At 36.6% G+C, this 461373-nt stretch carries 485 protein-coding genes, 18 tRNA genes, 3 rRNA genes and 5 pseudogenes (2 of these 511 cut by a window edge); 303 read left to right on the forward strand and 208 right to left on the reverse strand.

The window, feature by feature from the left end:
• The 13 genes in view from CMCT_RS02040 to CMCT_RS02100 are tightly spaced (at most 58 nt apart) and all read left to right on the forward strand, a layout consistent with a single transcriptional unit that may run on beyond the window.
• A protein-coding gene (locus tag CMCT_RS02040) for a formyltransferase family protein (RefSeq protein ID WP_034967770.1) crosses the window boundary here: on the forward strand, nt 1–527 show its 3' portion. The gene continues 190 nt to the left of window position 1, outside the view; the window shows 527 of its 717 coding nt (coding positions 191–717); its start codon lies beyond the left edge, outside the window; it ends in the stop codon at nt 525–527.
• Complete coding sequence (locus CMCT_RS02045) at nt 524–751, forward strand: hypothetical protein (protein WP_034967772.1); 228 nt, start codon at nt 524–526, stop codon at nt 749–751. The genes CMCT_RS02040 and CMCT_RS02045 overlap by 4 nt, the downstream gene beginning before the upstream one ends.
• The gene (locus CMCT_RS02050) at nt 748–1533 is read left to right on the forward strand and encodes an AAC(3) family N-acetyltransferase (RefSeq protein WP_034967775.1); all 786 of its coding nucleotides are present in this window, start codon (nt 748–750) and stop codon (nt 1531–1533) included. The genes CMCT_RS02045 and CMCT_RS02050 overlap by 4 nt, the downstream gene beginning before the upstream one ends.
• A complete protein-coding gene (locus CMCT_RS02055; RefSeq protein ID WP_034967777.1) occupies nt 1534–2532 on the forward strand; it encodes a hypothetical protein in 999 nt (332 codons plus the stop codon).
• Nucleotides 2533–2588: 56 nt separating this feature from the next.
• Entirely contained in the window at nt 2589–2801 is a 213-nt protein-coding gene (locus CMCT_RS02060) for a tautomerase family protein (RefSeq protein ID WP_034967780.1), read from the forward strand.
• Nucleotides 2798–3496: a P-loop NTPase family protein gene (locus CMCT_RS02065; protein WP_034967782.1), complete on the forward strand. Its 699-nt coding sequence runs from the start codon at nt 2798–2800 to the stop codon at nt 3494–3496. Before CMCT_RS02060 ends, CMCT_RS02065 begins: the two co-directional genes overlap by 4 nt.
• On the forward strand, nt 3477–4031 hold the full coding sequence (locus CMCT_RS02070) for a YajG family lipoprotein (RefSeq protein WP_034967785.1): 555 nt from the start codon (nt 3477–3479) through the stop codon (nt 4029–4031). Before CMCT_RS02065 ends, CMCT_RS02070 begins: the two co-directional genes overlap by 20 nt.
• Nucleotides 4028–4597 carry a ComF family protein gene (locus CMCT_RS02075; protein ID WP_034967788.1) on the forward strand — a complete coding sequence of 190 codons (570 nt, stop codon included), beginning with the start codon at nt 4028–4030 and terminating at the stop codon, nt 4595–4597. Before CMCT_RS02070 ends, CMCT_RS02075 begins: the two co-directional genes overlap by 4 nt.
• Before the next feature lie 58 nt (nt 4598–4655).
• Nucleotides 4656–7262, forward strand: a complete 2607-nt coding sequence (gene gyrA / locus CMCT_RS02080; RefSeq protein ID WP_034967790.1) for a DNA gyrase subunit A — start codon at nt 4656–4658, stop codon at nt 7260–7262.
• Between the two features lie 15 nt (nt 7263–7277).
• Nucleotides 7278–7772 carry an LPP20 family lipoprotein gene (locus CMCT_RS02085; protein ID WP_034967793.1) on the forward strand — a complete coding sequence of 165 codons (495 nt, stop codon included), beginning with the start codon at nt 7278–7280 and terminating at the stop codon, nt 7770–7772.
• Complete coding sequence (locus CMCT_RS02090) at nt 7748–8146, forward strand: hypothetical protein (protein ID WP_034967795.1); 399 nt, start codon at nt 7748–7750, stop codon at nt 8144–8146. The genes CMCT_RS02085 and CMCT_RS02090 overlap by 25 nt, the downstream gene beginning before the upstream one ends.
• Complete coding sequence (locus CMCT_RS02095; RefSeq protein WP_034967797.1) at nt 8146–9297, forward strand: sigma-54-dependent transcriptional regulator; 1152 nt, start codon at nt 8146–8148, stop codon at nt 9295–9297. The genes CMCT_RS02090 and CMCT_RS02095 overlap by 1 nt, the downstream gene beginning before the upstream one ends.
• A 10-nt stretch (nt 9298–9307) precedes the next feature.
• Nucleotides 9308–10339 (forward strand): aspartate-semialdehyde dehydrogenase, encoded by a 1032-nt coding sequence (locus CMCT_RS02100; RefSeq protein WP_176324991.1) that lies wholly within the window; start codon nt 9308–9310, stop codon nt 10337–10339.
• Here CMCT_RS02100 and CMCT_RS02105 read toward each other — a convergent pair.
• Genes CMCT_RS02105 through CMCT_RS02140 form a run of 8 tightly spaced genes read right to left on the reverse strand, consistent with a single transcriptional unit; the run spans nt 10333 to nt 19538 of the window.
• Nucleotides 10333–11175: a pyridoxamine kinase gene (locus CMCT_RS02105; protein WP_034967800.1), complete on the reverse strand. Its 843-nt coding sequence runs from the start codon at nt 11173–11175 to the stop codon at nt 10333–10335. The genes CMCT_RS02100 and CMCT_RS02105 overlap by 7 nt on opposite strands.
• The gene (locus CMCT_RS02110; protein ID WP_034967802.1) at nt 11172–12080 is read right to left on the reverse strand and encodes a radical SAM protein; all 909 of its coding nucleotides are present in this window, start codon (nt 12078–12080) and stop codon (nt 11172–11174) included. Before CMCT_RS02110 ends, CMCT_RS02105 begins: the two co-directional genes overlap by 4 nt.
• Nucleotides 12081–12083: 3 nt before the next feature.
• The gene (gene hemE / locus CMCT_RS02115) at nt 12084–13106 is read right to left on the reverse strand and encodes a uroporphyrinogen decarboxylase (RefSeq protein WP_176324992.1); all 1023 of its coding nucleotides are present in this window, start codon (nt 13104–13106) and stop codon (nt 12084–12086) included.
• A 17-nt stretch (nt 13107–13123) separates the two neighbouring features.
• Nucleotides 13124–13633 carry a YqhA family protein gene (locus CMCT_RS02120; protein WP_034967804.1) on the reverse strand — a complete coding sequence of 170 codons (510 nt, stop codon included), beginning with the start codon at nt 13631–13633 and terminating at the stop codon, nt 13124–13126.
• A 17-nt stretch (nt 13634–13650) separates the two neighbouring features.
• The gene (locus tag CMCT_RS02125) at nt 13651–16572 is read right to left on the reverse strand and encodes a response regulator (protein WP_176324993.1); all 2922 of its coding nucleotides are present in this window, start codon (nt 16570–16572) and stop codon (nt 13651–13653) included.
• Nucleotides 16569–17318: a hypothetical protein gene (locus CMCT_RS02130; protein WP_034967811.1), complete on the reverse strand. Its 750-nt coding sequence runs from the start codon at nt 17316–17318 to the stop codon at nt 16569–16571. Before CMCT_RS02130 ends, CMCT_RS02125 begins: the two co-directional genes overlap by 4 nt.
• Nucleotides 17305–19098, reverse strand: coding sequence for an excinuclease ABC subunit UvrC (gene uvrC / locus CMCT_RS02135; RefSeq protein ID WP_034967813.1), 1794 nt, complete (start codon nt 19096–19098; stop codon nt 17305–17307). Before uvrC ends, CMCT_RS02130 begins: the two co-directional genes overlap by 14 nt.
• Nucleotides 19092–19538, reverse strand: coding sequence for a hypothetical protein (locus CMCT_RS02140; protein WP_176324994.1), 447 nt, complete (start codon nt 19536–19538; stop codon nt 19092–19094). Before CMCT_RS02140 ends, uvrC begins: the two co-directional genes overlap by 7 nt.
• On the opposite strand from CMCT_RS02140, the gene CMCT_RS02145 reads away from it, so the two are divergent.
• The 3 genes from CMCT_RS02145 to guaA are packed head-to-tail and all read left to right on the forward strand — an operon-like array spanning nt 19527 to nt 22642.
• Nucleotides 19527–19676, forward strand: a complete 150-nt coding sequence (locus CMCT_RS02145; RefSeq protein ID WP_169763410.1) for a hypothetical protein — start codon at nt 19527–19529, stop codon at nt 19674–19676. The genes CMCT_RS02140 and CMCT_RS02145 overlap by 12 nt on opposite strands.
• 60 nt (nt 19677–19736) lie before the next feature.
• Nucleotides 19737–21107 (forward strand): sodium:proton antiporter NhaD, encoded by a 1371-nt coding sequence (gene nhaD / locus CMCT_RS02150; RefSeq protein ID WP_034967817.1) that lies wholly within the window; start codon nt 19737–19739, stop codon nt 21105–21107.
• Nucleotides 21107–22642 (forward strand): glutamine-hydrolyzing GMP synthase, encoded by a 1536-nt coding sequence (guaA, locus tag CMCT_RS02155; protein ID WP_034967819.1) that lies wholly within the window; start codon nt 21107–21109, stop codon nt 22640–22642. The genes nhaD and guaA overlap by 1 nt, the downstream gene beginning before the upstream one ends.
• 6 nt (nt 22643–22648) lie before the next feature.
• Here guaA and dnaJ read toward each other — a convergent pair whose 3' ends face one another.
• The 6 genes from dnaJ to ribA are packed head-to-tail and all read right to left on the reverse strand — an operon-like array spanning nt 22649 to nt 26285.
• A complete protein-coding gene (gene dnaJ / locus CMCT_RS02160; RefSeq protein WP_034967822.1) occupies nt 22649–23770 on the reverse strand; it encodes a molecular chaperone DnaJ in 1122 nt (373 codons plus the stop codon).
• 11 nt (nt 23771–23781) lie between these two features.
• Nucleotides 23782–24636 carry a zinc metalloprotease HtpX gene (htpX, locus tag CMCT_RS02165; RefSeq protein ID WP_034967824.1) on the reverse strand — a complete coding sequence of 285 codons (855 nt, stop codon included), beginning with the start codon at nt 24634–24636 and terminating at the stop codon, nt 23782–23784.
• Nucleotides 24623–24991 (reverse strand): hypothetical protein, encoded by a 369-nt coding sequence (locus CMCT_RS02170; RefSeq protein WP_034967827.1) that lies wholly within the window; start codon nt 24989–24991, stop codon nt 24623–24625. The genes htpX and CMCT_RS02170 overlap by 14 nt, the downstream gene beginning before the upstream one ends.
• Nucleotides 24915–25190, reverse strand: coding sequence for a hypothetical protein (locus CMCT_RS02175; RefSeq protein ID WP_082198635.1), 276 nt, complete (start codon nt 25188–25190; stop codon nt 24915–24917). Before CMCT_RS02175 ends, CMCT_RS02170 begins: the two co-directional genes overlap by 77 nt.
• Nucleotides 25187–25720 carry a 16S rRNA (guanine(527)-N(7))-methyltransferase RsmG gene (gene rsmG, locus CMCT_RS02180; RefSeq protein WP_034967829.1) on the reverse strand — a complete coding sequence of 178 codons (534 nt, stop codon included), beginning with the start codon at nt 25718–25720 and terminating at the stop codon, nt 25187–25189. The genes CMCT_RS02175 and rsmG overlap by 4 nt, the downstream gene beginning before the upstream one ends.
• On the reverse strand, nt 25713–26285 hold the full coding sequence (gene ribA, locus CMCT_RS02185) for a GTP cyclohydrolase II (RefSeq protein WP_034967831.1): 573 nt from the start codon (nt 26283–26285) through the stop codon (nt 25713–25715). Before ribA ends, rsmG begins: the two co-directional genes overlap by 8 nt.
• 69 nt (nt 26286–26354) lie before the next feature.
• On the opposite strand from ribA, the gene hemB reads away from it, so the two are divergent.
• The 16 genes from hemB (at nt 26355) to CMCT_RS02265 (ending at nt 41054) form a co-directional block, all read left to right on the forward strand.
• Nucleotides 26355–27332, forward strand: coding sequence for a porphobilinogen synthase (gene hemB, locus CMCT_RS02190; protein WP_034967834.1), 978 nt, complete (start codon nt 26355–26357; stop codon nt 27330–27332).
• The gene (locus CMCT_RS02195) at nt 27329–27526 is read left to right on the forward strand and encodes a hypothetical protein (RefSeq protein WP_034967837.1); all 198 of its coding nucleotides are present in this window, start codon (nt 27329–27331) and stop codon (nt 27524–27526) included. Before hemB ends, CMCT_RS02195 begins: the two co-directional genes overlap by 4 nt.
• Entirely contained in the window at nt 27523–27918 is a 396-nt protein-coding gene (locus CMCT_RS02200) for a type II toxin-antitoxin system death-on-curing family toxin (protein WP_034967840.1), read from the forward strand. Before CMCT_RS02195 ends, CMCT_RS02200 begins: the two co-directional genes overlap by 4 nt.
• A 10-nt stretch (nt 27919–27928) precedes the next feature.
• On the forward strand, nt 27929–28861 hold the full coding sequence (gene argF, locus CMCT_RS02205; protein ID WP_034967843.1) for an ornithine carbamoyltransferase: 933 nt from the start codon (nt 27929–27931) through the stop codon (nt 28859–28861).
• Entirely contained in the window at nt 28858–29094 is a 237-nt protein-coding gene (locus CMCT_RS02210; RefSeq protein WP_034967845.1) for a hypothetical protein, read from the forward strand. The genes argF and CMCT_RS02210 overlap by 4 nt, the downstream gene beginning before the upstream one ends.
• Entirely contained in the window at nt 29091–29372 is a 282-nt protein-coding gene (locus CMCT_RS02215; RefSeq protein WP_082198636.1) for a type II toxin-antitoxin system RelE/ParE family toxin, read from the forward strand. Before CMCT_RS02210 ends, CMCT_RS02215 begins: the two co-directional genes overlap by 4 nt.
• Nucleotides 29359–29847, forward strand: a complete 489-nt coding sequence (locus CMCT_RS02220) for a DUF2603 domain-containing protein (RefSeq protein ID WP_418656685.1) — start codon at nt 29359–29361, stop codon at nt 29845–29847. Before CMCT_RS02215 ends, CMCT_RS02220 begins: the two co-directional genes overlap by 14 nt.
• The gene (hemN, locus tag CMCT_RS02225) at nt 29840–31201 is read left to right on the forward strand and encodes an oxygen-independent coproporphyrinogen III oxidase (RefSeq protein ID WP_034967852.1); all 1362 of its coding nucleotides are present in this window, start codon (nt 29840–29842) and stop codon (nt 31199–31201) included. The genes CMCT_RS02220 and hemN overlap by 8 nt, the downstream gene beginning before the upstream one ends.
• A 93-nt stretch (nt 31202–31294) precedes the next feature.
• Nucleotides 31295–33043, forward strand: coding sequence for a TolC family protein (locus CMCT_RS02230; protein ID WP_034967854.1), 1749 nt, complete (start codon nt 31295–31297; stop codon nt 33041–33043).
• Nucleotides 33044–33050: 7 nt separating this feature from the next.
• Nucleotides 33051–33710, forward strand: coding sequence for a transglutaminase-like cysteine peptidase (locus CMCT_RS02235; protein WP_034967857.1), 660 nt, complete (start codon nt 33051–33053; stop codon nt 33708–33710).
• Nucleotides 33707–35659, forward strand: coding sequence for a bifunctional diguanylate cyclase/phosphodiesterase (locus CMCT_RS02240; protein ID WP_034967860.1), 1953 nt, complete (start codon nt 33707–33709; stop codon nt 35657–35659). The genes CMCT_RS02235 and CMCT_RS02240 overlap by 4 nt, the downstream gene beginning before the upstream one ends.
• A 3-nt stretch (nt 35660–35662) precedes the next feature.
• Nucleotides 35663–37804 carry a type I secretion system permease/ATPase gene (locus CMCT_RS02245; protein ID WP_171993703.1) on the forward strand — a complete coding sequence of 714 codons (2142 nt, stop codon included), beginning with the start codon at nt 35663–35665 and terminating at the stop codon, nt 37802–37804.
• Between the two features lie 2 nt (nt 37805–37806).
• A complete protein-coding gene (locus CMCT_RS02250) occupies nt 37807–39306 on the forward strand; it encodes an HlyD family type I secretion periplasmic adaptor subunit (RefSeq protein ID WP_051654848.1) in 1500 nt (499 codons plus the stop codon).
• The gene (locus tag CMCT_RS02255) at nt 39306–39806 is read left to right on the forward strand and encodes a DUF5416 family protein (RefSeq protein WP_034967862.1); all 501 of its coding nucleotides are present in this window, start codon (nt 39306–39308) and stop codon (nt 39804–39806) included. Before CMCT_RS02250 ends, CMCT_RS02255 begins: the two co-directional genes overlap by 1 nt.
• Nucleotides 39803–40423 carry a helix-turn-helix transcriptional regulator gene (locus CMCT_RS02260; protein ID WP_034967866.1) on the forward strand — a complete coding sequence of 207 codons (621 nt, stop codon included), beginning with the start codon at nt 39803–39805 and terminating at the stop codon, nt 40421–40423. Before CMCT_RS02255 ends, CMCT_RS02260 begins: the two co-directional genes overlap by 4 nt.
• A 136-nt stretch (nt 40424–40559) precedes the next feature.
• On the forward strand, nt 40560–41054 hold the full coding sequence (locus CMCT_RS02265) for a transglutaminase-like cysteine peptidase (protein WP_236844956.1): 495 nt from the start codon (nt 40560–40562) through the stop codon (nt 41052–41054).
• Here CMCT_RS02265 and CMCT_RS02270 read toward each other — a convergent pair.
• The gene (locus CMCT_RS02270; protein WP_034967872.1) at nt 41051–41299 is read right to left on the reverse strand and encodes a hypothetical protein; all 249 of its coding nucleotides are present in this window, start codon (nt 41297–41299) and stop codon (nt 41051–41053) included. The genes CMCT_RS02265 and CMCT_RS02270 overlap by 4 nt on opposite strands.
• 149 nt (nt 41300–41448) lie before the next feature.
• Here CMCT_RS02270 and CMCT_RS02275 point away from each other — a divergent pair.
• The 23 genes from CMCT_RS02275 to CMCT_RS02385 all read left to right on the forward strand — a co-directional run bounded on the left by CMCT_RS02275 (nt 41449) and on the right by CMCT_RS02385 (nt 61907).
• Nucleotides 41449–41524: transfer RNA gene (locus CMCT_RS02275), tRNA-Thr, on the forward strand.
• 54 nt (nt 41525–41578) lie between these two features.
• A tRNA-Tyr gene (locus tag CMCT_RS02280) sits at nt 41579–41663 on the forward strand.
• A gap of 7 nt (nt 41664–41670) precedes the next feature.
• Nucleotides 41671–41747 (forward strand) — tRNA-Gly (locus CMCT_RS02285).
• Between the two features lie 128 nt (nt 41748–41875).
• Nucleotides 41876–41950 (forward strand) — tRNA-Thr (locus CMCT_RS02290).
• 72 nt (nt 41951–42022) lie between these two features.
• Nucleotides 42023–43222, forward strand: coding sequence for an elongation factor Tu (gene tuf, locus CMCT_RS02295; RefSeq protein WP_034967874.1), 1200 nt, complete (start codon nt 42023–42025; stop codon nt 43220–43222).
• A 55-nt stretch (nt 43223–43277) separates the two neighbouring features.
• Entirely contained in the window at nt 43278–43451 is a 174-nt protein-coding gene (rpmG, locus tag CMCT_RS02300; RefSeq protein ID WP_034967877.1) for a 50S ribosomal protein L33, read from the forward strand.
• 16 nt (nt 43452–43467) lie between these two features.
• Nucleotides 43468–43543 (forward strand) — tRNA-Trp (locus CMCT_RS02305).
• A 14-nt stretch (nt 43544–43557) separates the two neighbouring features.
• Nucleotides 43558–43737 carry a preprotein translocase subunit SecE gene (secE, locus tag CMCT_RS02310; RefSeq protein WP_034967879.1) on the forward strand — a complete coding sequence of 60 codons (180 nt, stop codon included), beginning with the start codon at nt 43558–43560 and terminating at the stop codon, nt 43735–43737.
• Between the two features lie 11 nt (nt 43738–43748).
• Nucleotides 43749–44279 carry a transcription termination/antitermination protein NusG gene (gene nusG / locus CMCT_RS02315; protein WP_034967882.1) on the forward strand — a complete coding sequence of 177 codons (531 nt, stop codon included), beginning with the start codon at nt 43749–43751 and terminating at the stop codon, nt 44277–44279.
• An 11-nt stretch (nt 44280–44290) separates the two neighbouring features.
• Nucleotides 44291–44716, forward strand: coding sequence for a 50S ribosomal protein L11 (gene rplK / locus CMCT_RS02320; RefSeq protein ID WP_034967886.1), 426 nt, complete (start codon nt 44291–44293; stop codon nt 44714–44716).
• 60 nt (nt 44717–44776) lie between these two features.
• Complete coding sequence (gene rplA / locus CMCT_RS02325) at nt 44777–45478, forward strand: 50S ribosomal protein L1 (RefSeq protein ID WP_034967889.1); 702 nt, start codon at nt 44777–44779, stop codon at nt 45476–45478.
• A 154-nt stretch (nt 45479–45632) separates the two neighbouring features.
• The gene (rplJ, locus tag CMCT_RS02330) at nt 45633–46118 is read left to right on the forward strand and encodes a 50S ribosomal protein L10 (protein ID WP_034967891.1); all 486 of its coding nucleotides are present in this window, start codon (nt 45633–45635) and stop codon (nt 46116–46118) included.
• 18 nt (nt 46119–46136) lie between these two features.
• On the forward strand, nt 46137–46511 hold the full coding sequence (gene rplL / locus CMCT_RS02335; RefSeq protein ID WP_034967893.1) for a 50S ribosomal protein L7/L12: 375 nt from the start codon (nt 46137–46139) through the stop codon (nt 46509–46511).
• A gap of 118 nt (nt 46512–46629) precedes the next feature.
• Nucleotides 46630–50775, forward strand: a complete 4146-nt coding sequence (rpoB, locus tag CMCT_RS02340) for a DNA-directed RNA polymerase subunit beta (protein WP_034967896.1) — start codon at nt 46630–46632, stop codon at nt 50773–50775.
• Complete coding sequence (rpoC, locus tag CMCT_RS02345) at nt 50768–55273, forward strand: DNA-directed RNA polymerase subunit beta' (RefSeq protein ID WP_034967898.1); 4506 nt, start codon at nt 50768–50770, stop codon at nt 55271–55273. Before rpoB ends, rpoC begins: the two co-directional genes overlap by 8 nt.
• A gap of 47 nt (nt 55274–55320) precedes the next feature.
• Complete coding sequence (locus CMCT_RS02350) at nt 55321–55707, forward strand: DoxX family protein (RefSeq protein WP_034967900.1); 387 nt, start codon at nt 55321–55323, stop codon at nt 55705–55707.
• A gap of 130 nt (nt 55708–55837) precedes the next feature.
• Entirely contained in the window at nt 55838–57247 is a 1410-nt protein-coding gene (gene nhaC / locus CMCT_RS02355) for a Na+/H+ antiporter NhaC (RefSeq protein ID WP_034967903.1), read from the forward strand.
• 2 nt (nt 57248–57249) lie between these two features.
• A complete protein-coding gene (gene iadA / locus CMCT_RS02360; RefSeq protein WP_034967905.1) occupies nt 57250–58383 on the forward strand; it encodes a beta-aspartyl-peptidase in 1134 nt (377 codons plus the stop codon).
• An 82-nt stretch (nt 58384–58465) separates the two neighbouring features.
• Nucleotides 58466–58861: a 30S ribosomal protein S12 gene (gene rpsL / locus CMCT_RS02365; RefSeq protein ID WP_034967907.1), complete on the forward strand. Its 396-nt coding sequence runs from the start codon at nt 58466–58468 to the stop codon at nt 58859–58861.
• A 72-nt stretch (nt 58862–58933) separates the two neighbouring features.
• The gene (rpsG, locus tag CMCT_RS02370; RefSeq protein ID WP_034967911.1) at nt 58934–59404 is read left to right on the forward strand and encodes a 30S ribosomal protein S7; all 471 of its coding nucleotides are present in this window, start codon (nt 58934–58936) and stop codon (nt 59402–59404) included.
• 9 nt (nt 59405–59413) lie between these two features.
• Nucleotides 59414–61492, forward strand: a complete 2079-nt coding sequence (gene fusA / locus CMCT_RS02375) for an elongation factor G (RefSeq protein ID WP_034967915.1) — start codon at nt 59414–59416, stop codon at nt 61490–61492.
• 39 nt (nt 61493–61531) lie between these two features.
• Nucleotides 61532–61608 (forward strand) — tRNA-Arg (locus tag CMCT_RS02380).
• Nucleotides 61609–61715: 107 nt separating this feature from the next.
• Nucleotides 61716–61907 carry an excalibur calcium-binding domain-containing protein gene (locus CMCT_RS02385; protein ID WP_034967918.1) on the forward strand — a complete coding sequence of 64 codons (192 nt, stop codon included), beginning with the start codon at nt 61716–61718 and terminating at the stop codon, nt 61905–61907.
• Between the two features lie 88 nt (nt 61908–61995).
• Here CMCT_RS02385 and CMCT_RS02390 read toward each other — a convergent pair whose 3' ends face one another.
• Nucleotides 61996–62628: an NAD(P)H-dependent oxidoreductase gene (locus tag CMCT_RS02390; RefSeq protein ID WP_034967921.1), complete on the reverse strand. Its 633-nt coding sequence runs from the start codon at nt 62626–62628 to the stop codon at nt 61996–61998.
• 123 nt (nt 62629–62751) lie between these two features.
• On the opposite strand from CMCT_RS02390, the gene CMCT_RS02395 reads away from it, so the two are divergent.
• A complete protein-coding gene (locus tag CMCT_RS02395) occupies nt 62752–63132 on the forward strand; it encodes a rhodanese-like domain-containing protein (RefSeq protein ID WP_034967923.1) in 381 nt (126 codons plus the stop codon).
• On the opposite strand, the gene CMCT_RS02400 is transcribed toward CMCT_RS02395, so the two are convergent.
• A complete protein-coding gene (locus CMCT_RS02400; RefSeq protein ID WP_034967925.1) occupies nt 63122–64222 on the reverse strand; it encodes a CinA family protein in 1101 nt (366 codons plus the stop codon). The genes CMCT_RS02395 and CMCT_RS02400 overlap by 11 nt on opposite strands.
• A 117-nt stretch (nt 64223–64339) precedes the next feature.
• Here CMCT_RS02400 and ileS point away from each other — a divergent pair, with 117 nt between their 5' ends.
• The 12 genes from ileS to dapE all read left to right on the forward strand — a co-directional run bounded on the left by ileS (nt 64340) and on the right by dapE (nt 79579).
• On the forward strand, nt 64340–67099 hold the full coding sequence (ileS, locus tag CMCT_RS02405) for an isoleucine--tRNA ligase (protein WP_034967928.1): 2760 nt from the start codon (nt 64340–64342) through the stop codon (nt 67097–67099).
• Nucleotides 67100–67204: 105 nt separating this feature from the next.
• Nucleotides 67205–68563 carry an Asp-tRNA(Asn)/Glu-tRNA(Gln) amidotransferase subunit GatA gene (gene gatA, locus CMCT_RS02410; RefSeq protein WP_176324996.1) on the forward strand — a complete coding sequence of 453 codons (1359 nt, stop codon included), beginning with the start codon at nt 67205–67207 and terminating at the stop codon, nt 68561–68563.
• A gap of 2 nt (nt 68564–68565) precedes the next feature.
• The gene (gene guaB, locus CMCT_RS02415) at nt 68566–70017 is read left to right on the forward strand and encodes an IMP dehydrogenase (RefSeq protein ID WP_034967930.1); all 1452 of its coding nucleotides are present in this window, start codon (nt 68566–68568) and stop codon (nt 70015–70017) included.
• The gene (gene metX, locus CMCT_RS02420; RefSeq protein WP_034967935.1) at nt 70017–71129 is read left to right on the forward strand and encodes a homoserine O-acetyltransferase MetX; all 1113 of its coding nucleotides are present in this window, start codon (nt 70017–70019) and stop codon (nt 71127–71129) included. Before guaB ends, metX begins: the two co-directional genes overlap by 1 nt.
• Nucleotides 71122–71301, forward strand: coding sequence for an exodeoxyribonuclease VII small subunit (gene xseB / locus CMCT_RS02425; protein WP_034967938.1), 180 nt, complete (start codon nt 71122–71124; stop codon nt 71299–71301). Before metX ends, xseB begins: the two co-directional genes overlap by 8 nt.
• Nucleotides 71294–72106: a carbon-nitrogen hydrolase family protein gene (locus CMCT_RS02430; RefSeq protein WP_034967940.1), complete on the forward strand. Its 813-nt coding sequence runs from the start codon at nt 71294–71296 to the stop codon at nt 72104–72106. The genes xseB and CMCT_RS02430 overlap by 8 nt, the downstream gene beginning before the upstream one ends.
• A complete protein-coding gene (locus tag CMCT_RS02435) occupies nt 72100–72663 on the forward strand; it encodes a DNA-3-methyladenine glycosylase I (RefSeq protein ID WP_034967942.1) in 564 nt (187 codons plus the stop codon). Before CMCT_RS02430 ends, CMCT_RS02435 begins: the two co-directional genes overlap by 7 nt.
• Before the next feature lies 1 nt (nt 72664).
• Nucleotides 72665–73969: a UDP-N-acetylmuramate--L-alanine ligase gene (gene murC, locus CMCT_RS02440; RefSeq protein ID WP_034967945.1), complete on the forward strand. Its 1305-nt coding sequence runs from the start codon at nt 72665–72667 to the stop codon at nt 73967–73969.
• Nucleotides 73969–74322, forward strand: a complete 354-nt coding sequence (locus CMCT_RS02445; RefSeq protein ID WP_034967948.1) for a hypothetical protein — start codon at nt 73969–73971, stop codon at nt 74320–74322. Before murC ends, CMCT_RS02445 begins: the two co-directional genes overlap by 1 nt.
• Nucleotides 74318–76528 (forward strand): endonuclease MutS2, encoded by a 2211-nt coding sequence (locus CMCT_RS02450; RefSeq protein ID WP_425321197.1) that lies wholly within the window; start codon nt 74318–74320, stop codon nt 76526–76528. The genes CMCT_RS02445 and CMCT_RS02450 overlap by 5 nt, the downstream gene beginning before the upstream one ends.
• A gap of 52 nt (nt 76529–76580) precedes the next feature.
• Nucleotides 76581–78479, forward strand: a complete 1899-nt coding sequence (locus CMCT_RS02455; protein ID WP_051654849.1) for an EAL domain-containing protein — start codon at nt 76581–76583, stop codon at nt 78477–78479.
• A complete protein-coding gene (gene dapE, locus CMCT_RS02460; protein WP_034967951.1) occupies nt 78476–79579 on the forward strand; it encodes a succinyl-diaminopimelate desuccinylase in 1104 nt (367 codons plus the stop codon). Before CMCT_RS02455 ends, dapE begins: the two co-directional genes overlap by 4 nt.
• 11 nt (nt 79580–79590) lie before the next feature.
• Here dapE and CMCT_RS02465 read toward each other — a convergent pair whose 3' ends face one another.
• The gene (locus CMCT_RS02465) at nt 79591–80649 is read right to left on the reverse strand and encodes a TRAP transporter substrate-binding protein (RefSeq protein ID WP_034967953.1); all 1059 of its coding nucleotides are present in this window, start codon (nt 80647–80649) and stop codon (nt 79591–79593) included.
• Between the two features lie 113 nt (nt 80650–80762).
• Here CMCT_RS02465 and pyk point away from each other — a divergent pair, with 113 nt between their 5' ends.
• A complete protein-coding gene (gene pyk / locus CMCT_RS02470) occupies nt 80763–82214 on the forward strand; it encodes a pyruvate kinase (RefSeq protein WP_034967956.1) in 1452 nt (483 codons plus the stop codon).
• On the opposite strand, the gene hisG is transcribed toward pyk, so the two are convergent.
• The 5 genes from hisG to CMCT_RS02495 are packed head-to-tail and all read right to left on the reverse strand — an operon-like array spanning nt 82215 to nt 85331.
• Nucleotides 82215–82829 carry an ATP phosphoribosyltransferase gene (gene hisG / locus CMCT_RS02475; RefSeq protein ID WP_034967959.1) on the reverse strand — a complete coding sequence of 205 codons (615 nt, stop codon included), beginning with the start codon at nt 82827–82829 and terminating at the stop codon, nt 82215–82217.
• The gene (locus CMCT_RS02480) at nt 82826–83446 is read right to left on the reverse strand and encodes a type III pantothenate kinase (RefSeq protein WP_169752874.1); all 621 of its coding nucleotides are present in this window, start codon (nt 83444–83446) and stop codon (nt 82826–82828) included. The genes hisG and CMCT_RS02480 overlap by 4 nt, the downstream gene beginning before the upstream one ends.
• Entirely contained in the window at nt 83433–83765 is a 333-nt protein-coding gene (locus CMCT_RS02485) for a hypothetical protein (RefSeq protein ID WP_034967962.1), read from the reverse strand. The genes CMCT_RS02480 and CMCT_RS02485 overlap by 14 nt, the downstream gene beginning before the upstream one ends.
• Before the next feature lies 1 nt (nt 83766).
• Nucleotides 83767–84768, reverse strand: a complete 1002-nt coding sequence (locus CMCT_RS02490) for an outer membrane protein assembly factor BamB family protein (RefSeq protein WP_034967965.1) — start codon at nt 84766–84768, stop codon at nt 83767–83769.
• Nucleotides 84768–85331, reverse strand: a complete 564-nt coding sequence (locus tag CMCT_RS02495) for a YfgM family protein (RefSeq protein WP_034967969.1) — start codon at nt 85329–85331, stop codon at nt 84768–84770. The genes CMCT_RS02490 and CMCT_RS02495 overlap by 1 nt, the downstream gene beginning before the upstream one ends.
• Nucleotides 85332–85451: 120 nt before the next feature.
• Here CMCT_RS02495 and gatC point away from each other — a divergent pair, with 120 nt between their 5' ends.
• The 24 genes from gatC to CMCT_RS02615 all read left to right on the forward strand — a co-directional run bounded on the left by gatC (nt 85452) and on the right by CMCT_RS02615 (nt 107226).
• Nucleotides 85452–85739, forward strand: coding sequence for an Asp-tRNA(Asn)/Glu-tRNA(Gln) amidotransferase subunit GatC (gene gatC / locus CMCT_RS02500; RefSeq protein WP_034967972.1), 288 nt, complete (start codon nt 85452–85454; stop codon nt 85737–85739).
• Nucleotides 85740–85743: 4 nt separating this feature from the next.
• Nucleotides 85744–86817 carry a type IV pilus twitching motility protein PilT gene (locus CMCT_RS02505; RefSeq protein WP_034968241.1) on the forward strand — a complete coding sequence of 358 codons (1074 nt, stop codon included), beginning with the start codon at nt 85744–85746 and terminating at the stop codon, nt 86815–86817.
• 1 nt (nt 86818) lies between these two features.
• The gene (locus tag CMCT_RS02510; RefSeq protein WP_034967974.1) at nt 86819–87427 is read left to right on the forward strand and encodes a CvpA family protein; all 609 of its coding nucleotides are present in this window, start codon (nt 86819–86821) and stop codon (nt 87425–87427) included.
• Nucleotides 87424–87894, forward strand: coding sequence for a Fur family transcriptional regulator (locus CMCT_RS02515; protein WP_034967977.1), 471 nt, complete (start codon nt 87424–87426; stop codon nt 87892–87894). The genes CMCT_RS02510 and CMCT_RS02515 overlap by 4 nt, the downstream gene beginning before the upstream one ends.
• A gap of 24 nt (nt 87895–87918) precedes the next feature.
• A complete protein-coding gene (lysS, locus tag CMCT_RS02520; RefSeq protein WP_236844968.1) occupies nt 87919–89430 on the forward strand; it encodes a lysine--tRNA ligase in 1512 nt (503 codons plus the stop codon).
• Nucleotides 89427–90671 (forward strand): serine hydroxymethyltransferase, encoded by a 1245-nt coding sequence (locus CMCT_RS02525; protein WP_034967982.1) that lies wholly within the window; start codon nt 89427–89429, stop codon nt 90669–90671. Before lysS ends, CMCT_RS02525 begins: the two co-directional genes overlap by 4 nt.
• Nucleotides 90671–91213 (forward strand): DUF1882 domain-containing protein, encoded by a 543-nt coding sequence (locus CMCT_RS02530; RefSeq protein ID WP_034967984.1) that lies wholly within the window; start codon nt 90671–90673, stop codon nt 91211–91213. The genes CMCT_RS02525 and CMCT_RS02530 overlap by 1 nt, the downstream gene beginning before the upstream one ends.
• A gap of 9 nt (nt 91214–91222) precedes the next feature.
• Nucleotides 91223–92068, forward strand: a complete 846-nt coding sequence (locus CMCT_RS02535; RefSeq protein ID WP_034967987.1) for an SPOR domain-containing protein — start codon at nt 91223–91225, stop codon at nt 92066–92068.
• Nucleotides 92068–92853 carry a shikimate dehydrogenase gene (locus CMCT_RS02540; RefSeq protein ID WP_176324998.1) on the forward strand — a complete coding sequence of 262 codons (786 nt, stop codon included), beginning with the start codon at nt 92068–92070 and terminating at the stop codon, nt 92851–92853. The genes CMCT_RS02535 and CMCT_RS02540 overlap by 1 nt, the downstream gene beginning before the upstream one ends.
• A 174-nt stretch (nt 92854–93027) precedes the next feature.
• A complete protein-coding gene (phsA, locus tag CMCT_RS02545) occupies nt 93028–95301 on the forward strand; it encodes a thiosulfate reductase PhsA (protein ID WP_176324999.1) in 2274 nt (757 codons plus the stop codon).
• A gap of 97 nt (nt 95302–95398) precedes the next feature.
• Nucleotides 95399–95962, forward strand: coding sequence for a 4Fe-4S dicluster domain-containing protein (locus tag CMCT_RS02550; RefSeq protein WP_034967993.1), 564 nt, complete (start codon nt 95399–95401; stop codon nt 95960–95962).
• Nucleotides 95955–96857: an NrfD/PsrC family molybdoenzyme membrane anchor subunit gene (gene nrfD / locus CMCT_RS02555; RefSeq protein WP_034967995.1), complete on the forward strand. Its 903-nt coding sequence runs from the start codon at nt 95955–95957 to the stop codon at nt 96855–96857. The genes CMCT_RS02550 and nrfD overlap by 8 nt, the downstream gene beginning before the upstream one ends.
• 8 nt (nt 96858–96865) lie before the next feature.
• Entirely contained in the window at nt 96866–97531 is a 666-nt protein-coding gene (locus CMCT_RS02560) for a response regulator transcription factor (RefSeq protein WP_034967998.1), read from the forward strand.
• Entirely contained in the window at nt 97518–98663 is a 1146-nt protein-coding gene (locus CMCT_RS02565) for a sensor histidine kinase (RefSeq protein WP_051654861.1), read from the forward strand. The genes CMCT_RS02560 and CMCT_RS02565 overlap by 14 nt, the downstream gene beginning before the upstream one ends.
• 98 nt (nt 98664–98761) lie before the next feature.
• Entirely contained in the window at nt 98762–99127 is a 366-nt protein-coding gene (locus CMCT_RS02570) for an HIT family protein (protein ID WP_034968246.1), read from the forward strand.
• Complete coding sequence (locus CMCT_RS02575) at nt 99117–99992, forward strand: cache domain-containing protein (RefSeq protein ID WP_034968000.1); 876 nt, start codon at nt 99117–99119, stop codon at nt 99990–99992. Before CMCT_RS02570 ends, CMCT_RS02575 begins: the two co-directional genes overlap by 11 nt.
• A gap of 119 nt (nt 99993–100111) precedes the next feature.
• Nucleotides 100112–102895 carry a nitrate reductase catalytic subunit NapA gene (gene napA, locus CMCT_RS02580; RefSeq protein ID WP_034968003.1) on the forward strand — a complete coding sequence of 928 codons (2784 nt, stop codon included), beginning with the start codon at nt 100112–100114 and terminating at the stop codon, nt 102893–102895.
• Between the two features lie 2 nt (nt 102896–102897).
• Nucleotides 102898–103668 (forward strand): ferredoxin-type protein NapG, encoded by a 771-nt coding sequence (gene napG, locus CMCT_RS02585; protein ID WP_034968006.1) that lies wholly within the window; start codon nt 102898–102900, stop codon nt 103666–103668.
• The gene (gene napH, locus CMCT_RS02590) at nt 103668–104456 is read left to right on the forward strand and encodes a quinol dehydrogenase ferredoxin subunit NapH (RefSeq protein ID WP_034968008.1); all 789 of its coding nucleotides are present in this window, start codon (nt 103668–103670) and stop codon (nt 104454–104456) included. Before napG ends, napH begins: the two co-directional genes overlap by 1 nt.
• Nucleotides 104453–104971 (forward strand): nitrate reductase cytochrome c-type subunit, encoded by a 519-nt coding sequence (locus CMCT_RS02595; RefSeq protein WP_034968009.1) that lies wholly within the window; start codon nt 104453–104455, stop codon nt 104969–104971. Before napH ends, CMCT_RS02595 begins: the two co-directional genes overlap by 4 nt.
• Nucleotide 104972: 1 nt before the next feature.
• The gene (locus CMCT_RS02600; RefSeq protein WP_051654851.1) at nt 104973–105440 is read left to right on the forward strand and encodes a 4Fe-4S binding protein; all 468 of its coding nucleotides are present in this window, start codon (nt 104973–104975) and stop codon (nt 105438–105440) included.
• Complete coding sequence (locus CMCT_RS02605; protein WP_034968012.1) at nt 105437–106357, forward strand: WD40 repeat domain-containing protein; 921 nt, start codon at nt 105437–105439, stop codon at nt 106355–106357. The genes CMCT_RS02600 and CMCT_RS02605 overlap by 4 nt, the downstream gene beginning before the upstream one ends.
• Nucleotides 106354–106701, forward strand: a complete 348-nt coding sequence (locus CMCT_RS02610; RefSeq protein ID WP_034968015.1) for a chaperone NapD — start codon at nt 106354–106356, stop codon at nt 106699–106701. Before CMCT_RS02605 ends, CMCT_RS02610 begins: the two co-directional genes overlap by 4 nt.
• A gap of 90 nt (nt 106702–106791) precedes the next feature.
• Complete coding sequence (locus CMCT_RS02615) at nt 106792–107226, forward strand: Dps family protein (RefSeq protein ID WP_034968017.1); 435 nt, start codon at nt 106792–106794, stop codon at nt 107224–107226.
• A 21-nt stretch (nt 107227–107247) separates the two neighbouring features.
• Here CMCT_RS02615 and CMCT_RS02620 read toward each other — a convergent pair whose 3' ends face one another.
• Together CMCT_RS02620 and CMCT_RS02625 are read right to left on the reverse strand one after the other, a co-directional pair.
• Complete coding sequence (locus CMCT_RS02620) at nt 107248–108240, reverse strand: sensor histidine kinase (protein ID WP_034968020.1); 993 nt, start codon at nt 108238–108240, stop codon at nt 107248–107250.
• Nucleotides 108237–109052 carry a DUF234 domain-containing protein gene (locus CMCT_RS02625; protein WP_034968022.1) on the reverse strand — a complete coding sequence of 272 codons (816 nt, stop codon included), beginning with the start codon at nt 109050–109052 and terminating at the stop codon, nt 108237–108239. Before CMCT_RS02625 ends, CMCT_RS02620 begins: the two co-directional genes overlap by 4 nt.
• A gap of 108 nt (nt 109053–109160) precedes the next feature.
• Between CMCT_RS02625 and CMCT_RS02630 the strand changes: the two genes are divergently transcribed.
• The gene (locus CMCT_RS02630; RefSeq protein WP_176325000.1) at nt 109161–110483 is read left to right on the forward strand and encodes an aminotransferase class V-fold PLP-dependent enzyme; all 1323 of its coding nucleotides are present in this window, start codon (nt 109161–109163) and stop codon (nt 110481–110483) included.
• Here CMCT_RS02630 and CMCT_RS02635 read toward each other — a convergent pair.
• Genes CMCT_RS02635 through CMCT_RS02645 form a run of 3 tightly spaced genes read right to left on the reverse strand, consistent with a single transcriptional unit; the run spans nt 110480 to nt 111242 of the window.
• Nucleotides 110480–110761 (reverse strand): type II toxin-antitoxin system RelE/ParE family toxin, encoded by a 282-nt coding sequence (locus CMCT_RS02635; RefSeq protein WP_034968025.1) that lies wholly within the window; start codon nt 110759–110761, stop codon nt 110480–110482. The genes CMCT_RS02630 and CMCT_RS02635 overlap by 4 nt on opposite strands.
• Entirely contained in the window at nt 110758–111006 is a 249-nt protein-coding gene (locus CMCT_RS02640) for a hypothetical protein (protein ID WP_034968027.1), read from the reverse strand. Before CMCT_RS02640 ends, CMCT_RS02635 begins: the two co-directional genes overlap by 4 nt.
• Entirely contained in the window at nt 111003–111242 is a 240-nt protein-coding gene (locus CMCT_RS02645; protein ID WP_034968030.1) for a DUF6290 family protein, read from the reverse strand. Before CMCT_RS02645 ends, CMCT_RS02640 begins: the two co-directional genes overlap by 4 nt.
• A gap of 184 nt (nt 111243–111426) precedes the next feature.
• On the opposite strand from CMCT_RS02645, the gene CMCT_RS02650 reads away from it, so the two are divergent.
• From CMCT_RS02650 to CMCT_RS02670, 5 genes are all read left to right on the forward strand, one after another.
• Entirely contained in the window at nt 111427–112728 is a 1302-nt protein-coding gene (locus CMCT_RS02650) for a major outer membrane protein (RefSeq protein ID WP_034968032.1), read from the forward strand.
• A 98-nt stretch (nt 112729–112826) separates the two neighbouring features.
• Nucleotides 112827–113078 (forward strand): type II toxin-antitoxin system RelB/DinJ family antitoxin, encoded by a 252-nt coding sequence (locus CMCT_RS02655; RefSeq protein WP_034968034.1) that lies wholly within the window; start codon nt 112827–112829, stop codon nt 113076–113078.
• 30 nt (nt 113079–113108) lie between these two features.
• The gene (locus CMCT_RS09530; RefSeq protein WP_082198637.1) at nt 113109–113201 is read left to right on the forward strand and encodes a type II toxin-antitoxin system YoeB family toxin; all 93 of its coding nucleotides are present in this window, start codon (nt 113109–113111) and stop codon (nt 113199–113201) included.
• A 91-nt stretch (nt 113202–113292) separates the two neighbouring features.
• Nucleotides 113293–113529, forward strand: a complete 237-nt coding sequence (locus CMCT_RS02665) for a type II toxin-antitoxin system HicA family toxin (protein ID WP_034968037.1) — start codon at nt 113293–113295, stop codon at nt 113527–113529.
• Nucleotides 113526–113885 carry a type II toxin-antitoxin system HicB family antitoxin gene (locus CMCT_RS02670; protein ID WP_034968040.1) on the forward strand — a complete coding sequence of 120 codons (360 nt, stop codon included), beginning with the start codon at nt 113526–113528 and terminating at the stop codon, nt 113883–113885. The genes CMCT_RS02665 and CMCT_RS02670 overlap by 4 nt, the downstream gene beginning before the upstream one ends.
• On the opposite strand, the gene CMCT_RS02675 is transcribed toward CMCT_RS02670, so the two are convergent.
• Nucleotides 113886–113961: transfer RNA gene (locus tag CMCT_RS02675), tRNA-Ala, on the reverse strand.
• A gap of 119 nt (nt 113962–114080) precedes the next feature.
• Between CMCT_RS02675 and CMCT_RS02680 the strand changes: the two genes are divergently transcribed.
• From CMCT_RS02680 to CMCT_RS02700, 5 genes are all read left to right on the forward strand, one after another.
• Nucleotides 114081–114155: transfer RNA gene (locus CMCT_RS02680), tRNA-Gly, on the forward strand.
• A gap of 8 nt (nt 114156–114163) precedes the next feature.
• Nucleotides 114164–114249 (forward strand) — tRNA-Leu (locus CMCT_RS02685).
• Nucleotides 114250–114263: 14 nt separating this feature from the next.
• Nucleotides 114264–114337 (forward strand) — tRNA-Cys (locus CMCT_RS02690).
• Nucleotides 114338–114360: 23 nt separating this feature from the next.
• Nucleotides 114361–114513 carry a hypothetical protein gene (locus CMCT_RS02695; RefSeq protein WP_169752819.1) on the forward strand — a complete coding sequence of 51 codons (153 nt, stop codon included), beginning with the start codon at nt 114361–114363 and terminating at the stop codon, nt 114511–114513.
• 56 nt (nt 114514–114569) lie between these two features.
• Nucleotides 114570–114659: transfer RNA gene (locus CMCT_RS02700), tRNA-Ser, on the forward strand.
• A gap of 4 nt (nt 114660–114663) precedes the next feature.
• Here the strand turns inward: CMCT_RS02700 and CMCT_RS02705 are convergent.
• The 5 genes from CMCT_RS02705 to aspS all read right to left on the reverse strand — a co-directional run bounded on the left by CMCT_RS02705 (nt 114664) and on the right by aspS (nt 118149).
• Entirely contained in the window at nt 114664–114873 is a 210-nt protein-coding gene (locus CMCT_RS02705) for an alkylphosphonate utilization protein (protein ID WP_034968044.1), read from the reverse strand.
• Nucleotides 114843–115025 carry a hypothetical protein gene (locus CMCT_RS02710; RefSeq protein WP_034968047.1) on the reverse strand — a complete coding sequence of 61 codons (183 nt, stop codon included), beginning with the start codon at nt 115023–115025 and terminating at the stop codon, nt 114843–114845. The genes CMCT_RS02705 and CMCT_RS02710 overlap by 31 nt, the downstream gene beginning before the upstream one ends.
• 34 nt (nt 115026–115059) lie before the next feature.
• Nucleotides 115060–115578 (reverse strand): inorganic diphosphatase, encoded by a 519-nt coding sequence (ppa, locus tag CMCT_RS02715; protein WP_034968048.1) that lies wholly within the window; start codon nt 115576–115578, stop codon nt 115060–115062.
• Nucleotides 115579–115587: 9 nt separating this feature from the next.
• Complete coding sequence (locus CMCT_RS02720) at nt 115588–116157, reverse strand: adenylate kinase (protein ID WP_169752820.1); 570 nt, start codon at nt 116155–116157, stop codon at nt 115588–115590.
• A gap of 237 nt (nt 116158–116394) precedes the next feature.
• Nucleotides 116395–118149 (reverse strand): aspartate--tRNA ligase, encoded by a 1755-nt coding sequence (gene aspS / locus CMCT_RS02725; RefSeq protein WP_034968051.1) that lies wholly within the window; start codon nt 118147–118149, stop codon nt 116395–116397.
• Nucleotides 118150–118335: 186 nt separating this feature from the next.
• Between aspS and CMCT_RS02730 the strand changes: the two genes are divergently transcribed.
• From CMCT_RS02730 to mrdA, 14 genes are all read left to right on the forward strand, one after another.
• Complete coding sequence (locus tag CMCT_RS02730) at nt 118336–119193, forward strand: NAD(+) kinase (protein ID WP_034968251.1); 858 nt, start codon at nt 118336–118338, stop codon at nt 119191–119193.
• Nucleotides 119193–120710, forward strand: coding sequence for an AAA family ATPase (locus CMCT_RS02735; protein WP_034968055.1), 1518 nt, complete (start codon nt 119193–119195; stop codon nt 120708–120710). Before CMCT_RS02730 ends, CMCT_RS02735 begins: the two co-directional genes overlap by 1 nt.
• Nucleotides 120711–120807: 97 nt before the next feature.
• Nucleotides 120808–122067, forward strand: coding sequence for a GGDEF domain-containing response regulator (locus CMCT_RS02740; protein ID WP_034968058.1), 1260 nt, complete (start codon nt 120808–120810; stop codon nt 122065–122067).
• A gap of 56 nt (nt 122068–122123) precedes the next feature.
• Nucleotides 122124–122843, forward strand: coding sequence for a TatD family hydrolase (locus CMCT_RS02745; protein ID WP_244948670.1), 720 nt, complete (start codon nt 122124–122126; stop codon nt 122841–122843).
• 19 nt (nt 122844–122862) lie between these two features.
• Nucleotides 122863–124074 (forward strand): lytic transglycosylase domain-containing protein, encoded by a 1212-nt coding sequence (locus tag CMCT_RS02750; protein ID WP_034968064.1) that lies wholly within the window; start codon nt 122863–122865, stop codon nt 124072–124074.
• Nucleotides 124061–124852, forward strand: a complete 792-nt coding sequence (locus CMCT_RS02755; RefSeq protein ID WP_244948659.1) for a septal ring lytic transglycosylase RlpA family protein — start codon at nt 124061–124063, stop codon at nt 124850–124852. Before CMCT_RS02750 ends, CMCT_RS02755 begins: the two co-directional genes overlap by 14 nt.
• A gap of 1 nt (nt 124853) precedes the next feature.
• Entirely contained in the window at nt 124854–125429 is a 576-nt protein-coding gene (gene hisB, locus CMCT_RS02760) for an imidazoleglycerol-phosphate dehydratase HisB (protein WP_034968067.1), read from the forward strand.
• Nucleotides 125426–125914, forward strand: a complete 489-nt coding sequence (locus tag CMCT_RS02765) for a KdsC family phosphatase (protein WP_034968070.1) — start codon at nt 125426–125428, stop codon at nt 125912–125914. The genes hisB and CMCT_RS02765 overlap by 4 nt, the downstream gene beginning before the upstream one ends.
• Nucleotides 125905–126426 (forward strand): LPS export ABC transporter periplasmic protein LptC, encoded by a 522-nt coding sequence (gene lptC, locus CMCT_RS02770; protein WP_034968074.1) that lies wholly within the window; start codon nt 125905–125907, stop codon nt 126424–126426. The genes CMCT_RS02765 and lptC overlap by 10 nt, the downstream gene beginning before the upstream one ends.
• Nucleotides 126405–126878, forward strand: coding sequence for a lipopolysaccharide transport periplasmic protein LptA (lptA, locus tag CMCT_RS02775; RefSeq protein WP_034968077.1), 474 nt, complete (start codon nt 126405–126407; stop codon nt 126876–126878). Before lptC ends, lptA begins: the two co-directional genes overlap by 22 nt.
• Nucleotides 126875–127471, forward strand: a complete 597-nt coding sequence (gene yihA / locus CMCT_RS02780; RefSeq protein ID WP_034968080.1) for a ribosome biogenesis GTP-binding protein YihA/YsxC — start codon at nt 126875–126877, stop codon at nt 127469–127471. Before lptA ends, yihA begins: the two co-directional genes overlap by 4 nt.
• Complete coding sequence (locus CMCT_RS02785; RefSeq protein WP_034968083.1) at nt 127468–127926, forward strand: N-acetyltransferase; 459 nt, start codon at nt 127468–127470, stop codon at nt 127924–127926. Before yihA ends, CMCT_RS02785 begins: the two co-directional genes overlap by 4 nt.
• Before the next feature lie 50 nt (nt 127927–127976).
• Nucleotides 127977–128381 (forward strand): hypothetical protein, encoded by a 405-nt coding sequence (locus CMCT_RS02790; RefSeq protein WP_244948660.1) that lies wholly within the window; start codon nt 127977–127979, stop codon nt 128379–128381.
• Entirely contained in the window at nt 128378–130249 is a 1872-nt protein-coding gene (gene mrdA / locus CMCT_RS02795) for a penicillin-binding protein 2 (RefSeq protein ID WP_051654852.1), read from the forward strand. Before CMCT_RS02790 ends, mrdA begins: the two co-directional genes overlap by 4 nt.
• On the opposite strand, the gene ybeY is transcribed toward mrdA, so the two are convergent.
• On the reverse strand, nt 130230–130637 hold the full coding sequence (gene ybeY / locus CMCT_RS02800) for an rRNA maturation RNase YbeY (protein ID WP_034968089.1): 408 nt from the start codon (nt 130635–130637) through the stop codon (nt 130230–130232). The genes mrdA and ybeY overlap by 20 nt on opposite strands.
• A gap of 66 nt (nt 130638–130703) precedes the next feature.
• Here ybeY and queC point away from each other — a divergent pair, with 66 nt between their 5' ends.
• Entirely contained in the window at nt 130704–131375 is a 672-nt protein-coding gene (queC, locus tag CMCT_RS02805) for a 7-cyano-7-deazaguanine synthase QueC (protein ID WP_034968092.1), read from the forward strand.
• Nucleotides 131376–131377: 2 nt separating this feature from the next.
• Here the strand turns inward: queC and CMCT_RS02810 are convergent, their stop codons facing one another.
• Entirely contained in the window at nt 131378–131800 is a 423-nt protein-coding gene (locus tag CMCT_RS02810) for a hypothetical protein (RefSeq protein WP_051654853.1), read from the reverse strand.
• 116 nt (nt 131801–131916) lie between these two features.
• On the opposite strand from CMCT_RS02810, the gene hcp reads away from it, so the two are divergent.
• Nucleotides 131917–133251, forward strand: coding sequence for a hydroxylamine reductase (gene hcp, locus CMCT_RS02815; RefSeq protein ID WP_034968094.1), 1335 nt, complete (start codon nt 131917–131919; stop codon nt 133249–133251).
• Nucleotides 133252–133289: 38 nt separating this feature from the next.
• Here the strand turns inward: hcp and CMCT_RS02820 are convergent, their stop codons facing one another.
• The 10 genes from CMCT_RS02820 to mobB form a co-directional block, all read right to left on the reverse strand.
• Nucleotides 133290–133790: a hypothetical protein gene (locus CMCT_RS02820; protein ID WP_034968097.1), complete on the reverse strand. Its 501-nt coding sequence runs from the start codon at nt 133788–133790 to the stop codon at nt 133290–133292.
• Between the two features lie 135 nt (nt 133791–133925).
• Nucleotides 133926–134078, reverse strand: coding sequence for a hypothetical protein (locus CMCT_RS02825; protein ID WP_176325002.1), 153 nt, complete (start codon nt 134076–134078; stop codon nt 133926–133928).
• Between the two features lies 1 nt (nt 134079).
• Nucleotides 134080–134493: a hypothetical protein gene (locus CMCT_RS02830; protein ID WP_034968100.1), complete on the reverse strand. Its 414-nt coding sequence runs from the start codon at nt 134491–134493 to the stop codon at nt 134080–134082.
• A gap of 1 nt (nt 134494) precedes the next feature.
• Entirely contained in the window at nt 134495–134617 is a 123-nt protein-coding gene (locus CMCT_RS09405; RefSeq protein ID WP_280525194.1) for a hypothetical protein, read from the reverse strand.
• Nucleotides 134618–134759: 142 nt separating this feature from the next.
• Nucleotides 134760–135095, reverse strand: a complete 336-nt coding sequence (locus CMCT_RS02835; protein ID WP_034968103.1) for a hypothetical protein — start codon at nt 135093–135095, stop codon at nt 134760–134762.
• Between the two features lie 51 nt (nt 135096–135146).
• The gene (locus tag CMCT_RS02840; RefSeq protein WP_034968105.1) at nt 135147–136142 is read right to left on the reverse strand and encodes a hypothetical protein; all 996 of its coding nucleotides are present in this window, start codon (nt 136140–136142) and stop codon (nt 135147–135149) included.
• On the reverse strand, nt 136142–138040 hold the full coding sequence (gene metG / locus CMCT_RS02845; protein ID WP_034968107.1) for a methionine--tRNA ligase: 1899 nt from the start codon (nt 138038–138040) through the stop codon (nt 136142–136144). The genes CMCT_RS02840 and metG overlap by 1 nt, the downstream gene beginning before the upstream one ends.
• A 9-nt stretch (nt 138041–138049) precedes the next feature.
• Nucleotides 138050–138238 (reverse strand): hypothetical protein, encoded by a 189-nt coding sequence (locus tag CMCT_RS02850; RefSeq protein WP_034968109.1) that lies wholly within the window; start codon nt 138236–138238, stop codon nt 138050–138052.
• Complete coding sequence (locus tag CMCT_RS02855; protein WP_176325003.1) at nt 138231–139073, reverse strand: class 1 fructose-bisphosphatase; 843 nt, start codon at nt 139071–139073, stop codon at nt 138231–138233. The genes CMCT_RS02850 and CMCT_RS02855 overlap by 8 nt, the downstream gene beginning before the upstream one ends.
• 9 nt (nt 139074–139082) lie before the next feature.
• Entirely contained in the window at nt 139083–139562 is a 480-nt protein-coding gene (gene mobB / locus CMCT_RS02860) for a molybdopterin-guanine dinucleotide biosynthesis protein B (RefSeq protein ID WP_034968112.1), read from the reverse strand.
• Between the two features lie 87 nt (nt 139563–139649).
• Here mobB and CMCT_RS02865 point away from each other — a divergent pair, with 87 nt between their 5' ends.
• Complete coding sequence (locus CMCT_RS02865) at nt 139650–140123, forward strand: hypothetical protein (RefSeq protein ID WP_169752836.1); 474 nt, start codon at nt 139650–139652, stop codon at nt 140121–140123.
• Here the strand turns inward: CMCT_RS02865 and CMCT_RS02870 are convergent.
• The 3 genes from CMCT_RS02870 to gltX are packed head-to-tail and all read right to left on the reverse strand — an operon-like array spanning nt 140044 to nt 143229.
• On the reverse strand, nt 140044–141675 hold the full coding sequence (locus CMCT_RS02870) for a lytic transglycosylase domain-containing protein (RefSeq protein WP_034968115.1): 1632 nt from the start codon (nt 141673–141675) through the stop codon (nt 140044–140046). The two genes, CMCT_RS02865 and CMCT_RS02870, sit on opposite strands and share 80 nt — an antisense overlap.
• On the reverse strand, nt 141653–141946 hold the full coding sequence (locus tag CMCT_RS02875) for a YggT family protein (protein ID WP_034968116.1): 294 nt from the start codon (nt 141944–141946) through the stop codon (nt 141653–141655). The genes CMCT_RS02870 and CMCT_RS02875 overlap by 23 nt, the downstream gene beginning before the upstream one ends.
• Nucleotides 141943–143229, reverse strand: coding sequence for a glutamate--tRNA ligase (gltX, locus tag CMCT_RS02880; protein ID WP_034968119.1), 1287 nt, complete (start codon nt 143227–143229; stop codon nt 141943–141945). Before gltX ends, CMCT_RS02875 begins: the two co-directional genes overlap by 4 nt.
• A 157-nt stretch (nt 143230–143386) precedes the next feature.
• Here gltX and CMCT_RS09660 point away from each other — a divergent pair, with 157 nt between their 5' ends.
• The 10 genes from CMCT_RS09660 (at nt 143387) to CMCT_RS02930 (ending at nt 151995) form a co-directional block, all read left to right on the forward strand.
• Nucleotides 143387–145021 carry a methyl-accepting chemotaxis protein gene (locus CMCT_RS09660; protein WP_034968121.1) on the forward strand — a complete coding sequence of 545 codons (1635 nt, stop codon included), beginning with the start codon at nt 143387–143389 and terminating at the stop codon, nt 145019–145021.
• 77 nt (nt 145022–145098) lie between these two features.
• Nucleotides 145099–145497, forward strand: a complete 399-nt coding sequence (mscL, locus tag CMCT_RS02890) for a large-conductance mechanosensitive channel protein MscL (RefSeq protein ID WP_034968124.1) — start codon at nt 145099–145101, stop codon at nt 145495–145497.
• 56 nt (nt 145498–145553) lie between these two features.
• The gene (locus tag CMCT_RS02895; RefSeq protein WP_169752837.1) at nt 145554–146192 is read left to right on the forward strand and encodes a Crp/Fnr family transcriptional regulator; all 639 of its coding nucleotides are present in this window, start codon (nt 145554–145556) and stop codon (nt 146190–146192) included.
• Between the two features lie 95 nt (nt 146193–146287).
• On the forward strand, nt 146288–146860 hold the full coding sequence (locus CMCT_RS02900; RefSeq protein ID WP_034968127.1) for a cytochrome c3 family protein: 573 nt from the start codon (nt 146288–146290) through the stop codon (nt 146858–146860).
• A gap of 14 nt (nt 146861–146874) precedes the next feature.
• Complete coding sequence (locus CMCT_RS02905; protein WP_034968130.1) at nt 146875–148245, forward strand: multiheme c-type cytochrome; 1371 nt, start codon at nt 146875–146877, stop codon at nt 148243–148245.
• 79 nt (nt 148246–148324) lie between these two features.
• Complete coding sequence (locus CMCT_RS02910; protein ID WP_034968133.1) at nt 148325–149437, forward strand: metallophosphoesterase; 1113 nt, start codon at nt 148325–148327, stop codon at nt 149435–149437.
• 1 nt (nt 149438) lies between these two features.
• Nucleotides 149439–150239 (forward strand): phosphatidylserine decarboxylase, encoded by an 801-nt coding sequence (locus tag CMCT_RS02915; RefSeq protein ID WP_034968136.1) that lies wholly within the window; start codon nt 149439–149441, stop codon nt 150237–150239.
• Nucleotides 150240–150287: 48 nt separating this feature from the next.
• Nucleotides 150288–150848: a c-type cytochrome gene (locus CMCT_RS02920; RefSeq protein WP_034968138.1), complete on the forward strand. Its 561-nt coding sequence runs from the start codon at nt 150288–150290 to the stop codon at nt 150846–150848.
• Nucleotides 150849–150900: 52 nt separating this feature from the next.
• Nucleotides 150901–151512, forward strand: coding sequence for a hypothetical protein (locus tag CMCT_RS02925; RefSeq protein ID WP_034968140.1), 612 nt, complete (start codon nt 150901–150903; stop codon nt 151510–151512).
• Nucleotides 151513–151596: 84 nt separating this feature from the next.
• Nucleotides 151597–151995 (forward strand): hypothetical protein, encoded by a 399-nt coding sequence (locus tag CMCT_RS02930; RefSeq protein ID WP_169752839.1) that lies wholly within the window; start codon nt 151597–151599, stop codon nt 151993–151995.
• A 94-nt stretch (nt 151996–152089) separates the two neighbouring features.
• Here the strand turns inward: CMCT_RS02930 and CMCT_RS02935 are convergent, their stop codons facing one another.
• Nucleotides 152090–153679, reverse strand: a complete 1590-nt coding sequence (locus CMCT_RS02935) for an ABC-F family ATP-binding cassette domain-containing protein (protein ID WP_034968142.1) — start codon at nt 153677–153679, stop codon at nt 152090–152092.
• A gap of 235 nt (nt 153680–153914) precedes the next feature.
• Between CMCT_RS02935 and CMCT_RS02940 the strand changes: the two genes are divergently transcribed.
• The 7 genes from CMCT_RS02940 to CMCT_RS02970 all read left to right on the forward strand — a co-directional run bounded on the left by CMCT_RS02940 (nt 153915) and on the right by CMCT_RS02970 (nt 159725).
• Nucleotides 153915–155258 (forward strand): DUF4910 domain-containing protein, encoded by a 1344-nt coding sequence (locus tag CMCT_RS02940; protein WP_034968143.1) that lies wholly within the window; start codon nt 153915–153917, stop codon nt 155256–155258.
• 105 nt (nt 155259–155363) lie between these two features.
• Complete coding sequence (locus CMCT_RS02945) at nt 155364–156116, forward strand: Fic family protein (protein WP_082198638.1); 753 nt, start codon at nt 155364–155366, stop codon at nt 156114–156116.
• Nucleotides 156117–156140: 24 nt separating this feature from the next.
• Nucleotides 156141–157628: an amino acid adenylation domain-containing protein gene (locus tag CMCT_RS02950; RefSeq protein ID WP_034968145.1), complete on the forward strand. Its 1488-nt coding sequence runs from the start codon at nt 156141–156143 to the stop codon at nt 157626–157628.
• The gene (locus tag CMCT_RS02955; protein ID WP_034968147.1) at nt 157625–157852 is read left to right on the forward strand and encodes a hypothetical protein; all 228 of its coding nucleotides are present in this window, start codon (nt 157625–157627) and stop codon (nt 157850–157852) included. Before CMCT_RS02950 ends, CMCT_RS02955 begins: the two co-directional genes overlap by 4 nt.
• On the forward strand, nt 157845–158615 hold the full coding sequence (locus CMCT_RS02960; RefSeq protein WP_034968149.1) for an AAC(3) family N-acetyltransferase: 771 nt from the start codon (nt 157845–157847) through the stop codon (nt 158613–158615). Before CMCT_RS02955 ends, CMCT_RS02960 begins: the two co-directional genes overlap by 8 nt.
• A 1-nt stretch (nt 158616) precedes the next feature.
• Nucleotides 158617–159030: a hypothetical protein gene (locus CMCT_RS02965; protein ID WP_176325004.1), complete on the forward strand. Its 414-nt coding sequence runs from the start codon at nt 158617–158619 to the stop codon at nt 159028–159030.
• A gap of 2 nt (nt 159031–159032) precedes the next feature.
• The gene (locus CMCT_RS02970) at nt 159033–159725 is read left to right on the forward strand and encodes a class I SAM-dependent methyltransferase (RefSeq protein ID WP_051654855.1); all 693 of its coding nucleotides are present in this window, start codon (nt 159033–159035) and stop codon (nt 159723–159725) included.
• A gap of 58 nt (nt 159726–159783) precedes the next feature.
• Here CMCT_RS02970 and CMCT_RS02975 read toward each other — a convergent pair whose 3' ends face one another.
• On the reverse strand, nt 159784–160998 hold the full coding sequence (locus CMCT_RS02975; protein ID WP_169752846.1) for an L-lactate MFS transporter: 1215 nt from the start codon (nt 160996–160998) through the stop codon (nt 159784–159786).
• A 188-nt stretch (nt 160999–161186) separates the two neighbouring features.
• On the opposite strand from CMCT_RS02975, the gene CMCT_RS02980 reads away from it, so the two are divergent.
• The 3 genes from CMCT_RS02980 to recR are packed head-to-tail and all read left to right on the forward strand — an operon-like array spanning nt 161187 to nt 163676.
• Entirely contained in the window at nt 161187–161858 is a 672-nt protein-coding gene (locus tag CMCT_RS02980) for a response regulator transcription factor (RefSeq protein WP_034968153.1), read from the forward strand.
• Nucleotides 161855–163120 carry an ArsS family sensor histidine kinase gene (locus CMCT_RS02985; protein ID WP_169752847.1) on the forward strand — a complete coding sequence of 422 codons (1266 nt, stop codon included), beginning with the start codon at nt 161855–161857 and terminating at the stop codon, nt 163118–163120. Before CMCT_RS02980 ends, CMCT_RS02985 begins: the two co-directional genes overlap by 4 nt.
• A complete protein-coding gene (recR, locus tag CMCT_RS02990) occupies nt 163104–163676 on the forward strand; it encodes a recombination mediator RecR (protein ID WP_034968155.1) in 573 nt (190 codons plus the stop codon). Before CMCT_RS02985 ends, recR begins: the two co-directional genes overlap by 17 nt.
• 1 nt (nt 163677) lies before the next feature.
• Here recR and CMCT_RS02995 read toward each other — a convergent pair.
• Both CMCT_RS02995 and CMCT_RS03000 read right to left on the reverse strand, forming a co-directional pair.
• Nucleotides 163678–163762, reverse strand: a tRNA-Leu gene (locus CMCT_RS02995).
• 37 nt (nt 163763–163799) lie between these two features.
• Nucleotides 163800–164102 (reverse strand): F0F1 ATP synthase subunit C, encoded by a 303-nt coding sequence (locus tag CMCT_RS03000; RefSeq protein ID WP_034968158.1) that lies wholly within the window; start codon nt 164100–164102, stop codon nt 163800–163802.
• Between the two features lie 254 nt (nt 164103–164356).
• Here CMCT_RS03000 and CMCT_RS03005 point away from each other — a divergent pair, with 254 nt between their 5' ends.
• From CMCT_RS03005 to CMCT_RS03040, 8 genes are all read left to right on the forward strand, one after another.
• Nucleotides 164357–165700: a sodium-dependent transporter gene (locus tag CMCT_RS03005; RefSeq protein WP_034968161.1), complete on the forward strand. Its 1344-nt coding sequence runs from the start codon at nt 164357–164359 to the stop codon at nt 165698–165700.
• A 4-nt stretch (nt 165701–165704) separates the two neighbouring features.
• On the forward strand, nt 165705–167036 hold the full coding sequence (locus CMCT_RS03010) for a sodium-dependent transporter (RefSeq protein ID WP_034968163.1): 1332 nt from the start codon (nt 165705–165707) through the stop codon (nt 167034–167036).
• Nucleotides 167036–168388: a sodium-dependent transporter gene (locus tag CMCT_RS03015; RefSeq protein WP_051654856.1), complete on the forward strand. Its 1353-nt coding sequence runs from the start codon at nt 167036–167038 to the stop codon at nt 168386–168388. The genes CMCT_RS03010 and CMCT_RS03015 overlap by 1 nt, the downstream gene beginning before the upstream one ends.
• Nucleotides 168389–168396: 8 nt before the next feature.
• Nucleotides 168397–168909, forward strand: a complete 513-nt coding sequence (locus CMCT_RS03020; protein ID WP_034968166.1) for a TRAP transporter small permease subunit — start codon at nt 168397–168399, stop codon at nt 168907–168909.
• Nucleotides 168906–170237, forward strand: a complete 1332-nt coding sequence (locus tag CMCT_RS03025; protein ID WP_034968169.1) for a TRAP transporter large permease — start codon at nt 168906–168908, stop codon at nt 170235–170237. Before CMCT_RS03020 ends, CMCT_RS03025 begins: the two co-directional genes overlap by 4 nt.
• 23 nt (nt 170238–170260) lie before the next feature.
• On the forward strand, nt 170261–172075 hold the full coding sequence (locus tag CMCT_RS03030; RefSeq protein WP_034968171.1) for a biotin/lipoyl-containing protein: 1815 nt from the start codon (nt 170261–170263) through the stop codon (nt 172073–172075).
• A gap of 9 nt (nt 172076–172084) precedes the next feature.
• Nucleotides 172085–173662, forward strand: coding sequence for a phosphoenolpyruvate carboxykinase (ATP) (gene pckA / locus CMCT_RS03035; RefSeq protein WP_034968174.1), 1578 nt, complete (start codon nt 172085–172087; stop codon nt 173660–173662).
• 63 nt (nt 173663–173725) lie between these two features.
• A complete protein-coding gene (locus CMCT_RS03040; protein WP_034968176.1) occupies nt 173726–175318 on the forward strand; it encodes a DUF4153 domain-containing protein in 1593 nt (530 codons plus the stop codon).
• Here CMCT_RS03040 and CMCT_RS03045 read toward each other — a convergent pair whose 3' ends face one another.
• From CMCT_RS03045 to CMCT_RS03055, 3 genes are read right to left on the reverse strand one after another with little or no spacing between them, the layout of a single operon-like run.
• Nucleotides 175319–175861 (reverse strand): SCO family protein, encoded by a 543-nt coding sequence (locus tag CMCT_RS03045; protein ID WP_034968179.1) that lies wholly within the window; start codon nt 175859–175861, stop codon nt 175319–175321.
• Between the two features lie 8 nt (nt 175862–175869).
• On the reverse strand, nt 175870–176304 hold the full coding sequence (locus tag CMCT_RS03050) for a hypothetical protein (RefSeq protein WP_034968181.1): 435 nt from the start codon (nt 176302–176304) through the stop codon (nt 175870–175872).
• Nucleotides 176301–176738: a copper chaperone PCu(A)C gene (locus CMCT_RS03055; RefSeq protein ID WP_034968182.1), complete on the reverse strand. Its 438-nt coding sequence runs from the start codon at nt 176736–176738 to the stop codon at nt 176301–176303. The genes CMCT_RS03050 and CMCT_RS03055 overlap by 4 nt, the downstream gene beginning before the upstream one ends.
• Before the next feature lie 132 nt (nt 176739–176870).
• On the opposite strand from CMCT_RS03055, the gene pgp2 reads away from it, so the two are divergent.
• Genes pgp2 through CMCT_RS03080 form a run of 5 tightly spaced genes read left to right on the forward strand, consistent with a single transcriptional unit; the run spans nt 176871 to nt 179859 of the window.
• Nucleotides 176871–177833, forward strand: a complete 963-nt coding sequence (gene pgp2 / locus CMCT_RS03060; RefSeq protein ID WP_176325005.1) for a cell shape-determining L,D-carboxypeptidase Pgp2 — start codon at nt 176871–176873, stop codon at nt 177831–177833.
• Nucleotide 177834: 1 nt separating this feature from the next.
• The gene (cmeU, locus tag CMCT_RS03065) at nt 177835–178065 is read left to right on the forward strand and encodes a CmeU family protein (RefSeq protein WP_034968185.1); all 231 of its coding nucleotides are present in this window, start codon (nt 177835–177837) and stop codon (nt 178063–178065) included.
• Complete coding sequence (locus CMCT_RS03070) at nt 178065–179078, forward strand: alanine racemase (protein WP_034968188.1); 1014 nt, start codon at nt 178065–178067, stop codon at nt 179076–179078. Before cmeU ends, CMCT_RS03070 begins: the two co-directional genes overlap by 1 nt.
• Entirely contained in the window at nt 179075–179479 is a 405-nt protein-coding gene (locus CMCT_RS03075; RefSeq protein WP_034968190.1) for a hypothetical protein, read from the forward strand. Before CMCT_RS03070 ends, CMCT_RS03075 begins: the two co-directional genes overlap by 4 nt.
• Nucleotides 179479–179859, forward strand: a complete 381-nt coding sequence (locus CMCT_RS03080) for a hypothetical protein (protein ID WP_034968193.1) — start codon at nt 179479–179481, stop codon at nt 179857–179859. The genes CMCT_RS03075 and CMCT_RS03080 overlap by 1 nt, the downstream gene beginning before the upstream one ends.
• A gap of 67 nt (nt 179860–179926) precedes the next feature.
• On the opposite strand, the gene CMCT_RS03085 is transcribed toward CMCT_RS03080, so the two are convergent.
• From CMCT_RS03085 to CMCT_RS03110, 6 genes are read right to left on the reverse strand one after another with little or no spacing between them, the layout of a single operon-like run.
• Nucleotides 179927–180775: a hypothetical protein gene (locus tag CMCT_RS03085; RefSeq protein ID WP_034968195.1), complete on the reverse strand. Its 849-nt coding sequence runs from the start codon at nt 180773–180775 to the stop codon at nt 179927–179929.
• A complete protein-coding gene (locus CMCT_RS03090) occupies nt 180772–182439 on the reverse strand; it encodes a hypothetical protein (RefSeq protein WP_176325006.1) in 1668 nt (555 codons plus the stop codon). The genes CMCT_RS03085 and CMCT_RS03090 overlap by 4 nt, the downstream gene beginning before the upstream one ends.
• 52 nt (nt 182440–182491) lie before the next feature.
• The gene (locus CMCT_RS03095; protein WP_034968198.1) at nt 182492–182959 is read right to left on the reverse strand and encodes a phosphatidylglycerophosphatase A family protein; all 468 of its coding nucleotides are present in this window, start codon (nt 182957–182959) and stop codon (nt 182492–182494) included.
• A 9-nt stretch (nt 182960–182968) separates the two neighbouring features.
• Nucleotides 182969–184123 (reverse strand): sulfate adenylyltransferase, encoded by a 1155-nt coding sequence (locus CMCT_RS03100; RefSeq protein ID WP_176325007.1) that lies wholly within the window; start codon nt 184121–184123, stop codon nt 182969–182971.
• Nucleotides 184101–184991 (reverse strand): response regulator, encoded by an 891-nt coding sequence (locus tag CMCT_RS03105; RefSeq protein ID WP_034968201.1) that lies wholly within the window; start codon nt 184989–184991, stop codon nt 184101–184103. Before CMCT_RS03105 ends, CMCT_RS03100 begins: the two co-directional genes overlap by 23 nt.
• Entirely contained in the window at nt 184988–186103 is a 1116-nt protein-coding gene (locus CMCT_RS03110; protein WP_034968202.1) for a bifunctional 2-C-methyl-D-erythritol 4-phosphate cytidylyltransferase/2-C-methyl-D-erythritol 2,4-cyclodiphosphate synthase, read from the reverse strand. Before CMCT_RS03110 ends, CMCT_RS03105 begins: the two co-directional genes overlap by 4 nt.
• 105 nt (nt 186104–186208) lie before the next feature.
• On the opposite strand from CMCT_RS03110, the gene CMCT_RS03115 reads away from it, so the two are divergent.
• Nucleotides 186209–187309 carry an Mrp/NBP35 family ATP-binding protein gene (locus CMCT_RS03115; protein ID WP_034968205.1) on the forward strand — a complete coding sequence of 367 codons (1101 nt, stop codon included), beginning with the start codon at nt 186209–186211 and terminating at the stop codon, nt 187307–187309.
• Nucleotides 187310–187341: 32 nt separating this feature from the next.
• Here CMCT_RS03115 and CMCT_RS03120 read toward each other — a convergent pair whose 3' ends face one another.
• The 4 genes and pseudogenes from CMCT_RS03120 to msrB all read right to left on the reverse strand — a co-directional run bounded on the left by CMCT_RS03120 (nt 187342) and on the right by msrB (nt 190194).
• Entirely contained in the window at nt 187342–187566 is a 225-nt protein-coding gene (locus tag CMCT_RS03120) for a hypothetical protein (RefSeq protein ID WP_034968207.1), read from the reverse strand.
• Between the two features lies 1 nt (nt 187567).
• Nucleotides 187568–188249, reverse strand: a pseudogene (locus CMCT_RS09540) (DUF3944 domain-containing protein).
• 145 nt (nt 188250–188394) lie between these two features.
• Nucleotides 188395–188988: pseudogene (locus CMCT_RS03130) on the reverse strand (YagU family protein).
• A 216-nt stretch (nt 188989–189204) separates the two neighbouring features.
• A complete protein-coding gene (gene msrB, locus CMCT_RS03135; protein ID WP_034968210.1) occupies nt 189205–190194 on the reverse strand; it encodes a peptide-methionine (R)-S-oxide reductase MsrB in 990 nt (329 codons plus the stop codon).
• 98 nt (nt 190195–190292) lie between these two features.
• Between msrB and CMCT_RS03140 the strand changes: the two genes are divergently transcribed.
• Complete coding sequence (locus CMCT_RS03140; RefSeq protein ID WP_051654858.1) at nt 190293–191279, forward strand: WG repeat-containing protein; 987 nt, start codon at nt 190293–190295, stop codon at nt 191277–191279.
• On the opposite strand, the gene glmS is transcribed toward CMCT_RS03140, so the two are convergent.
• Both glmS and CMCT_RS03150 read right to left on the reverse strand, forming a co-directional pair.
• Nucleotides 191280–193091 (reverse strand): glutamine--fructose-6-phosphate transaminase (isomerizing), encoded by a 1812-nt coding sequence (glmS, locus tag CMCT_RS03145; protein ID WP_034968212.1) that lies wholly within the window; start codon nt 193089–193091, stop codon nt 191280–191282.
• A 3-nt stretch (nt 193092–193094) separates the two neighbouring features.
• Nucleotides 193095–195521: an HD domain-containing protein gene (locus CMCT_RS03150; protein WP_034968215.1), complete on the reverse strand. Its 2427-nt coding sequence runs from the start codon at nt 195519–195521 to the stop codon at nt 193095–193097.
• A gap of 111 nt (nt 195522–195632) precedes the next feature.
• Between CMCT_RS03150 and mqnE the strand changes: the two genes are divergently transcribed.
• From mqnE to rrf, 10 genes are all read left to right on the forward strand, one after another.
• Nucleotides 195633–196694, forward strand: a complete 1062-nt coding sequence (gene mqnE / locus CMCT_RS03155; RefSeq protein ID WP_034968217.1) for an aminofutalosine synthase MqnE — start codon at nt 195633–195635, stop codon at nt 196692–196694.
• Between the two features lie 12 nt (nt 196695–196706).
• Nucleotides 196707–198020, forward strand: a complete 1314-nt coding sequence (locus CMCT_RS03160; RefSeq protein WP_169752868.1) for an NCS2 family permease — start codon at nt 196707–196709, stop codon at nt 198018–198020.
• A 9-nt stretch (nt 198021–198029) separates the two neighbouring features.
• The gene (locus CMCT_RS03165; protein ID WP_034968219.1) at nt 198030–198467 is read left to right on the forward strand and encodes a phosphoribosyltransferase; all 438 of its coding nucleotides are present in this window, start codon (nt 198030–198032) and stop codon (nt 198465–198467) included.
• Nucleotides 198467–199672, forward strand: coding sequence for a hypothetical protein (locus tag CMCT_RS03170; protein WP_051654859.1), 1206 nt, complete (start codon nt 198467–198469; stop codon nt 199670–199672). Before CMCT_RS03165 ends, CMCT_RS03170 begins: the two co-directional genes overlap by 1 nt.
• A 5-nt stretch (nt 199673–199677) precedes the next feature.
• Nucleotides 199678–200352 carry a pilus assembly FimT family protein gene (locus CMCT_RS03175; RefSeq protein ID WP_051654860.1) on the forward strand — a complete coding sequence of 225 codons (675 nt, stop codon included), beginning with the start codon at nt 199678–199680 and terminating at the stop codon, nt 200350–200352.
• A 394-nt stretch (nt 200353–200746) separates the two neighbouring features.
• A 16S ribosomal RNA gene (locus CMCT_RS03180) occupies nt 200747–202257 on the forward strand.
• 294 nt (nt 202258–202551) lie between these two features.
• A tRNA-Ala gene (locus CMCT_RS03185) sits at nt 202552–202627 on the forward strand.
• A gap of 128 nt (nt 202628–202755) precedes the next feature.
• Nucleotides 202756–202832 (forward strand) — tRNA-Ile (locus CMCT_RS03190).
• Between the two features lie 502 nt (nt 202833–203334).
• Nucleotides 203335–206242, forward strand: a 23S ribosomal RNA gene (locus CMCT_RS03195).
• Between the two features lie 273 nt (nt 206243–206515).
• Nucleotides 206516–206634 (forward strand): 5S ribosomal RNA (gene rrf / locus CMCT_RS03200).
• Together the 16S, 23S and 5S rRNA genes with 2 tRNA genes alongside form the textbook arrangement of a ribosomal RNA operon.
• A gap of 460 nt (nt 206635–207094) precedes the next feature.
• On the opposite strand, the gene gmhA is transcribed toward rrf, so the two are convergent.
• The 4 genes from gmhA to gmhB are packed head-to-tail and all read right to left on the reverse strand — an operon-like array spanning nt 207095 to nt 210527.
• Nucleotides 207095–207658: a D-sedoheptulose 7-phosphate isomerase gene (gene gmhA / locus CMCT_RS03205; protein WP_176325008.1), complete on the reverse strand. Its 564-nt coding sequence runs from the start codon at nt 207656–207658 to the stop codon at nt 207095–207097.
• Nucleotides 207639–209051, reverse strand: coding sequence for a D-glycero-beta-D-manno-heptose-7-phosphate kinase (gene rfaE1 / locus CMCT_RS03210; protein ID WP_034967577.1), 1413 nt, complete (start codon nt 209049–209051; stop codon nt 207639–207641). The genes gmhA and rfaE1 overlap by 20 nt, the downstream gene beginning before the upstream one ends.
• On the reverse strand, nt 209044–210024 hold the full coding sequence (gene rfaD / locus CMCT_RS03215; protein WP_034967574.1) for an ADP-glyceromanno-heptose 6-epimerase: 981 nt from the start codon (nt 210022–210024) through the stop codon (nt 209044–209046). Before rfaD ends, rfaE1 begins: the two co-directional genes overlap by 8 nt.
• Nucleotides 210021–210527 carry a D-glycero-beta-D-manno-heptose 1,7-bisphosphate 7-phosphatase gene (gene gmhB, locus CMCT_RS03220; RefSeq protein WP_034967571.1) on the reverse strand — a complete coding sequence of 169 codons (507 nt, stop codon included), beginning with the start codon at nt 210525–210527 and terminating at the stop codon, nt 210021–210023. Before gmhB ends, rfaD begins: the two co-directional genes overlap by 4 nt.
• Before the next feature lie 69 nt (nt 210528–210596).
• Here gmhB and CMCT_RS03225 point away from each other — a divergent pair, with 69 nt between their 5' ends.
• The 3 genes from CMCT_RS03225 to cuyB all read left to right on the forward strand — a co-directional run bounded on the left by CMCT_RS03225 (nt 210597) and on the right by cuyB (nt 213014).
• A complete protein-coding gene (locus CMCT_RS03225; protein ID WP_034967569.1) occupies nt 210597–210899 on the forward strand; it encodes a c-type cytochrome in 303 nt (100 codons plus the stop codon).
• A 142-nt stretch (nt 210900–211041) separates the two neighbouring features.
• Entirely contained in the window at nt 211042–212331 is a 1290-nt protein-coding gene (locus CMCT_RS03230) for a dicarboxylate/amino acid:cation symporter (protein ID WP_034967567.1), read from the forward strand.
• Nucleotides 212331–213014: a cysteate racemase gene (cuyB, locus tag CMCT_RS03235; RefSeq protein ID WP_034967564.1), complete on the forward strand. Its 684-nt coding sequence runs from the start codon at nt 212331–212333 to the stop codon at nt 213012–213014. Before CMCT_RS03230 ends, cuyB begins: the two co-directional genes overlap by 1 nt.
• Nucleotides 213015–213045: 31 nt before the next feature.
• Here cuyB and CMCT_RS03240 read toward each other — a convergent pair whose 3' ends face one another.
• The 5 genes from CMCT_RS03240 to CMCT_RS03260 form a co-directional block, all read right to left on the reverse strand.
• Nucleotides 213046–214665, reverse strand: coding sequence for a cation:proton antiporter (locus CMCT_RS03240; RefSeq protein WP_034967562.1), 1620 nt, complete (start codon nt 214663–214665; stop codon nt 213046–213048).
• Between the two features lie 2 nt (nt 214666–214667).
• Nucleotides 214668–215042, reverse strand: a complete 375-nt coding sequence (locus CMCT_RS03245; protein ID WP_034967560.1) for a heat shock protein transcriptional repressor HspR — start codon at nt 215040–215042, stop codon at nt 214668–214670.
• A 2-nt stretch (nt 215043–215044) separates the two neighbouring features.
• Nucleotides 215045–215902 carry a DnaJ family protein gene (locus CMCT_RS03250; RefSeq protein ID WP_034967557.1) on the reverse strand — a complete coding sequence of 286 codons (858 nt, stop codon included), beginning with the start codon at nt 215900–215902 and terminating at the stop codon, nt 215045–215047.
• Between the two features lie 128 nt (nt 215903–216030).
• Nucleotides 216031–216630 carry a hypothetical protein gene (locus CMCT_RS03255; protein WP_034967554.1) on the reverse strand — a complete coding sequence of 200 codons (600 nt, stop codon included), beginning with the start codon at nt 216628–216630 and terminating at the stop codon, nt 216031–216033.
• A gap of 57 nt (nt 216631–216687) precedes the next feature.
• Nucleotides 216688–217416, reverse strand: coding sequence for a porin family protein (locus CMCT_RS03260; RefSeq protein WP_034967552.1), 729 nt, complete (start codon nt 217414–217416; stop codon nt 216688–216690).
• A 104-nt stretch (nt 217417–217520) separates the two neighbouring features.
• Between CMCT_RS03260 and CMCT_RS03265 the strand changes: the two genes are divergently transcribed.
• The 3 genes from CMCT_RS03265 to CMCT_RS03275 all read left to right on the forward strand — a co-directional run bounded on the left by CMCT_RS03265 (nt 217521) and on the right by CMCT_RS03275 (nt 219946).
• Nucleotides 217521–217793 carry a helix-turn-helix domain-containing protein gene (locus CMCT_RS03265; protein ID WP_244948661.1) on the forward strand — a complete coding sequence of 91 codons (273 nt, stop codon included), beginning with the start codon at nt 217521–217523 and terminating at the stop codon, nt 217791–217793.
• A gap of 85 nt (nt 217794–217878) precedes the next feature.
• Complete coding sequence (locus tag CMCT_RS03270; RefSeq protein WP_176325009.1) at nt 217879–219288, forward strand: Do family serine endopeptidase; 1410 nt, start codon at nt 217879–217881, stop codon at nt 219286–219288.
• Between the two features lie 4 nt (nt 219289–219292).
• The gene (locus tag CMCT_RS03275; protein WP_034967550.1) at nt 219293–219946 is read left to right on the forward strand and encodes an MOSC domain-containing protein; all 654 of its coding nucleotides are present in this window, start codon (nt 219293–219295) and stop codon (nt 219944–219946) included.
• Here the strand turns inward: CMCT_RS03275 and CMCT_RS03280 are convergent.
• The 5 genes from CMCT_RS03280 to CMCT_RS03300 are packed head-to-tail and all read right to left on the reverse strand — an operon-like array spanning nt 219943 to nt 225103.
• Nucleotides 219943–221385 carry a potassium/proton antiporter gene (locus CMCT_RS03280; RefSeq protein WP_176325130.1) on the reverse strand — a complete coding sequence of 481 codons (1443 nt, stop codon included), beginning with the start codon at nt 221383–221385 and terminating at the stop codon, nt 219943–219945. The genes CMCT_RS03275 and CMCT_RS03280 overlap by 4 nt on opposite strands.
• Before the next feature lie 5 nt (nt 221386–221390).
• Nucleotides 221391–221834 carry a pyridoxal-5'-phosphate-dependent protein gene (locus tag CMCT_RS03285; protein ID WP_034967547.1) on the reverse strand — a complete coding sequence of 148 codons (444 nt, stop codon included), beginning with the start codon at nt 221832–221834 and terminating at the stop codon, nt 221391–221393.
• A 20-nt stretch (nt 221835–221854) separates the two neighbouring features.
• A complete protein-coding gene (locus tag CMCT_RS03290; protein ID WP_034967545.1) occupies nt 221855–223096 on the reverse strand; it encodes an ArsS family sensor histidine kinase in 1242 nt (413 codons plus the stop codon).
• Nucleotides 223096–223767: a response regulator transcription factor gene (locus CMCT_RS03295; RefSeq protein ID WP_034967542.1), complete on the reverse strand. Its 672-nt coding sequence runs from the start codon at nt 223765–223767 to the stop codon at nt 223096–223098. Before CMCT_RS03295 ends, CMCT_RS03290 begins: the two co-directional genes overlap by 1 nt.
• 58 nt (nt 223768–223825) lie before the next feature.
• Complete coding sequence (locus CMCT_RS03300) at nt 223826–225103, reverse strand: O-acetylhomoserine aminocarboxypropyltransferase/cysteine synthase family protein (protein ID WP_034967539.1); 1278 nt, start codon at nt 225101–225103, stop codon at nt 223826–223828.
• A gap of 171 nt (nt 225104–225274) precedes the next feature.
• Here CMCT_RS03300 and CMCT_RS03305 point away from each other — a divergent pair, with 171 nt between their 5' ends.
• From CMCT_RS03305 to acpS, 12 genes are read left to right on the forward strand one after another with little or no spacing between them, the layout of a single operon-like run.
• On the forward strand, nt 225275–225607 hold the full coding sequence (locus CMCT_RS03305; protein ID WP_034967538.1) for a hypothetical protein: 333 nt from the start codon (nt 225275–225277) through the stop codon (nt 225605–225607).
• Nucleotides 225604–226227, forward strand: a complete 624-nt coding sequence (locus CMCT_RS03310; RefSeq protein ID WP_034967535.1) for an HAD family hydrolase — start codon at nt 225604–225606, stop codon at nt 226225–226227. Before CMCT_RS03305 ends, CMCT_RS03310 begins: the two co-directional genes overlap by 4 nt.
• Nucleotides 226227–226469 (forward strand): DUF2018 family protein, encoded by a 243-nt coding sequence (locus CMCT_RS03315; protein ID WP_034967534.1) that lies wholly within the window; start codon nt 226227–226229, stop codon nt 226467–226469. Before CMCT_RS03310 ends, CMCT_RS03315 begins: the two co-directional genes overlap by 1 nt.
• Nucleotides 226462–226887 (forward strand): hypothetical protein, encoded by a 426-nt coding sequence (locus CMCT_RS03320; protein WP_034967530.1) that lies wholly within the window; start codon nt 226462–226464, stop codon nt 226885–226887. The genes CMCT_RS03315 and CMCT_RS03320 overlap by 8 nt, the downstream gene beginning before the upstream one ends.
• Nucleotides 226887–227780, forward strand: coding sequence for a polyprenyl synthetase family protein (locus tag CMCT_RS03325; protein ID WP_034967527.1), 894 nt, complete (start codon nt 226887–226889; stop codon nt 227778–227780). The genes CMCT_RS03320 and CMCT_RS03325 overlap by 1 nt, the downstream gene beginning before the upstream one ends.
• Nucleotides 227780–229051, forward strand: a complete 1272-nt coding sequence (gene hemA, locus CMCT_RS03330; RefSeq protein WP_034967525.1) for a glutamyl-tRNA reductase — start codon at nt 227780–227782, stop codon at nt 229049–229051. Before CMCT_RS03325 ends, hemA begins: the two co-directional genes overlap by 1 nt.
• A complete protein-coding gene (locus CMCT_RS03335; protein ID WP_034967522.1) occupies nt 229038–230744 on the forward strand; it encodes a proline--tRNA ligase in 1707 nt (568 codons plus the stop codon). Before hemA ends, CMCT_RS03335 begins: the two co-directional genes overlap by 14 nt.
• Nucleotides 230735–231061: an FxsA family protein gene (locus tag CMCT_RS03340; RefSeq protein ID WP_034967520.1), complete on the forward strand. Its 327-nt coding sequence runs from the start codon at nt 230735–230737 to the stop codon at nt 231059–231061. The genes CMCT_RS03335 and CMCT_RS03340 overlap by 10 nt, the downstream gene beginning before the upstream one ends.
• Nucleotides 231042–231404 carry a hypothetical protein gene (locus CMCT_RS03345; RefSeq protein WP_217903846.1) on the forward strand — a complete coding sequence of 121 codons (363 nt, stop codon included), beginning with the start codon at nt 231042–231044 and terminating at the stop codon, nt 231402–231404. The genes CMCT_RS03340 and CMCT_RS03345 overlap by 20 nt, the downstream gene beginning before the upstream one ends.
• Nucleotides 231379–232317 carry a hydroxymethylbilane synthase gene (gene hemC, locus CMCT_RS03350; protein WP_034967514.1) on the forward strand — a complete coding sequence of 313 codons (939 nt, stop codon included), beginning with the start codon at nt 231379–231381 and terminating at the stop codon, nt 232315–232317. Before CMCT_RS03345 ends, hemC begins: the two co-directional genes overlap by 26 nt.
• A gap of 45 nt (nt 232318–232362) precedes the next feature.
• Nucleotides 232363–232896, forward strand: coding sequence for a flagellar basal body-associated protein FliL (gene fliL, locus CMCT_RS03355; RefSeq protein WP_176325010.1), 534 nt, complete (start codon nt 232363–232365; stop codon nt 232894–232896).
• Nucleotides 232893–233246, forward strand: a complete 354-nt coding sequence (gene acpS, locus CMCT_RS03360) for a holo-ACP synthase (RefSeq protein ID WP_034967512.1) — start codon at nt 232893–232895, stop codon at nt 233244–233246. Before fliL ends, acpS begins: the two co-directional genes overlap by 4 nt.
• On the opposite strand, the gene CMCT_RS03365 is transcribed toward acpS, so the two are convergent.
• Together CMCT_RS03365 and CMCT_RS03370 are read right to left on the reverse strand one after the other, a co-directional pair.
• Nucleotides 233236–233412, reverse strand: a complete 177-nt coding sequence (locus tag CMCT_RS03365; RefSeq protein WP_171993832.1) for a hypothetical protein — start codon at nt 233410–233412, stop codon at nt 233236–233238. The genes acpS and CMCT_RS03365 overlap by 11 nt on opposite strands.
• 1 nt (nt 233413) lies before the next feature.
• Nucleotides 233414–233659, reverse strand: coding sequence for a hypothetical protein (locus CMCT_RS03370; protein ID WP_034967509.1), 246 nt, complete (start codon nt 233657–233659; stop codon nt 233414–233416).
• A 281-nt stretch (nt 233660–233940) separates the two neighbouring features.
• Between CMCT_RS03370 and CMCT_RS03375 the strand changes: the two genes are divergently transcribed.
• The 3 genes from CMCT_RS03375 to dnaK are packed head-to-tail and all read left to right on the forward strand — an operon-like array spanning nt 233941 to nt 237178.
• Complete coding sequence (locus CMCT_RS03375; protein ID WP_034967677.1) at nt 233941–234744, forward strand: HrcA family transcriptional regulator; 804 nt, start codon at nt 233941–233943, stop codon at nt 234742–234744.
• Nucleotides 234741–235277, forward strand: a complete 537-nt coding sequence (gene grpE, locus CMCT_RS03380) for a nucleotide exchange factor GrpE (RefSeq protein ID WP_034967507.1) — start codon at nt 234741–234743, stop codon at nt 235275–235277. Before CMCT_RS03375 ends, grpE begins: the two co-directional genes overlap by 4 nt.
• A 35-nt stretch (nt 235278–235312) precedes the next feature.
• Nucleotides 235313–237178, forward strand: coding sequence for a molecular chaperone DnaK (dnaK, locus tag CMCT_RS03385; RefSeq protein ID WP_034967504.1), 1866 nt, complete (start codon nt 235313–235315; stop codon nt 237176–237178).
• A 26-nt stretch (nt 237179–237204) separates the two neighbouring features.
• Here the strand turns inward: dnaK and dsbD are convergent, their stop codons facing one another.
• Nucleotides 237205–238878, reverse strand: a complete 1674-nt coding sequence (gene dsbD / locus CMCT_RS03390) for a protein-disulfide reductase DsbD (RefSeq protein WP_244948662.1) — start codon at nt 238876–238878, stop codon at nt 237205–237207.
• A gap of 81 nt (nt 238879–238959) precedes the next feature.
• Between dsbD and ppk2 the strand changes: the two genes are divergently transcribed.
• Nucleotides 238960–239757, forward strand: a complete 798-nt coding sequence (ppk2, locus tag CMCT_RS03395) for a polyphosphate kinase 2 (protein ID WP_034967500.1) — start codon at nt 238960–238962, stop codon at nt 239755–239757.
• A gap of 6 nt (nt 239758–239763) precedes the next feature.
• Here ppk2 and CMCT_RS03400 read toward each other — a convergent pair whose 3' ends face one another.
• The 5 genes and pseudogenes from CMCT_RS03400 to CMCT_RS03420 all read right to left on the reverse strand — a co-directional run bounded on the left by CMCT_RS03400 (nt 239764) and on the right by CMCT_RS03420 (nt 242624).
• On the reverse strand, nt 239764–240348 hold the full coding sequence (locus tag CMCT_RS03400) for a DedA family protein (protein WP_034967498.1): 585 nt from the start codon (nt 240346–240348) through the stop codon (nt 239764–239766).
• On the reverse strand, nt 240341–240757 hold the full coding sequence (locus tag CMCT_RS03405) for a LysE family transporter (RefSeq protein ID WP_217903847.1): 417 nt from the start codon (nt 240755–240757) through the stop codon (nt 240341–240343). Before CMCT_RS03405 ends, CMCT_RS03400 begins: the two co-directional genes overlap by 8 nt.
• Nucleotides 240705–240992, reverse strand: a complete 288-nt coding sequence (locus tag CMCT_RS03410; RefSeq protein ID WP_176325012.1) for a LysE family translocator — start codon at nt 240990–240992, stop codon at nt 240705–240707. The genes CMCT_RS03405 and CMCT_RS03410 overlap by 53 nt, the downstream gene beginning before the upstream one ends.
• Before the next feature lie 8 nt (nt 240993–241000).
• Nucleotides 241001–241779: pseudogene (locus CMCT_RS03415) on the reverse strand (MetQ/NlpA family ABC transporter substrate-binding protein).
• Between the two features lie 68 nt (nt 241780–241847).
• Nucleotides 241848–242624, reverse strand: coding sequence for a MetQ/NlpA family ABC transporter substrate-binding protein (locus CMCT_RS03420; protein WP_034967495.1), 777 nt, complete (start codon nt 242622–242624; stop codon nt 241848–241850).
• Nucleotides 242625–242890: 266 nt separating this feature from the next.
• Here CMCT_RS03420 and CMCT_RS03425 point away from each other — a divergent pair, with 266 nt between their 5' ends.
• A complete protein-coding gene (locus tag CMCT_RS03425) occupies nt 242891–244039 on the forward strand; it encodes a WG repeat-containing protein (protein WP_051654834.1) in 1149 nt (382 codons plus the stop codon).
• Nucleotides 244040–244069: 30 nt separating this feature from the next.
• Here the strand turns inward: CMCT_RS03425 and CMCT_RS03430 are convergent, their stop codons facing one another.
• The 3 genes from CMCT_RS03430 to CMCT_RS03445 all read right to left on the reverse strand — a co-directional run bounded on the left by CMCT_RS03430 (nt 244070) and on the right by CMCT_RS03445 (nt 245246).
• The gene (locus CMCT_RS03430) at nt 244070–244360 is read right to left on the reverse strand and encodes a hypothetical protein (protein WP_217903848.1); all 291 of its coding nucleotides are present in this window, start codon (nt 244358–244360) and stop codon (nt 244070–244072) included.
• A gap of 107 nt (nt 244361–244467) precedes the next feature.
• Nucleotides 244468–244665, reverse strand: coding sequence for a hypothetical protein (locus tag CMCT_RS03440; RefSeq protein ID WP_034967490.1), 198 nt, complete (start codon nt 244663–244665; stop codon nt 244468–244470).
• Complete coding sequence (locus tag CMCT_RS03445) at nt 244662–245246, reverse strand: hypothetical protein (protein WP_034967487.1); 585 nt, start codon at nt 245244–245246, stop codon at nt 244662–244664. The genes CMCT_RS03440 and CMCT_RS03445 overlap by 4 nt, the downstream gene beginning before the upstream one ends.
• A gap of 158 nt (nt 245247–245404) precedes the next feature.
• Here CMCT_RS03445 and CMCT_RS03450 point away from each other — a divergent pair, with 158 nt between their 5' ends.
• Nucleotides 245405–245620, forward strand: coding sequence for a transcriptional regulator (locus CMCT_RS03450; protein WP_034967484.1), 216 nt, complete (start codon nt 245405–245407; stop codon nt 245618–245620).
• A gap of 10 nt (nt 245621–245630) precedes the next feature.
• Here CMCT_RS03450 and CMCT_RS03455 read toward each other — a convergent pair whose 3' ends face one another.
• The 5 genes from CMCT_RS03455 to pbpC all read right to left on the reverse strand — a co-directional run bounded on the left by CMCT_RS03455 (nt 245631) and on the right by pbpC (nt 257411).
• Entirely contained in the window at nt 245631–246314 is a 684-nt protein-coding gene (locus tag CMCT_RS03455) for a methionine ABC transporter permease (protein WP_425321193.1), read from the reverse strand.
• On the reverse strand, nt 246299–247255 hold the full coding sequence (locus CMCT_RS03460; RefSeq protein ID WP_034967481.1) for a methionine ABC transporter ATP-binding protein: 957 nt from the start codon (nt 247253–247255) through the stop codon (nt 246299–246301). The genes CMCT_RS03455 and CMCT_RS03460 overlap by 16 nt, the downstream gene beginning before the upstream one ends.
• A complete protein-coding gene (locus CMCT_RS03465; RefSeq protein WP_034967478.1) occupies nt 247252–250044 on the reverse strand; it encodes a valine--tRNA ligase in 2793 nt (930 codons plus the stop codon). Before CMCT_RS03465 ends, CMCT_RS03460 begins: the two co-directional genes overlap by 4 nt.
• A 94-nt stretch (nt 250045–250138) precedes the next feature.
• Nucleotides 250139–255244, reverse strand: a complete 5106-nt coding sequence (locus CMCT_RS03470; protein ID WP_034967476.1) for an alpha-2-macroglobulin family protein — start codon at nt 255242–255244, stop codon at nt 250139–250141.
• A gap of 1 nt (nt 255245) precedes the next feature.
• Nucleotides 255246–257411, reverse strand: coding sequence for a penicillin-binding protein 1C (gene pbpC / locus CMCT_RS03475; protein ID WP_176325014.1), 2166 nt, complete (start codon nt 257409–257411; stop codon nt 255246–255248).
• A gap of 63 nt (nt 257412–257474) precedes the next feature.
• Between pbpC and CMCT_RS03480 the strand changes: the two genes are divergently transcribed.
• The 5 genes from CMCT_RS03480 (at nt 257475) to CMCT_RS03495 (ending at nt 262116) form a co-directional block, all read left to right on the forward strand.
• Nucleotides 257475–259511 carry an ATP-dependent helicase gene (locus CMCT_RS03480; RefSeq protein ID WP_034967473.1) on the forward strand — a complete coding sequence of 679 codons (2037 nt, stop codon included), beginning with the start codon at nt 257475–257477 and terminating at the stop codon, nt 259509–259511.
• A gap of 261 nt (nt 259512–259772) precedes the next feature.
• Entirely contained in the window at nt 259773–260318 is a 546-nt protein-coding gene (locus tag CMCT_RS09545) for a DUF6731 family protein (protein ID WP_425321198.1), read from the forward strand.
• Between the two features lie 155 nt (nt 260319–260473).
• Entirely contained in the window at nt 260474–261373 is a 900-nt protein-coding gene (locus CMCT_RS03485) for a hypothetical protein (protein ID WP_034967469.1), read from the forward strand.
• Between the two features lies 1 nt (nt 261374).
• Nucleotides 261375–261899, forward strand: a complete 525-nt coding sequence (locus CMCT_RS03490) for a hypothetical protein (protein WP_034967466.1) — start codon at nt 261375–261377, stop codon at nt 261897–261899.
• A 73-nt stretch (nt 261900–261972) separates the two neighbouring features.
• The gene (locus tag CMCT_RS03495; RefSeq protein ID WP_176325015.1) at nt 261973–262116 is read left to right on the forward strand and encodes a thermonuclease family protein; all 144 of its coding nucleotides are present in this window, start codon (nt 261973–261975) and stop codon (nt 262114–262116) included.
• A gap of 707 nt (nt 262117–262823) precedes the next feature.
• Here CMCT_RS03495 and CMCT_RS03500 read toward each other — a convergent pair.
• The 3 genes from CMCT_RS03500 to CMCT_RS03510 all read right to left on the reverse strand — a co-directional run bounded on the left by CMCT_RS03500 (nt 262824) and on the right by CMCT_RS03510 (nt 264098).
• Nucleotides 262824–262910, reverse strand: a tRNA-Leu gene (locus tag CMCT_RS03500).
• 38 nt (nt 262911–262948) lie between these two features.
• A complete protein-coding gene (locus CMCT_RS03505; RefSeq protein WP_034967464.1) occupies nt 262949–263245 on the reverse strand; it encodes an HU family DNA-binding protein in 297 nt (98 codons plus the stop codon).
• Nucleotides 263246–263366: 121 nt separating this feature from the next.
• A complete protein-coding gene (locus CMCT_RS03510) occupies nt 263367–264098 on the reverse strand; it encodes a YaaA family protein (protein WP_169752451.1) in 732 nt (243 codons plus the stop codon).
• A 105-nt stretch (nt 264099–264203) separates the two neighbouring features.
• Between CMCT_RS03510 and CMCT_RS03515 the strand changes: the two genes are divergently transcribed.
• The 5 genes from CMCT_RS03515 (at nt 264204) to CMCT_RS03535 (ending at nt 269820) form a co-directional block, all read left to right on the forward strand.
• A complete protein-coding gene (locus tag CMCT_RS03515) occupies nt 264204–266498 on the forward strand; it encodes a flagellin N-terminal helical domain-containing protein (RefSeq protein WP_176325016.1) in 2295 nt (764 codons plus the stop codon).
• Between the two features lie 113 nt (nt 266499–266611).
• Nucleotides 266612–268699 (forward strand): FtsK/SpoIIIE family DNA translocase, encoded by a 2088-nt coding sequence (locus tag CMCT_RS03520; RefSeq protein WP_034967459.1) that lies wholly within the window; start codon nt 266612–266614, stop codon nt 268697–268699.
• Between the two features lie 64 nt (nt 268700–268763).
• Nucleotides 268764–268838: transfer RNA gene (locus tag CMCT_RS03525), tRNA-Gln, on the forward strand.
• A gap of 25 nt (nt 268839–268863) precedes the next feature.
• Nucleotides 268864–268938, forward strand: a tRNA-Met gene (locus CMCT_RS03530).
• A 150-nt stretch (nt 268939–269088) separates the two neighbouring features.
• Nucleotides 269089–269820 carry a HugZ family heme oxygenase gene (locus CMCT_RS03535; RefSeq protein WP_169763908.1) on the forward strand — a complete coding sequence of 244 codons (732 nt, stop codon included), beginning with the start codon at nt 269089–269091 and terminating at the stop codon, nt 269818–269820.
• 18 nt (nt 269821–269838) lie between these two features.
• Here the strand turns inward: CMCT_RS03535 and CMCT_RS03540 are convergent, their stop codons facing one another.
• From CMCT_RS03540 to CMCT_RS03570, 7 genes are read right to left on the reverse strand one after another with little or no spacing between them, the layout of a single operon-like run.
• Nucleotides 269839–270609: a flagellin gene (locus tag CMCT_RS03540; RefSeq protein WP_034967456.1), complete on the reverse strand. Its 771-nt coding sequence runs from the start codon at nt 270607–270609 to the stop codon at nt 269839–269841.
• A 48-nt stretch (nt 270610–270657) separates the two neighbouring features.
• Entirely contained in the window at nt 270658–271965 is a 1308-nt protein-coding gene (gene hisD, locus CMCT_RS03545; protein ID WP_034967454.1) for a histidinol dehydrogenase, read from the reverse strand.
• Entirely contained in the window at nt 271937–272800 is an 864-nt protein-coding gene (locus tag CMCT_RS03550; RefSeq protein ID WP_034967452.1) for a pyridoxal-phosphate dependent enzyme, read from the reverse strand. Before CMCT_RS03550 ends, hisD begins: the two co-directional genes overlap by 29 nt.
• Nucleotides 272797–273858 carry an OmpA family protein gene (locus tag CMCT_RS03555; protein ID WP_034967449.1) on the reverse strand — a complete coding sequence of 354 codons (1062 nt, stop codon included), beginning with the start codon at nt 273856–273858 and terminating at the stop codon, nt 272797–272799. Before CMCT_RS03555 ends, CMCT_RS03550 begins: the two co-directional genes overlap by 4 nt.
• Nucleotides 273848–275164, reverse strand: a complete 1317-nt coding sequence (locus CMCT_RS03560; protein WP_176325017.1) for a MotA/TolQ/ExbB proton channel family protein — start codon at nt 275162–275164, stop codon at nt 273848–273850. The genes CMCT_RS03555 and CMCT_RS03560 overlap by 11 nt, the downstream gene beginning before the upstream one ends.
• 3 nt (nt 275165–275167) lie before the next feature.
• A complete protein-coding gene (gene fbaA / locus CMCT_RS03565) occupies nt 275168–276232 on the reverse strand; it encodes a class II fructose-bisphosphate aldolase (protein ID WP_034967447.1) in 1065 nt (354 codons plus the stop codon).
• 14 nt (nt 276233–276246) lie between these two features.
• Nucleotides 276247–277065, reverse strand: coding sequence for a peptidylprolyl isomerase (locus CMCT_RS03570; RefSeq protein WP_034967444.1), 819 nt, complete (start codon nt 277063–277065; stop codon nt 276247–276249).
• A gap of 83 nt (nt 277066–277148) precedes the next feature.
• Here CMCT_RS03570 and CMCT_RS03575 point away from each other — a divergent pair, with 83 nt between their 5' ends.
• Entirely contained in the window at nt 277149–277787 is a 639-nt protein-coding gene (locus tag CMCT_RS03575) for an endonuclease III domain-containing protein (RefSeq protein WP_034967441.1), read from the forward strand.
• On the opposite strand, the gene CMCT_RS03580 is transcribed toward CMCT_RS03575, so the two are convergent.
• The 7 genes from CMCT_RS03580 to CMCT_RS03610 all read right to left on the reverse strand — a co-directional run bounded on the left by CMCT_RS03580 (nt 277773) and on the right by CMCT_RS03610 (nt 284041).
• Nucleotides 277773–278135, reverse strand: coding sequence for a nitrous oxide-stimulated promoter family protein (locus CMCT_RS03580; protein WP_034967438.1), 363 nt, complete (start codon nt 278133–278135; stop codon nt 277773–277775). The two genes, CMCT_RS03575 and CMCT_RS03580, sit on opposite strands and share 15 nt — an antisense overlap.
• Nucleotides 278136–278197: 62 nt before the next feature.
• A complete protein-coding gene (gene kdsB, locus CMCT_RS03585; RefSeq protein ID WP_034967435.1) occupies nt 278198–278908 on the reverse strand; it encodes a 3-deoxy-manno-octulosonate cytidylyltransferase in 711 nt (236 codons plus the stop codon).
• Nucleotides 278905–280365: a threonine synthase gene (thrC, locus tag CMCT_RS03590; RefSeq protein WP_034967434.1), complete on the reverse strand. Its 1461-nt coding sequence runs from the start codon at nt 280363–280365 to the stop codon at nt 278905–278907. The genes kdsB and thrC overlap by 4 nt, the downstream gene beginning before the upstream one ends.
• Nucleotides 280362–281216, reverse strand: coding sequence for an acetylglutamate kinase (argB, locus tag CMCT_RS03595; protein WP_034967431.1), 855 nt, complete (start codon nt 281214–281216; stop codon nt 280362–280364). The genes thrC and argB overlap by 4 nt, the downstream gene beginning before the upstream one ends.
• Before the next feature lie 27 nt (nt 281217–281243).
• Nucleotides 281244–282161 (reverse strand): tetraacyldisaccharide 4'-kinase, encoded by a 918-nt coding sequence (locus CMCT_RS03600; protein WP_176325018.1) that lies wholly within the window; start codon nt 282159–282161, stop codon nt 281244–281246.
• Nucleotides 282154–283284: a DegT/DnrJ/EryC1/StrS family aminotransferase gene (locus CMCT_RS03605; protein ID WP_034967427.1), complete on the reverse strand. Its 1131-nt coding sequence runs from the start codon at nt 283282–283284 to the stop codon at nt 282154–282156. The genes CMCT_RS03600 and CMCT_RS03605 overlap by 8 nt, the downstream gene beginning before the upstream one ends.
• 10 nt (nt 283285–283294) lie before the next feature.
• Nucleotides 283295–284041 carry an NAD+ synthase gene (locus tag CMCT_RS03610; protein ID WP_034967424.1) on the reverse strand — a complete coding sequence of 249 codons (747 nt, stop codon included), beginning with the start codon at nt 284039–284041 and terminating at the stop codon, nt 283295–283297.
• Between the two features lie 153 nt (nt 284042–284194).
• Between CMCT_RS03610 and CMCT_RS03615 the strand changes: the two genes are divergently transcribed.
• Both CMCT_RS03615 and CMCT_RS03620 read left to right on the forward strand, forming a co-directional pair.
• Entirely contained in the window at nt 284195–284806 is a 612-nt protein-coding gene (locus CMCT_RS03615; protein WP_342354046.1) for an MBL fold metallo-hydrolase, read from the forward strand.
• Entirely contained in the window at nt 284806–285429 is a 624-nt protein-coding gene (locus CMCT_RS03620; protein WP_034967422.1) for an ATPase, read from the forward strand. Before CMCT_RS03615 ends, CMCT_RS03620 begins: the two co-directional genes overlap by 1 nt.
• Before the next feature lie 19 nt (nt 285430–285448).
• Here CMCT_RS03620 and CMCT_RS03625 read toward each other — a convergent pair whose 3' ends face one another.
• From CMCT_RS03625 to CMCT_RS03635, 3 genes are read right to left on the reverse strand one after another with little or no spacing between them, the layout of a single operon-like run.
• Nucleotides 285449–285973 carry a PaaI family thioesterase gene (locus CMCT_RS03625; protein WP_034967419.1) on the reverse strand — a complete coding sequence of 175 codons (525 nt, stop codon included), beginning with the start codon at nt 285971–285973 and terminating at the stop codon, nt 285449–285451.
• Between the two features lie 8 nt (nt 285974–285981).
• Nucleotides 285982–286869 carry a tRNA 5-methoxyuridine(34)/uridine 5-oxyacetic acid(34) synthase CmoB gene (cmoB, locus tag CMCT_RS03630; RefSeq protein WP_034967416.1) on the reverse strand — a complete coding sequence of 296 codons (888 nt, stop codon included), beginning with the start codon at nt 286867–286869 and terminating at the stop codon, nt 285982–285984.
• Between the two features lie 2 nt (nt 286870–286871).
• A complete protein-coding gene (locus tag CMCT_RS03635) occupies nt 286872–287039 on the reverse strand; it encodes a hypothetical protein (protein ID WP_169763925.1) in 168 nt (55 codons plus the stop codon).
• 90 nt (nt 287040–287129) lie between these two features.
• On the opposite strand from CMCT_RS03635, the gene CMCT_RS03640 reads away from it, so the two are divergent.
• From CMCT_RS03640 to CMCT_RS03655, 4 genes are read left to right on the forward strand one after another with little or no spacing between them, the layout of a single operon-like run.
• A complete protein-coding gene (locus tag CMCT_RS03640; protein ID WP_034967414.1) occupies nt 287130–288206 on the forward strand; it encodes a transglutaminase-like domain-containing protein in 1077 nt (358 codons plus the stop codon).
• 41 nt (nt 288207–288247) lie between these two features.
• A complete protein-coding gene (locus CMCT_RS03645) occupies nt 288248–288526 on the forward strand; it encodes a hypothetical protein (protein WP_082198629.1) in 279 nt (92 codons plus the stop codon).
• Nucleotides 288519–288779, forward strand: coding sequence for a heavy-metal-associated domain-containing protein (locus CMCT_RS03650; RefSeq protein WP_034967410.1), 261 nt, complete (start codon nt 288519–288521; stop codon nt 288777–288779). The genes CMCT_RS03645 and CMCT_RS03650 overlap by 8 nt, the downstream gene beginning before the upstream one ends.
• A 9-nt stretch (nt 288780–288788) precedes the next feature.
• Nucleotides 288789–290072: a M28 family peptidase gene (locus tag CMCT_RS03655; RefSeq protein ID WP_034967407.1), complete on the forward strand. Its 1284-nt coding sequence runs from the start codon at nt 288789–288791 to the stop codon at nt 290070–290072.
• A 28-nt stretch (nt 290073–290100) separates the two neighbouring features.
• Here the strand turns inward: CMCT_RS03655 and rpoD are convergent, their stop codons facing one another.
• Together rpoD and CMCT_RS03665 are read right to left on the reverse strand one after the other, a co-directional pair.
• Complete coding sequence (rpoD, locus tag CMCT_RS03660; protein WP_034967405.1) at nt 290101–291954, reverse strand: RNA polymerase sigma factor RpoD; 1854 nt, start codon at nt 291952–291954, stop codon at nt 290101–290103.
• Between the two features lie 81 nt (nt 291955–292035).
• Nucleotides 292036–295098: a TonB-dependent hemoglobin/transferrin/lactoferrin family receptor gene (locus tag CMCT_RS03665; protein WP_176325020.1), complete on the reverse strand. Its 3063-nt coding sequence runs from the start codon at nt 295096–295098 to the stop codon at nt 292036–292038.
• A 155-nt stretch (nt 295099–295253) separates the two neighbouring features.
• Between CMCT_RS03665 and CMCT_RS03670 the strand changes: the two genes are divergently transcribed.
• The 3 genes from CMCT_RS03670 (at nt 295254) to CMCT_RS03680 (ending at nt 297361) form a co-directional block, all read left to right on the forward strand.
• On the forward strand, nt 295254–296066 hold the full coding sequence (locus tag CMCT_RS03670) for a flagellar hook-basal body protein (protein WP_034967403.1): 813 nt from the start codon (nt 295254–295256) through the stop codon (nt 296064–296066).
• Between the two features lie 98 nt (nt 296067–296164).
• Entirely contained in the window at nt 296165–296953 is a 789-nt protein-coding gene (gene flgG / locus CMCT_RS03675; protein WP_169752413.1) for a flagellar basal-body rod protein FlgG, read from the forward strand.
• Nucleotides 296954–297154: 201 nt separating this feature from the next.
• Nucleotides 297155–297361, forward strand: a complete 207-nt coding sequence (locus CMCT_RS03680) for an AzlC family ABC transporter permease (RefSeq protein WP_034967400.1) — start codon at nt 297155–297157, stop codon at nt 297359–297361.
• Nucleotides 297362–297451: 90 nt separating this feature from the next.
• Here CMCT_RS03680 and CMCT_RS09285 read toward each other — a convergent pair whose 3' ends face one another.
• Nucleotides 297452–297715: a hypothetical protein gene (locus CMCT_RS09285; RefSeq protein ID WP_244948663.1), complete on the reverse strand. Its 264-nt coding sequence runs from the start codon at nt 297713–297715 to the stop codon at nt 297452–297454.
• Between the two features lie 144 nt (nt 297716–297859).
• Nucleotides 297860–298252, reverse strand: coding sequence for a KilA-N domain-containing protein (locus CMCT_RS09290; RefSeq protein ID WP_236844902.1), 393 nt, complete (start codon nt 298250–298252; stop codon nt 297860–297862).
• A 246-nt stretch (nt 298253–298498) separates the two neighbouring features.
• Here CMCT_RS09290 and CMCT_RS03690 point away from each other — a divergent pair, with 246 nt between their 5' ends.
• The 3 genes from CMCT_RS03690 to CMCT_RS03700 all read left to right on the forward strand — a co-directional run bounded on the left by CMCT_RS03690 (nt 298499) and on the right by CMCT_RS03700 (nt 300640).
• Nucleotides 298499–299161: an AzlC family ABC transporter permease gene (locus CMCT_RS03690; RefSeq protein ID WP_034967397.1), complete on the forward strand. Its 663-nt coding sequence runs from the start codon at nt 298499–298501 to the stop codon at nt 299159–299161.
• A complete protein-coding gene (locus CMCT_RS03695; RefSeq protein WP_034967395.1) occupies nt 299158–299493 on the forward strand; it encodes a branched-chain amino acid transporter permease in 336 nt (111 codons plus the stop codon). Before CMCT_RS03690 ends, CMCT_RS03695 begins: the two co-directional genes overlap by 4 nt.
• A 97-nt stretch (nt 299494–299590) precedes the next feature.
• Nucleotides 299591–300640, forward strand: coding sequence for a type II asparaginase (locus tag CMCT_RS03700; RefSeq protein WP_034967392.1), 1050 nt, complete (start codon nt 299591–299593; stop codon nt 300638–300640).
• Nucleotides 300641–300679: 39 nt separating this feature from the next.
• Here CMCT_RS03700 and CMCT_RS03705 read toward each other — a convergent pair whose 3' ends face one another.
• Together CMCT_RS03705 and CMCT_RS03710 are read right to left on the reverse strand one after the other, a co-directional pair.
• Nucleotides 300680–303607, reverse strand: coding sequence for a TonB-dependent hemoglobin/transferrin/lactoferrin family receptor (locus CMCT_RS03705; RefSeq protein WP_176325021.1), 2928 nt, complete (start codon nt 303605–303607; stop codon nt 300680–300682).
• 121 nt (nt 303608–303728) lie between these two features.
• Complete coding sequence (locus CMCT_RS03710; RefSeq protein ID WP_051654829.1) at nt 303729–304487, reverse strand: hypothetical protein; 759 nt, start codon at nt 304485–304487, stop codon at nt 303729–303731.
• Nucleotides 304488–304574: 87 nt separating this feature from the next.
• Between CMCT_RS03710 and CMCT_RS03715 the strand changes: the two genes are divergently transcribed.
• Genes CMCT_RS03715 through glyS form a run of 9 tightly spaced genes read left to right on the forward strand, consistent with a single transcriptional unit; the run spans nt 304575 to nt 311354 of the window.
• On the forward strand, nt 304575–305060 hold the full coding sequence (locus CMCT_RS03715; RefSeq protein ID WP_034967391.1) for a 3-isopropylmalate dehydratase small subunit: 486 nt from the start codon (nt 304575–304577) through the stop codon (nt 305058–305060).
• A gap of 3 nt (nt 305061–305063) precedes the next feature.
• Complete coding sequence (gene leuB / locus CMCT_RS03720) at nt 305064–306131, forward strand: 3-isopropylmalate dehydrogenase (RefSeq protein WP_034967388.1); 1068 nt, start codon at nt 305064–305066, stop codon at nt 306129–306131.
• Complete coding sequence (locus tag CMCT_RS03725; RefSeq protein WP_034967385.1) at nt 306131–306376, forward strand: hypothetical protein; 246 nt, start codon at nt 306131–306133, stop codon at nt 306374–306376. Before leuB ends, CMCT_RS03725 begins: the two co-directional genes overlap by 1 nt.
• Nucleotides 306373–306708, forward strand: a complete 336-nt coding sequence (locus CMCT_RS03730) for a CiaD-like domain-containing protein (RefSeq protein ID WP_034967384.1) — start codon at nt 306373–306375, stop codon at nt 306706–306708. Before CMCT_RS03725 ends, CMCT_RS03730 begins: the two co-directional genes overlap by 4 nt.
• Nucleotides 306692–307786 (forward strand): tRNA nucleotidyltransferase/poly(A) polymerase-related protein, encoded by a 1095-nt coding sequence (locus tag CMCT_RS03735; RefSeq protein WP_244948664.1) that lies wholly within the window; start codon nt 306692–306694, stop codon nt 307784–307786. The genes CMCT_RS03730 and CMCT_RS03735 overlap by 17 nt, the downstream gene beginning before the upstream one ends.
• Before the next feature lie 47 nt (nt 307787–307833).
• Nucleotides 307834–308313: a tRNA (cytidine(34)-2'-O)-methyltransferase gene (locus tag CMCT_RS03740; RefSeq protein WP_034967381.1), complete on the forward strand. Its 480-nt coding sequence runs from the start codon at nt 307834–307836 to the stop codon at nt 308311–308313.
• Nucleotides 308310–309203 carry an endonuclease/exonuclease/phosphatase family protein gene (locus CMCT_RS03745; RefSeq protein WP_051654828.1) on the forward strand — a complete coding sequence of 298 codons (894 nt, stop codon included), beginning with the start codon at nt 308310–308312 and terminating at the stop codon, nt 309201–309203. The genes CMCT_RS03740 and CMCT_RS03745 overlap by 4 nt, the downstream gene beginning before the upstream one ends.
• Entirely contained in the window at nt 309203–309352 is a 150-nt protein-coding gene (locus CMCT_RS03750) for a hypothetical protein (RefSeq protein ID WP_169752399.1), read from the forward strand. Before CMCT_RS03745 ends, CMCT_RS03750 begins: the two co-directional genes overlap by 1 nt.
• On the forward strand, nt 309333–311354 hold the full coding sequence (glyS, locus tag CMCT_RS03755; RefSeq protein WP_034967379.1) for a glycine--tRNA ligase subunit beta: 2022 nt from the start codon (nt 309333–309335) through the stop codon (nt 311352–311354). The genes CMCT_RS03750 and glyS overlap by 20 nt, the downstream gene beginning before the upstream one ends.
• Nucleotides 311355–311373: 19 nt before the next feature.
• Here glyS and CMCT_RS03760 read toward each other — a convergent pair whose 3' ends face one another.
• From CMCT_RS03760 to CMCT_RS03795, 8 genes are all read right to left on the reverse strand, one after another.
• Nucleotides 311374–311655, reverse strand: a complete 282-nt coding sequence (locus tag CMCT_RS03760) for a hypothetical protein (protein ID WP_034967376.1) — start codon at nt 311653–311655, stop codon at nt 311374–311376.
• Complete coding sequence (locus CMCT_RS03765; protein ID WP_082198622.1) at nt 311645–313717, reverse strand: heavy metal translocating P-type ATPase; 2073 nt, start codon at nt 313715–313717, stop codon at nt 311645–311647. Before CMCT_RS03765 ends, CMCT_RS03760 begins: the two co-directional genes overlap by 11 nt.
• Complete coding sequence (locus CMCT_RS03770) at nt 313701–313991, reverse strand: hypothetical protein (protein ID WP_034967370.1); 291 nt, start codon at nt 313989–313991, stop codon at nt 313701–313703. The genes CMCT_RS03765 and CMCT_RS03770 overlap by 17 nt, the downstream gene beginning before the upstream one ends.
• A complete protein-coding gene (locus CMCT_RS03775) occupies nt 313991–314272 on the reverse strand; it encodes a hypothetical protein (RefSeq protein WP_034967368.1) in 282 nt (93 codons plus the stop codon). The genes CMCT_RS03770 and CMCT_RS03775 overlap by 1 nt, the downstream gene beginning before the upstream one ends.
• Nucleotides 314273–314276: 4 nt before the next feature.
• Nucleotides 314277–314549 carry a hypothetical protein gene (locus tag CMCT_RS03780; RefSeq protein ID WP_051654827.1) on the reverse strand — a complete coding sequence of 91 codons (273 nt, stop codon included), beginning with the start codon at nt 314547–314549 and terminating at the stop codon, nt 314277–314279.
• Complete coding sequence (locus CMCT_RS03785; protein WP_034967366.1) at nt 314542–315147, reverse strand: hypothetical protein; 606 nt, start codon at nt 315145–315147, stop codon at nt 314542–314544. Before CMCT_RS03785 ends, CMCT_RS03780 begins: the two co-directional genes overlap by 8 nt.
• Nucleotides 315144–315461 (reverse strand): HMA2 domain-containing protein, encoded by a 318-nt coding sequence (locus tag CMCT_RS03790; protein WP_034967363.1) that lies wholly within the window; start codon nt 315459–315461, stop codon nt 315144–315146. The genes CMCT_RS03785 and CMCT_RS03790 overlap by 4 nt, the downstream gene beginning before the upstream one ends.
• Before the next feature lie 74 nt (nt 315462–315535).
• Nucleotides 315536–315973, reverse strand: coding sequence for a Fur family transcriptional regulator (locus CMCT_RS03795; protein WP_034967362.1), 438 nt, complete (start codon nt 315971–315973; stop codon nt 315536–315538).
• 119 nt (nt 315974–316092) lie between these two features.
• On the opposite strand from CMCT_RS03795, the gene CMCT_RS03800 reads away from it, so the two are divergent.
• The 4 genes from CMCT_RS03800 to CMCT_RS03820 all read left to right on the forward strand — a co-directional run bounded on the left by CMCT_RS03800 (nt 316093) and on the right by CMCT_RS03820 (nt 320627).
• Complete coding sequence (locus CMCT_RS03800; RefSeq protein ID WP_034967359.1) at nt 316093–316302, forward strand: hypothetical protein; 210 nt, start codon at nt 316093–316095, stop codon at nt 316300–316302.
• Between the two features lie 198 nt (nt 316303–316500).
• The gene (locus tag CMCT_RS09490) at nt 316501–318768 is read left to right on the forward strand and encodes a molybdopterin oxidoreductase family protein (protein WP_082198621.1); all 2268 of its coding nucleotides are present in this window, start codon (nt 316501–316503) and stop codon (nt 318766–318768) included.
• 85 nt (nt 318769–318853) lie between these two features.
• On the forward strand, nt 318854–319468 hold the full coding sequence (locus CMCT_RS03815) for a trimeric intracellular cation channel family protein (protein ID WP_034967355.1): 615 nt from the start codon (nt 318854–318856) through the stop codon (nt 319466–319468).
• 1 nt (nt 319469) lies between these two features.
• Nucleotides 319470–320627, forward strand: a complete 1158-nt coding sequence (locus CMCT_RS03820; protein ID WP_034967353.1) for an aspartate aminotransferase family protein — start codon at nt 319470–319472, stop codon at nt 320625–320627.
• Here the strand turns inward: CMCT_RS03820 and truA are convergent.
• From truA to glmU, 10 genes are all read right to left on the reverse strand, one after another.
• Nucleotides 320624–321349 carry a tRNA pseudouridine(38-40) synthase TruA gene (gene truA / locus CMCT_RS03825; protein WP_034967350.1) on the reverse strand — a complete coding sequence of 242 codons (726 nt, stop codon included), beginning with the start codon at nt 321347–321349 and terminating at the stop codon, nt 320624–320626. The genes CMCT_RS03820 and truA overlap by 4 nt on opposite strands.
• Nucleotides 321349–322371, reverse strand: a complete 1023-nt coding sequence (locus CMCT_RS03830) for an LptF/LptG family permease (RefSeq protein WP_034967348.1) — start codon at nt 322369–322371, stop codon at nt 321349–321351. Before CMCT_RS03830 ends, truA begins: the two co-directional genes overlap by 1 nt.
• Nucleotides 322364–323143, reverse strand: coding sequence for a prepilin peptidase (locus tag CMCT_RS03835; RefSeq protein WP_425321194.1), 780 nt, complete (start codon nt 323141–323143; stop codon nt 322364–322366). The genes CMCT_RS03830 and CMCT_RS03835 overlap by 8 nt, the downstream gene beginning before the upstream one ends.
• A 229-nt stretch (nt 323144–323372) precedes the next feature.
• Complete coding sequence (locus tag CMCT_RS03840) at nt 323373–324119, reverse strand: WbqC family protein (RefSeq protein ID WP_171993900.1); 747 nt, start codon at nt 324117–324119, stop codon at nt 323373–323375.
• On the reverse strand, nt 324116–324787 hold the full coding sequence (locus CMCT_RS03845) for a class I SAM-dependent methyltransferase (protein ID WP_034967343.1): 672 nt from the start codon (nt 324785–324787) through the stop codon (nt 324116–324118). The genes CMCT_RS03840 and CMCT_RS03845 overlap by 4 nt, the downstream gene beginning before the upstream one ends.
• An 11-nt stretch (nt 324788–324798) precedes the next feature.
• Entirely contained in the window at nt 324799–325464 is a 666-nt protein-coding gene (locus CMCT_RS03850) for a class I SAM-dependent methyltransferase (protein ID WP_342354047.1), read from the reverse strand.
• Nucleotides 325465–325661: 197 nt separating this feature from the next.
• Nucleotides 325662–326327, reverse strand: a complete 666-nt coding sequence (uppS, locus tag CMCT_RS03855; RefSeq protein ID WP_034967338.1) for a polyprenyl diphosphate synthase — start codon at nt 326325–326327, stop codon at nt 325662–325664.
• A 1-nt stretch (nt 326328) separates the two neighbouring features.
• Nucleotides 326329–327009, reverse strand: a complete 681-nt coding sequence (locus CMCT_RS03860; protein WP_034967337.1) for a hypothetical protein — start codon at nt 327007–327009, stop codon at nt 326329–326331.
• Complete coding sequence (gene coaBC / locus CMCT_RS03865; RefSeq protein ID WP_034967655.1) at nt 327006–328178, reverse strand: bifunctional phosphopantothenoylcysteine decarboxylase/phosphopantothenate--cysteine ligase CoaBC; 1173 nt, start codon at nt 328176–328178, stop codon at nt 327006–327008. The genes CMCT_RS03860 and coaBC overlap by 4 nt, the downstream gene beginning before the upstream one ends.
• Entirely contained in the window at nt 328171–329424 is a 1254-nt protein-coding gene (glmU, locus tag CMCT_RS03870) for a bifunctional UDP-N-acetylglucosamine diphosphorylase/glucosamine-1-phosphate N-acetyltransferase GlmU (RefSeq protein WP_244948673.1), read from the reverse strand. Before glmU ends, coaBC begins: the two co-directional genes overlap by 8 nt.
• Nucleotides 329425–329578: 154 nt before the next feature.
• Between glmU and CMCT_RS03875 the strand changes: the two genes are divergently transcribed.
• The 8 genes from CMCT_RS03875 to CMCT_RS03910 are packed head-to-tail and all read left to right on the forward strand — an operon-like array spanning nt 329579 to nt 338967.
• Nucleotides 329579–330343 carry a motility protein A gene (locus CMCT_RS03875; protein WP_034967332.1) on the forward strand — a complete coding sequence of 255 codons (765 nt, stop codon included), beginning with the start codon at nt 329579–329581 and terminating at the stop codon, nt 330341–330343.
• Between the two features lie 3 nt (nt 330344–330346).
• Nucleotides 330347–331120 carry a flagellar motor protein MotB gene (locus CMCT_RS03880; RefSeq protein ID WP_034967330.1) on the forward strand — a complete coding sequence of 258 codons (774 nt, stop codon included), beginning with the start codon at nt 330347–330349 and terminating at the stop codon, nt 331118–331120.
• A gap of 3 nt (nt 331121–331123) precedes the next feature.
• Entirely contained in the window at nt 331124–331855 is a 732-nt protein-coding gene (gene fliP, locus CMCT_RS03885; protein WP_169752374.1) for a flagellar type III secretion system pore protein FliP, read from the forward strand.
• 2 nt (nt 331856–331857) lie between these two features.
• Nucleotides 331858–333135, forward strand: a complete 1278-nt coding sequence (locus tag CMCT_RS03890) for a TolC family protein (RefSeq protein ID WP_034967328.1) — start codon at nt 331858–331860, stop codon at nt 333133–333135.
• On the forward strand, nt 333132–333863 hold the full coding sequence (locus CMCT_RS03895) for an efflux RND transporter periplasmic adaptor subunit (RefSeq protein WP_034967326.1): 732 nt from the start codon (nt 333132–333134) through the stop codon (nt 333861–333863). Before CMCT_RS03890 ends, CMCT_RS03895 begins: the two co-directional genes overlap by 4 nt.
• Entirely contained in the window at nt 333863–336889 is a 3027-nt protein-coding gene (locus CMCT_RS03900; protein ID WP_034967323.1) for an efflux RND transporter permease subunit, read from the forward strand. Before CMCT_RS03895 ends, CMCT_RS03900 begins: the two co-directional genes overlap by 1 nt.
• Entirely contained in the window at nt 336879–338114 is a 1236-nt protein-coding gene (locus CMCT_RS03905; protein WP_034967320.1) for a TolC family protein, read from the forward strand. The genes CMCT_RS03900 and CMCT_RS03905 overlap by 11 nt, the downstream gene beginning before the upstream one ends.
• Nucleotides 338107–338967 carry a DMT family transporter gene (locus tag CMCT_RS03910; RefSeq protein ID WP_034967318.1) on the forward strand — a complete coding sequence of 287 codons (861 nt, stop codon included), beginning with the start codon at nt 338107–338109 and terminating at the stop codon, nt 338965–338967. The genes CMCT_RS03905 and CMCT_RS03910 overlap by 8 nt, the downstream gene beginning before the upstream one ends.
• A gap of 4 nt (nt 338968–338971) precedes the next feature.
• On the opposite strand, the gene CMCT_RS03915 is transcribed toward CMCT_RS03910, so the two are convergent.
• The 4 genes from CMCT_RS03915 to CMCT_RS03930 form a co-directional block, all read right to left on the reverse strand.
• Nucleotides 338972–340147 (reverse strand): sensor histidine kinase, encoded by a 1176-nt coding sequence (locus CMCT_RS03915; protein ID WP_244948665.1) that lies wholly within the window; start codon nt 340145–340147, stop codon nt 338972–338974.
• On the reverse strand, nt 340128–340745 hold the full coding sequence (locus CMCT_RS03920) for a response regulator transcription factor (protein WP_051654836.1): 618 nt from the start codon (nt 340743–340745) through the stop codon (nt 340128–340130). The genes CMCT_RS03915 and CMCT_RS03920 overlap by 20 nt, the downstream gene beginning before the upstream one ends.
• A 41-nt stretch (nt 340746–340786) precedes the next feature.
• The gene (locus CMCT_RS03925) at nt 340787–340990 is read right to left on the reverse strand and encodes a hypothetical protein (protein WP_034967313.1); all 204 of its coding nucleotides are present in this window, start codon (nt 340988–340990) and stop codon (nt 340787–340789) included.
• A gap of 65 nt (nt 340991–341055) precedes the next feature.
• Nucleotides 341056–341961: an AEC family transporter gene (locus tag CMCT_RS03930; RefSeq protein ID WP_176325022.1), complete on the reverse strand. Its 906-nt coding sequence runs from the start codon at nt 341959–341961 to the stop codon at nt 341056–341058.
• Nucleotides 341962–342079: 118 nt separating this feature from the next.
• On the opposite strand from CMCT_RS03930, the gene CMCT_RS03935 reads away from it, so the two are divergent.
• On the forward strand, nt 342080–343234 hold the full coding sequence (locus CMCT_RS03935) for an efflux RND transporter periplasmic adaptor subunit (protein WP_034967310.1): 1155 nt from the start codon (nt 342080–342082) through the stop codon (nt 343232–343234).
• Nucleotides 343234–345159, forward strand: coding sequence for a MacB family efflux pump subunit (locus CMCT_RS03940; protein ID WP_176325023.1), 1926 nt, complete (start codon nt 343234–343236; stop codon nt 345157–345159). The genes CMCT_RS03935 and CMCT_RS03940 overlap by 1 nt, the downstream gene beginning before the upstream one ends.
• A 25-nt stretch (nt 345160–345184) precedes the next feature.
• On the opposite strand, the gene CMCT_RS03945 is transcribed toward CMCT_RS03940, so the two are convergent.
• Entirely contained in the window at nt 345185–345970 is a 786-nt protein-coding gene (locus tag CMCT_RS03945; RefSeq protein ID WP_034967307.1) for a toxin-antitoxin system YwqK family antitoxin, read from the reverse strand.
• A gap of 167 nt (nt 345971–346137) precedes the next feature.
• Here CMCT_RS03945 and CMCT_RS03950 point away from each other — a divergent pair, with 167 nt between their 5' ends.
• Nucleotides 346138–346329 (forward strand): helix-turn-helix domain-containing protein, encoded by a 192-nt coding sequence (locus tag CMCT_RS03950; RefSeq protein WP_034967306.1) that lies wholly within the window; start codon nt 346138–346140, stop codon nt 346327–346329.
• 1 nt (nt 346330) lies between these two features.
• Here CMCT_RS03950 and fic read toward each other — a convergent pair whose 3' ends face one another.
• Genes fic through CMCT_RS03975 form a run of 5 tightly spaced genes read right to left on the reverse strand, consistent with a single transcriptional unit; the run spans nt 346331 to nt 350115 of the window.
• Nucleotides 346331–346870, reverse strand: coding sequence for a protein adenylyltransferase Fic (fic, locus tag CMCT_RS03955; RefSeq protein WP_034967303.1), 540 nt, complete (start codon nt 346868–346870; stop codon nt 346331–346333).
• 2 nt (nt 346871–346872) lie between these two features.
• Nucleotides 346873–347421: a hypothetical protein gene (locus tag CMCT_RS03960; protein ID WP_034967302.1), complete on the reverse strand. Its 549-nt coding sequence runs from the start codon at nt 347419–347421 to the stop codon at nt 346873–346875.
• Complete coding sequence (locus tag CMCT_RS03965; protein WP_169752359.1) at nt 347418–348305, reverse strand: MlaD family protein; 888 nt, start codon at nt 348303–348305, stop codon at nt 347418–347420. Before CMCT_RS03965 ends, CMCT_RS03960 begins: the two co-directional genes overlap by 4 nt.
• Nucleotides 348305–349039: an ABC transporter ATP-binding protein gene (locus CMCT_RS03970; protein ID WP_034967299.1), complete on the reverse strand. Its 735-nt coding sequence runs from the start codon at nt 349037–349039 to the stop codon at nt 348305–348307. The genes CMCT_RS03965 and CMCT_RS03970 overlap by 1 nt, the downstream gene beginning before the upstream one ends.
• Nucleotides 349036–350115, reverse strand: coding sequence for an MlaE family ABC transporter permease (locus CMCT_RS03975; RefSeq protein WP_034967298.1), 1080 nt, complete (start codon nt 350113–350115; stop codon nt 349036–349038). Before CMCT_RS03975 ends, CMCT_RS03970 begins: the two co-directional genes overlap by 4 nt.
• 95 nt (nt 350116–350210) lie before the next feature.
• On the opposite strand from CMCT_RS03975, the gene tgt reads away from it, so the two are divergent.
• Nucleotides 350211–351332 (forward strand): tRNA guanosine(34) transglycosylase Tgt, encoded by a 1122-nt coding sequence (tgt, locus tag CMCT_RS03980; RefSeq protein ID WP_176325024.1) that lies wholly within the window; start codon nt 350211–350213, stop codon nt 351330–351332.
• Nucleotides 351333–351719: 387 nt separating this feature from the next.
• Here tgt and CMCT_RS03985 read toward each other — a convergent pair whose 3' ends face one another.
• The 16 genes from CMCT_RS03985 to CMCT_RS04055 form a co-directional block, all read right to left on the reverse strand.
• Entirely contained in the window at nt 351720–351947 is a 228-nt protein-coding gene (locus CMCT_RS03985; RefSeq protein ID WP_034967293.1) for a hypothetical protein, read from the reverse strand.
• 29 nt (nt 351948–351976) lie between these two features.
• Nucleotides 351977–352900, reverse strand: a complete 924-nt coding sequence (locus CMCT_RS03990; RefSeq protein ID WP_034967290.1) for a hypothetical protein — start codon at nt 352898–352900, stop codon at nt 351977–351979.
• A 3-nt stretch (nt 352901–352903) separates the two neighbouring features.
• On the reverse strand, nt 352904–353566 hold the full coding sequence (locus tag CMCT_RS03995) for a hypothetical protein (protein WP_034967287.1): 663 nt from the start codon (nt 353564–353566) through the stop codon (nt 352904–352906).
• Nucleotides 353556–353795: a hypothetical protein gene (locus CMCT_RS04000; protein ID WP_034967285.1), complete on the reverse strand. Its 240-nt coding sequence runs from the start codon at nt 353793–353795 to the stop codon at nt 353556–353558. Before CMCT_RS04000 ends, CMCT_RS03995 begins: the two co-directional genes overlap by 11 nt.
• Nucleotides 353795–354205 carry a DUF5675 family protein gene (locus tag CMCT_RS04005; RefSeq protein WP_034967283.1) on the reverse strand — a complete coding sequence of 137 codons (411 nt, stop codon included), beginning with the start codon at nt 354203–354205 and terminating at the stop codon, nt 353795–353797. The genes CMCT_RS04000 and CMCT_RS04005 overlap by 1 nt, the downstream gene beginning before the upstream one ends.
• Before the next feature lie 237 nt (nt 354206–354442).
• Nucleotides 354443–354724, reverse strand: a complete 282-nt coding sequence (locus CMCT_RS04010; RefSeq protein ID WP_176325025.1) for a phage holin family protein — start codon at nt 354722–354724, stop codon at nt 354443–354445.
• Between the two features lie 8 nt (nt 354725–354732).
• Nucleotides 354733–354924: a hypothetical protein gene (locus CMCT_RS04015; protein WP_034967279.1), complete on the reverse strand. Its 192-nt coding sequence runs from the start codon at nt 354922–354924 to the stop codon at nt 354733–354735.
• A 53-nt stretch (nt 354925–354977) separates the two neighbouring features.
• Complete coding sequence (locus tag CMCT_RS04020) at nt 354978–355142, reverse strand: hypothetical protein (protein WP_176325026.1); 165 nt, start codon at nt 355140–355142, stop codon at nt 354978–354980.
• Complete coding sequence (locus CMCT_RS04025) at nt 355139–355540, reverse strand: hypothetical protein (RefSeq protein ID WP_034967278.1); 402 nt, start codon at nt 355538–355540, stop codon at nt 355139–355141. The genes CMCT_RS04020 and CMCT_RS04025 overlap by 4 nt, the downstream gene beginning before the upstream one ends.
• Before the next feature lie 2 nt (nt 355541–355542).
• Nucleotides 355543–355872, reverse strand: a complete 330-nt coding sequence (locus CMCT_RS04030) for a DUF1353 domain-containing protein (protein WP_176325027.1) — start codon at nt 355870–355872, stop codon at nt 355543–355545.
• Nucleotides 355873–355880: 8 nt separating this feature from the next.
• On the reverse strand, nt 355881–356285 hold the full coding sequence (locus CMCT_RS04035; protein WP_034967275.1) for a hypothetical protein: 405 nt from the start codon (nt 356283–356285) through the stop codon (nt 355881–355883).
• Nucleotides 356286–356298: 13 nt separating this feature from the next.
• Nucleotides 356299–358407, reverse strand: coding sequence for an RCC1-like domain-containing protein (locus CMCT_RS04040; RefSeq protein ID WP_034967273.1), 2109 nt, complete (start codon nt 358405–358407; stop codon nt 356299–356301).
• Complete coding sequence (locus tag CMCT_RS09420; protein ID WP_257791972.1) at nt 358397–358522, reverse strand: hypothetical protein; 126 nt, start codon at nt 358520–358522, stop codon at nt 358397–358399. The genes CMCT_RS04040 and CMCT_RS09420 overlap by 11 nt, the downstream gene beginning before the upstream one ends.
• On the reverse strand, nt 358512–358901 hold the full coding sequence (locus CMCT_RS04045) for a hypothetical protein (RefSeq protein WP_034967271.1): 390 nt from the start codon (nt 358899–358901) through the stop codon (nt 358512–358514). The genes CMCT_RS09420 and CMCT_RS04045 overlap by 11 nt, the downstream gene beginning before the upstream one ends.
• Nucleotide 358902: 1 nt before the next feature.
• Nucleotides 358903–359886: an SU10 major capsid protein gene (locus CMCT_RS04050; RefSeq protein ID WP_034967268.1), complete on the reverse strand. Its 984-nt coding sequence runs from the start codon at nt 359884–359886 to the stop codon at nt 358903–358905.
• A 96-nt stretch (nt 359887–359982) separates the two neighbouring features.
• Entirely contained in the window at nt 359983–363042 is a 3060-nt protein-coding gene (locus CMCT_RS04055) for a hypothetical protein (RefSeq protein WP_034967267.1), read from the reverse strand.
• 71 nt (nt 363043–363113) lie between these two features.
• Between CMCT_RS04055 and CMCT_RS04060 the strand changes: the two genes are divergently transcribed.
• Both CMCT_RS04060 and CMCT_RS04065 read left to right on the forward strand, forming a co-directional pair.
• Nucleotides 363114–363296 (forward strand): hypothetical protein, encoded by a 183-nt coding sequence (locus CMCT_RS04060; protein ID WP_034967264.1) that lies wholly within the window; start codon nt 363114–363116, stop codon nt 363294–363296.
• A 201-nt stretch (nt 363297–363497) separates the two neighbouring features.
• On the forward strand, nt 363498–364571 hold the full coding sequence (locus CMCT_RS04065) for a ParA family protein (protein ID WP_034967263.1): 1074 nt from the start codon (nt 363498–363500) through the stop codon (nt 364569–364571).
• A 245-nt stretch (nt 364572–364816) separates the two neighbouring features.
• On the opposite strand, the gene CMCT_RS09425 is transcribed toward CMCT_RS04065, so the two are convergent.
• Nucleotides 364817–364948, reverse strand: coding sequence for a hypothetical protein (locus CMCT_RS09425; RefSeq protein ID WP_280525196.1), 132 nt, complete (start codon nt 364946–364948; stop codon nt 364817–364819).
• 1079 nt (nt 364949–366027) lie between these two features.
• Here CMCT_RS09425 and CMCT_RS04070 point away from each other — a divergent pair.
• The 19 genes and pseudogenes from CMCT_RS04070 to mog all read left to right on the forward strand — a co-directional run bounded on the left by CMCT_RS04070 (nt 366028) and on the right by mog (nt 381740).
• The gene (locus CMCT_RS04070) at nt 366028–366876 is read left to right on the forward strand and encodes a hypothetical protein (RefSeq protein WP_034967260.1); all 849 of its coding nucleotides are present in this window, start codon (nt 366028–366030) and stop codon (nt 366874–366876) included.
• Between the two features lie 2 nt (nt 366877–366878).
• Nucleotides 366879–367661, forward strand: coding sequence for a hypothetical protein (locus tag CMCT_RS04075; protein WP_176325028.1), 783 nt, complete (start codon nt 366879–366881; stop codon nt 367659–367661).
• A 1-nt stretch (nt 367662) separates the two neighbouring features.
• Nucleotides 367663–367893, forward strand: coding sequence for a helix-turn-helix domain-containing protein (locus CMCT_RS04080; protein ID WP_034967253.1), 231 nt, complete (start codon nt 367663–367665; stop codon nt 367891–367893).
• 425 nt (nt 367894–368318) lie between these two features.
• Entirely contained in the window at nt 368319–368768 is a 450-nt protein-coding gene (locus tag CMCT_RS04085; RefSeq protein ID WP_051654825.1) for a Rha family transcriptional regulator, read from the forward strand.
• 19 nt (nt 368769–368787) lie between these two features.
• Complete coding sequence (locus CMCT_RS04090) at nt 368788–368940, forward strand: YlcI/YnfO family protein (RefSeq protein ID WP_082198619.1); 153 nt, start codon at nt 368788–368790, stop codon at nt 368938–368940.
• A 133-nt stretch (nt 368941–369073) separates the two neighbouring features.
• The gene (locus tag CMCT_RS04095; RefSeq protein WP_051654824.1) at nt 369074–369769 is read left to right on the forward strand and encodes a Rha family transcriptional regulator; all 696 of its coding nucleotides are present in this window, start codon (nt 369074–369076) and stop codon (nt 369767–369769) included.
• Nucleotides 369769–369972, forward strand: coding sequence for a hypothetical protein (locus CMCT_RS04100; protein ID WP_034967251.1), 204 nt, complete (start codon nt 369769–369771; stop codon nt 369970–369972). Before CMCT_RS04095 ends, CMCT_RS04100 begins: the two co-directional genes overlap by 1 nt.
• A 31-nt stretch (nt 369973–370003) precedes the next feature.
• Nucleotides 370004–370660 (forward strand): BRO-N domain-containing protein, encoded by a 657-nt coding sequence (locus CMCT_RS04105; RefSeq protein ID WP_176325029.1) that lies wholly within the window; start codon nt 370004–370006, stop codon nt 370658–370660.
• 94 nt (nt 370661–370754) lie between these two features.
• The gene (locus tag CMCT_RS04110) at nt 370755–370970 is read left to right on the forward strand and encodes a hypothetical protein (protein ID WP_034967249.1); all 216 of its coding nucleotides are present in this window, start codon (nt 370755–370757) and stop codon (nt 370968–370970) included.
• On the forward strand, nt 370942–371184 hold the full coding sequence (locus CMCT_RS04115; protein WP_034967247.1) for a hypothetical protein: 243 nt from the start codon (nt 370942–370944) through the stop codon (nt 371182–371184). Before CMCT_RS04110 ends, CMCT_RS04115 begins: the two co-directional genes overlap by 29 nt.
• Nucleotides 371174–372271: a tyrosine-type recombinase/integrase gene (locus CMCT_RS04120; RefSeq protein ID WP_034967245.1), complete on the forward strand. Its 1098-nt coding sequence runs from the start codon at nt 371174–371176 to the stop codon at nt 372269–372271. The genes CMCT_RS04115 and CMCT_RS04120 overlap by 11 nt, the downstream gene beginning before the upstream one ends.
• An 81-nt stretch (nt 372272–372352) precedes the next feature.
• Nucleotides 372353–372889, forward strand: a pseudogene (locus tag CMCT_RS09550) (cache domain-containing protein); the annotation flags it as partial.
• 822 nt (nt 372890–373711) lie between these two features.
• The gene (locus CMCT_RS09555) at nt 373712–374164 is read left to right on the forward strand and encodes a methyl-accepting chemotaxis protein (protein ID WP_425321199.1); all 453 of its coding nucleotides are present in this window, start codon (nt 373712–373714) and stop codon (nt 374162–374164) included.
• A gap of 91 nt (nt 374165–374255) precedes the next feature.
• A complete protein-coding gene (locus CMCT_RS04130; protein WP_034967242.1) occupies nt 374256–375671 on the forward strand; it encodes a COG3400 family protein in 1416 nt (471 codons plus the stop codon).
• 11 nt (nt 375672–375682) lie between these two features.
• The gene (aroB, locus tag CMCT_RS04135) at nt 375683–376723 is read left to right on the forward strand and encodes a 3-dehydroquinate synthase (RefSeq protein ID WP_034967240.1); all 1041 of its coding nucleotides are present in this window, start codon (nt 375683–375685) and stop codon (nt 376721–376723) included.
• Complete coding sequence (locus CMCT_RS04140) at nt 376720–378303, forward strand: mechanosensitive ion channel domain-containing protein (RefSeq protein ID WP_034967238.1); 1584 nt, start codon at nt 376720–376722, stop codon at nt 378301–378303. Before aroB ends, CMCT_RS04140 begins: the two co-directional genes overlap by 4 nt.
• The gene (gene mtaB / locus CMCT_RS04145) at nt 378296–379540 is read left to right on the forward strand and encodes a tRNA (N(6)-L-threonylcarbamoyladenosine(37)-C(2))-methylthiotransferase MtaB (RefSeq protein WP_034967235.1); all 1245 of its coding nucleotides are present in this window, start codon (nt 378296–378298) and stop codon (nt 379538–379540) included. Before CMCT_RS04140 ends, mtaB begins: the two co-directional genes overlap by 8 nt.
• A complete protein-coding gene (locus CMCT_RS04150) occupies nt 379527–381191 on the forward strand; it encodes an AAA family ATPase (RefSeq protein WP_034967233.1) in 1665 nt (554 codons plus the stop codon). The genes mtaB and CMCT_RS04150 overlap by 14 nt, the downstream gene beginning before the upstream one ends.
• 9 nt (nt 381192–381200) lie before the next feature.
• Nucleotides 381201–381740, forward strand: a complete 540-nt coding sequence (gene mog / locus CMCT_RS04155; protein WP_034967232.1) for a molybdopterin adenylyltransferase — start codon at nt 381201–381203, stop codon at nt 381738–381740.
• A 23-nt stretch (nt 381741–381763) separates the two neighbouring features.
• Here the strand turns inward: mog and CMCT_RS04160 are convergent, their stop codons facing one another.
• The 8 genes from CMCT_RS04160 to hisS form a co-directional block, all read right to left on the reverse strand.
• Nucleotides 381764–382054, reverse strand: a complete 291-nt coding sequence (locus CMCT_RS04160) for a metal-sulfur cluster assembly factor (RefSeq protein WP_034967230.1) — start codon at nt 382052–382054, stop codon at nt 381764–381766.
• Nucleotides 382044–383222, reverse strand: coding sequence for a hypothetical protein (locus tag CMCT_RS04165; RefSeq protein ID WP_034967229.1), 1179 nt, complete (start codon nt 383220–383222; stop codon nt 382044–382046). Before CMCT_RS04165 ends, CMCT_RS04160 begins: the two co-directional genes overlap by 11 nt.
• 3 nt (nt 383223–383225) lie before the next feature.
• A complete protein-coding gene (locus tag CMCT_RS04170; RefSeq protein ID WP_034967227.1) occupies nt 383226–383570 on the reverse strand; it encodes a hypothetical protein in 345 nt (114 codons plus the stop codon).
• Between the two features lie 67 nt (nt 383571–383637).
• Nucleotides 383638–384162 (reverse strand): DUF1523 family protein, encoded by a 525-nt coding sequence (locus tag CMCT_RS04175; RefSeq protein WP_034967226.1) that lies wholly within the window; start codon nt 384160–384162, stop codon nt 383638–383640.
• Nucleotides 384159–385007, reverse strand: coding sequence for a sulfur carrier protein ThiS adenylyltransferase ThiF (gene thiF / locus CMCT_RS04180; protein WP_034967224.1), 849 nt, complete (start codon nt 385005–385007; stop codon nt 384159–384161). The genes CMCT_RS04175 and thiF overlap by 4 nt, the downstream gene beginning before the upstream one ends.
• Nucleotides 385004–386170 (reverse strand): pyridoxal phosphate-dependent aminotransferase, encoded by a 1167-nt coding sequence (locus CMCT_RS04185; RefSeq protein ID WP_176325030.1) that lies wholly within the window; start codon nt 386168–386170, stop codon nt 385004–385006. The genes thiF and CMCT_RS04185 overlap by 4 nt, the downstream gene beginning before the upstream one ends.
• 106 nt (nt 386171–386276) lie before the next feature.
• A complete protein-coding gene (speA, locus tag CMCT_RS04190; RefSeq protein ID WP_034967222.1) occupies nt 386277–388109 on the reverse strand; it encodes a biosynthetic arginine decarboxylase in 1833 nt (610 codons plus the stop codon).
• Nucleotides 388109–389338 carry a histidine--tRNA ligase gene (hisS, locus tag CMCT_RS04195; protein ID WP_034967221.1) on the reverse strand — a complete coding sequence of 410 codons (1230 nt, stop codon included), beginning with the start codon at nt 389336–389338 and terminating at the stop codon, nt 388109–388111. Before hisS ends, speA begins: the two co-directional genes overlap by 1 nt.
• Before the next feature lie 152 nt (nt 389339–389490).
• Here hisS and hypB point away from each other — a divergent pair, with 152 nt between their 5' ends.
• From hypB to hypA, 5 genes are read left to right on the forward strand one after another with little or no spacing between them, the layout of a single operon-like run.
• Nucleotides 389491–390234, forward strand: a complete 744-nt coding sequence (gene hypB, locus CMCT_RS04200; protein ID WP_034967219.1) for a hydrogenase nickel incorporation protein HypB — start codon at nt 389491–389493, stop codon at nt 390232–390234.
• Entirely contained in the window at nt 390235–390528 is a 294-nt protein-coding gene (locus CMCT_RS04205) for a HypC/HybG/HupF family hydrogenase formation chaperone (protein ID WP_034967216.1), read from the forward strand. It begins immediately after the preceding gene.
• On the forward strand, nt 390512–391609 hold the full coding sequence (hypD, locus tag CMCT_RS04210) for a hydrogenase formation protein HypD (RefSeq protein ID WP_034967215.1): 1098 nt from the start codon (nt 390512–390514) through the stop codon (nt 391607–391609). The genes CMCT_RS04205 and hypD overlap by 17 nt, the downstream gene beginning before the upstream one ends.
• Nucleotides 391600–392589, forward strand: a complete 990-nt coding sequence (gene hypE / locus CMCT_RS04215; RefSeq protein WP_034967212.1) for a hydrogenase expression/formation protein HypE — start codon at nt 391600–391602, stop codon at nt 392587–392589. Before hypD ends, hypE begins: the two co-directional genes overlap by 10 nt.
• The gene (hypA, locus tag CMCT_RS04220; protein WP_034967211.1) at nt 392589–392933 is read left to right on the forward strand and encodes a hydrogenase maturation nickel metallochaperone HypA; all 345 of its coding nucleotides are present in this window, start codon (nt 392589–392591) and stop codon (nt 392931–392933) included. Before hypE ends, hypA begins: the two co-directional genes overlap by 1 nt.
• Here hypA and CMCT_RS04225 read toward each other — a convergent pair whose 3' ends face one another.
• On the reverse strand, nt 392934–393944 hold the full coding sequence (locus tag CMCT_RS04225) for an AI-2E family transporter (protein WP_034967208.1): 1011 nt from the start codon (nt 393942–393944) through the stop codon (nt 392934–392936).
• 9 nt (nt 393945–393953) lie between these two features.
• Nucleotides 393954–396509, reverse strand: coding sequence for a YhdP family protein (locus tag CMCT_RS04230; protein ID WP_051654821.1), 2556 nt, complete (start codon nt 396507–396509; stop codon nt 393954–393956).
• On the opposite strand from CMCT_RS04230, the gene mltG reads away from it, so the two are divergent.
• The 10 genes from mltG (at nt 396451) to sdhE (ending at nt 407338) form a co-directional block, all read left to right on the forward strand.
• Nucleotides 396451–397401, forward strand: coding sequence for an endolytic transglycosylase MltG (mltG, locus tag CMCT_RS04235; RefSeq protein WP_176325132.1), 951 nt, complete (start codon nt 396451–396453; stop codon nt 397399–397401). The two genes, CMCT_RS04230 and mltG, sit on opposite strands and share 59 nt — an antisense overlap.
• Before the next feature lie 64 nt (nt 397402–397465).
• Nucleotides 397466–399607, forward strand: coding sequence for an NADP-dependent isocitrate dehydrogenase (locus CMCT_RS04240; RefSeq protein WP_034967206.1), 2142 nt, complete (start codon nt 397466–397468; stop codon nt 399605–399607).
• A 3-nt stretch (nt 399608–399610) separates the two neighbouring features.
• Nucleotides 399611–400492: a lactate/malate family dehydrogenase gene (locus CMCT_RS04245; protein ID WP_034967204.1), complete on the forward strand. Its 882-nt coding sequence runs from the start codon at nt 399611–399613 to the stop codon at nt 400490–400492.
• A 29-nt stretch (nt 400493–400521) separates the two neighbouring features.
• Nucleotides 400522–400821: a 4Fe-4S dicluster domain-containing protein gene (locus CMCT_RS04250; protein ID WP_034967202.1), complete on the forward strand. Its 300-nt coding sequence runs from the start codon at nt 400522–400524 to the stop codon at nt 400819–400821.
• Nucleotides 400822–400856: 35 nt separating this feature from the next.
• Nucleotides 400857–401987, forward strand: a complete 1131-nt coding sequence (locus tag CMCT_RS04255) for a 2-oxoglutarate synthase subunit alpha (protein WP_034967200.1) — start codon at nt 400857–400859, stop codon at nt 401985–401987.
• Nucleotides 401977–402819, forward strand: a complete 843-nt coding sequence (locus CMCT_RS04260; RefSeq protein WP_034967198.1) for a 2-oxoglutarate ferredoxin oxidoreductase subunit beta — start codon at nt 401977–401979, stop codon at nt 402817–402819. The genes CMCT_RS04255 and CMCT_RS04260 overlap by 11 nt, the downstream gene beginning before the upstream one ends.
• Nucleotides 402816–403367, forward strand: coding sequence for a 2-oxoglutarate:acceptor oxidoreductase subunit OorC (locus CMCT_RS04265; RefSeq protein WP_034967195.1), 552 nt, complete (start codon nt 402816–402818; stop codon nt 403365–403367). Before CMCT_RS04260 ends, CMCT_RS04265 begins: the two co-directional genes overlap by 4 nt.
• Before the next feature lie 310 nt (nt 403368–403677).
• Nucleotides 403678–405519: an 8-methylmenaquinol:fumarate reductase flavoprotein subunit gene (sdhA, locus tag CMCT_RS04270; RefSeq protein ID WP_034967193.1), complete on the forward strand. Its 1842-nt coding sequence runs from the start codon at nt 403678–403680 to the stop codon at nt 405517–405519.
• Nucleotides 405516–406475 carry an 8-methylmenaquinol:fumarate reductase iron-sulfur subunit gene (sdhB, locus tag CMCT_RS04275; RefSeq protein WP_034967191.1) on the forward strand — a complete coding sequence of 320 codons (960 nt, stop codon included), beginning with the start codon at nt 405516–405518 and terminating at the stop codon, nt 406473–406475. The genes sdhA and sdhB overlap by 4 nt, the downstream gene beginning before the upstream one ends.
• A gap of 2 nt (nt 406476–406477) precedes the next feature.
• Complete coding sequence (gene sdhE, locus CMCT_RS04280; RefSeq protein ID WP_034967189.1) at nt 406478–407338, forward strand: 8-methylmenaquinol:fumarate reductase membrane anchor subunit; 861 nt, start codon at nt 406478–406480, stop codon at nt 407336–407338.
• A 33-nt stretch (nt 407339–407371) separates the two neighbouring features.
• Here sdhE and CMCT_RS04285 read toward each other — a convergent pair whose 3' ends face one another.
• From CMCT_RS04285 to CMCT_RS04300, 4 genes are read right to left on the reverse strand one after another with little or no spacing between them, the layout of a single operon-like run.
• Nucleotides 407372–407602, reverse strand: coding sequence for a hypothetical protein (locus CMCT_RS04285; RefSeq protein WP_034967187.1), 231 nt, complete (start codon nt 407600–407602; stop codon nt 407372–407374).
• Complete coding sequence (fliS, locus tag CMCT_RS04290; protein WP_034967184.1) at nt 407592–407966, reverse strand: flagellar export chaperone FliS; 375 nt, start codon at nt 407964–407966, stop codon at nt 407592–407594. The genes CMCT_RS04285 and fliS overlap by 11 nt, the downstream gene beginning before the upstream one ends.
• A 7-nt stretch (nt 407967–407973) precedes the next feature.
• Entirely contained in the window at nt 407974–409833 is a 1860-nt protein-coding gene (gene fliD / locus CMCT_RS04295) for a flagellar filament capping protein FliD (RefSeq protein WP_082198616.1), read from the reverse strand.
• Nucleotides 409834–409835: 2 nt separating this feature from the next.
• Nucleotides 409836–410201 (reverse strand): FlaG family protein, encoded by a 366-nt coding sequence (locus tag CMCT_RS04300; protein WP_051654820.1) that lies wholly within the window; start codon nt 410199–410201, stop codon nt 409836–409838.
• 111 nt (nt 410202–410312) lie between these two features.
• On the opposite strand from CMCT_RS04300, the gene CMCT_RS04305 reads away from it, so the two are divergent.
• The 14 genes from CMCT_RS04305 (at nt 410313) to CMCT_RS04370 (ending at nt 421625) form a co-directional block, all read left to right on the forward strand.
• On the forward strand, nt 410313–410630 hold the full coding sequence (locus CMCT_RS04305) for a hypothetical protein (protein WP_034967182.1): 318 nt from the start codon (nt 410313–410315) through the stop codon (nt 410628–410630).
• Between the two features lies 1 nt (nt 410631).
• Entirely contained in the window at nt 410632–411198 is a 567-nt protein-coding gene (gene rsmD / locus CMCT_RS04310) for a 16S rRNA (guanine(966)-N(2))-methyltransferase RsmD (protein WP_034967179.1), read from the forward strand.
• 60 nt (nt 411199–411258) lie between these two features.
• Nucleotides 411259–412311, forward strand: a complete 1053-nt coding sequence (locus tag CMCT_RS04315) for a flagellar basal body P-ring protein FlgI (protein ID WP_034967177.1) — start codon at nt 411259–411261, stop codon at nt 412309–412311.
• Entirely contained in the window at nt 412311–412613 is a 303-nt protein-coding gene (locus CMCT_RS04320) for a rod-binding protein (protein WP_034967174.1), read from the forward strand. The genes CMCT_RS04315 and CMCT_RS04320 overlap by 1 nt, the downstream gene beginning before the upstream one ends.
• A 54-nt stretch (nt 412614–412667) precedes the next feature.
• On the forward strand, nt 412668–412868 hold the full coding sequence (locus tag CMCT_RS04325; protein WP_034967171.1) for a flagellar biosynthesis anti-sigma factor FlgM: 201 nt from the start codon (nt 412668–412670) through the stop codon (nt 412866–412868).
• A 27-nt stretch (nt 412869–412895) separates the two neighbouring features.
• Nucleotides 412896–413309, forward strand: coding sequence for a flagellar export chaperone FlgN (locus CMCT_RS04330; protein WP_034967169.1), 414 nt, complete (start codon nt 412896–412898; stop codon nt 413307–413309).
• Between the two features lie 2 nt (nt 413310–413311).
• Complete coding sequence (gene flgK, locus CMCT_RS04335; protein ID WP_034967166.1) at nt 413312–415183, forward strand: flagellar hook-associated protein FlgK; 1872 nt, start codon at nt 413312–413314, stop codon at nt 415181–415183.
• Nucleotides 415183–415932: a TIGR02757 family protein gene (locus tag CMCT_RS04340; protein ID WP_034967164.1), complete on the forward strand. Its 750-nt coding sequence runs from the start codon at nt 415183–415185 to the stop codon at nt 415930–415932. Before flgK ends, CMCT_RS04340 begins: the two co-directional genes overlap by 1 nt.
• A 104-nt stretch (nt 415933–416036) precedes the next feature.
• The gene (locus CMCT_RS04345; protein ID WP_034967161.1) at nt 416037–416558 is read left to right on the forward strand and encodes a superoxide dismutase family protein; all 522 of its coding nucleotides are present in this window, start codon (nt 416037–416039) and stop codon (nt 416556–416558) included.
• 163 nt (nt 416559–416721) lie between these two features.
• The gene (locus tag CMCT_RS04350) at nt 416722–417483 is read left to right on the forward strand and encodes a TSUP family transporter (RefSeq protein ID WP_034967155.1); all 762 of its coding nucleotides are present in this window, start codon (nt 416722–416724) and stop codon (nt 417481–417483) included.
• An 89-nt stretch (nt 417484–417572) separates the two neighbouring features.
• Nucleotides 417573–418250, forward strand: coding sequence for a F0F1 ATP synthase subunit A (locus CMCT_RS04355; protein WP_034967152.1), 678 nt, complete (start codon nt 417573–417575; stop codon nt 418248–418250).
• A gap of 86 nt (nt 418251–418336) precedes the next feature.
• Nucleotides 418337–419758, forward strand: a complete 1422-nt coding sequence (gene gatB, locus CMCT_RS04360; RefSeq protein ID WP_176325031.1) for an Asp-tRNA(Asn)/Glu-tRNA(Gln) amidotransferase subunit GatB — start codon at nt 418337–418339, stop codon at nt 419756–419758.
• Nucleotides 419759–419766: 8 nt separating this feature from the next.
• Nucleotides 419767–420657, forward strand: coding sequence for an NAD(P)H-dependent glycerol-3-phosphate dehydrogenase (locus CMCT_RS04365; protein WP_034967148.1), 891 nt, complete (start codon nt 419767–419769; stop codon nt 420655–420657).
• Complete coding sequence (locus CMCT_RS04370; protein ID WP_034967145.1) at nt 420654–421625, forward strand: glycoside hydrolase family 3 N-terminal domain-containing protein; 972 nt, start codon at nt 420654–420656, stop codon at nt 421623–421625. The genes CMCT_RS04365 and CMCT_RS04370 overlap by 4 nt, the downstream gene beginning before the upstream one ends.
• Here the strand turns inward: CMCT_RS04370 and tmk are convergent.
• From tmk to murA, 7 genes are all read right to left on the reverse strand, one after another.
• Complete coding sequence (gene tmk, locus CMCT_RS04375; RefSeq protein WP_034967142.1) at nt 421615–422199, reverse strand: dTMP kinase; 585 nt, start codon at nt 422197–422199, stop codon at nt 421615–421617. The genes CMCT_RS04370 and tmk overlap by 11 nt on opposite strands.
• Nucleotides 422190–422672 (reverse strand): pantetheine-phosphate adenylyltransferase, encoded by a 483-nt coding sequence (gene coaD, locus CMCT_RS04380; RefSeq protein WP_034967139.1) that lies wholly within the window; start codon nt 422670–422672, stop codon nt 422190–422192. The genes tmk and coaD overlap by 10 nt, the downstream gene beginning before the upstream one ends.
• On the reverse strand, nt 422669–423226 hold the full coding sequence (locus CMCT_RS04385; RefSeq protein WP_034967135.1) for a UbiX family flavin prenyltransferase: 558 nt from the start codon (nt 423224–423226) through the stop codon (nt 422669–422671). The genes coaD and CMCT_RS04385 overlap by 4 nt, the downstream gene beginning before the upstream one ends.
• Nucleotides 423223–424026, reverse strand: a complete 804-nt coding sequence (gene flgA / locus CMCT_RS04390) for a flagellar basal body P-ring formation chaperone FlgA (RefSeq protein WP_034967642.1) — start codon at nt 424024–424026, stop codon at nt 423223–423225. The genes CMCT_RS04385 and flgA overlap by 4 nt, the downstream gene beginning before the upstream one ends.
• 59 nt (nt 424027–424085) lie before the next feature.
• Nucleotides 424086–424160: transfer RNA gene (locus CMCT_RS04395), tRNA-Gly, on the reverse strand.
• 43 nt (nt 424161–424203) lie between these two features.
• Entirely contained in the window at nt 424204–425376 is a 1173-nt protein-coding gene (locus CMCT_RS04400) for a molybdopterin molybdotransferase MoeA (protein ID WP_034967132.1), read from the reverse strand.
• Nucleotides 425373–426638, reverse strand: a complete 1266-nt coding sequence (gene murA, locus CMCT_RS04405) for a UDP-N-acetylglucosamine 1-carboxyvinyltransferase (protein ID WP_034967129.1) — start codon at nt 426636–426638, stop codon at nt 425373–425375. The genes CMCT_RS04400 and murA overlap by 4 nt, the downstream gene beginning before the upstream one ends.
• A gap of 107 nt (nt 426639–426745) precedes the next feature.
• On the opposite strand from murA, the gene CMCT_RS04410 reads away from it, so the two are divergent.
• The 6 genes from CMCT_RS04410 (at nt 426746) to CMCT_RS04435 (ending at nt 432609) form a co-directional block, all read left to right on the forward strand.
• Nucleotides 426746–427396: an NlpC/P60 family protein gene (locus tag CMCT_RS04410; RefSeq protein ID WP_034967127.1), complete on the forward strand. Its 651-nt coding sequence runs from the start codon at nt 426746–426748 to the stop codon at nt 427394–427396.
• 12 nt (nt 427397–427408) lie between these two features.
• Nucleotides 427409–428218 carry a ferritin-like domain-containing protein gene (locus CMCT_RS04415; RefSeq protein ID WP_169752292.1) on the forward strand — a complete coding sequence of 270 codons (810 nt, stop codon included), beginning with the start codon at nt 427409–427411 and terminating at the stop codon, nt 428216–428218.
• Nucleotides 428215–428715, forward strand: coding sequence for a SixA phosphatase family protein (locus CMCT_RS04420; protein WP_034967126.1), 501 nt, complete (start codon nt 428215–428217; stop codon nt 428713–428715). The genes CMCT_RS04415 and CMCT_RS04420 overlap by 4 nt, the downstream gene beginning before the upstream one ends.
• Before the next feature lie 62 nt (nt 428716–428777).
• The gene (locus CMCT_RS04425; protein WP_034967124.1) at nt 428778–430070 is read left to right on the forward strand and encodes an SLC5/6 family protein; all 1293 of its coding nucleotides are present in this window, start codon (nt 428778–428780) and stop codon (nt 430068–430070) included.
• The gene (locus tag CMCT_RS04430; RefSeq protein WP_176325032.1) at nt 430070–431437 is read left to right on the forward strand and encodes an L-serine ammonia-lyase; all 1368 of its coding nucleotides are present in this window, start codon (nt 430070–430072) and stop codon (nt 431435–431437) included. The genes CMCT_RS04425 and CMCT_RS04430 overlap by 1 nt, the downstream gene beginning before the upstream one ends.
• A gap of 11 nt (nt 431438–431448) precedes the next feature.
• Nucleotides 431449–432609 carry an NAD(P)/FAD-dependent oxidoreductase gene (locus CMCT_RS04435; RefSeq protein WP_034967122.1) on the forward strand — a complete coding sequence of 387 codons (1161 nt, stop codon included), beginning with the start codon at nt 431449–431451 and terminating at the stop codon, nt 432607–432609.
• A gap of 294 nt (nt 432610–432903) precedes the next feature.
• Here the strand turns inward: CMCT_RS04435 and CMCT_RS09560 are convergent.
• The 9 genes and pseudogenes from CMCT_RS09560 to murJ all read right to left on the reverse strand — a co-directional run.
• Nucleotides 432904–433465, reverse strand: a pseudogene (locus tag CMCT_RS09560) (methyl-accepting chemotaxis protein); the annotation flags it as partial.
• Between the two features lie 1011 nt (nt 433466–434476).
• Nucleotides 434477–435022 carry a CDP-diacylglycerol--glycerol-3-phosphate 3-phosphatidyltransferase gene (gene pgsA, locus CMCT_RS04445; RefSeq protein WP_034967121.1) on the reverse strand — a complete coding sequence of 182 codons (546 nt, stop codon included), beginning with the start codon at nt 435020–435022 and terminating at the stop codon, nt 434477–434479.
• A 17-nt stretch (nt 435023–435039) separates the two neighbouring features.
• Entirely contained in the window at nt 435040–435825 is a 786-nt protein-coding gene (locus CMCT_RS04450; protein WP_169752288.1) for an enoyl-ACP reductase, read from the reverse strand.
• Nucleotides 435825–436718: a 4-hydroxy-tetrahydrodipicolinate synthase gene (gene dapA, locus CMCT_RS04455; RefSeq protein ID WP_034967119.1), complete on the reverse strand. Its 894-nt coding sequence runs from the start codon at nt 436716–436718 to the stop codon at nt 435825–435827. Before dapA ends, CMCT_RS04450 begins: the two co-directional genes overlap by 1 nt.
• Nucleotides 436715–437962, reverse strand: a complete 1248-nt coding sequence (locus CMCT_RS04460) for a M16 family metallopeptidase (RefSeq protein ID WP_034967118.1) — start codon at nt 437960–437962, stop codon at nt 436715–436717. The genes dapA and CMCT_RS04460 overlap by 4 nt, the downstream gene beginning before the upstream one ends.
• A gap of 11 nt (nt 437963–437973) precedes the next feature.
• A complete protein-coding gene (locus CMCT_RS04465; RefSeq protein WP_176325033.1) occupies nt 437974–439047 on the reverse strand; it encodes a quinone-dependent dihydroorotate dehydrogenase in 1074 nt (357 codons plus the stop codon).
• A 49-nt stretch (nt 439048–439096) separates the two neighbouring features.
• Nucleotides 439097–440824, reverse strand: coding sequence for an ABC transporter ATP-binding protein (locus CMCT_RS04470; protein ID WP_034967115.1), 1728 nt, complete (start codon nt 440822–440824; stop codon nt 439097–439099).
• Nucleotides 440821–442197 (reverse strand): cysteine--tRNA ligase, encoded by a 1377-nt coding sequence (cysS, locus tag CMCT_RS04475; protein WP_176325034.1) that lies wholly within the window; start codon nt 442195–442197, stop codon nt 440821–440823. The genes CMCT_RS04470 and cysS overlap by 4 nt, the downstream gene beginning before the upstream one ends.
• Entirely contained in the window at nt 442184–443584 is a 1401-nt protein-coding gene (gene murJ / locus CMCT_RS04480) for a murein biosynthesis integral membrane protein MurJ (RefSeq protein ID WP_034967112.1), read from the reverse strand. Before murJ ends, cysS begins: the two co-directional genes overlap by 14 nt.
• Nucleotides 443585–443693: 109 nt before the next feature.
• Between murJ and CMCT_RS04485 the strand changes: the two genes are divergently transcribed.
• The 7 genes from CMCT_RS04485 (at nt 443694) to CMCT_RS04515 (ending at nt 450157) form a co-directional block, all read left to right on the forward strand.
• A complete protein-coding gene (locus tag CMCT_RS04485) occupies nt 443694–445601 on the forward strand; it encodes a flagellar assembly protein A (RefSeq protein WP_176325035.1) in 1908 nt (635 codons plus the stop codon).
• A complete protein-coding gene (gene ruvA, locus CMCT_RS04490; RefSeq protein ID WP_034967106.1) occupies nt 445598–446152 on the forward strand; it encodes a Holliday junction branch migration protein RuvA in 555 nt (184 codons plus the stop codon). Before CMCT_RS04485 ends, ruvA begins: the two co-directional genes overlap by 4 nt.
• Before the next feature lie 11 nt (nt 446153–446163).
• On the forward strand, nt 446164–447204 hold the full coding sequence (locus CMCT_RS04495; protein ID WP_034967103.1) for a D-alanine--D-alanine ligase: 1041 nt from the start codon (nt 446164–446166) through the stop codon (nt 447202–447204).
• A 68-nt stretch (nt 447205–447272) separates the two neighbouring features.
• Nucleotides 447273–447500 (forward strand): type II toxin-antitoxin system Phd/YefM family antitoxin, encoded by a 228-nt coding sequence (locus CMCT_RS04500; RefSeq protein ID WP_034967101.1) that lies wholly within the window; start codon nt 447273–447275, stop codon nt 447498–447500.
• Nucleotides 447493–448320: an alpha/beta fold hydrolase gene (locus CMCT_RS04505; protein WP_082198615.1), complete on the forward strand. Its 828-nt coding sequence runs from the start codon at nt 447493–447495 to the stop codon at nt 448318–448320. Before CMCT_RS04500 ends, CMCT_RS04505 begins: the two co-directional genes overlap by 8 nt.
• A complete protein-coding gene (locus tag CMCT_RS04510; RefSeq protein WP_034967097.1) occupies nt 448317–449747 on the forward strand; it encodes a Mur ligase family protein in 1431 nt (476 codons plus the stop codon). Before CMCT_RS04505 ends, CMCT_RS04510 begins: the two co-directional genes overlap by 4 nt.
• Nucleotides 449747–450157 (forward strand): SEL1-like repeat protein, encoded by a 411-nt coding sequence (locus CMCT_RS04515; protein ID WP_034967637.1) that lies wholly within the window; start codon nt 449747–449749, stop codon nt 450155–450157. Before CMCT_RS04510 ends, CMCT_RS04515 begins: the two co-directional genes overlap by 1 nt.
• Here the strand turns inward: CMCT_RS04515 and CMCT_RS04520 are convergent.
• From CMCT_RS04520 to CMCT_RS04540, 5 genes are all read right to left on the reverse strand, one after another.
• Nucleotides 450147–451334, reverse strand: a complete 1188-nt coding sequence (locus CMCT_RS04520) for an acetate kinase (protein WP_034967094.1) — start codon at nt 451332–451334, stop codon at nt 450147–450149. The genes CMCT_RS04515 and CMCT_RS04520 overlap by 11 nt on opposite strands.
• Entirely contained in the window at nt 451331–452695 is a 1365-nt protein-coding gene (gene pta, locus CMCT_RS04525) for a phosphate acetyltransferase (protein WP_034967091.1), read from the reverse strand. The genes CMCT_RS04520 and pta overlap by 4 nt, the downstream gene beginning before the upstream one ends.
• 80 nt (nt 452696–452775) lie before the next feature.
• Nucleotides 452776–453438, reverse strand: coding sequence for a DUF799 domain-containing protein (locus CMCT_RS04530; RefSeq protein WP_034967089.1), 663 nt, complete (start codon nt 453436–453438; stop codon nt 452776–452778).
• Nucleotides 453435–453776, reverse strand: a complete 342-nt coding sequence (locus CMCT_RS04535; protein WP_034967086.1) for a DUF4810 domain-containing protein — start codon at nt 453774–453776, stop codon at nt 453435–453437. Before CMCT_RS04535 ends, CMCT_RS04530 begins: the two co-directional genes overlap by 4 nt.
• The gene (locus CMCT_RS04540; protein WP_034967083.1) at nt 453773–454435 is read right to left on the reverse strand and encodes a CsgG/HfaB family protein; all 663 of its coding nucleotides are present in this window, start codon (nt 454433–454435) and stop codon (nt 453773–453775) included. Before CMCT_RS04540 ends, CMCT_RS04535 begins: the two co-directional genes overlap by 4 nt.
• Before the next feature lie 107 nt (nt 454436–454542).
• Here CMCT_RS04540 and flgH point away from each other — a divergent pair, with 107 nt between their 5' ends.
• A complete protein-coding gene (flgH, locus tag CMCT_RS04545) occupies nt 454543–455250 on the forward strand; it encodes a flagellar basal body L-ring protein FlgH (RefSeq protein ID WP_034967080.1) in 708 nt (235 codons plus the stop codon).
• On the opposite strand, the gene CMCT_RS04550 is transcribed toward flgH, so the two are convergent.
• Together CMCT_RS04550 and CMCT_RS04555 are read right to left on the reverse strand one after the other, a co-directional pair.
• Nucleotides 455247–455984, reverse strand: coding sequence for a hypothetical protein (locus CMCT_RS04550; protein WP_034967077.1), 738 nt, complete (start codon nt 455982–455984; stop codon nt 455247–455249). The genes flgH and CMCT_RS04550 overlap by 4 nt on opposite strands.
• A 74-nt stretch (nt 455985–456058) precedes the next feature.
• Nucleotides 456059–456883 carry an adenylosuccinate lyase gene (locus CMCT_RS04555; RefSeq protein ID WP_034967075.1) on the reverse strand — a complete coding sequence of 275 codons (825 nt, stop codon included), beginning with the start codon at nt 456881–456883 and terminating at the stop codon, nt 456059–456061.
• 374 nt (nt 456884–457257) lie between these two features.
• Between CMCT_RS04555 and CMCT_RS04560 the strand changes: the two genes are divergently transcribed.
• Nucleotides 457258–458226, forward strand: a complete 969-nt coding sequence (locus CMCT_RS04560; RefSeq protein WP_034967072.1) for a putative transporter — start codon at nt 457258–457260, stop codon at nt 458224–458226.
• Nucleotides 458227–458247: 21 nt separating this feature from the next.
• Here CMCT_RS04560 and CMCT_RS04565 read toward each other — a convergent pair whose 3' ends face one another.
• A complete protein-coding gene (locus tag CMCT_RS04565) occupies nt 458248–460986 on the reverse strand; it encodes a M16 family metallopeptidase (RefSeq protein WP_176325036.1) in 2739 nt (912 codons plus the stop codon).
• Nucleotides 460983–461373 carry the 3' portion of a DUF4857 domain-containing protein gene (locus tag CMCT_RS04570; protein WP_034967069.1) on the reverse strand. The gene runs 821 nt beyond the window's last position, so only the last 391 of its 1212 coding nucleotides appear in the window; its start codon lies beyond the right edge, outside the window — the gene reads right to left on this strand; it ends in the stop codon at nt 460983–460985. The genes CMCT_RS04565 and CMCT_RS04570 overlap by 4 nt, the downstream gene beginning before the upstream one ends.

Below are 461373 nucleotides of genomic sequence, written 5' to 3' on the forward strand. Positions count from 1 at the left end.
TTAAAAACAACTTCATCATCAATTATCATAACTCGCTTTTACCAGCTCACAGGGGCGTAAATGCTCACGTTTGGGCGATTTTTTGTGGTGATGAGATAGCTGGTATTACGTGGCATAGGGTTGATTGTGGTATTGATACTGGCGAGATTTTAATCCAAAAAGAGATTAAAATCTGTAAAATGAGTGCCTGTGAGCTACTTTTGGCACAGCACAAAATGGCAATACTAGCCTTTGATGAACTTGTTAAAAATAGCTTTAAAAAATTAAGCTATGGGGGGGGGTGGCAAGGTAGTTTTCATAAAAGTAGCGATCTCCCAAATGGTGGCGTGCTTAATCTAGGCTTTGATTTTGATACAAAGGTGCGATTTTTACGTGCTTTTGACGTTGGTGTATTTAGGCAAATACCTTATGCAAAGATAGAAAATAATGGCAAAATAGCAGACATTTTACATTACGAAATAGATAAAAACACTATAAATTTAACACTAAGCAACAAAGAGACTTTAATATTAAAGGAGCAAAAATGAACGAAGTTAAGGAGCTGTTTTTAAGTATCGGCAGAGATGATATAGATGAGAGCATGAGTGAGATTTTAAGTAGTGGAGTGATAGATAGTATGGATATTATGGGACTTGTTAGTGCGATAGAGCGTAGGTATAAAAAGCCACTTTTAGCTCAGTTTATCGCAAGTGAAAATTTTGAGAGTTTTAAATCTATAAAAGATATGATAGATGAAGCGATGAAGCGATGAGAACGCCTATTTTAGAGAGCTTTAACGGCATTGTTTATAAAGATGAGCTAGTTATTGCCTTAAAAAGTATCGGCATTAAAGATGGCGATACGATTTGCGTTCATAGCGAAATTTTTAACTTTGGCAAACCGCTTTTAAGCAAAGATGAGTTTTTATCCGCCTTGCTTGATTGCTTTTACGAGGTGATTGGCAAAACTGGCACACTAATAATGCCTACATTTACATATAGTTTTTGTAAAAATATGATTTATGATAAGTTAAATTCAAAAAGCACAATGGGCGTTTTAACTGAGTTTTTTAGGCATCAAAATGGCGTTGTTCGCACAAACGACCCGATATTTTCTTTTGCTATTTTTGGAGATGATAAAAATGCCTATCTAACTGACACACCAAGCACATTTTCTAAAAATTGCGTTTATGATGTGCTAAAAAATAAAAATGGTAAAATCGTGCTTTTTGGCACCCAAAATTTAGGTTACACTTTCACTCACTATATAGAAGAACAAGCAAATGTTAGCTACCGATATTTTAAGGAATTTAGTGGTGTTTTAAAAGATGAAAATGCAAAAATGCACGAAAAAAGCATAAAATACTTTGTAAGGCATTTGGATAAAAAATCAGAAATTTCTATATCTAAACAGATTAAAGCACTTAAAAAAAATGCAAATTTTAAGCAGGTAAAATTTGCAAACGCACCCATAACAGCCATAAATTCAAAGCCATATTTTGATGATTTTATGAGAATTTTAAAGGCAGATGAAAACGCCCTTTTGGAGGAGTAGATGAGAGTAAAGCTAAAAAATCATGACATAAAAGCCATAAGCTTTGTTTTAGGGCAAAATGAGAGTAGTTTTGATGATGAGATGTCGCATTTAACGCCTATAAAGCTAAATATACTTAAACAAAATTTAGGCATTAAAAGACACTATGTTAGTGATAATGACATATACGCTACGGATTTAGCGACAAAAAGCATAAATGCACTGCTTGAAGCCAAAATCATACAAAAATCCGATATAGACGCACTTATCATCATCTCTCACACGCCTGATTTTTTAATGCCATCAAACTCTCATATCGTCCATAAAAATTTAAATCTATTATCAAAAACTCTCTGTTTTGATATGACTGCCTTTTGTTCTGGCTTTATTCAGGGGTTATTTCAAGCGTTTTTAATGCTAGATAACAAAAATTTCAAAAATGTGATTTTATGCTCGGTCTCTGTAAAAAGCAAGATAATTAATAGGAGTGATAAGCTTACGTTTAGCACCATTTCAGATAGCGCTAGTGCTGTTTTAATCTCAAAATCAAAAGAGCAAAAAACAGCGTATTTTGCCAGTGAAATTTTTAGCGATGAGTGTCTAAATGAGACAAAGCCGATTGGTGCTTATAAATCAAGTCAAAATAAATTTTTAAACCTTGATAACGATAAATTTTTTAAGATAGTTTTTCAAAATTACCCAAAATTTTTTGATGAATTTTGCAAATTTTGCAAGAGACAAACCGACACTTTTATCTTTCACGCACCAAGCCGTTTCTTTTATGATAAATTTTTACAAACGTTAAAATTAGATGAAAATTTGTGTTTTAACAAAGCTTTAAAAGAGATAGCTAACACCGATATAAACAGCGTGGTCGCAAATATAATCAAACTTGCAAACAATAGGGGGGGGGTGCAGAGTCTGTTTTTAGGCAGTTTTGGCACCGGTATTGTGCTTAATGGCATAAATATTTTAATCAATTTTGATAGTCTTAAAATTCTAAAAAACACAAAATTTTAAAAGAGATTTAGTATTTTTAAGATAATATTAACGCATTTTTAGGCTATGGAGAATTTATGCCATATATAAATATAAAAATCACAAAAGAAAACGGCACTCCAACAAAGGAGCAAAAAGAGCATTTAGCACGTGGTGTGACCGAACTTTTTGAACAAATTTTAGGTAGAAGTGGTAAAAATGCCGTTGTTGTGATTGATGAGATAGAGCCTGAAAATTACGCTGTTGGTGGCGAAACAATTAGCCAAAAAATACAAAAGGGAGTAAGATGAGAAATTTTATCATTGCCGTTTTTATGCTTATTTTTTCTGGGTGTGCTAGTTCGTTTTGTGAGTCGTGCGGTCAGTCTGGATATCCAGTAGATAACGACTCTAAAATGCTTTTTGAATACGTAATGACCGTTAAAACGGACTGCTCAATTTGTGATCAAAGCGGTAGTAAGGTTTATATCGACGGTGTTAGTTACAGAAGCGACACTGCTCTTAAGTGTTGCTTTGAGAAAAATATGATAGATACTGATGTTGGTCTTAAAAAGGTCTATTTTCACAGGATTACCGATGAGCGTGAGAGTGCAAGAAGTATTTACTATACGCGTGTTGATGGCTCTAAGGTTGTGTTTAACTCAAACCCTAGATTAGAAGTTTTATTTTATATGTTTTTAGAGCAGGAGCTAAACTCACGTGCGATAGTTGTAGTTGATACACAAACATCGCCATATACGTATAGACTTGACTTTGCTTTTAACTCCTTAAGGGGCGATTATAGCAGGAAAGACGAGCATCTAGCAGGATTTTTAACCGGTAATCTATCTCTTTCGAATATAAATTTCAGCAAAAAAATGCAGATTACGACAACGCAATCTGTTGAAAAATTACAGGCTTCAAGAACCGGTCAATTTGACTTTTTTGTGGCTTTATTAGTAAAACAAGCAGCGATAAAGGTGGCAAATGAAATTTCAAAACTATAAATTTATAATCTTAATTTTGTTTATTTTGTTTACAGGTTGTGCGACAAGGCAGACATTTATCTCGCTTGCTCCATACTCCCCAACGCACCAAAAACAGCAACATCAAGGCAATTTTATAATCGCAAATGTTTTTGACGCTAGAAAAAATAAAGACATAATCGCTACAATAACTGGCTCAAATGGCGAAATAAATGAATATGTCGTGCTAAATAGCGACGTTGCTATGTATTTTAAACAGGCATTAGAGGCTGAGCTAAAATCGCTTGGGGTTATACAAAATCCAACTGGAGCAGTGATAAATATAACCATAACGGAATTTACAGCAAATCTTAGCGGATATGCAAAGGATAATGCAAAGGCAAATATGAAAGTGAATTTAGTCGCTATTAAAGATGGTCAAAATATAATGAAAAATTTTGCCGATACGCAGAGCAAATTTCAGCTCATTCACACTGGTGGAGCGTTTGAACCGCTTTTAAAAAGTGTAATAGATGATATGGTTAGGCGTGTTGCTAGAGAGCTTTTAAATATTTGAGATGTGCTAATTGTGGCGAGTTTAGCCTAGCTTTTTTGTGCGGTTCGTGCAAGAGAGTTTTAGCAGAGAGTAGGCTTTTTGTCCGTGAGATTGACGGGTTTAAGATTTACTACTTTTACGATTTTTCAGAGGTTAAAAATTTAATCCACTCAAAGCATTATATGCACGGAAGATTTGTTTTAAACTCGCTTTGCAAACTTAGTTTTAAAAATTTTAGTAAAATTTTTAAGCCAAATTTTGCATTAAATGCCATTGCGATTGATGATAGAAATTTTGGTGGCTACTCGCATAATGCTATCTTATCTAGGGCGTTAAAAAGCGAGTTTATAAAGCCAATATTTGGTGCTTTGCACGCTACTTCTAATGTAAAATATAGCGGAGAGAATTTGAAATTTAGACAGAGCAATCCAAGAAATTTTAAAATTTTAAAAGAGCCAAGATTTCCAGTTATTTTAGTTGATGATGTGGTGACAACAGGAACGACTATGTTAGAGGCTAGGGATACGTTTATCAAGGCTGGATTTGAAGTGGCTTTTGGTATTGTTTTAGCCGACGCTAGAAGCTAATTTAGCAACTTTTTATCAAATTTTAGCTACAATCCATTAGTTATTTTTAAGGAAGCAAATGGAAGAAAATTTACTAAATCAAAACCAAGATATTCAGGTTATAGACATTGAAGACTCTATAAAGGCTAGTTATCTTGACTACTCAATGAGCGTTATCATCGGTCGTGCTTTGCCAGACGCTAGGGACGGCTTAAAACCGGTTCATAGGCGTATCCTTTATGCGATGCATAAATTAGGCGTTCGCTCCAGTGCAAAATATGTCAAATCGGCACGTATCGTGGGCGATGTCATCGGTAAATACCACCCACACGGCGATACGGCTGTTTATGACGCACTCGTTCGTATGGCACAGAGCTTTTCTATGCGTTATCCTAGCGTTGATGGACAGGGAAACTTTGGTTCAATTGACGGCGACAGCGCTGCGGCTATGCGTTATACAGAAGCAAAGATGACAAAATTAAGCGAAGAAATTTTAAGCGATATTGAAAAAGAAACCGTTGATTTTGTCCCAAACTACGATGGTAGCGAAATGGAGCCAGATGTCCTGCCAAGCCGTGTGCCAAATTTGCTTTTAAACGGATCAAGCGGTATTGCTGTTGGTATGGCTACAAACATACCACCACATAGCCTTGATGAGCTAATTGACGGACTTTTGCTTGTTTTGGATAATAAAAATGCTACGCTTGAAGAGATTATGCAACATATCAAAGGGCCAGATTTTCCAACTGGTGGTATAATATTTGGCAAAAAAGGCATTATTGAGGCTTACCGCACCGGTAGAGGGCGTGTTAAAGTCAGGGCAAAAACTCATATTGAAAAGAAGCCAAACAAAGATGTAATCGTAATTGACGAGCTACCTTATCAGACAAATAAGGCACGTCTAATTGAGCAGATTGCCGAGCTTGTAAAGGAAAAGCAAATTGAGGGCATTAGCGAAGTTAGAGATGAGAGCGATAGAGAGGGAATTCGCGTTGTTATTGAGCTAAAACGCGACGCGATGAGCGATATCGTGTTAAATAACCTCTTTAAATCAACGACAATGGAAAGCACCTTTGGCGTTATAATGCTTGCCATTGATAATAAAGAACCAAAGGTATTTAATCTAATTGAGTTATTAAAGTTATTTTTAAATCATAGAAAGACGATTATTATCCGCCGAACGATTTTTGAGCTTGAAAAGGCTCGTGCAAGAGCTCACATTTTAGAGGGCTTAAAAATCGCACTTGATAATATTGACGCTGTTATAAATTTAATAAGAAATAGCGCTGATACAGCGACTGCTCGTGCTGGACTAATGGAAAATTTTGGTCTAAGTGAGCTTCAAGCAAATGCGATTCTTGATATGCGTTTAAGTAAGCTTACGAATTTAGGTCGCGATGAGATAGAGAGCGAGTTAAAGGCACTTCTTGAAGAGATTGAAAGACTAAGTAAAATTCTAAAAAGCGAAGAGCTTCTTGAAAATATAATCAGAGATGAGCTAAAAGAAATTCGCTCTAAATTTAAAGTCCCACGCATTACTGAAATTGTTGATGATTACGATGATATTGACATTGAAGATCTTATCCCAAATGAAAATATGGTCGTTACCATAACCCATCGTGGCTACATTAAGCGTGTGCCAAGTAAGCAGTATGAGAAGCAAAAGCGTGGTGGCAAGGGTAAGGTAGCGGTCACGACTTACGATGATGATTTTATTGAGAGCTTCTTTACCTCAAACACACATGATACGCTTATGTTTGTAACAGATAGGGGTCAATTATACTGGCTAAAAGTTTATAAAATTCCAGAGGGCTCACGCACAGCAAAAGGCAAGGCGGTTGTAAATTTAGTTCAGCTTCAAGCTGATGAAAAAATTATGGCGATAATCCCAACGACCGATTTTAGTGAGGGTAAATCTCTGGCATTTTTCACTAAAAACGGCGTAGTAAAACGCACAAATTTAAGCGAGTTTAAAAACATCCGCTCAATCGGCGTTAGAGCAATTAGCCTTGATGAAAACGATGAGCTAGTAACCGCTTTGATCGTTGAAAATAGCGATGATTTTATCCCAGATGATGAAAATTCTACTAATATTGACGGCGAAGAAAATGTTGTATTGCAACCTGAAATTACGGACGAAAACAGCGATGAGAATAGTGATGAAAATTTAGATGATAGTGGCGAGAAAAAACTCTTTATCGTTACTAAAAAGGGTATGTGCCTTAAATTTAATGTAAGTAAAGTTCGCCAAATGGGCAGAAGTGCACGCGGTGTAACTGGTATTAAATTTAAAGAACAAGGCGATGAGGTCGTGGGAGCTGCTGTGATTGAAAGTGACAGCCAAGAGGTGCTAAGCATATCTCAAAAGGGCATTGGCAAACGCACAACAGCTGATGAGTATCGTCTCACAAACCGCGGTGGCAAGGGCGTTATCTGTATGAAGCTAAACAACCGCACAGGTGATTTAGTCGGTGTTGTTATGGTTGATGATGAGCAGGATTTAATGGCTCTTACTTCAAGTGGCAAGATGATAAGAGTTGATATGCAAAGCATTAGAAAAGCGGGTCGCAACACAAGTGGCGTAATAGTCGTAAATGTAGATGGCGATGATGTCGTAAGTATCGCAAGATGTCCAAAAGCTAGTGAAGATACTGACGAGAGTGATGATGGGTTGGATTTGGAATAAATTTAAAGGATAAAGATGAGAAATTTTGCTTTTTTAGTCGTATTTTTAGCGATTTTTAGCGGTTGTTCGTTTAATGGATTTATCCCTGAAAACAACGTTGCAAAACGCGATGTTATAATCCAAAAGGTCGATAAAGACGATCTTAGAGATGTTATGAAAAAAGAGAAGATGATATATGACGCACAACCAGCACCAGTTAGTTTTAGAGTGACTGGAGAGGGCATAGCCCCACAAAACGCCATATCTTACGCTCAGGCTCAAGCTCTTGCAAAACGTGCGGCTATGGCAGATGCGTATTCTCAACTAGCAGGTAATCTTTATGGTGTAAAAATCAACGCAGAAGATACCGTGCGTGACGCTATGCTTAAAGATAGCTCGGTAACCACTAGGGTTAGAGGGCTTGTAAAAAACGCAAATATCATAAGCGAGAGCTTTAAAGACGGACTTTACAGGGTCGAAATGCAACTACAAATAGATCAAAATAAGTGGCAAGAAGTCTTTTCATACTAGTTTTTTTGCTATCCTTTGTATCAGGTGAGCAGTTTATATTTTCTGCTTTGCTTGATACAAAAGACGGCGTTGTAAGATCTGAAAACATCAGCATAGTTAGATCAAAAATAGAGCTAAAAAGCCCAAAATTTTATCGTATTTGCGAGATAGAAACGGGCTTTGATATAAACAACTCAGATGATTTTTTCTCCAATTATAAGAGCGAAATTTTTGAGTGCTTCTTTTTAAATGGTGCAAAAGTTAGTTCAGCTATAAAAAAAAGCGGTGATTTTGTAACAAAAAACACCACCATAAGCATACTTCCGATACGTTTTATTATAAATTTTAAGCCAAATTCAGTTATTATCAGCACACTAAAGTATAAGGCAAAGTGATGAAAGTTCTTATCGTTGAAGACGATATAAATATGAGAAAATCCCTTGAAATCGCACTAGCAGATTATGATGACCTTGAAGTGTCAAGCGTTAAAAGTGCCACTCAAGCACTTAAACAGCTTTCAAGTATTGAGCCTGATATTATTATTACTGACATAAATATGCCTGGACTTGACGGCATTGAGTTTATAAAAGAACTAAATGGTAAATTTGACGTTATTATAATGACTGGCAATGCCACGCTAAATAGAGCGATTGAGAGCGTTAGACTTGGAGTTAAGGACTTTTTGACAAAGCCGTTTGACGTAAATACTCTTTATGAAGCGATAAAAAGGGTGCAAAAAGAGCGTGAGAAAATCAGCACAAAACAGATAAAAATTTCAAATATCAAAAGCGATTTTGTAGGTGACTCAGAGGCTTTAAAAAGGGCTAAAAATATCGCACTAAAAGCTGCCGTGACTGACGCAAGTGTGATGATAATGGGCGAGAGTGGCGTTGGCAAGGAGGTTTTTGCAAATTTTATACATCAAAACTCAAAGCGAAAAGATAAGCCATTTATCGCCATAAATATGGCAGCGATCCCTGAAAATCTCATTGAGAGCGAACTTTTTGGCTTTGAAAAAGGTGCATTTACCGACGCCACGACACAAAAAACTGGGCTTTTTGAACTCGCAAATGGCGGAACGCTGTTTTTAGATGAGATTGGCGAGATGCCTATAAATTTACAGCCAAAGCTACTTCGTGCTATTCAAGAGCGTGAAATTTCAAGACTTGGTGGCACAAAACCTATAAAAATTGATGTGCGAATTTTATGTGCGACAAACGCAAATTTAGACGAGCTAATCAAAAACGCAAAATTTAGAGAGGATCTATTTTACCGCTTAAATACAATTCCGCTTTTAATCCCGCCACTTCGTGAGCGAAAGGACGAGATAGAAGCTATCGCAAACGCAGTGCTTAAAAAAGTATGCGATGAATACGAGCTTGGTGAAAAATCTTTTAGCGATGAGGCAATAAGTGAGCTTTTAGGCTACTCATATCCTGGCAACATTAGAGAGCTAATCTCAATTACACAAAGGGCTGCTATTTTAAGCGAAGGTACCAAAATAACAGCAGATGATCTATTTTTACAAGGCAGAAAAAGCAGATAAAGGAGCAAAAATGAGAAAATTTAACATAGCAGTTGTCGGTGCCACTGGTGCGGTTGGCGAGGAGATTTTTAACGTTTTAAGTGAGGTAAATTTCCCAGTCGGCGAAATTTTACCACTTGCTAGTAGCAAAAGTGCAGGAAGCCAGATTGAGTTTAACGGCAAAAGCTATAAAGTAAAAGAGCTTACAAACGAGGTTTGGGACGAACACGAGATAGATATCGCATTTTTCTCAGCTGGCGGGTCGGTTTCAGAGAAATTCGCTCCAGTTGCGGCTGCTAGTGGTGCGGTTGTCATTGATAACACGAGCCATTTTAGAATGCAAGATAATGTCCCTCTTGTTGTGCCAGAGTGTAATCCTGGCGATATCGCACTTTATAAAGAAACAGGCATAATCGCAAATCCAAACTGCTCAACAATCCAAATGGTGCAAATTTTAAAGCCACTTGATGACGCCTTTGATATCGAGCGTGTTGATGTTAGCACCTATCAAGCAGCAAGTGGTGCTGGTAAAGAGGGTATGGAAGAGCTCGTGCTTCAGCTTCAAAAATTCTTTGAGTTTAAGCTTGATGAGTGCGAAGCAAAGGTCTTTGCTCACCGCATAGCATTTAACGTAATTCCACACATTGACGTCTTTTTAGAAAATGACTATACAAAAGAAGAGATGAAAATGGTTAAAGAGACTCAGAAAATTTTGCATAAAAAAATGGAGGTTTCAGCCACTTGTGTGCGTGTGCCAGTGCTTAGAAGCCACTCAGAAGCTATCACGATACACTTTAAAAATGCAGTAGATGTAGAAAAAGCAAAAGAAATTTTAAGCAAAGCCCCAAGCGTTGTATTACTTGATAATCCAAGTAAAAAAGAGTATCCGATGCCGCTTCACGCAACCGATACAAACGATACATATGTCGGTAGAATTAGAAAAGACAACTACCGCGATAACGTGCTTCATCTTTGGTGCAGTGCTGATCAGATCCGTGTTGGAGCTGCGACAAATGCCGTTAGAATCGCACAAAAGTGGATAGAATTGCCTGAAAATCAATAAGAAATTTTAAAAGTGCCTAGTTTTGCTAGGTGCTTTTCAAACTGCACTCCATAGTGCGTCCTATCTTTGTCTGCCAGAGTTGATTTTATACTCTCAAGCACAAAGTCAGCTGCTAGGCGTATGGACACATCTATACTAGATCCAAGAACTAAAGAGCCAAATAAAACGGAGGCAAATATATCTCCAGTACCACTCGTCTTAAGCGGTAAAAGCTCGTGAAAATACTCGGTTTTTTCTTTTGTATTTGTGTCATAAGCGATAACTCCGCAGTCATCGCCAGTGTAGCTTATGCCTTTTAGGACGATTTTTTTTGCCCCAAATTTGCTAAGTGTTTTTAAAATTTTATCGATATACTCTTTGTCGTATTTACCACTATCTTTATACTCAAGTCCACACATAAAACTAGCTTCAGTAATATTTGGCGTTATAATCTCTGCTTTTTTACAAAATTCCGACATAGCTTTTACAAAATCAGCGTCAAATCCAGGATATAGTTTGCCGTTATCGCCCATACAAGGATCCACTAAGATGAGTGGCGAGTTGCCCTTAAATTCATCAAATAGTCTAGATATGATATTTAGTTGCCTAAAACTGCCTAAAAATCCAGTGTAAATTCCGTCAAAGCTTATGTTCTCTTTTTTCCAAACGGCTGTTATCTTTTCTATTTCATCGGTTAGATCAAGAAAGCTAAAATTTCTAAAACCAGTGTGAGTGCTAAGCACGGCAGTTGGTAGTATCGCTGTTTCTAGCCCTAAAGCACTTATAACTGGCAATGCCACAGTGAGCGAACATTTGCCCACGCAAGAGATATCTTGAATCGTTAGTATTCTTTTCATTTTGCTACCTTATAAAATTTTACTCCAGCAACCAAACACTCAGCAACAAGTCCGTCTTTTAAAAGCTCGTTTAAATATGCTTTGGATTTTTGGCTGAAATTTTCACTCACGTTTGCTTCGCTTTGTGGACGACGCTTCAGGGTTGAGAGAATTTCATCTTTGCTAAACTCATATACGTTTTGGCTTTTGTGTGGTTTTACTATTAGTGTGGGGGTGCTTATGATAAGCTCTGATAAGTTCTTTAAAAGTCCTAAATCAATGGCTTTTACGATGTATGCAGGCGGTCTGTCTATCGTGCTTATATCAACCCTATTTGGCTTTATAAAATTTATCGCTTCGTTTAAGGCGATAAACTCATCTTTTGTATCGTTAAAACCTGCTACTACTAAAATTTCTAAAACGAGTTCTCCGCTGAAATTTTCTCTAAATTTTGCCATTGCTTCTACTAGATTTGCGACCTTTATGTCTGATTTGTGTCTGTCTATTTTGTTAAAAGTGCTTTGTATGACGCTATCTAGACTTAGTTTGACGATGTTAATTTTTTTTAAAGCGTCACAAATTTTGGGATTTAAAACTCCAGTGCCGTTGCTTAAGATGAGCAACTTTTGTGTGGTTTTTATCTCATTTAGTCTATCTACTAAAGTTTCTAGCTGTGGGTAAAGTGTTGGCTCTCCATTTGCTGTAAGCGTGATGACGTCGATATTTTGATGAATTTTTAGAGCGTTTTTTACTTGCGTGATAATCTCGTCTATATTTGGCGGATCTTTTATGAAATTTGTCGGTTTTGCACCCTTTAACTCGCAATAGACGCAGTCAAAGTTACATGACTTTTCATTTGGCGATAGGTCAATGCCAAGTGACATACCAAATCTACGCGAGTTAATCGGCCCAAAAACTATATTCAAATTTTACCTTTTTGAAAGCTCTTGAACTTGCTTTATAAAATATTTTGCATTTTCTACTGGGATATCAGGCAAAATTCCATGTCCTAGGTTAAAAATATGAGGCGTATTTTTAATCACGGATAAAATTTTATCAATGCCCTCATCAATTGCTGTTTTTGAGTAAAGGCGTGTTGGCTCCATATTGCCTTGAAGGACGTATTTTGGGCTTAGTTTTGCTTTTGCAAGTTCAATCGGAGTGCTCCAATCAACACCAAAAACGTCAAAATTTCCGCTAATTTTATCCAAATATCCGCTTATGCCTTTTGGAAAGACGATGACTGGGATACTTGGGAATTCACGTTTGATCTCATCAACGATTTTTAAAATATACGCCCAGCTAAACTCAAAAAATGCACTCTCTTCAAGTGCTGCTGCCCAGCTGTCAAAAATTTGGATAGCATTTACACCTGAGCGTATTTGCATTTTGGCGTATCCTATACAAGCGTCGGTGACTTTGGTTAAAATTTTGTGTAAAAGCTCTGGATTTTCATAGAGCATTTTTTTACAAATGGCGTAGGTTTTACTGCCTTGACCCTCTATCATATAGGTTGCAAGTGTCCAAGGGGCTCCTAAAAAGCCAATTAACGCCTTATCATTTGCTAAATTTTGCCTAGTTAGCTTAATCGTATCATAGACATAACTTAAATCCTTAACGGCTTTATCACTATCAAGGGCGTTTAAATCATCTAAATTTCTAATAGGTTTATCAAAAACTGGCCCCTCGCCCTTTAAAAATTTAAGCTCCATACCCATTTGTAGTGGGACAACCAAAATATCGCTAAATAAAATCGCCGCATCAACGCCTAAAATTTCAACTGGCTGGATAGTAACTTCGCTAGCCTTTTTATAGTCCTTACAAAGCGATAAAAAATCCCCAGCAGCCGCACGAACTCTCATATATTCTGGCAGATACCTGCCAGCTTGACGCATCATCCAAACTGGGGTGTATGGGGTTGGTTTTTTTAAACAAGCATCAATAAATATCATATTTTTCCTTTTAAATTTTAGTGCGAATCGCCCTTGTGTAAAAAGTACAATCCCACACAGAGTGCTAAAATACTAGCTGCTAGATAACCCATCTCGACTGGAGTTGTGAAATTTGCGTGTAAAACTCGCTGAAAGAAATTTACTATTAAGACCATTACGATGACTTTGGCTAGTTTATCTTTTAGCTGATCTAGCGAATGTACTTCTAGGACGTTTGTGTGTTTATCCTCTTTTAACTCCTTTATCTCGCTTATAAATAGTTCATAAATTCCAAAGCTAAAGATAAATAGCACGAGTGCCATAAGATAAAGATCGATCGCTCCAACTATGACGCCGACTACATCTGAATGGAAATTTTCAGGATGGACGCCTTTAAAAAAGTAGGCATAAACATCGCCAAAAACAACTAAAACATCGTAACTAGCGATGATAAACAGCACGATAGCGCCAAGTAGACAAAAGATGACCGGCAAAATAGTAAATGCACTACTTGCCAACATAAGTTTTTCAAAAATCTTTTTAAACATTTTTTTCCTTTTCTTGTTTATAAATCGTTAATATTTTCATTCTCTCTCTCTCTCTCTCTCTCTCTCTCTCGTTGCATTGCGCCGTTTTGCCTTACGATATTTGCAAGTTGAGTTTTGCTAATTTGCGGAGAGAGAAATTTGATGTAGTATTTTGAGCCAAGATCACTGCTTTGATTTTTGCTAAAGATAAATAGCCTGATGTCTGAGTTAAATTTCGCACGAGAGAGCTCTATTAGATTAACGATCTCATCCATACTTAAGCTTTCGCTCTCATCTACAAAAACTATGTCAAACGCCTTGTTTTCAAGGTTTTGTTTAAATTCATTTATGTTGTTTGCTGTTGTTAAAATAGTACTAAAGTCGCTTAATGCGCCTGCAAAAATTTTATTTTCAAGGGCTGTCTTTTTATAAAGCAATATGCCGTCAGCCTCGTTCATATAGTGTTGTACGTCTAGCTGGGTTTTGATGAAATTTTGCATATAAGGTATGAATTTTACCAGCGTATCAAGTAGCTCTTTTTTAGAAAATGGCTTTTTAAGGACGTGGTTAAACACCTCACTTGCTTGTTTGTGCGATATTGACGATGTGTTTGAGATAAAGCCGATGATAGGCAGGTGCGAGTTTAGCTCGTTTGACTTAAATTTTTCCACCATATCTAGTGCATCCACACCAGGCAAACTAGTGTCAATAAAGACGATGTCATAGTTGTTTCTAGCGTTGTTGCCGTTTAGGCTGTATTTGTTTGAGAATGTAACGTCTAAAATATAGTCATTTAGCATAAATTTAAAGATATTTGCGTTTATTGAGTTATCCTCTAGCACCAGCACTCTTGGTCTTGTAAAGACAAATTTCTGACCGCCTTTTTCGGTTATATTTTTCTCTAACGCCTCTAAAATGTCGCTTGAGCAGAGCGGATCTTTTAGTTTTATGATGTTTTTAACACCAAGCGCTTCTGTGTCGTTTTCACGCATAAATACCATATCGTATTCGTGCTCACTGCCTATATTTTTATCACTGACGTAGGTTTTAAAGCTAAGCCCTAAATTTTGCAGAATTCTTTTGAAAAAGTCGTTGTATTCTTGGCTTTGATCCTCCAAAAATGCGATTTTTAAATCGCGATTTATACTGCCAATGGCATCTAAGAAAGATTTTGTCTTTAGTCTTAGGTTAAAGTAAAACTCATTGCCTAGCCCCTCGACGCTTCTTATGTTTAGCTCTGAGTTTATAATTTTTAGATAGACATTTGATACCGCAAACCAAAAGTCGCTCGTATCGGTATTCATCGTGATATCTGAGTTTATGTTTAGGATGTCGTTTATCTTTTTGCTATCCATTAAATTTGCGTTGTTTCTTATGCTTACAGATATGTTTGCGATGTCGTTTTCTGCCTTATCTTGCTCTTGTTTTATCTCGACTATGACCTTTGAATACTGCGCACACTGGCTTATCGCACCTGCTATGATGTTTGAAATGGCTGATTGAATTTTGTATTTATCGCCCTCTAGCTCGTTTTGTATGCGTGGATCGATGTAGGTTATGTAGTTTATATCCTTTTCTCTGGCAGCTGACATATTTGCTTCAATGGCTCTTTTAAAGAGAATTTGTGGATAAAAGGCGCTATTTTCGTTTAACCTAATGCTGTTTTCTTCAAAATTTATGATATTTTTTATGTTATTTAGGTTTAAAAATATCCTAGATAGGTTCTCTTCCAGAAAGCTTACGGCTTTGATTTTGTCGTTATCTTGCAAATTTTTACGCAAAAATGAGAGACTTTGCATATTCTCTCTTGAGCGTTTTTTGTTATTTTCTAGGATCATTCTTAAGTAATTATTTTTAATTTCGTTAAAATTTTTATAGTGTTTGTGACTATCATAAAGTCCAACATAAGCTCTACTAAGGTGCAAAATAGTCTCTTTAAGCTCGTTTTTGCCACTGATTTTAAATTCAAGCTCGTTTTGGGTTGTTTTTGCCTGTCGTATAGCTTCTGCTAAAATTTTTAAGTTACCAAACAACTTAACCAACGTGACACCAAAAAGTATAGCAGACAGAGTGAATAGTATCATGTATATTCTTAGCTGTTTTTTAAAGTAGTTAGTCTCAAATAGCATACCTTTTTCTATTACGTCTGAAATTTCAGTTAACATTAGAAATTTGCCTCTTGATATATCATATATAAGCTCTAGCTCATTTTTGCTTACTTTATACTCTTCATCACTGTCAAGAAGCATATCTTTTCTGAGTGTTTTTATATCTTTTACCATATCTTGGTATTTTGATGAGTTTGTTATGTCTAAAACCTCCTGTTTTATTTGCGGTGTTGGGATGTTTTTAAATCTAGATAAGTCGATTAAATATTCTGTAGACAACCACTTGCCCATAACCTGTTTTGTGGCAAGTTCTAGGGCTGATTTTGCTTGAAAGATATAAAATCTATCTTCTATTACGTAGTTTATGTAGTCATAAAACCCTCTTATTAGACTTAGATAGATGTTTAAATTTATATTTAGATTGTCACTATATTTTATATTGGTGTAGCCATTTTTCATAACTTCACCAATGTATAAATAGAAGTTGTAGTATATCTTTCCTCTGTCGTGTATGCTGACAGTATTTCTTATATTTTCTATTTGCAGGATTAAAGAGCTGTTTTCTGGTTTCTTATCTATTATTATCTTTGCATATTTGTCTGTTTGTGCTATTAAGTCATATAGTTCTATACTGTTTTTTACATTAGCACCTGATTGTGTAAGGTTTCTAACTAGTACCATTTCTTTTAATAGTGAAACCATTGTTTTTTTGTATGCGTCTTGAAGCAAAATTTCTTGCTCAAACCGATCTGCTGCATACAACCTACTGATACAAATATAAACACCATAGATGGATACGGCAAGAGCCATAATTACCGGTAGTAATAAAGCGTATTTTTTAGAAGCGTTCATATAGTTCCTTGATGTTTTTGGATTAGAGCTTCTAGACTATTTATACACTCTTTTATGGTTGAGATAAGCTCGTGGTAGTTTATAGTTTCGGTTTGTAAAATTTCATTTATAGCCCTTGCAAGTGGCGTGATACGAAAATTCATACAAGGCTCTTTAAGGCGTAGAAGTAGCTTTTTGATATTATTTGCATCTTGTGTTATTATGGCATTTTGAAGCGGTATGTCTAGTCGCTTCGCACTTTGTGTGATTATGTCTAGATACTCGATGAACTCTTTTTTTGATAAATTTAAAAGCCCTACTGTTTGATCTAGCCACTCATCTGTTATCTCTATCTTTTTTTTGCTTTGTTTGTGGATTATTCCTGAAATTTGATTGGAACTTATGACGACTGGTAGTCGTAATCTAGCGTGCTCTTTATCGTCTTGCTTTTGCTCTAGGTCGTTATCTTGAATTTCGATATCTACTTCGTAAAGGTTTATGCCATCAACCTTTGAAAAGGTATTTACGTAGATGATGGCGCTTAAAATTTTGTTATCTTTGCCTCTTAAATGTAGCTTTTTTCTCTTATTTTGAGATAGTAAAATTTTCTCTATAAGCTCTTTGTCGCTTTGGCTTTCGTGTCCGATGATGAGTTCACTTATGTTTTTATGAGCTGATAGAAATTCACTCACACTAGCAAAGTTAAACAGCTCAAGAGCCTTTTGCCCCATACCTAAAATTTTGAAATTTTCATTATAAATTATCACTTCTGCCCTTTATCTTATCCGCCACGCTTTTGTTTGTTAGCTTTGCTATCTCGTCATAAGTAGCGTCGTAGATTTTATCAAAACTTCCATAAAATTTTACTAATTTAGAAATTGAGCCTTCGCTTATGCCAAGCTCTTTTAATTTTGAGCTGTTTTTGGCGTTTTTATCGCGAATTTTGCGGTGAAAACTAATGACAAATCTATGTGCTTCATCTCTTAATTTTTGAAAAAATTGCAGTTTTTTATCATTTGGGCTTAGTGAAAATTTCGCATTTTGTGTGTAAATTTTATCATTTGCACTGCCTTTTGCCCTGTGTGCCTTAGCGTCTATCTTTTCTTTTGAGATAGCGATAACATCAACATTTGCACCGCTTGAAGCCAAAATTTGTATTGCTAGATTAAGCAACGCTTCTCCGCCGTCAATGACCCATAAATCAGGCGGACTTAGTTTATCAAACCTTAACGCCCTTGCCGTTAAGCTCTCACGCATTTGCTCGTAGTCATTTGTGCTTTTTAAATGCGTGTGGCGGTATTTTTCTTTGATAAACTCTCCGTTTTCATAGCGGATAAACGCCCCTACATTCGCCTCGCCAAACAGATGAGAGTTATCAAAACACTCAATGGCATAAGGCGTGTGAGTTAGGTTAAAATACTCTTTTATCTCATCAGAAAGCGTATCTTTTTTATGGTTTTTTATGCTTAGCTCGGCGTTTTTTAGGGCGATCTCGCAAATTTTGCGTTTTTCGCCAGTTTTTGGGCTAGTGATACTAAATTTTTTGCCGTGACGAGCGGATAAAATTTCAGTAATTAAATCCATATCATCAAACTCATCAAGCGTGTAAATTTTCGTGCTTGTTAGCGGACTATCAACGCTAAAACTATCAAGTAAAACCTGCTTGTAAATCTCGCTAATCTCAGCATCTTTTGCATTTAAAATTTCACTTTTTACACCACTTATTTTGCCACTAATTATGCTAAAACGAACGATACAAAATAGCTCATTTTTAGCACAAATGGCAAAGACTTCAAAATCTTGCAGTTTTGCGATATCAACTTCAATGTTTGTTTGCATATTTTTTAGTGTGTTTATTTGATCTCTTGTGGTGGCAGCCGCTTCGTAGTTTTGGGCTTTTGCGTAGGTTTGCATTAAAATTTCAAGTCTAGAAATTAGTAGATTTGGATTTAAAATAGCATTTGTTGCTTCTTTAACGATTTTTGCGTATTCATCTTTTGAAATTTTGCCCTCACAAGGTGCGTGACAGCGGTTGATTTGATAAAATAAACACGCCTTTTTGCCCTTTAAACAAGAGCCTTTTTGGGCTAATTTATAGTTTAGATAAAGCGCGTCTAAAAGCTCGCGAGAACCGGTAAAAAATGGTCCAAAGTAGCGGATATTTTTGCCTTTTATGACCTTTCTAGTTATCTCAAAACGAGGATACTCATCGTCTAAATTTACAAAAATGTATGGATAGGTTTTATCATCACGAAGCAAAATATTGTATTTTGGTTTTAGCTGTTTTATGAAGGAATTTTCAAGGATTAGTGCGTCTGCTTCGGTGTTTGTGATGATATATTCAAGGTGGGTTGTTTCGCTTATCATCTTTGAAATTCTAGGGCTTAGCTTTGGCGATGGGGCGAGTGTTGGTGTGAATGAAAAATAGCTTTTTACCCTATTTTTTAAAATTTTAGCCTTGCCAACGTAAAGTAGGCGATTTTGTGCGTCAAAATACTGATAAACACCCGGATTGTTTGGTAGATTTTTAAGCTCTTCGTTTAGCAAATTTTGCCTTTTAAAATTTCTCGCAACTCTTCAAATTTTTGGTGCAAAGTTTCGCTTTTGGTGTGGTTCATAAACTCTGCTTTGCTTCTTTGTTTTCTTAAAATTTGCACTTGCTCATTTGATTTTTTGTGAAGTTTTAAAGTCTTTGATTTAAAAAATTTAATATCGCAGACACTACTAAAAACACTATCTTTACCATCTTTTTGGCTTTTTGTAATTAAAATTTTTAATAAGCCTTTTATGGTAATTATACTACTATCACGTTTTAGCTCTTGTAGCCCAAGTGGATGATTTAATATAAAATAAAGTACGTTGTTTTTGACATAGCAGAAGTCTATCATCTTTTGGTGTGATGGCTCAAGTAGGGCGATTAGTCTTGAGCATTCGCGGATTGAGCGTAAATTTTTATACGAAGGGTTGTCATAAATATGTTCTATCAAATTTTTAGCCGTTTTCATAAGGCGATTTTACCATTTTTTGTATTAATTTTTCTTACAGGTTGTGGGTATAAAGCCGATCCGTTTTATGAAAAACCGACGCAAAAGAGCAGTAAAACTGAGGCGATAAATAAAATTTAAATAGATTTAAACACACTTTAAGTAGAATATTAAGAAACTTAAAATTTCAAAGGAGATTTAATGAGAATTTTTAGCGTTCTAGCGTTGCTTTTTGCCGCTGTTTTTGGTAGTGGTGGCGAGGCACACGCACAGCAAGATTTAACGATGACGTGGATAGGAATTTTATGCCTTGTCGTCTTTGTAGTTGGTTATTTTTTCATAGCTGCTGAGGAGGTTTTTCATATCAATAAGGCAAAACCTGCAATGTTTATCGGCACTGCAATGTTCTTTTTAATTGGCACTTATATGGCTATAAATGGTCTTGATTTGCATCCACTTCAAGGCAAGATTGATCACCTTACAATTGAGGTCGCTCAAATCGTATTTTTCTTAATGGTCGCAATGACTTACATTGAAGCACTTATAGACAGAGATGTGTTTAATACCCTAAAATACAACCTTGTTTCAAAGGGTTTTACTTATAAAAAGCTATTTTGGCTAACTGGCTTAATTGCATTTTTTCTAAGTCCAGTGGCTGATAACTTAACTACTGCACTAATCCTTTCAACCGTGCTTTTAACGATAGATAGAGAGAATAAGCCGTTTTTGGTTGCGGGTGCGATAAATATCGTCGTAGCTGCAAATGCCGGTGGTGCGTGGAGTCCGTTTGGCGATATTACAACACTTATGGTTTGGGCAGCTGGCAAGGCGCCATTTATTGACTTTTTAGCACTTTTCCCTGCTTCTATCATCGGCTGGGCAGTTACGGCATTTTTACTATCTCGTTACGTCCCAGAAGGTAGCCCGCACTTTGACGCTAAGAGCGAAAAAAGAGTAACGATAAAACCGGGCGGTAAGGCTATCATCGCACTTGGCGTTTTAACGATAACATCTGCCGTTTTAGGACATAACTTCTTTCACTTACCAGCGATGTATGGTATGATGTTTGGCTTTTCACTACTTAGCCTTTATGTTTATTATTTTAAAAAGGCGTATAAAAACGAAGAGCCGATGCACGTATTTCACTTTATGTCAAAGATAGAGCACGATACGCTTTTATTCTTCTTTGGAATTCTCTCAGCCGTTGGAGCGTTACACTTCTTAGGATTTTTAGAGTATCTAATCGCACTTTATGACAAACTAGGTCAATCGCCTGTAAATATCGCTGTTGGTTTTGTTTCAGCTATTATTGATAACGTCCCTGTTATGTCAGCGGTTTTAAATGCAAATCCAAAAATGGGGCTTGATCAGTGGCTACTTGTTACACTTACCGCTGGTATTGGTGGGTCGCTTATTAGCTTTGGTTCGGCCGCTGGTGTTGGTGTAATGGGCAAACTTCGTGGAATTTACACGTTTGGCGCACATATGAAACTTGCTTGGACGGTTTTAGCAGGTTACATCGTTTCGCTTGTTATTTGGTATGTGCAGTTTGAAATTTTAGGATTATTTTAATGAAAACAGCAGATATTATTGTTCTTGATTTTGGCTCACAATACACGCAAATAATCGCTAGAAAGCTAAGAGAACAGGGCTTTTATGCTGAAATTTTGCCTTTTAATGAACCACTTGAAGCGATAAAAGCAAAATCGCCAAAGGGCGTAATTTTAAGCGGTGGTCCTGCTAGTGTTTATGCTGATGACGCATACTTTTGTGATAAGGGTGTGCTTGAGCTTGGTGTACCGCTACTTGGAATTTGCTATGGTATGCAACTTCTTGCTCATCACTTTGGTGCAAACGTAGAAGCTGCAAATAAAAAAGAGTATGGCAAGGCTACACTAAACGTACTTGATAACCATATTTTGTTTAAAGATACGCCAAATTCTCAAATCGTGTGGATGAGCCACTCTGATGTGGTTTTAGAGCTACCAAATGGCTTTAAGCCACTAGCACGTAGTGAGCACTCGCCATTTTGTGCCTTTGGCGATGATGTGCGTAAATTTTATGCGTTTCAGTTTCATCCAGAGGTCGCTCACAGCGAGTTTGGCTACTTAATGCTTAAAAATTTTGCAAAGCATATTTGTGGATGTGAAAGCACGTGGAATATGGGAAGCTTTGCAAAAGCTCAAATGCAAAAAATCAAAGCCGAAGTTGGCGATGATAAAGTGCTGTGTGCGGTTAGCGGTGGTGTTGATAGCTCGGTAGTTGCTGCACTTTTGGCACACTCGATAAAAGAGAATTTGATAGTGGTTTTTGTAGATAACGGACTACTTAGAACAAACGAGCGTGAGCAGGTAGAAAATACCTTCAAAACGCGTCTTGGCGTGGATTTAATTGTTATTGACGCTAGTGAGCTGTTTTTGAGTAGATTAGCTGGTGTAACTGATCCAGAAAAAAAGCGAAAGATAATTGGCGAAACGTTTATTGAAGTCTTTGATAAAGAGGCTAAAAAGCATAAAAATGTAAAATATCTAGCACAAGGCACTCTTTATACTGATATAATAGAAAGCTCGGTCGCTGGTGCTGGTAAAACGATAAAAAGCCACCACAACGTGGGCGGACTGCCCTCGTGGATGGAGTTTAAACTCATTGAGCCTTTAAAAGAAATTTTTAAAGATGAGGTTAGAAAGCTTGGCCTAGAACTTGGACTTGCTCGTGATTTAGTCTATCGCCACCCATTCCCGGGTCCTGGACTTGCTATTCGCATTATGGGCGAGGTAAATACGCCAAGCTTAGAGCTTTTAAGAAAGGCTGATATGATACTTCGCGACGAGCTTAAATCAAGTGGCTGGTATGATAAGACTTGGCAGGCATTTTGTGTGCTTTTAAATGTCCATTCTGTTGGCGTTATGGGCGATAACCGCACTTATGAAAATGCAGTTTGTATCCGTGTGGTTGATGCAAGTGATGGTATGACGGCTAGTTTTTCACGTCTGCCGTATGATCTGCTTGAAAACATAAGCAAACGCATTATAAATGAAGTCAGCGGGATAAATAGAGTGGTTTATGATATTAGCTCAAAGCCACCAGCGACGATTGAGTGGGAGTAAAGGCGATTATTCGCCTTTAAACCAACCGGCTATCTTATCAAATAGCCCTTTGTTTTCGGCGGTGCTTTCGCCACTTTTTATTCCGTAGCTCTCTTGGAGTTTTTTTAGCAACTCGGCTTGTTCTTCACTTACTTTTTTAGGCATTTGGACTGAAATTTGCACTATAAATTTACCCATTCTTTTGGAATTTACGTCCTTTACGCCCTCTCCTTCAAAGACAAATCTCTCTTTATCTTTTGCACCAACTGGTAGTTCTAAGGTTTTTGTGCCACGAAGTGTTGGTATTGTTATGCTTTCGCCAAGCGCGGCCTGTGTGAAAAACACTGGTATTTCTATATAAATGTCATTTTCGTGACGCACAAAATGCTCATCATCTTTGACATTTACCACGATATACAAGTCGCCTTTGGTGCCACTAGCAGATACGTTGCCTTTGTTTGCAACTCGTATTCTCATACCATTATCTATCCCTTCTGGTATGCTTATGGTTAAATTTTGCACCTGCTCTTCGTAGCCTTTACCTTTGCAGTCTGGGCACTTTTCCTTTATGACCTCGCCAGTTCCTTTACAATACGGGCAGTCTTGAATGAAATTCATAAATCCGCTTCTTTGCGTTATGCGACCAGAGCCACCGCAATGCGTACAAGTTGCCTTTTTGCCGTCTTTTGAGCCTGTTGCGTTGCACGTTTTGCAAGGAATTTTGTTTTTAAATTCTATCTCTTTTTCGCACCCAAATACCGCTTCGTTAAATTTTATCTCAATTGCAATTTCTAAATCCAAAGGATATTTTTCGCCTCTTTTTTTTCTTTTTTGGCTAGTTCCTCCGCCAAAAAATGAGCTAAAAATATCTCCTAAATCAAAATCAGCACCAAACCCACCAAACCCACCAAAACCGCCACCAGCTCCGTTTAAACCCTCTTTACCGTATCTGTCGTAAATTTCACGCTTTTGTGGGTCACTTAGAACCTGATAGGCTTCATTGACTAACTTAAATTTCTCCTCCGCCTCTTTATCGCCTTGATTTCTGTCTGGGTGGTATTTTAACGCAAGTTTTCGGTAAGCTTTCTTTAGCTCATCTCCGTCTGCCGTTTTGCTAATCTCAAGTATTTCGTAGTAGTCTATTTCCACATTTTTCCTTTTTAAATTTTACTTATTTGATTTTGTATTTCATTTAGTCTTGCTATCCTGTCGCTTGTGCTAGGGTGTGTTCTAAATAGCGATGATAGCGTATTTGTAAGGCTTCCAAATGGATTTATGATAAACATATGTGCCGTCTGCTCGTTTGCATTTTTCATTGGCATATTTTGCGAGTAGTTCTCAAGCTTTCTTAATGCACTTGCTAAATACTCTGGCTTTTTAGTCATCATCGCAGCGCCCTTATCGGCTTTATATTCACGCTCACGTGAGATTGCCATTTGGATTATCGTCGCAGCTATTGGCATAACAACGGCAGCTATTAATAGCATTGCACCACCGCTTTTGTTTCTATTTTGTCCAGCAACTGCACCAAATTTGGCAAAATTTGCAAGCATTGCAATAGCTCCAGCCATAACCGCGGCTATCGTGCCAGTTAAGATATCATAGTGTCTTACGTGGCTTAACTCGTGAGCTATAACGCCCTCTATCTCATCAGGCGTGAGCAAATCTAAAAGCCCCTCCGTTACGGCAACGGCGGCGTTTTTTGGATTTCTGCCCGTCGCAAAGGCGTTTGGTGTTTTATCAGGTATGATATAAACGGCTGGAAGTGGGGTGTTTGAGTGCTCACAAAGGCTTTTTACGATATCAAAAAGCCCCTTGGCGTTGCTCTCATCGACTTTAATTGCATTGTAACGTTTTAATACGAGTTTATCGCTAAAAAAGTAGCTAAAAAAGTTCATACCTAGTGCCATTAAAAAGGCGATTATCATACCTTGCTGACCGCCAACGAGACTGCCTACGAAAATAAAAGCCACCATTAACACTGACATTAAAAATGCCGTTTTAAAAATTTCCATTTTTTATCCCTTTTGTAAATATCGCCGTATCGACGCCAAGATTTGCCAATTTTTCAAGCTCACTACTATCTTTTATAACACAAGCAATTTTGCTATCAAACATATAAAATTCTGCCATTTTTACAAAATTTTTGGCGTTTTTGGTGTCGCAAATTATAAATTTTGCCTTTGTTGCGTTTGCTATGATAGCCTCGCTCAAATCCTCGCAAATAACGCTAAACTCAACATCTTGCTTGACTGCTATATCTATTAAATTCTCATCAAATTTAAACAGGCAATTAGCACAAATATGCCTTTCGCTTTGTATGAAATTTAGTTGCTCGTAAGGCACTAAATCGTATCCTATTAGTTGCATTTAACTCCTTATGCAGTCGCGACAAATATGCTTCGCTACTTAAAATCGTATCTTTTAAAGGCACGAAGGTTCCGCATTTTTCGCACTCGATGAAATTTTCTATCTCTTTGTTTTGATTGTTTTTCTTTCGTAGCATTTTAAAAAACACAAGATATATGACCGCACATACTATCATTAGGGTTAAAATTTTACCTATCATTTTACTCCGTCCATTAAAATATAATTCCTATTTTTTTCGTTAAAAATTTTTGCGTTAAAGCCCTTAAGTTCGTCATTTACGCTAGAGCCTTTATAGAGCAAAAATTTCGTATTTATATCATAAAATCCATAACAAATTTTAACAAAATCAGGGATTTTCATTAACGCTCTTGATGTGATTAAATCAGCTCTAAATTTAGAGCAAAGCTCAATTTTTTGGCTATAAATTTTTACATTTTCTAAACCAAGCTCAACTTTGATGAAATTTAAAAACGCCGATTTTTTGGCGTTTGGTTCAAAAAGATACCACGAAATTTCAGGCGTTTTAAGTGCTAAAAAAATCGCTGGAAATCCAGCCCCACTGCCAACATCAATCGCCGTTTTAAACGTGCTAAAATCTAAAAATTCAAGCGGTTTTATGCTATCAATGACCTGCTCATTAATATTTTTATAGTTTGTTAGGCTGTGAATTTTGTTAAATTTAGCCAAAATTTCAGCAAATTTTGCCACGCTTTTTTCAAAATCACTCATCTTTTAGCATATGCCCCATTTGCTCTTTTTTAACCCTTAAATACTCTTTGTTAAACTCATTGGCTTTTACTTCAATTGGCACACGAGATACGACTTCTACGCATTTTAAGCCCATTAGTTTTTCTGGATTATTTGTTAAAAGATTGATTTTTTTAATGCCAAAATGGCTTAAAATTTCATCAACAATCTCATACGTTCGCTCATCAGCCTTAAAGCCAAGCTGATGATTTGCCTCAATCGTATCAAAGCCCTGATCTTGAAGGCTATAAGCGTTGATTTTGTTTAAAAGTCCGATATTTCGCCCCTCTTGACGAAGATAAATAACCATACCGCCGTGATTTTCAATGTACTTTAAGCTCGCTTCAAGCTGATCTCTGCAATCACATTTTAAGCTACCTATTGCGTCGCCAGTTAGGCACTCTGAGTGGATTCGCACATTTACAACTTCGCCAAATGGCTCTTTATAGATTGCCAAATGCTCTTTTATACCCTCTTTAAATGCTTTTATTTTATATTTGCCAAAACGCGAAGGCAATTTTGCCTCGTTTGAAATTTCAATATTCATCTTAAATTTACTCCAACTATGCTACACTAACTCAAAAATTGTATATTCTAGCAGATTAAAGGCAAAATTATGTTTAAACGATTTAGACGACTTAGAACTAGCGAAAATTTAAGAGCGATGGTAAGAGAAACTACGCTTAGCGTTGATGATTTTATCTATCCGCTTTTTGTGGTTGAGGGGACTGGCGTTAGGCGTGAGATTGCTTCAATGCCGGGCGTTTTTCAGCTTAGCGTTGATGAAATTTTAAAAGAGTGCGAAGAGATTATAAATCTAGGCATAAAATCAATCATCTTATTTGGAATTCCAAGTATCAAAGATAGTATCGGCTCTGACGCCCTAAGCGATGATGGCATAATCGCAACGGCGTTAAGAGCGATAAAGGCAAATTATCCAAGCCTTTTTGTAGTAACTGACCTTTGCTTTTGCGAATACACCGACCACGGACACTGCGGGATACTTGATCACGTTCATGAAACCGTTGATAACGACGCCACGCTTGAAATTTCAGCCAAACAAGCCATAATTCACGCCAAAAATGGTGCCGATATGATAGCACCAAGCGGTATGATGGACGGCATAATCGCCACTTTACGAAACGCACTTGATGAAAATGGCTATGAAAATTTACCGATAATGGCGTATTCAACCAAATTTGCATCCGCTTACTACGGACCATTTCGCGATGTAGCTGAGTCTGCACCAAGTTTTGGCGATAGAAAGAGTTATCAAATGGACTTTGCAAACCGCCTTGAAGCGATAAATGAGAGTCTTGAAGATGAGAGGCAGGGTGCTGATATTTTAATGGTAAAACCGGCTCTTGCCTATCTTGATATAGTGCGTGAGATTAAAAATTTAACACTAACGCCGCTTTGCGTTTATAATGTAAGTGGCGAATACGCTATGCTAAAAGCGGCTGCAAAAGCTGGTGTGATTGACTATGAGCGTGTGATGATGGAAACGCTTTTAGCATTTAAAAGAGCGGGTGCGTCGCTAATAATCACATATCACGCAAAAGAGGCAGCTAAGATTTTAAAAGGCATAAAATGAGTAAAATCGCACTTGAAATTAAAAGCAATCAAATGGAGGCGGTTTTAGAGGCTGTAATGGAGTTAGCTAAAAAGATGAAATTTGAAGCGAAAATTTTATCAAACGGCGATGAAATGGAACTTTGTAATGATATTCTTGCAAAGCTAGACAAGCCAAAAATCAGAGCGGTTTTTAAAAGGCTAAAAGATAAATGAGATATATAACGCTAAATCAGGCTGTTTTTATTCACGATAAGATGATTGAAAAAATAGGCGGAAGTAGCGGACACAATGAAACGATGATAGGTTATCTCTCATCGGCGTTAGATAGTATAAAAAACGATTTGTATTACCCAAATTTGGAAGATAAAATAGCACATTTAGTGCATTCTTGCGTTAAATTTCATCCTTTTAACGACGGCAATAAAAGGACGGCGATACTTCTAGCGGATATGTTTTTATCGGCAAATGATATAACGCTTGATGATGAGAAATTTTATGAGGCGATGGAGGATGTGGTGGTAAAAGTAGCCACTAATGAGCTAACAAAAGAGAATTTAAAAGAAATTTTGGGCAAATTTATAAAAGAGTATGCTTTAAATAATTAAAAGGTGTAAAATGCGACATTTTTTGACGTTAAATGACTTTAGCAAAGATGAGATAATTGAGATTATAAATTTAGCTTTGCAGATAAAAAAAGAGGCAAAGGCTAGAAATTTCAAACCATATCTAAAAGATCAAAAACTAGCGATGATTTTTGAGAAAAGCTCAACCAGAACGCGCGTGAGTTTTGATGTGGGTATGAACGAGCTTGGTGGGCACGCTCTGTTTTTAAGCTCAAACGACATACAAATCGGACGCGGAGAGCCGATAAAGGACACCGCTAGGGTTTTAAGCAGAATGTGCGATATGATAATGGCTCGTGTAAATAGCCACGAAACGCTAACTGAACTAGTCAAATTTTCATCAGTGCCAGTGATAAATGGGCTAAGTGATAAATTTCATCCTATGCAACTTTTGGCTGATTTTATGACGATGCTAGAATGTGGCTGGGAGATAGTAAATATGCGTGTGGCCTATGTCGGAGATGGCAATAATATAACGCACTCTTGGCTTATGTTAGCCTCCAAACTTGGCTTTGAACTGCGAGTAGTAACGCCAAAAGGCTACGAGCCAGACGCGCAAATCGTCGCACAAGCTTTGCAAAACGCTAAAATCTCAGGTGCTAAAATCATCATCACAAATGACATAAAAGAGGCTGTAAATAACGCAACTATCGTAACGACTGACACTTGGGTGTCAATGGGACAAGAGAGCGAAAAAGAGAAGCGGATAAAGGATTTTGCTGGATTTTGCGTAGATGAAAATTTGATGAAACTAGCACACCCTAAAGCGACATTTTTGCACTGCTTGCCAGCTTACCGCGGATATGAAGTGAGTGAAGCGGTATTTGAAGCACACGCAGATGAAATTTTTAGCGAAGCCGAAAACCGCCTGCACGCACAAAAAGCGGTAATGGTTTGGCTTGATAGGAAAAGGACGCGCACGTGAGAGAGATAAGCATAAAAACGGACATTAGCGATGAGGTCTTAGAAATTTTAAAAGCCGTCGTGCTAGTTTCTGACCCAAATGCGGTGTTTAGTTGCAACGAACAAAGCATTAGCGATGATGATGAGCGTGATTTTGCCCAAATTTTAAAGCAAAGAGATGAGGGTAAGCTCGATTTTATAGCCTTTGATGATATGCAAAAATACCTAAATAGCGTTATTGAAGGCACTAAGTGAATATAAAATATTCGTGGAAATTTAGTCGCCAAATGGGCTATATTGTCGGTTTTATCGCACAGGATAGTAAAAATAGAGCCTATGCTTTTAAAGAGCAGATTTTTAAGCAAATTTCTACTATTGCGTTTATGCCTTATCGTTTTCGCAAGTCGCCATTTTTAGATAACGAAAACATTAGAGAGATGATTTTTAAAGGCTATGTGATAAGATTTTTAATCGCAAACGACACAATAGAAATTTTGGCAATTTACAGCAAAAATAGGGATAAAGATGAGTGAAAAAAAAGACGCTTTGGCACAAATAGAGCAAATCAGTCAAGACTTGGGTATAAAAGATGATGAACGGACGATTTTTGAGATAGTTCCAACGCAAAATCAAAATGAGAAATTTTTAAATCTAAAAAGCGGTTCGTGGGACGGCGTGGAGCCTTGGTTTGGTATAGATGAAAATAAAAATTTACACACGATGGTATCGATAAAATCGTTATCGGCACTAATAACTGCATATCGCCAGATACAAAAGGAAAATTTCGATTTAAAACTAGAAAAGGCGATATGGCAAAATATCCCAAGCGATTTTGGCGATGTTTGGGTTGTGGCGATGGATGAGATTAAAAAAATAGCTCAAAACGAGCCAAAAAAGAGCCTTAATATAGACATCGAAAAACTCGTAAAAGATATAAAAAACAGCCATCCAAATTTGTTTGTAGATATTAAAGAGATAATGAGAAAAAAAGGAGTTATGAGTGATTGATTTTGACGCTTACGTGAAGTATTCGCGCCCTGGCCCAAGATATACAAGTTATCCGACGGCACTTGAATTTGGCACTGATTTTAGCTACGAAAGCTACATAAACGAGCTAAAAAACCGCGATAAAACTCGCCCACTTTCGCTCTACGTTCATTTGCCGTTTTGTCGCTCTGCCTGTTATTTTTGTGGCTGTAACGTGATTTATACGAGCAAAGAAGATAAAAAAGAGCGTTATATCGGCTATTTAGAGCGTGAGCTTGAAATTTTAAGTTCTCATCTTGATACGACTTCGCCAGTTTTACAGCTTCACTTTGGCGGTGGCACTCCGACATTTTATAACGCTGCCCAGCTTGATAGGATAATCCGCCTAATTAAAGCAAAATTTGCAAATTTTAGCCCTGAAGCTGAAGTTTCGTGCGAGATTGATCCGAGATTTTTAAACGAAGATCAGATAAAAGTACTAACCTCTCACGGCTTTAACCGCATAAGCTACGGCGTCCAGGACTTTGATGAAAAAGTCCAAGCTGAAATCCACCGCATACAGCCTTATGAAATCACGCAAAATGCGGTAAATTTAGCAAGGCGTTATGGCATAAAATCCATAAATATGGACTTAATCTACGGATTGCCATATCAAACGCTAGAGAGCTTTAAAAACACGCTAAAAATGGCACTCACGCTTGATCCAGATCGATTAGCGATTTTTAACTACGCACACGTGCCGTGGATTAAAAAATCAATGCGAAAATTTGATGAAACAACACTACCAAGCCCAAAAACAAAGCTTGAAATTTTAAAATTTACAGCCGAGTTTTTTACCCAAAATGGCTATAAAATGATAGGAATGGATCACTTTGCAAAGCCAGATGATGAGCTGTTTAAAGCCCTAAATGACGGCACTTTGCACCGAAATTTTCAAGGCTATACTACAAAAGGTGGAGCCGATTTGATAGGTATTGGCGTTACTAGCATTGGCGAAGGGACTAGACATTACGCTCAAAATCACAAGGATTTAGACGAATATGAAAAGGCTATCGATAGCGGAATTTTGCCGTATTCTAAGGGAATTTTACTAAATGATGAAGATCTGCTTAGAAAGAATATTATTATGAGCTTAATGGCGAATTTTAAACTTGATATTAAAGATATTGAACAAAAATTTGGCATTAGTTTTAAGCAACATTTTAAAGATTCATTGGAAGACATTAAAGTTTTAAGCGATTTTGTCGATATATCGGACGATAGGATTTTAGTAAATGAAACTGGTACTATGCTCATAAGGAATATTGCTATGTGCTTTGATGAATATATGGCGAAATTTAAAGACAGCAAGAACAGCTTTTCTAAAACTATTTAAACTATAGCTTAATCAAAAATAAATAAGATAAAATTTATATTTGTTTTTGTATAATCGTTTGCGTAAAATTAAAGTAAAGAAGGATTTGTTGTTATGAAAAAGATCCCTGTGAGCACGATGGCTATACTAGCTATGGCTACATTTGCGAATGCTCAAGATGCTTCCTATAGGATATACGTAGGTGCTTTTAGTGATACTAAAGGTGAGACCTTTATTTCAAAGCTCAGCCAAGAAATAGAAAGTCAAATTGCAGGTAACGAAAACTTTGCAGGAGTAGGCATATATACGACTGCTGACAATAAAAGAATTCTTTATGTTGATACAAACCCTGTTTCAAAAGAGCAGGCAAAATCCTTGCTATCTGATGTAAAAAGATATTCTAAAAATGATGGTGCCTATATGGGCGTTAAAAGGGGCGAAACTACAAGCAAAGCTACTACACAAGCACCTATAGCTTCAGAGCCTGAAGCGCCAATAGCACCGGCTGAGAGTATAGCAGTTGCTCAGCCTGTCGTAGAGCCAGCACCTGTTGTGCAGCCGGTTTCTACCGATAGTGGAGTTTTAACTATCACTGAAGCTATAAAAACAGCTCTAGCAGAAAATCCAACGATAAAAGAGTCTGAGTACAACTATCTTCAAGTTGGCAAAGATCTTCACATAGCTAAAAATGCGTATTATCCGACATTAGACGCGGCTGGTTCTGTTGGTTATGAAAAAAAGGTATATGATGAGGGTCGCGGCATAGATAAGAAAAAGGGCGACGGCAGAGTTTCTAACGCTAGCTTGACATTAGTTGAAAACATCTACAACGGCGGTGCCGATAAGAACAGAATCAACTCACAAAGCGCAAGACTAGACTCAGCAGCATACACTGTGGCTCAAAAGGCTGATAGGCTATCTTTGGATTTAGTAAATGCATATTTGCAACTTATACACACTAAAAAGATAGTAGATATCGAGTCAGAAAACGTAAAATCACACGAGAGAATTTACACACAAATCAAGGATAGAGCGCAGTCAGGCTTTGGAGTAGCTTCAGAAGAGCGCCAAGCTGGTTCTAGATACACACTTGCTCAGTCAAACTTAATAGCAGCCCAAAATAACTACGAGGACGCTGTAAGCACGTTTGAAAAACTATACGGCAAAAAGGTGGATGCAGATCGTTTAGTAATGCCTGAATTTAACCTGCCGCTACCTACAAGTGAGATGGAATTTCAAGAAAAAGCGATGCTTTGTAACCCGTCTATTTTGATTCAAAGATCAAACATCGCTATGGTTGAGTCTGTCGTAAAAGAGAAAAATGCTCCGTTCTTGCCTAAGCTGGATTTAGAAGTTAGCGGACAATACGACCACTCAAATGTTTTGTATGATAACTACGAAGATAAAAAGCTTGATGTGCTTTTAAGATTAAGATACAACCTATATAACAAAGGTATTGATAAACTAGATAAAGAAAAGAGCCAACTTGCTGTTTCTCAAGAGCAACAAGCACTTGATGCTTTAACTAGAGAGCTAAAAGAGAGTTTGAAATTTTCTTGGCAAAACTACAACCTAGAGCAAAAGAAAATGGCTTACCTAAACGAGCACGTAGAGTATGCTAAGGCTACGCTTGATTCATACCAAGATGAGTTCAGGATAGGCAGACGTGACCTTATCAACCTACTTGACGCTGAAACAGAGTATAACACAGCCTTAAAAGAGATACTAAAAACTGAAATAGCTATACGCTATGCTCAATATAGAATTTTAGATAATATGGGTCTTATCGCTGATAGCTTTGAGCCTGGATTTGCGAAGAGATATATTCAAGGCGCTTGCAGTATAGAAAACGATCTAAAGTAATTAAAATATGACCAAAACAAGGGTCAGTTTTGTTTTTAAGATAGTAGCTTTGGTTGCTATCTTATCTATTAGTCTTTATGCTAAAGACTACATAAGCAGCAGTGTTGTATCTAGACTTGAGAAAGTTTATGGAGATAGCGCTAGAAGAAGAGCGGTTGCCCTTAATACGCTAATGAATTCTATACAGAGTGTCAGTGAACGTGAAAAACTTACAAAAGTAAATGATTTTTTTAATGCACTAAGATGGGCTGATGATATGCAAGTTTGGGGTCAAAAAGATTACTGGGCTACTAGAACAGAATTTTTAGGCAAAGGTGCTGGTGATTGTGAGGATTATGTGACGGCGAAGTATTTTACACTAAAGCAACTAGGCGTATCTACTGATAAACTATACTTTACTTATGTAAAAGCTATAAAATACAACCAGGCGCACATGGTTCTTTCTTACTACGAAACACCTAAATCTATACCGCTTGTTTTAGATAATATCAATGGAAACATAAAACCAGCGACACAAAGAAGCGACCTTGTGCCGGTTTATAGTTTTAATGGTGATTCGCTATTTTTAGCAAAACAAGAGGGTTTGGGACAGGTTGTCCCTGGTGGAAATAAGAAAAATCCTAAATGGTTAGAGTTGATAGATAAAATGCAAAAAGAGGGTTTATGACACTTTTTAAACAAATTTTGATAGCCTTTGTGGCTCTTGGTATCGTGATATTTACTGCTGTTGGTTACTTAAATTTTAGAAATTTAAATGACTATATTCAAACTCAACTAGGCACAAATGCTAGACATACTGCAAATTCACTGGGGCTTTCTATAAAGCCGGTTATTGATCCAGATGATTTATCTATGGTTGAAGTTATGATAAATTCTATGTTTGATAGCGGTTATTATCAGCTTATAAAACTTGATGACGTGGATGGCAAAGAGCTTGTAAAGAGTGAGCAAAAACTATCATTAGATGGCATACCAGGCTGGTTTGTAAATCTTGTAAAGCTAAAATCTCCTATTGAAAGCTCAGAGATTATGACTGGCTGGGCGAAATTTGGCACACTTTACGTGCAAAGTAGCTCAGGACTTGCGTATTATGAGCTTTATAATGGTCTTAAAAATATTTTTTATGCCTTAAGTATCATATTTGGCATAGCTATCGTGTTTGTATATTTTGGCTTAAAAGTGATATTTAAGCCACTTGTTAAGGTTAAAGATCAAGCTGAGGCGATCTTAGATAACAAATTTATCATACAGGATAAATTTCCATTTACCACCGACCTAAAACAGATGGTTCTTGCTATGAATACAATAGTTGGTAGGGTAAAGGACATATTTGAACGAGAGGCGAAAACCCTTAATAAATACCAAGAGCTTTTATACAAAGATAGTATGACTGGCGTTTATAATAGACGATATTTTCAGACGAAATTTGATGAGTATATCGCTAGTGAGGAGCTTTCAAGCGGTTCTATGATTATGATTGGTTTTAAAGATCTTGTAAATCTTAAAAAGATACTTGGCTTTGAAAAATGGCAGAGTTTGGTCATTAAAATTGCTAAAAATTTACAAGATAGAGCAAATGAGTCAAAATACACGATACTTCTAGCCAGACTAAACGACAACGACTTTGTCCTTTTAGCGCCAAATGCAAATTCTGCAAATTTAGAATCCCTAACTAAACAGATTATGGCTGATTTTGTATCTTGCTTTGAAAATTTTGGTAGCGAAGTTTTGGATAATTGCAAAGTAAATGCAGCGATAGTTGATTACGATAGAGAGAGTAGTTTAGGTACTATGCTAACGACGGCTGACGTTACTTTGGCAAACGCTAGACTTAATTCAAATTTCAGCTATAAAATTTATGAAAAAGCAAAAAATAATATCATACTTGGCAAAGAGCAATACAAAGAGCTTATCTTTAAATCTATGCAAGATGATAAGTTTAAATTTGCGGCTCAAAAGGTTGTTGAGATTAATGGCGAGTTTGAGCAATACGAGCTTTATCTTCGTTTGGTTGATAGTGAAAACAAATGGCAAATGGCGTCATATTTTATGCCTATGGTAAATGAGCTAGAGCTTGGTGCTACACTTGATATTCACGTTTTAAACAGGGTTGCTACTTGCATATCAAACGGCACACTCTCAAAAGATACGTCAATAGCCGTGAATTTAGGTAAAGAGATGATAAGCAAAGAGAATGAGTCAAAACTCGTAATGGCGCTTAAGAAAATTTTATCTGTGACCAAGCAGAAAATTTACCTTGAGATACCAAACAAAGATGATATGCAATTACAAAGTGTTGTAGATTTTAGTAATATGGTTAAAAATTTAGGCTTTGGACTTGGGCTTGACCATTTTGACTTTAGCGCAAAAGGCATTGAAAAATTAAAAGAGATAAATCCTAATTACGTTAAAATTCAAGCAGGAAGTATCATAGACTTCTTTAGCGAAAGCGATAGTGAGCATACGAGAAAATCCCTAGAGGTCGTAATGGAATCAAAAGGGATAAAACTTATAGCTATAGGCGTTGAAAACGAAGCTCAAAAGGCAAAACTACTTGAGCTTGGTATAAGTAGTATGCAAGGAAACTATATAGACGATACTAAAAATATTGGATAAGAGATGAGCAAAGAGAAGAAAAAAGATGAATTACTAGAGTGTTTGGTAATATTTACCAAGCTACACAACAACCCATATAGTGCGGACGCCCTAACTACGGGTTTACCAGTTCAAGATGGTGAAGAAGTGGAGCTGTTTTCGCTAAATGGCTCAAAGTCGCTTTTCTCGCGTGCCGCGGCTCGTGCCGGTTTTGCGTCTACACTTGTAAGAAGACAGATAGAGGAGATATCTCCGCTTGTTTTGCCTTGCATTTTGGTTTTACGTGGCAAAAGAGCGTGTATACTTCAAAGTATAAGCCCTGATAGAAATACCGCAAGTATAATAACTCCTGAGATAGGCTCTGGTGCTAGCACTATATCGGTAGAGAAGCTAAAAGATGAGTATTTAGGATATGCTTACTATCTAAAAAGAGAGTTTGTCCCTGATGAAACTACAAGCTCAACGCACCTTATTGATACTGGTAGTGAGCATTGGTTTTGGGGAACTTTAAAACGCTCTAGCAAAATTTATTTTGATGTTATATTGGCTAGTTTTGTTATTAGTTTATTCGTTTTGGCTACTCCTATTTTTACTATGAACGTTTATGATAGGGTTGTTCCAAATAATGCCGTTGAAACACTGTGGGTTCTTGCTCTTGGCGTTAGTATAGTTTATGGTATAGATCTGTTTTTGAAATTTGTTCGCTCATATTTTCTTGAAGTTGCTGGTAAAAAGAGCGATATTATTATGAGTTCGCTTATTTTTGAGCGAGTTATGGATATGAAATTTAACAACAGACCAAAATCCGTAGGCTCTTTTGCTAATAACTTAAGAGATTTTGATACTATAAGAAATTTCTTCTCATCAGCTTCTCTTGCAGCTATTGTTGATTTACCGTTTGCTGTGATATTTTTGTTGGTTACATATTTTATTGGTGGATATTTAGTTTTTGTTCCAATAGTTACCATAATGATAATACTAGGTTATACTTTTTCTATCAAGACACCTTTGCAAAAGGCGATAAAAAGCACATCTGAAGCCTCTGCAAAGAAAAGCGGTATATTAATTGAGAGCCTAAATGCACTTGAAACCATAAAAACACTTGGTGCTAGTGGACACGTCCAGTGGAACTGGGAAGAGGCAACTGGCGAGATAGCAAATAGAAGCATAAAATCTAAGATGATAACGACCTCTATCACGACAATTACGGCATTTTTGGTGCAGTTAAATACCATTGCTATTATCGTTATTGGCGTATATATGATAAAAGATATGAGTCTTACTATGGGTGGTCTTATCGCTTCTGTAATGCTTAGTTCGCGTGCTATTGCTCCTATGGGTCAAGTTGCTGCATTGGTTGCAAATTTTGAACAGACTAAAGTTGCGTATGAAAGTGTAAATAACATAATGAATATGCCTGTTGAGCGACCTGAGGGCAAGAAATTTGTAAGACGAAATTCATTTGAGGGTAGAATAGAGTTTAAAAACGTTAGCTTTACATACCCTGATACGACAAAGGGATCGCTTGATAGGGTAAATTTTGTGATAAATACCGGAGAAAGAGTTGCCATTATAGGTAGAAATGGATCTGGAAAAACAACGATACAAAAGCTTATTTTGGGACTTTACTCTCCTACTGAAGGTTCTGTTTTGATTGATAATATCGATATAAACCAAATAGATCCAGCAGATTTACGTAGAAACATTGGCTATGTTCCACAAGACATCTTGCTATTTAAAGGCACCGTTCGCGAAAATATCGTTCAAAAGGCACCTTATGTCGATGATATGCAAATTATTAAGGCGGCAAAATTAAGTGGTGTAGATGAGTATGTAAATGCCCACCCGCTAGGCTTTGATATGCCGGTTCTTGAGCGTGGCGATGGTATTAGTGGCGGTCAAAGACAAAGCATTGCACTTGCTAGAGCGTTTTTGTTAGATACGTCCATTATGATGCTTGATGAGCCGACAAACTCACTTGATAACACTGTAGAAAATAAGCTAAAAGCAAATTTAAAAACTTATATGGCTGGTAAAACCATGATTCTTGTTACGCACAAGACATCCCTTTTAGATCTTGTCGATAGAATTATGGTTATAGATAATGGTAAAATTTTACTTGATGGTCCTAGAGATGACGTACTAGCCAAACTTAGTGGGAATTGATAATGCAAGAACAAGATAAAGTAAAACAAGACGAGATAAAAGAGCAAACAGCGGGTAGCACTCCTGAGGTTAGTGAGAAAAAAGAGGAGCAAAGGCAGCCTGTTGATATTAAAACGCAAGAAAATAGTAGTGCAAGTATCACAGATAGTGTAAAAAGCATACGAGAGAGCATAAAAAAGAAAGATTATGATGCGTATGATATACGTTTTATGTCAAGTCTCTCTGAGGCGGTTTTAGCCAAGACGCCTTCAAATTCTAAAAAGGTGCTATACGCGGTCGCTTTTACTGTTATTTGGCTTATTGTGTGGGCGTCTCAAGCTGAAATAGATGAGATTACAAGAGGAACTGGAAAGATCATACCATCTGGCAAAAATCAAGCCATACAAAACCTAGAAGGCGGTATCGTTGAGCAAATTTTTGTAAGAGAGGGCGATGAGGTCAAAAAAGATCAGGTTATCCTTAAAATAGATAATAAAAATTTCTCAAGTAGTTATGGTGAGTCGCAGTTAAGATTAGATGAGTTAAATGCTAAATTTTTAAGGCTTGAAGCAGAGGCGAACGATAAGGAATTTAGCGAAGAAACGACCAAGGATTTTAACAATACAAGAGCCATAACTTACGAGCTTAGTCTGTATGCTTCAAATCAAGAGCGTTTAAGAGAGCAGATACAAATTTTAAATGAGCAAATTTCACAAAGAAAAAGTGAGTTAAATGAGCTTCAAAATAAAATTGCACAGACGCAGACTAGCTACAATCTTGCTTTAAAAGAAAAAAGTATCACCGAACCGCTTTTTAGAAAAGGACTAGTAAGTGAGATAGAGTATATTCAGTTGCAAAGAAAACTAAGCGATCTAAAGGGCGAGCTAGATGCAGCAAAACTCTCGATACCTAGGATAGAATCCACTATTAAAGAGGTGGAGAATAAAATAAGCGAGGCAAGGGCTGCATTTAGAAGCGATGCTAAAAAACAGCTTACCGAAGTTTCTGCTGAAATTTCAAGAATAAATGAGTCGCAGATTAACCTAAGCGACAGAGTTGAAAGAACATTTGTCCGCTCGCCAGTTGATGGTATAGTTAGTAAGCTAATGGTAAATACCGTTTCTGGTGTCATTAAGCCTGGAGAGAATATCGCTGAGATAGTTCCGCTAGAGGATAAGCTTGTTGCAGAGATTAAAGTAAAACCAGCGGATGTAGCATTTTTGCGCCCAGGGCTTAGCACTATGGTTAAATTTACAGCCTATGATTTTAGTATTTATGGAGGTTTAACTGGAAAAGTTACGCAGATAAGTGCCGATACTGAAACAAACGAAAAAACAGGCGAGAGTCACTATCTTGTCCGTATAGAAACTGATAAAAACTACCTAGGAAGCGAGGAAAAACCTCTACGTATAAAAGTCGGTATGGTCGTGAATGCAGATATTATTACTGGTAAGAAAACCATTCTTGATTATCTGCTAAAACCTATTTTAAAAGCAAAGCAAAATGCTTTAACGGAGAGATAATGCACACTGCATATTATGCGCAAAATTTTAGCTCTTATGAGATAAGACCAACTGGTATTAGCGGTTTTTTTAGCATAAGTAGCGATAGCCAAACGGATCTTGTAAATTTTGATACGACAAATTTTGTATTTAAGGATTGCACAAAAAGCTACAACGAGCTTTTTGGCGATTTTGCTCAAATATTTAAATTTGGAAAAGAGATTGGTTGCGATAAAGATGTGGAGTTGATTAAAATTTTGATACAAGGTTACGACGAGAACAGCGATAGCTTGGTGTTTGATAGCTTGGCATTAAGCAGTCCTTATAGGTATTCAATAGCAAATAAGGCGATCGAGGTTAGTTTTAACTTTTCTAAAGACGATGATGTGTCAAAATTTTTATCTAGCTTAACATATAGATATACTTTTGGCGATACAGATGAGGTGCGTAGGATATTTGTTTATATCAACGGAGAGCTATCGTATGATAAAATTTTAAAATCACAAGAGAGGATGATATGAAATTAGTTTTATTTACAAAAAATAATTCATTACAAAGCTTATGGAAGAGCTACAAATTTAATAAAAATCCGACATTTGTTCATAGTCAAGATGAGTTGATAAAAAATCTAAAAGACCCAAAGGGTGTTATTTTGGGACTTGATGTTGCTGTATTGCCAAATATCAATGCTTTTATTAAAGATTTGCTATCAAAATTTAGCGATGTTAAAATTTTAGCATTGGCAAATGAGCCAAATTTTATAAACGGCAAACTCCTACTTGCTTATGGCGTTAAAGGGTATGCTAACTCGCACATGCAAGAGATTCACTTTAATGACGCGGTAAGTACGATCATTAATGGCAATGTTTGGATATATCCTGAGTTTATTCAGCAGATGATTGGCGAGATCGTCGTTTCTAACGCTCCTGCTAAGAGCAATGACGTTTTTGAGCAACTTAGCGCAAGAGAAAAAGAGATCGCAGAGTTTATCTATAAAGGTATGAGCAACAAAGAAATTTCAGAAATTTCTGGGATCACGCTAAGAACGGTTAAGGCTCACACAACAGCGATATATTCAAAAATAGGCGTTAAAGATAGATTGGGACTTGTGTTGTTAAGACAAAAGCAAGATGCTTAAATCTCTATTTTTATACCTAGTTTTTTTAAATGCTATCGCTTTACAGGCGCTAAATTTTGAGGTGTCATCTGAAAATTTAAAGGCCTGCAAAGGAGAGCCTCGCTGCCAAAATATACTTAACCACTACTCTAAATTTATGAACAGAATTAAAAACGAAAATTTTAACCGCAAACTAGAGCTGGTAAATGACTATATCAATACCATTATGCCAAGATATGATAATTTTTATAATACAAATGTCGATATTTGGAGCACTCGCGGAGAATTTTTAAGGCGTGGCGGTGGAGATTGCGAAGAGTATGCGATAACAAAAAAAGAGAGCTTAAAAGATCTTGGAATTTCAAATCAGCATTGTTTGCTTGTCGTAAAAGAGAAATTCTCTGGTAGCTATCATATGGTACTTGCCGTTTGGGAAAGCCCTAAAAAGGAGCCACTAATACTTGATAATCTAAGCTTTAAAGTACTACCGCTTTCTAAAAGATATGATCTGCAACCGACATATTGCCTAAAAGACGGCAAATACTACAAAATCAAAAAAGACGGCATAAATTTAGAGCAACTAAATATCAGAATGGACACATACGAAAAACTGCTCAAAAAAGAGGAAAATGAGATATTTTGGAAACGTTAGTCCTCAATATCTGTTTCGATCTTTTTTAGACTAGCACTTATATTTTTGCTATTTTCTTCGATAGCAGTTTTGTTTTTCTCTATAAGTGTGCGATTTTTTTCTATCATATTTTTGTTTTGTTTTATGTTATCTCTATTTTGCTCGATTAGTTTGCTTAGCATATCCATACGCTTTTCATATCTTATCATTAAAAAATATATCGCGTATATAAGCAAAAGTATAACAACCCAAGGTAAGTATTGCATATTTTCTGTCCTTATTTTTTGCAAATTATATGATTTTAGTTTTTAAAAAAAATTAAAATTTTATATTTTTTAGTTATTTTAGTTTTTTTATAAAAAACCCTTGACTTTTGTTTTTATTTGAGATATAATTGACACTTCACTAAAAGGATGCTGGTGTAGCTCAGATGGTAGAGCTACTGCCTTGTAAGCAGTAGGTCGGCGGTTCGATTCCGTTCACCAGCTCCATTTTCAACAGTGTTTGACCAGAAATACCAATTTTATTTTCATAATATTAAAAAGGGTGAGATACTCAAGCGGCCAACGAGGGCAGACTGTAAATCTGCTGACTATGTCTTCCGTGGTTCGAATCCACGTCTCACCACCAGCTATATGCGGGAGTAGCTCAGTTGGCTAGAGCATCAGCCTTCCAAGCTGAGGGTCGCGGGTTCGAGTCCCGTTTCCCGCTCCAATTTTTGGATATTTTAACTGGGAGCTGTAAGAGAGGTTTTTATTTGCTTCAGTTTTTTATATCCACATGGTTTTAGTTGAATTGTTAAGTTTTAGGTAAATTTATCGTCTTAGCCAAGCGTTAAAAACGCTCATATGGCTCAGAGGTAGAGCACTTCCTTGGTAAGGAAGAGGTCGCGGGTTCAAGTCCCGCTATGAGCTCCAGGTTACGTTAAATTACAACTTAGACAAGACAAATTCTAGTTTTGAGTTCATATCATATTAATGGAGGAAAAGATGGCTAAAGAAAAATTTTCACGTAATAAGCCACACGTAAACATTGGTACCATTGGTCACGTTGACCACGGTAAAACTACATTAACAGCTGCTATTTCTGCTGTTCTTTCAAGAAGAGGTCTTGCTGAGCTTAAAGATTATGATAATATCGATAACGCTCCAGAAGAAAAAGAGCGCGGTATTACGATTGCTACTTCACACATTGAGTATGAAACAGAAAATCGCCACTATGCTCACGTTGACTGCCCAGGCCACGCTGACTATGTTAAAAATATGATTACTGGTGCTGCTCAAATGGACGGTGCTATCCTAGTTGTTTCAGCAGCTGACGGCCCAATGCCACAAACAAGAGAGCACATCCTACTATCTCGCCAAGTTGGCGTTCCATACATAGTTGTATTTATGAACAAAGCTGATATGGTTGATGACGCTGAACTTCTTGATCTAGTAGAAATGGAAATAAGAGAGCTTCTAAGCACTTATGACTTCCCAGGCGATGATACACCTATCATAGCTGGTTCTGCTCTTCAAGCACTAAATGAAGCAAAAGACGGCAAAGACGGCGAGTGGTCAGCAAAAGTTCTTGAGCTTATGGCTGCTGTTGATAGCTATATCCCAACTCCAGCTCGTGCTACTGATAAAGACTTCCTAATGCCTATCGAGGACGTGTTCTCGATCTCTGGTCGTGGTACAGTTGTTACAGGTAGAATTGAGAAGGGTGTTGTTAAAGTTGGCGATACAATCGAAATCGTTGGTATACGCGATACTCAAACAACAACAGTTACTGGTGTTGAGATGTTTAGAAAAGAGATGGATCAAGGCGAGGCTGGCGATAACGTTGGTGTTCTTTTAAGAGGTACTAAGAAAGAAGACGTTGAGCGTGGTATGGTTCTTGCTAAGCCAAAATCAATCACTCCACATACAAAATTTGAAGGAGAGGTTTATATCCTTACTAAAGATGAAGGTGGTCGCCACACTCCATTCTTTAACAATTATAGACCACAATTCTATGTTAGAACAACAGACGTTACAGGTTCTATAACTCTTCCAGAAGGTACTGAGATGGTTATGCCTGGTGATAACCTAAAAATTACAGTTGAGCTTATAGCTCCAGTAGCACTTGAAGAAGGTACACGCTTTGCTATCCGTGAGGGTGGTAGAACAGTTGGTTCTGGCGTTGTATCAAAGATATTAGCTTAATTTAGCATTATTTGGTAGAGGGGTTGTTCTCTCTACTTTTTAGAAAAGGAAATTTATGGCAAAAAGTAATAGTAGAGTAAAAATAGGTCTTAAATGCTCAGAATCTGGTGATATAAACTATACTACAACAAAAAATAGCAAGACAACAACAGAGAAATTAGAGCTTAAGAAGTATTGCCCTAGACTTAAAAAGCATACAGTTCATAAAGAAGTTAAATTAAAGAGCTAATTAGGCTATTAGCATTAGGGCAATAGCTCCAACGGTAGAGCGCTGGATTCCAAATCCAATGGTTGGGGGTTCGAATCCCTCTTGCCCTGCCACTATAAGGTAAAAAATGGAAAAGATAATAAATTATTTAAAGCTTTCAAAACTTGAAATTTTAAAGGTAATATTTCCTACTAAAGAGCAAGTAAGAAATGCTTTTATAACCGTTTTTATTGTTGTTACTGTTGTATCTCTATTTTTAGCTTTAGTTGATGCAATTATGTCTTTTTCACTTTCTAAGATTATCTAAAAGGGTTATTTATGGCACATAAATGGTATGCTATTCAAACGTATGCAGGAAGTGAAATGGCTGTAAAAAGAGCCATAGAGAGTATGGCTTTAGATAATGATATAGGCTCTAGAGTCGAGGAAGTTATAGTTCCTACAGAGGATGTGATAGAGATTAAAAACGGAAAACAAAAGATAAACGAAAGAACACTTTATCCAGGATATGCTTTTGCTCGTCTTGATTTAGATACTGCACTTTGGCATAAAATTCAATCTTTGCCGAAGGTTGGTAGATTTATCGGAGAGTCTAAAAAGCCGACCCCATTAAGTGATAAAGACATTAATACAATTTTAGAAAAAGTAGAAAAACGTGCTGCGCCTAAACCAAAAATATTTTTTGAAGATGGCGAGAGTGTTCGTATTACAGAGGGTCCTTTTGCAAACTTTACTGGTATAGTAGAGGAGTATGATATGGTTCACGGAAAGCTTCGTTTGAATGTTTCCATATTTGGCAGAAGTACACCGGTTGATATTTTATATTCACAAGTTGAGAAGATAATTTAAGGAGTAGGTTTATGGCTAAGAAAGTTATAGGCGAAATAAAATTGCAAATTGCTGCTACAAAAGCAAATCCAAGCCCTCCGGTTGGTCCGGCTCTTGGTCAGCAAGGCGTAAACATAATGGAGTTTTGTAAGGCTTTTAATGAAAGAACAAAAGATATGGCAGGTTTTAACATTCCTGTTGTTATCACTGTTTATGCTGATAGAAGTTTTACATTTATCACAAAACAACCACCTGCGACAGACCTTATAAAAAAGGCTGCTGGAATTTCAAAAGGTACTGATAACCCTTTGAAAAATAAAGTTGGTAAAATCACAAAAGCTCAAATTTTAGAGATAGTTGAGCGTAAAATTGTTGATTTAAACACAAACGACAAAGAGCAAGCTGCTAAAATTATAGCTGGTTCTGCTCGTTCAATGGGTGTCGAGGTTATAGACTAATACCTTTACCGCCAGGTTGATATTCAGAAGGCGGAAGCACGTTTTAATGCGGAGAGATTAATGGGAAAGACTACAAAAAGATTTCAAGAATTATTAAAAAAAGTTGATGATAACAAAATTTATAGTTTATCAGAAGCCATAGATACAGTTAAGACTTTGGCATCTGCGAAATTTGATGAAACAGTTGAGATAGCTCTTAAACTAAATGTTGATCCAAGACACGCAGATCAAATGGTTCGCGGTTCTGTTATATTACCAGCTGGAACAGGTAAAAAAGTTCGTGTTGCTGTTATCGCAAAAGACGCTAAAGCTGATGAGGCTAAGGCTGCTGGTGCTGATTTGGTTGGAGCTGAGGACATTATAGATGATGTTCAAAAAGGTATTATAAATTTCGATGTCCTTATCGCTACTCCTAATCTAATGGGTGTGTTAGGCAAAGCGGCTCGTATATTAGGACCAAAGGGTCTTATGCCAAACCCAAAAACCGGAACAGTTACTATGGACGTTGCACAAGCTGTTAATAACGCAAAGAGCGGTCAGGTAAATTTCCGTGTAGATAAGCAAGGAAATATCCACGCAGGTCTTGGCAAAGTAAGCTTTAGCAAAGAGCAACTTAATGAAAACGTGTCAGCATTTATTAAGGCTATAAATAAACATAAACCAGCTGCCGCAAAAGGTAGATATGTAAAAAATGCTAGATTATCGCTAACTATGAGCCCATCTATCGCTCTTGACACTCAAGAGGTTATGGATCTAAAATAATCAAAAGAGCCTTAAGTGGCTCTTTTTTAAGATAAAAATTTAGGTTTAAGTTTGTAAGCTTAAATTTTTATCTTAGATTAGAGATAGCGGAGGCCTTTGGGCTTAATTGATTCGACCCTCTCTGCTTGAAATCACTGGTCGGAAAGGAGAAGACGTGACACGTAACGAAAAATCTGAAGTTATAGCTAAACTAGAAAGCGAATTTAAAAATGCACAAGCTATTGTTGTTTGTGATTATCGTGGTCTTAGTGTTAAAAAACTTGAAGCTTTAAGAAATGCCGCAAGAGAGCAAAACGTTAAAGTTCAGGTTGTTAAAAATACATTAGCTAAAATTGCTCTTAAGAACGTAGAGAAAGAAGGAATGGATCTTAAAGATACAAACATCTATGTTTGGGGCGAAGATCAGCTAAGTGTAACTAAGGTTGTTGCTAAATTTGAAGAGACGAATCAAGATCTATTCAAAATTAAAATAGCACATATTGAAGGTGAAGTTGCAAGTGTTGAAAAAGTTAAAGCTCTATCTAAAATGCCTAGTCGTGATGAGCTTATTGCAATGCTTTTGCAGGTTTGGAATGCGCCAATTCAAAATTTCACAATTGGATTAAATGCGCTTAAAGAGAAAAAAGAACAATCAGCATAATAATAAAAGGATAATAAAATGGCAATTACAAAAGCAGATGTATTAGAGTTTATCTCTAATCTTTCAGTGTTAGAGCTTTCAGAACTTGTAAAAGAGTTTGAAGAGAAATTTGGCGTTAGTGCAGCTCCTGTAATGGTAGCTGGTGTTGGCGGTGGTGCAGCGGCTGAAGCAGCTGAAGAAAAAACTGAATTTAATATCGTTTTACTTGATGGTGGCGATAAGAAAATTAATGTTATTAAAGTTGTTCGTGCTCTTACTGGTCTTGGTCTTAAAGAGGCTAAAGACGCAGTTGAGCAAACTCCTTCTGTTCTTAAAGAGGGCGTTAGCAAAGACGAAGCAGAAGCTGCTAAAAAAGAGCTTGAAGAAGCTGGTGCAAAAGTCGAACTTAAATAATTTCATTTTTATTGAAATTAATAAAACTTATGAGAGAGCTAATGCTCTCTCCTTTTTAAATTTTAGATGCCATTAAAGGCTTAATACTTTTCTTTCAAAATTACCACGAGGTAGATATATGTTAAATAGTTTATACTCAGGAAATCGTCTTAGAGTTGATTTTTCAAATGTCGCTAAAGAGATAGATATTCCAAATTTATTACAACTACAAAAAAAGAGTTTCGACCAGTTTTTAAACCTAGATAATTCACTGCAAGAGAGCGGTATAGAAAAAGTTTTTAAATCAATATTCCCTATTCATGATATTCAAAACCGCCTAAGCCTTGAGTATGTTAGCTCCGAAATAGGTAAGCCAAAATACACAGTTAGAGAGTGTATAGAAAGAGGACTTACTTATTCTGTAAATTTAAAGATCAAAGTTCGTCTTATAGTTCACGAAAAAGATGAAAAAACCGGCGAGAAAATCGGTGTAAAAGATATAAAAGAACAAGAAATTTTTATCCGTGAAATTCCTCTTATGACAGATAGAATTTCATTTATCATAAATGGCGTTGAGCGTGTTGTTGTAAATCAGCTCCATAGAAGCCCAGGCGTTATTTTTAAACAAGAAGAGAGTGCGACTGTCGTAAATAAGCTAATCTACACAGCTCAAATTATACCTGATCGTGGCTCTTGGCTATACTTTGAGTATGACACAAAAGACGTTCTTTATGTGCGTATAAATAAGCGTAGAAAAGTACCAGTAACGATACTATTTAGGGCACTTGGTTATAAAAAACAAGACATTATAAAACTATTTTATCCTATTCAAACACTAACAATAAAAAATGGCAAATTTTTAACAGTATTTAACTCTGATGATTATCTTGGCAGAGTTGAGTATGATATAAAAGATGAAAGTGGAAAGATTCTACACGAAGCTGGAAAACGCTTGACTAAGAAAAAAGCAGATAAGCTAGTAGAAGACGGGCTAAAATTTGTAGAGTACCCAACAGAGGTTTTAATAAACAAATATCTTGCAAATCCAGTTATTGACAATGAAAGTGGCGAAGTTGTATATGATACTCTTTCACAACTTGATGAAAATAAACTGGCTAAAATTTTAAGCGAATATGAAAGCATTGAGATTATAAATAACTCTGCTTCAGGTGTTGATGATGCTATTATAAATTCTTTCTTGGCTGATGCTGAGACATTAAAACTTTTAAAACAGACAGAGGGTATTGATGATGAAAATGACCTCTCTGCTATTAGAATTTATAAGGTTATGCGTCCTGGAGAGCCAGTTGTAAAAGACGCTGCGAAAGCATTTGTAAATGATATATTCTTTAACCCTGAGCGTTACGATATGACTAAAGTTGGTCGTATGAAGATGAATCACAAACTAGCTCTTGAGGTTCCAGAATACGTAACGGTTCTTACAAATGAGGATATTATAAAGACAGCAAAATATCTTATAAAAGTTAAAAATGGACAGGGCTTGATAGATGATAGAGATCATCTTGGAAATCGTCGTATCCGCTCTATTGGCGAACTTTTAGCAAATGAACTTCACCTTGGATTTGTCAAAATGCAAAAGGCGATCCGTGATAAATTTACAGGGCTTAGCAACAGTATAGACGAGCTAATGCCTTATGATTTAATCAATCCAAAGATGATAACTGCGACTATAATGGAATTTTTCACTGGCGGTCAGTTAAGTCAGTTTATGGATCAGACCAACCCACTTAGTGAGGTTACTCACAAACGCCGTCTTTCGGCTCTTGGTGAGGGTGGTTTGGTTAAAGAGCGCGCTGGTTTTGAGGTGCGTGACGTTCACCCTACACACTATGGACGAATTTGCCCTATCGAAACGCCAGAAGGTCAAAATATCGGTCTAATCAACACACTTTCAACTTATGCAAAAGTAAATGAACTTGGCTTTGTTGAGGCTCCTTATAAAAAGGTTGTAGACGGTAAAGTTACAGATGAAATAGTTTATTTAACTGCAACTCAAGAGGAGGGTAATGTTATAGCTCCAGCTTCAACAAAGCTTGATGATAAGGGCTATATCGTTGAGGACTTGCTAGAGGTTAGACGTGAGGGCGAAATGATGCTCGCACGCCGTGAAGATGTTACATTAATCGACCTTTGCTCTGGTATGATAGCTGGTGTTGCTGCTTCGCTTATTCCGTTTTTGGAGCACGATGACGCAAACCGTGCCCTAATGGGTTCAAACATGCAACGCCAAGCAGTGCCATTACTTAGAGCGACTGCACCGATTGTAGGAACTGGTATGGAAAGTACCGTTGCTCGTGATGCTTGGGAGAGCGTAAAGGCAAAACGTGCTGGTGTGGTTGAAAAGGTAGATAATAAAAATATATTTATCCTTGGCGAAGATGAGGCTGGTCCGTTTATAGACCACTACTCTTTAGAGAAAAATTTACGCACAAATCAAAATACTACATTCTCTCAGCATCCTATCGTTAAAAAGGGCGAAAAGGTAGAGCTTGGTCAAATAATAGCTGATGGTCCAAGTATGGAGCTAGGAGAGCTTGCTATTGGTAAAAATGCACTGATTGCATTTATGCCTTGGAACGGTTATAACTACGAAGATGCTATAGTAATGAACGAAAAGATGATCCGTGAAGACGCATTTACAAGCGTTCATATCTATGAAAAAGAGATTGAAGCTCGTGAGCTTAAAGACGGCGTAGAAGAGATTACAAAAGATATACCAAACGTTAAAGAGGAGGATTTAATTCACCTTGATGATAGTGGTATCATAAAAATAGGCACTCAGATTAAGCCAGGTATGATTTTAGTGGGTAAAGTATCTCCAAAAGGCGAGGTTAAACCTACCCCTGAAGAGCGTTTGCTTCGTGCGATATTTGGCGAAAAGGCTGGTCACGTCGTCAATAAGTCACTCTATGCAACTGCTTCTATGGAGGGTGTTGTTATAGATGTTAAAATTTTTACAAAAAAGGGTCACGAAAAAGATAGCAGGGCAAGCAAGACATATGAAGATGAAAAGATGGTTCTTGAAAAAGAGCACCACGACAGGCTTTTAATGCTTGATCGCGAAGAGATGTTAAAAGTGACATCATTGCTCTCTAAAAATGTTTTAGCGACCGCACAAACTATAAACAAAAAAGAGTATAAAAAAGGCTCAAAAATAGATAGCGTAGACCTTGAAAATATTAACAGATTTACCATAAATACTATTGTTAAAGGCTTTTCAAAAGATGTTCAAAAGCAATATGATGAGCTTAAAAACTACTTCCAAAATGAGAAGAGAAAACTAAAAGAAGAGCACGACGCTAAGATTGAAATTTTAGGCAAAGATGACATTTTGCCAAGCGGTGTTGTCAAGCTTGTTAAAGTTTATATCGCTACAAAACGTAAGCTAAAAGTGGGCGATAAAATGGCTGGACGTCACGGAAATAAAGGTATAGTTTCAAACATCGTTCCAGAGGTTGATATGCCTTACTTGCCAAATGGACAGATTGTTGATATCGTTTTAAATCCGCTAGGTGTTCCAAGCCGTATGAATATCGGTCAAATTTTAGAGAGCCACCTTGGACTTGTTGGCTATCGTTTGGGTGAGCAAATCGCTGAAATTTTTGAGACCAAAAAGGGTGAGTGGATTAAAAATTTACGTGCTAAGATGATAGAGATTGCAAGTGTTTCAAAACTAATGGACGCTAAAAAAGCACTTAGTCAGATAAGCGATGAAAAATTAATTGAATACGCAAGAGATTGGAGCAAGGGTGTTAGATTTGCTACTCCGATTTTTGAGGGCGTTAAACCTGATGAATTTGCAAAACTTTTTGAAATGGCCAAGATTGATAGTGACGGCAAAACCGAGCTATATGACGGCAGAACTGGCTCAAAAATTCGCGAGAGAGTAAATGTTGGTTGTATGTATATGCTTAAACTTCACCACTTAGTTGATGAGAAGGTCCACGCTCGTTCAACCGGTCCATACAGTCTTGTAACACAACAGCCAGTTGGCGGTAAGGCACTATTTGGTGGTCAGAGATTTGGAGAGATGGAGGTTTGGGCATTAGAGGCTTACGGTGCTGCTCACACGCTTCGTGAAATGCTAACCGTTAAATCAGACGACGTTGAGGGACGTTTATCGGCTTATAAAGCCCTAACTCGTGGTGAAAACGTGCCAGAAACTGGTATCCCTGAGACTTTCTTCGTTTTAACAAACGAACTAAAATCATTAGCACTTGATGTTGAAGTATACGATGAGGATGAAGCAAATGAAAATGAATAACCTAAAACCAGTTGAGATAAAAGAGGAGCAAAGACCTCGTGATTTTGAAGCGTTTCAGCTTCGTCTTGCAAGTCCTGAAAGGATAAAGTCGTGGAGTTATGGTGAGGTTAAAAAGCCTGAAACTATAAACTACCGCACACTAAAACCTGAGCGTGACGGTTTGTTTTGTGCTAAAATTTTTGGTCCTATTCGTGACTATGAGTGTCTTTGTGGCAAATACAAAAAAATGCGTTATAAGGGCATTAAATGCGAAAAATGTGGTGTTGAGGTTACTAGTTCAAAAGTTCGTCGCTCTCGTATGGGGCACATTGAGCTTGTTACGCCAGTAGCTCACATTTGGTATGTAAATTCACTACCTTCACGTATCGGCACACTTCTTGGCATAAAAATGAAAGATTTAGAGCGTGTGCTTTACTATGAGGCATATATTGTTGAAAATCCTGGCAGTGCTTTTTATGACAATGAAAATTCTAAAAAGGTTGAAAAATACGACGTTTTAAACGAAGAGCAGTATCAACTTTTAGCACAAAGATATGAAAATGAGGGCTTTGTTGCTAGAATGGGTGGCGAAGTTATCTATGATATGCTTGCTGAGCTTGATTTGTTTAAAATTTTAGAAGATTTAAAAGCAGAAATAGAGGCTACAAATTCTGAAGCCAAAAAGAAAACTATTGTAAAACGCCTAAAGGTCATTGAGAGCTTTTTAAATTCAGGAAATCGTCCAGAGTGGATGATGATTACAAATTTGCCAGTTTTACCGCCGGATTTAAGACCACTTGTTAGCCTTGACGGTGGAAAATTTGCAGTTTCAGATGTAAATGATTTATATCGTCGTGTGATAAATAGAAATAGTCGTTTAAAGCGTCTTTTAGAGCTTGATGCACCTGAGATTATTATAAGAAACGAAAAACGTATGCTTCAGGAAGCCGTTGATGCTTTATTTGATAATGGTCGCCGTGCAAATGCCGTAAAAGGTGCAAATAAACGTCCACTTAAATCACTTTCAGAGATTATCAAAGGCAAACAGGGTCGTTTCCGCCAAAACCTACTAGGTAAGCGTGTGGATTTCTCTGGTCGTTCGGTTATTGTTGTTGGTCCAAAGCTTAGAATGGATCAGTGCGGTCTGCCTAAAAAGATGGCGTTAGAGCTATTTAAACCACACCTTTTAGCGCGTCTTGAAGAGAAAGGTTATGCAACGACCGTTAAACAAGCCAAAAAGATGATTGAAGATAAGACAAATGAAGTTTGGGAGTGCCTTGAAGAGGTAGTTAAAGATCATCCGGTTATGCTAAACCGTGCTCCAACGCTTCACAAGCTTTCAATTCAAGCGTTTCACCCGGTACTAGTTGAGGGTAAGGCTATTCAGCTTCATCCGCTAGTTTGTGCCGCATTTAACGCTGACTTTGACGGCGACCAAATGGCTGTTCACGTGCCATTATCACAAGAAGCAATTGCTGAGTGTAAAATTTTAATGCTTAGCTCAATGAATATCCTTTTACCAGCAAGTGGTAAGGCTATAACTGTGCCTAGCCAGGATATGGTTTTAGGAATTTACTATTTAAGCTTAGAGCGAACCGATGAGAAAGGTGCAAATAAAATTTTCGCCTCAGTTGATGAGGTTATGATAGCAGAAGAGGCTCACTCACTAGGACTTCACGCTAAGATTAAAACAATCCTTGAAGGGCACACGATAACAACAACCGCTGGTCGTTTGATACTGCGTTCTATCATTCCTGATTTTGTTCCTGAAAATTTATGGAATAAAGTTATGAAGAAAAAGGATATCTCGTCACTTGTTGATTATGTTTATAAAAATGGCGGTCTTGAAGTAACGGCTGAGTTTTTAGATAAGCTTAAAAATTTAGGTTTCCGCTATGCTACAAAGGCTGGAATTTCAATATCTATTGCTGATATCATCGTGCCTGATAATAAACAAAAACATATTGATGACGCTAAGAAAAAGGTGCGTGAAATTCAAAAGCAATATGGTGGTGGTTTGCTAACAGACTCTGAGAGATACAACAAAATCGTTGATATTTGGACAGATACAAACAACACCGTTGCTAGTGAGATGATGAAACTTATACAAAGCGATAAGGGTGGATTTAACTCTATTTATATGATGGCTGACTCTGGTGCTAGGGGCTCAGCAGCTCAAATTCGCCAACTTGCTGGTATGCGTGGTCTTATGGCAAAACCTGACGGCTCTATTATTGAAACACCAATCGTTTCAAACTTCCGTGAGGGACTGAATATAATGGAGTATTTTAACTCGACTCACGGTGCTAGAAAGGGTCTAGCTGATACCGCTTTAAAGACGGCAAACGCTGGTTATCTAACTCGTAAGCTAATTGACGTTGCTCAAAACGTAAAGGTGTCTATGCACGATTGTGGCACTCATGAGGGTGTTGAGATTACTGAGATTACTGAGAGTGGCGAACTTATTGAGAGCCTTGAAGAGCGTGTATTAGGTAGAGTTTTAGCTGATGACGTTATTGATCCAATAACAAATGAAATTTTATTTAGTGAAGGCACATTGATTGATGAAGAAAAGGCAAGAGTGCTTAGCGAGAGTGGCATAAAAGCTGTAAGCATAAGAACCCCTATTACTTGCAAAGCACCAAAAGGCGTTTGTGCCAAGTGCTATGGTATAAACCTCGGCGAGGGCAAACTTGTTAAGCCTGGCGAAGCTGTTGGTATTATCTCGGCTCAGTCAATTGGGGAACCAGGAACTCAGCTAACACTAAGAACATTCCACATCGGTGGAACAGCTTCAACAGAGCAACAAGATCGCCAAGTTGTAGCTACAAAAGAGGGTTTTATACGTTACTACAACCTAAACACTTATGAAAATAACGGCAAAATAGTAGTCGCAAACCGCCGAAGTGCTGCTGTGCTTTTGGTTGAGCCAAAGATTAAATCTCCAGTAGACGGAAAGATTGAGATTGAAGTAGCTCACGAAGATATTATCCTTACCATAAAAGGCAAAAAAGAGGAATTTAAATATATCGTTCGTAGAAATGACGTAGCTAAACCAAATGAGTTAGCCGGCGTAAGTGGAAAGATAGAAGGTAAAATGTATATACCTTACTCAAATGGCGACGATGTTAAAGAGCACGAAAGTATAGTAGAGGTCATCAAAGAGGGCTGGAACGTGCCAAATCGTATCCCATTTGCCAGTGAGCTAAAAATAGCTGACGGAGAGCCTGTCACACAAAAAATCGTGGCTAGTGCAAATGGGGTTGCAAAATTCTTTATCCTAAAGGGTGACTATTTAGAGCGTATAAAAGATGTTAAAAACGGACATAAAGTAGAGCAAAAAGGTCTATTTGTGGTAGTCTCAGATCAAGGTGGTCGTGAAGCTATACGCCACTATATACCAAGAGGCTCGATTGTTCAGATAGATGATAATGCAAATGTTGATACTAAGAGCGTTATAGCACTTCCTGAAAAGAGCGATAAGCTAGTAATTGCAGAGTGGGATCCATACTCAACTCCTATAATTGCAGAGGAAGCTGGTGTTGTGGCGTTTGAAGATATTGAGCCTGGATATAGTGTGGCTGAGCAGTTTGATGAAGCTACTGGTCAGAGCCGTTTGGTTGTAAATGAGTATCTGCCAAGTGGCGTAAAACCTACGATTGTAATAGCGACAAAAACAGGAACTATCAGGTATCAGCTTGAGCCTAAAACAGCTATATTTGTAAGTGACGGCACAAGTGTTGCTCAGGCTGACATTTTGGCAAAAACTCCAAAAGCAGTTGCAAAATCAAAAGATATTACTGGCGGTCTTCCAAGGGTATCTGAGTTGTTTGAAGCAAGAAAGCCTAAAAATACGGCTATTGTAGCTGAAATTGACGGCGTTGTTAGATTTGATAAGCCACTTCGCTCAAAAGAGCGTGTTATTATCGAAGCTGAAGATGGCTCTAGTGCTGAGTATTTGATTGACAAAACGCGTCAAATTCAGGTAAGAAACGGCGAGTTTGTCCACGCTGGAGAGAAGCTAACAGACGGACTTATTTCAAGCCACGATATTTTAAGAATTCTAGGCGAGAAAGCACTTCACTATTACCTAATTAGCGAAATTCAGCAAGTTTATCGCCGCCAAGGTGTTGCTATTGCCGATAAACATATTGAGATTATCGTATCTCAAATGCTAAGGCAGGTTAAAATCGTTGATAGTGGTAATACAAATTTCATCGTTGGCGATCTTATATCTAGAAATAGATTTAAAGAAGAAAATGAGCGAATTATGAAAATGGGCGGAGAACCAGCGATTGCTGAGCCTATACTTTTAGGTGTTACTCGCGCGGCTATCGGCTCTGATAGCGTTATCTCAGCGGCATCGTTCCAAGAGACGACAAAGGTTCTAACCGAAGCTTCGATAGCGGCTAAATTTGACTATCTTGAGGATCTAAAAGAAAACGTAATCTTAGGTCGTATGATACCTGTTGGAACCGGTCTTTATAAAGATAAAACTATCAAGATTAAAAAACTCTAAAATTTGGGGCATTTTTGCCCCAACTCTAGTTTGTATTAAGGAAAATTTTGAAAAATTTCGATTTAGGACTGCTTTTTATTAGACTTGGGCTTGGTGTTATGCTTATTATGCACGGCATAGCAAAATTGCTAAATGGTGTTGGTTTTGTAAAGTCACTTTTGCTAAAGGTTGGACTACCAGAATTTATTGCGTATTTTGCATATCTTGGCGAGGTTGTGGCGCCTGTTATGCTTATTCTTGGAATTTATGTGCGTTTTGGATCTGTTTTGATTTTAGGAACTTGCTTTACGATACTATGGTTGTTCTTTGCTCCAGACCTTTTTGCTCTTACATCACATGGCGGTTTTAAGGCAGAGATTGTGTATCTATATATATCTATGGCTCTTTGTTTGCTTCTTAGTGGTAGCGGAAGATATGCGATAAAGCGTGATTAGAATTTATGCTTACGTGTTACAATTCTTAACTACGCTTTATAAATTTAAAATAATAAATTTTAGATTTAAAATTCTTTTATTATAAAAATAATAAATTCCTTATTAGTGATTTTACTTTAAGGAGATTATTGTGGAAATTTCAAAGACAAAGCCAACTTTTTTACAAAGCATTACACCGATTTTAGTAATGGTTTTTGGACTTGCAGTTGGGGTTGGATATTTAAAGCTTAAGGTTGAGCCGATACTTCTGCTTTCGGCGCTTGTTGCAGGTGTGATAGCGTGGCGTATAGGCTACTCTTATAGCGATATGCAAAAGGGTATTATTGATAAGATCGCAAGTTCTTTGCCTGCACTTATGATACTGTGGGTTGTTGGTTTGCTCATCGGTGCTTGGATGTTTTCAGGCACGATACCAATGCTGGTTTATTATGGTATTGAGATTATTAGCCCAAGATATTTAGTCGTTACTGCTTTTGTTATCTCAGCTATTATCTCGACTGTTACAGGGACGTCGTGGGGCTCTGCTGGAACGATAGGCGTGGCAATTATGGGTATCGCACAGGGGCTTGGCGTAGATCTTGCTGCGGCTGCTGGTGCTGTCGTGGCTGGTGCGTATTTTGGAGATAAACTATCTCCACTTTCTGATACGACAAATTTAGCACCAATTGTTGCGGGTTCAGAGCTTTATGAGCATATTAAGCATATGTTTTATACTACTATCCCAGCGACTATCGTTGCGCTTTTGGCATATTATTTTATCGGATCTAGCGCTGTTAGTGGTGGCAACATCTCTGCTTCTATTTTATCGCTTCAAAATGAGCTTGATAAAGTGTTTGATTTTAATATCATACTTTTGCTTCCAGCACTTTTGGTTTTAGCTGGATCGTTTCTAAAGTGGCCAACCATTCCTATTATGCTTATTTCGTCGTTCTTATCGATAATACTTGGTATTTTATTTCAGGGTTTTAGTCTTAAGAGTGGATTTATCTCTATGATGACAGGTTTTAATCTCTCTATGAGTGGTGTTGAAGCCGAATTTTCAAAAGACATTATAAGACTTATAAATAGGGGCGGTGTAAGTTCTGTAAATTCCACTACCATTTTAGTTTTGTGTGCTATGGGTTTGGCTGGTATTTTAACAGTTACAGGTATGCTAAATGTTGTTTTATCAACCGTTATGTCAAAGGTAAAGAGTGCAACTGGTGTGATAATATCAACTATCGGTTCTTGTATCACGGTTGCTTTTATTACGGGAAATTCGTACCTTTCTATCATTGTGCCTGGCGAGATGTTTAAAGATTTTTACAAACAGAAGAATTTGGCAGCAAAAAATCTTTCAAGGACGCTTGAGGATTCTGGAACGGTTATAGTTCCACTAATACCTTGGTCGGCTGCTGGTGCATATATGACTGCTACTCTTGGGGTTAATACGATTGAGTATCTGCCTTGGGCTGTTATGAACTATATGGGAGTTGTTTTTGCGGTGATTTTGGCTATAACTGGTATCGGTATAGCAAGGCTTGATGGCAAAAAGGATTAATTATGTTGCTTATAAAAAATGCCAAACTATTTTCTCCAAAATTTTTAGGACAAAAGGATATTTTGGTTTGCTCGGGCAAGATTATTTACATAGGTGAAAATTTAAGTCCAAATTTGCCAAATTTAAACATCATAGACGCCACTAAATTTATTGCAACGCCTGGTTTTATTGATAAGCATATTCATATTACGGGCGGTGGTGGAGAGGGCAGCTTTAAAACTCGTGTGCCTGAGATAATGCTCTCAAAGCTAATTGAAGCAGGTATAACAACTGTTGTTGGACTGCTTGGAACAGATAGTGCTACAAGAAGCGTTGAAAATTTAGTCGCAAAGGCAAAGGCTTTAAATGAGGAGGGCGTGACTTGCTATGCTCACACTGGTGCTTATGATTTAAAAACTCCAACGATTACTGGCGATATTGCTAAAGACATAGCGTTTATTGATCCAATAATAGGCATAAAATTAGCCATCAGTGATCATCGCTCATCATCTGTAAGTCGCGATGAATTAGCACACATCGTATCTGCTGGTCGCGTTGCTGGTATGCTAAGCGGTAAATCTGGTCACACTACGCTTCATATGGGCGACGGACAACGCGGTTTAGATTTAGTTCGTGACGTTCTTTGTGAGTATGATATACCTATTACTTTTTTTCAGCCAACACACGTAAATCGCAACGAAAAGCTATTTTTACAAAGTGTGGAATTTTTAAAAGATGGCGGATATATCGATCTTACTTGCATGTTGGGGCTTAGTCCGCTTAATGCAGTTAAAAGGATTAAAGACGCAAAAATTTGCACAGACAAAGTCACGATAAGTTCTGATGGTTATGGTAGCTTTTCAAGTTATGATTTGGACGGACGGCTTTTAAAAATCGGAGTTTCTAGTGTTATGGCGACCATGAATGAATTTAAAAATTTTATAAATAGTGGCTTTGGTATAGACGAGGCACTTTGCTATTTTACAAAAAATGTTGCAAAATCTATCGCTCTTGATAAGAAAAAGGGCGAAATTTCAGTTGGTTTTGATGCTGATATTTTGCTGTTTAACGAGGATATGAATTTGGAATTTGTAATTGCAAATGGCGAAATTTTAAAAGATAACAATGGCTTTATGAAAAAAGGGACGTATGAGTAGCTGTAATTTTTCTTAATAAGCATTTAAGCCATTTTTAAATAGAATTAGGTCTTTTTAATAAATTTAGTCGAAAGGAATTACTGTGCCAACCATAAATCAATTGGTCAGAAATGAACGTAAGAAGGTGACTTACAAGTCAAAATCACCTGCACTTAAAGAGTGCCCACAAAGAAGAGGAGTTTGCACAAGAGTTTATACAACAACTCCAAAAAAACCAAACTCAGCCTTAAGAAAAGTTGCCAAGGTTAGATTAACCAGTGGCTTTGAAGTTATTAGCTATATCGGTGGCGAGGGACACAACCTGCAAGAGCACTCAATTGTGTTAGTTCGTGGCGGTAGGGTAAAAGACTTACCAGGTGTTAAGTATCACATTGTTCGTGGTGCACTAGATACTGCTGGTGTTGCAAAAAGAACAGTTTCACGCTCTAAATATGGTGCTAAACGCCCTAAACCAGGTCAAGCAGCAGCTAAGAAGTAAGAAAATAGTTTCGCAGACCTTGCAATTGGTGGCATAGGTTTGAGTAAAATTTAAAAATTTGAAGGAATAAAAATGAGAAGAAGAAAAGCCCCTGTAAGGGAAGTTTTACCTGATCCAATATATGGAAATAAAGTAATCACTAAATTTATTAACGCATTAATGTATGACGGCAAAAAAAGTGTCGCTACTGAGATTATGTATGGTGCTATCAAGGCTATTGAAAAAAAGAGTGGTGACGTTAAGGGTATAGACGTATTTAATGACGCTATTGAGAACGTAAAGCCTATAATGGAAGTTAAATCACGCCGTGTTGGTGGTGCAACTTATCAAGTTCCAGTTGAGGTTCGCCCAGCTCGCCAACAAGCACTAGCTATCCGCTGGTTAATCACTTTTGCAAGAAAAAGAAGCGAAAGAACAATGATTGAAAAACTAGCAAACGAACTATTTGACGCAGCAAATTCAAAAGGTGCTTCATACAAGAAGAAAGAAGACACTTATAAAATGGCAGAGGCTAATAAAGCATTTGCTCACTATCGCTGGTAGGAGGCTCTTATGGCAGATAGAAAAACCCCATTAAATAAAGTAAGAAATATCGGTATCGCAGCTCACATTGACGCTGGAAAGACGACGACCAGTGAGAGAATTTTATTCTTTACTGGTATGAGCCACAAAATCGGCGAGGTTCACGATGGTGCTGCTACAATGGACTGGATGGAGCAAGAAAAAGAGCGTGGTATCACAATTACATCTGCTGCTACAACTTGCTTTTGGAAAGATCATCAAATTAACCTAATTGACACTCCGGGACACGTTGACTTTACTATCGAAGTTGAGCGTTCTATGCGTGTTCTTGACGGAGCTGTTGCTGTATTTTGTTCAGTTGGTGGCGTTCAACCTCAGTCAGAAACCGTTTGGAGACAAGCAAATAAATACCGCGTTCCGAGAATGGTTTATGTAAATAAAATGGATAGGGTTGGTGCAAATTTTTACAACGTTGAAGCACAAATCAAAAATCGCTTAAAAGCAAATCCAGTGCCTATTCAAATTCCAATCGGTGCAGAAGATACATTTAAAGGCGTAGTTGATCTAATCACTATGAAAGCGCTAGTTTGGGAAGATGATAGTAAACCAACTACATTTGTAGAAAAAGAAATTCCAGCTGATTTAGTAGAAAAAGCAGAAGAGTATCGTGCAAAAATGATTGAAGCTGTTGCTGAAACTGATGATGCTTTAATGGATAAATTCTTTAATGGCGAAGAGCTAAGCGTAGAAGAGATTAAAAAAGGTATAAAAGCTGGTTGTTTATCGATGAAAATTATACCTATGGTGTGCGGAACTTCATTTAAAAACAAAGGTGTTCAGCCACTACTTGACGCTATTGTTGACTATCTACCAGCTCCTGATGAGGTTGAAGCGATAAAAGGCGAGTATGAAGACGGCACAGAAGTAACTGTTGATAGCACAGATAACGGCGAATTTGCAGGTCTTGCGTTTAAAATTATGACAGACCCATTTGTTGGTCAGCTAACATTCGTTCGCGTATATCGTGGTTGCTTAGAGAGTGGCAGCTATGCTTACAACTCAGCAAAAGGCAAAAAAGAGAGAATCGGTCGTTTACTAAAAATGCACTCAAATAAGCGTGAAGAAATTTCAGTTCTACACGCTGGTGAAATCGGTGCTGTTGTTGGCTTAAAAGACACACTAACTGGCGATACACTAGCTAGTGAAAAAGATCCAGTAATCCTAGAGAGAATGGACTTCCCAGAGCCAGTTATTAGTGTTGCTGTTGAGCCAAAAACAAAAGCTGATCAAGAGAAAATGGCACTTGCACTTCAAAAGTTGGCACAAGAGGATCCAAGCTTTAGAGTTAGCACTGACGAAGAGAGCGGACAGACTATTATTAGTGGTATGGGTGAGCTTCACCTTGAGATTATCGTTGATCGTATGCTTCGTGAATTTAAAGTTGAAGCAGAGGTTGGTCAGCCACAAGTTGCTTACCGCGAAACTATCCGCAAGACTGTTGAGCAAGAGTATAAGTATGCTAAGCAATCAGGCGGTCGTGGTCAGTACGGACATGTATTCTTACGTATCGAGCCACTTGAGCCAGCGAGCGGATTTGAGTTTGTTAATGACATCAAGGGTGGTGTTGTACCAAAAGAGTATATCCCTGCTGTTGAAAAAGGTTGTAAAGAAGCACTTCAAAATGGTATCCTAGCTGGTTATCCAGTTGAGGACGTTAAAGTTACGCTTTATGACGGAAGCTACCACGAGGTGGATAGCTCAGAGATGGCATTTAAACTTGCTGCGTCTATGGGCTTTAAAGAGGGTGCTAGAAAAGCTGGTGCGGTTATCCTTGAGCCAATGATGAAGGTTGAAGTTGAGACACCTGAAGAGTATATGGGCGATGTTATCGGCGATCTTAACAAGCGTCGTGGACAAGTTAACTCAATGGACGAAAGAAGTGGCAACAAAATCATCACAGCTTTCTGCCCACTTGCAGCGATGTTTGGTTACTCAACTGACTTAAGAAGCCAAACGCAAGGTCGTGCTACATATTCAATGGAATTTGACCACTACGAAGAGGTTCCAAAGAACGTTAGTGACGAGATTATCAAAAAGAGAAACGGCTAAAAGCTACTTTGCAAGGAGTGTATACTCCTTGCGTTTAGTGTCCTCGTAGCTCAGCAGGATAGAGCGTAAAATTCCTAATTTTAAGGTCACAGGTTCGAATCCTGTCGGGGACACCATTCTTTTATAAGACCACGTCAGCTTTCAGTTTTAATTTAACTGGTGTATATTTGCTTTTAAGTCCATTATTATAAAATAGGTTGATGATTTTTGGATCGAAAATTAGATGAAAAAGCTATTTTTATTTTTGGTTTTTGTAGTTATAGCTAGTGGAGCAGAAAAATATGACTGCTCCAAAAAGTATTGTAAACAGATGAGAAGTTGTGAGGAGGCTAAGCACTACTTAAATAATTGCGGTAAAGAGCATTTTGACAGGGATAAAGACGGGATACCTTGCGAAAATGTATGCGGTAGATAATTCTATAAGTCCAACATTAGTAAGAAATAGTGTAATACTAAAGAATTAAAGCTAAAACGCCAAAAATAGCGTTTTAGATATATGAAATTTACTCAATCCAATTTACGATATCGTCAAGGCTTCTTCTATATTTTGTTGGTTGTTCATTTAGTCTATATCCAAATGGCACGAGTAAAGCCACTCTATGTTTTTTTGTATCAATGTTTAAAATTTCCCCTATAGCTTCACGCTCAAAACCCTCTATCGGACAGCTGTCTATCCCTTTAAAAGCTGCAGCATTCATCATATTTAAGGCCGCAAACATACACTGTGCGTGTGACCAGTTAAATGTTAGCTCGTCATCATCTTTAAAATTTGATTTTAAGAAATTTTTATAAAACTCAACCCTTTGTGCGTGTGCTTCTGGCGTTTTATCGGGTCTTCTAGCTATCATATCTGATACATATTTGCTATCAGCTTTTACGTCAGAAATTTTTGCAAGTATTACAACCAAATGCGAACAAGACGTCACTTGCACTTGATTCCACGATTTTTCTTTTATTTTTTCCCTAAGCTCCTTGTTTTGAACAACCACAAAGTCCCACTGCTCAAGCCCAGTAGAGCTAGGGCTCAGTCTGCCAGCCTCTAGGATATACCTAAAGTCATCTTTGCTTATCTTTTTATTTTCGTCAAAAATTTTACAAGCGTGACGAAAATTTATAATATCTAAGTAATCTTTCATAAATTCTCCTTTGAAATTTTAAAAATTCTACACCCATTTGTTAAACACTCAGCCAACAAAAACATTAAAATTTATTAACAATATTTATGCTAAAATTATGAAACTTAAAATAAGGAGAGTGTTATGAAATGGATTTTACTACTATCTTTTTTTGTTGTTAGCGTGTTTGCTCGTATCACGCACGTAGAGGCCACGCCGTCTAATATAGCAAATGTTAAGCAATTAGTTGACATTAGAACGGAGTTTGAGATACAAGAGACAGGACTAATTGAAGGTGCTGTTAATGTTGTGTTTACAAAAGAGCAGGATAAATTCTATAAAGATAAATTTATAGATGAGCTAAAACAGCATATAGACATAACAAAGCCATTTGCTCTAATATGTCGCACTGGCCGTAGAAGCGGTAAAGTAGCAGAGTGGATAGATAGTGACCAGTTTGACATAACTCATTTTAGCGGCGGTATTAACGAGCTTATAAAAAATGGATACAAGATCACTCAGTAAAAAATAGCTCGGGCTCAAGCCTGAGCAAACAAGCGTATGCACTCATTGCACTTTGCTCCCTGATGTATTCTCTGTTGCCATCTAGTTGTAGCCTTTTTATCACGCTTTTTTTACTCTTATTCATAGCACCCACAAACACCGTTCCTACCGGCTTTTCATCGCTTCCGCCACTTGGTCCTGCTATGCCACTTATTGCTAGTGAAAAGTCGGCTTTACTCGCGTTTAATGCCCCTTCTAACATTTGTCTTACACACTCCTCGCTAACAGCTCCTTGCGTGTCTAAAACATAGTTTTCCACGCCAAGCCACTCGTGTTTTATGTCGTTTGAGTAGGTTATAAGTGAGCCATCAAGACAAGCTGATGCACCGCTGTATTTTGTAAATTTAAACGCACAAAGTCCAGCTGTACAAGACTCAGCAAATGTGATTTTTAGCCCATTTTTCATTAAAATTTTTGCTATAAATTCTACCTGATCTCTGCCATAAATCATCTTTTGTGAAAATAGATTTTTCACCCCTTGTAAAAATGTATCCATTTGGCTTAACTTGTCGTCCTTTTTGGCCTTTATGAGTAGCCATTTTGGCGCTATTTCGCTAAACGTAAGCGTGATTTTATATGGTTTTATAAGCGGATCAAGTAAAATTTTGGCACTATCTTTATCTATATCAAGTAGGCTAAAATATACATTTTCTTTGTTAAATGGGATTAAAATTTCAGATAGTTTTTGAGTTGGCGTTGCGTTTATTAAATTTATAAAAACTCCATTTAAATTTATCAAAAAACTACCATTTTTAGAGGCTATCGCACCTTTTGTGATTAGTGTTTCATTTTCTCCAAGCTCAAGCGTATCGCCACTTAAGGTAGCTAAAATTTTGCCCATAGTCGCAAAGCTCTCGTTAGAACAAAATATGCAAATGCTTTCAAATTCGCTGGTTAAACTCTCTACTACAAACAAAAGTTCACTGTTTTTGCTTTGAAATTTAATAGACCCAATCTCACCAAAATACTCTTTGTAACTTTTAAAAATATAGTCCATATAGGGCGAATTTATGAGTAGATCATCGCCAACAATAAGCATTGCGTGTTTCATTGCCTGTCCTTTTTAGATTTGTTTTATTATAACTTAAGATTTTTTAAAAGTGGCTTTTCAGTGCGATTTAACACTTTTTTGGATAAAATCTGCAAATTTAATCACACAAGGAAAACTATGGACTACAAAGACACTCTTTTGCTCCCTACTACTGAATTCCCAATGCGTGCAAACTTGCCCGAAAACGAGTCAAAACGCATAAATTCGTGGCATAATGAGCGTAAAATTTATGAAAAAATGAAACAAAATCGCAAAAATACTGAGAAATTTTTTGCTATTCACGACGGCCCACCTTATGCAAATGGCCACCTGCATATCGGACACGCTTTAAATAAAATTTTAAAAGACATCATTACAAAAACACACTACTTTTTTGGCGAAAATATCCGCTACGTACCTGGCTGGGATTGCCACGGACTACCGATAGAGCAGCAAGTTGAAGTAAAGCTTGGCGAGAAAAAAAAGAGTCTAAGCAAAAGCGAGATTAGAGAGTATTGCAGGGCTCACGCACGTGAATTTATAAAAATTCAAAGCGATGAGTTTAAATCGCTTGGCGTGATTGGCGACTTTGAAAATCCGTATCTAACGATGAAATTTGAGTTTGAAGCTGACATTTACAGAGCTTTATGCGAGATAGCTAAAAAGGGACTTTTAATTGAACGAAGCAAACCTGTTTATTGGAGTTGGGCAGCACGCTCAGCACTTGCAGAAGCTGAGGTTGAGTATGAGGATAAAGAAGATCATTCAATCTATGTTGCCTTTAACCTTGATACGGACGCACTAAATAAGCTTGACGTAAAAGAGGCAAGTGCAGTTATCTGGACGACCACACCTTGGACTTTGCCAGCAAATCAGGCAATAAGCCTAAATCCAAATGAAATTTATGTCCTAACGGCTGAAAATTTAATCTTTGCAAAGGCATTACTTGAAAATTTAGTAAAACTTGGGCTAACAAATGGCGAGATTAAACAAGAATTTAAAGCCCAAGAAATAGAAAAACTTCACGCCATAAATCCGCTAAATGACAGAAAATCGCAGTTTTTACTAGGCGAACACGTTACCACCGACGGCGGGACTGGGCTAGTTCATACAGCACCAGGTCACGGCGAAGATGACTACTATGTGTGCCTAAAAAACGGCATTAGCGAAGTTTTAATGCCTGTTGATGACGGCGGACTTTATGATGAGACGCTTAAAGCCAAAGGGCTATTTAGAGCGGATGTGGTTGATGAGTTTGTGGGGCTTCATATCTTTAAGGCAAATGAGAAAATTTTAGAAATTCTAGGCAAAAATCTACTTCACGCTTCTAAATTTACACACTCATATCCGCATTGTTGGCGAACTCATAAGCCAGTAATTTACAGAGCCACAAAGCAGTGGTTTATCACGATGGATGAGGCAAAACTAGGCTCTAAAACGCTTAGGGAGGTTGCGTTAAACGAGCTTGAAAATGTGAAATTTTATCCAGCAAGTGGCGTAAAAAGAATAGGCTCAATGATACAAAATCGCCCAGATTGGTGTATCTCACGACAGCGTGATTGGGGTGTGCCAATCGCATTTTTTAGGGATAAAGCTACAAAAGAGCCGATTTTTGACACCGATGTTTTAGACTACGTGGCAAAAATTTTTGACGTTAAAGGTGCTGATGCGTGGTGGGATTTAGAGATTAATGAGCTTTTAAATCCAGCTTCAAAATACAAGCCAGAAAATTTAGAAAAAGTTATGGATATACTTGATGTTTGGTTTGATAGTGGCTCAACGTGGAAAGCAGTTTTGCAAAGCCAAAACTACGATAGCGGTGCATATCCAGCCAGTATGTATTTAGAGGGCTCAGACCAGCACAGGGGTTGGTTTCAAAGCTCACTTCTTGTAAGTACAGCAGTTAATGAAAAAGCCCCTTACAAGGCGATTTTAACGCACGGATTTACCGTTGATAGCAAGGGCGAGAAGATGAGTAAAAGCAAGGGCAACGTCATCGCTCCACAAGACGTGGCAAAAGAGCACGGCGTTGAAATTTTACGCCTTTGGGTCGGACTTAGTGACTATTCAGGCGACCTAAAAATCGGCGATAATATCCTAAAACAAGTCAGCGAACAATATAGAAAAATAAGAAATACAATAAGATTTTTACTAGCAAATGTAAATGATTTAGATGAGATTACAACTGATTTTAATCTGCTTGATAAGTGGATTTTAAGCCGTGCTAAACGTGCATTTGACGAGGCAGAAAGAGCATTTAGAAGCTATGATTTTTCAAAAGGCTTTAATGTGCTTTTAAATTTTCTCTCAGCCGATTTAAGCGGAATTTACCTTGATATTTGCAAAGACCGCCTTTACTGCGATAGCAAAAACGGCAAACAAAGACGCTCGGCACAATCAGCTATGGCGTTAATAGCACGTTCGCTTTTACCGCTTTTAGCACCGACTTTAACATACACAATTGATGAAGTTATGGACTACGCACCAAAAATCATCAAGCAAAATTTCAAAGACGCCTTTGACCTAGTTTATGAGCCGTTAAATTTTGATTTTAGCGTTGATGATGAGCTGATTTTATCTAGCCGTGCTAAATTTTTTGAGTTAATTGACGTGCTTAAAAAAGATAAGGTGATAAAATCAACATTAGAGCTTGATTTACAAACCAGCTCAGCCAAAATCTTAGCCCTTGATAGCACCGATATAAGCGACTTTTATATGGTAAGCAGGGTTAATAAAATTGATGAAGCTAAGGCGTTAGCAGAGTTTGAAATTGAGAGCGTTAAATTTAAGATTGTTCTCTCAACAGCTCACAAATGCCCAAGGTGCTGGAAATTTGTAAGCGTGAGTGAAAATGAGCCGTGTGATAGATGTGCAAAGGTTTTAAGCGGTGTTTGCTAGTCTTAACCAGCCAGCCCCATTTAGCGTGATAATCGGCACGATAGTCGTGATTTTAGCTTTCACGGCTGTTGGAATTTTATTAGTTAATAAATTTAAGGATAAGAAGTGATAAGTTTAAAAGAGGCATTAAAACTTTCAAGCGAGGAGATTAAAAATTTACGCACCGAGCTTGAAAATCGCATACAAAAAGAGAGCAAAATAGGCGCTTATGTTGAGCAATTAGCAGGTTTGCCACTGGCTAAATTTGGCGAGGGCGTGCCAATTGCCATAAAAGATAATATCCAAGTAAATGGCTGGGCAGTAACGTGCGCTTCAAACATTCTTCAAGGCTACGTCGCCCCATACAACGCCACTGCCATTGAAAATTTGCTAAAACACAACCTTGCGCCATTTGGTCGCACAAATATGGATGAGTTTGCAATGGGTAGCACCACAGAGAGCAGTTTTTATGGTAAAACGCTAAATCCGCTAAATCACGAATTTGTGCCGGGCGGATCAAGCGGTGGCTCAGCAGCAGCGGTCGCAAGTGGCTTAGCAATTGCTGCTCTTGGTAGCGACACTGGCGGTAGTATCCGCCAACCAGCCGCATTTTGCGGTTGCGTGGGCTTTAAGCCAACTTACGGCAGGGTTAGTAGATATGGACTAGCTGCATACTCATCAAGTCTTGACCAAATTGGACCAATTACACAAAACGTTGAAGATGCTGCCATTTTATACGACGCAATTGCAGGGTATGACAGCAAAGACAGCACGAGTGCAAATGTAGAATTTACTAGTATTAGCGATAAGATAGACGCACAAAAAAAGCTAACAATTTGCGTAATTGAAAACTACGTTAAAAACGCCGATGACGAGGTAAAAACCGCACTTTTAAGCACAACTGAGAAGCTAAAATCTCACGGACACAACGTAATTTTTAGAAATTTAGAGGACTCAAAATATGACGTTGCGACCTACTACATCATCGCAACAGCCGAAGCGAGTGCGAATTTAAGCAGATATGACGGCGTTAGATACGGCAGACGCGCTGAGGCTAAAAATTTAAAAGAGCTTTATGTAAATTCAAGAAGCGAGGGCTTTGGCGAAGAGGTAAAAAGGAGAATTTTGCTTGGCACATTTGTTTTAAGTAGCGGATATTACGATGCTTACTACATAAAAGCACAAAAGGCAAGGGCTCACATAAAGGCGCAATACGAAAAAATTTTAAGCGAAGCTGACCTTATTTTTATGCCAGTTTCGCCAACAGCTTGTGTGAAATTTGGAGCATTAAAAGATCCACTAACTGCCTATTTAAGCGATATTTATACAATAAGCGTAAATTTAGCAGGTCTTCCAGCCATATCGGTGCCAGTTTCAAAAGCGAACAATAACCTAAGTATTTCAGCCCAACTAATAGCAAAAGCATACGACGAGCAGACCCTAATAGACGGCGCAAAGAGCCTAGAAAATATAGTGAAAGGATAAAGATGAAGATAATTAAACGAGCTTTGACATTTGAAGATGTCCTTTTAGTGCCACAATACTCTGAAATTTTGCCAAAACAGGTTGATATAAAGAGCAAATTTAGCAAAAATGTCACGCTAAACGTCCCTATTGTTTCAGCCGCTATGGATACGGTTACAGAGCATAGAGCGGCGATTATGATGGCACGTCTAGGCGGTATTGGCGTAATTCATAAAAATATGGATATAGCCACTCAGGCAAAAGAGGTAAAACGTGTGAAAAAAAGCGAAAGTGGCGTCATAATTGATCCGATTTTTATAAAGCCAGACGCCACGATTGGCGAGGCGTTAAACTTAATGTCAGAGCTTCATATCTCTGGTGTGCCAGTCGTTGATGATACGCATAAATTAATAGGAATTTTAACAAATAGAGATCTTAGATTTGAAACTGACCGCACGATAAAAGTCAAAGAGCGTATGACAAAAGCACCACTAATTACAGCTCCAAAGGGTTGCACGCTTGATGATGCAGAGAAAATTTTTAGCCAAAACAGGGTTGAGAAGCTACCGATCGTTGATGAAAATGGCAGACTTGACGGACTTATTACTATAAAAGACCTTAAAAAACGCAAAGAGTATCCAAACGCAAATAAAGATAGCTACGGCAGACTTAGAGTCGCAGCCGCCGTTGGCGTGGGTCAGCTTGATAGAGTGGAAGCGTTAGTTGGAGCTGGGGTTGATGTGATTGTTATGGACTCAGCACACGGCCACTCAAAGGGCATTATTGACACGCTTAAAGAGATAAAGGCAAAATTTAAAGGCGTTGATGTTGTCGTTGGCAATATCGCAAATCCAGCTGCCGTTAAAGACTTAGCAGAGGCCGGAGCTGACGGCATAAAAGTAGGCATTGGGCCTGGCTCAATTTGCACGACTAGAATCGTTGCTGGTGTTGGTGTGCCTCAAATTTCAGCCATTGATGATTGTGCGAGTGAGGCGGCAAAATACGGCATACCAGTTACTGCCGACGGCGGACTTAAATACTCAGGCGATATCGCAAAAGCCCTAGCAGCAGGGGCTAGTTGCGTTATGGCTGGTAGTTTGTTAGCTGGTTGTGAAGAAACCCCGGGCGAGGTCATAACTCATCAAGGCAGACAATACAAAGCCTACCGCGGTATGGGCTCAATCGGAGCGATGAGTCGTGGTAGCAGTGATAGATATTTTCAAGAGGGCACAGCAAGTGAAAAGCTAGTGCCTGAGGGCATTGAAGGGCGTGTGCCGTTTAAAGGCAGTATGAAAGATGTCATTCATCAGCTCTTAGGCGGACTTCGCTCGGCTATGGGCTATGTTGGTGCAAAAGATATTACCACGCTTCAAGAAAGAGCCGAGTTTGTTGAGATTACAAGTGCAGGACTTAAAGAAAGCCACGTTCACGACGTAGTTATCACACACGAAGCACCAAATTATAAAGTTAATTAATGCTAAATTTAAAGACTGGCCGTGCTAAATTTGATGAACCGCTATACTTAGAGAGCGGACGAATTTTAAGTAGCTACGAGCTAGTCTATGAAACTTATGGCGTTTTAAACGATGATAAATCAAACGTCATTATCATCTGCCACGCTCTAACTGGCTCACACCACGCCGCTGGTCAGTATGAAAATGATGATAAAAAGGGCTGGTGGGACGCACTTATCGGCAGTGGCAAGGCGGTGGATACGGATAAATTTTTTGTCATTTGTGTTAGCATTCTTGGCTCACCACACGGCTCAACATCGCCTTTAAGCATAAATCCAGATACAAAGCGTGAATATAGGCTAAAATTCCCAGTTTTAACGATTAGCGATGTAGTAAAAGCCCAAATTAGGCTGTTTTCTAGGCTTGGCATTTATCACGCTCACGCCGTTATCGGCGGTAGTTTAGGCGGTATGCAAGCACTCTGTTTTGCGATTGAATTCCCAAAATTTGCCACGCACACCATAATAATGGCAAGCACTTATCAGACCAAACCTTGGGCGATAGCGTTTAATAAAATCGCAACAGAAGCGATTATAAACGACCCCGAGTTTAAAAACGGCGAGTATGACGCAAATTTTATCCGTCAAAACGGTTTAAAGGGCTTAGCCTATGGGCGAATGGCTGGACACATTAGCTTTTTAAGTCCAGATTCAATGAACGCAAAATTTGGTCGCAACTATGTCGCCACAGACGGACTTTACGAGCTTTTTGGCAGATTTAGCGTAGATACTTATATGGAGTATAATGGCTATAATTTTCCAAAACGCTTTGACCCATTAAGCTATCTTTACATCACAAAAATGATGAATATCTTTGACTGCACACGCCATTATGACAGCCTAAAAGACGCTCTAACGCCCATAGTTTCAGATATCACGCTCATTGCATTTAGTGGCGATATCCTCTTTCCGCCAAGCTGTATGAGTGAGATTGGTAAGAACTTAAAGCAAATTGGCAAGGCAAAATGCGAGTATATTTTAATTGATAGCGACTACGGACACGACGCATTTTTAGTTGAAATTGATAAATTTGAAAAATATGTAAAAGAGATTTTGGAGAGTAAAAATGAGTGAAAATTTTGAAGAAAAGATAAAAAAAGCAGAAGAGATTTTAAGCAAACTTGATAAAGAAGACGTGGCACTTGATGAGAGTATTAAACTTCACAACGAGGGCAAGGAGCTACTAAAACAAGCTCGTTTAATCCTAGAAAATGCCAAGCTTAGTATCGAGCAGGTCAATGAGTAAGATAGCCCTTTTGCAACTAGCAACCTTGCCACTTAGCCAGTCAAGGCTTGATTATTACCTTAAAATTTGCAAAGACAAGGGTGCAAATCTTGTAGTACTTGGCGAATACGTGCTAAATAGCTTTTTTAAAGAGATTGAAACAGCCCAGCCAAATATAATAAAACAGCAGAGCAAGGAGAAAAAACAAACTCTTTGTGAGCTATCTAAAAAGTATGATATCACTATAATCGCTCCAATCATAATGCCCTTAAAAAGTGGTTTTATCAAGTGTATGGCTAAATTTGAAAACGCACAGGTAAAATTTACAAAACAGCAAATTTTAATGCCTTACCCACACTGGAATGAGGCTAAATTTTTTGCAAACAAGTCTGAAAAGCTAAATTTTTTGACATTTAAATATGAAAATTTAAAAATCGGCGTGGCTTTTGGCTTTGAAGCGCATTTTGATGCCACTTTTTTAAATTTGATGTCTAAAAAGATAGATGTTTTATTATTACCAACGGCTAGTACTTTTGAGAGCAACAAACGTTGGGAGGAGCTACTAAAAATGAGAGCTTTTACAAATAACATATATATTTTAAGGGTAAATCGCATAGGCTCATACAAGCCAAAACCAAAGTGTCAAAGTGGCGATGAAATTTGGAAATTTTATGGCGATAGTTTTATAGTTTCTCCTTTTGGCGAGATTGCTAATAGGCTTGGAAATGATGAGGGAATTTTAATAGCAAATATCGATAAAAAGGAGCTTTTAAACGCTAAAGCGACTTGGTGTTTTAGCGTTTTATCTGGTAAAATTTTATGCTAAAACGTTGCGAATGGTGCGAAAAAGACGATCTTTATAGAGCCTATCACGATAATGAGTGGGGCGAAATAGAGCGTGATGAGCAGAGGCTTTTTGAGTTTTTGGTGCTTGAGTGTATGCAAGTTGGGCTTAGTTGGCACACGATTTTAAAAAAACGTGAGGCGATGAGAGTTGCTTTTGACGGCTTTAATGTAAATAAAATTGCACTTTACGATGATAAAAAAATTGAAATTCTAATGCAAAATGAAAACATTATCAAAAATCGCCTAAAACTAGCTTCGCTCTCACAAAACGCGAAAGCATTTTTAAAAATCCAAAGTGAATTTAGCTCGTTTTATAGCTATATTTGGGCTTTTGTGGGCGGTAAGCAGATAAAAAACAGTTACGATGATATAAAGCAAATTCCAGCAAAAACGGATTTGAGTGATAAAATTTCAAAAGATATGAAAAAACGTGGCTTTAAATTTCTAGGAAGCACCACGATTTACTCGTTTTTACAGGCTTGTGGTGTTGTAGATGATCATTTGAGTTATTGTTTTAAATTTAAAAAAGGGATATAAGTTGAAAAAGGTTCATTTTATAGGCATTGGCGGTATAGGAATTTCTGCGATTGCTAGATTTTTAAACGAAAAGGGCTACACCATAAGCGGTAGTGATATTAAGGAGAGTAAGATAACAAACGAGCTTAGAAGTGAGGGCATAGAGGTTATCACTCCACACTCTAAAGATGCTATAAAAGATCAAGATTTTGTGGTTTATTCAGCCGCTATAAAACCTGATAATATCGAGCTAAAACAGGCAAAAGAGCTTGGGATAGAGTGCTTTTCAAGAAAGGAAATTTTGCCATTTGTTTTAGAGGGCAAAAAGGTCTTTTCAGTTGCTGGAGCACACGGCAAAAGCACGACAAGTGCAATGCTTGCTTCACTTATTGAAGGCTCTGCTATAATTGGTGCGGTTTCAAAGCAATTTGGCTCAAATATGCGTTATGAGCCAAGCGAAAATGTCGTTTTTGAAGCCGATGAGAGCGATTCTAGCTTTCTAAACTCAAACCCATATCTTGCTATCGTTACAAACGCAGAGCCTGAGCATATGGAGCATTATGATTATGATATGGAGAAATTTCACGCAGCTTATCGCGGTTTTTTAGAACGTGCAAAAGTGCGAGTGATAAACGCCGAGGACGAGTTTTTGGCTACTTTAAAGCTTGACGCCATCCGCCTTTACCCAAGCACAGATATTACTGATATGACTATGGTTGTGCGTGATTTTAAGCCATACACCAGCTTTAACCTTAAAAATTTAGGCAGGTTTGAAGCTTATGGTATGGGCGAACATATCGCTATTGACGCTAGTCTTGCGATATTAGCAGCACTTGATGAAATTTCGTTAAAGCAAATTCGTCAAAATCTTTTAAATTTCAAAGGAACAAAAAAACGCTTTGACGTGCTTTGTGCAAACAATAACTTTGTGCTTATAGATGACTATGCTCATCATCCAACCGAGATAAAAGCTACGCTAAAATCGGCTTTTGAATATGCAAAAATTTTGGGGCTTTCTCGTGTTGTGGCTATTTTCCAACCACATCGCTACACGCGTTTAAGTGCGAATTTAGACGGATTTAGAGAGTGTTTTAGCGGTGTTGATGAGCTTGTGATACTGCCTGTTTATGCAGCTGGAGAGTCGCCTATCGATGTTGATATGAAGAGTGAATTTAAAGAGTATAATCCTGTTTTTACTAAGCAAGTTTGCAGGGTTGATGAGGCGATAGAATTTGTTGATGAATTTGGTGTTAAACACCGCCTTGATGACGGTCTGATAGTAGGCTTTGGTGCCGGAGATATTAGCACTCAGCTTAGGGGTGAGTAATGCTTAGATATGCTTTTGTTATTTTGGCGCTAGTAGTGCTATTTGTGGCACTTTGGGCGATAAAAGATGAAAAATTAAGCAAGAAAAATAAGGTGCTTTTAACAGCCTTAGCATTTTTAGCTATGCTTTTTGCTTACTTTTTTCAAAGTGTTCAAGATGATAAGCACTCTAAAAATTTGGAGCTTTTAAAGCATTTTAAACAAGGCAAGGTTCTAGTTTGTAGTGATATAAATGTTACAAATACGAAATTTAACTACGAATTTGGCACATCTTGCTTCTTGCCAAAACGCGAATTTAAGGAGCTTAACGGACTTGTGCTTAAAATTTCTGATTGTAAGGTTTTAAGTGATTAACGAACAATTTGACGCTATTATCAAAAAACTAGATTTAGGCGATTATTTTGATAAATTTTCTAGCTTTTTATCTAGAGAAAAGCCACTTTTTATGCAGGGTGACAGCAAGGTTCATTTTGAAAATATTAGCGAACTTTGCAAACGTCAGTTTGATTGTCCGCAAAAAAGCATAAATTTAGACGACGCACTTGCAAGACTTAGCAAACAAGCAGTGCTTCACATAAGTGAAATTTATGAGTTTGCTAAAATTTTAAATTATTTTTTATATCTAAAAACGATAGGTTTTGAAAATAGGCTTGGCGAGTGGTTATCAAAAATTCAGATCGAGCAAAATATGCGAGATCTAGCACTTAGCTTTGATAAAGATGGCGAGTTTAAAGATAGCATTGATGAGAGATTTAGTTCTTTAAAAGAGTCTTATGAGCTTAAAAAAAAGCAGATAGACTCCGAGTTAAGACGCATAATTTATTCAAAAAACCTAACCGCATATCTTGTTGATACGCAAGTTCATTATGTAAATTCTCAAGAAGCTTTGCTGGTTAGAGGTGGTTTTAACCACGTTTTAAAGGGTGTTGTGATAGCAAGAAGCTCTGGAGGATATTTTTATGTCACTCCAACGGCGATTGATAAGCTTAAAAAAGAGCAGACTGAAATTTTAGACAGACGCGAAGAGATCGTTTATGAGCATTGTAAACGTTTAAGTGGCGTTATGCACAAAGCTTTGGCATTTTTAAAATTTATAAATAACGCATTTGATCAGTTTGACGCGTATCAAGCAAGAGTTTTTATGGCAAGGACAAATGATTTTAGCTTCTTGCTAAATGATAACTCAAGCGATATTATTTTAAAGGAATTTGCTCATCCAGCACTTAAAAATCCAAAGCGAGTAAGCATAGAATTTAACAAAAAAATCCTTCTTATCACCGGCGTAAATGCTGGTGGAAAATCTATGCTCTTAAAGTCCATTATAGCAGCCGCATTTTTATCAAAATACCTACTGCCTTTTAGTGTAAATACAAAGGGCTCAAAGATAGGCACATTTAAAGAATTTGACGCTATTATCGAAGATCCGCAAAATGTCAAAAATGATATATCTACATTTGCTGGACGTATGGTTGCTTTTTCTAAAATTTTTAGCAAAAAGGGGCTGGTTATAGGCGTAGATGAGATTGAGCTGGGCACTGATTTTGAGGAGGCAGCTAGCCTTTATAGTGTAATCATTCAAAAACTTACGACGCAAGATATAAAAATGATAATAACCACTCATCATAAACGTTTGGCTATGCTTTTATCTAAAAATAGCGAAGTCGAGCTTGTCGCAGCCCTTTATGACGAGGCTCTTACAAGGCCAAAATTTGAGTTTTTAAAAGGCACGATAGGTAGATCATACGCCTTTGAAACGGCAAACAGATACGGTATACCGCTAAATTTGGTAAATGAAGCAAAGAAGCTTTATGGCGATGATAAGCAAAATTTAAATGAAGTGATAGCAAAAACGCTAAATTTAGAGACCCAGCTTAAAGAGCAACTAGATAGTGCTACTAAAAAAGAGCTTAAGCTAGATGCTTTGTTAAATGATCTAAAAGAACAAAAAGAGCTTGAACAAAAAAGGACAAATGAGACTATAAATAGACTCGAGCTTGAGTATTTTAAGGCGATAAATGAAGCTAAAAAAGCTATAAAATTTGACGATATAAAAGATAAGCAAAGAACGATAAACAGGGCGAATGAGATTAAAAAAACTATCCAAAAGCCAAAAAGTGAAATTTATGAGGAATTAAAGGTTGGCGATAGCGTAAAATACGGCAACGTTAGAGGCGTAGTTCAAAGTATAAATAAAGACGAAGCGACAATCCTAAGTGACGGCATAAAATTGCGTTTACCACTTACACATTTGCGTAAAAATGGTCAACCAATAGCACCACCAAAAACAGCTGTAAAACTAAGTGTGCAAAAGCCACAAACGGCAAGTGTTACGCTTGATTTGCACGGACTTAGGGCTGATGAGGCCATTGATAGGCTTGATAAATTTATCTCAGATAGCCTTGTTCTTGGCTTTGATGAGGTTATTGTGTATCACGGTATAGGTACTGGTAAACTTGCTTTTGCGGTTAAGAATTTCCTAAAAGAGCACCCTAGTGTTAAGGAGTTTTTTGACGCTCCGCCAAATCAAGGTGGATTTGGTGCTAAGATAGTTAGATTTTGATTTTAAGCTTAAGAATGATAAAATAATTAGGTATACTTGAAGGGATAAAGTTATGTATGATAAATTTAAAGCCGAAAAAACAAAAGCGATAGCCATAACGATCTCGACTTTGTTTGGTGCTTTTATTGTGTTGCTATTTGCTGTTTTTTACTACAAATACGAAAATGCGATAGAGGCTGGAAGCACAAACTACCAAAAACGAGCAGAATTTTCTATGCATAAAGTTATGGAGGATTTTAAAGCCATAAATGACAAAAATGATCGTGCCCAAAAGCAGATTTTCTTAAACAATATTTCAAACAAAGCTTATATTTTAAAACGTGATGGAAGTGGAATTTATAGGATAGATACCACAACCGACAGAAAATACGGCGTTGCTGATGAGTTTTCTGATAAGTCCTGTGGCAACGGCTTTTATAGACATAGTTTTTCAAGCCCATACTTTTATAAGGAAATTTTATCTGAAAATAGGGTCTTTGTCTGTATTTTTGACAAGTTTGATGACTACATAGTTGGCTTTAAAACGATATACTCTCACGGACTTTCTAGTACTCAAGATAGCGATTTTAAAGAGTGGTTGGTTAAGAATTTAGCACTTACTTTTGTAGCCTGTATGGTGTGTGCCTTTATCGTTTCATTTGCATTTTTGTGGGTATTTTCAAAATATTTTAAAGTAAAGCAAGAGTATTTTTATGTCAAAAAAGAGAGCAAAAAAATCGCAAGAGACATTAAAGCACAGCTTTATATAGATCCGCTGACTGGACTTGGTAATAGAGCTGCCCTTACACAGGCTTTAAGGGAGTGCGATAAGCCAAAGATAATCGTTATAGATATTGATGATTTTAGCCGTATGAATGACTATTATGGCAAGGAAATTTGTGATAAGGTTATTGTTTATATGGCAAATTTGATAAAAGAATTTGCTAAAAATGAGGGTATGCAGGCATTTACTATCTTAGCTGATCAGTTTGTGTTACTAGAAAATGGAGATTTTTTCATAGATAGATACGAGGATTTAGCGACTGAGCTTTTGGGTAGATTTAAAGGCAGGCTTATAAATATTAAAGATGATGATGGAAATTCTATTGATATTGAGATACATAGCACTATAGGTTTTGCACTTGATAAAGACCATACTCTTATGAAAGCTACAACAGCGCTTAAGGTGGCAAAGGTGTCAAATAAGGACTTTGTATGCTATTTTAAAGGCTTAAATAAAAAAGATGAGTATGCAAATCAAATTGAACGCTCAAATTTAATAAGAAGAGCAGTTGTAAATAATAATATAGTGCCTTTTTATCAGCCAATTTGTGACGCCAATGCAAAAGTCGTAAAATACGAGTGTCTTATACGTATCGTAGAGAGTGGAGACATAGTTTCTCCGCATATATTTTTAGATATCTCAAAACGTATTAAACGCTATGCAGAGCTTCAAAAGATGGTTATACAAAGAGCGGTTGAACATCTTGTAAAAAATGAAAATCTCGTTTTATCTATAAATTTAAGTGCTAGAGATATGACTGATGGTAATGTTAGCGTTTTATTGCTTAAGCTTTTAAACCAGCACGAAGTGGCTGAGCGTATCATATTTGAGATAGTTGAAGATGAGAATATAGAAAATGTTGAGCGTGTTGAAAATTTCATAGACAAAGTTAAGAATATGGGTGTTAAAATCGCCATTGATGACTTTGGCTCTGGGTATTCAAATTTCTCATATATTTTAAAATTAAGACCAGATTATATCAAAATAGACGGCTCTATCATTAAAAACGTAGATATAAACAACGACTCTTATATGATAGCTCGTGCGATTGTCACGTTTGCTAAGGATTTGGGTATTAAGACCATTGCTGAGTATATCCATTCAAAAGAGGTTTTTGAGGTATGCAAAAGACTTGGCGTTGATGAATTTCAGGGCTTTTATCTTGGTATGCCTACGGATAAGATATGAGTGATGTTTTAGAGTTTTTAAATAGACTTTTAGAATTTAAAAGTATTACTCCAGATGATGATGGTTCGCTCAAATTTATAGCTGATTTTATGCCTGAGTTTGAGGCTAAATTTTTAGAAAAAAATGGCACAAAAAACCTGATTTTAACTAAAAAATTTGGAGATGAAACTCATCTGGCTTTTGCCGGTCATCTTGATGTAGTTCCTCCAGGTAACGGCTGGGATATTGACCCGTTTACCCCAACTATAAAAGACGGCTACATTTACGCTCGTGGCACACAAGATATGAAAAGCGGAGTTGCTGCGTTTGTATGTGCGTGTAAGGACGCTAAAAATTTTAACGGCACACTAAGCCTGATCCTAACTAGTGATGAAGAGGGCGATGGTACTTATGGGACGATTGAGGCGCTTAAATTTTTAAAACAGCAAGGAAATTTACCAGAATTTGCCGTTGTGGCTGAGCCTACTTGCGATGAGAAATTTGGCGATACTATCAAGATAGGCAGACGAGGCTCTATAAATGGTAAAATACTCATCAAAGGAAAACAAGGACACGCTGCATATCCGCAAAAATGTGTAAATCCAGTTCATCTTTTGGCTCCCATTTTTGCTAAATTTGCAGGTTATGATATGGATAGTGGGAGCAATTTTTTTGACCCAAGTAAAATAGTCATAACCGATATACGTGGCGGTATGCAAGTTTGCAACGTCACTCCAAACGATGTTAGTATAATGTTTAATATAAGAAACTCAAATTTAACAAGCGTCGATGATGTAAAATCATATATCAATAGTATTTTTGCGGGGATTGATTTTGAGTACGATATAAAGCAAAGTTCAAAGCCATATTTAACTGATAAAGATAGCAAAGTTGTAAAGGCTCTTGCTAAAAGTGTGGATAAAATCACTGGCATTACTCCAGAACTAAATAGCAAGGGCGGCACTAGCGACGCTAGGTTATTAGCAGAGTATGGCGTAAAAGTTGTAGAATTTGGCGTAAAAAACGATAGAATCCACGCTGTAAATGAGCGTGTCGGAATAGATGAGGTTATAAAACTTTATGAAATTTTTAGCGATTTGATAGAAAATTTTAGGGGATAAGCCCCCTAAAATTATTTTGTCTTATCAATATAAGCGTAGTCTGAAATTTTAGTCCACTCTCTTGCTTTTTTCAAAAATGCACGTTGTGAGTCAAGAATTTCTTTAAATAGCGGATCTTTTGCCGCCTCTTCATCTAGCAACTCATCTGTTGCTTTTTTAAGTGCTTGTATGATCTCTGGACTAAATGAGCGAATTTGTATATCTGGGTGCTCTGACTTCATCCTATCTAAGAAATTCGAGTTCTCATAAAACACCTTTGCATTTGCATTTAATGCTACTCTAGCTGCCGCACCATCTATGATAGCTTGTAAGTCTGCTGGGAGTTTTTCGTATGTTTTTTTATTGACAAAAAATTGAGTTTCACCATTTGGTTCTTGCCAACCCGTGTAGTAAAATTTTGCCACCTTATCAAAGCCAAGTGCCATATCATACGCAGGACTTACCCACTCAACCGCGTCTATCGTGCCCATTTCTAGTGCCATATATAGTTCGCCAGGTGCTATTGTGTTTATTAGCATACCAACTTTTGCCATAACCTCGCCACCAAAACCAGCTGTGCGGATTTTTAGACCCTTTAGGTCATCTAGTGAGTTTATCTCTTTTCTAAACCAGCCACCCATTTGCATTCCAGTATTTCCAGCGTTAAAAACCTTGACATTGTATTTATCATAAACCTTCGCCTCAAGCTCTTTTCCGCCACCATATAGATACCAGGCTGTTTGCTCGGCTTGATTCATCATAAATGGAGTAGCTGTAAAAAACATAGTTTTTGCGTCTTTGCCTTTGTAGTAGTAACTTGCTGTATAACCTATGTCATATTGATTTGATTTAATAAAGTCAAGCATAGCAAACGAGGATTTGTGCTTTGACGGATAGTCGATTCTAACCTCGATGCGACCATTGCTCATCTTCTCAACTAGCTCTTTAAATTCCTTTGGAACTTCGCCAAGCACTGGCATTGTGCTCTCCCACGTACTAGCAAGTTTAAGCTTATAAACCTTGTCGTCCGCACCAAAAGCCATAGACGCAAGAGTTGCCAAACCAAGCAGTGTTGCATATATCTTTTTCATTTTTACTCCTTAAAAAAATCTAGATATTATACATAAAAAAGCTTTTTAAAGTTTAAATTTAGTCCGTTTAAAGATAAATGCGATAAAATTGGGCGTAAAATAAAGGATTTTGTATGATAAAACGCACAAAAATTGTAGCAACACTAGGACCCGCAAGTGATAATCTAGAAACGATAAAAAAGATGATTGTGGCTGGTGTTAACGTCTTTCGCCTAAATTTTAGCCACGGCACGCACGAGTATCACAAGCAAAACATTGATAAGATAAGACAGGCACAGAGTGAGCTTGGCATTAGAGTTGGGATTTTACAAGATATTTGTGGGCCAAAAATTCGCATTGGTAAGCTTGAAAATCCTTTTGAGCTTTTTAGTGGCGATAGGCTTGATATTTATGCTAATGAAATTATGGGCGTAAAAGTAGCCGAAAATCACTACAAAACTTGTATAAATCAGCCTCAAATTTTAAGTATGCTAAAACCAAACGAATACGTTTATCTTTATGACGGCAATATCCGTGCAAAGGTGGTGGCTGTAAATGAAAATTTTGTCCAAACCGTAATCGAAAATCATGGCGTTTTAAGTTCAAATAAGGGTGTCAATTTCCCAAATACCAAAATCGGCATTGAGGTTATTACACCAAAAGATAGGGCTGATATGGAATTTGGTGCAAAAGAGTGTGTGGATTTTGTTGCTATTAGCTTTGTTCAGGACGCAAATGATGTTTTAAAGGCTAGAAAAATTCTAAACGAGCTAAAATCAAAGGCAAAAATTCTCTCAAAAATAGAGAAATTTGACGCTGTTGAAAACATCGATGAGATTATAAATTTAAGTGATGGCATAATGGTTGCGCGTGGGGATTTGGGTATTGAAGTACCCTATTATGAGGTGCCAACAATCCAAAAGCTAATCATCAAAAAGGCAAATGCGCAGAGCAAACCAGTCATCACAGCCACACAAATGATGCTCTCAATGGCGTCAAACGAAACAGCAACAAGAGCCGAGATAAGTGACGTCGCAAATGCTGTGCTTGACGGCACCGACGCTGTTATGCTTAGTGAAGAAAGTGCAGTTGGCATTAATCCTGTTGCGGTTGTTGAAGCGATGAGCAATACAATCGTTCAGGTACAAAAAATTTACCCATACAATAAATTTGATGAGTTTGAGTTTTTAGATGAAACCGATATGGTAGCCTCATCGGCGGCTGCTCTTGCTTATCGCTTAAAGGCTGACGGCATTATTTGTATTACGGGTTCAGGCAAATCGGCTTTAAAAGTGGCTAGAAACCGCGCAAATATCGATATCATCGCCATTACTCACGATGAGCAAATCGCTGGGTCGCTAACACTTGCTTGGGGTGTTGAAGCTGCAAATTTTACGCTACCAAAATGCGATACGATTACGCTTTTGCTTACAAAGATGATCTCACAAGCTGTAGAAAAAGGCATAATTGATGAAAATAAAACCTACCTTGTAACAGCAGGTTTTCCAACTGGCGTTGAGGGTAGTACAAACTTTATGCGAATTTTACGCAAAGAGCAGATTAGGCATTATCTAAAGCAAATTTAATCACTTTGAAATTTCAGCTTTTATCTTATGATAAAGGCTTAAAATTTCATCTTTTTTAATGATAAAGCTATTTTTGTTTGCGATTAGATGAGCTGAGCTTTGCATTATGGTTTCAGCCACCTTTAGCCCGTTTTGCTTCATTGTTGTGCCTGTTTCAACGACATCCACGATAGCGTCGGCAAGTCCTACAAGTGGAGCAAGTTCGATCGAGCCATAGAGCTTTATGATTTTTAGAGCTATTGCCTTTTGCGCGAAGTAGTTTCTGGCGATATTAGGCATTTTTGTTGCAATTTTTATCTCCGGACGCGTGTAGTCAATGGTATCATCTTGTCTAACGCCCACACACACCTTGCAGTTTCCAACACGCATATCAAGAAGTCTAACCACATCAACCTTATGCTCCTCAAGTACGTCAAGTCCTACTACGCCAATGTCGGCAGCTCCTTCTGTTACATAGGTTGGTATATCTTGGTTTCGCACCAAAAAAAAGCGAAAATCTCCCTCATCAAGGATTAGTTTTCTATCTTCAAAAATAAACGTCAAGCCAAAAATTTTTCTAAAAATTTCAAGTGTATCGTCGGCAATCCTGCCTTTTGGGAGCGCAACTTTTATCATTTTATACCTTTTTCGTTTATGAGTTTTTGCATAGAGCGAAAAACTAGCATTTTATCGTATATAGCATTTTTAAAAAATCGTGAGAGAAATTCGCCATCTCCGCCTGTAAAATATACGTTTTTATCTTTTATAATGCCATTTAGTAGCGTGACTATCGGCTTTATTATCCCGTAGCTAACGGCGTCCGCGGTCTTTTGCGGGAATGCGTCTAAATCAACTTGGGAATTTAGTGTAACCTTTAGCCTTTGAGAAATGCTCTCATACGATTTTAGCATAGATGTGATTCCTGGTAGTATATATCCGCCAAGGTGCATTGAATTTGCCATAATATCAACCGTTATCGCGCTCCCAGCATCAACCACTACGCCGTCTTTTATACCGTAGCAACCAGCTATACGGTCTATCCCAAGCCCCTGATATATCGTATCTATCTCAAAGTATGGCTCAAGATCTATGAAATTCTCACTCCTACTTAGTTCGGATTTTATCCTGTCATTTACGCAGATAAAATAGACCTTTTCATCTGTTTTGATATTAAAATTTTCTATACCAAGGCGAGTGATTTTGCCGTCTTTAAAAAATGTGGCGTTTGTGTTGCCTATATCACACAAAGTCATAACATCTCCAATCACCACCCTCTAGTGCTTTTATGGCTTTTGAGCAAATTTCTGACTTGTAAAATAATATACGCTTTTTGATATTAAAATCGTAGCTTTTTTCGATATTTGCACAAATTTCATTTAACGCATCACTATCTTTTTTTAAAAATCTAGTTTTAGCGTTTCTTATAAAAACTAGCGTGTAATAACCCTTTAGATCAACTCCAAGGAAAATTTCCAGAGTTTTAGAGCGTGAAAATTTTGATGTTTCAAGCCTTTTTAGATCTTTTAAAATGAGTTTTTTGCTCTCAAAAATAGCACAAATTTGCTCGTTCATATTAGAATTCTATAAACTCATCATCGTAGTAGAATTTACCTCTTCCCATAAAACTTTTATCCTCTATCTCGTTGCTAAATTCGAAAATTTTAGGGTTATTTAGGTCTAAATCGGTTTTGATGATATATCCAGTTTTTTCAGCTATATAAAGGCTATCGTTTGAGATTGTTGCGTCTGAGAAGATTGCAAATTTAAAATAGCTTTTAGCTAGAGTATTTAGGGCTAAATCGGTTTTTCTTATACTGCCGTCTTTTAAGAAAATATATAAATTTTTCTCATCTAGCAACACGCTTTTAATCTCCCCGTCAAAATATATCGTCTTTTGTGGGTTTATCACGATTACGCGTTTTGCGGTGCTTGCGATCATATAATCATCTACGACGTCAAGATATGTGATGTTGTTAAAGAAGTTTTCAGAACTGACAACTATATCGCGTAAAATTTGAGAATTTGCTTTATTTACTATATAAATTTTGCCATCTAGTGACGGATAGATGATAATAGTGCTTAAAAATAGTGGTGCTGCCACACGTGAGTCTATGGCTGAAATTTCACTAGATTTATACTCCATTAGAGTTTTTGACTCAAAAATATCAATAAGATAGATGTGGTTTGCTGCACTAACTGCTGCTAGTAGGTTGTTTTCTAGTGACGCTGAAACTACCGAAGTTGGAAACGTTCTTGAGAACACGACTGCTCCGGTGCTATCTGTTACCATAAGTTCGCCATTTATGTTTGTAGATATAAACATATCGTTGTTTTCAGATAGTAGATAAAATCCATCTTGTAGTTTTACGTTGCTATTTAGCCCGTCTTTTGTGATGATATTGCCGTTAGAGAGTGTAGCTCCTCCAGTTGATGTGTATTTTATCGAGCTTGGCAAATTTGATGATAGTTTCATACTACCGTCTGTAGTTTCTGGCTCAAAATATTGTCTTTTTGTATTGCAGCCTGTTAGTAATAAGGCTAGGATTGTGGTTAGAAGTAAGGCTATTTTTTTCATTATTTATTTCCCTGATAGTGTTGTAAATTTTTAACTATGCTGATTAAAGCAGAATCTTGTGGAATTTTGCTAAACTCAAGTTTTGATTCGCTGATTTTGTCATCTTTTAGTAATCTATATCCTTTTAAAAGCGTATCGTAATCGCCCAAAATTTCGCCGCTAGCATTGCCAGTGTAGGCTGAGAAAATTTGCTTTAATACAGGATCTATATTTTCATTTAGTAACGTTTGTATAGATGAGGTGTCGTTTTTATCTTGGAACTCTTTAAATTTCACTAAAGCATATAGTGACGGAGCGTCTTTTTTAAGCAACTCTATGGCGTTTTGATCGGTAGAGTTTTCTAAAATTTTAGAGTATGCTAAATTTGTATTTTCTACGCGGTTTTGCTCAACAAATTTTAGTGCGTAAAAGCCTATAAGTGCGATAATGCCTAATGTTATTAAAGCTATAAATAAAAATTTATACTTTTTAAAGAATCTCTCACCTTTTATCATCCCCTCTAAAAACTGCTCTTGCGTGCTAAGTTCATCTTTGATAGCTTCGATATTTTCTTTTATAGCCAAAATGTTTCCTTATTTTTTGATTTTGATTTGTGATTGTAGCATAAATAAATTTAAAATAGCACAAAATTAAAGCTTTAATGTGTTATAATGTGCGTAAATTTTAATTAAACGAGGCTTTATATGGTTATTAACGACACGCTTTTAGATAAACTTGAGAAGTTATCATCGCTAAAAGTGAGTGATGATAAACGCGAAGAGATAAAAAAACAGCTAGGCGAGATAGTGACGTTTGTTGAGGTGTTAAACGAGCTTGATTTAGATAACGAAGAGGCGGTTGTAAGTGCTATAAAAGGTGGCACACTTTTGCGTGAAGATATAGCAAAGCAAAGCGATGTGATAGACACGATACTTTCACACTCGCCATCTCGTGAGAGTGGGTTTTTTGTAGTTCCAAAGATTATTGAGTAGTGTTATGGATAAAGTGGCAAAGATACGCTCTTTATTAGAAACGGCAGTTTTGCAAAAGGCTAGTGACTTGCATTTAGTTGCCGACACAAAGCCACAGGTTCGTATTTGCGGAGTTTTATCTACTATAAAAGATGAAATTTTAGACGCAGATGAGATAAAAAATATTTGCTATTCGCTCCTAAATGATACGCAAATAAGGGAGCTAGAAAGCCATAAAGAGCTTGATTTTGCCTTTAGTTTAGATGGAGTTGGCAGATTTAGAGCCAACTACTATCACACAATTGATAGCAAACTTGCTGCGGTTTTTCGTGTGATTAGTGAATCTATACCTGCGTTAAGTGATATTGACGCACCAAGTGTTTTAAAAGAGATAATAAACAAGCAAAAGGGTTTGGTTTTGGTAACTGGTGCGACAGGCAGTGGTAAAAGCACCAGCATAGCAGCTATGTTAAATGAGATAAATTTAACTCAAAAAAAGCATATTATAACCATAGAAGATCCAGTTGAGTTTATCCATAAGAGTCAAAATTCTCTATTCTCACAAAGGAATGTAGGCACGGACACCCTTTCTTATGCTAGAGCCTTAAAACACGCTCTTAGAGAAGATCCTGATATAATTTTTATAGGAGAGCTAAGGGATGCTGAAACAATCTCAATAGCTGTAAGTGCGGCAGAAACAGGACATTTGGTGTTTGCTACGTTACATACAAACTCGGCAATTCAGACGATAAGTAGGATAGTAGACAGCTTTGATGGAGGAGAGCAAACTCAGGTAAGAAGTATGCTTGCTAGTTCACTATCAGCAGTCATCTCGCAGGTTTTAGTGCCTAGAGTTGATGGTGGCAGAGTGGCGATATATGAGGTTCTTCTTAATACTCCAGCTATTTCAAATTTGATTCGTGAAAATAAACTTGCTCAAATTTACTCTCAAATGCAAATTTCTCAGGCTCAAACGAATATGCAAACGCAATCTCAAGCTCTAATAAAGGCGTTAAGGCAAAGGCAGATTACAAAAGAGGTCGCCTTGCAATACTCAAACAACCAACAAGAGCTTTTAAATTTAATAACAGGTGTATAATATGCAGTCAATAGTATGGTTTGATGTGATAATCATAGGTGCCGTTTTGATACTAGGATTAAAAGGGCTAATAAACGGGCTTATTAAAGAAGCTTTGGGGCTTATAGGGCTTATAGGTGGACTTATTCTTGCTAGTAGATTTTCGGGTGTTGCTGGGGAGTTTATCCAGTCAAATATATATAAATTTGAAAACACTTCACTGCTTGATTTTATAAGCTTTATAGCTGTTTGGCTTATTTTTTGGCTATTTTGCCTATTGGTTGGTAAAATTTTATCTAAGTTAGTTGGTGCTAGTGGGCTTGGCTTTTTAGATAGATTGGGCGGTTTTATCGCTGGTAGCGGTAAGATATTTTTGACACTTTCTGCCATTTTAGCTATCATTGCAAATACAAATTTAAGCGTAAAGATTGAGCCATTTTTTCAAAACAGCAAGGTTTATCCTGTTTTGCTATCGACTGGAAAATGGATAGCAAACATCGATGTTAAGGCACTTAAAAACGATATAGACAGTGTAGTTAACACCCCAAAGGATGATAAAAAAACGGATATTTTTATTAAAATGGACGGAAATTTAAGCGTGGAAGATAATGCAACAAAGGAGAACAGATGAGTATCGAAAATTTAGAGTACGATACACTACTTGAGAAATTTAAAAGAGTGCTTCGTGAAAATGGACTAAAATACACAAAACAGCGCGAGGTACTTTTAAAAACACTTTATAATAATGAAGAGCATTTTACTCCAGAAAAACTCTATCTGTTTATAAAGGAAGAGTATCCTGAGTTAAATGTAGGCATAGCAACCGTTTATAGAACTCTAAATTTACTAGAAGAGTCTGAGATGGTGACTTCTATTAGCTTTGGTTCTCAAGGTAAGAAATTTGAACTAGCAACAAAGCCACATCACGACCATATGATTTGTAAAAAATGCGGTCTTATAATAGAATTTGAAGATGAAGTGATAGAAAAACGTCAGATTACAATAGCAAAAAATCACGGATTTAAACTAACTAGTCATATGATGCAGTTATATGGAATTTGTGAGCAGTGCAATAAAAATAATATCAAAGGTAAATAATTTAGGGAAGGTGACGGGTAAGTGATATTTGATAATCAGTTTGAAATACAACGCCTACAAACGGTGGACGAATTAAAAGCACAAGGGATAAATCCATATCCGCATTTTTTAAGAAAAGATATGACAATAGCCAAATTTAGGGCTAAATTTAACTATATAAACGAACTTGACGATAAAAAAGAAGATAGTATATTAGTAGCACTCGCGGGTCGTATAAAGCTTATGCGTATAGCTGGTAAAGCTGTATTTGCAAATATAGAAGATGAAACAGCTGGTATACAAATTTATTTTAATAAAGACAGCCTTGGCGAGGATAAATTTAACATAGTCAAAAAGAGTGTTGAAGTCGGAGATATCGTTCGTGTGCGTGGATATGCTTTTATTACAAAGACTGGAGAATTTTCTTTATACGCAAAAGAGATTGACTTGGCGACTAAAGCGATATCTCCGTTGCCTGAGAAGTATCACGGACTTGTTGATATCGAGATGAGATACCGCCAAAGGTATCTTGATATGATAATGAACCCAGAGATTAGAAATGACTTTAAAAAACGCTCAATCATCATATCAACTATAAGAAGATTTTTTGAAGATAGTGGGTTTTTAGAGGTTGAAACCCCTATGATGCATCCGATTGCTGGTGGTGCAAATGCAAAGCCGTTTGTCACATATCATAATGCACTAGGTGTTGATAGATATTTGCGTATAGCCCCTGAATTGTATTTAAAACGCCTTGTTGTTGGCGGACTTGAAGCTGTTTATGAGATGAATAGAAATTTCCGCAACGAAGGTATGGATCTAACGCACAATCCAGAATTTACGAGTATAGAATTTTACTGGGCTTATCATACGTATCGTGACCTTATGAACATTACCGAGGCCCTATTTAACACGCTTCTTGATAAGCTTGATATGCCAAAAATTATAGATTTTGATGGTATGAAAATAGATTTTTCAAAACCATTTGCTAGGATAAATTATAAAAAAGCCTTAGTTGAAATAGGTGGTATAGACGCAAGTATTATTGATGATAGAGATAAAATTTTAGCAAAGCTAAAATCGGACGGCTTTGAAGCAAATGAGAAGCTTGATCTTGGTCACTTACAAGCCGAGCTTTTTGATAACTATGTTGAAGAAAAACTCATAAATCCTACATTTATTGTTGATTTTCCTATATCTATAAGCCCACTTTCACGTAGAAGCGATGAAAATCCAGAAGTTGCCGAAAGATTTGAGCTGTTTATTGCCGGTAGAGAACTTGCAAATGGATTTAACGAGCTAAATGATCCAGTTGATCAATACAACCGCTTCTCTGCTCAAATAAAGGCAAAAGACGCTGGAGATGATGAAGCCCACGAGATGGACGAGGACTATGTAAGAGCACTTGGATATGCTATGCCGCCCACAGCGGGCGAGGGCATTGGTATTGATAGGCTTGTTATGTTGCTTACTAATAAAAAATCAATTCGCGATGTTATACTATTCCCTGCGATGAGACCACTAAAATCAGAAAATCATTTAAAGGAGATAAAGTGAGTTTAGAGAATTTTGACAAAGAAATTTTTGATTTAACACAAAAAGAGTTGCAAAGACAATGCGACCACTTAGAGATGATAGCTAGCGAAAATTTCACATATCCTGAAGTTATGGAAGTTATGGGCTCTATACTTACAAACAAATATGCTGAGGGTTATCCTGGCAAGAGATATTATGGTGGTTGTGAATTTGTAGATGGCATAGAAGAGATAGCAATGGAGCGTGTCAAAAAGCTTTTTAATTGCGAATTTGCAAACGTTCAGCCAAATTCTGGCTCTCAGGCAAACCAAGGCGTATATGGGGCGTTTTTAAATCCAGGAGATAAAATTTTAGGTATGGATTTAAGTCACGGCGGACACCTAACTCACGGAGCAAAGGTTAGTAGTTCTGGTAAGATGTATGAGAGTTTCTTTTATGGTGTTGAGCTTGACGGATATATAAACTATGACAGAGTTTTAGATATTGCAAAGATAACAAAACCAAAAATGATAGTATGTGGTGCTAGCGCCTATGCTAGAGAGATAGACTTTAAGAAATTTAAAGAGATAGCAGATGAGGTTGGGGCGTATTTGTTTGCGGATGTTGCGCACATTGCTGGTTTGGTAGTAGCTGGTGAGCATAATAGCCCGTTTCCGTATTGTGATGTGGTAACCTCTACGACTCATAAGACCTTGCGTGGACCAAGGGGTGGTATTATTATGACAAATAACGAGGAGTTTGCTAAAAAGATAAACTCTAGTGTCTTCCCTGGTATTCAAGGCGGACCGCTTATGCACGTAATTGCCGCAAAGGCTGTTGGCTTTAAGCATAATCTCTCGCCTGAGTGGAAGGTTTATGCAAAGCAGGTAAAAGCAAATGCCAAAAAATTAGGTGAAATTTTAATAAAACGCGGATATGATTTGGTTAGTGGTGGTACTGATAACCACTTGGTTTTATTAAGTTTGCTTAAAAAAGATTTTAGCGGAAAAGATGCAGATATGGCACTAGGAAACGCTGGTATAACTGTAAATAAAAACACCGTTCCTGGCGAGTATAGAAGCCCATTTGTTACAAGTGGAGTTCGTATAGGCTCTGCTGCACTTACGGCTCGTGGTATGAAAGAGGGCGAGTTTGAGATTATCGCAAATAAAATTTCAGACGTGCTTGATGATATAAACAACACAGAGCTTCAAGCAAAAGTAAAAGCCGAACTAAAAGAGTTGGCACATCAATTTATAATTTATGATAGGGCGATGTTTTAATGCAAAGTATAGATACCGCACTAATAAAGATGATAACCGATCACTACTATATAAAGCGTGATACGATTGTTAATAAAATAGAGTATAAGGGTAAGACCTTTTATGATAAATTTGAGAGAATAAACGAGCTTTTAAATTTCAAAGTCATAAAAGAGCACGAGGAGCGAAAGATAACGGTCGCACACTCATTGGTTAATAGATTTGATAAGGTTGAAAACATTGTATTTGACTACAATGGTAGGACACCAGATAGATTTTGGCATAGAGCACAGCTGCTTTTACGTGAAGAGGGTTTTATAAATTTCACAGCCTACACAAGCAAAACAGAGGGGCATTTGCACCTTTATGTTCATAAAGGCCACACGACATTTAATGAGGCTTGCCAGTTAGCCAATATGCTTAGTATGAAACTATCACAGCGTTTGGCAAAGGAGTGGAGAATGTTTCCTACGCTTGATTTGCCTAAGGAATTTAATATTTTGGCTTTGCCTTATGAGCTCTATCAAAAAGAGCGAGGGGCTAGCTGGTCTAAACATATGTAAGGAGGACGTATGCACACAAATAACGAACTAAAAGATATTTTATTAAGCAATGACGAAGAGAGTAGCTCTGGTAAAAATAAGAGAATTTTAATGAGTGTGGCCGCGATAGTTATACTATTTTTAGCCGTGATTGCTGTTATGAAGATAATAAACACAGATCCAGAAAATAACGAAGTAGCCGAGCTTGACTCTAGGCTTGTTTTGCCACCAGCACCAAGTGAGTCTAGACAAATATCTCAAAGCACTACAACTTCTCCTGTTGTAGTTGAGAAAAAGAGCGATGAACAGCTTTTTGAGCAAGTGCCTATAATACCAGAAAATAAAAGTAAAGATGATTTTGAAGATATGGTAAAAAAACTCAAAGGCAACGAAAGCTCAAAGTCCCAAACCGCGGTTGCTACACAGCAAAAACCTGAAATAAAAGCAGAAGTAAAGCCTGAGATTAAACCTGAAATAAAACAAGAAAAAGTCGAGCCAAAACCGGTTGTTGTGCCAAAAACTGAACCTGTTCAAACTACTAAAGCTGAACCAAAGAAAAACGACGCAAAGATACAAAAGAAATCTGAAGTCGCAAAAAACGCACAAAAGAGTGTAAAAAAAGAGCAAGCCACACAGCCAAAAGCTACTAAAAGCGGCAGTGCTTACGTGCAGGTTCTAGCCACCTCAAAGCCAACTCCTGACGCTAACTACATAGCTAAAATTACATCAAAAGGGTATAGTTATACCACCTTAAAGGCTGGTGATGTAACTAAAGTTTTAGTTGGTCCATTTTCTAATGAAACGGAGCTAAAAAACGCATTAAGCGATATTCGTAAAGATATTGCACCAGGTGCGTTTGTTTATAGAGCTAAATAGTGAGAGTTTTTGCCGTATTTGGAAATCCAATCTCACATAGCATATCGCCTAGACTTCACAATAAGGCGATATGCGATCTTGGACTTAATGCTGTATACACTAGAATTTGCTTAGAAAATGGTAGTGAGCTTATAGATAGGTTTAAAATTTTAAAACTAAGCGGGGCAAACGTGACCCTGCCACACAAAGCTTATGCCCTAGAACTAGCCGACATTAAATCAGAAATGGCCTGTAAAATAGGCTCAGCAAACACTCTTGTTTTAAAAGATAATAAAATTTACGCCCATAACACCGACGCACCAGGCTTTTTATCGGCTATTTTACCATTTGGCAAGATTAAAACAGCACTAATTTTAGGAGCAGGTGGGACAGCAAAAGCTATCGCCTACGCACTAAGAGAGTCTAAAATAAGTGTTAATTTGATAAATAGAAGCAAAGACAGGTTTGTGGATTTTGCTGAATTTGAGTGTTTTAGCTATGAAAATTTTACACCAAAACCTTATGATCTTATCATAAATTCAACTTCTGCCGGATTAAATGACGAGAACTTACCGGCTCCTATTGAAATTTTATCTGAAATTTTTAGCCACTCAAAATTTGCATTTGATGTGATTTATGGGCGTATTACACCATTTTTAGATATGTCTAGTCGCTTTGGATTAACCACAAAAGATGGTGCTGATATGCTTTTATACCAAGCCGTTTTGGCTCTAAATTTATTTTATGACAATACGCTTGATTTAGAAAAAATAAAAATTTCTATGTCCAAAGCACTCTACCTATAAAATTCTTAATCTTTAAAACTACGCTAAATATAGCGATTATTCTAAATTTATACATATATTTTGATATGAATTATTAAATATAAAATTAAAATTCTTATATAAGAAAAATTTTACTATATTTTTACGACACTATTATAAAATACTGCTAACGAAACTTGAATTTAGGAGGGGAAAATGAATAATTCAAGAAGGAATTTCCTTAAAACATCTGCTATCATAGCAACTAGCACAGCTATACCAGGCACTATTGCAAAGCTGGGTGCAAATCCACTCGAGCCAAGTGAGAAAGCCACGTATAGCTTTTGTGAGATGTGTTCTACTCGCTGTCCGATAGAGGGACGTGTTGTGGATGGTAAAAATGTTTTCATACAAGGCAACAAAAAAGCAGGTGGCACAAAGACATCTGTTTGTGCTAGAGGCGGTGCAGGACATAATCAACTATACGATCCAAATCGCCTAGTTAAGCCACTTATTCGCACTGGCGAAAGAGGCGAGGGTAAATTTAGAGAGGCTAGTTGGGACGAAGCACTTAGCTTAGTTGCAACAAAAATGCAAGAGATTAAGGATAAATATGGTCCACAAAGCTTTATATTTAGTGCAAAAAGCTCTGACACGCATAAATTAATGGTAAATTTTGCAAGTAGTTATGGTTCGCCAAACTGCTTTTCGCACTTCTCCTGTTGCCCGATAACATATCAAATGGTTTGTCAACATATGTATGGCGACTCAAAGCTTAAGCGTGACTTTAGCAATGCAAAATACATTGTAAATTTCGGACACAATCTATTTGAAGGTATTGTCATAGGCGATACAAAAAAACTAGCAAGTTTTGCTGATAAAAAGGATACAAAACTTTTGGTTTTAGAGCCTAGATTTAGCGTTTTATCCGCAAAGGCAGATGAATGGCTACCTGTAAAACCAGGCACTGACTTAGCTTTTGTTATGGCTTTAATTAATACTTGGATTAAAAATGGCACCTATGACAAGGAATTTATAGAGCAATTTACGATTGGTTTTGATAAGGTTATAGAAGCTACAAAAGATACAACACCAGAGTGGCAAGAGAGCATAACTGGTATAAAAGCCGATGATGTTAGACGAATTGCAGCTGAAATTTGGGCTGCTGCTCCAAAAGTCATCATTGACTTTGGACACAAAACTACAACAGCAAAAGCCGAATATGAAAGAACGCGTGCTATTATGGTCGCAAACGCTATGATGGGCAACTGGGAGAAAAAAGGCGGTCTGTTTAGCGGTAAAAATGCAAAAGCCTACAACAAGCTAATCGGCGAAAATTTAATAGATGAAACAAGTAATCCAGATAAAGAATTTAAAGTACCAAAGATTCAAAGGCTGGATTTTGCTGGTGAGGATGGTAAACATAAATTTGTAAGTCGCCAACACGGCGTTTTAATGGATATTCCAACAGCGATTTTAAGCGAAAAACCTTACCCTATAAAAGGCTGGTTTAACATACGATTTAATCCTTTTATAAACGTTTCAGAGCCAGTTAAAACAGAAGAAGCACTTAAAAAGCTTGACTTTATCGTAGTTAGCGACATATATATGCACGATATGGCACTTTATGCGGACGTGATTTTGCCTGAGAGCACATATCTAGAGCGTGATGAGGGCATTGCTGATAAATCAGGTCAAAAACCAGCATATATGATAAGAAACAAAATCGTTGAACCAGTTGGCGATACAAAAGACGCTGCTAGTATATTTAGAGAACTTGCACGTCGCCTAAAAGTAGACGGACTTTATAAGTGGAACGATATCCGTGAGTTTAGAATGGCACAAGCAAAAGGAAATGTGGAGTTTTTAGCTAAACTTGAAAAAGATGGCTTTGTAAATTACGATGTGCCGGGAATTTTATTCCGTGAAAAAGAGAGCGTTGAGAAATTTGTAAAACGCTTCCCACAAACCGCTCAGTATGTTGGCGAAAATGGTTTAATGGACAGCCAAGCCAAGCTAAAAACAAAGAGCGGAAAGATAGAGCTATTTAGCGAAGAAGTTGAGAAATTTTTCCCAGGTTATGGCTGTTTAAATACAGAGGGAATGGATGTATTTGGTGGACACGAACTTTGTCTTACAAGTGGTAAAACACCAATTCATACAAACGGACACACTCAAAATATACCATTTTTAAATGCTATGATGAGCGACTCGCCTATTTGGATACATCCAAAAGCCGCTGCAAAACGAGGCTTAAAAGACGGCGATAAAGTTGTGCTAAGTAATAAATTTGGCAAAGAGTATGGATATGTAATGCTAACTGAGGGCATTAGAGAGGATACGCTATTTGTTTATCACGGATTTGGGCATTTAATGAGTAAAAACAAACCTAGGGTCGGCACAAATGATAGCATTTTACTAAACCCGCAAGAGGGCCCAGTGGCTGCTACTATGGTAACAAATGTCGGCGTTGATATAGCAAAGGCGTGAAATTTTAGGTGCAAATAAAATGGAAAGGAAAAGGCGGAGTGATTTTAGATACAACAAAGTATCAATCTAAAAGCAAACGCCGTAGAAAGGTAATAATATGAAAAAATATGTAATGATACACGATGAAAATTTATGCATAGGCTGTCAAGGTTGCAGCATTGCTTGTAGAAGTGAAAATAACGTTCCAAGCGCTCTTTACAGACTTCAGGTTCACTCAAAAATGAGCGGGACATTCCCAAAACTAAAAATGGACTTTTTACGCCATAGTTGCGTTATGTGCGAGGACGCTCCTTGCGTTGATGTTTGTCCAACTGGGGCAAGTTTTAAAACGGCTGACGGCGTAACTTTGCTTGATGATAGAATTTGCGTTAGTTGCAAGTACTGCATTTTGGCCTGTCCTTATGACGCACGTTTTGTGCTTCCTGATGGCAATATCGGCAAATGCACATTCTGCTACGAAACTCGCCTAGCAAAAGGCGAAGATCCAGCCTGTGTAACGGTATGTCCAACAGACGCACTAACATTTGGCGACGCAAATGATGAAAATTCAGCGGTTAGTAAAAAACTAAAAGCTAAAAAAGTCTATTATCCAAAAGAATCTCTTGGCACACGCCCACGCGTGGCTATGGTGGCAAACACAAAAGGAGGAAGCAATGAATAATATGTGGGGTTCAATGGCACAATTTGACGCCATTTACTGGCCGTGGCCGATTGCGATTTATCTATTTTTAGCAGGTTTATCAGCTGGTGCTATGATAGTAGCGGTATTGTTAAAAGATAAGAGTGATATAACACATAAAGTAGCAGCCTGTATAGCTCCTATTGCTATTTGTATAGGTCTTGCTCTGTTGGTCTTTGATCTTGGTAAGCCGTTAAATTTCTACTGGATACTAATAAAATATAACTTTATGTCTGTTATGTCTATTGGTGTTGCGTTACTGCTTGTTTATACGCCTCTTAGCTTTGTTTATATGGCTCTTGCATTAAAAGATACTAAACCACTTAGCGGATTTAAGGGCATATTAGATGCTTTTGCTCCTATGATGGGTGTGCTTGGATTTGTGCTTTTAATCCTAGCCGTTGGCGTTGGCGTTTATACAGGCTTTTTATTAAGCGATGTGGAGAAAATTTTACTATGGAACACACCTGTTTTACCTGTGCTATTTTTAGTATCAGGACTTAGCTCTGGTATTGCTATGAGTGTATTTTGCTCTGTTGTATTCTTTAGGGATTACAATCACGCAGTTATTGAAAAGCTACTAAAATTTGATATGCTCACTATGATTTTAGAGCTTGTTTTAATAGCAGCTTTGTTTGGACTACTGCTTACAGGTGGCGATCAGGCAGTAAATGTGGCAAAAACCGCACTTGGCTCAGGCTCTTTGGCTATTATGTTTTGGGTTTTTGTCGTTGGCAGTGGTCTTGTATTACCTGTGGTTCTTGAGCTTGCAAATGGTAAAGCAATGAGTAAAAATTTGATAGTTTTTAATACTTTTATTGTTTTAATGGGAGTTATTTTGCTAAGATACTACATAGTTTATGCAGGACAAATGTAGGAGAATAAGTGAAAATACTTCTTTTAGAGGATGATCTTGAGTATCAAGAGAGCGTGAGTGAGTATCTCACCTCTCTTGGATATGAGGTTGAGTGCGCAAGTGACGGCTCTAGCGCGTGTGACAAGATAGCAAATGGCTTTTATCATCTTTTTATACTTGATGTTAAAGTCCCAAATGTAAATGGCTTTGAGGTTATAAAATTTATAAAAAATATAGGACTTGAAGCACCTATTATGATGATGACCTCTCTTGTTGATATAAATGATATGGCAATAGGATATGAACTTGGTTGTAATGAGTATCTTAAAAAGCCATTTGAACTTGCTGAGTTGAAATTTAGAGTTAGCGAACTTATGAGAAAATACTATAATCTTGATGATAAAAATGTTATAAAACTAAGTCAGGATTATGAGTTTAATGCTACACGAAGAACGCTTCAAATAAACGGCAGAGTTATAAATTTAAGTGCAAAAGAGCTTGAGCTGGTTGAATACCTTGCTTTAAATATCGGGAAATTTATAAGCGTTGCCGAGCTTAAAGAGAAAATTTGGGAGAATAAAGATATAAATGAAGCCGATATTCGTATGCATGTATTAAAAATCAGACAAAAGACAAGTAACGAGTTTATAGTGTCAAGACGACATTTTGGCTATAAAGTCGATGCAAAAGATTAAAATTCCACTTCTAGCCATTTTTATAATAATGGCTCTTTTTGGTTTTCAAAGCTATATCATTGTGATATTAGCACAAAAAAATGAGGTTTCAAATGCAACTTTTGGCATTATGAAATTTGAAAGCACGATAACAAAGGCATTTGAAGCTTCACAAACTATGCCCACCTCTCTTATATATAGGTATGCTATCTTATCTGAGGATAATAGCATTTTGTTTTCAAATTTAAAAGAAATTCCGCCTGAGCTTAAGGACTCAAAACTCATAAAAAATGGCAGACTTTACTATAAAAATTTCTTTTTTAAAAACAACAAACCATACTACATAATCATATCTCAAGAGTTAAATGATAAGCGAAATATATTTTTAAGCGTCCTTATGTTTTCATTTATGCTTATCGTTGTCATAGTTACACTCTACCTGTCATATTATGCTAGTATCAAGCCATATAAACAGGCGCAAAAATACCTAAATGACTTTTTTAACGACGCTATGCACGAACTAAAGACACCACTTGGTGTGGCAAAGATAAATTTAGAAATGCTTGGACTTGAAAATAAATACACCAAGCGTATAAACAACGCACTAAAACAGATGCAAATAGCCTATGATGATGTTGAGTATTTTATCAAACGTGGTTACATAAAATTCCCAAAAGAGCGTGTGGAGCTTAGCGAGTTTATAAGGGAGAGAGTGAGGTTTATAGCCTCTATTGCAGATATAAAGAGTATGAAAATAGTGCTAAATTTAAACTGCGAATTTTTTATTGAAATTAGCAAAATTTCACTTCAAAGATTGATTGATAACAACCTTACAAATGCTATAAAATATAGCCATAAAGATAGCGAGATTATCGTATCTTTAGAGCCATTAGGTGACGGCGTTGTCTTTAGCGTTCAAGATTTTGGTATCGGGATAAGGGATGTCAAGCAGGTTTTTAAACGCTATGAACGTGAAGATAGTGTGCAGGGCGGTTTTGGTATAGGACTTAGTATTGTGCGCGAAATTTGCGTTCAAAACAATATCCTTTATAGAGTTAAAACCAAGCTTGGCGAGGGTAGTACATTTTTTTATGAGTTTAAAAGTCATCAAGCCAAAGTCGACGATGCCTTGACAAAAAGCCCTATTTGTTAAATCCACATTTTATAATTATTTTACGTAAAGCTTACGTTTTGCAAAATTTTATAAAAATTTTGATAAAATTAGCGAATTAAAAGGATAGTTTAATGCAAATTTTATTTGAAGATGAATTTATAAAGATTGAGCGTGAGCCACACGAGTTGCCTTGGGTTAAAATTTTTACCAAAACCGCGTTTAAAGAGCTTAGCGATTGCGATGAATTAAGCAGAGCCAGGCTCTTTGAAGTTATGCTAATAACTGAGCGTGAGATGATAAAATTTTACAAACCAGCAAAGATAAATATAGCAAGCTTTGGAAATATATTGCCACAGGTTCACATCCACGTCATCGCTCGTTTTAAAAATGATGAGTTTTTCCCGCAAAGTGTTTGGGGAGAGAGGCAGAGAAAAAGCAGTGTTGTTTTGCCAAATTTTGATGAGTTTGCAAAGAGACTGCAGGACAAGCTAAATGAGAAATAAAACTTTATTTTACATTATGCCACTTATAGTAATGCTTGTAAGTTTGCTTTTAGTGCTTTACTATAGGTATCATGCACAAAGATTTGAAAATATGGCAAAGGGCTTTTTTGACTACCAAAGCAAACAGCTTTATAAAAATATAGATGACGCAAAAAATTCATCCTTAGCACTTGCTGTTTTGCTTGGCGAAAATGACTACATTATCGATTGCTATGAAAATTCTGATAGAAAAGAGTGCTTAAAAAACATAAACACGATAATCTCTAACCTAAATTCAGTCGTAATGTATAAAAATTTGAAATTTCATCTACACACAAAAGATATTAAAAGCCTGGTTCGCAGTTGGAACAATAGTAGATATGGAGACGATCTATTTCCATTTAGACATATAATACACGAGGTAGCAAATAGCTCTAAACCAGTTAGTGGCATAGAAAGTGGTATGGCTGGGACGTTTATTAGAGCTACTGCTAGTGTGCAAAAGAAGGGGCAAATTTTAGGAAGCGTTGAGGTTATGCTTGATTTTGAGTATATAAGCAATTTTTTCAAAGATCAGGGTATTGATCTTTTTGTCCTACTTGATAAACAAAAAAATCAGCCACGCTACAAAATGGAGGGCGATGATATTATGAGGGATTATTTTATATCAAATTACAAAAGTGCAAATTTAAATTTAGTCCCGATTTTAGAACAGCTTAAGCTAAATGACGGCGGTTTTCAGATCTATAATAGTCATTATTTTTGCATTGTACCCATGTTTAACTACATAAATAAGCATATTGGATACTATGTTTTGCATATAAACAGCGATTTTAAGGATAAAAACATTTTTCAGGAGCGTCTATTTTTAAATCCACTTTTTTAAAATGTTATTATTTTTTTATTTAAAAATAATTTAAATTTTACCAATTAATTGATTTAAATCAATTAATTGTTATAAAACAGGTAATATAATGCAAATACACATTCTTTAAAGGAGAAAATATGGATCGTCGGGATTTTATAAAATCAGCCGCAGGAGCTGCAGCCTGTGCTAGTGCTGGTATCGCACTACCAAGCAATCTAAACGCAGCAAGTGAAGCTGAAAAGGGTTGGCGATGGGACAAGTCAGCTTGCCGTTTTTGCGGAACTGGCTGTGGTATTATGGTCGCTACAAAAAATGGTAAGATTGTCGCTGTAAAAGGTGACCCAGAGTCGCCAGTAAACCGCGGATTAAACTGTATTAAGGGATATTTTAACGCCAAGATTATGTATGGCGAAGACCGTATTACTCATCCGCTTTTACGCGTAAATGAAAAGGGCGAGTTTGATAAAAAGGGTAAATTTAAGCGTGTTAGCTGGAAACAAGCCTTTGACGTTATGGAGGCTCAGTTTAGAAAAGCATACAAAGAGCTTGGACCTCAAGGTGTTGGAATTTTAGGCTCAGGTCAATACACGATAATGGAGGGTTATACCGCTTCAAAAATGATGAAAGGCGGTTTTAGAAGTAACTCGATAGATCCAAACGCAAGACACTGTATGGCTTCAGCCGTTGTGGCGTTTATGCAAGTGTTTGGTGTAGATGAGCCGTCAGGCTGTTATGATGACATTGAGATGACTGATACTGTTGTTACTTGGGGCGCTAATATGGCAGAGATGCACCCGATACTTTGGTCAAGGATAAGCGATAGAAAACTTAGCAATCCTGAAAAAGTAAAAGTAGTAAACCTTTCAACTTTCTCAACAAGAACATCAAATTTAGCCGATATCGAGATCATCTTTGCTCCGTCAACAGACCTTGCTATATGGAACTACATCGCACGTGAGATAGTTTATAACCACCCAGAGATGATAGATAAGGAATTTGTAAAACGCCACTGTGTATTTACAACTGGTCCAGTTGATATTGGTTATGGTTTAAGACCTGATATTAAACACAAAAAATATCTACCAAGTGAGCTTGATACTGCAGCTACTGAAAAGTCAAAAGTGCTAAGCAAGGCTGAAGGCACTACTTTAGCGTATTTAGGTATGAAAGCTGGAGATACACTTGAGAATAAAAACACAAACACAGCTGGCAATCACTGGCATATAACTTATGAAGAGTTTAAAAAAGCACTTGCCCCTTATACTCTTGACTTTGTTGCAAATTTAGCTAAAGGCGATAAGAACGAGAGCATAGATGATTTTAAAGCAAAACTAAAAGCTCTAGCAGATCTTTACATTGAAAAAAATCGCAAAGTTGTAAGCTTTTGGACAATGGGCTTTAACCAACACCAAAGAGGCACCTGGGTAAATGAACAAGCTTATATGGTGCATTTCTTACTAGGAAAACACGCAATGCCGGGTAGCGGTGCGTTTTCTTTAACAGGACAGCCTTCAGCGTGTGGAACAGCTCGTGAGGTTGGAACTTTCGTTCACCGCTTGCCTGCTGATATGGTTGTTGCAAATCCAAAACATAGAGAGATAACAGAGGGAATTTGGAAACTTCCAAAAGGAACTATAAACCACGTAGTTGCCTCTCCTTATGTAAAAATGCTTCGTGATTTAGAAGACGGCAAAAACAAATTTATATGGGTTCAAGTAAATAACCCGTGGCAAAATACCGCAAACGCCAACCACTGGATAAAAGCTGCTCGTGAGATGGATAACTTTATCGTTGTTAGCGACCCATATCCTGGAATTTCAGCCAAGGTTGCTGACCTAATTCTACCAACAGCGATGATATATGAAAAATGGGGTGCTTACGGAAACGCTGAAAGACGCACACAGCACTGGAGGCAGCAAGTATTGCCAGTGGGCGAGGCTATGCCTGACATTTGGCAAATGCTTGAGTTCTCAAAACGCTTTAAGATTAAAGAATTCTGGGGCGAAGTAAAGGTAAATGACAAGGTAACTCTACCAAGCGTACTTGATGAAGCAAAAGCTATGGGATACAAAGAGGACGATACACTTTATGATGTTTTATTTGCAAATGAGTATGCAAAGAGCTTTAGTGCAAAAGACGCTGTAATGGGCGATTTTGATAATACTGAAGTGTTTGGCGATAGCAGAAATGTTGTCGGCTCTGACGGCGAAGTGTTTAAAGGATATGGCTTCTTTGTTCAAAAATACCTTTGGGAAGAGTATCGCAAATTTGGCGTAGGACACGGACACGACTTGGCTGACTTTGATACCTATCATAAGGTTCGTGGCTTAAGGTGGCCTGTAGTAAACGGCAAAGAAACACAGTGGAGATTTAACGTAAAATTTGACTATTATGCTAAAAAATATGCAAAAGATGGCGAAAATTTCTCATTCTATGGAAACAAAAACGCAGCACTTCCTAGTGGCGATTTAAAAGGTGTAACAGATAAAGAAAAAACACCACTTACTAATAAAGTTAAAATTTTCTTCCGTCCATATATGGATCCTTGCGAAATGCCAAGTGCCCAGTATCCATACTGGCTATGCACGGGTCGTGTTTTAGAGCACTGGCATTCAGGTACTATGACTATGCGTGTTCCTGAGCTTTATAGAGCCGTTCCTGAGGCACTTTGCTATATGCACGAAGATGACGCTAAAAAATTAGGCGTAGCTAAAAATGATGTCGTATGGATAGAGAGTCGCCGTGGAAAAGTAAAAGCAAAAGTTGATACAAACGGCAGAAACAAACCACCTGTTGGTCTTATTTATGTGCCTTGGTTTGATGAAAACGTATTTATTAACAAAGTGACGCTTGACTCTACTTGTCCACTCTCAAAAGAGACAGACTATAAAAAGTGTGCGGTTAAAATTTATAAGGCTTAAACGTGCGTGATTTAAACCAAAAAAGCAGACGCGAAGCACTGAAATTTGGTGTAAAAGCTTTAGCTTTGGTAGTTGCTGGTGGTTTTGTTTGGTCTAAGGCTGTTAGGGCTGAAAATTTAGTCCTACTTAGACCACCAGGTGCAAAAGATGAAAAGGACTTTTTAGCAAGTTGCATTCGTTGCGGACTTTGCGTAGAGGCCTGTCCTTTTGACACACTAAAGTTAGCTAGTACCACAGACGGCATTAGTGTTGGTACTCCATTTTTTACACCTAGAGATATTCCGTGTCGCTTGTGCGAGGATATACCTTGCACCGTCGCCTGTCCTACAAATGCCCTTGATAGAGCACTTGTAAGTGATAGTGACGGAAAGCTTGATGTTAATAGATCAAAAATGGGCGTAGCAATAGTTGATAGCTCAAGCTGTATAGCCTTTTTAGGAATTCGCTGTGACGCCTGTTACCGCGAGTGTCCTTTGATAGATAAGGCGTTAAAGTTAGAGTATAGACGAAATGAACGCACACAAAAACACGCCTATTTATTGCCAGTGGTGGATTTAAATGTTTGCACGGGTTGCGGTATCTGTGAGCACGTTTGCGTGACGCAAAAACCAGCCATTACTATCGTCCCTACTAGCGTTGTCATCGGCTCTGTTGATAAAAACTACATAAGGGGCTGGATAGATGGCGATGATAAGCGACTTGACGGCATAGATACAAACATCAAATTAGAGCATAAAAAGGTGCTAGATTATCTAAACGAGGGAGAGCTTTGATGAAAATTTTACTTTTTAGAAGGCTAACTCAGATAAGTATTTTAGCTCTATTTATACTCTCAAACCACTATGGATTTAAGCTTTTAAGTGGCGATCTTAGCGCGTCTTTGCTTTTTGGTAAATTTCAACTTGCCGATCCATTTGCACTTTTGCAGCTATTTTTAGCTGGTGCCACCCTTAGTTTAAGTGTAATCTTAGGTGCTGTTTGCATAGCTTTATTTTATGCTATTTTGCCTCCTCGTGCATTTTGTTCGTGGGTATGTCCGGTAAATCTTTTTACTGATATCGCAGCAAGACTAAGGGCAAAATTTGGCTTTAAGGATAGCCCTATCTTAAAGATAAGCAGAAAAACTCGTTACTATTTTTTAGCTCTAACGTTGATTTTTTCAGCTTTCTTATCACTTCCAGTTTTTGAGAGCATTAGCTTTGTGGGCGTAGTTCAACGTGGCATAATATTTTTAGATAGCTTTGTCATAGCTACTATTTTTGTCATTATTGTTTTTGATATTTTTGTGTTAGAAAGAGGCGTATGTGGACATATCTGTCCGCTAGGAGCTTTTTATTCGCTCGTTTCAAAATTTTCGCCTTTACGCGTTAGTCACAATGTATCAAACTGCACAAAATGTATAAAATGTTTGCGTGTATGCCCTGAAGCACAAGTGCTAGATATGATAGGCAAAAGAGATGGATTTGTAAGTAGTGAGTGCGTTAGTTGCGGACGTTGCATTGATGTATGCGAAGATAATGCATTGAAATTTAGTATAATAAATTTAAAGGAATTAAAATGAAAGTTAGATTGATACTATCAGGAGCGATTATGGCTCTTGTTCTTAGTGCTTGTGCCATTGGTTCTAAGAGCATAAGCGACACCCAAATGGGTATTAGAGGCGATATCGTAGATGATAACATCTCGGTTAAACAGGTTGATTGGACGGCACAACCAGCAGGTACTTCAAAGAAATTTGACCGCTCTTTTGAAAACTCGCCTCCATTTATCTCACACGATATAGAGGGTATGGAGCCGATAACAAAAGATATGAATATGTGTGTAACTTGCCATATGCCTGAGGTCGCAAAAGACGCTGGTGCTACGCCTGTTCCTGCTTCCCACCTTTATGATATTAGAAACAAAAAGGATAAAGGCGGTGCCTTGCATGATGAGAGATTTGTTTGCACGACTTGCCACGTTCAACAAGCAAATGTTACAGCTCCTATTAAAAACAACTTTAAGCCTGATTTTCGTGACGCAAACGGCACACATAAGTCAAATTTGCTTGAAGTGTTAAATGACGGAGTAAAATAGGTTGCAAAGAAGAGAATTATTTGCTAAAATTTTAAAACCAAAGGCAGATATACCAAATGCGATTTTACCGCCATATTTTGGCGGTAAATTTGATTGCGATGAGTGTGACGCCCCTTGCATAAAAGCCTGCGATAAGGGGCTTTTAAGTTTTAAAAACCAGCAGATAGAATTTGCTCCAAATGCAAGAGGGTGCGACTTTTGCGAAGCTTGTGCCCTTGCGTGTTCTTTAAAAGAGAGGACAACTTTATCGCTTCAAAATGAAGCTAGAATTTTAGCCAAAGTTTCTATATCTACAAGCAGTTGCCTTGCTTGGAACGAAACTATATGTTATAGTTGTATGGACGCGTGTAGATACAAGGCGATCGATTTTTTTGGTGTTTTTAGACCACTTGTAAATAGCAAGTGTATCGGTTGTGGCGAGTGCGTGGGCGCTTGCTTTAAGGGTTCAATTACGATGGAGAGATTATGAGAGCGATATTTTTTATACTCACGATTTTTGGTTTTGTGTTTGCTACTGAGCCATTTATGAGTATTCAAACGAAGTCAAATGTAATGGGTATAACATATATAAATGATAAAATTTATATAGCAACTCAAGATAGTGTTTTAGAGATTTATGACACAAAAAGTGCTAGTTTTAAGAGCGAGATAAAATTTCAAAGCACTAATGATAGCGAGATAAAACCCCAAATCATAAGTGTTGATGAATATGCTGGTGCGTTGGCAGTTTTAGTGGAACAAGATTATGGTAAGAAATTTCTTTATGTGATTACAAAAGACGATAAAAAGACTTATGACCTAGGCAATGAAGGCATTAAAAGGGCAATGTTTGCAAACGATAAAACGGTCGTTTTAGCCTCTATAAGTAACGAAATTTACTTTTTTAATCTAAAAACAGCAAACATCGATGAGAGTTTTAAAATTTCAACCGCAATGCTTTCAGATATGAAAATGGATCCAAGTAGAAAAACCCTAGTTATCAGTGCAGAGAGTGGCAACGTATATTTTTATGATCTGCAAAATAGAGCTATGAAACGTATAGTTGAGCTACACAAGGATAATATGTATTCGATATCTTACAAAAACGACGTAGTTATCAGCTCTGGCGTGGATAAGAGCATAGGTGTTTTTAGAAATGATGAGGTTAGAAATTTAAGATACGGCGATAGTGCCGTGCTTGGTGTTGCATTAAGTCCTGACGGCAATATCGGAGCCTATTTTGGTGATGATTTAAGCAATGTCCATATCTTTAATACTAAAGATTTAAAGAGTTTAAACACCATAAACACGCCACAAACTACCATAAATGGTATGGCTTTTTTAAGTCAAAATGTTTTAGTTACAAGTGCTTTTGATAAAAATATATATTTTTGGAAGGTAAAATGAATATCTCAAGTGTTATTATAAATTTAAAAGATAAGAAATTTATGCAAAGTGCTTTAGATGAGCTATCAATAGTGCCTGATTGCGAACTTGTGGCAAATCAAGATGATAAGATAGTAGCTGTAATAACTGCTGATGACGTAAATGGCGAGATAGCTATGTTTAAAAAGCTAGAAGCTATAAATGGCGTTACAAATGTTGCTATGGTGTATACATATCAAGAAGATATAGAATTTGATAAAGATAAGCTCGAAATCAAAACAGACATTAGCGAAATTTTAACAAACGAGAATATAACTGCTGAACAAATTTGCTATAACGGAAGTGTAAATTATAAAGTTAAGTAAAATTTTCTTTTTAATAATTTTTATTATTTATAAAGCTTCTGTTTACTATTTTAGTGATATAATTTCATAAATTAAATCAAAGGAGACAAAATGTCAAAAGTTATTTCTAAACTAAACAAAATTCAGGCCGATGCACACGCATTATATGTTAAATTCCACGATCTACACTGGAACGTAAAAGGTATCCAGTTCTTTAGTATCCACGAGTATACAGAAAAAGCGTATGATGATATGCACGAGATATTTGACGCCGTAGCAGAGCGTGCTATTATGCTAGGTGGAAAAGCTATCGTGACATCATCTGAGTTAGAAAAATCAACTTGCATAAAGCACGAGCCAAAAGCTAGTTACACTCCGACTGAGGTTTTAGAGCTTGTTTTGGCTGACTATAAACACCTTTTAAAAGAATTTAAAGAGCTAGATGAGTTGGCTGATGGCGATACAACAACTCAGGCTTACGCCCAAGAGCAAATAGCTAAATACGAAAAAGCTATTTGGATGCTTAACGCAACTTTAGGCAAATAACCTTAGCCCTATTTTGGGGCTTTACTTTTTAAATTTTGGCAAACTTACACAAAACGACTTAGGCGACAGATTTACCTCAATACTCCCTTTATGTGTAGCAATTATTTGCAGACACAGAGCAAGACCAAGCCCATTACCTTTTAACTTACTTGTTTTAAACGGCTCAAATACGATATTTGCGTCATTTATCCCAACTCCACTATCATAAACATAAAATTTATGCTCATCATCACTAGCCTCGTAGCACAGCCTTATTTGCCCGATCTCATCATCACACTCCTCAATCGCGTCAATCGCATTAAAGAGTAAATTTTCAAACACCATTGCCAGTAAATCTCTATCAGCGACGTAAATTTCACTACCAAAATCAAGTGAAATTTCAATATCCTTTGAATACGCATAGTGTCTTATCGCCTCTTCGCACTCCGTTTTTAGCTCATCAAAGTTAAATTCCCTAGGATTTATCACAAGCCCTTTTGTAAATAGCAAAGTCGCCTTGATAATACGCTCCACACGCCATATCGCCTTTTGTATCTCGCCCACAAGCAGTGCATTTTTGCCATCAACCTTTTTTAACAGACTAGAAGCCAAAAGCGACACCGAACCTATCGGGTTACGTATCTCGTGAGCCAGGTGAGCCGCTACGCTACCCATACTGGCTAATCTTTCAGTTCGTTTTTGTGCTGTTATATCTATTGCTGAAACGATCTTTTTGTCATCTTTTATTGAAATTTTAATCAAATAAAACGCACCCATTAGCTCCACTTCACACTCTTCGCACTCAAGGTTAATAAGTCCAAACAGCCTCTTGCTAAGACTAGCCTTTGCATTTTGCAAAAACAAACTACCATCGCTATTTAGCACCCATAACGCCGTTGGCAACACGTCTACGACGTCCTTTACTATCTTTTGCAAACTCTCGTATGAGCTGTTTAAATTTTTATACTCCTGCTCGATTAAATAAGTTTGCTCTATCAGGCTTTTTAGCCCAGCTTCGATGTTTTGATCGTTCATTTTAAAAGCTCCGTCATATCCTTTATATCCACAAGCCACACACGCTCATCTTTTAAATTTACAAGCTCATTGCTAAAGCCACTTTTTGAAAACAGCACCACACGCCAAGGATTGATGCCCAGTTTTGCGCACTTTGATAAAACCATATTTAGCACGTTTTTACATACTTTTTTGCTTTTATATTTTGCCTCGCCAACCACTATCTTATCATCAATCACGCCAAGCATATCAAGCTCAATATTTTTATGCCAAAAGCTATTTACATTTAACGCACCATTTTTTGCAAGATATTCAGCCCCTAAAAGCTCAAATCCAAGCGAGGCATACTCATCAAACCCAGCCCTGATTTTACTCATTACAGCCATTTTATCCCCAGCCTCAAGCTCCTTTAAATTTGGCTGTATAAATCTAAACCAAAAACGCACAAAATGGCTACAAAAATGCACCTTATCTTGCACCACGTATCTTCTGTCTTGCCGTTTTAGTCGCTGATATTTTTGACCCCTTAGGCGTATCTCACGGCTTGGTTCTAGCGATATAAGCCCAGCTTTAAAAAGCCTTGAGTAAATTTTACTTGCCAAAATTCTTGGCATTATTTTATTTAAATTTAGTATCTTTCTGTCGCTAAAGGCTAGTTTTTCTAGTGCCATATTTGTAAGCTCATCAAAGTCAAACATAGCCCTAAGGCTACTAAAATTTCCCAAAATTTCAGCCTCTATCGCCTCAAAAATATCATAATAAGCACGTTTAATCTCTAGCTCGTCAAATACGATATGAAATTTAAACACTTCCTCTATATCAAGGTGTTTCATACGCTCATATGTCGCTTTTATGGGTTTTATCTGCTCTCCTTTTAGTGCGATTTTAGCATAAATTTTAGTAATTCAGGCTATAATTTGCCCAAAAATTTAGGATAAGAAGTGATAAATTTAGACTATATAAAAAAAGATATCATACTTGATGATGGACTTTACTACTTTGACTATACCGCCTCTGGACTAGCACATAAAAGCATAGAGGATAAAATTTCAAAATTTCTACTAACATACGCAAATACCCACTCAGATAGTGCAAGTTCAGCTATAAAAACGCAGACGATTTATGAAAATGCTAGAAAGCAGATAAAGGCTTCACTTGGGCTTGATGATAGCTTTGCACTCTTGCCTTCAGGTTATGGTGCTAGTGGCGCGATAAAGAAATTTCAAGAGCTTTTAGGACTTTACATACCACCAAAAACACGTGCTAGATACGCTATCAAGCCAACTTCTACTTCGCCACTAGTCATAGTTGGACCCTATGAACACCACTCAAATGAGATAAGCTTTCGCGAGGCACTTTGTGACGTGGTTCGTGTCGGGCTTGATGAGAGAGGAGGTGTAAATTTAAAGGAATTAGAGCAAATTTTACGCCTAAATGCCAGGCGTGAAATCATAGCCTCCTTTAGCGTCGCCTCAAACGTGACAGGAGTTATAACCGACTATAAGAAAATTTACGAACTTATCAAGCGATATGGCGGTATTTTAGCCTTAGACGCTGCTAGTTCTAGTGCTTATTTTAACGTAGATTCAAACTACTGCGACGCCATATTTTTATCCCCACATAAGCTTCTTGGCGGTGTAGGAAGTTGTGGTCTTTTAGCGATTAAAAGAGAGCTTGTGTCGCTATCTGAGCCAACCTTTGTCGGTGGCGGCACTGTAAGCTACGTAAGTCGCACATCGCACGTTTTTGTAGATGACTTAGAGCAAAGAGAGCAGGGTGGAACTCCACATATCGTGGGATTAGTTAGAGCGGCTTTAGCATACAAACTCCGTGATGATATCGGTATAGACGCCATTTGTGAAAATGAAACCGAGCTTGGCGAGTATTTTTCTAAAAAGCTAAACAAAATAGATGACATCATAAACTACTGCCCAAATGGGCTAAAATCTCTACCGATTTTTTCATTTAATGTAAAAAACATATCTCCATACGACTTATCCGCCATCTTAAGCAATGACTTTGGCATACAAACTAGGGCAGGTTGTGCCTGTGCTGGACCTTACGGACACGATTTGCTAGGGCTTAAAGATAATGCCCAACTAACGCAAAAGCCAGGTTGGTTAAGAGTTAGCATACATTACACGCATACGCTAGATGATATAGATTATCTTATCTCATCGCTAAAAAGTAGCATACAAAAGTATCACTCAAGCTGGGCAGAAGAACGCTCGTTTTATACCGCATACAGCGAGAAGTTGTGTTAAAAGTTTTTTGGATTGTTGTGTTTAAAAATTGATAAAATTCTAATACTATCCTTAGAAATTTCAAACACAACTATATATCCTTTAAAAATCAAATCCCTTATGCTCTCTTTATCCATTGTTTTGTTTTTACGAAAACGATAAGGCATATCAGCTATACTGGCAATTTTATCATAAAGTTGACTATGAAACTCCACCGCTCTTTGTATGCTATCTTGTGATATGAAGTCTAAAATTTGTATCAAATTCTCATCAAAATTTTCAGTAAAAACTATCCTCATATATTAGCGCCCAGCTTTTTTAGATGATTTTTTGAGCGCTCTCTCATCTCATCAAATTCGTATAGCTTTAGCTCGTTACTATCTAGTTTTCTTACTATATCTTTTAGTTTTAATGCGTCCGCTTTACTTATATCGCACTCATCATCTCTTTGAAAAACAGCCGTCGGATCTATTTTAAAAAGCAGAGCTTTTAAGGCTTCTATGGTTGCTTCATCAGCCTGTGTTTGTATACTTATTGATGTCACCTGTTTCTCCATAATCGCAGCCCCAACTCCTTATAAAGCTCTTTTGCACTAATGCCCTTTTTGCCACTTTTGATATACTTAGAGTATTCATCCTCTGCTTTTTTCATATCTTGCAACTCCTCCAAAAACTCTATCACTGCACCCTCTATCACATTTTGTGCTGTGGTATTTTTCTCTTTTGCGTAGTTTAAAAGCAAATTCTGCATATCTTTTGAAAGGTTTAACGCTACATCCATTTTACACCTCGTGATTTTACCTGTAATTATACATTTTCAAGCTTACACTTACATTACTAACCTTAATAATTCCCACTTTTTAGTAAACACTTAGTAACAAAATTTAAAAATGATGGATAAATTTTAAGCACATGTTAAGAATTTTTAGTTATTATTCATTTACATTTTTTTAAAAGGAGAACAAATGAAATTAACAAAAGTTAGTTTAGCAGCATTGGTTGCACTAGGTGCGTTTTCAAGCGTAGCTTCAGCTACTCCACTTGAAGAAGCTATTAAAAATGTAGATATAAGTGGTTTTGCTAGATACAGATACACAAATAATGATATTCATTTCAAAGGTAAAAAAGACGGTGACAAAACTGATATAGGCAACCACAGAGCAGGACATCAGTTTAGAATGATTACAAACTTCAAAGCAGCTATCGATGATAACTTCTTTGGCGTTATAGGTCTAAGATACAACGCAACCGATCATTCTGGCGATAGCAACGGTGATGCTTGGAAAGATGATAAAATAGTTACAGATGGACATAAGGATCTTGATGTATCAAATACTACAGGAACATTTAACGTTCATCAGTTCTACCTAGGCTATACAGCTGGTAATACTACTATCACAGCTGGTAAGCAAGTTCTTGGTACATTCTTTACAGATGACCTAGTAGGTACTGGCGTAAAAGTAGTAAATACAGATATCACAGGTCTTACTCTAGCAGCACTTGCTGTTGACGCTCTTGATAATAGCTCATTTTCAGATGGCGGTCTTTGGGATGCAGTTAGAAGCAATAAGTATGACACAGGTAACTTATATGGCGTAGCTGCTATTGGCTCTTATGATCCAGTGGCTTTCCAACTATGGTATGCTAGCCTAACAAACGTAGCTGACCTGCTAGGTGTTGAAGTAAGTAGCGATATAGCTATAAATGATAATGTAGCATTTGGCTTAAAAGGTCAGTTTGTAAACAACAGTGCTGATAAAGTTATGAAAAGTCCTAGCGCAAAAGCAGACTACAGCGACGGTCGCTTCTATGCATTTGAAGCTACTACAGAGCTATTTGGTGCTGAGCTAGGTGCTGGATATATCAACTGGAAGGCTAAAGACTACGCTAAAAAAACTACAGGCACTACATCATTTACATTTGAAGACCAAGGCTCTTTGATTGATGCAGGTGAGCAGCACGCAGACTGGAATGACTATACAGCTGCTAAAGGTAAAGGTAGCGTATGGTTCTTAAATGCTGGATATAGATTTGATAAATTCTTTGTAGGTGCTGACTACGTTCAAGGAACAAAGAAATTTGCTGAAGCAGATACCAAGAAAGAGAAATTCAAAGAGGTTGTTGCAAGAGCAAGCTATAAATACAGCAAAAAGCTAACATTCACAACTTGGTACTCTAATGCTGAAATCAAGAATTTCAAACACGATGATCATACTGGTAAGCTAGAAAGCGACAGATACAGATTTGAGGCTAAATACTCATTCTAATCCCATAGCCCCTCCCCAGGGGCTACTCTCTCCTACAAACTATTCACATTTTTATAATATAATAACCATACACGATAAATACATAGTAAGGATAAAGTATGGCTATTATAAACATAAGAGTTACAGACAGCGATAAAAAAGACCTTGAAGAGATTTTGGGGCAAATAGGACTTAACCTGTCGGTTGCCACAAATGCTTTTTACAAGCAGGTCATAATGCAGGGCAAAATTCCATTTGAGCTAAAAGCTGACCCTTTTTACTCAAAAAAGAACATATCAAGGCTAGAAAAATCAATATCTCAGCTAAATCAAAACGGCGGGACAATCCACGAAGTGATAAAAGATGATTAAAATGTGGAGTGACGAAGCGAGGGATGAGTTTTGCTACTAAAAGGAAATTTAGCCCCATTCTGGAATAGGCGAATTGATGATAAAAACAGGCTCGTTTATAAAATCATTGGCGACATAATATAAATCGCACAATGTGGCTCACACTACAAAGATAAGTAAAAATAATACAAATTTTATTTATTTTGTGTATAATCTTGTGTAGAAAAGGTATAAAATGAGCAGATACGATAAAATTCTAGATAAAATTTCAAACAATCCAAAAAATGTGAGTTTTGATGAGCTTAGAGCGATTTTAGAGTATGTTGGATTTAAACTCGTGCGGACAAACGGCTCTCATCATATCTTTGAATACGGCACACGTGCAATAGTCGTGCCACGACATAAGCCAGTTAAAGAAATTTACGTTAAAAATGCCATAAAACTAATACTTGAAATAAGGGGCGAAAAATGAAAAAAGACATAAATTACTATCTAAATTTACCATATGAAATTAAAATCGTGCGACTTGATGACGGCGACTACTACGCACAATACGCAGACGCAAGGTTAAATAAACTCGTGCTAATGAGTGGTGACGGCAAAACTCCAAACGAAGCTGTAGATGATTTACAAAATGCCTTTAAAAGCTATTTAGAATACGCCATAGAAGCTGGACGCGAAATCCCAGAGCCATACGATGAAAATAAAAAAGTGCGTGTAAATGTAAGCTTATCGCAAGGACTGCTAAATTCCATAGATAGCGTGAGTAAAAATCGCTCGGCATTTTTAGAAAAAGCAGCGAGTATGGCGTTAGCAAACGCCTTTTAATGGTGGAGTTAAGCGGGATCGAACCGCCGACCTCTTGAATGCCATTCAAGCGCTCTCCCAGCTGAGCTATAACCCCAAAAAGATTTTGTATTTTACACAAAAAATTCTTACAAAATTTTGAAATTTTATGAATTTTAATCAAAATAAAATAAATTTTTAAGCAAAAATCAGATAGAATTACAACTTCAAAATGACGCGGGAATAGCTCAGGGGTAGAGCACAACCTTGCCAAGGTTGGGGTCGCGAGTTCGAATCTCGTTTCCCGCTCCATTTGATTTGCCCAGGTGGTGGAATGGTAGACACAAGGGACTTAAAATCCCTCGGATTTTTTTCCGTGCCGGTTCAAGTCCGGCTCTGGGCACCACTTATAAAAGCTAAGGCGACATGGCCAAGTGGTAAGGCAGAAGCCTGCAAAGCTTTTACCCCCGGTTCGAATCCGGGTGTCGCCTCCAAATAAAACAAAGATGAGGAAAAGATGAAAATTTTATCTTTTTTATTAGCTTTTGTATTTTTTGCTGGTTGTTCTAATACGTGGCACGGCATTAAAGAGGATACAAACAACGCTACTGAATGGACTAAAGAAAAGGTCAATAGTGGTGCAACGTATATAAAAGAAAAGACAGAGTAGCGTTATAGCCAATTTTAAGAAAAATCTGCTATAATCACAAAATCTTTTTAATCTTTCGGGAGATGGCTGAGCGGTCGAAAGCGGCGGTCTTGAAAACCGTTGAGGTGTGAAAGCCTCCTGGGGTTCGAATCCCTATCTCCCGGCCATACATTATGCTTTTTTAAGAAATTCTGTTTTTAGTACTATCACTCCCATTTTGTCTATTTTGCCCTCTATCTCTTTATCGTTGCTTGTTAGCCTTATGTTTTTTACCATTGTTCCGCGTTTTAGTGTCGCTCCAGCACCTTTTACCTTTAGATCTTTTACTAGAGTTACATTATCTCCGTCGTTTAGTTGTGTTCCATTAGCGTCTTTTGCCATATTCTATCCTTTGTTGAGTTTGTTTCTTTAAAATTTTGGTTCTTAAAACCACCATAAGTTTGACTTTTTCCACCGTGCATATCTATTTTTTGACTAGTTTGGTTTGCTATTAAACAGCTAAAAAATATCAAAATAGAAGCTAAAATTTTCATATTAAATCCAAAAAAGCCCCAAAAAGGGGCAATATTATTTGTAGTTTTTGATAGCAGATTCTAAAATTTCAGTCGCTTTTTCTTTATCGCCAAAATCCTTAACCTTAACCCACTTGTTAGGCTCTAAAATTTTATATGTTTCAAAGAAATTTTTAATGCGATTTAGCGTAGCCTCTGGCAGATCCTTGTAACTTTTGATATTTTCATATCTTGGATCGATTTTGCTAACTGGTACAGCTAGAAGCTTCTCATCCATTCCGGCTTCATCTTCCATTACTAAAACGCCTATTAGACGGCAAGGGATCACGCTACCAGCTTGAAGCGGATACTCATTTAGCACTAAAATATCTGCCGGGTCGCCATCAGCCGCTAGAGTGTTTGGCACGAAGCCATAGTTTGCAGGGTAAAACATCGCTGAGTAAAGCACACGATCAACTACGACAGCACCGCTATCTTTATCGATCTCATATTTTATGTTTGAGCCGTAAGGTATCTCGATAACGGCATTAATTTTATCAGGATTTGAACCTGCTTTAATCTTTGAAATGTCCATATTTTTCCTTTATAGTAAATTATTTATTAAATTTTTCATATCGGCTACAATCGGCTCAATCGCACGTTCACCGTTTATGACGTGAAGCAAATTTTTGCCCTTGTAAAACTCACGTATGGCGTTAATCGGCTCTAAATAGACCTTCATTCTGTTGTTAAACACCTCGTTGTTATCATCAGCCCCGCGCGCACGACCAAGCACTCTCTCTCTTGCCACGGCTTCGCTTACATCAACTTCAATCACGCCTTTTAGCACGATCTCGCTTTGCGATGAAAGTACTTTATCAAGCTCGCTCATCTGCTCTACGCTTCTTGGATAGCCGTCTATTACGATATTTGCTTTATCTGAACCTTTGATTGCTGAGATTATCGCATTTACGACCACTTCAAGCGGGACTAAGTTGCCCTTTGAGATGAAGCTATCAATTAACTTTCCAAGCTCACTGCCACTAGCAACTTCCGCACGAAGTAGGTCACCAGTTGAGAAGTGAGCAAAAGTGCTATCTGCTTTTGCGATTAGGTCTGCGTCGGTGGTTTTACCGCTTCCTGGAGCACCGATGATTAAAAATAATTTTTTCATAATTTGTCCTTCTTGGCTTCATCTCGCTTCATCATACTTTGTTGATTTTAAAATCGCTTAATCTGATTTTGCGATATTGTGCCGTAATTTATATCTTAAAACGTTGTTTTGGCTTGTCTTTTTGCTTTATACGTCGTTGAAATTTTCAAATTTCGCCTAGTCTAAAACAAAAATATTTTACCACGTTTTTTATTTAAAAGTACCAAAAAGCTAAATTTGGCTTTTTGACACAAACTTTTACTTCTGCTCTTTTTCCCTAAGTCTTAATCCAAGCTCACGCAACTGCTCGCTATTTGCCTCGCTAGGTGCTTTTGTGAGTGGGCATTGAGCGCGTTGGGTCTTTGGAAATGCTATGACATCGCGAATCGAGCTTGATTTAGTCGCCAACATTATAAGGCGGTCAAAACCTATTGCTATACCGCCGTGCGGTGGTGCACCAAAGCTAAGTGCGTCAAGCAAGAAGCCAAATTTCTCTCTTTGCTCGGCTTCATCAATACCAAGAAGCTTAAAGACCTTTTGCTGAATCTCATTTTTGTGAATTCTCACACTACCGCCACCAAGCTCAAAGCCGTTTAATACCACATCGTGAGCGACTGAAAGGATATCTTCTAAATCAGGCTCGTCAATGTTTTTTGGCAATGTAAATGGGTGGTGCATAGCCGAATACGAGCCGTCATCATTTTGCTCAAACATAGGAAAATCAAGCACCCATAAAAATTCCATTTTTTCTTGGTCAATTATACCCATTTGCTCAGCTAAGAAAATTCTAAATCGCCCCATATAATCAAGCACGATTTTTTTGCGACCCGCTCCAAAAAATACGACATCACCGACCTTTAAATTGCACCTTGAAACGATTAAAGCAAGATCACTTTCAGAGAAAAATTTACAAAGCGGACCTTTTAAGCCGTCTTCTTTCATTTGAAAATATCCAAGCCCTTGTGCACCGAATTTTCGCACAAATTCTTCAAATCTATTCATCTCACGTTTAGAGAAAATATTATCTCCGTTTGGCACTTTTAGGGCTTTTATGCGGTTTTTCTTAGGATCTTTTGCGATTGATGAGAAAATTTCGTTTGTCGAACGCTCAAAAATATCAATCACATCAACCATTTTAAGGTCATACCTTAAATCCGGTTTATCAGAGCCATATGTTTCAGTCGCTTCTTTGTAGCTCATTCTGCGAAATGGCGTTTTTATCTCGTATCCACAAGCACTAAAAATATCTTTTAGCATATTTTCAGCCATATTTAAAATATCTTCTTGCTCAATAAAGCTCATCTCAACGTCAATTTGTGTAAATTCTGGCTGTCTATCCGCTCTTAAATCCTCATCTCTAAAACACTTTGCTATCTGAAAATATCTATCAAATCCAGAACACATCAAAAGCTGTTTAAAAAGCTGTGGGCTTTGTGGCAACGCATAAAACTGCCCTGGATAGACGCGACTTGGCACTAAATAATCCCTAGCACCCTCTGGCGTGGCACGTGTTAAAATCGGTGTTTCAAATTCTATAAAGCCCATTTTTTCAAGGCTGTTTCTAGCCGCGATAGCTGCACGAGAACGCATTTTAAAGATATTTTGCAAACGCTCATTTCTTAAATCCAAAAAGCGATATTTTAAGCGAATATCCTCATTTACGCTCTCATCGCCTATCATAAATGGCAACGCCTCGCTTGGATTTTCAAGGATTATCTTATCTGCTACCACCTCTATCTGCCCAGTTTTTAGGCGTGGATTTACAAGTCCTTCACCCCTAGCTCTAACCTTGCCTTTTACTCTTAAAACATACTCATCTCTTACATGTGATGCGATCTCGTGCGAGTCCTTGCTATCTGCTGGGTCGCAAACTATCTGTATAAGCCCTGTGCGGTCGCGAAGGTCTAAAAATATGACTCCGCCGTGATCTCTATATGTATTTACCCAGCCACAAAGCGTCACCTCTTTGCCGATATCAGCAGTCGTTAAATCAGTGCAGTAATGACTTCTCATAGATTTTTAGTCGTCTTACGTTTGAAATTTTCAAACCGCAACTCTCCTTTCTTGATTATAAAACTGGGCAATTTTATTGAAATTTGGTTTAAAAATAAGTAAAAAGCAAAGGTTTAAGTCATTGTGTTTTTAAACATTAAAGGTTTTTTTGATAATATACGCAATAAAATTTTTAAAGAAAATAGTATGAGTTTGGACTATAAAAGTGTAAAATTTGTCGGTCTTATCGCTAAAAAAACACCTGATTTGAATAGAAATTTTAAAATTCTAACAGAAATTTTAAAGAGCTATGGCGTTGAAATTTTGCTTGAGTTAGGTTGTGCAAAAGCACTAAATTTAAGCGGTTTTGAACTTAAAAATTTAGCACAAAGATCTGATTTTTTAATCTGCCTTGGTGGCGACGGAACTATCATCTCAACGTGTAGAAAATTAGCTGAAATTTCCCCATTTGTGCTTGGCATCCACGCTGGAAGACTTGGCTTTTTAACAGACATCACAATGAGTCAGGCAAATGATTTTTTTAGGCAGTTTTTTGCTGGAAATTTCATAATAGAAGAGCCATTTATGCTTGATGTCATTTTAAACAAAAAAGACGGCACAAACGGAGAAAAACTAGCCTTTAACGACGCTGTTATAATGCGTTTTAAACCCGCTAGTATCGCAAGTGTTGACGCTTTTGTAAATGGTAAAATTTTCAACTCATACTTTGGCGACGGCTTAATCGCTGCAACGCCTGTTGGCTCAACGGCTTACAATATGAGTGCTAGTGGCGCAATCATCTATCCATTAAGTGATGTTTTTACGCTAACACCGATATGTTCGCACTCTTTAACGCAAAGACCAGTTATCTTGCCAAGCGACTTTTGCGTTGAGCTTAGGGCGTATAAAGATGAGGTTTTAGTTATTGACGGGCAGGATACGTTTAGTATGAGAGATTATGATAGTGTCGGCATTAGACTTAGTAAAAAAAGAGCAAGACTAATCCGTCACGTTGGGCGTGATTATTTTCAAATCTTAAAAGAGAAACTTCGCTGGGGACATTGATGATAGAGAGACTTTTGATAAAAAATCACCTTAGTTTTGATGAGGTTGAACTAAATTTTAAAGAGGGGCTTAGCGTTTTTACCGGCGTTAGCGGCGCTGGAAAATCGGTGCTAATGAACGCCATAATGAGTGCTTTTGGCTTATCTGAGAGCGAGGCTAGGCTGGTTGAGCTTGATGTTCGTTTTAATTTTAATATGAGTGAATTTGGCATAGAAAATGAGGATGTAAATAGCTTTAAAATGCTTAAGGATAAAAGCACTCGCTACTTCATAAACTCACAAGCCATATCAAAGAAAAATTTATCCCAAATCGCAAACGAACACATAAAACATCTCTGTGCAAAACAGATAAATGAGTTTGAAAATGAACGGTTTTTAGAGCTTTTAGACGCTTTGGTTCAAACAGATGAACATAGACAAAATTTAAAAAAAATAGCCCAAATTTATGAAAATTTTAAAAAAGTCAAAACCGAGTTAGATACGATAAAATCGGATGAGTTAAAGATCGAGGAGCTAAAGGAATTTGCTAAATTTGAGATAGAAAAAATAAGCAGTGTAAATCCAAAAAAAGGCGAGTTTGATGAGCTTATGGCTATTAAAAAACGCCTTAGCAAACGCGATAAAATCGAACAGGCTTGGGCTAGAGCTGAGCAAATTTACGAGTTTGAACATAGCGTAGTAGAGGCTTTAAACATAAGTGAGCTTGATACTACGTTTTTTGAAGAGGCTATGAATAGCTTAAGAATCGCAAAAGATAGCCTAAATATGGACGAACTAGATGACTTTGACGCTGGGGTGGTGCTTGATAGGATAGAGGCGTTAAATGGCATTATAAGGCGTTATGGAAGCGAAGAAGAGGCACTAAATACGCTTGAGCGGAAAAAAGAGGAGCTACAAAGGTATGAAAATTTAAGCTTTAGCAAACAAGAGCTTGAGGCTCAATTTATAGAAATTTCAAAGCTACAAACTGAAATTTCAGACAAAATAAGCAGTGCTAGAAAAGCTGTCATAAACAGATTAGAAACGCTGATAAACTCGTATCTTAACGAGCTTTATATGAAACCTGTTTCACTTTTGATAGAGCCAAAAAATGTAGATGAAAGTGGAGCTGATTTTGTAACGCTAAATTTAAATAACACTGCTTTAAATAAGCTTAGTTCAGGGGAGTTAAATAGGCTTAGACTAGCGTTTATAGCCTCATCTAGTGATATTTTACAAAGCGGAAATGGAGTGATAATACTTGATGAAATAGACGCAAATTTGAGCGGAAAAGAGGCGATGAGTATCGCAAATGTTTTAGTAAAAATTGCGAAATTTTATCAAATTTTTGCAATCTCACACCAGCCACAGCTAAGTTCTAAAGCAAACTCTCATTTTTTGGTTGAAAAAAATGCCGAAAAATCGAGCGTAAGGGAGCTAAAACCACACGAAAGAGCCGATGAACTTGCACGTATGATTAGCGGTGAGCATATTAGCCGTGAGGCTCTTGAGTTTGCAAAGGGGTTGTTAAGCAATTAAATTAAGATAAAATCACATTTAAGCTAAAAAATAATTTTTTTTGATAAAATTGGGGTGCCTAAATTTTCAAAAATTACATAAACACGGAAAGAATAAGATGGAACGAATCCTTATCGTAGATGATAATAAAGCGCTTTCAAAACTCATAGCTAAGAAAATGCAAAGTAGCACGGAGCTTGGCTTGGAGATAGATGTAGCTCACGATTTTGCTGAGGCTCAGGCGTTGATACAAAAGCATAAAAACAACTATTTTATCGCGTTGCTTGATCTAAATTTACCCGACGCACCAAATGGCGAGATAGTTGATTATGCTCTTGAAAATAACCTTTGCGTCATAGTTTTAACAGGAAGTATAGATGAGGATACAAAGTCAAATTTTGTTAAGAAAAACATCATTGACTATGTTTATAAAGGCAACGTTGATGACGTGAATTTCATATTTAAGATGATAGAGCGTCTTTATAAAAACAAGCAGTATAAGGCGATGATAGTTGAGGACTCGACACCTGTTAGAAACGAGCTAAAAAGAATGCTTAAGAACTTACAGTTTGAGGTATTTGCAGCTGCTCACGGTGAAGAGGCTATGAGCTACTACGAGGATCATCCTGATATGAAGTTGGTTTTAACAGACTTTAATATGCCTGTTAAAAATGGACTAGAAGTTTTAAGAGAGCTTAGAGAAAAAGCCGATAAAAACACGCTTGGTATCATCGCTATGACTAGTCCAAACGATGATGTTGGTGCTGCCACGTTTTTAAAGAGTGGCGCAAATGACTTTCTAGCAAAGCCTTTTGGTAGAGAAGAGCTAACCTTACGCGTAAATAACACTATAGAAGCTATGGAAAATATAGAAAAGATAGCAAATTTTGCAAACAAAGACTTCTTAACTGGTGTCTACAATAGACGATTTTTTTATGCAAACATGTCAGAGTATATCCCACACGCAAACTCAGAAAGCGAACCTTATGCTGTTGCCATGCTTGATATAGATTTTTTCAAAAAGATAAACGATACTTATGGTCACGACGTTGGAGATAAGGTTATACAAACTTTGGCCAAAAAACTAGATGATTCTGTAAAAGGACGAGATGTTGTGGCTCGTTTTGGTGGGGAAGAATTTTGCGTTGTCCTTAAAAATATACAAAAAACGGATGCGATTAAGTTTTTTGTAGCAGTTAGATCTGCTATGGCGGCTAATGTCGTGGAGTATAAGGATCAGACTATAAAATTTACAGTTTCAATAGGTGTGGCGTTTAGTGATAACCAACGTGACATACACGAGCTAATTGAGATGGCTGACTCTGCCCTTTATAACGCAAAGGAAAATGGAAGAAACAGAGTGGAGATAGCTGAGTGATCATCGATACTCACTGCCATTTAGATGATAAAAGCTACGATGCAGATTTTTTGCAAATGTTACAAAATGCTAGAAATTCTGACGTTCGTGGCTTTGTTATACCTGGTGCTGATATTAATGATTTACCAAAAATAGCCAAAATAGCCAAAGAACATAGCCAAATTTATTTTGCGGTTGGAGTTCATCCTTATGATAAAGATGGCTTTGATGATAAAATTTTAAGGGAATTTATAACGCACGATAAGTGCATAGCTGTGGGCGAGTGTGGGCTTGACTATTTTCGTTTGCCAAAAGATGATGATAAAAAGAGTGTTGAGAAGCAGGAGCAAAAACGTGTTTTTTTAGCTCAATTAGAGCTTGCAATTGAGTTTAAAAAACCCGTTATACTTCACGTTCGTGACGCTAACGAGGATTGTTTTAATATTTTAAAGGAGTATGCTACAAAGCTAGAGGGTGCTGTTTTGCACTGCTACAATGCGTCGCCTTTATTATTAGAACTTACGAAATTTGGAAATTTTTACTTTGGTATAGGTGGCGTTTTGACGTTTAAAAATGCCAAAAATTTAGTAGAAATTTTGCCAAAAATTCCAAAAGATAAGTTGCTTATAGAAACTGATGCTCCATATCTTACTCCAGAGCCATTTCGTGGCAGGAGGAATGAGCCAGCTTTTACGAGCTTTGTTGCTAAAAAGATAGCTGAAATTCTAAGCCTTAGCGAGAGTGAAGTTTGCGAACTGACCTCAAGCAATGCCAAAAGATTGTTTAAGGTGTTTTGACACGTAAATAAGGATAAAAATGAAAGCCATATTAAAGATATTTTTAATATTTGCCTGTGCAGTTTCGCTGTTTGCAGGTCCTGCTGAAAATTCACACGATTTTCAAGCAAAAATTCTAAAAGAACTTGACATAGATCTGAAATTTATGAATACCTCATATTACAAAGATATGAAAAATAGCATAAAAACAAATCAAATTAACGCGTTTTCTAAAATTTTAAAAGATGGATACAGATACGTACCGGTACTAAAGGCTCATATAAATGAGTCTGGCATACCTGGCTCTTTTTTGTATCTTGCTATGATAGAATCGGGTTTTTCAAACCACATAGTTTCAAGTGCTAAGGCTGTTGGCATGTGGCAATTTATGGAAAAAACCGCAAGACTGCACGGACTAAAGATAAATAAATACGTAGATGAAAGGCGCGATCCTATAGCTTCTACAAAGGCTGCTACAACGTATCTTAAGGGGCTAAAGAGCCAGTTTGGCAAATGGTATCTTGCTATAATGGCTTATAACTGTGGTGAGGGAAGGCTTCAAAAAGGCATAACAATGGCTGGAACTGACGATATAGCCGTTCTTTTAGACCCTAGTAAAAACTATCTGCCAAAGGAAACTAGAAATTTTATAATTAAAATTTTAAGAGCCTCTTTTATAGCTAAGGATTCTGAGTTTTTGCTCTCAAAAGACGCAAAAATGCTTCAATCTATGAATGGACTTAAGCTAACAAAGGTAAGCGTCCCTGGTGGCACGAATTTAATCCAAGTTGCCGATAGCATAGGGGTTGGCGTAACTAGACTAAAAGAGGATAACTCTCATCTGAAGTTTATATTTACGCCACCAACGTCAAAGAACTATTATGTATATATCCCTGAGAGTAAAAAAGAGCTATTTGAGCAAAATTTCAAACCTTTTGCTGGTAAAAATAACTTCTATACATACACCGTTAAAAAGGGTGACACTCTGCTTGGTATAGCCAAAAAAGAAGGCATAAGCCACCGAGCTATAAAAGAGTATAACGAGCTAAAGACAAATTTAGTCGCCGTAAATCAAAAGCTTATCATACCAGACTCTGCTAAAAATAAGATACAAAATTACGTAGTAAAAACAGGCGATACATTAGCGACACTTTCAAAGAAATTTAACGTAGATGCAAAAGATATTGCAGAAGCAAACTCTATCGCTAGATCTGATGTTTTAAAAGTTGGAGTAAATATTGTCATACCTTAAAATTCTAAAATTTACAGCCATTGCTTTTTTTATTACTGGATGTTCTTGGAGTGGTGCCCCGTTTACGCCTAGTGGGCCAACAAGTGTAAAACCAAACACATCAGCTAATATGCATAAAGCCACAATGAGACCATATACTATAAATGGCAAGACCTATTATCCGACCGTTGTTAGTGTTGGCGATAAGGCTAGTGGCACGGCTAGTTGGTATGGTCCGGACTTTCACGGCAAAAAGACATCAAATGGCGAAATTTACAATATGCACAATATGACCGCAGCTCATAAAACCTTGCCGATGAATACGATCTTAAAAGTAACAAATTTAAAAAACAGTAGATCTGTTGTGGTTCGTGTAAATGACAGAGGTCCTTTTGTAGGTAACCGAGTTTTAGATCTATCAAAAGCGGCAGCGCAACAGCTAGATATGATAGCTAATGGAACAGCACCTGTTAGTATGGAGGTTATAGGTTTTCACGAGAATACGCCAGTGGCTCAAAACAAGCCAACCCAAAACACAGGCATGCAGATGAATACACAAAGCTTTGTGGGTGGCGAATTTATGGTTCAGATAGGCTCTTTTAAAAATCAAAGTGGAGCACAAAGATATAAAAACGAACACCAAAGTATAATGGGCTATAAGACAATAGTAAAAAGCTTTAGCGATGATAACGGAGTTTTGGTTTATAGGGTATTTTTAACTGGATTTAGAAGTGAAGACGAGGCAAGAGATTTTGCTAAGAGTGGAAAATTTGAGGGTGCATTTATAGTTAGGGGCTGATATGGCTAATATAAGTAGAAAGACAAACGAAACCGATATAAACGCCAAAATAAATTTATATGGTAGCGGAATTTGTAAAATTTCAACTAAAATAGGCTTTTTTGATCATATGTTGCAGTCATTTGCAAAACACGCACTAATTGACTTAGAGTTAGCCTGTGATGGCGATATTTATGTTGATTTTCACCATAGTGTAGAAGATGTGGGTATAGTTATTGGTTCTCTTTTAAAGCAAGAAATATATCCAGCAAGTGGCATTGAGCGTTTTGGAGATAGTGTTGTTGTGATGGATGAGGCAGCTGTTAGTTGTGCGATAGATCTTAGCAATAGGGCGTTTTTGGTTTATGAAAATTTTAGTCAAAGTGGCAAGGTTGGAGAGTTTGACGTAGAGCTTGTTGAGGAGTTTTTTAGAGCTGTTGCTAGTAATGCAAATATCACGCTTCACCTAAGCAAAATTCGTGGCAAAAACGCTCATCATATAATCGAAGCTACATTTAAGGCGTTTGCCGTTGCGTTAAGAAGAGCGATTGCTAAAAATGAGCGAGTATTAACTCCTAGCACTAAAGGCGTTTTATGATAGAGATTATTTTTTTAGATGTTGATGGATGTTTAACTGATGGTAAAATCGTGTATGACGCAAATGGCGAACTACTAAAATCATTTGACGTTAAAGATGGCTATGCAATAGAGAGTTGGCTAAAGCTTGGTAAAAAAGTTGCTATTATAACCGGCAGAAAGTCAGAAATTGTAGAAAGACGTGCCGAGGATCTTAAGATAACGCACGTTTATCAGGGTGTTAGCGACAAGCTTGAGGTCGCGAAGGAAATTTTAAAATTTGAGGGTCTTAGCTTTGAAAATGCGGCTGCTATCGGCGATGACTATAATGACTACAAAATTTTACAAGCCGTTTCGTGGAGCTTTAAACCAAAAGACGCTATAAAAGAGCTTGAAGTAGATACAAGATTAAAGCACAAAGGCGGTGCTGGGGCTATTCGTGAGATGATAGAGATAATCATCAAAGAGCAAGATTTGTATGATGAATGGTCTAAGCGTTGGTTATAAAAATTTTCTATTTTGTTATTACTATTTTTAGTGTAACATTTATATTTTTACTCTCATCTGACCCGTACTTTGCTGATACGTTTAAGCAGGATTTTAAGGTATCAAACACTCAGGCAAACGATGTTGTAGACTATGAAATAAACGCAACTAAGGTCGTTTCTGTTTATGAGGCAGATGAGATGAATAGATATGCTGATTTTGATGAGGCTTTGAAATTTAAATCCACATCTTTAAGAGGCTTACAGCAGCATCTTATGAGTTCTGATAAGGCGATTTTACAAGGCTATGAGATAAAATTTATAAGCAATGCAAAATATGAAAATAATGAGAGTTTGAAATTTAGCTCAGAAGAGATGATTTATAATAAAAAAACTAAGATTATACGCTCTGATGTGCCATTTGAAATTTTAAGGGATACCAATAGAGCTATTGGACAAAGCATAGAGTATGATACACAAAAAAAGCAGATGAGGGCTAAGGAGATAAAAGCGTGGGTAGAGCAAGACAAATAGTGCTTTTTTTGGCACTTAGTGTTTTAGCATTTGGTGCTGAGCAAGTGCAGATAGTTGCAGATAGTTTTTTTGCTGATGAAAACAAGCAGATTAGCGAATTTAAGGGCAATGTTAAGATAAATAAGGGAAATTTTGACGAGCTAGTAGCAAAAAATGTTGTTGTGCATTTTGATAAAAATAGACAACCGACCAAATATATCGCAACGGGTGACGCGAAATTTAAAGTCCTAATCAAGCAAAAGCACTACAATGGAAACGCAGAGGTGTTAATCTACGAACCAGCAACTCAAACATACACCCTAACAAAAGACGCTCATTTGCACGAAATAGACACCGATAAGCATATTTATGGAGAAAAAATCGTCATAAACCAGCTAAGCGGAACTTATAATGTAAATAGTGATGAGAAAAAGCCAGTGAAATTTATCTTTCAAGTTGAGGATAAAAAGTGATAAGAGCTGTCAGGGCTAAATTTTTAACATCAAGTCCAAGCATAAAAGAGGCTCCGTCTTTTGGGCTAAGTGAGATTGTATTTTTAGGACGCTCTAATGTTGGAAAATCAAGCCTTATAAACGCACTAACTAACAACAACTCTCTAGCCAAGAGCTCATCTACTCCCGGCAAAACACAGCTTATAAATTTCTTTGAGGTTGGACTTAAAGACGAGGATGAGCAGTTTGACATTATATTTGTTGATCTACCTGGTTTTGGCTATGCAAAGGTCGCAAAGTCGCTTCATCACGAGTGGAAGAGAAATTTAGATGAGTTTTTAAAGCTAAGAAGTACGATAAGGCTTTTTGTACATCTTATAGACTCAAGGCATTTTGATTTAGATATAGACATTAACGTGCGTGAGTATCTAAAAAGCTTTCTTAGACCAGATCAGCGAATGCTAAGCTTATATACAAAAGCTGATAAGCTAAATCAAAGCGAACGTGCGGCACTTATGAAATTTGACCCAAATGGAATTTTAGTCTCAACCCTAAATAAAAAGGGCGTAGATGACGCACTAAATAAGATAGTAAAAGAGAGCCTTGGATTATGATAGAGTTAAAAAAACCAAAGCCAAAAGATGTCCCTGCTATGCAAAAAATGGTTGCAAAAGAGGTGGCAAATGCTATTATTTTGCCAAGAAGTGATGATGAAGTAAGCACAAATATAAGATCATACACTATCGCGACTAATGATAATGAGATAATAGGCTACGCGGCACTTCATTTTCATACCGTAAATTTAGCAGAGGTAAGAAGCCTTGTAGTAAGCGATGAGTATAGAGGGCAGGGCGTAGGCTCGATGATTGTAAAGAAAATTTTAGACGAGGCAAGAGAGTATGAGATAGCTCAGGTTTTTACGCTTACTTACAAAAAGAGTTTTTTTGAAAAGCTCGGCTTTTACGAGATAGAAAAGACACAGCTTCCAGCTCAGAAAATTTGGGCTGATTGTGCAAAATGCAAACGCTTTCCAATATGCGACGAAATAGCTCTAATCTACGATATTTAGGCAATTTTTTAGGCATTATAGCTTTATTTGCTTATGAAGTTGCTACCACTATGTATAGTGTTTTGCCACCACTTATAGGCGTATTTTTTACATATTTGATTTTTGAGTATTCTAAAAAGCGTAAAAGATATACGGAATTTGATTTTGGCTGGTATTTAAGTATCGCATTTTTGATATTTGCCGAGCAAATTCACGGTTTTTACATATTTTCTAGCATAGTGGCGTTTTTTATATTTTTTTATTTTATGGTTGATTGGCTTTTTGCTACATTTAAATCCCGCCTTTTGCTACTTGTAGTTTTTGTTAGTGCTGGATATGTCGGGACTTACGCTGTAAGTTCGCTAATGAGCTACATTCAAAATTCAACAATGCTATATTTTGGTAGTGAATATTTGGTGTTTATATCGGTTGAGTTTTTAATAAGCATAGTTTTGTTTAAAGAGCGTATAGTATGAGACTTCGCATAGTTTATGCCATAATTTTGCTATTTTTTATAATGCTACTTACTAGAATTTACTATCTAAGCGTAAATTCAAACGAATATTATGAGAATATTGCTGAGCAAAATGTAGTTAAAACCCAGTATCTGCCGCCGGTTAGAGGGATAATTTTTGACTCAAAAGATCGCCCTTTGGCGGTAAATAGACTAGGTTTTTCTCTTGCTGTCAAGCCACACTTAAGTAGCAAAAAAAGAGTTGCCTTGCTAGATGAGGAGTTAGCTTATATTGCTGAAATTTTTACTGACTTAAATGTCACAAAACTAAAACGAGAATATATAAAAAACGACTCCCCTTACAATCAAGAGTTTATAAATGTTGTTGATTTTATCGACTATGATAAATTTGTGCCATATTTTGCAAAACTCTCTTTACGTCAAAATTTAAAGATACAACCAGCTAGCAAAAGACACTATCCGTATGATGACCTGGCTTCTCACATCATCGGATATGTCGGCAGAGCAAATCAGCAAGATATGGATAACGACCCTATAACAAAGCTCACAAACTATATTGGCAGAAGTGGTATCGAGAGGTATTACAACTCTATTTTGCAAGGCAATGAGGGTTTTAAAAAAACAAAAGTAAATGCCCTAAATGAAGAGATAGAGTCGCTTGAAACGATCTTGCCAAAGAGTCAAAATGTAAGGCTTAGCATTGACCTTGAACTTCAGAAATTTATAGGCGAGGTTTTTGGTAAAGACGCTGGTGTCGCGATTGTTATGGATTTAAAAGATGGTGCTATTATAGCAGCTGGAAGCTATCCAGAATATAACCTAAACAAATTTGTCACAGGTATATCAAAAGCCGAGTGGGAGGAGCTTGTAAGGGATATTGACCACCCATTTACAAATAAACTGGTAAATGGTTTGTATCCGCCAGGATCAGTTGTAAAAATGGGTATGGGTTTAGCATTTTTAGATGCTGGAGTTAGTCGTTGGGATGGGTATTACTGCTCTGGCTCGTATGAGCTTGGTGGGCGTAAATTTCGCTGCTGGAACTCCTATGGTCACGGATTTATGAATTTAAATGACGCCATTAGAGAGAGTTGTGATGACTACTTTTATAAAAATAGTCAAAAAATGGGTATAGACGCGATAGTGCCGATACTTGAGCGTATAGGTTTTGGGGTAAAAACTGGTGTTGACTTGCCAAATGAATTTATAGGCGTAGTGCCTAGCAGAGAGTGGAAAATGCGTAAATACGGCAAGTCGTGGTATCAAGGCGAAACGCTCATTACCTCTATTGGGCAGGGAAATTTTCTAGTTACTCCTATGCAGATTGCTAGACACACAGCCGCACTTGCAACGGGGCTAAACGTTATCCCACATTTTTTAAAGAGCATAGATGATAAGGATGTTGATTTTACTCCAAAAGATGATATGTTTACGCCTTTTGAGAAGAGCCAGTTGCCTATTTTAAGACACGCTATGTATGAAGTTGCAAATCACCCAAAAGGCACGGCTAGCAAGCACTTTACAAATTCACTCCTAACCATCGCTGCAAAGACTGGAACTGCTCAAGTTGTTGGCATATCTCAAACTGAAAAAAAGCGTATGAGAGAGGAAGATATGGCGTATTTGCAACGCTCTCACGCGTGGCTTACAACCTTTGCTCCGTATGAAGATCCGCAGTATGTCATTACGATGATTATCGAGCACGGAGGACACGGCGGTAGTGCGGCTGGTCCAAAGGTAACTCAAATTTATAATAAACTTGTGCAAATGGGCTATATAAATTTAGACGAGCTAAAAGCCAAAATTGAAGCAAAAAAGGCACCAAATAAAAAGAGCAATAAAAAAGCTACTAAGACTCAAGAGTTCTAACTATCAGACTCTTTGGTAACTTAAATTTTAAAATAACCTCCTCCTCCTTTGCCCTCATCTCACCCCTATCTTTTTCGTGATCATAACCTAAGACGTGAAGCAGTCCGTGCGTAAAAAGCAGAGCAGTTTCATCATCTTCTGTGTGTCCTAGCTCTATGGCTTTTTGTCTTACTAGGTCGGTGTTTATGACGACACAGCCAAGTGGAGTATGTGGGATGTATTCAAACGGAAAGCTTAAAACATCGGTGGTTTTATCGATATTTCGCTCAGTTTTATTGATATTTTTCATCTGTTTTTCATTGACAAAACTAAGCTCAACTTCGCCTGGTGTTAAAAACTCGCAAATTTGATCTAAAATTTCAGGGTATTTTTCATCGCAGAGTATCATTTTTGGCTCTTTATTTAAAATTTTGTATAATTTTATCCAAAATATTAAATTTTAAAAAGGAAAATTGTGAAAAAAGCAGTTTGTATAATGAGTGGTGGTATGGATAGCACGCTTTGTGCGACCTTGGCACTTAAAGAAGGTTATGAAGTCGTGGCTTTGCATTTTGACTACGATCAGCGAACGATGAAGCGTGAAAAACGTGCATTTAGTGAGATTTGTGATTTTTTGGGTATCAAAAATAGGCTAAATTTAGATGTAAATTTTATAGCAAAAATAGGTGCAAATGCCTTGACTGATAGAACTCTAGATATCCCAAAAGATGGTTTAGGCGATGAAGTGCCAAAAACTTATGTGCCTTTTCGTAATGGTATTTTTATCTCAATCGCGGCGGCTTTAGCTGAAAAAGAGGGTGCAAATGCACTATTTATCGGTGTTGTTGAAGATGATAGTTCAGGCTATCCTGACTGCAGAAGCGATTTTATAAAAGCAATAGAAAGAGCCATAAATTTAGGCACAAAAGATGAAACAAAGCTAGAGATAAAAATGCCACTTGTTGGGCTAAGTAAGGCACAAATCGTCGCAAAATCGCTAGAGTTTAACTCGCCACTTCATCTTACTTGGAGCTGTTATGAGAGCGATGATGAGGCGTGTGGACTTTGTGATAGCTGTCGTTTAAGGTTAAGGGGCTTTGAACTGGCAAAGGCAAAAGATCCGATAAAATATGCTAAAAATGGTTAAATCTAACCATTTTTGCTAAGCTCTTTGTATTTATCAGCTAAAAATTGCTTTTGCTCTTTTGTGAGGTTTGCTGAGTTTAGTGCGTTTTGAACTATCTCATTTGCACGAGAATTTAGCAGTTCGTAGCTGTTTTGATTTTGCTTAAAAATTTCACTCATCAGATCATCTTTTTCATCTTTTAGCTCAGAGATTGCGTTTGAAAGGGCGTCTGGGCTAACTGAGCTTGAGCTTAAAAGCTCATTTATCATTTTGCCATTTTCACTCTGGCTTAAAATGCTACTAAAATCACCCTTGTTTGCCTTATTTGTGTCGTATTTAAGTAAAAAATCCTCAAAACTACCGCCATTTTTATTTGAAGCTTTATACATATTATAAGCCGTGCTTGCGGCTGGATCAAGTCTAAAAAGATAGCTTTTATCTTCCATTTTTATCCTTTGTTTTTTACCTTTTTAAGCAAGATTTATTCCATATCTGATTGATTTTAATCAATAAAACTAATTATGTTTTTTAATAAAATATTATAAATTTAAAAAGGAGAAAAATGAGTGAAAATTTAAAGATGTTTTGTCATCAATGCGAGATGAGTGCGCCTGACGGCTGTGGTGCTCACGGGCAGAGCAAAGGCACCTGTGGCAAGGATGATACGTTAGCAAGGCTTCAAGATACGATGGTTTTTGGGCTTAAGGGTCTTAGTGCTTATCGCCACCACGCACACGAGCTTGGTGCTGATACGAGCGAGGTTGATAGAGTTATGGCTGATACGCTTTATTTTACGCTTACAAACTCAAATTTTAACTTCAACGAACACATAAAACAGCTTCTAGCCGTCGGCTCTGCTGGTGTTAAGGTAATGGATATTTTAAGCGAGGCTCACACAAAAACCTTTGGTGTGCCAACTCCGGTTAAAGTAAGCCAAAACAAGGTTGAAGGCAAGGCGATTTTGGTTAGCGGACACAACCTAAAAGCCCTAAAAATGCTATTAGAACAAACCGAAGGCAAGGGCATAAATATCTACACACACTCAGAAATGCTCCCTGCTCACGGCTATCCAGAACTTCGCAAATACAGCCATTTAAAGGGCAATGTCGGCAAGGCGTGGTTTGATCAAACTAAATTATTTAATGAATTTAAGGGTGCGATTTTGATGAGCACAAACTGCATTATGTCACTTAGAAGTAACTGCGAATATAGCGAGCGTTTGTTTGGCTATCAAATCGCAGGGACACAGGGTGTAATGATGATAGAAAATGATGATTTTACGCCGTTAATTGAGTGTGCCCTAAATTGTGGCGATGTGAGTATGGATAGTGACGCCTGTTTGGTTACTGGTGGACACTATAAGACGATTTTAACACTAGCACCAGAAATTCTAGACGCTATAAATTCAGGTAAAATTCGCAGATTTTTTGTCATAGCAGGTTGTGACGCACCTGGCAAAGGTCGTGAGTATTACAGAGAGTTAGCACAAAACCTACCGCAAGACTGCGTGATTTTAACATCAAGTTGCGGCAAATTCCGCTTTAACGACATTGACTTTGGCGTCGTTCCAGGCACAAATCTACCACGCTACATTGACTTAGGTCAGTGTAATGATTCAAACGGAGCCGTTAAAATCGCACTTGCGTTAAGCGAGGCAACTGGCATTGCGGTAAATGACCTGCCACTTTCAATCGTGCTAATGTGGATGGAGCAAAAAGCTGTGATTATCTTACTTGCTCTGTTTAGTCTTGGTATGAAAAATATCAATGTTGGACCGACTCTACCTAAATTCTTTAACGAAGAGATAGTGAATTTCTTGGTAGAAAATTTTGGCGTTAGGCTAATTAGTGGCGACGCTAAGGCTGATTTAGCTTACTTTTTAAACGGACATAAGTAAAATTTGGGGCTTTAATCAAAAAGCCCTAAAACACAGAGTTAAAATTTAATGTCGTAAGTTATACTTTTTGCAAATTCATAGGTGCGTTTTTGGTTAAAATTCATATTTAAATTCGCACTAATAAAACTAGGTAAAAGTTTAACTTTGGCACTTAAAGAGGCCAAAAACTCGGCATTTTCTTCAAGCGAGTATGATAACTTTTCGCAATTTTGTATATTGCCAGAGATTTGTGAATTTTCTAAATAACGCTTCACTCGTTCGCCAAAAAAGCTTGGCAGAGCGTTTAAATTTATCCCCTCATCTTTAATAAATTGTGCCAATTCATCGCTACTGACTGGCGTTTCATTCATATTTTCGTGTTTTTGTATTTGATGAGTGTGTTGTGTTTGTGTTTTGTTTTTATTTAAATTTGCACTGGCATTTAACTCCCCACCGACATCTTTTACCTTTGCCCCAGCATTAAAATCAGCACCAACCTTAGTGCCTAAATGCTCTTTTGACTGCGTTTCATAGCTAAATTCATACGATTTTATGCCCATACGAAGCGAGAGAGCAAAGACTGCTCGGTTTAGGTCATAAACGTAAATTTCGCTTAAATTTTCAAGCGTATAGTAGCGATTTTGATAAATATCTGATTTTATTAAAACTTGATTTAAAAACGATTTTATGGGCTTTTAATCGCTATCTTTTGAGCTTCTTACAGATAAGTTGTTAAAATTTTCATCATAAATTTTGACATCGCAGTTTTTTGTAATTGGCTCTACTGCCACTGGATTTTCGTTTAAGTCAGTCATCATCTCAATATCAGTAAGCATTAATCTATCCATTTTAAATCCTCTTTAAATAAATGATAACACCAGCGACAACTAGGCAAATCATCGCACCGATTATTACTCTTTTTGTTTTATATTTGTTTAAAATTTTGTTAAAATTTGCCACGTCAAGCCCCATAACATTTAACGTCTTTTCTATCTCGTTTTTTGGTGTGTTTTTATCGTATAAAAGCATAGCAACACGAGTCCTGCCGATATCATCAGGCTCGGTGTGTTTTAAAAAGACAAAAAATTTATCGCCCTTTTTTATGAATTCTTGCCTTTGCTTGTAAGTGATTTTAAATTCTGATTTAAAATCTATTAAATAATCTATCTGCTTTTGCTCATCTTCGCCAAAAATTATCTTACCATTTAGGGCAGTGATTTGGTCATTTTGGCTATTTTTGCCCTGAATTGTCGCTAAAACCACGTTAAATCCTCTCTAAAAAGCTAAAAATTTCATCCTTGCTAACCCTTGTCATATCAAAAATTTCAAGGTCAGCACCATTTTGTCTAATCTCATTTTTTAGCTCTTTTTGCTTGTTTAAATCCATCTTATCGCCACGAGTTGCTATGATTTTTGGGATAAAGCTTCGCTCTTTTGCCTCTTTTGTGGCGTTTTTAATCTCGGCTAATATTTGTGCTTTATTTAGCTCATACTTTAAAATATCAAAAATGTAAATGTAAATTATCTGTCTATTGCTCTCTTTTTGTTTTAAAATTTTGTAATTCGCTTTTGATTTTTTCTTTTTCTTTATTAAATTTTGGATTACCAGAGATGTTTATGATAGTGTATGTAAAATTTTTTGATAAGGCTTCTGTGTCGATTTTTGTTGGTGTGGCTTCGTAATTTTGGCTAAAATTATTGCCCAAAAGTGCGTTTAAAACAGCGTCCTTGCCAGCTTCCATCTGACCTGTTAAAAGTATCGTGCCTTTATTTTTTTTAATTAATGCAGCCAAGCTCAAACCAAACAAAGCAACTATAATAGCCCAAATAACCCAAGCCGGCAAAAGCGGTAAAAGTGGTAACATTTAAATCCTTTTTAAAAATTTTAAAAAGGTATTTTATTCAAAAAAAACGGCTTAAAGAAAATGCGAGAACAAATTTTCTTGTGGTTTTTGCTGGTCTAGGACACTTAAGACGTCAGATTTTGGTGCTAAAACTAACGCATATCTAAAATTTTTAAGCTCTTTAAGTTCATTTAAATTTTCAAAATAAAAGGCGTTTTCTAACTTTATATTTGTATCTTTTGGCAGACAAAAGATTATCTCATCTGCACTAAAATTCTTTTGTAAAAACGCACTCTCTACATAAAAAAGCTCTTCATCGCTTTCGGTTATAATCGCTCTAAAACTTGAGCCAAAATTTGCTGGACGGAAATTTTTATCAATAAATATTGGCTCAAAATGTCCCAAATTTTTAGTTTCATTTACCCTAAAAGAGATCTCATTTTTATTTAAAAATTTAAGCAATCCGCAAAATGCAGGTAAAAATACTCGCGGTATATTTAAATTTTGGTAAAAAATTTCATCACAAATGAAGCTTGAAAAAAATATCGAGCTTGGGTTTATCGGTGTAATTTTTGTATCGCTAAAAACTTGATCATAAAATGGCGATATGCGTTCAAGCGTTCGTGTGTGTGAGCCAAAAAAACACTCATTTGAGTTTGCTCGTAAAATTTTATCAAAAAGTTCATCTATATTTTCGCTCATTAATGTGGCATTTTTGCCAAGATTTAAACGCTCAAGCATAGCCATTTGCATTGGATTTACATAAAAAAATCTGATATTTTTCTGACTTGCTAAATATCTCATAAGTCTAAAAAGCGACGAACGTAGATTTTCAACCTTTATATAGGCTATCTCTGTATCAATAATGCTAACTTGCTCGTCATAAACTATGGCGTATGCTCCGTTTTTTATGGCGGTTGCAATCTCGTCTTCGTCAGCTTGTGTCGCTATGAACGCAAAGCCCTGTTTTATCCGTTTGGCTTCAAAGCTAAAGCCGTAAATTTGCGATATTGCTGGGCGATTTGCTAGTTCGCCCTTTAAAAGTCTAACCAAATCTATGATTAGCATTAGCCCACAACCGCTCCGTTTTTAACCTTTGTGTGAGTGCCAAGAAGCACGAGCGAGCCGTCATCGGCTGATAAAATCATACCTTGACTGACATATTTTTTCATCATTATACGCTCTTTTAGGTTGGATAAAACGCAAACTTGTTTGCCAACAAGCGTAGCTGGGTCGTAAAATTTGGCAATACCTGAAAGAATTTGGCGTGGCTCATTCTCGCCTAAATCAATCTTAAATTTAAGCAATTTGTCACTACCTTCAACCCTTTGGCACTCTAAAACTTCGCCGACTTTTATGACAATTTTTGCAAAGTCATCAATGTTAATAATATCGCTTTTTTCTTCATCTTTTTGTGGTGTGATAGGCTGTGGATTTGGCATTAATTCGCTCTCAATACGAGTAATTAACGGCTCGGTTTTAGTAGCTTTAAAGTCTATAAGCTCTGCATTTTTAACCAAACGCTCATAATTTTTTGGCGAAATTTCAAAGCCAAGAGCGGCTGCGATTTTCTCGCAAGTTTTTGGCATAGCCGGGCTTAAAAGAAGTGCAACTTTGGCTAGTAAATTTGCACAAAGCCCCACAAGAGCGTTAGCTTCATCGGTTTTACCCTCTTTTATGAGCGTCCAAGGCTCATACTTTGCAATCGCCGTATTTGCAAGTGTTATCACTCGCCAAAGCTCTTCTAAATAGCGATTTGGTGCGATATTTTCTAAATTGTTAATGGCGTTTTTTAGATACTCATCTGCCTCGTTTAGCTCTGTTTTATAAAATTTCATCACATTTTTTGATGAAATTTCAAAATCACTATACTTCATACTCATACCAATTATTCGGCTTAAAAGGTTGCCTAGTCCGTTGCCAAGCTCTGAGTTAATACGCTCAATGAGTGCCTTTTGACTAAAATCTCCGTCTTGCCCAAACGGCACTTCACGAAGCAAAAAGTAGCGAAAATTTTCAAGTCCGTAAGCGTCTGCTACCTCTTTTGGATTTACGACATTGCCTTTGCTTTTACTCATTTTTTCGCCGTTTCTAGTCCACCAGCCGTGAGCTGCTACGCATTTTGGCAAAGGTAATTCTAAGCTCATTAAAAACGCTGGCCAATATACAGCGTGAAAGCGTAAAATGTCCTTACCTACAAGGTGTGTCGTATCGCTCCAAAAGTCCATTTTAGCGTTATCTCGTGAGTAGCCAAGTGTGCTAAGATAGTTTATTAACGCATCAAGCCAGACATACATAACGTGTTTTGGATCGTTTAAATTTTCTGGCAATTTTATGCCCCAGTCAAAGCTAGTGCGAGTGATTGAGAGATCTTTTAATCCGCCTTTTACAAAGCTAACGACTTCGTTTTTTTTGCCCTTTGGGACGATGCAATTTTCGTTTTCTTCATACCATTTTAAAAGAGCATTTTCATATTTTGATAGCCTAAAAAAGTAGCTTTCTTCTTTTACGACGCTAGTTTTTCGCCCACAATCTGGACAGCAGTTATCATCAAGTAGCTGAGTTTGGGTAAAAAATGTCTCACAGCTCACGCAGTAAAAACCCTCGTATTCGCCCTTGTAAATGTCGCCCTTTTCATACATTTTAGCAAAAGCGTTTTGTGCTGTTAGCTTGTGTTCTTCGTCTGTTGTTCTTATAAAATGATCATAACTTATCTCAAACTCATCCCATAATGAGCGAAATTTACCGCTTATCTCATCGGCGTATTCTTTTGGGGTTTTGCCCCTTAGTTTTGCGGCTTGTTCTATCTTTTGTCCGTGTTCATCAGTGCCAGTCATAAAGTAAGTTTCATTGCCCTTTAAACGGCTAAAACGTGCTAAGGTATCAGTAATTATAGTCGTGTAGGCGTGTCCGATATGCGGGACGTCATTTACGTAATAAATTGGTGTCGTGAAGTATTTTTTCATCTTTATCCTTTAAAATTCAAATCCGCCAGAATCGCCCTTTGACATCGAGTTGTAGGCGGCATCTACATAGTTTTTGCGAATTTCGCACTCAAAGATTAGCTCGCAGTTAAAGCAGGAATTTAGCCCCTTTTGTGCTTGGCAGTCAGTTAAAATTTTAGCCTTTTCATCAAGCTTTAACTCAAACTCATCTTTAACCATTATAAGCCTTTAAAAGTGCCGTGATTTCATACTTTGAGCCAAAAAAGCAAGGAGTTGTTTGATGAGTTTTTTCTACCTTTATATCAAGTAAATTTTTAGCCCCATCAACCGCTAAACCACCGGCATTTTCATAAATAAATGCAAACGGCAACACCTCAAAAAGCACCCTAAGTTTGCCATTTATTGCGTCTTTTGTGGCTGGATAACTAAATAACCCACCACCTTTTAGTAAAATTTGGTGCAAGTCAGCGACCATTGCACCTGAGTAGCGAAGGCGATAACCCTCATCAAACAGCGACTTTATAAGCTTTGCGTGAGTAGGGCTCCAACCCTTTTGCGTCGCACCACTTGCGTTTAGTTTGCCCTTTTCATTAAGGCTTAGCTCTTTTACAAATTTAAACTCGCCCTGCCTATCAAGCCTAAATAGTTCTGGCTTAGCACCACTACAAACCACAAGTTCTAATCGTGGTCCATAGACTGCATAAATTGCCATTTTTAGGGCCTTTGGGCTAAGTTCGTTTTTATAAATGGCGAAAATTGAGCCGACTGCAAAATTTACATCAACAAGGCTTGAACCATCAAGTGGATCGTAAGCAACTATAAATTCTGCGTTTTCATTTAAATTTAGTGGCTCATCTTTTTCTTCGCTAATTAACGCCTTTATGCTTGAAATTTTACCAAGCTCTTTTGTGATTATGTCATCGCTTAAAACGTCAAGTTTTAGCTGTGTGTCGCCTGTTGCGTTGGCGTTTGCAGTGTAGCCTAAATCGGCGTATTTTATCTCATCTGCGATTTTTATAACCGCTCTTTTTATTGCGTCTAAAATTTCACTCATCTTTACCCCTTAAACTTTTTTTGCGTTTTTTAAAATCCACTCACAAATGGCGTTTGTATCGTCTAAATTTATATTTGTTATATCAAAATTGGTGCTGTTTTGATAGGTCGCTATGGCGTTTGAAAATGGCAAATAGCTCTCATCTACCTTGTCCCTAAATACGCTAATTCTTGGCAAATCAAGTGTTTTTAACCCTTCAACTAAGAGTAAGTCAAACTCACCAAGCATTTTTATGACATCATCAAGGCTTGACTTTTCTTTGCTAAAATATGTAGTTCTTGTTGGGCTAAGCACGACTACATCAGCACCTGCCTCGCTAAACCTAAAACTATCCTTGCCCTTTACGTCAAACTTTGCCTTATCGCCCGGGTCGTGCTTAATGACGACTACTTTTAGTCCTTGTGCTATGAAATTTTGTGTAACCTTTAAAATAAGCGTAGTCTTGCCACTATTTGACGGGCCAGAAAACGCAACTGCTAGTCGTTTCATAAAAACCTTTTTTGTAAAAATAGCCTTGATTATAGCCAAAACAGACAAAAATTACGATAAAATACGCCAAAATTTTAAGGTAAAAATATGAGAAAAATTATAAATTTTATAGCGATTTTGGTATTTTTTGTTGGCTGTGCGAGTAAAGAAGTGATTCATGAGCCGATAAAAAATGAAGCACTAGCGTATACAAGCAAAGCTGAAATTATCAAAGATAGCGATAGAGTGCTTGTGATAGCAACATATCTAAATCCCATATCAAAGGAAAAAATAGGAGAAGATGCTGAGCGTTTTTTACTTGCGATAAATCCAAAAGAGAGCGATATAGTGCAACAAAGCATTGCTGTTAATGATGATAAGAACGTGACGATCAAAGAAATTTCAGATAGTGATGAGCTTATGGAATTTGCTAGTTTTAAACTGCCTTGGGCGAGATACTATGAGATATCTACGCCCAAAAAAGAGGCAAAAACGCTAAAGCTTACTTTCGAAATTTATCAGTTAGGGCAGGTTGCGTTAGAGTTTGTAAAAGTGTCGAAATCTTTATATTGGAACCCATAAGCGAGTTATAAACGATATAATTTGCAAGGACTTTTTTGCCATAAAGCCTAGTCTCTCTAACTGGTACAAGCTCCATTGACAAAAATGGCTCAAATTTTCCATCCCTAAACATGTCATCACGCGTAATTAAACGCTTTGTGAAGCCGATACCACCGTTATAAGCGTAAGCTATAAAGAGCGGATGATATAGAAATTTTTCAAGATAGTCTAAATGATGATTTGCAAATTTGTAAGCCACATCGGCTTTAAACATGTCATCTTGGTCAAAGTTGGCTATTTTAAGCTCTTTTTTGCCGATAGCATTTGCCAAAAACGGCATAAATTGCATAGTTCCAAGTGCATAAGATGTCGAAACCACGCCTGGTATAAAACGGCTTTCCTGCCTTGCTAGTGCGTATATAAGGGCTTTTCTGCTATCTTGTATATTTTCAAGTTCTGGACTTTGTGGCATTACGTAGTAGTGTCTACTCCAGCCGTTTGCTTTTTGCATAAAAAACGCGTAATACCCAATGCTATCATTTGCATAAAACTGCTTTGCAAATTCCCTAGCCTCATCAGCACTCATATTTTTAACAAGGTTATTCATCTTTTCCCAAAAAAATGGGTCGTTTATACTTGCAGAGCCTTCAAATTTTAACTTTTTTGGTCTTGGGACATACACGTCAAAAGGGTCGCTCTTTACGTAGTCTTTTGCAAAAAGTGAGTAGATGTTTATGTCGGTGCTGTTTGCTAATTTTGTAAGCAAGTTTTTATCTTTTTTGATAAGGTATAACCAAAATATGGCGTTATCTCTTTGGCTTTGTGCCTCGTATGTTTGCTCTGCTCTTGCAAAAAACTGCGTAGCTTTTTCATCTTTGTTGAGCGTTATCGCATTTAGAGCAAGAAAAAATGCACCATTTTTTTCAGTTATATTTGGGCTGATCTTTATAAAATTTTCTCTAAAATTATCAAGCTTTCGCTCTAAAACAAGCTCTGTTAATACTGCATTAAAGCCCTTTGTCTGATAGAGTTTGTTTAAAAAGGCCTCGTCAAAATCGATAGAGAACTGTTTAGCTTGTTTTTGTGCATTTATGGCTCTAAAATACGCCAAAAACTGCTCTGTTTGCATATTTTTAGCAAATATTTGTGCTGGATTGCTCTCGTTTAAAATTTTAAGTATTCTTGCCTTTTGGGGATGTAAAACTTCTAAATTCTCAGCTATTTTAGCTCTTACTTGGCTGCTTAGCTTAAGCGAGTAAGATATTGTGGTTAGGGCATTTTGACACTCTATGCTTGAAGTTGTGATATTACTAGCATTTACGCCTTGACACTTGCCTGTGCTTGGCTTTGGTGGGGCTATCTTATTTAAAGATTTGCTAACCGCTCCATCCTTTCTAAAAATTTGATTTTGCAAATTTTGAGCTTGCTCTATACTTAGCTTTTCTTCGTTTGCAAGTCGGTTTATGTAGTAATCTTTACTAAGGCTATTTTGCTTGGTTATAATCTCATCATACTCAATAACACCAGCCCAAAGAACAACGGCACTAAGACTATAAAGAGTTAGCAAACGCATATAAAAGCTTTATAAAAAATAAATCTATAAATTTGAGTGCAAGTAGCACGATAACCGGTGCTAAATCGATCCCGCCAAAAACGGTCGGCACAAATTTTCTGATAAATGAATATACAGGTTCGGTTAAACGCATAAGTAGTTGCACGACTGGATTATATGGGTCTGGACGAACCCAGCTGATGAGTGCTGAGATGATGATGACCCACACGTATATGTTAATTACCGTGCTTACTATTTCTGCTATTGCCATTAAAAACGTAGATAAAATCACTTTACAATCTCCTTTAAATCATCTTTTATAAGCGGATAAAGTTCGCTAAGCTCTGGCCCGTGAAGCTCTCCGGTTAGTAGCATTCTAAGTGGCATAAAAAAGCTTTTGCCCTTTAAGCTTGTGGCTTTAATTAGCTCGTTTTTAAACTCATCGTAACTCTCACAAGGTTTTAAGCTTAAAATGGCACTTTTTATTATCTCAAACTCATTTTTATACTCATCTGGTGCTACTTTTGGGCTGTAAATTTTTGCGATTTTTTCTTTGATTTCAGGGATTAGCGAGGCTTCCTGGGTGTAAAATCTAGCCAAATTTGGCTTATCAAGTCCAAGCTCTTTTAGTCTCTCGTCACTTGCGATTTTGATATGCTCACGATTTACGTGTTTTAGCATATTTAGATCAAATTTCGCCGGTGAGCGTGAAATTTTACTTATATCAAACCACTTTGCGGCTTCATCTAACGTGAAAATTTCAACTGGCGTTTTATTGCCCAAAAGCACGAGATAGTTTGCGATCGCTTCTGGCATAAAACCGCTTTCTAACATCCATTTTACACTACTTGCGTCATCTCTTTTGCTCATCTTTTTGCCGTCTTCGTTTAGGATTATTGGCAAGTGAGCGTATTGCATTTTTTGCGTGTAGCCAAGACCTTGCCTTATTAAATCCTGCTTTGGCGTGTTGCTTACGTGATCTTCGCCGCGAATTACAAAGGTTACGCCTTCAAGCATATCATCAACTGCACACGCAAAGTTATACGTTGGCGTTTTATCGGCTCTCATTATTACAAAGCTATCAATCGCGTCAGGCTCAAAGCTAAGCTCGCCCTTTATGGCGTCTGTAAAACTCATAGTGCTTTGTGGCTTTTTCATGCGTATTACAAATGGTTTGTCATTATTTAGCACCTCTTCGTTGCTTAAACGCTCACAAGTGCCGTCATATCGGTAAGGCGCGCCATCATTTTTTGCCTTCTCTTTTTTGGCTTCTAGCTCATCTTCGCTGCAAAAACAAGCAAATGCCTTTTTGTCAATTAACAGCTTCGCGGCTAACTCTCTGTGAAATTTCAAATTCTCACTTTGGATATAAATGTGAGCTGGTTTTATGCCAAAACGGCTTAAAATTTCAATAATCTCTTTTTCTTTGCCCTTTATATTTCGCTCAGTGTCAGTGTCTTCAATGCGTAAGATAAAATCTGATTTTTCTTTAAGCGAACAGATATAGTTAAAAATTGCCGCACGTAGGTTACCTATGTGCATATCGCCTGTTGGCGATGGTGCAAAACGATACATTTGTGTCCTTTGGATTGTAAAATTTTGCGTGATTATATCACTTATATTCTAAGAGATTTATATAACGTAAATTTGATATAAATTTTCAACATTTTAACTTTTGTTTTATTTTAACGCATTATAATTTTTAAAAAATTTCATAAACAAGGGGGATACGGTGTCTATAAGCACTAAAATTTTAAGCATTATCATAACTGTGATAGCTGCATTTGTTGTATTGCTAGTAAGTGAGGGTTATATACTTGATAAGACAAACAATACTTTTGCCAGTTTTGATGAGAAAAGTAGCGATAGGGATTTTCTAAGACAGTCAATATCTGATGGTTTGCAAATAGGACAAGCACTAAGAAATGTGTATATTGATACTAGTGATAAGAAGGCTCTTAAAAATTTAGAAAGTGCAATATCTAGTTTGAGTAAAATTCAGTCTGAAAAGATGAAAAGCACTACAGGAGCTATAGCCCAAAAGCTAAATGCTAGCGCTAGTGAGTTTATAAACCACACAAATTCTTTAGTTGATAAACTAAAAACTACAAATTCTCTTACAAAAAGCGATATTACCGAAAATACAAAGCATTGGAGAGTCTATAAAGATGTGCTTTATAAAAATATAGATGAGGTTGCCAAAGAAACGCTTGCTCTAAAAAATGAGTATAAAAATTCTCTTGGTAATCTAAAATCTTACTCTATGAGTATTATACTTGCAATCGTTGTTGTGGTTCTAGTAATACTATTAGTTAGTAGAAAATACCTACTTTCATCTATTAGTACTATACAAAATGGGCTTGTTAGCTTTTTTAGCTTTTTAAATCATCAAACTGATCAAATTTCTCAGATTAATATGCATTCAAAAGACGAATTTGGTCATATGGCTAGAATGTTAAATGAAAATATTAGCAAGATAAAGAGCAACCTAAGCGAGGAGCGAGCTTTTTTAGACGATGTAGATAACTTTGCAAACGAGATAAAGGATGGAAATTTCAGTGCAGTGGTGACTGCAAATACGACAAATCCGTCGCTAATAAAATTAAAGCAGACATTTAAAAATTTGCAAGAGGTTTTAAAATCAAGCATATCAGCAAACGGGCAGGATATTTTAAAGGTTTTAGAAAGTTTTGCAAAAGATGATTTTACAGGTAGAATTGGCGATAGCGGTAGAATGGCAAAAGGTATAGATGCACTTGGTAATGAGATTGCAAAAATGCTTACAAATAACCATAAAAAGGCAACTATGTTACAAGAAAAAGCCGCACTTTTAAACGAGTATATGTTTAATCTAATAAATGGTGCAAATAAACAGGCAAACTCTTTACAAGAAAGCACGGCTGCTGTTGAGCAAATGTCAAGCTCTATGCACGCAATAAACAATAAAACAAATGATGTTATAAGGCAAAGCGATGAGATAAAAAATATCATCACAATTATCCGTGATATCGCTGATCAGACAAATTTACTTGCCCTAAATGCTGCCATTGAAGCGGCTCGTGCTGGGGAGCACGGACGTGGCTTTGCAGTCGTTGCTGACGAGGTTAGAAAACTAGCCGAACGCACTCAAAAAAGCCTAGGCGAAATAGAGGCAAATACAAATGTTCTAGCTCAGTCAATTAACGAGATGAGCGAGGCTATAAAAGAGCAAACCCAGGGCATAACACACATAAATGAAGCTGTAACGCAAATTGATATGTTAACTAAAGAAAATGTTAATGTCGCAAATGAAACAAATCTTGTGACAAAAGAGGTTGATGAGATGGCAAATGAGATAGTAAAAGAGGTTATGAGTAAGAAATTTTAACTATAATAAAATAAAATTTTAAGTTAGTTATCAACTCTTATCGCTAAAATACGGCAAATTTTTAACAAGGAGTTACTTTGAGTTTTATAAAGGAATTTAAAGAGTTTGCCGTAAAAGGCAATGTCATTGATATGGCTGTGGGCGTCGTTATAGGCGGTGCTTTTGGCAAAATCGTATCATCGCTTGTTGCTGATGTTATAATGCCAGTTGTTGGTGTTGTAACTGGTGGAGTAAATTTTACAGACTACAAATTTACGCTAAAAGAGGCAGTTGGTGAAGTTCCAGCCGTTACGATAAATTATGGCTCATTTATTCAGACGATGGTTGATTTTACTATCATTGCGTTTTGTATATTTTGTGCTATTAAGGCTATAAATACTCTTAAAAAAGAGGAGCCACAGCTAGAGGCGCCAGCTAAAATTCCAGCTGATGTGGCACTACTTACAGAGATTCGTGATTTGCTAAAAAAGCAGTAATTTAAATAACTGGCTAAGCCAAAGAGTGCATTTGGCCAGTTTATTAAGGCGATGCGATGCTAAAAAATATACCATTTTTTAAGTGTTTAAACAGCGACGAGATAGCAAGGCTTGAGCAGATAAGTGTTGTTAAAAAGTATAAAAAAGGCGAGTTTTTATTTATGGAGGGCGAGGAGCCTAAGTGGCTAAACTACCTTATTTCTGGATCGCTTAAAATTTACAAAACAAGTACAAAGGGCAAGGAGATATTTTTACATCAGCTTAGTCCGCTAAATTTTGTAGCAGAACTTGCAAATTTTGAAAATATACCTTATCCAGCTAGTGCGATTTTTACAATTTCTGGAGAGGTTTTAAAGATTGATTATCAAAAATTTCAAAGCGATTTTATGACAAATCCAGTTTTATTAATGGATATTATAAAGTCGTTATCGCAAAAATTAAAGATAACAAGCGACGTTTTGCACCAAGAGTTGGTGTTAAATTCCGAAGCTAGAGTTGCTAAATTTATAGTAGAAAATGAAGATTTGTTTAATACGATTAAACACACAAAAATAGCTTCGATTTTAAACATAACCCCAGAAACTTTCTCAAGAATACTAAACAAATTTAAAACACAAGATCTCATAAAACTTGATGAAAACAATAGAATAATCAGTAAAAATATAGATGAGATAAGCAGTTTTTACATTAATTGAAAGTAAATATCAATTAAATTTAATTGATATAAATCAACTTTTTTTTATCTACATTTTTATATAATTGCACATAATTGAAATTTTAGGAGGAACCCTTGTCAAGCTCTAAGAAAAAAATTTTTGCTTGGTCTTCTGTTATCATTGGTATCATCGTTGGCCTTATAGCTTCTATGGGCGTAGCCGACGTGCTTCACGCTACTGGAAGTGGCTATACCTGTACAATGTGTCACACTATGGATCCTATGAATGCAGCCTACCACGAGGACACACACGGCGGTAAAAATAAACTAGGTATCAAAGCCGAGTGTTCAGCCTGTCACCTTGATCATACGAGTGCCTACACCTATGTCTTAACAAAAATTAAAGTTTCTATAAACGACGGATACAAGACATTTTTTACCGATACTGACAAGATTGATTGGCGCGCAAAACGCGAACATAGATCACACTATGTTTATGATAGCGGTTGTATGACTTGCCACTCAAATTTAAAAGATGTTATCCAATCTGGAAAATCATTTTTGCCACATAGAGATTACTTTGTGCTAGGCAATAAAAATAAAAACAGCTGTGTTGATTGTCACAAACACGTTGGCCATAAGAATTTAGGTTTTCAGATAGATAAATTTGAAGCTATAAAAAATAAAGAAAATAATAAAACCAAATAATATAAGGAGGAAAGATGTTTAAAAAAGTTGCTATATTATTAGCCTGTATTACATCGTTTGTTTTTGCAAATGCTGATACAAACAAGACTTCTAGTCCGCTTAAACTTAATGTTATTAAAAACATAAAAGTTGCTCACAAGATGTCTGATTTGTCAAAAAGCTGTGTTGAGTGTCACGCAGAAAAAACACCTGGTATCGTTGCTGACTGGAAAAATAGTCGCCACGCTCACGTAGGTGTAAGCTGTATGGACTGCCACTCTGTTGAGGCAGATAATCCTATGGCGTCAGCAAAAGTGCATCCAAAAGATTCAAACAATCACGTTTCTATGATGGTAAGCCCAAAAACTTGTGCAAAATGCCACGAGAACGAAGTGAAAGAGTTTGAAGAGAGTGGTCACGCAAGAGGTGCTATGCAGATGTATGCAAAACCTGGCATGGTAAAACTTATGTATCACTACGAGGGCGCAGATCATCCTGAGTATAAGATGAGCCCAGATACAACTGGTTGTGCTATGTGTCACGGAACTATTATCAAACTTGACGCTGATAAGAAGCCAACACCTGAAACTTGGCCTACATACGGTATAGGAACAGTTTATCCTGACGGCGGTATAGGTGGATGTAAATCTTGCCACAGCTCACATACATTTAGTATAGCTGAAGCTAGAAAACCAGCTGCTTGTGCGTCTTGCCACCTTGGGCCAGATCATCCAGATATTGAGATATTTAACAACTCAATGCACGGACATATCTTTAACGCAGAAGGTAACACTTGGAAGTATGATAGTGCACCTGATACTTGGGATGTACCAGACTTTAGAGCACCAACTTGTGCGGCTTGCCATATGAGTGGTGTTGGTGAGACTACAACAACTCACAACGTTTCAAGACGTCTAAAATACAACCTTTGGGCACCAAGAAGTAACGTAAGAACTGGCGGAAATGATAAGGCTGTTGATGAGTATAGAAAAACAGGCAAACTAAGCGTGGGTACTCCATTAGCAGGTCACCCAAGTGGCGATCCAGAGCAAGCACGTGCTGAGATGAAGCTAGTTTGTAAAGCTTGCCACAGCACTACAAGCACTGATAACTTCTTCATAATGGCTGATAAGCACGTTGAACTTTACAACGTATATTTTGATGAAGCTAAGAAAATGCTTGATGATCTAAAAGCTAAAAAACTATTGCTTGAAGATGAGTGGTCTGATGAATTCCAAGAAATTTACTACCACCTATGGCATCACGAAGGTCGCCGTATGAGACAAGGTGCATTAATGAATGCTCCTGACTATGCTCACTGGCACGGAGTTTTCGAAGTTAAAAACGATATCAGAAAACTACGCAAAATCTACAAAGAGCGTATAGAAACTGGTAAAATCCACTAATCCTTAGGGCGGGAGCAATCTCGCCCTTTTTTTATTTACACAAAAACACTATAATTGCCTAAAATTTTAGGGGTCTAGTTTGGGTTTACTTAGGATAATTGTTGGTGGTTTTATATTTTCATTTGTCTTAAATTTTTACTCATATAAAAGGTTTATCAGCAAAATTTCATTTTTGCAGTCACATCTAAAGTATATAAAAATTTTGTTTTTATTGGTGTCCGTTTGCGAATTTTTATTTGTGCTACAAATTCGTTTTGATATTTTAAATTTTTACTTTTATGTTGCATTTGCCACACTCATAGGATTTTCTCTGTTTTTATTTTCTGTTAGTGTTTTTTATGATATTTTAAGGAGTATATTAAAGCGTAATAAATTTAGCCAAAATCGTAGAAAATTTCTAAAATTTTGCTTTGATATAACATTTTTAATCCTTATTTTTAGCTACCTTTTCAAAGGTATTTTTAGTGCTTTAACCCCACCAAAAATCAAACAGACAAACATAAAAATCAAAGGTTTAAAAAGCCAACTTAAGATAGCTATGATAACAGACGTTCATATAGGCGATTTTTTGCAGAAGGAATTTTTAGCCACGCTTGTATATCAGATAAATGAGCAAAAGCCTGATATGCTAGTTATTGTCGGCGATTTGATTGACTTTAACGCTCAAAAAATAGGCGATTTTTTAGACCCTTTAAAAGATATCAAAGCTAGATACGGCGTATTTTACGTCCCGGGTAATCACGAGTATTATCACGGAATAGACGGAATTTTAGAAAAAATCGAGCAGGTCGGTGTAAAAATTTTAGGAAATAAAAATATTGAGCTTGATGAGATAAATTTAGCTGGAGTTTATGATTTAGCAGGTATTAAATTTAAACATCTCCCGCCAAATTTGCATAAGGCGTTAGATGGCAAAAACGATGATAAGCCAACCATTTTGCTATCTCATCAGCCAAAATTTTTAAAGACAATGGATATTAGCGTTGATCTCGTTCTTTGCGGACACACTCACGCTGGGCAAATTTTCCCATTTGGGCTACTTGTTTTACTAGATCAAAATTATTTATATGGACTTTATCAAGTAAATGATAAAATGCAACTTTACGTTAGTAGCGGTGCTGGATTTTGGGGGCCGCCTTTACGCATACTCACGCAAAGCGAGATTGCGATATTAAATTTAACAGGAGAGTAGTTTGAATAAGATTATTTCTAAGTATTTTGGCTTATTGGGTGGTTTTAAATTTCCAAAACCGATTCAAAGCTTTATAAACAGGGCATATGTTTCTTATTTTAAGATAGATATGAGCGAATTTGATGAGCCTAGCGAGTATGATAGCCTAACTTCGCTTTTTACTCGCTCTTTAAAAAAGCCAAGGGAATTTGACGCCGATCCTGCGATTTTTCTTAGCCCTTGTGACGGCACTTGCCTTAGCTATGGGGTTAGCAAACAGGCTAGGGCGTTTAGCGTTAAAGGTATGGAGTATGGCTTTAGGGAGCTTTTTATGCAGTCAATGAGTGATGATGAGCTAAAGCTTGAGTATGATTTTGTCAATATCTACTTAAGCCCTCGTGACTATCATCGCTATCACGCACCTTGCAATATGCAAATTTTATCAGCCGTTTATATCCCTGGCAAACTTTACAGCGTGGCGACAAGTTGGCTTAAAAAAATAGATGCTTTATATACAAAAAATGAGCGAGTTGTCCTAAAATGTAAGATGGATAACGGCAAATTTATTTGGCTAGTTTTTGTAGGTGCTATAAATGTAGGAAAGATGAAATTTAACTTTGATGAACGCATTTGCACCAACGCCTCGGCGAATTTTACGCAAATTTATAGCTATGAAAATTTGCATATTAAAAAGGGCGAGGAGCTTGGCAGGTTTGAGCTTGGCTCGACGATACTTATTATTAGCGAAAAAGACTGCATTGAGTATAATCTTTTTGAGCAAAAAACTATCAAACAAGCCGAAAGCATCGGTATGATAAAATAATAAGTTTTTTTTGATATAATCAAAACTTTAAAATTTAAAGGAAGATAGATGAAAATTTTTAAATCTTTATGTGCCGTTTGTATTTTTGGAGCTTGTGCTTTTGGGGCTTCTGAGGTTTATTATATCAGGGCGAACGGGGATTTTGGCAAACAGCTTTCAGAAATGGCAAAACAATACGCTAGTGAAAATAACAAAACCGTCGAAGTTTTTGTTGATGAGGATCCAAGAAGATACAAAGATACTAGAATTTTAAAAGCTGGAGTGGATAGAAAGGGGCGCTACTCTGCCTCTCTTGGAAAAGAACTTTTTCAAAACCAGTGTGCCTCTTGCCACGGCGATGACGCTACAAAAAGACCAGGAGGTATACGTCAACCTTTGTCTAGTATGGACGCAAAAGATATAGAAGACGCCATAGTTGCTTATCGTTCGGATAGTTCATTTGGCGGTAGTATGAAGAGTGTTATGCAAGGCATTGCTAAAACCATTTCAAATAACGATTTGGGTGCAATTATCGCTCATTTAAAGGGCAAAGACGCGTATGCTGGTGATATAGCACAAGAAAACAAGCCGGTTTCGACAGAGAAAAAGCAAGGAAGCTATTTAAGGTAATTAAACAAAATATAAAATTTGACGATTTAAAGCAGTAATCAAAGGAGAGATTATGAGTGTAGCACTAAATATGAGCTTATCGGCTCAAAGCACAAACGTATCAAAGGATATCCGTCAAAAGTCGGCAGATGATGGTGTAAAAACCCAGGCCCAACAGATAAAAAAGGCTGCGGCAAACATAGACGCTAAAGAGCTTTTTCAAAGCTATTTTTTGCAGTTTAATGCCCAAAGTTTTACAAGAGCTAACTCAAATTTAGATCTTCAAGCTTCACTTTTTGGCACACCAGGCAAGACGCCAGAAAACCTAATGGAAATTTTAGGGAATATTGACACTAATGCTATTGGATACACCGGAAAACCGCTTAATGAGTTATCAAAAGATGAAGCTGCCGAGCTTGTTAGCAAGGACGGCTTTTTTGGAGTTGATAAGACGACCGAGCGTATTGCAAATTTCGTCATTATGGGTAGTGGCGATGATATTGAGAAGCTAAAAGCTGGTAGAGATGGTATGATACGTGGCTTTAAAGAGGCTGAGAAAATGTGGGGTGGAAAGCTACCGCAGATATCGCAAGATACTATGCAAAAGAGCATTGAAGCTGTTGATAAAAGGATTGCCGAGCTTAGCGGTGATACTAGTGGAAACGTTATAAACGTAACCGCATAAAACTTATGGGTTTAGGCTTCTAAACCCTATTTTAAATTAAACTCTTTTTGATATACTTTCGCTTTTAGTTTTAAAGGAAATTTTATGAAAAATATAGCCACTTTTGCTATTTTTGTTATTTTTTTGCTTTCTGGTTGCTCATTTTTTGACCCAAAACCAAAGCAAGAGATTAAAAAACCAACTCCAGTAAATAAAACAGCCATAAAAGGCGTCATAACAGAGCTTTCATATCAAGACGGCGGATATTGCTACACGATAGTTTCTACTGACACAACCAATGCAAAACTACCAAAGGCTAGTTTTTGTTCGCCAAAATTTTATAACAACAAGGGCGATTTGGTTTATGCTACATTTTTGGGGCAAAAGGTTGAAAGTATGCTACTGATACGAGAGGCTAATGAGTCGGTGCCAGTTAAAAAATCAAGAAAAAATATCAAAACAAAGATAGATATACCAAAAAGTGAAAGTATAAGCTTTGATTAGCCGTTGATTTACCGATTGCTTGTATAATTTCATCAAGCAATCAATTGAATAAGCAAAACTCCTTTTTGGGCGTCAGGAAGACGCCCTTTTTTATTTATATCTCAAGCCCCAAACTAGAACGATACTCTTCATAAGTGCCTTTGTAGTCGATAACTTCGCCGTTGCCTTTTAGGTGCAAAATTCTATTTGCAAATGCGTCAATTAGCTCTCTGTCGTGGCTTACACAGATTACACTTCCGCTAAAATTATAAAACGCCTCGCCAAGTGCGATGATTGCTTCAAGGTCAAGGTGATTGTTTGGCTCGTCCATTATTAGCAAATTTGGGCGATGAAGCATTAACTGGGCTAGGCGGACTCTGTGCTTTTCGCCACCACTTAAAGCACCAACGGCTTTTTCTTGATCGGCACCGCTAAAAAGCATTCTGCCAAGGCATTTGCGAATTTCATCAATGTCTTTATTTTTAGCATCCTGCAGATACTCATAAAGCTTTAAATCGCCACTAATTTTATTTACCACATCTTGCGCAAAATATCCAAGCTCAATGGTGGCTCCTACGTGAATTTCGCCCTTATCCGGCTTTAACTCGCCCATTAGTAATTTACAAAGCGTGGTTTTACCAACACCGTTAGCTCCGATGATAGCGACTTTATCGCCCTTTTCTAGTTTGAAATTTAAATTTTCAAAGATGATCTTATCGTCAAATTTCTTATATAAATTTTTAATCTCAATTAGCTCGTTACCTATCTCTCTATTTGTGCGAAACAAAATGCTAGGATCGCGTCTAGATGATACGGCAATCTCGGCGATATCTAGTTTTTCAAGCTGTTTTGCACGGCTTGTTGCCTGACGTGCTTTTGAAGCGTTTGCACTAAAACGAGCGATAAATTTTTCAAGCTCTTCTTTCTCTTTTAGCTTTTTGTCACGCTCCATCTCGTTTTGTTTTGCGATTAAATTTGCAGCCATATACCAATCGTCGTAGTTACCGCTAAACTCACGGATCTTTTTAAAATCTACGTCTAAAATATGTGTGCAAACCCTATTTAAAAAGTGCCTGTCGTGGCTGATAACCACAAGTGTGCCTTCGTGGCGATTTAACTCGTTTTCAAGCCAAGCAATAGCGTCAATATCAAGGTTGTTTGTTGGCTCATCTAAAAACAAAATATCTGGTTTTGGAAACAAAACTTGTGCGAGTAAAACCTTAACTTTATCGGAATTTTCAACCTCGCTCATTAGTTTTTCAAACTCATTTAGCCCAAGTGAACTTAGGATTTTTTCAATCCTAGTTTCGTATTCATAGGTCGGATCTTCTTCGGCACAGATGATTTCAAGTTCGCTTAAACGCTCATTGATAGCGTCTGTAAATTCCTCGCTTAAATATAGCTTTTCTTTCTCTTTTACTGCGTCATAAAGGCGTTTGTTGCCGTATAAAACGGCGTCTTTTAGCGTGAAATTTTCAAAAGCAAACTGATCTTGCCCAAGCACCCCAACTTTTAAGCCGTTTTCGATTACTATCTCACCACTGCTTGACTCTATCTGTCCGCTTAGAATCTTTAAAAATGTCGATTTACCAGCACCATTTGCACCGATTAAGCCGTAGCGATTGTTGCGATTTAGTTTTAAATTTACATCTTCAAATAGCAAAGAATTTGCAAATCTTTGAGTAAGCCCTTTAATTTCTAACATATCGTTCCTTATTGAAATTTAGAAAGGCTCATTTTGCCAAAAAGTTGTTTAAATTTTAATTTTTTGTTGTATAATTGTTAGTTAAATTTAAACCATATAAAGCGATTATTGGCAAATGATCAGATAAAGCTAGACCCGTCTAGTGCGCCAAATGCTCTAAAATGCACATTGACACAGCAACTGGTGCTATTAGCAGACTAGATTAAGGAGTAAAAATGGGGGGGGGTCGCACGATATGTTTAGCCTTGCAAAAAGCCTCTTTAAAATTCACCGAAGCATTACTGGCAAAGGCTTTAACACGAGCTTAGATATTGTCCTAAACCACGCAATGGGGGGGGGTAGCGCATGTTTTTTAAAACCCCAAACCTATAAAAATGCTAAAAATTTCAGATTTTATGAGATAAAACTAGAGATTTCTAACGTAAAATCAGGCACAAAAATTTACGACTGGGTCGTGCCAAATGAGTGGGAGATAGATGACGCTTTTATCATCACGCCAAGTGGTAAGAAAATCTGTGACTTTAAACGCCTAAATTTGCACGTTTTAGGCTATTCAGAAGCGGTTGATAAATTTTTAAGCCTAGATGAGCTAAAAACGCACCTTTACACCTTACCAGACCTGCCAAACGCCGTGCCTTACGCTACTAGCTACTATGAAAGGCGTTGGGGCTTTTGTATCGCTAAAAACGAGCTTGACACGCTAGAAACTGGCACTTATCACGCCGTGATAAAATCAAGCTTTAAAAAAGACGGACACCTAAGATACGCTAGAATTTTCATCCCAGCCACGCAAAAAACCGACGAAACTATCCTAATCTCAACCTACCTTTGCCACCCACAAATGGCAAACAACGAGCTTTCAGGGCCTGTCGTGTGGGCAAATTTGGTGCGTTTTGTTAGGGGCTTAAACACTCGCCGTTACAATTATGAGTTTGTAATCACTCCTGAAACAATCGGCTCAATCTGCTATATCCACGAAAATTTCAGCCGTTTAAAGCAAAACGTAAAGGGCGGTTTTGTACTAACTTGTATAGGCGATGAGCGTGAATACAGCCTTGTTTTAAGCCCAAATGAGCAAAGATTAAGCGATAAAATCGCACTTCACACGATAAAACACCGCACAAACAAGCCAAAAATTTACAGCTTTAAAGAGCGTGGCAGCGATGAGAGACAATACAACACACCAGCTCTAGATTTGGGCGTTGTGGCACTAAGTCGCTCAAAATTTGGCGAATACAAAGAGTATCACACCAGCCTTGATGATTTTAGTGTCGTTACAAAAAATGGGCTAAATGGCGGATTTTTATACGCTAGAAACTGCATTTTAAACCTTGAAACAAACGCAAAATTTGTGCTAAATACCATTTGTGAGCCAAATTTAGGCAAACGTGGGCTAATTAGAACGCTAAGTCTAGGCAAAAATCACGAAGCACAGATGATTTTACGTAACTTTTTAGCCTTTTGTGATGGCAAAAACGACACCTTAAAAATCGCAGAAATTTTAGGCGTTGAGCTTTATAAACTTCGCCCTATCATTGAAGTTTTATTAAAAAATAATTTAATAAAAGAGGTAAAATGAGAGAGTTAATTAGCACCTTTGAGATAAAAAGGGCGATAAATATGCGTATAATTTAACGAATATGGTATTATATCTTTACTAAAAGAATACAAAATAAGGATAAAAATGACCCAAGAAGAAAATATCTTTTTTGCTAAACGAAATTTGGTGGATAGCATTTGGAAGTCGGCTAACTTAGAGGGGATAAATATTACTTTTCCTGAAACTCAAATGATAATAAGTGGGTTTAGCGTGGGCGGCAAGACCATTGAAGAAATAACGATAATTACTAATTTAAAAAGGGCGTGGGAGTATCTTTTTGCGACAATAAATGATGAAGTAAATCTAGACTATTTACAAGATATTCATAGATTAGTTGGCAGGGACGTAGTCCTAAATTTTGGCTTTTTAAGAACGACTAATGTTAAAATTTCAGGGACTAACTACGCCCCTGTTTTGCCAGTAGATTATGAAGTAAGAGCCAAAATAGATGAGATATTAAGTAGCGATAACAAGCTAGACGTCGCACTAGATATGATGCTTTATATCGCACGCTCACAGCTATTTTTTGACGGCAATAAAAGAACAGCAATGCTTACGGCTAATAAAATTCTAATCCAAAATGGGCTAGGCATACTCTCGGTTAGCAAAGATAATATGATTGAATTTTTTACTAAACTTGTAAAATTTTATGAAACAAACGATAGTCAAGAGATTAAGGTATTTTGCAAAGAAAAGTGTATAGAAACACTTAAATTTCAAGACAATGGTCACGAGAATAAAAATAAACAAAGTAGTTGCGTGTCTAAAAACACAAATAAATTTTTAATACAAAGCACGAAATTTACACAAATGGGGAGGGGTAGTGCGAGTTTATAACGCCCCTTATGAAAGGGTGGCATAATGAAACACGTTAGCGAGTTTTTAAGGCTTAGTGCTAAAAATTTTAGCACTAAAACGGCAGTTGTTTGTGGCGATAAGAGCATTAATTTTAAGGTGCTTGATGAGTTAAGCGACAAGGTCGCAAGTGAAATTTTAAGAGCAAATATCAAAAAAGAGCCGATTTTTATCCTTTTACCAAAGGATATTTGGTGCATTGTGGCGTTTTTTGGCGTGATAAAAAGTGGGAATTTTTACGCAATAATTGATGAAAACAGCCCAAAAGAACGCCTTTTAAGCGTAACTCACAAGATTAAGCCAAAGCTATTAATTACAAGTAAAAATTTTGATTTTAGCTTTTTAAATATCAAAACGATTTTTGATAGCGATTTTAAAAATTTCAAAACTGATACAGCACTTTTAAACACCGCAAAATCCACATTTTTAGACGTTGATTTAGCCTATATTTTATTTACATCTGGCTCAACTGGCACACCAAAGGGGTTTGCTGTAAATCATAAAAATTTAATTGATTATGCCACGTGGGCAGTTGAGTGTTTTGGCATAAATAGCACTGATAACGTGGCAAATCAGGCACATTTTCACTTTGATAAATCAGTCCTTGATATCTACCCAAGCATTCTTAGCGGTGCTACGCTTCACATTTTAAAGGGTCAAGACTGGGCGTTTCCAGATAAAATTATGGGGTATTTTAAGGATAAAAATATCACTCAAACTGGCATTACACCCCAAATCATTAACTATTTTGCAAATACAAACGCCCTAATCGCCCTGCCACATTTAAAGCGTGTCTTTATCTCTGGCGAAATTACCCCAGTAAAACAGGTAAAAATGTGGATAAATGCCTACAAAAACGCCAAAATCATCAACCTTTATGGTGCTAGTGAAATCACTGGGGTTTGCTCGTATTTTGTGTGCGAAAGAGAGCTTAAAGATGATGAGATACTACCCATTGGCAAGGCGTGTGAAAACACCGAAATTTTACTGCTTAGCGATGATTTAAACCAAATTTTCACGCCATATAAAAAGGGCGAAATTTACGTTCGTGGCAGTTGCGTTTCTAGCGGATATTATAATGATAATGAGCTTACAAAAATGGCTTTCGTGCAAAATCCGCTAAACGATAAATTTATTGATTTGGTTTATAAAACCGGCGATATTGGTTATTTTAATGAAAATTACGAGCTAGTTTGTGCTGGACGTGCTGATAATCAGATTAAGCTAAAAGGACACAGGATAGAACTTGGCGAGATTGAGTGCGTTTTAAGCACACACGAGGGGGTTAAAAACGTCGCTTGTGTATTTGAAAATGAGCGAATTTTTGCCTTTTATGAGAGCGAGATTGAGCTTGATTTACGAGAATTTTTAAGCATCAAACTACCAAAATATATGCTCCCACGCCATTTTATTAGAGTTAGTAAATTTAAATTAAACAACAACACAAAAATTGACAGAAAAATTTTAAAACAGATTGCAAAGGATTTTAAATGAACGAGGTTGAAAATTTATTTAAAAGGCTTGGCAAAAGCCACATAAAAGCTGATGATACCGATATTTTAGGGCGTGGGCTAATTGACAGCCTTGATGTTATGGAGCTTATTGAGATGATAGCAGAGCTTAGCGGTAAATCCGTGCCTTCAAGGCTAATTAGAGCTGAAAATTTCAGCGATTTTAACGCCATTTTAAATCTCATTGAAAGCGTGAAAAATGCTTAGTTTTGAAGGCAAAATTTACACAAAAGATGAGCTAATTACCACGCTAAAATCTCTTGGGATTAAAAATGGCGATACTCTTTTAATCCACGCTGAGCTGTTTAGGCTTGGTAAAATCACAAATAAAAGCCGATTTTTAGGCGATTTGGTTGATTGTTTTTTAAGCGTGGTGGGTAAAAACGGCACGATAGTAATGCCAACATTTACATATAGTTTTTGTCGTAATGAGGTCTATGATAAGCTAAACTCAAAAAGCACCGTTGGGGTTTTAAGCGAGTATTTTAGGCATTTAGGCGGTGTTGTAAGGACTGATGATCCGATTTTTTCATTTGCAATTTACGGCAAGGATAAAGATGAGTATTTAAAGCCTACAACTAGCTGTTTTGGTGAGGGTTGTGTCTATGAAATTTTGCACAAAAAGGGGGCTAAGTTTCTTTGTTTTGGCGATGCTAGCAAGGGCTGGACATTTTATCTTTATGCCGAGCAAAAAATTGGCGTTAGCTACCGATATTTTAAGGAATTTAGCGGTGATTTTATTGATGAAAACGGCGTAAAAAGCCACAAAAGCATAAAATATTTTGTAAGAAAGCTTGAAGCTAAAAGTATTCTTGATAAGCAAAAACAGATAAAAATGCTAAAAGATAGTGGCAATTTTAACTACGCAAAATTTGGCGGAGGTGATATGGTTTTAATTGATTTAGCTAGGTATTATGACACTTTTAAAAGTGTCATAAAAGCCGATGAAAACACACTTTTAAAGGAGTAGTATGAAAAAATTTGCAGATGATAATATCGCTGCTTTTGTGTTTAGAAATCTAAAACGAGGCAGTAAAATTTTAAGGCTAGATAGCGATAATATCTACACCGATTTTTTAAACCAAAATGGCTTTGAAACAACCGCTGATTTTAGTAAAAAAGTTGATGGTATTTTTGGCTTTATTGGCTTTGATATAAAACTGATACCAAATGCCTTTAATGCCTTAAAAAACGACACAAAAGCCATTTTTTGCTTTATTGATAAAGATGATTTTAGGGCTAAAAATATTACGCCATTTAGCAAAGATGAGGTTAGAAAAATTTTGCGTGATTTTGATGATTTGTATATTGAAAGTATTGTTTTAAACGCAAAAAATAGCACCGAGCTTCATAAAATTTACGTGGCAATTGCCAGAAAGGATTAATCTTGAAAAATCAAAAAATGGGGGGGGGTTACGGCTTGATTTACTGGGATAAAAATTACCAAAATAGCCAAAATCCGACCTATCCAGTAAGCTATGTAACAGATTTTGCATTTAGCTATTTAAAAAGCGAAGCAAAAGTGCTTGATTTAGGTTGTGGGGCTGGTAGGCACGTTAGTTTTTTGGCACAAAATGGCTTTAAAGCGTATGGGTGTGACTACTCAAAAGACGGGATAAAAAGCACGCAAAACCTGCTAAAAAGTCAAAATTTAAGTGCGGACTTAAAGGTTTGTAATATGCTATCTTTGCCTTATGAAGATGAGTTTTTTGACGGGCTTATAAATTATGGTGTTTTAATGTATGCTGGGAGCAAAGAGCGAATTTTAAGGGCTGTTGATGAAATTTACAGGGTGCTAAAAACTGGCGGTGTGGCGTTTTTTCAGTTTAGAAATTTGGGTGATGACAGATATAAAACTGGGATTTTAAAGTCAAAATACGAGGTCATCACAAATCAGCAAAAAGGCAAAATGGGCTTTGATGAAAACGGCGTTGAGATTTACTACTTTGACAGAGATAAAGTTAAACGAATATTTAATAAATTTGAAATTTTAGAGATAAATGAGGTTAGCCGAAGTTACGATGATGACAGCTACAAAATCAGCTATTTTTTAGTTATTTTAAAAAAAGGATGTCAATGAATAGAAAGAGGTTGAAAACTTTCGCTCTGACGTAGTTGGAGCGTGGTTTTACGCGTATTTATTTTCTTTTACGCCTTGAGCGTCTAGTATTTTTTTGCAATGAGTCTTTTAATATCCAAGCAGTTATTAAATTTACTAGGAAAAATGCAACAAAAATATATAAAATTTGGCTATATGAGCCAAGATACTCTTTGCCAAGCGAGATCATAAGTGGCCCAACAAGCCCTGCTATGCCCCAAGCAGTAAGTATGACGCCGTGTATAGTTGAGAGATATTTGTTGCCAAATAGATCTGATAGATAGGCAGGCAAACACGAAAAGCCACCACCATAGCACGAGATGATGATAAGTATAAAAATTTCAAATAAAAATTCATTTGTTGTACTAGCTAAAAAGAAAAATAGTGTTGATTGTATGAGAAAAAAGACTATGTATGTGTAAGGACGTGTTATGAGATCTGAAAAACTCGCCCACAAAATTCGCCCAGTACCGTTAATAAGACCTATCACACCAACTAAAGCAGCCGCGCGCTCTGGCGTGTAACCAACGATCTCTTGTGCCATTGGCGATACCATACTAAGCAGAGCTATGCCACACGAGATATTTATGAATATCATACTCCACAAAGCTCTAAATTGCCACGTTTTATAGATCTCTTTTGGGTCCAAATTTTGATGGGTATTTTCAGTCTCTTTGTGATCATCTGGTGCTTTTAAGTAGAGCGAACCAGCGGTCATTGCCACGGCATAAACGCCACCTAGAATGATAAAATTTAATATCAAACTAAACTCATCTACTAAATATCTCATGAGTGGTGCGGCAATTAGCGAGGCAAAGCCAAAGCTCATTATCGCAAGTCCTGTGGCAAAACCTTTGTGGCGGGGGAAGTATTTTACGAGGGTAGAAACTGGCGTAACATAGCCTATACCAAGTCCAATGCCGCCTATAACGCCATAAAAAATATAGAGTAGCCACACACTAGATATATGTAGTGCAAATGCCGAACCAAACAGCCCTATTGTAAAACAGGCAGTCGATATAAGTCCAGTGACTTTTGGACCATACCGCTCGACATATTTGCCAAAGACCCCAGCTGAAAGCCCTAAAAATAAAATAGAGAGTGAAAATGTAAAAGTAACAGCTGTTCTTGACCAGCCAGTGGCGTTCATAATAGGCAAGACTAACACCGACCACGCATACACTGAGCCGATAGAAATATGTATCGCAGAAGCTGATAAAGCGATTAGCCATTTGTTGCGTTTTAAAGCCTTCATATCTCTCCCTGTTTGCAAATTTGCTTATTATATTGCCAAATTTTGCCTTTAAATTGCGAGTAAAAAATCTGTTAGTGTAAAATTTTAAGCCAAGTATGATGAGTATATTTTTTGTATTTTTGCCAAATTTATAACTATCGGTTTATCATTTTTTTGTATAATTTAGTAAAAATTATAAAGGATAGACAATGGTAAATGTTTTAATGATAGAAGATGATGCTGAATTTGCTCAGATTTTATCTGAGTATTTGGAGAATTTTAATATCAAGGTCACAAATTTTGAAGACCCATATTTGGGCATTAGTGCTGGTATTAAGAATTTTGATCTGCTTATACTTGACCTTACGCTTCCAGGTATTGACGGACTTGAGGTTTGCAAAGAAATTCGTGCAAAATATGACATACCTATCATCATTAGCTCTGCTCGTTCAGACATTAGTGATAAGGTTGTCGGACTTCAGCTTGGGGCTGATGACTATTTGCCAAAACCTTACGATCCAAAAGAGATGTATGCTCGTATCACAAGCCTAATACGCAGATATAAAAAGACCAACGAAGTTGTAGAAGAGGTCGCAGATAGCGCGTTTAGGATAGACGAAAAGCGTCATGAAATTTTCTTTAATAATGAATCGCTAGTTCTAACTCCTGCTGAGTTTGAAATTCTAAGCTATCTTATAAAGCAACATAGTTTTTCTGTGTCTCGTGAGCAATTAGTTTATAACTGCAAAAGCTTAAAAGATAAGGATTCAAAGAGTCTTGATGTTATTATCGGACGCTTAAGAGCTAAAATCGGCGATAGCTCAAAGTCGCCAAAACACATATTTTCGGTGCGTGGTATAGGCTATAAACTAATCGGATGAAATACTCTATTGCCACTAAAATAACCATAATTTTTGCGATATCTTTTGCTCTTGTGTGTATTGTGTTTTTTACCTACGCAAACATACAAAAGCAAAATTCCTTAGAGTCAGTAAGAAATAAGCAGATTAGCGCTATAAACTACCTTCTGACACTTTATGAGAGAGCAAGTCCGCCGCAAGATTTGGAGCAGTATTTTAGAAATTTTGGTTTAGAGTACGTTTCTAATCAAAATTTGGCAATATCTATCGTAAAAGACGGCGAACTCATCTTTGCAAAGCAAACCCCAATCGGCATAGTTCAGTCGATAATGTATAATGATAACTTGTATCTGCACCTAAAAAATACTGGATTTCATCTGTTGATTGAGAGTAGCGAAACTAAAAAAGTAAATGACTCTCTTTTGATAAGCTTTGTGATAGCTATGGTTTTGCTCATATCTTTGTATGTTTCTGTTATGCGTAGTTTAATGCCTTTAAGAAAACTCAGCGTTGATATTAGGCGTTTTGCTGCTGGAAATTTAGATGTTAGCATTTGCCCTGCCTCTAAGGATAATTTTGACCAGCAAGATGAGATAGGACAGGTTGCATACGAATTTGATAATGCAGTTTGTAAAATTCGTGATTTGATACGCTCTAGACAGCTGTTTTTGCGCGCGATTATGCACGAGCTTAAAACGCCAATCGGCAAGGGTCGCATAGTATCTGAAATGGTGGCAAATGAAACTCAAAAATCAAGGCTGATCTCCATATTTATTCGTCTTGAAATGCTTATAAATGAATTTAGTAAAATCGAGCAGTTGCTTTCAAAAAGCTACTCTTTAAACTATCAAGAGTGCCATTTTTCGCTGATTTTAGAGCAAGTGGAAGATATGTTAATGCTTGAAAATTTTGGCGAAAAAGTGGCTTGTGATATCAAAGAAGACGTTGTGCTAAGAGTTGATTTTCAGCTCTTTTCGTTAGCGATTAAAAATTTAATAGATAATGCCATAAAATATGCCGATGACAAAAAGGCCATTTTGGTTTGCGATAATGATATGATAGCTGTTAAAAATTTAGGAAAACCGCTAGAGCACGAGATATCGTTTTACTTACAAGCTTTTGTCAGAGGCGATAAAAGCTCAAAAAGCTCTGGTATGGGACTTGGACTTTATATAATAGATCAAATTTTTAATATGCATAAAATGGGGCTAAAATATAGCTACGAAGATGGTTATCACTGCTTTTTTGTGCCACTAAAAAAGGACTTTGTTGAAAAGTCTTGAGAAATTTAATGAGCTAGTTGACGCGTTTTCTAAGCTTCCTGGCGTTGGTAAAAAATCCGCACTTAGATACGCGTATTTTGTAAGTTTGCAAGATAGTTTTGGCGGACTCAAACTAGCACAATGCATAGAGGACGCGGTGCGTTTTACAAGACGTTGCGAGAGGTGCGGTGCTTTAAGTGAAGATGAAATTTGTGACATTTGCACAGATAAAGGACGTGACAATACTCGCATAGTAGTTGTAGAAAGCCCAAGAGATGTGCTGGTTTTTGAGCAAAATGGCATTTATGACGGATACTACTTTGTGTTAGATGAAATAAATGATGAAAAGATAGCTAAGCTACATCAAATGATAGTTGAAAATGGCGCTAGTGAGGTGATATTTGCCTTTACTCCTGGTTTAAATTCTGACGCACTTATGTTTTTTGTTCAAGATAAAATGCAACTGGATAATGTAAAATTTAGCAAGATTGCTCAAGGCGTCCCAACTGGAGTAAATTTAGAAAATATCGATATGCTCTCACTTATGAAAGCTTTTGAAAGTAGGGTTAAAGTTTAAATGGTGCGATTAGCGAGACTCGAACTCGCACACCTACTGGCACTACCCCCTCAAGATAGCGTGTCTACCAATTCCACCATAATCGCATAAAAAGCCCTCAAAGCGAGGGCTGTAAGCTTTTGCTTAGCCTATCATAGGGTTTGCATAAAGCAAGATAAGTGTTATAACAAGTGCGTAGATAACTTGTGCTTCGATCATCGCAAGTGCAATAAACATCGTAGTCATAAGTTTGCTACCAACGCCAGGATTTCTAGCTGTTCCGCTGATTGTAGCTGAAGCTGTGTTACCCATACCGATAGCACCACCAAGTGCAGCAAGACCAAGACCTATACCAGCTGCTATAACAGAGTATGATTTAATCATCTCACCATCAGCACCAAAAGCGAATGCTGTAAGACCAAGAACTAAAAAAACGATCTTTTTCATCGTATCTCCTTAAAAATCTTAAGTTTTTTCGGATCTGTCCCCTACTAAAACTTTGAAGTTGGCATTATATACACAAGAAGCTTTTATTTTCTTAAAATTTTATATGTTTGTGGAAAATATTTACATAGTGTTTCAAAAAAAGTTAAAAAATACTTAAAAAAGTTAAGAATTTGCACTTATTTATAAAAATTCAAAGCTTTTTATGGTATTGTTGGCTCATATTTATTTTATATTAAGAAATGAGTTGTTTTTAAATGATAAAGGATCAGTTCTCAAAAATAGGCTTTGTTTTGGCGATGGCAGGTTCTGCTGTTGGTCTTGGAAATGCGTGGAAATTCCCAACAATGGTCGGCAACAACGGCGGTTCAGCGTTTATCGTGCTTTATCTTGCACTTACTTTTGGTATAGCTTTTGTTGCATTTTTGGCTGAGCTTAGTATAGGAAAATTGGGCGAAACAGATCCCGTGCATTCGCTTTACAAACTTGCTCCAAAGTACAAAAAGCAGTGGAGTATGGCGGGATTTTTTATGATTGGAGCGGTGCTTATAGCTTCATTTTATATGGTTGTGATTGGCTGGATTGTAAAGTATATTTATCTTAGTTTTGGTTCGCTTCCTACCGATACAGCACAGTCAAGAGCGATGTTTGAGTCGCTTTTGTTTAACGAAGCGATAAATTCCATAATATGTTTTAGTATAGTTTTTAGCATTGTATTTTTTGTAGTTTCAAAGGGCATAAAAAGTGGCATTGAGCGTTTAAATGTTTGGATGATGCCATCTCTTTTTATCTTGCTCATAATAATGTTTTGCTACTCACTTAGCGTTGGAGATGGTCTTTTAAAGGCGGTTTCGTTTCTTTTTGTCCCTGATTTTTCAAAAATAACACCAGAGATCGTGCTTCAGGCACTAGGACTTGCATTTTTTTCCCTATCTATGGGAGTTTGCGTGATACCTACATACGCAGCAAGCCTGCCTGACGGCACAAATTTAGTAAAATCAACCCTCTCTATTATATTTATAAATATCATAGTTGGCATTATGATGGGGCTTGTCGTATTTACGTTTGTTTTTGCTTACAACGGAGATACCACGCAGGGTGGCCCTGGGCTTATATTTGTAAGTCTTACAACTCTGTTTGCAAAGCTTGGCTTGGCTGGAAATTTCCTAGCTGTTGCATTTTTTGTGTCGCTTTTGTTTGCGGGTGTTACAAGTGCCGTGTCTATGATAGAGCCATTTGCCTACTACTTGATTAATAAATTTAATTTTACACGCAAAAAGGCACTCATTTTAATCGCTAGTTTTGTTTATGTTCTTGGAATTTTTTGCATACTTTCGTATTGTAAGCCTACAAGCGAGGTGTTTATGCTTTTTGATAAGCCATTTTTTGATGTGCTTGACTATTTGACATCAAATATCATAATGCCACTTGCTGCGATTGTGTTTAGCATTTTTGTTGGGTTTGTGCTTAAAAAAGATGGTCTTGGCTATCTTTTTGTGCCGTTTATGGGCAAGGCTTTGTTTGAAATTTGGTATTTTGCACTTAGATTTATCGTGCCAGTAGCGGTTTTTGCGATTATGCTTTATCAAATTTTAAAGTAAAAAAATGGCTGAGAAGTTTTCAAAAGTCGGTTTTATCTTGTCAATTGTAGGTGCGGCTGTTGGACTTGGCAATGCGTGGAAATTTCCATATATGGTCGGTAGCAACGGCGGTTCTGCATTCGTGCTTGTTTATCTGTTTTTTGCACTTATCGTTGGTCTTAGCATATTTTTTGCCGAGATGGCAATGGGCAAAATTTCAGGTCTTGATACACCAAATGCCTTTAAAAATTTAGCACCAAAATACGGCAAAATTTGGTCGTTTGCTGGTATTTTTATGATTACTGGAATTTTTGTAGCTTCGTTTTATACGCTAATAATCGGCTGGGTTATAAAATATGTCATTATCTCATTTGGTGTTTTGCCAAGCGATATACCTAGCTCTGGCAAGATGTTTGAAAATTTTATCTCTAAAAATGCGTTTGAGCAAATTTTATACTTTACGATTGCATTTTTAGCATACTTTTTTGTGCTTACAAAGGGCGTAAAAGCTGGGATTGAGCGTATAAATTTGTGGCTCATACCTGCACTTTTTATACTTTTAATGCTTATGCTTGGCTATTCATTTTCGATGAATGGTTTTGAAAAAGCCGTGAAATTTTTACTTGTGCCAGACTTTGCAAAAATAGACAAAGATAGCATTTTAGCAGCACTTGGACTCGCGTTTTTTACGATGTGCGTTGGTATTGGTGCTATTCTTAGCTACTCAACTAGCCTTGATGATAGGACAAACCTCTTTACTTCATCGCTTTATGTCGTGCTTTTAAACATTCTTGTAAGCGTTGTTATCGGGCTTATTGTATTTACATTCGTATTTGAGTTTAACTCAGAGCCAATGGGTGGCGTTGGACTGGCGTTCGTATCGCTACCTACGCTATTTGCAAAGCTTGGGACGCTTGGTAATGTGCTTAGTTTCACATTTTTTACAGCACTTGTTTTTGCAGGACTTACATCTGCTATATCTATGGTTGAGCCTTGTATTTTGTATCTTAATAGAGCTTTTAAATTTAGTAGGCTTAAGGCTATTATTATCGTTGGTGGTGTTGTTTATCTGCTTGGAATTTTATGTGCTTTATCAAATATTGACGGAGTAAAGGAAAATTTAGTATTTTTTGGCAAGGGATTTTTTGATCTGCTTGATTTTTTAAGCTCAAATATCTTGCTTCCGCTTGGCGGTATCGCATTTTGCGTGTTTGTTGGATTTGTGATGAATAAGCAGAGCTTAGAGAGGCTTTTTGTGCCGTTTATGGGCGAGATGATTTTTAAAATTTGGTATTTCTTGCTATGTTTTGTAGCACCTGTTTGTGTATTTATCGTATTGATTGGAGGACTTATTTAGTGGAAAAAAAAGAGTATTTTGGAAAGATAGGCTACGTTTTGGCTGTTGCTGGTTCGGCTGTTGGACTTGGGGCAATTTGGAAATTTCCTTATGTTGTTGGTGCAAATGGCGGTTCTGCATTTGTGCTTTTGTATATTTTTATGTGTGCTTTGGTTGCTATACCGGTATTTTTAGCAGAGCTTAGTATAGGAAAGCTTAGTGAAAGTGATGCTATAAATTCATTTAGGAAACTTGCTGTTAAACACAAGCGGTTATGGGGATATGTTGGCGGTATGACGATGGTTACAGCAGCTGTCATATCTAGCTACTATCTTGTAATTATCGGTTGGGTTTTAAAATATCTTACACTCTCTTTTGGTTTATTGCCAAGTGATATGAATAGCTCTAGTGGGCTTTTTGTGGAGTTTTTGACAAAGGACTGGGTATCTCAGTTTGTCTTTTTTGCTATTGCGTTTGGAATTTGCATACTAATCCTATCTCGTGGCGTAAAAAGCGGGATTGAAAAGATAAGCGTGTGGATGATGCCAGCACTATTTTTAATGCTTATTTTTATGCTTTTTTACTCATTTTCTATGGACGGATTTGGCAAAGCTGCACAGTTTTTATTAATACCTGATTTTTCTAAGATTACTCTTGATTCGTTCTTTTTTGCGCTTGGACTAGCATTTTTTACTATGTCGCTTGGTATGGCGGTTATTATCACGTACTCAGCCTCACTTTCAGATGATACAAATTTATTTAAATCAACCCTAAGTGTTGTTGCTATTAACATAATTGTGGCTATTATCGCAGGACTTGTGATATTTACCTTTGTTTTTGAGTATGACGCTACGCCTGGTCAGGGTGTTGGACTTGTTTTTATGTCGCTTCCTACTCTTTTTTCAAATTTAGGTTTTACGGGAAATGTTTTAGCTGTTATGTTTTTTATCGCACTCAGTTTTGCAGCACTTACTTCAGCGATCTCTATTATTGAGCCATTTACGTTCTTTTTAATAAGAGAATTTGGTATAAGTCGCATAAAGTCTTTAACCTTTGTTGGTGTTGGAATTTTCGTGCTTGGTATTCTTTGCATATTTGCAAATATTGAGGGCGTTGGAGAGCATTATAAAATTTTTGATAAGGATTTTTTTACCTTTCTTGACTACACGGCTGAGAAAATTTTACTCCCACTTGGCGGTATAGGCGGAGCGATATTTGCTGGATACGTGATTAAAAAAGAGGCATTATATACGCTATTTAAGCCATATATGGGGGATTTTATATTTAAAATTTGGTATACTCTCATCAGATTTGTCGTTCCAGTTTGTGTGGCTATTATTATGATAAATGCGTTATTTTTTGCAAAGGGTTAGAAAATTTTATGCTTACTAGTGTTGAACGTTTTTTTGATTTAGTGTCAAAATTTATATGTTTTGTATGTATGTGCGTAATGGCACTTTTAGTTTTAGATGTCTTTTTTAATGTAATTGCTAGATATTTTTTCAAATACGGAAACGTCGCATTTCAGGAGCTTGAGTGGCATTTTTTTGCGATTATATTTTTGCTTGGTATGAACTATGCATTAAATGATGACGCTCACGTTAGAGTTGATATATTTTATGCGAAATTTAGCCCCAAAACAAAGAGCTTGGTAAATATGTTTGGTGCTTTATTTTTTATAGTTCCGTTTGCTATTTTAGTCTGCTATCTCTCTATTGATTATGTGACTGAAGCCTATACTTCAGGCGAGGGTAGTAACGATCCAGGCGGTCTTAGCAATAGATGGATTATAAAGGCTTTTATACCGGCTTCATTTTTCCTACTCATATTTTTTGCTCTTAACTTTTTTGTTAAAAATTTAAGAACTTACATAGAAGCAAAGAGGGTAAAATGACCGGCGTAGTGATGTTTTTAGCGGCTCTTTTGATGCTTGGTCTTGGTTTTGGTGTGGCTTTTACCTTTGCTGCTGTTGCTATGCTTTTTGGACTTATTGGCGGTATGGTTGAGTCATTTGGTGATGGCGATGGCATTATTGGTGGGTTTGTGATTTTTAAAGATATGTTTGCATTTATGCCTTATAGAATTTACTCCATAATGGAGAATAAAATTCTCATCGCCGTCCCTTTGTTTGTTTTTATGGGTGTTATTTTAGAAAAATCAAAACTTGCTGAGCGTATGCTTGAGTCTATGGCTGTGCTTTTTGGTGGCATAAGAGGCGGGATAGCTATTAGCACTATTTTAGTTGGAGCATTACTTGCGGCTTCGACTGGAGTTGTTGGTGCTAGTGTCGTTGCTATGGGTGTTATAAGTCTGCCTGTTATGTTAAAGTATAACTACAATAAAGCACTAGGTTGCGGAACTATCTGTGCCTCTGCAACGCTTGGTCAAATTATTCCGCCATCTATTGTGCTTATTATTTTAGGAGATATTTTTAGTGTGCCAGTTGGTGAGCTGTTTCATAAGGCAGTGTTGCCTGGTCTTTGCTTGGTTGGTGCTTATATTTTATATGTTTTTTTTATTGCCTATTTTAGACCTCATTTAGCTCCAGCCATTCCTGTTGATAACAGCATTAGTAAGGCACAGCAGATTAAAAGTGCTATTTATGCGATTTTGCCACCACTGCTTTTAGTTATTTGTGTGCTTGGCTCGATTTTTGAGGGGATTGCTACACCTACTGAGAGTTCGGCGTTTGGTTGTGTTGGTGCGATAGTATTATCCATAATTTATAAGAAATTTTCATTTAAAATTTTAAAAGACGCCTTGCAAGAGAGTGTTAAAACGACAGCTATTATCTTTACTATACTTGTTGGAGCAACTGCCTTTTCTATGGTGTTTAGCTATACTGGCGGCGAAGATGTAGTTAGCGAGTTCATGACAAATTTGCCAGGCGACAAGTGGGGATTTATCATATTTTGCATGGTTGTTATCTTTGTTCTTGGCTTTTTTATAGATTTTGTTGAAATTTCATATATCGTGCTTCCTATTATAGTTCCAATAGCCTTGGATATGGGCATAAATCCGCTATATTTTGCTATTATTGTAGCTATGAATTTGCAAACCTCGTTTTTGACACCACCTTTTGGATTTAGTCTATTTTTCTTGCGTGGCGTTGCTCCTGATAGTATTAAGACGAGTGAAATTTATCAAGGTGTGACTCCGTTTATATTGATACAACTTAGTGTTTTGGTTGTTTTTTTGTTATTTTTTAATGAGATAGTTTAAAATTTAATAATTAAGGGAGAAAAATGGCTAAGAGATTCATTGACGTTATGGATACAACGTTTCGTGATGGCTTTCAGTCGGTTTTTGGTGCTAGGGTTTTAATGGACGACTTTTTTCCAGCCGTAGAGGCTGCTAAAGAGGCTGGCATAACGCACTTTGAGTTTGGAGGCGGTGCTAGATTCCAAAGCCTTTATTTTTATCTAAACGAGGACGCATTTGCGATGATGGATCGCTTTCGTCAGGTTGTTGGAAGCCAGGCAAATTTGCAGACGTTATCAAGGGGTGTAAATACCGTTACACTTGATACTGGCAGTCGTGAGATTGTTGATCTGCACGCTAAGCTTTTTAAAAAGCACGGCACGACTACGATTAGAAATTTTGACGCCTTAAATGACGTTGAAAATCTAAAATATTCAGGCGAAAGGATAGTCGCACACGGCTTAAAACACGAAGTTGTTGTTACTATTATGGATTTGCCACCGGGCTGTTCTGGTGCTCACGACGTAGCATTTTATGAGAGAATTTTACGTGAAATTTTAGACGCAAATATCCCTTATGATAGTGTTTGTTTTAAAGACGCAAGTGGTACATCAAGCCCTCAAAAAGTCTATGAAACGATAAAAATGGCTAGAAAAATGTTGCCAGAAAAAACTCACATCAGACTTCACACGCACGAAACGGCGGGCGTTAGCGTGGCTTGTTATTTAGCTGCACTTGAAGCTGGGGCTGACGGCATTGACCTTGCAGCTGCTCCGATGAGTGGCGGCACAAGTCAGCCTGATATCCTGACAATGCTTCACGCTTTAAAGGGCAAGGATTATGATTTAGGGCTTGATTTAGAGAAAATTTTAAAATATGAAGCGGTTTTAGGTGAGTGTTTAAAGGATTATTTTATGCCACCAGAAGCCACGCAGGTAAGCCCACTCATACCATTTTCGCCAATGCCTGGCGGTGCGCTTACGGCAAATACACAGATGATGAGAGATAACGGCTGTTTGGATAAATTTCCAGCTGTGATTGAGGCTATGCGTGAGGTCGTGGAGCTTGGTGGATACGGCACTAGTGTTACGCCAGTCAGTCAGTTTTACTTTCAACAAGCCTTTAATAACGTAATGTTTGGCAAGTGGAAAAAAATCGCCGAGGGATACGGCAAAATGGTGCTTGGCTACTTTGGCAAGACGCCTGTTAAGCCAGATGAAAATATCGTCCGTCTAGCCTCAGAGCAGTTAAATTTAGAGCCGACGACTAAAAACGCCATTGATTTAGCCGACCTTGATGAAACAAAATCACTAGCTTACACGCAAAAAATCTTAGAGAGTGAGAAAATTCCGGTTACTGATGAGAATTTATTCATCGTTGCCGCTTGTAAAGAAAAGGGTGTTGCGTTTTTAAAGGGCGAAGCAAAGGTAAATGTAAGAAAGGGCAGTTTGGCTAAGCCTAAATCTAGCCAACAAAATAGTCTAAAAGATAGCGGAAAATACAACGTAGTTGTAAATGGTGCACGATACAACGTCGAGGTAAAAGAGGGTTTTGATGATAATGTAGTCGTTCAGAGTATAACTGCCATTGGTGAGCTGTCTAGCGTAAAACAAGAGCAAAAAGAGATTGTCGATGACGGACTTGAACCAATTTTATCAAGTTTGCCAGGGGCTGTGTTTAAAATTTTAGTTAAAAATGGAGATAGTGTAACAAAGGGTCAGATAGTATTTATAATAGAAGCTATGAAAATGGAGATTGAGATTTTATCGCCAAGCGACGGCGTGGTAAAATCTATTGAGGTTTCACAAGGACAGAGTGTGCAAAACGCACAAATTTTAGCAAAATTAAAAAAGAACTAAGGAGAAAAAATGACGCGTGATTTTGAAAGCTTGGGGTTAGCAGACATCAAAAAGGTCTATCACAACCTAAGCTACGATGAGCTTTTTAACCACGAGGTTAAAAACGGCGAGGGTAGGGTAAGCAGTAATGGCACCTTTATGGTTGATACTGGCGTATTTACCGGTAGAAGCCCAAAGGATAAGTATTTTGTAAAGCAAGACCCAAGCGGTAAATTTATAGCGTGGGGGAAGGTAAATAAGCCTATCTCAAAAGAGCTTTTTACCAAGCTTTTATCAAAGGCAAAAGCACAGCTAAGTGGTAAAGAAATTTACGTGCAAGACGCATTTTGTGGTGCGAGTGCTAAGTCAAAAAAGGCTGTTAGATTTGTTACAGAAGTAGCGTGGCAAGCGCACTTTGTAAAAAATATGTTTATTCGCCCAAATGATAATGAACTAGCAAATTTTAAGCCAGATTTTGTAGTTTATAACGCTTGTAAGTGTGTAAATGACGAGTGGCAGAAGGACGGACTAAATAGCGAAGTTTTTGTCATTTTTAATGTTGAAGAAAATGTAGCGGTTATTGGCGGGACTTGGTATGGCGGAGAGATGAAAAAAGGGATTTTTTCAATGATGAATTACTGGTTGCCACTTGAAGGCAAACTCTCTATGCACTGCTCAGCAAATGTAGGCAAAGACGGCGATACAGCACTATTTTTTGGTTTAAGTGGCACGGGCAAGACCACGCTTTCAACCGACCCACACAGAAAGTTAATCGGCGATGATGAGCATGGCTGGGACGATGAGGGCGTATTTAACTTTGAGGGCGGTTGCTACGCAAAGTGCATAAATCTTGACCCTGATAGTGAGCCTGAAATTTATAACGCAATCCGCCGTAACGCTTTGCTTGAAAATGTCGTAGCTGACGCAAATGGTGTGGTTGATTACAAAGACGGCTCAAAGACCGAAAACACACGTGTTAGCTATCCGATAGAACACATTGATAATCACGAGCCAAGCCTAAGTGCTGGCCACCCAAAAAACATAATATTTTTAACAGCCGACGCATTTGGTGTCTTGCCACCGGTTGCAAAGCTTACAAAAGAACAGGCGATGTATTATTTTCTAAGTGGCTACACAGCAAAAGTAGCAGGCACAGAGCGTGGCATAACCGAGCCGGTTGCGACCTTTTCAGCTTGTTTTGGTGAGCCATTTATGCCACTTCATCCGACAGCTTATGCAAAGCTACTTGGTGAAAAGATTGATAAGCACGGAGTAAGCGTATATCTAGTAAATACCGGTTGGAGCGGTGGTGCTTATGGCGTTGGAAAACGTATGAGCATTAAGGCTACTCGTGCGTGCATAAACGCCATACTTGATGGTAGTATTAAAAACTGCGAATTTGAAAATTTTGATAAGTTTAATCTTGCTATCCCAAAAGAGTTAAGTGGCGTTGAAACAAAACTTCTAAATCCTATAAATACGTGGGCAAACCAAGATGAATACATAGCCCAGCGTGATAAACTCGCCACTATGTTTAGTGAGAATTTCAAACGCTACGAGGACGTAAAAGAGGGCGTTGAGTTTGCCAAAGCTGGTCCAAAACTATAACTACTTCAAGGATTAGTGGCAAACACCACTAATCCTTTTTGTGCAAAATCCACAAGGGAATATATGAATTTTAAGCCACTATTAAATACGTTTAGAGATAATAAAATAGAGACTTTGCTGATACTTTTATCAAGTTTGCCGTTTTTGTTTTTTAGTTTGGAAACTTTAGAGAAATTTTATGTTTTTTACGCATTTTCTGGCATTGCTTTTTGTATCATTCATCTAGCAAACGGCACGAAATTTTATAAAATCGCTTTCGTTTTTGTTGCTGTTTTTTACATTTTTTTAATAAAATTTGGCTCAAATTTCAGTGATTTTGTACAAACCGAGCAGTTTTTGGCTCTAAATTTCATAGCCTTTCTCACGCTTTTATCAGCTCCGTTTTATAGCGACGATGAGCGATTTTTAGGCACTTTTATTAAAAATTTAACCGCTGTAATTTACGCCATTTTGATTATGCTTGGCGTGTTTGCTTTGGTATGTGGATTTATCGCTAGTGTTTCGTATCTTTTTGGTTTTAGTTTTGGCGATTATGCTACAAGCTTTTTAACGCTATTTTTCTTAATTACTCCAACGCTATTTTTGTATTTTAAAAATACTGAGATTTTGCCAAAATTTGGCGTCGTTTTTGAGATTTTGTTTAGCATAGTTAGCCTATTTTTACTTGCTTACACGGCTTTGCTTTACGTTTATTTTGCTGTGATTGCCATTAGTTTTGAGCTGCCACGAGGTATGCTATCGCTTATTATTTTGCCTTACCTTGCCTTTGGTGTTACATTTTACTGCTTAAAGGGGCGATATAGTGGCAAATTTTTAGCCTTTTATAGGTATTTTGGCTTAATCTGCTTAGTGCCACTTATTATGCTTTTTATAGCGGTTTTAAGGCGAGTTGGCGAGTATGGCTTTACGATTGATAGATTTTATCTCTTAGCACTTGCTGTTTTGTTTAGCGTTTTTGCTGTTTTGTTGCTTTTTAAAGCCAAAATTAGCCGTTTTATGATAAGTTTTATCGTTTGTATTTTTGTATCGTTTTTTGTCTTTGATGCTACTAAAATTTCGCTAAATAGCCAAATAAATCGGCTAAATTCGCTTCTTTTAAAGCAAAACGCCCTTGATGAAAAGGGTAAGATAAAGGCTGATTTTAATATAAAAGATGGCGAAGAGTTTATCGTGGCTAATGAAATTTATAAACTTTTTGATTATAAAAAATCAAAATTTGAAGAAATTTATGGCAAAAACGGCGTAAAAATATTTTTGGAATTTAGTACAATTTATGCAGATAGTGTCATTACATTTAACCTAGACGCAGGTAGCCAGCTTGATTTAAGTAGCGAGTTTAGTCAAATCATCTACGTTGCAGACTACGTTTTTAGCGATGATAACGCCACCAAAAGGGGCGACTTAGAGCTTTTAAGCGACGGCAAAGAGATAATGAAATTTTATGGCGATAAATTTATAAGTGAAGCGTTTAAGAAAAATAGCCTTGATATAAATAAAACCTACACCCAAAGTGAGTTAGAAGGCTATAAATACGACTTTTTGCAAAGGGCTGATGAAAACGGCACGCTCGTATTTAGCGAGATTGAGATTAGAAATGATGGAGCTGGGTATAAATTTGAGTATGCCAAAAACGCCATTTTTATAAAGAAAAAGTAGCTATGGTCTTTTGCTAATTAGTTGCTCTAAATTTTCACTTATGTTATCTGGTGTTAAGTTTGAAATTTCAGTAAAAAATTTACCATTTTTATCAAGCAGATATATGCTAGATGAGTGAGCGACGGAGTAGCCCATAGCCGAGTCTGGCATAGGGATTTTTTTGTATTTTACGCCGTAATTTTTTGTGACTTTTTCTAAATTTTCAACCTTTAGTCCTACCGCGTTTTTGTAAAAATTTTGAGCCATTTGTGTTAGATCGTCATTTGAGTCACGCTCAGGATCAAGCGTTATGAAAATCACTTCAAAATCATCTCTGTTTAACTTATCAAGTGCGTTTGATATGAGTGATAGAGATGTTGGGCATACGTCAGGGCAGTAAAGATAGCCAAAATACACTGCTTTGTATTTTCCATTAAAGCTTTTAAGGCTTATTTGAGTGCCGTTTATATCGGATTTAAAGTCGTATTTGTTTGGCTTTAAGATCAAAAAGCATATACCAAAAACTATAAAGAAAAATGTAAAAATATAAAATATATACTTCACGCAAACTCCTAGTTTTTAAGATCAAAATCTATAAAGATACCGCTTTTTTTGCCGTCTTCAAGTATCTCAAATCTATACCGCATAACATCTATCAGACACGCACTTAAAGCGAGTTCTGATAGATATACGTCATCTTGTTTTTTAAATTTCGCCTTTATTTTGCCCATATCCATATTTAGCCCATAAGCCTCAATGCTTGGGTTTTTAAGCTCTAAACCCTCAACGCTAAGCCAAACGGGCCTCATCGCATAAATTGGTCTAGGAAATAGCTCAAATGTGATATTTTTATCGCCAAATTTGATAGTGCAGGGCGATTTGTTTAGATCGCACTCAAGCTTTGAGAGTGTGCTATTTTCATCACTTTGTATACTGGCTGGTTGCTCCTTAAAAAAATACCACCCAGCCAGTATCAAAATAGGCAAAATAACAAGGAATTTTCTCATTTTTCTAAGAATAGTGTTTTTTGATTTACAACGCTTATATCTTTTATAGTTATGCTTTTGCCAGTGTCAAAATTTAGCGTTAGATCTACGCTCTCTCCGTTTATTAGCTGTTTGTTAAGCCCCATAAGCATAATGTGAAGCCCACCAGGTTTAAGCTCGACGCTCTCTCCCGCCTTGATCTCTATGTCATCTATTTTTGTCATCATTTTCATACCGTCTATCATCTTGTGTGTATGAATTTCTACTGTTTGGCACACGCTAGAACTAGCTCCGATAAGCTTAATGTCGGCTCCAAGATCGTTTTTGATATTCATAAAAACAGCACCATTTTGAGCTGACTTCATACTCTCTTTTGCATAAATTTTCTCTATGCTTATCTCGCCACCAAATAGGCTAACAGCCACCAAAGCTAAAAACGCAGTTATTTTTCTCATAAATGCTCTCCTTTTTGAAATTTATTATTAAGAGCCATTATAGGATTTAAACTTTAAAAAGAAGCTTATAAGCAAAATTTTTAATTTTTAAGCTATAATTAACAACTTTAATTTAAATTTCTGGGAGAAATTTTGAAAAAACTACTCTTATTTATTACTTCATTAGGCTGTTTATTTGGTAGTGATTACGAGGAGATATATCTTAAAAAAGGTGCCGCTGAGGTCATTAAAGCGATAGAGAAAAATATATTAAATGGCGATTTTTGGGCAAAAAAATTAGCCGATAAAAATTTAGAGTATGGCTACTACGACTCTGATGTGCTTTTAAATATCGTCGATAAAGACAAAAAAGAGTTAAAACTTTTATCCTACCAAGACGGCAAAATTTCTGAAATTTTAAAAACCGATGTAATAGTTGGCAAGAGCGGAGATAAGCTAGTTGAGGGCGATTTAAAAACGCCAATAGGTGTGTATGAGCTAACTCGTAGATTTACTCCAACAGACCCATATCTTGGGCCACTTGCGTTCTCGCTTTCATATCCAAATTTGTTAGATAAGCAGTCAAAGCGAAACGGAAGTGGAATTTGGATACACGGCTATCCGCTAAATGGCGATAGAACTGACGAGCTTAAAACAAAGGGCTGTATCGCCATTAAAAACGACACTCTTATGAAGTATGACAAGCTTATTGACCACAAAAAGAGCCTTGCGTTGATATTTGAGGGTAAAAAAATAGAGGCAAATGCTAACGATATAGGGGCGGTATTTGCTGGTGTGTTTGCCTGGAAAAAGGCGTGGAGCGAAAATGACATAGAGGGTTATTTGAAATTTTATGATGATGAGTTTATAAGGCACGACGGAATGAGCCTTGCAAATTTTAAAAATATGAAGCGAATGATATTTTCAAGAAACGAACAAAAACGCATAAGTTTTTCTAGCTTTAGCATTACACCATATCCAAACACAAAGGGTTATAAGATTTACCGCGTAAGCTTTTATGAGGACTACTGGGTGCCAAGCTATAAATTTCAAGGACAAAAGACACTTTATGTAAGGCTTTATGGGGATAAGATTAAAATTTTAGTGGAAGAGTAAGATGAGAGATGAGATACAAGCAAAATTAGACGATATTTTTAAAGCCAGAGGCGACTTTTTTGCACTTTTAGACACGCTCGTGCCTAAAAAAAATGGCACTGATGTTTTTGATTTTGCCAATGCAAAAGAGGCTGATTTAAAGGAAATTTACGCAAAATTTTACGCGTTTGATTATAGTGTTAGGCGTCTTTTGCCAGATGTTTATAAAGTCTTTGACGTAAAAGCAAAATAATGGCTAGAATTTACCTAGATAAAAACGCTTACATAAACAACCTTGAGTGTATCGCTAAAAAGGTGGGCGATAAAGAGCGTGTCGTTTTGGTTCTTAAAGATAATGCCTATGGGCACGGAGCTACGCTATTAGCTGGTGTTGCTAAGGATATCGGCTTTAAATTTTGTGCTGTTAAAAATGAGTACGAGGCGGATGAGCTAGAGCCGTTTTTTGATAAAATTTTGATACTTTCCCACATACCAGAGGGCAACGAAAGCCAAAGATATATCTATGCCACAAATTGCCTTAAGGCGTTAAGAGATATAAAAGATGGTACGAGAATTCATCTTGCGGTCGATACTTTAATGCATAGAAACGGCATACAGATGAGTGAGCTTGATGAGGCTTTTGAGATTATAAAGGCTAAAAATCTCGTGCTTGAGGGGGCTTTTACACATCATCGTGGAGCGGACGAGCTTAGTGCTGAGTATTTTGTGCAAGATCAGAATTTTAAATCAATAAAATCTAAAATTTTAAAAATCGCAAGTGAGCTTGGATTTAATAAGCTTAATTTTCACTCACGAGCTTCGGCTGCGTTTGAAAGGGCATTTGATTTTGATGATGAGCTTATTAGGGTTGGTATAGCACAACTTGGTTATGCTCAGTTTGACGCTACTTTGGGTTTAAAGCCTGTGCTTAGCTTGTGGGCTAAAAAGGTAAGTTCTCGTGTTTTAAAAGCGGGGCAGGGTGTCGGATATGGCGGAAAATTTGTAGCAGATAGTGATATGAATATCGCCACTTATGACCTTGGCTATGGTGATGGGTTGCTTAGGTATAATGGGGTTGGTAGGCTCTGTTTGGCTAGTAACGAGCCTTTGCTTGGGCGTATGAGTATGGATAGTTTTTCTAGTAAGGATACTGGAGAGTGGGTGTGTGTTTTTGATGACGCTAGAGTTTGGGCTAAATTTTTTAACACTATAGAGTATGAAATTTTAGTAAAACTTTCGCCATTTATAAAAAGAGAGTGGCGATGAGAGTGTTTGTAGTGGTTTGCCTTTTGGCAGTTTTTGGCGTTTCAAAGGATAACTTAACCGACGCTCAGATGAAATTTTATGAGAGCTTGATTGATAGCTTAAATCCAAACGAGATAGCACTTATGGTGCAAAATTTATCAACTGCGTATCTGCCTTCAAAGATTAATGAAAATATTACGCTAAAAAATATCAAAGCAGACGACACGACGCTTGTTGGCGAATTTAGCGTAGACAAGGATAGTTCTAACCTAAAACAAAAGCTTATTAGTGGGACTAAAGATGAGCTTTGTGCGAATAATTTATTTGTCAAAGTCCTAGATAAAGGGCTTGTGATGGTTGGAAATTTTAGTGCTAAAAAGCCGTTTAAAATAGTTGTGGATAGGAAATTTTGCGGTATTTAGTGGCTATTTTATTTAGCGTTTTGTCGTTTGCTACGCCTTATGATTTGGCTAAAGCATACGCACAGTATTACTTTAAAGCCTTACCAATGCGTATTGATGACTACTTTAGCTTAACGGCACTGCTTGATGTTGGCGATGAGCTTTACTACCATTATAAAGTAAATGACACAGCTCGTCTTGTCATATCGCAGATGAGTAGTGAGCAGATAGAGACTTATAAAAAGAGCCTAAAGAAGACGAACGAGGATAGGCTTTGTAAGGATGAGCGAGTGATTGCTATGCTAAATGGTGGCATAAAGCTTCATCATCTATTTTACAGAGAGACCGGAGCTCGTCTTCTTTTTGAGTTTGTGATAGATAAGAGATCTTGTAAAATTTAAAATTATTGCAATTATGGTTTTTTAAGGCAAAGTGATATTATCTAAAATACCACTTTGTATTTTTAAGTTATTTTATAAAATGAAGAGCAATTGCTACGACTGAAATAATAAAATTTACTACACATAAAAGATAAATTTTTATATTGCTTTGGTTTTGAATTTTAGCGATAATTTCGGCGTTATTTGCAATTCTTTGAGCATTTTGTTCTATTAGTTTAGACTGCTCGTCGTCTAGGATGTTTTTGTTATTCTTAAATTCTTTAAAAATTTCTGAGTGCCTGGCTAGTGTATCCTTGTTTTTAGCTATTGTATTTTGGTTTTCTTGTATTGCTTGTGATTGCTCGTCATCAAGTTTGCTTTTTTCGTCAAGCCTATTGTTAATATTTTTTATATCTTGCTCGCGTTTAATCTCTTGTTCGGCATATTTTTGTGCAGATTCAAGCATATAGTTTGCTATTTGAGTATCTTGTTCACTAAGTTTTACTATATGTCCATCTCTATCTTTAAAGCCTTTGGCAATGATATGAGATATATGTTGGCTCATATGCATTGAAAATAGTGCCGAAATTTGCGTTAGTTTTATTGCTTCTTGTTGTAATTTTGCTAGCTCTGCTACTGCTTCATTTGTCATACTTTGTGCTTTGATAATTAAACGCTGTCTTGCCCTTAGTATATCTGTGTCATTTTTTCCAAATAAACCGCCAGTAGTAAAATTTGTTATTTTGTCAAACATACCAGCTTTATCACTAGAATTTTCAGCTTCACTACTTAGTTCTTTTGCTTCTTTGATTTTCTTGTTTAAACCATTTATCGCTGAAAATATTTCATCTGTTTTTTCTTTTGCTAGTATTTCAACCTGTTTTGGATCGCCTGTGGTTAGGATATTTTTTTCATCTATCGTGATAAGATTACTCATTTTTGTTCCTTTAATTTTTGCATTATGCTATCAAATTCTGATATTTTTTGCTCAGAGTTTAAAAGGCTTTCATCTATTTGGGCTTGAGTATTTTTTATTATTTCAAAGCTTTGCTTTGCTCCTGCGAAAATAGTGTTATATCCGTCTGCTAAAACAAAGTAAGTTTGCGCAATTTTATACTGAACTATCTCGCCAGTTTTGGTAAGTATTTGAATTCTCAGCCTGCTCTCTTTATTTTCACTTCTTGCCTTATCCATAAAGTATAGTGCAATAGTTGTTAAAAGTCCGCCACAAAGTGCACTTAATGTAACAGCTATGGCACCACCAAGCGTATGCTCGGTGCTTATTGGAATTTGCATAAGTGGTGCTAAGCCAGGAACGCAATTAAGTAACTTATCTATCGCTTCTGTTAGCCCAAGTGATAAAGCTCCAATCAACCCTGCTGTCAAAATCTTTAGTGCCTGATAATTTACCTCATCTTGTGACATATTGTGTGGAGGATTTATCAAGATTTTTAGAGCCTGAGCAAGTGAAACAAACCCAGCTCTAATCATATTTACAAAGCGTTTTAGTGTTGTTGCAAATAGATTTATAACAAAGGTAAGAATATTTGATAAAAATGCAGTAACTCCAGCTTCTATTGAACCTGTAAAAATATCTTTCCATTTTTCTTTAATTTGCTTAAACGTTTCACTAAGTCTTGTTTTAAAACGCTCAAAAATTTCTTTTAACGATTCTTTTTTGGAATTTTTAAAAGTAGTGTGAATTTCGATAAAAATTGCTTGCATTAGATCTCTAAGCACAACACCAAATGCTGAATATATTGCAGTATTTACGGCGTCATTAGCACCAGTTTTTGCAAGATCGGCACTGTATTTTTTAAGTGCTTTTTTGTTTATTTCACTTTTTATATGATTTCTAGCATTATGGTCTGCATTGAGTGCTTTTTCTTTATTTATATCATATTTTTGAGCCTTTGTTTGACCAGTTTGCTTATCTATTTTTTTCAAAAAATCACTCATTTTCATATCGCCTTTTGACTGATTTAAACTAGCGTCAGTAAAAGCTAAATTCTCTTTTGAAGTTGCTATCTTAGCTCTCTCCTCTGGTGTTGCAAAAAGATGATTTTTAGCTGTACTTTCTATCTCTTTAGCCGAAACAATGTGATCTAAATGAGTTCTGCCATCCTTTGGGAGTGGTTTGCCTGTGTATACATCTATTATCGTAGTAGTATTTTGAAACGCCTCTTTTCTTAGTTTTGGTAGTGGCTCATCGTAGCCTACATCTTTTCTTACAGTCGCCCAGTCACTGGCTTGATTATTTTTAAAGTCTTCATATTTTTTTGCGTCGTTTTGATTTGCAGTTATACCTTTTTCAAAGTTGTGTGTTGTCGTTACGCTCCCGCCATCTCTTGCGTCTATAAAAAGTGATGCTAACCCAAATTGTGATGTGATAGTGTCTATTACATTATTTTTACAAAGCTCAAGCAGTGTGGCATTTTGTTCTTTTGGTAAATTTGAGCGTAAATTTTCAAGATCATTTAAAGCTTCTTCTAGTCCTTGTGTGATAGTAATTTTAAAAACATCTTGCTCTGAAATTCTATCAAAATCTATCTCGTGTACACTGAAATCAGTATTTAAAAAGTCTATTTGCTGTTCTTGCATTATGCCACCTTTTTGAAGTTTTATAGAAAATTGTACTTTATTTATATAAAATTTAAATTACACTAATCCCAAATTTTAACAAAACACCATATACCATAGCACTAGCGATACCAGCGACAAACCCAGCGACCAAATCATCGCCCATAACGCCAAGACCGCCTTTTACGTTTCTATCAATCCTGCCAATTATCGACGGCTTTGTGATGTCAAAAATTCTAAAAAATATAAGCGATAAAATCATCTGTGTAATAGTAGTCCCACTTATAACAAACGCGAGCCAAACCCCTGCTACTTCGTCTATAACGATACTTTGGTGGTCGTGTTCACCAGTTTTTTTCTCATATTCGTTTATTACGTTAATTGCAACGAGTGAGATTAGTATCGTTGCTAAAAACAAAGTAGTGGCTGAGAAAAATTTAAGCACAAAAAACGCCACAATGGTCGCAGCAATAGAACCAGCTGTTCCAGGTGCTTTTGGACTAAGACCAGCTCCAAAAAATGTCAAAAATACTCTTTGCATAAAATTCCTTTAAGTCATAGATGATGTTTGATAAAGCTTCATAAGTTCTTTATAGAAGTCCTGATCGCTTCTAGGCTCGATAAGCCCAATATTTGGAAATAGATCGTCGCATAGTTTTTGGACATTTTTAAAGCGATTTGGGAAAATTTTACTTAAAATAAATGCCGAAATATCTGGTCTCATAAGTATCGCAGGTGGCATAATACCGCTAAATAAAAGCTCCTTTATCGTGTGCGGATGATACTTTATGTGATGATGTCCGCCGTGTGGGCAAGTTTTTGTGCTGACAAGAGTTTTGCACTGATTACAATAGACAAGCTCCGGGAGTATGACTATTTGCATATTTAGCTCTTTTGTTGCTTCATCAAGCATAGTGTGTGCCTTGTTTTGATCAAAAAACATACCGATTCCACTGTGATTTTGTCCGATGACTAGCTTGTTTGCACCAAGTCTGTGAGCTGCTATGCACTCCAAATTTGGGTTTTGGTGTGAGCTAAATAAGTTCGTATTTTTAAAAGGGATGACTACGACCCTTTTTTGTGGCAGGTAGTTTTGTATGAAAAACTCAAGTACACTTCTTCTTAGCTCAAAGCTTATATGCGTATCTTCATAGCTTTGAAGCAAAAATATGATTACTAAATCAGCCTTGTCTATGGTCATTCTTATAATTCGCTCGTGTGCCCTGTTAAATGGGTCTGCGGTTAGCATTAGAGCCGTTATGGTCTGTGCGTTTTGCTCCTTTTTTATGCTTTCTATTTGCAATTTTGCGTTTGCTACGTCGTTTAAAAATATCTCAAATTCGCCAGAAACTGCGATATTTCCAAGCTCTGGCTGTTTTACCGCTCCAGCACTAAAGATATTTTTTTTATACTCGTCTTTCATTTGATAAACACTGCTTACATAGATCCTTCCGACCAAATTTTGCTCAAACAAAAGATCTATCGTATCGCCACTTTTTGGCTCTAGCCCCTCTAGCTCTTTTGGTGCAAAGATAAATGGAAACGGCATTAGCTCAGAGTCAAAAAAGCCAGTTTTTATAGCCTCTTTTGCCTCTTTTTCGTTCATTAGGCTGTTAAATTTTGAAAATACCTGATTTTTGATAAGTTCTAAAGTCCCTAAGGATTGTTTTGTGATATTTAGGCTATTTTTTCTTTGCGATATCATATTTTTTTCTCTTTTCCCAAAGTGATTTTCGTGAAATTCCAAGCCTTTTTGAAAGCTCTGTATCTGGCAGCTTATCTTGATATGTGGATATAACGTGTCTTATGTATTCATCTAAAGTTGCGATCTCGTCGATACTAAAGACCTTTTTGCCTTGTGCTATGCTTATGGTTTCAAAAGAACAGGTTTGCTCAAAGTCATTAGTTGAGATGATTATCTTTCTTTTTCTGCAAGTGTCAAATAGCCTAGTTTTTTCATCATCTGATAAATTTTGTATACCAAGAATATAAATGTATTCGTTTTTTGCATTAAAAAGCTCAGATAAAACTTGCTCGATGTTGTTTGCGATGATGAGAGTAAAAGCTACATTATTTTTGTTTGAGTATTCATATACAAATTTATCTGCGTAGCCTATTTTTGGAGCTTTTATAAGAAGCGGGAGTTTTATTTTTTTATACTCATACTCATCTATTTTAAATTCTCTTAGTGAGTACGATATGTAGTTTTTGTAAAAATTTAATTCCTCATTTTTATGTGCATTTTGTGCAAAATGGTTGATTTTTCTTATGAGTTCTTCTATCATAAATGGCTTTTGTATGTAGTCACTAGCTCCAGCTTCTAGCGGTTTTGATACGGTGTCGTTGCTTATGTAGGTTACTAAAAGTATTATGATAGAGCCTTTAAATTTTTCAATTACTGGATAAAAATTTTGCCCACTAAATGTGGTAGAAAGTAACACTATGTCAAAATCACCAGCGTTTAAAGCCTCTTTGATGCTACCTGCGATTTCGCACTCGTGCCCCTTATCAGCAAGTTTTGTAGCGATTGAACCTGCTAAATAAATTTCATTATCTACGATTAATACTTTCATCTTTTCATCCAGTCAAAATATTTCAAATTTACACTTGCTATTACAGCAATACCCTCTTTTCGCCCTACAAATCCGAGCTTTTCGGTTGTGGTCGCTTTTACATTTATTTTACAAGGCATTACGCCTAAAATTTCAGCTATATTTTGCTCCATTTTTGCCTTAAATTTTGAGATTTTTGGTGCCTGTGCCATTATCGTGATATCAGCATTTATAAGCTCAAAACCAACACCTTGCACCATTTCATAGCTCTGCTTTAAAAGCAAGGCTGAATTTGCACCTTTGTATTTTATGTTAGTATCTGGAAAATGCTCCCCAATATCGCCAAGCCCGCTAGCTCCAAACATAGCGTCAATTAGTGCGTGAAGTGCCACGTCGCCGTCACTATGAGCTTTTAAACCTTTTTCGTATTCTAATTTTTCTCCGCACAAATAAAGCGGATAATTATCTGCAAATTCATGCACGTCAAAGCCGGTGCCTACGAAATTTTGCGTTGTAGGTGGAGTTAGATTAAGCTTAGCTAGATCCGCTTTTGTCGTGATTTTTCTAGCTTTTTCATCACCTAAAATTTGCCAAACGCTACCACCAATCGCCTTTATGGCTGAGCTATCATCTGTGTAAATTTCGCTCGTATCAAGGGCTTTTTTAAGAATTTGCGTACGTGAGAGTTGTGGGGTTTGAATAAGCTTTAAATGCTCTCTATTTATTGCCGTTTCGCCAAGATACGCCGTGTCAGCAACATTTAAAACCGGCACGATACAGTCGGCATTTTTAGCGTTTACGATGATTTTTGAAAAAAGCTCATTTGATATAAGGGGCCTAGCTATATCGCTAACTAGCACGAACTCCGAATTTACCGCACTTAACGCATTTTTTAGGCTCTCTTGTCTAGTATCTCCACCATTTATAAATTTATAGTGTGGCGCAAATTTTTTTGAATATTCACAATCGCTTGAAACGACAATGATATCTTTAAATGTGTAAAAACTGCTCAAATTTTTAGTAGCCCAAAGCCAAAGCGGATCATCGTCAATGCGTAACCACTGCTTTTTTACGGGCATTTGCATACGTGTGCCACTTCCTGCACCAAGCATAACAAGTGTAATGTCTAGCAAAATTTTTCCTTTAAAAAGTGTTACGAAATTATACACTCTAAAAACTTTAAATTTGATTTAGGCAAAAATGATAAAATGTAGGTTTTAAAATTTTAAAGGAGAAAAATGTTAAGTAAAGAAAAGATTTTAGAGCGTTTAAAAAGCGTGATTTATCCGGGATTTGAAAAAGATATCGTTAGCTTTGGCTTTGTAAAAAGAGTTGAGGTGGGCGATAAGATTGAGATTGACGTTGAGATCGTAAGCTCAAATAAAGAGGTCGCTGATGAGATTAGAGCTGAAATTTCGCGTGTTTTAGGTGGAGCACAGGCTCTTATAAATATCATTCAGCCAAAAATTCCAGAGCAAAAAAGTAACAGCCAAAGTGGTAAAAATGTTGCCCCTCAGATTAAAAATTTCGTAATGGTAAGCTCAGGCAAAGGTGGCGTGGGTAAATCAACAACGACGCTAAATTTAGCCATCTCAATGGCAAAACTTGGCAAAAAAGTAGGGATTTTAGATGCTGATATTTATGGTCCAAATATCCCAAGAATGCTCGGCGAAGTCGGCACAAATCCGCAGGTTGTGGGCAATAAGCTAAAACCGATTTTATCTCACGGCGTTGAGATGATGAGTATGGGCGTTTTAATGGAGGAGGGCACTAGCCTTATTTGGCGAGGTTCAATGATAATGAAAGCGATTGAGCAACTGCTTCGTGATGTGCTTTGGAGTGAGCTTGATGTGCTCTTTTTAGATATGCCTCCTGGCACTGGCGACGCTCAGCTAACACTTGCTCAAAGTGTGCCAGTAACGGCTGGTGTGTGCGTTACGACTCCACAAGTGGTCGCTCTTGATGATAGCAAACGTGGGCTTGATATGTTTGAAAAGCTTCACATCCCAATCGCTGGTATAGTTGAAAATATGAGCGGATTTATCTGCCCTGATAACGGCAAAGAGTATGATATCTTTGGCAAAGGCACGACAGAGGCACTTGCTAAGATTTATAAAACACAAATTTTGGCTGAAATTCCAATAGAACCAGCCGTTAGGGTGGGTGGCGATAGCGGTAAGCCAGTAAGTTTTTATGAGCCAAACAGCATAACTGCAAAACGCTATGAAGAGGCAGCCAGAAAACTATGGGAAGTAATAGAAAAGATAAATGATGACGGCGGTGCTGATAACTCAGCAATTCAGCCAGTAATGGACGGCAAATCAGCGTGTTCTAAATAATTTTAAGAGCCGTTTTGGCTCTTAAATTTTATCTAAAACCATTGTAAAACAAATTTGGCTAAATCAGAACAATACTTTAAAACAGCTTCAAATGCGTTAAAATAGTAGAAAGTGAAACAGATGCAAGCTAAAAATACTAGCCTAAAAATTAGCTTATTTCGTCTTTGTATTCGCCTTTTTTCTCTTACTTTGTTAATTGAATCTGCAACTTTTGTGCCAATAGACACAATAGCACTAACGGTTCCAAGAAATTCCATACTAATCCTTTTGTTTATTTAGATAAACTTGTCTTAAAAATGCCACTTGAATTGTCACTAATATCGTTACTCTGTATGCTGGTCCAGCTATATCAATAGCTGTCCAAATGCTTGTTAAAATCTAGCCGATTGGTCCTGAAAATATACCAATAACCATTGTTAATGTCGCATTAGCAGTTAATGTTAGTCCTCTTTCTAACGCAGTTTTTGCTACCGCGTTTGCGGCAATAAGTGCTATTTGATACGACAAAAACCACCATTTCTTATTACAGCTTGAAGTGCTATAATTACGGCGTTTGAAGTAAAATTTGTTGTTTTTAATTCAAGTCCGCTTAACAACCTCTTTTAACTCATTTTCGTTCATTTTTGATATGCTATTGGTTAAAATTTTCATAAACATATTTTGTTCTATTGTCTCGGTATTTAAATTTTTTGTATTTAACGCCACCACCACGAAAGATATTTAAAAACGAGTTGCCACCAAATTCTTGCAATTTAGCCATAATTGGCTCAATGTATTTTTTGTGGTCCGAATAAAATCTTTTAAAAAGTCCATTTGATGTAGGAGTTTGACTCCATCTTTCATCGCCGTCTTTACCTTTTAAAATATCCACCAGCTCATTTAACTGGCTACTTTCTAGCTCTCTTAAAAACTCTAAATTTTCATCAAATTTATAAGCCACAATACTTCCTTGTTTAAAATTAATTAATATTTGATTTTATCAAAAAAAACGATGTCAATAAAAAAGAGCTTAAAATTATAGTGTTTTTACAGATAGATAATTAAAAAAATGGCTTCGCCATGAAGCCATAAATGTCATAAAGTAGTTACGCCTTTTTGCAGCAACAAATGCCGTCGCTTGGATCTGGTTCTTTTGTGATTCTTGCTCTTAAATCGTGCCTGATTATCTCTATTGACCACACCCAAATTGCGTGTCCGACATACTCAGAAACATGCTCATACCACGGCAGAGTCGAAAGTGGTGGCGTAAGTCCCATAAGTGGTAGGGCAATTACGTGAACGGCTGTATTTACGATGATACCTGCTAAAATTCCTTGAAAAAGCGTGATTTTTGGGTATTTTTCAGCTAAAACACAGTAGCTAATTGCAAAGATGACTTAGAAAATGATATGCGTCATCATTACGTAGTTAAATGCGTGTCCAGCAAACTCATAAAGTGCAGCGTAAGTGTCGCTAACGCCTAAATAATCGCGCAAAAACACATAAGGCGGATTTAGAAAATTTCGTGAGCAGTCAATTTGATCTGCTGTTCTAATTAGGCTTTCAGGCCCGCAAGCGGCATTAAACATATTGCCAGGACTTCGTGGTGGCAATGGGAATTCGCCTCCCCACTTTACAAAAGATGAGATTACACCAGCAATAATGCCAATGAGTGCGGCTAAGCTGCCTGTTTTGCTCATCTTTGCTTACGACCACGTCAGCGATTAGTGTTACTTTTTTACCCATTTTTGTAAGTCCTTGACCGATTGTAAAACGCAAACGTGAGCTTTAATGCCAAAAACGATAAGTCTAAAATTTCATCTTTTAATGCCTCGTTATCCAATCCCTGCCACTCATCACTTTAAAATTCTATCCTGAAAATCTATCATCAGCCCAGCCGTTTTCATGCCCTCTCATTACTCAACAAATTTTTTAAAGTCAGAATATCCAAGCTCATCCATTTTTTCAAGTGGGATAAATAAGAGCGAAGCCCCATTTATGCAGTATCTTAGCCCACCAAGCTCGGCTAATCCATCGTCAAAAACGTGCCCTAAATGGCTATCTGCCACGCTTGATCTAACCTCAATCCTACTCATACTGTGCGAGTAGTCTTGCTCGTATTTTAGGGCGTCTTTTGTGATTGGCTTAGCAAAACTTGGCCAACCGCACCCAGCGTCAAATTTATCCTTTGAGCTAAAAAGTGGCTTTTTACTGATTATATCAACATAAATGCCCTTTTTGAAATTTTTATCATATTCGCTTGAAAATGGGCGTTCGGTCGCATTTTCTTGCGTTACTTTGTATGAAATTTCACTTAAAGTCCGCTTTAATTCATCCTTGCTCGGCTTTTTAAAACGCTCTTTTTCTAGCGGTTTTTTAGCCATTTCTAAGTTAATGTGGCAGTAGCCGTTTGGGTTTTTATCCAAATAATCTTGATGATAATCCTCGGCTAAAATGTAGTTTTTTAGGGGGCTTACTTCAACTACAATTGGCTTTGAGTAAAATTCCTGCTCGGCTTTGATAGCCTCTTTTATGACGCTTAAATCGGCATCGTTTGTGTAGTAAATCCCACTTCTATACTGCGTGCCAATGTCGTTGCCCTGCTTGTTTAGGCTAGTTGGGTCAATTACCCTAAAAAAGTGTGCTAAAAGCTCGTTTAGGCTGATTTTTTCATCATAAACGATATGAAGTGTTTCGGCGTGATTTGTCGCTTTTAGCTCGTAGTAGCTGGTTGTATCAGTGTTGCCGTTTGCGTAGCCCACGCTTGTTTTAACCACGCCTTTAAGTTGTTTAAAATAGCCCTGCATACCCCAAAAACAGCCACCTGCTAGGTAAATTTCACTCATCTTTAAATCCTTTGCTTGTGTAGAAAAAATTAAAATAAATATGATTAGAAAATTTTTCATACCATACCTTTAAAAAATTTCTAAAAATCTACCTAAAAAAAGTTAAAAACAATATAAATTAAAATATAATGGCATTTAAATTTTAGATAAGGATAGATATGAAAAAGCAAATTTTAGCGTTATTGGTGCTTTTTAGCAGTTGTTTTGGGGAGCCTAAAATGTTTGATTTTGATAGGGTTTTTGATTTTAGTGGTGGTTTGGCTAAGGTCATAAAAGACGGCAAAACAAGCTTTGTGGATAAAACGGGCAAGGTTATAGGTTTGTTTGAATTTGATGAAGTTTGGGGTTTTAAAGATGATTTGGTCGTGGTTAAAAAAGATGAAAAATACGGCTATGCCGATAAGTCTGGCAAGGTTGTCGTACCTTTTATGTATGATGAAGTTTGGGGATTTAGCGAGGGTTTGGCAGCGGTTAGTAAAAAGGGCAAATGCGGCTTCATAGATAAAGCTGGTAAAATCATCGTGCCTTTAAAATATGACGTAGCTGAGAGTTTTAGTGAGGGTTTGTCGGTCGTGCAAAAGGGCGACAGATACGGCTTTATAGATAAAACCGGCAAAGTTGTTGTGCCGTTAAAATATGACTATGCTTTTAGCTTTACCCAAAATTTAGCTAGTGTGACCAAAGACGATAAGCACGGTTTTATAGATAAAAGTGGTAAGATTGTCGTGCCTTTAAAATATGAATTTGCTTGGGAGTTTAGTGATGACCTTGCTATGGTTAAAAATGGCGGTAAAATAGGCTTTATTGATAAAACGGGCAAACTTGTAATCCCTTTTTTATATGAGTATGCTTGGAGATTTAGCGAGGGTATGGCAAGGGTCAGAGAGGACGGCAAATACGGCTTTATAGATAGGAGTGGCAAACTTGTCGTGCCTTTTAATTATGAAGAGGCGTTTGAGTTTAAAGAGGGTTTTGCTAGGGTTAGAAGTGGTGGTAAATACGGATTTATAGATAAAACCGGCAAGGTTGTCGCGCCATTTGAATTTGATGACGTTCGTGATTTTAGCGAGGGTGTGGCGTTTGTAAAGAAAAACGGCAAGTGGATGATGATAGATAGCCAGTTTAATTTTATAACGGAGGAGTGATTACTCCACCGTTACGCTCTTTGCTAGGTTTCTTGGCATATCTACGTTATTACCAAGTCTGACTGAAATTTCAAGCGCGAAAATTTGCAGTATTATCATCATCTCAAAAAATTCAAGCATTGCGTGATTGTGAGTGTTTGTGCGGATAAAATCATCGCTAAGCTCAAACTCATCAGGGCTAATGGCTAAGATATAAGCGTCCCTTGCGGCAAGTTCTTCGACATTGCTTTTTACCTTTTCATAAAGGCTGTTTTTTGGCATTAGAGCGATTGTAAAAAGCCTTTCATCAGCAAGTGCGATTGGTCCGTGCTTCATCTCGCCACTTGGATAGCCCTCGGCGTGTAGGTATGAAATTTCTTTAAGCTTTAACGCCCCTTCAAGTGCGAGTGGATAGAAAATATCGCGTCCGATAAAGAAAAATCCGTGTCCGTGCAAGTAGTGTTTGCTTAAACGGCGGATTTTTTCTTGTAAATTTGCATTGACATTTAGGACGCTTGGTACGTGAAGTAGGGCTTTTAGCTCGTTTTCTAGCTCGTTTTTGCTAAGCGTATTTTTTGCCTTTGCAAGGGCTAAAACCAACATCCAAAGTGTGGCTACCTGTGTTGCAAACGCCTTTGTAGAAGCCACGCCTTTTTCGATACCAGCACGTGTTAAAAGCGTGGTGTCGGCTAGGCGGACAATGCTTGAATTATCTACATTACAAATGGCTAGGGTTTTTAGCCCAGCGTTTTTAGCGATTTTTAGGGCTTCAAGAGTATCGGCTGTTTCGCCACTTTGGCTGATTACGATAAATAGGGCGTTTTTATTTAGCTTTGGCTCTCTGTATCTAAATTCGCTTGCTATCTCGACCTTTGCCCTAGTATCGGCTAAACGCTCAAAGAGATAACTAGCCGTAAGTGCTGCGTGGTAGCTCGTGCCACACGCACAAATCACGACGTCATCAATACCCTTTAAATACTCATCACTTAGTCCTTCAAGCACTATGCCACTATCCTTTGCACGACCCATTAAACACTCAGCGACCACAGCACTTTGCTCGTAAATTTCTTTCTCCATAAAAAATTTATAACCCTCTTTTTGGGCGTAAGTTTTATCCTGTGGGAGTGGTGAAAAATTTGGCAGGACGCTATTTTTATCCTTAAAAATTTTAATCTCATTTGGTGCGATAAATCCGTAAGTCTTATCATCAAGATACGCTACCTCTTTTGCAACACCAATAAGTGCGGCGTCAGATGAGGCAAAAAACAGCCCATTATCGTTAGCTTTAGCGATCGCAAGTGGAGCTGCGTCTTTTGCAAAAAAGATTGTATTTGGGGCAGTTTTTGTAATAAGTAAGGTTGCGTAAGCACCACGAAGTCTAGCTATCGTCGCCTCGTAAGCTTTAAACGGCTCTTTTAGCTCGTTTAGATTATACTCAAAAAGATGAACTATGACCTCGGTGTCGGTTTGGCTTAGAAATTTCACACCCTTTTTTTCAAGCTCATCTTTTAGCTCTTTGTAGTTTTCAATAATGCCGTTATGCACGACAAATGAGTGCTCTCCAAGGTGTGGATGAGCGTTTATCTCTGTTGGTTTGCCGTGCGTCGCCCAGCGTGTGTGTCCGATAGCCACACCAAGCTCAGTTGAGCTAAAATCTTTGGTTTTATCAGCTAAATTATCAAGCTTGCCCACAGCCTTAAAATACTCAATTTGATTTTGGCTCATCACAGCCATACCAGCGCTATCATATCCGCGGTATTCAAGCTCCCTTAGTCCATTTATAATAATATCTCTTTTTTCATTTTTACCGATGTATCCTACGATTCCACACATTTTTTACTCGCTTATTAGTTGGTTTAAAATTTTTTGCCAATTATAGCACAAGTCGTCGGTTTTGCTAATCAAAAAGAGATTTCTTGTGCGATTTTTTATGGTTTGAATTCTTGCATTTGCCACAGATATACTAAAGGTTTGAAGTATGCTCATCACGTAAGCCATAAGCCCACGCTGATCTTTTGCGTTGATGTTTAGCCTTGCATACTCTTTTGAGTGATTTGGCTCGTAGTGTAACTCATCTTTGCTAATGATTGGTCTTGCTACGTTTGGTTTTTTGTCGCTTAACAGCATTGTTTTTATGTTATTTTGCAAATTTATAAGTTCTGAATTTTTTGCTGTTTTGTTAAATTCAAGTTTGATGAAATTTTTATTTTCAAACAACTCGTAAATTTCCATATACGCAAGGTCAAAACTAGCAAGTTCGTAAAGCAAGAGACTTAAATTAACCTTTTGATTTGAGATGATAGATAGGCTTAAATTTTGCTCATTTTTTATATCGATTTGTATTTGTTTAACTTCGTTTGCCCACCTTGAAAGAGCGATTATCTCGCTTGTTTGATACTTTATAAAGAGTAAATTTGATGGAATTTGAAAAATTTTCTCCCCAAGCTCTTTAGGAAGTGCTAAAAACTCATCATTTCGTCTTATACTACTCTCCTTTTTGATTCTTCTAGTTGCCTCATCAAGCAAGGTTTCATCATCAAAGCTAAGAAGTGAAATTTCATAAAGCTCACGCAAGAGTTTTACTGTGTAGCTATTATAAAGGCTCTCATCTGTCGCATTTATCACGCAGTAAGTTAGTATGTATAAAAGCTTTAGTGTCTGTTTATCTGCTAGTTTTGAGATAAAACTAAATATTACACGCTCAGAGTATATATCCTCTCTATTTGCGACGTTGCTCATTAGGGTGTGGTATTTAACCAGCGTCACTCCGATATTTACTGCTTCGCTCTTTAGTCCAAGGCGATTTGCATACGCACGAAAGATATTTGCACCGACAACTGCGTGTTCACCAATACTTGCCTTACCAACATCGTGTAAAAGGGCTACTAACTTTAGCATAAGTTTGCCGTCCATACAAAGCTCGTTATAAAGCGATTTTATGAAGCTATCTTTTATGTTTTCTAGCTGTTTTACACTAAAAACACTATGCTCATCAACGCTAAATTTGTGGTAGCTGTCATACTGAGCAAGCCCTATGGTATGCTCAAGCGGTTTTATAAGATCGCCTAAAATATCGGCGTCAAGCAGTGCTTTTAATATCCCAAATGAATTTTTGCGCATAAAAATACGCTTAATCTCATCGTTGCACTCATCTGTCTCATCTTTTGAAAATTTAACTCTTTTTATGTAAAAAATGGCACTTATGTCAAATTTCAGCTCAATATCTCGCAAGTCATTTAGCTCTTTTAGAAAGGCTTTAAGGCTTTTTGCTGTTTTGTGAAGTGGTGCATAAATTGTATTTGATATTTGATAAAGACCATTTTTTAGCCGCAAAGCACGTTTTTGAGATAGGCTAATGTTTAAATTTCTAGCTAGAGTTACAGCACCAAATCTTACACAAAAACCTAAATTTCTCATAGAATTTAGCATTTTTTGGCTTATTACACCCTCATTATCAAGGCTTTTTTTGGACTTTGTTTGCAACAAAGAAGTTACTCTATCAACACTTTTTGCAATGAATTTATCGCTATTTTGAGTTAAATTTAGGGCTGAACGCAAGGATAATAAAAAATCAACATTTAGGTTAAACTGGCTAAGCTGTTTTTCATCAAGATATAAGGAGCTTAACCTTGCTTGATTTTCGCTATTTATCGTGCTTATAATGCAGTTTAGTCGCCACACTTCGTCTATGCCACCAAAGCCAGTTTTGATATTTGGCTCTTGCTCTAACGCTGTGACGCTATCAAATGGCGATAGCACTTTTAAGTGGTGCTTTAAAAACTCATCTTTTTTGTACTCTTTTAGGCTATTTATCTCATCTCTAGCCCTTTTATAAAGCCCTTTTGAACCACAAATAAATCTAATCACACACAGTGAACTTTTTGCCTTTATGTCGTCTTTGTATCTATCAAATAGCTCGTTAACCTCGCCATTTTTTATGCTCAAATTTAAATTTAAGTTCTCAAATGCGATGTTTAACGATTTTAAAAATGGTTTGATGTTGTAGCCTGTGACGTTTTTATGAACGATTAGTACTTCAAGCTCGGAGCCTATGCTTATTAAATTTTGTGCAAATTTTGCGTTTGCAATTATGCAAACTGGAAAGCTCTCAAAGCTTGGCATAAAATCATCAAAAAATTCTCTAAATGTTTGCAGAAATGCGTTTTCTAGCCTTGCATCTATCTCTTTTGTTAAAAAATTTACAAAATTTCTACCTTGAGATTTTTGAAAGTGTTTTATGAAAATTTTATTTAAATCAACCATTATCCTGACTGCTCTTATTTAAAAATATTGGCAGGATAATACTCAAATTTTGCTAAATTTAAAGCTTTGTTTAATATAATCACGAGATTAGTTTCATAATCAGGACAAAAATTGGATATATTACAAAAACTACAAAATGCAGAGCGTATCAGTCGTGATGATGCATTTAGGCTTTACGAGCTTGACCTTTTTACGCTTGGGGCTTTTGCGTTTAAGGAGCGTTTAAAAAGGCACGAAAAAAAGGTCTTTTTTAACATAAATCGCCATATAAATCCCACAAATATCTGTGCTGATGTCTGTAAATTTTGTGCGTTTTCAGCACACAGAAAAAATCCAAATCCATATAAAATGACCCACGATGAGATTTTAAAAATCGTTGATGATAGCGTTAAAATCGGCGTTAAAGAGGTTCATATCGTTTCAGCTCACAACATTGATGACGGCTGGGAGTGGTATTTAGAAATTTTTAAAAAGATAAAAGATAAACACCCACAAATTCACATTAAAGCACTAACGGCAGCTGAGGTTGATTTTATCGCTAGAAGTTGCGGTTTTAGCTACGAGAATGTGATAGAAAAAATGCTTGAATATGGCGTAGATAGTATGCCAGGCGGTGGGGCTGAAATTTTTGATGAAGAGATCAGGGCAAAAATTTGTAAAGGCAAGGTAAGTAGTGCTAACTGGCTTAAAATTCACGAGCTTTGGCATAAAAATGGCAGACAAAGCAACGCAACTATGCTCTTTGGACACATTGAGAGTCGCGAGAGTCGCATTGATCATATGCTTAGAATCAGGGATTTACAAGACATCACAGGCGGATTTAACGCTTTTATACCGCTTGTTTATCAGCGTGAAAATAACTACCTAAAAGAGGCAAAATTTCTTGGTTCAGCTGAAATTTTAAAAACAATTGCAATCTCTCGCCTTGTGCTTGATAATATCCCACACATTAAGGCTTACTGGGCTACTTCAACGCTAAATTTGGCAATGATTGCACAGGAATTTGGAGCAGATGACCTTGATGGGACGATACAAAAAGAGAGTATCCAAAGTGCAGCTGGTGCAAGTAGTGCAAATGGCACGAGTTTAAGGGCATTTTGTGATATTATAAAAAGTTCTGGTTTTACGCCAGTTGAGCGTGATAGTTTGTATAATGAATTAAAAATTTACTAAAAGGAGAGTGTCTTGGACTTTTTTAAGCTAAGAGAGAATAAAACCACCGTTTCTAAGGAGTTAAATGCTGGTTTTACTACGTTTTTAACGATGATATATATCGTTCCAGTCAATTCAATAATTATGAGCAAGGCTGGCATGCCCATAGATGCACTTATTACGGCTACTACGCTTATTACAGCCATAGCTACTATTATAAACGGCTTGTGGGCAAATACGCCTATGGCTATGAGCGTTGGTATGGGGCTTAATGCTTATTTTACTTTCGGGCTTTGCCTTAGTATGAAAGTGCCGTGGCAAACAGCTCTTGGTGTGGTTTTTCTATCTGGTGTAATCTTTGTTATTTTATCGTTTACAAATTTTCGTGTGTGGGTTTTAAAGAGTATACCTGCTGATTTATGTAGGGCTATAAGTGGCGGTATAGGCGTATTTATCGCGTTTGTCGGACTTCAACAAATGGGGATAGTTGTCAAAAACGACACCGTTTTATTAGGACTTGGTAACGTATCTGATCCGCATGTGCTTATTAGTTTGGTTGGAATTTTTATTATAATTGGACTTTGGGTTAGAAAGATTAATGGAGCCTTTGTTATCGGCGTCTTGCTTACGACTTTGCTTTGCTGGATATTTGGATTAGCACCGCTTCCGACTGAATTTTTATCACAACCAGCGTCTATAAATCCTATATTTTTACAGCTTGATATTAAAAGTGTATTTTTTGATGAAAAGGGGCTTTTTACACTAGCTCTTGTACCAGTTATTATAGTGTTTTTTGTTACCGATCTTTTTGACTCCATAGGTACGCTATCTGGCGTGGCTAGTAGAAGTGGGGTTGATATGCAAAATAGCAAAGAGGACGTGAAAAAGCTTGAAAAAACACTAGAAGCAGACGCATTGGCGACCGTTACAGGCTCGCTGCTTGGCGTTAGTACGACTACAACGTTTGTCGAGAGTTCTAGCGGCGTTGAAGCCGGTGGTAGAACCGGACTTACTGCTATTTTCTGTGGTATATTTTTCCTTTGTATTTTGTTTATGTTGCCTTTGTTTAAGGCTATCCCAGCAAATGCGATATATCCAGTTTTGGTTGTTGTTGGCGTGTTGATGTTTACGGAGCTTGGAAGCATTGATTATAAAGACCCAGCGATCTCTGTTGCTACGTTTTTTATGGTAACGCTTGTTCCACTTACATACTCTATTACAAATGGTCTTGCTTTTGGCTTTTTGGCGTATTTAGTTGTGAGAATTTTTAGAAACGAGTGGGATAAGATAAATGTAGGTATTGTGACGCTATCTATAATAAGTTTTGTTGTTTTTGTGGTTCATTAAGGAGAAAATATGTTTTATACTTACGAAGAATTTGCAGTTGATGTAAAAAAAATGGCTAGTCAGATAAAGAGCGAATTTGAGCCTGATGTTATTTTAGCTATCGCACGTGGCGGTATGACGCTTGGTCACTCTTTGGCTGTTGCTTTGCAAAATAGAAATTTATTTAGCTTAAACTCCATACACTACAATGATACAAATAAACTCGATACAATTGATGTTTTTAATATTCCAGACCTTAGTAAATACACTAAAATTTTAGTCGTTGATGATATTATTGATAGTGGTGAGAGTATGGTTGAGATAAAGCGTAGATTGCTTGAGCTATATCCACATTTAAGCATAAAAATCGCCACCGTGTTTTATAAGCAAAAAGCCCTTTTGTTGCCTGATTATAAAGTCAAAGAGGCAAACGAGTGGGTTGAGTTTTTTTGGGATATAAATCTATAATGTCTTTGCTAAAAGCATATTTTGATCAAAACTCGGCTCGTTTTGAAACCAAAATGCTTTTGGCTGTTATATTTTTTGATGTTTTACTGCTTTGGTTTTGTGCTAGTTATTTAAGTATTAGCTACTACGAAGCCAAAATTTACTTTAATGACTCTGAAATTTTAAGCCATATCGTTAAATTTAGCACCTTTATTTTTGGACAAAATGACTTTGGACTTAGGTTGCCTATGGTTATTTTTCACGTCATAAGTATCGTGCTGTTATATAATGTAAGTAAATTTTATCTATCTTGCAGGATTGATAGAATTTTTAGCGTGATTTTGTTTATACTTTTACCAGGTACCATAGCCAGTGCAGTCGTCGTAAATGACGCTGGGCTTTGTATAATGCTAACGCTTTTAATGCTCTACCTGTTTCATATAAAAAAAATAGTAGCTTTTTACATACTTCTTGTAACCAGTGTGTTTATTGGCAATGATTTTTTGGCATTTTATCTGGCTTTGTTTATTTTTGCTCTTATTAAAAAAGACGCATTAATGGCTTGGTTGTGTGCTACTTTGTTTGCGTTTAGTATCTATTTTTTTGGCTTTGATACAAATGGAAAACCTAGCGGACACTTTGTTGATACGTTTGGAATTTTCGCTGCTGTTTTTTCGCCGTTTGTGTTTTTTTACTTTGTCTATACACTTTATAGAATTTGGGTCAAAGAGAGCAAAAATTTACTTTGGTTTGTTTGTGTAAGTGCGTTTTGTTTTTGTATGATAGTCTCTTTAAGGCAACGGCTAAATTTAGAAGCATTTTTGCCTTTTTGTGTCATAGCTACACCTTTAATGATTCGTATGTTTATGAGTGCTTATCGTGTTAGGCTGCCTAAATTTAGAAAACGATACAGAGCTTTTGGGCTATTTATTTTTATTTCTTTGCTTTTAAATTATTTGGTTATAGTGTTTAATCCAATAATTTATAAATTTATAAATGAGCCTAAAAATCACTTTGTATATAAGCTAAATATTGCAAGAGAGCTTTCAAAGGCTTTAAAAAGTAAGGATATATATAAAATTTATACCCAGGATGAAAAACTTGCACTTAGGCTGAAATTTTATGGTATTGAAAGTGGTAAAGAGCTAAGACTTACTAATGGCAAAGAGATAGTCATTAAGCGTTTTGGCAAAGAGATAGCTGGATTTAAAATTTCAAAAAGATAGGTGCGATGAAAAGAGCGTTTTCTTTTATTGAGCTTATTGTCGTAATCATCTTGGTTTCTATTTTGATTTATATCTTTGCACCAAGACAAAATTTAAATAACGCCAAACTTGCCGCCCAGCAAATCGTTTCACACATTAGATACGCTAGACACCTTGCTATTCAAGATGATAAATTTGACTTGCAAACTGGTGGTAAAAACTGGCGTAAGAGTGTTTGGAGCGTATCTTTTAACAATACAACCATTGGCAATTGTGGTGGAAAAAGCAAAACTTGGAGGTATTCGGTTTACTCAAATCGCCAAAAAGATCAAAAAAGCGAACTAAATTCACCATACGAAGTTGCAAGAAACCCATCTAGAAGCGATAGATACTTAAGTCCTGGCTGGAGCGGTATTTCTAAAAAAGAGTGCGGATTTGTTAGCGATGAGCTAAATTTAGGCGCTAAATTTAATATAGTAAATGTCTCTTTTAGCAAGTCTTGTGGTGCAGAGAAAAGATTGTCCTTTGATAGATTTGGTAGGCTTGTAAGCAATAAAACCAAAAATAGGATAAAAAAGGAAAATTGCATAATAAGTATCACAGAAAATAACGGAAATACCGCTAAAATCATAGTATATGCAAAGAGTGGTTTTGCTCAAATTTGCGATCAAGCTAATATAGATTGTATTGTAAAAAAATAATTTTTAAAATAATCTATTTTTTAAGCCCCTTTTAAGCAACTCTCTTATATAATTCCAGCTCACGAGTTGAGAGAAACCACCTTTAACCTTCTGAGTTAATAAAGCCTTTCTTTTTTATCGTTGTTCTTTTAAATTATTAATGTTAAACTATTAGTCAATCTTTGAAATCTAAACAAGTGATCGATTGAGCCAGTTTGCTTATTTTAGCAAACTAAAACTAATAAATAAAAAACAAAAGTTTTTAGATTAAAAACTTCATATAACATTTGACCTAGATTAAAGATAATGTTTAAAAACATTGTTATTTGATTGCGTTAGCAATCTATATTCTTTAGGTGGGTCAAGGGAGCGTAGCTCCTTGTCGTAAAGATGAGCTTTGCTCATCTGCGAAATTAATATGGAGAGTTTGATCCTGGCTCAGAGTGAACGCTGGCGGCGTGCCTAATACATGCAAGTCGAACGGAGATTAAGTAGCTTGCTATTTAATCTTAGTGGCGCACGGGTGAGTAATGTATAGCTAATCTGCCCTATGCAGGAGGACAACAGTTAGAAATGACTGCTAATACTCCATACTCCTTCTTAACATAAGTTAAGTCGGGAAAGTTTTTCGGCATAGGATGAGGCTATATTGTATCAGCTAGTTGGTGAGGTAATGGCTCACCAAGGCTATGACGCATAACTGGTCTGAGAGGATGATCAGTCACACTGGAACTGAGACACGGTCCAGACTCCTACGGGAGGCAGCAGTAGGGAATATTGCTCAATGGGGGAAACCCTGAAGCAGCAACGCCGCGTGGAGGATGACACTTTTCGGAGCGTAAACTCCTTTTGTTAGGGAAGAACCATGACGGTACCTAACGAATAAGCACCGGCTAACTCCGTGCCAGCAGCCGCGGTAATACGGGGGGTGCAAGCGTTACTCGGAATCACTGGGCGTAAAGGACGCGTAGGCGGATTATCAAGTCTCTTGTGAAATCCTATGGCTTAACCATAGAACTGCTTGGGAAACTGATAATCTAGAGTGAGGGAGAGGCAGATGGAATTGGTGGTGTAGGGGTAAAATCCGTAGAGATCACCAGGAATACCCATTGCGAAGGCGATCTGCTGGAACTCAACTGACGCTAAGGCGTGAAAGCGTGGGGAGCAAACAGGATTAGATACCCTGGTAGTCCACGCCCTAAACGATGTATACTAGTTGTTGCTAAGCTAGTCTTGGCAGTAATGCACCTAACGGATTAAGTATACCGCCTGGGGAGTACGGTCGCAAGATTAAAACTCAAAGGAATAGACGGGGACCCGCACAAGCGGTGGAGCATGTGGTTTAATTCGAAGATACGCGAAGAACCTTACCCGGACTTGATATCCAACGAATTCTGTAGAGATACGGAAGTGCTAGCTTGCTAGAATGTTGAGACAGGTGCTGCACGGCTGTCGTCAGCTCGTGTCGTGAGATGTTGGGTTAAGTCCCGCAACGAGCGCAACCCACGTATTTAGTTGCTAACGGTTAGGCCGAGCACTCTAAATAGACTGCCTTCGCAAGGAGGAGGAAGGTGTGGACGACGTCAAGTCATCATGGCCCTTATGTCCGGGGCGACACACGTGCTACAATGGCATATACAATGAGACGCAATATCGCGAGATGGAGCAAATCTATAAAATATGTCCCAGTTCGGATTGGAGTCTGCAACTCGACTCCATGAAGCCGGAATCGCTAGTAATCGTAGATCAGCCATGCTACGGTGAATACGTTCCCGGGTCTTGTACTCACCGCCCGTCACACCATGGGAGTTGATTTCACTCGAAGTCGGAATGCTAAACTAGCTACCGCCCACAGTGGAATCAGCGACTGGGGTGAAGTCGTAACAAGGTAACCGTAGGAGAACCTGCGGTTGGATCACCTCCTTTCTAGAGTACAAACTGATAAGTCTCACAACTATCAGTTCATAAAGGAATATCTCAATTGATCCTTGTTTAGTTTTGAAAGATTGACAGCTAATAAAGATACTCTGAAATTTAAAGCAATTGTATTTTTTTATTTTAAAATTCAGTTATTGCTTTTTAAATTTTTAAAGATATCGTTGTGATATTATTTTTTATTAGACGAGGTGAATTTTAAAAAATCAAGGGAGTTACCTTATTGGTAATGACCGCAGATTTATTAAAATTCAACGAAGTATAATGAAAAATAATGAGCAAGAAGGGGAATTAGCTCAGCTGGGAGAGCGCCTGCTTTGCACGCAGGAGGTCAGCGGTTCGATCCCGCTATTCTCCACCATAATAGTATGCGAAGTTATTTTTTCTTTAAACGATGAAAAGCGACCGAGCGACAAGGAGCGTAGATATGCTACGTAACGCAGTTGTGAGTGAGCTTTAAAGAAGTGTAAAGAAAAAGAACGAGTAAGAGGGCCTATAGCTCAGCTGGTTAGAGTGCACCCCTGATAAGGGTGAGGTCACAAGTTCAAGTCTTGTTAGGCCCACCATAAAGCTTACTATAAGTTTTATTAGCTATAATTCACTCCCCAATAAAAAGGGTTTAATTGGTTTAACTTAGAAATCTAAATCAAGTTTTTAATTCTAAAAATTTGATTTAGATTTTTTAATCTAAATGTTCATTTATTTATCATTGTTAAGAGTCACAAGCAAGTTTTAATAAAAACAATTTTACAGGACTTGTTAAAGATCTAAGATTTTAATCTCTTGCATTAAATGCAAAAGTTTGACATCACAAGATATTATGGGATTTAAAACTTATCCATTGTATCTGTCAATGCTTTCCGTCTTGGAGTTTAAAATTTAGATGTAGTAATAAAAGGCAAACAACTAAAATTTACGGCAACGCCGAAAGCGTTGGTGTGCTTTAGGGGTTTCCAAAGGGCGTAGCTCTTTGGTCGCAAAGACGGACTTGTTCGTCTGCGAAGTTAAAAAAATATTATCTTTAACAAGGAAGTGATGCGAATTAGAATATAAACATATACTAATAAAAGGTAAGCTACTAAGAGTAAGTGGTGGATGCCTTGGCTAGTAGAGGCGATGAAAGACGTGCCAGGCTGCGATAAGTCTCGGGGAGCCGTCAAGGGGCTTTGATCCGGGAATTTCTGAATGGGGCAACCCAACTGATAGAGATGTCAGTTACCATATAATGGAGCGAACGTTGGGAATTGAAACATCTTAGTACCAACAGGAAAAGAAATCAATAGAGATTACGCTAGTAGCGGCGAGCGAACGCGTAAGAGGGCAAACCACTAGTTTACTAGTGGGGTTGTAGGACTGCAATATAGACTAAACAAAGCTAATAGAATAACCTGGAAAGGTTAAGCGTAGAGGGTGATACTCCCGTATATGAAAGCGATGTTTTACTTAGCAGTATCCTGAGTAGGGCGGGACACGTGATATCCTGTCTGAAGCTGGGTCGACCACGATCCAACCCTAAATACTACTACTAGACCGATAGTGCACAAGTACCGTGAGGGAAAGGTGAAAAGAACTGAGGTGATCAGAGTGAAATAGAACCTGAAACCATTTACTTACAATCATTCAGAGCCCTATGATTTATCAGGGTGATGGACTGCCTTTTGCATAATGAGCCTGCGAGTTGTGGTGTCTGGCGAGGTTAAGGAAACCCGGAGCCGTAGCGAAAGCGAGTCTTAATAGGGCGATTAGTCAGATGCTGCAGACCCGAAACGATGTGATCTATCCATGAGCAGGTTGAAACCGGTGTAAGAACCGGTGGAGGACCGAACCCGCTGGCGTTGAAAAGCCATGGGATGACTTGTGGATAGGGGTGAAAGGCCAATCAAACATCGTGATAGCTGGTTCTCTCCGAAATATATTTAGGTATAGCGTTGTGTCGTAACACTAGGGGGTAGAGCACTGAATGGGCTAGGGCATACACCAATGTACCAAACCCTATCAAACTCCGAATACCTAGTGTGTAATCACAGCAGTCAGGCGGCGAGTGATAAAATCCGTCGTCGAGAGGGGAACAACCCAGACTAACAGCTAAGGTCCCTAAATCTCATTTAAGTGGAAAACGATGTGGAGTTACTGAAACAACCAGGAGGTTGGCTTAGAAGCAGCCATCCTTTAAAGAAAGCGTAATAGCTCACTGGTCTAGTGATTCTGCGCGGAAAATATAACGGGGCTAAAATGAGTACCGAAGCTTTAGACTTAGTTTTACTAAGTGGTAGGAGAGCGTTCTATTCAGCGTTGAAGGTGTACCGGTAAGGAGCGCTGGAGCGGATAGAAGTGAGCATGCAGGCATGAGTAGCGATAATTGGGGTGAGAATCCCCAACGCCGTAAGCCCAAGGTTTCCTACGCGATGCTCGTCATCGTAGGGTTAGCCGGGTCCTAAGCAAAGTCCGAAAGGGGTATGCGATGGAAAATTGGTTAATATTCCAATGCCAACATTATTGTGCGATGGAAGGACGCTTAGAGTTAAAGGAGCCAGCTGATGGAAGTGCTGGTCGAAAGGTGTAGGTTGAGTTACAGGCAAATCCGTAACTCTTTATCCGAGACCCCACAGGCGTTTGAAGTTCTTCGGAATGGATGACGAATCCTTGATACTGTCGAGCCAAGAAAAGTTTCTAAGTTTAGATAATGTTGCCCGTACCGTAAACCGACACAGGTGGGTGGGATGAGTATTCTAAGGCGCGTGGAAGAACTCTCTTCAAGGAACTCTGCAAAATAGCACCGTATCTTCGGTATAAGGTGTGCCTAACTTTGTGAAGGATTTACTCCGTAAGCATTGAAGGTTACAACAAAGAGTCCCTCCCGACTGTTTACCAAAAACACAGCACTCTGCTAACTCGTAAGAGGATGTATAGGGTGTGACGCCTGCCCGGTGCTCGAAGGTTAATTGATGGGGTCAGCAGCAATGCGAAGCTCTTGATCGAAGCCCGAGTAAACGGCGGCCGTAACTATAACGGTCCTAAGGTAGCGAAATTCCTTGTCGGTTAAATACTGACCTGCATGAATGGCGTAACGAGATGGGAGCTGTCTCGAAGAGGGATCCAGTGAAATTGTAGTGGAGGTGAAAATTCCTCCTACCCGCGGCAAGACGGAAAGACCCCGTGGACCTTTACTACAGCTTGATACTGCTATTGGGATAAAGATGTGCAGGATAGGTGGGAGGCTTTGAGTATATGACGCCAGTTGTATATGAGCCATTGTTGAGATACCACTCTTTTTTATTCTGATAGCTAACTAGCTTGCGTTATCCGCAAGTAGGACAATGTCTGGTGGGTAGTTTGACTGGGGCGGTCGCCTCCCAAAATGTAACGGAGGCTTACAAAGGTTGGCTCAGAACGGTTGGAAATCGTTCGTAGAGTATAAAGGTATAAGCCAGCTTAACTGCGAGACATACACGTCAAGCAGGGACGAAAGTCGGTCTTAGTGATCCGGTGGTTCTGTGTGGAAGGGCCATCGCTCAAAGGATAAAAGGTACCCCGGGGATAACAGGCTGATCTCCCCCAAGAGCTCACATCGACGGGGAGGTTTGGCACCTCGATGTCGGCTCATCGCATCCTGGGGCTGGAGCAGGTCCCAAGGGTATGGCTGTTCGCCATTTAAAGCGGTACGCGAGCTGGGTTCAGAACGTCGTGAGACAGTTCGGTCCCTATCTGCCGTGGGCGTAAGAAGATTGAGGAGAGTTGACCCTAGTACGAGAGGACCGGGTCGAACGAACCACTGGTGTACGAGTTGTCCTGCCAAGGGCATCGCTCGGTAGCTACGTTCGGATGTGATAAGAGCTGAAAGCATCTAAGCTCGAAGCCAACTCCAAGATGAATCTTCTTTTAAGAGCTCTAGTAGACTACTAGTTTGATAGGCTGGGTGTGTAATTGATGAAAGTCATTTAGCTGACCAGTACTAATAGCTCGTTTGCTTATCTTTTTAAGCATCACTTCCTTGTTAAGGATAAAATCTTGCTACGTCTTTTTGCTTTATACTGCGTTAGATTTTAATTCAGCTTCGGTCACTACCGATAAGGTAGCTCCCTCGCTTCGTTAAAATCCGCCTTGTCTAAACCAAAAATACTTGCAATCTTTCTTGCAAATACTTTGCAGGAATTTACCTTAAACAAGAAAAAGTTTTTTTAAAACGCTTTACTCTTAACAAACCAAATCAGTGTTAAATAAGACTTATGAGTAAGTTTTATTTAACACTGCTCGTGGCTATACAGACGAGGAAACGCCTTGCTCCATCTCGAACCAAGAAGCTAAGCTCGTCATGGCTGATGATACTCCCCCTTACTGGGGTGCTGGGAAAGTAGGTCGCTGCGGGCTTTGTGTTTATATTTGTCTGCTACTTTTTAAAATCATTTTTTAGTTTCTATCTTTTTAATTTTTTTATTTGTTTTTAGGTTTTAAACTTCTAGTGTTTTATTGTTCTAGAATTTTTACTTTTTTATTTTTTAGTTATTTTTAGAGGGTTGGTTTTTTAATATTATTGTGTTGTTTAGAGTATTTATATCAATTGGTGTTGTTTGGGTTTGTAGATTTCTTGCGTTGTAGGATTATGTAAATATAGAGAACATTGTAAATTTACCAAGTAAAGCAAAGAGTTAAAAATATTTCAAATTTCCATTTGAGATATTAAGCGAAAGTAAAAAGCATATTAAAAAACACTTAATGCATTCACAAATAGTATATCTAGTAGAAATTTAACCAAACTTCATTATAAGTCTACTTAGAACTACGCGTAAAATAGCACCAAAAATCCACCAAGTCTTAAAAATTAAACTTATTACTTCATCGCTTCATCAACAGCCTGACAAATAGTATGTATGCAAAGAATATGCATCTCTTGGATGCGTGGTGTATCATTTGTAGGCATTACTAAATTTAGCTCACACATCTCATTCATCGCTCCGCCACCTTTGCCTGAAAGTCCTAGTGTTTTTACACCTAGTTTTTTAGCCACTTCTATGGCATTTAGGACGTTTTTACTATTGCCACTAGTTGAGATAGCTACAAGCAAGTCGCCATTTCTTGCAAGGGCTTGTGTTTGACGAGAAAAGACTAGGTCATATCCGTAGTCGTTACCAATAGCTGTAAGTGCTGATGTATCGGTGGTAAGGGCGATAGCAGGAAGCCCCGGTCGTTCGGTTTTATATCTGCCGGTTAGCTCGGCTGCAAAGTGCTGGGCGTCAGCGGCTGAGCCACCATTGCCACAGATTAAAATTTTACCACCATTTTTTAGGGTATCTACCACCATCTCACACGCCTTTTGCAGGTCGCTTGAAATTTCGCCCATTTTTTGGGCTGTTTGTATGTGAGCGTTTAGCTCGTTAGCTATTAAATTTTGCATTTTCTATCCTATTTATTACGTTTGTTGTGCTTTTGCCCTCTACAAACTCAACCAGTCTAACGTCAGGCACGATATCGCTGCCAACCACGTGTTTGCCCTCGTAATCAGCACCTTTTACGAGTATGTCAGGGCGAAGTTTTGTGATTAAATCTAGCGGTGTATCCTCATCAAAAATCACGACATAATCAACAAAACCAAGCGAACTAAGCATTATGGCTCTATCAGTTTGCGAATTTATCGGTCTAGCATCGCCTTTTAGCCGTTTAACAGAGGCGTCTGAGTTTAAGCCAACTACTAAAATATCGCCAAAATCACGTGCTTTTGAGAGATATTTAACGTGTCCGACGTGTAAGATATCAAAGCAACCATTTGTAAAAACTAGCTTTTTTTCGCCCCTGCGAGATAGAATTTCAAGCGTTTGCTCGGCTGTTTTAATCTTATGCTCAAAATCAGCATTCGCACGGCTTCTTAAAAGCTCTTCAATCTCGCTAAACGTAGCAGTTGCTGAGCCGATTTTTGCCACGACTACGGCAGCGGCTAGGTTTGCCGTTTTTATGGCGTCTTTTATATCGGCTTTTTTAGCTAACATAAAGCCAAGCGTAGCTAAAACCGTATCTCCAGCACCAGTTACATCAAAGACCTCTTTGCCCTCGGCTGGGAAAATTTCTAGCTCATCTTTAAAAAGTGCAATGCCTTCTTCTGAGAGAGTAATTAGCGAAAATTCCAGCTCTATCTCGTTTTTTAGCCATTTTATGGCACTTAGCAGATTTTCTTTGCTACTAATCTTTATGCCAGTCGCCTGGCTTGCCTCTTTTTTGTTTGGCGTTAGAAGCGTCGCACCTTTGTATTTTGAGTAATCACTCCCCTTTGGGTCAATTAAAACCGCTATATTTAGGGCTTTGCACGCTTTTATAATACTTTGACAAACGTCATTTGTAAGCACACCTTTGCCGTAATCGCTTAGCAAAACAACGCTAAAATCTGCTAAATTTTTAATGATATTTTGTATAAATTCACTCTCGCACTTTATCTTGTCCGTGCTTTCTTTGTCAATCCTGACAACTTGCTGGTGAGTTGCCATTACACGGCTTTTTAGCGAACTTTCTCTGCCGTTTTCGTTTAAAATAAGCGAAGTGTTTGCACCCAAATTTTCTAAATTTTGGCGTATTTTTTTACCAGTATCATCATCGCCTAAAACACTAGCTACGCTTACTTTTGCTCCAAGCGAGATTAGGTTACAAACCACGTTACCAGCACCACCAAGTCTGTGTGTTTCATCATTAATCTTAACAACTTGCACGGGGGCTTCTGGTGAAATTCTATCACAACTGCCCCAAACATAGTGATCAAGCATCAGATCGCCAACGACTAAAATTTTCACGTTTTTATCCATTTAACTCTTCTTTAAAAATTCTTTTTATCTCCGGTGCATAATCTCTTATGCCATCCTCCAAGCTCCACTTGCTTTCATAGCCAAGTGCCGATTTTGTCGGTGCTATGTCGGCCTCTGTGTGAAACTGATATGAGCCAACAAATGGGTTTTTGATATACTCATTGCCATAATTCGTGCCAAGCTCACGCTGTAAGATATCAGCGATCTCTTGAAAGCTTCTTGCCGTGCCGGTGCCTACGTTATAGACGCCACTTTTTGCGTTTATGGCTAGAAAATTTGCGTTAATTATATCTTTTATATAGACAAAATCGCGTTTTATCTGATCGCTGTTTTCAAAAAGTCGTGGAGCTTTGCCACTTAAAATTTGAAGTCCAAATTGAAGCACCATTGAGGCTGTTTTATTTTTGAAAAACTCGCCCTTGCCATAGACGTTAAAATACCTAAGTCCTACTACGCTAGAGCCGTTATTTGCGTATTTTGCGGCGATTTTATCCATTGCTAATTTTGAAAATCCATAGACGTTGTTTGGATTTTCACACTCGCCCACTTTTTGCGGACTTTTTGCGTTGCCATATGTCGCACCTGAGCTTGCGTAGATCATTTTTGCACCAAGGTTTTTTGAAATTTCAAGCAAATTTACAAAGGCATTTACGTTTGTTCTTATGACTTCATCTTGCTCTTTAACGGTCGTATCTGATATCGCTGCTTCGTGAAAAATCACGTTTGGAGCGAAATTTTCTATCTTTTTAAGGGTGCGTTTTTCGTTTATGTCGCCCTCAAAAATTTCGCCACTAAAACCTAGTAAATTTTTAAAATGTCCAAAACTTTTTAAGTTGCCATTGCTAAACGTTTCATCGTTTCTAAATTTATCAACGACTAAGACCTCGCATTTTTTAAAATTTTCATCAAAATAGTGCGCAAGTGCCGAGCCGACAAAACCAGCACCGCCAGTGATAACTATACGTTTTTTCATAAAATTTTACCTCTCTTTAACCAATCTAAAACATCGCTGACGTTTTTAAAATTTTCTCCGTCAAGTAAGAAACTAAGTCCGATTTTAGCGGTATTTGCAGCGTCAATGTCGCTTTGCTTATCGCCTATCATAATTGAGCTTTTTAAATCCACGTTTAGCTCTTTTTGTGCGTTTAAAATCATACCAGCACGTGGCTTTCTACACTCACAATTCTCTTCTGGTGCGTGTTGGCAAAAATAGACTTTTGCAATTTTTACGCCGTTTTTGCTAAATTCGTTTAACATAAACTCATTTAACTCTAAAAACTGCTCTAACGTGTAGTAGCCTCGTCCAATACCAGATTGATTTGTAACGATGATGATAGTGTAGCCAAACTCGCTAAATTCACGCAAGGCTGTAAAAATGCCATCACGAAATTTAAAATCGCTAATCTTATAAACGTAGCCAAAATCCTCGTTTATCACGCCATCTCTATCTAAAAATAGTGCTTTGATTTGTTTCATAAAAAAATTATAGCTAAATTTATCTTTTTTATATTATAATACAAAAATATTTTTTAAAAAGGATAAAAAATGAAAAAAATTCTTGTTCTTTCAGGCGTTGTTGCAGCTCTTGCAACTGGTGCTTTTGCAGCTGATGGTGCTACGATTTATAAAAAATGCGTTGCCTGTCACGGACCTAAAGCTGAGAAAGTTTTTAACAACAAAGTTCCAGCGCTTAACACTTTGGCTAAGGATGATGTAGTGGCTGCAATTAAGGGATATAAGACTGGTGCAAATAAATATGGTATGGGTGCGATGATGAAACCGATTGCAAATCCATTAAGCGATGATGATATCAACGCAGTTGCTGATTATATCCAAACACTAAAATAATACTAGGGCGGATTTTCCGCCCATTTTTTATACCTTATCGAAACATTTTCCGCTTTTTTCTCTTTTGAAATTCTATTTTTTAGACTATTTTTTTATTAAAGATGATAAAATCAATTTATAAAAATTTATTAAAGGATTTTTTATGAATGGACAAAAAGGCGGGATTTTATCTCTCTATTTTAGGATAAATTTGCTTTTAAGGATACTTATAGGGCTCATTCTTGGTGCTATTTTTGGTATGATTTTTGAAAATTCTCAGAGTTTTATTGAGATACTAACTCCATTTGGGGAGCTTTTTGTAAGGCTTCTTAAAATGATTATGGTACCAGTGATTGTATGTACTTTGATAGTTGGCACTAGTTCAATATCGCCATCTCATCTTGGCAGGGTTGGCATTAAGATTATAGTTTTTTATCTTTTTACTTCGCTGTTTGCTATCATCATTGGTCTTTTTGTGGGTAATGTTTTAGAGCCTGGCGTTGGCTTAGAACTTGCAAAAGATGTAACTGGAGTAGCAAAACAAGCAGAAGCACCATCTTTGGTTAAAATTTTGCTTGATATTATCCCTACAAATCCATTTGGCTCGATAGCAAAAGGTGATGTGCTTCCTATTATATGTTTTTGTATATTTTTTGGCATTGCTCTAGCATTTTGCAGAGATAGCAAAGATGAAAATGTAAAAAATGCAGCAGATGTTATGTTTTTGTTTTTTGAGGGCATGAGTAGTGTTATGTTTAAGATAGTTGGTTGGGTTATGCAGTATGCACCTATTGGCGTTTTTGCACTTATTTTTATAGTTTTTTCAAAAAATGGTGCTCAGGCATTTGGTCCGTTGGCTAATGTAACGATAAGTGTTTATGTCGGACTTTTGCTTCAGGTTGTATGTGTATATTGTGTAATTTGTCTATTTTTAAAACTTAGCCCGTTTGTATTTTTAAAAAAGGTAAGACCACCGATGGTAACGGCATTTGTTACACGTTCATCTGGTGCTACTATACCAGTTTCTATGCAAACATTAGAAAAAAGTATGGGAGTTCCTAGAAGTATTTTTGGTTTTACGATACCTGTTGGTGCTACGATAAATATGGACGGAACTACCATATATCTTGGTGTGTGTGCTATATTTATAGCAAATGTTGTCGGTGCTCCGCTTGATTTTTCAGCTCAGCTTACCATAGTTCTTACGGCAGTTTTGGCGTCTATTGGCACAGCAGGTGTGCCTGGTGCTGGTGCTATTATGCTACTTATGGTGCTTGAGTCGGTTGGTTTAAAAGTTGAGGGGGCTGTTGCCATAGCGTATGGTATGATACTTGGTATTGACGCTATACTTGATATGGGCAGAACGTCTATGAATGTTGTAGGCGATGTTATTGGCTCTGTTGCTGTCGCAAAGAGCGAGAAAGAACTAAACGAAAAGGTGTGGAATAGCTAATGAAAACGATAGGAATTTTAGGAGGTATGGGACCTCAGGCGACTATTGATTTGTATCAAAAGATTGTGAGTTTAACTCCAGCAAGCTCTGATCAAGAGCATTTACACGTTGTGATAGATAGTTACTCGCAGATTGAAGATAGGACGAAATTTATAATGGGCGAGGGCGTGAGTCCTTTGCCAAAACTTGTAGAGGCTGCAAATAGGCTAAAAAACGCTGGTTGTGACGCGATTATTATATCTTGCAATACGGCTCACTTCTTTGCACCGCAAATAGAAGAGCAAACTGGGGTTAAAATTTTATATATATCAAAAATCGCTGTAGACGCCGTCCAAAGAGAGTATCCTAATGCAAAAAATGTAGCAGTTATAGCTACAAGTGGCACAAAAAAGGGCGAGGTATATGATAGAATTTTGCGTGAAAGGGGCTTAAATAGCGTATCGTTTACAAATGCCCAGCAGGAAGCCTTGATGGATTGCATTTATAAAGGAGTCAAGGCTGGTAAGACAGATGAGTATGTGGGGCTGTTTAATAAAACGATAGCTAGTATAGAGGCTGACGTTTATATCGCGGCTTGCACTGAAATTCCGCTACTTTTGCCAACTCTTGATAAGCCGTATAAATTTATAGATGCTACCCTTGAACTGGCAAAATATGCTGTAAATTACGCTTTAGAGAGATAAATTTGTTGTGCGGACGCGATTAGTCCGCACTTTACAGGGCTTTACCTATCTTGCACAAAAGGGCTTCGTGAACTAGAATTTTAGCCATAGCCTGATCCTCTTCTACTAGGTGGAAATTTTTGTTTAAATTTTCAAAAAGCTCTTTTTCTTTGTAGCTGTTTAGTTTTACGATTGTTTGTATGTTTGGATTTCGTTGGGCTAAATTTTGAGTGATAAGCTCTAATTTTTGCTCGTTGCTTACGGTTATAATGACAGCTGAGGCAACATCGATGCAGGAATTTTCATAGGTGCTTTTGTGTAAGACATTGCCTAAAAATACATTTTCCCCACGGCTAAGTCCAAGCTCGACTAAATTTATATCGCTTTCTAAAACAAGATATGGTAGTTTTTTCTCCTTTAGTCTTAGCACAACCTCTTGTCCTAGAGTGCCATAACCAAATACAACGATATGATTTTTGATTTTTTGCGGTTTAATCTCGCTAAAGGCGACTAGTGGTTCTTCTTTTTGTACTAAATTTGCAATCGCATATAGATTTTTAAGTATAAAAGGTGTGATAAACATCGATATAACCGACACTGCGATTAAAATTTGAGCCGTTTTGGCATCTAGTAAGCCCCTGCTACCTAGTAGAGCAAAAACCGCCAGTGCAAATTCTCCGATTTGGCACAAGCTAAGAGCAGTTTTTATAGAGACTCTCCTGCTTAAATAGGTAATAAGAAGCATAAAAATAACAAGAATTTTTATGCTCATCGCACCAATTAGTAATGACACAATTATAAAGAGATTTTCATAGATTAGCGTTGTATTTATCTGCATACCAACGCTTATGAAAAATAGACCTAAAAGCAGATCTCTAAATGGTATAAGATCGGCTTCTATGCGGTGTTTGTATTCTGTTTCTGCCATTAACATACCTGCTAAAAACGCACCAAGCGAGTATGAAAAGCCAAAAATATGAGATAGTGTGCTAGAGCCGATAACTAAAAAGAGTATTGTCGCTATGAAAATTTCATCTGAGTTTGTTTGGATAACCTTGTAAAAGACGAAATTTATAACATATTTGCCAAGCAAAAACAGCAAGACAATCAGTAAAACAGCACCACCTATCGTCTTTAAAAGAAGGCTTGAAACCGACGCGTCTGCTGAGCTAAATATATCTATCATCAGCAAAATTGGTATCACGGCTATATCTTGAAAAAGAAGTATCCCAAGTGCTTTTCTCCCGTAAATTTTAGTTATATCGCCACTATCGTTTAGGGTTTTTAGTACGATAGCAGTTGAGCTTAGTGCTAGTGCAAGACCTACGATGAGTGCCACTTCATCTTTTAAATTTAGGGCGTAACCAACCATAATGGCTAGAAAAAACCCAGATGCTAAAACTTGAATTCCGCCGTTAAAAAACACCTCTTTTTTCATACTCATAAGGTGCTTAAAGCTAAATTCAAGCCCTATTGTAAACATCAAAAAAACTATGCCAAATTCGGCGATGTGATCTAGCTCTTGATTGGCTTTGTAGTAGAAAAAATCCGCGATTACAACGCCTGTAACGATATATCCGATAATCGTAGGGATGTTAAATTTTTTAAAAATGATATTTAACGCGATACTTAGAGAAATCGTAAGCAAAAAGGCTATAAGAAATGTTTCCATTGTTACTTTTCTTCGTAAAATATTAGGTCAAAATTTGCCTTTCTCTTTACAAGAGATTTTTTGCTTGGTATGTCGCCGTTGCTGTTTTTGCCAACTTGTTCTTGCAGTTTGGCTATGAGCGACTGGGCTTCGTCTAATTTATCTTTAAGCTGTAAAATCACATCAACTCCTGCTAAATTTACACCAAGATCACGCGTCAGACGCAGTATCATCTTTACTTTATCGACATCGTGCTGAGAGTAAAGTCTCATACGCCCGTCAGTGCGAGATGGCTCTATAAGCCCCTCTCGCTCGTATTGGCGTAGCGTTTGAGGGTGTATGTTTAGCACCTTGGCTACAACGCTAATTAAAAATAGTGGTTCGTGATAGTTTTGCATTTTTACTCCGGAAGTTGTTTTAAAAGTTCTACTAGTTTTGGATCTAGCTCATCTAAATTTGGTAAAAGAACTCTTGTTTTTAGATACAAATCGCCATATATTCCGCTTTTTCTGTTTTGCACACCATAGCCTTTAAGTCTTATTTTTGTGCCAGTTTTTGAATTTGGTGCAATCTTTATCGTGACATCTTTTTTAAATGTTTTAACATCAAATTTTCCACCAAAAAGCATTGTTTTTAAGGGTATCAAGGCGTCTTTTATAAGGTCATCTCCGTCCCTTTCATACTCATTGCTAGGCTCTATGCTTACTGTTAGTATGAGATCTCCAGTCTGACCCATCATACTTTTGCCTTTGCCTTTTATTCTTAGTTTTTCTGCATTGTTTATACCGGCTGGAATTTTTACCTTTATGCTCTTGCCGTCATAATTTATATTATGCTCTCCGCCTAAAACAGCCACATCAAAAGGTATGCTTATTTTGGCATTTATGTCTAAATCTGGTGTGCCAAATCCGTCAAATCCACCTCTAAATCCTCCAGAAAAACCACCACTGCTAAAACCGCTACCAAAGATATTTTTTAAAATTTCATTTAAATCGCCCATATTTGCCGAGCCTCTAGCAAAATCGTGGAAATTTTGTCCACCAAACATACTATCGCCGTATTGATCGTATTGGGCTCGTTTTTTCTCATCGCTTAAAATTTCATAGGCTGCATTTATCTCTTTAAATTTATCCTCAGCACCTGGGTCTTTATTGACATCTGGGTGGTATTTTCTAGCTAGTCTCCTATAAGCTTTTTTAATCTCATCAGCCGAAGCAGACTTTGAAACACCGAGTGTTTCATATAAACTCTCACTCATTTTATGTATCCTTTTTTATACGTATTGTATCATAAAACTTTAGTCTTGACAAGTCAAGCTTGATACAATTTGATTATAAAATTTTGAGTGAAATTTATAGTAGAGCCAAAATTTTATTGGCTCGGTTTTTAAAATTTTGTTATGAAACTATCTTCAAAAAGGTAGTTTTGGACGTTGTTTTCTATATACCTTGCAAGTTCTCCAAAAGCGATAAAGCTAACCAAATGGTCATTTATACCAAAAACATCTGAGTAGTAATGCACTCTAACAAGCACCGATAATATGCGGTTATTTTCATCAAATTCAACAAAGGCATTGTCAAGATTTGCCAAGCTTTTATACATACTTTTTATCTCAGAAATCATAGGCAAATACCCAGCCATAGTCTGATTTAGCGTGGTTTTATACATTTTGACATCGTGATTTTTGGCTTTTGCGTGAGCGATAAATGCTTTTGCTATTTTATCGTTGCTTGAGTCGTAATTTGATAGGTAGTGATTTACGGCGCCACTAATATTTAGTGAAGCGCCACCAAAAATATCTGACATAAATTCATCAAAAATTATGCGGTTATTATAATATGATGATTTTGTTGTTATATTTTGGTCTAAAAAGTGCTTTGTGATTGACGGGTATGATGAGCTAGATATCTGTTGTTCTGGCGTGATAGGTTGTAAGCAACCACCAAAAAGTAGGGCAAATATCAGTAAAAAATAGAGTTTTTTCATACTTTTCTTTCTAATGTTTTATAAAAGCAACTTTCGGTGCAAAAAGCACCGAAAATTTTAAAATTTATATTTTAAACCAGCGCTTAGGTTAAACCCGTCGCTTAGGTATATTTTTGTGCCGTCAGTGTAAGCACTGTCGCTTATTTTACTATATCCAGCCTTTATACCAACTGCAAAATTTGGTGTGAAGTTATAATCAAGTCCAACTTCTGCTTCGAAACCTTTTGGTTTGTATTTTAACTCAGAGCTTGAGCCGGTGCCTAGATTGTAAGTATCACGATCCTTTGCCCAAGTTCCAGTATAAAGAGCTGCTTGATAATAAACTCCAGCATTAAGGCTTAACTTGTCTGTTAAAAGATTATCTTTTTGATACTCTACGCCACCCTTGTAATACAAGCTACCAGTGCTATCAAATAGTTCGTATGAGCCAGAAGTTACTTGTTTATCACTAAATTTCATATATCTATAGCCAATACCGGCTGGTAAGATTTTAAATGCTCCCATACCTTCTGTGTCGCCAAACTGCCAACCAAAAACACCTTCCATATCATAAAATTTCATACCTTTGTTGTCTTGGTATTTTAATTTTAGATTTGAAACAAAGCCCATCTCTTTTGGATTAACCTTAAACGCTAACTCATAAAAAGGTGCCTTTTTGCTATCATTATTTGCTGATATGTCTTTGGAATTTTGCACACCGCCAAAGAAGCTAAGTTCACTAGCATTAGCACCGCTAACACATAAAGCTACCGCCGTAGCAACAGAGAAAACCTTTGTAAATTTCATAAGAAACTCCTTTTGAGTATTGATATTTATTTACCATAGAAAAATTTACTATAGCAAATTGAAAAAGCATTTTAATCAAAATATCCTTACAAAAAACTTTTACTATGGGAAATATTAAATTGCTAGAACTACCAAAGATAACAACGCAAGAGGATGACACTGAGTTTTTAAAATTTATATCATCAAATGTAAAAAATATCAGGCTTAAAAAGGGCAAATCACAGCTAGAAACTGCGCTTAGTATAGGGCAAAAATCACAAGGTGCTTACGCCTGTATGGAAAATAACACAAACAACAAGCACTTTAATTTGGTTCATCTTTTTAAGCTCAGCAAGTTTTTTGATGTTGATATCAGAGAATTTTTTGATAAGAGTTGAAATTTACCCTACAAGATAAAATTATTAAATTTTCGTTATAAACTAGGCTTTATAATTTTAAAAATTTTACTTTTCAAGGATAAAAATGAAAAAAATAGTTTCTATTTCGGTTTTAACATCAAGTTTGCTATTTTCAGCACAGATAAATTTTGATGAGGCTAACTCTGAAATTTCAAGAGTATCGCCACTAAATAATGCAAATGAAAATGCCGTTTTGTCATATCACGACTCTATTGCTGTTGCAAAAAAGGCGGTTGTAAATATATCTAGCACAAGGACAACCAAAACAAGAGGCAACTACGATGAATTTTTTAACGATCCATTTTTTAAAGAATTTTTTGGATTTAATTTTGGAGTGCCCCAAGAAAGACAAAAAAGTAGCTCTCTTGGCTCAGGAGTAATCATATCAAAAGATGGATATATCATAACAAACAACCACGTTATAGAAGATAGCGATATGATAACCGTCGTGCTTTCTGGCTCACAAAAGGAGTATAAAGCCAAAGTTATTGGGACGGATTCAAAAACGGATTTGGCTGTTATAAAAATTGAGGCAAATAGTCTAACCCCTATTAAACTAGCTGACTCGTCAAAAGTGCTAGAGGGCGATGTAGTTTTTGCTATAGGCAATCCATTTGGTGTTGGCTCTAGTATTACAAGAGGCATTATATCTGGACTTAATAAAAACAACATAGGACTAAATCAATATGAGAATTTTATACAAACTGACGCCTCGATAAATCCTGGAAATTCTGGCGGAGCATTAGTTGATAGTCGTGGAGCATTGGTGGGGATAAATACTGCTATTTTATCTCGTGGTGGCGATAGTAGCGGTATAGGCTTTGCAATACCTTCAAATATGGTAAAGGATATCGCTAAAAAGCTCATAAGCGACGGCAAAATAGAGCGTGGATATTTGGGTGTGATGATATCTGATCTAACAGAGGAGCAAAAAGAGCTTTATCAAAATAAAGTTGGAGCTTTAATAAGTAGTGTAGAAAAGGGCTTCCCTGCTGATATGGCTGGACTAAAAAGAGGGGATTTGATAGTAAAAATAAACGAGCACGACATAAAAGGTGCTAGTGATATGAAAAATTTCATAGGCTCTCTAACGCCAAATCAAGAGATAGAGGTGTTGTTTGAGCGTGGAGGCAAGGTTAATAAGATAAAAGTAAAACTCGCAAACGTAAATATAGACGCAAAATCAAGCAAGGCTGAAACAAGTATAGATGGGCTTGGTATAACAAATTTAAGTGATGAAATAAGAATGAGATATAAGATAGCAAAAGAGCTTACAGGCGTATTTGTAACAGAGGTCAAAGACGGCTCTAGTGCCCAAGAATACGGCTTTGAACAAGGAGATGTTATCATTCAGGTTGCTGATGATAATATTAGCGATGTGCAGAGTTTTGTAAAAGCAATTAATGCAAAAAAAGGTAAAAAGCTAGTTTGGGTAAGTCGTAGAGGTGTGATACAAGGGCTTGTGATAAGGTAAAATAATGGCGTTTTTAAAAGCAGTTTTGGTGGGTAAGGCACAGGATTATGGCTCGTATACTAGTGCCATTTTTAAAGTGGCTCAAAGTGGTGAAATTTACGCAAATAAGCTTGGTTTTATAGGTGATGAGGTGGCTGATACCATTCATCACGGCGGAGAGCAAAAGGCTATTTTTGCTAATTCGTATCAAAACTATCCACGTTGGGAGGAGTTCTTGTCGCTTAAGAATTTGCCATTTGGAGCAATGGGCGAAAATTTAACCATAGATGGACTAGATGAAAATAGCGTTTGTGTTGGCGATATCCATAAAGTTGGTAGTTTAATTATCCAGGTATCACAGCCAAGAAAGCCTTGCTCTAAATTATCAAAGCGTTGGAATAATGCAAATATGAGTGGTGAAATTTTTAAAACCGGACTTAGCGGTTGGTATTATAGAGTGCTAGAAGAGGGTAGTTGTAAGGCCGGAGATGAGATTAAAATTTTACAAAAAGATAGCGTTGGTTTATCAGTAATGCAGTTAAACCAGCTATTTTTTGCACCAAATGAGAATTTAGATACACTAGATAAGCTTTTACGCGTAGATACGTTGGCTGGAAACTGGGTTGATGACATTAAAAAGCGTATCGGTGGTAGTTATGATGCTAGTTATATGAACTAACTAGCATCAAATTTTTGCATTATTGACTGCGATAAGGCGTGGTTTTCACATTGGATTAGTAGCAGATCCGCGCCTTCAAACACAAAAGAGCCAGTTGGTTTTATATACTCGTTTTTACGCTTTACAAGAAGGATTAGAAATTCTGTCGGTAGCTCTAGCTCGGCTAGTGTTTTGCCTATCATTTTTGAATTTTCTTGCAAGGTGTATTGCCTTAGAGCGTAGGTCAAAATAGGCGAGTTCTTGCTCTCATCTTCCATAACGTCATCTTCAATGACTTTAAGCTTTTTAGCACTATATCCTAGAGTTGTGCCTTGTGTTAAGAGAGATATTAAAACCATAAAAAATATGATGTTAAAGATAATCTCGGGGTGTGATACACCACTTTGATATGTGTATGTTGCAAGGACGATAGGCACGACACCTCTAAGTCCGACCCACGATACAAATATCTTTTCGTTAAGGCTAAATTTTGAAAACATAAGAGAGGCAAACACTCCAAGTGGTCTAGCCACAAACATAAGCCAAATAGCAAGACAACAAGCTATAAGTGCGATATTTGGGAGTTGTGATGGAAACACAAGTAGTCCAAGCGTGATAAACACGACTATTTGCATAGTCCAAGCGATACCGTCGTGAAAACCGATTAAATTTTTCTTATGTGTAAATTCCTTTTTATTTATGAAAATTCCAGCTATATAAACGGCTAAATAGCCATTGCCACCAGCTTTGTAGCAAAGTGTGTATAAAAGCAGTATCCACGCCATAGAAAAAACCGGATAAAGTCCCCAGCTTTTTAGCCTTAGTTTATTAAATATGATAGGCAGTGCTGTACCAAAAACGTATCCCATAGCTATACCAAGTCCAAACTGAATAAACAACGTGCTAAAAATTTCAGATATCACAAGCCCCTTTGAGAGCGATATCATCTGTATGATTGTAAGTGTTAAAAAGATCGCCATAGGGTCGTTTGAGCCAGATTCAAATTCTATAAGCGGTGCTAGGTTATTTTTTAGATTCATATTTTTTGCTCTAAGTATAGCAAATACTGCTGCTGCGTCCGTTGATGATATTATGGCACCTAGTAAAAATGCCTCCTCCCAGCTAAAATCAAGCAGATATTTAGCCACTGGAGCAACCGCTAGAGCTGTTAAGCACACTCCGACGGTGGCTAGGATAAGGCTTCTTGAAAATACGGGCTTTATGGCTGAAAATTTCGTATCAAGCCCACCGGCATAGAGGATAAAAATAAGTGCTAGCATACCGACATTTTGGGCTACGACCTGATCGTTAAAATATACCCCAATTAGCCCGTCAGAGCCAGCAAGCATACCAACACCTAAAAACACGAGTAGCGATGGTATACTAAATCTATCAGTAGTCTTGCTAAGCACTATGCTAAATAGAAGCAAAACCGAGAAAAATAGTAAGAAATTTTCTATCATTTTTATACAAAAATATCTTCATTAACCGGAAGTGGTTCGTCTGTTTTTAGGCATTCAAGTACCACGCCGTAGTTCTCTTTTATATCATCTTGAAATCTCATCAAAAGCTCTTTAGCGTCAGTTGCGTCCTTTGGGAAAGAGGCTATGATGTCAATAGGTCTTTCGTTTAAAAACTCCTGTATTCCGCTTAGAAGCTTGCTTGCACCATTTCTGTTTGTAGCATAAAGGACAGCTATAAAGTGCTCGCCCTCTTGTACGACAGCGTCGGTGTTTCTTAAAATTCTCTCAAAGATCCACTCATACCCACGATTTGTTTCTGGTATGTGAAAATATATGAGTGATATGTCATTTACATCTTTTGAGTGGTTGTAATATCGTTTTAATATAGATATTTCCAAATCCAAAATAGACAGAAGTGTTGCCTTTGAAAGATTTTTTGCTGCCATTTTAAACCCTTGATAAAATTTTACTCTCTTATTATATCTTTTAAATTCTCAAAAATAAATATATTCATATCATTTTTATATTTATATCCTAACTTGACCCCGTGAGCTAGTAAAATATTGCTTACTATATAAAGCCCCAAACCAAAACTTCTTTGTGTATTTTCGCCTTTTATGAAGGGCTGGATATAAAACTCAAGATCTTGCTTTAACTTATCGCCCTTGGTTAAAAACTCTATGCTATCTTTATTTACGACTATGGTTACGTGTTTATCGGTAGAGTATTTTAGTCCGTTATCTATCATATTTTTTATAGCTATGCAAAATAGCTTAAATTCCACGTAGAGCTTTATGTTGCTCATTTTTTTGATAGTGACCTGCTCACGCTCTATCATCGCCATATCTATCGCTTCGTCAATAATATCGTCAATAAAGCAGTTTGCTTTATTATTTAGCTCTATTTTTGATGTGGTTTGTTCAATCGCCGCAAGTTCGGTTATCAAGCTTTCAAGCTTGTTAAAAACATTTATCAAGCGCTCTTTACTACGTCCGCCCTCTAACATCTCGGCAACTATTCTGCCTTTTGTTATTGGTGTTTTAAGCTCGTGCATAATGTTTCTTAAAAAAAGGTGCCTTGAGTCGTTTAGTGTTTTTATCTGTTTTACTGCGTGATAAAATGCGTCTGCAACGTCTGAAATTTCATCATTGCCTTGACTTACGTTTTGTATGCTAACCAAATCGCCTTTGGCAAATTTTACTATTTGGCGTTTTAGTTTTCTTAGTGGTTTTAGTTTATAGATTACAAATATGTAGGCTAGTAGTAAGATTATCGCGACAACCACAAACACGACCTTTATTACCTCGTATCTGTATGGCTGAAATTCCTTATCCATTAAAATTTTTAGCTCATCGATATGCTTTATAAGCAGGTAGTGACGCTTTTTGTATAGTATGATAGCGCTTGAGCCTATGTCGTCTGAAATTTCTTCAAGGACGATCCCTTGGGTTAAAATTTCACTCTTTACGCGTTCGCTTCTAATCTCTGGCATATCGACATTTTTCATATCTTCGCTAAATTTTTTCTCATCTATTAACCCGCTCATATAAAATAAATTTGCTTGAGCAACATTTGAGTATTTAGCGTTTAGCTCTCTTGTGTAGTTTTGTTTATCGTAATCCATTAGCCATAAAAACGCTAAAAACACCGCAGCAAGGGCAAGTGCAAATATAAACGTGATAGTTATAAAAATTGATGAGCGTTTCATTAAAGCACCAGTTTGTAGCCTATGCCACGTATGGCGTGTATGTAGCGTGGCTCTTTTGGGTTTTCTCCTAGTTTTGCTCTGATTCTGCCTATCATAACATCAATGCTCTTGCTCGTGCTATCTTCGTTTAGACTTTCGCAATTATAAATGAGCTCTTCACGGCTTACTGCGCCGCCTTGTTTTATGATGAGGTATCTTAAGATGTCATACTCGGCGATAGTTAAATTTAGCCTTTTGCCTTTAAATAAAATTTCGTGCTCGTAGTCTTTTAAGATGATATCTTTTTGGCTGGTGTCTTTTGGACTTAGCTGACTTTGGCGACGTAAATGGCTTTTTATACGTGCTAAAAGCTCTTGTGGGTTATATGGCTTTGGTAGGTAGTCGTCAGCTCCGTTTTCAAGGGCATTTACTTTGTCTGTGATATCGTGACGAGCGCTTGAGATGATTATTGGGACGTCGTGATTTTTTCGTATCTCTTTGCACACTTCAAGTCCGTCGATTCCTGGTAGAGTTAGGTCTAGTATAACTAGGTCAAATTTTTTGGTATTTAGCGTAGAAAGTCCAAGATACGGCTCATCTACTATCGTTACGCTCATTTGTTGAGATTGTAGGTATTCGCTTAAAATTTCGGCTAATTCTAAATCATCTTCTATCATTAAAATTTCTATCATTTTGCTCTCCAAATCAAAGAAAATAATGGAGCAAGGCTACCATAAGTAGCCTTAAATATTAAGCATTTGCTAGTGCGTCAGATAGATCTTTTATAAGGTCATCGGCGTCTTCTATGCCTATGCTTAGGCGGATTAGACCGGCTTTTATGCCGTTTTTCTCAAGCTCTTCGCTGCTTAGCTGAGAGTGTGTTGTACTTGCTGGGTGGGTTATTAGAGATTTTGTATCTCCTATATTTACGACTATGCTAAATAGTTTTACGCTATTTATTATCCTAGTTGCAAGCTCTTTATCGCCCACGTCAAATCCTATAAGACCACTTGCGTTGCCATCTTTTAGGTATTTTTGAGCTTTATTGTAAAATTTATCGCCACTTAATGACGGATAATTTACAGATTTTACCTTAGGGTGCTCTGATAAAAATTTTGCTACTTTTAGGGCATTTTGGCAGTGTTTTTGCATTCTTAAACTTAGTGTTTCAAGCCCTTGAATGATTGCAAATGCACTCATTGGAGATAGTGTAGCACCTATGTCCCTTAACAAGGCTAGTCGTATGCGAAGTGTAAAAATGTCAAAATTTGGTGCCAAACCCGCATAAACAAGCCCGTGATAACTCTCGTCAGGTTCGTTAAAGTGCGGATATCTTGGGTTGTTTACAAGTAGATTGTTTAGCTCTTTTGAGCTTGCAACCATACCGCCCATCGTGTTGCCTTGACCGCTTATGTATTTTGTAAGGCTATAAACGCTTATATCTATGCCATTTTCAAGTGGTTTAAATAGTATTGGCGTAGCTACTGTGTTGTCAACTATTGTCGCTACTTTGTACTTTTTGGCTATTTGGACGATTTTTTCTATGTCAGCGATTGCTATTTGAGGATTTGAAAGACTTTCAAAAAATATCGCTCTTGTCTTATCATCTATCAAATTTTCAAGGTCCTCAGCACTATCTGAGTCAAAAAATCTAGCCTCTATACCAAAACGCTTCATCGTGTGACCAATAAGTGTGGTTGAGCCACCATATACTTTTTTTGCAACTATTACGTTATCTCCGGCCGCTGCTAGGTTTGCCACTGCGTAAAATATCGCTGCTTGACCGCTAGAAGCACTTATGGCTGCTGCTGCATTTTCAAGAGCTGCAAATCTAGCCTCTAAAACATCAAGAGTAGGGTTTGTAAGACGCGAGTAGATAGGACCAAGCTCTGCTAGGCAGAAGCGATTTGCCGCAGTTTGAGCACTACCAAAGTCAAAAGCTGTGCTCATATAAACTGGCACCGCCATAGCTCCAGTACCTGACTTTGTGTCGTAGCCGTAGTGTGTTGTGATACTATCTTGCCTCATTTTTTCTCCTTGCATTAAAATAAAAGCTTCATTTTATACTTTTTTGCAACATTTGCGTAAATTATTCGTAAATTTTACGTCAAAATTTTTAAAAAATGTGTAAAAATGTGATCTTCAGCAATAATTTTAAAAAAGATTGCTAGAATAGAGCAAAAATTTTTCTGGAAATAGATGAGTTTTATAGACGAAAAAGCAAAGAGAGTGAAGTATATTAGGGCTTTGGAGAAATTTGCTAAATCAACCATAAGTGCACTAAAAAGAGAGGATTTTGATGAGGTGCAGTTTTATGATAGGGTTGGCAAAAATGCGAAAATTTTAGAAAAGCTAGAGCCTGTATATCTTGATAGTCCATACACAAAAGCATTAGAAAATTTTGTAAATCAAGCCGTGCAAAAGGTTAGCAAAACCGAGCTTTTAAGAAGTGCAAATTTGCTTGAGAAGCTAAAAAATCAGAAAAATTACAAAAAAGATAAGCATAAAAATAAATTTAAGGACGATGTGTGAAGGCTGTGATATTTGATATGGACGGCACGATTATTGATAGCTCTATTGCGATAGAAAGAACTATTAATGATATCCGTGCCGAGCTTAAGCTAGAGCCACTTAGTAGCGATTTTATCATAAAGGCGATAAATGAGCCGGGTAGAAATTTGGCACTAGATTTATACAATATGCAAAATCCAACCGCAAAATTAAGAGATAATTTTGAAGAAAATTTCAAGATAAACTACGCAAAATATGCCAAAGCCTATGACGGTATAGAGGAGCTTTTAAAAAAATGCTTAGATAGCGGTTTTGGCGTGGCCTTAGCCTCAAATGCACCGCAAAATACGCTTGAGGATATACTCAAAAAATGTGAAATTTTTAAATACTTTGATTTTATCGTGGGTGCTAGTAGCGAGATACCTCAAAAGCCAGATCCAAAAATGCTTCTAATTTGCACACAAAAACTTAGTGCCTCAAAGGCGATTTTTGTAGGCGATAGCCTAAAAGATGAGCTTGCGGCAAAAAATGCAAATATGCCTTATATCCAGGTGACTTGGGGGTTTGGGAAGCATAGCAAAACTAGCGATTATAACGCTAGTAGCACCAACGAAGCTTGGAGTATTATAGAGGAAATTTGATGGATATTTTTAACTCAACGCCACGAGAGAAATTTTATGAAATTTTACAAAATGCAAATAGAAATTTAGTAGCCGATGAGATTGATAAAATTTTGCAAAAATTCATCGCTATGAGTATGATTTTAGAGCAAAATAATCCAAATTTGCAAAGCTTTATAAATGAAAATTTAGACCAAATATACTCATCGCTTGATGATATGTATTTGCACATTAGCGGAGAAATTTTAAGTAAAAATGAGTAAAATCGTAACACTTATCGCCTTTTTTGCAACATTTTTGTTTGCCACTCCGCCAAACTTTGCCTCTACTCACACATTTGAGCTAAAAAAAGATGAGTGGGCAAGGGTTTTTGTGGTTGAGAAAGCAACACAAAAAATGGATAGTTTTGACTTTAGGTGGACGCTTTTTGATACTAAAAATATAAATTTGCAGACATTCTTCCGCTTCTATCCAAAACACGTAGTTTTGGGCTTAGCTCACAAGCAAGATCGCTTTGTTCAGTCTATAATTCCTGATTTTAACCAACCGCCAAAAGATAGCGTAAAACTATATCTTACTTTTTTAGAATTTAAAAACAAAAGGGCATTTTTTCGTGTTGATATTCTAGACCCTAGTTCTAGAATAGACACGCAATTTATCGACCCACCAAAGAGAAACTAATGCAACAAATAGATAATTTAATGACAAATTTTATCCGTGAGCTTGGCTACGACTACGCAAACGAGATGTTTTTAAAGGTCAGTTCAGGTAAAAAACTTCGTTCAAAACTACTGCTAAAAATAGCTCCAAACACCGATGAAGCGTTTAGGCTTTGTGCTGTTATCGAGCTTATACACTTAGCTAGTTTGCTTCACGATGATGTGATAGATGACGCAAATTTAAGACGAGGCAAACCCAGTATAAACGCACTTTTTGGCACAAAAGACGCGATAATGCTAGGCGATATACTCTACTCAAAGGGCTTTTTTGAGCTTTGTAAATTTGATAAAAGTATATCTCTTGAAATTTCAAATGCCGTTAGTAAACTAAGTATTGGCGAACTTATGGACGTTAAGCTCTCTTGCGATTTTAACGCAGATATTAGCAAGTATCTAAAAATGATAGAGTATAAAACTGCCGTTCTAATTGAGGCAAGTGCCGTTTGTGGTGCGATACTTGCGGGATTTAACGCAGATAAGTTTAGAATTTATGGTAAAAATTTAGGACTCGCTTTTCAAATCATAGATGACGTGCTTGATATAACGCAAGATGAAAAGACACTTGGAAAGCCAAATTTAAATGATTTTAAAGAGGGTAAGGTGACTTTGCCATATCTTTATTTGTATCAAAATTTAGATAAAAATGGGGCAGATAGGCTAAAGAATTTATACAAAAAAGAGCTAGACTCTCAAGAAAAAGAGTGGATAAAAAATAGTATGATAGAACATAAAAGCATACAAAAGTCCGTAACTATGGCTAAAAATTTAGCACAAGAGGCGATAGAAGCGATAAGCGAGTATAAAAATGATGGGCTTGAAGAGATTATAAAAAGTATGATAGATAGGGAATTTTAATGGAATACTTAAACATCAGCTTTACACATAAAAATACAGACATATCGGTTAGGGAAAAACTAGCTTTAAATAATGACGAGAAAAAACAGAGTGTTTTAAGGCTTTTAAAATCTAGCAAAAATATAAAAGAGGTCGTGGTGCTTAGCACCTGTAATAGGGTTGAAATTTTAGCCTGTGCAGATGATATAAAGCCCGCAACTTCGCATATTATTAGGTGTTTGGCTGTATTTTCTGGAATTTTTGAAGATGAGCTTTTTGAGAGGGCTGACATCTATGAAAACAGCGGAGCCATACATCATCTTTTTGTTGTGGCAAGTTCGCTTGATAGTCTAGTAGTTGGCGAAACACAAATTTTAGGTCAGTTAAAAGAGGCTTTTAGATTTTCAAAAAGCTTAGATATGAACGGTGAAAATTTATCAAAAGCTTTAGAATACGCCATAAAATGTGCGGCAAAAGTTCGCAATGAAACTCAAATTTCAAAAAATCCAATATCGGTTTCATCGGTTGCAGTTGCAAAGGCAAAGGAAATTTTTGGCACACTTGAGGGCAAAACGGCTGTTGTTGTCGGAGCTGGAGAGATGGGTGAGTTAGCAGCAAGACATCTTATATCAAGCGGAGCAAATGTTATCGTTGTAAATAGAAGCACTCAAAGAGTTGAAGCCTTGGTTGATGAGCTTGGAGATAAGGCTAGTTGGGATAGCATTTTAAAGCTAAAAGATTATGTAAATTCTTATGAGCTTATATTCTCAAGTACATCAGCACCACACCCCGTTATAACTGACGATATTGTTAAACAAGTGCCATTTAAGCGTTACTTTTTTGATATAGCAGTTCCTAGGGATATTAGGCTTACAAAGAGTGAAGATGTTGAAGTTTTTTCAGTTGATGATCTTGACGAGATAGTTAAGGCAAACCTTGCTATGCGTGAAGAGCAAGCACAAATAGCATACTCAATAGTTTCAAAAGATGTCGGAAATTTCTTAAAATTCATAAAAGACAGCATAAGTGCTCCACTTGTTAAGTCCTTAAGGCAAAGTGCGAACGAATTTGCTAGTAAAGAGCTAGAAAAAGCGATAAAAAAAGGTTACTTAAAAAATAGCGATCCAAATGAGGCAAAAAAGCTTATAGATCAAGTTCTAAACGCATTTTTGCATATTCCCACAACTAGATTAAAAGAGATATCAAATAACGAAAACGCACTTATGATAGCCGACGCGGCTAAATATATTTTTGATTTTAAAGATAAGGAAAAGATAGATGAAATTTTCTAAATTTTACGCACCAACTACAAAGGAAGCACCAAAAGACGCGAGTTTGCCAAGCCATATATTTTTACTTCGTGGCGGTTTTGTCGAGCAGATGGGAGCAGGACTTTATAACTACTTGCCACTTGGACAAAAGGTGTTAAATAAAATAACTAAAATAGTTAAAGAGGAGATGGATAACGCCGGTGCTTTGGAGTTAAATTTCAGTATGGTAACTAGTGCTGAGCTGTGGAGACAAAGTGGTCGCTTTGATGTTTTTGGCAAGGAGCTTTTGCGTTTTAAAGATAGAAAAGATAATGACTTCTTGCTAAGTGCTACAAACGAGGAGAGTGCCGTAGCTACGATAAGAGGCAAGGTTACTAGCTATAAAGAGCTACCCAAAAATATCTATCAAGTAAATACAAAATTTAGAGATGAAGCGCGTCCTAGGTTTGGAATTTTAAGAGGTCGTGAGTTTATTATGAAAGACGCTTATAGCTTTCACGCAAACGAGGCTGATTTAAAGCGTGAATTTGATTTGATGGAACAAACTTATTCTAAAATTTTTACTAGACTTGGGTTAAATTACAGAGCTGTTTTTGCTGATAGTGGTGCGATTGGCGGTAGCGGGAGTAAGGAATTTATGGTGCTTGCACCAAACGGGGAAGATGATATTATATGTTGTAAACAATGCACCTATGCTGCTAACATAGAAGCCGCAAAACGTGCCCCTAGAACGAGCAGTGCCTCAAAGCCCGAGGCTGACGCTGCGAAATTTTTAACGCCAAATATGAAAACTATAAAAGACGTGGCAGAATTTTTTAAGGTAGATGAGTTTTATACCATAAAAGCAGTTATTAAAAAGGCGATTTATGCTGATAGCACAAAGATTGTCGTATTTTTCATAAGAGGCGATGACGAGCTTCAAGAGGTAAAAGCACAAAATGCGTGCAAAGCCCTAGATATCGCAGACGCAAGTGATGATGAGGTTTTAAATGCTGGATTGGTGGCTGGTTTTTGCGGTCCTGTTGGACTTAAGGGTGTTGATTTTTACATAGATAGTGAGCTTAAAGGGCAAAATCAGATGATATGTGGTGCAAACGAAAAAGATTACCACTTTGTCGGCGTAAGTGTAAGTGGCTTTAATGAGGATAGGTTTAAAGATCTATCTGTTGTTAGGGCGAGTGATAGGTGTCCTGAGTGTGGTGGTGAGCTTGAAGTTAGTAAAGGGATTGAGGTAGGGCATATTTTCCAACTTGGAGATAAGTACTCAAAACCGATGAATGCTACATTTTTAGATGAAAACGGCAAAGCAAAGCCATTTATAATGGGGTGTTATGGCATTGGAGTTAGCAGGCTTATGGCGGTTATGATAGAGGCTAGTCACGATGAGCGTGGATGTGTTTGGAAGAAGGAGTGTTCGCCATTTGACGCGTTTATCATAGTTTCAAATTTAAAAGATGAAAATGCGTTAAAATATGCAACAGAACTTTACGAAAACGCTAAAAAAGCAGGGCTTGATGTAATGCTTGATGATAGAAATGAGCGTTTTGGTGTAAAGATGAATGACTATGAGCTAATAGGCGCTCCATTTGCGATTATCGTTGGTAAGGGACTTGAAGAGGGCAGTGTCGAGCTAGTTACTAGAAGCGGACTAGTAAAAGAGCAAATCAAAGCAGATACTGCACTAGAAGTATTAAAAGCGAAATTATGTTTTTAAATTTTGGCGACATAACAAAAATGATATTTTTGCCATATCTACTTTTTGAGCTATTTTTGGCTTACCTATTTGTAAGTAGTTTTGGATTTTTAAATTTTATCTTTGAAGTGATTTTTAGTGCTTTTTTGGGCGTATTTTTGATGATGAGAATGCAGTTTTTTAGCGGTTTGTTACTCATCTTGCCAGGAATTTCAACTGATATTTTGGCAATTTTAATACTCTTTTATGCGTTTTTAAAAGGCACAAAAGAGCAAAAGCAAAAGCCATTTACGGGTAGAAAAAGAGATGACGTTATCGATGTTGAAGTTATTGGCTAGTCTTTTTATTTGTAGTATTTTTTGTTTTGCTAGTTTTAATGACTTTATAGCAAAAGCCTATGAGAAAAATGAAAAAATCAGGGTCATAAGCGTCAAAACAGATAAAATTTTGAGTTTAAAAAACGGCTTTGAAGCTCATTTTTTGACAATAACTTTAAGTGTAAAAGGGCTTAAAAATAGCATACAAAAAAGCGATATCGTTTTTGTAAAAGATGAAATTTTTACAACAGATATGATAGACATAAAAACCAAAATGAGCTTTAGAGATGAGCTTTTGGGAGAGAAAATTAGTGTAAATTTTAAAAAGGAAATTTTAAATGAAAACGTTAAAAATTGCAACTAGAAAGAGTTTACTTGCGATGTGGCAAAGTGAGCATATAAAATCAAAAATACAAAAACACCACAGCGAACTGGACGTAGAATTAATCGGTATGAAAACAAAGGGCGATGTCATACTTGATACTCCACTTGCAAAGATCGGTGGCAAGGGGCTTTTTACAAAAGAGCTTGAAGAGAGTATGCTAAGACGCGAAAGCGATATAGCTGTTCATAGCCTAAAAGATGTGCCGGTTGAGTTTCCGGACGGACTAGTACTTGCTGCTATTTGCTCAAGAGAGGATGTTAGGGACGCTATGATTAGCGAAAAATACGCGACGTTTGATGATTTGCCAAGCGGTGCAAAGGTTGGCACTACTAGCCTTAGACGCCGTATGCAGTTACTTATGTTGCGTCCTGATTTAAAAATAATCTCGCTTCGTGGTAACGTCCAAACAAGGCTTAGAAAGCTAAAAGATGGCGAATTTGATGCTATTATTTTAGCGATGGCTGGTATAAATCGTCTTAATATTAAAGATGAGGTAAAATTTATTTATCCATTTAAAAGGGAGCAGATGATTCCTGCAATGGGTCAGGGTGCTCTTGGGATTGAGGCTGTTAATGATGATGAAATTTTAAAAGCCATAAATTTCTTAAACGACGATAGTGCTGTTATTGAAACCACGATAGAGCGTGAGTTTGTCGCTACTTTAAATGGTGGGTGTCAAGCCCCAATAGGCGTTAGTGCTAAGCTTATTGATGATGAAATTTCTATACAGGCGATTGTCGGTATGCCAGATGGTAGCGAGTTTTTACGTGATAGTCTTGTTGTAAAAAAAGCTGAGTTTGGTGTGGCTGGTAGAAATTTAGCTCACCAGTTCATAGCTCGTGGCGCAAAAGAGCTTTTAGAACGTGCAGAAAAAATGGCTGCGGATTTATAAAAACGCATTAAATTTGATATAATCAACAAAAAATAAGGAGAAAAAATGGCAGAAGAGGTTAAAGAAAAAGAAGAAAAAAAAGGTGGCAAGGGCATTTTAATAGCCATTATAGGCGTTGTTTTAGTTTTGCTTTTGGTTGTGGGCGGACTTATCGTATTTTTGCTTTCAGGCGATGATGAGGCAGCTAATACAGCTGCTCAGCAACCACAACAGCAAACCGCCACTCAGGCCGCACCAGCAAAACAACCAGGTAAGCGTAGTAGCGACTATATGAATATGGGGCCGATCTATCCGCTTGATCAGTTTATAGTAAATTTGCTTAGCGAAAATGGCTCGAGATTTTTAAAGACCAAGATTGACCTTGAGCAAAGTGCTGAAACGCTAACATCTGAGCTTGATAAGAAAAAGGCTCTTTTGCGTGATATTATCATACGCACACTCTCATCTAAAACATACGAAGAGGTCAGCACCGCAAAGGGCAAAGACCGCTTAAAAGATGAGATAGTAAGTAAGATAAATGAAGTTTTAAGTGACGGATACATTAAAAATATCTATTTTACCGATTTTGTGGTGCAATGATAGGCATTGATATTGTTGCGATAGATAGAATTTCGCGTCTTAAGAAGCGTTTTGGAGATAGTTTTTTAAGACGCTTTTTAAGCGATGATGAAATTTCTCTAGCCAAAAATGATACTACTTTGGCTGGATTTTGGGCTGCAAAGGAAGCCGCTAGTAAGGCTCTTGGCGTTGGTATATCAAAAGAGTGTGGCTTTGATGATATAAAAATTTCAAAAAATAGCAAAAATGCTCCGATGATAGACTTCTCAGAACACATCTTAAAAGATTTTAACATCAAAAACGCAAGTTTATCCATAACGCACGATGGCGGTTTTGCTATCGCTGTTGTGGCTTTAAGCCTTAAACATTAAATTTTCTTGTTTTTCGTTTGATTTTTGTTTTTATATTGCGTAAATTTAGGATAGTAACAGAATAAAACTCTTTATAAAAACGCAAAATTTTGCTCTCTTTTTTTGTATAAATAGCCGCAAATACCTCTTCTAGCTCAATCTTTTCTTTTTGTGTTATACCTTGCATTTTAGTTCCCAAATAGTTTTTTAAATTTTCTCATAATAAACAATACTTCGTCCTCATCAAGTTCGCAAAGTAACTTGCACACTGCTATGGCCGCTTGTGGCTTCGAGTTTCCAAGTCGCCAGTCTTGATATGTTCTCATTGGCACACCAAGGTGCTTTGCCATATCGTTTAAAGAAATTTTCTTCCCTAAATTTTTTGACTCGATAGCATTATGCAAGAGGTTAAAAATATCATTTGTCTCAATCATAAGGATAATTATACGTTATATTTTATTAAATATACATTAAAAATTATATAAAAAATAATATTTTGTTTATTTTATTCTAATTATAAGATATATCATACTAAAATATAATATTTATATACGTTAAAACGTATGAATATTGTAAATATAAATTATATATATTAATAAACTTTAGTTATATAGACTAAAAATATATAAATAAATTTTTTTAGCCTTAACTCTTGACAATGATATACTCAATATAGTATAATCCACTTAGCAATTAAAAAGAAAGAGTGCTAAAAGTGAGCAAAATAAGCAAAAGAGATCTGATACTAAATTCCATCATAAAAGCCTATCTAAGCGATAATTCGCCGATTGGCTCAAGTGAGCTTGGCTCTCGTATGGACGTTGCTATGCCAGCCTCTACGATACGCGTTTATTTTAAGAAACTTGCGGATGAGGGCGAGATAACTCAGCTTCACATCAGTGGGGGACGCATACCTACTATTGTGGCTATGAGGCGTTATTGGAGAGAGATTTTTGATGATTTTGACTTTAGTATGCCAACTCTTGAGATAAATGATGATTTGTTGCTTAAGAATTTATGCGACAGGCTCGAGCTTTATTGTATGATTTTTGGCGATTTTGAGCAGGAGTTGGTTGAAATTTTAAATGTTAATGACAGATTTTTGCTGTTAAATTTTAGCCACGATGAGATTGTGTTAAAGTATGATATGAGGGTTGAGAAATTTTTACAAAACCTAATCGGTGTTGGTTTAGACAAGCTTGAGCTAGTATCTGCTCAGGTTGGTTTAAGCGAACTAAGAGCGAAAATTAGAGAGCTTAAAAGAGGTAAAATTAGTTTTCAAGAAAATGAAATTTTAGCCTTTAAAATGTTTGATGATGAACGCTATAAAATGATACTTGAGCCAAGTTTTGCGACTAAAATGAGTGATGGTGTAAACTACGAGCCAGTTTTTAATAGCGATTTTATGGGGTTAAAACTTAGAGTTTTACACCAAGGAGAGAGTTCGACTATGATATGTGCTGGTAGTATTTATAGTGATTATGTGAAATTTTTAAATGAGATAAGGGAGGCAGCGTGAACGAAGAAAAAAACTTAGCACAAGAGCAAGGTGAGTGCCAAGAAGCTCAAAATGAAAATATCAGCTTTGATGCCCTAAACGGCGAAAATGCTAAAATTTTAGAGCTAGAAGCACAGATAAATGAGCTAATAGATAAGTATTACAGGGCAAATGCAGACTTTGAAAACCTAAGAAAACGGGTTGAGAAAGAAAAGGCTGACATTGCAAGTTACGCAAATGAGAAATTTGCACGTGATTTACTGCCGGTAATTGACGCAATGCTAATGGGTGCGAATTCCCAAACTAGCGATGAGTTTTCAGCTAAGCTAAAAGAGGGCATTGATTTAACGCTAAATGAGTTTAAAAAATGCTTTGAAAAGCACGGTATAAGCGAGATTGACACGAGTGGCGAGTTTGACCCAAATGTCCATAACGCCGTTATGCGTGTTGATAGCGACGCTCATCAAAGTGGGCAAATCGTGCAGGTAATGCAAAGAGGCTACACCATAAACGGCAGGGTTTTACGTCCAGCTATGGTTAGCATTGCAAATTAAAATTTGAAAAATAAAATCAATAAAAAGGATAAAAAATGGCAAAAGTTATAGGAATTGACCTAGGAACAACAAACTCTTGCGTGAGCGTTTATGAGCGTGGCGAGAGCAAGGTTATACCAAACAAAGAGGGCAAAAACACCACTCCATCAGTTGTGGCATTTACTGACAAGGGCGATGTTTTAGTAGGCGACGTGGCAAAACGTCAAGCGGTTACAAACCCAGAAAAAACGATATATTCTATCAAAAGAATAATGGGTCTAATGAGCAACGAAGAGGCGGCACGTGAGGCAAAAGAGCGTCTGCCATATCACGTTGTTGATAGAAATGGTGCGTGTGCGATTGAAATTTCAGGCAAGGTTTATACTCCACAAGAAATTTCAGCAAAGGTGCTAATGAAGCTAAAAGAGGACGCTGAGGCATTTTTGGGAGAGAAGGTCGTAGATGCGGTTATAACGGTGCCTGCGTATTTTAACGATAGCCAAAGAAAGGCGACAAAAGAGGCTGGCACGATTGCTGGATTAAACGTGCTTCGTATCATAAACGAGCCAACAGCGGCTGCACTTGCGTATGGTCTTGATAAAAAAGAGGCTGAGAAAATTTTAGTTTATGACCTTGGCGGCGGAACATTTGACGTAACAGTGCTTGAAACTGGCGATAATGTAGTAGAGGTTTTAGCAACTGGCGGTAACGCATTTTTAGGTGGAGATGACTTTGATAACCTAATCATTGACTGGTTAGCAAGTGAGTTTAAGAGTGAAACTGGCATAGATCTTAAAAAAGATGTAATGGCAAGTCAGCGTTTAAAAGAAGCAGCAGAAAACGCCAAAAAAGAGCTAAGCTCAGCACAAGAGAGCAACATAAACCTGCCATTTATCACAGCTGACGCAACTGGTCCAAAACACCTTGTAAAAACGCTAACAAGGGCTAAATTTGAGGGTATGATAGAAGCTCTTGTGGCTCAAACTATCTCAAAAATAAACGAAGTCGTAAAAGACGCTGGACTTGGCAAAAGCGATATAAAAGAGGTCGTAATGGTTGGTGGCTCAACTCGTGTGCCACTGGTGCAAGATGAAGTTAAAAAGGCGTTTGGCAAAGAGCTAAATAAGAGCGTAAATCCAGATGAAGTTGTAGCAATCGGTGCTGCAATACAAGGTGCGGTTATAAAAGGCGATGTTAAGGATGTGTTGTTGCTTGACGTTACACCGCTTAGCCTTGGCATTGAGACACTTGGTGGCGTGATGACAAAGATAATCGAAAAAGGCACGACGATACCAGTTAAGAAAAATCAAGTTTTCTCAACCGCTGAGGATAATCAAAGTGCCGTTACAATCCACGTAATTCAAGGCGAACGCGAATTTGCAAGGGATAATAAATCGCTAGGACAATTTAACCTTGAAGGAATTCCAGCTGCTCCTCGTGGTGTGCCTCAAATTGAAGTTGAGTTTGACATTGACGCAAACGGAATTTTAACGGTATCTGCAAAAGATAAAGCAACTGGTAAAGCCCAAAATATCACGATCTCTGGCTCGTCAGGACTAAGCGATGATGAGATAAATAAAATGGTAAAAGAGGCTGAACTTCATAAAGAAGATGATAAAAAACGCAAAGAGGCGGTTGAGGCTAGAAACCAAGCTGACGCACTCGTTCATCAAACACAAAAATCAATGGACGAGCTAGGCGAAAAAGTCCCAGCAGAAGATCGTGCAAACATTGAAGCAGCGTTAAATGAGCTAAAAGAGGTGCTAAAAGATGAAAATGCAAGCAAAGAGCAGATCGAAGCGAAGGTTAAAAATTTAAGCACCGCAAGCCACAAACTAGCCGAAGCAATGTATAAAAAAGATGAAAACAAAGATGATAGCAAGAAAAAAGACGATGACGTCATAGACGCCGAAGTTGAGTAAAAAATGAGCCGTTTAATACGGCTCACCTATTTAATATCTGAAATTTTCTCTAAGAATTTCTCAGGCTTTATAAAGCCAATTATCCGTTTTGAGTTTAGTTGCACTCCGTCTTTAAAAAACAGCAGAGCAGGTGGGTCAATCAGACCAAATTCTCGCAACATTGCGTCATTGTCATCACTGCTTTTAGTAACATCTATGCGAACTAGAGTGAAATTTTTAAGCAAATTAATAACCGCCAAATCTTTAAAAGTTATACTCTCAAGCTCTTTACAGCTAACGCACCAATCAGCGTAAAAATCGATCATAACTGGAGTTGCAGAGCTTTTGATAATCTCATTTAGTTCGTTTAAGTTTTTAACCTCTATAAATTTTAACTCATCTGATTTTTTTGTAAAATTTAACGGGCTAAGCGGGTCTTTTGCTCCATTAAAAGCACCAAAAATAAGAGTGACTGAGTAGATAAAGATCGCAAAAAGTGCTAACTTTTTAAAAACTCCACCACCTTTAAGTGTCATAAAGTATAAAACCGCAATAATTCCTAAAATTCCATACCCTAAAAGCTCATAAAAACTACCAAGAAAACGTGCACTAAGCCATATCGCCATACCTAAAAGCAAGAAGCCAAAAATAGCCTTTATAGCGTCCATCCAAATGCCTGGACGAGGTAAAATTTTACCACTGCTAGCCCCAATTAAAAGCAACGGCACTCCCATACCAAGCCCCATAATAAAGAGCAACACACCCCCATAAAACACGTTTCCGCTTTGTGCGATATAAAGAAGTGCTCCGGCCAAAGGTGCTGCAACACACGGCGATACTATCAAGGCTGATGTAAATCCCATTACAAAAACGCCGATTATCCCGCCGCTCTTTTTATCTTTTGTGGCAAATTTTTCAAAAACGGCTGGAATTTTAATCTCATAAAACCCAAACATACTAAACGCAAGTAGTACAAAAACCAGCGAAAATAGCCCAAGCACCCACGCATTTTGCAAGGCACCAGATATCCCAAAACCCATAAGACTAGCTATCACACCAGCAATAGCATAAGCAAGGCTCATAGCCACAACATACACAAGCGAAAGCACAAAGCCACGCCTAATGCCTAAATCTTTACCCCCCTTTGATACGATTATAGATGAGAGTATCGGCACCATAGGAAATATGCACGGGGTTAGCGAAAGAAGTATCCCATAGCCAAAAAATGTCAAAGCCGAGAGCCAAAGTTCGGTGTCGTTAACCTCTTTTGCGATACGTTCGTCATCTGAAATTTCGTCACTTCTTTCTCGCACTATGAGTTTGTCATTTTTTAAGGTTATATCATAGTTTTTAACTTGTGGTCGGTAGCAAATCCCGTTTTTAGCACAGCCTTGATAATTTAAGGTAAGCAGTGCCTTATCGTCTTTTAGTTGCTCTTTTATTAGCCCTTTTGGCACCAAAAGATGAAAATCTTGCATTATGATATTGTATTCGCCAACCACCTCATATTTTGGCAAATTTAGTAGTTCATTTATGCTTTTTTGATTTAAAACGACGCTAAAAGTATCTTTATAAATGTAGATATTTTCGCCAAATTTAAAGTTAAATTCTACGCCAGACTCGTCATTTGTGAGCTTTATATTAAACGCTTCATCTGTGTTTAAAACACTACAAAGACAAAATGTCGCAAAGGCAAAAATTGATAAAATTATACGAAACACAAGATCTCCTGAAATTTTTTGTGTAGATTTTACTGAATTTTTATAAATTCCTAGTAAAATTCAAGTAAATGGAGGTGTAAAATGAGTGGAAAAAGCGATAAAAAGAGCTACGAAGCAGAGCTTAGAACTTTGCAGATTGAACTTTTAAAATTTCAAAACCACGTTAAGGACAAGGGACTTAGAGTGCTTATCCTTATGGAGGGTCGCGACGCAGCTGGTAAGGGAGGCACGATAAAACGCCTAAGCGAACACCTAAATCCACGCGGTTGTCGTATCGTGGCACTAGCAAAACCTAGCGACGTTGAGCGAACACAGTGGTATTTTCAGCGATACGTGGCACATTTGCCAAGTGCGGGAGAGATCGTGGTTTTTGACAGAAGCTGGTATAACAGGGCAGGTGTTGAGCCTGTGATGGGCTTTTGCACTCAAGAAGAGCATAGAGAATTTTTACGTGAAGTGCCAAAATTTGAAGAGATGATTATAAACTCGGGCATAATTTTCTTTAAATTTTATCTTTCAGTTAGCAAAGATGAGCAAAAAAGACGTTTTAAGGAGCGTCTAACCGACCCGCTTAAGCAGTTTAAAATTTCTCCAGTTGATAAGCGTTCACAAGAGCTTTGGGATCAATACTCTGTGGCTAAATACTCAATGCTACTTGCTTCGCACACGCCAATATCGCCTTGGACGATTGTCTCAAGCGATAACAAAAAAGAGGCTAGACTTAATATCTTTAAGTATATTTTATCAAGCGTTGAGTATCCAAATAAGATAGACAAAAAGGCTTTAAAATATGATGAAAAGCTAGTTAGAGATGGTGCGGTGGAGATAAAACGCATAGAGGCTGGGCTAAACAAAGACGGGCTAAAAAGCATAAGCTAAATTTGGCTATCTTTTCTTTTTAACGTAGACCAGTGTTATTATGCCAACGACTAAAATAAGTGTAAAAGTGATCGCATAAAGCACGTTTTTTGATGGATTTTGCCCTAAAAAGTAGCCAACGCCAAGCAAAATCGCTACCCAAATTCCAGCACCAAGCGTGGTAAAAAGGCTAAATTTAAACACATTCATCTTGCTTAGACCGGCTGGCAGACTAATATATTGCCTAATGCCAGGTATTAACCTGCAATTAAAGGTTGAAATTTCGCCGTGTTTGTTAAAAAACGCCTCAAATTTTGCCATTTTTGCTTCATTTATGCCTACAAATTTGCCATATCTATCAATCAAACCACGTCCAAAAAAGTAACACAAATAATAGTTAAACAACGCTCCAATAAGTGATCCGCTCACGCCACATAAAAATGCCAAAACTAGGCTCATCTCGCCTTTGCTTGCCAAATATCCAGCCGGTATCATCGCTACTTCGCTAGGAAATGGAAAAAACGAGCTTTCTAAAAACATCATCACAAAAATGCCCACATAACCCCATTGTGCAACCATAGAAACGATAAAATTTATAATCTCACTAAGCATAAAAAACCTTAAAATTTAGTATTAGTTCGTAAAAAATAAGCATAGCAAAAAGAGCAAATATCACACCACAAACGGCGTCGATTTTGTTTTGATTGTTTAAAAACAGCTCTCTTGCACGTTTGATTGAAAAAATTCTACCAAGAAAGATAAATGCCAAAATGCTCTCAAGCGAAATTACAAAAACTAATATTAAAACCTCATAAAATGATGCGTTTTCACTAACAAATCTTGAAAAAATACTAGCAAAATAGAGTATGGCCTTTGGATTTGATAGGTTTGTTAAAAAACCGACTATGAAAAAATGCTTTGTTGATAGTGGTTTTTGGTAATTTGTGTCAAAATTTTCAACTTTTTTGCTAAATGATGAGCGAAGCAGTAAAAAAACTAAGGTAACCAAGATAGCAAACACTAAAAACCATAAGTGTAGTTTTGATAAAAGGAAAGAGTAAAAATAGGCTTTTTAGACCAAAAGCCGTAAGAATTACCCACAAAACTATGCCAAAACCAACGCCCAAACAAGCGTAAATGCTATACTTAAACCCGTGTGCAAGTGACGTTCTAAGCACCAAAAATACGTCAGGTCCAGGGGTGGCAAGTGCTAGCAGATGAACCCCTGTAAGAACAAGCAACGAGTTTAAGTCCATAAAGCTCCTTAAAATGCTGGTATAACAGCACCTTTATAGCGATTTATGATGAAATTTCTAACTTCATCACTTCTAACGGCATTGTTTAAAGCCTTGATTTTTGGCTGTTTTCGTTACCGCTTTTTGTTACAATTATGTTTGCGTAAGGACTATTGCTATTTTCTATCAAAAGTGCGTCGGTTGCAGGATTTAAACCCATATCAAGCACGAAATTTGTGCTAATTGCGGCTAGGTCAACCTCGTGTAGTGTGCGTGGCATTAAAGCCCCCTCAATCTCGATGAATTTAAGATTTTTGACATTTTGCGTTATGTCGTGTGGACTTGCAAATTTTACGCTTTGATCGATTTTGATAAGTCCAGCATTTTCTAAAATTCTCAAAGCCCTGTTTGAGTTGCTAGGATCGTGAGCGATTGCCACTACTGAGCCATCTTTTAGCTCATTTATATTTTTGATTTTGTTTGAGTAAAAGCCCATAGGCTCGACGTGAACGGCTAGGGTTTTTACTAAATTTAGCCTTAAATTTTTATTTTGCTCATCTAAATATGGCTCGTGCTGAAAGAAATTTGCGTCTAAATCGCCATCATTTGTAGCGATATTTGGGATTGAGTAATCTGTAATCTCGCTAATTACAAGCTCATATCCTTGCTCTTTTAGTTTTGGTTTTACAACCTCTAAAATTTCAGCGTGAGGCACTGGCGAAACGCCGACAACTATGGTCTTTTCATCACTTTTTGCGTTTAAGTTTAAAGCCGTTAAAAACGCTATGGCTAGTTTTAAAATTTTCATATCTATCCTTTTAGATTTTTGCACAAAAGGTTAAAAGCCCTTGTGTTTTGGGGCTTTCGCCCCATTTATTAAAACGCTGGTAAAATCGTGCCGTTGTATTTTGATTTGATGAAATTTCTAACTTCATCTGAATTTATAGCCTTATCAAGTGCTTTGATTTTTGGGCTGTTTTCGTTACCTTTTTTAACGACTACGTAGTTTGTATAAGGGTTATTTGCACCGCTTTCAAGCACGAGTGCGTCTTTTGTCGGATTTAGGTTTGCGTTTAGTGCGTAGTTTGTATTAATTACCGCAACCGCAACGTCATCAAGAGCACGTGGAGTTTGAGCCGTTTCAACCTCTATAAATTTTAGATTTTTTGGATTTTCGGTAATGTCAAGCGGAGTTTTTAACGCATTGTTATTTAGCTTAATAAGCCCAGCGCTAGCTAAAACATCAAGTGCTCTGCTCTCATTTGTCGGGTCGTTTGGCACAGCTACGCTATCGCCGTTTTTTAGCTCGTTTATGTTTTTAATTTTCTTTGAATAAACACCCATTGGCTCTAAATGAACGCCAGCCGTATGCACTAGCGTTGTGCCTTTGTTTTTATTAAATTCATTTAAATATGGCAGGTGTTGGTAGAAGTTTGCGTCAATTTCGCCGTCTTGTGTAGCTAGATTTGGCACGACATAGTCGTTAAATTCCTTAATCACAAGCTCGTAACCCTCTTTTAAAAGAAGTGGTTTTGTAGCTTCTAAAATTTCAGCGTGCGGGATTGGTGTAGCACCTACTACGATTTTTTCAGCGGCATTTGCTGATAGGGTTAAGCTCAAAGCAACTAGTGATGATTTAAGTAGATTTTTCATTTTTATCCTTTTATAAAATTTGCTAAATCATTTAAAAGGATAGGTATTAAATTTCTTTTTAAATGTTTAGCTCGTGCTAAGCACTTAAAAAGAAATTTGTGCTTAGCGGTTAGTCTTTTGACACCTCTTTCTTACAACGGCACATATCGCACATATCTGATTTCATTGCTGCCCTTTCGTTTTAAAATAATTCGCTGATTGTAAGCAAAATTTATTTAAATAAAAATAAAATTTGTTAAAATTGCGTAAATTTTTTAAGGATTTGTGTGAAAAGTAAAATTTTAGCCACCGCTTTGACGTTTTGTCCGCTTGTTGCAGATGATGTTAAATCGCTTCAAATTAGAAACTATGAGTTTTTGATACAAAAGGGCGATGAGTTTTTTATAGTAAATAAAATGGGCGAAATTTTATCGCAACCAGTCGCGCTTAAATATGACAAGACCAGTCCATTTAATGACGGCGTTTCGCTTGTAATGGATGAAAATTTAAATTACGGATACGTTGATAAAAACGGCAAAACAATAATAGAGCCAAAATTTTACCAAGCTGGGTATTTTTCGCAAGGACTAGCCGCTGTAAGTCTTGGTGGTAAATTTGGCTACATAGATAAGAGTGGTAAATTTGTGATAAAGCCAGAATTTCTAGCTGCCAATACATTTAGTGAGGGCTTAGCTGGTGTAGTTAAGGACGATAAATACGGCTTTATAGATAAAAGTGGTAAGTTTGTCATAGAGCCAAAATATGATGATGCGTGGCTGTTTAGCGAGGGGTTTGCGGCAGTTGGGGTTGATGAAAAATACGGCTTTATAGACAAAAATGGCAATTATTTAATCCAGCCAAAATATCAAAGCGTTTCTGAATTTAAAGAGGGCTTTGCTAGGGTTTGCGATGAGCGTTGTGGATTTATTGATAAAAGTGGCAAGGTTGTTATAGATTTGAAATTTGAGTGGGCAAATAGTTTTAGCGATGGACTTGCGGCGGTTAAGGTTGATAACAAGTGGGGCTTTATAGATAAAAGCGGTAAAATGGTCATAAAGCCAAAATATACGCAGGTTGGGGATTTTAGCGAGGGTTTTGCCAGTGTAAATACTGAAATTACAAAAAAGGAGCGTGTCGGGATACTTGGCAACATTAGGATAATCGTGCTTTGTAGCTTCATAGATAAGAGCGGCAAGGAGATGATTGAGTTTAGGCAGATGTGCTGGACTGGCGAATTTAAAAACGGCATAGCAAGGGCTGAGCGTGTAGATGAGCACGGCTATCATAAAAAGGGCTACATAAATACTCGTGGCGAGTTTGTAATAGAGCCAGTATTTAACCAAACGCAAGACCTTAGTGAAAATCGTGGTTGGATAGACTATAAGAAATTTATGTTTTTAATCGACGAAAATGCAAATTTTGTGCAAAAAAAGTAGCCGTTTGTTTAGATAAAATATTGATATATTTTATCTAAACAAAACATCAGTCACAGCATCTTTCATGACACCTATCGCAGTATCTGCTATTGCATTTGTTACCTTACCTTGTATTGTTTTACTTCTTAGCTCATCAAGCTCTTTACGCATACTATCTATTTGATTTTCAAGTGTTTCTATCTGCTTTCTTTGTGCTATTGTTACGCCCACGCTAATAACACCCCAGATACAAAGCATTACAATAAAGAACTCAAAGTCTCCTTTTTCATCTGTTAATGCCCCATAGGCAAAAAGCCAAGCAACAATACAGGTACTAACCATTTAAAATTATGAACTATAAAACCCCAAAAAAGACCGATAATAGATAAGACAATAATAACAGCAACTGCAATAGTTACAATCACACCCATTTAAATTCCTTTAAAATATTATGAAAAAAATCCACGTATAAAACCCTTACCAAACTCAGTTAAAAAATCTACAATTTCATCGTCATTGCTATTATCTAAACTCTCATACAAATGCACAACCAAGCCCTCAAGAGCATTGACTTTTTGATAGAGTTTGTAAATCACAAATGCCATTATTAAAACCACAAAGCTCAAGATACAAACAACATAGATCATTTTTTATACCCACTTTTAGCTTTTTTCATCATCTCGTCAATATTTTCATTTTTAATAATATCATCAGCCATATTTTTTAACTCACTTTCATTTATCTCATTTATATTTTTATTACTTTTAAAAAGAGTTGTAAGCAACTTCATATACACAATGCCACTTACTAATGTAATAGCATATGAAACACCACCAGCCACAGTAGCAGCAAGAATGTTACCTGCTAATGGTATAAAACTAGATACTGTTGTTATGGCTATACTCGCAACAGCGTAACCTGCAAGATTTGTCGCAACCCCTGTTGCTATTGATTTTAATACATTTTCAGAAAATTTAAGCCCCACTTTTTCGCCAATTCTAGCATACATGCTCCATATAAATCCAGCAGATGTTACAGCCATAGCTGTCCCACCAACACCAGGCACCCAACCACTGGCTAAACCAGCAGCAGCTGCACCTTTGGCGTGAAATTTTACAATTTCAGCTATTGCACGTGGCATATTATCGTCTACTATTATTTCATCGCATTTTGCAACAACATCACATAAATCTTTTGCAGTTTTTAAAATATCTAAAACATCATCCATAACAATCCCTTATTATTTAATTTTTAATATTTTACTTTTGTTTATATTAAAAAATATTGAAATATTCAATAAATATATAATAAAACATAAAATTATTCAATTGTTAGAAAATCAGAAACTAATTTATAAAATTAAGCATCTTAAACACAGGGAAAAAAGTGCAAAAACGAACTAAGCGTGATATGGCATATCATCTTGATATTGATGTTGCCACCTTATATAACTGGCGAAAGAATAAGCCAAATTTATATCGTATAGTAATGCTTGGGTTTAAATTTGATGAGCTTATAGAGAAGAGTAAGCAACAATATGAAGATTTGACATCAATAGATGAGAGTATAAGATTAGAGATTAAAGATAAAGCAAAAAAGTAGCCAAAAACGGCTACTTTTTCGTGTATTTGTAGGCTAAATTGCCTAAAATTTGAAAGATTTGCACCATAATTATTAAGATAACAACGGTGTAAAACATAATATCAGGGCGAAATCTTTGATAGCCGTAATTTATCGCAACTGCACCCAAACCACCGCCACCAACAGCCCCAGCCATCGCCGAAAAGCCGATATTTACGATAAGCGTAAGCGTAAATGCCGAGATGATTGAGGGCAGTGCCTCAACAAACATAATGCGAAAAATGATCTGAAAATTACTCGCTCCAAAACTCTTTGCTGCCTCAATAATACCCTTATCAACCTCTTTAAACGCGCTCTCTATGAGCCTTGCTACAAATGGAGCGGCGCCGATCGTTAAAGGCACGATAGTTGCCGTCGTGCCAATACTGGTGCCTACAATAGCACGAGTTACTGGGATTAAAACGATGATTAGGATTATAAACGGGAAGCTTCTAAGTGTGTTTATGATGATATCAAGTATCAAATAAAGCTTGGGATTTGGCTTTAAACCTTCTTTATCCGAGATGATTAGTAAGACTGCTGGGATTAAGCCTATGACAAATGCTAAAAGCGTTGAAACCACGCTCATATAAAGCGTTTCGTTAATTGCTGGCATTAAAATTCGTGAAAAAATATCTGGAAATTTTGAAAAGTCAAACATCACGCCACCTCCCATAAAACGCCACTTTTTGATATATAGCTAAGCACGGCGTCCTTGTCTTTTTCATCTACATTTATTACTAAATTGCCAAGTGCGATATCATTTAGCTTTTCTATCTTGCCCCAAACGATGTTAAAATCAATATCAAGCGTCCTTCCCATATGCGTGATGATGCTTTGCTGTGCCACCTCTTTTGGGAAAAATAGTCTGATATTTACGCCGTTTTCTGGCAAAAACTCATCTTCGCCCAAAAATTCTTTCATCTTTAAATCCGGCTTTAAAAACAGCTCTTCAATCCTGCCCTGACCGATAATCTCGCCGTGTTCTAGCAAAATTGCCCGCTCTGCCACGCTTTTAACCACGTCCATTTCGTGAGTTACAAGCACGATTGTAATGCCAAGCTCCTTGTTAATTTTACTTAAAAGCTCTAAAACACCCTTTGTCGTATTTGGATCAAGTGCTGACGTTGCTTCATCAGAGAGCAGAATTTTTGGATTTAGCGATAACGCCCTAGCGATTGCCACACGCTGTTTTTGACCACCTGAGAGTGAATTTGGATAGGCGTTTTTCTTGCCGTCAAGTCCGACAAGGCTAAGCAGTTCGCTCACTCGCTCGTTTATGTGCTTTTCGTTTGCACCCCAAAAACGAAGCGGTGTGGCTACGTTTTCAAAGACGCTCTTTCTGCTCATCAGTGCAAAGTGCTGAAAAATCATACCGATATCTTTGCGAAATTTTCTAAGCTCATCGCCGTTTATATCAGCTATCTCTTTGCCAAAGACCTTTACGCTACCACCCTGATAGCTTTCAAGTCCATTTATACAGCGTAAAATCGTGCTTTTACCAGCACCACTATGTCCTACAAGGGCAAAAATTTCGCCCTTTTTAATATCAAAACTCACGTCGTTTATCGTAAGAGTATCGCCGTAGAATTTCTTTAGGTTTTTAATTTGTATCAAATTTTTACTCCAAATTTTACTAACTCTGCATTTACATTTTTGAGTTGATTTTTTGCATTTTCTAGCCCTTCGCGGTTGGTTTTTATGACTGCTTCTGGGGCGTTTGCTACAAATTTTTCGTTACTAAGCATATTACTGAGTTTTTCTATCTCTTTTAAAAGTTTGTTTTTTTGTCCCTCTAAACGCTTTACAATCTTGCTTGTATCAATGCCAGAAAGTGGCACAAATGAGCTTAAATTTTCACTAACATCAACACAAGAATTTGCCACTTCATCGTTTGTAAGCTCTATCTCATCGCACTTTGCAAGGGTTTTTATATATTTTAAATACTCGCTACTTAAATTTTCATTTAGTTTTAAAAATGCCTTTGCTATTTTTGCGTTGCCTAAATCCACGCTGGCTTTTGCACGGCGAATGCTAATTATGGCTTCAATGATTAGCGAAAATTTCGCCTCAATATCCAAATCACGCTCTAAATTTGCTGGATATCTGCTTATCATTATTGAGCCGTTTTTAATATCAGTTCCGCTAAGCTCGTGGTATAAAAACTCCGAAATAAACGGCATAAACGGACTAAGTGCTTTCATTGCCTCTTTAAAAATAGCTCCAAGTTCTACAACGCTTGATTTATCTGCCTTGCTAAGCTCAATGCCCCAGTCGCAAAACTCATCCCATAAAAATTTATAAAGTGCATTTGCAGCGTCGTTAAAGCGGTAATTATCAAGATTTTCACGCACTACTGCCACACATTCGTTAAAACGGCTTAGCATATATCTGCCAAGTTCAGTTTTTATTTCGCCAAGATCTGCAAATTTTGGCTCGTTTAATAAAAGATATTTACTAGCATTATAGAGTTTATTTGTAAAATTTCTAACTAGCACGAGCTTTTCTTCGCTAAGTCTGATATCACGCCCTTGCACCGCTAAAATCGCAAGAGTAAATCGCAAAATATCAGCCGAATACTCGTCAATTTTATCAAGTGGATTTATGATATTACCGCTACTTTTGCTCATCTTTTTGCCGTCTTTATCTTTTACGAGTGCGTGAAGATAGATATCTTTAAATGGTAGCTCATTTAGGGCGTTTTCGCTTTGAAACATCATCCTTGCAACCCAGAAAAATAGAATATCAAAGCCAGTAATCAGCATTGTATTTGGGTAAAACTCAGCTAAATCACTCTCAAACCACTTGATATTTTTTAGCTCCGCCCCATTGCCCCAGCCAAGCGTAGAAATAGGCCAAAGTCCGCTAGAAAACCACGTATCAAGCACGTCAGGATCTTGCCTGAAATTTGCTCCGCCACATTTTGGACAAGCCTTTGGCTCATCGTCCTCATCAGCCCACTCGTGTCCGCACTCGCAGTAAAATACTGGAATTTGATGTCCCCACCAAAGTTGGCGAGAGATACACCAGTCTTTAAGCTCTCTCATCCACGCATTAAAGCTGTTTATCCAGTGGCTAGGATAAAACTCGCTACCACCATTATTTACCTTTTTTATCGCTTCATCGGCAATCGCGCTTTTTACAAACCACTGCTTTGAAATATAAGGCTCAACGACATTTTTACAGCGATAGCAGTAGCCCACTTGGTTTTCATAGTCCTCTATCTTTTCAACGTTGCCTAAATTTTCAAGCTCTCTTACAACAATATCACGGGCTTCTAGGCGTTCAAGTCCGGCAAATTTACCGCAATGCTCGTTTAAAATGCCCTTTTCATCAAATATTGTTAGAAATTCTAAATCGTGGCGTTTGCCGACCTCGTAGTCGTTTGTATCGTGCGCTGGGGTAACTTTAACGATGCCAGTACCAAAGCTCATATCAACGTGCTCATCGGCGATGACCTTTATCTTTTTATTTACAATAGGCAATACAACGTTTTTACCGATAAATTTTTTATATCTTTCATCATCAGGATGAACCATAACTGCTGTATCACCAAAATATGTTTCAGGTCTTGTTGTAGCCACAATCATATAACGGCTTGTCTCGTGCGAACCTTCGCAAGAGTTTGAATTTTGCTCGTTTGATGAACATTGCGTTCTATCCGCACTCGCAAAATCCAGCACAACTTGCGAATTTTCATCACGATACTTCGCCTTTGGGGTATTTTCGTTTAAAGCCATTGCTTTGGCGTTTTCGCTTAAATTTTCGCCTTGCAAATCATCATCTGCAAAATAATATCTTAAATAATAAAGCTTGCCTTTATTTTCCTTATGTTCAACCTCAATGTCGCTTAACGCTCCGTCGTGTGTGCACCAATTTACCATATAGTTGCCACGCACGATTAGCCCTTTTTCATATAAATTTACAAACGCTTTTTTAACCGCCTTTTTTAGTCCAGCGTCCATCGTAAATCGCTCTCTACTCCAAGCTGGCGTAATACCAAGACGGCGCATTTGATAAACTATCTCGCCACCGCTTTGCTCTTTCCACTCCCATACTTTTTTGATAAACTCATCGCGTCCAAGCTCTTCTTTTGTAATGCCTTTTGCTAAGAGTTGCCTTTCAACTACATTTTGCGTGGCAATACCAGCGTGATCAAGCCCCGGTTGCCAAAGGGTTTTATATCCGTCCATTCGCTTAAAACGGGTCATAATATCTTGAAGTGTAAAAGTGAGTGCGTGTCCGATGTGAAGCACTCCGGTAACGTTTGGTGGTGGCATCATGATACAAAATGTTTTGCCATCTTTTTGGATATTTTTATTGCCGTTAATCTCAAAATAGCCTTGCTCTTCACAAAATTTATAATACTTCTCTTCAATCTCTTTTGGGTTGTAAAAATCTGCCACTTTTTATCCTTGCTTTTTAATAAATCCCTGATTTTAGCAAAAAATAATTTAATTTAAAATTTTAGTAGCAAAGTAGGGCAGTTTCCCGCCCATTTTATTTGACTATGAAGTGTTTTTGTGATAGGTCGTAATCGCTTTGTGATTCGTTATACATATTTTCGGTTTTAACGGCACCAAGTGAGCATTTTCCGCTTAAAACTACTCTAAAAGGTGTGTATAAAATTCCACTCTTGTCAAGGTTATAAAAGTTAAGAATTCTATCATCTTTTATGCTTTGATACTCTAAATTTAGAGTGTTTTGTGTCTGCTCTGTTCTGTTAAAATTTGTAATGGTTTCGTTAATAGGCTCTAGGCAAGGGCTTACTATTTCGTTTATGACGCCGTTTCTTACGCTACTTTTTGAGCTAAGCTCGATTTTTGAGAAAATAACATCGTTTTGTTTTAAATTTTTAAGCAAAATTTCCTTGCCGTTTTTATCCACAAATGTTCGGTATATGTCTAGCTCTTTTGGCTCTTTTTTATGCTTTATTTCTAGTGGAATGTATGCTTTTGAGCTGATGTTTATAAACATACTTTTACTTGGCACAATTTCAAAGCGACCGTCTTTAGGACTTATGTTGACAATTGATGGCGTGAAAAACTCCATCTTATCGCCATTATACACCAGGCTAAAGCTTCCCTTTTCATCTTTTAGATTTTTAAAATACTCACTTAATGCACGTAGCACAAAGGCTCTTTCTTGGGTTGAGTTTAGTGCGTCTATGTTTGATATGATGTTGTTTGCTAGTTCGTCAGAGTAGCTGTTTTTTGCAAAATTACTAGCGTGTAGATATAGGATAAACGCCATATCTCTCATATCTGAGTTAAAATTTTGACCATTTTTTATGCCTAAATTTTCGCTACTTTTTATGTTACTAATTATGCTATTTGCCTCATCTTCAAAACCTGAAATTTTAAGTGCAGAGGCCATAAGATACCTATCTAAAGTGCTTTTTGTGTATTCTTTTGAGTCATAAAGTCTATTAAGCGTAGATCTATCAACGCTTGAGTATTTTGATAAAACGTAGGTCGCATATAGAGCTTGTGTGCTGTCCTCGAAATTTAGGTTTTTTAGCCCTTTAATTGTGCGTTTTTGGGCGGTTTTATCTATTTTATAACCAGCTTTTTGTAGCTCAAAAAGCACGTCTGCTGCATATATTGAGGCAAATGTGTTTATGTAGCTAGTTTCATCCCAATACCCAAATACTCCGCTATCTTTTTGCATTTTTAGAAGTTCATAAATTCCATACTCAATAAATCTAAGTCTGTCTTTTTCTTCGATCTCATTTTGTGTTTTTGCGTTTAGGAGTGCTAAAAGACGGCTTGAGCGTTGTTCTGAGCAACCATAAGGATAATGGATAAGCTCCGTAGAGGCACTAGCTAAAAGCGATGAAATTTGAGTAGAGGCGTCTATGCGGACTTTTTCATACCCTTTTGGCATGGAGATTTTTTTATTTTTATCTATGCTAAGACTCTTTGCGTAGGTGCTAACCGGATATGGATTTACTACGTCAAGGGCGGTTTTTGAGATGAAAATTTCATCTTTGCTTTTTGCTGTTATCTCAAAATTTGCTTTGCCGATATTTAGCGGTTTAAGTCCTAAATTTATGCTTTTTGACTGCATTGGCTCTAGGCTTAGCTCGGTTTGGTTTAGGGTTACGTTTATGTTTTTACCACTTTGGCTTAGGCTTATATTTTTTGGCTCGTTTGTGGTGTTAATAACCCTTAAAGTCACGTTTATATCGTCGCCATTTAGCATATAACTAATCACGCTTGGTTTTAAGATGATGTCATCTTTTATCGTTACTACCTTGCTAGTGCTTGAGATTTTATCATCATTAGTGGCTATGATATCTACTCTAATGGCGGAGTTAAGCCCCTCTGGAATTTCAAGCTCGTATGTTGCGTTTGCGTTCTCGTCAGCCTTTAATCTTGCCATTTTTATAAAGGTTTTTATATTTTTGCTATCAACTGGACTTGACTCTTCGGCTAATCGTGTTTTCATAGCTGCCATCATCACCATATCTCCGCCAAAATTTAGCAGTTTACCAGATACGATATAGCCTGTTAATTTGCTATAAATATCATAGTCAAACACTCCGTCATTTAGCTGTCTTGTAAAAAAACCAAGTGGATTTGGGCTTTGCTGTTGTGTGATATTTAATACGCCTAAATCCACAGCAAACAGCGATATGTCAGCATTTGGCTCGGCTTTTATATTTATTTTTACCTTTTGATTGCTTTTTGCAAATTTTGGCGTATCTAGTGTGAGCGTCATCGTTTTTTGCTCGACATTTGGCTTTATGTAGCTTTTTGCGTATGCTCTAAAAGGCGTATTTGCTTGATCTGCTAGGCGATAGATGTTTGCGTTTATGTAGCCTCCGTTGAAATTTTCCCAAATGGTAAATTTCACGTTTGCAGAGTGGTTTTTAATACTTGCTAATTTATACGCTTTTACGCCGTTTGCCTCAAGGGTTATGAGTGCTAAACCCTCTTTTATAGCAGAGCTTATGTCAGCACTTAGCGTTTCGCCTTGTTTGTATGTTTTGGCATTTAGCTTGATTTGGGCTGTGCTTAGCTCTTTTGTTGGCGATAGGGTTGAGAAGTTGTAGCCACTAACGCTAATGTCATAACTTGCACTTGCGTTGCTTATAGGGTCTTGTGCTACTATGACATACTCGCCACTTTGACTAAATTTATACTCGAAATTTTGTAAATCTTTGTAAAAACTATCTATATTTTCTAAATTTTTAAACCATTTTAGATAGCCTCTTTCGTCCATATTGTATTCCCAAACTACGCGTTTTATGTCAAATTTTAGCGTTGTGTTTTTGCTTTTAAAATTTGTAGTATCTAAAACTATTGTGCTAAAATTTACACTCTCATCTGGATTTATGAAATTCTTATCGCTTTTTATGCCAACTATGCTATCAAATGGATAAATTTTAAAATCTTTTACACTGCTTATATTTTTGCCGTCGTCGTTTATGTTAAATGTAAGTACCCCGCTTAATGTGCTTTGAGCGTTACTCTCGATAAACACGGGATAGAGTAGCTCTGCTGAGCCGTTTTTGTCTAGCTTTGTATCTTTGTATGAAGTTTTATAGGTTATTTTTTTAATCGTATCATCACTGAATTTAAAATTTTTATACTCATCGTTTTTGTATTCGTCATTAAAAATAGCAATCTCTGTATTGCCAACTAGCCCACTAGCAGGGCTTCCAAATAGATATGTGCTTTGTAGTTTTACTGGTAAAATTTCGTTATTTTTTACGCTTGTTTTTGATAAAATTATCTCATTTTTTATCCTTGCTGGAACAAAGCTTTCTACAAAAAATGGCTCGGTTTTTATAACTTTTGAGGCGTAGATTATGTCTAGGCTAAAGCGACCTGTTAGTTCGCTGGTTAAATTTTGCTCAAAGCTAAGGACGCCAAAATCGTTCGAGTTTGTGACAAATTCGTTTATTTTTTTATTTTGCGGATCTTTAATAAGAAGCTTTATTGGCATATTTTTAAGTGGTTTAAACTCATCATTTTTTAGATAAACGACACCTTTTATGGCGTCTGTTGGGCGGATTATGTTACTTGCAAAATATGTGTAGGCGTTTATTGTTTCATTCGCCTCTTTATTTGGATAGAATGCACGTTCATTTAGCCTTTCATTTTGATTGATGATTAGGAAATTTTGCTCTTTGCCAAGGCTTACGACAACTGAGCTTACATCTTTAAAAATATCTTTTTGCTTAAAGATAAAAACACCCTCGTCGTTTGTTGCACCAGTGCTTATTTGATGATTTTTGTTATCATAAATTTTAACATTTGCATTTGCTAACATTATATTTTCGCCAAGACGATTAGCAAAGACAAACAGCTCATCTTTGCTGACCTTTGCGTTGATGGCTATGTCGCTTAGATAGACTGCTTTTTGAACCTTTTTATCCTTGTTATAATAGGCACTTATAAGATACACTCCGTCTGTTGCACCTGCAAAATCAAGCTTTATTTTGTGCTCTAAAATTTCATTTTTAGCTCCGTCTAGTTCATAGTTTTTGCTAATGATTTGCTTTGTGTAGTTTTGTATATTTTGGTTATCAAAATTTAAAAAATATCTGTAGTTTTCGTCGGTTAATTTTTCTACTACAACCTTTAAATTTGGCACATTTGCACTTTTAATCCCGATAGCTCCCACGCTTGAGATATATGGCTGGTTATTTATAAAATTTACAAAAGCTGGCAGATCAGGCGTTTTAACGCTAAAGATTTGCTCATCTCTAACCAGCAAATACTCATCGCCAAAGCCAGGTAAAATTTTGACCTTATAATCTGTTTGCGGTTTAAATTCATCGCTTATGATATCTATGTAGTAGTTTGCGTCCTTTGGATAAAGTTCGCGGTTTTGACCATAAATATAGGTCATTTCGCCAAGGCTAAATCTATCTATGCCCTCAATTTTTATAAATTTCTTAGCACTATCAAGATTTATCCAGTCTTTTAAAAGCAGTCTAATGCTAAGTTTGCCGTCATCAAGTCCAGCCGTTATAGGATCTGCTAAAACAAGCGTTTTTGCCTCTTTTATGTCTTTAAATGCAACTTCGTCGTTTTTTGTATCTTTGTAGTTTAGCTTCCATTCGTTTAAAAGCTTTGCACCATAAGAGCTTTTAAAGTCTTTTGGCAGGCTAAAAGTAGGGGATTTTATCGGGTTTTCTAGGCTGATTATCACGTCGGTTTTACTTGCCATTTGGGCAGTAAATTTTGCATTATCTACCTTTAAATTTGAGATAACATCGGATAGATTTACGTCATCTATAAATGAGATTATGTATTTTTTATCATCTATTTTTCTTACGTCAATGACGCTAAATTCGTTAGTGCTAAACTGGGCCTTGCTCGTGCCACTTTGACACACATAGCTCATACCTGCGTGTAGATCTTTTGTGTAAAAAATAATGCTATTTTGTCTGTATTCGCTAATGCCATCTATGCTTGGAGTGCAAGAAAAAAGCTTTTCGTGGCTCATTTTGCCAACAAGTTCAGAAGTAAACGGCTTAGTAACGCCAAATTCCAACACAAGTGGATTTTCGCTTTGAATGCTTCCGTCAAATTCAAAGCCAAATAGGTTAATGCCTATTATCACTGGTAAAATCAAGCGTTTTAAACGCATTTTATCTCCTTAAAGTTATCTCTATCTCTGTTAAATTTGAGTTTTCATCTAGGCATTTTAGCTGGTGTTTGCCAAGTGCTAAATTTACGATATTTTCACTGCCGTTTTGAACTTTAATAAAATCGCTGTCGTCAACTTTGTAGTAAATTTTATCACCCAAATAAGCATGGCATTTTAGCATAATTTTGCTGATTTCATCGCTTACAAGGATTGTTTGATTTGAGTACGGGCTAAAAAATACTGGCTTTTTGTTTTTTAATATATCCTTGCAAGGACTTTGTTCTAGCTCTTCTTTTGTCAAAATTTCATTTTTAAGCAAAAAATCAAGCTCTTCTGTTCTTATATATTCGCAACTATCTTTTAATGCTACACCTAAAATTTGCTCATCATCTTGTAAATTTTTACACTCTTTTAGACTAAAAGCGTCAAGGCAAGTTGGCTTTGTCACGATTCCATCAGGTTTTGCGATAAATGATAAATTTTGATTTAAGGATATTAGTTTAAACATATCAAATATTATTTTAGAAGCGTCTTTTAATCCAGTAAGTCCAATCGTCTTTTGAGCGTTAAAATTCCCTATCCAAACGGCAATCGTGTAGTCTTTGTTTATTCCGACTGCGTAAATATCCCTTGAGCCGTAGCTTGTGCCAGTTTTAAAGGCGATTTTTGGCGTATTTTTGGCGTATTGCCAAGCGTTGCCAAGGTATGCTCTGTTTGCCTGGCTTAAAATTTTTGTCGTTAAAAATGCACTTTGTTCGCTTATTAGGCTTATATCTTTAGTTTGTTTATTTACCAGTTCCCCAGCAAATTCAAGTGGCTTTAAAACGCCGTTGTTTGCGTATATCGTGTAAAGATGAGCCAAATTTAAAAGGCTCATCTCAGAGCTTCCTAAAACTATACTTGCCCCGTAATACTCCTTTTCATACTCTACCAAATTTGCCGTTTGTAAAAGCTCGTAAAGCGAGTTTTGCCCAAGCTTTGTATTTAGGCTAATAACTGGGATATTTAGGCTAAATCTTAACGCGTCAGCCGCACTAATAACGCCTAAAAAGCCGTCGTTAAAATTTTTAGGCACATACTCATTTAATGCGATTTGAGTGTCGATAAGCTTGGTTTTTGGCGTGATTAGTCCGTTATCAAGTGCAAGTGAAAAGACAAATGGTTTTAGTGTGCTTCCTACGTTTCGCTTCATATTTAGGGCACTATTTTTGCCGTCTTTTGAGCCTTGATCGTGTGAGCCAACAAACGCAACTACGCTCATTTTGCTATTATCTATAACTACCGCAGCAGCGTTGTTTGCGTTTTTATCTTTTAGATCAAGCATAGCGTTTTTTAATACGATATTTAGTTGATTTTGCAAATTTAGATTCAAATTTGTCTTTTCTAGTCCGTTTTTTAGGGCAACATCGCTAAATTCTGGTGCGTGATAGGGTAGGGCTTTTTTTACATTAAAAAACGGCTCATCTTGTGCCCTTTTAAACGCACTTTTATCTATGATATTTGCTTTGTAAAGCATTTTTATGACACGATTTTTTAGTCGATTTATGTCTGATTTTCTATCCAAGCGATTTTTGTTTGGATTTTTAGGTATCGTGCTAAGAAGTGCCATTTGAGCGTAGCTTAGCTCGTTTAGTTCACGTCCAAAATAGCTTAAAGACGCAGCTTTTACACCCTCTATATTTCCGCCGTATGGTGCTAGGTTAAAGTAAAATTTTAAAATTTCATCTTTGCTAAAACGCCACTCAAGTTGAAGTGCTATGAAAATTTCTTTAATCTTGTTTTTGTAGCTTCGCTCATTTTGCCCTAGCATTCTTGCTACTTGCATAGTTATGGTGCTTGCCCCTATGCGGTTTTGAGATTTTAGATTGTGAAAAGTAGCTCTGATTATCGAAAGTGGATTTATGCCAAAATGGTAATAAAAGTAGCGATCCTCAAATAATATGACGCTATTTTTTAAAATTTCAGGGATATTGCTAGTATAAAACCTAAGTGCTCCATCATCTGATAGTTTTATGCGTAAAATTTCGCCATTTTTATCATATACGATTTTGCTTTGGCTTTTATTTAGTGCGTCTAAATTTAGAGGAAACATAGCGTCTAAAACCAAAAAAATAGCAAAAAATACTATAAAAAAGGCTGTTGTAAATTTTAAAATTTTAAAAAACATAGAGGCGATTATATCCTAAATTTATATGCAGTTTGATATAATCTGCGATTTTGGAGATACGTAATGCCACTTTCAAAGTTAAACAAGGAGCAATATACTGCAGCAACCGCACCGGCAGGGGCAAATTTAGTCATAGCAAGTGCAGGTACTGGCAAAACTAGCACGATAGTTGCCCGTATAGCTCATCTTTTAAATTTAGGCACAATGCCTGAGAAAATTCTGCTTTTAACCTTTACAAACAAAGCTGCAACCGAGATGATAGAGCGTCTTGGTAGATTTTTTGATAAAAGCGTAACCGAGAAAATAACGGCGGGGACGTTTCACTCAGTATCTTTTACCCTTTTAAAAGGTCTTGGAAAAAATATCGTCTTAAAACAACCAAGTGAGCTTAAAATTTTACTAAAAAGCCTAGTTGAACGTCGTAAATTTCATCATTTAAGCGATGTTAAACCTTATGGCGGGGCGTATCTTTATGACGTGTATTCTTTGTATCAAAACAGCGAAACTAAGCTTGGTTTTCATGATTACTTTATAGCTAAAAACGACGAACAGGCAGTTTATGCTGAAATTTATGATGATGTTTTGCGTGAGTTTGAGCAAGAAAAAGAGAAATTTGGTTATGTTGATTTTAACGATTTGCTTATAAAAATGCGAAACGAGCTTAGAAATGGTGCAAATATCGAATATGACGAAATTTTAATCGATGAGTATCAAGACACAAACACGCTTCAAGGCTCACTCATAGACGCTTTTAATACAAAAAGTCTATTTTGCGTGGGCGATTTTGACCAAAGTATTTATGCTTTTAATGGGGCAAATATCGAGATTATCGGTTCGTTTAAGGATCGTTTTAAGGACGCAAACATCTATGCTTTGAATGTAAATTATCGCTCAAGTGCTCCGATTTTGGCTCTTGCAAATAAGGTCATATCAAACAATCCACGCCTTTATGAGAAAAATTTGGTCGTTAGTCGTGAGGGCGAGTTTAAGCCGCCAAGACTTCTTGTTTATAACGAGTTAATAGATCAGTATCAAAATATTGCTGACATCATATCTTTAAGCCCAGTAAAACGTGAAAATATCGCCATAATTTTTCGCAATAACTCATCTGCTGACGGGCTTGAAATAGCCCTGAGAGAACGCGGAATAAGCGCTAAAAGAAAGGGTGGAACTAGCTTTTTTGAAAGTCGCGAAGTAAAGGCGATAATAGACCTTATGGGTATGCTTATAAATCCACGCGATATAATGGCGTTTATACATATTTTTGAGTATGCAAAGGGTATTGGAAGTGCGGTTGCTAAAGAGCTTTTTGACGCCCTTATGAAGCTTGGGCATAAAAGCGTTGTAGATGGAATTTTAAGACCAGATATGAACGTAAATATCGCTAGTAATAAAAGGCGAAATTATCAGCTTGGGCTTTTTGATGATATTGATGAATTTAGCGATGTGGCTAGGTTTTCTAACCTTGAGTTTGATAAAAATTTTAGCTCACATCCCGCTTTAAAAATGCAAAAATTAACTGAAGGTGGAGCGGTATTTTTGCACGAAATTTATAAGCTTTTTGGGAAAATTTTTGCCAATCTTACGCCAAGTGTCGTAATAAGTGAGATAAAAAATAGCAAAATTTACGAACTTATAGTTGATAATCTAGCCACAAAACGAGCTACTTTAAAAAATGGAAACGTTGATATAACCCTGTTTAACGACGCAAAAGAGCGGATAATGCGTAAGGCGAGTTTGCTTTTTGAGATGAGCAAAAACTACAAAGATACGCATAAATTTTATAACTTTATGACGCTTGGAAGTAGTGAGATGAGCGAGGGGCAGGGTGTGAATTTGCTAAGTGTGCACGCTAGCAAGGGGCTTGAGTTTGAGCTAGTTTTTGTGGTGGATTTGGCACAAAATAGATTCCCAAATTTAAAACTTATGAGTATGGGTGGCAGTCTTGAGGAGGAAAGAAGGCTATTTTATGTGGCTGTTACACGTGCTAAAGATGAACTTTATCTTAGCTATGCAAGATTTGATAAGATAAAAAAGGTAAATTATCTGCCAAGTTGCTTTTTGGTTGAGGCTGGTATGGCAAAACCTGAAATGGTGTAAAGGGTTTTTGAAGTAATAAATGGTTTCATATATTGTCAGTTACGCTATCTTATCCCATTTGTTTTAATTTTGATATTTTTGTGGCTAAGACTCCATAGTTTGGTATATCTTATACATGCGTTATTATTTTTTTACTTATTAAACTGAATTGATGAAACAGGATAAGTCAATACGCAAAAGCGGTACTATCTATGTGCCTTTTTTAAGGGTTAAAAAAATATTTTTATATTTCAAAAATTCAGAAAAGATTTTAACTCTATTATCAAAGATGAAGTCACAGGCAAAACAAGAGAAATAGAACTAAACGAAACAGAGTATATCATAGAGCAAAATTATCTTTTTTGGGATTTTAAAAATAGTATTATTGTTTATCAAAAAACAACTGGTGGCTTCAGCGCAACTTCGTTTGAAACCTATGTAAAGGAACTTTTAAGAGGCAAATTTAAAAATGATTTTTTTGCTTTAAAGCCGATAATTTCTTGCAATGGTTATGAGAAAATAATTAATTCAGACATTATAAAATCATACGATATTGCACTATCTAATCCGTCAGTAAAGATTTTACAAGAGATTGGGTTTGATGATAAAGGAATACTAAAAATAGACAATGACGATCTTGGGCGAATAGAGATAAGGGTAACTGCTAAAAAAGGCAGGGGTTTACTTGGAGCAGAAATTTTTAAAAAATTATTAGGAAGTAAAGAAAAATATAGTAAAATGCGAGTAAAGCCGTCAAAATCTTATCTAAAAAGTGGTGTTTTAATTGATTTATTAGATGAGTTTTATATGGTGTCGGTAAATGTTTGAGAATTTAAAAGGCGTGTTTTAATTGACGATATGATTATTGTTATGCAAGACATACACGAAAGCGATTTAATTGTATTTTGTTGTGATAATCAAGAGGCTATTGGTGGTTGATTCATACTCTATAAATTCAAAGAGGGCTTGGAAAGGAGAAATGAGTGCGTTTAAAAAGGCTTTTGCTTAGAGCAAGAAATAATGATTTGCTCAATATGTTCAGCCAAGATAACATAAGAGATGAGCAATATATAAATAAAAATCTTTTTGGTAGCAGTATTAGTATATTTAGCGAATGGGTCTATAAAGCGGATATGCAATATGCTTCTTATGATAGGATGGTGGCGGTTTTTACGAAACCTATAAGCCTTAGTAGTCGCGGTAATAGTAGGCTTTTTACATCAGATATAATTTATGCAAAAACTAAAGAAAACCAAGCTATTGTTAATGTTTCTACATGGGAAGAAGTAGATCAACTTGACCTTTTTAAAGGTCCTGTAAATCGTATTAAAATTTTCTTCGTTATTTATGATAATATGATAAAATTTGCTGTTGAGGACATATACCAATCCATACCGCAAAGCGTATTATATGAGATGATGAAGTCTATAATTGAAAGATGTTTTTTGAATAGCTTAACGGCAGAAGACGGTCACACAATCAGTGTTTATAATCCTGATGATTTTGAAATATTAATAGACTATTCAGAAGAAGATTTTGAGGGCATTTTTAACTCGTCAAAAAGAAAGAAAAAAGTAGTGTTTGGTATTGACACGCAAAATGAAGCGGACGAGCTTATAAATAGTGGGCAGCTAGTGTATAGCCTAAAAGCAGATAGCATTCTCCATAATGTGTTTGCTTTTGCTCGAGCAAGAGCTATTCAAGATGGTATAGTAAGATATACTATAAAGTGCGAAGATGAAAATGGCAAAACGGCATCAATTGAGTCTGTAGGAAATGATATACTTCTAGACACATGGCAAACTATGCCAAGAATATCAATATCTGATAACGCTACGGACGAAGATTTGCACAATGAACTTTTTAATTTTTTAGGGAATTAACATGACACTCAATGTTTTTATAGAGTATGTAAAAATAAGAAAAGAGTTAAAACTACATTCTTACTTTTACTACTTAAAAAAAATACTCATTGCTATTATTTTTACAGTGCTGGTGGCTATGTTTCAATTCGGGTGTAATATTGAGTTTAAATATAAAGAAATTGCTACTGCTTTAGTATCTATTAATTCTATTGTCGCTGCCTTTTTAATAGTTTCATTAACAATTCTACTTACTCAAGAAATCCAAGAGAGAATTCCAAATACCAATGCTAGTTATAAAAAACTTTTAATAAATAATTCCGAGGTTAGTGTGGTTTTAGTATTATTTTCTATCTTAATCAATATTGTCTATCTTTTGTTATCCAACATAGACACAATGTCTGCTAGCTTGCAAAATTGGCATAAAAACATTCTTGTTGTTGTAAATTACTTATCAATTTTTGCAACAGTTTTCATTATTAACACAGCCATAAAAGACCTATTGCTAATATCAAAGAAGACAAAAACACCAAGTAAGGATAGATGAGAATTTCAATATTTTATTAATTATTACTACTTCGCTCTCCGTCAAAGTCATCTCTATCGAAGACGGTGCTCGAATGGTCGCAAATAACTATGCGTGGGCTTATGAAAAATATTCAAAAGATTATATAAATTTAGAAAAAGAAGCTAGAGATAAAAAGCTAGGAATTTGGCGGAGCAAAAAACCTATTCCGCCGTGGGAATTTAGAAAACATCCCTAAAGTTGTTTTTTAAGTTCAATAACTTTATCTTTTTTGTCTTTTGGTAATTTATCCAAAAGTATAGGCTAGACAGTTTAGATTATCTAAGTGGATCCAAATCAACTAAGGTTTAAACTGGTTTTAATAGGAAGCGTAACGGCTGGAAATTTAGAGCCGTAGCCGTTTATAAGTGCGACATATTTGAGCTAGAGTTTAACGGACTTGATGATAAAATCCCAAACTACGATGAGAAAAACGATGATAACGGAGTGTGGGTTTATGAGAACTTGCTAGGCGTCATTGTTTATGAAAAAGACAGCGCGGATAGCGTTTTAGCGACTTTGTGAGCAAGAAAAAGCTAGAGAAGTTACGTACCACAAGTTCAAATCAAAAGCCAGGTAATCTAAGCGGTGTTCGTGCTACTTAGGCAGAAGAGATGTGTAAAGCAAGGTCGAAAACATCGTAACTAGATACACAAAAGGAACAAGTAAAGGCGTTTTTTTAGATGACCTAAGCAGTATTGATAGTTTGTTTGAGTAAAAGGATAAAATACATTTATCAGATATTTTTCAGTCCGCTAAAATATCCGTAAAAACTTGTGAAAAATATTGTTAAACACTGAAAGCAATTGTAATAAAAAGAGATAAATAAAAGGTAACAAAACCACCTTTTTATCGCACTTTTTGAAAGATTTTGAAATAAGTTGAAATGCTTTGGAAAATCACAAATGGTGCCTGAGGTCGGACTTGAACCGACACAAGGTTGCCCTTACTAGATTTTGAGTCTAGCGCGTCTACCAGTTTCACCACTCAGGCATAAAGGTTCGCCAAGTGACGAACCCAAGTAGCTAAAATTATTTTTTCTTAGCTTTTTTAGCACCAGCAACTGCTTCTTTAAGTTTTTTACCAACCTTAAATTTAACAGCTTTGCTTGCAGGAACATCGATAACTTTCTTAGTTCCAGGAACTCTTGCTTTTCTAGCAGCTCTATCAGCAGTACTAAATGTACCAAAACCTATGAAGCTTATGCTATCGCCTTTTGAAAGCAGAGCAGAGATTGTCTCAAGAGCAGCATCAACTGCTTTTAGAGAATCTTTTTTTGAAAGACCAGCCTTATCGGCAACAGCTTGAATAAATTCAGCTTTTTTCATTAACTATCCTTTTGTAGAAGTGTTATAGTGGGCTATTCTACAATGTTTTTTGAAAAAAAACAATATATTTTCAATAAAAATTTAAAAAATTTGCCTAAATTTTGACATTTTTTTGAGAATTTTACGAAATTTCTAGCACTAATTCGGTTTTTAGACCTATTTTTTGTATTTGTACCAAAGTTGCTTCCGTGAAATTTAGAGCTAAAATTTCATCTTTTGTTTTGGCATTTTTTAAAGCCAACTCTCTTAAAATTTTTCCGCGATAGGCTTTTGCATAGTGGCTGACGATTTTTTTATTTTTTACAAATTTAAATGTAAGATACTCTTGCTTTATCTCATAAAATTTCTTATAAAACTCAGCTCTAAGATCAACTAAAATTTCATCTTTTAAAAAATCGTCAATATGTTTTGAGAAATTTTGCTTAAAAAACAGCTCAAGGTTAAAATCGCCGATACGTTCACCCTGTTTTAGCTTGTATTCTGGGATTAAATCGCTGGCTCTTATCACGCCAAAAAGATTTGAAAAAATCAGAGTGTTATCGTCTATAAAATTTTGTGCATTTTTATCAAGGTTATCGTAATTTAGGGCATTATATGCAACACCAGTATATCTTTTAATGGCTTTTATGCAGCCTTTTTTAAAAATACTCTGCTTAAGAGATGGGTTAAAATCTTTTAAGCCAAATAGTTTGCAAATCAAGCTATCATCGCTATTTGCGATAAAGTCATCATAAATTTTTAAAGCCCTAAGCCTGTGGCTAGATAGCTCTGGGAATATAAATTTTTCTAAACATATAATATCTTTACCGCACTCTTGACGTTTTGCCTCGCTTGGAGAGAATAAAATTTTCATCATAGTTCCTTTTTAAGGATTATAGTATAAAAAAAATTAATTTATTTCCGATATTGGGATTGGAACCTTTTTTGCTTATGGTAATAAAAAATTCAGGATAAAAAAATGAGAATAACAAACAAATCACAGCATAATCAGACTATTAGCAACTACCAAAGAGGTATGCAAAGTATAAATAAAGTAAGAGAGCAAATTTCAAGCGGGTTAAAAATTCAAAATTCATATGAAAATGCCAGTGTTTATAATGACGGAATGAGGCTTGATTATGAGATTACGACTTTTAAGCAGGTTGAAGATGTTACTTCAAAGACTCAAAATTTTTCAAAAAATTCGGATAAATCTTTGGCTGAATTTAGCAAACAGCTTGAAAATTTCAAGGTAAAACTAGTTCAAGCAGCCAGTGACGTTCATAGTAGAACATCACTAGAGGCTATCGCAAATGACCTTCAGGGCATAAAAGATCACCTCGTAAATATAGCAAACACATCTATAAATGGTCAGTTTTTATTCTCAGGAAGTGCGGTGAGCACAAAGCCAATAAGTGCAGACGGAAAGTATAATGGCAATGGCGATCATATGACGGCTGTTGGCGGGTCTCAGATTGAAATTCCATATAACGTGCCTGGTCGTGATATATTTTTAGGTAGGGATAATGACTACAACAAGACGCTAACTACAAACGTAAAGCTTTCAGATCAAACTCGTCCAGACGTAAAAGAGAATCCAAAATATCTTAATGAAGAGAGCAAAATCAGAAATTTGGTCGGCTTAAACTATGTTTTAGAGCCAAATACGATAAATCACGATTATGATTTTTTAGATAATTCTGATGTGAAATTTCCAAACACATATTTTTACTTGCAAGGTAGAAGACCTGACGGCACGAGTTTTACGTCAAAATTTAATCTAACAAGCGACGCAAGTATGAGAAGTTTGCTTGATAAGATTGGTCTTGAGTTTGGAAATACCGCAACTAGTAAGATAGTTGATGTAAGTATGAGTAAGGACGGACAAATCGTGGTAAAGGACCTTACAAAGGGTAATCACGTCATTGACTTTAGTCTAGTTGGTGCGACTGAAGTTTCACAAAACAAAGCTGCCCTGCCAGCTGCCGTAGCAAACGCAAATCCTCCGTCAAGTGTAGCAGATTTAGCCACTCTTGAGGTAAGTGCTAAGGCAAATCCACCACGAGTAACCATCGTTGATTTTACGAAAAATAAATACCTAGATCAAAATGGACAAAGGGTGGATAGCTTTGATTATGATAGGCTTAGATTTGAGAAAAAGGATAACACGCTAACTGGCAACATCTCTCAAATAGCCAAAAAATCAGGAAATTTTGCGACCGATTCCACTCGCCTTAGTGAAGTTGCTGGCACAAATACAACATACGATAAAATCACGTATCCAAAGGATATAGACCCTAGATCAAGAGAGTTATTTAAGATAGACAATCAAACCATAAAAATGCAAGTAAAGTCAATAACTGGCGTTACTTACGATATTGATGTTAAAATGGGCACACAAGGTGGTGCGAATACGCCAGTTCAATTTACATTCACGCAAACCCCACTTGGTGGTGCGACTACGCCCGCTAGAACGATCTCTGTTTATAAATCTGACGAATTTGGCGAATATAGAACACAAGCAAATGACTTTAGCTATCGCCAACTAATGGATATCGTAGCAATGGCAGCAAGTGATAATATGCCAAATGGCATGGTCACAGAGCCAGCAAACGTAGATGATCAAAGCGCGGCGTCGGTCGCATTAAGGCATGGAAATTATGAAAAGTATAAAGAGGCGGTTGATAAGTCAAAAGGTGCGATTGAGATAAATTTAGACCATCAAGGCAGAATAGTGCTAACTGATAAAACAAGGGCTGTAACTGAGGTTGAGTTTAGTATGTTTGATGCAACTGAAGGTGGGAAATTCTATGGTGACTCAACTGGAACTACTGCTGCAAATTCTCAAGGCAAAGGCTCGGTGTTTAGCTTTATGGAAAATAACGCCATAGCGATTGATCAGCCTAGTATCGATATCTTTGCTGATTTGCAAAAGATGATAGAGGCTGTAAGAAACGGCGGAAGTCAACGTGCCGACTCTGAGAGTATAGATCCAAGAAATACGGGTTTGCAAGGCGGTATTGAGAGGATTGATCACATAATGGATCACATTAACAAAGAAAAGGTAAAAATCGGCTCTTATTCAAATTTATTAAAAGATACAAACGAACGTGCTAGTATTATGCGTGTTAATATCTCAAGCGTTAAGAGTGAAATTATGGACGCTGATCTTGGCGAGGCTTATTTATCGCTTACACAGCGTATGATGAGCTATCAGGCTATGCTTCAATCAACTGCAAAGATAAATCAACTAAGCCTACTAAACTACCTATAAGCCTTTTTTTAAAGCCCCTGTGATATAATGGGGCTTTAAAATTTCACAAAGGAATTACCATTTTACGCCAGTCTATATTAACTATTATCATTTTTGTATTTATATATTTTGGGATTTGCACGTTTTTACCGACTGCTGATTTTGTTGGCACTTTCGGTCAAGCTCTTGGTGCTTTAAATTTAAAATACTTTGGCTTAATATCGTATGTTTATCCGTTTTTGCTCATATTTTTTTCGTGGTTTATGTTTAATAAATTTAGAGAATTTAACCTAGAATTTGCACAAATTTTACTGGGGACATTTTTATTTGCTTTTGGCTTTTTAATGCTTGAGGCACTGCTTTTTAATGCACCATTAGACGGGCTTGTTGGTCGTGCGATTAATGACGTGCTTAATGGCGTTATAGGCAAATTAGGTACTATTGTTGTCGTACTTTGTGTGTTTATATTATCTGTTGGACTAGTGTTTCAAGATGGTGTAATTGGTGTCATAAATAACGCATTTGTAAAACCAAATGAGCCAGTAAGTGTGCCTGTAAAAACAAAGCAAGTTGAAAAAAAGCAGGAAATTTTACCTGTAACGATAACGGAACAGGTCACGCAAAATTTAAGCAATGAAGAGGTTATGAGTGTAGATGAAAAAGAGCTTATGCCAGAGCAGCTGCGAAATATCAATGAGATCGAGCTTGAAGAACCAGCTATAAAAAGAGTCAAGATAAAGGGTGTTGAAATTTTAAGCGAGGTGGCTGAAAATAAAAAACTGCTTGATGAGTTAGAAAAGGGCAAACTTGAAAAACCAAAGGATTTTACGCTCCCACCGCTAAAATTTCTAGCCGATCCGCCAAAACGCCAAAATCATATAAACGAGGCTGAGATAGATCAAAAAATCTCTGACTTGCTTGATAAACTTCGCAAATTTAAAATTAACGGCGATGTTGTTAGGACATATACTGGACCAATTGTTACGACATTTGAGTTTCGCCCAGCACCAGATGTGAAGGTAAGTAAAATTTTAACACTTCAAGATGATTTAGCAATGGCACTAAAAGCCCAAACGATACGCATTCAAGCACCAATACCAGGCAAGGACGTAGTCGGCATTGAGGTGCCAAATCAAAATACAGAAACTATTTATCTAAAAGAAATTTTAGATAGTGAAATTTTTAAAAACGCTTCAAGTCCGCTAACAATGGCACTTGGCAAGGATATCGTCGGCACTCCGTTTGTTACCGACCTTAAAAAATTACCGCATTTGCTAATTGCAGGGACAACTGGCTCTGGAAAGAGCGTGGGGATAAATGCTATGCTTTTAAGCCTACTTTATCGCAATAGTCCGCAAACTTTACGCCTTATGATGATTGATCCAAAAATGCTTGAATTTAGCATTTACAACGACATACCGCACCTTTTAACGCCAGTCATCACACAGGCAAAACAGGCAATTACGGCACTATCGAATATGGTCGCTGAAATGGAGCGAAGATATACGATAATGAGCCACACTCGCACGAAAAATATTGAAAGCTATAACGAAAAGATGAAGGCTGAGGGTGGGGAGCAGTTGCCTTATATTGTGGTTATTATTGATGAGCTTGCTGATTTGATGATGACAAGTGGCAAGGATGTGGAGCTTTATATCGGACGTCTAGCACAAATGGCAAGAGCTAGTGGCATACACCTAATAGTCGCCACGCAACGCCCAAGCGTGGATGTCGTAACTGGGCTAATTAAGGCGAATTTGCCAAGTCGTGTAAGCTACAGAGTAGGGCAGAGAGTTGATAGTAAGGTTATACTTGATCAAATGGGAGCTGAGAGCCTTTTAGGGCGTGGTGATATGCTATTTACACCACCTGGAAGTCCCGGTATCATCAGACTTCACGCACCATTTGCTAGTGAGAAAGAGATAGAAAATATCGTTGAGTTTTTAAAATCACAGCAAGAGGTTGTTTATGATGAGAAATTTTTAGCCGAAAGTGGTAGTGGTAGCAGTGAAAATGGTGAGGTGGCTTTAAGTGCTGGTGAGCTTGACCCACTTTATAATGACGCAAAAGAGATAGTTTTAAGTGAGCAAAAGACATCAATTAGCTACTTACAGCGAAGACTTGGCGTGGGATACAACCGCTCAGCAAATATACTTGAACAAATGGAAAGAATGGGAGTTTTAAGCCCTTTAAATGCTAAGGGGCAGAGAGAAATTTTATAAAATTTCAAAATTTTCTTGACAAATAAATAAAAAATATGTATAATTTGGTTTCTTTAATTCGGATTGGGGTATCGCCAAGCGGTAAGGCATCAGGTTTTGGTCCTGACATTCAGAGGTTCGAATCCTCTTACCCCATCCACTTCTTTTTAGATTCACTTTTATATCGCAGAATAGAGCAGTGGTAGCTCGTCGGGCTCATAACCCGAAGGTCGGGGGTTCAAGTCCCTCTTCTGCAACCAGATGTCGTTTTTATCAATATTGCAGATTAAAAATTTGAAACTTATTTTAAATACTTTTTATTACAAATAATCAACCTTAATAATGATATTATAAATCAATTTTAATTATTTTTGTGTTACAATAATAAAAATTTTTAAAAGGAGAGTATCTTGAAACAAAGAGCAATAGATCATATGAATAGTGATCATTTGGACATTTTAGTTGAATTTTGTAAAAAATTTAGCGGTGTTGAAAATCCAACAAATGTCAAAATGACAGACATAAATGAAGATGGTATGCAGATTGTATGCGATGAAGCTTCAAGCTTTGTGCCGTTTTTAAATAAGGCCAGTGGGAGCGGCTTTAGGGATGCGATAATAGAGCTTTACTCTAGTATAAAAGGCGAAAATAGTAATAGTGCTATACAGAGCGGTATGCTAAATTTCATAAATAGCTTTAATAGTTTGCTTATATCAAGCATTAAAGATGGACAGGCGATTTCGTCGTATTCTCCATTTGTAAGAGATAATGATGATTTTTACATTTGTATATCATCTGTTGCTGAGCATTATAGCTCGATAAAACAAAATCCGGATAAAATTTCCATACTTTTTATACAAGATGAAAAGGACGCAAAAAGTCTGTTTGCTAGGGTTAGGGCGAGTTTTAGGGCGGAAGCTAGTTTTGTGGATAGTGATTTAAGGGATTTTTATCTACAGAAATTTAAAACGGCTTATCCAAATGAGTCAGCTCTTGCATTTATAGAGCAGATGAAGGACTTTTATATCGTCAAAATATCGCCTAAAAGTGGCAGATATGTAAAAGGCTTTGGCGCTGCTTATGATACGGACGGACTAAAGATAGTAAGCAGTGGTAGAGTAAATAATCCACACACTAAATAAGGGGCAAAGCCCCTTATTTTAAGCTAAAAGCCTGTTTATTTGGCTTTGTAGATTTTTAGTGTTATGTGCCTGTGCTAATACTGCTGCGTTTAGGATAAGATCGTTTTGTTTTTGATCGTTTATATTTTTAGAAATATCGTTATTTTGTAGATTGCTCTCGCTTGATTTTAGAGCAACGCTTTGTTTAACTGCATTTGAGATGTCAGAAATCATAGCGTTTTGAGTAGAGCCGATATTTGAGCGTAGGTCATTTACGTTTTGTATGAAATTTTGTATGCTTGACTGATCTTTTACGTCTAGGCTTTTAATGGCGTTTCCTACACTTTCTTGGCTTAAATTTATTTTTTGAGTGTTTGAGCCAGTTACGAAGCTAAGCTCACCGCCAAAGACGTTTTTGCCGTTAAAAACAGCATTATTTAGGCTATTGCTCATCGCGTCTGTTAGAGCATTTACTTGTGATGAAATCATAGAGCGTTGTTTGTCGTTTAAAAGAGCACTATTATACTGAACGGATAGTTCGTTTAGTTTATCCGCGTCTTTTGTCAAATTTGCCAAAGTTGCGTCAGCTATGCCAAGCATACCTATAGCGTCGTTTGCGTTTGCTACGCCTTGTTCAAGGACATTGCTTTGAGATAAAAGCGCGTCAGCGATAGCCAAATTTGCACTATCCATTCCATTTAGTGCTCTTGCGGCTGAGATATTTTGCAAAGCCTTGCTATGTGCTGATTTTGCGTTGTCTTGGTTATTGTTTATCTGCTGTGAAGCAGTCGAAAAGCTACCTATTTTCATCTTAGCTCCCTCTAAAATTTATCCAATTTTATCTGAAAAAATATAAAATTAAGCTTTGTTGTCTAGCTCATCAAAGCGAATTTTTACCGACATCTCGTGAGCACCCAAGCCTTCGGCTCTTGCTAAAGCCATACACTCTTTTGCTATCTTGCTAAAACCAAATTTATCCATCATTATAATAGAGCTTTTTTTCATAAAATTTTCAACTCCCAAAGGAGAGTAAAATTTTGCAGAGCCACCAGTTGGAAGCGTGTGGTTTGGTCCAGCTAGATAATCTCCAATCGCCTCTGGTGTATAGTGTCCAAAAAATATAGCTCCGGCGTGTTTTACCTTATCTTCGTAATCTATGGCGTTTTTGACGGCAAGTTCTAGGTGCTCAACGGCTAAATCATTCATAAGCAAAAAGCACTCATCTAAATTTTGACAAATCACGATAGCACCTTTATTCTGTATGCTTTGACTTGCTATGTTTTTTCTGCTTAAATTTTCAAGTTCGTTTTGAATGTGCAGATGAACCTGCTTAGCGAAATTTTCGCTAGGTGTTAGTAAAAAGCTACTTGCTATCTCGTCGTGTTCGGCTTGTGAAAGCAGGTCAATGGCGATATGACGAGGGTTTGCTGTGTCGTCAGCAATGACGCCTATTTCGCTAGGACCTGCTATCATATCGATATTTACATCGCCATAAACAAGCTTTTTAGCTGTCGCGACGTAGATATTGCCAGGTCCTGTGATAACATCTACTTTTGGTATAGTATTTGTGCCATAAGCCATTGCAGCAACGGCACTTGCTCCACCAACCTTAAAGGCGTTTTTTATCCCACAAAGATGCATGGCCGCTAGTAGTAGGCTATTTACTTCAGAATTTACCGCTGGAGTGCAGACGACTATCTCATCAACTCCCGCGACAATAGCTGGGATAGCGTTCATCAAAAGCGAACTAGGATAGGCTGCCTTGCCACCTGGTATGTAAAGACCAGCCCTGTCAACTGGCGTGTATTTTGCCCCAAGTTTGTTGCCTATGCCGTCATCTTTTATCCAGCTTTTTGGTTTACTAAGCTCGTGATAGGCTTTAATACGCTCAAATGCTAAATTTAGTGCGTCTTTTAGCTCTGATGTTAAGCTTTCATAGGCTTCTTGCATTTGCTGTGTGGAAATTTTTATATCTAAAGCCTCTTTTGGTTGCCATTTATCAAATTTTGATATATGCTCAAAAAGTGCTTTGTCTTTAGAGATTCTAACCTCGTTTATGATATTTAAAACAACTGGCGTAACACTGCTCATATCAGTATCTGATCTACGGACTAGTTTGTTAAATTCACTATAAAAATTATCTTGTTTTGTGTTTAAAATTCTCACTATTTTTCCTTTCGTATCTTTGTATTTGTGTTTGGTTGCCAAGTATGCCACCTTGATGGATGTATAAAATTTCATTTTTGAAACTTAAGATATTTTGCTCTAAGGTTAAAAACCCGACAGGATCGTATATAAGCTCAAATTCTACGCCACTCTCGTCTAAAACTTCACGCCAAATTTTATAAAGCTCTGGCTTTAAATCGCCAAAGTGGTATTTTTTGGGCGGGGTTAAAATTTTAACCCTTGAGTTTTTATCTAGTGTCAAAATTTGGCTTTTTAAATAGTTACTATCTCCAACGCAAGGGCAGGTATATACGTCAAAATCGATATTTTTAGAAAGATAACAAGCACTCGTGCCAGTTCCGCTTGGTAAAAATATGTCAAATTTGATAGAGTTTTGCTCGGCAAAGTTTTTGATGAAATTTGCCTGGGTTTTAAAACCAACTTCAGCCTCACTCATCGCCACACCCTCTTTGATAAAAAGTAGATTGTGTTGCTTGGCTAGATTTTTTGCGGTTTCTTCTCTGTTCTCATCGATGTGTAAAATCATACCGTTATCTAGGGCTGATTTGAAATTTCCGAGTGGATTTTGTTTTAAATTTGAGTTTAAGTGTGACACTACGTAGTGAAAGTCAAGTCCCTTCATCTTTGCAAAAACACTTAGACTTTGCATAGCGTTTGATTGGCTTGAGCCGTGCGAGATAATGCCTTGAAATTTAGACAGATCGGCTGTAAGAAAATACTCTAATTTACGAGCTTTGTTGCCATTAAAAACGCCCAGCAAATCATCTCTTAAAAGCCAAATATTTTTACCCTTAAATTTAAATCTCTCTATCATTTTTGTTCTAAAAATTTCTCAATTTCTTTTATAGCGTCTTTGTTTGAGATTGAAAATTTTATCTCAATGCGTCTTGAGGCGTTTTTGTCCTCTTTTCCGTTTTTAATTATCAGGTCGTTATAGCTACGTCCGCTGGCTATAAGTAGCCTTCTTAGGCGTTCATCTTGGTTGTATGAGTTTATAAATTCCATTACTGCGTAGGCTCTACGCTGGGATAACTCTAAATTTCTCATATATGTCCCGTCGCTATCAGTAAAGCCTTCGATGATGATTTGGTCGATGTTTTTGCTTATTTCTGGGTCGTTTAAAAGTATGTCAAAGTACTTATCAAGCGTGTTTTTTAGGCTAACTTTTGCTTCATCTTTTAGCTCCGCTTTTGCTCTATCAAAAAGTACCGATGAGTTTAGCCTTAAAGCACCAGAGTTTTGATCTATCTCGATACTATCGCCTAATTTTTCTTTTAGCACAGAGATAACTTTTATGCGTATGCCAGTTAGGTTTTTAATGTGTGTTTTAGTGGCGTTTAGATCCTTTGCTAGGATGTTGTATTTGGCGTCTTTATCGCTTATCTGGCTTAGTAAATTTGCTATTTGGGCTAGGTTTTTTTCGTTGCTAGAATTTACGTCATTAAGCTCTGAGTTTAGGACGATGATTTTTGTTTGAAGCTCGGATACGCTTGTATTTAGCTCGTTGTTTTGTGCTGTTATGTTGTAGTTTAGGTCGCTTAGTGCTTGTAGTCTGGTTTTTAGTGCTTCTAACTCAACCACTATGACTTCATTTTTGTTTTTTAGCTCCAAATTATAAGCGTCTAGTTTTTTTATCTCATCTTTTAGGATGTGATTTAGCTTATCAAGGCTTAGGTTTTTACCCTGCTCATCTTTTAAATTTTCAAGAGTTCTTACTATGGTTTTTTCTTTATTTTCTAGCTCGTTTTGAGATAGTAGATATTTTACGACAACACCTCCAATAATAAGCATAAAAACAAATAAAAGACCAGCCATCAAGTCGGCATAAGAGACCCAAAATGTTTGGTCGCTATGATTTTTATTAAACTTCATTTTGATTATTTTCTATGTTTTTAATAACTCTATTAACTTCGCTATCTAGCTCGTTTGCACTCTGTCTTAGCTCTTTTATGAGATTTTCGCGTTTATTGTTACTTTCACTATTTTTTTCATCTTCGTATATGGTTTTAAATGCATCTATACCCTCAATAATGCTCGTTTTAAAGGCTTGCATTGACCTATCTTGTTCTTGTAAGAGTTTGAGCGAGAAATTTTTAAGGCTTAGGTCTAAACCTTTTAGGCTTGTTTCAAATTTTGATATATTTTTATCCAAAATATCGGTGCGTTCGTGCATTATGTCATTTAGTCTGTTGTATTGGGTTGAAAATTTCAGCTCTATCTCTCTAACTGCTTTGTTAAACTCAATTATAGAGCTTAGTATGTCGTTATTAGCTTTTATAAATTCCTCTTGTCTATTTGCTGCCTTGCCAAGAAGTCTGACGTTTTGATCGACTCTAACTTGTGCTTCAGATATTATCTTTTGCTCTAGTTCTTGAAGGTGTTTGTATGAGCTAAATTTGTTATCTATGGCATTATCAAGTTGTCTAAAAAATTCCTCATTGCTAATCCTAGCAAAAACGCTACGAATATCATCAAAATGCTCGGCACTTAGGCTCATAAATCTTTGCTCTAATTCATTTTTTTGCCAAAAAAACTCGCGACTTATATCTCTTTGTTCTCTTATGAAATTTTCAAATTTTGACTGACCTAGCTTTTCAAAAAACATCCACCAAAGTGCTAAAAATATACCATACACAGATACATAAAATGCCGTTCCTACACCGTTTAGCAATACTCCGATCTCTTTTTCAAGACCAAGTGTGTTGCTTGATGAAAATGACGGCATAGAGATGGCAATGCTTATAAATGTGCCTAAAATTCCAAGCATAGGAAAGACGCCTGTGCCGATGTTTGCAAGATTATCATTTCTAAGCTCACGAGTATAGGTATCTAAAAATTCGTCAAATCCGACGTTTGATTTTTTTACGCCTGAAATTTCAAGTAGATTTGACATTATGAAATTCTTAAGGCTCAGTTTAAAATCATCGACATTTTTTGCAAGTTTGGCGTAGGCTAGTGTCGCGCTATGACGTGCAAAAATAAGTGCGATAAGCAGTATAAATCCTGTCATTATTAAAGTGTGTAGCTCAACTTTGAAATTTACTATTTTTAAATAGCCAAGCACTACAAATACGTAAGCTAAAACAGGGATAAGGATGATTTTAAAATAAGTCAGTGGCGAACGTGAGCCCTGCATTTTTGGCAGGGCTAAATCTGTATAGTCGGTTGCATTCGCCATTTGTTAGTTCCTATTTAGGCAGTTTAGGTCTGAAAATGCCGTTTGAAGGCGTTTTACCATACTCTCTTCGCCACATCTTAGCCACTTTCGTGGGTCGTAGTATTTTTTATTTGGCTTGTCTTCGCCCTCAGGGTTGCCAATTTGCCCTTGCAAATAGGCTCTGTTTTTAGCCTCATATCCACGAACCCCGTCCCAAAATGCCCATTGTGTGTCTGTGTCGATATTCATCTTAACAACGCCATAGCTTACAGCGTCTTTTATGTCCTTTAACTCGCTTCCACTTCCGCCGTGAAATACGAAATTTACAGGCTTTTTATCCGCGGTTTTAAATTTGTTTGCTACAAATTCTTGTGAGTTTTTAAGTATCTCTGGACGAAGCACGACGTTGCCCGGTTTATAAACGCCGTGAACATTGCCAAAAGAGGCTGCTATGCTAAATTTATCGCTTATTTTTAAGAGTCTTTCATAAGCTAGGGCGACATCTTCAGGTTGTGTGTAAAGTAGGGCATTATCAACACCTGTGTTATCCACGCCATCTTCTTCGCCACCAGTTACACCAAGCTCGATCTCAAGGCTTATTCCAAGTTCGCTTAACTCTTTTAGATACTTCTGGCAAGTAGATAAATTTTCATCTAAACTCTCTTCGCTTAAATCTAACATATGAGAGCTAAAAAGTGGCACTCCGTGGGCTTTTTTATACTCTTTGCTAAATTTAATAAACTCATCAATCCAAGGTAGTAACTTTCTAGCAGCGTGATCTGTGTGTAAAACTACTGGCACTCCGTAAGCACGAGCTAGTAAATGAACCTGCTGTGCTCCAGCGACCGCTCCTAAAACATCGGCATTACTACAAGCTTTACCGGCGTAAAAACCAGCACCGCCGTTGCTAAATTGGATTATGACGGGCGAGTTTGCTACTTTTGCTGCTTCTAAAACCGCATTTATCGAGTTTGAGCCAACAACATTTACTGCAGGTATCGCAAAACCATTCTCTTTTGCGTATGCGTAGAGTTTGCTCACGTCATCGCCAGTTACCACTCCAGCCTTTACGACATCTAAAACGCCCATCTTTTGCTCCTTAATTATTTGTATTCAATTTTTGCTTTTGAACGCAATTCGTCCATTTTTGACTTAAGCTCTTTTTGGAATTTCTCCATTTTTAGCTCTTCTATTACTTGCTGTTTTACCTGTTCAAATGGGACTGTTCCAGCAGCTTTAAAATCCTCTTTTAAGATTACGTGATAGCCAAAATTTGACTTCACTGGAGCTTTTGAAATTTCGCCTTTTTTCATAGTATTTACAGCGTCAGCAAATGGTTTTACCATTTTTGATGACTCAAACCAGCCAAGCTCTCCGCCTTGTGCTGCTGAACCTTTGTCTATTGACTTAGATTGTGCAAGTTCTGCAAATTTCTTAAGTTGAGCGTCGCCAGATAGTTTTTTAAGCTCAGCGATGATACTTTTTGCTTCAGCTTCTGACTCAACAAGAATGTGTCTAGCACGAGATGAAGCTGGTTGTTCAAATAGTTGCTTGTGGTCGTTGTAGGCTTTTTTTGCCTCGTCATCGCTAACTTTTTGTTTATCGAAAATTTTCTTCATATAAAGGTCAGTTGCGATGTTGTTTTTCATATTTTCTAACGCTTTTTTAAAGTCGCTCTCACTCTCTATACCGCTTGATTTTGCCTCTTTTAAAACAAGTTTTCTGTCAATTAGGTTGTCTATTAAGCGTTTTTTTGCGTCGGCTGGAATTTGTGCGTATGTTGCACCTGGTGCAGTCATAGCAAGTATAGCGTCTATGTCTGTATCGTTTATAGCTTCGCCATTTACAGTTGCTACAACAGCGGCGTTTAGGCTAGAAGCCAACGAAAGAGCAAGTAAAGATGAAAGTAGTGTTTTTTTCATTATTTATCCTTAGATTAGATTGTTAAGCGGTTATTATAGCAAGAAAGTCATTAATTTTTGGTAATTTATGATAAAATTTAGATATGAGAACGAAAAAAGATATTTTAGAGATAAAAAAGCGAATTTTATTACACTTTGATGGAGCAAAAAGCGAACTTAAATGGCGTAATAATTATGAACTTATAGTGTGCGTAATGCTTTCGGCTCAGTGCACCGATAAACGTGTAAATTTAATCACTCCAGCGTTATTTGACGCCTATCCTAGCGTGGATAGTTTGGCTAATGCAAATTTAGCAAGTGTAAAAATGCTTATAAATTCCTGCAGTTTTTTTAACAACAAAGCAGAAAATTTAATAAAAATGGCAAAAAGCGTGGTGGCTGATTTTGGTGGAGAAATTCCGCTTGATGAAGGCTCTCTTAAGAGTTTGGCTGGAGTTGGGCAAAAGACCGCTCATGTGGTTATGCTTGAGGCTGTTGGAGCAAATGTAATGGCTGTGGATACGCACGTTTTTAGGGTGGCTCACAGACTTGGTTTAAGTGACGCCAAAACGCCTGAACAAACGGAAACTGATCTTGTTAAAAATTTTAAAACAGAGCTTGGTAAGCTTCATCAAGGGCTTGTGCTTTTTGGTCGCTATACTTGCAAAGCCGTTAAGCCAGTGTGCGTGGGGTGCATTTTAAACGATCTTTGTAAATTTAAAGATAAATCAGTCTTGGCGTGAGCGTAAAAACAGCCTTTTTATTTTATTTAATCCAAGCTTCATACCGCTGTATTTCATCATCTTTGCCATTTTTTTCCACATAGGAAGTTCATAGCAAGGGTGCGGACAAGTGTGACATCTTGGCTTTACTTCGTGCGGACAAGCCTGAAGTCTTGCATAAGCATACCTTGCCATCTGCTCACACTCCGCACAAAGGCTAAATTCTGCTTTTACGACGGCTTTTTCATCTTTAAAATCAAGCACAACACAGCCATTGCTTTTTGGCTCATCTTTATGCTTATCATCGCAGTAAATTTGTATAAATTTAGTAACTGTCGTTATCTCTGATATAAATTTCTCGGTCGTCATAACTATCCTTTTTTTTGGAAGAGTAGCTAAAAAACAGCCATTTGTCTTTGAGATAAATCAAGCTAAAAGTTAAATTTCTCTTTTGCTCGTTTTAAATCTTCCTCGCTGTCAATACCGATACTTTCACTTACAATCTCTAGCATTGCTATCTTTTTACCAGCTTCTAAGGCTCTTAATTGCTCTAATTTTTCGGTATTTTCAAGCACAGAGTATGGCAGGTCGCAAAACTCTTTTAGGCTTTTAACGCTATAGCCATAAATTCCAAGATGTGCTTTGTATGCGTCAAATGGGGCTCTATTAAACGGCAAACGAGAGCGTGAAAAATATAGCGCAAAGCCAAAATTATCAGTTACAACCTTTACTAAATTTGGCTCATCAACAAGCTCGTTTTTTGTGATTTTGTAGCACGAAAACATAAATGCTTCGTCGCTTTTGCTTTGGCAAAATGAGCGAAATTTTGATATATTTTCAGGCTCTATAAACGGCTCGTCGGCTTGGACGTTTATGATTAGCTCGCTATCTTTTAGGTTTAAAATTTCACACGCTTGTCTTATCCTATCGGTGCCACTTTGGTGCGAAATATCTGTCATAACTGCCCTTAGCCCATACTCATTAGCAATATTTAAAACGCGTTCATCATCAACTGCGATAACCACTTCATCGCACGTGCTAACTCTTCTTGCGGTCGCTACAAACATCGGTACTCCGCCTATGTCGCACAAAATTTTATCTTTAAATCTAATTGAGCCAAGCCTTGCTGGTATGATTATCATTTTTTTATCCAATCTAAAATTTTAGCTTCTATTTGCTCTTGATTTGTTACTTCAGGGTGTAAAATTTTAGCGTCAAATAGCTCTAAAATGCTTTCTGGAACAACTTCGTTTATATTTTTTGCAAATTTTAAAAGCCCGTCTTTTTCATTTTTGGCATCTATCCCGCAAGCTTTTAGCATACTTGGGGCAAATTTTACCCAGTGAGCTGTAGATGTGATGATGTTTATCTTTTTATCATCTACCATTTTAAGGCAGGTTGCCGTATGTGGGTCGATGGCTATTTTTTTATCAGCCCACTCTTTTATAAATTTCTCGCACTCGCTATCTGTGCAAAAATCTGCCACAAAATCATCTTGGAGTAACGATAGCTCATCTTTTGTGAGTTTGTAAAATTTATCTTTAGAGAGTGCATCCATAAGCTCTTTTGTCCTAACTGCACCAAATTTGTCAAACAAAAGTCTTTCTATATTTGAGCTAATTAAAATATCCATAGCTGGACTTATGGTTTTAACTAGTTTTTTGCCCCTTAAATCGTAAATTCCTGTCGTAAATAGCTCAGTTAAAATGTTGTTTGCGTTTGATACTATTTTGATTTTTCCTATTTTTACACCCATTTTTTTAGCATAATACGCACCAAGAGCGTTGCCGAAATTTCCACTTGGCACGATGATGTCAAAGGTTTCGTTTTTATTTATTAAACCTAGCTTTAAAAGCCTTAGATATGCGTATATGTGGTAGATTATTTGAAATAAAATTCGTCCAAAATTTACAGAATTTGCCGCACTTAAATTAAATTTACTCTTAGAAAGCTCTGACTTGAAATTTTGGCTTGATAGTAGCGTTTTTAAAGCTCTTTGGGCGTCATCAAAATTGCCATTTATGCCTATGGTTTTTAAATTTTCGCCCTGCATACATACCATTTGTAGGCGTTGAACCTCGCTCGTACCATTTGCAGGATACAAACAAAGGGCTTTTATATTTTTTGAGTTCGCAAAGGTTTTTAGTGTAGCAGGTCCAGTGTCTCCGCTTGTGGCACACATTATTAGGTAGTTTTGCTTTTGTTCTTGTGCAAGTAGGCTTAAAATTTCGCCAAATGGCTGAAGTGCCATATCTTTAAAAGCACGAGTTGGGCCGTGAAAAAGCTCATTTATGTATAAATTTTTAGATAGTTTTTTAAACTGGACTGGCTCGTTTGGTTTGTCAAAATTTTTGTAGCGTTTTATAGCACTTTTAAAAATTTTCTCATCGACGTCAAATTTAAATAAAGATATGACATAAAGTGCTATTTTTTCGTAGCTTAATAAGCTTAGCTCTTGCCATTTTTTATCTGTTATTTTTGGTAGTTTTATTGGTGCATAAAGTCCGCCGTGATTGCTGCTTGGGCTTAGTAAGGCTTTTTTTAGTCCTACTTGTTTTGGCTTTTCATTTTTATCTAGTCTTGTTGGATTTAATCTCATTTATTTTCCTTTGTAATCATCGTGCCAATGCCTTCATCTGTAAACAGTTCAAGTAAAAGCGAGTGGGATAGTCTGCCGTCTAGTATGTGGGCGTTTGCTACGCCGTTTTTTACGCACTCTAGTGCAGCATCAACCTTTGGTATCATACCGCCATTTATAACGCCACTTGATTTTAACTCTTTTATCTTGCTTTCATTAAGGCGACTTATGAGCTTTTTGTTTGCGTCTAAAATGCCCTGTGTGTCGGTTAAAAATATAACCCTTTCCGCCTTTATGGCACTTGCGACTTTACTCGCACAAAGATCGGCGTTTATGTTGTAGCTATTTGCTTCATCGTCCGTTGCTATGGGTGCTATGACTGGGATAAGTCCGTTGTTTAAAAGCCCCATTAAAACAGCACTGTTTACCTGCTCTATCTCTCCTACAAAGCCGTATTTGCCATCATCTAAAACTCTTGCTTTTAATAAATTTGCGTCTTTTCCACTTACGCCTATCGCTCTTGCTTGATTTTTGTTTAAAAGTGCAGTTAGCTCTTTGTTTATATTGCCGCTAAGCACCATTTCAACGACTTCCATAGCCTCTTTGTTTGTAACTCTAAGTCCATCTACAAATTCGCTTTTGATGTCTAGCTTATCAAGGTATGAGTTGATCTTTTTGCCGCCTCCGTGAACTATGACGACCTTGCAACCCACAAGCTGAAGCAGAGCGATATCCTTGATAAAATCACTTTTTAAATCATCGTTAAGCTGTGCTGAGCCACCATATTTTATGACAAAAATTTTATCACGAAATTTTTGGATATAAGGCAGGGCTGAGATGATGACTTGTGCAGTTTTTAGTGTTTCTTGCAATATTTTTCCTTAGGTAAAAATGCTAGATTATAGCAAAAATGTTTTTATAACGTTTTTAAAATTTTGGCTAAGTTCAGTTTTTAGACTAATTAGTGAAATTTTAATACCAAAATTTTGTGCTTTTACGAAATCCTTTTTTGTCATTAAAAGCGATGTTGCGTTATATTTTTTTAAAATCTGCTCTAGCTCTTGGTGTGTAAATGCGTGGTGATCTTCGAAAAAAACTTGTGCTATTGTTTTATAAAAAAATGGCTCTAGCCTTAGTGGATTTGCGATTGCGGTAACTAATACCATTTTAGGCGTTGGATTTAAAATTTCACTATATCTAAAGTAGTCCCTGTCTTGCTCTGCTATGAAATTTGCAAATTTATAAAAACTAACTGGATAGCGATATCCGCCACTTGGTATGGTTAAATTTAGCTTTGGTGCTGGATTTGGGCGGATTAGAATGTTAAATTTTTTTATGTGAAATTTGCTAAAACCATCATCAAGTAAGATATATTTTGCTCCTAGATTTTTAGCTTCAAATATAGCTTTATCGCGATTTTCGCTTACTATCACATTTGCGTTTTTAACGCTTGTCGCATACTCCATAGCCTCATCGCCACTAGTTTTTACATCTGTTAAAATTTCTCCATTTAACGCGACTTTAACTAAGCCTTTGCTCTGTCTTTTATAGCCCCTAAGGATAATAAACGCACCGCTAAATTCATTGGCAATAGCGATACCAAGCGGAGTTTTGCCACTTCCTCCAAGGCTAAGATTGCCAATGCTTAAAATTTTAATACCAAAATCTTTTTGAGTTGCTAGTTTTTGTTTTAGACAAACGACACAAGAGTATATCGCACACAGCGGTAAAAGCAGGATTGATACGAGTTTTTGTATGAAATTTGGGCGGTAAAAGTAGTCATCCGCCCAAGCGTGAAACTTTGCTTTGTTAAACACGTGCGTGTGCTACGGCTTTTATCTCTTTTACGATACGCTCTACTTGTGCGTCTGTTAGGGCGTTATAGATAGGTATCGATAAAATTTGCTGATATGTTTTTAGTGCGTTAGGGAAAGCATTTACCTTTAGCGCATACTTGTTTTTGTAGTAGCTTAAAAGGTGTATTGGTATGTAGTGAAGCGATGTATTTATGCCACGCTCTAAAAGCTCACGTGCAAAGCTGTCGCGATTTTTATCGATTTTTATGATGTATTGCGTGTAGATATGCTCTCGTTTTTTAACAGGAGTGCTTATGTGTGGGCAATCTTTTAACTCAGCGTCATAATAGCTTGCTATCTCTTGGCGACGTTTGATTAGTTGTGCGTCTTTTTCAAATTGTGCTAGAGCGTATGCTGCGTTTATTGTTGTGATATCGTATTTTACGCCAATGTCTGTCACGTCATAAATATAGCTTAAGTTGCCGTATTTATCAATACCCGTTGTTAGTGCGTAGTTTCTTAGCAGGTTTGCTTTTTTAGCGATTTCATCGTCGTTTGTCATAATAAAACCAGCGGCTGCTATTGGATCTTTTAATTGTGAGTTTATCTGAAAACAAGATATTAACGACTCCATACTGCCTAGTTTTTTGCCCTTGTATGTAAGCCCCATTGCCCTATTTGCATCTTCTAAAACCTTTATGTTATACTCTTTTGCAATGGCGTAAATTTCGTCTAGTTGGGCACTTTGACCGGCTACGTGATTTAAGAAAATTCCTTTTAGTTTTTTGTGATTGTGCTTTTCAAGTGCTATTTTTAGTGCTGTTGGATCAATGCCAAAGTCATCTTCATCTATATCGACAAAAATCGGCTCCGCATCAAAATGGCGTATAGCCTGAGCGATACCAGGAAAAGCGTTAACAGAACACATAAACTTATCGCCACGCTTTATATCCATCGCACATAAACTTAGATGATAAGCGGCTGCGTTGTTGTTTGTGCTTATGATGTGTTTTGTGTCAAAATACTCTTTTAACGCCTCTTCTAACCTTTTGACCATACCAGAATTTTGAGTGTGCAGAGCCTCTGTGATGAGTTCTATCTCTCGCTCTGTAATGGTTGGTCTATAAAAACTAATCTCTTCCATTGTAAGTCCTTTAAATTTCTGCTATGGCTGGCATACGTGTTTTAAACCTATTTTTTTCTATCCTGCTTATAACTAGATTTAAAATTTCATCATCAAATTTATCTTTTAAAGCCTTGTAGCCGTGCTTATCTATAAAGCTTAAAACTTCATCAAGCTTAGCGTAACTATAGCCTAAGTCAGCTTCATCGCTCTGTCCTTGCCAAAGGTCAGCAGATGGAGCTTTTGTGATAAAATTTTGATGAACTTTAAGATACTTTGCAAGTTCGTAAATTTCGGTTTTAAATAAATTTGCGATAGGGTTTATCGCACAAGCAAGATCGCCATAAATCGTGCCATAGCCTAGCATTATCTCGCTTTTATTACTGGTGCCAACGACGAGTGCGTTTAGTACAGCCGAGCGATCATAAAGTAGGCTCATACGTACGCGTGCGCTTAAATTTCCTTTTCGCATATTATTAAAGCTAACATTTGCACTCTTTTCATAGGCATTAATAATAGGCTCAATGTCGATGACCTGATACTCTATGCCTAAATTTTCACAAAGCCATAATCCATCTTTTAAATTTTGTGGATTAGAAGCTGATGTTGGCATTAAAAGTGCGTGTGTTTGCGGTGTGGCTAGTTTGCAAAGTGTGGCGACAACGGCTGAATCTATACCGCCACTAACCCCAAGAAGCAAATTTTTAGCACCACTTTTCTCTAGATAATCTCTTAAAAAATCTACTAAAATTTGCACTAATTTTTGATAATCCCTCATAAAACTAGCCCTTTGTCCTTTGTATTTTTGGATTATATTAATTTTTTTATTAAAGTTTCTTTTAAAAACAATAAAAAATATTAAAAAAATTATTAAATTTAAAAAACTTAGTATAAAATATGCTTTTATGATTTTGGTTTTTAAAGAGAAAAAATGAGAGAGATGAAGCTATTTTCAAGACCTTTTGGCGCGTATCAGACAAATGCTTATGTGCTGAAATTTGGCGATGAAGAGATTATTATAGACCCTGGTGATGGTGCTAGAGAGTGGGTTTTGGGTGTGGTAAAAAATCCAAAGGCTATACTGTGTACGCATGGACATTTTGATCATATATTTGATGTTGGGGTGCTAAAAAAAGAGCTTAATATACCGGTTTGGATACACAAAGATGACGCTTTTATGCTAGAAAATGACGTGGATTTTGCTGGTTATGAGTGCTGTAGCCCGGATTTTGCTGTAGATGAGGGTGTGTTTGAGTGTGGAGAGTTTAAATTTGAGTTTATACACTTTCCGGGTCATACGCCAGGTTGTTCGATGATAGCTGTTGATGATACGCTTTTTAGTGGGGATTTTTTATTTGCAGGAGCGATAGGCAGATATGATTTTAAATACTCAAATCCAAGCGATATGCTAAAGAGTTTAGAAAAAGTATCGCAGATAAAGCGTGAGTTTAAGCTATATCCTGGACACGGAAATTCTAGCACACTACAAACAGAGCTATTAAATTTACCAAGATATATGAGATACCTAAAAAGCGATATGTGATGAAAAATTTGTATATATTTGCCGGTGTAAATGGCGCTGGAAAATCGACATTTTACGTAAATCAACTCTATAAAGATGTTTTCTTTGGTGCTAGGATAAATTCTGATGAGATCGTTAAAGAATTTGGAAATTGGCAAAGTCCAAAGGATCAAAACAGGGCTGGTAAAATAGCCTTAAAGCTTAGAAAGTCATATCTTGAACGCGGGATAGATTTTAATATCGAAACTACGCTTAGCGGACATAGTGTGGTTAGGTTTGTTAAGGACGCAAAGAGGGCAGGTTATAACATCACGCTTTATTATGTTGGGCTAGATAGCGTGGAGCTATCAAAGGAGAGAGTGGCTATAAGGACTGCTAAAAATGGACATAGTATAGATGAGAGTGTGCTCGAGCGTAGGTATAAGCAAAGCTTTGATAACTTAGCAATCATAGCTCCGTTATGTGATACGATATATTTTTTTGATAATAGTATTTTTATAAAAGATGAGCAAGACCAACAGCTAGAAAATTTAGAGCTAGTGGGCAAAAAACAGGGTTGTGATATAGAAAAAAATACGAGCAAAAAGGTGCTGTGGTTTGACAGCGTTTTAGAGAAAATTTACGGCAGCACAAAGAGCATTTAATGGCTGATAGATAATCCTATCAAGCCTGTTCTTTTTCACGCTCTCTTGCACGTCTAAGTGCTGCTTCTTTTTGGATATTTTTTTGCTGAGCGTTAAAGATATGCTCCTCAAGTACCACAAGTTGAAAGGTTCCTTCAAAAATTTTAATATCCTTTATCCTGCCAATAACACGTACATCTCGCTTTCTTGACTCGTCAAAAAAGGCGTTGGCTTCAAATTCCACCACATCTCCTAGCTTAACAGGACCAAAGAAATTTATACGAGCATTTATCGTTACGCAGTTTACTTCGTTTATGGATGTTAGCGCGGCGTAGTTTGCTGCTGAAAATATAAAACCGCTGTGTATGAGTCCTTCGCTATCGCTTACCATTTCTAACGTAGTAAAAAGCCTTGTTTTGACGTGATTTTTTTCAAGTTTTGTCACGACTCCAGATAGTGCTAGTTTTAAATTTGGCGACGTTTTTATCTCGTTTCTAAAAGGATTTTCATCCTCTGGTAGTATTACGTGATTATCTTCGCTTTCTTCGTATATATTATCGCTCATTTTTATCCTTAAATCTTAAGTTTTACATAGACTCGCTTTGGTGCAGGATAGCCCTCTATCGTTTTGGTATCGTCATTTGGATCTAAGAAATTTTCTAGACTCTCTCCATCTATCCACTCTGTTTTTCGCTGTTCGTTTAAGTCCGTTGGTTTTGTGGCTAAAATTTCAAAATCTTTAAATTTAGCTCTCTCACACCAGTTTTGCAAGGCTTTTATCGTTGGTACAAAGTATATGTTTGGAATTTTTGAGTATCTATTTTTTGGTGTTAGAGCAAATTCGCCCTCAATATCAATATACATAGTATCTAAAAACACCTCTCCACTCGTATTTAACGAGTTTTTTAGCTCTTTTAGCATTTTTATTGGGTCGCTTCTGTGATAGATTACCCCCAGGCAAAAAATCGTGTCAAATTTTTGCCCATATTTTTCTAAATGCTCAACTCCAAGTGGCTCGTATGCGATATTTGATCGCACAAATTGGTTTATAAATTTAAATTGAAGCATTGTGTGGATACTTGGGTCAAAGCCTACGATTTTTTTGGGATTAAAATCTAGCATTTTAAACATATAATATCCGTTGTTACACCCCACATCAGCGACTATTTTATCTGTTAAATTTAGATGTGGCTTTAAAAGGTTAAATTTTATAAAACTTTGCCATTCCGTATCGATAAAAAGCTCTCCAAGTCTAAACGGACCCTTTCGCCAAGGCTTTAGTAGTGTTGCTATGTTTTGTATGTTTTGTGCTTGTGTGGCACAGACATCTTTAAAATTTATAGTTATAGTATCATCAAAAATAGCTTCACACTCGTAATTTAGCGAATTTATCATAGATAAAAGCTCTAAATTTTTAGGCGTATTTAGCTCTTTTTGTTTTAATTTTAAAAACTCTTGCAATGCTACTTCCAGTCGATGATATTGTGCGGACAATCCCTTTGATACGTCCCATTTGCGTCATAATACTCTTTGCAGTCATTATAATACTGCGTTGAAATTCCCCTGTCGTTTAAAAACAGACATCCGCTAAAAAATGTAAAGATTAGTGATAATAATATGATATTTTTCATAGCGTGGATTTTAACATAAATTTTACTAAAATCATAGTAGAATACAACACTGAGGGCTAAGTTTAGCCATTTAAATTTTAAGGTCTATTTATGAAAAGACGTGATTTTTTTAAGGCAACTGCTGTTTTAGGAGTGGTTGCAGGCGCTTCTAGTGTTGCTTTTGCTGACGATATAAAGGTTTGTAAACGGAGAGTTTTTGATGTGAGTTTTAGGCACTCTTTGGCTGAAAAGGGCAAGGTTAGCAAAATTTGGCTACCTTTGATGACTTCAACAGATTTTCATCAGTTAATTAGCGATTACAAGATTGATACAAATGCTAAAAACTACTACGTATCCGATCTATCGATACCTACACTATTTGCTGAGTTTAACGAGCAAAATGCGTTTTTAAACGTAAATTTCAGAGTTCAAACATTTGAGCGAAATACTGATTTTAGCAAAGTAAATTTTAATGAAAATGAGAAATTAAGCCCACAAATTGAGTATTTTTTAAAGCCAACTACACAAATTCCAAATAGTGGCATTGTTAAAGAATTTGCAGATAAAATTGTAGGCGATATAAAGGGCGATTTAGAAAAGGCTAGGGCGATTTATACTTGGGTTGCAAATACTATGCAACGCGATAATAGCGTGATTGGTTGCGGTAGAGGTGACGTAAAAGCTATATTAGAAAGCGGAAAGCTTGTTGGTAAATGCACCGATATAAATAGCGTATTTGTAGGGCTTTGCAGGGCGGTTAATATCCCGGCTCGTGAGCTTTTTGGAATTCGCGTAGGACAGAGTAGATTTTCAAATGAGATGGGGAAGGCTGATGAGAATGGTTTTGCTAAAATTTCAGGCGGTCAGCATTGCAGAGCTGAGTTTTACCTAAAAGGCTATGGTTGGATACCTGTTGATCCTGCTGATGTGGCAAAAGTGCGTCTTGGAGAAAAGCTAAGCAATACCGACGCTAAACTGGCTAAAATTCGCGAGTATTTATTTGGCAATTGGGAGATGTGCTGGATTGGTTTTAACTATGGACGTGATTTTGACCTAAAACCACTAGCTGAGCAACGCCCGATTAATAACTTTGGCTATCCATACGCAGAAGTTGATGACAACACCCTAAACTACTACTCGCCAAAGGATTTTAGCTATGATTACACAGCACAAGAAAGCAAAATTTGAAACATATTAAATTTCTAATATTGGCAACAGCAAGCGCATTTATGGCGACACTTTGCTGTTTGCCAGTCTTGCTTTTTGTGCTTTTTGGCACTAGTTTTTCGTTTTTGTCATTTCTTGAGCCTTTGGGTGAATTTAGGCTGATATTTACGATGTTTTCGCTTATATGTTTTGCGTTATCAATATTTTTTATATTTTTTAACCAAAACACTTGTGCTGTCGGTCAAAGGCGAAAAAGATGGATTTTTATCTATCTATTTTTTGCGTTTTTGATGATAATTCTTTTGGCATATCCTGAAATTTTAGGAGAGTTTTATGCGTAAAATTTTACTGATTATATCTTTTGCTTCGCTGCTTTTTGCAGATAAAAATCTAACGATAAAAATAGACGGCATACATTGTCCGCTTTGCACTGCTGTGGTTAGAAAGGCGGTGCTTTTAGTTGATGGCGTTAAAACCGCTAAAGCTGATATGAAGAGTAAAATTTTAACCATTAGTGCAGATGAAGGCGTGAGTGAAGATGAAATTTTAAAATCACTAAAAGATGTAAATTATCCTGGTGTTATCATAAAATAAGGAGAAAATATGCAAAAAAACGAGGTTTTAAGTAAATTTGAGAGGCTTTGTGGGATACCACATTGTAGCTATGACACGGACGCTATGCGTGATTTTTTGGCTGATTTTGCTAGGTCTAATGGATGCAGAGTGGTTGTCGATGAGCTTGGCAACATCCACGCCATAAAAGGTGAGCCAAAAATTTGCTTACAAAGTCACTACGATATGGTCTGTATGGGCGATGCACCAAATGTAGTGGTCGAGTATGGTAGTGACGGTTTTATGCGTGCTAAAAACTCATCTTTAGGTGCTGATAACGGCATTGGCGTTGCGATGATGATGCAAATGATTGCTGAGTTTAAAAATATAGAGTGTTTATTTACAAACAACGAAGAGGTCGGGCTTATCGGTGCAAATGGCTTTTTGGGTAGGCTTGTTAGCAAAAAGCTTTTAAATTTAGATAGCGAAGATGATAATGAGGTGGTAACTGGCTGTGCTGGTGGCGTAAATGTCTTTACTAGTATCGATGTAAGCCAAAGTGAAGAGGCTTTGGGCGATGTTTATGAAGTTGTGGTAAGTGGCTATCCTGGTGGACATTCTGGAAACGAGATACACAAAGATATACCAAATGCGATAAAAATTCTAGCCCAATTCGTGCGTAAAAGTGGTGCAAAACTCTCTTTTATCGAGGGTGGCGAAAGAAGCAACTCGATACCAACAAGTGCAAAAGCGATCATCGTAAACAAAAGTGAGCCAAAAAGCGACAATCCACACATAAAAATATCGGCTCTTAATCAGAGTGCTAGAGTCTTAAAAAATGGCGATAAAATTTTATCTTTAATAAACGCATTTTCGCAAGGAGTAAGAGGCTACAACACAGAGCTTAATCTCCCAAATGATAGCGTAAATTTATCCCTTTTAAAATTTGATGGCAAGACGGCAGAGCTTGAGTTTTTTGCTAGATCTATGACTTGGGATGGTTTGCATAGGCTTGATTTTGAGATTAGTGAGCTTGCATTGGGGCTCGGATTTAGCGTGTGTAGTAAGGATAGATCTGTGCCTTGGAAGCCAGAGCCAGATGAATTTGCTAATTCTGTATTAGATGAGCTTAAAAAGTTGCGTCCAAATGCAAAACTAGCTGCCATACACGCTGGGCTTGAGTGCGGTGTGATTCGCGATAAGTACGATGATATGGAGGCTTGCTCTATCGGACCAAATATCTACTCACCACACTCAACAAGAGAAAAGTGTGAAGTGGCTTCTGTTGATATAATAACGCAAGTTGTAAGAAATATAGTAGCAAAATATCAATGAAATTTAGCGAGTTTTTATACTCGCTAAATTAGCCCTCAATGTAGTTTTTAAGCTTTCTGCCTACTTTTGGGTGTTTTAACTTTTTAATTGCTGAGCTTTCTATCTGACGCACACGCTCTCTTGTTACATTTAAAGCCTTGCCGATCTCCTCAAGTGTGCGGTCGCTCTCATCTTCAAGAAGTCCAAAACGCATACAAATAACCGCCTTTTCGCGTTCGTTTAGTTGGCTTAAAACATCGTCTATCTGCTCTCTAAGGTCGTTTTTAAGAATGTGATCCATTGGACTTAGTGAGCTTTTATCCTCTACAAAATCGCCAAATTTTCCGTCATCCTCGTTTGCGATAGGTGCTTCAAGGCTTATAGGTTCTTTTGTGATTTTTATGACTTGTTTTACCTTATCTATGCTTAGTCCAACCTCAGCGGCAATAACGCTTACGTCAGGCTCTTTACCCTCTTCTTGCATATATTTGCGGTTGATTTTATTTATGCGGTTTATGGTTTCAATCATATGGATTGGAATTCTAATCGTTCTAGCCTGATCAGCAATCGCACGTGAAATGGCTTGACGTATCCACCACGTCGCGTAAGTTGAGAATTTATAACCCTTACGGTATTCAAATTTATCAACCGCTTTCATAAGTCCGATATTACCCTCTTGTATTAGATCTAAAAACGGCAAACCGCGGTTTGTGTAGCGTTTTGCTATGCTTACGACTAGGCGGAGATTTGATTTTGCCATTCTTGCTTTTGCTTCATCAGAAATTTTCTTACCGCGTTTGATTTGCTCTAAAACTTCCTTAAGTTTTGCTGGTTCTAGGTTAAAACCGCTCTTGCTTGCCTCTTTTGTTTGAAATAGTTTTTTAATCTCAACATAGGTTGAAACCATTGTAGCTTCAGGCACACGAGCGATGATATCCTCTTTATTTAGCTTTAAAATATCCTTTAAAATTCCCTTGTGGTTTTTCTTAAGCTCGTCACTAAACATAGGCAAACGATACTCAAGTCTTTTAAGCTCTCTATCAAACTCATCATCACTCTTTAGGGCCGTCTCCATTGACTTTACAATCTCGCTAATTAGCTTGCTTGTTGGACCTAAATCCATTAATTTGTCTTTTAAAATTTTCTTTTTAAAGGCAAGAGTTAGGTTGGCTAAGATATCAGTCTCATCTATGTCGGTTTGTTTATTTGCTGTTTTTAACCACTCTTTTTTTGCTTTTTCTAGTGCTTTAAAGCTTTCAATTACCTTTTCTGCACGTTTGTCGTTTTTTAAATTTTTCTTTGGCTTGGCGTCTGCTTCGTCCTCGTTTTCTTCATCTTCATCTGAGTCGATATCGTCCTCTTCTTCCTCATTTTCATCTTCAAAGCTCTTAAATAGCTCTTTTACACGGCGTTCGCGATTTATAAGCGGTTCTTTATAATCAAGTATGAAGTCGATCAAAAATGGCACCGAACAAAATGCGTCTATTATGATGTCTTCGCCAAGCTCGATCTTCTTTGAAATTTCAATCTCTTCATCTTTTGTAAGAAGTGCAATCTGTCCCATTTCACGCAGATACATACGCACAGGACTATCTGAGCGTGACCACTCTAAAAAGTCTGTATCGCCAGTTAGGTCAAACTCATCGTCTATATCCACATCTTGAGATTTTTCTGCCTCTTTTTGGCGTTTTTTGGCGTCTGCTAAGTTACGCATTTTTGCTATTTGTGCGGCACTTATTAGTTGAACTTTATGTGTTTTTGCAAGAGTTTCTATCTTTTTTACTGCCGTTGCTGTAGGTGCTTTGTCAAATAGTTTTATAAGTTTTTCATACGTTACAAAGCCCTTTGAATTTTCAGCAAATAGCTCTTCTATTTGGGTAAAAATTTCTTTAGATGTGCTCATTATTTTTGATACTCCCTTTTGAGTGTTTGACGGGTTAAAAGTTTTGGATTATACCGAAAAATTTTTAATAAAATATAAAAACTAAAATGTCATCTCAAAATTTAGCTTAAAATTTCGTCCTGGCGAGTAGAAGCGATTTATGCCTAAACTATCGCTTTTTCGCACCATATTTGTTGTGCCAAAAGAGCGAATTGAACGAGCATTTTCCCACGTGATATACTTTTGATCAGTAATGTTATAAACGCCAAATTGTATGGTCAAATTTTTAACTGGCTTAGCAAATGCGATAAGATCAATCGTGCGGTATTTATCGCTAAGCCAGTGTGAGCGGTAGTCGCTAACGACTTTGCCGTTTATGGTATCGCCTTGTTCGTGTTGCCAAAACATATTGTAAGTATCTTTTGCCTCTTTTGCTTTTACGTCGGTTATAAAGACATCAAAGCCGTATTTTTCGTTTTTTGTGGCATAGCCTAGGTTGTAAACAGAAGTTTGTGGCTGGATGGCATTCATCGGGACTTTGCCGTCATTGTCGGTTGAAATTCTGCCCTTTTGTTTTGTTAGTTTATAGCCAACATAAAGTCCGCCAAAAAAGTCTGAAATATCGCCTAAATTAACTCGTGAGTTTATCTCAAATCCGCTAACTTCCGCACTTGCTCTATTTACATTTTGCCAAATATCAAAGTCTAGAGCACTATTTGCATTAGCCGATGTGTTTAGTTTTTTTCTGCCCATAAATTTAAAGTCTAAAAAGTCAGCATAATCAGTCTTGAAAGCCGAAAACGTCGCAAAGCTTGAGTTGTTGTGAAGCGTAATTGCAATCTCTTTTGTCTTAGCAATCTCTGGTTTTAAATCTGGATTTGGCAAAATGCTAATATCTGGGTGCTTAAATGTGAGATACATCTCATCAGTTGTGGGTGCACGAAAGGCTTTTGAGTATTTTACCTGAAGTCTTAGAAATGAAAATGGGTCTAAATTTAGCCCAAAGGCATAAGAGTCGCTTTTAAATTCTTTTGGTTTGGCAAAGTATTTGATGTTTTTGGCTGGGTTTTCGTTATTTGCTTTTATGGCGTCATCGTATGCTTTTTGATCTGCTAAAAATTTAGGGTCGGTGTGACCACTAGGGTATTTACTATCCCACCAGTTTGGTTTTGGAGGCACTTTTACAAATGGCACAAAAATTCCTTTTACCATATCATCCGGTATAGCCGGGGTTTTACCTGGTATGTAGATTGGATTGTGTTTTACTTTATCGTATCGATAGGCTAAATCAACGCCGATATAGTCGTTTATCTGCATACTTTCGCTTAAGTAAAAGGCGTTGTTCTTAGTTTCAACTGGTATTAAAAATGAAGTCTCAGGCGAAGTTCTTGGACATCTTAGCTCGTCCCACTTATCGGCTCCATTGCAGTCTGGCTTGTATGTATTTGCCCACCATTTTGAATTTGAAGCATCATAACCGCCACGATTTATCATAGATTTTGTAGTTTTTGAATAGATAGCACCATATTTTAGACTATGCTGGGTGTTTAGAAATTCAAGCTCCTTTTCAAAGTCTAAATTTAGCTGTTTAGTTTTGGTATCTAAATCGCGTTCTTTCCAATCTCTAGATAAAAAGCCTTTGCCTTGCGGTAGTATCGCAACAAAGTCATTTATGGGTTGTTTTGTTACTGCACCAAGCCAGTTTTTGAATTGATTTTGGGCTTTTATCACTTTGTATGTTTTGCCGTTGTATGTATCATTAGCTATATCAAATATATATGTTTTGCTATTTGCGGAGGTAAAATTTTGTGTGGTTTGGGTTAAATCTAAGAGAAGTTTTTCAGCCTCTTTTGTTGTTTGGTCTATGCTGTCAGTGTTGTATAAATTTATTGAGCCTGAGCAGTCAAATACCGAGCAATCTATAGCGTATGTTTTTGCATTTGGGGTTGTAAAGCCAGTGAGGTATTTATTGCCATTAGAGTCCGTTAAATGTGTAAAAGACGCTGACGCACCACTTGGCACTTCTTTTGTGATTTTAAAATCGTTTCCATTTTTATCTATCGTTTTTGCACCATCTAGTTTTAGCCCCAAAGGATTTGCGATATCAGCACAATCCCCCCCCCTACAATACTCCTCAGTTCTTGCACGTTGTTTTATTTTTTGGTGCGAGTAGGTGATTTTAAAACTATCCCAAAATGGAGTTTGTGTGAAATTTTCATAGGCAAAACTTTGGTTTAATCTCTCACTTAAATCATCAGTATAACGCTCGCCACGTCTTGGCTTAAAGGCAAAACCACTGCCAGAACTTGGCGGATAGAGTGTGTAGCTATAATCACTGCCTTTGTGATTTACTCTGTATTTGTCATTTGCAAAGCTAAATCTATGCTCTTCGTGTGGCGTAAAGCCAAATTTTACAAGTGTGCCTTCTTTTGTGATATTGTATGGGTCGGCTTTTTCTCGCTCTCTGCCACGAATGCTATCGTCAAAATTTGAGTAGCCAAAATTTTTAAGCTCTCTGCCGTCCCTATCGGTTTTTATGACTAAAATATCAAACCACTTAAAACGAGCTGCTAGGGTGTGGGCGTGTAGTCGCTCGTCATTTGCGGAGTTGTGTCCAACTTTAAATCCATAATGCCAATCTTTGTCAATTAAATAATCTTTTGCATCCTTTGTTTCAAACATTACAGAACCACCCAAAGCACCACTTCCAGTCTTGATACTATCAGCACCTTTTGTGATATTTACCTGTTTTATATTTTCTATTTCGACGCTATTTCTTGTGTTGTTAAAATTTCCATACCCTTCAAAAATTTCTTTAAAGCCTTGTGATGAGAGCGTTTGGGCTTGATTTAAGCCATCAATTTGTATCGCAACTCTGTTTTCATCAACACCACGTATAGAGTAGCCACTAGCTCCGAAGCGACCGCTTTCAACGACACTTACTCCAGTTTCATACTTTACCATATCTTTGGTATCAGAAACTTGTTGTTTGCTTAGCTCTTTGGCTGTCTTTTTTATCTCACCTATTTTTCTATCTTTGACGCCTTGCTCTTCCTTTGCTACCACTTCTATCTCTTCAAAATTTATTGTTTGCTCGTTTGCGTTGATATTTTGTGTTAGTCCAAGCAGCGAGTATATTACAACAACTGTTGATAAATTTTTCATTACATACCCCCTCCCATTTTATGATAACTATTATTAATTAAAATCGTAATATTAATATTAAAAAGCTAAAATATTTATAAATTGTTTAAATTTTAGTATAAATTTTTGGAACGCATTTTGCTTATGTCGTTTAAAATTTTAAATTTAGGTTAATTATGCAAAATGGATATTATCAAGCTACTGGTGCTATGGTAACGCAGTTTAACAGGCTAAACGTTATCACAAACAACCTAGCAAACGTAAATACGATAGGCTATAAAAGAGATGATGTCGTTATAGGTGATTTTGCTAGAATTTTTAAGCAAACGCAAGATGAATTGCCTTTAAAAAACCATACAAAAGATGCGGCAAAGTATTTAAATCGCGTTATAGATAGAGTTCCACAGGTTATAGAGGAGTATACGGACTTTAGCTCTGGGGGCTTAAAACACAGCACAAATACTCTTGACTTTGCGTTAAAACGAGATGATTTGTTTTTTTTAGTTGATACGCCAAATGGAGTTAGACTTACAAAAAATGGGGCTTTTAGTCTTGATAGCGAGGGATTTTTGGTATCAAAAGAGGGTTATAGAGTGCTTTCAAACAACTACCCAACCCAGCCTATCGCCTCAAGAGGCATACAAATTCCAGAAGGCACAAAACTAACAAGCGATAAAAATGGAAATTTGTATGCAGACGGCGAAGAGATAGCAAAGGTCTACATCGCTCAGCCACGTGAAATTCGTGATCTTGAAAAGATAGGCGATAACTTATACAAGGCAAAAGATATAGATGATGTTATTGATATAGCCGACTCTGATAGTTTGCTTCAAGGATATGCTCAAATGTCAAACGTAAACCCAGTCAGCGAAATGGTAGGACTTATCGAAACTCATCGTATGGTTGATATGTATCAAAAAGTTATGACTACGCATATGGATGAGCTTAACCAAGACGCTATCACAAAACTTGGCAGTGTTAAGCAGTAAAAATAAATAATGAAAGGAAAAAGTAGAAGTAGTTTTTGTTTAGACTAGGTAGATTTGAAATTTTAGGCGAAGACTACAACACTTAAAAGGATAGAAAAATGATGAGATCTCTTTATACGTCAGCAACTGGTATGATCGCTCAGCAGACGCAAATAGACGTAACCACTCACAATATAGCAAACGTAAATACTTATGGATATAAGAAAAATAGGGCAGAATTTGCTGATCTTATGTATCAGGTTATGGAGTATGCAGGCACGGCTACAAGTCAGACTACAACAAGTCCAACTGGTATAGAGGTCGGTCTTGGCGTTCGTCCAACTGCGATAAATAAAATTTTCTCGCAAGGATATTTTAAAGAGACTAGTAACAACCTTGATGTTGTTATTGCTGGTGATGGTTTTTTTCAAATTCAGCTGCCTGACGGCACGACCGCTTATACTAGAAATGGTGCGTTTAAGCTTGATGCAAACGGTACGATAGTAAATTCAGACGGCTATCAGCTAATCCCGCAAATTACCATACCAGCAAACGCAACCCAAATTTCAATCGGCACAGATGGCACTGTTTCAGTGCTTCAGGCTGGTGAAACTGATATGGCACAAATAGGGCAGATAGAACTTGCAAATTTTATAAACCCAGCGGGACTTCACTCTATGGGCGATAATAACTATCTTGAAACATCTGCGAGTGGAAACGTCGTAGTCGGCACGGCTGGGCTTGATGGACTTGGCACTATACGTCAGGGATTTGTCGAGATGAGTAATGTTCAGCTTGTTGAGGAGATGACTGACTTAATCACTGGCCAAAGAGCGTATGAAGCCAACTCAAAGGGAATAACCACGAGTGACGCTATGCTTGAGATAGTAAATGGACTTAAGAGGTAGAAAATGACTTATATGCTTTTACTCGTTAGTTTTATACTTGTTATTTGGGTGGTTGATGTGTTGTATTTTTCAGCTAAAGACACAAACATTGCTCTTAAACGTAGACATATTAGGCAGACGAAAAATAGGAATTTATTATAAGATACTTTGGGTTTGTTTAGCCAAAAGTATCTTCTACTGCTTACTTTTTTAAGGGAACTAGTGAATTTTAAAAGTGTTTTTAAGCTCTCAATACCCGTTTTTATGGGTTATTTTCCACTTGGTATTGCGTTTGGAATTTTAGCAAACAAGCTTGATGTGAGTGCCTTTATCGCAGTTGCTTTAAGTGCTCTTGCTTACGGCGGAGCGGCACAATTTATGATGATCTCGCTTTTTAGCGTTGGCACGAGTTTTTCTTTGCTCTTTTGAGAAATAATTACCAATAGGAAGCGTTTTGTATATTGCTAAATATTCTTTTAAGCGGATGTTTACAATTCTCCTTTCATTAAAAATTAAAATTTATTTTTTATCTGTCAATAATGCAATATTCCTTTGCTCCAATTTTTCTAAGGACAACATCTGATTTCTTGCCAGTTTTCTAAGTTCTATCATTCTTTCTTTTTGTTCTAGCTCTTTCTCAATTAAGATAGCATTATAACTTTCCATATTTGCAAGCACTAAAAGTTCATTTAAACTGGCATAATCTCTCATATTTCCCTTTAAATTTTTATTTTCTTCTCGCCACTCTTTAGCCGTTTTGTTAAACAAAGCAACATTTAGCATATCTGCTTCACTAGCATACTTAAAGTCTAACTAAATCATTTAGCAGATAGGTTTTAATCGCATCTGTATGAATTTTATAGTTGATTTTTGAAATTTCACGATGCAAATTCCAAGTTAAGGATAGTTTTGAGGTTTTATCAGATTTTAATCTCTTGTAATCCTGAATAATATACAATTTAAACTCTCACTATGTGCGTATGTTCCTCCATATCTACCCGATTTAGAAACAATACCTTTTGCGTTAGTATTATCTATCCATTTTTGTGGGGTCATTGTAAATCTATTTAAACCTGCTTCCATTTTAAACGTGTCGAATTGCACACGGTTAAATTTTTCGTTATTTAAAATTTCCCACAATCCTATAAATTCCAATGTGTTTTTATTTCTCATCCAATTTTGAATAACAAATCTTGGGTCATCCCCATTCTTATACTTTGCAATATCAGTTAGGCTAATATAATCATTTTTAAAGTCTTCTGTATAAACTTCTATGCTAAATCCATTGGCTTCTATTTTTTCTTTTTTTATTTTAGACATAAGTTTTCCTTTCACTTAAAATTAAAACCACTTTAATTTTTTACGCCATATGTGTTCCTATATATATTCCATAATAACATCACACAAATTTCCATCTCCAAAACCTGACTGAATCATTATAAATATTTTTGTCGTTATTTTTCTTTGCACTAATTATTTGTAATTTCCATAATTTTATCCAGCTATTAAAAAATTAAAATCTAATTAAAATTTTTTTGATATTATACACGCTTTTTAAGGAATTTTATGAAGTTTGCGGATGTTTTTAAGCTCTCAATACCCGTTTTTATGGGTTATTTTCCACTTGGTATTGCGTTTGGAATTTTATCAAACAAGCTTGATATGAGTGCCTTTATTGCAGTTGCTTTAAGTGCTCTTGCTTACGGCGGAGCGGCACAATTTATGATGATCTCGCTTTTTAGCGTTGGCACGAGTTTTATAGAGGTCTTTATCGTTTCATATCTTGTAAATTTGCGTCACACTTTTTACGGACTTGCTTTGCTTAGAGATTATAAATATTTGAAATTTCGCATTTTTAATATAGCAACCTTAACTGATGAAACCTTTGCGATTTTTAAAAGCCTAAAAATTGACGATATAAACGAGCGAAGTTATGTTTTTACGTGGCTAAATTTTCTCTCTTGGTCTTACTGGCTACTTGGGACGATTTTTGGCTGTGTGTTTGGGAATTTAATTACGATTGATATGAGCGGTTTGGAGTTTAGTTTAACTGCACTTTTTATTGTAATTGTAATTGAAATGTTTAAGAATGAGCGTAATTACAAGGTGCTTGGGGCAGCTACTTTATTTGGAATTTTAGGCGTTGCTTTGCTCCCACCAAAGCTACTTTTGGTTGGCTCAATGCTACTTTGTTTTATATTTATAGTGGCGTTTAAGGATAGATTATGATAAGTGTAAATTCGTCTGAGTGGCTTTTGTTTTTGGCAGTTTTAGCAAGTGCGGCGGCGACATTTTTAACTCGTGTTTTGCCGTTTTATGCTATGAAAAACTACAAACCAAAGCTATGGCTTGAAGCTACTCAAAAGCATATGGGACTTATGATAATGGTTGTTTTGGTTTGCTATGGACTAAAGGATACAAAATTTAATGTATATCCGTATGGACTAAATGAAATTTTAGCCGTTTTAACGGCGATTTTGGTGCATTTAAAATTTAAAAATGCACTCTTAAGTATTGTTGTTTCGACTGCTGTTTTTATGTTTTGTCTTAGAATTTTTTGAAATTTAGATTTTAAGTTTATTTTTTTAAAAGCACTAGTATAATTCTTTGAAAAGTTTGTAATATTTTACAAATTATAAAATCATAAAGGAGAAAACTATGTGTTTTTCAATCAAAAAGGTGGTGGCACTTATGCTTATTTCAGCTGTTGCGGCGTTTGCAAAGCCGACTATTTGCATACTAGCAACTGGCGGAACTATCGCTGGTAGCGGTTCTGGCGAACTATCTACCTCTTATACCTCAGGTACGGTTACGGTGGATAAACTAATCGCTGCTGTCCCACAAATAAATGAGATAGCAACGATAAAGGGTGAGCAAATTTCACAAATCGGCTCACAAGAGATGAATAACGAAGTTTGGCTAAAACTAGCTAAGCGTGTAAATGAGCTTTTGACAACCGGCAAAGCCGACGGTATCGTCATCACTCACGGCACAGATACGATGGAGGAGACAGCTTACTTTTTAGATTTGGTTGTAAAAAGCGATAAGCCTATCGTAATGGTTGGTGCGATGAGAAACTCAACTTCAATGAGTGCTGATGGCCCACTAAATTTATTTAACGCTGTAAATGTGGCAATGAGTAAAGACGCGGTAGGCAAGGGCGTTTTAGTAACGATGAACGATGAAATCCACGCGGCACGTGAGGTTACAAAGACAAATACAACTGCTGTTGATACATTTAAATCGCCAAACACTGGCAAAATCGGCACCGTGTTTTATGGTAATGTGAAATTTTATATGGCTCCGGTTCGTAAACATACGACAAATTCTATGTTTGATATCACAAAAATCACTGAACTTCCAAGGGTTGATATAGTTTATAGCCACGCAAATGATAATGCTGACTTTGTAAATGTCGCTCTAAAAAATGGAGCAAAAGGTATAGTAAGTGCTGGTATGGGTAACGGAAATCCATTCCCAAGTGTGCTAAAAGCTCTAAATGAAGGTGCTAAAAATGGTGTGATAGTCGTTCGTGATAGTCGTGTTGGAACAGGCGAAACAACTAGAAATGGCGAAGTAAATGACGATGAGAACGGCTTTGTAGCAAGTGATAACCTAAACGCGCAAAAAGCTCGTGTGCTTTTAATGTTGGCTCTTACAAAAACAACTGATAAAGCAAAAATCCAAGAAATTTTCTACACTCACTGAGTTAAAAATAGGCGTTGTATCACCACAACGCCTCTAACTCTAAAAAGTTATCTCCCAAGAAAATCTAAAATTCCTACGTGGTGCGTAAAATCTACCTATCCCAGCACCAGTGTTTTGATCTATTAAATTTGTCGTTCCAAAGGCTCTAATTGATCTAGCCTTATCCCAAGTCATATATTTTGCATCAGTTATATTATAAACGCCAAAGCCAAAGCTGAAATTTTTAGTAGGCTTTGCGTAAGCTATCATATCAAAAACTTTGTAAGCACCGCTTCGCCAAGCTAATGTGCTATCTGTTACCCTTTTGCCTTGAACGAGCCTGTCAGGATCGGCAGCTTGTTGTTTCCAGTACATATTATAAGTATCCTCAGCTTTTTTAGCCGATACATCAGTTAAAAAGAAGTCTATGCCGTATTTATCATCAGGTGTAGAGTAGCCTATGCTATAGACTGAAGTAGTTGGTTGGATAGCATTCATAGGTATGTCGCCGTTCATTTTGCCTTTTTGACGTGTAAATTTATATCCAAATCTAAAGCCTTTTAATTTGTCGCTTATATCGCCAAGCTCGATGCGTGAATTTACTTCAAAGCCCTTAACCTCAGCACTATCTCTATTTATATTTTGCCAAAATGGATATTTTAAATAACTATCTGTAACCTCTCTTCGTCCTATATAGACTAAATCTATAAAATTTGTATAGTCTGTTTTAAAAAAATTAAATGTAGCAAAGCTGTTGTTGTTATGAAAGGTTACTGCTAACTCTTTAGTTTTGGCAATTTCTGCTTTTAAATTTGTATTTGGTGCTATTGAAAAGCTAGGGTGTTTAAAGGTCATATAGACTTCATCAGAGGTTGGTGCACGAAAACCCTTTGAGTATTTTAGCTGAACTCTTAGCCAAGATAGCGGATCTAAATCAACCCCAAAGTTATACGAATTGCTTTTATACTCAGTTTTTCTTAAAAGCAGGGCTAAATTTTGAGCAAAATTTTGATTTACAATAGGACTGTTATACTTGCAATTATCTGTTTGGTTTAAGGCGCATGGCATAGATTTCATAATGCCTAAAATAAGCCCTTTTGGCACTGGCACACTCTCATCGTAGCTTGGATTGTGAGCGACCTTGTCGTAGCGGTAGTTTAGATCAAGTCCAAGCCACTCAAAAGTCTTTATATAATCGCCAACATAAACAGCACTCTCTTTGGTTTCAACAGGTATTAGGTAGCTATCGCGAAAATTTAGCCTATGCCTTGGCGTGGGATTTCCTCCGGTCCATTTGCTTGGATCTGGCTTGTATTGTCTTGGATCTGTGCCATCTACTTCTATATTTGGTATAAAATAGTCTTGCCACCACTGGATATCTTGCCCCATATATCCATCGGCATTTACCATTGATTTTTTGGTTTTTGCATGCATTGCACCATATTTTATAAAGTGTTCTGTGCTTAAAAGCTCAAATTCTTTATCAAAGTCTATGTTAAATTGCTTAGTATCAGTATTTAAATCTCTATCATTATAGTTATCTGATGAGTAGCCTTCAGATTTTGGTACAACTATTTTTGCGTCTTCGATAGTGTTAAATCCGTTTTTGCTTCCACGTTTTACATCTATTTTGCCATATTTTTTGCCATTTATATTTACAGTTGTAATACTCCTATCTTCTTCTTTATATACTTCTTCCCATTTCTCATTTTGTTTAACAAAGACTCTAAATTTCTTAGAACAGTCTAGTTTAGAACAGTCTATTAAATTTTGTATAGCATTAGCCTCTCTATAATCACTAAGCTCCTTGCCATTAGCAGTGTATTTAAGAGCTGTGCTCCATCTTTTGGAAACTTTTTCTGCTTTGACTTCATTACCATTACTATCTACTACTTTAATAACGCCTGAGCTATCATCTAGCTTTAAGCCATCATTATTTCTAACACCAACACACTTATCCCCACTACAATAATCATCCGTCCTTGCTTTGTTTTTTATTCGCTGATTTGAGTATGAAATTTTTACACTGTCCCAAAAAGGTGTCTGCGTAAAGCTTTCAAAGGTATACTGCACATTTTTTCTAGTTGATTTATCGTTGGTTTTTCTCTCTCCATAAGTTTCGATATCTTTTTGGTTTTGTATAGTATTTAGCACATAAGATAGATCCTGACCTTGTGAGCTAAGCCTTGAGTTATCAATAGCTACGCCAAAACGCTGGTTTTCAAAAGGCTCAAAGCCTATTTTTACCAATGTGCTCTTTCTACTTATATCGTATGGATCGGCTTTTTCGCGAGTTTTGCCAACAGCAGCTCTATCCTCTTCATTGCTTTCATAAATGTTATAAAAGTAGTTTTTATGCTCGTGTCCGTTACGTTGTGTGTTTACGATAAGCACGTCAAACCACTTAAATTTAGCCGCCGCAGTAATTGATCTAAATTTTTGATCATCTACACTTTGAAATCCATTTTTGAAAGAAAAATGATAATTTTTATCTATTAAAAAATCTTTTGCGTCTTTTGTTTCAAAGCTCACACCCCCCCCCAAAGCACCACTTCCACTCTTTACAGAGTCAGCTCCTTTTGTTATGGTTGCCATTTTGACATTTTCCATCTCTATGCCATTTCTTGTGTTGTTAAAATTTCCATATCCCTCAAAAAGCTCTTTAAAACCTTGAGAGCTAAGCGTCTCAGCCTGTCTAAGCCCGTCTATTGTGATACCAACTCTGTTTTCATCAACACCACGAATGGCATACCCACTAGCGCCCATTCTGCCAGTTTCAACTACGCTTACGCCTGTTTCGTATCTTACTAAATCCCTACTATCAGTAACTTGCTGTTTATTTATTGTCTCAGCGTCTATTTTGCGCTCTCCTACTCTTTTATCCTTTATCTGTTCATTTGCAGTTACGCTAATCTCGTCGAAATTAACCTCATTTGTTTGAGAGTATAAGTTTAAACACAAAATAAACGAAAGATATATTTTTCTCATATAAAAGCCCCCAATTTTTATATTTGATTATAATATCGATTATTAATTTAAAGGTGGAATTTTATAATAATTTATTTTATGGATTGCTTAAAATTTTGTTTATTTTTTATTTACGGACGCATTAAAAATTTAATGCGTCACTTGTATATGGCAGTATAAGATAGTTTTTTGTATTTACACAAAATTCCAAAGCGTTTTGCATTTGTTGAGTGCTAACCCCATAAACTTTAGCCAGTTCAGAGTATAGTTGCGTGGCGTCGCTTAGCTGGTGCTTTGCATAAAACATCAAAAGAGTGGCTCCAATGCCGATAAAATCGTAGCCAAATTTATACATAAATTTTATTAAAGCATAGGTTTGATGAGGTTGCATATCATCGATAAAATATCCATTTAGCATACGTGCAAAACACTCATACGGCTTTGTTGTATGGCAAAGATACACATCAATCTCCTCATCTAAAAATTTTGCGTCATTGTAGGCTAGTTCGCTTAGCAGTTTTATTTTTTCGCCTTTATTTAGATTTACCTTTGAATAAAATTCGCTTAGCTGTGTATCTTTTGCATTAAGGATTGATAAAATATGCTCAAATTTTGCTACTTCGCTATCTGGTTGTTTTTGTGTGTCAAAGTAGTATTCGCCAGATGAAGCGTGCTCGCTAGTGTGTTCGCACTGGGTTGAGTTTTCAAACACAAAAAGCGGTCTTTTATCAGGATATTGCTCGAGCAAATTTTCATAAGCAATTATCGTTGCTTTCATATTCCGCTCTGTTTTTAAAATACCATACTTTGCCATATCCAAAGCATTTGGGATTATGTCTAGCTGAATTATTGAGGATGGATTAAAAAGATGATTGTAAATTCTAGTAACTGCTCTTAACACGACACTCCTTTTGGCGTAATTCTACACCAAAAAATGTAAAATTTAGCTTTTTTGGGTTAAAATACCCCAAAATTTCAAGGGGTTATTATGAAAAATGCAAAAGTATGGAAATTTGGAGATAATATCGATACAGACATCATCATAGCGGCAAGATATTTAAACACGTCTGATGAAAATGAACTTGCAAAACACATTATGGAAGACGCAGATCCTACGTTCAGTAAAAAAATAGCAAATGGCGATATTATTGTAGCTGGAGAGAATTTCGGCTGTGGTAGCTCACGCGAACACGCTCCATTAGCACTTAAGGCTGCTGGTATAGGTGCTGTTATTGCTAAGAGTTTTGCTAGGATTTTTTACCGCAATAGCTTTAATACTGGGCTTTTGATTCTTGAGATTAAAGAAACCGACGAGATAAACGAAGGCGACGAGCTTGGCATAGATATTGACGCTGGTGTGATAAAGAATTTTACAACTAAAAAAGAGTATAAATTTAACGCCATACCGCCATTTATGCAAGAGCTTATAAAGGCTGGTGGGCTGATACAATATGCAAAAGAGAATTTGAGGTAGAAAATGGCAAAAAGATATAGAATTTGCGTTATAAAGGGCGATGGTATTGGTCCTGAGATCGTAGATGAGGCGATAAAGGTTCTTGACGTTGTTAGTGATAAATTTGGCTTTAGTATAGACTATGACTATAAGCTTATGGGCGGAGCTGCTTACGATGTTTTTGGCGAACCGCTTCCAGATGAAACGCTCCAAAGTGCCCTAAACTCAGACGCTGTGCTTTTTGGTGCGATAGGTGGGCAAAAGTGGGATAACCTGCCACGCGATAAACGCCCAGAAAGCGGACTTTTAAAGCTTAGAAAGAGCCTAGAGGCGTTTGCAAACCTTAGACCTGCTATGATATATGACGAACTAGTAAGTGCTAGCACGCTAAAGCCTGAAGTATTACAAGATGTCGATATACTCGTTGTTCGTGAGCTAACTGGCGGGATTTATTTTGGGCAACCACGAAAAAAAGAGGTAGATAGTGCGTTTAACACGATGATTTACAGCCGCCAGGAGATAGAAAGAATCGCCAAAATAGCGTTTGAAGCGGCAAAAAAACGTAAAAAACGCGTATGCATGGTGGATAAAGCAAATGTGCTAGAAGCTAGTCAGCTTTGGCGTGAAGTAACAAGCGAGGTTGCTAAAAACTATCCTGATATAAGCCTTGAGTTTATGTATGTAGATAATGCAGCTATGCAGTTAGTGCGTAATCCACGCCAATTTGATGTTATTTTAACCGAGAATTTGTTTGGTGATATTTTAAGTGATGAGGCTAGTATGGTTGTGGGTTCAATAGGGCTTCTTCCAAGTGCTTCAATAGGCGGAAAAGTTGGCATTTACGAGCCTATACACGGCTCAGCCCCAGACATCGCAGGGCAGGGCATAGCAAATCCGATTGCTACAATCCTAAGCGGTGCTTTAATGTTAAGATATGCGCTAAATGAAGAAGAGGCCGCAAGTGCTATTGAAAATGCTGTTAAAAAGGCTCTTAGCGATGGGTATCGCACAAAGGATATATCGGCTTTTGGTGCTAAAGAAATTTGCACTACATCTGAAATGGGTAGCATAATCTCAGGATATATAAAATAATGAAAAACACTATCACAGAAGCCCTTATATACGAAGCCCAAGGATTAAAAGATGACGCTTTAGAGGTATATAAAAACATACTAAAAGCAAATCCGTCAAATTCTGACGCACTCTCTGCTATTAGACGTCTTAGTGGACTTAGAAAGAGCCGCGTGATACAAAATGAGCAGATGAAGGATTTTTTCATAAAAATGAGTGCTCCTGAAGAGATAAATGAGTTTAAAAGGTGGCTAATAAAACTATGAATAAAATTGATGAAATTTCAAAAATAACAATCGAAGAGATAACGGCTGAGCTAAATGCCATTGGGGATATGATTAAACCGCAAAGTAGTGAGCCTAGTCAGAAATTTACCATAGAAGAGAGCCTTGATACTACTGCAGTTTGCAAGGTCGATACGGATAATGTAACAAGTGAGGAGATATTCCTTAAAAATCTAAAAGAGCGTATCGAGGTGCTTTTTGAAGGGTTAAATGAGATGCCAAAAGAGAGATTAGAGCAAAGGCTTGATCTGACTTTGAAATTTTTAGAATTCGCTCTTGCAAATGTAGAGAACAGGCTTGAAAATCTTAAATGATGAAAATTTAGATCTGGTGCGTGAAATTTTTACGCCCTATACAAAGCGTGTTTATTTGGTTGGTGGGTGCGTTAGGGACGCATTTTTAGGCATAAAAAGCACCGATTTTGACATTGAAGTTTATGATATTAGCCAGGCAAAATTTAACCAAATTATGCAAAATTTGGGTGCAAATGGTGTTGGCAAGAGTTTTTTTATATATAAATTTAAAAATTTTGACATCGGTTTAGCAAGAACAGAGAGCAAAACTGGCTCAAAACACACAGATTTTAGCGTTAGCCTGACACAAGATGAAAGAGTGGCTTCAAAGCGTAGAGATTTTACGGTAAATAGTATAATGCTAAATATTTTTGATGGCAAAATTACTGATTGTTGGGGCGGGATTGATGATTTAAAGGCTAAAATTTTAAGGCATATTGATGATGAGAAATTTATTGAAGATCCACTTCGTGTTCTTCGTGCTGTTCAGTTCTCATCGCGTTTTGGTTTTGAAATTTTTAGTAAGACGCTTAAATTAATGAGTGACTTGAGTATAGAAAATTTAAGCAAAGATAGAATTAGTGCTGAGCTTTTGAAATTTTTTAGAGGCGAGTTTTTAAGTGTTGCCACAAAATACCTTTATGAGCTTAATCTTTTAAGTAGACTTTTTGGCGTTAATAAATTAGATCAAAATTTTATAAATTTACTCACAAAATCAAGGCAGTTTATCAATGATGAACGTCTGTTTTTATATCTGTTGTGTGGGTATTTTAAGCTAAATATCAAAAAAGTGGCAGCGGATTTAAATCTACCAAAAAGTTATATGATTAATGAGCCGTTTTTTGATGATTTTGTAAGCGATAGGGATTTGGTAAAAATTGCTACCTTAAAACCGCTAAAATTTTGGCTTGGGCTGTATGATGAGAATCGCATAAAAAGAGCCAAAGAGCTCGGGCTTTATGACAAGGCTTTTAAACCAAACATAGACTATCAAGGGCTTGTTAAGAGTGGCTTAAAAGGCGATGCTTTAAAAGATAAAATTTCACAACTAACAGATGTGGAAATTTCTAAATTTTTAGCCAATCAAAGCCCAAATTAAAGCCAAATTCGCTAAAATCAGCCTTTTAATATTTAAGTAAGGGTTATATGCTAAACATCGTTCTAGTTCATCCACAAATCCCGCAAAACACCGGTGCTATCGGCAGAATGTGTGTAAATGCAAATTTAAGCTTACATATCATTAAACCAACAATGTTTGATTTAAGCGAGAAGGCTGTTAGACGTGCTGGGCTTGACTATTGGAAAATTTTAAATCCTGTGATATGGGATAGCCTTGATGAATTTTTAAAGCAAAATTTAGATAAAAAAGAGCGATTTTTTTACGCCACGACAAAGACAAATAACCTTTATTTTAACGCCAAATTTCAAAGTGGCGACTTTATATTTTTTGGTGGCGAAAGTACCGGGCTTCCTAGCTCACTAATGAGCCTAACTCCACAAAATATGATAACGATCCCAATGGGCAAAAATGGCAGGAGCTTAAATCTTGCAATGAGCGTTGGTATCGTAGCTTATGAGGCGATTAGACAAAATATCAATGAGTTTGATTTTAGAGAGTGTTTATGAAAAAATTTCTAATTTTTATTTTATTATCGGTTTGTGCCTTTTCTCAAACGCTAAAGATCGCGACCTATAATGTAGAAAACCTATTTGACGGCAAAAATAATGGCAATGAATATCCAGACTTTAGAATCGGAAAGTCAAAATGGAGCGATGATAAATTTAAAGATAAACTAAAAAATATAAAGCAGGTTATAAATAGCGTAAATGCCGATATAATCGCACTCCAAGAGATTGAAAATGAGATTGTTTTAAAAGAGTTGGTAAAAGATACGCAGTATAAATTCTTATCATTTTGCTCTCCTAAAAACTCTCCTGTTGGTCTTGGTATTATCTCAAAAATTAAACCAAGCCTAGAACACGAATGCATCAGTGTAAAAGGCGTAAAAACAAGAGATATTTTAAAGCAAAAATTTAGCCTAGACGGCAAAGAATTTGTTATTTTTGTAAATCATTTTCCAGCGTTTAAAAATGGACTTGACAAGCAAGAGAGTGCGGTAAAAACGCTATTAAAAGCCATAAGAGAGGAGAGTTTATCAGTAATTGCACTTGGGGATTTTAATACTCCTTTTGGTAAAAAAAATATTTTAGCACCTATTGAGATTAATGAAAGTTTTAAAAATCTTTGGCGTGAATTAAACGCGAGTGAGCGTTACAGCTTTGCTGGTTATGGTAAAAAAAGGGCGATTGATCACGTGCTTTTAAGTCCTTCGTTTTTTAAAGATGAGCTATTTTATGCTTGTGGTAGTTTTGGCGTTTTTAAAAGCGGACTAGTTGATGATAAGGGATATGCCAAAAAAGAAAATAATGAGAATTTATACTCAGACCACCTTCCGCTAGTTTTTGAAATTTCAACCGATAGGGATAAAAAGTGTGGCTTTTGGAGTAAATTTTAATGAAAATTTTAGATATTTTTATGCTTGTGGCGTTTGTTTTGTTTTTAGTTTTTTTGCTTCGCGGCGTGGCGTTACAAACGGCTAAAAAAGATGAGTTAAGAAAGAAATTTAAAGAAAAAAGGGTTAAAAATGAAAGAATTATTGATTGAAATCGGCGTTGAAGAGCTTCCAGCCATACCATTTTTAAAGGAGTTGCCAAACATTAGAGCAAAGTGGCAGGCGGTTTTGAGTGAGTATAGATTAGAAAGCGAGTTTGATTTTTACTTTACGCCACGTCGTTTGGTATTTTTTCATAAAAATTTTAGTGAACTTCAAAGTGATACAAAAGCAGAGTTTATCGGTGCTCCAAAACACGTCGCGTTAAAAGACGGCGTTTTTACGCCAGCTGCGTTGTCGTTTGCTAAAAAGTGCGAGATTAGTCAAGATGAGCTAAGTTTTAAAGAGATTGATGGAAAAGAGGTGCTTTATTATGAAAAATCGCTAAAAGGCGAAAACTCAAAGGAGCTTTTGGGCGATATGATTGAGAAGTTCTTACTTAGCCTAAATTTTGGCAAATCAATGCGTTGGGGCAATGGCGAGTTTGAGTTTATACGACCGATAAGATCGTTTTTATGTCTTTTTGATGACAAAAGTGTTGAGTTTAGCAAATTTGGCGTTAAAAGCGAAGTGTCAACCTATCCGCACCGAAGTATTGGCTATGAGAAGGTTAAAATTTCAACCATTCTTGAGTATTTTAAGGGTGCTAAGGATAGAGGGATTATCCTAGACCCAGATGAGAGAAGAGCTATTATCTTAGAGCAGTTTAAGAATTTAGAAAAAAATGGCATAAATATCCAAATAGATGATGACTTGCTAAGTGAAGTTGTGGCGATCACTGAGTATCCTACTGCACTTTTGGGCGAGTTTGAAAGTGAGTTTTTGGCTGTTCCAAGCGAGGTTATCATCGCTTCTATGAAAGAAAATCAGCGTTATTTTCCAGTGTTTAAAGATGGTAAACTGGCAAATAAATTTGTAGTTGTTTCAAATGCCATAACAGACGACAACAGCCTAATCGTAAAGGGCAACGAAAAGGTGCTTCGTGCAAGACTTAGCGACGCGATGTTCTTTTGGCAAAGCGATTTGTCTAGCGAGTTTAGCCCTGAAAAATTAAAAAACATAACCTACCTAAAAGAGCTTGGCTCAATGTATGATAAAGAGCTAAGAGAGCTAAAGATAGCTAAATTTCTATCATCTTTGTATAAAGATAGGCTTTCTAGCGAGGCTGGTGTGAACTACGAGAGCAAGATAGAAAGAGCTGTTATGCTAAGCAAGGCGGATTTGACAACTGGTATGGTTTATGAATTTACTGAGCTTCAGGGGATTATGGGACATTACTACGCACGTGCAAAGGGCGAAGATGAAGTCGTCGTAAACGCTATAAAAGAGCAGTATCTGCCAGACGGCGAAAACTCAGCGATACCTAGTTCTGTTTTTAGCTCGGTTGCGGCGTTATCTGCTAAGCTTGACGCACTTGTTGGATTATTTAGTGTTGGTAAAATTCCAAGTGGCACAAAAGACCCTTACGCTTTAAGACGTGCTGCAAATGGCGTTATAAAGATAGTAACTGCTCTTAATTTAGAGTTTAATCTTCGTGAAATTTTAGTTGAAATTTCTAAAAACTACGCCAAATTTGATGTTAGTGTGCTTGAAAATTTCATACTTGATAGAATTTACACATTTTTTGACGCAAATCCGTCAATAATCAAATCTTGTATAAACAGCGATGAGCGTGATATTTTATCACTTTTTAAAGCGATAAATGCACTAAATGAAGTCACAAACAAACCAAGTTTTAAAGAAAATTTCTCAACCTTTAAACGTCTTGCAAATATCATAAAAGACAGCGAAATTTCAGCCGTAGACGAGAGTCTTTTTAATAATGAATTTGAAAAATCGCTAAATGATAGATTTAAAAGCCTAAGCTCAAATCCAAATGATTTTAATGCAAGATTGACTGAACTTTTTGGCTTAAAACCGCAAATTGACGAATTTTTTGATAATGTTATGATAAACGCTGATGACGTTAAAATCAAAGCAAATCGTATAGCGATAATCGGTCAAATTTACAAGGAATTTTTAAAGATAGCTGACATAAAAGAGATTAGTTTATAAAGGCTGAAAATTTCAGCCTTTAGGAATTTTTAGTTTTGCGAGATTGGCTATTTTTTGCCTTTTGGTTTGCCTTTATTAGCATATTTTTAAAGACCCCGTTATCATAAAGCCCAGCGTGATACAGGCTAAATGCAACCATACTAATACCTGCTATTATGTGTGCTTTTTTAAAGGCTTTGTTTTTCATATTAAAAGCCGTTAGGGTTAAAACCCCAAGCGATACACTCATACCGATCTTTGCAACCTTTCTGTGTGTGCCTATATCTAGTAAATTTCCTTTTAATAAGCCGTTATTTGCCAATCTTTACCCCTTTGATTGAATTTAAAAGTAACCAAATTGTAGTTCCGTTATGAAGCACTGCTGTTGCGATAGGATTTAGCATACCTATCGTGGCAGCTGCTAGTATGGCTGAGTTTATGCCAACTGTGGAGTTGAAATTTGAACTAATTAGCTTCATCGTTTTTACGGCAAGTTCTTTTGCTATGGCTACACTTTCTATGTCATCTTTTAGCAGACTTATATCAGCGGTAGCCTTTGCTATATCAGCACCTTTGTGCATACTTATGCCCACATTTGCTTTTGTAAGGCTTGGTGCGTCGTTTATGCCGTCCCCGATAAATGCTACATTTTTGCCACTGGCTTTTAGCTCTTCTATGATTTTAGCCTTGTCAGTTGGCAAACACTCCGCAAATACGCGGTCACACCCAAGTTCACGGGCAACCTCTTGTGCCTTTTGCTTTATGTCACCACTTAACATTATGATCTCTTTTACGCCTAAATTTCGTAGTTTTTCAAGCGTTTCTTTGGCGTTTTCTCTCATATCATCTTTCATCGCTATGACACCAACAAGCTCCTTGTCGTATCCAATATAAAGCAATGTAAGTCCGTTTTTAAGGGCATTTTTGATTATCTCATCTTGCCCTTTGAAGCTTATGTTTTCATCATCTTCTAAAAAGTGCCTTGAGCCTATGACGACCTCTTTGCCGTTCATAGATGTTTTAACGCCGTGAGCTACGATAAATTCGACCTCGTCGTGATGAATATGGCTAAATCCTCTGCTATTTGCCGCTTCTACTATCGCTTCTGCAACTGGATGAAAGTAGTGCTCTTCTGCACTGGCTGTTAAATTTAAAATATCATTTTCGCTAAGACCAGCTTTAAAAGAGTGAATTTCAACGACGCTTAGTCTGCCTTTTGTGAGTGTGCCTGTTTTATCAAACACGAAAGTATCAGCACTACTTAATGCTTCTATGGCTTTTGCGCCTTTGATTAAAATTCCATTTCTACCAGCCTTTGATATGCTTGATTTAAAGGCTACTGGAGTTGCCAGTTTTAAAGCACAAGAGTAGTCGGCCTGAAGCACACTAGCAACGCTATTCATATCTTTATTTAATAGATATGAAACCCCTGCAAGAGATAGCGTGACTGGTACTAGCTTATCGGCTAATTTTGTAGCCTTTAGCCCTACGCTCGATTTTTCATTTAGTGAGCTTTGTATATACTCTTTAATACGTGCCGTAGCTGTTTCATCGCCTACATTTTCAGCCCAAATTTTTATCCTGCCCTCTTCAACAACTGTGCCACTTATGACGCGGTCGCCTCTGTTTTTGGCAACCGGTTCAGCCTCGCCAGTCATTGAGACTTGATTTATACTTGCCGTGCCTTCAACGATATATCCGTCAACGCCGATACTCTCTCCAGCTCCTACAACTACTATATCGCCTTTTTTAAGAGAATTTGTTTTGACTTTTTTAAGGATGAGTTCGCCATTTTGTCTTATCTCAACCCAAACCTCTTCGATATTTGGCTTGGCTAGTTCTTTTATGAGATCATCGCTTCTATGTGAGGCACTCTCTTCCATATATTCGCCAAGATTTAGCATAAAATTTGTGCTGTTTGCTGCTAGATGATCGCCCCTTGCCAAGCTTACACCAATTGCCATAGCTTCAAGAACTTTTGATGTTATGCCGTCATTTTTTAGCTCACTAAAGCCGTGAAGTAAATTTTGGCTGCTTGCATAAAGCCCAAGTGCTGTTTTAATATAGCCGTTTGATATTAGCGGAGTTATGGCTGTTATCGCACCAGCTTTGTAAATTTCAGCCTTGCTTGGCAAGGTGGGATCTTTTGGCTTTATAGGCATTTTTAGGTGTTTGATGAACTCTAAAATTTCATCAAAGTCGCCTGAGTACTCGACCACTATGCTTTTTGCGTATTTGTTTACACGGACGTTTTTTACGTTTTTGTGTTCGCCTATACTTGCCTCTATGAAGCTAATATCGCTACGATTGTTTAGCTCATCGCATATTAGCCTAACACGATTTTTGCATTTGTGTGCGATGTGGATATTATTTTTGTGCTTCAAGCTCTGCTTTGACATCTTCAAATCGCTCTTTTAACTCTTCTATACCAGCGTTTATAAGTTCGCCACCTTTGATGATAGCTTTAAATAGGCACTCCTGTGCCTTTGGGTTTGTTAGAACATAAGTAGCTATGCCGCCTAATACAAGCCCTTTAACAAAACCAGCAGCGTTGAAATTTTCAGGCACAAAAGGTATGTTTTGTGCGGCTTCATTGATAGCATTATCAACCGGACTTGGGGTTTGCTGTGGCATTTGTTCGATATATGGGTTTTTCATCATTTTTCCTTTATTAAATTATTTATTGCAATTACCGCACCTACGCTTACACCAATACTTAAAACAGCATTTAGATACTTAGATGTTGCGATTTGATTTGAAGCATATATAGCACTTGCTGTTGTTATACCGCCAATTAGCCCGACTTTTAGAACTTTTTTTGCCAAAATTGCCTTATTTGGCTCGTTTAAATTCATACTAAGTGTGCCAATACCGGCAATAAGGGCACCGCTTACAAAGTGATCAGCGGGTCGTCTAGTTGTTGTAAGAAGATTATTCATCTAATTACTCGCTTACAGCCGGTTTTTTAGCACGTGTTTTGCGTGTAGTTTTTGGCTTTTCGTTTGTTTTTGAAATTTTACTTGCTACTTTTTTGCCTTTTGCTATGCTATCTTTGGCAAGTTTCTTACTCTTTTCAAGTCCGTCCTTTGCAAATTCTTTGCTTAAATCAATTAGCTTATCTTTTTTATTATAAGCAACTACTGCTAAAGCACCAAGTGCAGCTCCTGCGATAAATGGAAGCATATTAGATCCTTTGTTGTAAGATATTTTATTCATCTATGTTATCCTTTTGTGATTTTGCTAAAATTTGAGTGGCTAAAGCACCAAGTGCTAGTCCGCCAAAAAATGGAAAATTTGGGTTTGATAGTAGTTTTGAGATCTCCTCTTTACTGGCTTTGCCAGATACGATGTCGCCTAGTTTTAGACTCATATCGTTAAAGCTATTTTGATAGTTTGATAAAAAATCGCTATTTATAAAATTTTCATTTGCGTTCTCAACTTTATGCGAGTTTTGTAGGATGTTTTTTAAAGCCGGTATATACTCGTTGTTTGAGGTTGCCCAAAGCCTAAAAAATATATCCCTTAGCGTGTCATTTTCGCACTCATCTGTTAAATTTTCGTATGTTTTATTAAGCGTTATCTCATAATTTAACGCAAAAATAGTCGCTTCAAACTCATCATTTGGAGTCAAAATGGGTAGTATGGTTTGATCGTTTGTTTTTATGTCGCTGAAATTTTTAAGCAAAGCTATCCCATTTTTTCTGATTGCTAAAATTTGCTTAAATGTTTCATTGAAATTTTGCAAACTCTCATATAGCTTCTCTCCACTTTTTTCAATCGTTAGTGCGAGTTCAAGAGAGTCGTTTAAGTTCACGCTATGCTCCTTGCTACGGCATTTATTTTATTTGCTAAGTGGTCTAAATTTTTACCACCAAGCAGATCGTCCCATAAATTTTTAGTAAAAATTTCGCTATCATATTGTATTGTTACTGAGCCTATGATTTTGTTAAATTTTACATCTTTTATGCCATTTATCTTTGCGATCGTTTCATCAAGTTTGCTTAAGTCGGTGGTGTCTGAAAGCTCTTTGATTTTCGGGCTTACACGCACTCTTAATCTGCCTGGAGTATGCGAGATCGTCGTAAAGTAAGACGCGACTTTTGTTAAAATTTCAGGTGTTACGCTCATAATGTTCCTTGTATAAATATCTGTCATTATCTTATTTAGATACTTAAATGTAACTTAAAGCTTTTTGCATATCGTTATCGTTTTATGCACTCATCACAAATACCATAAAGTATCATCGAGTGCGTTTTTATCTCAAAGCCCTTTGCTTTGGCTATATTTTCTTGTTGCTCTTCAATCATATCATCGTGAAACTCTATCACTTTTTGGCACTTTTCACATATGATGTGGTCGTGATGGGAGCTTAAATTTAGCTCATATTTTTTAATGCCATTATCCTCGTAAGTGTTTGTCAGGCGGCACTCATCTAGAAAATTTAGTAGAGTGTAGATAGCAGGTAATGAAATTTTATCTTTAAAACGTTTTTGAAACTCAAGCTGTATCTCATTAGCACTTAAATGCTTTTCGCTTGTGTATAATATGTTTAGGATACGCTCTTTTATATATGAGTTTTTGTGGTTTAGCTCTGATAAAAATGCTGAGAAATTTTTATAAAAGTTATCAAAATTATTCATACGATACGCCTTAATTTTGGGATTTTATACAAAAAAGACTTAACTACTCATAAATAAAGCATATTATAAGGTTGTTTTGGTATAGTTTCGAGATTTTTTAATAAAATTAAAGGGTTTTTATGACATACGACGAACTTGAATTAGACGCCGTTTTGCTTGAAATTTTAGAAAATAGGGGTAGTTTTGACTCTATGGACGACGAGGAGCTTTATGAGCTTATCGAACACGTAGCGACTTTTACTGATGGGGATTATGAAGAGGCGTTTGAGTATATGACACAATTCTCCCCAATCCCTAAAAAACGCTTCGTTTCACTATTTATGGTCTAGTTTTTCTAGACCTTTTTTGCAGTAAAATTCCACAAAAAACTTAACGTAAATTTAAAGTTATTAAACTTTTTATCTAATTTAAAAATTTAAATATAAATTAATAATTCTTTAAAGATTAATATGCAAAAATTACATAATTAAATATGCTAAAAAATAATATTTAATTATGTAAGTTAAATTTATTTAAAGGAGAATGCTATGAAAAGTGGAGGACGAGTCATCTGTCCGTATTGCGGAACCGGCTGTGAAGTCGAACTTTTTGTGGAAAATAACCACATAAAAAGTGCCGTTGGGGTTCAGAGCAACCCAGTAAATGAGGGCAGTCTTTGTCTAAAAGGTGCTTATGGCTGGGACTATGTTGGTGCTCCAGATCGCCTTACAAAGCCTCTTATACGCAAAAAAGATGGAGTGTTTAGCAAAGATGGCGATTTTGTTGAGGCAAGTTGGGACGAGGCACTTGATTTGGTAGCTAATAAAATAAAAGATGTCGTCGCAAAGCACGGTGCTGACGCATTGGCTGGAAATTTTTCTGCTCGTTGCACACTTGAGGATAACTATGTTGCCCAAAAGCTTATGAGAATTTTGGGGACAAATAACATAGATCACTGTGCTCGTATTTGACACGCTCCAACAGTGGCAGGACTTGCCAAAACAATAGGTAACGGAGCGGCTACAAATAGCTTTACAGAGATCGGAATTCACAGCAACTGCATAATGATGATAGGCTCAAATCCAGAAAATGGACATCCAATCGTAGCTATGCACGTTCAAAGAGCATTAAATAGAGGTGCTAAGCTAATCGTCATAGATCCGATAAAGACGGAATTTGCAAATAGAGCTGATGTGCATTTGCAACTTGAGCCTGAGCATAACATACCAGTTATAAATGCGTTAATTTACACGATTATTGAGGAAAATTTGGTAAATTACGAGTTTGTAAAAGAGCATACAAATGGCTTTGAGTATGTAAAAGAGGCGGTTAGGGAGTATTCACCTGAAAAGGTCGCTTTATACACGAAGCTAAGGGCGGAGGATATTAGACGTGCTGCTAGAATTTATGCGACCACAAAACCAGCTGTCATTACTCACGGAATGGGTGTAACGCACTTTAATCACGGCGTTGGTGGTGTTTGCGATATTTCAAATTTAATGCTTATTACTGGTAATGTTTGTGAGCTTGGTAGTGGCGATTTGCCAATAAGGGGTCAAGAAAACGTTCAAGGCTGTTGTGATATGGGCGTTTTACCAAATGTATTTCCAAATTTAGGGGTGGTTACTGACCCAAAAGCTAGGGAGTGGTTTGAGGCTAAATGGCACTTGCCTAGCGGTCATTTAAGCGGTAAAATAGGTATTCACAAAACCGAAGTGCCTGATGCGATACTTGATGGAAGGGTAAAATTTTTCTGGACGATAGGAGAAAATCCAGTTATTTCAGAGCCAAACACAAATCACTTTTTAAAAGGTATCTCAGAGGTTGAGATGTATGTGGTACAAGATATTTTCTTAACCGAAACTGCACTAAAGGCAGATATCGTTTTGCCAGGTGTAGCAAGTAGTGAAAAAGAGGGGCTTTATGCAAACGCAGAGCGTAGAGTCCAGCACAATGATGCTGTTATAACGCCACCAGGGGACGCAAGGCAGGACTGGTGGATTGTGTGCGAATTGGCACGTAGACTAGGGCTTGGGGAGCATTTTACATACGGCAATCCTGAGCAAATTTGGGAGGAGGTTAGAAGGATTGATCCTAGAAGATATGGCGGTATGAGTTATTATAGGCTTAAAAAATACCACGGACTTCACTGGCCTTGCCCTGATGAAAATAGCATGGGTGGACAGAGCTTGTATCTTGATAAGAAATTCTTTACCCCTGACGGAAAGGGAAATTTAGTTCCTTGTCTATTTGTAGATAGTGCAGATAAGATCGAGAGTGCTAAGGCTGATTTTGCTACTCGTATGAATATGCCGTCTGAGTATCCAGTAATGGCAGGTTCTGTTGATGAAAAAACAGATGAACGCTACCCTATACAGCTTTTAACCACTCGTAAGGTCTATCAATACACCGTTGGCACTATGACAAGGCGTTCAAAGGCTATAGAAGAGGGCGGAGATAGCATAGGTCCGATAGCTGAGATGAATCCGGCTTTAGCACAAAGATATGGTATATCGCACGGAGATTTTATAAAAGCGTGGAGTAGATATGGGTATATTGTTGTTAAGGCTGATTTGACTGATTGTGTGCCTGACGGAATAATTCAAATGACATTCCACTACTGGGAGAGCTCTTGCAATGAGTTAACAAGCTCTGGTTGGGACTATATCTCTAAAACTCCTACATTTAAGGCGGCGATTCAGATTAAAAAAATTGATGAGGAGGAATTTTTGCGAGTTAGAGAGCTAAAACGTGAGAAATTTCAAACCTCAAGGATCATTTTTGATGACTTTCACCACCATCCTATGACATTTTAAACTCTAGCCCCGTCTTTTTGGGGCTAGGTTAAGGTCTAAATTTAGATTTTACTTGTAAAATACATAAAAATTTCAAAGTTTTTAAATGGAAATAATCTTAATCTTAGAATACGTAGGTATAGCCTCAGCAGCTCTTAGTGGATTTTTGTTTGGCGTTAAAAAGGGATGTGATTGGCTTGGAATTTTTCTAGCTTCGTTTTTAACGGCACTTGGTGGCGGTATCGTGCGTGATATGATGGTGTTTCGTCCGGTTTATAGCTTTACGCATTACACGCCGGTTTTGATTGTTTTGATTGTGATTTTTATGGCTAGAGTTACAAAAATTTATAAAAAACGTGAGAAAATTGAGAAGAAATTTATATTTATTTTTACAGATGCCATTGATGTTATATGCTTTTCGGTTGTCGGAGCGATAGTTGCGATACAGTATGATTATAACGTGTTTGGCGTGGCATTAATAGCATTTTTTAACGGCGTTGGCGGTGGAATTTTGCGTGATATTTTGCTAAATGAAGTCCCTTGGTTTTTAACAACTGGACTTTATGGCACTATAAGTATAGGGGTCGGCGTGGTTTATTATTTGCTTTATACGCTATCTCTTACTGCTTTGCCATTCGTGCTTTTGCTAATCGCCGTTGGTATTACGGTTCGTATGTTTGCATATTATAAAGGGTGGTCTTTGCCACCATTAAAGGATTAAGATGTATTTAATGAACAACTATGCTAGATTTGATGTCGGCTTTGAGCGTGGAGAGGGTGCTACGCTTTTTGATAAAAATGGCAAGGATTATATAGATTTTGCCGCTGGAATAGGTGTAAATGCACTTGGATACGCCAATAAAAGCGTGACAAAAGCCATTTGTAAACAGGCAAAAAAAGTGCTTCACACGTCAAATATCTATCATATCAAGCCACAAGAAAAACTGGCAAAAGAGATATCAAAACAGCTTGGCTATCATACATACGCATTTTTTTGCAACTCAGGTGCAGAGGCTAATGAGTGTGCTATAAAATTAGCTAGAAAATATGGCACAACGCATTTTAGCAAAAAGAAATTTGAGATAATCTCACTAGGAAATTCCTTTCACGGACGAACTCTAGCGACATTAAGGGCAACCGGTCAGGATAAATTTCATCCTGAAATTTTTGCTCCATACACCGAGGGCTTTAAATTTTGTAGTAGTATAGATGAGGTTATTGCAAGTATTAGCGATGAAACTGTGGCTGTTATGATAGAGCTAGTGCAGGGTGAGGGTGGCATTAAGGCGTTTGATAAAGATGAGATAAAAAGGCTTTCTAAAGAGCTTAAAAAGCGTGAGTTGCTTTTGATTACAGATGAGGTTCAGTGTGGAGTTTATAGAACTGGCGAGTTTGTAACGAGTAAAATTTATGATATAAAGCCAGACATTATTACATTTGCTAAGGGACTTGGTGGCGGAGTGCCTATTGGTGCTTGTGTGAGCAGAAAAGATATATTTGCTAGTGGCGATCACGGCTCAACTTTTGGTGGAAATTTTCTAGCGTGTGCGAGTGGACTTGCGACATTAAAAGAGCTAAAAAAGCTAAAAAAATCCGGAGAGTTAAAAAAGATCGCTAAAAATTTTGACTCTGAGCTTGATGGGCTTTTATCTAGTTATCCTAAAATTTTTAGCTCTAAACAGGGCATTGGTATGATGCTTGGGCTTGTTTTAAAAGATGAGAGTAATTTGGTAAAAATCATACAATCATCGCTAAAAAACGGCGTTTTGGTGCTTAGATCTGGCAAGGATACGCTTAGGTTTTTACCGCCTTTAAATATTAGCAAACAAGAGATAAAAGAGGGTTTTGCAAGGCTTAAAAAGGCAATTAGCGAAATTTAAAAATAGTGAACCCTGTTTAGGTAAAGCCCTTGGGCTGGAGCTGGTATGCGTGTAAAAATGGCTTGATTTTCTAGCTGTTTTTTTATAAGCTCGTTTGCATTTTTGTGCTTTAGCCCTTTTAAAACAGCTGCTACCATAAGTCGCACCTGAGCCCTTAAAAAGCCATTTGCCTTAAAAACGATGATTGTTTTATTTTTATATTCGTAGCAAAATGCCTTGTAAATTTCCCTGACTGGATTTTTTGTGTCGCTACCAACTTTCATAAATGAGCTAAAATCATGTCGCCCAATAAATAGCGATAGAAGCTCGTTTGCTTTTTTAACATCAAATTTTGGCAAAAACAGCTCATAGTTCGCCCTAAAAACGCTAAATTCATCGTGACTTATGACATAGCGATAACTTCTAGATATGGCGTCAAAACGAGGCTGAAAATCATCACTTACTCGTCTTATAAATTTCACATTTATATGTGGTCTTGCGTGGCGATTTATCAGGCTTTTTAAACGCTCTAAGTCACTAAAATGCTCACCACACTCAACACTTGCACTTTGGTTATTTGCGTGAACATCTTTATCAGTCCTGCCACTTGAAGTAATCTTGCTAAAAATTCCAACGTGAGATAAGGCACGTTTTAGGGCATCTTCGACACCATTTTCGTGTGGCTGGGTTTGTGAGCCTTGAAATTTAGAGCCGTCATAGCTAAAGATGAGTTGAATTTTCATTAGTATTTTTTAATGATTTTAGCTTTGTAGTAAAAAAAGCTAGATATCAAAAATATGGCAAATATCGCAGGTATTGCAACAATTGGCTTTGCTCCAAGAATCATAATAAGCGAAAAGTATCCAAAAAGTACAGCAAACGTGCCTACATAGACAATGCCCTTGTCGTATCGATACGTAACTATGCCAAAGCTAATGGCAAATAGTGTTGATGCAAGTGGAAACAGGGCGATTAAAATATATGTGCTTAAATCTTTTTTGCGTTTTTGGCTAGTTTTTGCCTCAAGCCAGTACTCCTTAATGCCAGATACCAAGCCCACGCTCTCATTTTGTTTTGTGCGTATTTTTAGCGTCTTAAACTCGCTTACGTGAAATGTTTGCTTGCCTATGTTGTAAGCCTTGCCGTTATCTAGCTTAAGTTCTATCACGCCATTTTCGTTATTGATTGTGGCTTGTTTGGCGATTAGTAGCTGTTTTTGCTCGCTGTTTTTTGGATTATACATTACGATATCTTTGTATGTTGTCTTATCATCGCTCTCTTCGGATATATAAACCATCCAGTCAGAAAATTTCTGCCCAAATTGTCCACCTTTTAAATTTAGCTTCGCAATCGTCTTTTTGTAATCTATAAAATTTGCATTTAGCTCCGAGGCTTTTGGTATAAAAACTAGTGCGATGATAAGTAGCGTGACGCTTAAAAAGGCTGAAAATTTCAGAAAAAATCTAGATATTATGGTTGGCGAGTGACCTAATGTGAAAATAACAATAGTTTCATTTTCTTTTGATAGGCGAAAAAGCATCATTGCTAAAGATACGAAAAATGCTATAGGCACGACAAATAACAACACTCTTGGTAGGGTAAATGTGTATAGTTTAACTAGCTCAAAAAAGCTTATCTCGATGTATGCCGTGACCCTTGCTATCTGTATGAAAAATACGATTGACATTATCAAAAAAAGTGTGCTAAATAGCGAAGCAAAGGTACTTAGAAAGTGAGATAGTAAGTATTTATTTATTCTATTCATATAAAAAACCTATGAAATTTATGGCTTGTTGTTTAAAAATGTAGGTAGCAACTAATCCACTGCTTAAAAATGGCACAAATGGCAACTCATAGCCCCTTTTTGCCACTACCGCATAAACTGGCAAAGTTAAAACCGCACCTAGATACACGGCAAACAGACCAAGCTTGTATCCAAGCACGGCACCGATGATACCAGCTATAAAGATGTCAGCACTACCCATTGCCTCTTTTTTCATAAAAAAACTTACAACAAAACGAAGTAGCCAAAACGCAAGTGCAAACGCAATACCAGCTAAAGCGTTGTGATAAAACGGTTCGTTATTTAGTAAATTTAATATCACGCCATAAGCTAACGAAAGGGCAACGCTTACGTTTAAAAGCACGTTTGGAACGGCTTTATAAAATATATCAATAACACTAAGAGTTAAAAGCATAATAAAGCAAATTCCAAGCAAAATCGAGCTTATTAACCCTAAAATTTCGCTATTTTGTGGACTAAAAATATATGCAAGAAGCATTAAAATTCCACTAGAAAATTCAATAAATGGATAGATTGGACTTATTTTTAAATTGCAAAACGCACACTTGCCACCTAAAAATATCCACGAAAAAATCGGCACGTTGTGATAAAATTTCAAAGGTGTGTTGCAACTTGTGCAGTGTGAAGCTGGGAAAATTACGCTTTTGTTGCGTGGTAAACGATAGATTAGAACGTTTGAAAATGACCCAATACAAACGCCAAATACAACCACAAAAAGTCCAAAACTATCCAAAATAATCCTTTAACTTAAAGCGTAAATTTGCCAAAAAATTGATTATAGACTTATTAAAAACAAAATAAAAGTCTATAAATTTGAGCTAACATTGATTTTTTTAATTTATAGGCTTTAAAAATCAAAAAAACATGACTTGCTTTATAAATTAAATAAGAGCAAACCCAAGTCGTGGTTATATTTAGATAATTTGAAGTATGATAAAAGCTAGATTAAGAGACAAATCTAGCTAAATCGCCTCCTTGTGTAGTTTTAAAAAGTCGTCCGACCCCCCCCCATTTTGTAAAAATACCTCATTAAATGTCGATTTTGGATCTTTTATATTAAATAAAAAATCAATAACACCCAAATACGGCACAAAATTTTTACCTTGTTGTTTGTAAATTGGGTGAGTAAAATCCAAATACTCTATTTTGATTTTATTGTCGTTAAAAATTTGCCTTGAATGCTCGCTTTGAAGATAGTTTCTTGAACCCTCTGGCGAAAGATAGCTATCTGTATTTAAACTTAAACAAATTTCAAGTAGTAAATCCTCACGTTTTGCATTTGACAAATTTAGCTTACTAGCACGATAAATAGGAGTATAAATACCCAAATCACTCATAAATTTTTTAATAAGATTTATATTAAAATCGGATAAATTTTCATTTAAAAATAGCTCATTTCTTAAAAATTCAAAGTAATTTTTAAAGTTTATTGATTTTGAGTAGGCGTGATGAATTGTATTTAAAATTTTCTCTCGCCATTTTGGCTCTTTTGATAGTAAAATATCGTTTATTTGGGTCTTTTGGGGAGATTTTTGACAGCAAAGAGATAAGAAAAACTCCTTATCATTTAGCTTAATTTTATTTCTACTTTGCCAGCTTCGCCTTTCAAACTGAACACTATCTAAGAATACAAATTTATCAACGCTTTTTATCATATAAAAATAGCCTAGCCAAGGCAAAAAAGTTGGTTGCATAATGGCTATTTTCATAAAATTCTCCCATAAATTACAATATCGCTATCGTTTATTAAATATTCATTTTTCATTATATTTGAACTCTCATAGGTTAAAATTTTAAAATCATTTAATGATAGCTCATTTTGCAAAATTTCAACTAATTCGTGCTCTTGATAAAGCGTGTTTAAACACCCAGCCTCGCCAGTGATATCGTAGTCATCAGCCATTTTAAAGCAGTTTTTCTCAACCATTTTGCCAATGCCATATCTAAAATCCCTAATGCTTCTTGTTCTTAGAAAAAATAGTGCGTTTGGTTTGTAAATTTTATTCTCTTTTAAAAGCCTTAAAAGCCTTAAAAAATCGGCTCTTAAAAAGTAATTTATGACGTTTGGGATTAGTAAAATATCGGCGTCAAAATTTGCATTTTTGCTCACAAAATCAAACATATCGCAGGCGTGAAATTCATAATTTTTGTAGCCAAAGACGTTTTTAAAATTATATTCGCCATTTTGTATGTTAATCGGATTTATATCAACTCCAACACAGCGGTTTTCGTAGCTTGAAAACAGACTTAGGTTGTTGCCGTTGCTACACGCTAGTTCTAGGACGTTTTGATTTGTTAGATTTTGTAAACCATTTTTAAAGAAAAAGTTAATGATTGCGCTATCTGGGAATTTTAGACCCTTTAAATTTTTATACATTTTTCTCCCTTTTAGTTGATTTCTCCGTAGATTATGATGTCGCTATCTTTGATATAAACGCCGTTTTTTACGTTTAAATTTTCGCTTGTTATGAGTGTGAAATTTCTAAGGTTTAATTTTTGTTTTAAAATCTCAACTAGCTCACTTTGACTATAACAAGCACAAATTAGCCCATTTTCACCACTAAATTCATCGCTATCTAGCAAAAAAGTGTTATCCTCTATCATCTTGCCAAGTCCGTATCTATGGTCTTTTGTGCTTCTTGCTCTTAAAAATAGCCTGCTACCCCCCCCCATAGCCTGATTTTGGCGTAGGTTTGATAAAAGCTCGGTAAAATCGTGCTTTGTAATGTAATTTATAACGTTTGGGATTAGCAAAATATCGGCTTTTATGCCCTTTGTGCTTCTTGCAAAATCCCTCATATCAGCGTTAATGAAGCTGTAATTTTTAAATTTATATATGTTTTTGAAGTTAAAATTTGCATTTTTGATACTTGTGGCGTCTAGCTCAACGCCGATTGCTTCGTATCCGTAGCTTGCAAAAAGTGAGAGGTTGTTGCCGTTATTAGAGCCTAATTCTAGGACTTTTTGCGGCGTTTTATCAAGATTATTTTTAAAAAAATACCTAATAAGCTCGGCATCTGGATACTTAAATCCTTTTAAATGTTTAATGTAAATTTTATATCCTTTTTACAATCTGTTAAGCGGTTATTGTAGTTAAATTAATATTAAATCTAAATAAGAGGTGGTTTTGGCTATATGTTTTTCTGAAATTTCGCTATTTTTTAATGAATTTATAACACAAACCAGCTAATCACGACTGCCGTAATTTATCGTTAGGTTTATTTGGATAAATTTATTACGCTTTTTAGGTTTTAAATTCCGCCAAAACGGCGATTTTTACCCTTAAATTCACTTACGATTTTTGCTAGTTCATCTTGGTTAAAATCAGGCCAAAGTGTGTCTGTAAAGGTAAGTTCGGCATAACTTGCTTGCCAAAGCATAAAATTTGAAAGCCTCTTTTCGCCACCAGTTCTAACCAAAAGGTCAATATCGGCACTCTCATCAAGGGCGTTTGTGATAGAATTTTCTGAAATTTCGCTATTTTTTAATGAATTTATAACACGAACCAGCTCGTCACGACTGCCATAATTTATCGCTAGGTTTAATTTTAGTTTATTATTTGTTTTAGTTAGCTCTTTTAGCGTTAAAATTTCAGCCTTTAAATCATTGCTAAATGGCGTAATGTCGCCGATTGTGTTAAAAAATATCCCATTTTTTACAAATTTTTCACGTCTAGAGATTAGAAATTCTTTTAAAAGCTTCATTAAAAAATCAACTTCACTCTTTGGACGCTTCCAATTTTCGGTACTAAACGCATAAAGGCTTAAAATTTTAATATCATTATTTATACAAAACTCACACATTGCTTCAACAGCTAACGCACCAACTTCGTGCCCTTTTGTGCGGATAAAACCACGCTTTTTAGCCCATCTGCCGTTGCCATCCATTATGATTGCTAGGTGTTTTAACTCATTCATCTTAGCCCTTAAAATCAATCAAATTTTCATTTTTATCTAAAAGTGGCAAGACATTTGAAATTTCTACATTTAGGTTAAACTCAGCACTTAATAAACTTGCTACTTTTTTAAATGGAGTTTTAATGCTTATTAAATTAGAAGCATTGAAAGTAAAAAGAAGCGGGGCAAAATTTGAAAAAACTAGGTAAATTTCACTACTTTTTACCCCATTTTTTAGCTCAAAAATGCCAAAATTTTCATTATAAATAAATGGTATATAAATAATACCTTTTGATAAAGCCAAAAGCATATTACTAAATCCGCCAAATTCGTGCTTTGAATTTGAATTAATAAGTGCATTTTTTAAATAATTACTAAACCAAGCGGTATTAGGCTCGTTAATTAGCCTTTCAATTAAACTAAGTCCGTCATTTAAAACAAAGCTATCAAATTTTGGCTTTTCTAAAAGGTTGCTAATTACGATATTTTGAGCGCTATTTTCAATTTCGCCCCAGTAATTTTGTCCTACATTTAGTGATTTAACGCTTCTTGTGCTGATACTTTGGTTTGCAAATTTTAAGATATAGCGGTTAAAACCGACTTTCTCGCTTACAAGAATACTAACTGGCAAAGATGTGTTTAAATGTATTGTTTTTGCTTGATTTGTGGCTACTTTTTGCACCTTTGAGATAGCATTTATCATAAATTACTAGCCAAATTTGCAATTTTTAAAGCGATATTTGACTTATCATCAAGCCCTAAATCAACGCTATCATTTTGAGTGATAAATTTCACTTCATTTTTATCGCTACCAAAGCCGTTTTGATTGCCTAAAATATTTAAACAAACGGCATTTAGCTCCTTATTTTTTAGCATATCTTTGGCGTTTTGCTCTGCGTTTTGTGTATTTGTTTCAAGTTTAAAACCGATTTTTTGGCATTTAAAGCCTTTTAATTCGCTTAAAATATCTAAATTTTTAACAAGCTTTAAACTCCACTCATCGCCAAGCTCTGATTTTTTAAGCTTACCACTAAAAATTTTATCACTCACGTAGTCGCTAACTGCCGCACTCATCACGAGTAAATCGGCATTTTCACACTCATTTTTACATAAAGACAAAAGCTCTTTTGTGCTTGTAAATTTGCTGGTTTTATATGGCAAATTTTCATAAACTACACTTGAAATTAGGCTGACATTTGCCCCTAAAAAGTAAAATGCGTCTGCTAATGCCTTTGCCATTTTGCCACTTGAAAAATTACTAATGGCTCTAACGTTATCAATCCTTTCGCTTGTTGCGCCGCCAGTTATTACTACCTTTTTGCCCTGAAATTTGGCTTCGCACAATGCTCTTTTTACTTCGTAAATTATCGTATCTATGTGTGCTAACGCACCACGCCCAAGGTCGCCACAAGCTAGAATTTTAGTCAGTGGCTCGATGATTTTAACGCCATTTTGCCTTAAAATTTCAAAGCTTCTTTGCGTGGCGAAATTTTCAAGCATTTTGTTATTTGCAGCTGGTGCGATTAGAATTTTAGCGTCAGTTGCTAACAATGTTTGCATAAAAACGCTAGTTGCAACGCCGTTTGCTAGGCAGTTTATCGTATTTGCCGAGGCTGGTGCGATTAGGACTAAATCGGCTTTTGCGTATTCTATGTGGCTTACCTTATTTTGCCAGTTTTCATTACCAGTGCATAAAATTGGGTGGTTTGTAAGGGCCTCAAAGCTTAGCGGATTTGTAAATTTTAACGCTCCGTCGCTTAGCATTACACGCACATCAGCACCAAGTTTTTTAAGGCGTGAGAGTATCTCGTAAGCCTTGTAAAACGATACCGAGCCACAAACTGCTAGTAGGATTTTTTTATCTTTAAGCATTTTTGCGTCCAAAAAATTTATAAAAAAAGCCCTCTTTGTTTTGCTGTTTGCCCCTGCTAATGGCTAATGCACCGCTTGGTACGTCAGATGTAATGGTGCTACCAGCAGCGATTAATACGTCATCGCCGATATTTACAGGCGCAACAAGCTGTGTGTCTGAGCCTATAAAAACGTTTTTACCAACGATTGTTTTGTGTTTTTTTATGCCGTCATAGTTACAAGTAATCGTCCCGCAACCAATATTTGTGCCAGTGTCTATCTCGCAGTCGCCAAGATAGCTTAAATGCCCAGCCTTTACGCCGTTTAAAACACCCTTTTTAACTTCAACGAAGTTGCCAATGTGTGTGTTTGTTATCTTGCTATCAGGTCTTATATGTGCTAGTGGTCCGATGTCAGAGTGCGAAATTTCGCTACTTTCAATGACACTGCCACTTTTTATGTGGCTGTTTGTGATTTTACACGCTCCGATTATGCTTACGTTTTCTTCTATCACGCACTCGCCTGTAAATTCCGCCCTTGCGTCAATGTAGATTGTATTTGCTAGACGCATTAAGACGCCTTGTTTCATTAAATTTTGCTTGATTTTATCCTGCATTAAACTCTCAGCAATGCTTAGCTGAAATTTGTCATTTATCCCCATAAAATTATGCTTGCTAACATCACTAGCAACGCAGTTTAAGCCAAGTTCGTTTGCGATTTTTATAGTGTCTGTCAGATAATACTCATTTTGTGCGTTTTTATTATCAATTTTAGGCAAGATAAGCTCTAAAATTTCACGCTTAAAGCAGTAAGTGCCTGCATTTACTCTTTTTATCTGTTTTTGAGCTTCGTTTGCGTCTTTTTGCTCTATTATGCCAGTTACTTTGCCATTTTCTTCAATCACCCTGCCATAGCCAAAAGGATCATTTGCAATAAATGAACTCATCGCTATATCAGCGTTAATCTCGCATAAATTTCTAAGCTCATCAGTCGTGATTAACGGCATATCGCCACACGTTACAAGCACCTTTTTACCACCAAATTTTATACCTTTTAAAGCTCCGGCGGTGCCTGGATAGTTTTTTAAATCCTGAGTGTAAATTTTAGTATCTTTAAACTCATCTAAAATGTGTTTTTCTATAAGCTCTTTTTGATGAAAAAGCACGACGCTAACGTCATTTGTAAGCTCATAAGCACGAGCTAAAACGTGTCTAATCATACTCACGCCACTTATATTAAACATAACCTTTGGCGTATCTGACTTCATCCTAGTGCCAAGTCCAGCGGCTAAGATGACTACTGAAATTTCACTCACTTTTTTACCTTGCTATTTAAAATTTTGGCTAGGATTTTATCAGATTTTTAACTAAAAGCTAATAAAATAACGAGATTTTATGTAAAAAATTTCAAAGTGAGTTAGTATGGATTTAGGAACCGTTGTCGGTTGGGTTTTAACGCTAGTGCTACTTTTTGGCTCTATGGCAATAGGCGTTGGTATTGGTCCTTATATCGATATCCCGTCTGTGATGATCGTTTTTGGTGGAACAATTGGCGTTTTAATGGTTGGATTTAAAATGGAAACGCTAAAAAATATTGGTAAATTTTATGGTATTGCTCTTAAACCAACTCTTACAAATTTGCCAGAAACAATTAAAAAGATTGTTGATTACTCCACAAAGGCTAGACGTGACGGAATTTTAGCACTTGAAAATGACGTAAACAACGAGTCAAATTTGTTTTTGAAAAAAGGGCTTTCAATGGCAGTTGATGGCAATGAGCCTGACGCTGTTAGGGCATTGCTTGAGATTGACTTAGAACAGTCATCAGCAAGACACGGAGCTAATATTAAAATTTTTGATCAAGTTGGTGGTTTTGCTGGGGCCATGGGTATGATAGGTACGCTTATTGGCTTGGTTGCGATGCTTATGAATATGTCAGATCCAAGTGCGATTGGTCCATCAATGGCGGTGGCGCTTCTTACGACGCTTTATGGAGCGATGATAGGTAATATAATTGGCGCTCCTGTGGCAAATATTTTATCAATTAGAAATGATGATGAGGCGCTAGAAAAACAGGTTATCATCGAGGGGATAGTTTCAATTCAAGCAGGAGATAATCCAAGAACGCTTGAGAATAAGCTACTTTCGTATCTGCCACCAAAAGATAGAAAATCGCAGTTTGAGTAACAAATGGGAAAGCTAATAAGACCTGAAGATTGCCCCAAATGTATGCCAGGGTGGCTTGCAACATTTGGAGACTTGATGTCACTTTTGCTCTGCTTTTTCGTACTTTTGCTCTCAATGAGTACAATGGATGCAAAGAAATTTGAAACGGCAGTTGGCTCGTTAGCTGGAGCATTAAGTATACTTGAGGGTGGAGCTAGACCTGAAACACAAGCTGAGCAAGAAACGGAATTACAATCAAAAATTAAAAAAGAAAAGCTTGAGCAAAGCTCACAAAGTAGCTTTGCAAAGACTGTTCAGAGTATAAATGAAATTTTAAATTCTTCTGGAGCACCAGAGGTTATTTTGCAAGAGACTGAAGATGGATTTATACTTAGAATGCCATCCGCGTTGTTATTTGAAAAGGGTAAGGCTGAAATTTCAAATGATGATGCTAAGCTATTTTTAAAACGTGTAGCGATGATAACAGCAAAACTTCCACCTGATGTTGATGTAAATGTCATAGGACATACAGATACTCAAGCTCCAGATATGAACTCTGTTTACAAGGATAACTGGCAACTCTCATCTGCTCGTGCCATAAGTGTTGTTGATGAGCTTATTAAAGATGGTGTTGAGCCAAAAAGGCTGGTGGCTGCGGCTCGTGCTTCGTTTGAGCCGTTTGCGACAAATGATACAGCTGAGGGCAGAGCACAAAATAACAGGGTTGAGATACACTTTACATCGCTTGATAAGACAAAGCGAGATACCGCTAAAAAAAGCATTCTTGATACAAAGTAAGTTATGAGAGTATTTTTACTTTTAGCTAGTGTTTTTTGTATCGCATTTTCTGCTGACGCACCGCTTCCGACGATAAATTTAAGCCTAAACGCACCAGAAAATCCAACTCAACTAGTAACCTCGCTAAATGTTTTAATAGTTTTAACAATTTTGACATTAGCACCTGGGCTTATGTTTATGATGACTAGCTTTTTACGGCTTATCATCGTGTTTTCATTTTTGCGTCAAGCTATGGGAACACAGCAAATGCCACCATCTACGGTTTTACTATCCATTGCGATGGTGCTTACGTTTTTTATAATGGAGCCAACCGCAAAACAGGCGTATAATGACGGCATTAAGCCATATTTAGCCGAACAAATAGGCTACGAACAAGCGTTTGATAGCAGTATAAAGCCGTTTAAGGATTTTATGCTAAGAAACACGAGAGAGAAGGATCTTGCACTATTTTTTCGTATTAGAAATTTAGAAAATCCAGCAAATGTAGATGAAGTCCCACTAACTATCGTTATGTCTGCGTTTATGATAAGTGAGCTAAAAACTGCCTTTGAGATAGCGTTTTTGCTCTATTTGCCATTTTTGGTCATCGATATGGTTGTAAGCTCTGTGCTTATGGCTATGGGTATGATGATGCTTCCGCCAGTTACGATATCGCTTCCGTTTAAACTGCTTATTTTTGTGCTTGTTGATGGTTGGAATTTACTTATTGGGAATTTGGTTAAGAGTTTTTCATAGCAATGTACAAAATCTTAATACTTTTCTTATTGCCTGTTTTTTCTTTAGCGACACAGCTTAGTGAGCTTTTAAATGCACTAAACAGCTCAACACTAGTCAAAATAAAAGAGTATAACGTAAAAAGAGCTAGTTTGGCTAAAGAGGCACTTGCTAGGTCGTATATGCCAAGTCTTAGTATTGAGAGTGGATACTCTAGTTATAGCGATGATAGGGGATTTAGCACACCAAAAGAGAGCTTAAAGGCGGCGTTAAAGCTTGAGTTTATGCTATATGACGGCGGAGCTAGAGAGGCTAGGCTTGACGCTTTAAAATTTAACAAAAACGCCCAAGAGCTAAGAAGTAGCGAGTTTAAAAATGAGTTAGCCTACGAGTGCGTCGCTCTTTACTTTACTGCTTTAAATTTAAATGAAATTTTAGAGGCTAAAAATGCTCAGGTAAAATATCTGCTTGAAGCTAAAAATAGGCTTGATGGTTTTATGAGGGCTGGACTTGCTAGTATAGATGAAAGCGAAGCGGTTAAAGCCCAGTATCTACTTGCCTTAAGTGAGCTAGATGAGATAAAAACAAGGCTAGAAAATGTCCTTTTACAGATAGAGCTTTTAACTGACATTAAGGACATAAAGCCACAAAAAAGCAAAATAGATGATGTAAATTTTAATACTTTAAGTCAAAATGGCGAAATTTTAGCACTAAAACAAGAGCTAAATTCTGCTTTAAGCGGTGAAAAAGAAGCGTTTTCTAGCTACTTGCCACAAATATTTTTGCAAAATAGATATTTAATTTATAAAAACAACTACGACTACGGATATTTATCATCAAATTCTAAAGCATTTAGCCCATATTTAAAAGAGCTATTAAACGAGAAAAAGCAAGATACAAATGAGTTTATGATAGGTTTTAATTGGAAAATTTTCGACTTTGGCTCTAGTTACAAACAAATACAAATAAGTCGTATAAAAACACAGCAATTAGCCCTAAATTTAGCATATAAACAGAGTCAAAACATAACAGAGCTAAAAAGTATACAAAATGAGATTAAAAGCCTAAAAAGTCGCATAAAAGCACTTGAGGCTTCAAAACAAGCAGCCCTTAAAAGTTTAGAAGTAAATGCCCAAAAATACAAGGCTGGACTGGTCGGATATAGTGAGTTTTTGGCTGCGACTAGTAGGAGTTTTGAGGCTAGCAGTAATTTAAGTGTAAACCAAAATGAGTTAGAGATTAAAAAGGCTAGATATTTTTATAAAAACGGCGATGATATCGCTTCAAAGGTGGTAAAATGAGAAAAATTTTACTTTTTGTGTTAAGCTTTTTTACTCTAAATGCAGAGCAGATATATGCAAATTTTGACGTGGTTGCGTTAAAAAGCTCAAAGCTCGTTTTTCAAAGCTCAGGAGTGCTAGAGTGGATTGGTGTAGATGTATCAAGCGTGGTAAAAAAGGGCGATGAGCTAGCTAGGCTTGATAGCAAAGATGAACAAATAATGTTACAAAATGCCCAGGCAGAGCTTTTAAAGGCAACTTCGGCTAGTGATTTTAGCACCTTAACATTTGAGAAATTTAAACAAGTAAAAGATCTAACCTCGGCTCAAAGCTATGATGAGGCAAAATTTAACTATCACAAGGCACAAGCCGAGCTTAAAAAGGCTAAAATTGCAGTAGATAATGCAAAATATGCTCTTGAGAAAAAGAGCTTAAAAGCCCCTTATGACGGCATTATAAGTGCAAAGTCAAGTGAGGTTGGAAACGGCGTGTTTGCTTTAAATTCTGAAATTTTTCAAATCATCTCATATCCTGAGGTTAAAATTTCAATTTTGATTGACGAAAAGTATATAAATAGCGTAAAAATCGGCGATGAGTTTAAATTTAAAATCGCAGATAGTGGCGAAAAGAGTGTTAAAATTTCACTCATCTATCCAACAATAGATCAAAAAACTAGAAAATTTAAAGCCGAAGCCATAACTCAAGGGGTTAAAATAGGCTCTTTTGGAGAAGGTTATATCGTAAAATAATGTATAAATTTGCTATCAATCGCCCAATCACAACACTAATGATATTTCTAGCACTCGTGCTATTTGGCCTGTTTTCTTTTAAAAATATGAGCACAAACGCCTATCCTGAGGTCGATATACCGCTTATAAAGATTACTACGTATGCAAATGGTGATATGGGACTTATTAAAAACAGGATAACTAAAAAGCTAGAAGATGAACTAAATACGATAAATCAAGTAAAACACATACGCTCTTTTAGTTATGATAATCTAAGCGTGATTTTGGTCGAATTTGAGCTTGGTAAAGATATAGAGTCAGCCCTAAACGACGCTAGAGATCGCATAAATAAGGCTCGTGTTGATGGGCGTAGTGTTGTTGAAAAGATGGGAAGTGCTAGTGAGGTGATATTTGGCGTTTTTGTGAGTGCAAAAGATGGCAACAAAACGGCACTTATGAAGGTTGTAGATGACAAGGCACGTAACTTTTTACAGCGTATCAAGGGTGTTGGAGAGATTAAAGATAGCGGTTTTTTAAAACCTGAAATTTATGTTTTACTAGATGCATTTTTGCTGGATAAATACTCACTAAATGCAGATGAAGTCGCAAAAATTATTAAAGCAAGTAATCTAAAAATGCCACTTGGCAAGATTGAAAATAGCCAAAATGTCATAACTCTAAAGTCAAATTTCGACGCTAAAACTATTTTTGAGCTTGAAAATCTACGGATAAAAAATGGAATTTTTCTAAAAGATATCGCTAGGATCACTTTTGATGGAGCTAGTGATAAAAGCTATGCAGATGCAAATATAGATGGCAAATTTAAAAGTGGAGTTTTGCTAGAAGCTAGAAAGATATCTGGTGCAAACACCATAAAAATCATAAATGATATGAAGTTAAAATTGCCAGAATTTAAAGCCTTACTTGGCGAAAATTACGACATAGACTTGGTTTTTGATAAGAGTTTTTTGATACAAAACTATATCAGCCAAGCTGTTTTTGATATGATTTTAGGAGTTATACTCACTGCTGTTATAGTGTTTTTATTTTTGCGAAATTTTAGCTCGACAATCATCGCAAGTATCGCAATACCAGTTAGTATAATCGGCACGTTTTTTATCATTTATATTTTAGGAAATGACCTAAATAGGCTAACATTAGTCGCTCTTACCATTGGCATTGGCATATTTGTTGATGATGCGATAGTTGTGATAGAAAACATCTCAAAACACATACAAAACGGGCAAAAAGATCCACTAAAAGCTAGTTTTTTGGGCGTAAAAGAGATAGCCTTTAGCGTTCTTGCTATATCTATCGTATTGCTTTGCGTTTTTGTGCCAATAGCATTTATGAATAGCGTAGTCGGCGAATACTTTAACACATTTGCTCTAAGCGTGGCTGGTGGCATTGTTGTATCGTTTTTTGTGTGTATTATGCTTACGCCAACGCTTTGTGCGAGATTTATTAGCGTAAAAGAGAGCAGTTTTTATCACAAAAGTGAGCCATTTTTTATCTGGCTTGAAAGCTCGTATGAAAAAATTTTGAGCTTTGTTTTAAAATTTAAACTCCTATTTACTCTGCTTGTGATTGTAATTTTTGCGTTAAGTATGTTTGTATCATCTAAACTTGGTAGTAGTTTTAAACCAAGCGAGGATAATAGCGAGTTTAACATTATGCTAAAAACAGACGCAAACTCAAGCGCTCAAGTTACTAGGCAGATAGGACTTGACGTTTTAAGGGCGGTTAGTTTAAGAAAAGATGTAGAGTATGCCTATTTGCTTACCGCTTATGGCGACGCAAAAGAACCACATAAGGCTAAAATTTACGTAAGATTAAAAGAGCTTAGCTTAAGAGAAAAAAGACAAAAAGAGATTATGCGTGAGATTAGAGATGAGATGAAATTTCAAAATGTATATATCTCAGTTGCCGAACTTGCTACCGTCGATACTGGCGGAGATAACGAGGAGGTTCAGCTTATAGTTACTGGCGATGATGAGAGGGTATTATCTTCGCTTGCTCCAAAGATTAGAGCCGTTCTTGAAAATACAGAGCTTTTAACAGATATAAGCAGCACAAACGAGGATAAAAAAACGCAACTTCAAATCTCAATCGATAGACAAAAGGCAAAAATTTTAGGAGTTAGCGAGTATGAGATTGCAAATGTGATATCTCTTTCTTATCGTGAAAATTCTGTTGGAGTTTTTGATGACGGAACTGATGAATACGAAATTTTAATGCGTTTTGATGATGATTATAAAAACAGGATAGATGAGCTAAAAAGACTTCGTATAAGAGATGACATTTTGCTAGGCGATGTTGCGATGTTTGGCCAAAATTTTGACTCATCGGTTAGATTAAGATATGACAAACAAGATGAGATAAAATTTATAGCAAACACAAAATCAGGTGCGTTAAGCGAGGTTAAGGCAAAGATAGATGAGGGCATGAGGTCAATTTTGCCTAGCGGATATACGCATAAATACTCGGGTTTTGTTGAGTATATGGACGATACGAACCGTGCATTTTTGTTTACCATTTTAATTAGTGCGGTGCTAATTTATATGGTTTTAGCCGCACTTTATGAGAGTTTTATCTTGCCATTTATTATTATGATATCTATGCCACTTGCTTTTGCTGGAGTTGGCGTGGGGCTATTTTTTAGTCAAAATTCGTTTAGCCTTTTTGTTATGGTTGGCGTTATTTTGCTCTTTGGTATGGTTGGTAAAAATGCGATTTTACTAATAGACTTTGCCAACAAATTTGCAAACGAGGGAATGCCTGCTGATATGGCTGTCATAAAAGCGGGTAAATTACGGTTAAGAGCGATACTTATGACAACTTTTGCTATGATATTTGCGATGTTGCCACTTGTGTTTTCAAGGGGTGCTGGATATGAGAGCAACTCCCCTATGGCAATAGCTATTATATGCGGTCTTATAAGTTCTACGATTTTATCTTTGTTTATAGTTCCTATTTTATTTAATGGAATTTACAAGATAGATATGTGGTTTAGAAAATTTTATCAAAGGCAAGAGCTTGAGAGCTAGTATTTTTATCTTTATTTTAGCACTTACGCTTAGTGCTGGAAATTTAAATGAGTTAATAAACCTAGCTCAAAGTGCTAAAAAAGATGATATTTTAAAATTTAGCCACGAAATTTCAAAGGATATCACTAAGCAAAAACAGCTTGACTTTACTCTAAATACGCGTTATACGTTTACACAAAAAGAGCAGGGTGGTTACGCTACAAAGGCTGGTTCGATACTGCTTCGTTTTGAGTATTTATTGTTTGACGGCGGACGCTCTAAAAGCTTAGAGCAGATGAGTTTGTTATCTCAAACGGGCGAGATTTTTAAGAGCGAGGATTATAAAAATTTTATTAGTTTTGAGGTTGCAAAGCTCTATTTTGGTGCGATTACTATGGATGGCATTATTAAATTAAAACAAAATCAAGTTGAAATTTTAAAATCGCTATCTGATGAAAATTCGCTATTATATGAGTTCTTAGAGGTTAGCAGTGATGAAAATGACGCTATAAATAAAGCACTTTTAACCGCAAAAGATGAGCTTTTTGAGCTTGAGTTAAAACGAGCTAGTTTACGCTCATCAATTACTTTGCTTTCAAATGGCGAGATAGATTTTAAAGCTGGAAGCACTATGCAAATGCCCATTTTTACGGACAATATTGCTGATTTAAATTTGCATATTAAAGAGCAAAATAGCGTTATTTATGATCTAGAAAATGAGACCAAAAAGAGTAAAAATTTGCCTAAAATTTATCTAAAAGACTCTCAATCGCTAAATAATAACAGCTTTAAACAAAGCAAGGGTGGCACATCTGAGACTATAAGCAAATATCTTGACGCAAATAAGCCAGTTTTGGAGCTTAAGTGGGATTTACCAAATTCCATAACAAAGAGCAAACAACGCCAAGAGCAAGAAGCTACGTATCAAAAACAGCTACTTGAGCTAAACGATAAAACTGCTATGATAGTTGCTAGACTTCAGGCTTTAAAAGAGATTATTATTAGGCTTGAGGCTAGCACAAAAATAGATGAAGTAAAGAGTAAAAGGCTACAAAAGAGCCTAAAGAACGTTATTTTATCTTATAGTAGCGGTTATATTAAGTATGATGAGTTTTTGTTTTTGCTTGAAGATAATATTGCTGAGCAGGTGGGATTTTTGCTTGATATGGGCGAATTTCAGATAAGAAAGCTTGAGTATTTTTTTGAGCAAAAAGATGATATAACAAAAAGGATACAAGATGAATAAACTCGTGTTTGTTACGATATTGTGGGCTTTTAGCTTTAGCCTTATAGGTGAGTTTTTATCAGGTAGGGTTGATAGTTATTTTAGCGTTTTTACTAGGGTTGCTCTAGCGTGCATAGTATTTTTGCCATTTACTAGTTTTCGCGGAGTAGATAGGCGTTTAGCACTTGGTATTATGGGCATAGGTGCGGTGCAAATAGGTGCGATGTATCTGTTTTACTACAACTCGTTTTTATATCTTAGTGTGCCAGAAGTTGCGTTATTTACAATATTTACACCATTTTATGTAACTTTAGTATATGATGCGTTTAGTCTTAAATTTAGAAAACTATACTTAATTAGCGTTGGCACAGCAGTCCTTGGTGCATTTATCATAAAATACGGCTCTATAAATGACGGAGCATTAAAGGGATTTTTGCTAGTTCAGGGTGCAAATATATGTTTTGGTTTTGGTCAAAGTGCGTATAAAATTTTAATAGAAAAGTTTAAAGGCGTCGAGCAAAAAAGCGTCTTTGGATATTTTCATTTTGGTGCATTCTTTGTCACGTTAATAGCATTTTTGTTGTTTGGAAATTTTAGCAAAACATCTCTTGATAATACGCAAATTTTCGTGCTTATATGGCTTGGAGTTGTGGCAAGTGGGCTTGGATACTTTTTGTGGAACAAGGGTGCTTGTGAGGTTGATAGCGGAGTTCTTGCGATTATGAATAACGCCCTTATACCAGCTGCAATTTTAGTAAATTTGATATTTTGGTATAAAGACACTGACCTAGCTAGACTAGCTATCGGTGCGGCAATACTCTATTTATCGCTTATTTTGCATAAAAAAATAATGAAATTTTATAAAATGGTATAAATAACTACTTTTTATCTTGCCATTTTAGATAAAAAGTAGTTTCTTTATTTGGTTCGCTTTGGCATAAAATTTCTATATTATTGTTTTTGCAACATTGCTTTACAATACTAAGTCCTATGCCAAAACCACCTTGATTTTTATTAAATCTAACATAACGTTGAAAAATTTTACTAAGCTGTTCTTTGTTTAACCCGTCTCCAGAATTTGCGATACTAAGGCTATTTTTAGATAGATTTATGCTGACATTACCTCCAAAATTTGTGTATTTTGCAGCATTACTTAGCAAGTTATCTAAAATCTTTACTGCTTCTAAACGATTTGCAAAGATTTCAGATTTTTTTATATTTGATTGTATTTTTAGTGATTGTTTTGCAAAGATGGTATCAAAATATTCAAGTCGTTGGCTTAAAATATCATCTAATTTTAAAAGTTCTTTTTTGCTGGTATTTTGTTTAAAAGTAAGATAAAGCAGGTCATCATATATATTATTTAGTCTTTTTGCTGCTAAATTTATATTTGCTATACGCTTAATGTTTCGTTTATTAAGTTCACTTTTATTCATTGTTTCAATACTCATTAAAATTATAGAAAGTGGCGTATTTATCTCGTGAGTTGCGTCTTTGATAAAGCGATTTAGTGTTGTTATTTTGTCATAAAGAGGCTTTAGTGCCAACCTAATAAGCACATAAGATATCGCTAGGATAGATATAAGAATAATTATAATTTTGCTAAAAATTTCAACTTTTATCTTTAGAAGTTCACCGTTTATCTCTCTTCCTGTTAATATGATATTTGAGCGCGAGATTTCAGTTGTATCCTCTTGCATATCTTGAATATTTTCAAAAATTCCAACTTTGTTGTCTTGCATAAATACGCTTTGCTGTGGTATTTTACAAGACGTGTTTTGATAAAGTGTTTGATTTGTTTCAGAGATTATGCAAATTTTTACATTTTTTTGTACCGCAAATTCATCAACTGCACTAAATCCGTTCATCACAGCTTTCATATAAATGCCCATTTTTATCTCTTTTAGGCTTTTTACCTGCTCTGAAATTAGTAAATTCTTTGCATTTTTGTACTCATTTGTAAAAAAATATGTAAAAAATAGCAATGTGCTAAGTAGATAAACTGCTAGAATTTTTAAGATAATGCTATTACGTTCAGAGATAAATATAGCCATCTCCTCGTCTATTTACAATGCTATCTTTACCTAAAATTTTACGCAAATTTTTAATATATGCACGCAAGCTTAACTCACTTGGTTCTTCGTCAAATGCATAAATTTTGTTAAAAATTTCATCTTTGCTTAGCAAGGTATTTTTGTTTTGCAAAAAGTATAAAAGCAGCTCAATCTCTTTGTTGCATAGGTTTATGATTTGATCATCTTTTTTTAGAATTTTGCCAAGAGTATAGAATTTATATCCATTACCAATATCTATAAAGTCATTATTTGTATGTGAAAATGTACGTTTTAAGAGGGTATTGATCCGCAATAAAAGCTCTTTTAGTTCATACGGCTTTTTTAGATAGTCATCACAACCACTTTTGTATCCACACTCAATATCGTCTAGTGTATTTAGTGAAGTGGTAAATATAGTTGGTGTATTAATTCTAGCTTCCCTTAAGGACGATAGTAAAGAAAAACCATCGCCCTTTGGAAGCTTAACATCAAGTATGAATATATCAAATTTTTGCTCGTATGATAGATCAAGTGCGCTTTTTACATCTTTTGCAATGCAAACTTCATAGCCATTTTCGCTTAGAAATTCTTGGGTCATTTCAAGTAATGTTTCATCATCTTCTACGAGCAAAATTTTCACTACATGCCTTTTTTCATCTCATTTTTCATCTCTTTCATATCGCTTTTCATCTCGTCTTTTTTCATCATCATATCCTCTTTTGCTTTATCTTTCATCATGTGGGTTTCATCTTTTTTCATCATGTCACCCTTTGACATATCAGCGGCTAAGCAAAGACCACCAAAAGCTAACGAACCAAGCACAAGTGCAACTATTTTTTTCATTTTGTCTCCTTTATAAGAAAATTCGGTCTAATTATAATAATTTAGTGTGAAGCAAGTGTGAAAATTTAACTAAACACCAAAAATAAAATCGGTAGAGTCACAAAACTAAACGCAACGCCCATAGCTACAGCAGATATAGCAAGTGAGCTATCTAGCTCTGCTTTCATTATCATCGCACTTGCTAAAACCATAGGTGGCATCGCACATTGAAATATCCCAATGAGCCATACTTCATCTATTTGTATCTGCATAAATTTTGCAAGAGCAAAAAATATCAGCGGTGGCACGACCATTTTACACACTAGCACGATACTTGCGCTCTTGTATGAGCTTTTAATACTACCAAAGCTAAGACCTATACCAATAGCAAATAACGCAACTGGCGTGACTGAACCCTCAAACATACGAAGCGGAGCAAAGATAAAATCTGGTATTTGAAAATTCTTAGCCAAAAAACCTGCCACAAGTGCTATAAATGGCGGAAATTTTAAAATTTTCATAGTATTTTCAAAAAGCGATACCTTTTGTGGCGCACCAAAAGATAGGATAAGTGGACCTAGTATCGAAATAGGTATAGATGTGGCTAGTTGATCGTAAAAAATCGCCTCATTTACTGCATTTTCGCCAAAAAATCCCTGAACAACTGGCATACCGACAAATAGGGTGTTGCCAAAAAGGCTAAGCAAAACAGCACTTACTGTGGTAGCTTTTTTGAAATTTAAAATTTTGCATAAAGCAAGACAGACGAGTGCACCGATTATAGTTGATAAAAAGCCAGTTCCAATTACGTTTAATAGCCTTATATCAACATTTACGTGGTAAATTTTATCAAATATCAAGGCTGGCATAGCAAAGCATAGAACGTAGTTTATAAACAATATGGAGTGTTTTTGCTCCACAACATTTATCTTTTTGGCTATAAAGCCAACAGCAACGATTACAAAAATAGAAAAAAGTGGGATAAAGATCATTAAAAACTCTTTAAAAAATTTAAAATGTCGATTATATGGCGATAAAGTTTAAAATTTAATAAACTAACCATAACATTTTATTTAGGTTTTTTTAATAGAATTACAAAAAAGGAAAGATATGAAAAAATTTATTTTTATTGTGGCTGTTTTAGTGGCTGGATTTTTTGCTTATGAGTTTTTAAACCCAAAGCCAGAGACTGAGTATATCACGCAAAAGGCAATCAGGGGCGATTTGGCGTATAATGTTGAGGCAAATGGCGAAATTTTTGCGACCGAGCTTGTTGATGTGGGAGCACAGGTTAGCGGTCAGATTAAAAAGCTTTACGTAAAGCTAGGCGATAGCGTAAAACAGGGCGATATGATAGCTGAAATAGATGATGAAACACAAAAAAATAACGTTGAAAATAGACGCGCTCAGCTTTTAATCTATGAAGCACAGCTTGAAAGTGCAAAAGTGGCTTATGAGGTTGCAAAATCGCAGTTTGAGCGTGAAAATTCGCTCTTTAAAGCAAACGCAACCTCAAAGCAAAACTACGAAAATTCAAAAAACACTATGGCTAGTGCCAAGGCAAAAATCGGCGAGTTAAACGCACAGATAAATCAGGCTAAAATCGCGCTTGATACGGCGTTAATTGATCTTGGCTACACCAAAATTTTAGCCCCAAGAAACGGCGTTGTGGTCTCTGTGCCAGTTGAAGAGGGGCAAACCATAAATGCAAATCAAACCACGCCAACTATCGTTTATATCGCTGATTTAAGCAGTGTTAAGCTTAAAATGCAAATTGCCGAGGGCGATATTACAAAAATCAAGGTCGGCACAAAGGTTGAGTATGAAATCTTATCAGATGATAAGAAATTCTATGCGGTCGTAAGCTCAATTGACCCGGGTCTTACCACGCTAAGTGACGGCAAATACACAAGCACCAGCACTTCAAGTACCAGCTCAACTTCGGCTGTTTATTACTACGCCCAAAGCATAGTTGATAATAAAGACGGAATTTTAAGAATCGGTATGACAACGCAAAATTCTCTCCTAATTGACGAGGCAAAAGACGCAATTATCGTGCCAAGTATCGCCGTAAAAAAAGACGGCAAAAGGCATTTTGTGCAAATTTTATCTGAAAACTCGCCAAAAAAGGTTGAGGTAGAAGTCGGCATAAGTGATGGCATAAATACGCAAATTTTAAGCGGTGTTAGCGAAAATGACGAGATAATCACGGCACAAGGCAGCAGCGAAGAGATCGCTAAAATGGTAGAAAAGGCGAAATTTTAGTGATAGTTTTAAAAGATATTGTTAAAAAATTTCGTGTCGGCGATAATGATATACAGGTTTTAAACGGCATAAATTTAAGCATAAAAAAGGGCGAGTTTATCGCGATCATCGGACAATCAGGCTCTGGCAAATCAACGCTTATGAATATCCTTGGCTGTCTTGATAATGCAAGTAGTGGCGAGTATCTTTTAAACGGCAAGGATATCACGCACTTTAAAAGCGATGAGTTAGCACAGCTTAGGCGTGAGAAATTTGGCTTTATCTTTCAAAGATACAACCTGCTTTCAAGTATGAACGCCCTGCAAAACGTATCACTGCCAAGCATTTATGCTGGTGTAGCTAAAAAAGATAGAGAGAGACTAGCCAGTGAAATTTTAAGCGGACTTGGGCTTGGAGATAAAATTTCAAGTTATCCAAACAAGCTTAGTGGCGGACAGCAACAGCGTGTAAGTATCGCACGCGCCCTAATAAACGGCGGCGAGATAATACTAGCTGACGAGCCAACTGGTGCGCTTGATAGCAAGAGCGGACAAATGGTGATGAAAATTTTAAAAGAGCTTCACGCAAAGGGGCACACCATAATCATCGTAACCCACGACGCAAATATCGCTGCTCACGCAAACAGAGTCATTGAGATAAAAGACGGCGATATCATCAGCGACACGCAAAAAAAAGATGAAATTTTTAATCTAAACGAAGCAAAACAGCCAGAAAAAAGCCTATTAAACTACTACAAAGACCAGCTCATTGAGAGCTTTAAAATGTCGGTATCTGCGATATTTTCGCATAAGCTTAGATCAATGCTAACGATGCTTGGCATAATAATTGGCATAGCAGCGGTCATTAGCGTGGTCGCACTTGGTAAAGGCTCACAAGAGCAAATTCTTTCAAGCATTAGCAAAATTGGCACAAACACCATTGATATTTTGCCCGGCAAAGGCTTTGGCGATATGAGGTCAAACCGCGTTAGAACCCTAAGTGTAAGCGACGCGAAATTCCTTGAAAAACAGCCATTTTTAGACTCCGTAACCCCAAATACTTCAAGCTCTGGCATACTTACTTATAAAAATTTATCATTTTCTGCCTCGCTTCGTGGCGGTAGTTCTAGCACACTTGATGTAAATGGCTTAAAAGTTGAGCAGGGCAGGGTTTTTGATGATGATGAGATTAAAGGCTCGGCAAGTGTCGTTTTAATAGACGCAAACACGAAAAAAACGCTATTTAAAAACGAAAATCCTATCGGCAAAGTGGTGCTTTTTGATAAAAAACCGCTAAAAATCATCGGCGTTGTAGCGCCAACTGATAATGGCTTTGATGACCCAAGTGTGCTTAGGCTTTATGCGCCATATTCAAGCGTGATAAATAAAATCACTGGCGATAAGATTATTCGCTACATAACCGTTAGGGTAAAAGATAGCGTAAATGCACAGGTTGCTGAGAAAAGCCTAACTGAGCTACTTACCGCAAAGCACGGCAAAAAGGACTTTTTTACTAGAAATTCTGATAGTATTAAAAAGACGATTGAAGAGACGATTGGCACGATGAGACTTTTAATCTCATCAATAGCCGTTATCTCGCTAGTTGTAGGCGGTATCGGTGTGATGAATATAATGCTAGTTTCAGTAACAGAACGCACAAAAGAGATTGGCATAAAAATGGCAATCGGCGCTAGGGCTAGTAATATTTTACAGCAGTTTTTAATTGAAGCTGTTTTGCTTTGTATCATTGGTGGTGCTATCGGCGTTGCTTTGGCGTATGCTATTGGCTATGTGTTTAATAACTTTGGCGATTTTAAGATGATTTTCTCAAACGCCTCAATCGTGGTGGCACTCGTTACTTCAATAGCCATAGGCATTATCTTTGGCTTTGTCCCAGCAAGAAACGCCTCACGCCTTAACCCAATAGACGCACTTTCAAGGGAGTAGTTTTAGCCACAGATGTGGCTAAAATTTATTGGCAGTCACGACGGTACTCTTCTTCTCCGTTTTCATTGTAGTATATCACACAATCTTTATTGCCGTATGGTTCGCTGTATTCTCGCAAATTCCCATTTTCATAATATTTTCTATACATAAATTTTCCATTTTCATTATACACGTATTCAGTATTTAATCTTCCATTTTCGTCATACCGCTTATGTGCTCCTTTATTTTTAGAATGACCATTTTGACCTATAAAATATTCGCCCTCAAAAGCTAAAACTCCATTTTTATTATAATGTTTCCAAATTCCAACCTCTTTGCCGTCGCTATATGAACCAACTTTCATAAGTTGTCCATTTTCGAGGTATTCTTTGTATTTGCCATTTAATATGCCATTTTTATAATTGCTCTCTTCTTTTATATTTCCATTGTCATACCATTCAATTTCTTTACCATTTTTCTTACCATTTTCATAGTATGATAATTTGTATTTAGTGCCATCGTTATTAAATACTTTACGCTCACCTTGAAGTTTGCCATTTACGTAAAATTCTTCAAGAGTGGTAACTTTGTGGTCAAAATGTCTTACGTATCCATCAAATTTACCATTTTTAAACTCAGCTTCTCTTATCAGAGATTTGCCGTTTGAGTATTTTTTATACTCTTTGTATGTGCCGTGAATTTGATTTTTATCATTATATGGAGTTACTACTATCTTGGTTTTATTCTCTTTTGTTTCGTATCTATCAACGCCGTCGCCACATCCGATTAAAAACATCCCAAGCATTACACCTACAATAAATTTTCTTTTCATCTTTGCTCCTTTGTGAATTTTAAAGCTCATTTAATTAAATTTAAAATAAATAGAAAATTAAAAAACATAATATTTATCTTTATTTTAATAAATAAGCATAATATTTATGCTATTTTCTATTAACCTGAAATTTTATATTCTCACGCAAAAAAAACAGAGAGCAGGGTATGACAAAGCGTGATATAGCTGGATATTTGGGTGTGGATGTTCAAACTTTAAGAAACTGGAAAAAGACTAGACCAAATTTGTATAGAGTGATAATGCAAGGACTAGCAGTCGATGAAGCAAGTAAAATTTTAAAAAACAGCTACGAGCAATTAGAACAGCTTATGAAAAACGATGACAAAGGCTCAAAATAAATTACTGCTCGTAAAAATACGACTGCTCTATGCCCTTAAAGATAATCTCTCTATCATCTATTTTATCGGTTAAATTTGCCCTTAGAAGCGTTTTTAATTCTAGGTCATTTACTGGACTTCTCTTTATTGCCTGTAAATACCTAAATTTATCTACATTTTGCCAGTTTATGAGCATTTTTGTCCTGTTTTTTAGCATTAAGTCAAGCCAAATTCTCATCGCTCTGCCGTTGCCCTCTAAAAATGGATGAGCTATGTTCATCTCAACGTATTTTTCAACTATTTGGTCAAAATTTTGCTCACTTAAAGCCTCTATTTTTGGTAAAATTTCTTTTAAATAGAGCGAATTTGCAAACCTAAAACCGCCCTTTAAGATATTTATCTCTCTAATTTTACCTGCAAAATCATATAAGTCCTTAAAAATATAGCCGTGAATTTGGCTTAAACCCTTAAATGTGCCAACTTCAACTCTGTTTATCTCGCAACTTTCAAAAAGCTCGTATGCCTTTAAAAGGCTAAGGTTATCTATCTCGCTTTGTTTCATAGTTAAAAAATTTCGCCTATAAGTCTATCGATTGCCAAATTTGCAGTTTTGTTTATGGTGTTAAAGATAGTTACTGAGCTTGGATCAGGACAGAAAATTCGCTCGTTAATAAGACCTGATTTGATGATGTTTTTGTCATCTTTTAACTCATAAGCAAGGCTTACTTCGGCGTGATCGCCCCTTATATGAAGCGATACAAGCTCGACTTTTAAACGCAAGTCATCATCTTTTGGGCTAAAAACAGGCTTTAATCCACAGTTTGAATACACACCTTTTAAAAGTGCCTTGTAAAACATCTCACTTGGTAGGGCGACATATTTTGTGTCGTCAAGATAGCGGATAAAATTTCGCTCAGATATAATTAAAATTTGGCGATTATCAACGATGTCAAGGGCTTTAATACTCTCAATGTATACATTTTTTGGCTCGAGTTTTTTATTGCACTCATTTTTTGAGTAGTAAATTTCATACATTGTCGCTGGTTTTGAGTTTGTTTTAAACACGCAACCACCAAAAAATATCACAATAAATAAAAAGATAATTTTTCTCATTTTGTATCTCCGCTCGTATCTTTAAAGAAAAACTCATAAGGGTTATCCTCAAGCCTATTTAAGGCATTTCGCAACTCTTTGAGGGTTTTTTCAAAGCTATTTAAAAATTTGTTTGCTTCATCTAGTGTTGGCTCAATGGTTTGTTTTAGGTCATACTCGCCACTTTTTATTTTATCAGCAAGTAGCAGTTGTGTCTTGTTTAGTCCAGTAAATAGGGCATTTGCTGATTTTGTAATGGAGCTTAAATTTGCATTTATCTCTTTTAAATTTAGCTCATTTAAACTAGCCGAAAAGTTGCTTAAATTCTTTAAAATTTCAGATAAATTTTCTAAATTTTCGCTTTTTGCAACGCCAGAAGTAAGCTCATCAATGCCTTTAAGCGTGTTTTGAAGGTGCAATATATTTTCATCAGACGTGAGCCTATCAAGCTTTAGGAGGCTCTCATTTAACTTCTCGCCCATGGTTTGTGCATTATTTTTTAGCTTTGTTAAAAGCCCTTCATTTAGGGTTATTATTTTAGGATTTGTGCCAAAATTCTTTGTGCCACGACTTATATTTAAAGATGAAATTCCGCTTATCATTTGATAATCTATATCAGCTACGCTGTCGGCCTTAATAGGGATATCCTCGCGAATTTTTAACGTTAAGCGTATCTTTTCATCACTATTAAAGGCTATATCGCTCACGCTTCCGACGACAACACCTACAAATTTAACCTGAGATTCCACTCTAATGCCAGTTGGCAGTTCGTTTGTGATAATGTAGTAATTGGTGTAATCAACGTTTTTATCACTATCACTCATAAACCACATAAATATCGCAAAACAAGCCACAAAAGCTATAAAAAACAGCCCAACGGCAGTATAAGAATTTCTATTTTCCACTAACTTTTCCTCATATCAAATAACTCTTTTAATGGGTTATTTTCTAAATTTTTTGCCTCGCTCATATCGCCCTCAAAGATGATTTTTTTGTTATCGATTATCAAAAATCGGTCAAGTATATCAAAAATACTATCAGCGTCGTGAGTAACCATAACCACACTAAGCCCTAAAGTATCGCGTAGTTCGCAAACAAGGGCGTCCATTTGACGTGAGCTAATCGGATCAAGACCACTATTTGGCTCATCTAAAAACAGTACCTTTGGGCTTAAAACCAAAGCCCTTGCAAGAGCTGCTCTTTTTTTCATACCACCGCTAAGTTCGGCTGGATAGAGCGTTGCAACGTGCGGTTTTAGACCAACTTTTTGTATCCAAAACATCGAAATTTCATCTATTTGTGAAGTGCTAAAATTTGAGTATTCTTTTAGCATTACGCCGACATTTTCAAGGATATTCATCGAGCTAAAAAGCGCACCAAACTGAAGCATTACTCCGCATTCTAGCTTGATATTTTGTTGCGTATTTATCGGACTTTGCCACATATTTATGCCGTTAAATTTTATCTCTCCAAGATCTGGTTTTTTAAGATACATCATAGTTTTCATAAGCGTAGTTTTACCACTACCACTACCACCTAAAAAGCCGTAAATTTCGCCACTTTTTACGCCCCAGCTGACATTATCGTGTATTACTCGTCCAGCATAGCTTGTAGTTACGTTTAGACCTTGTAAAATCATACGCCATACCACATAAAAAATACTGCAAAAACTGAGTCGATGGCAATGACTGCAAATATCGCGTTTACAACGCTTATGGTTGTTTTCTCACCAAGACTTAAGGCGTTACCAGTTACTTCAAAACCACGCAAACAGCCAATAAGAGCTATCGCGGCTCCAAAAAATGGTGCTTTTATAAGCCCAACATAAAGGTGTCTTAAGTCAATACTATCCTTAAAACGGCTTAAATACTCGCCAAAATTTATATCAAGTATGTTTTTTGAAACGATCATTTGACCAAAAATACTAACAACATCGGCTAAAAATACAACAGCTGGAAGCACTAAAATCATCGCTATAACACGTGGCAACACCAAAAACAAAAACGGATCAAGCCCCATTGTTTTCATCGCGTCAACCTCTTCTGTTATCTTCATAACGCCAATTTGTGCAGCAAAACTAGATGATGAACGTCCAGCAACAACGATAGCAGCGATGAGTGGTGCGACTTCACGAAGTGTTAAAACACCCATAATATCAACGATAAATATACTAGCACCAAACTTAGCTAGCATTGCTGAGCCTAGATATGCTAAGACTATGCCTATTAAAAATGACGTTAAAAGCACTATAAAAAGGGCATTTATACCACTATCTTTTATGTAGTTTGATAGCTCTTTAGCTCTGAAATTTTTAGGTTTTATAAACGCTTTTGAAAGATTGATGATAAACTCGCCTAAAAATGAGCTGAGATTTAGAAAATTTTTATTTAAATCTAAAATTCTTTTACCCAAATTTGCTATGAAATTTTGCTGTTTTGACTTTGAAAAATTACTTTTATCTATCTTTTTATCATCGATTAGCTCAAAAATTGAGCTTATATTTTTATTTTGATTTATAAATTTCGCACCAAATTTATCCTTAAAATTTACAAGTAAAATCGCAACTGCGTAATCAATGCTCTTTAAGTTTGCAAAGTCAATCTCATATTTTTGATGTTTTAACCCTTTAAAAACGGCGTTAAACTGCTTTGCGTCCTTGTAGGTTAGGGCGTCAAAAAGTGCGATTTTATCTCCTGAAATTTTAATTTTATGCAAATTATCCCTTTAATTTAAAGCTGATATTTTAACAAAATCCGCCTGATTTGTTTATAAAATTATTTTTGCTAAAATGGCAATTTTAAAGGATAGTTATGGAATTTAAAGTATTAAAATACGACGGCAACGCAAGGACTGGAATTTTAAAAACGGCTCACAGCGAGATTGCGACGCCTGTTTTTATGCCTGTTGGCACGGTTGGTGCGGTTAAGAGCCTTGATGCGATTGATATGGCTGAAATTTTAGACGCCAAAATCATCTTAGCAAACACCTATCATATGTATCTGCGTCCTGGCTCAAAGGTGGTTAAGGAGTTTGGCGGACTGCACGGATTTAGTAAATTTAACCGCTCATTTTTAACAGATAGCGGTGGATTTCAAGCGTTTTCACTAAGAGCAAATACCAAAAACGATGACGGCGGGATAAAATTTAAAAGCCATATTGACGGCTCAATGCACTATTTTACACCACGCTCGGTGCTTGATACGCAGTATGATTTAGGCTCTGATATTATGATGATTTTAGATGATTTAATAGCACTACCGGCTGAGAAAAAGCGAGTTGAGCTAAGTCTAAAACGCACGATAAAATGGGCAGATGAGGCGATAAAGTATCACAAGCTTAAACAATCTGAGGGCGTGGGGCTAAATCAAAATATCTTTGGCATTATTCAAGGCGGAACTGATTATGAGGCGCGTAAAATTTGTGCGCAGGCGCTTGCAAATATGCCATTTGACGGACTTGCTATTGGCGGATTAAGCGTTGGTGAGAGCAATAATGAAATGTATGACACCGTACAAGGCGTTATGCCATTTACTGACGCTTCTCGCCCACGTTACTTAATGGGCGTTGGTACACCGCAGGATTTGGTTGAAAATGTAGAGCGTGGGGTTGATATGTTTGACTGCGTTATGCCAACACGTAACGCAAGAAACGGCACACTTTTTACAAGTTTTGGCAAGATAAATGTAAAATCGGCTCGTTTTATAAACGACCACGCCCCAATTGATTTTGAGTGTAATTGCTACACGTGTCGGCACTACTCTCGTGGCTATCTAAACCACCTTTTTAAGGCTAGGGAGCTTACATTTTTTCGCCTTGCTAGTATTCATAATTTGCATTATTATTTAAATTTGATGAAGCAGATTAGAGAGGCGATAAATAGGGGCGAGTTTGCCAAATTTAAGCGAAATTTTTATGCAAAAATTTACGTTTAATTTACATTTAAAGACTACCTTTATGTTTTTTGTGAGATAATGCCACAACATCAAAAATAATTAAGGATTATAGATGAAGTCTTTACGGGTTAAAGTGGCACTTATACTAGTTGTCATTATGTTTGGCTCAATACTTAGTGTTAGCCTTTTAAGCTACAAGCAAGCCGAGAAAATGCACGCCGAGCTGTTATGCCAGGGGTCGGGAGTTCAAGTCTCCCCTTTGACACCAACTAAAATCCCTAAAATACAGCGTTTTAAAGCTCTACAATGTTTTAAGTTTTGGTTAAGTTAGGCACAATTTTTGTCAGTGTGCCAAAGTTTTGACAAAAAATAAGGCACAGTTTGAGGCACAAATTTTAATTTTATTTTTCACAGATTTTATATATTTTATGCCATCATGCCACCACTAGCACCAAGACCCTCTCTCGTGCCTCTTTCTGTCTCTCCCCTAGCATCTTTACCGCTAAAGCCACTTTTGTCCCTACCTTCTCTTTCTCTATCCCATTCATCCAAGGCTTCTTTTAGGGTTCGTTTTCCCATTTCTTCTATTTCTTTAGCCATTCTTTGGGCATTCTCTTTTGCTCGTCTATTTATCTCTCTCATTTTTTCTTTCATAGTCTTACTAGCCCCTCTTAAATCATCACCTATCTGCCCATATACCTACCAGCCTTATTTTTCCATCCAGCAATTTGTTTTGTCTCATAATAGTCTTCTTTACTTGCTATAAGCCCAACTCCATCAAGTATTCCAAGCATATTTTTAATCCCATCTATAAAGCCAAGTGGTGCTTCATGTACTGGCGTTCCCACATCATCAACCCCAACAAAATCTCCGCCAAATCCAAAGTGATTATCTAGACCAAACGCTGTCTCTAAAATTTCACTTACTAAAGCAGAAGTCACTGCCGAAACCGCAAAAGTAGAAACCGTAGATGTAACACCAAGTGCTTTTACGGTCGTATTTACAGCCGTGTTTAATGTCATATTTTTTACACTATTATAAATGGCTTCTGGCACATTTGCTGTATTTACTCTTCCTTGTGTTACACCATCATACACCATACCAGCTACAGCTGAGCCTATTGGGCCCATGTATGAAGTAGCTATGTTTTCTATTAAATTTTCAAGTGCAGTATCAGCCACTACCTCTGCAGCAAACCCATTAAAATTTCCAGTTTTTGCTTTGTTTGTCAAACTGCCATCATGATTAAATTTACTATCTCTTTCTCTTGTGCTTTCTCTTATTTTTTGCCTAAGTTGCACTACCTTATCTATTTTGTTGTACATCTGCACGATGTCAAACTCACGCTCTTTAGTTAGTAGTATCTGTATAGGCATTAGCATAAACTCAGCAAAGTCTTCGTTAAAGTTTATGATAGAAGCACTCAAAGATAGAGATTGATTTATAAAGATTGATCTAAAATCAGCACCAGGCAATACAAAAGAGTTATAAGCACTCCCTCCAGCAAATGTATTATCAAGCTTTCCACCAGCCATAAAGGCAAATGTATCATCATCGCTTCTAGCTGTTGCGTTTATAAAGTCATTAAAAGCTATATAACCATACATTTTTTAAGTTTTTTTAGTCATTGTCATATTTGTTGGTTCTACTACGCCTGTAACATCTTTACTTATTAGTCTATGCGTTAGATTAAAGAAGTACTTAGTCATATCTGTTGGCACTATCATGCCTCCAGCTTGATTATCACTTATAAATCCGCCCACAACGCCGATAGATTTTATCAATCTATTGTCTTTTACCTGCTCATCTATCGCCTTTTGTTGAGCAAGAGCTAGTTTATCCTCTGTGCCTAGCTTTTTTATCTGTGCATCTAGCAGTTGCCCTTGCTTCTTTAAATTTGCTAGTTTATCCGCTCTTTGCTCATCTATTTCATCGTTTTTTATCTGCTGACCTCTTGTTTGCTCTCTTATTCCCTCAATATTAGCGTCCATAGCCAAGCCTTGCTTCTTTAAATTTTCAAGAGTTATATTAAAGCTTAGGTCTTTTTCAGTTACCACCATAGCCACTTGCATTGCTATGGTGGTAAATTGAAGCGTCATCTGTGGCAAGATATTTGATAGTATCTTTATACGATAATCATTTGGTATTAGATACTCTGTGAATTTATCCTCGAGATATTTTATAGTCTCTTGAAACGGCGTATTCTCATCCACACTTATTCTTAGTAGCTCTTTTACTCTGTTTTGATAACTTTCATTAAAACTAATATCCATCTTTTTGCCTCTCTAATCGTCTTATCTTTGTTTTTTGTAATATTATCTCATCACTCATCACTGCCACTTGCGTTTTTACGCCGTTGCTCTCTATTGTGCTTACTCTATCACTTAGACTTTCGCACCAATCTATCAAGCTTTGTATGCGTTCGTTTATTTGTGAGATTTGAGTATTTAGGTTTGTTATTTGGTTTTCTAGATTATTTATTCTCTCTTCTTGTGTTGGCATTAAAACCCACTTTCTATCTCTACCTTAAAATTTAAGCCGTTGGTTAGCTCTAAAAATCTGCTTAGAGTGGCTTTTGAGTTAAATACGCCTTTATCGTCATAATTACCGCCTAATAAAATACAACCCTGCGTATCTTTTGGATGGTTGCCTACGTGGATTAAGATATATCGCTCACGGCTTACTTTGTCATTATAAAGTAGTGGCAATACCTGCTTAAAGCGTGGGCTTTTATGCCATATTACGTTATAAACGCCCTGCGGTATTCTTTTATCTAAGTTAGGACGTATTTCGTCGCTCCCTGCTGGTTCAAGTGTAAAGCCATTTAATAAAACTTCATCACCCTTAAAAAGCGTAAAACGTCCGATAGTGCCGTCATCTATCTCTTTAAATCTGTTAATTTTAAGTATCATTGTAATTTTTTAGAATAATTTGTATAATTAGCTAGAGGTTAGGCCAGAGGGTCGCAACCTCCAGCCTAAATTATACCTCAGAAAGTGAGGTGAGTTTATGCTTAATAACTTACTTGTCATAATTATACTACTTTGTATAATTATAGTCAAGGCTTTTTAGCCTAGCCCCTTTTATAGGGCTAGTAGGTTAAACCTCTAGCCATTTAAATTACTCCTTATAACTCCTTTCATTATTTTTTAGTTTGTTCCTATCTTTGCTTTTATCGCACTTATGATTATGTCTCTAATCTCAACTAATAAATCACTGCCAAACCACGCAGCGGTCGCACATATCGCCATACAAAGTCTTTCATTTTGTAAAAAATAAAATGCTATCTCATAAGCGATATATGCTGAAAATACCCCATCAATAAGCCGATAGCTAAAAGCCTTTAAGCCCTTTTGATCGCTTTTAGTAAAGCCAACAAGTGAGCCTAAAATACCCAGTGCCATTACATAAAGCAAATAGCTACTTAGCATGTTAGCCTCTAAAAAAACGCTTCCCACCAGCTAGGAGGGAATTTTGCATTAAACACACCAACACTTAAAAGCCATGCAAAGGTGCTAATCTCATCACTACTTATCGCCCATTTAAAAAAATAGTAGCTACTTATGCTTATTAGTGCAGCACTAAAGCCACCAAGTAGATAAATCATAGTCTTTTTTATAAATTTACTCATTTATACACCCTATTAAAAGCTCATGGACTATTAAAACATATTGCACCACCTCATTAAAGCTCTCTTGGCTTACTCGGATCATAAGTCGGCATGGTTGGCAGGTCCTCTTTGTTTAGGCATTTTATAGGGATGTATTGCTTTTTATACTCGGTTATTACCTGTTTATCCGCACAGCCTACAAATGCAAAAAGGGCTAAAAGTATAAGAATTTGCTTCATTGTCTGTTTTCCTTTAGTTTGTTTATTAAATCCTGAGTGGCTCTTTCATAATATCCCTTTATCTCTACGCACTCGCTATTTTTTGGTGCTTTTACGCTCTGTTTGGCTTTTATATTTGCGGTTATCTTTGCTAGGTTTGGCTTTTTTGCTTCTAGCTCTTTAAATTTGGCGTTTTGTTCGTCTATTTTGGTGTTGCAAGTGGTTAAGCTTGAGCGGATAAGCTCATTTTCTAGCTTATAAATTCCTATCTTTTCATTTGCGATTTTTAGCTGTTTGTTTAGTGTTTGATTTAGGCTAAATAATATAAAGCTCACACCCACGCAAAAGCACAAAAGGACGTAAATAATAGCGTTTGATTTAAATAAATTTGGTAAAAAGTTCATTAAAATTTTAAACATCTTTACTCCCTATATCTTAGCTTATGATATACTCTACAACACAGATAAAAGATACTAACCTTTAGTCTTGAACAACCAAGCTCTGTCATCATCTCTTTTAAAATTTCATCTGCTAACTCATATTTTTCTAAATCACATAAATAGTCGTGAACTAGTATTGCACTTAGATACTCAGGAGAGTTTGGAGGATACACACTCCAAAAGATACGTGGGATATTTGCTCCATTAGTTTTATACCCAGCTGGGATGATAATATCTTGATACCTATACTCTTCTACAAGTTCAAATTTATCTTTACTAAAAGGTTTTAAGATAGGATTATGTATACTCATAGCTATCCTTAAAGCACAGACGCTTTTATAAACATATCATCTAGCTTCTCATCATCCCAATTAAACTGATTAGCTAGAACACCTACAAGTGGATTGGTTCTTTCTATATCTAAAGCATACTCCCACTCTACCTTTGCCACTGAGTTATCGCCCTCATTAATAAACTTCTCTACAGCCTCATACACACCCTCTTTAATAAGTTGCAGTCTTGCTTGCCTAGCAGTTATCTTACAAGGTACAAACTGTTTTAAAAAGGTATTTATTTGATTTATAACTTCACTATCAGTAATCTCCCAAGTGATGTATTTGCTCTTATCATTTGTCTTTAGCTTAACCCCAGCTGGAGCTGATATAAGCACTTTATCTTCTAGCGAAGCTTGAATAAAATCAGATGTTACATATATTATGTGCATATTTAATCCTTTTTTATAAAATTAACGTTGGTATTGTTATGTGACTAGAAGTAGAGCCAAGACCAGTTAATTGACCATATTTATTGCTCCCACAACCCCATAACTGACCATTATCTAGGAGGTAAAATATAGTTACATTATCATCCTCTTTATCTCCCATGCATACTATATCAACTATGTTTTTTGTATAAAGAAAGCTTACCTTTGTTGGAGTTTCTTTATCAACTACATCCATTACACCAAGAGCCCCTGATGTATTTACTCCCCAAGAGTATAAAGATAACTCGTTATTATTATCCTCATCTACAACTGCATAACCGACATATTTATAAGACTGGCTAGGAGTAAGAATGTATACATTTTTAAAAACTGCATTAGGTTTATTTGGTATAGTTATCTCTTTTACTATTTTATGTTTTTCACTAGTATGGCGTACTGCATACCATATCCTATTAACCTCTATTTCAAACAACCTGCCTGATGTAGTTAATACAAAATAGTTACAAGCATCGCCTATAATTTTTACAACAGGATCTGAGGCAAAATCATATACCTTCCCATAAGAAAAAAGCTCAGGAAAAAGTTGCATAGGAAGTTCTGAATTTTCAGTGCCATTACCAATATACCCCCAAGTATATAAAGTTCCATCATCACAAAGAGCTAAGAAACCAGTGCTCTCGCGATTACGAGTCACACTAATATTTTTATAGTCTACAATCTGCACCACTTTTTTATTTTCAGGTATTTTAACTTTTTCTAAAGATGATACACCTTCTAGACGCTTGTTTCCAGACCCTAGTGAATACCGCGTATAACCTGCTACGTATAGATTGCCTGTATTTGTGAGTATATATATCACAAGATTATATGTAATTTGATACAACCAAATAGTCTTTATACCTTCTGTTGATATAAAAGATGGGAAAGTGACTTGTTTTGGAGTTGTTGTTACGGATGTACCGGAGTCTGCAAGCTTTGAAAAAAGATAAGGCTTTTGAGGAATTTCTCCAAAAAACCAAAAGCTTCCATCGTTTTTAGCTGCAAAGCAATGGGCATCCTCTCCGTTATGGTATGTGCAAAAAACCGTAAAATTTTTAACATTACTTAAAATTTTAACCCAATTAAATTGATTTGCTGGATTTCCTTGACCCAATGCATAATCCCTCCCTCTACCTCTACCATACAAATCCCCATTTTCATACAATATATAAGTGTTTATTTCACTAGCCCACATATCTTTAATTTTAGATACGTTTTTTAAAGGATGGGATAGATTTATCCAAAATAGAGGTGTTAAGTAGTTTCCTACACCAAGTGTAAAAGGAACTTCACTGTCTTGAACCCCACAAAATAATAAATCATCATCTTCTGTATAAACTAAGTTATATTTTTTTGGGTTCATCATTGATGATGTGTTTAGAAGTTTTCTTGCCTGTATAGATTTATTGCGTGAATGAATTTTAAGGTTTATCATTGCTTCTATCTGCTCTTTTGTATAAGCTGTATTTTTGTCAGCCTTTAGTTCTAAAAGTTCATCTGTTTGTATTTTTGTATATACATCTATCTGTTTAGGAAGCGCTGTAATTAGATCATCTATCTGCTCTTTTGTATAAGTAGTTTCTACCTTAGCAAAAGCAGAACTATCAAGACCATCAAACAACTCTGTATCGTGAGCTGTTGCGTTGACGGAGAGTTTGTCATCTAGGGCAGTTTGGATAAGTTGATTTAAACTATCTTTTAGCTCTTGTAAAAGTAGTTTAATTTTTTGTGAGCTATAAGCCTTTAAAAATGAGCTATCTTCATCATCTATAATCCCATCGGTTTTTATTTTTACTAGTTCTAGCTTTAAAGCTTCTAGTTCTGTTATTAATGGAACTATTTGATCACATTTATTATTAAAGTTTTCATGCTTTTGAGCTATATCATCGTGCATGGTTTCTATTAGTGGTCTTATCTCTTTTATCGTAGTTTCTGCACTTTTTACATACGTATTTATCTGTCTTAATTCATCTAAATTTATTTCACTTATAACACTCTCTAGCTTATCAATTTGCGTTAATAAAAATTGCAATGCCTCTAATTTTTCTTGTGCCAATTTTAGTTCATATATACTAGTTGCCATTGTTAAAACCTGCCTTTTTTATACTCTCTTTAACTTGCTTAAGCCTTTGTGCGATTTGCTTAAAAAGCTTAAACAAATCAATACTTGCCAAATTCTTTACCTCTTTATCTAACATCATCGATACTTAGCCCCTCATTGGCGTTATATTGCGCTATTATCTCTAAGCTTTGCTGTCTATTAAAAGGCTCTTTATTTAGCAAATAAAGCACCTCATAAATTACAGCATAACTTAGCTCCTCATCAATCTGCAAATGCTCAGTATCACTTTTAAAATCAGGTTTTTTTGGTATACGTATAAAAGTTTCATTGGCTAAATTCCTAAATACCTGCATTTTTGGCAACCGATAACGCTCCATTAGCTCACTAGGAGTGCATTTTGTAGCTACATAGAGCATAGCTTCTAAAAACAATTCGCTTAAAATTTCATCATCAGGGATTTTAATCCCTGACTTTCCTTTAAAGAGTAAAATTTCTTTTGCTCTTTTGCTTAGCATTTTACGCCTTTAACCCAACGCCTATTGCAAATGCGTCAGGTATCCTTACCTCAAGAGCACTTTCGGTGTAGTAGCGCTTTTGCTTAGCTGTTTTGCTGGTTGATACGTCCTCAATGGTCGTAGGGATTAAAAGTCCATTTTTAGCGTATGAAAAATCCCCAGCAATTAGCACGTCTTCAAGTCCAAATTTAGCACTTAATAGGCGGTGCATTCTGAAATTTACCTTGCCAAAATCTGTTTCAAGCGAAACCACACGAGTGTTTATTGACTTATCATTGCCAAATTGACGAGTTGCGATTTTGTTTATCGCTTTTTTAAGGTTTGCTCCAATAAATACATCTTTTGGCGTTGCTCCACTATCCCAAATTTGCTGTAAAATTTGACTTAATATATCCTCTGTTAAAACACCTGCTGTGCCTTGCCAGTCCCCACTGCTATCAAATGCCAAAACATTACCACGTTTGCCACTTGAAAAAGCCGATGCACCCTTTGCTACATAGTAAAATAGCCCTGCCATTTCAGAAGCAGTTGTATCTGTTCTAGCGGTTGGAGCCTTAAAAACTGAAGTTTTTACGTTACTATCTCTACCAAGTCCTAAAAGAGCATATTCGATGTCGGCTTTATGCTCTTTTGCCTTTTTGCTAACTTCGTGAGCTAGTTCGTTCCCACCATAGGTTTTAACTGCCTGCATAGTCTTTGAAACCATAATGTTAGAGGTAAAAATTTGAGTGTTGTTAAACAGCTCAACTTTTGAGCTTTTATCATCTCCTACAAAATCTGAAATTTCTAGCTGTGCGTTTTTCTTTGGCTCGGCTAGTGTGTCGGTTATCCAGCTATGTTTTGTGCTAGATACCTTTGATTTACCCATAAGTGAAAGTATAGGCGTTTCATCTGAACCTATAAGCAGGATTTTGTCATAGACTGACGGAGCCAGTCCAACTCTTTGTGTTGCTGGAGATTGATACCCAGTTGAAGTTATTGCCATTTTCTATCCTTTATGATGAATTTGGCTTAGTTTATAAGTTTGGGGTATGCAAAAACTACCCATTTTTTGCAGTGATGGGTAATTTTTGATTTATTTTTAGGTTATATTGTTTTCAATCTCTCTAAGCTCTTTATCTTTGCCACGTCTAAGCATATCGCCAAGCATTGCAGGGTCTGTTTGTGCTACTTTTGGGTATTTGTTTGCATAGCCCATTATACGGTTATAAAAGCTAGGATTTGATTTTTTAAGCCCTAAACTCGCCAGTTTAGTTCCCAAAGCCCCGCCGAAAAATCCCCTTACGAACTCATCAAAATCTAGTTTTACATCGCCATTCTCATCACGCTCTACACCATTTAAGCCACCACCTAACAAACCGCCGCCGATAATGGGGTGTGAAAATGGGGTAAAATCATCACTATTTTCTAAAGAAACTTCGCTTTTTGCTTCGTTTTTTGGTATAATGCCATCAGTGGGCTTAGCTAAATGAGATTTATTCTCCAACTTTAACGCCCCTGTCGGCATTGTATCGGCGTGTGGGAGTAGGGCGTCCCCACTAGCTAAGCTCTTTTTTATCTCATCTTTATTCATCCGCCTTGCATTTGCGTGGATTATCTTATTATCATCTTTATTTATAACAATATCTTTTACTTTTTTGCCGTCGTTTTTTGCGATAAAAACACTATTTGGCGTTTTTGCTTCTGTTACCCTGTTTGGATTGTCTAGCACGTAGTCAATAAGCTCTTTAACCGCCCTTTGATTTTTAAACATTTCAGGGTGCTTTGATTTTAGCCACGCAAGAGAGGCGTTTATCGCTTCATCTATGCCTGTTTTTTCTTTCAAAACTTTATCTAACTCAAATTTTACATTGTCTAAATATGTTAATTTACCCTCCTTTGCCATTGCAAAGTTTTCGCCCAAAATGGTGTTTTGCTTTTGCAGTGCATTAAGCTCATCAATACTTGGATTTTTATTTACATTTATGGCGTTTGTCGCTTCTTTTGCTTCTTGTTTTGGCGTTAAATCATCACGTGCGGTTAAAAATTTAGTTAGCTCCGCCCTTATGCTATTTGGTATATTTTTATCAGTTGCGATTTTTGTTAGGTTATTTATAAAGCCGTTATAGTTTTTTGACTTTAAAATCGCCTGTTCTACGTGGTGGATTAATGACGGCTGTCTGCCGATTATCGGTGCTAGTCTTAGGGCTGTTTTTATGGTGCGGTTTGCCATCATAGTATAAATTCTAGTGGTGGGGTCTGTGCTAAACCCTTGTTGGATTTTTTCGCCCTTTTTATAAATGCCTATTGCGTCTGCTAGTTTTATATCCTGCCCTATTAATGGGTCTAATTTATTAAGTAAATTTACAAAATTCTTTGCGTCGCCACTTCTAAAATTGTGATTGCTTACCGCTTTTATAACGCTTTTTATATCTAGCACCTTGCCATTTGTGCCTACATTGTATGTGTGCTTATTTAAGGCTTTTTCTAATAAGCCAAGCTCCACTTTTGAAATATCTTTATCGCTATGCTTTGATAAAAAGCTATCTACGCTATTATTTGAAGCTTTTTCATCTATTACCTTACTTATCGCATTAATAACGCTATCCTCGCCCTTATCTATATCTTGTGCGGTTTTAAACCACGTGCTGTCCGTGATATTTTTCATATCTTTATACTCAGATACCATTGTTTTATAAAGGCTTTTAGCTTCGTTTTGCAGTGGGGATTTTGTTAAAATATCGTCTAAAATATCGCTTTCAACGTAATCTTTAATGTTTCTTGCAATGCGTTTTACGCTGTTTTGCTGGGCGTCTGCTATTAGGTCGTTTAGCTCGGCTCTTAGTCCGTTTACTCCGCTTATATCTATCTCTTTACCATTTGCTAAATTCTCTAAGATATTTTTTAGTCTAGTATTAGCCACCCCGCCCCATTCTCTTGCTTTTAGCTCGTTTATATCGTTTAAAAACTCTTTGCTAGTCGGTATATCGTAAATGGTCGTTTTTATATCGCCTATGCTATCCTCTAAGGCTTTTAATCCGTCGTTAAATTCTTGCTTTACCCTTGCTTCGTAATTTGTCGCCATATCTTTTACAGATATGTCATCAGCCCCTTTTAAGGCATTAAACTCATCTAAAATTTTATTTGTATCAGCTGTAATTATCTCATTCATTCTATTTGCTGCCGTTGCGTTTGAGCTTAGTGCGTTACTTGCTATTTGAGCCACTCTTTCATTGCCTCTTGCGGCGGTTAAAAAGTCGCTTTGATTTTTTGTTATCTCATCATTTTTAAAAAATAGATTTTGTGCTGTATCTACGGCGTCTTTTGCTAAATTTACGCCCTTTTGCGTCCACTCTTTGCCTTTTTGCATTAGCTCATTCTGAGCGTTAAAATCATCTACCTTTTGCCCTGCTTTTTCTAGCTCCTCTTTTGCAACACTGGCTAAATATGAGCCGTCGTTAATATTTACTCTTACGCCCATTTCATCAGCTTGTTTTAAAAACTCATCTAATGCCTCTTTACCACCCATTTGAGCTTGTAACTCTTTTAACGCTCCACCTACATTTTGTTCTCTTAATGTCTTTAAAATAGGCATATAATCAGCTGCTTTACTTATTGCTTCGGCTGAAATTTTACCGGTCGCTTTAAAGCTTTTAATAGCTGGGTTTAAAAGCTCAGCAAGTCCAGCCCCTAAGGCTTCGTTACTAGCTCCGCCAACACCTGCTTTTATAGCTTCGTTTATTTTAAACTCGCCGTCTGTGTTGGCTGTGTTTCTTGTATAATCCGCTACCGCGCCAGCTCCACTACCAACTGCTCCATACGTTAAAGCTCTTGCTGTTGCTGGTGCTAATAAACTTCTTACCGCTCCCCCTGCTACCGGGCTTTTTGTCGCAAGTGCAACCGCCGTGCCACCAAGCGAGCCTACTAACTCGTTAGCATTAGCCCCCAAAAGGTCTAAAAAATCAGGCGTAATATCCTTTATCTCGCCATTTTTTAGCTTAACGCCGTATTTTATCTCGCCGTTATGAGTTGCCATAAACGGCTCATAGCCTAGCTCTTGCGCCGTTTTTATAAAAATATCTTTTGTTCTACTAGCGTCCGCTTTTCTTTCATCATCGCTTTTAAAAAGTCCGCCTAGTGCAAAAGTGCCATAAAAACACATTTTTTAATGGCAAACTAAGAAAAATTAAAAATGATTAAATCCTTATATAAATTTGCTGAGAACGTTAGCAAATGATGATATTAACAATGAATTTATCGCCAATAGTAAAAGAGACACCAAATAATCTATTTAATAAAATTTATGCACCAACGATAAAAGATATAAGCGACGCAAGTCCTGAGCAATTTATAAAATCAAAAAAGCAAATAACAAAAGCAGCCCAAAAAAGAAAGTTAAAAATGTATAAAAATTAAGTTAAAAAGAATAATAATTTAACGCAAAAGCTTATTGAAGTTGGTTTTATATAATTAATAAAAAAATAGGACTGCAATCAAAATTCTAAAATAATAATTATGGCATTAAGAGCATTAAAATATAAAATTTATATTCTTTTTTACTGTCTTATGCTAAAATTCATTCAATCATAGATATTTTTTAAAACGCATGGAGATATTATGTCAAAATCAATTTGTTTTTTTAATCATAAAGGCGGAGTAAGCAAAACCACAACAACCTTTAATATTGGCTGGCAACTAGCAAATATGGGAAATAAGGTTATGATGGTCGATTTGGATTCGCAATGTAATCTTACAGGAGTTGTTTTAGGATACAATGTTTGCAAAGAAGATGGAGATTTAGAAAATTTTTACCAAAACAAAAATAATCTTACCATGGAAGATATTGTGTCGGCCCTGATAAGCGGGGATTCTGCTGAAGCGTTTGTAAATTCCAACAAAGGAGTTTTGACTTCAACAGGAAATGAAGATTTATTTTTATTGCCGGGACACCTAGATGTGTCAGACTTAGATTCACAGATTAGCGTAGCTTTAAAAATAGCACAGGGTGTTCCTGCAACTAAAAAAATACCGGCTGGATTGCCTAAAATCATTACTCTTTTGGCTAATAAATATGGGATAGATTACATTTTATACGACCTGAGCCCAAACGTAGGTGGCTTAAATGAGGTAATTTTAATGTCTAGCGATTATTTTATTGTGCCAACATCTCCAGACTTCTTTTGCTGGCAAGCCGTGGGATCACTAGCAAAAAATATAAAAAAATGGCACGAAGAAATTGAATATTTTAAAAAAATGAACGGATTTTCTGAGGATAGAAGCTACGCGATAAAAAATTGCCCTAAATTCTTAGGAACCATACAACAAAGATATAGACCAAGAAATGGCAGTCCAGCAAAATCTTTTGAAAATTGGATATGTAAAATTAGAGAAGAGATTAGCGATAATTTGGTCCCGGTATTAAGACAAAAAAATTGTATAGCAGACGAGACTAAAATAAAACAGGTTTTGTCTCAATATGAGCTAGAGCCATATGATTTGGCACATATTGCGGACTTTAATTCATTAATTGCAATCAGCCAAGAATTTCAAGTGCCGGTCTATGCTCTTACTAGGGAACAAATAGCAAGCACAAATCAATTTGGGCACGCTTTAAACACAATGGAAGCGAACAAAGAGTCATTTAATGCAGAATTTAAAGCATTGGCACAAAGAGTGATTGACTTAACTTGAAAAATAATTCAAGAATACACTATTAAAGATAATATTTATAATGTTGCTATTGTGTTGATTTCTATGAAAAGTCTTAAAAATAACCAAATTTAACAAGCGTCTTTTCCTATCACTAGTCATTAAAGCATATATTGTAAGCCTACCATCAAGCTTATGATATATTGCTCTAAAACTTCTAAGCTTTAGACGACTAAAGCCATCAATCAAACCTTTTAGCTTTTTATCTTTTGCGTTTTTAAAAGTTCTTACTCATAAACGTAGTTATAATGCAAGATGAGATTTTTAAACCCAGAGATTATAAAATGAGCCACCGATTTTTTTAAATCTTTAAGCTTTTTTAGTGCTTTTTCGCTAAATTCAAATTGCCTTTTATTCATTTATTATTGATTCTACTTCATCTAGCGTGCATGTTTTGCTTTTTCTTTGGTTTTTTGCTCCATTATTTCTGAATCCATAATGTCAAAGCAATAATTAAGTGCTTGTCTGATTATTGCACTTTTACTCTCCGAGCTCCTTTGCGATATTGGCAAACTCCACATTTAGCCAACTTGGCAAAGATACCATTTATCACACATATTAACTCCTTATTTTTTTTATTTACTATATAATTTTGTCAATATTTATTTTTGCCACAATAATATCGCTTTTGTTTTACAAATATGTTTTTTCAAAATAATATTTACACTTTTTATTTAAATATCTTTTTGATAAAGCAGCAGTATTGTTTCATCCAAACAAAAAATAGACTAAATAGTTTAAATCACATCAAGAATTTGGTCGAGTTAGCATTGTAAAAATTTTGCAAAATTACATTTTAATCAGAAGCAGACTATGAAAGCGGGATTGCTATAGTCTTATCAGTCCTAATAAAACCACATTTGAAATTTGATAATCCACGCATTTACTTATACACGGACTCTTTTTTTCGCAAATAAACCATTAAAACACAGCTCTTTAAAAACAAATCCTAAAAATGAAATTCACACAAATAATAACTTACTTATTAGGCAAAAGATAATTTCACCCATTATTTTTTAAATAAAATTCACAGATTTTATAAAATCTCTAAAACAAAAAGCTAATATTATGACTAAAACATTTTTTTAAGCATTTTATAGCTAAAACCACACCATTCAACTTATTGACTACAACTACTAACCAAGCCTCTAAATTATGCAAACAAATGCTTGCATTGACGAATTTAATATTTACTACTCCATTTTATCACTTAACAGCTAACACCTAAAATATCTAAATTTACGCTCACTTTGCAAGAATTTTTACGTGATGACGACAAGCTGAATGAATGTTTTTATTCTATCTTACACACTCAGGATAAATTCACGTGCTAACCCACAATGACTTTTTATTGCTACCAACGTGGAAATTTTATGAAGTAAATTAAAAGCTTAGTTTTTATAAAATTTATGGATTTTATAAAAAAAGAGGGGGCTAAATGAATAAAATCTATACTCTACATTTTGATTTTAATGCTGATAGCAGAGCTGATTTTTTCAAAAACGTATCTGATTTTATCAATAATATTGATGAGTTAAATACCGCGCTTTGTTCTTACATTGACAGCGAAATAACAACAAAAGTTATATTAGAGCAAGTTGGCGACGGCTCACTAAAAGCCAAAGTAAAAGACGTATTAAAAAGTGTAGATACTGACAAGTTAAGGAGTTACGTGAAAGACCCAAGAGACGCCATAGCCGATTTTTTAATAAAAGCGAAAGATAAGCTCATCGTTTGGCTAGACGATGAGCCAAAACAGCCAACAAATAAAGCCGATGAGATAGTTTGCCAAGCCTTAGAAGCTACTGATTTAAAGCCTTGCGGTTATAAAAATAACAAAACGGCGCTACTTAAAGCACTATCAAATCTATCTCAAAGCACAAAAGGATTTAAAGTGCCTCCACGTATAAATTTAAACGGCAACGAAAGAGAAATAAAGGGCGGTTATGAGTTTAGCCCTGATAATTTAGATGATATTATCACGCAAAAAAGCCAGTTTCAAGGCTCATTTATCATCAGAAAACCGGACCTTGCAGGAGCTAGTAAATGGACTATCATACACGGCAAAGCAATTGATGTAAAAATCATCGATGAAGCGTGGATAAATAAGCTAAAAAGCCACGAAATAGCCTTGCGTTATGGCGATAAGACAAGCGGAACGCTCATAACAAACTCTTTTATTGACAAAGATTTAAATGTGATAGATACGGAGTATTTTTTAGATGATATTTTAGGGGTTAGCTCATCAAATGAGCCGACACAACCAAATTTAGATTTAAAGGATTAAAAGTGAGCTACGAAAAACAGCCAGGAACAATAGAGCAAATCCCAATAAAGGTAACAATTGAGCGAGACCAGCCACTAGATATAGCCACTTTTTCAAAAGCGCTTTTATCGCTTAATAACGCGGTTGATGAATATGTATCGCTTTCTAGCGGAACAAGCGGGATTAAAGCTACACTTAATGGCGTAGAAAAAGGTAGTGATATTATTTATATTTTAATCACTGGTGCCGTTATGTTTGATACGCTTTTGCCTACTATAAATGGATATTTTGAGTTTTTTAACAACATAAAAAACATAGGCAAAAAAAGCGTAGATGATATAAAAGAAGATAGGTTTTTAACCTCTACCGCACTTGACGATATGGAAAACATCATAAACCTAGCCAACCAAAGCGGTGTAAGCGTAACGATAAATTACAACAATTATAAAGATTGTATGATTATCAATCAAGAGAATAAAGAGAGTTATGCAAAAGGCGTAGCCACAGCAAGACAGATTAAAGACTTTGAGAGTAAGGAACAAAGATACTTTGAAAATGTTTTGATAAGGATGAAAGAGGTTAAAGATAGTGAGCGTATAGTAAAAGATAAAGCTATTTGTGATGACATCATACCAGGTAAAGCCGTAAGCACCGAGATTGTAGACAAAGATGCGAAAGAGCTTATAAATAAAAATCCATTTGATAACTACTACTTAGTTAATTTATCTGTTCATAAAGCAAACGGAGTGGTTAAGCTCTACCGCATAACAGCATTACACAGCATAATACCAAAAACAAAGGATTAAAATGACAAGCGAAGAACTAAAAGCGTTTTGTAAAGAGCGGAATTTGACTTATAAGGAGCTTGGCGAAGCAATAGGAATGAGTGAAGCTACTTTACGCTCAAATATCTCTAAAGGAATTATTTCAGAGCAAACAGCACGGGCTATTGAGCTTTTAAAGCATATTGAAGCTTTAGAAAATGAACTTAAAGAATTTCAAGCACTAAAAGAAATCCTAAAAAACATCATAAAATAACGTTTCCGCAATTTTGCGGAGACGCAAAAGTTGCAAATATCTACAAAAATTTATAAAAATATTTCAATTTACAGCTTTTTATATTGACAATAGTTGCAAAATATGATATAATCCTCTCATAAATGTTGCAAATAGCAATGTTTAGGAAAGGAGGCAAAGCGATGGAAGTTTTTATCTCGGTAGTTGATTTGATGACCGCCATCATCAAGTTGATTACGATTTACCTGCTTATCAAACAGATAAAGCGGTAAGAAGTCAAGGGGCTAGGTTAGCCCTCACTTTTGACTTTGAGATTAGGAGCTTTTACGCTTTGCCTACTGAAATTATACCACAAGGAGCGGTAAAATGGAAGTTTTTAACACTATTTTGGATTTAGTCATAGTTGCGTTACTCGCCGTTGTCGTTTGTCGTTTAGGCGGTGTAAAATGAATGCCGTTATAAACAATATAAACGTAAATTTTAACATAAGCGATGAGAGAGTTTTTATAAGCTCTCTTGAGCTTAGCGAAGTATTTGAAAAACAACACAAACACATCCTAAGAGCTATTGAAAATTTATTAAATGATGAGTTTAAAAGTCAAAATTTTATCAAACATAGCTATTTAGATAAAACTGGGCGTGTTTTACCCTGCTACAACCTAACCCGCGATGGCTTTTCGCTTTTGGTTATGGGTTTTACTGGCGAAAAGGCTTATAAATGGAAAATAGAGTTTATCAAAGCTTTTAATCTTATGGAAGCCGAGCTTAAAAGAGTAAGCATAGGGCGTTATGTTGATAAAATCTCCGCCCTTGAAGCAGATTTTAAACTAAACGCCAAACATCATCAAAACCAAATCAACGGCTACAAGGGTCAAATTTGCTATAATACAAGCTAAAAAATTTAAAGGACACGCAATGGAAAACAAAGAAGCACAAACAGGAAGCTACAATTTACAAATAAAAATACCACACGAACTAAAAGAAAAACTCGAACAATTAGCACAAGAAGCCGGGGTAAGCTTAAATCAATACATAATGTTTATGCTTATTAGAGAGACTAAAAAATAGGCACTCGGATTTTAAATCCGACCGCTTATTGCGAAGTCAATATAAAAAGATTGATAAAATAATAAAAATGTATTGACAAATCAATTTTATTTCAATTTAATTTCAATAAATTTTCATTGAAAGGTTATTGAATATGAATGATTTAGTCATAAACCACAATGGTACACCAGCCACTACACAAGATAAAGTTTCAGTTTTAACTGACAACAACGAACAATCAGTCCAAAGACTTATTAGAACTTACGAAGTTGATTTAAAAGAATTTGGCGAACTTGAATTTAAAAACATACAAATTAAAGCAGGGCTTGGTTTTACTTTTAAAAAATGCTACTACCTAAACGAACAACAAGCCACACTTTTGCTTACTTATATGAAAAATACGCCAAAAGTAAGAGAAGCTAAAAAGTTGTTAGTAAAGGCTTTTTATGACATGAAACAAAAACTACACACAAACCAAATCAACGGCTACAAAAGTCAGATAGCAAAGCACAATAATCAAATAGAGTTGTTAAAAGCTGAGCTTCTAATGGCTAAGAAAAACTACCCATTCGCAGAGCTTGACCTAAGCGACCCTAAATATCAGCCATTTTCAGCTGGACGACCTAGCTACAAAGAGCTATGGGGACAAAACATAAGTATCAAAGCTCACAACAACGCCTTAAAAGTAGCCCTTAAAATGTATCAAGATGACGAGGATAAAAACAAACAAATAGTATCAAACCTAGCCAAAATTCAAAAAGAGCTAGAAAAAAGTTACACAGCAATAGGTGCGGTTATGGCGTATTGTTATGACAACGACCGCTTTTTTATAAACCAAAAGGATCAATAATGAAATCTTTAGACACACAAAAAGAGAAATTCGCAAAGTATTTAGAAGCTTACGGAATAAAGCTAGATGGTAGCGACGAAGCAGTAAGTCATAAGTTGCTTAGTTGTGCTTTTGATTTATTTTGTGCCTTAGACGCATTAGCAAAAAATCATAACGCAATAAAAGCTAAAATTTTAAACATACTAAACCCAAAAGGAGAATAAATGAATTTAGAAGTTTTTAGAAACGATGACTTTGAGATTAGAGTTACGGTTGATGAAAAAGGCGGACCGCTTTTTTTGTTTGGCTGATATTTGTAAAGTTTTAGAGCTTACAAATCCAACTCGCGCCGCAAATGCGATAAAATCGGAGTTTGAGCTACCTAAGTTAAATGTAGGTAGCTTTGACACTGGGTATGGCGTTAAAGAATTTACAATGATTACCGAACCCCAACTTTACTTCGTGTTAATGCGTAGCGATAAACCAAACGCAAAAGCGTTTCGTAAATGGGTAAATTGTGAAGTCCTGCCAAGCATTAGAAAAACAGGCGGATATAATCAAAAACCACTTAGCCAAATTGAAATTTTGCAAAGCTCGGTGGCTATCTTAGCCGAGCAAGAAAAAAGAGTAAGCGTTTTAGAGCATAAAACTGATGATTTACATAAAGAGCAGTTAAAAGCAAAGCATAATATCAACCGCCTTTTAAGCAATGATAATTATATGACTTTAATTGCGTTTATGAACCTACACGGCATAAAGCAAAAGGGCTATCATTTGCCAAGTTTAGGCAAAAGGGCTAAAAAGTTAAGTGAAGAACAAGGGGCATTTATGGGAGCGGTTATAGACCCTAGATATGGGCGGATTAACACTTATGACACTGAAATTTTAAAACAGGTGTTTAAAGTAGCCTAATCTCGCACATTAGGCTAAAACACTTCAAAATTATACACAACTAACCTTACGGCGGAGTTAATCCGCCTTTTATAAAAAAACATAAGGACAACCAATGTCAAGCCCAGAAATTGAAAAACACAATAAGGTGTTAGAAAATTTTGATGCCTTTTGTAAAAAGATAGACACGCACAACGAAAAGATAGAGCTAGTAGAGCGTATAACAAGACGGCTTTTTAAGCTTGATATTTTTGAACTCGGATATATTTTAGAAGTTGTAAAAGCAATGATAAAGGATAGATATGAGCGAGATTTTAGAGCTAAAAAATGAGATTTTGGAATTAAAATTTATACTATCGTCTTTACTGCCAAAAAGTATGAGTATCTCTGAAATCTCGGCTCAAACTGGCAAAAGCAGACAAACTTTAACCGCTTTTGTAAAGTCAAATTTAGAGCCTAAAAAAGATTTTTGGCAACAAAATGGTAAAATAATGCTGTCTCAAACTGCCGCCTTAAAAATTATAAGGAGATATAATGAAAAATAGCGGCGGATACAAGGTGCGAAACGGCAAAATTTACGTTTTTGGCACGATAGATAAAGTAAGATATAGATTTTCAGTAGGCAAAGAAGCTACGAAAGAGAATTTAACTTGGATAGCACGGAACTACTGGAGTGTTCTTTTAAATTTAATTGATGAGAAAAAAACGCCAAAACAGAGTTTAAAGCTTAGCGATTTTTTGCTTGAAGCCATAGAATTAAGCGCACACAAACGCTCAAAATCAACGCAAAGCGACTACATATCAAAAGCAAAACGGCTTATAATCCCATATTTTAAGGCGTATGAGCTAGGTAATATTAAGCCATTTGACATAGAGCAGTGGCAAAGTGAAATTTTAAAGCACTACTCAACTGCCACTGCTAAACGGCTTAAAAATATCCTAAATATGGCTTTAAATAAGGCATATTTAAATGATATTATACCTAAAAACCCTTTAACTTTGGTAGATAGTTTTAAGATAAAGCACGAGAAAAAAGAGCCATACACGATTGATGAAATGCTTAAAATTTTGCACTTTTCTACTGGCTGGTTTAGGCTATTTTTACATTTAGCTTTTACGACTGGACTTCGTACAGGTGAACTTATGGGGCTAAAAAAGAGCGATATTGACTTTGAAAAACGTGTGATTTATGTTAATCGAAGCATAACAAAGGGCGAGATAAAAGAGAGTAGTGAGATAAAAAATCACAATCGCATAGTTGTTTTAGCTGATTATTTAGTAGATGAGTTAAAGGCGTATGATAGTGGCAGCGAGTGGCTGTTTGTTTCGCGGCTAAATAAGCCTTTTTTTGAAAGCAAAGCCATAACAAAACACTATTTTAAGCCACTTTTAGAGCGTATAGGGGTTAAATATAAAACGCTTTATGCTACACGCCACACGTTTATTAGCTTATTGAGAAATGCAGGAGTTAGCAAAGACTTTGTAGCAGAACTTGCAGGTCATAGTGAGGCGATTAGCGATAAGCACTATTATAAATCGGCATTAACCGAGCAAAAAACAAAAGCGATAAATAACGTTTTTTATGGGCTAAATTTGGGTGTTAAGGCACAAGTTAAGGCACAACAAGCATAACAAAACTCAAAAACATCGATGAGAGCGTGAGAATTTAACAAAAACACCTGCCCTGTTATAGACACGGAGCTAAAGGTTTCTATAGATAGCGTTGCGGCTAGTGTTGATAATGTTTTAAACAAATTCATAACATCGGCTGAGCTACTTGGAGCAAATGAGTTTGTTACAAGATGGATGGATAGTAACGAACCTGAAGAGGATTTATCTGCATTTTTTAAATACCAAGCCTCTGTTGAAAAGGAGCTTGGGCTATTTGCTATAGGTATGATCTCTGACGTTACACTAAGATATTACGCAAAAGATAAAATTTTAAAGACTATGGATCAAAATTCTCAAAGGGATCAGTGGTACTTTAAGTTAAAAAATAGTAGTGAAAGAACGGTTTTAAACATTGACGCTGACGATAATACCGGCAATATAACGCTTTTTGTTAATAGTAAAATTCAAAAAGGCGGTAAATTTTACGGCGTAGCATTTACTGGAATTTCACTAGATAGCGTTGTAAAACTAGTAACCTCTCAAAAAATAGGTAAGAGTGGTAAATTTTATATGGTTGATTCAAACGGCGATATAAAAATCCACGCAGATCAAAGCTTAAGGAATAAAAAGCTAAGCAGTTTGCTTGATAGCGATTCATATAGAAATTTGATAAAAAAAGATGGCGGTTTTATAGAAAAGGATGGAAAAATCATCATATCAAACTATATAGAGGCTATGGATTGGTATCTTATAGGAGAGCTTGAAAAGAGCGAAATTTTGGCTGATTTGGATGATTTATTTTACACATCTCTTGTTGTGATACTGGTTGCTGTTGCAGTATCGTTTGTTATCTCGCTATTCTTATCAAACTATCTGCTTTCGGTTATACTCAAGCTAAAATCAGGACTTTTATCGTTCTTTGATTTGCTAAATCACAAAACAAATAAAGCCCAGCTTATCCAAATAAAGTCAAAAGATGAATTTGGCGATATGGCAAATTTGATAAATGAAAATATTGCTAAAATAGAGAAAAATTTGGACGATGAAAAGGTATTTTTAGAGTCTATTAATGGTTTTGCTAAAGAGATTGAAAGTGGAAATTTCACAGCTACAATTGACGCTCAAACATCAAACGATCTCTTAAATGAGATGAAAAAAGATCTAAGTAAAGTTCAGCAAACATTGCGTGAGAATTTCTGCAAAAACAGCAAGGAGCTTATGGCAATACTTGACAGCTTTAAGGCTAAAGACTTTACAAAACGTATCGAAGATAATGCTATGATGTCTAGCGTTATAAATGGGCTTGGAGATGAGATTAGCAATATGTTAAAAGCATCTCTAGAGCAAGGAGAGATATTAAAAGATAAGTCTAAAATTTTAAGTGATTATATGGGGCTAATCGCAAAAGGTGCTCAAAATCAGTCAAATTCTCTAAGCGAAAGTGCGGCTGCGGTTGAGCAGATGAATAGCTCTATGAACGCTATTAGCCAAAAAACGCAAGACGTTATCCGTCAGTCTGAGGAGATAAAAAATATCATCACAATAATCCGTGATATAGCAGACCAAACAAACCTACTAGCACTAAATGCTGCTATAGAAGCAGCACGTGCAGGAGAACATGGGCGTGGATTTGCGGTCGTTGCCGATGAGGTTAGAAAACTTGCTGAACGCACTCAGAAGTCTCTTAGTGAGATAGAAGCAAATACAAATGTATTAGCTCAATCAATCAATGAGATGAGTGAATCAATAAAAGAGCAAGCTGAAGGTATAAATATGATAAATCAGTCAGTTGTAGAGGTAGAGAGACTAACTAAAGAAAATACTCAAATCGCAAGTCAAACTGAGGCAATATCTGTTGAAGTAAGCAATATGGCTCAATACATTACAGATGATGTCAAAACTAAACGTTTCTAATTAAAATTTGGGGCGATTTTAAGCCCCAAGCTACTTTTTAAAACCGCTTAAAGCCCATTTTGCTATAATGTAGTCAAATTACGGAGTCTAAATGAAAGAAATTTTAATAATAGCAGATGGTGCTTTAGCACAAAGCTTTATATCAAGGCTTTATACGGCTCGTTCAAATTTACAGCACTATACGATAGTTACTCAAGATACGAAAATTTTAGAAACTAAAAACACTTCAGAGAGTTTTAGCTTTTATGAGTTTGATCCGACTAGTTACTCAAAGCTAAAAGCCGTTGTTGATGGCTATTTTAGCCAGTTTATAGTTATTATGCACGATAAAGACGAAGCACTTGCAGTATATGAAAATTTAAGAAAAATTAGCACAAAAACAGAGATAGTACTTTTAGTACTTTGGGATATACCCCAAATTTTAAGCGACGATAAGCATTTAGAGCTTGTAGACACTAGGTCTATCATATCATCACACTTTGTCGGACACCTGCCTGATATGCCGGCCATGGCTGATAATATCGGGCTTGGCGAAGGCGAGATAATGGAGGTTAAAGTCCCTGTTGGTAGTGCTTATATGTATCGCCACATAAACTCAATCCAGCAAAAGAAGTGGCGTATAGCACTTATATATCGCTCAAATGAGATCATCATCCCAAAACCAGGCGTGATGATACGCCCAAACGATAGCCTAATAATAGTCGGCGATCCGATAGTTTTGCAGAGTGTTTTTAGATCGATAAAGCGTGAACCAGGGCAGTTTCCAAGCCCATTTGGAAGTAATATTTATATTTTTATAGATATGAGACAGATGAGTGAGAAACGTGTTAAAAAGCTAATAGATGATGGTCTGTTTTTAAATTCTCATCTAAAAAATAAAAGGCTATTTTTTGTAGTTATAAACCCAACTTTTGGTCAAAATTTAGATACCCTAAAGTCGTTTAGGGATGATAAAAAGATAAATGTTGTATTTGACTATTTTTCTTACAATAACGCTAGAATCAGATCTGATATTCACAGTATGGACATAGGTTTCATAGTGTGCGATAAAGAGTATTTTTTTAAATTTAAAGAGCTATTTTACCAGCTAAAACGACCCGTTTTAAAGACTGCTGATATAGCGTTTAAGGATATTAAACAGGGTATTATTTTAAGCGACGGAAAGGAAAATATAGAGAACCAATCGGCCGTGATAATGGACTTTTCGGCTCAGCTTGATATGGATATAAAGCTTTACTATTTTGATGGTAAAAATAGCGACACAAGCACACTTGCTGAGCATTTTGAGAGTCTTAATAACCTTTTTGAAAAGAGCATAAGTATTGAAAACAGCAAGGATAAAAATCCTATTTTAAGGCTATCAAACAGACAAGATATGCTCCAATTTATCGCATTTAGCGATGATATCGTCAAAAATGATAAATTTGCATTTTTATCAACAAACATAACAAAGCACTATAAAAAACTGAGTAAAAACGCACAATTATTTGTGCCAATGGGCTCTTAGCAGGGGATTTTATGCAGATTAAATTAAATTTAAAACAAAAACAGAGTGAATATAATGTTTATCTAAACGAACTAAATGAGCTGAAAATTTCAGGCAAAGTTGCTATCATAACAAACCCAAAGGTTGCTGGTTTGTGGCTTACTTATCTGCTTGAGCGTTTAAAATGTGATGAGTATTTTATCATAAGCGTTCCTGACGGCGAAGAGTATAAAAATATGCAAACAGTAAGTGAAATTTTAGAACAACTTTTTACTAGCAAACTAGACCGTTCAAGCACCCTTATAGCATTTGGCGGAGGAGTTATAAGCGATATGGTTGGCTTTGTGGCTAGTATTTATGAACGTGGGATAAAATTTATAAATATACCAACCACGCTTTTATCGCAAGTTGATGCGAGTGTTGGCGGAAAAACTGGAGTAAATAATAAATTTGGTAAAAATTTAATAGGCTCATTTTATCAACCAACTGCGGTTTATTGCGAAAGCAAATTTCTAAAAACACTACCAAAAAGAGAGCTTGTGGCAGGGGTTGCTGAGATAGTAAAAATGGCAGTGATGTTTGATAGGCAGATGTTTTACTCTATGCGAGATTTAGACATAAATGACGATAGTCAAATTTTGCCGTTTATAAAAAGAGCTATTGAGCTAAAAGCACAGGTGGTTAGCCAAGATGAGCTTGAGCGTGGTATAAGAGCGGTTTTAAACTACGGACACACTTTTGCTCACGTTATAGAAAATCAGACAAATTATAAAAGCTTTTTGCACGGCGAAGCAGTAGCCATAGGTATGAATATGGCAAATTCTTTGGCTTTAAAGCTTGGACTTATTAGCACCAAAGAGCGTGATGAGATAAGAGCGATTTTAGAAAAATTTGACCTTCCTACAACATATGCTATAAAAGATGAAAATGAGTTTTATGAAGCGTTTTTTATGGATAAAAAGAGCGAAAATAGGCAGATAAAATTTATATTGCCAAATGGAATTGGAGAAAATTTAATAAAAAATGATGTCCCAAAAGATGTTGTTTTAGAAATTTTAAGAGAGTTTAAATGAGAGTTTTAATCCTATGTTTTCTGGCTTTTATAGGTGTTTTTGCTGAGAATAACTCTAGCATTGATAAAAATACGACGCAAATTTTAATAAGCGACATAAATTCTCAGATAGCTGGTATAGACGCATCTTTAAAGAGTAATGCGTGGATTACAAGATATGCAAACTATAACACCTATCAAAAGATAAAAGCTAAATTAGAAGATAGCGAAAAAGCACTCAAAAAAAGCGATAAATCAGCTCAAAGAGCCGAACTAAGCAAACAAATTCAAACCCTAAAAGAGCAACTTAGCTTACTTAAAGAGTATGAAAATGCACCATTTTTAAATATGCTAATGGCACCAGAGATTGACTCTCCGCCACGCATTATAAACCCAGTTGAACTAGTTTCTGGATTTTCTTATATTAAAAAGGTTGCAAGTGATTTAAGCGAGTATAAAAAGCATATCCTTGAGCTTGATACACTCGTTTCTAAGCTTGAAAACAAAGAGTCGCTGCTTGTAAATTTGCTTGATATAAATTATGATGAGATTAGTAGCGATAAGCTTTCTGACTTAAGGCAGGAGATAGGCGACTTTAAGGGTGCTAAGCAGATTGCTGATACTACGTTAAATGTGCTAGAAAAAAAGGTTGATGAGGCGATAAATATCACAAAAAATGAGATAAAATCCCAACTTTTAAGTATGCTAAATATCGCCATTTTTATCATAGCTACAATAGCAATCTCATTTTTCTTTAAATTTGTAGCAAAACGAACAATTAGCGACGATGAGCGTTTTTACACTGTTAATAAATTTATAAATTTCATAAACGTTTTGCTTATAGTGGTTATATTGCTTTTTGCGTATATAGAAAATGTCACGTATATAGTTACCGTTTTGGGTTTTGCTTCGGCTGGTATTGCCATTGCTATGAAAGATATGTTTATGAGTATGCTTGGGTGGGTTGTTATCATATTTGGTAGCTCGTTTCACGTAGGCGACCGCATAAAGGTTTCAAGATCAGGAGTAACTCACGTCGGCGACATCATCGATATATCGTTACTTCGTATAACCATGCTTGAAGATGTCACACTTAGCACCTACCTTGACGGAAGCAGACGTGCTGGACGCATTATTTTTATACCAAATAACTATATTTTCACAGACCTTATCTCAAACTACTCTCACTATGGCATGAAAACCGTTTGGGACGGCATAGATATATGTATAAGCTTTGATAGCAACCACAAAAAAGCCGTATATATAGCAAAAACAATAGTCAGAAAATACTCAAAGGGCTATACTGACATAGCAAAAAGGCAGATGAATAAACTAAGAAGCCAATACAGCATAAAAAATCCAAACGTAGAGCCTAGAGTTTTTACATTTTTTGAAAGCTATGGCATAAATATATCCATATGGTATATGGCAAATTCATATGCGACGCTGGTGCTTAGAAGCACGATTAGTGCTGAGCTTATAGACGCTTTTAACAAAGAAGATGATATACGTATAGCATATCCTACGCAAACTATGTATATGGCTAGAAAGTCTCTGCCACATCCACACACGGAGCTTGAGTTAGAGGGATCTAATGAGTAGGCAAAAGCTATACTTTAAAACCTTTGGATGTCGCACCAACATCTATGACACCGAGCTTATGAAAAGCTATGTAAAAGACTATGATATAGTAAGCAGCGAAAACGATGCTGATATTGTAGTTATAAACTCTTGCACTGTTACAAATTCTGCAGATAGTGGAACAAGAACTTATATAAATTCACTAAAAAAACGCGGGATTAAGGTAATTTTAACAGGTTGCGGGGCAGTTAGCAAGGGCAAAGAGCTTTTTGATAAAAGTGGCATTTTTGGAGTTATTGGAGCCAGTAAAAAGAGCGATATAAACGAGCTATTAAATCAAAAGCAGCGGTTTTTTGAGCTTGGCGATTTAAACAGCATTGATAAAAATATAGTTACAAACTATGAAAATCACACGAAGGCTTTTATTAAAATTCAGGAAGGTTGTAACTTTTCTTGCTCGTATTGCATAATCCCAAGCGTTCGTGGCAAGGCTAGAAGTATGAGCGAAGATGCTATTATAAACGAAGCTAAAATTCTAGCTAGCAATGGATACAATGAGCTGGTTTTAACAGGCACAAACATAGGTAGTTATGGTAAAGACACTAACTCTAGTTTGGGTTTATTACTTGCTAGACTTGGTAAAATTTTAGGCATTAAGCGTATTAGACTTGGAAGTATTGAGCCAAGCCAAATAGATGATAGTTTTAGAGAAATTCTGTTAGAGCCTTGGCTAGAGCGACATCTTCACATAGCACTTCAGCACACAAGCCAACAAATGCTAACCATAATGCGTAGGCGAAACACGGCATTTAGGGATATTGAACTATTTTGTGAACTTGCTGATATGGGCTTTGCACTTGGGACGGATTTTATCGTTGGACACCCTGGCGAGAGCGATGAAATTTGGAGTGAAGCACTCGCAAATTTTAAAAAATTTCCACTCACTCATCTACACGCCTTTGCCTATTCAGTAAGGGCTGGAACGCACTCTGCTAGTTTAAAGCTAGATGTTAAAGGTGACGTGGCAAAAGCTAGATTAAAAGAGCTAAAAGACATTGTGGCAAAAAATAATTTTGAATTTAGAAAAAAACAGGGTGTTCTAAATGTGCTTGTAGAGCAAAAAGATGGCGAGTATTATGAGGGATTTGATCAGTTTTATAACAAAATTTTCATAAAAACAGACAAAGATATTTTAAAAGAGTGGGCGGTTGTAGAAAAATATGATGTAAAATTAGAGGCAAATTATGCAAAAATTTAATAAAAAAAATATCATTTTTATAGTTGGTGGATTACTTGTTTGTTTGCTAGTTTTTGCGTGGATAAAGAGTGAGCCAGAGGATATAAGCTACGCAAGATACGAGGTGCTTTTAAGTCAAAATGCCATACAAAAGGCAAGCATTGATGATGGATATGTATATCTTTACACGACGCAAGGAAGATATAGGATTCTTATGTATGCCATTGATATTGGTGTTTTATCAAGAAGCGTTCCGACTACAAAAAACTCAAGCTTTAACGGCGTTGAATACGCGGTTTTGTTTAGTTTTATGGTTGTTGTATTTTTTATCTTAGTTATCTTAGTTGCTAGAATTTTGGTTAAAAATCTAAAAGCTCAAACAAAAGATAACAAAACACAAGCCACAGCCTTTGAGATAGAGGGTATGCTCTCAAATAACATAATACCCGCAATATCAAATGTAAAATTTTCTGATGTAGCCGGGATTGATGAGGTAAAAGTAGAGCTAAATGAGATAGTTGATTTTTTAAAAAATCCATCAAAGTATAGAGAATTTGGTATAAAAATGCCAAAAGGTGTTTTGATGGTAGGACCTCCTGGCGTTGGAAAGACGCTTGTTGCAAAGGCTGTTGCAGGAGAGGCAAATGTGCCGTTTTTTTATCAAAATGGTGCTAGTTTTGTGCAAATTTATGTCGGAGTTGGTGCAAAACGAGTAAGGGAGCTGTTCTCACGTGCAAAGGCTATGGCTCCGTCAATTGTATTTATAGATGAGATAGACGCCGTTGGAAAGAGCAGGGGAGATGGGAGGAATGATGAGCGAGAGGCTACGCTAAATCAGCTTTTAACAGAGATGGACGGCTTTTTGGATAACTCTGGCGTGATAGTTATAGCGGCCACAAATCGTATCGAGATGATAGATGACGCACTTCTTAGAGCTGGGAGATTTGATAGGAGAATTTTCCTTTCGCTGCCTGATTTAAAAGATAGAGAAGCGATACTTAAAACATATCTAAAAAATAAAGTCACAAATGTAAATATTAAAGATATCGCAAAAATGAGTGTTGGTTTTAGCGGAGCTGCTTTAAATACGCTTGTTAATGAAGCCGCCATAAGTGCATTAAGACGAAAGAGCGGAGTTATTGAACTTATGGATTTTGAGAGTGTGCAAAGCAAGGTTGTTTTTGGTCAAAAAAAGGCACTTAGCTACTCACAAAAAGATAAAAAAATCCAAGCCGATTATCAAGCCGCAAAGGCGATAAGCGCGTATTGGTTTGATATAAAATTTGATAAAATTTCACTCACTCAAGATAGATTTGTGGCTCCTGAGTTTGAGATAGTTTCAAAAAGCAGTATGTTTTCTAAGCTTAAGGTTCTGCTATCTGGTATAGTAAGACTTGAGCTTGTCTATGCAGATACGTTTTCAAATTCCGCCGATGATTTAAGAGATGCAAAAGAGCTTGCAACTAAAATGGTTTATGAGTTTGGTATGTCACAGTCTTTACTTCCAAATCAAAATGATGTTGAAAATTTGCTAAAACAAGCAAAAGATGAGATTAGAGAATTTATGAGCGGTATGAGCATCCAAAGTGAGCTGGTCGCCGATCATCTTTTGAAATTTGAAGTCATACAAAGAGAGCAGATAGCTGAAATTTTAAATAAAACGTATGAATAAGGAGAAAAAATGAAGGCAAAAATAGGAATTTTAACCCTTAGCGATAGAGCTAGTGAGGGAATTTACGAAGATAAATCAGGCGTTGCAATACGCGAGTGTTTAGATGAGTGGATAGTAAGCGAACGTGAGTATTTTTATGAGGTTATACCAGATGAGTTTGAGCTTATAAAACAGAGGCTTGTATTTATGACAGATGAGCTTGGTTGCGACCTAGTGCTTACAACTGGTGGGACTGGCCCGGCTCTTAGAGATGTTACGCCTGAGGCGACAGAGGCTGTTTGTGAGAAGATGATGCCTGGATTTGGGGAAATGATGAGAAGCGAGAGCCTAAAATACGTCCCAACAGCCATACTCTCTCGCCAAACAGCGGGCATTAGAAAACATTGTCTTATTATAAATTTGCCAGGCAACCCAAAGGCGATACGCGAGTGTCTTGAGCCAGTTTTCCCAGCGGTGCCTTATTGTATCGATCTTATAGAGGGTGCGTATATTCAAACTGATGAGACAAAAATGAAAGTCTTTAGGCCAAAACAGAAGAAAATTTCATAAAAAAGGGTGGCATAAGCCACTCTTTAAACTCCTAAAGCTTTTTTAACCTCATCACTAGCCATTAGTATATTCCACTCAGGCTCCCAAACTAAATCTATCTCGCACTCTTTTATCCCTTCAACTCTAAGCGTAGCGTCATTTACCCAGCTTAAAATAAGCTCGTGAAGTGGACAAGCTTTGGTCGATAGTGTCATAGTTACCTTTGCTTTATCGCCGTTAACCTTGACATCATAAATTAGACCCAAGGATACGATATCAAAGCCAACTTCAGGATCAACGATTGTTGAAAGCTCTTTGTAAATTTTATCTCTCATAATTTTCTCCAAAATTTGTATATTTAAAAAAGTTAATCATATTTACGCATACTAAAAAAATAGAAGCAAACATAAAAACAACGGCAAAATTTGTCCAAAAAATATAGCTAAAAATTCCAACTACATTTAAGCCAAGTGCGATGTATGCTGGTTTTTTTAGTATCATATTATCAAGTAATGGCACCTTTGTTTTGCCAACAAATAGTGCTATGTAGTGATACCATATAAGAAATGGTGCGATTTTATAAAGATGAGCTACGATAAATGCGTATAAAAATCCATATATAAAAAACCATATAGCTATCTCATTTTTACCAAAATATATGAAAATTGACGCAGCTATTAGGCTAAAGAGTGATAATGCCACGTTTAAATTCCAGTAATCAAACGCCTTTCTTACCCTTTTTTTCATTATTAAAAACGCTTGAAATATAAAACACAATATGCTAAATCCTATAAAAACTAAAGCCAAATTTAGCTCTACATACAAGCAAAATCCAGCGACTATGTAAAGAAAAAGGCTTATCTTGCTTGACAGAAATTTCACGTCGTGAGATAGTGCAAACATCGGCAAAAGCACTGTGGATACACCAACTATGATAAAAAATACAAATCCAAGCACGAAATATATGTGAAAGTGCAGTGCTGTCTTAAAATCAAAGCTTATCGTACCAGATAGTATCAAAATGAGTAAAAAGCCAAAAGTTATACCAACTAGTAAAAATAGCCCAGAGATGAGTAGGGCATATTTTGCAAAGCTGTTTTTTGTGGAGTTTATAAAACTAAGCAAAAATGTAAGACAAAAAAATAGCAATGACAAAAACAGCACGTCGCCACCGATTCTAAAAATCGCCATTTTTTCATAAAGTAGCCCAAAACCAAGCAGTAATGTGCCTGTGCAAAATAGTATGAAATTTAAAAAAGCACCCCTTATGGTAAAAAATGCCTTCTCAAGAATGACTGATGTTAGCTGGTATAACGCCCCTACGATAATACTCATTACAAAGCCCACAAAAAATATGTGTGCAAACCCAGCGGTGCTAAGTGATAAAATTTGGGCAAAATCCGCCTTGAAAAACGCAAAAATACTAATGAGTAAAAACAGCACTCCAGCCACAAAATATCCGCCAACAAGCCTAAATGGCGGAGCAAATGTATTTAAAAGCATATTTTATCCGTGGCAGGTGTTTTTGGTATCTAGATTGACCGGATTTGCGTTATCCTTTAGGCTAAATGTCAGTTTTACTTGCTCACCGTCTAAATTTTCACGCTCGATATTAAAATTTGGCTCGATTTTTGGTATTAGTCCGGCTGGGAATTTGTGATTTATCATTACAACTTTTGTGTTTTGATCTTTTACTAAATTTAGTGCAAGCATCGCATTTACCATTGGTTCAGGTGGCACACAAGCACGAGAGTCAAAACCTATGTAGTTTATGCCATCTGTTTGTGTTTTGTAAAATTTGATCGTAGCACCATCTAGCTCAAAGCTCTGCCAGTTGTTAAAAAAGTCCATATTTTCTCCTAAAAATAAATTTTAGGAGTATTATAATCCTTTTAAGTCCAAATTTTCTTGACTTGGCTCAATGCTTAAATTTATTATTTGTAAAAATTAAGCAGTAAATAAGAGAAACGAGTGTTAAAAAATAAAACAGATAGCTAAAAATCGGCATAGACAGCTCGTCCTTGCTCTCTATTTTTTTAATAGAAACGGCGTTAAAAAACTCGTGAAATATAGGGAGACGCCAACCATAGTATTTTATCTGCACTAGTGACTTGCTTTCTGCTAGTGCGGCTGCTTTTGCTTGTAGGTCGGCTGAGTTAAATTTCATATAAAATGGATATCCCCAGCGAGTGTCTTCGTTTCTAAAAGATATGACATCATCTATACTTTGTGGTGTTTTTGTATAGATAAAATACACGTCTCTTACAGCTCCATTTACAACTCGCTCCTTATTTATAAAGCCGTCTTTATCCATACGTTTAACCTCTATGCCAGTTATATTTAGGGCTTTATAGCTTGGCATAGAGAAATTTATAACACATATTGCTACTGCGTGGATTGCTAGTATGATACCAAATATCGTATTTTTAAATATATTTTTCATTCTGCTAGTCCCATAAGTAGCCTTAAAGCCATATTTGCCTGATGATTTGCACATATTCCAACGCGTGGCGCCATTAGTCCTTGATGAAATTTCGCCTCATTTTTCATATCTCCGCAAATATAAACGTTTTTAGCAAATTTTGTGGTTTTAATCAGGTTTGAGCTAAAGTGTCCAGCCATACCAGAGCCACAGATTATTTGCTTATCTTTTAGGCTATTTGCAGCTTGTGTTAAAAACATATGTTTTCCCGCAACATTATCAAACGCCTCACAGATAATACTGCAAGGCGAAAATACGCTAGATACGTTATTAGCATCTATTTTAACATCGTGAGCAATAACCTTGACAAATGGATTTACGTCGGCTATTAGCTCCTTTATGGCTTGTGTCTTTTTAAGACCTATGTGGCGGACGTAGTATTGTTGGCGATTTAGGTTGCTTGGTTCAACTACGTCAAAGTCAGCCACGATAAGCTTTGTCACTCCAGCACGAGCCAGGCTTAGTGCGATATTTGATCCAAGTCCACCAAGTCCAGCCACTCCGATACAAGCATTTTTAAGTGCGTTGTTTAGCTCAGGAGTGTTTCTAGCCTCTATCATTGACCTTAAAATTTCAAGATCTGGCATAACTCCACGTTTTATGATTGTTATCTTATCGCCATTATTTAGCGATACATCATTTGTGGTAGCAAAGCCATTTAGGATAAAAATATCAGCATTTACTAAATCGTGTTTTGTTAAAAAAGCAGAAATTTCACTGCTTTTATCCAAAAACTCAGCCCTTAACTGGGCTGTTGTGGTGGAATTTGTGCTAAAGTGAAATCCATTTATACTAACTTCTATCATTTATACTCTTTTATAAATTTAGCTATTCGCTCTATGCCCTTTTTTATACTTTCTATGTCGGTTGCAAAGCTTAGTCTAAAGTAGCCACTCATACCAAAACCAACGCCAGGTACACAAGCAACTCTTGCCTCTTCTAGCATTTTTTGGCAAAATTTCATATCATCTGGCTCAACATCCTTGCAGTTTATAAATAGATAAAATGCCCCTTTTGGACTGCTTACACTTAAGCCTTCTATCTCGTTTATCATCTTTACGGCGATATCTCGGCGTTTTTTGTATTCGTTTTTCATATACTCTATATCATCGTCACTTTTACCAAGAAGTCCTGCTATGGCTCCAGCTTGAACGATAGAGCTTATGTTGCTAGTACATTGGCTTTGAAGTTTTTTCATAGCGATATTTATCTCATCTATCGCACAAGCTGTATATCCAAATCTCCAGCCAGGCATAGCACCACATTTGCTTAAGCCGTTTATTGTGATTGTGCGTTTAAACATATCTTCGCTTATACTAGCAGGAGAGATAAACTCGCCTTCAAAGATGATTTTTTCATAAATTTCATCACTTGTGACTATGATGTTAGTACCTTTTAAAACCTGTGCTATCTCTTCTAGCTCTTTTTTTGTATATACCGCTCCAGTTGGATTGGTCGGATAGTTTAGTGATAAAATTTTAGTCTTTGGTGTTATTGCTTTTTTAAGTTGCTCTGCACTTATTTTAAACTCTGTGCTGTCATCAGCCTCGATAAAAACAGGCACGCCACCGCAGTATTTTACCATTTCAGGATAGCTTACCCAGTAAGGTGCTGGTATGATAACCTCATCACCCTCATCTATGAGTGCTTGAAACACGTTAAAAAGTGCGTGTTTTCCGCCAACTGTTGTGATGATTTGATTTGTGGTGTATTCTAGGTTGTTATCTCTTTTTAGCTTTGTAGCAATCGCTTTTAAAACATCTTGTGAACCAGGAACTGGCGTGTATTTTCCACAGCCTTTATCTAGTGCTATTTTTACGGCATCTTTTATACTTTGTGGGGTGTCAAAGTCAGGCTCTCCAGCACTAAAGCTTATTATGTCAATACCCTCGGCTTTTAGCTGTTTTGCACGTGAGCTTATGGCGATTGTTAGGGATTCGCTTAGGGTTTGAATACGTTTTGCTATCATAGATAACTCCTTTATAAATTTGTGCTATTGTATATTAAATTTTTAAAAGCAAACGCTTATGTTTTAAATGGTCGTTTGCTTTTTTTGAAATTTGTTTCTCTTGGTATCATTCTATGGTTTTTAGGTAGCTGTTGTCATTTAAGAACAAGTATAGCTCACCAAGCACCTGCTTTTTCTGCGTGTCATTTATCAGGCTTGATTTTTCAAGGCGTTCATTTAGTGTATCTTGTATCTCATAGATGTTATAATCCATATCTTCTAATATATCAAGAATGCTCTGGCTCTCTAGCAAATTTTCTATCTCAAAGCCACTTTGTGTTATTTTTATCGTTGCTTCGGTTGGATGAGTAAAGAGATTGTGTTTCATTCCTAGCACCTCTTGATAGGCTCCAACTAAGAAAAAGCCTAAAAAATAGTCCTCTTTTTCAACATCTACATCGTGTAGCAACAGAGGATTTGTTTCGTCGTTGTAGCCTATCTCTCCGTCACTATCGCAGGTGATGTCCCAAATCGAGGCTGGTAGAGTAGGGCGGATATCAAGGCGGTCAAGTGGCATAATTGGGAAATTTTGACCAAGTCCCCAAAAATCAGGCAAACTTTGAAACAGTGAGAAATTGACAAGGTATCTTTCTTGCACATCTTTTTGGACCTTGCTTAGATCGATGTTGCTTTTGTTGCCGAGTAAAAATACTGCTTTTTTGCTTATTAAATTTACCAAAACTTCTGCATTTGAGCGGTCTTGTAAATCAACATATCCAAGGTCAAATAGCGTCAAAACGCTCTCCATATGATGAACGCTGTCGTGCAGATACTCAAGTGCGTTTGACGGCTTTATGCTGTTGTATAGGTCGTAAAGTTCAGTGATTAACTGTGGATTTTTTTTCTTTAAATTTAGCTTCTCTTCGGTATGCTCTTGGCTAAAAAGCTCAAGTACTGGAGCGACCAAAACAGCGTGAGAGGCAGAGATATATCTGCCGCTTTCGGTAAAAATATCAGGCTCTGGCTCGTTTTTTTGCTCGGCTATGGTTTTAAGCAGGTAAACCACGTCATTTGCGTATTCGTTTAGTGTGTAGTTTCGGCTTGTTGTTTGTTTAAATTGCGAGTACTCAATAGCAAGTCCGCCACCTAAATTTATCGCTTTTAGGTTTTTTGCACCCATTTTTCTTAGCTCTGCGTAGATGTTACCAGCTTCCGTAAGAGCCTTTTTAAGCGGATGAATTTCAGTTATTTGTGAGCCTATATGAAAGTGTATCATTGTAAAATACTCAATCAAATTTGCCTTTTTTAGCATATTTATGGCTTCTATTAGCTCTGTTGACGTTAGTCCAAATTTTGAGTAAATTCCACCGCTTTTTGCCCAAATTCCAGAGCCTGAGCTGTGTAGTCTTATGCGTAGTCCTATGTTTGGTTTTGGTGAAAATCTCTCTTTTGAGATGGCTATAATTGCCTCAAGCTCGTTTAAACCCTCTATTGTAAGAGTGATATTATGCCCCATTTCTGCGGCTATAAAACCTATATTTATCATCTCTTTGTCTTTAAAGCCATTAACGGTTATGGGTGCACCCTCGTTGTTGTAAGCCATAGCTAAAAGCAACTCGGCCTTACTGCCAGCTTCAATGCCGTATTTATAAGGTTTGCCAAGCTCTACTAAATTTTTTACAAAACCTGGATATTGATTTACCTTTAAAGGATATACGGCGTTAAAATTTCCTTTGTAGCCAAACTCCTTTTTTGCCTTTGCAAAACTAGCATACATCTGCTCTACTTGCTTTTGTATAAGGTGTGGAAAGCGAAGTAGTAATGGTCCTCTGTATCCGTCATCTCGTATCTGTTTTACGATATCGATAATGGCAGGTTTGCTAGGTGTGTTTAGGCATAGCTTGCCGTCTTCTATGATAAAATTTGAGTTTCCCCAGATATTTAAGCCATAGTCGTTCATTATAAATGATCCTTTAAATTTTGCATTTTTATCGTTTTCTCATCTTTATTTTCTAAATTTTTATACCAAATTTCGTCGTTTTTAAGTTCGTTTTCGCCGATACATAGTAAAATTTTTGCATTTTTATTATCTGCTGTTTGTAGGTGTTTTGCTAGTTTTTTTGCTTCAAATGAAACTTCAACTTTGTGCGTTTTTCTAAGGTCTGTAGCGATATTAAAAATCCTATCTAGTCCGATCTCATCAAGTGCACAGATATATATCCCATCTCGCTTTTGCTCGTTTGGTTTTGATTTTAAAATCTCCATTATGCGCTCAATCCCCATTGCAAAACCTATGCCGTAACTAGCCTTTCCGCCAAGATACTCAACAAGCTTATCATATCTGCCACCACCAGCTATGGCACTTTGAGAGCCAATCTCGTCGCTTACAAACTCAAATGCCGTTTTGCAATAGTAATCAAGTCCTCTAACAAGCTTTGTATCTACTTCATATTTTACGCCGTTTGTGCTTAGAATTTCACGCAATTTATCAAAATCAGACTTTGCATTTGGGCTTAAATTTTCTATCATAACCGGTGCGTTTTTATAAATTTCTTGACACTTTTCGTTTTTACAATCAAGCACACGAATAGGGTTAATCTCGCGTCTTCGTTTACAATCATCGCAAATTTCATCTTTGTGTTTATCTATAAAACTTAAAAGTTTTTGCCTGTATATAGGCATACTATCGCTATCTCCAAGTGAGTTTAGTTTTAGTGTGTAGCTTATATTTAGGCGGTTAAAAATTTCAGCAACCAAAAGTATTACACTAGCGTCTTCATACACGCTACCCACGCCAAAACTCTCTACTCCAAACTGATGAAACTCACGCAAACGCCCTTTTTGCGGTCTTTCGTAGCGAAACATTGAGCCGTGATAAAAGTAACGATAAATTCCACCAGCCTTATCAAGCTTGTTTTCTATAAAGGCACGAACGACTCCAGCTGTGCCTTCTGGTCGCAAACATACGTCATTTTCGCCCTTGTCGATAAACTGATACATCTCTTTGCCGACTATATCACTACTTTCGCCTACGCTTCTTTTAAATAGCGTTGTTTGCTCTAAATGCGGAGTTTTTATAAGGTTAAATCCATATTTTTTAGCGACATCCTCGCATACGCTAATGATTTTTTCATAAAGCCTTGAGTCCTCGTGTAAAATGTCTTTCATACCGCGAAGTGTTGTTATCATCATCTATCCTTTTATCTAAAGGGCTTGATTTTATCAAAAAAATGTGAAATTTCAGATAAAATATTAAACAATTAAACAAAACTTTAAATTTTATATTAATTTTAAGTAAAAGAGTTATAATAGCACAAATATGAGCTTTTAAGGAGATAACAATGTGTAAAGATTGCGGTTGCTCGGTTTCTGGTTGGCATACTCACGCTGACGGGACTAGTCACTCTCACACTCATTCGCACCCTACGTTAAACGACTCAAAAACGATAGATGTTATAACTAAAATTTTATCGGTAAATGACGAACAAGCGCTTAAAAATAGGGCAGAGCTAGAGAAGCGAAAAATTTTAGGGATAAATTTGATGAGTAGTCCTGGTGCTGGTAAAACTACGCTTTTAGAGGCTACGATAAAGGGCGGTAAGTTTAAAATAGGCGTTGTAGAGGGAGATCTTGAGACAAATGCGGACGCGGACAGGATAGCTAAAGCTGGTGCTCCAGCCTTTCAAATAAGCACTGGTCAGACGTGTCATCTTGATGCTTTTATGGTTAATCACGGAATTTTACATATACCACTTGATACACTTGAGCTACTTTTTGTAGAAAATGTCGGAAATTTGGTATGTCCTGCTAGTTATGATATAGGAACTCACATAAATGTTGTGCTTCTTTCTGTGCCTGAGGGAGATGATAAAGTTGCAAAATATCCTGTGATGTTTAAAAACGCAAATCTTGTTGTGGTTACAAAAGCTACCCTTTTAGAGCATTTTGAGTTTGATATAGACAAGGTAAAGCGTGAAGCTAGAAAACTAAATCCAAATGTCGATGTTATCGTGCTAGATAGTAAAAGTGGAGAGGGGCTAGACGCTTGGTTTTCATTTTTGGAATTTAAAAGAAAGGCTTTGTAAATGTGCCTTTCTATACCTTCAAAAGTGCTTGAGATAGATGAGCAAAATGTCGCGCTTGTAGAAACTCTTGGCGTAAAGCGTAAGGTTAGTCTTGATCTTATAGCTGAGCCGGTAAATGTGGGAGAATACGTGCTTATACACGTTGGCTTTGCAATGGAGAAAATAGATACAAAAATAGCACAAGAGAGCCTTGAGATTTATCGTCAAATGGCAGATAATATGGAAAAGGGCGTCATTAGCGATGATGATGGAGATATGGGATTAAAGGATATGCTAGATGGATCTCATAAATGATTTTCGCGATAAAAGGTTGATTTTAGCCCTTAGTGAGCGTATTAAGAGTATTAGCAAAGAGCCACTTAATATAATGGAAATTTGTGGTGGACACACTCACTCGATAATGAAATTTGGACTTACAAATTTAGTCGGAGAGCATATAAATTTCATACACGGACCAGGGTGTCCAGTTTGTGTTATGCCAAAAAGTAGGATAGATGAGGCTTGTAAGTTAGCTTCACTTGATGGTGTGATATTTTGCACCTTAGCTGATATGCTAAGAGTGCCTGGATCGCACACTAGCCTTTTAAAGCTACGCGCAGAGGGCAGTGATATTAGGGCACTTTACTCGCCACTTGATTGCTTAAAAATAGCCAGTCAAAATCCAGATAAAAAGGTTATATTTTTTGCAATTGGCTTTGAAACCACGACGCCTATGAGTGCTAGTTTGATAGAAAAAGCCTTGCAAATGGGGCTAAAAAATTTGTATTTTCATATAAATCACGTCACTATCCCAGCTGCCATAAGAGCTATAATGGACGATAAAGATGTGAAAATAGGGGCGTTTTTGGCACCATCTCACGTTAGTGTGATTACTGGAAGTGCTGTGTATAACGAACTTGCAAATGAGTTTAAAACCCCAATAGCAGTTAGCGGTTTTGAGCCACTTGATATGATGGCTAGTGTTTTAAATTTAGTCGAGCAACAAAATTTAGGAAGCTATGAAGTTTTTAATGAATACTCAAGGGTTGTTAGCGAACAAGGAAATTTAAAGGCAAAAGAGCTGGTAAATAGATATTTTGATTTATGTGATTTTGAGTGGAGAGGGCTTGGAGAGATAAAATCAAGTGGTATGGGGCTTAAAAAAGAGTTTGACTTTATCAATGCGAGGGTTGCCTTTGACTGTGAGGTCGTAAGCAAAGGCGAAAGCAAAGCCTGTATATGCGGTCAAATTTTAAGAGGTCACGCAAAGCCTTATGACTGCAAGGTTTTCGCAAAGGCTTGTACTCCACAAACTCCAATAGGTTCTTGTATGGTTTCAGGAGAGGGTGCTTGTGCCGCCTACTACAAATATGCAAAAGAGGTAAAATGCGGATAATGTTAAGCCACGGCGGTGGCGGAATAGAGATGAATGATCTTATAAATAAGACGATTTTTAAGGCGCTTGATAATGAAATTTTAAGACAGAGCAATGATAGTGCGATACTTGGCGATTTTAAAAATTTGGCCTTTAGCACGGATAGTTTTGTCGTGACGCCACTTTTTTTTAACGGTGCAGATATCGGTAAAATCGCAGCGTGCGGAACTATAAACGATCTTGCTATGGTTGGAGCTAGTGCAAAATATCTAAGCTGTGCTTTTATCATCGAAGAGGGACTTGAGATAGATGAGTTTGAGCGTATCTTAAACTCAATGGCTAAGGTGTGCAAAGAAGCCGATGTAAAGATAGTTTGTGGCGATACAAAGGTTGTCCCAAAGGGAAAATGCGATAAAATTTTCATAAACACCTCTGGTGTTGGTGAAATTTTAGCACCAAATATTTGCACAGATAGTTTAAAAGTTGGAGCTAAAATTTTACTCTCAGCAGATATTGGCAGACACGGAGCAGTCGTTCTTGCAAATAGAGAAGAGTTTGAGTTTTTTGGTGAGCTTAAGAGCGATTGCAAGAGCTTAAAAGGCGTGGTTAGTGAGCTTTTAGGTAGTGGGGTTACTCCACTTTGTATGCGTGATGCGACTAGGGGTGGACTAAGTGCGGTTTTAAATGAGTGGGCTAGTTACTCAAAGAGTGAAATTTTGGTCTTTGAAGAGAGTATAAAAGTAAGCGATGAGGTTACTGGAATTTGCGAACTTCTTGGATTTGAGCCTTATGAACTTGCTAATGAAGGCACGTTTGTTCTTGCAGTTAAGCCAGATGATGAGAAAAAGGCGCTTGATATTTTGTCTAAATTTGATAAAAATGCAAGTGTAATTGGCGAGATTGTAAGCGATAAAAACTCACGTGTTATCTTGCAAAACGCTTATGGTTCTCGCAGATTTTTAGAGCCTCCTAAGGGCGAGTTGCTTCCTAGGATTTGCTAATGCACGAACTAAGTATAGCACAAAATTTACTTTTGTTGTGCGAACAAAATGCACAAAAGCAAAACGCCAGTAAGATAACTAAAATTTTTATAAAAATAGGCAGACTTAGCGGTGTTGAACCACACTATTTACAGAGTGCGTTTAGCGTTGTTAAGGCGCAAAGCGTGTGTGATGAGGCAGAGCTTATCGTGCATATCCAAGATGTCGTGATAAAATGCAAAAAGTGCCTTGAGCAAAGCACACTAAGCGTAAATGAATTTATCTGCCCAAAGTGCGGTAGTAACGAGCTTGAGATAGTTGATGGAGAGGATATGTATCTGATGAGACTTGAGCTTGAGAGCTAGTTACTCATCTATTTTATCGCTTAGTAAAACTGCTATAAATTTTGTGTTTTGATTTGCCAAAAGGGCAATTTTAATGCTCATAGTAAGCGGAACTGCTAAAAACATACCGCCAACGCCAAGTAAAAATCCCCAAAATAGTAGACTTAACAGCACAACAAGGACGCTAAGCCCAAGACCTTTGCTTAGGAATTTTGGCTCTATAAAATTTCCTATGCTTATATTTACCGCAAGATATAGTGCTAAAACCCAAACAGTTATCATAAAGTCATTTAGTGCCAAAGATACTAGCAGTGCTGGTATGGCGGCTATTATTGAGCCTATGGTTGGGATAAAATTTAGCACAAATGCCAAAATCCCCCAAAGTGGGGCGTATTTGACACCTAAAATGCTAAGTCCTATAAATATAAATACTCCAGTTGCAAGTGACGCTAAGGTTTTTATAACTAAATAGCTCTTTAGGTTTGATATGAAGCTTTTTATGAGTGGTTCGGTTTTTGGATTTGTGGCTGCAAAATATTTGATTTTTTCTGTGAAAATTTGCGTCCCAAATAGCATAAAAGTTACTAATAAAAACACAAAAAAGCTTTTTGATACAATCACTCCTCCATTTTTTAAAAACTCAACACTGGCTGATAAAATTTTGTTTGGCTCTAACTCGCTTGGTATGCTTATATTTTCTATGCCATACTCGCTAAGTTTGCCTAAAATTTGCATACTTAACGCATTTAGTTTACTAGATAGCTCTGGCATATAAGATAACAGTCCATTTAATGTATTTAGCGTTGTGTTTATCACAAAACCAAGCAGGAAAAATATAACCGCAATGACTATGCTAAAGGCTAAAATTCTAGGGAGTTTTAGTTTGTTTTGTAGTTGATTTATAAATGGGTTTATGACTATGGCTATAAAAAGTGCCATTAAAAACGGCATAATCACACTATTTGCAAGTTTTACACCGCCACAAACTACTATGAAACTAGCTAGATAGACTATCCAAAGATTGTTTTTCAAATTTCTTCCTTACTCAAATATCAAAAATGGCACCTCAAGCACATTGCGAATCATCTTAAATGGCGCTAGTAGCGTATCTTTTAGCACTTGTGAGCTATATTTTGGCTTATCTGTTGTGCCTCTTAGTTTTATTAGCGTTGATAGTTTTCGCTCTTTGCCTAGTAAAATTTGATTTATGATTGGTATTTTGTCTATTATAAAACTTGCGTCTTTTAAAATTTCTATTTGAAGATCAATATTTATATTTTTATCTTTTAGATTTATCTCTCCTGCGCCGATTATATCGGCACTGCTACCTTTTATGTCAATTGCTAAGAAATTTAAAATATCCCCATTTTTTTCAAACATAACCTTTCCGCTTTTTGCTGAAAATCCTTTTTGGTTAAAGTCTGGAGTTTTAAAGCTAATAAGCGATGGTATCGAGTTTAAAAAAGTAAGAAGCTGCTGGTAAAAAACATAGTCCTTAAAGTATGTATCGTAAAATCTAACCTCACCTTTGTAAAATTTGCTATTTCCAACGACTTTTAGTTTAAATTTCCCACCCTCAAAGCTATTTATCTTAAAGAGCTCATTTACAAATTTTCCGTCTATATCTCGGGCTTCTAGCGTTGTTGTGTCGTTTATTTTATTTAAATTTATCCGTCCGCCGTAAGCATTTGAGCCAAGCTTTAAAAAATCCTTTTTTGCTGTTAGCTGATACTCTTTAAGCTCTAGTGTTCTGTTTAAATCATTTAGTATAATGTTTGAGTTTTTTGCTTGTAAAATTAGACTGATATCATCAAGAGAGCTTGTAAAGCTTGAGTTTTCATCGGTCTTTGCAAATAGATCTACTCCGTCTATTTTAATACCAACATCTTTGCTGTTTTTTACCTCAAAGCTTAAATGACCGCTTGAAGTTTCGCCTTTGATATCCTGTTTATTTATTAAAATTTTAAAGTCATCATTTTCGTATTTGCTAAGATCTTTTTTATAAAATGGCAGGTCAAATTTCACACCCAAAGCATCTACGTCAAAATGCGTAAAATTTTCTGTATTTATATCTATGGTTTTAAACGCACTTATGCCGATTTTTTCTAGGAGTTTTGAGTGTTTTATTATGTTTTGCGAGTTTGATAGTTTTATGCTATTTTTGTGTGTGGAAAATTTTAATTTAGTATCTAAATTTTCTAATGCAAGTATCGTATCGTCGCCACTAAAATCAAGCGTGGCTTTTAAATTTTGATCTTTTAAACTAAGCAAGTCATCTATCTTTAACCACTCGACTTTAGCGTCTATTTTACCCTTGCTAGTGTTTAAATCAAGTTTTGCTACTCCACTTGCATTAAAAATATCCATACTTAAATTTTTTGCGTCAATATACAAATTTGTCGTATCTTTTAGCACGACATCTGCTTTTTTTACCTTAAATGGCGCATTTTGTATTAAAATTTCTGAGTTATTAAGCTTAAACTCACCATTTGCTGTTACATCTAATGTGTCAAAACTGACGTTTAGGTCTAAATTTGTATCCGTTTTGCCACTTTTTTGAATGATTGGTATTTTTAGATCATAGACCTTTAAAATATCGTGTATATGGCTATCTAGCGATGAACTGGTTTTTATGTTTATAAAAATTCCAGCCCTTTTTTCATCAAAAATATCATATATGTAAAGGCTTGATCCATCTAGTTTTTTACCCTGATAGCTTGGCTCGTTTAGACTAAAGCTTAACTTTGAGCCACTAAGCGTGATATTTGCGTCTTTTACACTTATTGGACTTACACTTTTATCTAGACTGATCTTTAAATTTCTAGCCGTTGCCTTTGCGTTTAACTCATCTAAAAAAGCGTCGTTTTTTGCTAGATTAATTTTGCCATTTAACTCGCTTATACTATACTCACTAGCTACTATGTAGCCGTATATCCAGCTTTTAACCTCTTTATTAAGATCTGTTTTTTTAGCAAGTTCGTTCATAAAATTTTTAAGCGAAGTAGCATTTGCGTCATAAATTTTATATCTTAACTCATCTTTTAACATATCAAAATTTATATTTCCGCTTATCTCGTGAGTTTTAAACGCCCCTTTAAATTCATATTTTCTGTTTTTAAAATCCGCGTTTGCACTGCCATTTACGCTTAGGTTAAAATCTTTAAAATTTAAGTTTGAAACATCGATATTGTCGCTATTTTTATCAATTTTTAAATCTACGCCAAGATATGGGCTATCTACAAAAAACCTGCCATTTTGATATAAAATTTTAAGATTTACACCGCTTATAAAAATATCCTTTAGCCAAATCTCTTCAAAAATTCTATCTATCCAAATAGCACTCTTTGAAAGTTTGTAAAAATCTGCTGATGAGCTATGTTCGTTTGAAAATTTTAAATTTGGTAGAGTTATGTTATCAGCTAGAAAAATTATTTTTTTATTTAGTTTAATGTATAATTTCTCAAGTTTTATACCAGCAAACTCGAAATTATCGATTTTGATACCATATTTTAGGATTAGTATGACAGAAAGAGTTAAGATGATAAAAAATTTTATAAAATATCCAGCAATTCTTGTGATTTTTGATATTTTTATCATTTTTTTTGTAAGTATCCTTTTTTATCTTTCTTGCCCAGTTAGCACGTCAAAAGTGGTTTTTATGCCAAAGGGAAGTGTTGGCGAGATTATATCTTATTTAGTTGATAAAAATTTTAAGATTAGTGTGCTTGATAAGTATCTTTTGCACTTTATGGGAAAACCGCAATCTGGCTGGATAAATATGGGTAAAACCACTCTTACTAGGGGCGAGTTTTTAGAGCGTCTTACAAAGGCAAAGGCTGCGATGACTGATATAACCCTAATCCCTGGCGAAACGACGATTGTATTTTTAAATGAAGTTGCTAAAAAGTTAAATTTAAATCCAGTTAAATTAAATGAGGAATACGCCAAAATAGCACCTTTGCCAGACGGATTTTTAGTGCCAAATACATACAAAATTCCACTTGGTATTAGTGAGCGACACTTGATTTACTATCTCATAAACTCGTCAAAAAAGGCACAACAGGATCTGTCTGTTAAAATTTTTGGCGAATACAATGAAAAAAAATGGTTTAAAATACTCTCAATCGCCGCGGTAATTCAAAAAGAAGCCGCAAATAACGATGAAATGCCAATCGTTTCATCTGTGATTTACAACAGACTAAAAAAGGGTATGCGTTTGCAAATGGACGGCACTTTAAACTACGGCATATACTCGCACGATGTGATTACTTCTGAACGCATTAAAACCGATATGAGCGAGTTTAATACCTATCTAAACGACGGAGTTCCACCAACTCCTGTTTGTTCCGTTTCAATAAGTGCCATAAAAGCAGCCATAGCACCCGCAAATACGGAATTTTTATACTTTGTGCTTGATAAAAAGAGCAAAAAACATAGATTTTCAAAGACGATAAGTGAGCATAATCAAAATATAAATTCTCAAAAATAGGGCATTTTTAAAAGCTTTTAATTTAAAAAATGATAAATTTGTCTAAATTTAGTAAGGAAAGCCAATGAGCCAAATCATCTGGACAAAAACCGATGAAGCACCATTTGTGTCTTCTGTTTCATTTTTGCCTATCTTAAAGTGCTTTTTAAGCAGAGCTGGTATAAATCTAAAAGAGATTGACATAAGTCTTGCCAGTAGGGTTTTAGCACAATTTAATAAGTGCGAAGACGGACTTTTAGAACTTTCAAAAATCGTAAAACAGAGCGACGCAAATATTATAAAACTCCCAAACATTTCAGCCTCACTTCCCCAGCTAAATTCGCTAATAGATGAGCTAAATTCTTTAGGATATGACTTGCCAAAGTATGTTGATGAGCCACAAAACGAAGAGGAGAGGGCAAATAAACAAAAATACCAAAAAGTCCTAGGAAGTGCGGTAAATCCGGTTTTAAGAGAGGGTAACTCAGATAGAAGAAGTGTAAAGGCGGTAAAGGATTACGCAAGGCAAAATCCGCACTATATGGGCGAGTGGGACGAGAAAAATAGATGCGAAGTAGCATATATGAATGGTGGCGATTTTTACGCAAATGAGCATTCAAATGTCATAAAAAAAGATGGAATTTTAAGAATAGAATTTATACACAAAGACGGCAAAAAAGAGATTTTAAAAGATGATATAGCTGTTAAAACGGGCGATATTATCGACGCTAGTTATATGAGTATTGATAGTCTTGATGAATTTTTTCATAAACAGATTGATGATGCAAAGAGTAAAGACCTGCTTTTTAGTTTGCATTTAAAAGCTACTATGATGAAAGTAAGCGATCCTGTGATATTTGGTAGGGCTTTAAGGGTATTTTTTAAAGATGTTTTTGGTGAGTTTGAAGCTGATTTAAAGAGTGCTGGAGTAAACGCCAATAGTGGTCTAAAAGAGCTTTTTGCAAAGATTGAAAATCTGCCAAATAAAGATAAAATTCTAGCCAAATTTCAAGAAGTTTATACCAGTCGTCCAGATGTGGCTATGGTTGATTTAAAGCAAGGCGTGGATAATTTTGGCGTTCCAAACGATGTCATAATTGACGCTTCTGTTCCTGCACTATTAAGAAATTCTGGCAAGATGAGCGATAAAAATGGAGCCTTGCGTGAATGTAAAATCATAATACCAGATAGCACGTATGCTAGGGTTTATGAAGCAGTAGTTGAGGATTTTAAGGCAAATAAAAAGCTTGATGTAGCAACACTAGGAAGCGTAAGTAATATCGGCTTAATGGCAAAAAAAGCCCAGGAGTATGGAAGTAGCGATAAGACATTTATAGCGGGAGCTGATGGCGAGTTTGTGATATCTGGAAGTGAGGAAATTTTTAGATTTAGCGTTAAAAAGGGTGATATTTTTAGGGCGATGACAACAAGCATTGAAGCGATACAAAGCTGGATTTTACTCGCTATTAAACGTGCTAAAGATAGTGGTGAACCTTTGATATTTTGGCTAGATAAGGATAGAGAACACGATAATAACCTAATAAAAATCATACAAAATTTTAACGATTTAAACGACGTTTGCTATGAAATTTTAAACTACCAAGACGCTTGCAAAAAAAGCCTTCAGATGATAAGAGAGGGCAAAAATGTCATTAGTGTTACTGGTAATGTCTTGCGTGATTATTTAACGGATTTGTTTCCTATTTTAGAGCTTGGTACCAGCTCAAAAATGCTATCTATCGTGCCACTACTTTGTGGTGGAGCTATTTTTGAAACGGGAGCTGGTGGGACTGCACCTAGACTTGCTATGGGGCTTAGAGATGAAAATCATCTTGGTTGGGATAGTCTTGGCGAGTTTTTGGCTTTAATTGCTTCGCTTGAATTTGAAGGTAGTAAAAATGCTAAAATTTTAAGCAAAGCACTAGATAATGCCGTCGCTAGATACCTAAAGGACGATAGATCTCCAAAAATGCAAGTAGGAGAGGCGGATACTAGACTTAGTCATTATTATATAGCACTTTACTGGGCTAGTGAGCTAAAAGATAGCGGCATAGATGGTTTTAATGAGCTTTATAAAAAACTGCTAGAGAATGAAGAGATTATAAAGGCGGAATTATCACAAAATAAAGGTAAACAAGCAGATCTTGGCGGTTGGTATTATTTAAACGAAAATACCATAAATTCGCTAATGAGACCGAGTAAAACACTAAATCAAATAATAGGATAGAGTATGAAAATTTCAGTTATTGGAGCAGGAAATGTTGGTGCGAGTGTGGCTTATGCACTTGCTTTAAAGGGGCTTTGTGATGAACTAGCCATCATTGACATATTTGCAAATCACGCAAAGTCAAAAGCTATGGATATAGCACAAAGTACACAGGTTTTTAACCTACCTATAAAGGTTAATGGTGGCGATAACTACACACTTGTAAGTAAAAGCGACATAGTGGTTATGACAGCAGGTAGCCCAAGAAAGCCTGGTCAGAGCAGAGAGGATTTACTTCTTATAAATGCAAAAGTCCTAAAAAGCGTAATGGAAAATGTAAAAACCTACGCTCCAAATGCTATTTTGATAATGGTTACAAACCCACTTGACGTTATGGTGTATCTAGCACAAAAATTTACAGGCTTTAAAAGTAGTAAGATAATAGGTATGGCAGGAGAGCTTGATAGTGCTAGATTAAGGTATGAAATTTCAAACCTAAAAGGCGATGCCGATAGTAAAAGTATGGTTGTAGGTGCACATAATGATAAGATGATAATCTCTAAAAACTACGTAAAAGACGCCTTAAGCGATGACGAGTTTAAAAACATCAGCGATGATACAAAAAATGGTGGAGCAAAATTTGTAGAGCTTGTTGGAACTTCGGCATTTTATGCTCCAGCGGCTGGAGCTGTGAAGCTTTGTGAGGCTATCATAAAAGATAAAAAAGAGCTTCAAAGCGTGAGCGTGATACTTGACGGCTTTGCTTGTGGTAGGGTTGCTAGTATCGCAAAAGATGGAATTTGTGAAATTTTTGAGCTAAATTTAACTCAAATCGAACAAGAGAAGCTAAAAGAGAGTCAAGACGAGATAGCTAAAAATATAAAATTTGTAGAAGAGAATTTGTAACTGCAAATTTGATTAAGGAAACTAGAGTTATGATAGATAGAGATGATATAGCCGTTTGGGTTGATGAGAGTAGGTGTAAGGCTTGTGATATATGCGTAAGCAACTGCCCTGCTGGTGTCCTTGCGATGAGGATAGAGCCAAATGCGGTGCTTGGTAAAATGATAGAAGTTGTATATCCGCACGAGTGCATAGGGTGTCGTGATTGCGAGTTACATTGTCCTGATTTTGCGATTTATGTTGCAAATAAGGGTTATAAATTTGCCAAACTTACAGCCACAAGCAAAGAGCGAGCCGTAGCAGTAAGAGCAAATAAATTTTACAAGCTATAAAGGAAAGATATGAAAAACACAGAAAGAGCCTGTAAATGAGAGAGATGATTACGACTGGAAACGAGCTGGTGGCTATGGCTGCTATTGATGCTGGGTGCAAATTTTTTGGAGGCTATCCTATAACGCCAAGTAGCGAAATAGCACACAAACTAAGCTCACTATTGCCTAAAAATGGCGGGACTTTTATACAAATGGAAGACGAGATAGCAGGTATTTGTGTGGCTCTTGGAGCTTCTATGAGTGGTGTTAAGGCTATGACTGCTAGTTCTGGTCCTGGAATTTCACTAAAGGCCGAGCAGATAGGATATGGTTTTATAGCTGAAATTCCGCTTGTTATAGTAAATGTTATGCGTGGTGGTCCAAGCACTGGACTTCCTACACGTGTGGCTCAAGGCGATATACTTCAAGCAAAAAACCCAACTCACGGCGATGTAAATATGATAGTTTTAGCACCTTCAAGTTTGCAAGAGTGCTACACTCAGACGATTCACGCTTTTAATATGGCTGAGCGTTTTATGACACCTGTTATGTTGCTTCTTGATGAAACCATCGGGCATATGCAAGGTAAGGTTGTTTTGCCTGATGTAAGTGAGCTTGAAATTTTAAACAGAGCGGAATTTAGTGGCGATACGTCTAGCTACGAGCCATACGGTGTAGATATTGATAAACCAGCTGTTTTAAATCCATTTTTTAAAGGTTACAAATATCACGTTACTGGACTTCATCACGCACAAAGTGGCTTTCCAACAGAAAATGGCGAGATTGTCGAGTATAATATAAAAAGGCTTTTTAATAAAATAGACGCACACTCAAATGAGCTTTTTAGATCTGAAAATTTTATGCTTGATGATGCGCAAATTTGTATCATAGCTTATGGAAGCGTTGCTCTTAGTGCAAAACAAGCTGTGCTAAATTTAAGAGCAAAGGGCGTAAAAGTAGGGCTGTTTAAGCCAATATCGCTATTTCCTATGGATAAAGCAGAGTTTGAAAATTTAGGCAAAAAATTTAGCAAAATTTTAATTTGTGAGCTAAATATGGGGCAATATAGCACAGAGATCGCAAAAATACTTTTAAGAGATGATTTAAAAACACTGCTAAAAGCCAATGGTAGACCGCTAAGCCCAAGCGAGATTGAAGCTAAAATAGGAGAGTGTTATGGCATTTAATTACGATAAATATTTACGCACAAATAAAATGCCAACCCTTTGGTGCTGGGGTTGCGGAGATGGCGTGATACTAAAAAGCGTCATACGTGCTATTGATGAACTTGGCTGGAATATGAACGATGTTTGCGTGGTTTCTGGCATTGGCTGTTCTGGGCGTTTTTCAAGCTATATAAACTGCAACACCGTTCATACAACACACGGCAGAGCTACAGCTTATGCTACCGGCATAAAGTTAGCAAACCCAGATAAGCACGTTATCGTCGTGACTGGCGATGGAGACGGACTAGCTATAGGTGGCAACCACACCATACACGCAGCACGCAGAAACATCGGAATAAAGCACATTTTGATAAACAACTTTATCTATGGACTTACAAATTCCCAAACCAGTCCGACAACTCCACGTGGCTTTTGGACTGCAACAGCAGAGTATGGCAACATCGATCCTAGCTTTGATGCTTGTAAGCTCTTAATGGGTGCTGACGCAAATTTTGTCGCACGTTCATCTGTTTTAGACCCAAATAAATTAACGAGAATTTTAAAAGAGGGCTTTAGCCACGATGGATACGCATTTTTTGATATTTTTTCAAATTGCCATATAAATTTAGGACGTAAAAACAAAATGGCAGAGGCTGTTAAAAATTTAGAGTGGATAGACTCTCGTATCATAGATAAAGCGAAATTTGAAGTGCTAGATGACGAGCAAAGGCTTGATAAATTCCCTATAGGAATTTTACACAAAGGCGAACGCACCGAATATACAAAAGCTTATGCGAAAGTTATTGATAAAATGCAAAATGGCGTAGAGATAGATTTTAAGGAGCTAGTATGAAAAGCGAACTTAGATTTGTTGGAGTTGGTGGACAGGGCGTCATACTTGCTGGTGAAATTTTAGCAGCCGCAAAGATAGAAAGCGGTGGATACGGCGTAAAGGCTTCAACTTACACATCTCAAGTAAGGGGCGGACCGACAAAGGTTGACATTATCCTTGATGAGAGTGAAATTTTATACCCTTATGCCAACGAGGGCGAGATAGATTTTATGTTAGCAACTGCCCAAGTTAGCTATGACGCGTTTAAAAGCGGAGTAAAAGAGGGCGGCATAATCGTAGTTGAGCCAAATTTGGTAAAACCTAGTGACGATGATAAAAAGCGATATAAAATTTATGAAATTCCAATAATTACAATAGCAAAAGAGGAGGTCGGCAACGTAATCACTCAAAGCGTTGTTGCCTTAGGAGTTGCGGTGGCTATGAGCAAATGTATAGATGAAAACATAGTAAAAGAGAGCATGCTCTCTCACGTCCCTGCTAAGGTAAAAGAGGCAAATGAAAAGGCTTATGAACTTGGCTTAAAATATGCTAAAAATTTAATAGCATAATCATACAAATTTACCCATTGTGTAGCAGTAGTGTTATCATTACTGCTACTTTTTTGATACTTTCCTTAAAATAAGATAATTTTAATCCACTTTGATTTTACCGCATTTTCAGTAATAAATTTATCATATTTTTAAACAATACTTATTAAGTCCAATTTAGTAAAAAAAATTAAAAAAAATATAAGATTTAAAGAAACTGAAAGTAAAAATAAAGTAAAATCCCAACTTGTTTTTAAGGGGCTGCGTTTTTACGCATTTTGGTTTTGGCTTTTTTGCCATTAATTTAAGTAATTTTTCTAAGGAAATATCAATGAGTGAACAAAAATTTACCAGACGTGATTTTCTACAATCAGCCTGTATTGGCGTCAGTGCATTGGCAGTTAGCGGTAGCGGTGCGAGTGTTCTGGCAGACGAAGCAAAGGATAATGGTAACAAAAAGGGCTTACCATCTTGCGATATTTTAGTTATTGGCTCTGGTGGAGCAGGTCTTCGTGCAGCCGTGGCAGCAAGAAAAGCAAACCCAAATTTAACAGTCGTTGTGGCCACTAAAATGATGCCATCACGCAACGCAACCTGTATGGCAGAAGGCGGTATAAACGGTGTTACTGATTTTAGCAACGGCGATAGCTACAAGCTTCACGCTTATGATACGATTAAAGGCGGTGCTTACTTGGTCGATCAAGACGCTGCACTAAAATTTACAGAGATGGCAGGTAAGGTTATAGCTGAGTTAGACTATACTGGAACGCTATTTTCAAGAAGTAAAGATGGCGGTGTTGCTCAGCGTATGATGGGTGGCGCAAGCAAAAGACGCTGTAACTTCTCTGCTGATAAAACTGGACACATACTAATGCACTCTTGCCTTGATGACGCTATATCAAATGGCGTGAAATTTCTAATGGATCACGAACTTCTTGAGATAAGTGTAGAAAATGGCAAAAGCGAGGGTGCTGTTTTAAGAAATATCCAAACTGGAGAAATTTACCCAGTGCTTTGCAAGTCGCTAGTTATCGCAACTGGTGGTTATACTAGAATTTTTTACAACAGAACATCAACTCCATACATTGCAACCGGCGACGGCGTAGCTGCTGCACTTAGAGCTGGTCTTGGCTTTGAAGATCCTGAGATGATACAATTCCACCCAACCGGTGTTGCAAATGGCGGAACTCTAATAACAGAAGCGGCACGTGGCGAGGGTGGATACCTTTTAAATAATAAAGGTGAGCGTTTTATGAAAAACTATCACGAAAAGATGGAGTTAGCTCCTCGTGACGTAGTTGCTCGTGCGATAGAAATAGAGATCCGCGAAGGTAGAGGTTATGGCGAAGGTCTTGGCTCTTACGTTCTTTGCGATGTTCGCCACCTTGGTAAAGAAAAAATCTTAAAAGCACTTCCTAAGATTAGACACACTGGATTGCTATTTGAGAACATCGATCTAGTAGAACAACCAGTTCCTATTAGACCAACAGCTCACTACTCTATGGGTGGTATCGAGGTTGTAAAAATAGATGATATGAGCACGAAAATTCCAGGTATTTACGTAGGTGGAGAGGCTAGTTGTATATCTATCCACGGTGCAAATCGCTTAGGCGGTAACTCTTTGACAGACGCTATGGTTACTGGTTATTTGGCTGGAGTAGGTGCTACAAACTACGCAAAAGATGCAAAATTTGGAAACGGAGAAAATGCGTCAAAACTAGCTAAACAATGGCAAGATAAATTTAAAGATGTCACAAGTGGCGGAACAACAGAAGAGATGTATAAACTTCGTGAAGAGCTAGGCAGACAAAACTGGGATAATATGGGTATCTTTAGAACTCAGGATAAGCTTGATTTGTTGGCTAAAAATTTAGAAGAAATTCAAGCTAAATACGATCAACTAAAAGTTCCAAATTCAAACCCAATTATGAATACAGCATTTACAGACTATGTAGAGCTTGGAAACCTTATTTTACTATCACGCTGTGCTTGTTTGGCTGCACAAAACAGACTAGAGAGCCGTGGTGCTCACACACGTGAGGACTATCCAAAAAGAGATGATGTGAAATTCTTAAAACACAGTATAGTGACTTTAAAAGATAATAAGCTAGAGCTAGGTTATAAAGATGTTGTTATAACAGAATTTAGCCTAGATGGAAGGAAACCAGCATGAAATTTATAATACAACGTTTTGACGGAAATAAGCAGTTTGAGCAAACTTATGAATTAGAAAAAAGTGAGTATGAGGGAAAAACTCTACTTTCTGTTTTATTGCGCATTAAGCAGACAAGGGATATCACACTTAACTTTACAGCATCTTGTCGTTCTGCTATTTGCGGTGCTTGTGCTGTGCGTGTTAATGGTTATTCATATCTTGCTTGTGATACAAAAATGGAGGAGCTACTAAAAGAGTATGACAACCCAGATACTCTAAAAATCGCTCCGATTAAAAATTTCCGTGTTATATCTGACCTTGTTGTTGATTGGGAACCTAGTATTGAAAATTTACGCAAGATAAAACCAACCATAGTTGCAAAAGATGAGTTCTCTCCTGAAAAAGGCTGTAAGCAAACTCAAGAGGAATTTGATAGAATCAGCAAACAATGGGACTGCATTCTATGCGGTTGCTGTGCTAGTGAGTGTAATAAACTAGAAGCTGACGCAAGTGACTATATGGAGCCATTTGTATTTACTCACGCTTTTAGAGCAGCTTATGACTCACGTTCAAAAGATCCTATGATACACTTAAAGCCTTCTATTGATAATGGTCTTTGGATGTGTGTTCACTGCCAAGAGTGTGCTGACCGCTGTCCAAAAGGAATAAGTGCTGCTGATGACATAGCAGGACTACGCGTTATGGCTATGAGAAAAGGCTTAAAAGATGGCACAGGTCCAGCTCACGCAGAAGCTTTCCTTTTAGACTTAGAAGATACTGGTAGATTAAATGAAATTTACCTAGCACTTCGCTCTGAGGGTGTTTTAGCAAATACAGCTAAAATGGATATAGCATTTAACCTAATGAAAGCTGGCAAGATGAATCCTCTACATATCCTTGGCGACGAGAAGATAGAGGGTCACGATGACTTAGTTAAGATGATAGAGGCAGCTAGAGCTGCTAGTAAGGAGTAGTTATGCAACAAAAAGATTTCGCTTTTTTTCCTGGCTGTGTTTTAAGTCAAGCAGCCAAAGAATCAAAAATGTCACTAGAGGCGATAGCCCCGATACTAGGCATAACTCTACACGAGATTAAGGGCTGGAGCTGTTGTGGTGCTTCTCAGGCACAAGATGTTGATCCATTAGCGGCACTTGTAGCAAACGCTAGAAATATCGCACTTTCAGAAGGTATGAATATGCCTATGTTAACTACTTGCTCAACCTGTATGCTTACACTCACTCGTGCAAAGGATACTTTGGATAAGGGCGCAAAGGATCGTATAAATGAGTTTTTAGCAAAAGGAAATATGAAGTATCAAGGTAGTAATGAGATAACAAGTCTTTTGTGGGTTTTATATGAAAATTTAGATACTTTAAAAGCAAAAGTTGTTAAGCCACTTTCAAATTTAAAAGTAGCTCTATTTTACGGCTGTCATAGTGTTCGCCCTGAAAAAGCTTACGACTCAAAAGAGAGCTCAACAAATCCAAAGAGCTTTGAAGCTGTTGTTTCTGCGCTTGGTGCTACTATTGTACCGTTTGAGAAATGCCTTGATTGCTGTGGCTTTCACGCTAGTTATCCAGCTGTAAAATCAGTTCAAAAGATGTCATCTCAAATCGTTGGCAATGCTGATGAAAATGGTGCAGATTGTGTTGTTACACCTTGCCCACTTTGTCAAATGCAACTTGACATCTATCAAGAACGCTACCAAGACGCTAGGGGTTCTGAAGTTAGAAAACCTATCATTCATCTTTCACAGCTTGTAGGTTTAGCACTCGGTCTTGATAATGAAAAGTTAGGACTTGATTTAAATATTATTGATGCAACAAAGTTGATATAATGAAATTTCTCCCACACTTTGTGGGGAAACCTACTAAGACTGCTGTATGTAGTGTTTTACGTTTTTTAGTTTTATGATCTCGGATTGTATGCGAGAACTTGCGTTTTTAAAAAGCTCTAAAGCTGATTGTATTAGTGCTTGTGCCTCTATGGCTTCATCTGCTTTAAAATTTTGAATATTGAAATTTTCTATGCTTTTTTGTATCTGCTCTAAATCCTCATTGATAATTGCGAGTTTAAAATTTTTAAGCCATTCACTGCTCATTTGTAGTCTCTCTCCAAGCTTCTGAAAGTTGCTTTACGACATTTGTGACCTCATTTAGAGCGTCTAGGTCATCTTTTAAATTTGCCATAGCAAGAAGTTGAATTTGTCTTGCGTATAGACCGCTTAAGTAGTGCGCGACGTCTCCTTGAGAGTAATCCAAAGAGTTTAAAAGCTCGATAAATATAGCATTTGCTTTGTTTATATTAAGCACTTTTTTTTCCACATCTCCAGCCTCTATGGCCTTTTTTGTGCGAAATATAAAACGCAAAATTCCGTCATAAAGCATCTCTATAAGTTTGGTTGGAGACTCTATGCCTCCAACACTAGACTGAGCATACGCCGCATAAGCAGTGTTATTTATCATGTTTTTCCTAGTCTTTCTTTTTCATTTCAGCATCTATCATTGCTTTTAGTGTTGCAAATTGATTTTCAAGTTTTGCGATAAGTGTATCATATTTAGACCAAGTATCGCGCATTTGCTTATATTTATCGTCCAAATTTGTTTGAGCCTTTTCTCTCTCATCTGTTAGCTTTTTGTTATCATCTGCTAGTTTTTTATCATAAATCGTAAGACTTCCGTTTGAGCCAACGAGTTTATCTAGCTGATCGCTCATCTTAGTAAATAGCCCGTCAAAATTTGTAGTTTTTGCTCTTATGGTGTTTTCAGACATACCAAATTTTGCTAAGACCGAGTTATTGCCCTTAATCTCTATATCTGAGCCGTCGCTTGCTTTAAGCATTATGCGTTTTTGATCACTGCTTAAAGTCGCCTCTACGCCAATAATTCCAGTAGAATTTATAGCCTTTAAAAGTGCTAGAGCGTTCTCTTCCGCCGTTGCACTCGTGTTTGTTTGCGCTAGTTTAACAGATATGCCATTTATCGTTAGATCACCACTTTTTAGCTCGACGCTACCAGCTGATACGTCCGAAGTGCCTGTGTATGATATCGGCTCTATTTTTGAAAATCCCATAAAGAAATTTTTAATAGCTTCGTGGTTGCTGTTTAGTTTTGATAAAAATACACTAGCGTCGTTTGATGTTTTTGTAGGATCTTTTGGATCTATGAAGGCTAGTTTTCCATCTTCGCCAATGGTTATGCCAAAGTCGGTTATGCTATTGCCGTTTGAATCTTGTGATGTAAAAATTCTATGCAGAGTTGATCTGATAGAAGTTACCTCATTTACGCCTTGTAGCTGTCCAGATTCGCCAGTTTTATCATCGTATTTTGTGCCTATCTCAAGAGCCGCTAAGAAGTTGTTGTATGAGCCCATCATAGTTTCAACAGCTTTTAATAGCTCTGACGTATCGTTTCCTATGCTGAAATTTGAAGCACCAGTTTCTTTTAATGTTATCGTAACGCCTGAGCGTAGGTCGTCAAATGTGTTGTTTTTTCTAGTGATTTGTAGTCCGTTATACTCAAATTTTGCGTCACTGGCTGTTGTTAGCCTATTTTTTTCTAAATTTGTAGTAGTTTTTTGTGTGCCGTCAGGATTTAAAACAGCTGCTCCATTATCGTCTTTAACTGGTATAGTCTTGCTATCCCAGCCTAGTTTTTCTAGTGCGTCGCCTGATGTGCTTGTTAGCTTCATACTATTTTCTTCGCCGGTATATTTTGACTGTAATACCATTTGATATCCGTTGCCAACGTTTATCATTCTAGCTTGGACGTCGCCACCAGCTTTTTCATTTATAAGATCTGCTAAATCCTGATACGTACTAGACGGTTTTAAATCAATTGTGTATTTTACGCCTCTTATTTCTATATCAAAGCTAGAGTCGCTTGCTATGCCTATTAGGCTTAGCTGACTGCTAAATTTTTCACTTTGGAAGCTATCTCTTTGTGCTAGCTGTTGCACATTTAGGCTTATATCTTGGATAGCAACGCCTGTAACAGCCGCCACAGACGCACTTGTGCCAGTTGATGTAACCTGTCTTTTTAGATAGTTTGTTTCATCTGTGAGCGATGAAAAGCTAGAACTTAAATTTTTAGCAAGACCTATTAACGCACCAAGATCCTCTTTTTGTGCAGTATTTTTATCTATCTTTCTAGTGATAGGATCTATTATAGCTGCACTATCTGCGGCTTTTAGCTTATCTAGTGTTTCGTCGTTTAGTTTGTTATTACTACCAAGACCCATTATACCTGTTTTTGATGTATTAGCCTTTGTATTTGTGCTAGTGCTTGTAGTGGTTGTACTTGGTGTTGATGTTGTGCTTGATACTTCTGCCATTTTTAACTCTCCTTGTCAAAAAGCAAACCTATACTCTCTTTAAAGTATTTAGAAATTTTCAGTGCTTCTTTTGTTGGAAGTTCTCTTATAACTTCGCCTGTGCTAGCTTCAGTGACCTTAACAATCATAAGATTAACATCTCCATCGTAGTCAAATCTTATATTTGTTTCTAAACGCTCCATCTGAGTGTTTAGCTCCTTTGTCACGTCTTTCATTTTGTTTTTTAACTCATCTTGGTTTAGTCCGTCTAACTCATTGCTTTTTGATACATTTTCAATCTCTCTTGTTTGTAGATTATGCCCAGTACTAGAGACATTTTGCATAGGTATACTAGTTTGAGTTATTGGGTTGTTGCTACCAATCTCCATTTTCACTCCTTGAAAATTATTTTTCTAACCTTATATCGTTATTTTTGGGAAAAACTTTAGAAATTTATACAAAAAATGTTAAAATTAGCCAAAATTTACAAAAGGAAAAATATGAAAATTTCTTTTGAGTGCGATTGCATTATATTGCAAAATAGCCTGTTGATGTTTTGTAAAGAGTTTGTTTCACACCACAAAGATTGCGATTTTATTGTATCAGATAAAAAACTTAATACACATAAACCGCTATTTTTGATAGGCTCCCACATCTGTGTGCCATTTACAAAACAAAATTTAATAAATGCATTAGAAGAATTTTACTCCGTTGCCTTAAACAGACAAAATTCTAGCAAAAGTATGGACTTTGAGGCAAGGCTTGATTTGATTTTAGCAAATTTCAAAAAAGAGCTTATGGGGCTTATAAGGGATTAGGTTGAAACTTTTTACTACGATTTCAAGCGGAATTTATAAAGGAAAAAAACTTGAGCTTCCAAGCCTAAGCACAACAAGAAGCACAAAGTCGATCGTAAAAGGCTCGTTTTTTAATACAATCAGAGATGAGCTTCGTGGTTTGGTCTTTATCGAGGGCTTTGGCGGAAGCGGTGTTATGGCTTGTGAGGCGGTTAGTAATGGGGCTAAAAGTAGTATCGCAATTGAGATAGATAAAAATGCGTTTAAACTTACTCAAAACAATCTAAAAAGCTTAAACGCCCAAAATTTAGAGGCTATAAATGGCGATAGTTTTGAGATTTTGCCAAAAATCATCACAAACAAAGATGAGCAGTTTATCATCTATCTTGACCCTCCATTTGATTTTAGGGATGGATTTAGTGGGGTGTATGATAAGCTTATAAAAATGGTTGAAAATTTAGATTTTAAAAAGATAAAAATGGTTGTTTTTGAGCACTCTAGCGATTTTAAAATGCCTGAAAATTTTTCAAATTTCAGACTTTTAAAGACAAAAAAATTTGGTGCGACCTCTCTTAGTTATTTTGTTTAAAATTTTTGGAATATTTTTTGCTTGTAATTTGTAAATTTATGAAATTTGCAAGGGAAAATGATGAGAAAATTTTGGGCTTTTGCTTGTTTTTTTGCTATCACTCAAGCTCTTTTGGCAACGCAGGTAAAGGATATAGCCAGTGTTGTTGGAGTTCGTGAAAACCAGCTTATAGGCTATGGCTTGGTTGTGGGATTAAATGGAACTGGTGATGGCGGATCGTCAAAATTTACTATACAATCCATTTCAAATATGCTTCAAACCGTTAGCGTAAAGATAAATCCTGATGATATAAAATCAAAAAATACCGCAGCTGTAATGGTAACAGCCACACTTCCGCCGTTTGCAAGACACGGAGATAGGCTAGATATCACAATCTCATCAATTGGCGACGCTAAAAGTTTGCAGGGCGGAACGCTTTTAATGACGCCTTTAAAGGGTGTTGATGGCGATATATACGCACTTGCTCAAGGTGCTGTAAGTATCGGTGGTAAAAATGTTGGCAGAACCGGGAGTAATCACGTTACAGCAGGTTCTATACTTGGTGGTGCGTTGGTTGAAAGAGAGGTTCTTTATGATATTTACAATCAACAAACTATAAATTTAAGCCTTAAAACCTCTAGCTTTAAAACAGCAAATCAGCTTCAAGACACAATAAATGCAAATTTAGACGAGGGTGTCGCACTAGCGATAGATCCAAGAACGATAGTTTTAAGAAAGCCAGATGAGATAAGTGCTGTTGAGCTTTTAAGCAAGGTTCTAGAGCTTGAGATAGACTATAAGGCAGACGATAAGATAGTAATAGACGAACGCACAGGAACTATCGTAAGCGGTATAAACGTAAGCGTTGATCCAGTTGTGCTAACTCACGGCGATATAACTATCAAAATCGAGCCAAGTTCATATGAAGAGGGTGCTGAGGGCGAGGTAGATTTGCTTGATGGCTCATCTATAAACTCAAAGGCAAATATGTTGCGTATTAAAGAGCAAAAAACAACTATCGCTAGTGTAACTAGAGCCTTAAATAAGCTTGGTGCAAGTCCTAGCGATATTATCGCGATACTTCAAAATTTAAAGCGTGTGGGTGCTATACACGTAGATGTGGAGATAATTTAATGCAAATTGATAATACAATGGCTCTAAACGCATACTCAAATTTGCGAACAAATAAGCTAAAAGAGCAAAGTGTGGCACAGCAAGATAAGCTGTTAAAAGAGCAAACTGACGCGTTTGAATCGTTTTTGGTAAAACAGGTGCTTGATATAGCGTTAAAAGATGATGAGAAAAATTCTCTATTCCCAAAAACGGCAGGTTCTGACATCTATAAATCAATGTATAACGACACGATGAGTCAGTCGCTTGGTGGAAATTTAGGTTTTAGTGACCTTTTATTTAATTTCTTAAAGCAAAGGTCTTAAGAAAAATCATTTTATGCCGATGTAGTCAGGAGAAATCCTAGAAAAAGGTTAAAAATGATAAGTTCTTTAAGTGTAAAATCTGGCGTTCAGACAAATTTGTTAAACAAAACAAATGATGTTAAAAAAGAGCCGTCAGTAGAGGTAAATAAAAAAGAAGAGAGCAGGGTAGCAAAAATAGCGTCTGCTATTGCCGATGGAAGCTACGAGCTAGATATGAAAAAAACGGCGAAGGCTATCGCTGATACTCTTTTGTAAAATTAATTTTTAAGGAAAAAGGGCAGTATGCTAAAAAAATATCTTAACGATGCCATAGATACTTTAGATAAGCTTATAAGTACGACTGAGCAAGATATAGCAAATATCAAAGAGGCAAAGCACTCAGCAGTTGATGAGAGCGTGAGAGTAAAAACGGCACTAATAAAGCAATTTGAGGATACAAAAAGAGCTTTGGATAAAGAGCTTGTTAAAATTTCAAATTCAGATAGTCAGAAAAATTTAGCACAAATGCTTGATGATGAGATAAAACAAAAATTGGTAGTTATGAGAGAAAAATTAGAGCTTTTAAATAAAAAGAATAAAGAGTATGCTAGACACGTTGTTTTGATTAAAAATTTCTTTGATTCGCTTTCAAAGGAGATATTTAATCCAGAAGATAGCGAATATGGCTCTGATTTAAGATATAAGACAAGGGTTTAATAATGGCAAATATTTTTATGTCGCTAAATACAGGCGTTACGGGGCTAAATGCAGCTCAAGTACAAATAAACACAACTGGGCATAATATCACTAACGCAGATTCTCAGCACTATACTCGCCAGCGTGTAGTGCAATCTGCTGCTATGCCTATGAATACTATTCCTGGTGGCATAGGTACTGGCACACAAGTAGATACTGTAACTCGCATACACGATGAGTTCACGTACAGCAGGTTAAAACTAGCTTCATCTAACCTGCAAAGTACAGAATATAAGCAAAATATCCTTCAAGAAGTTGCTCAAAATTTCCCAGACTTAGAAGACGCTAGTATCTACAAGGATATGACAAACTATTTTAAGGCGTGGAATGACTTCTCTGCTAACCCAGATGATGGCCCTCAAAAGCTAAATTTGATAAATGCGGCAAATGTTTTAACAAGAAACATCTCAACTACTGGCGCAAGGCTAGAAAATTTGCAAGAAGAAGTTGATAAGATGATCGAGATAAATATAAACGAGGTTAATAAACTAGCCAAGGAAATAGCGACTATAAACAAAGAGATAAACCGCGTTGAAAGCGGTAAAGACGCCGGTATAAAGATAAATGCGAACGATTTACGCGATAAGCGAGATGAGCTTGAACTTGCAATGTCAAAGCTTTTAAATGTAAATTCTTTCAAAAGTCAAATTAGTTCAAATATGCCTGTTGATAGCGGTATTACCGATGAGGGAAGGTCTTATTATCTAAACATAGGCGGTGTTAGTATAGTTGATGGCGTAAATTTTCATCCGCTAACTATCACAAAAAATGACAACGGGACTTTTTCTGAAATTTACTATGAAAGACAAGACGGCAGACGTATCGATATGGCGGATAAAATTTATAACGGCAAGATTGGTGCGGCACTTGATTTACGTGGCAGACACTATAGCCCAAATGATGCAAAATTTACAGACGGAGTCATACAAAAGTATATAGATAACGTAAATACGTTCTCAAGAACACTTGTTCATAACACGAACAATATCTATGCAAAATCAGCTATGGAGATAGCAAATACTGATGAGCTTAGCTATCTTGAAAAGGAAAAGACGCTTATGAACTTTTCAAATGAGATTCAGCAAGGCTCTTTTGATGTCGTAGTTTATAATAATCAAGGACAAGAGGTTGCTAGAAAAACGATAAATATAAATGGCACAACAACGATGGATGATACGACATATGGCAACTCAATCGTAGAGGATTTTAACTCAAATTCAGACGATAACCACGATAATAATATGTCAAATGACGTAAATGACTTCTTTTCGGCGTCATACTACTATGATAAAACGTCAAATATGGGGACTTTTTCTGTAACTCCAAAGCAAACTCAAGGCATTTATAGCTTTTCAATAATCGATAATGGGACAAATTTCCCGGGCGTTATAGGTATAAATAAGGTATTTTCAGGCGAAAAAGCCAGTAACATAAAAGTAAATGACCAGCTTGTAGCCGACCCAACGAAACTTAGAGCTTACTCAAAGCCAGTTAGCGGAAATAACGTTGTGGCAAATGATATGGTTCAGCTTCAGTATAGGAGTGTAAATTTTTACTCAAATGGTATGTCGCTAGAGAAAACCGAAACTATGGAGGGCTATTATAGGTATCTAACTACCGATATAGCAAGTGACGCTGAGTCAAACAACACTATACACGAGACAAACACGTCGCTTCATAGAACTGCTGAGGGTGAGTTTGAGTCAATAAGTGGTGTTAATACAAATGAAGAGCTTACGAATTTAATTCGCTTCCAGTCAAGCTATGGAGCAGCAGCAAAGATCATCACAACTGTTGATCAGATGCTAGATACACTGCTATCTCTTAAAAATTAATGCTAGAGCTAAAAGCCAAACTTGACGCCCACGTCCTTGATAAAAACACGGACGTTGGGCTATTTTCTTATGCTGATCCACTTCAAGTTGCATCACAATTTAAAGATCTGACAATTGCTCTGATTTGCGCGTTATTTGCATACGGAAACGCAAAACTAATCGTGAAATTTCTAAACTCGCTTGATTTTAGATTTTTAGATGAGAGCGAAAATGAGATTAGAAAATTTTACAAAACACACAAATATAGATTTCAAAACACAGCCGATGTAGCTGAAATTTTCATAACTTTAAGCCGTTTGAAAAAAGAGTGCGATATGGAGCAAATTTTAAAGCAAGGGTTTGGGAAAAATGGGCTAATGATTGAAGCCATAAATGCTTTAATTACCAAAATTTACAGCCTGAACCCCTATAAATCAGACGGATATGAGTTTTTTTTCGGACGTGCGTTTAATGATAAGCCGACTTCGCCATACAAACGCTACAATATGTTTTTACGTTGGATGGTTAGGGATACAGACATTGATTTGGGGCTTTTTAAGAGTTTGCCAAAGTCTGAGCTTTTAATGCCACTTGATGTTCATACACACAGAGTTTCGCTAAATTTAGGGCTTTGTAAGCGAAAAAGTTATGATTTTTTAGCCGTTATGGATCTTACCAAAATGCTTCGTGAATTTGACCCGCTTGATCCGATAAAATACGACTTTGCGCTTTATAGAATAGGGCAGGGCAAGGAGCTAAATACTCTATAAAAACAAATAGCTTTTAATAATTTTTTCTATTTTGTAAAATTCAACTTTATTTTTACAATACTTTGGTAAAATTTCGGTCTAAACTTCATTTGAAAGGATCTTGTATGAAAAAAGTTTTAATAGCTAGTGTTGCACTTTGTGCTTCTTTGTTTGCAAACGAGTGCAAACCAGCTGACTGCCTAGTTATACCTATGGAGCAACTTGGTGAAAAGGGCAACGTAAATGTTGGCGAAGTTATTGCTATGAACACAAACTACGGTGTGGCATTTTTTCCAAATTTAAAGGGTTTAACTGCTGGTGCTCACGGATTTCACGTGCATACAAACGCTGATTGTGGTGCGACTGAAAAGGGGCTAGGCACAAAAGCTGGTGGGCACTGGGATCCAGCTGGAACTGGCAAACACTCATACCCTTGGGATGATAACGGACACAAAGGCGATCTACCAGCACTTATTGTTGATAGTGAGGGCAACGCTGTTTATCCAGTTTTAGCACCAAAAATCAAAGATGTTAGCGAGTTAAAGGGGCATTCTTTGATGATTCACGTTGGCGGCGATAACCACAGCGATCATCCAAAACCACTTGGTGGTGGTGGCGCTAGAATGGTTTGTGGCGTTATAAAATAATTTTTAGCCCCTAAATTTAGGGGCTTTTATCTGCTTGATAAAATAAATATAACAGCTCTTTTTCTACATAAACGGCTTTAGTTATTAATTCTACTGATTTTAAGCCAAAAAAAGGTATAAATCAAGATAATTTATTAGAAATTTGTAGTTTTTAGGAGCGTTTATGGAGTTTGAAATTTGGGTTTATTTTTTGCTTTTTGGCGTTGCTTTTTTAGCAGGTTTAATTGACGCTATTGCTGGAGGAGGCGGACTTATCGCACTTCCTGCACTTATGACAGTAGGTATCCCGCCTCACGCAGCACTTGCTACAAATAAGCTTCAAGGCACATTTGGTAGCTTTACGGCGGCTGTAAATTTTGCTAAAAAAGGGCTTATTAATTTTAATGAAATTTTAATAGGCATTGTTTTTACCTTTATCGGTGCGGTTTTTGGGACGATTTTGATACTATTTTTAAATGCTCAAATTTTAAAAATCATAGTCCCATTTTGTCTAATTGCCATTTTTATCTACACGATTTTTATGCCAAAAGTTGGCGAAAATGACCGCCAGGCAAGGATGAAACCAAAAATTTTCTACATTATTTTTGGCTTTGTTTTGGGTTTTTATGATGGCTTTTTTGGACCTGGTGCTGGGAGTTTTTGGACGTTTTCTATGGTGGCACTTTTAGGCTTAAATATGAAAAAATCAGTCGCTCACACAAAGGCACTAAATTTTACAAGCAATGCTGTAAGCTTAGCCGTGTTTGTAATTGGCGGTCAAATTTTATGGCTGATTGGGCTTTTAATGGGCGTTGGACAGGTGTTTGGTGCATTTGTTGGCTCAAATTTGGTTGTAAAAAAAGAGGTTAAATTTATTAGAACTATATTTTTGGTTGTTGTTGGTGCGACGATTATTAAACTTATTTGGGATTTTTTAAAGAGTTAGCCAAAATAGGCTTAAAATAGAGCAAACTTAAAAAACTTTTAACATTATTTTTGATAAAATCACGGCAAAAATTTTAAAAAGGTTGGTGTATGAAGGATTTATTTCTCTTTTCAGATTTAATTTATCATAGTCACGCATTTGTCTATGCGTTTCACTTTTGCTTGGTTGCTATTATCGTAGTTTTGGTGGCTAAGTGCGCGACATCTAAAATGCAACTAGTTCCTCGTGGTGTTCAAAATATAGTCGAGGCCTATCTTGAGGGTGTTGTTTCTATGGGCAAGGACACCTTAGGTAGTGAGGAGTTGGCACGAAAATATCTGCCTTTGGTTGCGACGATAGGTTTTGTGGTTTTCTTTTCAAATGCCATTGGTATTATACCTGGTTTTGAGTCTCCGACTTCTAGCTTAAATCTTACTTTGACATTGGCACTTGTTGTGTTTGTGTATTACAACTATCAAGGTATTAAGAAAAATGGCTTTTTTAAATACTTTGCACACTTTATGGGGCCAAGCAAGGTTCTAGCTCCGCTTATGTTTTTAGTTGAGATTATTTCGCACCTTTCTCGTATAGTTTCACTATCTTTCCGTCTTTTTGGAAATATCAAGGGTGATGATTTGTTCTTGCTTGTTATGCTTAGTCTTGCACCGTTTTTTGCACCACTACCAGCTTACGCTCTACTTACGCTTATGGCAGTGCTTCAGGCATTTATTTTTATGATGCTTACTTATGTTTATCTTGCTGGCGCGGTTGCAGTAGAAGAGCATTAAAAAATTGGGCGTTTCTTACGCCCTTTTATCTTAAAATTTAGCTACTTTTGGATAAAATCCCTTAAAATTTTAATAAAAGGCATTTTATGTTTGAAGTCGTTATCGGACTTGAAGTCCATACTCAATTAAATACAAATACGAAAATTTTCTGCTCTTGCTCGACTAGCTTTGGCGATGACGCAAACACGCACGTTTGTCCGACCTGCCTTGCTTTGCCAGGTGCTTTGCCTGTTTTAAATAAAGAGGCTGTAAAAAAGGCGATTAGCTTTGGGACTGCTGTAAATGCGACAATTAATAAAAAATCAATCTTTAACCGCAAAAACTACTTCTATCCAGACCTACCAAAGGCGTATCAAATTTCGCAGTTTGAAGTGCCAATCGTTGAAAATGGCGAACTTTTTATAGAGGTAAATGGCGAGAAAAAACGTATCGGTATAACTCGTGCTCACCTTGAAGAGGATGCTGGTAAAAATATCCACGAGGGCGCTAGAAGTTTAGTTGATTTAAACCGTGCTGGTACACCTTTGCTTGAAATTGTTTCAGAACCTGATTTAAGAAGCTCAGATGAGGCGGTGGCGTATCTTAAAAAACTACACTCAATCTTGCGATTTTTAAACATATCAGACGCAAATATGCAAGAGGGCTCATTTCGCTGTGACGCAAACGTGAGCATTCGCCCAAAGGGAGATACAAAGCTTTACACTAGAGTTGAGATTAAAAATTTAAACTCATTTAAATTTATTCAAAAGGCGATTGAATACGAAGTAGAGCGACAAACTATCGCTTGGGAGGACGGCAAATACGATGATGAAGTCTATCAAGAAACACGCCTTTTTGATACGACAAATCTCGTAACTCGCTCAATGCGTGGTAAAGAAGATAGTGCTGAGTATCGCTACTTCCCAGATCCTGATTTGTTACCTGTTGAAGTTGATGAGGCAATGTATAACGAAGCGATAAAAATTCCAGAGCTAGCTGATGAGAAGGTTGTAAGATACCAAAAAGAGTTTGGCATAAAAGAAGATGATGCGTTAAATTTAGTAGCGACTATTGAGATGGCAAGGTATTTTGAAGAGCTTGTCGGTGCTAAAATTTCGCCAAAACTTTGCGTTACTTGGGTTTTAGTTGAGCTTCTTGGGCGTCTTAAAAACGGCGTTACGATTGAAAATAGCCCTGTAAATGTAGCTAAAATGACCGAGCTTTTAAAGCGTATTGAAGACGGCACGATAAGTGCAAAAGCTGCAAAAGAGGTGCTTGATTATCTAATGAATAACGATGAGAGCGTTGATAGCGTGATACAAAAGCTTGGCTTAAAGCAGGTTAGCGATGATGGAGCGATAGAGACAATAATAGATCAAATTTTAAATGCAAACGCCGATAAAGTCGCTGAATACAAAGCTGGTAAGGATAAGATGTTTGGCTTTTTTGTTGGACAAGTGATGAAAGAGGGTAAGGGTGCATTTAACCCTGCTAAGGTAAATGAAATTTTAAAATCAAAACTTAGTTAAGGATCAAAATGAAACTCGCAGTTATCGGTGCTGGTAAATGGGGTAGTGCGTTATTTCACGCATTTAAGCAAAATTGTGAGTGCGTTATCAGCTCACGCACCAAGCGAGATTTACCAAATTTTGTGGATTTAAAAACGGCATTGGAGTGTGAATATCTAGTTTTTACCATACCGACGCAAAGCATTAGCGAGTGGTTAAGTCAAAATTTCATTTTTAAAAATCAAAAAATTTTAGTTGCAAGTAAAGGTATTGAGACAAAAAGTGGTAAATTTTTAAATGAAATTTACGAAAACTTCGTGCCAAGCGAGAATTTATGCTTTTTATCTGGTCCAACATTTGCAAAAGAGGTTGAGAAAAAACTGCCTTGTGCGTTGGTTGTAAGCTCAACTAATTTAGAATTAGCCAAAATTTACGCTGATTTTTTCCCGGATTATATGAAAGCCTACGTTTCAGATGATGTCGTTGGGGCTGAGATTTGCGGTGCTTATAAAAACGTCATTGCCATTGCCGGTGGGGTTTGCGATGGACTTGGGCTAGGCAATAACGCAAGGGCAAGTCTAATCTCTCGTGGGCTTGTTGAGATGGCTAGATTTGGCAAATTTTTTGGTGCAAAAGACGATACGTTTATGGGGCTTAGTGGGGCGGGGGATCTGTTTCTTACCGCTTCAAGCGTGCTTTCACGAAATTACAGGGTTGGCAACGGACTTGCACGTAATGAGAGCTTGGATAAAATTTTAAACGAGCTTGGCGAGGTTGCTGAGGGCGTGGCGACTGCCTTTGCAATTTGTAAAATTTCAAAAGAAAATGGCATTTATACGCCAATTGCCAATGAAGTGGCAAAAATGCTTGACGGCAAGGATGTTTATGAAAGCGTAAAGGCACTTTTGGGGCGTAGATGAGATTTTTAATTTTTCTTTTAATCTGCCTAAATTTGAACGCAAAAGAACCAAGTTTAAGAGAACAAGTTTCACAAATGATAATGGTTGGCGTAAAAGATAGTGGCACTAAAACACTGCTTAGTGACGCTGGATATGGGCGTTTTGGTGGAGTTTTTATATCAGAAAATAGCGTAAAAAACAAGGCAAATTTAAAATCTCTAACAAAATCTCTCAAACAAAAACAGAGTAAAATTTTAATAGCCGTTGCCGAGCAGGGCGGAGATGAGAGTCTTTTAAAAAAGCTAGGATATGAGAGTATGTCTTTGCGAGATGTGGCAAACTCGCTTGATATAAATTTGGCAAAGGAGCTGTTTTTAAAAAGAGCCAATGCCCTAAAAGAGCTAGGTATAAATGTAAATTTAGCACCAACGGCCGATCTTTATGGGGATTCGTTTGGCAAAAATAGTGCCAAAACTAGCCTTTATGCTTTGGTCTTTATTGATAGCATGAAAGAAGCTGGTGTGATAAGTGTTATAAAACATTTTCCTGGGCAGTGTGACATACATAGCAACACTTGTCTTCTTGCTAAAGAGACATTATCGCCGTTTCAAAATGCGATAAATGGTGGGATTTTGGCTATCGTGGTTGGAAAATTTTATGTGGATAATATCGATGATAAAAATCCAGCCCTGTTTTCAAATATCATAACTGACAAGCTTTTGCGTGATGAGCTTGGTTTTAATGGTGTTGTTTTTAGCGTGGATTTTAAAAATTTAAACTCAATACCGCTAAAAGAGAGGATAGTGCGTTTTATAAATGCCGGCGGGGACGTGATTTTATTTAGTGATTTTTATATTAGTGATAGAAAGAGTGCCGAGCTAATAACCCAGCACATTATAGACGCCGTCAATGAAAAACGCATTACAAAAGATCGCATTAGGGCGTCTTATGAACGCATTATGAAGCTTAAAGGCGAGATTAAAGATTAAGAAAATTAACGATTTTAGTGTGAATTTCGTCTATTTTTTCGTCCGCATTTATCTTTAAAACATCGATATTTAGGCTTTGTAAAAACTCATCCATAATCTCTTGAACATTAAGCAGATACTGAGCCCCTCTTTTTTCTATATTGTCGCTAGTTCCGCGGTTTGATAGCCTTTTTAAAAGCAGATTTTTATTGGTTTTAAAAAATATAATTTTATCTGGGAGCGTATTGTCAAGGGCAAATTTGTTTAAAAAAAGTAGCTCATCAAAGTTTAAATTTTCATCATTTGCCTTTGCGTAAGCTACACCAGAGATAAAGCTTCTATCGCTTAGGATTAGCTTGTCTTGATTTGGCAAAATCACCTTTTTAGCGTGTTCTGCTCTATCTGCTAAAAATAGCAACATCTCTGCCCTGGTTGATAAATTTAGCTGGTTTTTTAGTAAAATTTCACGTGCAAATTTGCCAAATTCGCTTCCGCCAGGCTCTTTTGTGATTATAGTATTTGGATTTTTTTTAGCCACTAGCTTTATTTGGGTGCTTTTACCAACCCCGTCTATTCCTTCAAAAACTACATACATTGCCTATTTTCCCCTAAAAAAGCTAAAATTTCACTCGGCACTAGTTTACTTACGTCGCCATTGTGCTTTAAAACCGATCTTACTATAGAGCTTGAAATAAAGGCGTTTTTTAGGCTAGGCATTAGATAAACCGTTTCAAACTTGTCCCAAAGCGAGGCATTTGCGTAGCCTATTTGCAACTCATACTCAAAGTCGCTGACCGCACGAAGTCCGCGTATAACTGTGTTTATGTCTCTGCTTTTGGCAAAATCAACAAGTAAATTTTCAAACCCAACAACCTCTACATTTAAAAAATCTTTTGTAGAAATTTTAGCCATTTTTATTCGGTCATCAAGGCTAAAAAATGGATTTTTACTCTCACTTTTTGCCACTGCTACTATTACATTATCAAAAATTTTAGTAGCCCTTTTTATAACGTCAACGTGCCCATTTGTAATCGGATCAAACGTTCCTGGATATATACAAGCTTTCATATCTCTTTCCATCTTTTGTAAATTTTGTTGCTAATTCCAGCGGCATCAAGCCACTTTCCGATGATGAAATTTTCCATTTCATCAACATTGCTAATATCTGCATAATACCCCAAAACAGGTGGCGCGATTATTGCTCCGTATGCCGATAGTTTGCTCATTTGCTCTAAATTTATGGTTGAAAAAGGCATCTCTCTAACGCCAAGGATGAGCTTTTGTCTTTGTTTTAACGCGACTGCCCCAACCCTTGAGATAAGCGTATCTGAGATACCTGAAGCTATCTTGCCAAGCGTATTTATAGAGCATGGCGTGATAAAAACAGCCTCACTCATAAATGACCCTGATGAAATTTGCGCTCCAAGATTGCTATCATCGTAAATTTTAACATTTAGAGTTTTTAAAATTTCATCTATATTTATTTTATTTTCAAGCCTTAAAACCTCTTTTGCTCCATTGCTTACCACAACGTGCGTATCGTGGGCTTTTGCTAGTTCATTTACTAGCCTAACTCCAAGCATAGCACCACTTGCACCACTTATTGCAACAACAACTTTCATCTTATGATAACCTCTTTTTTTGATGATATCGTGGCTTTGTATGTTTTGTTATCTTTTGTTCTTATGTTAATTATTTCGCCTAAATTTGCGTTTTCTAAGGCCTTTGCTTTAATGATAATATTTACTCCGTCTTCGCTAATTATCGCATTTAGCGTATCGCCCTTTTTAACTAGGGTATCTTTTAAAAAATATCTATCCATTAAAATTTCGCCATGTTTAATCGGCGTTTTTACTATCAATCTTGGCTCGATTTTGCTTAGGCTATTTTTATTAAATTTATTAAACTCAACAAAGCTTGATGTGTAGTCTAGTGCACTTAATACATGCTTTGGTTGCATTGAATTTAGTGCCATAAATACCGGCATTTTAGCGTCAAAGCTGTATTTAAAAAACAGACTTTTTGTGCTAAAATCACTCTGTTCAAAGACTGCTCTAAACACTCCTGATGATTTGATAGCTTCGTTTAAAACTAACTCTTTAAATTTGTAGCTATCAAAGTCTTGCGGGAGCAAATTTTGTGGCTCTATCGTTAAGCTTTTTACGCTAATGCCTTGGTGTAAATCGCTTAATGTTTTTAAAAATCCCTCTTGCAAACTATCTAAATTTGTGCAGTTTCTGATAAACGCGACATTGCCACCGCTTTTATCTATAAAGCTTTTAAAATTTGAAGTGAGAATTTTAGATAGAGTTTGTGTGTCGATTTTTAATGCCCTGTGAGCTTTCATATCTAAAATTTCGTTATTTTCGCCATCAAAACCAAATGTTTTTAGTGTGATAAACTGGCTATCAACGCAATACATAGGATATACATCAACTGCTAAAATTTTAAATGGTAAAAATAAAAGTAGGATAAAAAAAGTGGAGCGGGAAACGAGATTCGAACTCGCGACCCCAACCTTGGCAAGGTTGTGCTCTACCCCTGAGCTATTCCCGCATTTAAATTGAAGTCCGCATTTTATCACTTTTTTTATCATTTGTCAAGAAAACCTTATGACTTTTATAACGCTATCTTTTTTAATACCATCTTGCGTGGCGTCAGAAAGATACAAAGCATTGCTTTTTATGAGCGGTTTTATCATACCTGAGCCAAAATTATTATTATCAGTAATGTGAAATTCGCACTCATTTTGTGTGAAATTTACACTACCTAAAACCACATTTGCACGACCTTGCTTTAGCTTTATCTCCTGCATAGCTTTTGCTACCACCTTGTCGTGCTCTTTACCCAAAAGCACTGGCAAAGCAAACAAAAACGCACAAAGATACGCTGCCATAGGGTTTCCTGGAAGTATAAAAATGAGCTTGTTATCCTTTGTAAATGCCTTGCAAGGTCCTCCTGGTCTTATGTTTATTCTGCTAAAAATTTCAGTATATCCTAGCGATACTAACGCAGTTTTCATATAGTCCGCCTCGCCTTTACTTGCTCCACCAGAGCAAAAAACTACATCATAACCATCTATTTGCTTAAAGGAATTTATTGTTGCGTCCAGGTCGTCTTTTATGATTCCAAGATAGTCGCTACTAAATCCATAATGACTTAGCAGTGAAGCGACTCCGTATGCGTTTGCATTGTAAATTTCAAGCTCATCTGCCCATTCCCAAGGCTCTTTTAACTCATCTCCGCTAGAAAATATGGCAATTTTTGGCTTTTTATACACCTTTACGTGCGTTATTCCTTGAGCGGCTAGATACATTATGTGTATTGGTGTTAGGGTTGTGTTTTTTGTTAGTAAAATTTCGCCGACTTTCGTTTCTTCTCCTAAAAATCTATGTGCGTCGCCTTTTTTAAAGTTAGAATTTGCATAAATTTTGCCATCTTTTTGGATTGCATCTTCTAGTCTAATAACGCTATCAGCACCTTTTGGAAAAGGTGCACCAGTCATTATCTTAACGCACTCGTTGCCATTTATACTAAGCTCTTTTTTCTCACCAGCAAATATACTATCTTTTAGCACATAGCCATTTTTTTGCTCATCAAATTTAACCGCGTATCCGTCAAGAGCGGAGTTGTCAAAAGCAGGGAGGTTTTTTATCGCTAAAATATCATCAAAAAGTTTGTATCCTAAGGCATTTTGAGTGCTTATTATCTCATGCTTATCAATGCTAAAATTTTCTGAAATTTTTAAAAAAGCTTCGTTTGCCTGTATCATTCGCTAAGCCTTTTTATGTTTGCACCAAGAGAATTTAGCTTTAGCTCTAGGCTTTCATATCCCCTGTCTAGGTGGTAAATTCTATGCACTTTAGTTGTTCCATTTGCTACAAGGGCTGCTAAAATCAGTGCCGAACTAGCACGAAGATCTGTTGCCATAACGTCAGTTGCGTTTAGTTCGCTTTTGCCGTAAATACTTGCGATATGCCCATTTAGCCTTATATCAGCACCCATTCTTGCAAGTTCGCTAACGTGCATAAATCTATTTTCAAAAAGCCTTTCATCTATAGTGCTAACACCGTCTGCTACGAGTGCTAGAGCCATAAATTGTGCTTGCATATCGGTTGGAAAACCTGGATATTCAGTCGTGATAATCTCGCAAGGTTTTATAGTTTTAGCTGGTAAAAGCGTGATTTTACCATCTGAAATTTCAAAGCCAAAGCCCATTTGCTCAAGCTTTCCAAGCACTGCGGTTAAGTGTTTTGGCTGGGTATTTGTGATTGTTATTTGTGAGTTTGTAATAGCACCAGCACAAAGATATGTTCCAGCCTCTATTCTATCTGGAATAACGCATATCTTGTCAATCTCTAATAGCCTTTTGCCACTACCTTCGATGACTAGCTCATCTGTGCCAATACCCTCTATTTTTACGCCAGCTTTGGCTAAAATTTCACATACTTGCACGACCTCTGGCTCTTTTGCGACGTTTACTAGATGTGTTGTGCCGTGTGCTAGAGCAGCTGCCATTATTATGTTTTCGCTTCCAGTAACGGTTATTTTATCAAACACAATCCTTGCTCCCTTAAGTCCATTTTCTGCTGTAGCTACGACATAGCCGTCTTTTATCTGTATATTAGCACCCATTTTTTCAAGTGCACTAAGGTGCAGGTCTATTGGTCTTTGTCCGATCGCGCAACCTCCTGGCAAACTAACCTCACAATGCCCAAATCTAGCAAGTAGTGGACCAAGAGTAAGGATAGAGGCTCTCATTTTACGCACGATATCGTAATTTGCCTTTGTTGAGTTTATGTTAGAGGTGTTTATGATTAGCTCATTTGGCGTTTTAAATTCGCACCTTGCACCCAAATTTGATAGTAGCTGAGCCAAAGTTTTTATATCAGCCACATTTGGTACATTTGTTATTTTAACCTCATTTTTTGCTAAAAGTGTCATTGCTATTATCGGTAAAGCCGCATTTTTTGCACCACTTATTGATACGCTACCGCTTAGTTTTGTTTTTCCTTGTATCTGTAAAAAATCCATTTTTAAACCTTTTTAAATTTTTTAGATTATATTTATTTTTTGCTTATACTTGCTTTTATTTATCTTATCTTGCTAAAATGTCACAAATTAACTTTACGGGAAGCTTAATGAAAAAGACTATATTTGCTTGTTTGCTTGTCGGGATATTTTTTGCAGGTTGTAGCTTTAATAGCCAAACAAAACCAAATTTACCACCAGAAAATGTAGCCACGAGTGATAGCTTACCAAGCGACTTTGGTAGAGATTTTGGATATGCAAATCAAGGCGTTTTTGAGCTTGATAAGTATATAGGGACAAAGAGCGGATTTGACTGCTCTAGCTTTGTTTCGTTGGTAAATAAAGAATTTAACAATATCTTTTTTGAAGAGAGTTTAGTAAGTGATTTTTATGATAAAAGTGGTAGAAAATCAAAGGCGATTTTTAACTTTTATGAGAGTAAGGATAGGATAGTTTTTAACGAGCCTCAGGCTGGGGATTTGATATTTTTTGCAAATACTCTTGGTAGAGGCGTTCAAAAAAATAAAGATAAAAAAAATATAACTCACGTTGGTATAATAACTAAAATAATGCCAGATAACACAATAGAATTTGCCCACTATGCCAAAGGCAGAGTGAAAAATGGTTACATAAATTTAGATAACAAAGATACACACAAAATCGGTAAAAAAGAGGTTAATAGCTACATTGTAAGCTGTGCTAAAAACAAAATTTCTTGCCTTAGCTCAAATAGGTTTGCTGGTTTTGGCAGAGTTAGATAAAGGAGATTGTTGTTGGATTTTTTTGAGGAGATTTGGGGGATATTAAATGAGGGCGACATTGAGCTTAAGTTTTTAAAATTTAAGCAGTTTTATTTGGAATTTAAAAACACTAAAGATATAAATTTTACTCGCAAAACAAAAGCACGTGAGCTTGAAAATCCAAGCTATTTTGGTTTTTGCGATGTTGTGAGTATGAAAAATTTAAACAAAAAAGTGCCTAAAGAGCAAAAAGACGCACACTTTATACACTCGGTTGCACACATAGAATTTTCAGCCATAGATATAGCACTTGATGCTGTTTATAGGTTTGATGATTTGCCACGCGAGTATTATGAGGATTGGCTTGAGGTGGCAGATGATGAGATACGCCATTTTAGGCTTATTAGTGATTTACTGGCTAAGAAAGGCGTAAAATATGGAGATTTTCAGGTGCACGACGGACTATTTGTAGCGCTTAAAAAGACTCAAAATAGCCTAGTTGAGCGTATGGCGTTGCTACCAAGATATATGGAGGCAAATGGCCTTGATGCAAATGCTCATATTATTAAAAAATTAAGCGAACAGAGCGGTTATGACGAGCTTATATCTGTTTTAAAGGTTATTTTAAAAGAGGAAGTTAGCCACGTTAGCAAAGGAAATAGATGGTTTGGCTACGCTTGTAAAAGAAGCGGTGTAGATGTTGGCGAGTATATAAATATAATTAGAAATTTATATCCAAATTCCTTTATAAATGTTCGCGAGTTAAATGAAGCTGATAGACTAAAGGCTGGGTTTTTGCAAAGCGAACTTGATGAGATAAAGTCGCTTGGGGGCAAAAGATGAAGCGTATATACTTTATGCGTCACGCAAAAGCAGAGAGTCAGAGTGATAACAAAAAGGACTTTACAAGAGAGCTAAACGGCAGAGGTAAAGAGGATATCGAGCTAATGGCTAAAGTGCTAAAGGGGCTTAATGTTAAAATAGACGCCGTTTTTTGCAGTGAAGCAACTAGATGTGAACATAGTGCAAAAAGGCTTATATCCGAGCTTAACCTTAAGAAAAAGCCAAAAAGTGTGGCAAGTTTTTACAACGCTAGTTATGAAAAGCTATTAAGTTTCATATCAGGGATTGATGATAAATTTAATGATGTTTTGATAATAGCACACAATCCAGCCATAACTGAAATTTGCGAACATCTAAGCGACTCCGCGATAGGCAACATACCTACAAGCGGGATATTTGCTATTGAGTTTGATTGTGAGTTTGCAAATATCAAAGAGGGCGAGGGTAGGGCGTTGTTTTTTGAGTATCCAAAAAAATACAAAAAATCCTCAAAATAATATTAATTAAAATTTTATTAATAACCTGATATAGTTTTGTAATTTTAAATTAAGGGGTTTTAATGAATCTTGAGTGGAACAAATTTGACAAAAGATGGATGCTCTCACTGTTTGGTACGGCTGTTGGTGCGGGTATTCTTTATCTGCCTATAAAGGCTGGAGTTGGTGGCGTTTGGCCAGTTTTTGTGATGTGCTTTATCATATTTCCTATGGTCTATTTAAGTCACAGAGCGTTAAGTCGCTTTGTCTGCCAGGCAAGTGGTCAAAATCACGATATAACTCACGCTGCTGAGGAGTATTTTGGCAGAAAAGTTAGCGTTTTTATCTCTGTTCTTTACTTTTTTGCTATCTTTCCTATCTGTCTTGCGTATTGCGTTGGTATTACAAATACTTTTGAAAGCTTTATCTATCATCAGTTTTTACCGCTTTTAAATAGTGGTGGTTTGTACGATTTTTTGGCGTCTATGTATGATAATGGTGCAAAACTCTTTCCATTTTATAGGGCGTTGATGTCGTTTGTTTTAGTTAGCATCTTTATGCTTATTATGCTTTTTAGTGAGGAGTTTATCACAAAAGTTTGTGAGTGGCTGGTGTATCCGCTATGTGCTATACTATTTTTGTTTTCAGTATATCTTATACCAAACTGGAACTATGAGTCGTTTTCTCATATCCCAAATTCTAAAGAGTTTTTAACTATAGTTTGGCTGACTTTGCCGGTTTTGGTCTTTTCATTTAATCACTCTCCAGCAATTTCAACATTTTCTTTAAGCATAAAGCGCGAATATCCGCAAAATTCAGTCGCAAAAGCAAATCAGATACTTTTTAGAACCTCTATGATGCTTTTAATCTTTGTGATGTTTTTTGTTATTAGCTGTACGCTTTCGCTTACTCCTAGTCAATTTATCGAGGCTAGAGCACAAAATATTCCGGTACTTTCATACTTTGCAAATATTTTAGAAAATCCTTTTATATCATACGGAGGACCATTAGTTGCGTTTTTGGCGATTTCTAGCTCGTTTTTTGGGCACTATTTTGGTGCTAGAGAGGGTGCTTATGGTATCGTTAGAAAGTGTTTCAAACTCGCTGGAAACGAAGCTCCAAATCAAAAGCTAATAGCGGTAAGTTGTACAGCGATTATGTATTTTGTTATGCTTATAACGGCGTATTATAACCCTAGTGTGCTTGGATTTATTGAGAATTTAGGCGGTCCGATAATCGCGGCTATATTGTTTTTAATGCCGATGATCTCTATTTATGTCGTTTCAAAAATGAAGCAGTTTCAAAACAAACCGCTTGATGCGTTTGTATTTTTAACTGGAATTTTAACGATAGTAACGGTTGTTTATACATTCTAATGAGTAACTTAGATATATTTAAAATCGGCATAGGTCCGTCATCATCACATACGCTTGGGCCTTTGGTGGCTGGAAATTTGTTTTGTGATTTGATCGCAGATGAGATTGAACTTGTTGAGCGTATTAAGGTCGATTTATACGGCTCTCTTTCGCTTACAGGCAAGGGACATTTAAGCGATCACGCTATCATTTGGGGTTTGAGCTATTTAAAGCCAAGGCAGATTAATGCTGGTATTCAAGAGCAAATTTTAACCAGGGCACTTAGTGAAAATTTGCTAAAAATTTGTGGTAAAAAAGATATAAAATTTAACTACCAAAACGATGTTATTTTTCATAGAGAATTCTTACCGCTTCACGAAAATGGACTTATTTTAACTGCCTTTGGTAAGGGCGGTGAAATTTTAAAAACGCAGACATTTTACTCTGTTGGAGGCGGTTTTGTAGCTAGTAAAGATGAGCTTGAAGCTAGGTTAAATGGACTAAAGAGTGATGATAAAATTCCTAGCGACTTTATGAGGGTGGATAACGCAAACCAGGCTATAAAAATTTGTGAAGAAAAAGGCTGGAGCTTGGCTAAATTATCGTTTGAATACGAACTCCAGTTTCACTCGTCAGATGAGATACAAAGGTATTGTGTCGAAATTTGGGACGTTATGCAAAGTGCTTATGCTGCTGGGATAAATCCAAAAAATATGAACCTGCCTGGCTCTTTAAATTTACATAGACGAGCCAAAGGGCTTTATGAGAGACTTTATGCAAACGATGATCCTATGGCGATTATTGATTACATCTCGCTTTATGCTATCTCGATAGCTGAGGAGAATGCCTCCGGGGCTAGAGTAGTTACAGCACCTACAAATGGTGCTTGTGCCGTTGTTCCAGCGGTTATGCTCTATCTTAAAAACCACACGAAAATTTTTAACGAGCAAAAAGCAGTAGAGTTTTTACTAACCGCTATGATGATAGGCTCTTTTTATAAAAAGAACGCCAGTATAAGCGGTGCCGAGGCTGGTTGTCAAGCAGAGGTCGGTTCTGCTAGTTCGATGGCTGCTGGTGCTATGGCAACCATTTACGGGGTTAGTGCGGCAGTGGCGTGTGCGGCGGCTGAAGTTGCGATGGAGCATCACTTGGGACTTACGTGTGATCCTGTTGGTGGGCTTGTTCAGATACCTTGCATAGAGCGAAATGCTTTTGGTGCTATAAAGGCAATCGCTGCTGCTAGAATGTCTATAATAAGAAAAAGCTCCCCACGTGTTGGGCTTGATGAAGTCATAAAAACAATGTATGAAACTGGTAAGGATATGCACTCAAAATATCGCGAAACATCGCTTGGTGGACTTGCTGTGAATGTCGGAAGTGTGTGCTAAAAGGAGAGCAAATGAGGCAAAAAGTTGTTGTTATCGGTGCTGGTTACGCTGGAGTGTCGTTTTTAAAAAGCCTTGATGATGAGTGTTTACGTTTGGCTGATGTGACAATCATAAACAAAAACTCATATCACTATCACTCAACTATGCTTCACAAGGTTGCAACCGCTGAAAATAGCGGTCAGATAATGTTTGATTTGCGTGAAATTTTACATCCTGAAATAAAAATCGTCCAACAAGCAGTAACTGATATTGATGAAAAAAATCGCGTCGTCGTGACTAAATCTGGCAGTTTTTGCTATGATTATTTGGTTGTGGCTGCTGGTTTTGAAAAAGAGAGTTTTAATGTAAAAGGCATTGAAAATTCCGTTTTTATAGGCTCTTATACGCAATCAAGCAGGATTGCTGAAGTAATAAAACTAAAATTTAGCCAAGCTATACAAAATAAAACTGGACTAAAGATAGCTGTTTGCGGTGGCGGTTTAACTGGTATTGAGTTTGCGGCAAGTTGTGCTAATATGTTAAAGCGAAAGTGTGATTTTTATAAAATTCCTGCTGAAATTTCGTCAAAATTTGAAGTGTATTTAATAAGCTCTACACCAAGACTTCTTACATTTTTTAGCGATGATTTATCTAAAAAGACGGCTAAAAAACTTGAAGATTTGGGTGTTAAAATTTTGCACGATACAAGGATAAGTTCACTTGATAAAGGTGTTGTAAATTTTGCTAATGGTAGCTTAAGTGCCGATCTTATTGTGTGGACAGCAGGTATTAAAGGTGCTAGTATAGTTAGCGATAGTGATATTGAAAATGACAGGGGTAGGGTAAAGGTAGATGAAAATTTACGTGCCATTGGGAGTGTTGATAGGTTTTATATAGGCGATGTTAGTGCTGTAAGTAACGGTGCTGGTGGCTATTATCCGCCGACAGCTCAGATAGCTTGTGAACAGGGGGTGTATTTGGCTGGGCAGTTTAGAGATATTTTAAAAGGCACGAAATTTAGCAAACCTTTTAAATTTAAAAGCAACGGCACAATCTGCTCAATAGGTCACAGCTACGCCACAGCACAGGTGTTTGGCTTTGAAATGGCTGGATTTTTACCATCGCTTTTAAAAACCATAGTTGAGAAAAAATGGAACGTAAAGCTCCTTGGGTTAAAAGGAGCGTTTTTGTAAATTTAGCTAAAACCGCACAAAGTTAAATTTAAACCTTAAACTTCCCTAGTTTTGTGTTTAAAATCTCAGTCATCTTGCTTAAATGTTCGGCTGCTGCTGCTATCTCTTCTACGCTTTTTGTGTTTTGTGATGAGATTTCATTTATCTGTGTGATTGAGTTTAAAATATCGGTAATATTATCGCCAGTTGTTATATAGTCACTTACGTTTTTATCTGACAGATCTATAGCCTTATACATGCTTGTGGCTAAAATTTCTATCTTTTCTTTAACATTTGTAGCAACTATGTTTAGTTCTCTTATTTGTTTTGAATTAACATTCATCTCTTCGCTTGATTCAGTTACAGCTTGAACTATTATGTTTATTGTGGCGTTTATCTCTGTTAGGCTTTTTTGTGTTCGCTCGGCCAATTTTCTTACTTCGTCAGCAACTACAGCAAAGCCACGTCCATGCTCACCTGCACGCGCAGCTTCAATAGCTGCGTTTAGAGCTAGTAAGTTTGTTTGGTCAGCAATGTCGTTTATAACCACAAGAATTGATTTTACTTGTTCAGCATCTTGACATAGTTTTGAGATTTTGTCTGACAGGCTTAATTCAACTTCTACACTATTTTCTATCTTATCGCTTAGCTCATTTATGGCATTATTTGCCTCATTTATTTGACTGGTTGCACTTTGCATATCCTCTTTGCTATGTTTTGCCTGCTCTATGGATAGTGAAATTTGCTCTTTTATATCGCTTGCTTTTTGTGTTACGATCGAAACTATTGAAGATGACTGCTCTACATTTTTGCCAGTTTGAAGCGATGTGGTACTAAGCTCGTAAGCCGTTGATGAATTCTCGCTTGAAAGCTCTTTGATTTCTTTTATAAGTACTTGTAAATTTCTAGCAACAACGCTTAAAAGCCCCATCGCGCTACTTTTGTTTGTAGTGCTAGTATCTACCGTTAGATTTCCATTTGAAAGTTCTTTTATAACATTTTCAAGCTTAAAGGCCTTTGCTCCTAGTGTATTATCAAGTACTTTAATATTTACATAGTATAAAAGTGCTATTACTAAAATCGTGGAGACTAACAAAACTATAAATAAATTTTGAAAATTATCAAGCTTGTTTTTTAGGCTATTTACCTGCTCTTTTGTACGATTTTCAACAAGTACAAAAAACTCATCAAGCGGTTCCATAATTTGTGCTTTTTGTGTGTGATACTCTTTGCCATTTACCAAATTTAGTGCAGTTTTTAAGATTTGATCTTTTTCATAAGATGGCTTATCTTTGAGATTTTTAATTATATCAAAAGCCTTAACTTCAAGCCCCACAAGAGTATTTGAGCGACTATCTGCCTCGCTTAGCTTTTTGAACTCTTCATCTGTAAAGCCCTCATTTCGCATTAGTTCTTTTAATGAAATTTTGGTATCTGTATCGGGGCGTGGCTTGGTATTTCCTCCAGCTACAAAATCCCAATAAACACGCTCATAATTAACAGGGCGTACCACCTTACCATTCCTGATATCAAGCACAGTATTATATTGCGTTTCGTATGAGCTATCACTAGTAGCTACAAATGTGCGAACAAGACGAGTTAAATCATCAGAGCTTTGACGAAGTTCATCTGCTAACTTATATGAATTTAGTTGTCTTTGACCGGCACTTACTAGCTCGTTTGAGATAGTTTGTATTTTAAAAAACACAAATCCAAGTGTAGGCATAAGACACATGCATAACACTACTAAGAAATTTTGAAATTTTTTTGAGTGAAAAATACCCATTTTTTTACTCCTAGTTAAAACTAAATTTTGGCTGTTTGTATTGTATAGCAAGTAATATTAAAAAAAATTAAAAATACAAAGTAAACAAAAATCTATTTTGTATTAATTTTTAATGTTTTTATTTACTGTTATATAAGCATTTACATACTCAAATCCTGAGTAAAGCGTGAGAAATACGGCAATCCATAGTAAAATTTCAGCTCCCCACCACTGCATTGTAAGAAAGCCAATGGCTATCATTTGAAAGACCGTTTTTACTTTACCAGCCATTGAGGCGGCGACGTTTAGTCCTTCACTAGCGATCACAACACGAAATCCAGTGATGAAAAACTCACGTATGAGTATTAGATATATCGCCCAAGGGTTGGCTCTACCTATCATCATAAGTCCCAAAAACGCCCCAAGTGTTAGCATTTTATCAGCCAGTGGGTCAAGCACTGCACCAAGTTTTGTCTTTTGATTCCAAAGTCTAGCGATATAGCCGTCAAAAAAATCAGTAACACTAGCGATAACAAAAACAAGTCCAGCAAAATAGTTTATCCAGCTTATGTGAATACCGCTAAAATGCGAGTGCGCGTTAATGAGTAGATAAAACATAACCGGTGCTAGTAGTATCCTAAAAAATGCTAGGGCGTTTGGTAAATTCATTGTTTTCTCTTTTAGTCTTACTTAAATGTCGTTCCGCCGTCAATTATAAATGTGTGTCCGGTTACCCAACTTGCCTTTGATGAGCATAAAAATACACAAGCGCCGCTTAAATCAGTCGGCTCACCCATACGATTTAGTGGGCTTAGCTTTGATGTTGCCGCCTTGACCTCTTCATAGTTTGTAAATGCTCTTAAAGCGTCAGTTTCAATAGGTCCACCGCTGACGACGTTTACTCGTATGTTTTTCTCTCCAAGCTCTGTTGCAGCGTATCTTGCCATAGCTTCAACAGCTGCTTTTGCTGTGCCGTGACCTGAGTAGTTTTCGATATAGACCAAATTTCCAGTTGAACTAAGCGAGATTATTGAACCACCGCCTACTTTTTCCATTCTTTTAGCGGCCTCTTGTGATCCAACGACAAAGGCATTAACGGTTGCACTAAAGATATTATTGATCCCACGTGGTTTTAGTTTCATAAATTTTGTGTATCCACCAGCGACAGCACGACCCGAAATAATGGCATTTGAGATGAAAAAATCAACTCTGTCAAAATCCTCATCAATCTTTAAAAATAGCTCCTTATAAGTTTCAGGCTCAAGTATATTTAGGGCGTAGGCACGGGCTTTTATACCATAATCTTCTTCAAGTTCTTTAGCTTGTTTGATTGCTAACTCTTCGTTTGAGTTAAAAGTAAAGGCAACGTTTACGCCAAGCTTAGCAAATTCTAAAACAATGGCACGACCAATTCCCCTTGTGCCACCGCTAATTACTAGTGTTTTGCCCTTAAATTCATTTTCAAAACTCATTAAAATCCTTTTATATCATATTTTTTCATAGTTTGTTCGATTAGTTTAAAATTTTGTTCACTTGGTTTGCAAAGTGGCAACCTATACTCAAGAGTAGGTGTTAGCCCAGCTATATACATAGCAGCTTTTATAGGTATTGGGTTGCTCTCGCAAAATAAAATTTTATTAATATCATAAAGCTTGTCGTTTATGGTTTTTGCCTCTTTAAATTTATCGTTTAAGGCATAGTGGGTTAAGTCTGCTATGTAGTTTGGCAAGAGGTTTGCAGTGACTGATATTACGCCATTTCCGCCATTTGAAAGGATAGGGTAGTTTATCGCATCTTCGCCACTAATGACTAAAATTTCAGGTTCGTGAGCAAGTAGATCAACGCACCTGTCGATGTTTCCAGTAGCTTCTTTTATGCCGATTACGTTTTTGCAATCTCTAAAAATTCTAATCGCCGTTGGTGGTAGTATGTCAGAGCCAGTTCTGCCAGGCACGTTGTATAAGACAACTGGGATTTCTACGCTGTTTGCGAGCTCTTTATAGTGCAAGTAAAGTCCCTCTTGAGTTGGCTTGTTGTAGTATGGTGCTACGGATAAAATTCCGTCTGCTCCGTGGCTTTGAGCAAATTGAGCTATGCCGATAGCTTCGTGTGTAGCGTTGCTTCCTGCACCGGCTAGAACCTTGACATTTGTGCCTTTACAAGCTAAAACCGCTATCTCTATGCAAACCCTGTGCTCATCGTGCGTTAGCGTCGCACTCTCGCCAGTTGTGCCAACAGGAACTACCACATCTATCCCATTTGCTATCTGTCTTTTTATGAGCTTTTCGTAGGTTTGCTCGTCTAGTTTGCCGTTTTTAAATGGCGTAATTAACGCCGTCATCGCCCCTTGTAAAATTTCGCTCATTGCTCTTCCTTTTTTAGTATTATCGTGGTTGAGTTTTTGGTGGTAAAGTATTTTTTTGCCATATTTTTTATTAAATTCTCATCTATATTTTCTATATTTTTCTCAAACTCATAAAGTGGCTTAATATCGCCACGAGCAAGGTAACTTCCATATAAATTTGCAACCTTTGAAGCGCTGTCAAATGAGTAGATAAAATCGCTTTTTATCATATTTTTAACACGTGTAATCTCGTCATTTTGTATTGGTTGCTCTTTTAGATTGGCTAAAATTTCTAAAATTTCATTTTCTACAATTTTTGCGTCAATGTTTGGATTGCAAACGGCTAAAAATATAAATAAATTTTCATCAATGCTACTCATCGGGTAGGCATAAATTTGATTTACAAGCTGTTTTTCTTCAACCAAAATTTTTTGCAAAACCGAGCTTTTGCCACTTGAAAGATACTCACTAATGGCGTTTAATCCGATCTGATCGGCGTGGTTAAAGCTTGGAATTTTAAATGCGATGGCTAACATCTCAACCTCGCTATCTCTATACAAAACCGCTCTCTTCTCGCCGTCTTGCTTTGGTTCAATACAATGAACCTTTGGAATTTCACGGCTATTTTTTATGTTTTCAAACGCACTCTTGGCTAACTCAAACGCACTTTTTTTATCAATATCGCCACTGATTAACAAAATCGCATTTTTTGGCTGATAGTAAGTGGCGTGAAAATCCTTAATATCATCAATCGTCCAGTTTTTTATGTCGCTAGTAAAGCCGATCGGTGTCCAGTGGTATGGGTGGTAGATAAATGCGTGGTTGTAAAGTCGGTAGTAAAGGTATCCAAGCGGATTATTATCTGTCCGCCACCTTCGCTCTTCTGCTACCACATCACGCTCTGGCTGAAATTCTCTGTCTTTTAGGTTTAAATTTGCCATTAATTCGGCAAAAAGTTCTAAGCTTTTGCCTAAATTTTCGCTTGAGCATTTTATAAAATAGTGCGTGTAGTCAAAGCCAGTTGAGGCGTTATTTATACCACCAAAGCCCTTTACTATCTCGTCAAACTCCCCAGCTTTTAGGTTTTTTGTGGATTTAAAATTTAGGTGTTCAAGCATATGAGCAATACCGCTTTTGCCCATTTGCTCGTTACGTGAGCCTACTTTGTAAAAGATATCAACACTAATGACTTTTGAGCCACGATTTAGCGGTATATGGTAAATTTCAAGTCCGTTTTTTAGTTTTGTTTTGTTAAATTTTATCAATATTTTTCCTTTTATTTTTTAACGTTTATGCCGATAGCTTCGCTTATATTATTAAATCCGTCAGCCTCTAAAAGCTTTAAAATTCCGCTGTTTAGCTCACTGCAAATCATCGGCCCTTTAAATATAAAAGATGTGTAAATTTGTATCAAACTAGCACCCATTTTTATACGCTCATAAGCGTCTTGTGCGTCACTTATGCCACCACAAGCGATAAGTATCGTCTTGCCAAAAAGCTCATCGGCTACGGCTTTAAAAATTTCACGCGATTTTTGCCTTATAACTTCGCCACTAAGTCCGCCAAAATTTTGTAGATTGCTTGATTTTGAGAGTGAGTAGTCAATGCTGGTATTTGAGATGATTATGCCATCAGCTCCGCTTTTAACGGCACTTTGGCAAATCTCTATCGCTTTTTCGTGTGCTAAATCTGGCGAAATTTTTAAAATGATTGGTTTTGTACTTAGCTCTTTTAATCTACTAAAAAGCTCATTTATAAAGCTAACCTCTTGCAAGTCGCGTAGATTTGGGGTATTTGGTGAACTTAAATTTACAACAAATGCGTCGCACAAAGAGTCAAACTCGCGAACTAAAAATTCATAATCATCAATGGCATTTTCATTTGGCGTGAGCTTGTTTTTGCCGATATTTGCCCAAAGTGGTAGGACGTTTGGGTAGATACTGCTCATCCTGTTTTTGATTTTTGCTGCACCTTCGTTGTTAAAACCCATTGCATTTTGTATGCTGTTTTCTTCTACTAGCCTAAAAAGACGCGGTTTTGCGTTGCCATTTTGTGGTTTTGGGGTAAAGGTTCCGTATTCAAGGTAGCCAAAGCCAAGAGCACTAAGTCCTGCTATCATCGTTGCGTTTTTATCAAATCCACCACCGATACCAACGGGGTTATTATATATGCTTTTAAGTATACTTTGCTGAAGTCGTGGATCGTTTATGACGCATTTTTTGGCTATAAAACTAAGCAGTCCTGGCAGGGCTTTTGCTGCTAAAACTAGACCGCTTTCTGCCACTTTATGAGCTGTTTCAGGCTGAAGCTTAAAAAATATCGATTTTAAATCATTATATTCAAGGCTCATACATCCCCTTCGTTTGTTAAAAATGGAGCTAATTTTATCAAAAAAGTGCTTAAATTAACTCTTTTCCCTTAAGCTTTGCATATAGTTCACAGCTTTCTTCAAGCTCACTGTCACTACCAAATCCTAAAACTTTACCACCAGCGATAACCGCGATTTTATCGGCATTTTGCACGGTGCTTAGGCGGTGAGCAATGACAAATATGATCTTTTGGCTACGAAGCTTATTTATGGCGTTTGTTATCTCTTTTTCACTTTCATTATCAAGTGCAGAAGTCGCCTCATCAAAGATTAAAATTTGAGGATTTGAATATAACGCCCTTGCTATTGCTATACGCTGTCTTTGTCCGCCTGAGAGATTTGTGCCAAATTCGTTTAAAATCTCATCTGTGCCATTTGGCAGATTTTTTACAAATTCATAGGCGTTTGCCATTTTTAGAGCGTTTATGACGGCGTTTTCATCAAATTCTCGTCCATAGGCTACGTTTTTTGCGATCGTATCATTAAAAATATACACGCGTTGTGTTACAAGTCCGATATTTTCGCGTAAAGAGTGTATGTCTATATCTTTTATCTCTTTATTGTTTAGCAAAATTTTGCCGTCATTTGCCTCATAAAATCTCATAAGCAGATTCATAAGCGACGTCTTACCTCCACCGCTTGAGCCTACGAGTGCGATTAGCTCTGATTTTTTAGCTTCTAAATTTATGCCATTTAAAACCATTTTTTCATTATAGCTTAGCTTTATATTTTCAAATTTTATAGACTCTATAATGCCAGAAATTTTATACTCTCCGCTTGGAATTTGGCTTACTTTATCCATTAATTCAAATGTCCGCTCACTCGCAGCTATTGCGTCTTGCATTTTATTATACAGCGAAACTATGCGTTTTATCGGGGTGTAAAGCATAAAAAGTGCCGTTAAAAACGAGAAAAATGAGCCGATACTAAGCTCTCCATTAATAACTTCTTTACCACCTATTATAATTACAGCCGCTACGCCTATAGCACCGATAGTTTCCATTAATGGACTTACTAATTGCTCTATTTTTACGCTTTTTAGATTTATTTTAAAGAATTTGTTATTTTCATTTACAAATCTGCTATGCTCGTAATCTTGAGCGTTGTTTGCCTTTATTATCTCAATGTTTGTAAAAATTTCGTTTAATGTTGAGTTAAGATCTGAGTTTTTCTCCTGTGATGAGCGAGAAATTTTCTTCATTTTTTTTGCCATTTTTGATATCGGATAAAAGGCTAAAGGCATTATAATTAGTGCAAAAAAGGCAAGATGAGAGCTTTGATAGATAACGACACACAAAAGTCCTATGGCACTCACGCTCTCTCTTAAAAGCTCAGGAATTATGCCTGAGACGATACTTCTTATACGCTCAATGTCATTTATGCTTCTGCTTACCAGTTCGCCAACTCTGTATTCGTTAAAGAATTTCATATCAAGGCTTAGCAAATTTTTAAGTAGTTTTTCACGAAAACGTCTTACCGTGTCTTGACCGATAAATGCCGTAAAATAGGCTTGCATATATGTTCCAGCACCTTTTAAAAAGTAAATTAAGATGATGGCGTAAGGTAGCATATATAGTAGCGTTTCGTTTTTTTCAACGAAAATTTTATTTAGCACAGGTTCAACAAGCCAAGCAGAAGCCGCCGTTCCCCCACTAGCAAACGCCATACCTATAAAAGCGAGTATAAAATATGGTATGTAGTCTTTAAAATAAGGGATAAATCGTCTTAAAACGCCAGAAACTTTTAAATTTTTACTCATATTTTCTCCCAAAGTGTGCCACTTGGCGTGTCCATTATGTTGATATTTAGAGCGTTTATTTGCTCCCTAATCTCATCTGCTAGGGCAAAATTTCGCTCTTTTTTTGCCTCGTTTCGCTTTAAGATTAGCTCGTTTATCTTAGCTTTTAGCTCATCGCTTACGCCAAACTGAAAATACTCAAAGCTATCAAGCGTAGCGATACCAAAAATTTGCTCTAAAAAGGCTAAATTTGCAACTATTGTGGTTTTTAGGTTTTTATCTTTTGGATTTTTATCAAGCCCTTCGTTTGCTAAATTTACAAACTCATCAACCACAGCAAGTGCCTTTGAGGTGTTTAAATCATCGCTTAGAGCTTCTAGGATTTCGCTTTTGAAATTTTCGCTAATTTCTCCAAGTTTTGTCTCATAAACACGTTTTTTAAGGCGGTAAATTTTATCAAGACGTTTTTTAGAAGCGTTTAAGTCATCAAGTGAGTAGTTAAAATTCGCCCTATAATGGCTGCTTAATAGATAAAATCTAAGCACTTCGCCTTGATAATCTTTAAGGGCGTCTTTTACAAAAAAGCTGTTATTTAGGCTTTTACTCATCTTTTCATTATTGATTTGTATAAAGCCGTTGTGTAGCCAGTATTTGCTTAGCTCTTTACCAGAGTGACAGCGACACTGTGCGGCTTCGTTTTCGTGGTGTGGGAATAGTAGGTCAGAGCCACCAGCGTGGATATCTATTACAAATTCTGTATCGCTTGCTAAATGCTCTTTTATCATCGCAACGCACTCGGTGTGCCAACCGGGTCTGCCCTTGCCAAAAGGTGCGTCGTAAAAATTTTCATCAAATTTCCAAAGCACGAAGTCTTTTTGATCTTTTTTACTCTCATTGTTATCAACCCTAGCTACGGCGTCATCGCACTCTCTGCCACTTATGCTTAGGTATTTTACGTCCTTTTGGGTGTTAAAATATATGCCATCATCAAGCTTGTAAGCGTAGTCTTTTTTAATAAGCTCATTTATGTAATCTATCATCTGCCCCACGCACTCTGTCGCTCTTGGCTTTATATCAGGGTCAAGCACGTTTAAAGCCTTCATATCGGCCTCAAAGCTATCAATATAAAAATTTGTAATCTCCTCTAAACTCTTGCCACTCTCGCTCATTTTCTTTAAAATTTTATCATCAATGTCGGTGTAGTTTCTTACAAATTTTACCTTATGTCCGAGTGCGATTAAAACTCGCCTTAGCATATCAAAGCTCACGGCGCTTTTTGCGTGTCCAAGGTGCGCGTCATCATAAACCGTTGGACCACAAAGATAAATTCTAACCACCTCATTTTGTGGCTTGAAATCAACCTTTTGTTTCTTAACGCTATCATAAATTTGCATAAAAAATTCCCTTTAAAAATGTAAGTAAAAAAATCTCTGCCGTTATCAAAATGGCAGTTAAAAGTATAAATTTTATCTGGATTATAGCTAAAAATTTCGCATATCCAAACTCTTTAACGTATAAAAAAAGCTGTAAAAATCCGCCAAATGAACTAGCCAAAGCAAGTCCCACAGCACCCCAAAACTGCATAAAAATGAGTGCTAAGATGAGATTAAAAACAAGGCAAATGGCTGAAATTTTAGCTGCTAGCTTCTGCTTTAATCTTGCATAAATCCAAAGCGAAAAGAGCTTAGCAAGTCCAAAAGGGGTAAGCCCCACAAGATAGGCACATAGCACCTTAGCACACTCTATGGTATCAGTGTGAGTGAAGTTGCCACGCTCAAAAAGTAGCCAAATGATAGGCTCAGATAAAATCACGCCACCAACGCTTGAAGCTAAAAGTGCAAAAAACAAAATCATAAAGGCGTTTTTGGTTTGAAGTAGGGCGTTTTTTTCATCTCCGTTTTTTAAAAGGCGTGTGATTTTTGGAAACAAAGCTTGGCTTAGGGCGATTGCAAAAATGGCAAGTGGGAGCTGAAAAATTCGGTTTGCATAAAACATATAACTAATGCTACCACTGGCTAAAAAACTAGCTAACCACGTGTCTAAAAACGCACTAATTTGCATAGCTGATGAGCCTAAAAGTCCGTGGTAAAAATTTACAAAAAAGCCCTTTGTGTTAGTTTTTTTACCCTTTAAATATCTAAAAATTCCACCAAAAAATAGCGGATTTAGCCCTTTAAATTTTAGTGCCAAAAGGTGCGTTAAAAGCTGTAAAACTCCGCCTATTACGACGCCGTAGCTAAGGTATGTTGCTACCTCTTTTTGGCTTAGCCCATTTGCTAAAAATAGTGAAAAAATCATAGATAAATTTAAAAGTGCTGTTGAAAACGCAGTCGTGGCAAAATGCCCCTTGTATTGAAGCAAAGTGCCTAAAAATGTAACAGCGTAAATTAGAGCTAGGTAGTAAAAATTTATCCTTACAAGCGGGACGGCATTTTTAGTATCAGCTTCGCTTAATCCAGTTGCAATAATAGTGATAAACTGCTCGGTAAAAAGATTTACTAAAAGCGTTAAAATGCCGATAAATAGCAGAAATTTTAAGAAAATTTCACCACTAAAAAGCGATTTTTTTACTGATTTTGTAAAATTTGGTAAAAACGCCTGTGAAAATGCACCCTCTCCAAAGATTCGCCTAAATAAATTTGGCATTTTAAAGGCAATAAAAAATAGGTCGCTAAAAATCCCAGCACCAAGCACTAGTGCCGTTAAAATATCACGCAAAAGCCCTAAAATACGAGAAACTAAAATACCACTTGCGTTTGAGAAAAAGCCCTTTATAAACATTAAAACCACCTAAATTAAAAATCAAATAGTAGCAAAAAAAGCCTTATTTAATGAAATTTTTGAGATAATATCAACTAAAAATTTTTAAAATAGGACAAGCTTGATTGATATGACGCAAGAACAGGTGCAAGAGCAGGGGGTAGTTTACTTCTCTCCAGTTTTACTTACGACAAAAACACCGCATTTAGAGATAAAAACACTAGCAAATTCGCAAGGCGTGGATAGTAAATTTGTAGATTATAGACTGCTTGATATTCTTACTAGCTACACCGACGCAGAGCACGAAGAGCCAGTGGAGGTTAAAAGGGCGGATCTTGATATTTTTGATGATACGATGTTTTATATTGAGCCTAGTTTAAAGATAGAGCAGAGCTATTATGTCGAGTTTTATGATATCAGACAAGCACCAAAAGTTTTACTTCCAAAGATTAATATCGGTGTAAATTCAAGCCTAACAAAAATAGTAGCAAAGATACACTCAAGTAAAGATATAGCTTACGTCGATAAATACGATGAATTTTTGTATGAGTTTATCGCCAAACAGCTAATAAGTGCTAAAATTTTAGTTGGCATAAGAGAGGGCAAACTTAGAGCTGAGCTAAATAAAATTTCATCAATTTTACGTATAAAAGAGATGATTGATCAAGATGTTACAATAAGCGTTACTACTGGCGTAGAGCCACGAAAGCCTATAGATGCGCGTGTTATTTTTCACTACAAAAAGAGCTCTCAAAACCAAAATTCTGACAAGGTTGATTACGCTAGTAGGGGATTTTTACAAGGTGTTATAGCTGGAGAACTTATAATTGAAAAGATAAAGCCAAAAAACGGCAGAAACGGCAGAAACGTTAGGGGCGAGTTTTTAGAAATGCCACCTGTTAAAGAAGATGGCTCTAAAGATATAAATGTAAGCGAAAATATCGAAGTTAGCGAGAGTGATGAGAGTATAAAATATACGGCGTTAAAACCAGGCTTTGTAAGCGAAAGTGGCGGTGTTTATGACATAAAAGAAGAACTTGAGATAAATGAGATAAATTTTAAGCAAACTGGTTCTGTTCAAACAGTTATGGACGCAAATGTAACGCTAATGATAAAAGAGTCTGATATCTTTAAAGATGCCATTGGTACTGGTGTTGTCGTTGAGGCTAAAGAGATAAATGTAAAGGGAAATGTCGCTGCAAACGCTGTTGTAGTCGCTGATGAAGTAAGCATAGGTGGACAGACTCACGGCAAGGCAAAGATAAAGGCAAAAAAGGCAGAAATAGCCGTTCATATAGGGCTTGTTGAAGGAGATGAAGTCGAGATAGATAGGCTTGAGGGTGGAACTGTTATTGCTAAAAAAGTTCGTATAAACTCAGTTATTGGTGGAAATATCACTGCTGAGGAAATTTACATACAAACGCTTGGCTCAAACTGCACGATGACAGCTGCTATGCTAATTGATGTGAAATTTTTACGCGGTATGAATAATAAATTTATCATCGATACTAGCAAAATGGCTGGTAATATCGAGGATATACCAATGCAGTTAAAAAAGATAGAGGAGGCTGAGGCTATCCTTGATAAGCTACCAAAAAAGATAGAAACAAAAAAATCGATAATAGACAACAACAAAAGCTCGATATACACGATAAAGCAAAAGGTAGAGGAGCTACAAGCTGCAAAGATAGTTCCGCCTGTAACGTTTATGAAAAAGCTAAAAGAGTATCAGCAGTTGGTGGCTGACTACAACGAGCTTTTAAAAGAGCTAAAGAGTAAAAAGTCAGAACACCAAACCCTAAAAGAGGAGTTAAATGTAATGCAAAATGGAATTTTTGCAGCTAGGGTTATAAACAGAAGCAACTGGCTTGAGCTAAATGAGGTAAAATTTATAGTTATCGATCCACCTGTTGATGTTACGTATATGACAAAACAGAATGAAATGGCACGTGTGATGAGCTTAGAGCGAGTGGGCGATGATAAATTTCAAATCAAAAAGAGCAACGACTTAGGCGATGCTAAAATGGATGAAAAATGATAAAAGCAATAGATGGCGTAATAACAAGAAAAGATCCAGCATTTGTGATTTTAAAAACAGCAAGTGGCGTTAGCTATGGAATTTTTGTATCACTTTTTTGCTCTGCAAAGCTTGAAAGTGGAGCAAGAGTGGAGCTAAATATAACTCAAATTATAAGAGAAGATGCAAATTTACTCTATGGATTTTTGGATTTAAATGAGCAAAAAATGTTTGAAATGCTAATAAAACTAAGCGGTATTGGAGCCTCAACTGCTATGGCGGTTTGCTCATCATTAAGCTCGAGCAATTTTATGAGTGCTGTTATAAATGGCGATGATGAAACGCTTAAAAGGGTACCTGGAATCGGGGCAAAAACTGCCAGACGCATAATAGCCGAGTTAAGCGACGCTAAGCTTATAACCGAAGAGAATGTGCCAAATCACGCAAGTGAGGCTGCTATGGCACTTGAAGCACTTGGATTTAAGCGTGAAAAGATAGTTAAAATTTTAGCCGAATGTAAGGCTACTGATACAAGTGAGCTCGTAAAAGAAGCTCTAAAAAAACTAGCATAAAAAGGTGTGATATGGAAAATTTTGGTGTGATTTTTGGTGCAAGAAGCTTTGAACACGAGATAAGCATAGTCAGTGCTATTGTTTTAAAAAATGTGTTAAAACGAGAGCTAACCTTCGTTTTTTGTGATAAAAATCGTGAGTTTTATCTTATCGAGAATAAAAATATGAGAGCAAATTTTTTTAGCTCTGGCGAATACAAAAAGTGCAAAAAACTTATCTTACAAAATGGTGGCTTTTACACCCACTCTCTTTTTGGGGTAAAAAAACTAGATGTTGATGTCTATGTGAATTTAATACACGGAATGGACGGAGAGGATGGCAAGATAGCTGCTTTGCTTGACTTTTTTGAAATTTCATACATAGGTCCTAGACTAGAGGCTAGTGTGATGAGTTTTAATAAAATTCTTACAAAGCTACTAGCTAAAAAAGCCGATGTAAAAACGCTAGAATATGAGAGTATAAAGCGTGAAAGTCACATAAAAACGCCATTTCCTATCATTATAAAACCAGCAAGGCTTGGCAGTAGTATTGGTATAAGTGTTGTAAAAGATGAAAACGAGCTAGAATACGCACTTGACGTTGCGTTTGAGTTTGATGATGAGCTTATTGTTGAGCCATTTATCGCTGGAGTTAAGGAGTATAACCTGGCTGGTTGCTATGTAGACGGTGGTTTTGAGTTTTCTATGATAGAAGAACCAGCTAAGAAGGATTTTTTAAGCTATGAGCAAAAATATCTTAGTTTCTCAAATGAAACAAAGGTTAAAAAGGCTGAAATTTCAATAGAGCTTGAGAGAAAACTAAAAGAGGCTTTTGTAAAAATTTATAATTGTGGTTTTGAGGGTGCTCTTATTAGGTGTGATTTTTTTGTTATAGATGAAGAGGTTTATATAAATGAGATAAACCCAAATCCAGGAAGCTTAGCAAACTATCTATTTAACGACTTTACGGCTGTTATGGACTCTTTGGCTAACTCTTTACCAAGAGAGAAAAAGATAAATATAGATTATAAATTTATAAACTCTATCACTCATTCAAAAGGCGGTAAAATTTAATACCGCTTAACTATTTTATAAAGAAAAGTATGTTAAATTTTACATAAAATTTTATGTAAAGAGAGCAGATGACAACTTTTAGCAAAGATGAGATTTTTACAGCTACTGAGGTAGTAAGAAATTTTAGCACCATACTAAACAGAGTCGGCAAAGGCGATTTAAAACGTGCAGTTATCGTTAAAAATAATAAATTTGAATCAGTGCTTTTAAATATGAGTGAATACGAACGACTATGCGAAGCGGTCGAAATACTCCAAAGCATTTATACATCAACTAAGAAAGAGAATAATGGCTAGTAAAGAGATAAGAAGCGGTTTAAGAAAATATAAAATAAGCTATGAGATGCTAAACCCAGACAATGACGAAATAGTGCTTTTTTTGCACGGCTGGGGTGCAAATAAAGAGATAATGAAAAAGGCGTTTGGTGGGTATTTTACTGGGTATAAACATATATATTTAGATATGCCAGGTTTTGGCGATAGTGATATTTTTAGTCCGCTTTATACTAGCGATTATGCAAAGATTGTAAGAAATTTCATAAAAACACTACCAAAAGAGCCAAGTATAGTAGTTGGTCATAGCTTTGGCGGGAAGGTGGCAACGCTTCTTGAGCCAAGAAATATCGTGCTTTTAAGCTCGGCAGGGATACCTGTGAAAAAAAGATTATGGGTGCGTTTTAAAATTGCTATTTTTAAATTTTTAAAGATTTTTGGACTTGGTAAATTTTATAAAATTTTTGCCACCAAAGATGTCAGCGGTATGAGTAGAACTATGTATGAAACACTAAAAAATGTCGTAAATGAAGACTTTAGCTCAAAATTTGCAAATCTAAACTCAAGGGCGTTTATATTTTGGGGAGAAAACGATAAAGCTACGCCTTTAAAAAGTGGAGAAAAGATGCACGAGCTGATAAAACATAGCAAATTTTATCCACTTAAAGGCGATCACTTCTTTTTCTTACTCCACGCAAAATTTATAAGCGAAGAGGTTTGTAGATTGCTTAGGGGTGAAGAGAGTTGCATAGAAAGTATAAGCACAAAGAGTGATGCTAATGAGCAGGGCGATGAGAGCGGTATTGAGTTTTTGCCTGAAGAAGAGGGGATAGAGATAAAATGAGTCTATTTTCTCAAGAGTTTTTTAACGTAGCTGCCGCGTGTTTTGTGCTTTCGCTTGGCTTTTATGTAATCACTTGTTTTCAGTGGTTTTCGTACCGGGTAGAGCGTGTGCTTTTTCATTTTACAAAACCAGCTTGGCACGTCTTTTTCTTTATAATTCCAGTTGTTTTATTCTATACAACTGGAAGGTATTTTTTTATATATTTTTGCTTTGCGTATCTACCAGCACTATTTTTATGGCATAAAAAACTTGATAAAAAACTTGTATTTACTGGCAGGATAAAGCGTTTTTTTGCCATTTTAATAATCGCCTTAATAGTGCAAAATTTGCTCTATTTTATAGCAAATAAGCCAAATTCTGATATTATTTTGCCACTTGTTATGAGCTTAGTTTTAAGCCATTTTCTTGAAAAATTTAACTCATTTAAATTTCAACAAAAAGCTAAGGAGAAGCTTAATAGCATAAAAAATCTAAAGATTATAATGATAACTGCTAGTTACGGAAAGACTAGCATTAAGAACTTCTTGTATGAAATTTTAAAAGATGATTTTGTTGTGTATAAGACGCCAAGAAGCGTTAATACTTTAGTTGGTATCATAAAAGATATCAATGAGAATTTAGATAAAAATACGCAAATTTATATCGCAGAGGCTGGTGCTAGACAGAGTGGCGATATAGCTGAAATTTCAAGCTTTTTAAATCCACAAATAGTGGTGGTGGGCGAAATCGGTGCACAGCATATTGAGTATTTTAAAAGCATTGAAAATGTAAGAGCTACCAAGCTTGAAGCTCTTAAATCATCTCGTCTTGATATGGCTTTTTTACACTCTAGCACGTTAAAAGAGCAAGGCAGTGGTGTTGAAATTTATGATAGAGATTTAGGGGAAATTAGCGCAACTCTTGACGGACTTGAGTTTAAACTAGAAAGCATAGCCTTTAAAACCCCGCTACTTGGCAAATTCAACGCCTCAAATTTGGCAGTTTGTATTAAAGTAGCAAGGTGTCTTGGGCTTAGTGATGATAAAATTTCTAAAAAACTATTGCATTTAAAAAATGTAGAGCACCGTTTAGAGCGAATGGACGCAAAAAACAAGATAATAATCGATGATAGTTTTAATGGAAATTTTGCTGGAATGAGTGCTAGTTACGAGTTAGTTGCAACTTATAATGGCAGAAAAGTGTTAATCACGCCAGGCATTGTAGAATCAACAAGCGATGAAAATGAAAAACTCTCTCGTATAATAAATGAAATTTTTGACGTGGTTATGATCTCTAGTGCTTTAAATGCACAGGCTCTATTAAAGCACCTGCACAAGCCACAGATTGTGATTATCAAAGATAAATCAAAAATGCAAGAGCTACTTTTAGAGCATACTAGAGGTGGCGATCTGGTACTATTTTCAAATGACGCACCGAGTTTTATGTGATGAGAAAAATTCTATTTTTTGCTATTTTTGTATCGGCTTTTGGTTTTGATATTGATGACCTTGATAAAGGTATGGACGCGTTAAGAAAAGAGGATTATAAAACCGCGTTTGAGATATTTCATATAGGTTGCGAGGCTGATGACGCGTTAGCTTGCGAAGAGCTTGGTATGATGTATGTAAATAACGAAGTCCCGTCAGAGCTTGACGCTCGTGAGCAAAAGGCAAAGATCGGTCTTGAGTATTTTTTAAAAAGCTGTGAAAAGCTAGAGTATATGAACGCCTGTGATGATATAGTTAGTCTAAAGGGCGAGTTTATGCCACTTTTTGGAACTGAGATTTTTAACAGAGCCAGTAAAAAGTATGATGAGCTTTTAAGGGAATTTAAAAGCGATACAAATACTAGCGAGTAATTAGCTCCTTTGTCTGACGTGCTATCTCTAGCTCCTCATTTGTCGGTATTATTAGTGTTTTAATCTTTGCGTCTGGCTTATCTATAAAACGCTCTGTTGCTAAATTTTGGCTAAAATTTAGCTCCCTGTCTATGCTTACTCCAAGGTGTGATAGCTCATCGCATATCTTTTGCCTTGTATTTGGGGCATTTTCGCCAATACCGCCAGTAAAGATGATCGCATCAACCCTTTCAAGCACGGCATAATACGCACCGATATATTTTTTCACTCTATAGCAAAACATATCAAACGCTAGGGCTGCCCTTTCATCGCTCTCCTTTTTTGCGACAATATCTCTCATATCGCTAGAGCCACATATGCCAAGAAGCCCACTTTGTTTATTTAAAAAATCATCAATTTGCGTGTGATCTATTACCTTTTGCTCTAGTAAATAGACAACCACAGCCGGATCTAAATCGCCACTTCTAGTCCCCATAATAAGCCCTTCAAGCGGACTAAGCCCCATTGATGTATCGACGCTTTTACCATTTTTTACAGCACAAACACTAGCTCCATTGCCAAGGTGTAGTGAGATTGCATTAAATTTATCATATTCTATATTAAGCATACTTGCTGCTCTTTTGCAAACATATCCGTGAGATGTGCCGTGAAAACCATATTTTCTAACGTTGTGAGCCTTACAAAGCTCGTAGGGTAGGGCATATCTGTATGCGTATTCTGGCATTGTTTGATGAAAAACAGTGTCAAAAACGGCAACGTGTGGCACATTTTTGCTAGTTTGCATGGCGTTTTTGATACCAGCTATATGACCTGGATTGTGTAGCGGGGCTAGTGGGCTTATCCTTTCAAGCTCTAAAATCACGCTTTCATCGATAATGCAAGAGCTTAAAAAGCTCTCTCCGCCGTGAACTATCCTATGTCCTATTCCGTCAAGTTCGCTTAAGTTGTTTAAAATTTTAGCCTCTTTTAGTAGTTCATTCATCAGATCAAGCCCGGCGTGATGGTCTTTTATCTGCACCAGTCTTTCATAAATTTCGCCATTTGCTTTTAAAATAGCACGTGAGTTATCAAGTCCTATTTTTTCTATAAGCCCACTTGCTATACTTTGTTCATTATCCATAGAGAAAATTTGAAATTTTATAGAGCTTGAACCCGAGTTTAATACTAAAATTTTCACTCATCTCCTCCTGCTTGTATTGCACTTATTAGTATTGTGTTTATGATATCTTGCGTTAAAGCACCACGACTTAGGTCGTTAACTGGCTTTTTTAACCCCTGAAGTATCGGACCTATTGCTAGGGCGTTTGCACTTCTTTGAACTGCTTTGTAACATATATTTGCACTATTTAAATCAGGAAATACAAAGACATTTGCAGATCCTGCGACATCTGAACTTGGCATTTTTTTAGATGCTACTACCTTATCGACCGCTGCGTCATATTGTATTGGGGCTACTATTTTTAGTGTTTTATCAAGATCTGTGGCTATCTGTTTTGCCTGTTTTATCATCTCTACGCTTTGTCCACTCCCGCTATCTGCTGTTGAGTAGCTTAGCATAGCTACGTGTGGATCTAGTCCAAATGATAACGCTGTTTTTGCCGAAGTTATGGCTATATCAGCAAGCATATTTGCGTCAGGATTTATGTTTATAGCACAATCTGCGTAGACTAAAAGCTCTTCATCAAGCACCATAAAAAATAGCCCTGATACCACACTTGTGTTTGGTTTGGTTTTTATAAGCTGCAAAGCAGGGCGTATAGTATCTGCTGTGGTTCCTACTGCACCACTTACGACAGCGTCTGCTAGGTTGTTTTTTACCATCATTGTAGCAAAGTAGTTTCTATCACTAGCCATATTTAAGGCTTGTTCTTTGCTAATCCCTTTTTGCTTTCTTAGCTCGTAAATTTCATCTGCAAATTTCACCAAAAGATCGCTTGAATTAATATCTATAATATTTGCATTTTTTAAATCAATTCCAAGCGCATACTCTTTGTTTTTAATGCTTTGTTTGTCTGCTATTATGCTTATTTTTACGCACTCATCTTGTAAGACGTTGTGTGCCGCCATTAAAATTCTATCATCATCGCCTTCTGGTAAGATGATGTGTTTTTTTAGCCTTTTTGCCTCTTTTTTTAGCTGGTATTCAAATTTTAGCGGGGTTATTATGTTTTGTTTTAAAGATAAAATTTCAGATAAATCATCTGTGATGACAAGCTTTGAGTTTGGATTTATAGCTTTTACTTTTTCTAAAATTTCATCTTCAAAAATAGGGCAGTTTAGGTTTTTTGCTAGTTGTAAGCTAAGCTCTATTTTGCCCACTACACCGCTATTTTGTGGGGCTATAACTATGATAAAATCGCTATTTTGTGCCATATCATCAAATGTATTAATAAGCTTTAAAATATACTCTTTTTGTGATTTTAAAAACTCACTTTCATTAAAATTAATCTGTAAAATTTCAATTTTTTTAAATTTTAAAGCGAGTTTTTCTTTTAAATAATCTACGTTTTTTGTATCAAGCGTGTATAAAGCGTTCACGATTTACCTTTTGGGACTTTATTTACTTTGTATTTTAACATAAAAATTTAAAAACAAACAAAGTCATAGTCCCTAAAAGGCTAGTTTTTTAGCTGTGCGTCCTCGCCAAAATGCTTGGCTCTGTAACCACGAAGTAGGCAGTTAGAGCAATCAGGTGCGTAAAGTTGCCACATCGCTTGATTTGCAAGGTCGTAACTTGCGTCACTGATTGAGTTTGCTATTTGTGTTACGACGGCTGAGATTAGCATACCAACAATACCGCTGTTATCGCCACCTGAATCGGTTTGCGCGTAGGCTGATTTTTGCCAAAGTAGCTTTTGTGAGCGTAGATCAAAAAGCTTTGCACTTACGCCAACGATAGTGTAGCTTGAAAGCAGGACGTATTTTGTGCCATAGTCGGTTATATCAAGGTATAAAACGCTATCGGCTTTAAAAATTTCTCTTAATTTTGGCAGTGGGATTTTAGCTATCTCGTCCGCTTCGCTTATGCCGTTATTTTTAAACGTATCATAAACCAAAGCTATTGGATAGACGTAATATCCAGCTTCGTTTAGCGGGATTAGCGAGTTTGCTAGGATTGAGGCTGGTGCTTTTATATCAGTTGTTTGATTTGTTGGTGGCAAGACTAAAATTGACTTTGGTTTGGCACTTAAAAATTCCGAGTAATCATAAGGTTGTGGCTTTGCACAAGCACTAAAAAGTAGGGCGATGAGTGAAAAAAGAGCTAGGTTTAAAATTCTCATTTTTTAGCCTTTAATAGAAATTCTAAAAACTCTTTTGACTCGTTAAATTCACTCATCTCTTTTTCAAAATACGCTTTTGCCATTTTTAAATCGCCCTTGTTTGAGTATAAAAGTCCAATATGAGCATAAAGTCCGGGTGGGACTTTATGACTTTGTTGATTTGCCTCGTTTGCTAAGTTTTCAAGCTTTGAGATTTGCTCGTTTAGGTCATATTCATCAAGCAAATAGCTATAAATCGCATTTGGATACTCGCCCTGCCAGTAGTAAAGCGACCTTTCATTTGTTGAAGCACAACCTACAAAAAATAGCGTCAAAACCGCTGTGAGTAAAATTTTCATTTTAAACTACCGCTATCAACGCCGTTTGCTAGTTTATTTACAGCTTCTGTGATGGCTAAATTTAACACCTTGCCGTTTAGCGTGCTATCGTATCCTGCTGTGCTACCAAAGCCGATTACTTCGCGTTCACTTAGTGCGTATTCACCTGCACCTTGGGCTGAAAAAACAACTGATGAAGTAGCCACTTCAACGACATTTAGGCTTACTTTTGCATAAGCAGTTTGGGTTTTACCACTGCCTAAAATTCCAAATAGTTGCATATCGCCAGTCGTTTTTCTGCCAAATTCTGTCACGTCGCCAGTAATTATATATTTTGCGCCCTTGATATTTTGGGCTGTTTTTGAATACTCGCTCTCTTGTTTTAAGGCATTCATATTAGTTCTTTCTAAAACTGAAAATCTACCACTTTGGTTTAAATTTGTAACTAAAATCGTAGCAGCTTGATTGCCAAGTCTGTCCTCGCCGTCGCTAAAAATTCCATTTTGATATGATGATTGATTAGAAAACCTACCAACTGAAACTAGCACCTTTTGTCCGTGAAATGGGCTTAGTGCAACCTCTGGTGCTGGTGTCTCGATGCTTTTGTGGCTCTCAGTAGCACAACCAGCAAAGCTAAGTGCTAAAACACCAGCCAATGCAAAACTTAGTGATTTTTTCATATTTATCCTTTATAGAAAATTTCGTGATTATAGCAAAAAATAGTATTATATTTTTATAAAAGTTTTAAAATGATAAACTTAGGCAATATAAATTTATAAGGGTTTTTATGAAATTTCAAAATTCATTGCTACTTTGCAGTGTCGCTGCGTTTTATGTTGGTTGTACCCCAAGCGTCGATCCACACATTGATATGAAAGCACCAGTTTATGTAGATCAGCTACCGTCAAAAAATAACAGCACCGGTGCGTCAAATCAGGGCAGTTTGTATGGTCGTGGCGATAATCCTTTATTTTCAGACAGAAAAGCAATGAATGTAAACGATATCGTGACGGTTGTTATCTCAGAAACGGCAACTCAAAGTTCAACTGGTTCAAGAAGCACGTCAAAAGACTCAAGCATATCTCTTGGCGGAGGTGTCGCAACGGCTGGTGCTGCACCTTTATCAACAATAGCAGACAACATCACAAAGTATGGAGATATCAGCTTTAAAGCAGGTGGTGGCAATAAATTTAGTGGTAACGGGACGGTTAGTAGAAACGAGAAATTTAACACAACCATATCAGCTAGAATCGTAAAAATTTTAAACAATGGCAACTATTTTATCGAGGGATCTCGTGAAATTTTGATAAACGGCGAAAAGCAGCTTATGCAAATTAGTGGCGTTATAAGACCTTATGATATCTCTCAAAACAACGAAATAAACTCAAAATATATCGCAGACGCGAAAATTTTATACAAAACAGAGGGCGATGTGGATAGATCAACTAAAAAGCCTTGGGGAACTAGGATTATGGAGGCTATTTGGCCATTTTAGGCTAACTTTTGTCCTATCGCCGACGCCTTTAACTCTCTTATCTCATAAAATAGGTAGTAGTATATAAGCTCGTTTATGTTTAGGCTTTTAACGCCAAAAACAGGCTGAATCATAGCTAGAATTTTATCCGATATACCTGCTATCTCAACTAGCAATAACTCGTCGTTGTGCTTTTTTGCTACCTTTATGCAGTTTGAGAAAAATATAAATATCGTTTTAAATTCCTTAAGAATCACATTTGATACGATTTTAGAGTCCATTTTGATAAGTTTTTTTATCTGATCTTTTAGTGCTACAAGCTCACTTAGCGTGTTTTTAATCTCTTTTCTAAAACCAATATCTCGCTTTATCCAGCGTTTTTTATCATTTTTTGTGGAATTCCCATACTCTATCACTAAAATATCAATGATATCTTGTATCATTTTTAAGCTTTGTTGTAGCCTTTTATTTGAGTCTGGACTAACTCCACCTTTTTTGATTTTATGCTCTATTGACATTTGCGTTTGTTCAAGATATGTACTGATATTTTGATAGTAGTCTTGTGTGTTAAATACATTTTTAAAAAAGGTGCTTTCGTTACTGCTTTGTTGCAACTTTGCCTTAACGCTATCAACCATTTTGTTAAATTCTATGACATCCATATATGGTTCAGTGTCCTGAATATCGTCTGGATTTAGAAGTTGTATTTCTGACTTTATCTTTGATATTTGATCTTTTATATTAGCAAAATCCATCTAACGCTCTTTAAAAACTAAAATAATGCTACATTTTACTATAAAAATTGTAAATTTAAAAGAGCAGGGTAGTTTTAAAACCCTGCGGCGTATCGTTCTTGCTCTTTAAATAGCGGCTTTAGTGTTTCATAAGCATTTTGAATTTGTTCAAATTTTAAGCGATACGCATCTCTTACATTTTGACTTTTTGCCATATGTCTATCCGGATGATATGCTTTAACAAGGCATAAATAACTCTCTCTTACTGTCTCAAAACTGCTTTCAATACTGCATCCAAGAAGTCTAAATTTATCTTCAAAAAGGCTATTTAGAGCAGATAATCTAGCTGAAAATTTCTCAAATGATGAGTTATAATTTTTCTTAAAATTTTCAAATTCATCTTTCTTGTAGCAAAAATCTATCATAAATTTTAAATGCTGTTTTGCTAGGATAAATTTTTCTAGCATTTGTATTTGGCTATTGTTTTTGATTTTTATGTGTAGTTTGTTTTGATTTTGATTTAGCTTGTATTCGCAACCATCAAAGCTTTTTATGATATAGCTAAAAAATAGTTTATCTTGTTTATTGATAGTAAAAATTGCTTCATTTTTTGAAAATTCTATATCTGCTTTTATGACTTTTGTTATCGCATTTTGTTGTATATAGTTAAGTTTTATTGTTTTGTATTCAGCAAATTTTATCTCTATGCTTTCGTTATTTTCACGTTCGTAAAGTCGTTTTATAAATTTAAAAAAATACTTTCTTTGAGGCATTTCACTCTCTTGATAAAATGAGATCATTTTGCCTTTGCTAGATAGGGTTTTGCTAAAATTTTTATCTATCATTTGACTTAATGTTTTAAAAATCTCATCGCTATCTGTTAATATAGAAAGAGATTCTAAAGTATTATTTATTTGCATAAAAGACACTCCAAAATAAAAGTTTATTTCACAAAAGCAACAATCGTTCCAAAAAAATTAAACCATACATAAAATAGTATGACAAAAGGTAAAATACAAGCTATTTTATATATTTTGTATTGAAAACTGTAATTTTCAGATAATTATTTTAATTTTCCAAATGCTCTATTTTTAGGCATTTGAAGTTACGTTTTTTAGGTGTTTTATTGCATTTTACTTTTTGTGTGATAAAAATTTATCCATTAAATTTAGCGTAAAAAATTACAAAATATTTGTAGTAAAATTTTATGTTATTGATAATGAGTATATTTTATCTGAATTTTACAATTTTTTGGATATTATCCTTAAACTTTTTTAAATTTAAGGAGATTGATTTGTTTTCATCATTTTTTGCGAGTAAAAAATGGGCTATTTGGGCATACCTCGGTCTTAGTTTTTTACTTATATCTACGTACGCACAAGTTCAGCTTATGGTTGAGCTAAATAGCTGGTATAAGGGCTTTTATGATATTTTGCAAAACGTAAAAGATCATACTATGAGTGATTTGTGGAGTGCTATCTACAAATTTGCGATGATAGCCTTTCCCTATGTTTTAATCGCTACATTAACAAACTACTTCACACGTGTTTGGACGTTTAAATGGCGTGAAGCAATGACGTTTGAGTATCTACACTATTGGCAAAAGGTGCCAAAGGATGTAGAGGGTAGCTCTCAGCGTATTCAAGAAGATATTTATCGTTTTGCTAAAATTCTTGAAAGTCTAGGCTCTCAAATAGTAGATGCAGTAATGACACTAATAGCTTTTATACCGATACTTTTAACGCTAAGCGATCAGGTAAAAGTGCCATTTTTAGAAGATGTCAAGGGTTCTTTGGTTTGGATAGCTTTAGTTACTAGTATAGGTGGTCTTGCGATATCGTGGTTTGTTGGGATTATGCTTCCAGGGCTTGAGTATAACAATCAAAAAGTCGAAGCCTCATTTAGAAAAGAGCTAGTTTATGCAGAAGATGATAAGGTAAATTATGGCGGTTCTGCTAAATTTACAAGTTTGTTTAATGATTTGAAATTTAACTACGGCAGATTATTTTTACACTACGGATATTTTGATGTTTGGCGTTACTCTTTTAATCAAAGTATGGTTTTGGTTCCATTAATCGCTATGGCACCGAGTGTGTTAGCTGGGACTATAACGCTTGGTGTTATGATGCAAGCGACAAATGCGTTTAGGCAAGTTAGAAGCAGTCTTTCGGTATTTATGAACAACTGGACGGTTATAACCGAGCTTCGCTCAATCCACAAGCGTCTTAAAGAATTTGAGATAAATATAGAGTATAAAAGATAGTTTAAAGGGTCGCTTGACCCTTTATTTTTTTGGATTGTTTATCGTTGTTATCACGTTTTTATTATCAAGATATTTTTTAGCCATATCTTTAATGTCGTCGTTGTTTAAATTTTGTATGGTTGTTTCATACCATTTTTTATCAAATAGCTCATTTTCAAATATAAAATGCCCTATTAAATCTCTAAGCCAAAAGTCCGCTTCCTCAAGCGATTTTTTAAGCTGTATTATTGATGATTTTTTGTAGTTTTGCAAGTGAGTATCATCGCTCCCCTGCTCTTTTAGCTCTTTTGTGATTTTATTTATGCCTTCTATAACTTCACTTACACTTTGTGGAGCTGTTGAAAATGAGATATTTGCGGTTGAGTACTCAAATGGGACTTTTGATAGCGAAATTTTTGCATTAAATCCGTATGTTTGCCCCTTTTCTTCTCTTATCTTTTCGCGTAAAGTTGCTCTTAAAACAGATGTCAAAGCACGAATTTTAAGGCTATCTAGTCTTGAATACTTCGCGTTGTCATCTTTATATGTGATACTTACGTCGCTTCTGTTTGATGTTTGAAGCTCTTTTTTAAACTCTTTTATGCCATCAATGCTTCTTACGCCGTCATCTTTGAAATTTTCTTTGAAATTCTTACTTGGCAGAGTTGCGATATATTTTTTTAAAAGTGGCTCTACGTTTTTCATATCAAAATCGCCAACTATGAAAAATGTGTATGAGTTTGCGTTTGTAAATTTCTCATTTACTATCTTTTTTAGCTCGTCTAAATTTATGCTTTCTATATCGTTTTGGCTTAGCTCTTTTGTGCGTGGATTGTCGTTATAGATGAAATTTATAAGCTCTGTTTTAAACTTATACTCTGGTAAATTTTGAGATTTTTTTAAGGCGTCTATGCTTTGAGTTTTTATCTGTTTTAAAATGTTTTCATCTAGTCTTGGTGCGTTAAATTCTAAATTTATAGCTTGAAGCAAAAACTCCAAATCTGACGTGCTACTTGAGCCGTAATATCCTTGAGTTAGGCTGTCTATACGCTTATCGTAGCTTATGGTTTTGCCGCTTAAAATTCTAGCGATATCGTAGTTATCAAACTCCCCTGCTCCGCTCTCGTTTGATGTTTTTACCGCGTAAGCTGCGATTTGTGGTTTATCTAAATTTGACGTCCCACCAGGGCTAATGGCCGCAAAACTTATCTTATTTTTGCTTGTTTTTAACTCTTTTAGCACGACTTTTGCACCATTTTCTAGGGTTATTGTATAAAAATCGTTTTGTTTATTATGCTCTTTTTTAACTATATTTTTTGGCTTAATGTCCGTGTTTATAAGCGTTTTTGGCAAAACTTTTGTCATTTTGTTTAGGTTGTATGGCGAGGCGTTTTTGGCTAAAATTTCATACTCGCTTTTGCTTAGTTTAAAGCCATTTGGACTTAGGATATTTAGCTCGGCTCTATTTAGTGCTAAAATTTCATCAAATCTAGCCTTTACATCAGATAAAGTAATCTCATTTACTAGCTTTGTATTTAGCGTAAAAGCGTCTTTATCAGATAGTATAGTCGAGCCATTTTCTAGTGATGAGATGATATGCTCTGCTATATTTTTTGACTTTTTATTGGTTGCGTTTTCATAAGCTGTTTTAAATGAGCTTAGGTAGTTTTGCTTTGCGATATTAAAGTCGGCTTCGTTAAATCCATACTCTTTTATGCCTTTAATTAGGCTTTGTATTTCCGTTATCGAGCTGTTAAAGTCGCCGTTAATGACGTTTGAGCCAAATGTGTAATACACCTTTTGATTTTGCACCACAGGTCTAGCAAAGCTAACTCCTATCGGCTTTGTTTTATTGTTTTGCTCTTTGTCGTAGTAGTTTTTAATAAGCGTTGAGATGTATGAATCCATAATAATTTTTCTAGCGATACTCTGGCTAGTTCTTGGTGTATAGTTGTCTATAAAAACTAGGCTTGTGCTATTTATGCCAAGCTCTTTTGTGTCGTAGTTTAAAATTTCAAAACCCTTAGCAAATGGTATCGTTTTATCTGGTGTTTTGTAGTCGTTTGTGTTTTTTGCGTCGCTAAAATTTTGCACTATTAGCTTCTTGATTTTTTTAACATCAAAGTCGCCAACAGCTACAAATTTCATAAAACGTGGCTGATACACACGCTCATAAAAGCCCTTTATAGTCGCTATATCTACGTTTTTTATCACGTTCATATCGCCAATTGGAGATTTGTTAATATAAATGCTATCCTTGTATAAATTTTTAGCTTGTTGTAAAAAAAGCCTATATTTTGGCGTATTTCGCTGGCGTTCCTCTTCCATTATGACGCCACGCTCTTTATCAAGCTCATTTTGATCAAATTTCACACCATCTATCCAGTTGCTAAAAACCTCAAAAACGCTCTTTAAATTTTCATCATTTATGGCAATTTCTAGGTTGTAGCTTGTTGTGTCATAAGTTGTTTGTGCGTTTAAATCAGCACCAAATCTAACTCCAAGACTCTCAAGCTTTTTTATAAGCTCATTTTTGTCAAAATCACGACTCCCATTAAATGCCATATGCTCCACAAAGTGTGCAAGTCCTCGCTCATTTGGTGCTTCATCGGTAGAGCCAGCATTTACGATGAGATAAAAATATCCAGTGTTTTTAGGTTGTTTGTTTTGTTTTATGTAGTATGTTAGACCATTGTCAAGTTTGCCAGAGAGTATATCATTATCTTGCTCTAAGCCAAACAAAGCACCAAAGAGTGCGAAAATAAGTAAAATTTTTTTCATTTTTCTTCCTTGTAAAATATCGTAGCAATAAGCCCATATATGCCAAAAATAGCGATAATGCCGCTATTTAAAAACATTTTTTGTTTTTTTATGGCTAGATTATACACAAAGTATAAAAATGCCAAAATAATAGAAAATAAAACGCCAAAATAGCTAAAATTTATAAACTCAATTTTATAAAAATGTAGCGGTTGAGTAAGTTTAAGCTCAAATGGTAAAACATACTCTTTAAACCATCTTTTGCTTTGAAATTTTGCTAGTTCAAAGCTATTTTGCTTAATGCTTGTGTAGTTTAAATCCATAACATTTGTTTTTATGTTATCTTGCGAGTTGAAGGCTAAAATTTTATCAACTGGCGAGATATTTAGGCTTAAATTTGAACTAAAT

The sequence above is a fragment of the Campylobacter mucosalis genome, from assembly GCF_013372205.1.
Lineage (GTDB): Bacteria > Campylobacterota > Campylobacteria > Campylobacterales > Campylobacteraceae > Campylobacter_A > Campylobacter_A mucosalis.

Coding starts and splice junctions, on each gene's coding strand:
- CMCT_RS02045 (WP_034967772.1), top strand. CDS start 524: ATGAACGAAGTTAAGGAGCTGTTTTTAAGTATCGGCAGAGATGATATA.
- CMCT_RS02050 (WP_034967775.1), top strand. CDS start 748: ATGAGAACGCCTATTTTAGAGAGCTTTAACGGCATTGTTTATAAAGAT.
- CMCT_RS02055 (WP_034967777.1), top strand. CDS start 1,534: ATGAGAGTAAAGCTAAAAAATCATGACATAAAAGCCATAAGCTTTGTT.
- CMCT_RS02060 (WP_034967780.1), top strand. CDS start 2,589: ATGCCATATATAAATATAAAAATCACAAAAGAAAACGGCACTCCAACA.
- CMCT_RS02065 (WP_034967782.1), top strand. CDS start 2,798: ATGAGAAATTTTATCATTGCCGTTTTTATGCTTATTTTTTCTGGGTGT.
- CMCT_RS02070 (WP_034967785.1), top strand. CDS start 3,477: ATGAAATTTCAAAACTATAAATTTATAATCTTAATTTTGTTTATTTTG.
- gyrA (WP_034967790.1), top strand. CDS start 4,656: ATGGAAGAAAATTTACTAAATCAAAACCAAGATATTCAGGTTATAGAC.
- CMCT_RS02085 (WP_034967793.1), top strand. CDS start 7,278: ATGAGAAATTTTGCTTTTTTAGTCGTATTTTTAGCGATTTTTAGCGGT.
- CMCT_RS02095 (WP_034967797.1), top strand. CDS start 8,146: ATGAAAGTTCTTATCGTTGAAGACGATATAAATATGAGAAAATCCCTT.
- CMCT_RS02100 (WP_176324991.1), top strand. CDS start 9,308: ATGAGAAAATTTAACATAGCAGTTGTCGGTGCCACTGGTGCGGTTGGC.
- CMCT_RS02105 (WP_034967800.1), bottom strand. CDS start 11,175: ATGAAAAGAATACTAACGATTCAAGATATCTCTTGCGTGGGCAAATGT.
- hemE (WP_176324992.1), bottom strand. CDS start 13,106: ATGATATTTATTGATGCTTGTTTAAAAAAACCAACCCCATACACCCCA.
- CMCT_RS02120 (WP_034967804.1), bottom strand. CDS start 13,633: ATGTTTAAAAAGATTTTTGAAAAACTTATGTTGGCAAGTAGTGCATTT.
- CMCT_RS02125 (WP_176324993.1), bottom strand. CDS start 16,572: ATGAACGCTTCTAAAAAATACGCTTTATTACTACCGGTAATTATGGCT.
- CMCT_RS02145 (WP_169763410.1), top strand. CDS start 19,527: ATGTTCTATCAAATTTTTAGCCGTTTTCATAAGGCGATTTTACCATTT.
- nhaD (WP_034967817.1), top strand. CDS start 19,737: ATGAGAATTTTTAGCGTTCTAGCGTTGCTTTTTGCCGCTGTTTTTGGT.
- guaA (WP_034967819.1), top strand. CDS start 21,107: ATGAAAACAGCAGATATTATTGTTCTTGATTTTGGCTCACAATACACG.
- htpX (WP_034967824.1), bottom strand. CDS start 24,636: ATGGAAATTTTTAAAACGGCATTTTTAATGTCAGTGTTAATGGTGGCT.
- CMCT_RS02170 (WP_034967827.1), bottom strand. CDS start 24,991: ATGCAACTAATAGGATACGATTTAGTGCCTTACGAGCAACTAAATTTC.
- CMCT_RS02175 (WP_082198635.1), bottom strand. CDS start 25,190: ATGATAGGTAAAATTTTAACCCTAATGATAGTATGTGCGGTCATATAT.
- rsmG (WP_034967829.1), bottom strand. CDS start 25,720: ATGAGTGATTTTGAAAAAAGCGTGGCAAAATTTGCTGAAATTTTGGCT.
- ribA (WP_034967831.1), bottom strand. CDS start 26,285: ATGAATATTGAAATTTCAAACGAGGCAAAATTGCCTTCGCGTTTTGGC.
- hemB (WP_034967834.1), top strand. CDS start 26,355: ATGTTTAAACGATTTAGACGACTTAGAACTAGCGAAAATTTAAGAGCG.
- CMCT_RS02195 (WP_034967837.1), top strand. CDS start 27,329: ATGAGTAAAATCGCACTTGAAATTAAAAGCAATCAAATGGAGGCGGTT.
- CMCT_RS02200 (WP_034967840.1), top strand. CDS start 27,523: ATGAGATATATAACGCTAAATCAGGCTGTTTTTATTCACGATAAGATG.
- argF (WP_034967843.1), top strand. CDS start 27,929: ATGCGACATTTTTTGACGTTAAATGACTTTAGCAAAGATGAGATAATT.
- CMCT_RS02230 (WP_034967854.1), top strand. CDS start 31,295: ATGAAAAAGATCCCTGTGAGCACGATGGCTATACTAGCTATGGCTACA.
- CMCT_RS02235 (WP_034967857.1), top strand. CDS start 33,051: ATGACCAAAACAAGGGTCAGTTTTGTTTTTAAGATAGTAGCTTTGGTT.
- CMCT_RS02240 (WP_034967860.1), top strand. CDS start 33,707: ATGACACTTTTTAAACAAATTTTGATAGCCTTTGTGGCTCTTGGTATC.
- CMCT_RS02245 (WP_171993703.1), top strand. CDS start 35,663: ATGAGCAAAGAGAAGAAAAAAGATGAATTACTAGAGTGTTTGGTAATA.
- CMCT_RS02250 (WP_051654848.1), top strand. CDS start 37,807: ATGCAAGAACAAGATAAAGTAAAACAAGACGAGATAAAAGAGCAAACA.
- CMCT_RS02255 (WP_034967862.1), top strand. CDS start 39,306: ATGCACACTGCATATTATGCGCAAAATTTTAGCTCTTATGAGATAAGA.
- CMCT_RS02260 (WP_034967866.1), top strand. CDS start 39,803: ATGAAATTAGTTTTATTTACAAAAAATAATTCATTACAAAGCTTATGG.
- CMCT_RS02265 (WP_236844956.1), top strand. CDS start 40,560: ATGAACAGAATTAAAAACGAAAATTTTAACCGCAAACTAGAGCTGGTA.
- CMCT_RS02270 (WP_034967872.1), bottom strand. CDS start 41,299: ATGCAATACTTACCTTGGGTTGTTATACTTTTGCTTATATACGCGATA.
- tuf (WP_034967874.1), top strand. CDS start 42,023: ATGGCTAAAGAAAAATTTTCACGTAATAAGCCACACGTAAACATTGGT.
- rpmG (WP_034967877.1), top strand. CDS start 43,278: ATGGCAAAAAGTAATAGTAGAGTAAAAATAGGTCTTAAATGCTCAGAA.
- secE (WP_034967879.1), top strand. CDS start 43,558: ATGGAAAAGATAATAAATTATTTAAAGCTTTCAAAACTTGAAATTTTA.
- nusG (WP_034967882.1), top strand. CDS start 43,749: ATGGCACATAAATGGTATGCTATTCAAACGTATGCAGGAAGTGAAATG.
- rplK (WP_034967886.1), top strand. CDS start 44,291: ATGGCTAAGAAAGTTATAGGCGAAATAAAATTGCAAATTGCTGCTACA.
- rplA (WP_034967889.1), top strand. CDS start 44,777: ATGGGAAAGACTACAAAAAGATTTCAAGAATTATTAAAAAAAGTTGAT.
- rplL (WP_034967893.1), top strand. CDS start 46,137: ATGGCAATTACAAAAGCAGATGTATTAGAGTTTATCTCTAATCTTTCA.
- rpoB (WP_034967896.1), top strand. CDS start 46,630: ATGTTAAATAGTTTATACTCAGGAAATCGTCTTAGAGTTGATTTTTCA.
- rpoC (WP_034967898.1), top strand. CDS start 50,768: ATGAATAACCTAAAACCAGTTGAGATAAAAGAGGAGCAAAGACCTCGT.
- iadA (WP_034967905.1), top strand. CDS start 57,250: ATGTTGCTTATAAAAAATGCCAAACTATTTTCTCCAAAATTTTTAGGA.
- rpsG (WP_034967911.1), top strand. CDS start 58,934: ATGAGAAGAAGAAAAGCCCCTGTAAGGGAAGTTTTACCTGATCCAATA.
- fusA (WP_034967915.1), top strand. CDS start 59,414: ATGGCAGATAGAAAAACCCCATTAAATAAAGTAAGAAATATCGGTATC.
- CMCT_RS02385 (WP_034967918.1), top strand. CDS start 61,716: ATGAAAAAGCTATTTTTATTTTTGGTTTTTGTAGTTATAGCTAGTGGA.
- CMCT_RS02390 (WP_034967921.1), bottom strand. CDS start 62,628: ATGAAAGATTACTTAGATATTATAAATTTTCGTCACGCTTGTAAAATT.
- CMCT_RS02395 (WP_034967923.1), top strand. CDS start 62,752: ATGAAATGGATTTTACTACTATCTTTTTTTGTTGTTAGCGTGTTTGCT.
- CMCT_RS02400 (WP_034967925.1), bottom strand. CDS start 64,222: ATGAAACACGCAATGCTTATTGTTGGCGATGATCTACTCATAAATTCG.
- ileS (WP_034967928.1), top strand. CDS start 64,340: ATGGACTACAAAGACACTCTTTTGCTCCCTACTACTGAATTCCCAATG.
- guaB (WP_034967930.1), top strand. CDS start 68,566: ATGAAGATAATTAAACGAGCTTTGACATTTGAAGATGTCCTTTTAGTG.
- metX (WP_034967935.1), top strand. CDS start 70,017: ATGCTAAATTTAAAGACTGGCCGTGCTAAATTTGATGAACCGCTATAC.
- xseB (WP_034967938.1), top strand. CDS start 71,122: ATGAGTGAAAATTTTGAAGAAAAGATAAAAAAAGCAGAAGAGATTTTA.
- CMCT_RS02430 (WP_034967940.1), top strand. CDS start 71,294: ATGAGTAAGATAGCCCTTTTGCAACTAGCAACCTTGCCACTTAGCCAG.
- CMCT_RS02435 (WP_034967942.1), top strand. CDS start 72,100: ATGCTAAAACGTTGCGAATGGTGCGAAAAAGACGATCTTTATAGAGCC.
- CMCT_RS02445 (WP_034967948.1), top strand. CDS start 73,969: ATGCTTAGATATGCTTTTGTTATTTTGGCGCTAGTAGTGCTATTTGTG.
- CMCT_RS02455 (WP_051654849.1), top strand. CDS start 76,581: ATGTATGATAAATTTAAAGCCGAAAAAACAAAAGCGATAGCCATAACG.
- dapE (WP_034967951.1), top strand. CDS start 78,476: ATGAGTGATGTTTTAGAGTTTTTAAATAGACTTTTAGAATTTAAAAGT.
- CMCT_RS02465 (WP_034967953.1), bottom strand. CDS start 80,649: ATGAAAAAGATATATGCAACACTGCTTGGTTTGGCAACTCTTGCGTCT.
- pyk (WP_034967956.1), top strand. CDS start 80,763: ATGATAAAACGCACAAAAATTGTAGCAACACTAGGACCCGCAAGTGAT.
- hisG (WP_034967959.1), bottom strand. CDS start 82,829: ATGATAAAAGTTGCGCTCCCAAAAGGCAGGATTGCCGACGATACACTT.
- CMCT_RS02480 (WP_169752874.1), bottom strand. CDS start 83,446: ATGACTTTGTGTGATATAGGCAACACAAACGCCACATTTTTTAAAGAC.
- CMCT_RS02485 (WP_034967962.1), bottom strand. CDS start 83,765: ATGAACGAGCAAATTTGTGCTATTTTTGAGAGCAAAAAACTCATTTTA.
- CMCT_RS02490 (WP_034967965.1), bottom strand. CDS start 84,768: ATGAAAAAAATAGCCTTACTTCTAACCACAATCCTAGCCTTATTACTA.
- gatC (WP_034967972.1), top strand. CDS start 85,452: ATGGTTATTAACGACACGCTTTTAGATAAACTTGAGAAGTTATCATCG.
- CMCT_RS02505 (WP_034968241.1), top strand. CDS start 85,744: ATGGATAAAGTGGCAAAGATACGCTCTTTATTAGAAACGGCAGTTTTG.
- CMCT_RS02510 (WP_034967974.1), top strand. CDS start 86,819: ATGCAGTCAATAGTATGGTTTGATGTGATAATCATAGGTGCCGTTTTG.
- CMCT_RS02515 (WP_034967977.1), top strand. CDS start 87,424: ATGAGTATCGAAAATTTAGAGTACGATACACTACTTGAGAAATTTAAA.
- CMCT_RS02530 (WP_034967984.1), top strand. CDS start 90,671: ATGCAAAGTATAGATACCGCACTAATAAAGATGATAACCGATCACTAC.
- CMCT_RS02535 (WP_034967987.1), top strand. CDS start 91,223: ATGCACACAAATAACGAACTAAAAGATATTTTATTAAGCAATGACGAA.
- phsA (WP_176324999.1), top strand. CDS start 93,028: ATGAATAATTCAAGAAGGAATTTCCTTAAAACATCTGCTATCATAGCA.
- CMCT_RS02550 (WP_034967993.1), top strand. CDS start 95,399: ATGAAAAAATATGTAATGATACACGATGAAAATTTATGCATAGGCTGT.
- nrfD (WP_034967995.1), top strand. CDS start 95,955: ATGAATAATATGTGGGGTTCAATGGCACAATTTGACGCCATTTACTGG.
- CMCT_RS02565 (WP_051654861.1), top strand. CDS start 97,518: ATGCAAAAGATTAAAATTCCACTTCTAGCCATTTTTATAATAATGGCT.
- CMCT_RS02575 (WP_034968000.1), top strand. CDS start 99,117: ATGAGAAATAAAACTTTATTTTACATTATGCCACTTATAGTAATGCTT.
- napA (WP_034968003.1), top strand. CDS start 100,112: ATGGATCGTCGGGATTTTATAAAATCAGCCGCAGGAGCTGCAGCCTGT.
- napH (WP_034968008.1), top strand. CDS start 103,668: ATGAAAATTTTACTTTTTAGAAGGCTAACTCAGATAAGTATTTTAGCT.
- CMCT_RS02595 (WP_034968009.1), top strand. CDS start 104,453: ATGAAAGTTAGATTGATACTATCAGGAGCGATTATGGCTCTTGTTCTT.
- CMCT_RS02605 (WP_034968012.1), top strand. CDS start 105,437: ATGAGAGCGATATTTTTTATACTCACGATTTTTGGTTTTGTGTTTGCT.
- CMCT_RS02610 (WP_034968015.1), top strand. CDS start 106,354: ATGAATATCTCAAGTGTTATTATAAATTTAAAAGATAAGAAATTTATG.
- CMCT_RS02615 (WP_034968017.1), top strand. CDS start 106,792: ATGTCAAAAGTTATTTCTAAACTAAACAAAATTCAGGCCGATGCACAC.
- CMCT_RS02620 (WP_034968020.1), bottom strand. CDS start 108,240: ATGAACGATCAAAACATCGAAGCTGGGCTAAAAAGCCTGATAGAGCAA.
- CMCT_RS02625 (WP_034968022.1), bottom strand. CDS start 109,052: ATGAAACACCTTGATATAGAGGAAGTGTTTAAATTTCATATCGTATTT.
- CMCT_RS02635 (WP_034968025.1), bottom strand. CDS start 110,761: ATGAGGATAGTTTTTACTGAAAATTTTGATGAGAATTTGATACAAATT.
- CMCT_RS02645 (WP_034968030.1), bottom strand. CDS start 111,242: ATGGATGTAGCGTTAAACCTTTCAAAAGATATGCAGAATTTGCTTTTA.
- CMCT_RS02650 (WP_034968032.1), top strand. CDS start 111,427: ATGAAATTAACAAAAGTTAGTTTAGCAGCATTGGTTGCACTAGGTGCG.
- CMCT_RS02655 (WP_034968034.1), top strand. CDS start 112,827: ATGGCTATTATAAACATAAGAGTTACAGACAGCGATAAAAAAGACCTT.
- CMCT_RS02665 (WP_034968037.1), top strand. CDS start 113,293: ATGAGCAGATACGATAAAATTCTAGATAAAATTTCAAACAATCCAAAA.
- CMCT_RS02670 (WP_034968040.1), top strand. CDS start 113,526: ATGAAAAAAGACATAAATTACTATCTAAATTTACCATATGAAATTAAA.
- CMCT_RS02695 (WP_169752819.1), top strand. CDS start 114,361: ATGAAAATTTTATCTTTTTTATTAGCTTTTGTATTTTTTGCTGGTTGT.
- CMCT_RS02705 (WP_034968044.1), bottom strand. CDS start 114,873: ATGGCAAAAGACGCTAATGGAACACAACTAAACGACGGAGATAATGTA.
- CMCT_RS02710 (WP_034968047.1), bottom strand. CDS start 115,025: ATGAAAATTTTAGCTTCTATTTTGATATTTTTTAGCTGTTTAATAGCA.
- ppa (WP_034968048.1), bottom strand. CDS start 115,578: ATGGACATTTCAAAGATTAAAGCAGGTTCAAATCCTGATAAAATTAAT.
- CMCT_RS02720 (WP_169752820.1), bottom strand. CDS start 116,157: ATGAAAAAATTATTTTTAATCATCGGTGCTCCAGGAAGCGGTAAAACC.
- aspS (WP_034968051.1), bottom strand. CDS start 118,149: ATGAGAAGTCATTACTGCACTGATTTAACGACTGCTGATATCGGCAAA.
- CMCT_RS02730 (WP_034968251.1), top strand. CDS start 118,336: ATGAGTTTGGACTATAAAAGTGTAAAATTTGTCGGTCTTATCGCTAAA.
- CMCT_RS02735 (WP_034968055.1), top strand. CDS start 119,193: ATGATAGAGAGACTTTTGATAAAAAATCACCTTAGTTTTGATGAGGTT.
- CMCT_RS02740 (WP_034968058.1), top strand. CDS start 120,808: ATGGAACGAATCCTTATCGTAGATGATAATAAAGCGCTTTCAAAACTC.
- CMCT_RS02745 (WP_244948670.1), top strand. CDS start 122,124: ATGTTACAAAATGCTAGAAATTCTGACGTTCGTGGCTTTGTTATACCT.
- CMCT_RS02750 (WP_034968064.1), top strand. CDS start 122,863: ATGAAAGCCATATTAAAGATATTTTTAATATTTGCCTGTGCAGTTTCG.
- hisB (WP_034968067.1), top strand. CDS start 124,854: ATGGCTAATATAAGTAGAAAGACAAACGAAACCGATATAAACGCCAAA.
- CMCT_RS02765 (WP_034968070.1), top strand. CDS start 125,426: ATGATAGAGATTATTTTTTTAGATGTTGATGGATGTTTAACTGATGGT.
- CMCT_RS02785 (WP_034968083.1), top strand. CDS start 127,468: ATGATAGAGTTAAAAAAACCAAAGCCAAAAGATGTCCCTGCTATGCAA.
- CMCT_RS02790 (WP_244948660.1), top strand. CDS start 127,977: ATGTATAGTGTTTTGCCACCACTTATAGGCGTATTTTTTACATATTTG.
- mrdA (WP_051654852.1), top strand. CDS start 128,378: ATGAGACTTCGCATAGTTTATGCCATAATTTTGCTATTTTTTATAATG.
- ybeY (WP_034968089.1), bottom strand. CDS start 130,637: ATGATACTCTGCGATGAAAAATACCCTGAAATTTTAGATCAAATTTGC.
- CMCT_RS02810 (WP_051654853.1), bottom strand. CDS start 131,800: ATGGAAGATAAAAGCTATCTTTTTAGACTTGATCCAGCCGCAAGCACG.
- hcp (WP_034968094.1), top strand. CDS start 131,917: ATGAGTGAAAATTTAAAGATGTTTTGTCATCAATGCGAGATGAGTGCG.
- CMCT_RS02820 (WP_034968097.1), bottom strand. CDS start 133,790: ATGGGCATAAAATCGTATGAATTTAGCTATGAAACGCAGTCAAAAGAG.
- CMCT_RS02825 (WP_176325002.1), bottom strand. CDS start 134,078: ATGGATAGATTAATGCTTACTGATATTGAGATGATGACTGACTTAAAC.
- CMCT_RS09405 (WP_280525194.1), bottom strand. CDS start 134,617: ATGGATTTAAACAAGCAAAAAGAGCTAAAAAATGAGATTAGACAAAAT.
- CMCT_RS02835 (WP_034968103.1), bottom strand. CDS start 135,095: ATGTTACCACTTTTACCGCTTTTGCCGGCTTGGGTTATTTGGGCTATT.
- CMCT_RS02840 (WP_034968105.1), bottom strand. CDS start 136,142: ATGCTAATCATAGATTTGGTTAGACTTTTAAAGGGCGAACTAGCAAAT.
- metG (WP_034968107.1), bottom strand. CDS start 138,040: ATGAAAAAATACTTCACGACACCAATTTATTACGTAAATGACGTCCCG.
- CMCT_RS02850 (WP_034968109.1), bottom strand. CDS start 138,238: ATGGTTAAAGATGAGTTTGAGTTAAAGCTTGATGAAAAGGCTAAAATT.
- CMCT_RS02855 (WP_176325003.1), bottom strand. CDS start 139,073: ATGAGTGAAATTTTAGACGCAATAAAAAGAGCGGTTATAAAAATCGCA.
- mobB (WP_034968112.1), bottom strand. CDS start 139,562: ATGAAACGACTAGCAGTTGCGTTTTCTGGCCCGTCAAATAGTGGCAAG.
- CMCT_RS02865 (WP_169752836.1), top strand. CDS start 139,650: ATGAGAAAAATTATAAATTTTATAGCGATTTTGGTATTTTTTGTTGGC.
- CMCT_RS02870 (WP_034968115.1), bottom strand. CDS start 141,675: ATGCGTTTGCTAACTCTTTATAGTCTTAGTGCCGTTGTTCTTTGGGCT.
- gltX (WP_034968119.1), bottom strand. CDS start 143,229: ATGTATCGTTTTGCACCATCGCCAACAGGCGATATGCACATAGGTAAC.
- CMCT_RS02895 (WP_169752837.1), top strand. CDS start 145,554: ATGCTAAAAAATATACCATTTTTTAAGTGTTTAAACAGCGACGAGATA.
- CMCT_RS02905 (WP_034968130.1), top strand. CDS start 146,875: ATGTTTAAAAAAGTTGCTATATTATTAGCCTGTATTACATCGTTTGTT.
- CMCT_RS02920 (WP_034968138.1), top strand. CDS start 150,288: ATGAAAATTTTTAAATCTTTATGTGCCGTTTGTATTTTTGGAGCTTGT.
- CMCT_RS02925 (WP_034968140.1), top strand. CDS start 150,901: ATGAGTGTAGCACTAAATATGAGCTTATCGGCTCAAAGCACAAACGTA.
- CMCT_RS02930 (WP_169752839.1), top strand. CDS start 151,597: ATGAAAAATATAGCCACTTTTGCTATTTTTGTTATTTTTTTGCTTTCT.
- CMCT_RS02935 (WP_034968142.1), bottom strand. CDS start 153,679: ATGTTAGAAATTAAAGGGCTTACTCAAAGATTTGCAAATTCTTTGCTA.
- CMCT_RS02940 (WP_034968143.1), top strand. CDS start 153,915: ATGTTTAGCCTTGCAAAAAGCCTCTTTAAAATTCACCGAAGCATTACT.
- CMCT_RS02945 (WP_082198638.1), top strand. CDS start 155,364: ATGACCCAAGAAGAAAATATCTTTTTTGCTAAACGAAATTTGGTGGAT.
- CMCT_RS02950 (WP_034968145.1), top strand. CDS start 156,141: ATGAAACACGTTAGCGAGTTTTTAAGGCTTAGTGCTAAAAATTTTAGC.
- CMCT_RS02955 (WP_034968147.1), top strand. CDS start 157,625: ATGAACGAGGTTGAAAATTTATTTAAAAGGCTTGGCAAAAGCCACATA.
- CMCT_RS02960 (WP_034968149.1), top strand. CDS start 157,845: ATGCTTAGTTTTGAAGGCAAAATTTACACAAAAGATGAGCTAATTACC.
- CMCT_RS02965 (WP_176325004.1), top strand. CDS start 158,617: ATGAAAAAATTTGCAGATGATAATATCGCTGCTTTTGTGTTTAGAAAT.
- CMCT_RS02975 (WP_169752846.1), bottom strand. CDS start 160,998: ATGAAGGCTTTAAAACGCAACAAATGGCTAATCGCTTTATCAGCTTCT.
- CMCT_RS02980 (WP_034968153.1), top strand. CDS start 161,187: ATGGTAAATGTTTTAATGATAGAAGATGATGCTGAATTTGCTCAGATT.
- CMCT_RS02985 (WP_169752847.1), top strand. CDS start 161,855: ATGAAATACTCTATTGCCACTAAAATAACCATAATTTTTGCGATATCT.
- CMCT_RS03000 (WP_034968158.1), bottom strand. CDS start 164,102: ATGAAAAAGATCGTTTTTTTAGTTCTTGGTCTTACAGCATTCGCTTTT.
- CMCT_RS03005 (WP_034968161.1), top strand. CDS start 164,357: ATGATAAAGGATCAGTTCTCAAAAATAGGCTTTGTTTTGGCGATGGCA.
- CMCT_RS03010 (WP_034968163.1), top strand. CDS start 165,705: ATGGCTGAGAAGTTTTCAAAAGTCGGTTTTATCTTGTCAATTGTAGGT.
- CMCT_RS03020 (WP_034968166.1), top strand. CDS start 168,397: ATGCTTACTAGTGTTGAACGTTTTTTTGATTTAGTGTCAAAATTTATA.
- CMCT_RS03025 (WP_034968169.1), top strand. CDS start 168,906: ATGACCGGCGTAGTGATGTTTTTAGCGGCTCTTTTGATGCTTGGTCTT.
- CMCT_RS03030 (WP_034968171.1), top strand. CDS start 170,261: ATGGCTAAGAGATTCATTGACGTTATGGATACAACGTTTCGTGATGGC.
- pckA (WP_034968174.1), top strand. CDS start 172,085: ATGACGCGTGATTTTGAAAGCTTGGGGTTAGCAGACATCAAAAAGGTC.
- CMCT_RS03040 (WP_034968176.1), top strand. CDS start 173,726: ATGAATTTTAAGCCACTATTAAATACGTTTAGAGATAATAAAATAGAG.
- CMCT_RS03050 (WP_034968181.1), bottom strand. CDS start 176,304: ATGAGAAAATTCCTTGTTATTTTGCCTATTTTGATACTGGCTGGGTGG.
- CMCT_RS03055 (WP_034968182.1), bottom strand. CDS start 176,738: ATGAGAAAAATAACTGCGTTTTTAGCTTTGGTGGCTGTTAGCCTATTT.
- cmeU (WP_034968185.1), top strand. CDS start 177,835: ATGAGAGATGAGATACAAGCAAAATTAGACGATATTTTTAAAGCCAGA.
- CMCT_RS03070 (WP_034968188.1), top strand. CDS start 178,065: ATGGCTAGAATTTACCTAGATAAAAACGCTTACATAAACAACCTTGAG.
- CMCT_RS03075 (WP_034968190.1), top strand. CDS start 179,075: ATGAGAGTGTTTGTAGTGGTTTGCCTTTTGGCAGTTTTTGGCGTTTCA.
- CMCT_RS03085 (WP_034968195.1), bottom strand. CDS start 180,775: ATGAGTAATCTTATCACGATAGATGAAAAAAATATCCTAACCACAGGC.
- CMCT_RS03090 (WP_176325006.1), bottom strand. CDS start 182,439: ATGCAAGAACAGCAAATAGACTTTTTAAATACTGATTTCAGTGTACAC.
- CMCT_RS03095 (WP_034968198.1), bottom strand. CDS start 182,959: ATGCAAAGAGTATTTTTGACATTTTTTGGAGCTGGTCTTAGTCCAAAA.
- CMCT_RS03100 (WP_176325007.1), bottom strand. CDS start 184,123: ATGATATCGCAAAGAAAAAATAGCCTAAATATCACAAAACAATCCTTA.
- CMCT_RS03105 (WP_034968201.1), bottom strand. CDS start 184,991: ATGAAAGTATTAATCGTAGATAATGAAATTTATTTAGCAGGTTCAATC.
- CMCT_RS03115 (WP_034968205.1), top strand. CDS start 186,209: ATGTTAAGTAAAGAAAAGATTTTAGAGCGTTTAAAAAGCGTGATTTAT.
- CMCT_RS03120 (WP_034968207.1), bottom strand. CDS start 187,566: ATGGAATTTCTTGGAACCGTTAGTGCTATTGTGTCTATTGGCACAAAA.
- msrB (WP_034968210.1), bottom strand. CDS start 190,194: ATGAAAAATTTTCTAATCATATTTATTTTAATTTTTTCTACACAAGCA.
- CMCT_RS03140 (WP_051654858.1), top strand. CDS start 190,293: ATGAAAAAGCAAATTTTAGCGTTATTGGTGCTTTTTAGCAGTTGTTTT.
- glmS (WP_034968212.1), bottom strand. CDS start 193,091: ATGTGTGGAATCGTAGGATACATCGGTAAAAATGAAAAAAGAGATATT.
- CMCT_RS03150 (WP_034968215.1), bottom strand. CDS start 195,521: ATGGTTGATTTAAATAAAATTTTCATAAAACACTTTCAAAAATCTCAA.
- CMCT_RS03165 (WP_034968219.1), top strand. CDS start 198,030: ATGTTTTATACTTACGAAGAATTTGCAGTTGATGTAAAAAAAATGGCT.
- CMCT_RS03170 (WP_051654859.1), top strand. CDS start 198,467: ATGTCTTTGCTAAAAGCATATTTTGATCAAAACTCGGCTCGTTTTGAA.
- CMCT_RS03175 (WP_051654860.1), top strand. CDS start 199,678: ATGAAAAGAGCGTTTTCTTTTATTGAGCTTATTGTCGTAATCATCTTG.
- gmhA (WP_176325008.1), bottom strand. CDS start 207,658: ATGCAAAATTTAATAGCTAACGAGCTAAACGCTCACATACAAACAGCC.
- rfaE1 (WP_034967577.1), bottom strand. CDS start 209,051: ATGGATAAAAACGTGAAAATTTTAGTCGTTGGCGATCTGATGCTTGAT.
- rfaD (WP_034967574.1), bottom strand. CDS start 210,024: ATGAAAAAACGTATAGTTATCACTGGCGGTGCTGGTTTTGTCGGCTCG.
- gmhB (WP_034967571.1), bottom strand. CDS start 210,527: ATGAAACAAATCAAAGCACTATTTTTAGATAGAGATGGCGTGATAAAC.
- CMCT_RS03225 (WP_034967569.1), top strand. CDS start 210,597: ATGAAAAAAATTCTTGTTCTTTCAGGCGTTGTTGCAGCTCTTGCAACT.
- CMCT_RS03230 (WP_034967567.1), top strand. CDS start 211,042: ATGAATGGACAAAAAGGCGGGATTTTATCTCTCTATTTTAGGATAAAT.
- cuyB (WP_034967564.1), top strand. CDS start 212,331: ATGAAAACGATAGGAATTTTAGGAGGTATGGGACCTCAGGCGACTATT.
- CMCT_RS03240 (WP_034967562.1), bottom strand. CDS start 214,665: ATGGAAACATTTCTTATAGCCTTTTTGCTTACGATTTCTCTAAGTATC.
- CMCT_RS03245 (WP_034967560.1), bottom strand. CDS start 215,042: ATGCAAAACTATCACGAACCACTATTTTTAATTAGCGTTGTAGCCAAG.
- CMCT_RS03250 (WP_034967557.1), bottom strand. CDS start 215,902: ATGAGTGAGAGTTTATATGAAACACTCGGTGTTTCAAAGTCTGCTTCG.
- CMCT_RS03255 (WP_034967554.1), bottom strand. CDS start 216,630: ATGAAAAAACTCTATTTTTTACTGATATTTGCCCTACTTTTTGGTGGT.
- CMCT_RS03260 (WP_034967552.1), bottom strand. CDS start 217,416: ATGAAATTTACAAAGGTTTTCTCTGTTGCTACGGCGGTAGCTTTATGT.
- CMCT_RS03265 (WP_244948661.1), top strand. CDS start 217,521: ATGGGAAATATTAAATTGCTAGAACTACCAAAGATAACAACGCAAGAG.
- CMCT_RS03270 (WP_176325009.1), top strand. CDS start 217,879: ATGAAAAAAATAGTTTCTATTTCGGTTTTAACATCAAGTTTGCTATTT.
- CMCT_RS03275 (WP_034967550.1), top strand. CDS start 219,293: ATGGCGTTTTTAAAAGCAGTTTTGGTGGGTAAGGCACAGGATTATGGC.
- CMCT_RS03285 (WP_034967547.1), bottom strand. CDS start 221,834: ATGGCAGCAAAAAATCTTTCAAAGGCAACACTTCTGTCTATTTTGGAT.
- CMCT_RS03290 (WP_034967545.1), bottom strand. CDS start 223,096: ATGAAACGCTCATCAATTTTTATAACTATCACGTTTATATTTGCACTT.
- CMCT_RS03295 (WP_034967542.1), bottom strand. CDS start 223,767: ATGATAGAAATTTTAATGATAGAAGATGATTTAGAATTAGCCGAAATT.
- CMCT_RS03300 (WP_034967539.1), bottom strand. CDS start 225,103: ATGAGGCAAGATAGTATCACAACACACTACGGCTACGACACAAAGTCA.
- CMCT_RS03305 (WP_034967538.1), top strand. CDS start 225,275: ATGAGTTTTATAGACGAAAAAGCAAAGAGAGTGAAGTATATTAGGGCT.
- CMCT_RS03315 (WP_034967534.1), top strand. CDS start 226,227: ATGGATATTTTTAACTCAACGCCACGAGAGAAATTTTATGAAATTTTA.
- CMCT_RS03320 (WP_034967530.1), top strand. CDS start 226,462: ATGAGTAAAATCGTAACACTTATCGCCTTTTTTGCAACATTTTTGTTT.
- CMCT_RS03325 (WP_034967527.1), top strand. CDS start 226,887: ATGCAACAAATAGATAATTTAATGACAAATTTTATCCGTGAGCTTGGC.
- hemA (WP_034967525.1), top strand. CDS start 227,780: ATGGAATACTTAAACATCAGCTTTACACATAAAAATACAGACATATCG.
- CMCT_RS03335 (WP_034967522.1), top strand. CDS start 229,038: ATGAAATTTTCTAAATTTTACGCACCAACTACAAAGGAAGCACCAAAA.
- CMCT_RS03340 (WP_034967520.1), top strand. CDS start 230,735: ATGTTTTTAAATTTTGGCGACATAACAAAAATGATATTTTTGCCATAT.
- CMCT_RS03345 (WP_217903846.1), top strand. CDS start 231,042: ATGTTGAAGTTATTGGCTAGTCTTTTTATTTGTAGTATTTTTTGTTTT.
- hemC (WP_034967514.1), top strand. CDS start 231,379: ATGAAAACGTTAAAAATTGCAACTAGAAAGAGTTTACTTGCGATGTGG.
- fliL (WP_176325010.1), top strand. CDS start 232,363: ATGGCAGAAGAGGTTAAAGAAAAAGAAGAAAAAAAAGGTGGCAAGGGC.
- acpS (WP_034967512.1), top strand. CDS start 232,893: ATGATAGGCATTGATATTGTTGCGATAGATAGAATTTCGCGTCTTAAG.
- CMCT_RS03365 (WP_171993832.1), bottom strand. CDS start 233,412: ATGCAAGGTATAACACAAAAAGAAAAGATTGAGCTAGAAGAGGTATTT.
- CMCT_RS03370 (WP_034967509.1), bottom strand. CDS start 233,659: ATGATTGAGACAAATGATATTTTTAACCTCTTGCATAATGCTATCGAG.
- dnaK (WP_034967504.1), top strand. CDS start 235,313: ATGGCAAAAGTTATAGGAATTGACCTAGGAACAACAAACTCTTGCGTG.
- ppk2 (WP_034967500.1), top strand. CDS start 238,960: ATGAGTGGAAAAAGCGATAAAAAGAGCTACGAAGCAGAGCTTAGAACT.
- CMCT_RS03400 (WP_034967498.1), bottom strand. CDS start 240,348: ATGCTTAGTGAGATTATAAATTTTATCGTTTCTATGGTTGCACAATGG.
- CMCT_RS03410 (WP_176325012.1), bottom strand. CDS start 240,992: ATGGACTTAAACTCGTTGCTTGTTCTTACAGGGGTTCATCTGCTAGCA.
- CMCT_RS03420 (WP_034967495.1), bottom strand. CDS start 242,624: ATGAAAAATCTACTTAAATCATCACTAGTTGCTTTGAGCTTAACCCTA.
- CMCT_RS03430 (WP_217903848.1), bottom strand. CDS start 244,360: ATGGTTAGTACCTGTATTGTTGCTTGGCTTTTTGCCTATGGGGCATTA.
- CMCT_RS03440 (WP_034967490.1), bottom strand. CDS start 244,665: ATGATCTATGTTGTTTGTATCTTGAGCTTTGTGGTTTTAATAATGGCA.
- CMCT_RS03445 (WP_034967487.1), bottom strand. CDS start 245,246: ATGGATGATGTTTTAGATATTTTAAAAACTGCAAAAGATTTATGTGAT.
- CMCT_RS03455 (WP_425321193.1), bottom strand. CDS start 246,314: ATGGGAGGTGGCGTGATGTTTGACTTTTCAAAATTTCCAGATATTTTT.
- CMCT_RS03470 (WP_034967476.1), bottom strand. CDS start 255,244: ATGCGTTTAAAACGCTTGATTTTACCAGTGATAATAGGCATTAACCTA.
- pbpC (WP_176325014.1), bottom strand. CDS start 257,411: ATGTTTTTTAAAATTTTAAAATTTACAACAGCCTTTTTTATAGTATTT.
- CMCT_RS03480 (WP_034967473.1), top strand. CDS start 257,475: ATGCCACTTTCAAAGTTAAACAAGGAGCAATATACTGCAGCAACCGCA.
- CMCT_RS03490 (WP_034967466.1), top strand. CDS start 261,375: ATGACACTCAATGTTTTTATAGAGTATGTAAAAATAAGAAAAGAGTTA.
- CMCT_RS03495 (WP_176325015.1), top strand. CDS start 261,973: ATGGTCGCAAATAACTATGCGTGGGCTTATGAAAAATATTCAAAAGAT.
- CMCT_RS03505 (WP_034967464.1), bottom strand. CDS start 263,245: ATGAAAAAAGCTGAATTTATTCAAGCTGTTGCCGATAAGGCTGGTCTT.
- CMCT_RS03510 (WP_169752451.1), bottom strand. CDS start 264,098: ATGAAAATTTTATTCTCTCCAAGCGAGGCAAAACGTCAAGAGTGCGGT.
- CMCT_RS03515 (WP_176325016.1), top strand. CDS start 264,204: ATGAGAATAACAAACAAATCACAGCATAATCAGACTATTAGCAACTAC.
- CMCT_RS03540 (WP_034967456.1), bottom strand. CDS start 270,609: ATGAAAATAGGTAGCTTTTCGACTGCTTCACAGCAGATAAACAATAAC.
- CMCT_RS03550 (WP_034967452.1), bottom strand. CDS start 272,800: ATGATAGAGAGATTTAAATTTAAGGGTAAAAATATTTGGCTTTTAAGA.
- CMCT_RS03555 (WP_034967449.1), bottom strand. CDS start 273,858: ATGAAGTTTAATAAAAATCATAGCGACCAAACATTTTGGGTCTCTTAT.
- CMCT_RS03560 (WP_176325017.1), bottom strand. CDS start 275,164: ATGGCGAATGCAACCGACTATACAGATTTAGCCCTGCCAAAAATGCAG.
- fbaA (WP_034967447.1), bottom strand. CDS start 276,232: ATGGGCGTTTTAGATGTCGTAAAGGCTGGAGTGGTAACTGGCGATGAC.
- CMCT_RS03570 (WP_034967444.1), bottom strand. CDS start 277,065: ATGAAAAAAACACTACTTTCATCTTTACTTGCTCTTTCGTTGGCTTCT.
- CMCT_RS03575 (WP_034967441.1), top strand. CDS start 277,149: ATGAGAACGAAAAAAGATATTTTAGAGATAAAAAAGCGAATTTTATTA.
- CMCT_RS03580 (WP_034967438.1), bottom strand. CDS start 278,135: ATGACGACCGAGAAATTTATATCAGAGATAACGACAGTTACTAAATTT.
- kdsB (WP_034967435.1), bottom strand. CDS start 278,908: ATGATAATCATACCAGCAAGGCTTGGCTCAATTAGATTTAAAGATAAA.
- thrC (WP_034967434.1), bottom strand. CDS start 280,365: ATGAGATTAAATCCAACAAGACTAGATAAAAATGAAAAGCCAAAACAA.
- CMCT_RS03605 (WP_034967427.1), bottom strand. CDS start 283,284: ATGGAAGAGATTAGTTTTTATAGACCAACCATTACAGAGCGAGAGATA.
- CMCT_RS03610 (WP_034967424.1), bottom strand. CDS start 284,041: ATGAGGGATTATCAAAAATTAGTGCAAATTTTAGTAGATTTTTTAAGA.
- CMCT_RS03615 (WP_342354046.1), top strand. CDS start 284,195: ATGAGAGAGATGAAGCTATTTTCAAGACCTTTTGGCGCGTATCAGACA.
- CMCT_RS03620 (WP_034967422.1), top strand. CDS start 284,806: ATGAAAAATTTGTATATATTTGCCGGTGTAAATGGCGCTGGAAAATCG.
- CMCT_RS03625 (WP_034967419.1), bottom strand. CDS start 285,973: ATGAGCGATAATATATACGAAGAAAGCGAAGATAATCACGTAATACTA.
- CMCT_RS03635 (WP_169763925.1), bottom strand. CDS start 287,039: ATGAAAAATATCATATTATTATCACTAATCTTTACATTTTTTAGCGGA.
- CMCT_RS03640 (WP_034967414.1), top strand. CDS start 287,130: ATGAAAAGACGTGATTTTTTTAAGGCAACTGCTGTTTTAGGAGTGGTT.
- CMCT_RS03645 (WP_082198629.1), top strand. CDS start 288,248: ATGGCGACACTTTGCTGTTTGCCAGTCTTGCTTTTTGTGCTTTTTGGC.
- CMCT_RS03650 (WP_034967410.1), top strand. CDS start 288,519: ATGCGTAAAATTTTACTGATTATATCTTTTGCTTCGCTGCTTTTTGCA.
- CMCT_RS03655 (WP_034967407.1), top strand. CDS start 288,789: ATGCAAAAAAACGAGGTTTTAAGTAAATTTGAGAGGCTTTGTGGGATA.
- rpoD (WP_034967405.1), bottom strand. CDS start 291,954: ATGAGCACATCTAAAGAAATTTTTACCCAAATAGAAGAGCTATTTGCT.
- CMCT_RS03665 (WP_176325020.1), bottom strand. CDS start 295,098: ATGAAAAATTTATCAACAGTTGTTGTAATATACTCGCTGCTTGGACTA.
- CMCT_RS03670 (WP_034967403.1), top strand. CDS start 295,254: ATGCAAAATGGATATTATCAAGCTACTGGTGCTATGGTAACGCAGTTT.
- flgG (WP_169752413.1), top strand. CDS start 296,165: ATGATGAGATCTCTTTATACGTCAGCAACTGGTATGATCGCTCAGCAG.
- CMCT_RS09285 (WP_244948663.1), bottom strand. CDS start 297,715: ATGCTAAATGTTGCTTTGTTTAACAAAACGGCTAAAGAGTGGCGAGAA.
- CMCT_RS09290 (WP_236844902.1), bottom strand. CDS start 298,252: ATGTCTAAAATAAAAAAAGAAAAAATAGAAGCCAATGGATTTAGCATA.
- CMCT_RS03690 (WP_034967397.1), top strand. CDS start 298,499: ATGAAGTTTGCGGATGTTTTTAAGCTCTCAATACCCGTTTTTATGGGT.
- CMCT_RS03695 (WP_034967395.1), top strand. CDS start 299,158: ATGATAAGTGTAAATTCGTCTGAGTGGCTTTTGTTTTTGGCAGTTTTA.
- CMCT_RS03700 (WP_034967392.1), top strand. CDS start 299,591: ATGTGTTTTTCAATCAAAAAGGTGGTGGCACTTATGCTTATTTCAGCT.
- CMCT_RS03705 (WP_176325021.1), bottom strand. CDS start 303,607: ATGAGAAAAATATATCTTTCGTTTATTTTGTGTTTAAACTTATACTCT.
- CMCT_RS03715 (WP_034967391.1), top strand. CDS start 304,575: ATGAAAAATGCAAAAGTATGGAAATTTGGAGATAATATCGATACAGAC.
- leuB (WP_034967388.1), top strand. CDS start 305,064: ATGGCAAAAAGATATAGAATTTGCGTTATAAAGGGCGATGGTATTGGT.
- CMCT_RS03725 (WP_034967385.1), top strand. CDS start 306,131: ATGAAAAACACTATCACAGAAGCCCTTATATACGAAGCCCAAGGATTA.
- CMCT_RS03730 (WP_034967384.1), top strand. CDS start 306,373: ATGAATAAAATTGATGAAATTTCAAAAATAACAATCGAAGAGATAACG.
- CMCT_RS03740 (WP_034967381.1), top strand. CDS start 307,834: ATGCTAAACATCGTTCTAGTTCATCCACAAATCCCGCAAAACACCGGT.
- CMCT_RS03745 (WP_051654828.1), top strand. CDS start 308,310: ATGAAAAAATTTCTAATTTTTATTTTATTATCGGTTTGTGCCTTTTCT.
- CMCT_RS03750 (WP_169752399.1), top strand. CDS start 309,203: ATGAAAATTTTAGATATTTTTATGCTTGTGGCGTTTGTTTTGTTTTTA.
- glyS (WP_034967379.1), top strand. CDS start 309,333: ATGAAAGAATTATTGATTGAAATCGGCGTTGAAGAGCTTCCAGCCATA.
- CMCT_RS03770 (WP_034967370.1), bottom strand. CDS start 313,991: ATGAAAAACCCATATATCGAACAAATGCCACAGCAAACCCCAAGTCCG.
- CMCT_RS03775 (WP_034967368.1), bottom strand. CDS start 314,272: ATGAATAATCTTCTTACAACAACTAGACGACCCGCTGATCACTTTGTA.
- CMCT_RS03780 (WP_051654827.1), bottom strand. CDS start 314,549: ATGAATAAAATATCTTACAACAAAGGATCTAATATGCTTCCATTTATC.
- CMCT_RS03790 (WP_034967363.1), bottom strand. CDS start 315,461: ATGAGCGTAACACCTGAAATTTTAACAAAAGTCGCGTCTTACTTTACG.
- CMCT_RS03795 (WP_034967362.1), bottom strand. CDS start 315,973: ATGAATAATTTTGATAACTTTTATAAAAATTTCTCAGCATTTTTATCA.
- CMCT_RS03800 (WP_034967359.1), top strand. CDS start 316,093: ATGACATACGACGAACTTGAATTAGACGCCGTTTTGCTTGAAATTTTA.
- CMCT_RS03815 (WP_034967355.1), top strand. CDS start 318,854: ATGGAAATAATCTTAATCTTAGAATACGTAGGTATAGCCTCAGCAGCT.
- CMCT_RS03820 (WP_034967353.1), top strand. CDS start 319,470: ATGTATTTAATGAACAACTATGCTAGATTTGATGTCGGCTTTGAGCGT.
- truA (WP_034967350.1), bottom strand. CDS start 321,349: ATGAAAATTCAACTCATCTTTAGCTATGACGGCTCTAAATTTCAAGGC.
- CMCT_RS03830 (WP_034967348.1), bottom strand. CDS start 322,371: ATGAATAGAATAAATAAATACTTACTATCTCACTTTCTAAGTACCTTT.
- CMCT_RS03840 (WP_171993900.1), bottom strand. CDS start 324,119: ATGAAAATAGCCATTATGCAACCAACTTTTTTGCCTTGGCTAGGCTAT.
- CMCT_RS03845 (WP_034967343.1), bottom strand. CDS start 324,787: ATGTATAAAAATTTAAAGGGTCTAAAATTCCCAGATAGCGCAATCATT.
- uppS (WP_034967338.1), bottom strand. CDS start 326,327: ATGAATGAGTTAAAACACCTAGCAATCATAATGGATGGCAACGGCAGA.
- CMCT_RS03860 (WP_034967337.1), bottom strand. CDS start 327,009: ATGATAAATGCTATCTCAAAGGTGCAAAAAGTAGCCACAAATCAAGCA.
- coaBC (WP_034967655.1), bottom strand. CDS start 328,178: ATGCTTAAAGATAAAAAAATCCTACTAGCAGTTTGTGGCTCGGTATCG.
- glmU (WP_244948673.1), bottom strand. CDS start 329,424: ATGAAGTCAGATACGCCAAAGGTTATGTTTAATATAAGTGGCGTGAGT.
- CMCT_RS03875 (WP_034967332.1), top strand. CDS start 329,579: ATGGATTTAGGAACCGTTGTCGGTTGGGTTTTAACGCTAGTGCTACTT.
- CMCT_RS03880 (WP_034967330.1), top strand. CDS start 330,347: ATGGGAAAGCTAATAAGACCTGAAGATTGCCCCAAATGTATGCCAGGG.
- fliP (WP_169752374.1), top strand. CDS start 331,124: ATGAGAGTATTTTTACTTTTAGCTAGTGTTTTTTGTATCGCATTTTCT.
- CMCT_RS03890 (WP_034967328.1), top strand. CDS start 331,858: ATGTACAAAATCTTAATACTTTTCTTATTGCCTGTTTTTTCTTTAGCG.
- CMCT_RS03895 (WP_034967326.1), top strand. CDS start 333,132: ATGAGAAAAATTTTACTTTTTGTGTTAAGCTTTTTTACTCTAAATGCA.
- CMCT_RS03900 (WP_034967323.1), top strand. CDS start 333,863: ATGTATAAATTTGCTATCAATCGCCCAATCACAACACTAATGATATTT.
- CMCT_RS03910 (WP_034967318.1), top strand. CDS start 338,107: ATGAATAAACTCGTGTTTGTTACGATATTGTGGGCTTTTAGCTTTAGC.
- CMCT_RS03915 (WP_244948665.1), bottom strand. CDS start 340,147: ATGGCTATATTTATCTCTGAACGTAATAGCATTATCTTAAAAATTCTA.
- CMCT_RS03920 (WP_051654836.1), bottom strand. CDS start 340,745: ATGACCCAAGAATTTCTAAGCGAAAATGGCTATGAAGTTTGCATTGCA.
- CMCT_RS03925 (WP_034967313.1), bottom strand. CDS start 340,990: ATGAAAAAAATAGTTGCACTTGTGCTTGGTTCGTTAGCTTTTGGTGGT.
- CMCT_RS03930 (WP_176325022.1), bottom strand. CDS start 341,961: ATGATCTTTATCCCACTTTTTTCTATTTTTGTAATCGTTGCTGTTGGC.
- CMCT_RS03935 (WP_034967310.1), top strand. CDS start 342,080: ATGAAAAAATTTATTTTTATTGTGGCTGTTTTAGTGGCTGGATTTTTT.
- CMCT_RS03945 (WP_034967307.1), bottom strand. CDS start 345,970: ATGAAAAGAAAATTTATTGTAGGTGTAATGCTTGGGATGTTTTTAATC.
- CMCT_RS03950 (WP_034967306.1), top strand. CDS start 346,138: ATGACAAAGCGTGATATAGCTGGATATTTGGGTGTGGATGTTCAAACT.
- fic (WP_034967303.1), bottom strand. CDS start 346,870: ATGAAACAAAGCGAGATAGATAACCTTAGCCTTTTAAAGGCATACGAG.
- CMCT_RS03960 (WP_034967302.1), bottom strand. CDS start 347,421: ATGAGAAAAATTATCTTTTTATTTATTGTGATATTTTTTGGTGGTTGC.
- CMCT_RS03970 (WP_034967299.1), bottom strand. CDS start 349,039: ATGATTTTACAAGGTCTAAACGTAACTACAAGCTATGCTGGACGAGTA.
- tgt (WP_176325024.1), top strand. CDS start 350,211: ATGGAATTTAAAGTATTAAAATACGACGGCAACGCAAGGACTGGAATT.
- CMCT_RS03985 (WP_034967293.1), bottom strand. CDS start 351,947: ATGAAAGAAAAAATGAGAGAGATAAATAGACGAGCAAAAGAGAATGCC.
- CMCT_RS03990 (WP_034967290.1), bottom strand. CDS start 352,900: ATGTATGGTTATATAGCTTTTAATGACTTTATAAACGCAACAGCTAGA.
- CMCT_RS03995 (WP_034967287.1), bottom strand. CDS start 353,566: ATGGATATTAGTTTTAATGAAAGTTATCAAAACAGAGTAAAAGAGCTA.
- CMCT_RS04000 (WP_034967285.1), bottom strand. CDS start 353,795: ATGCCAACACAAGAAGAGAGAATAAATAATCTAGAAAACCAAATAACA.
- CMCT_RS04005 (WP_034967283.1), bottom strand. CDS start 354,205: ATGATACTTAAAATTAACAGATTTAAAGAGATAGATGACGGCACTATC.
- CMCT_RS04010 (WP_176325025.1), bottom strand. CDS start 354,724: ATGCTAAGTAGCTATTTGCTTTATGTAATGGCACTGGGTATTTTAGGC.
- CMCT_RS04015 (WP_034967279.1), bottom strand. CDS start 354,924: ATGAGTAAATTTATAAAAAAGACTATGATTTATCTACTTGGTGGCTTT.
- CMCT_RS04020 (WP_176325026.1), bottom strand. CDS start 355,142: ATGAAGCAAATTCTTATACTTTTAGCCCTTTTTGCATTTGTAGGCTGT.
- CMCT_RS04025 (WP_034967278.1), bottom strand. CDS start 355,540: ATGTTTAAAATTTTAATGAACTTTTTACCAAATTTATTTAAATCAAAC.
- CMCT_RS04030 (WP_176325027.1), bottom strand. CDS start 355,872: ATGAGTATACATAATCCTATCTTAAAACCTTTTAGTAAAGATAAATTT.
- CMCT_RS04035 (WP_034967275.1), bottom strand. CDS start 356,285: ATGCACATAATATATGTAACATCTGATTTTATTCAAGCTTCGCTAGAA.
- CMCT_RS04040 (WP_034967273.1), bottom strand. CDS start 358,407: ATGGCAACTAGTATATATGAACTAAAATTGGCACAAGAAAAATTAGAG.
- CMCT_RS09420 (WP_257791972.1), bottom strand. CDS start 358,522: ATGTTAGATAAAGAGGTAAAGAATTTGGCAAGTATTGATTTGTTTAAG.
- CMCT_RS04045 (WP_034967271.1), bottom strand. CDS start 358,901: ATGCTAAGCAAAAGAGCAAAAGAAATTTTACTCTTTAAAGGAAAGTCA.
- CMCT_RS04050 (WP_034967268.1), bottom strand. CDS start 359,886: ATGGCAATAACTTCAACTGGGTATCAATCTCCAGCAACACAAAGAGTT.
- CMCT_RS04055 (WP_034967267.1), bottom strand. CDS start 363,042: ATGTGTTTTTATGGCACTTTTGCACTAGGCGGACTTTTTAAAAGCGAT.
- CMCT_RS04060 (WP_034967264.1), top strand. CDS start 363,114: ATGATGATATTAACAATGAATTTATCGCCAATAGTAAAAGAGACACCA.
- CMCT_RS04065 (WP_034967263.1), top strand. CDS start 363,498: ATGTCAAAATCAATTTGTTTTTTTAATCATAAAGGCGGAGTAAGCAAA.
- CMCT_RS09425 (WP_280525196.1), bottom strand. CDS start 364,948: ATGAATAAAAGGCAATTTGAATTTAGCGAAAAAGCACTAAAAAAGCTT.
- CMCT_RS04070 (WP_034967260.1), top strand. CDS start 366,028: ATGAATAAAATCTATACTCTACATTTTGATTTTAATGCTGATAGCAGA.
- CMCT_RS04080 (WP_034967253.1), top strand. CDS start 367,663: ATGACAAGCGAAGAACTAAAAGCGTTTTGTAAAGAGCGGAATTTGACT.
- CMCT_RS04085 (WP_051654825.1), top strand. CDS start 368,319: ATGAATGCCGTTATAAACAATATAAACGTAAATTTTAACATAAGCGAT.
- CMCT_RS04090 (WP_082198619.1), top strand. CDS start 368,788: ATGGAAAACAAAGAAGCACAAACAGGAAGCTACAATTTACAAATAAAA.
- CMCT_RS04095 (WP_051654824.1), top strand. CDS start 369,074: ATGAATGATTTAGTCATAAACCACAATGGTACACCAGCCACTACACAA.
- CMCT_RS04100 (WP_034967251.1), top strand. CDS start 369,769: ATGAAATCTTTAGACACACAAAAAGAGAAATTCGCAAAGTATTTAGAA.
- CMCT_RS04110 (WP_034967249.1), top strand. CDS start 370,755: ATGTCAAGCCCAGAAATTGAAAAACACAATAAGGTGTTAGAAAATTTT.
- CMCT_RS04115 (WP_034967247.1), top strand. CDS start 370,942: ATGAGCGAGATTTTAGAGCTAAAAAATGAGATTTTGGAATTAAAATTT.
- CMCT_RS04120 (WP_034967245.1), top strand. CDS start 371,174: ATGAAAAATAGCGGCGGATACAAGGTGCGAAACGGCAAAATTTACGTT.
- CMCT_RS09555 (WP_425321199.1), top strand. CDS start 373,712: ATGAATAGCTCTATGAACGCTATTAGCCAAAAAACGCAAGACGTTATC.
- CMCT_RS04130 (WP_034967242.1), top strand. CDS start 374,256: ATGAAAGAAATTTTAATAATAGCAGATGGTGCTTTAGCACAAAGCTTT.
- aroB (WP_034967240.1), top strand. CDS start 375,683: ATGCAGATTAAATTAAATTTAAAACAAAAACAGAGTGAATATAATGTT.
- CMCT_RS04140 (WP_034967238.1), top strand. CDS start 376,720: ATGAGAGTTTTAATCCTATGTTTTCTGGCTTTTATAGGTGTTTTTGCT.
- mtaB (WP_034967235.1), top strand. CDS start 378,296: ATGAGTAGGCAAAAGCTATACTTTAAAACCTTTGGATGTCGCACCAAC.
- CMCT_RS04150 (WP_034967233.1), top strand. CDS start 379,527: ATGCAAAAATTTAATAAAAAAAATATCATTTTTATAGTTGGTGGATTA.
- mog (WP_034967232.1), top strand. CDS start 381,201: ATGAAGGCAAAAATAGGAATTTTAACCCTTAGCGATAGAGCTAGTGAG.
- CMCT_RS04160 (WP_034967230.1), bottom strand. CDS start 382,054: ATGAGAGATAAAATTTACAAAGAGCTTTCAACAATCGTTGATCCTGAA.
- CMCT_RS04165 (WP_034967229.1), bottom strand. CDS start 383,222: ATGCTTTTAAATACATTTGCTCCGCCATTTAGGCTTGTTGGCGGATAT.
- CMCT_RS04170 (WP_034967227.1), bottom strand. CDS start 383,570: ATGGACTTTTTTAACAACTGGCAGAGCTTTGAGCTAGATGGTGCTACG.
- CMCT_RS04175 (WP_034967226.1), bottom strand. CDS start 384,162: ATGAAAAATATATTTAAAAATACGATATTTGGTATCATACTAGCAATC.
- thiF (WP_034967224.1), bottom strand. CDS start 385,007: ATGATAGAAGTTAGTATAAATGGATTTCACTTTAGCACAAATTCCACC.
- CMCT_RS04185 (WP_176325030.1), bottom strand. CDS start 386,170: ATGATAGCAAAACGTATTCAAACCCTAAGCGAATCCCTAACAATCGCC.
- speA (WP_034967222.1), bottom strand. CDS start 388,109: ATGAACGACTATGGCTTAAATATCTGGGGAAACTCAAATTTTATCATA.
- hisS (WP_034967221.1), bottom strand. CDS start 389,338: ATGATAACAACACTTCGCGGTATGAAAGACATTTTACACGAGGACTCA.
- hypB (WP_034967219.1), top strand. CDS start 389,491: ATGTGTAAAGATTGCGGTTGCTCGGTTTCTGGTTGGCATACTCACGCT.
- CMCT_RS04205 (WP_034967216.1), top strand. CDS start 390,235: ATGTGCCTTTCTATACCTTCAAAAGTGCTTGAGATAGATGAGCAAAAT.
- hypD (WP_034967215.1), top strand. CDS start 390,512: ATGGATCTCATAAATGATTTTCGCGATAAAAGGTTGATTTTAGCCCTT.
- hypE (WP_034967212.1), top strand. CDS start 391,600: ATGCGGATAATGTTAAGCCACGGCGGTGGCGGAATAGAGATGAATGAT.
- hypA (WP_034967211.1), top strand. CDS start 392,589: ATGCACGAACTAAGTATAGCACAAAATTTACTTTTGTTGTGCGAACAA.
- mltG (WP_176325132.1), top strand. CDS start 396,451: ATGATAAAAAATTTTATAAAATATCCAGCAATTCTTGTGATTTTTGAT.
- CMCT_RS04230 (WP_051654821.1), bottom strand. CDS start 396,509: ATGATAAAAATATCAAAAATCACAAGAATTGCTGGATATTTTATAAAA.
- CMCT_RS04240 (WP_034967206.1), top strand. CDS start 397,466: ATGAGCCAAATCATCTGGACAAAAACCGATGAAGCACCATTTGTGTCT.
- CMCT_RS04245 (WP_034967204.1), top strand. CDS start 399,611: ATGAAAATTTCAGTTATTGGAGCAGGAAATGTTGGTGCGAGTGTGGCT.
- CMCT_RS04250 (WP_034967202.1), top strand. CDS start 400,522: ATGATAGATAGAGATGATATAGCCGTTTGGGTTGATGAGAGTAGGTGT.
- CMCT_RS04255 (WP_034967200.1), top strand. CDS start 400,857: ATGAGAGAGATGATTACGACTGGAAACGAGCTGGTGGCTATGGCTGCT.
- CMCT_RS04260 (WP_034967198.1), top strand. CDS start 401,977: ATGGCATTTAATTACGATAAATATTTACGCACAAATAAAATGCCAACC.
- CMCT_RS04265 (WP_034967195.1), top strand. CDS start 402,816: ATGAAAAGCGAACTTAGATTTGTTGGAGTTGGTGGACAGGGCGTCATA.
- sdhA (WP_034967193.1), top strand. CDS start 403,678: ATGAGTGAACAAAAATTTACCAGACGTGATTTTCTACAATCAGCCTGT.
- sdhB (WP_034967191.1), top strand. CDS start 405,516: ATGAAATTTATAATACAACGTTTTGACGGAAATAAGCAGTTTGAGCAA.
- sdhE (WP_034967189.1), top strand. CDS start 406,478: ATGCAACAAAAAGATTTCGCTTTTTTTCCTGGCTGTGTTTTAAGTCAA.
- CMCT_RS04285 (WP_034967187.1), bottom strand. CDS start 407,602: ATGAGCAGTGAATGGCTTAAAAATTTTAAACTCGCAATTATCAATGAG.
- fliS (WP_034967184.1), bottom strand. CDS start 407,966: ATGATAAATAACACTGCTTATGCGGCGTATGCTCAGTCTAGTGTTGGA.
- fliD (WP_082198616.1), bottom strand. CDS start 409,833: ATGGCAGAAGTATCAAGCACAACATCAACACCAAGTACAACCACTACA.
- CMCT_RS04300 (WP_051654820.1), bottom strand. CDS start 410,201: ATGGAGATTGGTAGCAACAACCCAATAACTCAAACTAGTATACCTATG.
- CMCT_RS04305 (WP_034967182.1), top strand. CDS start 410,313: ATGAAAATTTCTTTTGAGTGCGATTGCATTATATTGCAAAATAGCCTG.
- CMCT_RS04315 (WP_034967177.1), top strand. CDS start 411,259: ATGAGAAAATTTTGGGCTTTTGCTTGTTTTTTTGCTATCACTCAAGCT.
- CMCT_RS04320 (WP_034967174.1), top strand. CDS start 412,311: ATGCAAATTGATAATACAATGGCTCTAAACGCATACTCAAATTTGCGA.
- CMCT_RS04325 (WP_034967171.1), top strand. CDS start 412,668: ATGATAAGTTCTTTAAGTGTAAAATCTGGCGTTCAGACAAATTTGTTA.
- CMCT_RS04330 (WP_034967169.1), top strand. CDS start 412,896: ATGCTAAAAAAATATCTTAACGATGCCATAGATACTTTAGATAAGCTT.
- flgK (WP_034967166.1), top strand. CDS start 413,312: ATGGCAAATATTTTTATGTCGCTAAATACAGGCGTTACGGGGCTAAAT.
- CMCT_RS04340 (WP_034967164.1), top strand. CDS start 415,183: ATGCTAGAGCTAAAAGCCAAACTTGACGCCCACGTCCTTGATAAAAAC.
- CMCT_RS04345 (WP_034967161.1), top strand. CDS start 416,037: ATGAAAAAAGTTTTAATAGCTAGTGTTGCACTTTGTGCTTCTTTGTTT.
- CMCT_RS04350 (WP_034967155.1), top strand. CDS start 416,722: ATGGAGTTTGAAATTTGGGTTTATTTTTTGCTTTTTGGCGTTGCTTTT.
- CMCT_RS04355 (WP_034967152.1), top strand. CDS start 417,573: ATGAAGGATTTATTTCTCTTTTCAGATTTAATTTATCATAGTCACGCA.
- gatB (WP_176325031.1), top strand. CDS start 418,337: ATGTTTGAAGTCGTTATCGGACTTGAAGTCCATACTCAATTAAATACA.
- CMCT_RS04365 (WP_034967148.1), top strand. CDS start 419,767: ATGAAACTCGCAGTTATCGGTGCTGGTAAATGGGGTAGTGCGTTATTT.
- CMCT_RS04370 (WP_034967145.1), top strand. CDS start 420,654: ATGAGATTTTTAATTTTTCTTTTAATCTGCCTAAATTTGAACGCAAAA.
- tmk (WP_034967142.1), bottom strand. CDS start 422,199: ATGTATGTAGTTTTTGAAGGAATAGACGGGGTTGGTAAAAGCACCCAA.
- coaD (WP_034967139.1), bottom strand. CDS start 422,672: ATGAAAGCTTGTATATATCCAGGAACGTTTGATCCGATTACAAATGGG.
- CMCT_RS04385 (WP_034967135.1), bottom strand. CDS start 423,226: ATGAAAGTTGTTGTTGCAATAAGTGGTGCAAGTGGTGCTATGCTTGGA.
- flgA (WP_034967642.1), bottom strand. CDS start 424,026: ATGTATTGCGTTGATAGCCAGTTTATCACACTAAAAACATTTGGTTTT.
- CMCT_RS04400 (WP_034967132.1), bottom strand. CDS start 425,376: ATGATACAGGCAAACGAAGCTTTTTTAAAAATTTCAGAAAATTTTAGC.
- murA (WP_034967129.1), bottom strand. CDS start 426,638: ATGGATTTTTTACAGATACAAGGAAAAACAAAACTAAGCGGTAGCGTA.
- CMCT_RS04410 (WP_034967127.1), top strand. CDS start 426,746: ATGAAAAAGACTATATTTGCTTGTTTGCTTGTCGGGATATTTTTTGCA.
- CMCT_RS04420 (WP_034967126.1), top strand. CDS start 428,215: ATGAAGCGTATATACTTTATGCGTCACGCAAAAGCAGAGAGTCAGAGT.
- CMCT_RS04425 (WP_034967124.1), top strand. CDS start 428,778: ATGAATCTTGAGTGGAACAAATTTGACAAAAGATGGATGCTCTCACTG.
- CMCT_RS04430 (WP_176325032.1), top strand. CDS start 430,070: ATGAGTAACTTAGATATATTTAAAATCGGCATAGGTCCGTCATCATCA.
- CMCT_RS04435 (WP_034967122.1), top strand. CDS start 431,449: ATGAGGCAAAAAGTTGTTGTTATCGGTGCTGGTTACGCTGGAGTGTCG.
- pgsA (WP_034967121.1), bottom strand. CDS start 435,022: ATGAATTTACCAAACGCCCTAGCATTTTTTAGGATACTACTAGCACCG.
- CMCT_RS04450 (WP_169752288.1), bottom strand. CDS start 435,825: ATGAGTTTTGAAAATGAATTTAAGGGCAAAACACTAGTAATTAGCGGT.
- dapA (WP_034967119.1), bottom strand. CDS start 436,718: ATGAGCGAAATTTTACAAGGGGCGATGACGGCGTTAATTACGCCATTT.
- CMCT_RS04465 (WP_176325033.1), bottom strand. CDS start 439,047: ATGAGCCTTGAATATAATGATTTAAAATCGATATTTTTTAAGCTTCAG.
- CMCT_RS04470 (WP_034967115.1), bottom strand. CDS start 440,824: ATGAGTAAAAATTTAAAAGTTTCTGGCGTTTTAAGACGATTTATCCCT.
- cysS (WP_176325034.1), bottom strand. CDS start 442,197: ATGCAAATTTATGATAGCGTTAAGAAACAAAAGGTTGATTTCAAGCCA.
- murJ (WP_034967112.1), bottom strand. CDS start 443,584: ATGTTTATAAAGGGCTTTTTCTCAAACGCAAGTGGTATTTTAGTTTCT.
- CMCT_RS04485 (WP_176325035.1), top strand. CDS start 443,694: ATGACGCAAGAACAGGTGCAAGAGCAGGGGGTAGTTTACTTCTCTCCA.
- ruvA (WP_034967106.1), top strand. CDS start 445,598: ATGATAAAAGCAATAGATGGCGTAATAACAAGAAAAGATCCAGCATTT.
- CMCT_RS04495 (WP_034967103.1), top strand. CDS start 446,164: ATGGAAAATTTTGGTGTGATTTTTGGTGCAAGAAGCTTTGAACACGAG.
- CMCT_RS04500 (WP_034967101.1), top strand. CDS start 447,273: ATGACAACTTTTAGCAAAGATGAGATTTTTACAGCTACTGAGGTAGTA.
- CMCT_RS04505 (WP_082198615.1), top strand. CDS start 447,493: ATGGCTAGTAAAGAGATAAGAAGCGGTTTAAGAAAATATAAAATAAGC.
- CMCT_RS04510 (WP_034967097.1), top strand. CDS start 448,317: ATGAGTCTATTTTCTCAAGAGTTTTTTAACGTAGCTGCCGCGTGTTTT.
- CMCT_RS04515 (WP_034967637.1), top strand. CDS start 449,747: ATGAGAAAAATTCTATTTTTTGCTATTTTTGTATCGGCTTTTGGTTTT.
- CMCT_RS04530 (WP_034967089.1), bottom strand. CDS start 453,438: ATGAGAATTTTAAACCTAGCTCTTTTTTCACTCATCGCCCTACTTTTT.
- CMCT_RS04535 (WP_034967086.1), bottom strand. CDS start 453,776: ATGAAAATTTTACTCACAGCGGTTTTGACGCTATTTTTTGTAGGTTGT.
- CMCT_RS04540 (WP_034967083.1), bottom strand. CDS start 454,435: ATGAAAAAATCACTAAGTTTTGCATTGGCTGGTGTTTTAGCACTTAGC.
- flgH (WP_034967080.1), top strand. CDS start 454,543: ATGAAATTTCAAAATTCATTGCTACTTTGCAGTGTCGCTGCGTTTTAT.
- CMCT_RS04550 (WP_034967077.1), bottom strand. CDS start 455,984: ATGGATTTTGCTAATATAAAAGATCAAATATCAAAGATAAAGTCAGAA.
- CMCT_RS04555 (WP_034967075.1), bottom strand. CDS start 456,883: ATGCAAATAAATAATACTTTAGAATCTCTTTCTATATTAACAGATAGC.
- CMCT_RS04565 (WP_176325036.1), bottom strand. CDS start 460,986: ATGAAAAAAATTTTACTTATTTTCGCACTCTTTGGTGCTTTGTTTGGC.